General features: G+C 68.2%; 399 protein-coding genes, 7 tRNA genes, 1 other RNA gene and 3 pseudogenes. 193 read left to right on the top strand and 217 right to left on the bottom strand.

The features are described from left to right. Nucleotides 1-490: 490 nt before the first annotated feature. From QM841_RS16850 to QM841_RS16815, 8 genes are all read right to left on the bottom strand, one after another. A complete protein-coding gene (locus QM841_RS16850; RefSeq protein ID WP_005248440.1) occupies nucleotides 491-688 on the bottom strand; it encodes a hypothetical protein in 198 nt (65 codons plus the stop codon). A 48-nt stretch (nucleotides 689-736) separates the two neighbouring features. After that, a complete protein-coding gene (locus QM841_RS16845) occupies nucleotides 737-859 on the bottom strand; it encodes a hypothetical protein (protein WP_005248443.1) in 123 nt (40 codons plus the stop codon). A 42-nt stretch (nucleotides 860-901) separates the two neighbouring features. Then, on the bottom strand, nucleotides 902-1,339 hold the full coding sequence (locus QM841_RS16840; protein WP_280782882.1) for a DUF2752 domain-containing protein: 438 nt from the start codon (nucleotides 1,337-1,339) through the stop codon (nucleotides 902-904). A 114-nt stretch (nucleotides 1,340-1,453) separates the two neighbouring features. Continuing rightward, a tRNA-Thr gene (locus QM841_RS16835) sits at nucleotides 1,454-1,526 on the bottom strand. A 31-nt stretch (nucleotides 1,527-1,557) separates the two neighbouring features. Further along, on the bottom strand, nucleotides 1,558-2,772 hold the full coding sequence (locus QM841_RS16830; RefSeq protein WP_280782883.1) for a DNA polymerase III subunit delta': 1,215 nt from the start codon (nucleotides 2,770-2,772) through the stop codon (nucleotides 1,558-1,560). Nucleotides 2,773-2,824: 52 nt separating this feature from the next. Continuing rightward, nucleotides 2,825-5,746 (bottom strand): type I DNA topoisomerase, encoded by a 2,922-nt coding sequence (gene topA / locus QM841_RS16825; RefSeq protein WP_283332848.1) that lies wholly within the window; start codon nucleotides 5,744-5,746, stop codon nucleotides 2,825-2,827. A 137-nt stretch (nucleotides 5,747-5,883) separates the two neighbouring features. After that, nucleotides 5,884-6,468 (bottom strand): hypothetical protein, encoded by a 585-nt coding sequence (locus QM841_RS16820; protein WP_283332847.1) that lies wholly within the window; start codon nucleotides 6,466-6,468, stop codon nucleotides 5,884-5,886. 141 nt (nucleotides 6,469-6,609) lie between these two features. Further along, entirely contained in the window at nucleotides 6,610-6,813 is a 204-nt protein-coding gene (locus QM841_RS16815) for a cold-shock protein (RefSeq protein ID WP_005248460.1), read from the bottom strand. A 397-nt stretch (nucleotides 6,814-7,210) separates the two neighbouring features. On the opposite strand from QM841_RS16815, the gene QM841_RS16810 reads away from it, so the two are divergent. Next, nucleotides 7,211-9,574 carry a DEAD/DEAH box helicase gene (locus QM841_RS16810; protein ID WP_283332846.1) on the top strand — a complete coding sequence of 788 codons (2,364 nt, stop codon included), beginning with the start codon at nucleotides 7,211-7,213 and terminating at the stop codon, nucleotides 9,572-9,574. Between the two features lie 5 nt (nucleotides 9,575-9,579). Here the strand turns inward: QM841_RS16810 and QM841_RS16805 are convergent, their stop codons facing one another. Together QM841_RS16805 and QM841_RS16800 are read right to left on the bottom strand one after the other, a co-directional pair. Next, a complete protein-coding gene (locus tag QM841_RS16805) occupies nucleotides 9,580-10,362 on the bottom strand; it encodes a CoA-transferase subunit beta (protein WP_283332845.1) in 783 nt (260 codons plus the stop codon). Then, nucleotides 10,359-11,279 (bottom strand): CoA transferase subunit A, encoded by a 921-nt coding sequence (locus tag QM841_RS16800; protein WP_283332844.1) that lies wholly within the window; start codon nucleotides 11,277-11,279, stop codon nucleotides 10,359-10,361. The genes QM841_RS16805 and QM841_RS16800 overlap by 4 nt, the downstream gene beginning before the upstream one ends. A 110-nt stretch (nucleotides 11,280-11,389) precedes the next feature. On the opposite strand from QM841_RS16800, the gene QM841_RS16795 reads away from it, so the two are divergent. Then, complete coding sequence (locus QM841_RS16795; RefSeq protein ID WP_280782888.1) at nucleotides 11,390-12,286, top strand: LysR family transcriptional regulator; 897 nt, start codon at nucleotides 11,390-11,392, stop codon at nucleotides 12,284-12,286. 9 nt (nucleotides 12,287-12,295) lie between these two features. On the opposite strand, the gene QM841_RS16790 is transcribed toward QM841_RS16795, so the two are convergent. From QM841_RS16790 to ssd, 8 genes are all read right to left on the bottom strand, one after another. Continuing rightward, entirely contained in the window at nucleotides 12,296-13,705 is a 1,410-nt protein-coding gene (locus tag QM841_RS16790) for an MFS transporter (protein ID WP_283332843.1), read from the bottom strand. Between the two features lie 189 nt (nucleotides 13,706-13,894). Further along, nucleotides 13,895-14,251, bottom strand: a complete 357-nt coding sequence (locus QM841_RS16785) for an Rv3654c family TadE-like protein (RefSeq protein ID WP_283332842.1) — start codon at nucleotides 14,249-14,251, stop codon at nucleotides 13,895-13,897. Next, nucleotides 14,248-14,622 (bottom strand): TadE family type IV pilus minor pilin, encoded by a 375-nt coding sequence (locus tag QM841_RS16780; protein WP_283332841.1) that lies wholly within the window; start codon nucleotides 14,620-14,622, stop codon nucleotides 14,248-14,250. The genes QM841_RS16785 and QM841_RS16780 overlap by 4 nt, the downstream gene beginning before the upstream one ends. Then, nucleotides 14,622-14,840 carry a DUF4244 domain-containing protein gene (locus QM841_RS16775; RefSeq protein WP_280782891.1) on the bottom strand — a complete coding sequence of 73 codons (219 nt, stop codon included), beginning with the start codon at nucleotides 14,838-14,840 and terminating at the stop codon, nucleotides 14,622-14,624. Before QM841_RS16775 ends, QM841_RS16780 begins: the two co-directional genes overlap by 1 nt. 57 nt (nucleotides 14,841-14,897) lie before the next feature. Then, nucleotides 14,898-15,488 (bottom strand): type II secretion system F family protein, encoded by a 591-nt coding sequence (locus QM841_RS16770; RefSeq protein ID WP_283332840.1) that lies wholly within the window; start codon nucleotides 15,486-15,488, stop codon nucleotides 14,898-14,900. Then, the gene (locus QM841_RS16765; RefSeq protein ID WP_283332839.1) at nucleotides 15,485-16,276 is read right to left on the bottom strand and encodes a type II secretion system F family protein; all 792 of its coding nucleotides are present in this window, start codon (nucleotides 16,274-16,276) and stop codon (nucleotides 15,485-15,487) included. The genes QM841_RS16770 and QM841_RS16765 overlap by 4 nt, the downstream gene beginning before the upstream one ends. Continuing rightward, nucleotides 16,273-17,475 (bottom strand): TadA family conjugal transfer-associated ATPase, encoded by a 1,203-nt coding sequence (locus QM841_RS16760; protein WP_283332838.1) that lies wholly within the window; start codon nucleotides 17,473-17,475, stop codon nucleotides 16,273-16,275. Before QM841_RS16760 ends, QM841_RS16765 begins: the two co-directional genes overlap by 4 nt. Beyond that, nucleotides 17,472-18,557, bottom strand: a complete 1,086-nt coding sequence (ssd, locus tag QM841_RS16755; protein WP_280782894.1) for a septum site-determining protein Ssd — start codon at nucleotides 18,555-18,557, stop codon at nucleotides 17,472-17,474. The genes QM841_RS16760 and ssd overlap by 4 nt, the downstream gene beginning before the upstream one ends. Before the next feature lie 381 nt (nucleotides 18,558-18,938). Here ssd and QM841_RS16750 point away from each other — a divergent pair, with 381 nt between their 5' ends. Beyond that, nucleotides 18,939-19,775: an HAD-IB family hydrolase gene (locus QM841_RS16750; protein ID WP_009477389.1), complete on the top strand. Its 837-nt coding sequence runs from the start codon at nucleotides 18,939-18,941 to the stop codon at nucleotides 19,773-19,775. A 413-nt stretch (nucleotides 19,776-20,188) separates the two neighbouring features. Here QM841_RS16750 and QM841_RS16745 read toward each other — a convergent pair whose 3' ends face one another. From QM841_RS16745 to QM841_RS16725, 5 genes are all read right to left on the bottom strand, one after another. Next, nucleotides 20,189-20,938 carry an oxidoreductase gene (locus tag QM841_RS16745; protein ID WP_283332837.1) on the bottom strand — a complete coding sequence of 250 codons (750 nt, stop codon included), beginning with the start codon at nucleotides 20,936-20,938 and terminating at the stop codon, nucleotides 20,189-20,191. Nucleotides 20,939-20,969: 31 nt separating this feature from the next. Next, nucleotides 20,970-22,715: a dipeptide ABC transporter ATP-binding protein gene (locus QM841_RS16740; RefSeq protein ID WP_283332836.1), complete on the bottom strand. Its 1,746-nt coding sequence runs from the start codon at nucleotides 22,713-22,715 to the stop codon at nucleotides 20,970-20,972. Beyond that, nucleotides 22,712-23,686 (bottom strand): ABC transporter permease, encoded by a 975-nt coding sequence (locus QM841_RS16735; protein WP_280782897.1) that lies wholly within the window; start codon nucleotides 23,684-23,686, stop codon nucleotides 22,712-22,714. The genes QM841_RS16740 and QM841_RS16735 overlap by 4 nt, the downstream gene beginning before the upstream one ends. Continuing rightward, complete coding sequence (locus QM841_RS16730; RefSeq protein ID WP_280782898.1) at nucleotides 23,679-24,605, bottom strand: ABC transporter permease; 927 nt, start codon at nucleotides 24,603-24,605, stop codon at nucleotides 23,679-23,681. The genes QM841_RS16735 and QM841_RS16730 overlap by 8 nt, the downstream gene beginning before the upstream one ends. Nucleotides 24,606-24,729: 124 nt before the next feature. Further along, on the bottom strand, nucleotides 24,730-26,346 hold the full coding sequence (locus QM841_RS16725) for a peptide ABC transporter substrate-binding protein (RefSeq protein WP_280782899.1): 1,617 nt from the start codon (nucleotides 26,344-26,346) through the stop codon (nucleotides 24,730-24,732). A gap of 316 nt (nucleotides 26,347-26,662) precedes the next feature. Here QM841_RS16725 and acs point away from each other — a divergent pair, with 316 nt between their 5' ends. After that, complete coding sequence (gene acs, locus QM841_RS16720) at nucleotides 26,663-28,627, top strand: acetate--CoA ligase (protein ID WP_283332835.1); 1,965 nt, start codon at nucleotides 26,663-26,665, stop codon at nucleotides 28,625-28,627. Between the two features lie 51 nt (nucleotides 28,628-28,678). On the opposite strand, the gene QM841_RS16715 is transcribed toward acs, so the two are convergent. Further along, a complete protein-coding gene (locus QM841_RS16715; protein ID WP_283332834.1) occupies nucleotides 28,679-30,496 on the bottom strand; it encodes an adenylate/guanylate cyclase domain-containing protein in 1,818 nt (605 codons plus the stop codon). A 67-nt stretch (nucleotides 30,497-30,563) separates the two neighbouring features. After that, entirely contained in the window at nucleotides 30,564-31,949 is a 1,386-nt protein-coding gene (locus tag QM841_RS16710) for an MFS transporter (RefSeq protein ID WP_283332833.1), read from the bottom strand. A gap of 176 nt (nucleotides 31,950-32,125) precedes the next feature. Here QM841_RS16710 and nhaA point away from each other — a divergent pair, with 176 nt between their 5' ends. Genes nhaA through QM841_RS16695 form a run of 3 tightly spaced genes read left to right on the top strand, consistent with a single transcriptional unit; the run spans nucleotide 32,126 to nucleotide 34,830 of the window. Then, on the top strand, nucleotides 32,126-33,361 hold the full coding sequence (nhaA, locus tag QM841_RS16705) for a Na+/H+ antiporter NhaA (RefSeq protein ID WP_283332832.1): 1,236 nt from the start codon (nucleotides 32,126-32,128) through the stop codon (nucleotides 33,359-33,361). Continuing rightward, the gene (locus tag QM841_RS16700; RefSeq protein WP_283332831.1) at nucleotides 33,358-33,882 is read left to right on the top strand and encodes a phage holin family protein; all 525 of its coding nucleotides are present in this window, start codon (nucleotides 33,358-33,360) and stop codon (nucleotides 33,880-33,882) included. Before nhaA ends, QM841_RS16700 begins: the two co-directional genes overlap by 4 nt. 9 nt (nucleotides 33,883-33,891) lie before the next feature. Beyond that, nucleotides 33,892-34,830 carry an alpha/beta fold hydrolase gene (locus tag QM841_RS16695; protein ID WP_283332830.1) on the top strand — a complete coding sequence of 313 codons (939 nt, stop codon included), beginning with the start codon at nucleotides 33,892-33,894 and terminating at the stop codon, nucleotides 34,828-34,830. Between the two features lie 7 nt (nucleotides 34,831-34,837). Here the strand turns inward: QM841_RS16695 and marP are convergent, their stop codons facing one another. From marP to nth, 4 genes are read right to left on the bottom strand one after another with little or no spacing between them, the layout of a single operon-like run. Beyond that, nucleotides 34,838-36,028: an acid resistance serine protease MarP gene (gene marP / locus QM841_RS16690; RefSeq protein ID WP_283332829.1), complete on the bottom strand. Its 1,191-nt coding sequence runs from the start codon at nucleotides 36,026-36,028 to the stop codon at nucleotides 34,838-34,840. Then, nucleotides 36,025-36,786 (bottom strand): NUDIX hydrolase, encoded by a 762-nt coding sequence (locus QM841_RS16685; RefSeq protein WP_283332828.1) that lies wholly within the window; start codon nucleotides 36,784-36,786, stop codon nucleotides 36,025-36,027. The genes marP and QM841_RS16685 overlap by 4 nt, the downstream gene beginning before the upstream one ends. Continuing rightward, complete coding sequence (locus QM841_RS16680) at nucleotides 36,783-37,445, bottom strand: TlpA family protein disulfide reductase (protein WP_280782908.1); 663 nt, start codon at nucleotides 37,443-37,445, stop codon at nucleotides 36,783-36,785. The genes QM841_RS16685 and QM841_RS16680 overlap by 4 nt, the downstream gene beginning before the upstream one ends. A gap of 12 nt (nucleotides 37,446-37,457) precedes the next feature. Then, on the bottom strand, nucleotides 37,458-38,303 hold the full coding sequence (gene nth / locus QM841_RS16675) for an endonuclease III (protein ID WP_011596762.1): 846 nt from the start codon (nucleotides 38,301-38,303) through the stop codon (nucleotides 37,458-37,460). A 21-nt stretch (nucleotides 38,304-38,324) separates the two neighbouring features. On the opposite strand from nth, the gene QM841_RS16670 reads away from it, so the two are divergent. Beyond that, a complete protein-coding gene (locus QM841_RS16670; protein WP_005248489.1) occupies nucleotides 38,325-38,597 on the top strand; it encodes a hypothetical protein in 273 nt (90 codons plus the stop codon). Nucleotides 38,598-38,816: 219 nt separating this feature from the next. Then, nucleotides 38,817-39,491 carry a Crp/Fnr family transcriptional regulator gene (locus tag QM841_RS16665; protein ID WP_005256089.1) on the top strand — a complete coding sequence of 225 codons (675 nt, stop codon included), beginning with the start codon at nucleotides 38,817-38,819 and terminating at the stop codon, nucleotides 39,489-39,491. Nucleotides 39,492-39,554: 63 nt separating this feature from the next. Here the strand turns inward: QM841_RS16665 and QM841_RS16660 are convergent, their stop codons facing one another. The 3 genes from QM841_RS16660 to sp36 are packed head-to-tail and all read right to left on the bottom strand — an operon-like array spanning nucleotide 39,555 to nucleotide 40,997. Further along, a complete protein-coding gene (locus tag QM841_RS16660; protein ID WP_283332827.1) occupies nucleotides 39,555-40,346 on the bottom strand; it encodes an MBL fold metallo-hydrolase in 792 nt (263 codons plus the stop codon). A gap of 4 nt (nucleotides 40,347-40,350) precedes the next feature. Next, nucleotides 40,351-40,827, bottom strand: coding sequence for a RidA family protein (locus tag QM841_RS16655; protein ID WP_009477371.1), 477 nt, complete (start codon nucleotides 40,825-40,827; stop codon nucleotides 40,351-40,353). Nucleotides 40,828-40,832: 5 nt separating this feature from the next. After that, on the bottom strand, nucleotides 40,833-40,997 hold the full coding sequence (sp36, locus tag QM841_RS16650; RefSeq protein ID WP_005248493.1) for a Sp36 family protein: 165 nt from the start codon (nucleotides 40,995-40,997) through the stop codon (nucleotides 40,833-40,835). Nucleotides 40,998-41,051: 54 nt separating this feature from the next. Between sp36 and bagA the strand changes: the two genes are divergently transcribed. Then, the gene (gene bagA / locus QM841_RS16645; protein ID WP_283332826.1) at nucleotides 41,052-42,068 is read left to right on the top strand and encodes an ATPase BagA; all 1,017 of its coding nucleotides are present in this window, start codon (nucleotides 41,052-41,054) and stop codon (nucleotides 42,066-42,068) included. Next, on the top strand, nucleotides 42,065-43,204 hold the full coding sequence (gene bagB, locus QM841_RS16640) for an ATPase BagB (protein WP_105421794.1): 1,140 nt from the start codon (nucleotides 42,065-42,067) through the stop codon (nucleotides 43,202-43,204). Before bagA ends, bagB begins: the two co-directional genes overlap by 4 nt. A 63-nt stretch (nucleotides 43,205-43,267) precedes the next feature. Here bagB and QM841_RS16635 read toward each other — a convergent pair whose 3' ends face one another. Next, a complete protein-coding gene (locus QM841_RS16635) occupies nucleotides 43,268-43,591 on the bottom strand; it encodes a WhiB family transcriptional regulator (protein WP_005248496.1) in 324 nt (107 codons plus the stop codon). A 258-nt stretch (nucleotides 43,592-43,849) separates the two neighbouring features. Between QM841_RS16635 and QM841_RS16630 the strand changes: the two genes are divergently transcribed. After that, a complete protein-coding gene (locus tag QM841_RS16630) occupies nucleotides 43,850-46,195 on the top strand; it encodes a penicillin-binding protein (protein ID WP_280783001.1) in 2,346 nt (781 codons plus the stop codon). 53 nt (nucleotides 46,196-46,248) lie between these two features. On the opposite strand, the gene QM841_RS16625 is transcribed toward QM841_RS16630, so the two are convergent. After that, complete coding sequence (locus QM841_RS16625; protein WP_005248498.1) at nucleotides 46,249-46,716, bottom strand: GatB/YqeY domain-containing protein; 468 nt, start codon at nucleotides 46,714-46,716, stop codon at nucleotides 46,249-46,251. Between the two features lie 67 nt (nucleotides 46,717-46,783). On the opposite strand from QM841_RS16625, the gene QM841_RS16620 reads away from it, so the two are divergent. The 3 genes from QM841_RS16620 (at nucleotide 46,784) to QM841_RS16610 (ending at nucleotide 49,019) form a co-directional block, all read left to right on the top strand. Further along, nucleotides 46,784-47,755, top strand: a complete 972-nt coding sequence (locus tag QM841_RS16620; RefSeq protein ID WP_280782912.1) for a metallophosphoesterase — start codon at nucleotides 46,784-46,786, stop codon at nucleotides 47,753-47,755. 54 nt (nucleotides 47,756-47,809) lie between these two features. After that, nucleotides 47,810-47,883, top strand: a tRNA-Pro gene (locus QM841_RS16615). Between the two features lie 128 nt (nucleotides 47,884-48,011). Next, nucleotides 48,012-49,019 carry an ABC transporter substrate-binding protein gene (locus QM841_RS16610; protein ID WP_283332825.1) on the top strand — a complete coding sequence of 336 codons (1,008 nt, stop codon included), beginning with the start codon at nucleotides 48,012-48,014 and terminating at the stop codon, nucleotides 49,017-49,019. 1 nt (nucleotide 49,020) lies between these two features. On the opposite strand, the gene QM841_RS16605 is transcribed toward QM841_RS16610, so the two are convergent. From QM841_RS16605 to QM841_RS16595, 3 genes are all read right to left on the bottom strand, one after another. Further along, nucleotides 49,021-49,824, bottom strand: coding sequence for a metal-dependent hydrolase (locus tag QM841_RS16605; protein WP_280782914.1), 804 nt, complete (start codon nucleotides 49,822-49,824; stop codon nucleotides 49,021-49,023). A gap of 263 nt (nucleotides 49,825-50,087) precedes the next feature. Then, nucleotides 50,088-51,557, bottom strand: a complete 1,470-nt coding sequence (locus QM841_RS16600; RefSeq protein WP_283332824.1) for a catalase — start codon at nucleotides 51,555-51,557, stop codon at nucleotides 50,088-50,090. A gap of 55 nt (nucleotides 51,558-51,612) precedes the next feature. Then, a complete protein-coding gene (locus QM841_RS16595; RefSeq protein WP_005256074.1) occupies nucleotides 51,613-52,071 on the bottom strand; it encodes a Fur family transcriptional regulator in 459 nt (152 codons plus the stop codon). Nucleotides 52,072-52,164: 93 nt separating this feature from the next. Here QM841_RS16595 and QM841_RS16590 point away from each other — a divergent pair, with 93 nt between their 5' ends. Both QM841_RS16590 and QM841_RS16585 read left to right on the top strand, forming a co-directional pair. Continuing rightward, nucleotides 52,165-52,476: an ArsR/SmtB family transcription factor gene (locus QM841_RS16590; RefSeq protein ID WP_105421809.1), complete on the top strand. Its 312-nt coding sequence runs from the start codon at nucleotides 52,165-52,167 to the stop codon at nucleotides 52,474-52,476. After that, entirely contained in the window at nucleotides 52,473-52,895 is a 423-nt protein-coding gene (locus tag QM841_RS16585; RefSeq protein ID WP_280782918.1) for an SRPBCC family protein, read from the top strand. The genes QM841_RS16590 and QM841_RS16585 overlap by 4 nt, the downstream gene beginning before the upstream one ends. Before the next feature lie 5 nt (nucleotides 52,896-52,900). Here the strand turns inward: QM841_RS16585 and QM841_RS16580 are convergent, their stop codons facing one another. From QM841_RS16580 to QM841_RS16560, 5 genes are all read right to left on the bottom strand, one after another. Then, nucleotides 52,901-53,545, bottom strand: coding sequence for an acetoacetate decarboxylase family protein (locus QM841_RS16580; RefSeq protein WP_283332823.1), 645 nt, complete (start codon nucleotides 53,543-53,545; stop codon nucleotides 52,901-52,903). After that, nucleotides 53,529-55,241 carry an FAD-dependent oxidoreductase gene (locus tag QM841_RS16575; protein ID WP_283332822.1) on the bottom strand — a complete coding sequence of 571 codons (1,713 nt, stop codon included), beginning with the start codon at nucleotides 55,239-55,241 and terminating at the stop codon, nucleotides 53,529-53,531. Before QM841_RS16575 ends, QM841_RS16580 begins: the two co-directional genes overlap by 17 nt. Continuing rightward, the gene (locus QM841_RS16570) at nucleotides 55,238-56,728 is read right to left on the bottom strand and encodes a flavin-containing monooxygenase (RefSeq protein ID WP_283332821.1); all 1,491 of its coding nucleotides are present in this window, start codon (nucleotides 56,726-56,728) and stop codon (nucleotides 55,238-55,240) included. The genes QM841_RS16575 and QM841_RS16570 overlap by 4 nt, the downstream gene beginning before the upstream one ends. Then, a complete protein-coding gene (locus QM841_RS16565; protein WP_283332820.1) occupies nucleotides 56,725-57,318 on the bottom strand; it encodes a TetR/AcrR family transcriptional regulator in 594 nt (197 codons plus the stop codon). Before QM841_RS16565 ends, QM841_RS16570 begins: the two co-directional genes overlap by 4 nt. Nucleotides 57,319-57,410: 92 nt before the next feature. Then, the gene (locus tag QM841_RS16560) at nucleotides 57,411-59,237 is read right to left on the bottom strand and encodes a multicopper oxidase family protein (protein WP_502943272.1); all 1,827 of its coding nucleotides are present in this window, start codon (nucleotides 59,235-59,237) and stop codon (nucleotides 57,411-57,413) included. A gap of 100 nt (nucleotides 59,238-59,337) precedes the next feature. Between QM841_RS16560 and QM841_RS16555 the strand changes: the two genes are divergently transcribed. Together QM841_RS16555 and QM841_RS16550 are read left to right on the top strand one after the other, a co-directional pair. Beyond that, nucleotides 59,338-60,276, top strand: coding sequence for a formylglycine-generating enzyme family protein (locus QM841_RS16555; RefSeq protein ID WP_283332818.1), 939 nt, complete (start codon nucleotides 59,338-59,340; stop codon nucleotides 60,274-60,276). A gap of 60 nt (nucleotides 60,277-60,336) precedes the next feature. Further along, nucleotides 60,337-61,263: a hypothetical protein gene (locus QM841_RS16550; protein ID WP_283332817.1), complete on the top strand. Its 927-nt coding sequence runs from the start codon at nucleotides 60,337-60,339 to the stop codon at nucleotides 61,261-61,263. Here QM841_RS16550 and QM841_RS16545 read toward each other — a convergent pair. The 5 genes from QM841_RS16545 to QM841_RS16525 all read right to left on the bottom strand — a co-directional run bounded on the left by QM841_RS16545 (nucleotide 61,210) and on the right by QM841_RS16525 (nucleotide 66,535). Next, the gene (locus QM841_RS16545; RefSeq protein WP_283332816.1) at nucleotides 61,210-61,875 is read right to left on the bottom strand and encodes a GAP family protein; all 666 of its coding nucleotides are present in this window, start codon (nucleotides 61,873-61,875) and stop codon (nucleotides 61,210-61,212) included. The two genes, QM841_RS16550 and QM841_RS16545, sit on opposite strands and share 54 nt — an antisense overlap. Nucleotides 61,876-61,969: 94 nt before the next feature. Continuing rightward, nucleotides 61,970-63,088 (bottom strand): alpha/beta hydrolase family protein, encoded by a 1,119-nt coding sequence (locus tag QM841_RS16540; protein ID WP_283332815.1) that lies wholly within the window; start codon nucleotides 63,086-63,088, stop codon nucleotides 61,970-61,972. Between the two features lie 79 nt (nucleotides 63,089-63,167). Next, nucleotides 63,168-64,199 (bottom strand): aspartate-semialdehyde dehydrogenase, encoded by a 1,032-nt coding sequence (locus QM841_RS16535; protein ID WP_011596739.1) that lies wholly within the window; start codon nucleotides 64,197-64,199, stop codon nucleotides 63,168-63,170. 3 nt (nucleotides 64,200-64,202) lie between these two features. Further along, on the bottom strand, nucleotides 64,203-65,468 hold the full coding sequence (locus tag QM841_RS16530) for an aspartate kinase (RefSeq protein WP_012691385.1): 1,266 nt from the start codon (nucleotides 65,466-65,468) through the stop codon (nucleotides 64,203-64,205). Between the two features lie 95 nt (nucleotides 65,469-65,563). Then, nucleotides 65,564-66,535: a hypothetical protein gene (locus QM841_RS16525; RefSeq protein ID WP_283332814.1), complete on the bottom strand. Its 972-nt coding sequence runs from the start codon at nucleotides 66,533-66,535 to the stop codon at nucleotides 65,564-65,566. A gap of 299 nt (nucleotides 66,536-66,834) precedes the next feature. Between QM841_RS16525 and QM841_RS16520 the strand changes: the two genes are divergently transcribed. Beyond that, the gene (locus QM841_RS16520) at nucleotides 66,835-67,821 is read left to right on the top strand and encodes a DUF2254 family protein (RefSeq protein ID WP_283332813.1); all 987 of its coding nucleotides are present in this window, start codon (nucleotides 66,835-66,837) and stop codon (nucleotides 67,819-67,821) included. 57 nt (nucleotides 67,822-67,878) lie between these two features. On the opposite strand, the gene QM841_RS16515 is transcribed toward QM841_RS16520, so the two are convergent. The 3 genes from QM841_RS16515 to QM841_RS16505 all read right to left on the bottom strand — a co-directional run bounded on the left by QM841_RS16515 (nucleotide 67,879) and on the right by QM841_RS16505 (nucleotide 71,432). Further along, nucleotides 67,879-69,216 (bottom strand): DUF1254 domain-containing protein, encoded by a 1,338-nt coding sequence (locus QM841_RS16515; RefSeq protein WP_283332812.1) that lies wholly within the window; start codon nucleotides 69,214-69,216, stop codon nucleotides 67,879-67,881. An 86-nt stretch (nucleotides 69,217-69,302) separates the two neighbouring features. Then, nucleotides 69,303-70,997, bottom strand: a complete 1,695-nt coding sequence (locus tag QM841_RS16510; RefSeq protein WP_283332810.1) for a SulP family inorganic anion transporter — start codon at nucleotides 70,995-70,997, stop codon at nucleotides 69,303-69,305. Nucleotides 70,998-71,009: 12 nt separating this feature from the next. Further along, on the bottom strand, nucleotides 71,010-71,432 hold the full coding sequence (locus QM841_RS16505; protein ID WP_283332808.1) for a DUF7144 family membrane protein: 423 nt from the start codon (nucleotides 71,430-71,432) through the stop codon (nucleotides 71,010-71,012). Between the two features lie 171 nt (nucleotides 71,433-71,603). On the opposite strand from QM841_RS16505, the gene QM841_RS16500 reads away from it, so the two are divergent. Next, nucleotides 71,604-72,728 carry an AI-2E family transporter gene (locus QM841_RS16500; protein ID WP_283332806.1) on the top strand — a complete coding sequence of 375 codons (1,125 nt, stop codon included), beginning with the start codon at nucleotides 71,604-71,606 and terminating at the stop codon, nucleotides 72,726-72,728. Beyond that, nucleotides 72,725-74,533, top strand: coding sequence for an alkyl/aryl-sulfatase (locus QM841_RS16495; protein WP_283332805.1), 1,809 nt, complete (start codon nucleotides 72,725-72,727; stop codon nucleotides 74,531-74,533). Before QM841_RS16500 ends, QM841_RS16495 begins: the two co-directional genes overlap by 4 nt. A 182-nt stretch (nucleotides 74,534-74,715) precedes the next feature. Here the strand turns inward: QM841_RS16495 and QM841_RS16490 are convergent. Further along, nucleotides 74,716-75,745 (bottom strand): annotated as a pseudogene (locus QM841_RS16490) (acyl-CoA dehydrogenase family protein). 388 nt (nucleotides 75,746-76,133) lie between these two features. Between QM841_RS16490 and QM841_RS16485 the strand changes: the two are divergent. The 3 genes from QM841_RS16485 to QM841_RS16475 all read left to right on the top strand — a co-directional run bounded on the left by QM841_RS16485 (nucleotide 76,134) and on the right by QM841_RS16475 (nucleotide 80,886). Then, nucleotides 76,134-78,686 (top strand): winged helix-turn-helix domain-containing protein, encoded by a 2,553-nt coding sequence (locus QM841_RS16485; protein ID WP_283332856.1) that lies wholly within the window; start codon nucleotides 76,134-76,136, stop codon nucleotides 78,684-78,686. Between the two features lie 90 nt (nucleotides 78,687-78,776). Next, on the top strand, nucleotides 78,777-79,025 hold the full coding sequence (locus tag QM841_RS16480) for a DUF8691 family protein (RefSeq protein ID WP_005253439.1): 249 nt from the start codon (nucleotides 78,777-78,779) through the stop codon (nucleotides 79,023-79,025). Nucleotides 79,026-79,077: 52 nt separating this feature from the next. After that, nucleotides 79,078-80,886, top strand: a complete 1,809-nt coding sequence (locus QM841_RS16475; protein WP_283332804.1) for a serine/threonine-protein kinase PknD — start codon at nucleotides 79,078-79,080, stop codon at nucleotides 80,884-80,886. 10 nt (nucleotides 80,887-80,896) lie between these two features. Here the strand turns inward: QM841_RS16475 and QM841_RS16470 are convergent, their stop codons facing one another. Both QM841_RS16470 and QM841_RS16465 read right to left on the bottom strand, forming a co-directional pair. After that, the gene (locus QM841_RS16470; protein ID WP_005253437.1) at nucleotides 80,897-81,232 is read right to left on the bottom strand and encodes a WhiB family transcriptional regulator; all 336 of its coding nucleotides are present in this window, start codon (nucleotides 81,230-81,232) and stop codon (nucleotides 80,897-80,899) included. Continuing rightward, nucleotides 81,217-82,221, bottom strand: coding sequence for an ROK family glucokinase (locus QM841_RS16465; RefSeq protein WP_283332802.1), 1,005 nt, complete (start codon nucleotides 82,219-82,221; stop codon nucleotides 81,217-81,219). Before QM841_RS16465 ends, QM841_RS16470 begins: the two co-directional genes overlap by 16 nt. Before the next feature lie 229 nt (nucleotides 82,222-82,450). Here QM841_RS16465 and QM841_RS16460 point away from each other — a divergent pair, with 229 nt between their 5' ends. Beyond that, on the top strand, nucleotides 82,451-83,533 hold the full coding sequence (locus tag QM841_RS16460) for an ABC transporter ATP-binding protein (RefSeq protein ID WP_283332801.1): 1,083 nt from the start codon (nucleotides 82,451-82,453) through the stop codon (nucleotides 83,531-83,533). A 2-nt stretch (nucleotides 83,534-83,535) separates the two neighbouring features. Here the strand turns inward: QM841_RS16460 and QM841_RS16455 are convergent, their stop codons facing one another. Further along, nucleotides 83,536-84,552, bottom strand: coding sequence for a LacI family DNA-binding transcriptional regulator (locus QM841_RS16455; RefSeq protein WP_283332800.1), 1,017 nt, complete (start codon nucleotides 84,550-84,552; stop codon nucleotides 83,536-83,538). A gap of 183 nt (nucleotides 84,553-84,735) precedes the next feature. On the opposite strand from QM841_RS16455, the gene QM841_RS16450 reads away from it, so the two are divergent. Genes QM841_RS16450 through QM841_RS16435 form a run of 4 tightly spaced genes read left to right on the top strand, consistent with a single transcriptional unit; the run spans nucleotide 84,736 to nucleotide 89,624 of the window. Beyond that, the gene (locus QM841_RS16450) at nucleotides 84,736-86,421 is read left to right on the top strand and encodes a glycoside hydrolase family 13 protein (RefSeq protein ID WP_283332799.1); all 1,686 of its coding nucleotides are present in this window, start codon (nucleotides 84,736-84,738) and stop codon (nucleotides 86,419-86,421) included. Beyond that, nucleotides 86,418-87,683, top strand: coding sequence for an ABC transporter substrate-binding protein (locus tag QM841_RS16445; RefSeq protein ID WP_283332797.1), 1,266 nt, complete (start codon nucleotides 86,418-86,420; stop codon nucleotides 87,681-87,683). Before QM841_RS16450 ends, QM841_RS16445 begins: the two co-directional genes overlap by 4 nt. A gap of 12 nt (nucleotides 87,684-87,695) precedes the next feature. Further along, complete coding sequence (locus QM841_RS16440; RefSeq protein WP_280782943.1) at nucleotides 87,696-88,733, top strand: carbohydrate ABC transporter permease; 1,038 nt, start codon at nucleotides 87,696-87,698, stop codon at nucleotides 88,731-88,733. Nucleotides 88,734-88,736: 3 nt separating this feature from the next. Further along, nucleotides 88,737-89,624 carry a carbohydrate ABC transporter permease gene (locus QM841_RS16435; protein WP_005562109.1) on the top strand — a complete coding sequence of 296 codons (888 nt, stop codon included), beginning with the start codon at nucleotides 88,737-88,739 and terminating at the stop codon, nucleotides 89,622-89,624. A gap of 56 nt (nucleotides 89,625-89,680) precedes the next feature. Here QM841_RS16435 and QM841_RS16430 read toward each other — a convergent pair whose 3' ends face one another. Then, nucleotides 89,681-90,637: an AraC family transcriptional regulator gene (locus tag QM841_RS16430; protein ID WP_283332855.1), complete on the bottom strand. Its 957-nt coding sequence runs from the start codon at nucleotides 90,635-90,637 to the stop codon at nucleotides 89,681-89,683. Nucleotides 90,638-90,829: 192 nt separating this feature from the next. Between QM841_RS16430 and QM841_RS16425 the strand changes: the two genes are divergently transcribed. Genes QM841_RS16425 through QM841_RS16415 form a run of 3 tightly spaced genes read left to right on the top strand, consistent with a single transcriptional unit; the run spans nucleotide 90,830 to nucleotide 94,043 of the window. Continuing rightward, on the top strand, nucleotides 90,830-92,290 hold the full coding sequence (locus QM841_RS16425; RefSeq protein ID WP_283332795.1) for a flavin-containing monooxygenase: 1,461 nt from the start codon (nucleotides 90,830-90,832) through the stop codon (nucleotides 92,288-92,290). Next, nucleotides 92,287-93,216 carry an alpha/beta hydrolase gene (locus tag QM841_RS16420; RefSeq protein WP_283353933.1) on the top strand — a complete coding sequence of 310 codons (930 nt, stop codon included), beginning with the start codon at nucleotides 92,287-92,289 and terminating at the stop codon, nucleotides 93,214-93,216. The genes QM841_RS16425 and QM841_RS16420 overlap by 4 nt, the downstream gene beginning before the upstream one ends. Continuing rightward, the gene (locus tag QM841_RS16415) at nucleotides 93,213-94,043 is read left to right on the top strand and encodes an SDR family NAD(P)-dependent oxidoreductase (protein ID WP_283332791.1); all 831 of its coding nucleotides are present in this window, start codon (nucleotides 93,213-93,215) and stop codon (nucleotides 94,041-94,043) included. The genes QM841_RS16420 and QM841_RS16415 overlap by 4 nt, the downstream gene beginning before the upstream one ends. A gap of 18 nt (nucleotides 94,044-94,061) precedes the next feature. Here QM841_RS16415 and QM841_RS16410 read toward each other — a convergent pair whose 3' ends face one another. Together QM841_RS16410 and QM841_RS16405 are read right to left on the bottom strand one after the other, a co-directional pair. Beyond that, nucleotides 94,062-94,403 (bottom strand): SHOCT domain-containing protein, encoded by a 342-nt coding sequence (locus QM841_RS16410; protein WP_283332790.1) that lies wholly within the window; start codon nucleotides 94,401-94,403, stop codon nucleotides 94,062-94,064. Nucleotides 94,404-94,419: 16 nt separating this feature from the next. Beyond that, on the bottom strand, nucleotides 94,420-94,869 hold the full coding sequence (locus tag QM841_RS16405; RefSeq protein ID WP_283332789.1) for a DUF6325 family protein: 450 nt from the start codon (nucleotides 94,867-94,869) through the stop codon (nucleotides 94,420-94,422). 264 nt (nucleotides 94,870-95,133) lie between these two features. Between QM841_RS16405 and QM841_RS16400 the strand changes: the two genes are divergently transcribed. The 6 genes from QM841_RS16400 to QM841_RS16375 all read left to right on the top strand — a co-directional run bounded on the left by QM841_RS16400 (nucleotide 95,134) and on the right by QM841_RS16375 (nucleotide 101,320). Next, on the top strand, nucleotides 95,134-96,780 hold the full coding sequence (locus QM841_RS16400; RefSeq protein ID WP_283332788.1) for an MFS transporter: 1,647 nt from the start codon (nucleotides 95,134-95,136) through the stop codon (nucleotides 96,778-96,780). A 39-nt stretch (nucleotides 96,781-96,819) separates the two neighbouring features. Next, nucleotides 96,820-98,028, top strand: coding sequence for a low temperature requirement protein A (locus tag QM841_RS16395; RefSeq protein ID WP_283332787.1), 1,209 nt, complete (start codon nucleotides 96,820-96,822; stop codon nucleotides 98,026-98,028). A gap of 116 nt (nucleotides 98,029-98,144) precedes the next feature. After that, complete coding sequence (locus QM841_RS16390; RefSeq protein WP_283332786.1) at nucleotides 98,145-99,395, top strand: molybdopterin-dependent oxidoreductase; 1,251 nt, start codon at nucleotides 98,145-98,147, stop codon at nucleotides 99,393-99,395. Between the two features lies 1 nt (nucleotide 99,396). Beyond that, complete coding sequence (locus QM841_RS16385; protein WP_283332785.1) at nucleotides 99,397-99,909, top strand: hypothetical protein; 513 nt, start codon at nucleotides 99,397-99,399, stop codon at nucleotides 99,907-99,909. Continuing rightward, nucleotides 99,906-100,565, top strand: a complete 660-nt coding sequence (locus tag QM841_RS16380; protein ID WP_283332784.1) for a methyltransferase domain-containing protein — start codon at nucleotides 99,906-99,908, stop codon at nucleotides 100,563-100,565. Before QM841_RS16385 ends, QM841_RS16380 begins: the two co-directional genes overlap by 4 nt. Before the next feature lie 86 nt (nucleotides 100,566-100,651). Continuing rightward, nucleotides 100,652-101,320, top strand: coding sequence for a hypothetical protein (locus QM841_RS16375; protein ID WP_283332783.1), 669 nt, complete (start codon nucleotides 100,652-100,654; stop codon nucleotides 101,318-101,320). Between the two features lie 38 nt (nucleotides 101,321-101,358). Here the strand turns inward: QM841_RS16375 and QM841_RS16370 are convergent, their stop codons facing one another. Next, nucleotides 101,359-102,771 (bottom strand): hypothetical protein, encoded by a 1,413-nt coding sequence (locus tag QM841_RS16370; RefSeq protein WP_283332781.1) that lies wholly within the window; start codon nucleotides 102,769-102,771, stop codon nucleotides 101,359-101,361. Nucleotides 102,772-102,791: 20 nt separating this feature from the next. Between QM841_RS16370 and QM841_RS16365 the strand changes: the two genes are divergently transcribed. The 4 genes from QM841_RS16365 to QM841_RS16350 are packed head-to-tail and all read left to right on the top strand — an operon-like array spanning nucleotide 102,792 to nucleotide 106,000. Then, nucleotides 102,792-103,598, top strand: a complete 807-nt coding sequence (locus tag QM841_RS16365; RefSeq protein ID WP_283332780.1) for an S-methyl-5'-thioadenosine phosphorylase — start codon at nucleotides 102,792-102,794, stop codon at nucleotides 103,596-103,598. After that, on the top strand, nucleotides 103,595-104,662 hold the full coding sequence (locus QM841_RS16360; protein WP_283332779.1) for an NAD-dependent epimerase/dehydratase family protein: 1,068 nt from the start codon (nucleotides 103,595-103,597) through the stop codon (nucleotides 104,660-104,662). Before QM841_RS16365 ends, QM841_RS16360 begins: the two co-directional genes overlap by 4 nt. 10 nt (nucleotides 104,663-104,672) lie before the next feature. Beyond that, nucleotides 104,673-105,329, top strand: coding sequence for a glycosyltransferase family 2 protein (locus tag QM841_RS16355; RefSeq protein ID WP_283332854.1), 657 nt, complete (start codon nucleotides 104,673-104,675; stop codon nucleotides 105,327-105,329). After that, the gene (locus QM841_RS16350; protein ID WP_283332778.1) at nucleotides 105,326-106,000 is read left to right on the top strand and encodes a TIGR04282 family arsenosugar biosynthesis glycosyltransferase; all 675 of its coding nucleotides are present in this window, start codon (nucleotides 105,326-105,328) and stop codon (nucleotides 105,998-106,000) included. Before QM841_RS16355 ends, QM841_RS16350 begins: the two co-directional genes overlap by 4 nt. A 7-nt stretch (nucleotides 106,001-106,007) precedes the next feature. Here the strand turns inward: QM841_RS16350 and QM841_RS16345 are convergent, their stop codons facing one another. Continuing rightward, complete coding sequence (locus QM841_RS16345) at nucleotides 106,008-106,697, bottom strand: TetR/AcrR family transcriptional regulator (protein WP_280782959.1); 690 nt, start codon at nucleotides 106,695-106,697, stop codon at nucleotides 106,008-106,010. 220 nt (nucleotides 106,698-106,917) lie between these two features. Here QM841_RS16345 and QM841_RS16340 point away from each other — a divergent pair, with 220 nt between their 5' ends. The 4 genes from QM841_RS16340 to QM841_RS16325 are packed head-to-tail and all read left to right on the top strand — an operon-like array spanning nucleotide 106,918 to nucleotide 111,075. Then, nucleotides 106,918-107,820 (top strand): metal-dependent hydrolase, encoded by a 903-nt coding sequence (locus QM841_RS16340; RefSeq protein ID WP_283332777.1) that lies wholly within the window; start codon nucleotides 106,918-106,920, stop codon nucleotides 107,818-107,820. A 41-nt stretch (nucleotides 107,821-107,861) separates the two neighbouring features. Then, a complete protein-coding gene (locus tag QM841_RS16335; protein ID WP_283332776.1) occupies nucleotides 107,862-108,890 on the top strand; it encodes a PDR/VanB family oxidoreductase in 1,029 nt (342 codons plus the stop codon). A gap of 27 nt (nucleotides 108,891-108,917) precedes the next feature. Continuing rightward, nucleotides 108,918-109,868, top strand: coding sequence for an oxidoreductase (locus QM841_RS16330; RefSeq protein ID WP_283332774.1), 951 nt, complete (start codon nucleotides 108,918-108,920; stop codon nucleotides 109,866-109,868). A 49-nt stretch (nucleotides 109,869-109,917) separates the two neighbouring features. Continuing rightward, complete coding sequence (locus QM841_RS16325; RefSeq protein WP_283332773.1) at nucleotides 109,918-111,075, top strand: alpha/beta fold hydrolase; 1,158 nt, start codon at nucleotides 109,918-109,920, stop codon at nucleotides 111,073-111,075. Here the strand turns inward: QM841_RS16325 and QM841_RS16320 are convergent. Together QM841_RS16320 and QM841_RS16315 are read right to left on the bottom strand one after the other, a co-directional pair. Beyond that, the gene (locus QM841_RS16320; RefSeq protein WP_283332772.1) at nucleotides 111,044-111,943 is read right to left on the bottom strand and encodes a phosphatase PAP2 family protein; all 900 of its coding nucleotides are present in this window, start codon (nucleotides 111,941-111,943) and stop codon (nucleotides 111,044-111,046) included. The genes QM841_RS16325 and QM841_RS16320 overlap by 32 nt on opposite strands. A 52-nt stretch (nucleotides 111,944-111,995) precedes the next feature. Next, entirely contained in the window at nucleotides 111,996-112,787 is a 792-nt protein-coding gene (locus QM841_RS16315) for a crotonase/enoyl-CoA hydratase family protein (RefSeq protein WP_283332771.1), read from the bottom strand. A 79-nt stretch (nucleotides 112,788-112,866) separates the two neighbouring features. On the opposite strand from QM841_RS16315, the gene QM841_RS16310 reads away from it, so the two are divergent. The 3 genes from QM841_RS16310 to QM841_RS16300 are packed head-to-tail and all read left to right on the top strand — an operon-like array spanning nucleotide 112,867 to nucleotide 116,140. Beyond that, complete coding sequence (locus tag QM841_RS16310; RefSeq protein ID WP_009477303.1) at nucleotides 112,867-113,478, top strand: TetR/AcrR family transcriptional regulator; 612 nt, start codon at nucleotides 112,867-112,869, stop codon at nucleotides 113,476-113,478. Further along, entirely contained in the window at nucleotides 113,475-115,112 is a 1,638-nt protein-coding gene (locus QM841_RS16305) for an acyl-CoA dehydrogenase family protein (protein WP_283332770.1), read from the top strand. Before QM841_RS16310 ends, QM841_RS16305 begins: the two co-directional genes overlap by 4 nt. Further along, nucleotides 115,109-116,140: a crotonase/enoyl-CoA hydratase family protein gene (locus QM841_RS16300; protein WP_283332769.1), complete on the top strand. Its 1,032-nt coding sequence runs from the start codon at nucleotides 115,109-115,111 to the stop codon at nucleotides 116,138-116,140. The genes QM841_RS16305 and QM841_RS16300 overlap by 4 nt, the downstream gene beginning before the upstream one ends. On the opposite strand, the gene QM841_RS16295 is transcribed toward QM841_RS16300, so the two are convergent. The 4 genes from QM841_RS16295 to QM841_RS16280 are packed head-to-tail and all read right to left on the bottom strand — an operon-like array spanning nucleotide 116,107 to nucleotide 118,888. Further along, nucleotides 116,107-116,796, bottom strand: a complete 690-nt coding sequence (locus QM841_RS16295) for a cation diffusion facilitator family transporter (RefSeq protein ID WP_280782969.1) — start codon at nucleotides 116,794-116,796, stop codon at nucleotides 116,107-116,109. The two genes, QM841_RS16300 and QM841_RS16295, sit on opposite strands and share 34 nt — an antisense overlap. Next, nucleotides 116,796-117,125, bottom strand: coding sequence for an ArsR/SmtB family transcription factor (locus tag QM841_RS16290; protein ID WP_005248604.1), 330 nt, complete (start codon nucleotides 117,123-117,125; stop codon nucleotides 116,796-116,798). Before QM841_RS16290 ends, QM841_RS16295 begins: the two co-directional genes overlap by 1 nt. A gap of 57 nt (nucleotides 117,126-117,182) precedes the next feature. Continuing rightward, complete coding sequence (locus tag QM841_RS16285; RefSeq protein ID WP_283332767.1) at nucleotides 117,183-118,442, bottom strand: RNA polymerase sigma factor; 1,260 nt, start codon at nucleotides 118,440-118,442, stop codon at nucleotides 117,183-117,185. Between the two features lie 5 nt (nucleotides 118,443-118,447). Continuing rightward, entirely contained in the window at nucleotides 118,448-118,888 is a 441-nt protein-coding gene (locus QM841_RS16280) for a YciI family protein (RefSeq protein WP_280782971.1), read from the bottom strand. A gap of 223 nt (nucleotides 118,889-119,111) precedes the next feature. On the opposite strand from QM841_RS16280, the gene QM841_RS16275 reads away from it, so the two are divergent. Next, the gene (locus QM841_RS16275) at nucleotides 119,112-120,935 is read left to right on the top strand and encodes an NAD(P)/FAD-dependent oxidoreductase (protein WP_280782972.1); all 1,824 of its coding nucleotides are present in this window, start codon (nucleotides 119,112-119,114) and stop codon (nucleotides 120,933-120,935) included. Between the two features lie 65 nt (nucleotides 120,936-121,000). Here QM841_RS16275 and QM841_RS16270 read toward each other — a convergent pair whose 3' ends face one another. Together QM841_RS16270 and QM841_RS16265 are read right to left on the bottom strand one after the other, a co-directional pair. Then, on the bottom strand, nucleotides 121,001-121,435 hold the full coding sequence (locus tag QM841_RS16270; RefSeq protein ID WP_283332765.1) for an SRPBCC family protein: 435 nt from the start codon (nucleotides 121,433-121,435) through the stop codon (nucleotides 121,001-121,003). Between the two features lie 9 nt (nucleotides 121,436-121,444). Further along, a complete protein-coding gene (locus QM841_RS16265; protein ID WP_280782976.1) occupies nucleotides 121,445-121,744 on the bottom strand; it encodes a DUF4193 domain-containing protein in 300 nt (99 codons plus the stop codon). A 458-nt stretch (nucleotides 121,745-122,202) separates the two neighbouring features. Between QM841_RS16265 and QM841_RS16260 the strand changes: the two genes are divergently transcribed. After that, nucleotides 122,203-123,219 (top strand): iron-siderophore ABC transporter substrate-binding protein, encoded by a 1,017-nt coding sequence (locus QM841_RS16260; RefSeq protein ID WP_349307405.1) that lies wholly within the window; start codon nucleotides 122,203-122,205, stop codon nucleotides 123,217-123,219. Between the two features lie 8 nt (nucleotides 123,220-123,227). Here QM841_RS16260 and QM841_RS16255 read toward each other — a convergent pair whose 3' ends face one another. Then, on the bottom strand, nucleotides 123,228-125,612 hold the full coding sequence (locus tag QM841_RS16255; protein ID WP_280782978.1) for a glutamate--cysteine ligase: 2,385 nt from the start codon (nucleotides 125,610-125,612) through the stop codon (nucleotides 123,228-123,230). A gap of 15 nt (nucleotides 125,613-125,627) precedes the next feature. Next, a complete protein-coding gene (locus QM841_RS16250; protein ID WP_009477291.1) occupies nucleotides 125,628-125,819 on the bottom strand; it encodes a hypothetical protein in 192 nt (63 codons plus the stop codon). A gap of 111 nt (nucleotides 125,820-125,930) precedes the next feature. Between QM841_RS16250 and QM841_RS16245 the strand changes: the two genes are divergently transcribed. Then, on the top strand, nucleotides 125,931-126,941 hold the full coding sequence (locus tag QM841_RS16245) for an LLM class flavin-dependent oxidoreductase (RefSeq protein WP_283332760.1): 1,011 nt from the start codon (nucleotides 125,931-125,933) through the stop codon (nucleotides 126,939-126,941). A 19-nt stretch (nucleotides 126,942-126,960) separates the two neighbouring features. Here the strand turns inward: QM841_RS16245 and ggt are convergent, their stop codons facing one another. From ggt to QM841_RS16230, 3 genes are all read right to left on the bottom strand, one after another. Further along, a complete protein-coding gene (ggt, locus tag QM841_RS16240) occupies nucleotides 126,961-128,931 on the bottom strand; it encodes a gamma-glutamyltransferase (protein ID WP_283332759.1) in 1,971 nt (656 codons plus the stop codon). A 37-nt stretch (nucleotides 128,932-128,968) separates the two neighbouring features. Further along, nucleotides 128,969-130,489, bottom strand: coding sequence for an FUSC family protein (locus QM841_RS16235; protein WP_283332757.1), 1,521 nt, complete (start codon nucleotides 130,487-130,489; stop codon nucleotides 128,969-128,971). Between the two features lie 169 nt (nucleotides 130,490-130,658). Beyond that, nucleotides 130,659-131,096: a DoxX family membrane protein gene (locus QM841_RS16230; protein WP_283332755.1), complete on the bottom strand. Its 438-nt coding sequence runs from the start codon at nucleotides 131,094-131,096 to the stop codon at nucleotides 130,659-130,661. Between the two features lie 85 nt (nucleotides 131,097-131,181). On the opposite strand from QM841_RS16230, the gene QM841_RS16225 reads away from it, so the two are divergent. Continuing rightward, nucleotides 131,182-131,868: a helix-turn-helix transcriptional regulator gene (locus QM841_RS16225; protein ID WP_280782983.1), complete on the top strand. Its 687-nt coding sequence runs from the start codon at nucleotides 131,182-131,184 to the stop codon at nucleotides 131,866-131,868. A gap of 28 nt (nucleotides 131,869-131,896) precedes the next feature. On the opposite strand, the gene QM841_RS16220 is transcribed toward QM841_RS16225, so the two are convergent. Then, on the bottom strand, nucleotides 131,897-132,685 hold the full coding sequence (locus QM841_RS16220; RefSeq protein ID WP_283332754.1) for a putative protein N(5)-glutamine methyltransferase: 789 nt from the start codon (nucleotides 132,683-132,685) through the stop codon (nucleotides 131,897-131,899). 349 nt (nucleotides 132,686-133,034) lie between these two features. Between QM841_RS16220 and QM841_RS16215 the strand changes: the two genes are divergently transcribed. From QM841_RS16215 to QM841_RS16205, 3 genes are all read left to right on the top strand, one after another. Continuing rightward, nucleotides 133,035-143,615: a type I polyketide synthase gene (locus QM841_RS16215; RefSeq protein ID WP_283332752.1), complete on the top strand. Its 10,581-nt coding sequence runs from the start codon at nucleotides 133,035-133,037 to the stop codon at nucleotides 143,613-143,615. A 94-nt stretch (nucleotides 143,616-143,709) separates the two neighbouring features. After that, entirely contained in the window at nucleotides 143,710-144,120 is a 411-nt protein-coding gene (locus QM841_RS16210; protein ID WP_283332751.1) for a DUF732 domain-containing protein, read from the top strand. 163 nt (nucleotides 144,121-144,283) lie between these two features. Continuing rightward, on the top strand, nucleotides 144,284-145,249 hold the full coding sequence (locus QM841_RS16205; RefSeq protein ID WP_283332749.1) for a pirin family protein: 966 nt from the start codon (nucleotides 144,284-144,286) through the stop codon (nucleotides 145,247-145,249). An 87-nt stretch (nucleotides 145,250-145,336) separates the two neighbouring features. On the opposite strand, the gene QM841_RS16200 is transcribed toward QM841_RS16205, so the two are convergent. Together QM841_RS16200 and QM841_RS16195 are read right to left on the bottom strand one after the other, a co-directional pair. After that, nucleotides 145,337-145,687 carry a DUF8021 domain-containing protein gene (locus QM841_RS16200; RefSeq protein ID WP_009477281.1) on the bottom strand — a complete coding sequence of 117 codons (351 nt, stop codon included), beginning with the start codon at nucleotides 145,685-145,687 and terminating at the stop codon, nucleotides 145,337-145,339. Nucleotide 145,688: 1 nt separating this feature from the next. After that, entirely contained in the window at nucleotides 145,689-146,717 is a 1,029-nt protein-coding gene (locus QM841_RS16195; protein ID WP_283332748.1) for a hypothetical protein, read from the bottom strand. Nucleotides 146,718-146,920: 203 nt separating this feature from the next. Here QM841_RS16195 and leuA point away from each other — a divergent pair, with 203 nt between their 5' ends. The 4 genes from leuA (at nucleotide 146,921) to QM841_RS16175 (ending at nucleotide 157,081) form a co-directional block, all read left to right on the top strand. Further along, nucleotides 146,921-148,729: a 2-isopropylmalate synthase gene (leuA, locus tag QM841_RS16190; protein ID WP_005569596.1), complete on the top strand. Its 1,809-nt coding sequence runs from the start codon at nucleotides 146,921-146,923 to the stop codon at nucleotides 148,727-148,729. A gap of 159 nt (nucleotides 148,730-148,888) precedes the next feature. Next, nucleotides 148,889-150,628 carry an aa3-type cytochrome oxidase subunit I gene (gene ctaD / locus QM841_RS16185; RefSeq protein ID WP_283332747.1) on the top strand — a complete coding sequence of 580 codons (1,740 nt, stop codon included), beginning with the start codon at nucleotides 148,889-148,891 and terminating at the stop codon, nucleotides 150,626-150,628. A gap of 416 nt (nucleotides 150,629-151,044) precedes the next feature. Then, nucleotides 151,045-156,531 carry an ATP-binding protein gene (locus tag QM841_RS16180; RefSeq protein ID WP_283332746.1) on the top strand — a complete coding sequence of 1,829 codons (5,487 nt, stop codon included), beginning with the start codon at nucleotides 151,045-151,047 and terminating at the stop codon, nucleotides 156,529-156,531. A gap of 172 nt (nucleotides 156,532-156,703) precedes the next feature. Further along, nucleotides 156,704-157,081, top strand: coding sequence for an SHOCT domain-containing protein (locus QM841_RS16175; RefSeq protein WP_005253383.1), 378 nt, complete (start codon nucleotides 156,704-156,706; stop codon nucleotides 157,079-157,081). A 57-nt stretch (nucleotides 157,082-157,138) separates the two neighbouring features. On the opposite strand, the gene QM841_RS16170 is transcribed toward QM841_RS16175, so the two are convergent. Beyond that, the gene (locus QM841_RS16170) at nucleotides 157,139-158,032 is read right to left on the bottom strand and encodes a LysR family transcriptional regulator (protein ID WP_105419659.1); all 894 of its coding nucleotides are present in this window, start codon (nucleotides 158,030-158,032) and stop codon (nucleotides 157,139-157,141) included. A gap of 72 nt (nucleotides 158,033-158,104) precedes the next feature. Here QM841_RS16170 and QM841_RS16165 point away from each other — a divergent pair, with 72 nt between their 5' ends. From QM841_RS16165 to QM841_RS16155, 3 genes are read left to right on the top strand one after another with little or no spacing between them, the layout of a single operon-like run. Further along, nucleotides 158,105-159,022: an EamA family transporter gene (locus QM841_RS16165; protein WP_283332745.1), complete on the top strand. Its 918-nt coding sequence runs from the start codon at nucleotides 158,105-158,107 to the stop codon at nucleotides 159,020-159,022. A 25-nt stretch (nucleotides 159,023-159,047) separates the two neighbouring features. Continuing rightward, nucleotides 159,048-160,301, top strand: a complete 1,254-nt coding sequence (locus QM841_RS16160; protein WP_005253380.1) for a Mur ligase family protein — start codon at nucleotides 159,048-159,050, stop codon at nucleotides 160,299-160,301. Then, nucleotides 160,294-161,004 carry a type 1 glutamine amidotransferase gene (locus QM841_RS16155; protein WP_283332744.1) on the top strand — a complete coding sequence of 237 codons (711 nt, stop codon included), beginning with the start codon at nucleotides 160,294-160,296 and terminating at the stop codon, nucleotides 161,002-161,004. Before QM841_RS16160 ends, QM841_RS16155 begins: the two co-directional genes overlap by 8 nt. 84 nt (nucleotides 161,005-161,088) lie before the next feature. Here the strand turns inward: QM841_RS16155 and QM841_RS16150 are convergent, their stop codons facing one another. Continuing rightward, nucleotides 161,089-162,102, bottom strand: a complete 1,014-nt coding sequence (locus QM841_RS16150; protein ID WP_283332743.1) for a type IV toxin-antitoxin system AbiEi family antitoxin domain-containing protein — start codon at nucleotides 162,100-162,102, stop codon at nucleotides 161,089-161,091. Nucleotides 162,103-162,309: 207 nt separating this feature from the next. Between QM841_RS16150 and QM841_RS16145 the strand changes: the two genes are divergently transcribed. Continuing rightward, the gene (locus QM841_RS16145) at nucleotides 162,310-162,756 is read left to right on the top strand and encodes an SRPBCC family protein (protein WP_283332742.1); all 447 of its coding nucleotides are present in this window, start codon (nucleotides 162,310-162,312) and stop codon (nucleotides 162,754-162,756) included. Then, entirely contained in the window at nucleotides 162,753-163,085 is a 333-nt protein-coding gene (locus QM841_RS16140) for an ArsR/SmtB family transcription factor (protein WP_283332741.1), read from the top strand. The genes QM841_RS16145 and QM841_RS16140 overlap by 4 nt, the downstream gene beginning before the upstream one ends. 125 nt (nucleotides 163,086-163,210) lie before the next feature. Here QM841_RS16140 and QM841_RS16135 read toward each other — a convergent pair whose 3' ends face one another. From QM841_RS16135 to QM841_RS16115, 5 genes are all read right to left on the bottom strand, one after another. Then, nucleotides 163,211-164,668 (bottom strand): MFS transporter, encoded by a 1,458-nt coding sequence (locus QM841_RS16135; protein ID WP_283332740.1) that lies wholly within the window; start codon nucleotides 164,666-164,668, stop codon nucleotides 163,211-163,213. A gap of 84 nt (nucleotides 164,669-164,752) precedes the next feature. Continuing rightward, entirely contained in the window at nucleotides 164,753-165,325 is a 573-nt protein-coding gene (locus QM841_RS16130) for a TetR/AcrR family transcriptional regulator (RefSeq protein WP_011596679.1), read from the bottom strand. Next, on the bottom strand, nucleotides 165,322-165,930 hold the full coding sequence (recR, locus tag QM841_RS16125) for a recombination mediator RecR (protein WP_005248644.1): 609 nt from the start codon (nucleotides 165,928-165,930) through the stop codon (nucleotides 165,322-165,324). Before recR ends, QM841_RS16130 begins: the two co-directional genes overlap by 4 nt. 9 nt (nucleotides 165,931-165,939) lie before the next feature. Next, nucleotides 165,940-166,281 carry a YbaB/EbfC family nucleoid-associated protein gene (locus tag QM841_RS16120; protein ID WP_009477269.1) on the bottom strand — a complete coding sequence of 114 codons (342 nt, stop codon included), beginning with the start codon at nucleotides 166,279-166,281 and terminating at the stop codon, nucleotides 165,940-165,942. A 117-nt stretch (nucleotides 166,282-166,398) separates the two neighbouring features. Continuing rightward, nucleotides 166,399-166,833 (bottom strand): SRPBCC family protein, encoded by a 435-nt coding sequence (locus QM841_RS16115; protein ID WP_005248646.1) that lies wholly within the window; start codon nucleotides 166,831-166,833, stop codon nucleotides 166,399-166,401. Between the two features lie 248 nt (nucleotides 166,834-167,081). On the opposite strand from QM841_RS16115, the gene QM841_RS16110 reads away from it, so the two are divergent. Further along, nucleotides 167,082-168,533 (top strand): FAD-binding oxidoreductase, encoded by a 1,452-nt coding sequence (locus tag QM841_RS16110; RefSeq protein WP_283332853.1) that lies wholly within the window; start codon nucleotides 167,082-167,084, stop codon nucleotides 168,531-168,533. After that, complete coding sequence (locus QM841_RS16105; protein ID WP_280782999.1) at nucleotides 168,530-169,831, top strand: class I SAM-dependent methyltransferase; 1,302 nt, start codon at nucleotides 168,530-168,532, stop codon at nucleotides 169,829-169,831. Before QM841_RS16110 ends, QM841_RS16105 begins: the two co-directional genes overlap by 4 nt. Nucleotides 169,832-169,863: 32 nt before the next feature. Here QM841_RS16105 and QM841_RS16100 read toward each other — a convergent pair whose 3' ends face one another. The 3 genes from QM841_RS16100 to QM841_RS16090 form a co-directional block, all read right to left on the bottom strand. Then, complete coding sequence (locus QM841_RS16100) at nucleotides 169,864-170,901, bottom strand: type IV toxin-antitoxin system AbiEi family antitoxin domain-containing protein (RefSeq protein ID WP_283332738.1); 1,038 nt, start codon at nucleotides 170,899-170,901, stop codon at nucleotides 169,864-169,866. A 157-nt stretch (nucleotides 170,902-171,058) separates the two neighbouring features. Continuing rightward, nucleotides 171,059-173,197, bottom strand: a complete 2,139-nt coding sequence (locus tag QM841_RS16095; protein ID WP_025431691.1) for a 3-hydroxyacyl-CoA dehydrogenase NAD-binding domain-containing protein — start codon at nucleotides 173,195-173,197, stop codon at nucleotides 171,059-171,061. A 29-nt stretch (nucleotides 173,198-173,226) separates the two neighbouring features. After that, complete coding sequence (locus QM841_RS16090) at nucleotides 173,227-174,441, bottom strand: acetyl-CoA C-acetyltransferase (protein WP_005253367.1); 1,215 nt, start codon at nucleotides 174,439-174,441, stop codon at nucleotides 173,227-173,229. Between the two features lie 234 nt (nucleotides 174,442-174,675). Here QM841_RS16090 and QM841_RS16085 point away from each other — a divergent pair, with 234 nt between their 5' ends. Further along, nucleotides 174,676-176,325, top strand: coding sequence for an amidase (locus QM841_RS16085; protein ID WP_283332737.1), 1,650 nt, complete (start codon nucleotides 174,676-174,678; stop codon nucleotides 176,323-176,325). A 10-nt stretch (nucleotides 176,326-176,335) separates the two neighbouring features. Here the strand turns inward: QM841_RS16085 and QM841_RS16080 are convergent, their stop codons facing one another. From QM841_RS16080 to QM841_RS16065, 4 genes are all read right to left on the bottom strand, one after another. Beyond that, the gene (locus QM841_RS16080) at nucleotides 176,336-177,007 is read right to left on the bottom strand and encodes a response regulator (protein ID WP_283332736.1); all 672 of its coding nucleotides are present in this window, start codon (nucleotides 177,005-177,007) and stop codon (nucleotides 176,336-176,338) included. Continuing rightward, on the bottom strand, nucleotides 177,004-178,947 hold the full coding sequence (locus QM841_RS16075; RefSeq protein WP_283332735.1) for a sensor histidine kinase: 1,944 nt from the start codon (nucleotides 178,945-178,947) through the stop codon (nucleotides 177,004-177,006). The genes QM841_RS16080 and QM841_RS16075 overlap by 4 nt, the downstream gene beginning before the upstream one ends. 44 nt (nucleotides 178,948-178,991) lie before the next feature. Further along, nucleotides 178,992-179,693, bottom strand: coding sequence for a hypothetical protein (locus QM841_RS16070; RefSeq protein ID WP_283332734.1), 702 nt, complete (start codon nucleotides 179,691-179,693; stop codon nucleotides 178,992-178,994). An 81-nt stretch (nucleotides 179,694-179,774) separates the two neighbouring features. Continuing rightward, on the bottom strand, nucleotides 179,775-182,051 hold the full coding sequence (locus tag QM841_RS16065; protein ID WP_283332733.1) for a DNA polymerase III subunit gamma and tau: 2,277 nt from the start codon (nucleotides 182,049-182,051) through the stop codon (nucleotides 179,775-179,777). Between the two features lie 210 nt (nucleotides 182,052-182,261). Between QM841_RS16065 and QM841_RS16060 the strand changes: the two genes are divergently transcribed. Then, nucleotides 182,262-183,608, top strand: coding sequence for an ammonium transporter (locus QM841_RS16060; RefSeq protein ID WP_005566991.1), 1,347 nt, complete (start codon nucleotides 182,262-182,264; stop codon nucleotides 183,606-183,608). 6 nt (nucleotides 183,609-183,614) lie between these two features. Here the strand turns inward: QM841_RS16060 and QM841_RS16055 are convergent, their stop codons facing one another. Together QM841_RS16055 and fes are read right to left on the bottom strand one after the other, a co-directional pair. Next, entirely contained in the window at nucleotides 183,615-184,208 is a 594-nt protein-coding gene (locus QM841_RS16055) for an HhH-GPD-type base excision DNA repair protein (RefSeq protein ID WP_283332732.1), read from the bottom strand. 86 nt (nucleotides 184,209-184,294) lie between these two features. After that, complete coding sequence (gene fes / locus QM841_RS16050) at nucleotides 184,295-185,509, bottom strand: enterochelin esterase (RefSeq protein ID WP_283332731.1); 1,215 nt, start codon at nucleotides 185,507-185,509, stop codon at nucleotides 184,295-184,297. A 73-nt stretch (nucleotides 185,510-185,582) separates the two neighbouring features. Here fes and fepB point away from each other — a divergent pair, with 73 nt between their 5' ends. Both fepB and QM841_RS16040 read left to right on the top strand, forming a co-directional pair. Beyond that, on the top strand, nucleotides 185,583-186,593 hold the full coding sequence (gene fepB, locus QM841_RS16045; protein ID WP_283332730.1) for a Fe2+-enterobactin ABC transporter substrate-binding protein: 1,011 nt from the start codon (nucleotides 185,583-185,585) through the stop codon (nucleotides 186,591-186,593). Between the two features lie 86 nt (nucleotides 186,594-186,679). Continuing rightward, nucleotides 186,680-187,516, top strand: a complete 837-nt coding sequence (locus QM841_RS16040; protein ID WP_280781793.1) for a DUF1206 domain-containing protein — start codon at nucleotides 186,680-186,682, stop codon at nucleotides 187,514-187,516. 51 nt (nucleotides 187,517-187,567) lie between these two features. Here the strand turns inward: QM841_RS16040 and QM841_RS16035 are convergent, their stop codons facing one another. Both QM841_RS16035 and ffs read right to left on the bottom strand, forming a co-directional pair. After that, nucleotides 187,568-188,866: an aspartate aminotransferase type Ic gene (locus QM841_RS16035; protein WP_105413939.1), complete on the bottom strand. Its 1,299-nt coding sequence runs from the start codon at nucleotides 188,864-188,866 to the stop codon at nucleotides 187,568-187,570. 43 nt (nucleotides 188,867-188,909) lie between these two features. After that, nucleotides 188,910-189,004, bottom strand: an RNA gene (gene ffs / locus QM841_RS16030) — signal recognition particle sRNA small type. A gap of 125 nt (nucleotides 189,005-189,129) precedes the next feature. On the opposite strand from ffs, the gene QM841_RS16025 reads away from it, so the two are divergent. The 4 genes from QM841_RS16025 (at nucleotide 189,130) to QM841_RS16010 (ending at nucleotide 191,688) form a co-directional block, all read left to right on the top strand. Then, nucleotides 189,130-189,624, top strand: a complete 495-nt coding sequence (locus QM841_RS16025) for a DUF3558 family protein (protein WP_283332728.1) — start codon at nucleotides 189,130-189,132, stop codon at nucleotides 189,622-189,624. A gap of 59 nt (nucleotides 189,625-189,683) precedes the next feature. Further along, a tRNA-Ser gene (locus QM841_RS16020) sits at nucleotides 189,684-189,771 on the top strand. Between the two features lie 189 nt (nucleotides 189,772-189,960). Beyond that, complete coding sequence (locus QM841_RS16015) at nucleotides 189,961-190,920, top strand: alpha/beta hydrolase (protein ID WP_105413940.1); 960 nt, start codon at nucleotides 189,961-189,963, stop codon at nucleotides 190,918-190,920. Between the two features lie 84 nt (nucleotides 190,921-191,004). After that, on the top strand, nucleotides 191,005-191,688 hold the full coding sequence (locus tag QM841_RS16010; protein ID WP_283332727.1) for a YoaK family protein: 684 nt from the start codon (nucleotides 191,005-191,007) through the stop codon (nucleotides 191,686-191,688). On the opposite strand, the gene QM841_RS16005 is transcribed toward QM841_RS16010, so the two are convergent. Continuing rightward, nucleotides 191,663-192,178 carry a COG4315 family predicted lipoprotein gene (locus QM841_RS16005; RefSeq protein ID WP_005248698.1) on the bottom strand — a complete coding sequence of 172 codons (516 nt, stop codon included), beginning with the start codon at nucleotides 192,176-192,178 and terminating at the stop codon, nucleotides 191,663-191,665. The genes QM841_RS16010 and QM841_RS16005 overlap by 26 nt on opposite strands. A gap of 155 nt (nucleotides 192,179-192,333) precedes the next feature. On the opposite strand from QM841_RS16005, the gene QM841_RS16000 reads away from it, so the two are divergent. The 3 genes from QM841_RS16000 to QM841_RS15990 are packed head-to-tail and all read left to right on the top strand — an operon-like array spanning nucleotide 192,334 to nucleotide 195,277. Next, nucleotides 192,334-193,143, top strand: a complete 810-nt coding sequence (locus tag QM841_RS16000; RefSeq protein WP_283332725.1) for an AraC family transcriptional regulator — start codon at nucleotides 192,334-192,336, stop codon at nucleotides 193,141-193,143. After that, nucleotides 193,140-193,700: a TIGR03086 family metal-binding protein gene (locus tag QM841_RS15995; RefSeq protein ID WP_280781798.1), complete on the top strand. Its 561-nt coding sequence runs from the start codon at nucleotides 193,140-193,142 to the stop codon at nucleotides 193,698-193,700. Before QM841_RS16000 ends, QM841_RS15995 begins: the two co-directional genes overlap by 4 nt. A gap of 38 nt (nucleotides 193,701-193,738) precedes the next feature. Then, on the top strand, nucleotides 193,739-195,277 hold the full coding sequence (locus QM841_RS15990; protein WP_283332724.1) for a metallophosphoesterase: 1,539 nt from the start codon (nucleotides 193,739-193,741) through the stop codon (nucleotides 195,275-195,277). On the opposite strand, the gene QM841_RS15985 is transcribed toward QM841_RS15990, so the two are convergent. Beyond that, complete coding sequence (locus QM841_RS15985) at nucleotides 195,267-195,848, bottom strand: TetR/AcrR family transcriptional regulator (protein ID WP_283332723.1); 582 nt, start codon at nucleotides 195,846-195,848, stop codon at nucleotides 195,267-195,269. The genes QM841_RS15990 and QM841_RS15985 overlap by 11 nt on opposite strands. A gap of 54 nt (nucleotides 195,849-195,902) precedes the next feature. Here QM841_RS15985 and QM841_RS15980 point away from each other — a divergent pair, with 54 nt between their 5' ends. Beyond that, on the top strand, nucleotides 195,903-196,571 hold the full coding sequence (locus QM841_RS15980; RefSeq protein ID WP_283332721.1) for a lysophospholipid acyltransferase family protein: 669 nt from the start codon (nucleotides 195,903-195,905) through the stop codon (nucleotides 196,569-196,571). Here QM841_RS15980 and QM841_RS15975 read toward each other — a convergent pair. Beyond that, a complete protein-coding gene (locus QM841_RS15975) occupies nucleotides 196,555-197,136 on the bottom strand; it encodes a TetR/AcrR family transcriptional regulator (protein WP_283332720.1) in 582 nt (193 codons plus the stop codon). The genes QM841_RS15980 and QM841_RS15975 overlap by 17 nt on opposite strands. Nucleotides 197,137-197,220: 84 nt before the next feature. Here QM841_RS15975 and QM841_RS15970 point away from each other — a divergent pair, with 84 nt between their 5' ends. The 3 genes from QM841_RS15970 to gluQRS all read left to right on the top strand — a co-directional run bounded on the left by QM841_RS15970 (nucleotide 197,221) and on the right by gluQRS (nucleotide 199,458). Further along, a complete protein-coding gene (locus QM841_RS15970) occupies nucleotides 197,221-197,799 on the top strand; it encodes a dihydrofolate reductase family protein (protein WP_283332718.1) in 579 nt (192 codons plus the stop codon). Nucleotides 197,800-197,878: 79 nt separating this feature from the next. After that, nucleotides 197,879-198,490: a TetR/AcrR family transcriptional regulator gene (locus QM841_RS15965; RefSeq protein WP_011596657.1), complete on the top strand. Its 612-nt coding sequence runs from the start codon at nucleotides 197,879-197,881 to the stop codon at nucleotides 198,488-198,490. An 11-nt stretch (nucleotides 198,491-198,501) separates the two neighbouring features. Next, nucleotides 198,502-199,458 (top strand): tRNA glutamyl-Q(34) synthetase GluQRS, encoded by a 957-nt coding sequence (gene gluQRS, locus QM841_RS15960; protein ID WP_283332716.1) that lies wholly within the window; start codon nucleotides 198,502-198,504, stop codon nucleotides 199,456-199,458. Here the strand turns inward: gluQRS and QM841_RS15955 are convergent. Beyond that, nucleotides 199,427-199,996 (bottom strand): DUF4190 domain-containing protein, encoded by a 570-nt coding sequence (locus tag QM841_RS15955; protein WP_280781956.1) that lies wholly within the window; start codon nucleotides 199,994-199,996, stop codon nucleotides 199,427-199,429. The two genes, gluQRS and QM841_RS15955, sit on opposite strands and share 32 nt — an antisense overlap. A 531-nt stretch (nucleotides 199,997-200,527) precedes the next feature. Here QM841_RS15955 and QM841_RS15950 point away from each other — a divergent pair. The 3 genes from QM841_RS15950 to QM841_RS15940 all read left to right on the top strand — a co-directional run bounded on the left by QM841_RS15950 (nucleotide 200,528) and on the right by QM841_RS15940 (nucleotide 202,837). Beyond that, on the top strand, nucleotides 200,528-201,196 hold the full coding sequence (locus QM841_RS15950) for a DUF2189 domain-containing protein (protein ID WP_317569518.1): 669 nt from the start codon (nucleotides 200,528-200,530) through the stop codon (nucleotides 201,194-201,196). Nucleotides 201,197-201,355: 159 nt separating this feature from the next. Then, entirely contained in the window at nucleotides 201,356-201,991 is a 636-nt protein-coding gene (locus QM841_RS15945; RefSeq protein WP_283332714.1) for an RDD family protein, read from the top strand. A 117-nt stretch (nucleotides 201,992-202,108) separates the two neighbouring features. Further along, a complete protein-coding gene (locus QM841_RS15940; RefSeq protein WP_005248717.1) occupies nucleotides 202,109-202,837 on the top strand; it encodes a queuosine precursor transporter in 729 nt (242 codons plus the stop codon). 43 nt (nucleotides 202,838-202,880) lie between these two features. On the opposite strand, the gene tgt is transcribed toward QM841_RS15940, so the two are convergent. After that, the gene (gene tgt, locus QM841_RS15935; RefSeq protein WP_009477237.1) at nucleotides 202,881-204,125 is read right to left on the bottom strand and encodes a tRNA guanosine(34) transglycosylase Tgt; all 1,245 of its coding nucleotides are present in this window, start codon (nucleotides 204,123-204,125) and stop codon (nucleotides 202,881-202,883) included. Nucleotides 204,126-204,231: 106 nt separating this feature from the next. Between tgt and QM841_RS15930 the strand changes: the two genes are divergently transcribed. Both QM841_RS15930 and QM841_RS15925 read left to right on the top strand, forming a co-directional pair. Further along, on the top strand, nucleotides 204,232-206,115 hold the full coding sequence (locus QM841_RS15930) for a sulfatase-like hydrolase/transferase (protein WP_283332713.1): 1,884 nt from the start codon (nucleotides 204,232-204,234) through the stop codon (nucleotides 206,113-206,115). Between the two features lie 5 nt (nucleotides 206,116-206,120). Further along, nucleotides 206,121-207,362: a hypothetical protein gene (locus QM841_RS15925; protein ID WP_283332712.1), complete on the top strand. Its 1,242-nt coding sequence runs from the start codon at nucleotides 206,121-206,123 to the stop codon at nucleotides 207,360-207,362. Between the two features lie 42 nt (nucleotides 207,363-207,404). Here QM841_RS15925 and QM841_RS15920 read toward each other — a convergent pair whose 3' ends face one another. The 4 genes from QM841_RS15920 to QM841_RS15905 form a co-directional block, all read right to left on the bottom strand. Further along, nucleotides 207,405-209,360: an ABC transporter ATP-binding protein gene (locus QM841_RS15920; protein ID WP_283332710.1), complete on the bottom strand. Its 1,956-nt coding sequence runs from the start codon at nucleotides 209,358-209,360 to the stop codon at nucleotides 207,405-207,407. After that, the gene (locus QM841_RS15915; protein WP_283332708.1) at nucleotides 209,357-211,090 is read right to left on the bottom strand and encodes an ABC transporter ATP-binding protein; all 1,734 of its coding nucleotides are present in this window, start codon (nucleotides 211,088-211,090) and stop codon (nucleotides 209,357-209,359) included. The genes QM841_RS15920 and QM841_RS15915 overlap by 4 nt, the downstream gene beginning before the upstream one ends. 143 nt (nucleotides 211,091-211,233) lie before the next feature. Further along, nucleotides 211,234-213,582, bottom strand: a complete 2,349-nt coding sequence (locus tag QM841_RS15910) for an MMPL family transporter (RefSeq protein WP_283332707.1) — start codon at nucleotides 213,580-213,582, stop codon at nucleotides 211,234-211,236. Nucleotides 213,583-213,632: 50 nt separating this feature from the next. Continuing rightward, nucleotides 213,633-214,235 (bottom strand): TetR/AcrR family transcriptional regulator, encoded by a 603-nt coding sequence (locus QM841_RS15905; protein ID WP_283332706.1) that lies wholly within the window; start codon nucleotides 214,233-214,235, stop codon nucleotides 213,633-213,635. A 121-nt stretch (nucleotides 214,236-214,356) separates the two neighbouring features. Here QM841_RS15905 and QM841_RS15900 point away from each other — a divergent pair, with 121 nt between their 5' ends. The 5 genes from QM841_RS15900 (at nucleotide 214,357) to QM841_RS15880 (ending at nucleotide 218,358) form a co-directional block, all read left to right on the top strand. Further along, nucleotides 214,357-215,172, top strand: a complete 816-nt coding sequence (locus QM841_RS15900; protein WP_283332705.1) for a class I SAM-dependent methyltransferase — start codon at nucleotides 214,357-214,359, stop codon at nucleotides 215,170-215,172. Between the two features lie 135 nt (nucleotides 215,173-215,307). Then, nucleotides 215,308-216,381 carry an aromatic ring-hydroxylating oxygenase subunit alpha gene (locus QM841_RS15895; protein WP_283332704.1) on the top strand — a complete coding sequence of 358 codons (1,074 nt, stop codon included), beginning with the start codon at nucleotides 215,308-215,310 and terminating at the stop codon, nucleotides 216,379-216,381. A gap of 18 nt (nucleotides 216,382-216,399) precedes the next feature. Further along, entirely contained in the window at nucleotides 216,400-216,615 is a 216-nt protein-coding gene (locus QM841_RS15890) for a hypothetical protein (protein WP_105413956.1), read from the top strand. 15 nt (nucleotides 216,616-216,630) lie between these two features. Next, entirely contained in the window at nucleotides 216,631-217,590 is a 960-nt protein-coding gene (locus QM841_RS15885) for a PDR/VanB family oxidoreductase (protein WP_283332702.1), read from the top strand. 15 nt (nucleotides 217,591-217,605) lie between these two features. After that, nucleotides 217,606-218,358, top strand: a complete 753-nt coding sequence (locus tag QM841_RS15880; RefSeq protein WP_283332701.1) for an IclR family transcriptional regulator — start codon at nucleotides 217,606-217,608, stop codon at nucleotides 218,356-218,358. On the opposite strand, the gene QM841_RS15875 is transcribed toward QM841_RS15880, so the two are convergent. Beyond that, nucleotides 218,324-218,821 (bottom strand): RrF2 family transcriptional regulator, encoded by a 498-nt coding sequence (locus QM841_RS15875; RefSeq protein ID WP_009477226.1) that lies wholly within the window; start codon nucleotides 218,819-218,821, stop codon nucleotides 218,324-218,326. The two genes, QM841_RS15880 and QM841_RS15875, sit on opposite strands and share 35 nt — an antisense overlap. A 37-nt stretch (nucleotides 218,822-218,858) precedes the next feature. Then, nucleotides 218,859-219,275: a VOC family protein gene (locus tag QM841_RS15870; protein WP_280781814.1), complete on the bottom strand. Its 417-nt coding sequence runs from the start codon at nucleotides 219,273-219,275 to the stop codon at nucleotides 218,859-218,861. Nucleotides 219,276-219,442: 167 nt separating this feature from the next. On the opposite strand from QM841_RS15870, the gene QM841_RS15865 reads away from it, so the two are divergent. Next, complete coding sequence (locus QM841_RS15865) at nucleotides 219,443-220,411, top strand: sterol desaturase family protein (RefSeq protein WP_283332700.1); 969 nt, start codon at nucleotides 219,443-219,445, stop codon at nucleotides 220,409-220,411. On the opposite strand, the gene QM841_RS15860 is transcribed toward QM841_RS15865, so the two are convergent. The 6 genes from QM841_RS15860 to QM841_RS15835 all read right to left on the bottom strand — a co-directional run bounded on the left by QM841_RS15860 (nucleotide 220,343) and on the right by QM841_RS15835 (nucleotide 223,470). After that, entirely contained in the window at nucleotides 220,343-221,026 is a 684-nt protein-coding gene (locus QM841_RS15860; protein WP_283332699.1) for a YceI family protein, read from the bottom strand. The two genes, QM841_RS15865 and QM841_RS15860, sit on opposite strands and share 69 nt — an antisense overlap. 69 nt (nucleotides 221,027-221,095) lie before the next feature. Beyond that, nucleotides 221,096-221,890, bottom strand: a complete 795-nt coding sequence (locus QM841_RS15855; RefSeq protein WP_283332698.1) for an SDR family NAD(P)-dependent oxidoreductase — start codon at nucleotides 221,888-221,890, stop codon at nucleotides 221,096-221,098. Between the two features lie 94 nt (nucleotides 221,891-221,984). Continuing rightward, nucleotides 221,985-222,075 (bottom strand) — tRNA-Ser (locus tag QM841_RS15850). A gap of 55 nt (nucleotides 222,076-222,130) precedes the next feature. Next, nucleotides 222,131-222,322 (bottom strand): CsbD family protein, encoded by a 192-nt coding sequence (locus QM841_RS15845; RefSeq protein WP_280781818.1) that lies wholly within the window; start codon nucleotides 222,320-222,322, stop codon nucleotides 222,131-222,133. 138 nt (nucleotides 222,323-222,460) lie between these two features. Next, on the bottom strand, nucleotides 222,461-222,919 hold the full coding sequence (locus QM841_RS15840; protein ID WP_005561213.1) for a nucleoside deaminase: 459 nt from the start codon (nucleotides 222,917-222,919) through the stop codon (nucleotides 222,461-222,463). An 11-nt stretch (nucleotides 222,920-222,930) separates the two neighbouring features. Next, nucleotides 222,931-223,470 carry a tRNA adenosine deaminase-associated protein gene (locus QM841_RS15835; protein WP_037228037.1) on the bottom strand — a complete coding sequence of 180 codons (540 nt, stop codon included), beginning with the start codon at nucleotides 223,468-223,470 and terminating at the stop codon, nucleotides 222,931-222,933. Between the two features lie 49 nt (nucleotides 223,471-223,519). On the opposite strand from QM841_RS15835, the gene QM841_RS15830 reads away from it, so the two are divergent. Beyond that, on the top strand, nucleotides 223,520-224,488 hold the full coding sequence (locus tag QM841_RS15830; protein ID WP_280781820.1) for a prephenate dehydrogenase: 969 nt from the start codon (nucleotides 223,520-223,522) through the stop codon (nucleotides 224,486-224,488). Nucleotides 224,489-224,539: 51 nt separating this feature from the next. Here QM841_RS15830 and QM841_RS15825 read toward each other — a convergent pair whose 3' ends face one another. Both QM841_RS15825 and QM841_RS15820 read right to left on the bottom strand, forming a co-directional pair. Continuing rightward, nucleotides 224,540-225,127, bottom strand: coding sequence for a putative glycolipid-binding domain-containing protein (locus QM841_RS15825; protein ID WP_005248751.1), 588 nt, complete (start codon nucleotides 225,125-225,127; stop codon nucleotides 224,540-224,542). Continuing rightward, a complete protein-coding gene (locus tag QM841_RS15820; protein ID WP_283332852.1) occupies nucleotides 225,124-226,236 on the bottom strand; it encodes a hypothetical protein in 1,113 nt (370 codons plus the stop codon). Before QM841_RS15820 ends, QM841_RS15825 begins: the two co-directional genes overlap by 4 nt. A 180-nt stretch (nucleotides 226,237-226,416) precedes the next feature. Here QM841_RS15820 and QM841_RS15815 point away from each other — a divergent pair, with 180 nt between their 5' ends. The 5 genes from QM841_RS15815 (at nucleotide 226,417) to QM841_RS15795 (ending at nucleotide 229,579) form a co-directional block, all read left to right on the top strand. Then, complete coding sequence (locus tag QM841_RS15815) at nucleotides 226,417-227,562, top strand: DNA cytosine methyltransferase (protein WP_005561219.1); 1,146 nt, start codon at nucleotides 226,417-226,419, stop codon at nucleotides 227,560-227,562. Between the two features lie 14 nt (nucleotides 227,563-227,576). Continuing rightward, nucleotides 227,577-227,981 (top strand): very short patch repair endonuclease, encoded by a 405-nt coding sequence (locus tag QM841_RS15810; RefSeq protein WP_283332696.1) that lies wholly within the window; start codon nucleotides 227,577-227,579, stop codon nucleotides 227,979-227,981. A gap of 128 nt (nucleotides 227,982-228,109) precedes the next feature. Next, nucleotides 228,110-228,376 carry a hypothetical protein gene (locus QM841_RS15805; protein ID WP_280781821.1) on the top strand — a complete coding sequence of 89 codons (267 nt, stop codon included), beginning with the start codon at nucleotides 228,110-228,112 and terminating at the stop codon, nucleotides 228,374-228,376. Between the two features lie 61 nt (nucleotides 228,377-228,437). Further along, nucleotides 228,438-229,094, top strand: a complete 657-nt coding sequence (locus QM841_RS15800; protein ID WP_283332695.1) for a class I SAM-dependent methyltransferase — start codon at nucleotides 228,438-228,440, stop codon at nucleotides 229,092-229,094. 53 nt (nucleotides 229,095-229,147) lie between these two features. Then, complete coding sequence (locus tag QM841_RS15795) at nucleotides 229,148-229,579, top strand: nitroreductase family deazaflavin-dependent oxidoreductase (protein WP_164059604.1); 432 nt, start codon at nucleotides 229,148-229,150, stop codon at nucleotides 229,577-229,579. 4 nt (nucleotides 229,580-229,583) lie between these two features. Here QM841_RS15795 and QM841_RS15790 read toward each other — a convergent pair whose 3' ends face one another. The 5 genes from QM841_RS15790 to QM841_RS15770 form a co-directional block, all read right to left on the bottom strand. Beyond that, nucleotides 229,584-230,387: an NmrA family NAD(P)-binding protein gene (locus QM841_RS15790; RefSeq protein WP_283332694.1), complete on the bottom strand. Its 804-nt coding sequence runs from the start codon at nucleotides 230,385-230,387 to the stop codon at nucleotides 229,584-229,586. A gap of 76 nt (nucleotides 230,388-230,463) precedes the next feature. Beyond that, nucleotides 230,464-231,777 carry a serine hydrolase domain-containing protein gene (locus QM841_RS15785; RefSeq protein ID WP_283332693.1) on the bottom strand — a complete coding sequence of 438 codons (1,314 nt, stop codon included), beginning with the start codon at nucleotides 231,775-231,777 and terminating at the stop codon, nucleotides 230,464-230,466. A 102-nt stretch (nucleotides 231,778-231,879) separates the two neighbouring features. After that, a complete protein-coding gene (locus tag QM841_RS15780) occupies nucleotides 231,880-233,448 on the bottom strand; it encodes an MFS transporter (protein ID WP_283332692.1) in 1,569 nt (522 codons plus the stop codon). Continuing rightward, a complete protein-coding gene (locus QM841_RS15775; RefSeq protein WP_283332691.1) occupies nucleotides 233,445-234,683 on the bottom strand; it encodes a cation:proton antiporter in 1,239 nt (412 codons plus the stop codon). Before QM841_RS15775 ends, QM841_RS15780 begins: the two co-directional genes overlap by 4 nt. Before the next feature lie 122 nt (nucleotides 234,684-234,805). Continuing rightward, nucleotides 234,806-235,879 carry a D-2-hydroxyacid dehydrogenase gene (locus QM841_RS15770; protein WP_283332690.1) on the bottom strand — a complete coding sequence of 358 codons (1,074 nt, stop codon included), beginning with the start codon at nucleotides 235,877-235,879 and terminating at the stop codon, nucleotides 234,806-234,808. A gap of 208 nt (nucleotides 235,880-236,087) precedes the next feature. Between QM841_RS15770 and QM841_RS15765 the strand changes: the two genes are divergently transcribed. Genes QM841_RS15765 through QM841_RS15755 form a run of 3 tightly spaced genes read left to right on the top strand, consistent with a single transcriptional unit; the run spans nucleotide 236,088 to nucleotide 239,037 of the window. Further along, nucleotides 236,088-237,536 carry an MFS transporter gene (locus QM841_RS15765; protein ID WP_283332689.1) on the top strand — a complete coding sequence of 483 codons (1,449 nt, stop codon included), beginning with the start codon at nucleotides 236,088-236,090 and terminating at the stop codon, nucleotides 237,534-237,536. After that, nucleotides 237,533-238,273: a fumarylacetoacetate hydrolase family protein gene (locus QM841_RS15760; protein WP_283332688.1), complete on the top strand. Its 741-nt coding sequence runs from the start codon at nucleotides 237,533-237,535 to the stop codon at nucleotides 238,271-238,273. Before QM841_RS15765 ends, QM841_RS15760 begins: the two co-directional genes overlap by 4 nt. Beyond that, nucleotides 238,270-239,037 carry an SDR family oxidoreductase gene (locus tag QM841_RS15755; protein WP_283332686.1) on the top strand — a complete coding sequence of 256 codons (768 nt, stop codon included), beginning with the start codon at nucleotides 238,270-238,272 and terminating at the stop codon, nucleotides 239,035-239,037. Before QM841_RS15760 ends, QM841_RS15755 begins: the two co-directional genes overlap by 4 nt. Nucleotides 239,038-239,041: 4 nt before the next feature. On the opposite strand, the gene QM841_RS15750 is transcribed toward QM841_RS15755, so the two are convergent. After that, a complete protein-coding gene (locus QM841_RS15750; RefSeq protein ID WP_283332684.1) occupies nucleotides 239,042-239,941 on the bottom strand; it encodes a LysR family transcriptional regulator in 900 nt (299 codons plus the stop codon). 100 nt (nucleotides 239,942-240,041) lie between these two features. Between QM841_RS15750 and QM841_RS15745 the strand changes: the two genes are divergently transcribed. Both QM841_RS15745 and QM841_RS15740 read left to right on the top strand, forming a co-directional pair. Further along, nucleotides 240,042-240,407, top strand: coding sequence for a YybH family protein (locus QM841_RS15745; RefSeq protein ID WP_283332683.1), 366 nt, complete (start codon nucleotides 240,042-240,044; stop codon nucleotides 240,405-240,407). Between the two features lie 86 nt (nucleotides 240,408-240,493). Further along, nucleotides 240,494-240,967, top strand: coding sequence for a hypothetical protein (locus tag QM841_RS15740; RefSeq protein ID WP_280781832.1), 474 nt, complete (start codon nucleotides 240,494-240,496; stop codon nucleotides 240,965-240,967). A 16-nt stretch (nucleotides 240,968-240,983) separates the two neighbouring features. Here QM841_RS15740 and QM841_RS15735 read toward each other — a convergent pair whose 3' ends face one another. Next, on the bottom strand, nucleotides 240,984-241,343 hold the full coding sequence (locus QM841_RS15735; protein WP_283332681.1) for an Rv2640c family ArsR-like transcriptional regulator: 360 nt from the start codon (nucleotides 241,341-241,343) through the stop codon (nucleotides 240,984-240,986). Between the two features lie 93 nt (nucleotides 241,344-241,436). Here QM841_RS15735 and QM841_RS15730 point away from each other — a divergent pair, with 93 nt between their 5' ends. Continuing rightward, nucleotides 241,437-241,907 carry an ArsI/CadI family heavy metal resistance metalloenzyme gene (locus tag QM841_RS15730; protein ID WP_283332680.1) on the top strand — a complete coding sequence of 157 codons (471 nt, stop codon included), beginning with the start codon at nucleotides 241,437-241,439 and terminating at the stop codon, nucleotides 241,905-241,907. A gap of 73 nt (nucleotides 241,908-241,980) precedes the next feature. Here the strand turns inward: QM841_RS15730 and QM841_RS15725 are convergent. The 3 genes from QM841_RS15725 to QM841_RS15715 form a co-directional block, all read right to left on the bottom strand. Continuing rightward, nucleotides 241,981-242,053: transfer RNA gene (locus tag QM841_RS15725), tRNA-Arg, on the bottom strand. Between the two features lie 45 nt (nucleotides 242,054-242,098). Then, nucleotides 242,099-242,190: transfer RNA gene (locus QM841_RS15720), tRNA-Ser, on the bottom strand. 99 nt (nucleotides 242,191-242,289) lie between these two features. Then, on the bottom strand, nucleotides 242,290-243,015 hold the full coding sequence (locus tag QM841_RS15715; protein WP_283332679.1) for a dienelactone hydrolase family protein: 726 nt from the start codon (nucleotides 243,013-243,015) through the stop codon (nucleotides 242,290-242,292). 61 nt (nucleotides 243,016-243,076) lie between these two features. Between QM841_RS15715 and hisC the strand changes: the two genes are divergently transcribed. Beyond that, nucleotides 243,077-244,153 carry a histidinol-phosphate transaminase gene (gene hisC / locus QM841_RS15710; protein WP_283332677.1) on the top strand — a complete coding sequence of 359 codons (1,077 nt, stop codon included), beginning with the start codon at nucleotides 243,077-243,079 and terminating at the stop codon, nucleotides 244,151-244,153. Between the two features lie 89 nt (nucleotides 244,154-244,242). After that, nucleotides 244,243-245,943 carry a bifunctional metallophosphatase/5'-nucleotidase gene (locus QM841_RS15705; protein WP_283332676.1) on the top strand — a complete coding sequence of 567 codons (1,701 nt, stop codon included), beginning with the start codon at nucleotides 244,243-244,245 and terminating at the stop codon, nucleotides 245,941-245,943. A 9-nt stretch (nucleotides 245,944-245,952) separates the two neighbouring features. Here QM841_RS15705 and QM841_RS15700 read toward each other — a convergent pair whose 3' ends face one another. Both QM841_RS15700 and QM841_RS15695 read right to left on the bottom strand, forming a co-directional pair. Next, nucleotides 245,953-246,954, bottom strand: coding sequence for an alpha/beta hydrolase (locus QM841_RS15700; RefSeq protein ID WP_105413986.1), 1,002 nt, complete (start codon nucleotides 246,952-246,954; stop codon nucleotides 245,953-245,955). A 249-nt stretch (nucleotides 246,955-247,203) separates the two neighbouring features. Continuing rightward, nucleotides 247,204-247,836 carry a maleylpyruvate isomerase family mycothiol-dependent enzyme gene (locus QM841_RS15695; RefSeq protein WP_280781838.1) on the bottom strand — a complete coding sequence of 211 codons (633 nt, stop codon included), beginning with the start codon at nucleotides 247,834-247,836 and terminating at the stop codon, nucleotides 247,204-247,206. A 142-nt stretch (nucleotides 247,837-247,978) separates the two neighbouring features. Between QM841_RS15695 and QM841_RS15690 the strand changes: the two genes are divergently transcribed. Genes QM841_RS15690 through QM841_RS15675 form a run of 4 tightly spaced genes read left to right on the top strand, consistent with a single transcriptional unit; the run spans nucleotide 247,979 to nucleotide 250,411 of the window. Beyond that, complete coding sequence (locus tag QM841_RS15690) at nucleotides 247,979-248,245, top strand: ArsR/SmtB family transcription factor (protein WP_009477195.1); 267 nt, start codon at nucleotides 247,979-247,981, stop codon at nucleotides 248,243-248,245. Next, nucleotides 248,245-249,228, top strand: coding sequence for a TIGR03086 family metal-binding protein (locus QM841_RS15685; protein ID WP_283332673.1), 984 nt, complete (start codon nucleotides 248,245-248,247; stop codon nucleotides 249,226-249,228). Before QM841_RS15690 ends, QM841_RS15685 begins: the two co-directional genes overlap by 1 nt. 25 nt (nucleotides 249,229-249,253) lie before the next feature. After that, complete coding sequence (locus tag QM841_RS15680; protein WP_283332672.1) at nucleotides 249,254-250,045, top strand: VOC family protein; 792 nt, start codon at nucleotides 249,254-249,256, stop codon at nucleotides 250,043-250,045. Nucleotides 250,046-250,048: 3 nt separating this feature from the next. Further along, on the top strand, nucleotides 250,049-250,411 hold the full coding sequence (locus QM841_RS15675) for a TfoX/Sxy family protein (protein ID WP_317569560.1): 363 nt from the start codon (nucleotides 250,049-250,051) through the stop codon (nucleotides 250,409-250,411). Between the two features lie 53 nt (nucleotides 250,412-250,464). On the opposite strand, the gene QM841_RS15670 is transcribed toward QM841_RS15675, so the two are convergent. Beyond that, nucleotides 250,465-250,552 (bottom strand) — tRNA-Ser (locus QM841_RS15670). Nucleotides 250,553-250,594: 42 nt separating this feature from the next. After that, nucleotides 250,595-251,077 carry a MarR family winged helix-turn-helix transcriptional regulator gene (locus QM841_RS15665; RefSeq protein WP_005248780.1) on the bottom strand — a complete coding sequence of 161 codons (483 nt, stop codon included), beginning with the start codon at nucleotides 251,075-251,077 and terminating at the stop codon, nucleotides 250,595-250,597. A gap of 122 nt (nucleotides 251,078-251,199) precedes the next feature. Here QM841_RS15665 and QM841_RS15660 point away from each other — a divergent pair, with 122 nt between their 5' ends. Next, nucleotides 251,200-252,195, top strand: coding sequence for an NAD(P)H-quinone oxidoreductase (locus QM841_RS15660; RefSeq protein WP_283332670.1), 996 nt, complete (start codon nucleotides 251,200-251,202; stop codon nucleotides 252,193-252,195). Between the two features lie 109 nt (nucleotides 252,196-252,304). On the opposite strand, the gene QM841_RS15655 is transcribed toward QM841_RS15660, so the two are convergent. Beyond that, a complete protein-coding gene (locus QM841_RS15655; RefSeq protein WP_105413992.1) occupies nucleotides 252,305-253,507 on the bottom strand; it encodes a cysteine desulfurase-like protein in 1,203 nt (400 codons plus the stop codon). A 133-nt stretch (nucleotides 253,508-253,640) separates the two neighbouring features. On the opposite strand from QM841_RS15655, the gene QM841_RS15650 reads away from it, so the two are divergent. The 6 genes from QM841_RS15650 (at nucleotide 253,641) to QM841_RS15625 (ending at nucleotide 259,141) form a co-directional block, all read left to right on the top strand. Further along, on the top strand, nucleotides 253,641-254,222 hold the full coding sequence (locus QM841_RS15650) for a bacterial proteasome activator family protein (protein ID WP_280781844.1): 582 nt from the start codon (nucleotides 253,641-253,643) through the stop codon (nucleotides 254,220-254,222). 48 nt (nucleotides 254,223-254,270) lie between these two features. Further along, nucleotides 254,271-255,143, top strand: a complete 873-nt coding sequence (gene wzm / locus QM841_RS15645; RefSeq protein ID WP_280781845.1) for a galactan export ABC transporter permease subunit Wzm/RfbD — start codon at nucleotides 254,271-254,273, stop codon at nucleotides 255,141-255,143. A gap of 12 nt (nucleotides 255,144-255,155) precedes the next feature. After that, nucleotides 255,156-256,052 (top strand): galactan export ABC transporter ATP-binding subunit Wzt/RfbE, encoded by an 897-nt coding sequence (wzt, locus tag QM841_RS15640; protein WP_005571489.1) that lies wholly within the window; start codon nucleotides 255,156-255,158, stop codon nucleotides 256,050-256,052. After that, entirely contained in the window at nucleotides 256,049-256,960 is a 912-nt protein-coding gene (gene glfT1 / locus QM841_RS15635) for a galactofuranosyltransferase GlfT1 (protein WP_007298361.1), read from the top strand. Before wzt ends, glfT1 begins: the two co-directional genes overlap by 4 nt. Nucleotides 256,961-257,117: 157 nt before the next feature. After that, complete coding sequence (gene rsgA / locus QM841_RS15630; protein WP_283332667.1) at nucleotides 257,118-258,200, top strand: ribosome small subunit-dependent GTPase A; 1,083 nt, start codon at nucleotides 257,118-257,120, stop codon at nucleotides 258,198-258,200. Nucleotides 258,201-258,265: 65 nt separating this feature from the next. After that, the gene (locus QM841_RS15625; RefSeq protein ID WP_105413996.1) at nucleotides 258,266-259,141 is read left to right on the top strand and encodes a class I SAM-dependent methyltransferase; all 876 of its coding nucleotides are present in this window, start codon (nucleotides 258,266-258,268) and stop codon (nucleotides 259,139-259,141) included. Here the strand turns inward: QM841_RS15625 and QM841_RS15620 are convergent. From QM841_RS15620 to QM841_RS15610, 3 genes are all read right to left on the bottom strand, one after another. After that, the gene (locus QM841_RS15620; RefSeq protein ID WP_280781848.1) at nucleotides 259,113-260,636 is read right to left on the bottom strand and encodes a glycosyltransferase family 39 protein; all 1,524 of its coding nucleotides are present in this window, start codon (nucleotides 260,634-260,636) and stop codon (nucleotides 259,113-259,115) included. The two genes, QM841_RS15625 and QM841_RS15620, sit on opposite strands and share 29 nt — an antisense overlap. Continuing rightward, entirely contained in the window at nucleotides 260,633-262,522 is a 1,890-nt protein-coding gene (locus QM841_RS15615) for a glycosyltransferase (protein ID WP_280781849.1), read from the bottom strand. Before QM841_RS15615 ends, QM841_RS15620 begins: the two co-directional genes overlap by 4 nt. Before the next feature lie 81 nt (nucleotides 262,523-262,603). Continuing rightward, the gene (locus QM841_RS15610) at nucleotides 262,604-263,407 is read right to left on the bottom strand and encodes a glycosyltransferase (protein ID WP_283332666.1); all 804 of its coding nucleotides are present in this window, start codon (nucleotides 263,405-263,407) and stop codon (nucleotides 262,604-262,606) included. An 82-nt stretch (nucleotides 263,408-263,489) separates the two neighbouring features. Here QM841_RS15610 and QM841_RS15605 point away from each other — a divergent pair, with 82 nt between their 5' ends. After that, the gene (locus tag QM841_RS15605) at nucleotides 263,490-265,673 is read left to right on the top strand and encodes a glycosyltransferase family protein (protein WP_349307406.1); all 2,184 of its coding nucleotides are present in this window, start codon (nucleotides 263,490-263,492) and stop codon (nucleotides 265,671-265,673) included. Here QM841_RS15605 and QM841_RS15600 read toward each other — a convergent pair. Both QM841_RS15600 and QM841_RS15595 read right to left on the bottom strand, forming a co-directional pair. Then, the gene (locus QM841_RS15600) at nucleotides 265,645-266,496 is read right to left on the bottom strand and encodes an SGNH/GDSL hydrolase family protein (protein WP_283332664.1); all 852 of its coding nucleotides are present in this window, start codon (nucleotides 266,494-266,496) and stop codon (nucleotides 265,645-265,647) included. The genes QM841_RS15605 and QM841_RS15600 overlap by 29 nt on opposite strands. Nucleotides 266,497-266,557: 61 nt before the next feature. Continuing rightward, nucleotides 266,558-267,151 carry a helix-turn-helix domain-containing protein gene (locus QM841_RS15595; RefSeq protein ID WP_280781959.1) on the bottom strand — a complete coding sequence of 198 codons (594 nt, stop codon included), beginning with the start codon at nucleotides 267,149-267,151 and terminating at the stop codon, nucleotides 266,558-266,560. A 115-nt stretch (nucleotides 267,152-267,266) separates the two neighbouring features. Between QM841_RS15595 and QM841_RS15590 the strand changes: the two genes are divergently transcribed. After that, nucleotides 267,267-268,223 (top strand): NAD(P)/FAD-dependent oxidoreductase, encoded by a 957-nt coding sequence (locus tag QM841_RS15590; RefSeq protein WP_283332663.1) that lies wholly within the window; start codon nucleotides 267,267-267,269, stop codon nucleotides 268,221-268,223. Here the strand turns inward: QM841_RS15590 and QM841_RS15585 are convergent. Further along, nucleotides 268,213-269,178 (bottom strand): Gfo/Idh/MocA family protein, encoded by a 966-nt coding sequence (locus tag QM841_RS15585; protein WP_280781854.1) that lies wholly within the window; start codon nucleotides 269,176-269,178, stop codon nucleotides 268,213-268,215. The two genes, QM841_RS15590 and QM841_RS15585, sit on opposite strands and share 11 nt — an antisense overlap. Continuing rightward, nucleotides 269,178-270,278, bottom strand: coding sequence for a DegT/DnrJ/EryC1/StrS family aminotransferase (locus QM841_RS15580; RefSeq protein WP_283332661.1), 1,101 nt, complete (start codon nucleotides 270,276-270,278; stop codon nucleotides 269,178-269,180). Before QM841_RS15580 ends, QM841_RS15585 begins: the two co-directional genes overlap by 1 nt. A gap of 104 nt (nucleotides 270,279-270,382) precedes the next feature. Between QM841_RS15580 and QM841_RS15575 the strand changes: the two genes are divergently transcribed. The 3 genes from QM841_RS15575 (at nucleotide 270,383) to QM841_RS15565 (ending at nucleotide 272,966) form a co-directional block, all read left to right on the top strand. Further along, entirely contained in the window at nucleotides 270,383-271,102 is a 720-nt protein-coding gene (locus QM841_RS15575) for a DapH/DapD/GlmU-related protein (protein ID WP_283332660.1), read from the top strand. Between the two features lie 69 nt (nucleotides 271,103-271,171). Continuing rightward, nucleotides 271,172-272,164 carry a lysylphosphatidylglycerol synthase transmembrane domain-containing protein gene (locus tag QM841_RS15570; protein ID WP_349307404.1) on the top strand — a complete coding sequence of 331 codons (993 nt, stop codon included), beginning with the start codon at nucleotides 271,172-271,174 and terminating at the stop codon, nucleotides 272,162-272,164. 10 nt (nucleotides 272,165-272,174) lie between these two features. Further along, a complete protein-coding gene (locus tag QM841_RS15565; protein WP_283332657.1) occupies nucleotides 272,175-272,966 on the top strand; it encodes a class I SAM-dependent methyltransferase in 792 nt (263 codons plus the stop codon). Here the strand turns inward: QM841_RS15565 and rfbB are convergent. Then, nucleotides 272,956-273,960 carry a dTDP-glucose 4,6-dehydratase gene (gene rfbB / locus QM841_RS15560; protein WP_283332656.1) on the bottom strand — a complete coding sequence of 335 codons (1,005 nt, stop codon included), beginning with the start codon at nucleotides 273,958-273,960 and terminating at the stop codon, nucleotides 272,956-272,958. The genes QM841_RS15565 and rfbB overlap by 11 nt on opposite strands. A 63-nt stretch (nucleotides 273,961-274,023) precedes the next feature. Here rfbB and rfbA point away from each other — a divergent pair, with 63 nt between their 5' ends. The 6 genes from rfbA to QM841_RS15530 all read left to right on the top strand — a co-directional run bounded on the left by rfbA (nucleotide 274,024) and on the right by QM841_RS15530 (nucleotide 278,481). Continuing rightward, on the top strand, nucleotides 274,024-274,899 hold the full coding sequence (gene rfbA, locus QM841_RS15555) for a glucose-1-phosphate thymidylyltransferase RfbA (protein WP_283332655.1): 876 nt from the start codon (nucleotides 274,024-274,026) through the stop codon (nucleotides 274,897-274,899). 1 nt (nucleotide 274,900) lies between these two features. Continuing rightward, a complete protein-coding gene (locus QM841_RS15550) occupies nucleotides 274,901-275,488 on the top strand; it encodes a dTDP-4-dehydrorhamnose 3,5-epimerase family protein (RefSeq protein ID WP_280781860.1) in 588 nt (195 codons plus the stop codon). Between the two features lie 57 nt (nucleotides 275,489-275,545). Next, nucleotides 275,546-276,052 carry an SRPBCC family protein gene (locus QM841_RS15545; protein ID WP_283332654.1) on the top strand — a complete coding sequence of 169 codons (507 nt, stop codon included), beginning with the start codon at nucleotides 275,546-275,548 and terminating at the stop codon, nucleotides 276,050-276,052. A 22-nt stretch (nucleotides 276,053-276,074) separates the two neighbouring features. Then, the gene (locus QM841_RS15540; protein ID WP_105414011.1) at nucleotides 276,075-276,884 is read left to right on the top strand and encodes an enoyl-CoA hydratase; all 810 of its coding nucleotides are present in this window, start codon (nucleotides 276,075-276,077) and stop codon (nucleotides 276,882-276,884) included. Between the two features lie 84 nt (nucleotides 276,885-276,968). Next, the gene (locus QM841_RS15535; protein WP_283332652.1) at nucleotides 276,969-277,376 is read left to right on the top strand and encodes a TIGR03618 family F420-dependent PPOX class oxidoreductase; all 408 of its coding nucleotides are present in this window, start codon (nucleotides 276,969-276,971) and stop codon (nucleotides 277,374-277,376) included. Nucleotides 277,377-277,404: 28 nt separating this feature from the next. Continuing rightward, complete coding sequence (locus tag QM841_RS15530) at nucleotides 277,405-278,481, top strand: S1C family serine protease (RefSeq protein ID WP_283332651.1); 1,077 nt, start codon at nucleotides 277,405-277,407, stop codon at nucleotides 278,479-278,481. On the opposite strand, the gene QM841_RS15525 is transcribed toward QM841_RS15530, so the two are convergent. From QM841_RS15525 to QM841_RS15515, 3 genes are all read right to left on the bottom strand, one after another. After that, complete coding sequence (locus tag QM841_RS15525) at nucleotides 278,482-279,519, bottom strand: alpha/beta hydrolase (RefSeq protein ID WP_105414014.1); 1,038 nt, start codon at nucleotides 279,517-279,519, stop codon at nucleotides 278,482-278,484. Nucleotides 279,520-279,689: 170 nt separating this feature from the next. Then, entirely contained in the window at nucleotides 279,690-280,598 is a 909-nt protein-coding gene (locus QM841_RS15520) for a PIN domain-containing protein (protein ID WP_283332650.1), read from the bottom strand. Between the two features lie 122 nt (nucleotides 280,599-280,720). After that, the gene (locus QM841_RS15515; RefSeq protein ID WP_009477153.1) at nucleotides 280,721-281,197 is read right to left on the bottom strand and encodes a GtrA family protein; all 477 of its coding nucleotides are present in this window, start codon (nucleotides 281,195-281,197) and stop codon (nucleotides 280,721-280,723) included. Nucleotides 281,198-281,295: 98 nt separating this feature from the next. Here QM841_RS15515 and dprE1 point away from each other — a divergent pair, with 98 nt between their 5' ends. The 4 genes from dprE1 to QM841_RS15495 all read left to right on the top strand — a co-directional run bounded on the left by dprE1 (nucleotide 281,296) and on the right by QM841_RS15495 (nucleotide 285,781). After that, complete coding sequence (gene dprE1, locus QM841_RS15510; RefSeq protein WP_280781865.1) at nucleotides 281,296-282,729, top strand: decaprenylphosphoryl-beta-D-ribose oxidase; 1,434 nt, start codon at nucleotides 281,296-281,298, stop codon at nucleotides 282,727-282,729. After that, nucleotides 282,729-283,490 (top strand): decaprenylphospho-beta-D-erythro-pentofuranosid-2-ulose 2-reductase, encoded by a 762-nt coding sequence (gene dprE2, locus QM841_RS15505; RefSeq protein ID WP_005248822.1) that lies wholly within the window; start codon nucleotides 282,729-282,731, stop codon nucleotides 283,488-283,490. Before dprE1 ends, dprE2 begins: the two co-directional genes overlap by 1 nt. Nucleotides 283,491-283,501: 11 nt before the next feature. Then, nucleotides 283,502-285,394, top strand: a complete 1,893-nt coding sequence (locus tag QM841_RS15500; RefSeq protein ID WP_283332648.1) for a galactan 5-O-arabinofuranosyltransferase — start codon at nucleotides 283,502-283,504, stop codon at nucleotides 285,392-285,394. A 111-nt stretch (nucleotides 285,395-285,505) separates the two neighbouring features. Next, nucleotides 285,506-285,781, top strand: coding sequence for a hypothetical protein (locus QM841_RS15495; RefSeq protein WP_283332647.1), 276 nt, complete (start codon nucleotides 285,506-285,508; stop codon nucleotides 285,779-285,781). On the opposite strand, the gene QM841_RS15490 is transcribed toward QM841_RS15495, so the two are convergent. Continuing rightward, a complete protein-coding gene (locus QM841_RS15490; protein WP_280781868.1) occupies nucleotides 285,778-286,479 on the bottom strand; it encodes an MspA family porin in 702 nt (233 codons plus the stop codon). The two genes, QM841_RS15495 and QM841_RS15490, sit on opposite strands and share 4 nt — an antisense overlap. 214 nt (nucleotides 286,480-286,693) lie before the next feature. On the opposite strand from QM841_RS15490, the gene QM841_RS15485 reads away from it, so the two are divergent. Further along, nucleotides 286,694-288,484 (top strand): glycosyltransferase family protein, encoded by a 1,791-nt coding sequence (locus tag QM841_RS15485; protein ID WP_283332646.1) that lies wholly within the window; start codon nucleotides 286,694-286,696, stop codon nucleotides 288,482-288,484. A gap of 7 nt (nucleotides 288,485-288,491) precedes the next feature. On the opposite strand, the gene map is transcribed toward QM841_RS15485, so the two are convergent. Then, nucleotides 288,492-289,256: a type I methionyl aminopeptidase gene (gene map, locus QM841_RS15480; RefSeq protein ID WP_283332645.1), complete on the bottom strand. Its 765-nt coding sequence runs from the start codon at nucleotides 289,254-289,256 to the stop codon at nucleotides 288,492-288,494. A gap of 54 nt (nucleotides 289,257-289,310) precedes the next feature. Between map and QM841_RS15475 the strand changes: the two genes are divergently transcribed. The 4 genes and pseudogenes from QM841_RS15475 (at nucleotide 289,311) to QM841_RS15460 (ending at nucleotide 297,452) form a co-directional block, all read left to right on the top strand. Further along, nucleotides 289,311-289,571, top strand: coding sequence for a helix-turn-helix domain-containing protein (locus QM841_RS15475; RefSeq protein WP_005572349.1), 261 nt, complete (start codon nucleotides 289,311-289,313; stop codon nucleotides 289,569-289,571). A 59-nt stretch (nucleotides 289,572-289,630) separates the two neighbouring features. Then, complete coding sequence (locus QM841_RS15470; protein WP_283332644.1) at nucleotides 289,631-292,867, top strand: arabinosyltransferase domain-containing protein; 3,237 nt, start codon at nucleotides 289,631-289,633, stop codon at nucleotides 292,865-292,867. Nucleotides 292,868-292,933: 66 nt separating this feature from the next. After that, entirely contained in the window at nucleotides 292,934-296,257 is a 3,324-nt protein-coding gene (locus QM841_RS15465; protein ID WP_280781872.1) for an arabinosyltransferase domain-containing protein, read from the top strand. 219 nt (nucleotides 296,258-296,476) lie between these two features. After that, nucleotides 296,477-297,452 (top strand): annotated as a pseudogene (locus QM841_RS15460) (hypothetical protein). A gap of 5 nt (nucleotides 297,453-297,457) precedes the next feature. On the opposite strand, the gene QM841_RS15455 reads toward QM841_RS15460, so the two are convergent. The 14 genes from QM841_RS15455 to glf form a co-directional block, all read right to left on the bottom strand. Then, nucleotides 297,458-299,002 (bottom strand): acyl-CoA carboxylase subunit beta, encoded by a 1,545-nt coding sequence (locus QM841_RS15455; RefSeq protein WP_283332643.1) that lies wholly within the window; start codon nucleotides 299,000-299,002, stop codon nucleotides 297,458-297,460. Beyond that, nucleotides 298,999-303,966 carry a polyketide synthase Pks13 gene (pks13, locus tag QM841_RS15450; RefSeq protein ID WP_283332851.1) on the bottom strand — a complete coding sequence of 1,656 codons (4,968 nt, stop codon included), beginning with the start codon at nucleotides 303,964-303,966 and terminating at the stop codon, nucleotides 298,999-299,001. The genes QM841_RS15455 and pks13 overlap by 4 nt, the downstream gene beginning before the upstream one ends. Nucleotides 303,967-304,039: 73 nt before the next feature. Continuing rightward, complete coding sequence (fadD32, locus tag QM841_RS15445) at nucleotides 304,040-305,935, bottom strand: long-chain-fatty-acid--AMP ligase FadD32 (protein WP_025431657.1); 1,896 nt, start codon at nucleotides 305,933-305,935, stop codon at nucleotides 304,040-304,042. Between the two features lie 187 nt (nucleotides 305,936-306,122). Then, nucleotides 306,123-307,112, bottom strand: a complete 990-nt coding sequence (locus tag QM841_RS15440) for an LLM class F420-dependent oxidoreductase (RefSeq protein ID WP_005248835.1) — start codon at nucleotides 307,110-307,112, stop codon at nucleotides 306,123-306,125. A 194-nt stretch (nucleotides 307,113-307,306) separates the two neighbouring features. Then, nucleotides 307,307-308,287, bottom strand: coding sequence for a cutinase family protein (locus tag QM841_RS15435; RefSeq protein ID WP_005260436.1), 981 nt, complete (start codon nucleotides 308,285-308,287; stop codon nucleotides 307,307-307,309). Nucleotides 308,288-308,293: 6 nt separating this feature from the next. After that, nucleotides 308,294-308,869 carry a DUF732 domain-containing protein gene (locus tag QM841_RS15430; RefSeq protein WP_005260437.1) on the bottom strand — a complete coding sequence of 192 codons (576 nt, stop codon included), beginning with the start codon at nucleotides 308,867-308,869 and terminating at the stop codon, nucleotides 308,294-308,296. A gap of 126 nt (nucleotides 308,870-308,995) precedes the next feature. Next, complete coding sequence (locus QM841_RS15425) at nucleotides 308,996-310,882, bottom strand: alpha/beta hydrolase-fold protein (RefSeq protein ID WP_283332642.1); 1,887 nt, start codon at nucleotides 310,880-310,882, stop codon at nucleotides 308,996-308,998. A gap of 131 nt (nucleotides 310,883-311,013) precedes the next feature. Continuing rightward, nucleotides 311,014-312,009 carry an alpha/beta hydrolase gene (locus QM841_RS15420; RefSeq protein ID WP_280781876.1) on the bottom strand — a complete coding sequence of 332 codons (996 nt, stop codon included), beginning with the start codon at nucleotides 312,007-312,009 and terminating at the stop codon, nucleotides 311,014-311,016. A gap of 285 nt (nucleotides 312,010-312,294) precedes the next feature. Continuing rightward, nucleotides 312,295-313,305 (bottom strand): alpha/beta hydrolase, encoded by a 1,011-nt coding sequence (locus tag QM841_RS15415; protein WP_283332640.1) that lies wholly within the window; start codon nucleotides 313,303-313,305, stop codon nucleotides 312,295-312,297. Between the two features lie 337 nt (nucleotides 313,306-313,642). Beyond that, the gene (locus tag QM841_RS15410; protein WP_283332850.1) at nucleotides 313,643-315,562 is read right to left on the bottom strand and encodes an arabinofuranosyltransferase AftB family protein; all 1,920 of its coding nucleotides are present in this window, start codon (nucleotides 315,560-315,562) and stop codon (nucleotides 313,643-313,645) included. Nucleotide 315,563: 1 nt separating this feature from the next. Then, nucleotides 315,564-316,469, bottom strand: a complete 906-nt coding sequence (locus QM841_RS15405) for a decaprenyl-phosphate phosphoribosyltransferase (RefSeq protein ID WP_280781878.1) — start codon at nucleotides 316,467-316,469, stop codon at nucleotides 315,564-315,566. Next, on the bottom strand, nucleotides 316,466-316,984 hold the full coding sequence (locus tag QM841_RS15400; RefSeq protein WP_009477133.1) for a phosphatase PAP2 family protein: 519 nt from the start codon (nucleotides 316,982-316,984) through the stop codon (nucleotides 316,466-316,468). Before QM841_RS15400 ends, QM841_RS15405 begins: the two co-directional genes overlap by 4 nt. Continuing rightward, complete coding sequence (locus QM841_RS15395) at nucleotides 316,965-318,881, bottom strand: glycosyltransferase (protein WP_280781879.1); 1,917 nt, start codon at nucleotides 318,879-318,881, stop codon at nucleotides 316,965-316,967. The genes QM841_RS15400 and QM841_RS15395 overlap by 20 nt, the downstream gene beginning before the upstream one ends. Beyond that, nucleotides 318,878-320,095, bottom strand: a complete 1,218-nt coding sequence (gene glf, locus QM841_RS15390; protein ID WP_005248845.1) for a UDP-galactopyranose mutase — start codon at nucleotides 320,093-320,095, stop codon at nucleotides 318,878-318,880. Before glf ends, QM841_RS15395 begins: the two co-directional genes overlap by 4 nt. Nucleotides 320,096-320,241: 146 nt before the next feature. On the opposite strand from glf, the gene QM841_RS15385 reads away from it, so the two are divergent. Next, the gene (locus QM841_RS15385; RefSeq protein ID WP_283332637.1) at nucleotides 320,242-321,366 is read left to right on the top strand and encodes a glycosyltransferase; all 1,125 of its coding nucleotides are present in this window, start codon (nucleotides 320,242-320,244) and stop codon (nucleotides 321,364-321,366) included. On the opposite strand, the gene QM841_RS15380 is transcribed toward QM841_RS15385, so the two are convergent. Beyond that, on the bottom strand, nucleotides 321,363-322,937 hold the full coding sequence (locus QM841_RS15380; protein ID WP_283332636.1) for a SpoIID/LytB domain-containing protein: 1,575 nt from the start codon (nucleotides 322,935-322,937) through the stop codon (nucleotides 321,363-321,365). The two genes, QM841_RS15385 and QM841_RS15380, sit on opposite strands and share 4 nt — an antisense overlap. A 236-nt stretch (nucleotides 322,938-323,173) precedes the next feature. Between QM841_RS15380 and QM841_RS15375 the strand changes: the two genes are divergently transcribed. Beyond that, nucleotides 323,174-325,318 carry an N-acetylmuramoyl-L-alanine amidase gene (locus QM841_RS15375; protein WP_283332635.1) on the top strand — a complete coding sequence of 715 codons (2,145 nt, stop codon included), beginning with the start codon at nucleotides 323,174-323,176 and terminating at the stop codon, nucleotides 325,316-325,318. Between the two features lie 31 nt (nucleotides 325,319-325,349). Here QM841_RS15375 and QM841_RS15370 read toward each other — a convergent pair whose 3' ends face one another. Genes QM841_RS15370 through QM841_RS15360 form a run of 3 tightly spaced genes read right to left on the bottom strand, consistent with a single transcriptional unit; the run spans nucleotide 325,350 to nucleotide 327,712 of the window. Next, nucleotides 325,350-326,171 (bottom strand): Cof-type HAD-IIB family hydrolase, encoded by an 822-nt coding sequence (locus QM841_RS15370; RefSeq protein ID WP_005248850.1) that lies wholly within the window; start codon nucleotides 326,169-326,171, stop codon nucleotides 325,350-325,352. A gap of 44 nt (nucleotides 326,172-326,215) precedes the next feature. Next, a complete protein-coding gene (locus QM841_RS15365) occupies nucleotides 326,216-326,947 on the bottom strand; it encodes a lysophospholipid acyltransferase family protein (RefSeq protein WP_283332634.1) in 732 nt (243 codons plus the stop codon). Nucleotides 326,948-326,956: 9 nt separating this feature from the next. Next, nucleotides 326,957-327,712, bottom strand: coding sequence for a lysophospholipid acyltransferase family protein (locus tag QM841_RS15360; RefSeq protein ID WP_007298314.1), 756 nt, complete (start codon nucleotides 327,710-327,712; stop codon nucleotides 326,957-326,959). 89 nt (nucleotides 327,713-327,801) lie between these two features. Between QM841_RS15360 and QM841_RS15355 the strand changes: the two genes are divergently transcribed. After that, on the top strand, nucleotides 327,802-328,629 hold the full coding sequence (locus QM841_RS15355) for a hypothetical protein (protein ID WP_283332633.1): 828 nt from the start codon (nucleotides 327,802-327,804) through the stop codon (nucleotides 328,627-328,629). A gap of 99 nt (nucleotides 328,630-328,728) precedes the next feature. Continuing rightward, nucleotides 328,729-330,276: a Rieske 2Fe-2S domain-containing protein gene (locus QM841_RS15350; protein ID WP_005568843.1), complete on the top strand. Its 1,548-nt coding sequence runs from the start codon at nucleotides 328,729-328,731 to the stop codon at nucleotides 330,274-330,276. Nucleotides 330,277-330,328: 52 nt separating this feature from the next. Here QM841_RS15350 and QM841_RS15345 read toward each other — a convergent pair whose 3' ends face one another. From QM841_RS15345 to QM841_RS15325, 5 genes are all read right to left on the bottom strand, one after another. Then, complete coding sequence (locus QM841_RS15345; protein WP_283332632.1) at nucleotides 330,329-331,516, bottom strand: MFS transporter; 1,188 nt, start codon at nucleotides 331,514-331,516, stop codon at nucleotides 330,329-330,331. 104 nt (nucleotides 331,517-331,620) lie between these two features. Continuing rightward, entirely contained in the window at nucleotides 331,621-332,106 is a 486-nt protein-coding gene (gene bfr, locus QM841_RS15340) for a bacterioferritin (RefSeq protein WP_280781890.1), read from the bottom strand. Between the two features lie 92 nt (nucleotides 332,107-332,198). Further along, complete coding sequence (locus QM841_RS15335; RefSeq protein WP_009477119.1) at nucleotides 332,199-332,378, bottom strand: (2Fe-2S)-binding protein; 180 nt, start codon at nucleotides 332,376-332,378, stop codon at nucleotides 332,199-332,201. Nucleotides 332,379-332,467: 89 nt separating this feature from the next. After that, complete coding sequence (serS, locus tag QM841_RS15330; RefSeq protein WP_283332631.1) at nucleotides 332,468-333,724, bottom strand: serine--tRNA ligase; 1,257 nt, start codon at nucleotides 333,722-333,724, stop codon at nucleotides 332,468-332,470. Between the two features lie 33 nt (nucleotides 333,725-333,757). Next, nucleotides 333,758-334,177 (bottom strand): ankyrin repeat domain-containing protein, encoded by a 420-nt coding sequence (locus tag QM841_RS15325; protein ID WP_280781891.1) that lies wholly within the window; start codon nucleotides 334,175-334,177, stop codon nucleotides 333,758-333,760. An 81-nt stretch (nucleotides 334,178-334,258) separates the two neighbouring features. On the opposite strand from QM841_RS15325, the gene QM841_RS15320 reads away from it, so the two are divergent. The 5 genes from QM841_RS15320 (at nucleotide 334,259) to QM841_RS15300 (ending at nucleotide 338,195) form a co-directional block, all read left to right on the top strand. Then, nucleotides 334,259-335,365 carry a septum formation family protein gene (locus tag QM841_RS15320; protein ID WP_283332630.1) on the top strand — a complete coding sequence of 369 codons (1,107 nt, stop codon included), beginning with the start codon at nucleotides 334,259-334,261 and terminating at the stop codon, nucleotides 335,363-335,365. Between the two features lies 1 nt (nucleotide 335,366). Then, nucleotides 335,367-335,717, top strand: a complete 351-nt coding sequence (locus QM841_RS15315) for a metallopeptidase family protein (RefSeq protein WP_009477115.1) — start codon at nucleotides 335,367-335,369, stop codon at nucleotides 335,715-335,717. Nucleotides 335,718-335,867: 150 nt separating this feature from the next. Next, the gene (locus tag QM841_RS15310; RefSeq protein WP_144284647.1) at nucleotides 335,868-336,173 is read left to right on the top strand and encodes a PE family protein; all 306 of its coding nucleotides are present in this window, start codon (nucleotides 335,868-335,870) and stop codon (nucleotides 336,171-336,173) included. A 34-nt stretch (nucleotides 336,174-336,207) separates the two neighbouring features. Continuing rightward, entirely contained in the window at nucleotides 336,208-337,404 is a 1,197-nt protein-coding gene (locus tag QM841_RS15305; protein WP_283332629.1) for a PPE family protein, read from the top strand. Then, nucleotides 337,401-338,195, top strand: a complete 795-nt coding sequence (locus QM841_RS15300) for an ESX secretion-associated protein EspG (RefSeq protein ID WP_283332628.1) — start codon at nucleotides 337,401-337,403, stop codon at nucleotides 338,193-338,195. Before QM841_RS15305 ends, QM841_RS15300 begins: the two co-directional genes overlap by 4 nt. 1 nt (nucleotide 338,196) lies before the next feature. Here the strand turns inward: QM841_RS15300 and QM841_RS15295 are convergent, their stop codons facing one another. From QM841_RS15295 to QM841_RS15280, 4 genes are read right to left on the bottom strand one after another with little or no spacing between them, the layout of a single operon-like run. Then, on the bottom strand, nucleotides 338,197-339,600 hold the full coding sequence (locus tag QM841_RS15295) for a lipase maturation factor family protein (protein ID WP_283332626.1): 1,404 nt from the start codon (nucleotides 339,598-339,600) through the stop codon (nucleotides 338,197-338,199). 55 nt (nucleotides 339,601-339,655) lie between these two features. After that, nucleotides 339,656-340,327 (bottom strand): histidine phosphatase family protein, encoded by a 672-nt coding sequence (locus tag QM841_RS15290; RefSeq protein WP_283332625.1) that lies wholly within the window; start codon nucleotides 340,325-340,327, stop codon nucleotides 339,656-339,658. Then, the gene (pheA, locus tag QM841_RS15285; RefSeq protein ID WP_283332624.1) at nucleotides 340,324-341,241 is read right to left on the bottom strand and encodes a prephenate dehydratase; all 918 of its coding nucleotides are present in this window, start codon (nucleotides 341,239-341,241) and stop codon (nucleotides 340,324-340,326) included. Before pheA ends, QM841_RS15290 begins: the two co-directional genes overlap by 4 nt. 55 nt (nucleotides 341,242-341,296) lie before the next feature. Continuing rightward, nucleotides 341,297-341,989: a hypothetical protein gene (locus QM841_RS15280; RefSeq protein ID WP_283332623.1), complete on the bottom strand. Its 693-nt coding sequence runs from the start codon at nucleotides 341,987-341,989 to the stop codon at nucleotides 341,297-341,299. Between the two features lie 116 nt (nucleotides 341,990-342,105). On the opposite strand from QM841_RS15280, the gene QM841_RS15275 reads away from it, so the two are divergent. From QM841_RS15275 to QM841_RS15260, 4 genes are all read left to right on the top strand, one after another. Further along, nucleotides 342,106-342,870, top strand: coding sequence for a DUF2470 domain-containing protein (locus QM841_RS15275; RefSeq protein ID WP_007298301.1), 765 nt, complete (start codon nucleotides 342,106-342,108; stop codon nucleotides 342,868-342,870). A 37-nt stretch (nucleotides 342,871-342,907) separates the two neighbouring features. Beyond that, nucleotides 342,908-343,726 (top strand): CPBP family intramembrane glutamic endopeptidase, encoded by an 819-nt coding sequence (locus QM841_RS15270; RefSeq protein WP_283332622.1) that lies wholly within the window; start codon nucleotides 342,908-342,910, stop codon nucleotides 343,724-343,726. 264 nt (nucleotides 343,727-343,990) lie between these two features. Continuing rightward, nucleotides 343,991-345,202: an LCP family protein gene (locus tag QM841_RS15265; protein WP_283332849.1), complete on the top strand. Its 1,212-nt coding sequence runs from the start codon at nucleotides 343,991-343,993 to the stop codon at nucleotides 345,200-345,202. A gap of 23 nt (nucleotides 345,203-345,225) precedes the next feature. Next, the gene (locus tag QM841_RS15260) at nucleotides 345,226-345,777 is read left to right on the top strand and encodes a ferritin (RefSeq protein ID WP_283332621.1); all 552 of its coding nucleotides are present in this window, start codon (nucleotides 345,226-345,228) and stop codon (nucleotides 345,775-345,777) included. 10 nt (nucleotides 345,778-345,787) lie between these two features. Here QM841_RS15260 and QM841_RS15255 read toward each other — a convergent pair whose 3' ends face one another. Beyond that, on the bottom strand, nucleotides 345,788-346,978 hold the full coding sequence (locus QM841_RS15255) for a lipase family protein (RefSeq protein WP_283332620.1): 1,191 nt from the start codon (nucleotides 346,976-346,978) through the stop codon (nucleotides 345,788-345,790). A gap of 228 nt (nucleotides 346,979-347,206) precedes the next feature. On the opposite strand from QM841_RS15255, the gene QM841_RS15250 reads away from it, so the two are divergent. After that, nucleotides 347,207-347,752: a ferritin gene (locus QM841_RS15250; protein ID WP_280781901.1), complete on the top strand. Its 546-nt coding sequence runs from the start codon at nucleotides 347,207-347,209 to the stop codon at nucleotides 347,750-347,752. A gap of 68 nt (nucleotides 347,753-347,820) precedes the next feature. Here the strand turns inward: QM841_RS15250 and QM841_RS15245 are convergent, their stop codons facing one another. From QM841_RS15245 to QM841_RS15235, 3 genes are read right to left on the bottom strand one after another with little or no spacing between them, the layout of a single operon-like run. Beyond that, on the bottom strand, nucleotides 347,821-348,735 hold the full coding sequence (locus tag QM841_RS15245; RefSeq protein WP_120659927.1) for a DUF5926 family protein: 915 nt from the start codon (nucleotides 348,733-348,735) through the stop codon (nucleotides 347,821-347,823). A 33-nt stretch (nucleotides 348,736-348,768) separates the two neighbouring features. Then, nucleotides 348,769-349,533, bottom strand: a complete 765-nt coding sequence (locus tag QM841_RS15240) for a glycerophosphodiester phosphodiesterase (protein WP_283332619.1) — start codon at nucleotides 349,531-349,533, stop codon at nucleotides 348,769-348,771. Continuing rightward, on the bottom strand, nucleotides 349,530-350,525 hold the full coding sequence (locus tag QM841_RS15235) for a DUF4328 domain-containing protein (protein WP_283332618.1): 996 nt from the start codon (nucleotides 350,523-350,525) through the stop codon (nucleotides 349,530-349,532). Before QM841_RS15235 ends, QM841_RS15240 begins: the two co-directional genes overlap by 4 nt. A gap of 458 nt (nucleotides 350,526-350,983) precedes the next feature. Here QM841_RS15235 and QM841_RS15230 point away from each other — a divergent pair, with 458 nt between their 5' ends. Continuing rightward, a complete protein-coding gene (locus tag QM841_RS15230; RefSeq protein ID WP_283332617.1) occupies nucleotides 350,984-352,765 on the top strand; it encodes a hypothetical protein in 1,782 nt (593 codons plus the stop codon). On the opposite strand, the gene QM841_RS15225 is transcribed toward QM841_RS15230, so the two are convergent. After that, the gene (locus QM841_RS15225; protein ID WP_105414054.1) at nucleotides 352,766-353,632 is read right to left on the bottom strand and encodes a S49 family peptidase; all 867 of its coding nucleotides are present in this window, start codon (nucleotides 353,630-353,632) and stop codon (nucleotides 352,766-352,768) included. A 41-nt stretch (nucleotides 353,633-353,673) separates the two neighbouring features. On the opposite strand from QM841_RS15225, the gene QM841_RS15220 reads away from it, so the two are divergent. Beyond that, the gene (locus tag QM841_RS15220; protein ID WP_105414055.1) at nucleotides 353,674-354,603 is read left to right on the top strand and encodes an LLM class F420-dependent oxidoreductase; all 930 of its coding nucleotides are present in this window, start codon (nucleotides 353,674-353,676) and stop codon (nucleotides 354,601-354,603) included. Here the strand turns inward: QM841_RS15220 and QM841_RS15215 are convergent. After that, the gene (locus QM841_RS15215) at nucleotides 354,600-355,079 is read right to left on the bottom strand and encodes a RidA family protein (protein ID WP_280781906.1); all 480 of its coding nucleotides are present in this window, start codon (nucleotides 355,077-355,079) and stop codon (nucleotides 354,600-354,602) included. The genes QM841_RS15220 and QM841_RS15215 overlap by 4 nt on opposite strands. Before the next feature lie 127 nt (nucleotides 355,080-355,206). On the opposite strand from QM841_RS15215, the gene QM841_RS15210 reads away from it, so the two are divergent. Both QM841_RS15210 and QM841_RS15205 read left to right on the top strand, forming a co-directional pair. Further along, on the top strand, nucleotides 355,207-355,362 hold the full coding sequence (locus QM841_RS15210) for a nuclear transport factor 2 family protein (protein WP_283332616.1): 156 nt from the start codon (nucleotides 355,207-355,209) through the stop codon (nucleotides 355,360-355,362). A 26-nt stretch (nucleotides 355,363-355,388) separates the two neighbouring features. Continuing rightward, the gene (locus tag QM841_RS15205; protein WP_005562556.1) at nucleotides 355,389-355,700 is read left to right on the top strand and encodes a DUF3303 domain-containing protein; all 312 of its coding nucleotides are present in this window, start codon (nucleotides 355,389-355,391) and stop codon (nucleotides 355,698-355,700) included. Between the two features lie 6 nt (nucleotides 355,701-355,706). Here QM841_RS15205 and QM841_RS15200 read toward each other — a convergent pair whose 3' ends face one another. Together QM841_RS15200 and QM841_RS15195 are read right to left on the bottom strand one after the other, a co-directional pair. Next, nucleotides 355,707-356,300: an Rv1733c family protein gene (locus QM841_RS15200; RefSeq protein ID WP_280781908.1), complete on the bottom strand. Its 594-nt coding sequence runs from the start codon at nucleotides 356,298-356,300 to the stop codon at nucleotides 355,707-355,709. Between the two features lie 108 nt (nucleotides 356,301-356,408). Then, a complete protein-coding gene (locus tag QM841_RS15195; RefSeq protein WP_283332615.1) occupies nucleotides 356,409-357,350 on the bottom strand; it encodes an AraC family transcriptional regulator in 942 nt (313 codons plus the stop codon). An 81-nt stretch (nucleotides 357,351-357,431) separates the two neighbouring features. Between QM841_RS15195 and QM841_RS15190 the strand changes: the two genes are divergently transcribed. Both QM841_RS15190 and QM841_RS15185 read left to right on the top strand, forming a co-directional pair. After that, nucleotides 357,432-358,262, top strand: a complete 831-nt coding sequence (locus tag QM841_RS15190; protein WP_283332613.1) for a Rossmann-fold NAD(P)-binding domain-containing protein — start codon at nucleotides 357,432-357,434, stop codon at nucleotides 358,260-358,262. A gap of 3 nt (nucleotides 358,263-358,265) precedes the next feature. Further along, nucleotides 358,266-358,733: an anthrone oxygenase family protein gene (locus tag QM841_RS15185; protein WP_283332612.1), complete on the top strand. Its 468-nt coding sequence runs from the start codon at nucleotides 358,266-358,268 to the stop codon at nucleotides 358,731-358,733. Between the two features lie 12 nt (nucleotides 358,734-358,745). Here the strand turns inward: QM841_RS15185 and msrA are convergent, their stop codons facing one another. Beyond that, a complete protein-coding gene (msrA, locus tag QM841_RS15180; protein ID WP_105414062.1) occupies nucleotides 358,746-359,456 on the bottom strand; it encodes a peptide-methionine (S)-S-oxide reductase MsrA in 711 nt (236 codons plus the stop codon). Further along, the gene (locus QM841_RS15175; protein ID WP_280781912.1) at nucleotides 359,416-360,609 is read right to left on the bottom strand and encodes an acyltransferase family protein; all 1,194 of its coding nucleotides are present in this window, start codon (nucleotides 360,607-360,609) and stop codon (nucleotides 359,416-359,418) included. The genes msrA and QM841_RS15175 overlap by 41 nt, the downstream gene beginning before the upstream one ends. 258 nt (nucleotides 360,610-360,867) lie before the next feature. Between QM841_RS15175 and QM841_RS15170 the strand changes: the two genes are divergently transcribed. Both QM841_RS15170 and QM841_RS15165 read left to right on the top strand, forming a co-directional pair. After that, nucleotides 360,868-361,491, top strand: coding sequence for a superoxide dismutase (locus tag QM841_RS15170; protein ID WP_012691075.1), 624 nt, complete (start codon nucleotides 360,868-360,870; stop codon nucleotides 361,489-361,491). 115 nt (nucleotides 361,492-361,606) lie between these two features. Beyond that, nucleotides 361,607-363,046 carry an amidase gene (locus tag QM841_RS15165; protein WP_283332610.1) on the top strand — a complete coding sequence of 480 codons (1,440 nt, stop codon included), beginning with the start codon at nucleotides 361,607-361,609 and terminating at the stop codon, nucleotides 363,044-363,046. 3 nt (nucleotides 363,047-363,049) lie between these two features. On the opposite strand, the gene QM841_RS15160 is transcribed toward QM841_RS15165, so the two are convergent. Continuing rightward, nucleotides 363,050-364,399, bottom strand: coding sequence for a YhgE/Pip domain-containing protein (locus QM841_RS15160; RefSeq protein WP_283332609.1), 1,350 nt, complete (start codon nucleotides 364,397-364,399; stop codon nucleotides 363,050-363,052). A gap of 199 nt (nucleotides 364,400-364,598) precedes the next feature. On the opposite strand from QM841_RS15160, the gene QM841_RS15155 reads away from it, so the two are divergent. The 5 genes from QM841_RS15155 (at nucleotide 364,599) to QM841_RS15135 (ending at nucleotide 369,674) form a co-directional block, all read left to right on the top strand. Then, nucleotides 364,599-365,126 carry a hypothetical protein gene (locus tag QM841_RS15155; protein WP_005248897.1) on the top strand — a complete coding sequence of 176 codons (528 nt, stop codon included), beginning with the start codon at nucleotides 364,599-364,601 and terminating at the stop codon, nucleotides 365,124-365,126. Between the two features lie 276 nt (nucleotides 365,127-365,402). Further along, the gene (locus QM841_RS15150) at nucleotides 365,403-366,113 is read left to right on the top strand and encodes a TMEM165/GDT1 family protein (RefSeq protein WP_283332608.1); all 711 of its coding nucleotides are present in this window, start codon (nucleotides 365,403-365,405) and stop codon (nucleotides 366,111-366,113) included. An 82-nt stretch (nucleotides 366,114-366,195) separates the two neighbouring features. Further along, the gene (locus QM841_RS15145; protein ID WP_280781916.1) at nucleotides 366,196-367,872 is read left to right on the top strand and encodes an NAD(P)/FAD-dependent oxidoreductase; all 1,677 of its coding nucleotides are present in this window, start codon (nucleotides 366,196-366,198) and stop codon (nucleotides 367,870-367,872) included. Between the two features lie 13 nt (nucleotides 367,873-367,885). After that, nucleotides 367,886-369,334: an ATP-binding protein gene (locus QM841_RS15140; RefSeq protein ID WP_283332606.1), complete on the top strand. Its 1,449-nt coding sequence runs from the start codon at nucleotides 367,886-367,888 to the stop codon at nucleotides 369,332-369,334. Continuing rightward, nucleotides 369,327-369,674 carry a UBP-type zinc finger domain-containing protein gene (locus QM841_RS15135; RefSeq protein WP_283332605.1) on the top strand — a complete coding sequence of 116 codons (348 nt, stop codon included), beginning with the start codon at nucleotides 369,327-369,329 and terminating at the stop codon, nucleotides 369,672-369,674. Before QM841_RS15140 ends, QM841_RS15135 begins: the two co-directional genes overlap by 8 nt. A 9-nt stretch (nucleotides 369,675-369,683) precedes the next feature. Here QM841_RS15135 and QM841_RS15130 read toward each other — a convergent pair whose 3' ends face one another. Continuing rightward, complete coding sequence (locus QM841_RS15130; protein ID WP_283332604.1) at nucleotides 369,684-370,031, bottom strand: hypothetical protein; 348 nt, start codon at nucleotides 370,029-370,031, stop codon at nucleotides 369,684-369,686. Between the two features lie 168 nt (nucleotides 370,032-370,199). Here QM841_RS15130 and QM841_RS15125 point away from each other — a divergent pair, with 168 nt between their 5' ends. The 7 genes and pseudogenes from QM841_RS15125 (at nucleotide 370,200) to QM841_RS15095 (ending at nucleotide 377,668) form a co-directional block, all read left to right on the top strand. Then, nucleotides 370,200-370,967, top strand: a complete 768-nt coding sequence (locus QM841_RS15125; RefSeq protein ID WP_005562584.1) for an SDR family NAD(P)-dependent oxidoreductase — start codon at nucleotides 370,200-370,202, stop codon at nucleotides 370,965-370,967. 88 nt (nucleotides 370,968-371,055) lie between these two features. Continuing rightward, nucleotides 371,056-371,685 (top strand): annotated as a pseudogene (locus QM841_RS15120) (class I SAM-dependent methyltransferase). Between the two features lie 219 nt (nucleotides 371,686-371,904). Continuing rightward, a complete protein-coding gene (locus tag QM841_RS15115) occupies nucleotides 371,905-372,093 on the top strand; it encodes a hypothetical protein (protein ID WP_241962292.1) in 189 nt (62 codons plus the stop codon). Nucleotides 372,094-372,404: 311 nt separating this feature from the next. Then, nucleotides 372,405-374,222, top strand: a complete 1,818-nt coding sequence (locus tag QM841_RS15110; protein ID WP_283332603.1) for a zinc ribbon domain-containing protein — start codon at nucleotides 372,405-372,407, stop codon at nucleotides 374,220-374,222. A gap of 38 nt (nucleotides 374,223-374,260) precedes the next feature. Further along, on the top strand, nucleotides 374,261-374,596 hold the full coding sequence (locus tag QM841_RS15105) for a hypothetical protein (protein ID WP_280781921.1): 336 nt from the start codon (nucleotides 374,261-374,263) through the stop codon (nucleotides 374,594-374,596). Beyond that, nucleotides 374,593-376,878 (top strand): TPR repeat domain-containing protein, encoded by a 2,286-nt coding sequence (locus tag QM841_RS15100; protein ID WP_283332601.1) that lies wholly within the window; start codon nucleotides 374,593-374,595, stop codon nucleotides 376,876-376,878. The genes QM841_RS15105 and QM841_RS15100 overlap by 4 nt, the downstream gene beginning before the upstream one ends. A 112-nt stretch (nucleotides 376,879-376,990) precedes the next feature. After that, on the top strand, nucleotides 376,991-377,668 hold the full coding sequence (locus tag QM841_RS15095) for a hypothetical protein (RefSeq protein WP_283332599.1): 678 nt from the start codon (nucleotides 376,991-376,993) through the stop codon (nucleotides 377,666-377,668). A 51-nt stretch (nucleotides 377,669-377,719) separates the two neighbouring features. Here the strand turns inward: QM841_RS15095 and QM841_RS15090 are convergent, their stop codons facing one another. Both QM841_RS15090 and QM841_RS15085 read right to left on the bottom strand, forming a co-directional pair. Beyond that, nucleotides 377,720-378,394 carry a YoaK family protein gene (locus QM841_RS15090; protein ID WP_280781924.1) on the bottom strand — a complete coding sequence of 225 codons (675 nt, stop codon included), beginning with the start codon at nucleotides 378,392-378,394 and terminating at the stop codon, nucleotides 377,720-377,722. A gap of 36 nt (nucleotides 378,395-378,430) precedes the next feature. Next, nucleotides 378,431-379,987, bottom strand: a complete 1,557-nt coding sequence (locus QM841_RS15085; RefSeq protein WP_280781962.1) for a TM0106 family RecB-like putative nuclease — start codon at nucleotides 379,985-379,987, stop codon at nucleotides 378,431-378,433. Between the two features lie 162 nt (nucleotides 379,988-380,149). Here QM841_RS15085 and QM841_RS15080 point away from each other — a divergent pair, with 162 nt between their 5' ends. From QM841_RS15080 to QM841_RS15060, 5 genes are read left to right on the top strand one after another with little or no spacing between them, the layout of a single operon-like run. Further along, nucleotides 380,150-380,803, top strand: coding sequence for a DUF6474 family protein (locus QM841_RS15080; RefSeq protein WP_280781925.1), 654 nt, complete (start codon nucleotides 380,150-380,152; stop codon nucleotides 380,801-380,803). Nucleotides 380,804-380,821: 18 nt separating this feature from the next. Further along, entirely contained in the window at nucleotides 380,822-381,340 is a 519-nt protein-coding gene (locus QM841_RS15075) for a hypothetical protein (RefSeq protein WP_283332598.1), read from the top strand. A 40-nt stretch (nucleotides 381,341-381,380) separates the two neighbouring features. Next, nucleotides 381,381-382,049 (top strand): YcnI family copper-binding membrane protein, encoded by a 669-nt coding sequence (locus tag QM841_RS15070; RefSeq protein ID WP_283332596.1) that lies wholly within the window; start codon nucleotides 381,381-381,383, stop codon nucleotides 382,047-382,049. After that, on the top strand, nucleotides 382,046-382,579 hold the full coding sequence (locus QM841_RS15065) for a copper resistance CopC family protein (RefSeq protein ID WP_283332595.1): 534 nt from the start codon (nucleotides 382,046-382,048) through the stop codon (nucleotides 382,577-382,579). Before QM841_RS15070 ends, QM841_RS15065 begins: the two co-directional genes overlap by 4 nt. Before the next feature lie 5 nt (nucleotides 382,580-382,584). Next, nucleotides 382,585-383,523, top strand: a complete 939-nt coding sequence (locus tag QM841_RS15060) for a CopD family protein (RefSeq protein ID WP_283332593.1) — start codon at nucleotides 382,585-382,587, stop codon at nucleotides 383,521-383,523. Between the two features lie 50 nt (nucleotides 383,524-383,573). On the opposite strand, the gene QM841_RS15055 is transcribed toward QM841_RS15060, so the two are convergent. Then, nucleotides 383,574-384,503 (bottom strand): NADP-dependent oxidoreductase, encoded by a 930-nt coding sequence (locus QM841_RS15055; RefSeq protein WP_283332592.1) that lies wholly within the window; start codon nucleotides 384,501-384,503, stop codon nucleotides 383,574-383,576. Between the two features lie 52 nt (nucleotides 384,504-384,555). Beyond that, nucleotides 384,556-385,206, bottom strand: a complete 651-nt coding sequence (locus QM841_RS15050) for a UdgX family uracil-DNA binding protein (protein WP_280781931.1) — start codon at nucleotides 385,204-385,206, stop codon at nucleotides 384,556-384,558. 105 nt (nucleotides 385,207-385,311) lie between these two features. Here QM841_RS15050 and QM841_RS15045 point away from each other — a divergent pair, with 105 nt between their 5' ends. Next, the gene (locus QM841_RS15045; protein ID WP_009477076.1) at nucleotides 385,312-385,677 is read left to right on the top strand and encodes a RidA family protein; all 366 of its coding nucleotides are present in this window, start codon (nucleotides 385,312-385,314) and stop codon (nucleotides 385,675-385,677) included. 108 nt (nucleotides 385,678-385,785) lie between these two features. Further along, the gene (locus QM841_RS15040; RefSeq protein WP_192817853.1) at nucleotides 385,786-386,346 is read left to right on the top strand and encodes a MarR family winged helix-turn-helix transcriptional regulator; all 561 of its coding nucleotides are present in this window, start codon (nucleotides 385,786-385,788) and stop codon (nucleotides 386,344-386,346) included. 9 nt (nucleotides 386,347-386,355) lie between these two features. On the opposite strand, the gene QM841_RS15035 is transcribed toward QM841_RS15040, so the two are convergent. From QM841_RS15035 to QM841_RS14955, 17 genes are all read right to left on the bottom strand, one after another. After that, nucleotides 386,356-387,045 carry a TetR/AcrR family transcriptional regulator gene (locus QM841_RS15035; protein ID WP_348539636.1) on the bottom strand — a complete coding sequence of 230 codons (690 nt, stop codon included), beginning with the start codon at nucleotides 387,043-387,045 and terminating at the stop codon, nucleotides 386,356-386,358. Nucleotides 387,046-387,065: 20 nt separating this feature from the next. Further along, on the bottom strand, nucleotides 387,066-388,097 hold the full coding sequence (locus QM841_RS15030; RefSeq protein WP_283332591.1) for a Rieske 2Fe-2S domain-containing protein: 1,032 nt from the start codon (nucleotides 388,095-388,097) through the stop codon (nucleotides 387,066-387,068). A gap of 1 nt (nucleotide 388,098) precedes the next feature. Then, nucleotides 388,099-388,311: a recombinase-like helix-turn-helix domain-containing protein gene (locus QM841_RS15025; protein WP_005248918.1), complete on the bottom strand. Its 213-nt coding sequence runs from the start codon at nucleotides 388,309-388,311 to the stop codon at nucleotides 388,099-388,101. 12 nt (nucleotides 388,312-388,323) lie between these two features. Continuing rightward, nucleotides 388,324-389,283 (bottom strand): PDR/VanB family oxidoreductase, encoded by a 960-nt coding sequence (locus QM841_RS15020; protein WP_283332590.1) that lies wholly within the window; start codon nucleotides 389,281-389,283, stop codon nucleotides 388,324-388,326. A 110-nt stretch (nucleotides 389,284-389,393) separates the two neighbouring features. Further along, nucleotides 389,394-390,128 carry an oxygen-binding di-iron domain-containing protein gene (locus QM841_RS15015; RefSeq protein WP_283332589.1) on the bottom strand — a complete coding sequence of 245 codons (735 nt, stop codon included), beginning with the start codon at nucleotides 390,126-390,128 and terminating at the stop codon, nucleotides 389,394-389,396. Nucleotides 390,129-390,216: 88 nt separating this feature from the next. Further along, complete coding sequence (locus QM841_RS15010) at nucleotides 390,217-391,365, bottom strand: MBL fold metallo-hydrolase (RefSeq protein ID WP_283332588.1); 1,149 nt, start codon at nucleotides 391,363-391,365, stop codon at nucleotides 390,217-390,219. Beyond that, on the bottom strand, nucleotides 391,366-392,496 hold the full coding sequence (locus QM841_RS15005; RefSeq protein WP_283332587.1) for an FAD-dependent monooxygenase: 1,131 nt from the start codon (nucleotides 392,494-392,496) through the stop codon (nucleotides 391,366-391,368). It lies immediately after the preceding gene. Continuing rightward, complete coding sequence (locus QM841_RS15000) at nucleotides 392,493-394,160, bottom strand: thiamine pyrophosphate-binding protein (RefSeq protein WP_283332586.1); 1,668 nt, start codon at nucleotides 394,158-394,160, stop codon at nucleotides 392,493-392,495. Before QM841_RS15000 ends, QM841_RS15005 begins: the two co-directional genes overlap by 4 nt. Beyond that, on the bottom strand, nucleotides 394,153-394,935 hold the full coding sequence (locus QM841_RS14995) for an SDR family oxidoreductase (protein WP_009477067.1): 783 nt from the start codon (nucleotides 394,933-394,935) through the stop codon (nucleotides 394,153-394,155). The genes QM841_RS15000 and QM841_RS14995 overlap by 8 nt, the downstream gene beginning before the upstream one ends. Nucleotides 394,936-394,951: 16 nt before the next feature. Then, nucleotides 394,952-395,701 carry a 3-oxoacyl-ACP reductase family protein gene (locus QM841_RS14990; protein WP_283332584.1) on the bottom strand — a complete coding sequence of 250 codons (750 nt, stop codon included), beginning with the start codon at nucleotides 395,699-395,701 and terminating at the stop codon, nucleotides 394,952-394,954. A gap of 2 nt (nucleotides 395,702-395,703) precedes the next feature. After that, nucleotides 395,704-396,210 carry a cupin domain-containing protein gene (locus QM841_RS14985; RefSeq protein ID WP_005248926.1) on the bottom strand — a complete coding sequence of 169 codons (507 nt, stop codon included), beginning with the start codon at nucleotides 396,208-396,210 and terminating at the stop codon, nucleotides 395,704-395,706. Nucleotides 396,211-396,224: 14 nt separating this feature from the next. Then, entirely contained in the window at nucleotides 396,225-397,007 is a 783-nt protein-coding gene (locus QM841_RS14980; protein ID WP_280781939.1) for an alpha/beta fold hydrolase, read from the bottom strand. Next, nucleotides 397,004-397,933 carry a VOC family protein gene (locus QM841_RS14975; protein WP_005254764.1) on the bottom strand — a complete coding sequence of 310 codons (930 nt, stop codon included), beginning with the start codon at nucleotides 397,931-397,933 and terminating at the stop codon, nucleotides 397,004-397,006. The genes QM841_RS14980 and QM841_RS14975 overlap by 4 nt, the downstream gene beginning before the upstream one ends. 191 nt (nucleotides 397,934-398,124) lie before the next feature. Further along, entirely contained in the window at nucleotides 398,125-399,633 is a 1,509-nt protein-coding gene (locus QM841_RS14970; protein WP_283332583.1) for an aldehyde dehydrogenase, read from the bottom strand. Beyond that, nucleotides 399,630-401,012, bottom strand: coding sequence for an MFS transporter (locus tag QM841_RS14965; RefSeq protein WP_317569642.1), 1,383 nt, complete (start codon nucleotides 401,010-401,012; stop codon nucleotides 399,630-399,632). Before QM841_RS14965 ends, QM841_RS14970 begins: the two co-directional genes overlap by 4 nt. 129 nt (nucleotides 401,013-401,141) lie before the next feature. Further along, entirely contained in the window at nucleotides 401,142-401,852 is a 711-nt protein-coding gene (locus tag QM841_RS14960) for an ABC transporter ATP-binding protein (RefSeq protein WP_283332582.1), read from the bottom strand. Further along, entirely contained in the window at nucleotides 401,849-402,889 is a 1,041-nt protein-coding gene (locus tag QM841_RS14955; RefSeq protein ID WP_283332581.1) for an ABC transporter permease, read from the bottom strand. The genes QM841_RS14960 and QM841_RS14955 overlap by 4 nt, the downstream gene beginning before the upstream one ends. 198 nt (nucleotides 402,890-403,087) lie before the next feature. On the opposite strand from QM841_RS14955, the gene QM841_RS14950 reads away from it, so the two are divergent. The 3 genes from QM841_RS14950 to QM841_RS14940 are packed head-to-tail and all read left to right on the top strand — an operon-like array spanning nucleotide 403,088 to nucleotide 406,396. After that, nucleotides 403,088-404,239: a sensor histidine kinase gene (locus QM841_RS14950; protein ID WP_283332580.1), complete on the top strand. Its 1,152-nt coding sequence runs from the start codon at nucleotides 403,088-403,090 to the stop codon at nucleotides 404,237-404,239. After that, entirely contained in the window at nucleotides 404,236-404,859 is a 624-nt protein-coding gene (locus QM841_RS14945) for a response regulator (protein ID WP_061041732.1), read from the top strand. The genes QM841_RS14950 and QM841_RS14945 overlap by 4 nt, the downstream gene beginning before the upstream one ends. 55 nt (nucleotides 404,860-404,914) lie before the next feature. Beyond that, nucleotides 404,915-406,396 carry an adenylate/guanylate cyclase domain-containing protein gene (locus tag QM841_RS14940; protein ID WP_283332579.1) on the top strand — a complete coding sequence of 494 codons (1,482 nt, stop codon included), beginning with the start codon at nucleotides 404,915-404,917 and terminating at the stop codon, nucleotides 406,394-406,396. Nucleotides 406,397-406,448: 52 nt separating this feature from the next. Here the strand turns inward: QM841_RS14940 and QM841_RS14935 are convergent, their stop codons facing one another. The 4 genes from QM841_RS14935 to QM841_RS14920 are packed head-to-tail and all read right to left on the bottom strand — an operon-like array spanning nucleotide 406,449 to nucleotide 411,735. Beyond that, nucleotides 406,449-407,801, bottom strand: coding sequence for an MFS transporter (locus tag QM841_RS14935; RefSeq protein WP_283332578.1), 1,353 nt, complete (start codon nucleotides 407,799-407,801; stop codon nucleotides 406,449-406,451). 13 nt (nucleotides 407,802-407,814) lie between these two features. Further along, on the bottom strand, nucleotides 407,815-409,389 hold the full coding sequence (locus QM841_RS14930; RefSeq protein WP_283332577.1) for an acyl-CoA synthetase: 1,575 nt from the start codon (nucleotides 409,387-409,389) through the stop codon (nucleotides 407,815-407,817). Continuing rightward, nucleotides 409,386-410,615 carry an acyl-CoA dehydrogenase family protein gene (locus QM841_RS14925; RefSeq protein ID WP_283332576.1) on the bottom strand — a complete coding sequence of 410 codons (1,230 nt, stop codon included), beginning with the start codon at nucleotides 410,613-410,615 and terminating at the stop codon, nucleotides 409,386-409,388. The genes QM841_RS14930 and QM841_RS14925 overlap by 4 nt, the downstream gene beginning before the upstream one ends. A 34-nt stretch (nucleotides 410,616-410,649) precedes the next feature. After that, nucleotides 410,650-411,735, bottom strand: coding sequence for a phosphotransferase family protein (locus QM841_RS14920; protein ID WP_283332575.1), 1,086 nt, complete (start codon nucleotides 411,733-411,735; stop codon nucleotides 410,650-410,652). Between the two features lie 229 nt (nucleotides 411,736-411,964). Between QM841_RS14920 and QM841_RS14915 the strand changes: the two genes are divergently transcribed. Together QM841_RS14915 and QM841_RS14910 are read left to right on the top strand one after the other, a co-directional pair. Then, on the top strand, nucleotides 411,965-413,278 hold the full coding sequence (locus tag QM841_RS14915) for an MFS transporter (protein ID WP_283332574.1): 1,314 nt from the start codon (nucleotides 411,965-411,967) through the stop codon (nucleotides 413,276-413,278). A gap of 47 nt (nucleotides 413,279-413,325) precedes the next feature. Continuing rightward, a complete protein-coding gene (locus QM841_RS14910) occupies nucleotides 413,326-414,870 on the top strand; it encodes an acyl-CoA synthetase (RefSeq protein WP_283332573.1) in 1,545 nt (514 codons plus the stop codon). A 4-nt stretch (nucleotides 414,871-414,874) separates the two neighbouring features. Here the strand turns inward: QM841_RS14910 and QM841_RS14905 are convergent, their stop codons facing one another. From QM841_RS14905 to QM841_RS14890, 4 genes are all read right to left on the bottom strand, one after another. Next, a complete protein-coding gene (locus tag QM841_RS14905; RefSeq protein ID WP_283332572.1) occupies nucleotides 414,875-416,125 on the bottom strand; it encodes an MFS transporter in 1,251 nt (416 codons plus the stop codon). A 221-nt stretch (nucleotides 416,126-416,346) separates the two neighbouring features. Next, nucleotides 416,347-416,709, bottom strand: coding sequence for a PH domain-containing protein (locus QM841_RS14900; RefSeq protein WP_280781952.1), 363 nt, complete (start codon nucleotides 416,707-416,709; stop codon nucleotides 416,347-416,349). Further along, nucleotides 416,706-417,707, bottom strand: coding sequence for a YihY/virulence factor BrkB family protein (locus tag QM841_RS14895; protein ID WP_280781953.1), 1,002 nt, complete (start codon nucleotides 417,705-417,707; stop codon nucleotides 416,706-416,708). The genes QM841_RS14900 and QM841_RS14895 overlap by 4 nt, the downstream gene beginning before the upstream one ends. 61 nt (nucleotides 417,708-417,768) lie before the next feature. Further along, the gene (locus tag QM841_RS14890) at nucleotides 417,769-418,374 is read right to left on the bottom strand and encodes a TetR/AcrR family transcriptional regulator (RefSeq protein ID WP_011596490.1); all 606 of its coding nucleotides are present in this window, start codon (nucleotides 418,372-418,374) and stop codon (nucleotides 417,769-417,771) included. 109 nt (nucleotides 418,375-418,483) lie between these two features. Here QM841_RS14890 and QM841_RS14885 point away from each other — a divergent pair, with 109 nt between their 5' ends. From QM841_RS14885 to QM841_RS14875, 3 genes are read left to right on the top strand one after another with little or no spacing between them, the layout of a single operon-like run. After that, complete coding sequence (locus tag QM841_RS14885; RefSeq protein ID WP_280781954.1) at nucleotides 418,484-419,347, top strand: crotonase/enoyl-CoA hydratase family protein; 864 nt, start codon at nucleotides 418,484-418,486, stop codon at nucleotides 419,345-419,347. Beyond that, the gene (locus QM841_RS14880; protein ID WP_280781955.1) at nucleotides 419,344-419,748 is read left to right on the top strand and encodes a nuclear transport factor 2 family protein; all 405 of its coding nucleotides are present in this window, start codon (nucleotides 419,344-419,346) and stop codon (nucleotides 419,746-419,748) included. Before QM841_RS14885 ends, QM841_RS14880 begins: the two co-directional genes overlap by 4 nt. Before the next feature lie 23 nt (nucleotides 419,749-419,771). Next, on the top strand, nucleotides 419,772-420,749 hold the full coding sequence (locus QM841_RS14875; RefSeq protein ID WP_283332571.1) for an NAD(P)H-dependent flavin oxidoreductase: 978 nt from the start codon (nucleotides 419,772-419,774) through the stop codon (nucleotides 420,747-420,749). Nucleotides 420,750-420,817: 68 nt separating this feature from the next. Here the strand turns inward: QM841_RS14875 and QM841_RS14870 are convergent, their stop codons facing one another. The 5 genes from QM841_RS14870 to QM841_RS14850 all read right to left on the bottom strand — a co-directional run bounded on the left by QM841_RS14870 (nucleotide 420,818) and on the right by QM841_RS14850 (nucleotide 425,561). Then, complete coding sequence (locus QM841_RS14870; RefSeq protein ID WP_283332569.1) at nucleotides 420,818-421,969, bottom strand: acyl-CoA dehydrogenase family protein; 1,152 nt, start codon at nucleotides 421,967-421,969, stop codon at nucleotides 420,818-420,820. A gap of 55 nt (nucleotides 421,970-422,024) precedes the next feature. Next, a complete protein-coding gene (locus QM841_RS14865) occupies nucleotides 422,025-422,666 on the bottom strand; it encodes a TetR/AcrR family transcriptional regulator (protein WP_283332568.1) in 642 nt (213 codons plus the stop codon). A 10-nt stretch (nucleotides 422,667-422,676) separates the two neighbouring features. Continuing rightward, a complete protein-coding gene (locus QM841_RS14860) occupies nucleotides 422,677-423,438 on the bottom strand; it encodes a 3-hydroxyacyl-CoA dehydrogenase (RefSeq protein WP_005264856.1) in 762 nt (253 codons plus the stop codon). Nucleotides 423,439-423,477: 39 nt separating this feature from the next. Then, nucleotides 423,478-424,671: a thiolase family protein gene (locus tag QM841_RS14855; protein WP_061042174.1), complete on the bottom strand. Its 1,194-nt coding sequence runs from the start codon at nucleotides 424,669-424,671 to the stop codon at nucleotides 423,478-423,480. A gap of 89 nt (nucleotides 424,672-424,760) precedes the next feature. After that, entirely contained in the window at nucleotides 424,761-425,561 is an 801-nt protein-coding gene (locus tag QM841_RS14850; RefSeq protein ID WP_283332567.1) for a crotonase/enoyl-CoA hydratase family protein, read from the bottom strand. 148 nt (nucleotides 425,562-425,709) lie between these two features. Between QM841_RS14850 and QM841_RS14845 the strand changes: the two genes are divergently transcribed. The 3 genes from QM841_RS14845 to QM841_RS14835 are packed head-to-tail and all read left to right on the top strand — an operon-like array spanning nucleotide 425,710 to nucleotide 429,045. Beyond that, on the top strand, nucleotides 425,710-426,681 hold the full coding sequence (locus QM841_RS14845; RefSeq protein WP_283332566.1) for an NADPH:quinone oxidoreductase family protein: 972 nt from the start codon (nucleotides 425,710-425,712) through the stop codon (nucleotides 426,679-426,681). 11 nt (nucleotides 426,682-426,692) lie between these two features. Then, nucleotides 426,693-427,475, top strand: a complete 783-nt coding sequence (locus tag QM841_RS14840; protein ID WP_283332564.1) for an enoyl-CoA hydratase — start codon at nucleotides 426,693-426,695, stop codon at nucleotides 427,473-427,475. A 10-nt stretch (nucleotides 427,476-427,485) separates the two neighbouring features. Then, nucleotides 427,486-429,045 (top strand): long-chain-fatty-acid--CoA ligase, encoded by a 1,560-nt coding sequence (locus QM841_RS14835; protein WP_283332563.1) that lies wholly within the window; start codon nucleotides 427,486-427,488, stop codon nucleotides 429,043-429,045. Here the strand turns inward: QM841_RS14835 and QM841_RS14830 are convergent. From QM841_RS14830 to QM841_RS14815, 4 genes are all read right to left on the bottom strand, one after another. After that, on the bottom strand, nucleotides 429,035-429,985 hold the full coding sequence (locus tag QM841_RS14830) for an alpha/beta hydrolase (RefSeq protein WP_283332562.1): 951 nt from the start codon (nucleotides 429,983-429,985) through the stop codon (nucleotides 429,035-429,037). The genes QM841_RS14835 and QM841_RS14830 overlap by 11 nt on opposite strands. 102 nt (nucleotides 429,986-430,087) lie before the next feature. Beyond that, nucleotides 430,088-430,531, bottom strand: coding sequence for an SRPBCC family protein (locus QM841_RS14825; RefSeq protein WP_283332561.1), 444 nt, complete (start codon nucleotides 430,529-430,531; stop codon nucleotides 430,088-430,090). 2 nt (nucleotides 430,532-430,533) lie between these two features. After that, nucleotides 430,534-432,087 carry a succinic semialdehyde dehydrogenase gene (locus QM841_RS14820; protein WP_280785190.1) on the bottom strand — a complete coding sequence of 518 codons (1,554 nt, stop codon included), beginning with the start codon at nucleotides 432,085-432,087 and terminating at the stop codon, nucleotides 430,534-430,536. 81 nt (nucleotides 432,088-432,168) lie between these two features. Beyond that, nucleotides 432,169-432,564, bottom strand: a complete 396-nt coding sequence (locus QM841_RS14815) for a low affinity iron permease family protein (RefSeq protein WP_005248960.1) — start codon at nucleotides 432,562-432,564, stop codon at nucleotides 432,169-432,171. Nucleotides 432,565-432,660: 96 nt separating this feature from the next. On the opposite strand from QM841_RS14815, the gene QM841_RS14810 reads away from it, so the two are divergent. Next, on the top strand, nucleotides 432,661-433,179 hold the full coding sequence (locus QM841_RS14810) for an AAA family ATPase (protein ID WP_283332560.1): 519 nt from the start codon (nucleotides 432,661-432,663) through the stop codon (nucleotides 433,177-433,179). A 68-nt stretch (nucleotides 433,180-433,247) separates the two neighbouring features. Beyond that, nucleotides 433,248-433,586 carry a hypothetical protein gene (locus tag QM841_RS14805; RefSeq protein WP_283332558.1) on the top strand — a complete coding sequence of 113 codons (339 nt, stop codon included), beginning with the start codon at nucleotides 433,248-433,250 and terminating at the stop codon, nucleotides 433,584-433,586. Nucleotides 433,587-433,879: the final 293 nt, after the last annotated feature.

Here is a 433,879-nt window from a genome sequence, read left to right as displayed (position 1 = left end):
GAGTCAAATCACTAGCAATCAAAAACTCAAACTAGCATTTTCAAACACTGACCCCCTCCGACGGAAGAAGGAGAAGAGCCAGCAAATACCCACACCACAACTCACAACCAAACCCGAAGGGCCAGTTGATCATCCGTGATGCGGAGTACCAAAAACATTTGGCACTGACATTCATCGACACACTGTTGAGTTCTCAAAGAACACGCACACACCATCACCACTGACACACTCGCCAGCCGCTCCGGGGCAACTTTTCCAGCTTATCCTACCAGCCTCACCGGCGCAAGCCGAGACGCTGATCAGAATCTAACCGGGATGGAAGCACCACCGTACACGACGATGAACCTCCGATGTACCAGGCGCCTTCGTCCAACCTCGTGTCCCCCGCCTTCCGGCCGGGGTCGGTGTCCGTGTCGCTCTGACCTGGAATAAGTTACGCGAAGGGAAACAAGAACACCAAATCGCCAGGTCAACGCCGCGAAACGCTGGTTCAGGGCACCCAGTACTTGGCGGCCAGCTCCTCGATCACCACATCACCGTCCGACGCCTGCTCCAAAGCCGCGAGGTCGGAATCGATGGAAACCAATCGTGGATCGTCCCCCTCCGCCTCCTGGACCGGGTGGCCCCCGTCCTCGGCCAGCTGGCGCAACAGCTTCTCGCGCACCCGGTCCTTCAGCGAATCGCTCATATCGAAATCATGACCGCGCGACGGTGGGTTGTCGAGAGTGCACCGAACTCACTCCTCGGTCTCGTCCGGCGCCTTCACGTTGTCGCTCTTGCCGAAGACTCGCAGCGCGGTCGGAATGAGGACGATCAGCGCGCCCAGGATCGCGATCAACGAAAAGACCTGCATTGCCATCTGTGAACCGACTCTCTGTTTCGTGCCCGCGGCGACCAGGTGTCAGGCCGGCGCGAGCCAGCTTCCCCAAGATGTGTTCCTGGTGACGGTAAACGCCGCAACAAAAATGAGCACACCGACCATCACTCGCGGACCGAACACGATGGTGCGATCGCGTTGTCCTCGCCATCGGCGACGTACCCATCCGATCCAGGCGAAGACCATCACCGCCATGAACGGGACGATCAGAACATTGCCGGCCACAGCGGCGCCGATGTCGAGGTTGGTGAGGTCGTGCACCGCCCTCAACCCCCCACAGGCCGGGCACCACCACCCGGTCAGGGCATAGACCGGACAGAAACCGTACGAACCCGGCTGATGCGGATCGCGGAAGTGGAGGATCGCGGCGGCGACAACGGCGCCGGCAACCACAGCGGCGGGTGCACCGAGTGCGCGCAGACCGGCCGCCGGCGTCGTCGGATTTTCGCTGTGGGTGTCCACGTGACCAGTCTTCACGATTCTTCCGGACATCCACATCCGTCACGGCGGACGTGTCCTGTCCCGGAGACGACTCTGGCCCTTCCCGACTGATCGGGAAGGGCCAGAGGACCGCTGAGCTGCCTGAGAGAATCGAACTCTCGACCTTTTCATTACGAGTGAAATGCTCTACCGACTGAGCTAAGGCAGCGGTGCCTTTCGGCGGTGGCGAGTCTAGCGCCTCAACCCCGAGTATGCGAAAACGGCTCCCTGAACGCATCGCCGAGAGTGGCCACCATGGCGTCGACAGCCCACTGCGGTTTGACGTTGACGGTGATCGCCTCGCGGCACTCGAGGACGGCTTCGATGCACTTCAGAAGGCCTTCCGGCGTTGTTCGCGCGGCGAGGTCGGCCGCCCGATCCGCCATGTCCGGGTGGTTCGCGGCCGCGTTCGATTTCCATGCGACGGCGAGCGCGTCGCGGTAGAGACCGGCCAGATCGATCAATGCACGGTCGAGTGCGTCACGGCCCGTGCGAGTGGCCCTGGACTTCTGGCGCTTCTCGAGATCCTTCAGCACGCCGGCCGAGCCTCGCAGAGCTCCGGCAGCACCCTTGCCGGTGCCGCCCGCCCCCAGCGCGGTGCGCAACTCCTCGGTCTCCTGCTCGTCCCTGGACGCGCTCATCTCCTTCGCCTCCGCATCGGCCGAACGCACCAGTTCCTCCGCCGCGGCGAACGCGGTGGCGGGTCGCAGTGCCGCGACAGCGAGATCCAGAGCGTCCTTACGACGCACTTTGGCATTGAGATCTGTCGCAAGACGTCGGGCGCGCCCGACGTGACCGCCGCTGATCGAGGCTGCCAGTCGCGCATCGGCGGGATCCAGGCCGTCCCGCTCGCGCAGGACCTTGGCGATGGAATCAGCCGACGGGGTCACGAGATGGACGTGCCGGCAGCGCGACCGCAGCGTCACGGAGATGTCCTGCGGGTCGACGGAGGGCGCACACAACAGGAACACGGTGCGATCCGGCGGCTCCTCCACCACTTTCAGGAGGGCGTTGGCCGCCCCCTCGGTGAGCCGGTCCGCGTCCTCGACGACCACGATCTGCCAGCGCCCGGTGCTCGGCCGTCGGGCGGCGGTCTGCACGATGGCGCGCATCTCCTTGACGCTGATGCTCAGGCCCTCGGGGACGACCTGCCGGACGTCGCCGTGGGTACCGGCCATCGCTGTGGTGCAGGCGTGGCAGACGCCGCAGCCCGGAACGCCGTCGCTGGTGCATTGGAGTGCTGCGGCGAAACACTGCGCGGCCACCGACCTACCCGATCCGGGCGGGCCGGTGAACAGCCACGAATGCGTCATCGAGGAGCCCATCGCACCGACTCCGCGACGGGCGGCGGTCGCCGCGGCCGTCAGCTCGGCCTCGACGTCCTCTTGGCCCACCAACCGGTCGAATACCGTCACCGCGCCAGCCTAACCGGCACATGCGACAGCACGACCGGCCCGAGGTACCGGCTCACGCCTTCTTGTCCGCTGCCTTCTTCGAGGCCGCCTTCTTGGCCGGCGCCTTCTTGGCGGCGGTCTTCTTTGCCGCCTTCTTGGCGGGCGCCTTCTTCGCGGTCGCCTTCTTCTTGACGGGACCGCGGGCACGCCGATCCGCCAGCAGTTCCGAAGCGCGGGCGTCGGTGATGGACTCCACCTCGTCGCCCTTGCGGAGGCTGGCGTTGGTTTCACCGTCGGTCACGTACGGCCCGAACCGGCCGTCCTTGATCACCATCGGCTTCTCGCTGACCGCGTCGACGCCCAGCTCACGCAGCGGCGGGGTGGCCGCGGCCTGACGACCGCGGCGCTTGGGCTCCGCGTAGATCTTCAGAGCCTCGTCGAGGGTCACCGTGAACATCTGGTCCTCGGTGGCGAGGGACCGCGAATCCGTCCCCTTCTTCAGGTACGGGCCGTAGCGACCGTTCTGCGCGGTGATCTCGTCCTTGGACTCCGGATCGACACCCACGACGCGCGGCAGCGACAGCAGCTTGAGGGCGTCGTCGAGGGTCACCGTAGCCAGGTCCATCGACTTGAGCAGCGAACCCGTCCGTGGCTTCGGACCGGTGGCCTTCTTCGCCGCCGCCTTCTTCGCGGGCGCCTTCTTGGCAGCTGTCTTCGTCTTGGTCGTCCCGTCGCCGGCTTCCTCCGTCACCGGCACCACTGCCGGTTCTGGCTCCGGTTCCGGCTCGGGAAGGATCTCGGTGACGTAGGGGCCGAAGCGGCCCTCCTTCGCGACGATCTCGTGGCCGGTGAGCGGGTCGACGCCCAGCTTGCGACCCTCCTGCGGCGTCGAGAACAGCTTCTCCGCGTACTCCGGTGTCAGCTCGTCCGGCGGAAGGTCGTCGGGCAGGTTGGCCCGCTGGGAGATGAGGTCGCCCTCGGGATCGTCCGGGTTCTGGACCATCCGCTCGAGGTACGGACCGAACCGTCCGACGCGGACGTGCACTTCCCGTCCCTCGGCGTCGTCGAAGAGCCTGATCGAGTTGACCTCGCGGGCGTCGATCTCCTCGAGGTTGACGCCGACCATCTTCTTCAGGCCGCCCTCACGGGCAACCGAACCCTCGGCGCCGTGATCGCCGCCGAAGTAGAAACTGCTCAGCCAGTTGCCGCGCTGTTCCCGGCCACCGGCGATCGCGTCGAGGTCGTCTTCCATCCCGGCGGTGAAGTCGAAGTCGACCAACCGCCCGAAGTGCATCTCGAGGAGACCGATGACGGCGAACGCCACCCAGGACGGGACCAGCGCGCTGCCGCGTTTGTAGACGTATCCGCGATCGAGAATGGTCTTGATGATCGACGAATAGGTGGACGGGCGGCCGATGCCCAGCTCTTCGAGGGTCTTGATCAGGCTCGCCTCGGTGTAGCGGGCGGGCGGGTTGGTGGTGTGGCCGTCGGGGTCGAGCTTGGTGGCGGTGACCGCCTGGCCCTCTACGAGCACCGGCAGGCGCGACTCGGCGTCGTCGGACTGGCCGCCGGCCTCCTCGTCGACGCTCTCCACGTAGGCCTTCAGGAATCCGGCGAACGTGATGGTGCGGCCCGATGAGGAGAAGGTGCATTCCTCGCCGGTGCCCGCGGTTCCGGTGATCCGCAAGGTCAGCGTCGTGCCCCGCGCGTCCGCCATCTGCGACGCCACGGTCCGCTGCCAGATCAGCTCGTACAGGCGGAACTCGTCGGTGTCGAGGCGGGAGTGCAGCTGACCAGGGGTCTGGAACACGTCACCGGCCGGGCGGATGGCCTCGTGCGCCTCCTGCGCGTTCTTGACCTTGCGCGTGTACTGGCGCGGTGTGTCGTGCACGTACTCGGCGCCGTACAACTCGGTGGCCTGCGCGCGGGCGGCAGCGATCGCCGACGACGACAAGGTCGTCGAGTCGGTACGCATGTAAGTGATGTAGCCGTTCTCGTACAGCCGCTGCGCGATGCGCATGGTCCGCTCGGACGTGAAGCGGAGCTTGCGGCCCGCCTCCTGCTGCAACGTCGACGTCATGAACGGCGCGTACGGCTTGCGGGTGTACGGCTTGCTCTCGGCGGAGGAGACGGTGAGGTCGACACCGGCGAGGGACTCGGCCAGACGCTGCGCCCGCGCCTCGTCCAGAACCGTGACGGTGCTCGTCTTCAGCTGGCCGTCGGCGCCGAAGTCGCGGCCGGTGGCCACCCGGGAGCCGTCGACGCTCACCAGACGCGCCCCGAAACTGCGGGGGCTGGCCTCGGCGCCGGCGTCGAGGGTGGCGGAGATGTCCCAGTAGGACGCCGAACGGAAGGCCATCCGCTCGCGTTCGCGCTGCACGATGACGCGGGTGGCGACGGACTGCACGCGGCCCGCCGACAGCCTCGGCATGACCTTCTTCCACAGCACGGGGCTGACCTCGTAGCCGTACAGACGGTCGAGGATGCGGCGGGTCTCCTGAGCGTCGACCAAGTCGGTGTCGAGTTCGCGGGTGTCCTCGGCCGCGGCGCGGATGGCCGGCTCGGTGATCTCGTGGAAGACCATCCGACGAACCGGGATCTTCGGCTTGAGCGTCTCGAGGAGGTGCCAGGCGATCGCTTCGCCCTCGCGGTCGGGGTCGGTGGCCAGGAAGAGTTCGTCGGCGTCCTTGAGGAGACTCTTCAGCTCCGTGACCTTGGACTTCTTCTCCGGACTGACCACGTAGAGCGGTTCGAAATCATGGTCGACGTTGACGCCGAGCCGCGCCCACGACTCGCCCTTGTACTTGGTCGGGACGTCTGCGGCTCCGCGCGGAAGGTCACGAATGTGGCCGACCGACGCCTCGACGACATAGTTCTTTCCGAGGTACGGGGCGATCTTGCGGGCCTTGGTCGGCGACTCGACGATCACGAGGCGGCGAGGCTGGCCGGACGCTCCCGCCGCACCCTGTGCACTGCCGTTGTCCCCTTTAGCCACCTGTAGCCCGAGCCTTCCTGAAGTCGATCGCTGCCACTCGACAGTTGTGCAGACAAACCCTTTTATACCCGGTTCGCCTATTACTAGAGTGACATACCCGGAACCCATCCTCGCAGATCAGTACCGTCTACGCGGCTCTACACGTGGGGCCAACCGGTACGGTCGTCCAAATTTCCGGGCGCCTCGCCGATGCTCTCGACGAGTCTGCCGAGCCTACGCCGACCCGAGATTCGGAGCCCCGGACCGGAGCCACGGGTGCCGATCAGCGTCGGCGCGATGCCCGCTCTCATCAATGCCTGAGCCAACGGCGCGTGGGTATCCGGGGCGTGCGGATCGAGTCCGAGGACGAACCGCTCCCCTTCCGCTTCGGTCCTGCCCGACGCGAGAGCCCACACCCTCAGCTGACGCCCCGACGGCACCCAGCCGGAGGGCACCGCCTTGACCGCTCCCCTCGTCCACTGGTCCGCGAGAGGCAGCAAATCGACGACCGATGCGGTGCGGACCAGCGGGCTGCCCTCGTCGCTGCGCGTGATCTCGACCTCGAGTCCGGCCTGGTCGATCAACTCCGCAATCGCCTCCGCCCTCCACTGCGCGTCGACCACGATCGAGATCCGCGCACGCCCGGCCGATGTGACCACCTGACCCGTCGCGGCGAGAAGACCGCACAGATCGGTGACTGCCGGCGGCATCGCCTCCGCGGAGAAGAAGGAGAGCTGGCTCACTGAAGTACCCCCTTATGCCACGGCACCGTTGCCGTGAAAACGACTCGTCCCCCACCGCCTCAGGCGATGGGGGACGAATCAGACGCGGTCACGAGGACCCCGCCTATCTGATTTACGTGTTCACGAATGTGAACGGCAGAATCAGACTGCGCGAACGCCGGTAGCCTGGGGGCCCTTGGTGCCCTGGCCGACCTCGAACTCCACGCGCTGGTTCTCCTCGAGGGTGCGGAAGCCGCTGCCCTGGATCTCGGAGTAGTGAACGAAGACGTCAGCGGAGCCGTCTTCGGGTGCGATGAAGCCGAAGCCCTTTTCCGCGTTGAACCACTTCACAGTGCCCTGTGCCATGCTTTTCCTTCTCTTTCTAACCACCGGATTCGGCGGACAGCACATACAGTCCGCCGGGCCGGTTCCGACCGCTGTACTTCTAGATTTCCCCCTCAGGAAAAGCAGAGCACCGCGTTCGCAACATCGATCCTGCGAACGTTCACTCTTTCAAGCCTACGAACACAGAAGCTGCGACCAGTTGTAGTCAACCATGAACTCCGCGAACGCAACAGTCGAAATCCGAACAATTCACACAAAAAGTTGATCTTGTAGCGAACAGGCACGAAACAGTGGATTGACGCGGGGGTCACGACACCCCGGGCGACAGCCCCGGAGAGGCACTCGTTATCATCAAATGCGCAGGTCGTGGCGGTGTGGAAGCTACTCGCCCGTCCCCTACGACAGCCCGGAGACATCAGTGAGCACACCGTTTTCACCACGTGACGACAGTGGAAATACGGGCGAAACATACGGCCGGGCGCTGCTGAACCGAGTCCTCGAGGGCGTTCCCCGAGACGAAAACCCGCTCACTTTCGCCGCCGAAATGCCTGCCCGGACTTCTCAGCTGTCGGAATGGCCCGCGTGGGCGCACCCGAGCGTCGTCCGGGCCATGCAGGAGAACGGGATCCCCCGTCCCTGGACCCACCAGGCCGCCGCCGCCGACCTGGCACATCACGGGACGAACGTCGTGGTGTCGACCGGCACCGCCTCGGGCAAGTCCCTTGCCTACCAGCTTCCGGTACTCACCACTCTGGCAACGGATCCGCGGGCGACCGCCCTTTACCTCTCGCCGACCAAGGCGCTGGGAGCAGACCAGCTGCGGGCCGTGACCTCGCTCATCGACTCGGAGGTCCTGGACGCCGGGGACGACCTCCGGGGCGTGTGCCCGTGCGTGTTCGACGGCGACACCCCACTCGAAGTGCGGCACTGGGCACGGGAGAACTCGCGGTGGCTCTTCACGAACCCCGACATGCTGCACATCTCCCTCCTCCGGACCCATCAGCGATGGGCGCACTTCTTCCGGAACCTGGCCTACGTGGTGATCGACGAATGCCACTCCTACCGTGGTGTCTTCGGCTCGAATGTCGCGCTCGTGCTGCGGCGGCTCCGGCGCATCGCGGCACGGTACGGCGCCGAACCCGTCTTCGTCCTCGCGTCCGCGACGACGGCGGACCCCGGGGCGGCGGCGTCACGGCTGATCGGAGCGCCCTGCGCCGAGGTAGTGGAAGACGGTTCACCACACGGTCCCCGGACGGTCGCGCTGTGGGAACCCCCGCTCATGCGGGAGGTCACCGGGGAGAACGGAAGCCCCGTTCGACGGCCCGCCGGTTCGGAGGCCGCGCGCATCATGGCCGACCTGATGGTCGAGGGGGCCCGCACGCTCACCTTCGTGCGCTCCCGCAGGGGCGCGGAGCTGACCGCGATGGCGACCAAACGCCTACTCGGGGAGATCGATCCCGAACTCTCGTCGCGAGTCGCGTCGTATCGAGCCGGGTACCTCGCCGAGGATCGGCGTGAGCTCGAGACCGCACTCGCGGACGGCACACTGCTGGGGGCGGCGACGACGAATGCGCTGGAACTCGGCGTCGACATCGCCGGCCTCGACGCCGTCGTGGTCGCCGGGTTCCCCGGCACGGTGGCGTCGTTCTGGCAACAGGGAGGCCGGTCCGGGCGACGCGGCGAAGGATCGCTCGTAGTCCTGGTCGCGCGTGACGACCCTCTCGACACCTACCTCGTCCACCACCCGTCCGCGCTGCTCGACAAACCCGTCGAGGCGACCGTCACGGACCCGAGCAATCCGTACGTCCTCGGCCCGCAGTTGCTCTGCGCGGCAATGGAACTACCACTGTCCGACGCCGAGGCCGAGGCTTTCGGGGCGATCGACGTTCTCGGAAAGCTGGCCGAGCAGGGCCTGATCCGCCGGCGGGCGCACGGCTGGTTCGTCACCGCCGGCACAAATCCTCATGGCGCAGTGGATATCCGGGGTGGAATCGGAACCCAGGTGGCAATTGTCGTGTCGGAATCCGGACGCATGCTCGGAACTGTCGACACGGGCCGCGCTCCCGCCACGGCACATCCCGGCGCCGTCCACATCCATCAGGGTGAGTCGTACGTCGTCGACGAACTCGACCTCGACCAGGGACTCGCCCTGGTGCACGCGGAGGACCCCGACTGGACGACGTCGGCCCGCGAGACCACCGAGATCACCGTCACCTCGGTGCTCGAGCAGAAGCAGTTCGGCGACGTCGAGGTGGCGCTCGTCGAGGTGGAGGTGACCCATCAGGTGATCGGGTACCTGCGACGGCTGCCTTCGGGCGAGGTCCTCGACGCGGTCGAACTGGACATGCCGAAGCAGACCCTCCCCACCCGCGCGGTGATGTACACCGTCACCCCGGAACTTCTGGTGCGGGCCGGTGTTCCGGCCGAACGCGTGCCCGGTTCGCTCCACGCCGCCGAACATGCCGCTATCGGGCTCCTGCCTCTCGTCGCGGTGTGCGATCGAGGCGACATCGGCGGCGTCTCGACGGCGGTGCACGCCGACACCGGACTTCCGACTGTGTTCGTCTACGACGGTCATGCAGGCGGCGCCGGATTCGCCGACCGGGGTCACGCCGAACTCACTCGCTGGCTCGGCGCGACCCGGGAAGCGATCGAATCGTGCGAATGCACGTCAGGCTGCCCGTCGTGCGTGTACTCACCGAAGTGCGGAAACGGCAACGACCCCCTCGACAAGGACGGCGCGATCCGGGTCCTGACGGCGGTATTGGACTCGCTCGGCTGACCGGGTCAGCGCAGATACAGCCGAACCGTGTCGATCACATCGCGGAGCAGGTGAATCTCCTCGCGGGTCGGCGGGGCGGTGACGGTGAGATCGTCCGCGACCTTCAGCTCCCAGCCGGTCTGGGCTCGCACGTCGTCGACGGTGACCCCCTCGTGCACGCTGACCAGTTCGAGTTCGTCGAACGGGCCCTGCCGCGACAGCACCCCGAGGTTCGTGAACACCTTCGTCACCCCTCGGCCTCGGGGCATGATCCCATCACCTGCGGCCCGGGCCCGGACGGGACTCGGCGACGTGCAGAAGTCGAGTTCCGCGGGGAAGGCGCTGGGGTCGTGTCGGCGCATCACCACGAAGATCTCGCCGGCGTTGGGCATGATCTCCACGGCGCCACCGGCACCGGGCAACCGGACCGTCGGCTTGTCCCAGTCTCCGATGATGCTGGTGTTGAGGCTGCCGTACCGGTCGATCTGGGCCGCGCCGAGGAATCCGACGTCGACGTTGCCGCCCTGCAGCACGTAGCCGAACAACGCTGACATCGACACCACCGACTCCGCGCCCGACACGACGACCGAGTCGGCGATGCCCTCGGCCATCGCGGCGGGGTGGGCGCCGCACACTCCCGATTCGTAGATCAATTCGACGTCCGGGTTACTTGTCCTCTTGGCGAGATCGACGGCGAGAGTCGGCAAGCCGACGCCGGCGAAGACGCGCCCCTTCCCGGCGAGTTCGCGGGCGGCGACGGACACGATGATCTCCGTCGCCGAGACCGCTCCGAGTGGTGCTGTGCTCATTTCCGGCTCCCGTAGTCGACTGGTTCGGAGAATCGAGGCTCGACGGCGAGGTCGTTCCAGTAGTCGCCGCCGAGTTTGTCCAGGTACTCGTCGTGATTCGCGGTGCCATGGATCCACTCCTTCAGCCACGCCTGCAGGAGTGCGGAGTCCTTGCTGATCGCGGTCCAGCGTCGGTAGAACGCGCAGTCCCGGTCGTAGTAGCCCTGCACGTAGGACGGATGCGCCCCGCGCGGACAGGCGACGACGGCATCAACCGCGTGAGAAGGGATCAGCGTGCGGCTGGGGTCGGAGCGGACGACCTCGTCGTCGACGATCTCCTCGACGACCACGATCGCCTTCCCCGCGGCGTACACCGCTTCCTGCTGAACCCCGGAGATACCCCAGATCTGCACGTTGCCGTGACGGTCGGCGCGCTGCGCGTGAACGATGGTGACGTCCGGGTTCAGCGGAGGCACGACGTACACGGTGCCCTCCCCGTAGGGATCGTCGACGAGTCGAATTCGCGGGTTGAGCCGCGGAAGGTCGCTTCCGGCATAGGAGCGCAGCGGAAAGAACGGGAGGCGCGCGGCGCCCGCCTGATAGCGGCAGACCATTCCGTAATGGCTGTACTCCTCGACCTCGAGGGCAACCGGATCGTGGTGCTCGATACGGCGTCGCAACTCGTGCAGGGATCCGGCGGATCCGCTCGCGAAGAACGAGGCCACGAGCTTGGTGACACAACCGGCGGCCACGAGTTGATCCGACACGATGTCGGGCGTCATCCGGCACAGCGTGAGGTTCTGCCGCTGTTGCCGGATGATCTCGTGCGCGGCCGCGAACGAGATGAGATGCGAGAATCCCTCGAGGCACACGGTCATGCCGTCTTCGACGTACGTTCCTATGGCTTCCGCCATGCTGACCACTTTGCTCATCGCCATGCCCTTCTCCGGAACGACGGGACGTCGCCTCGGGGCCTTCCCCACCGGATTCCCGCCGTTTGACTCAATAGTGTTGACAAATCTGTTGCCGGAACTGCAATAGTTCTCCCGTGGAGATTTCTCAGATCACTGCCTTTCTCGCGGTCGCCGAGGAGTTGCACTTCGGCCGCGCCGCACAGCGCCTGCACTCGGCCCAGCCGCCGCTGAGCCGCACGATTCGGCAACTGGAAAAGCAGCTCGGGGCAACTCTTTTCGAAAGAAACACGCGGAACGTCCGGTTGACCTCCGCCGGTGAGGCACTGCTCGGCCCGGCACGCGAGATCCTGGACGCCTGCCGGCTCGCGGAAATCGCCGTCGCCGCCGCCGGGCGCGGACAGGTCGGCCGGGTCCGCATCGGCTTCGCCGGAGTCTCGTCCCACCTGCTCATCGGGCGGTGGGCGAAACTCGTCCGGCACACCCATCCGGGTATCGAATTCGTTCTGGACAGTTCCGCTTTCGCGAGCGAAGCACTGAACAAGCTCCTCGACGGAACCCTCGACATCGGTCTGGTCCGGTGGATCTTCACCCCGCCGGGCATCGCGTCTCGCGTCATCCTCAACGAGGAATTCGTGGTGGCCCTGCCCACCGACCACCCGCTCGCGGGCAGGGACGGCGTTCGCATCGAGGAACTGGCCACCGAGCCGTGGGTGACGCTGCCCGCCGATCCCGGATCGGCGCTGCGCGACTCCCTGCAGAGGGCGGCCCACGACGCCGGTTTCACGCCCCGGATCGTGCAGAGCGCCCCGGACTCGATGGCGTTGATGGCGTTGGTGTCCGCGGAGGTCGGCTGCGCGTTGACCGTCTCCTCCGTGGCCGAGAACGTGAACAACCCGGATGTCGTGTTCCTCCCGCTGGTCGGCGGTCCCAGCACCCTGCAACTGCGGATCGCGTGGCGAGCGGACGACGACAACGCCGCCTTGCGGGAAGTCCTCCGGCTGTCCGAGGAGGCATTGCCCACGCCGGAATGACCTGCGTGGTCAGGTGTGGGCTGTCGCACGGGCCTGCCCTGCACTGGGAGCGCTGTCCACCGCATCGTCCTCATCGATGTCGAGCTGCAGTTCGTCCGCGTCGGATTGCTCCGCGGTCGACAACCGGCGCGCGTCGAATCCGGTCCGGTTCAGCAACAACAGCGTGCAGACCAGGGAGACGGCGGCATAGCCGGCCGACACGAACGCAACACCGACGATGTTTCCGGACGAGTTGAGCATCCACTGCGCCAGCACCGGGGTGCCGCCGCCGACGATCAGAGAACACAGCTGGTACGCCGCGGAAAGGCCGGTGTAGCGAATGTTGGCGGGGAAGGCCCGCGCGAGCACTCCGGCGATGGCGCCGTAGAACATCGAGTGCGGAATGGTCGCGAGGCACATCGCGACGACGGCAATGGCGAAGTTCTCGGTCCGGATCGCGAAGAACATGGCCGGCATCAGGACGAACTCGGGAATCACCATGATGCACATGGCTTTCCGCATGTCGATCCGCGACACCAGGACGGCACCGACCGGCTGCACGATGAACTGGACCACCAGGGCGATGGCGATGGCGCCGAGGAACGTTCCCCGGTCGTAGCCGAGCTCGCTGGTGGCCCACGACAACGCGAAGGTGTTCTTGAAGTACGTCACCTGGGCCAGGGGCAGCGCGCCCGCACCGAGGAGGACGAGGACCCAATGCTTGCGCAGCACCTCACCGATCGGCAGCGCGACAGTCTTCTTGCGCTTCAGCACGGTCTTCATCGCGTCCGACTCTTCGAGCTTGAGGCGGATGATCATGCCGACGATCACCAGGGCCGCGGAGATCAGGAACGGAATGCGCCAGCCGTAGAGTACGAAAGCCGGGGTGGGCATGGCGGACAGCAGGAAGAACGCCATCGTCGCCAGCAGGTTTCCGGCGGGCGACCCCTGCTGGGCGAACGCCGAGTACAGAATCCCCTTCCCCTTGGGTGCGTTCTCACTGGCGATCAGGACCGCCCCGCCCCATTCACCGCCCACTGCCACACCCTGGACGACCCGGAGGAACACCAGCGCGGCGGGCGCCCAGATCCCGATCTGCGCATAGGAAGGCAGGAGTCCGATTCCGACGGTGGCGGTGCCCATCATCATGAGCGTGATGACCAGAGTGTTCTTTCGACCGATCTTGTCGCCGAGATGGCCGAAGACGATGCCGCCGATCGGACGGGCGAGGAACCCGGCCCACAACGTGACGAACGCGAGCAGGGTGCCCATGCCCGCCGGGAGGGTGTCGGAGAAGAACACCTGACCGAAGACCAGCGCCGACGCGGTGCCGTAGATGTAGAAGTCGTACCACTCGATCGTGGTGCCGATGAACGAGGCGATGCCCGCCCTCCGCGCCTTCGTCTCGGCCTCGGTCCGCTTCGGTGGTGCCGTGGTCATGTAATGCCCTCTCTCGCCAAAGGGAGTGGTGTGGATGAAAACCAGCTCGCATCAGTGAGACTCGCATCACAGGATCGATGCCGTCCAATACTTCCTGAGCGGGTGATTATTACGAATTTGGTCACAATCACCGAAACCTCCGACACGCTGGAGTGATGCGCCCCACCGGACCGCCTCCTCGTTTCGATGTCACTCCGCCGGGCCTGCCCTCGCGACCGCCCGGGCATCCCGGACACCCAGCGAGGACAGGAGCACCGGTGCGGTGACCGCGACCTCGACGTCCCAGTCGTCGACCTCACAGGACACGACTTCGGTGCGCATTCGCCCCGCGACCTCCCAGGCCGCGGCACACGCCGCGTCGGTGCCGCGGTCCAGCCCGACGGCCGCGGCGAGGGCGGCCAGATCTGCGGCGGACTGCGCCCGGTGCCGCACCGACACCGCCGAGCCGACGTGCACCAGCATCGCCGTGAGCACCACCAGCGCCGCGAGCGCACAGCACGCCGTCACGGTCACGGAACCGCGATCGTCGCTGATCCCCGAACTCACCGCCCTCCCCCGCTCCACCCCGGCACCGTGGGTTCGAGAACCGCCACCGCCTCCGCGGAGATGTTCACGAGCGGAAGGAGTGGACTGCGTGCCCGCACGGTCGCGACGACGAACTCCCCCTCGGTTCGGACCGACACGTCGGCGCCGTCGGGTGCCACCTTCGCCGCCGTGGAGATCGCCGACTCGCGATCTCCACGGGCAGCGAGCCGTGCTGCCTCGCGGGCCGAGTCGACGCACCGGACGTGCAGTGTCGCCGCGGTGATCGCGCCGACACACAGCACGACCACCGCCACGATCGACGCGATTGCGATGGCAGCCTCGACCGTCACGCCGCCGGCCTCCGACCGGCGCAGGTTCTCGGCAGCACTCATCACACCGCGGTGTTCAGCGCTTTGTCGATGATGTTCGTCAACGCCGTGACGATGCTGTCGCCGGTGACGACCGAATACAGCACGGCGCCGAAGGCCGCGGCCGCGATGGTGCCGATGGCGTACTCCGCCGTCGACATGCCGTCCTCGTCCGTCGCGAGCAGCGTCAAGCGAGCGGTCAATGCTCGAACTTCCGCCAAGCCCCGGATTCCGTGTCCCATGGTGTTCCCCCTTCAGAGTGTCCGGCGCAGCGGTTCTGCGCCGGAAGTGTCGATGTGTCACAACAGCCCGCCGTCCAGCACCCGCGAGGCAAGCCCGACGACGACCGGGATGATGCCGAGACAAATGAATGCCGGCAGGAAGCACAGCCCGAGGGGGCCACTGATGAGCACGCCTGCGCGTTCGGCCGACGCCGTCGCCAGATGCTCGACCTGGATCCGGCCGTCGGCGGCGAGTTCCGTCATGGAACCGGCGAGCGACGATCCCGATGCGGCCGACCGGCGCGCCATGCGGGCAAGGGATTCGGTGGCCGGGTCCGACGCGGCCGCCTCCCACGCGGTCGCCGCATCCGCCCCCAGCGACAGCAGGTCCGCGGCGCGGCGCAGCGATTCCGCCAGCGGCGCCGGCGCCGTCCGCGACACGGCCTGCGCCGCGGTCGCGACGGGCAGTCCGGCGCGCAGACACGCTGCCAGGAGGTCGAAGGTCGCGGCGGTCGCGAGCGGGTCCTCGCGGCGCGTGGTGTCGTCGACCGCGGACGCCGCATCACTCGGGCCGCGACCGCCGTTGCCGCGCAGTCGCTGTACCGGCGCTCTGGGTGCGGGCAGCACCAGTACGGTGCCGGCGAGGAGAAGTACCGCGCACCAGATCATCCCGTCACACGTCCGGTGATCCGGTCGGTCCACAACAGGCCCGCGCACACCAGCCCCGCACCGAGCAGCAACAGGATTCCGCCCACACCACCGCCGAACAGCACCGTCAGAGGGGCCGCCTCCATCATCTGGCCGAGACCGACACCCAGCAGCGGCAGCCCGGCGAGTACGGTCGCCGTCGCCCTCGCGCCGGCCAGCGAGGCCTCCGTTCGCTGACGGAAGCGGCTGCGTCCCAACAGGTCCGTCCGTGCAGCCTCGAGCAGTTCCGCCAGTGCGAGACCGTGCGCGTCGGCCACCGCCCAGATATCGGCGATCCGCCCCAACTCGGTACCGACACGGGAGTCCGCGATCCGGAACCCGTCCGCGGCCGATCCTCCGAGCCGCGAGCGCGCCGACGCGGCCCGGAATGCCGACGCCACACTGCCTGCCGACTCGTCGGCCGCCGTCTGGCATGCGGCAGCCGGATGGGCACCCACCCGAAGTTCCGCCGTCACCACCTCGAGACTCGACAGTACGACACGTAGATCGGCATCCTTCGCTTTCGCCGCCCTGCGTCGCGCCGACCTGAAACGCACAGTTGCACAGACGATCGTCGCGGCGAGGACCGCGCAGAGCCCGCCCACTTCGTACACGATCGGAATGCCGGCGAGCGCCGCCGGAACCACCCAGGGCAGACGCAACCGGCGACGGGGACCTTCCCTGCCCGTCACCGCGAGCAACCGGGGCCGCGATCTCGCGGACGGCACCGCCAGCACCGCGCAGGCGAGGACCACCAGACCGGCGATCACGACGGCACTACCGTCCCCGAGTCCACCGGTCCACGCCGAGAACACAAGTAGCGGAGCCGGTCCACCGCCGGACCCTCACCCGTGTCGTGGCTCCAGGCGGGCACGATCGTGACGCGCCCGTGTTCGTCGCGAGTGACGACACCGATCTGCGTCAGCCGCCGCGCCCCGCTCGACGACCGGTGGACGTGCAGGACCACCTGCACGGCGGCGGCCAGTTGACTGTGCAGCGCCGCGCGGTCCATTCCGCCCAGTGCTGCAAGCGCTTCGAGCCGCGCCGGAACCTCCTCGGGCGAGTTGGCGTGCACCGTTCCGGCACCGCCGTCGTGACCCGTGTTGAGCGCCGTCAGCAGGTCGACGACCTCGGCGCCGCGAACCTCGCCGACGACGATCCGGTCGGGTCGCATACGCAGTGATTGCCGGACGAGGTCCCGGACGGTGACCTCACCCACGCCCTCGACGTTGGGTGCCCTGGCCACGAGCCGGACCACGTGCGGGTGCGTCGGCGCCAACTCCGCGGCATCCTCCACGCACACGATCCGTTCCGCCGGGTCCACCGCCCCCAGCAATGCGGCCAGTAGCGTGGTCTTGCCTGCGCCGGTGCCGCCGGTGACCAGGAAGGCGAGCCGTGCCTGCACGATCATCATCAGCAGGTCGTGGGCTTCCGCGGCCACGGCACCGCCCGCGACGAGCGCGCCGAGCCCCTGGGTGGCCGGGCGCAGCACCCGCAGCGACAGGCAAGTACCGCCCTGGGCCACGGGAGCGAGGACGGCATGCAGCCGCACACCGAACGAACCGTTCCCGACGTCCCGCAGCCTTCCGTCGACCCACGGCTGAGCGTCGTCGAGGCGGCGTCCGGCGGACAGCGCGAGCCGTTGCGCGAGCCGGCGCACCGCCGCCTCGTCGGTGAACCGGACGGCTGCGCGTTCGAGCCCGCGGCCTCGATCGACCCACACACGGTCGGGCGCGGTGACGAGCACGTCCGCGACTCCCGGTTCCGTCAGCAACGACTCGAGTGGGCCGGCGCCGGTGAGTTCGGTCATGAGCACCCGCAGCGCCCCGAGCAGATCGGTGTCGCCGAGCACGCCACCGGACTCGGTGCGGATGGCAGCGGCGACGGTCGCCGGCGTCGGCTCGCCGGACGTGTGCGCGAGACGTTCGCGCACCCGGTCGAGGAGATCGGGTGTGACGAGGGAGCTCATGCCGCCCACTCCCGCGACCGCGGTCTGCTGCCGACCGTGTCGAGGACCGCCTCGGCCGCGGCGCCCAGCGGGGAGCGCCTGCCCGGCCTCAGTCCGCCGTGTTCGAGCATTCCGGTGAGCGCGCGCTCGGCGCGCATCGACGCGATCAGCGGCAGGTCGAGAACCTCCGCGACGTCGGCGCCGCGGAGCCCACCGGGTGCCGGGCCGCGGACCACGAGTCCCTGGTTGGGGTTCCTCTCGGTGATCCACTGCGACACCTTTCCCGCGGCGATGCAGGCCCGGACGGTCGCGGGCACGACGAGAACCACCAGATCGGCGAGTTCGAGGACGGTTTCCGTGACCGGGCCGGGGAACCGCGACACGTCGCACACGACCAGATCGCCGGCATGGCGGCCGGCATCGGTGACCGCACGGACCGCGGCGGCTGTCGGTCCGGCGCCGTGCCCCGTCCTGCTGCAGGCGAGCACCCGCAGCCGCTCGCCGCGGGCGGGGAGGGCGTCCCGGAGCGCGCCCGAGGAGATCCGGCCGCCCTCGATCGACAGACCCGACCATCGCAGTCCGGGCACGTCCTCGATGCCCAGCAGTACGTCGAGGCCGGACCCCCACGAGTCGGTGTCGAGCAGAAGGGCCGGCTGCGGCCGCGACGCAGCGGTGAGGGCTGTGGCCGCCGCCAGCGTGGAGGCGCCCGCACCGCCACATCCGCCGACGACGGCGACGACGGTGCCGTCCGCGTCGGGACGCTGGGGTTGCTCGCCGAGCACGGCGACCAGCGCGGACTCGTCCTCGGGTACCGCGAGCACGTGTTCCGCCCCGACCGCGGTGGCGATCCGCCACTCGTCGATGCCCGGCGGCCCGTCGCACAGCAGCACTACCCGGCGCCGGCGTGGGAGCCGGTTGCGGCACGCGGCGGCTGCGCGCGCGTCGAGCACGACGATCGGGGCGCTTCCCCAGACGTGCCGGGCGTCGGCGACGTCGACCTCGTTCAGCGCCCGGTCGGCCGCTGCCGCCACGCGCCTGATGCTGTGCAGCAATGCCGGGTCGTCGACCAGAACCAGCACTTCACCCCCGCCTTCTGCGTCCATGCAGCGAGCGTGCCCGCTGCCGGAGACTGCCGGAAGGGGCTCGGCTCGAACTGTGGACAACTTCGGCCCTGTGGATAAAAACTGGTACCAGCGCACCAATTTCGAGGGTTCGAGCCGAGGAGTGCGGCAGACCCGACGCAGACAGAGGACGACCCTCGCCAGGGGGGGAGGAGGCGAGGGTCGTCAGTGTTCAGCCCCGGGGGGTCGGGCTGAACATCGTCCGGATCAAATCCGGACATCAGCAATACTACACCTCCCCCGATCAGTATTTGCAAGTTCAACTGTTGAACGTTCCGTCGTGTCGATAGTGCCGAAAGACCCTTCCTCCGCCCCTTCGTACGAGCCCCCACCCCACTCGAAGTCCGCATATCCTTGGAAATTGTGACCGCGAAGCCACAGAGAAGTGCCAAGACAGGTCGACACACCGAGACAGGTCGGGTTGCCGCATTCTTCGACCTCGACAAGACGATCATCGCGAAATCCAGCACCCTCGCGTTCAGCAGACCGTTCTTCGACCAGGGCCTGATCAACCGCCGATCGGTTCTCAAGAGCAGTTACGCGCAGTTTCTGTTCCTGCTGTCGGGCGCGGACCACGATCAGATGGAGCGGATGCGCGCCTACCTCACGAGCATGTGCGCGGGCTGGAACGTGGACCAGGTCCGGTCCGTGGTCGCGGAAACCCTCCACGACATCGTGGACCCCCTGGTGTTCGCGGAGGCCGCCGACCTCATCGCGGACCACAAGTTGCGGGGCCACGACGTCATCGTGGTGTCGGCGTCGGGCGAGGAGGTGGTGGCGCCGATCGCCGAAGCTCTCGGGGCCACGCGCAGCACCGCCACCCGCATGGCGGTCGCGGACGGGCTCTACACCGGCGAGGTGGAGTTCTACTGCTACGGCGAAGGCAAAGTGGACGCGATGCGGCAACTGGCCGACGAATACCACTACGACCTGTCGGCATGCTACGCCTACTCCGACTCCGTGACCGATCTCCCGATGCTGACCGCAGTCGGCCACCCGACGGCGGTCAACCCGGACCGGGCTTTACGGAAGGCTGCGGCCGGAAACGGTTGGCCCATATTGACTTTCTCGAATCCGGTCTCCCTCCGGGCACGCCTCCAGGCGCCGTCCGCGACCACCGTCGTGACCACGGCGGCGGTGAGCGTCGGGGCCCTGGTCGCGGGCGCGTTCACGTATGGAGTGTTGCGCCGCAAGCGCTGACCGCCGCAACCCGCGACACGGTCACAAACCGAATTTGATACTTGCTGTGAGGGGGGTCACGGGGTACAAAGGAGTTACGGAAGAACGGAAGGCCAAGGTCGACCCAGAAGAGAAGGATCGATCTCCCGACCAGGATTCCCAGCACGGGCACTAGGTACCCACGCGAAGCATAAGCCACTATAAGGGCAGAAGCGTTGTGGGCCTGCGAGACTCGAGTCTTCACCGGCAAGGACCCTGCACAGGTTGCAAGGACGACCCGACGATATTCGGACTCTCGCCGAGGCCACCCACACAACCCACCTTGCACGCTTGGTAACCGGTTGTCCGTGCTAACGGGCGGCGAAGTCGACACCAGTCGGCAGCGCCGCCCGTTTCACATGTTCGGGAACTTGTTGCAGCGCAGGGTATTTCGACTAACTCGTCGCGGCCTCCGCGATCGACGTGGCCTCCCGGGCTCCGGCCTCCAGAGCGCCGCAGCAGAGGACGACCCAGCTGCCGACACCCTCCGGCTCGCCCGACGCGAACGCGGCAGCCCCGTTGCGGTAAGCCTGCTGCCGGCGCAACCAGCTGACCTCCGGGACCCCGAGGTTGTGCGGATCGAGCCCGCTCGCCACGGAAACCAGACGTGACGCGGCGCGCGCGACGATACCGTCGCCGACCCCGAACGGCTTCAGCGTCAACAATTCCCCGTGCACCACGGCCGCCAGAACCGGCGCGGGCGCAGCCGTTCCCCCCGTCACGAGCTGGGCGAGACCGTCGAGCCGCTCCGCGACGCCGGACCCGGCACGCGGCCTGCCGAGCAATTCCTGATCCTCCACGAGATCGGCCGCGGCCAGCAGATGCAGCCGCGCGAGGGCCTGCAGGGGTGCCCGCTGCCAGGTGGACTGCAGAAGCGTGAGGGCGTCACCGTCGAGGGCCTGCCCGACCCGCAGCGCCCCCGACAGAATCGGGTCGCCGGCCTCGCCGGGCGCGGGTAGCTCGGTGCTGCCGCCGTCCAGCGACGCCGAGGCGCGGGCCGCCCGGACCGCCGCCTCGGCCGCCGTGGTCGGCCAGCCGCGCCGGTTGGTCTTGTGGCGGTGAACCGCACCGAGCGCGTCGCGCGCACGGTCCGCGGCTTCGCGGACGCCGGGAAGGTCGACGAGGGGCTGCAACGGGTCGCTCACGTACCGGAACGCTACCCGGCGCCGTCCCGGGTCAGGCGCCGAGCCGGATCGATCCGCCGGGAATCGCGTCCAGCAGCTTCTGCGTGTACTCCTCCTTCGGTGATGCGAAGACCTCGTCCGTGGTCGCTTTCTCCACGATCGCGCCGGTGGACATGACGAGCACGTCGTCGGCGATCTGCCGCACCACCGCCAGGTCGTGGGTGATGAACAGGTACGTCAGCCCCAGCTCCGCCTGCAGGTCGTTCAGCAGGGTCAGGATCTGGTCCTGGACCAGTACGTCGAGCGCCGACACCGCCTCATCGCACACCACCATCTCCGGCTGCAGCGCCAGCGCCCGGGCGATCGCCACCCGCTGCCGCTGGCCACCGGACAGCTCGTTCGGGAACCTCCGCATCACCGAAGCCGGCAGGGCCACCTTGTCCAGCAGGTCGCGTACCCGCGCTTCCCGCTCCGCCTTCGTCCCCACCTTGTGGGTGCGGAGGGGCTCCTCGACGGTGCGGAAGATCGAGTACATCGGGTCGAGCGTGCCGTACGGATTCTGGAAGATCGGCTGCACCCGGCGGCGGAACGCAAGCGTCTCCCGGCGGTCCAGCGTCGCGACGTTCTTGCCGTCGAACACGACATTCCCCGACGTCGGCGCGAGAAGTCCGAGGACCATCTGCGCGACCGTCGACTTGCCCGACCCCGACTCGCCGACGATGGCCGTGGTCGTTCCACGTCGGACCGCGAACGAGACGTCGTCGACCGCGGTGAAGTCGGTGGACTTCCGTAGCCCGTGCCGGATCTTGAACACCTTGGTCAGCCCGGTGGCGACGACCACGTCGTCGGTGGCCTTGCCGAACTCGACGCCGATCTCGCCGTGCTGTTCGGCCTCGCCGACCACCTCGAGGGCGTGCTCCCGGATGTCCGCCCGGGCCAGCGAAGAACTCCGGCGTTGCGACGCCAGCGACGGCGCCGCGGCCACCAGCTTCCGGGTGTACGGGTGGCGCGGCCGCTGCAGGATCTCCAGCGCCGGCCCTGCCTCGACCACCCGCCCCTTGCTCATGACGATCAGGTGCTCGGCCCGCTCGGCGGCCAGGCCGAGGTCGTGGGTGATGAGGAGCACCGCGGTGCCCAGCTCGTTGGTGAGACCGTCCAGATGGTCGAGGATCTGGCGTTGGACCGTGACGTCGAGTGCCGACGTGGGCTCGTCCGCGATCAGCAGTTGCGGGCGGGCCGACAGTCCGATGGCGATGAGGGCGCGCTGGCGCATCCCGCCGGAGAACTCGTGCGGATACTGGCCCAGGCGGTCCTCCGCGTCGGCGAGTCCGGCCTCCTCGAGCAGCTCGGCGGCACGCGCCTTCGCGGCCTTGCCCTTCGCGATCCCGTTGGCTTCCAACGCCTCCTCGATCTGGAAGCCGACCTTCCACACCGGGTTGAGGTTGGACATCGGGTCCTGCGGGACGAGGCCGATCTTCTGACCGCGCAGCGCGACGAACTCGCGCTCGGACGCCTCCGCGAGGTCCTGCCCCTCGAACAGGATCCGGCCGCCGGTCACCTTTCCCGTCCCGGGCAGCAGGTTGATGATCGCGTGCGCGGTCGTGGACTTGCCCGAACCGGACTCGCCGACGATCGCCACCGTCTGCCCCGGATACACCGTGAGGCTGACACCGCGCACTGCGGGCACGAGCCCGGAATGCGACTGGAACGACACTTCCAGGTCCCGGATCTCGAGCAGCGGCACCTCGTCGGCCGAATTCTGTGGTCCGGCTGGTTCGTTCGTGGACACCCCGCTCACCTCTTCCTGGCCTTGGGATCGAGCGCGTCCCGCAGAGCGTCGCCCATCATGATGAACCCGAGCACCGTGATCGCCAGCGCGGTCGCCGGATAGAACAGGATCGGCGACCCCTGACGCAGCGTGACCTGGGCGGTGCTGATGTCTCCGCCCCACGAGATCTCGGTGGACGGCAGACCGATACCGAGGAACGACAGCGTCGCCTCGGCCACGATGTAGATGCCGAGCGAGATGGTCGCGATCACGATGATCGGGGCGAGGGAGTTGGGCAGCACGTGCCGGACGAGGGTGCGCATGTTCGACACCCCGAGCGCCCGCGACGCCATCACGTAGTCGTTGTTCTTCGCCGAGATCACCGAGCCGCGAGCGATTCTCGCCATCTGAGGCCAGCCGAACAGGGCGAGGACGACGATGAGCGTCCAGATGGTGCGGTTGGCGAACAGCTGCATCAGGACGATCGCGGCGAGGATGAGCGGGATGCCGAAGAAGATATCGGCGACCCGGGACAGCAGCGAGTCGGCCCAGCCGCCGTAGTACCCGGCGACCGCACCGAACACCACGCCCACGACGAGCACGATCGACGTGACCCCGACACCCACCAGCACCGACGCCCGCGCCCCGTAGATCGTGCGGGAATAGATGTCGCAGCCCTGCTTGTCGAATCCGAACCAGTGCCCCGACGACGGCCCCTGCATGCTGAACGCGAGATCGCAGAACCTGGGATCGGTGCCGGTGAACAGACCGGGGAAAGCCGCAACGGCGATCACCACCACGATGATCACCGTGGCGACCAGGAACAGCGGACGTTTGCGGAGGTCCCGCCACGCATCCGACCACATGCTCGTCGGCGGCTGGTCGATGTGGACGGCGTCGGTCTCTCCCGGCGCCGCCACTTCTTCGGGTGCCACGAAATGCGCCTGACGGGTCTTCCGGTCGCCCGTCCGGGGCGACTCGTTCTCCACTTTCTCAGACATAGCGAATCCTCGGGTCGAGCGCGGCGTACAGGAGGTCGACGAGCAGGTTGGCGAGCAGATAGATGACGATCAGCACCGTCACGAAGGACACCACCGTCGGCGCCTCACCGCGGGTGACCGCCTGATAGATCGTGCCGCCGACACCGTTGATGTTGAAGATGCCCTCCGTGACGATCGCACCGCCCATCAGGGTGGCGAGGTCGGCGCCGAGGAACGTGACCACCGGGATCAGCGAGTTCCGCAGCACGTGCACCTGCACCACACGGCGCCGCGAAAGGCCCTTGGCCGTCGCGGTTCTCACGTAGTCGGCGGTGAGGTTCTCGGCGACCGACGTACGGGTGAGCCGGAGTACGTACGCGAACGACACCGACCCGAGGACGAACGCGGGCAGCAGCAGATTCTTGAAACTGGTGTTGCCCCCGACCGTCGGCGGCACCAGCCCCCATTTCACGCCGACGAAGAACTGGGCCAGGAAACCGATGACGAAGATCGGGATCGCGATGATCACCAGGCTCACGAGGAGGACGGAACTGTCGAAGATGCCGCCCTTGCGGAGTCCGGCCCACAGGCCGAAGCCGACCCCGAAGATCCCCTCGATGGCGAGTGCCATCAGGGACAACTTGATGGTGATCGGGAATGCCTGCGCCAGAACCTCACTGACGGGGCGGCCGGAGAAGGACGTACCGAAGTCGAGGGTGAAAATGCCCTTCAGATACAGGAGGTACTGCGTCAGGAACGGCTCGTCGAGGTGGTATCGCTCACGGAGTTGGGCCGCCACCGCGGGGCTGAGTGCCTTGTCGCCGGCCAGCGCGGCGATCGGGTCTCCGGGCAGCAGGAACACCATCGCGTAGATCAGGAACGTGGCCCCGAGGAACACGGGGATCATCTGGAGCAAACGGCGACCGACGTACCAGAGCATCGGATCACCTCCTATTCGTCGGGAGCAGTGACGTCAGGAATCCGTAGCCTCGGCTCGTACTCCCGGGTGGGGCCGCGAACTGACAGCTCGCGGCCCCACCCGTCGTCGAAGAATCTCCGGTGCGTCAGTTCTTCTCGATGTCGGAGTACATCGGGATGCCCTTCCAGTCGATGACCACGTTCGACACGTTCTCCGACCAGCCGCTGGCGGCGTTGCGGTACCACGTCGGGACGGCAGGCAGGTCGCGTAGGAGCACTTCCTGCGCCTGGTTCAGCAGTTCCTGGGCCTTGTCGGGATCGACCTCACCCGCGGAGGCACGCAGCAGCCGGTCGAACTCGGGATTCGAGTAGTCGCCGTCGTTGGAGCTGCCGCCGGTCTGGTAGTTCTGTGCGAGGAAGCCGTACTGCTGCGGGTAGTCGCCCTGCCACCCCGAACGGAACGCGCTGGGGATGGTGCGGTTGGTGGCCTCGGTGCGGATCTGCGCGAACGTGGGGTACTCCTTGCCCTTCGCGTCGATACCGAGGGTGTTGCGGATGTTGTTGGCGGTGGCGTCGACCCATTCCTTGTGGCCGCCGTCGCCGTTGTACGCGATCTCGAAACTACCCGACCACGGGGCGATGGCGTCGGCCTGGGCCCACAGCCGCTTCGCCGCCTCCGGGTCGTACTTCAGGTTGCCGTTGCCGACGAGCGAATCCGACCAGCCCTCGATGGCGGGGCTGGTGAAGTCGAGCGCGGGGGTGCGGGTCTTGTTGTAGATCTGCTGGGTGATCTGGTCGCGGTTGATCGCCATCGAGATGGCCTGGCGGCGCAGCGTGCCCTCCTCACCGCTGAAGTGCGGCAGCCGGCCCGGGATCGTGAACGTCTCGATGGTCGCGGACGGCTGATTCACGGTGCGACCCGGCAGGTCGGTCTCGAACGTGGTGACCGCGCTCGGCGGCACCTGGTCGAGCACGTCGACGTTGCCCGCGAGCAGATCCGTGTACGCCGTGTCGAGGCTGTTGTACATGACGAAGTCGACGCCGGCGTTCTTCGGCTTACGGTTGCCGTTGTAGTCGGGGTTCACGACGGTGTCGATCCGGACGTTGTGCTGCCACGCTCCGGGGCCGGACATCATGTACGGACCGTTGCCGACGGGATTCTCACCGAACGCCGCCATGTCCTGGTACGCCACCGCAGGCAACGGGTAGTACGCGGCGAACCCGAGGCGGTCCGGGAAGGCCGACTCGGGCTGTTTCAGTTCGATCGTGAACGTGGAGTCGTCGACCACCTTCAGTCCCGACATGGTCTGCACCGTCGGGTTCTCGGCGGCCACCTCGTCGTAGCCCTGGATCGGGTCGAAGAAGGACGCTTGGATCTGCGCATTCGTGGACAGCGCGCCGTAATTCCAGGCGTCGACGAAGGAGGCCGCCGTGACCGGCGTGCCGTCCGTGAACGTCCAGCCGTCCTTCAGCTTCACGGTGAAGTTCTTGCCGTCCGTCGTCTCGATCGACTCGGCGACCTCGTTGTTCACCCCGCCGTCGGAGTCGTAGGAGACGAGCCCCGCGAACAGTGAGTCGACGACGCGGCCGCCCTGATTCTCGCTCGTATTGGTGGGAATCAACGGATTCTGCGGTTCACTTGCCCAGGCGTTGACGATTCCGCTACCACCCCCGCTCGTCGAATCACCGGACGAGCAGGCGGACAGCATCCCTGCTGCCAGGCCGACCGCCACAACGGCGGTTGCCACACGTGTGATGCGCAAAGCGTTCCTCCCAGATCTGCGTGGTTCCGGGCAGCGGCTCCGGGCGCAGCCCGAATGATGGGATGACGATAAGTCAAGGTTTCAATCTGTGTAGCCACGACGGGCGAAACTCGTGCAATCGGCACCTGATCGAAACATCGTGGGCGCAGGGGTCTCCACTCGTCGCACCCGATCGCCGTCCGTCGCGTCCAGTCGACCGATCGTCGCAGAATATGGGCATGCAACCCTCTGCAACGGTGCGCTCGGGAGACCATGTGACTACCCTCACACGTGCTAGAAGTGCCGAATTCGAGACTGGAAAGAAGGCCGGGCCACAATGACCAGTGCAGCACAGGCGAGCGGAGCGACGGAGAAGTCGGAACATTCTGATTCCGTCCCGCAGGTGTATCCGCCGAGCCCCGAGTTCACCGCCACGGCGAACGCCGGCCCCGAGCTTCAGGCTGCCGCCGACGAAGACCGTCTCGCATTCTGGGCGAAGCAGGCCGAGCGCCTGCACTGGCACGCCCCCTTCTCCGAGGTCCTCGACTGGTCCGACGCGCCCGTCGCGAAGTGGTTCGTGAACGGACGGCTCAACGTCGCCTACAACTGCGTCGACCGCCACGTCCTCGCCGGCAACGGCGACCGCGTCGCCATCCACTTCGAGGGCGAACCGGGCGACACCCGCGACCTGACCTACAACGACCTGCTCGCCGAAGTCAGCAAGGCCGCCAACACCTTCAGCGACCTCGGACTCGTCGCCGGCGACCGCGTCGCGATCTACATGCCGATGATCCCCGAGGCCATCGTCACCATGCTCGCCTGCGCCCGTCTCGGCCTGACCCATTCGGTGGTGTTCGCCGGCTTCTCCGCCAGCGCCCTGCGCTCGCGCATCGACGACGCCGAAGCCAAGCTCGTCGTCACCGTCGACGGACAGTGGCGCCGCGGCCAGGCCGCACCCCTCAAGCCCGCCGTCGACGAAGCGGTGGACGGCGCCGAGTCCGTCAAGCACGTGCTCGTCGTCAAGCGCACCGGCATCGACGTCGACACCACCGAGGGTCGTGACCTGTGGTGGCACGAGACCGTCGAGAAGGCGGAGGGCACCCATCAGGCGCAGCCGTTCGACTCCGAGCACCCGCTGTTCATCCTGTACACCTCCGGCACCACCGGAAAGCCCAAGGGCATCATCCACACCTCCGGCGGCTACCTCACCCAGGCGTCGTACACCCACCACAACGTGTTCGACCACAAGGCCGGGCAGGACGTGTACTGGTGCACCGCCGACATCGGCTGGGTCACCGGCCACAGCTACATCGTCTACGGGCCACTCTCGAACGGCGTCACCCAGGTGGTCTACGAGGGCACCCCGAACTCCCCCGACGAACACCGCCACTTCCAGATCATCGAGAAATACCGCGTCAGCATCTACTACACCGCACCCACCCTGGTGCGCACCTTCATGAAGTGGGGCCGCGACATTCCCGACGCCCACGACCTGTCCTCGATCCGGCTCCTCGGCTCGGTCGGCGAACCGATCAACCCCGAGGCCTGGAAGTGGTTCCGCGAGGTGATCGGCGGAAACACGGCCCCGATCGTCGACACCTGGTGGCAGACCGAGACCGGCGCGATCATGATCTCCCCGCTCCCCGGAATCACCGCCACCAAACCCGGATCCGCGATGGCACCCCTGCCCGGCATCTCCGCGAAGATCGTCGACGACGACGCCAACGAACTCGGCGCCGGCGGCTCCGGCTACCTCGTGCTCGACAAGCCGTGGCCGGCGATGCTCCGCGGCATCTGGGGCGACATGGACCGCTACCGCGAAACCTACTGGTCCCGCTACCCCGAACAGGGCTGGTACTTCGCCGGCGACGGCGCCAAGTACGACGAGGACGGCGCACTGTGGGTCCTCGGCCGCGTGGACGACGTCATGAACGTCTCCGGACACCGCATCTCCACCTCCGAGGTCGAATCCGCCCTCGTCGGGCACCACGGTGTCGCCGAAGCCGCCGTCGTCGGCGCCGCGGACGAGACCACCGGCCAGGGCATCGTCGCGTTCGTCATCCTCCGCGAGGGTGTCGAGAACACCGGCGACACCCTCATCGCCGAACTCAAGGCCGAAGTGTCCCGGGAGATCAGCCCGATCGCCAAGCCCCGCCAGATCACGATCGTCCCCGAACTCCCCAAGACGAGGTCGGGCAAGATCATGCGACGCCTGCTCAAGGACATCGCCGAAGGCCGCGACCTCGGCGACACCTCCACGCTCGTCGACCCCAAGGTCTTCGACGCGATCCGCGGCAAGTAGGGCGCTCCGCGCCCCGTGAGTGGTTGACGAGTCCCTGCACTCCTCAACCACTCACGGGCGGCGAAGCCGCCACAGCGTCTGCTCCTCGCCGATACCCTTCAGACCGGTCGTGAAGACGTCGCACCGGTAGTCCGATTCCGCCAGCAACGGCGCCACCTCCGGGTCGTCGTGAACGGCCCGGGACAGGACGATGTCGCCGCCCGCCGCACATCCCTGCACCCGCGCCGCCAAGTTGACGGTCGCGCCGAAGTAGTCGATCCGGCCGTCGTTGTCGATCATCACGGCGGGCCCCTGATGCAGCCCGACCTTCAACGCCACCGAGTCGTCGTCACCGAGGTGCCTGCGACGGAAATCGTCCCAGCCGGACTGCATCGACGCCGCCGCCGACCAGGCCTCCCTCGCATCGGCGAACGTCGCCATCACCGCGTCGCCCATCTGCTTCACCACCCCGCCGTTCTCGCGCACCACGGCGTCACGCAGGTAGCGGAAATGGCTCTGCACGAACGCGAACGCCCGGACGTCCCCGATGCGCTCGTACAGGGCGGTCGAACCGCTCAGATCCGTGAACAGCACCGCCAGGTTCGCTATCCCGATCTCGTCGCCGGGCGCCACCCCCTGATCCGGGAACAGGTCCTGGAAACCGTCGAGCGACGTGACGAGCGCGCCGGTCGCCGCGGCGTCCTTCCACCGCTCCCGCTCGACCACCACCAGCGCCTCGCCGGGGAGCCGGTTGTCGACCTCCAGCCGGATCGCCCCGCCGGTGTCGGGTGAACCATGCACCCGGAGTTCGCCGGGCCCGCACTCGACCCGCAGCGTTCCGCCGGCAGAGCCGACCTCGCAGGCCACCGGGGCACCCACCTGATAGCACCGGAGCCGCAACCATCCCGGGTCGACTTCGAGCCGCTCGGAACGCTGCTCGCCCGGCTCGAGCCGCAACTGCGCCACCGCCGACGGGGAATTCGCCGGACCACCGATGCAGTACCGGGCCCGCTCCGCCCGGCGCACGGCCGGGTTGACGTCGAAGCGGATCTCCACCGACCGTGCCAGGTCGGTGTCGAAGGCAATGTCGCAGGTGTCGCAGTGGACGCGGCTCGCCAGTTGTCGAATCCGGCCGGCGTCCTCGCGGACCGTCCGGCAGACCGGGCACAGCACGCTCCAGCTCAGGTCCAGCAGGCCGCAGTCCGCGGCGTGGAGGAAGACGTACAGCAGTTGCATCCGATCGACACCCCAGCGGTCCGCCAGCTCGAACGGTCGCATGCCCGTCACCTCCAGGTCGGACGCGGTCCGCAGGTGGGATTCCAAGCGCCCGATCAGGTTCGGGGCATCGTGCGATCGGGACAGCTGTGCCGTGCGGAGTTCCAGCCGGCCGGCGTCGAGTTGCTCCGGCGGCGGCAGCGCGGGCACGGCATGCGTCTGCGGGTCGCGGATGTGGAGTTCCAACGCCCGCGCGAGCGCCACCGTCTTCCGGATGCCCGTGCGCGCCAGCAGGGTTCGCGCCACGATCGCCCCGAACCAGGTACGCGGGACGATCCGGGCGAACACCTCGACGTCGGTCCCGTCGGCGGCCGGGCGAAGCCGGACACCCGTGGAGACCTCCGCGAGCGGGCCGCGGGAGAACCGTCGAAGTACCTGGTAGAAGTGGCCCTCGATCCACTCGAACGGGAACTCCTCGTACCGCACCCGCCGCCCGTACGAACGGGTCTCCGCCGAATAGTGTCCCTTGCGCCGCCGGTCCAGCATCGGAGCGAAGTGCACCGGTGACAGATCGATGTTGCGGTTGAGCCGATCGGTATCGGCGAGGAACGACCACAGATCCTGCTTCGGCAGCCGGATCCGGGCCGTCCTGGACAGCAGCACGGCTTTCGCCATGCAAGAACTATAGGCGTAGCCCGTGCGCCTTTCTGGTAGTTGGAACAACCAGAAAGGCGCACGGGGACTACGCCCCTACGTCGTCGAGCGACTGGTCGCGCGTCTCGCGCATGACGAGCAGCGCGACGAACGTGAGTGCGGCGGCGATCAGCAGGTAGATGCCAACCCAGCCGACGCCGTACGACGTGGCGAGCCAGGTGGCGATGAACGGCGCGACGGCGGCACCGAGGATGCTGGCGGTATTGTAGGCGATCCCCGAACCCGTGTAGCGCACGTTGGTCGGGAACAACTCCGGCAGAACGGCGCTCATCGGTCCGAAGGTCATGCCCATCAACAACATTCCGATGGCCAGGAATACGAGCATGCGGGCGTTGCCCATGCCCTCCTGGTTCAGCATGACACCGAACGTGAGCCCGAAGACCATGATGAGCCCGGTGATCGTGAGCAGCGTGATGCGGCGACCGAAGCGGTCGGCCAGCCACCCCGAGACGGGGACGGCGGCCGCGAAGAACAGGACCGCAATCAGCTGGAGGACGAGGAAGTCGGTGTAGTGGAAGCCGGCTCCGGTGCCGCCCTGGGCGGGGGTCTTGCCGGTGCCGTAGCTGAGCACCCAGGTGGTCATGATGTAGAAGAGCGTGTACGTGGCGAGCATGACGAACGTGCCGATGATCAGCTGACGCCAGCTGGTCTTGAACACCTCGGCCAGCGGGGTCTTCACCTTCTCGCCCCGCGCGACCGCGCGGGCGAACACGGGTGTCTCCTCGAGCTTCAGCCGCACGTACAGGCCGATCATCACCATGATCGCGCTGAGCAGGAATGGGATACGCCAGCCCCAGGTCAGGAATGCGCCGTCCAGGTCGGGGGTGCTGTTGTCGTGGTCCAGGAACAGCGTGATGATCAGGAACAGACCGTTGGCGAGGAAGAACCCGATGGGTGCGCCGAGCTGCGGCCACATGGCTGCCCAGGCCCGCTTGCCCTTCTGTGCGGTCTCGGTCGCGAGCAACGCCGCGCCACTCCACTCACCGCCCAGCCCCAGACCCTGGCAGAAGCGCATCAACGCCAGCAGGGCGGGCGCGACGAGGCCGATCTGGTGGTACGTCGGCAGCAGGCCGATCACGAACGTGGCGATGCCCATGGTGAGGAGTGAGCCGACGAGCGTCGTCTTGCGTCCGATGCGGTCGCCGAAGTGGCCGAACAGGATCGAGCCGAGTGGCCGGGCGACGAAGGCGAGACCGAAGGTGGCAAGCGATGCCAGCAGGGCGGTGGTGCCGTTTCCCTTGGGGAAGAACAGGTGCGGGAACACCGACACGGCCGCGGTGGCATAGATGTAGAAGTCGTAGAACTCGATGGATGTTCCCACCATGCTCGCGACGACGATCCGGCTTCTGGGTACGCCGGCGACGGTGGCCCCGCCGTCCGGTTCTGGCTTCGACGTATCGACGGCACTGCTCACTCGACTTACTCCTGCACGATGCTATTTCAACTATTGGGACGAGAGTCCATTTCTTAGGAATTGAACACCTCGTGTCTTTCGCTTGGCAAATTGGATAAGCTCTTCTCGGTGCGCCGGGAAGTCTGGTCGGCAGAGCATTTGCCGTACCCGGACCACATCGAAAGCGAGCGCCCCCGGTGACCCAGCCCCTCCGCTCCGAACTCTCCCGCTATCTCCGCACCGAGACGGTCGGCGGTTCGATCCTGCTGATCGCCGCGGCGGTCGCCCTCGTGTGGGCGAACTCCCCCGTCTCGGATTCGTACTTCGCACTGCGCGACTGGCAGATCGGCCCGCAGGCGCTCCACCTGAATCTGACGGTCGGGACGTGGGCGCAGGACGGGCTGCTGGCGGTCTTCTTCTTCGTCGCCGGCCTCGAACTGAAGCGGGAAATGGTGGTGGGCGAACTCGCCGACCGCAAACGTGCCCTGCTCCCGATCATCGCGGCCTGCGGCGGTGTGGTCGTGCCCGCGATCATCGCCGCGACGATCGGCGCCGGCACACCCGGCATGGAACGGGGCTGGGCGATCCCGGTCGCCACCGACATCGCGTTCGCATTGGGTGTGCTGGCGCTGACCGGGTCTCGCATCCCCGCGAGCGCCCGGGTGTTCCTGCTCAGCCTGGCCGTCGTCGACGACCTCCTCGCGATCGTGCTCATCGCGGTCCTGTTCACCAGCTCGATCGCCCTGCTGTGGCTGCTGGGCGCCGCCGTGTGCCTGGCCGTCTACGCGTTCGCCCAGCACCGGCGCATCACCACCCCACTGCTCTACGTTCCACTCGCACTGCTCACCTGGTACTGCGTGCACGACGCCGGAATCCACGCCACCCTCGCCGGTGTCGCGCTCGGCCTCCTCACCCGGGTCCGGCGCGACCCCGGCGAGAGAGAATCCCCGGGCGCCCGCCTCGAGCACCGCATCCAGCCGCTGTCGGCGGGCGTCTGCGTCCCGCTGTTCGCCCTGTTCGCGTCCGGCGTGGCCCTGAGCAGCGAGCTCCTCGGGCAGCTGTTCACCAACCCCATCTCGCAGTCCGTGATCGCGGGGCTCCTCGTCGGCAAGACCGTCGGCATCTTCGGCATCTCCTGGCTCGCGATCCGCCTGGGTATCGCGAAGAAGCCGCGAGCACTGGGGTTCCGGGACATGTTTGCCCTCTCAGTGCTCGGTGCGATCGGGTTCACCGTTAGCCTTCTCGTAGCGGATCTCGCGCTTGCGGGAATCGGTGACGGCAGCGAGGCCGAGATAGCTAAGGTCGCGGTGCTCGTGACATCGTTGACAGCGTCGCTGATCGGATCAGCGTTACTGTGGCGACGCGGTCGGGCCCATGCGGCCCGGAAGGATGACTCGGAAGTGCAAGAGCTACCTGGAGGGGTCGACAAGTGAGCATCACTCACGGCAAGGGAGACAGCCCGCGATACACGGGAGACGGGGTGCCGAACACGGTGTCGTCGATCCCGCTCACGGACGTGGACGCTCAGACACCCGGCGAGGCGAGCCTCGGCACGCTGGTCAAGCATGCGACCGCACAGGTGTCCACCCTGTTCCGGGCCGAGGTCGAGCTCGCCAAGGCCGAGGTCACCGGTGAGGTCAAGAAGGGCCTGCAGGGCAGCCTGTTCTTCATCCTCGCGTTCACCGTGCTGCTGTTCAGCTCGTTTTTCTTCTTCTTCTTCCTCGCCGAACTCCTCGACGTGTGGATCGCGCGCTGGCTGGCGTTCCTGATCGTCTTCCTGATCATGCTCGTGGTGACGGCGATCCTCGCGCTGCTCGGTTATCTGCGGGTCCGCAAACTCCGCGCGCCCGAGAAGACCATCGACTCCCTGAAGCAGGCCAAGACGGTCCTTCCGACGTCGTACTCGGACGCGGAAGCCCATCTCGCGTCGTCCAGCGGACGTCACGCGCGGTAACTCGCTCCTGTGGCACCACCCGATCCGTCTACCGTCCGTTTCGACGGCCCCTGGATTCATCGCGACATCCATGCCAACGGAATCCGCTTCCACATCGTCGAGGTCGGCGCATCCGCACCGGATGCGCCCCTCGTCGTCCTGCTGCACGGATACGCGGACTTCTGGTGGTCGTGGCGCCATCAGCTGACCGCGCTGGCCGCGGAGGGATACCGGGCCGTCGCCGTCGACCTCCGCGGCTACGGCGATTCCGACAAACCGCCGCGCGGCTACGACGGGTGGACGCTGGCCGGCGACATCGCCGGCCTCATCCGGGCGATGGGCTACGGCGAGGCAACCCTCGTCGGGCACGCCGACGGCGGCCTCGTCTGCTGGGCCACGGCCGTTCTCCACGCTCGCCTCGTCCGGTCGATCGCACTGGTCAGCTCGCCGCATCCCGTCGCGCTCAAGCAGGCCGTCCTCCACGACCGCTACCAGCGCAAGGCCCTGCTGCCCTCGTTCGTCTCCTGCCAGGTGCCGTGGCGTCCCGAACGTCACCTCACCCGGGACAACGGGTCGGAGGTCGAACGGTTGATCCGCGAACGCTCCGGCCCGGCCTGGACGGAGAACCCGGAGTTCGACGTCGTGATGTCACGGATGCGCTCGGCGATCCAGATTCCCGGGACCGCGCACTGCACCCTGGAGTATCAGCGGTGGGCGTTCCGCAGCCAGTTCCGGCCGGAGGGCAGCCGGTTCATGGCGTCGATGGATCAGAAACTGCGGATCCCGGTCCTGCACCTCCACGGCGACCTCGACCCGTACGTGCTCGCGGACACCGTGCGCCGCAGCCACCGCTTCGCGCCCACCCAGCAGATGCAGACGGTCCCCGGTGTCGGCCACTACGCGCACTGGGAAGCCCCCGAACGCGTCAACGCCGCCCTGCTGGATCTCGTCGCACCCCGCACGGTCTGACCGACCGTCAGAGGATGCACGCCCCGGTGTCCACGGCGACGGACGCCCCGGACGCCGCCTGCAGCTGACGCGACACCTCGACGGCGGTGAGCACGAACCCGGTGTCGCTGTTGTCGACGGCGGCGCCGAACACCACCCCGAGCACCCGGCCGTCGCTGTCGACGAGCGGCCCGCCCGAGTTGCCTTGCCGAATGGAACCGCGGACCGTGTACACCTCACGCTGGACCGTTCCCGCCCGGTAGATGTCGGGACCACTGAGGTCCAGGATCTCCCGGACACGCGCGGCGCTGGCCGTGTACGGCCCGCCGCCCGGGTAGCCGAGCACCAGGGCGTTGTCGCCGGTCTGCGCAGGCTCGGGCGCGAAGTTCAGAACGGGGGCGTCCAGTCCGGGCACCTCGAGCACCGCGACGTCGGCGGACGGGTCGAACAGCACGACCTCCGCGTCCATCGGCCCGTTCGCGGTGTCGACGACGATCCCCGCCGTGCCCGCGACCACGTGGGCGTTGGTCATCACCCGGTCGGGGGCAACGACGAAACCGGATCCCTCGAGCGCGCGCTGACAACTAGGGGCCACACCCCGGATCCGCAGGACGCTCGACTGCAGCGAGGACGCGACGGGGCTCTGCAGGACGCTGGCGTCCGGCGGGTCGACGGTCGTGATGGGGGTGCGCCCGAACGGCCCGATGACGTCGGGAAGCCCGGACGTGTCGAGCAGGGCGGTGAACTCGGTGGGCAGTTGCCGCATCCAGGCGGGCGCGATGTTGTCGACCGTTTCGAGGACACTCGACCCGCGCACCGCCGCCGCCAGCTGAGGCTGGGATGAGGACGTGAGCGGGATCGCCAGCAGCCACGCCGCGACGAACACCGCGACGGCCTGCACGCAGGCGCCGATCACGCTGTCGACGGACCGCGCGACCGGACTGTGCATACTTCCCCGCGCGGCGCGGCCGAGGACCATGCCCGCGACTTCTCCGACAATGACCAGCACCACGATCAGGGCGATACCGACCAGCACGCGACCGCGGCCCTCGTCCACGTGCACCAGCACGTGCGGGGCGATCAGGATGCCCGCCACCGCACCGAGCACGACCCCGATGAAGGCGAGCACCGACGCCACCGCACCCTGCCGCCAGCCGGACGTCGCGGCGACGAAGGCGATCAGCACGATCGCCAGGTCGATCCAGTGCGAGCCCGTCATCGCTCGGCCGCCGGCCGGCCGTGACCGTGGGTCAGATGATCGTCGTCCAGATCGTTGTCGAGTTCGGCGAGGACGGTGTCGAGGTCGCGGATGTCGTGGCGGTCCCACTCCTGTTCCCAGCCGGAGACCGCGAACAGAGCGGCCAGGATGCCGGCCGTGAAACCCCACACGAGCATGCCGTCGACGGCGAACGCGGGCCCCTGGTAGCCGGCCGGGTGACGCACCTGGAACCGGTTCCGCGGATCGATCAGGGTGTGCACGGGCACCCGGGCGACACGTTCGGCCTCCGCGGGATCGACCACGCCGACAGCGCTGGGCCTCTCCCAGTACGCCAGGACGGGAGTGACGTCGAAACCGGACGGCGGGATGAAGATCTCCTCGAGCACGGCAAGCGGGCGGACACCGGAGGGGTCGAGTCCCGTCTCCTCCTGCGCCTCCCGCAGCGCGGTGGCGATGGGGCCCTCGTCGCCGGGATCGCTGGCGCCGCCGGGGAATGCCACCTGGCCGCTGTGCTGCCGCATCGTGGACGCACGCTGGGTGAGCAGGATGTCGGCGTCGGCGGGCAGGCCTCCCGACATCAGCGGGTCCGCCTCGACGGGGCCGCCGAACAACACGAGCACCGCCGCCTCACGGGTGGTCGCGCCGCGGGGTGCGCGCCGATCGAGGACGGGGTTGATCTTGTGCGGGTCGGCCGGGGTCCGGTGCACGACGCGGCGCAGCCAGGGCGGAACGGCGACACCGTCCACGGAGTTCGTCATGCCGCCACCCCCAGGTTCTGTTCGACGGCGTCCGCGATCTCGTCGACGCTGCGGAACGGCTGCGGCAGGACCTTGGCCACCGTGCCGTCCGGCCGGATCAGCACCGAGACGGGCAGGACGGGCGGGGCTCCGACCGCGGCGCGGACACGCCCGTCGGCGTCCTGCACACCGGGCAGGGTGACGGAGTAATCGACGAGCCGGGACAGCGCGCTGGACTCGTTGGGATCGGTGTGCACCGTAAGCACGGTAACCGCGTCACCCGCACGATCCGAAAACTGCTGCATAAAGGGCAGCTCCTCGGCGCAGGGGCCGCACCAATAGGCCCACAGATTCAGCAGCGCCGGTTTACCACCGAGCGCGGCTGCCAGATCCACCTGGCTGCCGTCGCCCACGCATTCCAGTGTGATGCCGGACAGGACCGCACCCGGCGACGGCTCGGACGTGGCCGTCGCGGCGGGGCACGATGCCAACCCCGCCTGCGTCCTCAGTGCCGCGAGCGCGTCGGGATCGGCGCTCACCGCCGTCGGGGTGCTACCACCCGAACCGAACCGATCCTGGTACGACGGCATCTCCGCGTCGTCGCCCCGCGGCCAGATCGCGACGACGAGAGCCACCACGACCACGAGGGCGGCCAGACTCCACCGCGCTGCGCTAGACACTCGTATCTACCCTCACCTGCCGGCCAGACGCAGCAGATGCTCCGTCTCCGGTCCACGAACCAGTTCTGCGGCGACGTCCGGGTCGATCGGACCGAGCCCGTACGACGGACAGTCCTTGGCGAGTACACACACCCCGCAGGCGGGCTTGCGGGCATGGCAGACACGCCTGCCGTGGAAGATCACCCGGTGCGAGAGCAGCGTCCACTCCTTGCGCTCGATCAGGGCGCCGATCGCGTGCTCGACCTTGACCGGGTCTTCCTCCTCGGTCCACTTCCAGCGTCGGACGAGCCTCCCGAAGTGGGTGTCGACGGTGATTCCGGGCACATCGAACGCGTTGCCGAGGATCACGTTGGCCGTCTTCCGGCCGATCCCGGGGAGCGTCACGAGGTCCTTCAGGTTGCCGGGGACCTCGCCGTCGAACCGTTCGAGCAGAGCCTGCCCGAGCCCGATCAGAGAATTCGTCTTGTTTCGGTAGAAACCCGTGGACCGGATGTACTCCTCGAGTTCGGTGCGTTCGGCCTCCGCGTACGCCTTGGCGTCGGGATAGCGGGCGAACAGCGCCGGCGTCACCATGTTCACCCGCACGTCAGTGCACTGCGCGGAGAGGATGGTCGCGACGGCGAGGTCGAGTGGGGTGGTGAAGTCGAGCTCGCAGTAGACGTGCGGGAAGGCCTCGGCGAGCCGCCGGTTCATTCTCCGGGCGCGCCGGACGAGTCCGAGCCGGGTTTCGTCCTGCTTCGCGGCCCGCGAACGGGTGCGTCCACGCACTTCGGAGCCGTCGCTGGGGGTCGCATGCACGGGATCAACTCTACGGATACCCGACCGATCCGAATCGCCGCTGTGTCGCTTCTGAGACATTTGCAGTGTTTACTTCCCGGTATGCAAGGTCTCGCTGTGGTCCTCTTCCCAGTGCTGCTGATGCTGTTTGCGCTGGCAATGGAGCGGGTGGAGTTCAGACTCCGCCGGCTCACGGTTCGTCAGCAAGAGGTGGAAGAGTTCCTCGACCAGGCAAGTCACGACGAAGTGGCCACCCTGGCCCACGAAGGTTTTCCCCACGCATTGGCACGCTTCCATCGACGGCGCAAGGGTCGGTCGGGCTTCGAATCCGACGACGCCGCCGTCACCGAAGTGGGCTCGCGGCGCGCCAGCTGAGCGCTGGGAAGCCCCCGAAACAGCACACCGCAGGACGCATCCTCCGGTTAACTTTTGCGACTTCCGTGGTATCGGTCACTCAGACCGAGCCGTCTCAACGTAGACTTCAGAGCCGTACCTGTTGCACAGCGACACGCCGCGGATCACCGGGGCATCGTCGACATGCAGCAAATCGCGCACAATATGCATACAGACGAACAATATTCCCAAGGAGCGCACGTGGACGACGTCCTGGCAAGAGCCGGCATCTTCCAAGGAGTCGAGCCCTCAGCGGTAGCGGCGCTGACCAAGCAGCTGCAGCCTGTCGACTTCCCCCGCGGACATGTCATCTTCAACGAAGGTGAGCCCGGTGACCGCCTGTACATCATCGTTTCGGGCAAGGTGAAGATCGGTCGCCGCTCGCCGGACGGCCGTGAGAACCTGCTGACGATCATGGGCCCGTCCGACATGTTCGGTGAGCTGTCCATCTTCGACCCGGGCCCGCGTACGTCCACCGCCACGACGGTCACCGAGGTCCGCGCCGTCAGCATGGACCGCGAAGCGCTCAAGGCGTGGATCGACCACCGCCCCGAGATCGCCGAACAGCTCCTGCGGGTGCTCGCGCGCCGTCTGCGTCGTACCAACAACAACCTGGCCGACCTCATCTTCACGGACGTCCCCGGTCGTGTCGCCAAGGCGCTGCTGCAGCTCGCGCAGCGGTTCGGCACCCAGGAGGCGGGCTCGCTCCGCGTCACCCACGACCTCACGCAGGAAGAGATCGCCCAGCTCGTCGGCGCTTCCCGTGAGACCGTCAACAAGGCGCTCGCCGACTTCGCGCACCGCGGATGGCTGCGCCTCGAAGGCAAGAGCGTGCTGATCTCCGACTCCGAGCGCCTGGCACGTCGCGCACGGTAGTTCCCGCACCTACGACTGCGGCCACCCCCTCACATCGAGGGGGTGGCCGCAGTCGTTCAGTGGTCAGTCGTGGCTGCGCAGGTAAGCGAGCTGCACGTTGACGGACTTCTCCGCCACCGGCCACAACTTGGGGTCGACGTCGGAGTAGACGTGCTCGACCACCTCGCGAACGGTGGGTGTGCCCCCGAGTGCCTCGATCGCGGCCCGCACCTGGTCGAGCCGCTCCTCGCGATGATCGAGGTACTGCTGCGCGACGACGTTCAGTTCGGGCAGTTCGGGTCCGTGGCCGGGCATCACCCGGTGTCCGGTTCCGAGGTCCAGCAGGCGGCGCAGCGACGACAGATAGTCGCCGAGGTCGCCGTCCGTGTCGTCGAGCACCGTGGTGCCGCGGCCGAGGATCGTGTCGCCGGTGAGGACGGTGCCCTCACCTTCCACGGTGAAGGACACCGAATCCTTCGTGTGCCCGGGCGTGGCGAACACCGTGAGGGTGAGCCCCGCGACGTCGATGGTCTCGCCGTCCACGAGGGTTTCGCCGCCGCCGCGAAGAAATTCGGGGTCCACCGAACGCACGGGCGCGCCGGTGAGTTCGAAGAACCGCTGCACTCCCCCGGTGTGGTCGAAATGACGGTGAGTGATCAGCGTCAGTGCGACCGGTCCGAGTGCCGCGACGCGGGCGAGATGCTCCTCGTCGGCGTCACCCGGGTCGACCACCACACACTCGTCCCGGCCCGGCGCACGCAGAATCCACGTGTTGGTTCCGTCGAGCGTCATCATGCCGGGATTGTTCTCGAGCATCACCGAGACGATCGGGGTGACCTCCCGCACCTGGGCGTAGGCCGGATGGGCAAGAGTCATGGCACTACGACTCCGGCTGCACTTCGGCGATCAGTTCCACCTCGACGGGGGCGCCGAGCGGCAGTTCCGCGACGCCGACGGCCGAACGCGCGTGGGCACCCGCGTCCCCGAACACCTCGCCGAGGAATTCCGAAGCGCCGTTCACCACACCGGGCTGACCGGTGAATCCCTCGGCGGACGCGACGAATCCGACGACCTTCACGATCCGCACCACCGAGTCGATGCCGACGAGCGCGTCGACCGCCGCCAGCGCGTTGAGTGCGCAGGCCCGGGCCGCGGCCTTGGCGTCTTCGTCCGACACGCCGGCGCCGAGCTTGCCCGCGATCGTCAGCTTGCCCTCGACGATCGGCAGCTGCCCCGACGTGTAGACGTAGTTGCCGGTGCGCACGGCGGGCACGTAGGCGGCCACCGGCGGAACGACGGACGGCAGCGTGATGCCGAGTTCGGCGAGGCGCGCGGACCAGTTCTGTGTCTCTGCCACGGCCGTCAGCCCTTCGGACGCTTCAGGTACGCGACGTGCTGCTCACCGGTGGGCCCGGGCAGAACCGTCACCAGTTCCCAGCCGTCGGTGCCCCACTGGTCGAGGATCTGCTTGGTCGCATGTGTGAGCAGCGGAACGGTGGCGTACTCCCAGGAAGTCAATTCACTCATGCCGGTGAGCCTATCCCCCGCACATCCCGGCTCCCAGACTTATAGGCTCGACCCGTGGTTGCATCCCCAGACCAGCTCACCCCGACGTGGCCCGAGAAGGCCGCGCAGGCCCGGCTGCACTTCGTCTCCGGAAAGGGCGGCACCGGAAAGTCCACGGTGGCCGCCGCGTTGGCTCTCGCGCTGGCCGAGGGTGGGCGTCGCGTGCTGCTGGTGGAAGTCGAGGGCCGGCAGGGGATAGCCCAGCTCTTCGACGTGCCACCGCTGCCGCCGCAGGAGACGAAAGTCGCGGCCGCCGAGGGTGGCGGGGAGGTCATGGCGCTGGCCATCGACATCGAGACCGCGTTCCTCGAATACCTCGAGATGTTCTACAACCTCGGTTTCGCCGGCCGTGCGATGCGCAAGTTCGGCGCCATCGAGTTCGCCACCACCATCGCACCCGGGCTTCGGGACGTGCTGCTGACCGGCAAGATCAAGGAATGTGTCGTCCGCACCGACAAGTCCGGCAAGCGGGTGTACGACGCCGTCGTCGTCGACGCCCCACCGACCGGGCGGATCGGCAACTTCCTCGACGTGACGAAGGCGATGGCGGACCTCGCGAAGGGCGGGCCGGTGCGTTCGCAGAGTGAGGGCGTGGTGCGCCTGCTGCATTCCGACGAGACCGTCGTCCACCTCGTGACGCTGCTCGAGGCGCTTCCGGTGCAGGAGACCACCGACGCCGCAGAGGAACTGGCCCGCGCCGATCTGCGACTGGGCACCATCGTGGTCAACCGCACCAGCCCGCAGTTCCTGCCCGCCGAGACGCTGGCCGACGCCGCGAAGGGCCGCATCGACGCCGAGGCCATCCGGGCCGGACTGCAGAAGAGCGGGATCACCCTCGACGAAGACGATTTCGCCGGGTTGCTCACCGAGACGATCGAGCACGCGTCCGTCCTCGAAGCGCAGGAGGAGAGTGCCGGAGCACTCAGCGAAGTGGACGGGGCGCGGTTGCATCTGCCGTCCCTCGCCGACGGTGTCGACCTGGGCGGACTGTACGAACTCGCCGAATATCTGACGGAACAGGGTGTCCGATGACCCAGACAACTGAACACGAGCGTCGCCGCACCGCCTCCGCTCTCGATGTCGCGGGGATTCTGGCGAACAGGACCACACGGATCGTCGTGTGCTGCGGCGCCGGTGGCGTCGGCAAGACCACCACGGCCGCGTCGCTGGCACTGCGTGCGGCGGAGCAGGGGCGAAAGGTGGTCGTGCTGACCATCGACCCGGCGCGCCGGCTCGCGCAGGCGCTCGGCGTCGCGGAACTCGACAACACGCCGCAACCCGTGCAGCTCGGACCGGACGCGACAGGCGAACTGCACGCGATGATGCTCAACATGCGTCGCACGTTCGACGAGATGGTGATCGAGCACTCCACACCGGAGAAGGCGGAGCAGATTCTCGCGAACCCCTTCTATCAGACCGTCGCCACCTCGTTCTCGGGAACGCAGGAGTACATGGCGATGGAGAAGCTGGGGCAGCTGGCCTCCAGCGACAAGTGGGACCTGGTGATCGTCGACACCCCGCCGTCCCGCAACGCTCTGGACTTCCTCGACGCACCCCAGCGCCTGGGCGCGTTCCTCGACGGTCGCATGATCCGGCTGCTCACCGCGCCGGGCCGAGGTCTCACCCGGCTCGTCACCGGTGCGATGGGCCTGGCGCTGCGCGGCGTCTCCACCATCGTGGGCAGTCAGATGCTGTCGGACGCCTCGAGTTTCGTGCAGTCACTGGACTCGATGTTCGGCGGTTTCCGGGAAAGAGCCACGCGCACTTACGAATTGCTCCGGCAGCCGGGAACGAAGTTTCTGGTGATCGCGGCGGCGGAGCCGGATGCACTGCGGGAGGCGGCGTTCTTCGTCGACCGGCTCGCAGGCGACGAAATGCCGCTCGCGGGCCTCGTCCTGAATCGGACGCACCCCACTCTCAGCTCCCTGTCGGCCGATCATGCGGTCACTGCCGCCGACCAACTCGGGGACCAAGACCCCCTCACCGCCGCTGTGCTGCGAATCCACGCCCATCGGGCGGTGATCGCCAAGCGTGAGGTCCAACTGCTGAGCCGGTTCACGGCCGCCCACCCTCGGGTGCCGATCGTCGGCGTGCCCTCGCTGCCGTTCGAGGTGTCGGACCTCGAGGCGTTGAGAGCGGTAGGTGACCAGCTCACCCGCACGAGCTGATCAGCTCGCTGCCGGAGAACCGGTCACCCGCCTGTGCCTGTCTGCGATTCCGATCCTCGAATTTCAGACAGCGGATTGGTGCTGCCGCTGAGCTTCGAAGAAGTCGGACCATGATTCCACCTCGGGGTGCTGCTTGAGCAACGCCCGGCGCTGACGTTCCGTCATGCCACCCCACACGCCGAACTCGACACGATTGTCGAGAGCATCGGCTCCGCACTGCATCAATACCGGGCAATGCCGGCAAATGGTTGCGGCCTTGCGCTGTGCTGCGCCGCGTACAAAAAGTTGGTCGGGATCGACTTCCCGGCAACGAGCCTGGGTGACCCAGGCGATTCGCGCTTCTGCTTGCTCGACGTCCAGACGGCTGGTTGGGGTGGTCATGTGCATTCGTTTCCCCTCTTCGAGTCTGCACCCCCCGGCACCTAGCACGCCGAGGCTGCACCACATAAGCGATGGGGTGTTATCTCCATCACACTGTTCCAACAATTTAGGTAAAGAAACCGCAACGCGCAAGACGAAGAACACGCTTTTTTGGTACGCCCGTCCATACCCCGTGCTCAGGGCATTTTCCGGGCCGAATTCTGCGCCCAACCAGCGCACCCACAGACCCCACGTAGTCTGTAGATCGTGTCGATTGCAAAAACAGTGGGGAAGCTCGCAGGATCCTCCGCCTTGGCAGGAGTGCTCCTCGCCGGCGTGATGTTTCCGCTCGCCGGAGGGTTCGGTTACGCCTCCAACAGGGCGGCTGACACCGTCGACAACGTCTCGGCCGAACTGGTCGAGGGAACGGTTCCCGCGGTCTCGACGATGGTCGACTCGGCGGGCAATCCCATCGCGTGGCTGTACGACCAGCGGCGCTTCGAAGTGCCCAGCGACAAGATCTCCAACGAGATGAAGCTCGCCATCGTCTCCGTCGAGGACCGCCGGTTCCCCGAACACAAGGGCGTCGACTGGCAGGGCACGATGCGCGCCTTCCTGACCAACACCACGAGCGGTGAGGTGCAGCAGGGCGCGTCCACCCTCGACCAGCAGTATGTGAAGAACTACCAGCTGCTCGTCGTGGCCAAGACCGACGCCGAACGCCGGGCCGCGATCGAGACGACGCCCGCCCGCAAGATCCGCGAGATCCGGATGGCGCTGACGCTCGACAAGGAACTCACCAAGGACGAGATCCTCACCCGTTACCTGAACCTGGTTCCGTTCGGCAACGCTTCGTTCGGCATCCAGGACGCCGCACAGACCTACTTCGGCATCGACGCGTCCGAACTGAACACTCAGCAGTCCGCGATGCTCGCGGGCATGGTGCAGTCGAGTTCGGCACTGAACCCGTACACGAACCCCGAGGGCGTCCTCGAACGACGCAACGTGGTTCTCGACACGATGATCTCGAACATTCCCGAGCGGGCCGCCGAACTGCGGGAGCTCAAAGGGACCCCTCTCGGTGTGTTGCCCGAGCCCAACCGGCTGCCCCGCGGGTGCATCGCCGCCGGCGACCGCGGCTTCTTCTGCGACTACGCCCTGCAGTATCTGGCCAACGCCGGCATCAGCCGCGAGCAGATCGACAAGGGCGGCTACCTGATCAAGACGACGCTCGACCCCGCGGTCCAGGCGTCGACCAAGGCGGCGCTCAACGCGAACGCCAACCCGGAACTCGACGGCATCGCGAACGTCATGAACGTCGTCCAGCCCGGCCAGGATTCGCACCGGATCCTCGCGATGGGCAGTAGCCGCACGTATGGTCTCGACGCGAACGCCAACGAGACCGTGCAGGCGCAGCCGTACTCACTGGCCGGTCACGGCGCCGGGTCCATCTTCAAGATCTTCACAACCGCCGCCGCCATGGAGAAGGGCCTCGGCACGAACGCCATCCTGGACGTTCCCGGCCGGTTCGAGGCCCGGGGCATGGGTAGCGGTGGTGCACGAGGCTGCCCTGCGTCCACGTATTGCGTCGAGAACGCAGGCAAGTACCCCGCGGCACTGTCGGTGACGGACGCGCTGGCACAGTCGCCCAACACCGCGTTCGTCAAGCTGATCCAGGCCACCGGCGTCGCCCCCACCGTCGACATGGCGGTGCGGCTGGGTCTGCGCTCGTACGCCCAGCCCGGCACGTCGGGATTCGACGACCGCAGCATGGCCGACTTCCAGAAGGATCAGAACCTGGGGTCGTTCACCCTCGGGCCCACCTGGATCAATCCCCTGGAACTGTCGAATGTCGCGGCGACGCTCGCCTCGCACGGCAAGTGGTGCCCGCCCACCCCCATCGATTCGGTGTTCGACCGTGAAGGCAAGCCCGTCTCGGTCACCCAGCAGGCCTGCGAGCAGGTGGTCGAACCCGGCCTCGCGGACACGCTCACCAACGCCATGAGCAAGGACGACAAGCCCGGCGGTACGTCCGCCGGGGCGGCGGGCAGCGTCGGCTGGACGCTCCCGATGGCAGGCAAGACGGGTACCACGGAATCCCACATGTCCTCGGGCTTCCTCGGATTCACCAACAACTTCGCCGCCGCCGTCTACGTGTTCGGTGACTCGCCGACGCCGGGTGAGATCTGCTCGGCCCCGCTGCGGCCGTGTGGCGACGGCAACCTGTTCGGTGGAAACGAACCGGCGCGGACCTGGTATGCGGCGATGAACCCCATCGCGAACAACTTCGGGCCGACGACGCTGCCGCCGGTCGACCAGAAGTACGCGCGGGGTTCGCAGAACGGTCAGGTTCCGGACGTCACCGGACTGAGCCAGTCGGCCGCGACGTCCCGTCTGCAGGGAGCGGGGTTCACCGTGAACGCGGTCACCACCGCGTCGCAGGCGGCCAAGGGGACGGTCACGAGCGCATCGCCGTCCGGTTCGGCCATTCCGGGATCGACAATCACGATCTACGTCAGCGACGGATCGGTGAAGGCCGCTCCCCCGCAGGCGCCGGCTCAGGGGATCCCCGTTCCGCCCATCCAGCTGCCCGGCCTGCCGCCGATCCAGCTGCCGCCCATACCCCGGTAACCGCCGGTGAGTGGGGAAGTGTGGCGACCCACGCTTTCCCACTCACATGCGGGTCAGAGGCGGGACTTCACCGCGTGCGAGAGCCGCGAACCGTCCGCCTTGCCGCCCGCGAGTGCGCCGGCAGCCTTCATGACCTGACCCATCTGACGCATGCCGGGACGTTCACCGATTTCCTCGGCCACCTGAGCGATCGCGGTGTCCACGACGTCGACCAGTTCCGCGTCGGTCAGCGGCGTCGGGAGGTACTCGTCGATGATCTGCGCCTCGGCCCGCTCCTGCGCCGCCAGCTCACCTCGACCGTTCTCGGTGTAGATCTCGGCGGACTCGCCGCGCTTCTTCGACTCCTTCGCGAGGACCTTCAGCACCTCGTCGTCGGTGAGTTCGCGGGCTTCCTTGCCGGAGACCTCTTCGGTCTGCACGGCGGCCATCAGCATGCGGATGGTGGCGGTGCGCAGCGAATCCTTGGCCTTCATGGCGGCCGTCATGTCGGAGCGCAGTCTTGCTTTCAGTGAATCTGGCATGGGCGAAACGCTACGCTCCCCGATTCGTCCACTGCATCTCGATTGCGCTCATCAGTATCCTGGAAGAGTGTCTGACGAGTTCCGTGCCAACCTGACCCGCGCCGCCCTGGGTACAGCGGGTGCCGCCGCCCTCGGCATCGGCTACGCCTCGCTCATCGAGCGCAATGCGTTCGCGCTGCGTGAGGTCACGATGCCGGTACTCGAACCCGGGTCGTCGACGCTCCGCGTGCTGCACATCAGCGACCTGCACATGATGCCCGGACAGCGGCTGAAACAGAACTGGCTGCGGGAACTGGACAACCTCGACCCCGACCTCGTCGTGAACACCGGCGACAACCTGTCGCACCAGCGGGCGGTGCCCGCAGTGGTCCAGGCGCTGGGGAATCTGCTCGCCCGCCCCGGACTGTTCGTCTTCGGCAGCAACGACTACTTCGCGCCCAAGCCGAAGAACCCGCTCAAGTACTTCCGCAAGGAACACAAACGTGTCCTCGGCGAGCCGCTGCCGTGGGGCGACCTGCGGGCCGCGTTCACCGAGCGCGGCTGGTTCGACGTCACGCACGTCCGCCGAGACCTCGAGGTGTCGGGTGTCCGGATCGCGTCGGCGGGTGTCGACGATCCGCACCTCAAGCGCGATCGGTACGACACGATCGCCGGTCCGCCCAATCCGCTGGCCGATCTCCGGCTGGGCATCACCCACTCGCCCGAGCCGCGGGTGCTCGACCGGTTCGCGGACGACGGCTACGACCTCGTCCTGGCGGGCCACACGCACGGCGGTCAGCTGTGCCTGCCGTTCTACGGCGCGCTGGTCACCAACTGCGACATCGACCGTTCGCGGGTGAAGGGTCCGTCCAAGTGGGGTGCGCACACCCAACTGCACGTGTCCGCGGGGATCGGGACGTCGCCGTGGGCGCCCGCCCGCTTCTGCTGCCGCCCCGAGGCGACGCTCCTGACGTTGGTTCCGGCTCAGCGCGGCGGCGCGGACGCCGACGCCGCGCGCGGTCGCACCGAGTCGTCGGAGAGCACCGTTATACGCAACTGACCAGGGGATTTAATGGTGACTGGTTGGGTAATGTAAGCTAGCCGAGGTTCAACACGGGGTGTGGCGCAGCTTGGTAGCGCGCTTCGTTCGGGACGAAGAGGTCGTGGGTTCAAATCCCGCCACCCCGACAGTGTGAGACACCGAGAAGAGGCCTTGACCGGTTCGCCGGTCAGGGCCTCTTCTGCGTGGTGGGGGCGTTTTCCGGTCGCAGCGACCCCGCGACCACCCGTCCGAAACCTCAGGCTAGCCTCACCTCATGTCTTCGAGGCTCTACGTACGCGCCGGGCTGGTCGCCCTGGCCACCGTCATTCTCGCCGCCTGCGGCACCACCGACACCGGGTCGCCCGCCGGCAACGCCGACGTCGCCACCGGCGGCCGCCTATTCGCCACGGCGGATGCCGAGACCGCCAAGCTCGGCACCGACGCCGAACCGGGCGTCTTCCCCCGGACCATCACCCACGCGCTCGGCGAGACCGTCATCGAGAAGAAGCCCGAACGGGTGATCGTCCTCGACGGCGGTGAGCTGGACGACGTGCTGTCCCTGGGAATCACGCCCGTCGGGCTGGCCAGCCCGGAGAGCGCGGCCGGTCAGCCGTCCTACCTCGCCGACAAGCTGGCCGGGGTGCCGGACGTCGGGACCACCAACAACCTGAACCTCGAGGCGATCTCCGCGCTGCAGCCCGATCTGATCCTGGGCAGCAAGCTGCGCGCCGACAAGCTGTACCCGCAGCTGTCGTCCATCGCACCGACCGTGTTCGGCATCCGCCCCGGTTTCCCGTGGAAGGAGAACTTCCTGCTGGTCGCCGACGCTCTCGGTGAGGAGACCAAGGCGGAGGAGGTACTCAACGCCTATCAGACCCGCGCCGACGAGGTCCGGGAGTCCATCACGGGCAAGCCGACGATCTCGCTGGTCCGGTTCATGTCCGGCAAGATCCGCCTGTACGGCAACCTGTCGTTCATCGGTGTCATCCTGAAAGACGTCGGACTTCCGCGTCCGACGGTGCAGAACGTCGACGAACTCGCCGTCGAGGTGAGTCAGGAGACGATCGGTGAGGCGAACGCCGACCGGATCTTCTACTCCAGCTACGGCGCGCCCACGACCACCGACGAGTCGACCGTGGTCGGCGGCCCGCTGTGGAATCAGATGCAGGCGGTGAAGGACGGCAAGGCCGTGCACGTGAGCGACGAGACCTGGTTCCTCGCGCTGGGGCCCACCGGGGCGATGATTGTCCTCGACGACCTCGAGAACATGCTCGCGGCCTGAGTCACTGCGGGGCGGGCATGAACGCGTCGTAGATTGCCTGTGGCGCACCGTCGATGGCCCAGATGACCATGAGTCCGACGGCCACCGTGAGGGCGGGCCCGAGCACGACCTTCTCGAAGGGCCCGCCTGCCCGGATGGACAGGAACGACGGGAGCCGGAACTCCCACCACCGTTCCTTGCCGAGCGTGAGGAACGGCGCGAGGAAGGGGACGCCCTCCTTGGTGATGGCGTCCCCGAGGCAGTGGGTAACGCAGCCGAGCGCCACCGCGACTCCGAGTCCGGTGGAACCGGCCTCGGTGGGATACGACTGCCAGGTGAGCGCGGACAGCACCGCCGCGACCGCCGAAACCGCCAGCCAGCCTTTTTCTTTGGCCAGCTCCCCGGCCAGCCCTCGGAGCGCGAGCCCGAGGCAGACGAACAGTGTCGCGATGATGGCCGGCTTGCCGAACTGGACGACCAGCGCGGACACCCCGGCCCCGATACCGGCGGCGAACAGGGCCGTGTGGGTGAGCGTGCGGTGCCCGCCGCGCCGCTTGCCGTCACGTTTGCCCTTGGTGACGGTGTAGAAACCCAGCGACACCGCATCGACGCCCTTCGCGACGACGCTGCTGACCGGACCGAACGAGCGCGAGACCGTGGACTGGCTCGTGTCCAGATCCGGGAGAAGCGCCGCTCCGGCGCACACCGCCGCGAACGTGAAGGTCTCGGCGGTCGACGTGGGCCCACCCCAGTCGAGCGGCAGCAGATCCGCCACCGCCAGACCGACAGCCGCACCGGACATTGCATGGGTGGGACCCATCACCATGGAACACAGCACCTTTCGACCCCGACTCGGGACACGGTCATCCGAGCCGGTGTCCTGACACCGCCCAACCTAGCAACAACATCCGACACACCCGTCACACGGCCGTGAAGCGCAGTGGCGTCCGTCCCCGCCGAAGGTGGATGATGGAAGTGCGGTGCGTGCAGTCGGGCGGAGGAGGGTCGTCGTGGAAACTGTGATCGTGTTCGTTCTCGCCGTGCTGATCTATTGGTGGGGCCTGCTCTGAGCCTGCCCCACCAACGACATCAGTTCTGGCTCTGCCCTTCCCGGACACCGATTTCCACTCGCTTGCCCAGGTCGGGGTCGACGCTCTTCCAGTAGTCGAAGACCCGCAGCAGAACCGGTTCGCTGACGCCGCCGAGTGCGTGGCCGACGATGTTGTCGACCAGGCGGTCGCGTTCGTCGTCGCTCAGGACCTCACGGACGAGCGTGCCCGCCTGCGTGAAATCGCCGTCCTCGGCGTGCTCGATGTAGCCGGCTCGCACGGACTCGCCGTCGAACGCCCACTGTCCCTCGTCGCCCGCGAGCGATGCGTCGGCGTGCGGGCCGCCGTAGGAGTTCGGCGCGTACACGGGGGTCTCGGGCGAATTGGTGGCGTACCGCATCGCACCGTCCTGCGAGTACGAGTTCACCCGGTTCTTGGGCGCGTTGACCGGCAGCTGCGCGTAGTTGGCGCCGATGCGGTACCGGTGCGCGTCCGCGTAGGAGAAGACCCGTCCCAGCAGCATCTTGTCGGGCGAGAAGCCGATTCCCGGAACGACATTCGACGGCTCGAACGAGGCCTGCTCGATCTGCGCGAAGAAGTTGTCGGGGTTCCGGTTGAGGGTCCACTTGCCGACCTCGATCAGCGGGTAGTCCTTCTGCGACCACACCTTGGTGAGGTCGAACGGGTTGAACCGGTAGCCCTCGGCCTCGTCGACGGGCATGACCTGGACCTTCAGCGTCCAGCTGGGGAACTCGCCGCGGGCGATCGTGTCGTACAGGTCGGCGCGGTGATGGTCGGGGTCGTTGCCTGCGAGGGTGTCGGCCTCGTCCTGGGTGAGGAACTCGATGCCCTGATCGGTCTTGAAGTGGTACTTGACCCAGAACCGTTCGCCTTCGGCGTTGACCCACTGGTACGTGTGCGAGCCGAAACCGTCCATGTGACGCCACGTCTTCGGGATTCCGCGGTCACCCATCAGCCAGGTCACCTGGTGAGCGGACTCGGGCCGCAGCGTCCAGAAGTCCCACTGCATGTTGTGGTCGCGCAGACCGGATCCCGGCAGTCGCTTCTGCGAGTGGATGAAGTCGGGGAACTTGATCGGGTCCTTGATGAAGAAGACGGGCGTGTTGTTGCCGACGAGGTCGTAGTTGCCGTCCTCGGTGTAGAACTTCACGGCGAATCCGCGCGGGTCACGCCAGGTGTCGGGGCTGCCCTGCTCGCCGGCGACGGTGGAGAAGCGCACCAGCGACTCGGTCCTCGCGCCGGGCTGGAACAGCTTTGCCTTCGTGTAGCGGCTCACGTCGTGGGTGACGACCAGTTCGCCGAACGCGCCGCCGCCCTTGGCATGGACGACGCGCTCCGGGACACGTTCCCGGTTGAACTGGGCGAGCTTCTCGATCAGGTAGTGGTCGTGCAGCAGGATGGGGCCCTGTGTGCCCGCTGTGAGGGATTCGTTGTCGCTGGCGACGGGAATTCCGAAGTTGTTGGTGGTGGCGCGCTGTGTTTCAGGCATGGCAAAGCCTCCAGGTTGCATCGGGTGAGGGTGAAGCAGTGGGGACGGAGTGGGTTCAGGACAGGGCTGCTGCCGACCCGGTTCCGCTCTGCGCGCCGGTCTGGCACTGCGAGCAGAGCCCCCAGAAGACGACCTCGGCCTCGTCGATCTCGAAACCGTGGGCCTGCGACGGGTCGAGGCACGGAGCCTCACCGACGGCGCAGTCCACGTCCACGACGGTCCCGCAACTGCGGCACACGAGGTGGTGGTGGTTGTCTCCGGTACGGGTTTCGAACCGTGCGGGGGATCCCGCGGGCTCGATACGTCTGAGCAGGCCGGCGGCGGTGCACGCCTTGAGGACGTCGTATACCGCCTGGGTGGAGACCGATCCCAGCTCTTCACGAACTACGGCCGCAATGTCGTCGACGTCGGAATGCGGCCGTACGGCAACCGCATTCAACACTGCAACACGTGGTGCAGTGACACGCAGGCCCACCTCGCGCAGCTGCGCTTTGGGATCCGTGTCGTGTCGCATGTGTTCAAGTATCGCGCCTTTTTGGAATTAGTCAAGAAAAGGATGTGTCGGAAATTCTTGACATGTCGGAAATCTCCGACATAAAGTCGCGGCGTGCCCGACGACGACGTCTTCATCGCCCTCGCCAACCCCGTGCGACGGCGCCTGCTGGAAATCCTGATGGACGGCCCCCTCACCGCCGGGGACCTCGCCGGCCGGTTCGACCTCAGCCGGCCCGCGGTGGCAGAGCACCTGCAGGTCCTGCGCCGGGCCGGGCTCGTCCGCGACGAACCGTCCGGACGGCAACGGCACTACCACCTGACCGCCGAGCCGCTCGCCGACGTCGGCGACTGGCTGCACCCGTTCGAGCGGTTCTGGCGTGGCCGCTTGCGCACACTCGCCGAATTCCTCGAGGAGGACTCATGACCGACCGCACCACCACCACGATTTCCGTCGACCAGTTCATCGCCGCGCCACCCGCCAAGGTGTGGCGCGCCCTCACCGAGCCGGAACTGCTCGCCCGCTGGTGGGCCGCGGGCGACATCGCCGCCACTGTCGGGCATCGGTTCCACCTCGACATGCCCGGCTGGGGCGCCGTTCCCTGCGAGGTGGTCGAGGTCGAACCCGAGCGACGCTTCGTCTACACCTTCACCGAGAACTGGACGCTGGTCTGGCGCCTCGTTCCCGAGGGTGCGGGCACCCGCCTGTTCCTCGACCATTCCGGCTTCGACCTCGACGACAAGCGCAGCCGCGACGCTTTCGAGCGGATGGGTCCGGGTTGGCGCGACACCGTGCTGCCCCGTCTCGCCGGCGTGGTCGCGGACATCGGACCGCGACCCGCCTGATCCGGTCAGCGGAGTTGCGCGGGTCCGGTGGTCATCCGGCCGTCCGTGATCACGATGCCGTGGTGTGTGCCGGGCGTCAGCCAGTCACCGAGGGTGGGACCTTCGGCCGTCACGTCCACGCGGGCATACCGGAAATGGCCCCGAAGTCGCGCGGACGCCGTGACGAGGCCGTTGTCGCCGGGTTGAGCGAACCCCAGCGCGCCGGCAATCGGTAGCCGCGGGCCGCGTGGCCGAGTGCTCGTGGTGACGCGCCACGCGTCGGACGACGCCTCGAAGTCGCCGTGCACGTCGCCGTCGAACTCGGCAGGCACCTTCGGCAGGCTCCAGTGCACCCGTCCGCCGTGCACGGAGGGTTCCGAATCCACGGCGATGAACGGGACCGCCATGCGGGGCAGGACGCCGATGCGACGACCGGGCGCGCGGAGCACCGGACTGGCGAGGATTTCCCGGTAGGGGCCGACCGGCGAGTCCAGGTAGTCGACCATCATCGCCAGGGTCAACGGCACGGTGGCGCCGTCGGGTCCGAGCGCGCGAGCGGCCGTGGTGCTGCGGTGCCACCACAGTGTCGCGCGCACCCCCGCCGGCCACGGGGGTGGCGAGCTCTCGGGCCAGTCGGTGCGCTGGGTGGTCGATTCAGGCACGCTCCACATCGACTGTCTCCCTTCGGGTGGCGACCGTCAGCGGGAGCCGCAGCGCACCCGGCGCGTCGGCGGGTACCACCGGATTCCGGGGCGGCGACGGTTCGATACGTACGTATGGCTTGCCCGGCTCGGGCCGGGTGTCGACCTCACCCTTGTTGGGCCACAACGCGAATGCACGCTCGGCCTGGGCGGTGATGGTGAGCGACGGGTTGACGCCGAGGTTCGCGCTCACCACGGAGCCGTCGGCCACGTGCAGACCGTCGTGTCCGTACGCCCGCAGGTAGGGGTCGACGACACCGGTGTCCGGCGAGTCCCCGATGGTGCAACCCCCGAGGAAATGCGCGGTCATCGGAATGTTCACGACGTCGGCGAACGAACCACCGGGGTCTCCCCCGATCCGTTCGGCCACCTTGCGGATGGCCGTGTGACCCTGCGGGATCCACTCGGGCGGCGGATCTCCGGGTCCGGGACGGCTGGTGACCGCGCGACCGAGGCGGCCCTTGCCCTTGGCCAGTTCGAGCGAATTGTCGTCGGTCTGCATCACGAGCGCGATCACGGTGCGTTCCGACCAGTGCCGCACCGACAGGCTCCGCACGAAAGCCCCGGGGCGGCGCAACGCGACGCCGACCGTCTTCAGCAGCCGCGGCGTCCTGCCGCCGCCGTCGCTGAGCACGGTCTGCAACAGTCCGATCGCGTTACTGCCCTTGCCGTACCGCACGGGCTCGATGTGGGTGTGATCGTCCGGGTGGAACGAGGACGTGATGGCCACGCCCTTCGTGAAGTCGGTGGCACGGTCCTTCGCCGTGGCCGCGAGCACCGCCTCCGAGTTGGTGCGCACCACCGATCCCAGCCTCGGCGACAACCGCGGCAGCGCACCGGATTCCTTCATCGCCAGCAGCAGCCGGGCGGTGCCGTACGTGCCTGCGGCGACGACCACTTGGTCGGCGGTGAACGTGTGCTCGCGCTTGCGGATGCCGTCGGTGCGGCGGGTCCGCAGCTCGTAGCCGCCACCCGATCGGGGGCGCAACTCCTTCACCGTCGTCAGCGGATGTATCCGGGCGCCCGACTTCTCGGCGAGGTGGAGGTAATTCTTGACGAGCGTGTTCTTCGCGCCCACCCGGCAACCCGTCATGCAGCTGCCGCACTCGGTGCACCCCGTGCGCTCGGGCCCCTCGCCGCCGAAGAACGGATCGGCCACCCGCGATCCCGGTTCGCCGAAGAAGACGCCCACCGGTGTGGACGTGAACGTCTCACCGGCGCCCATCTCCTCGGCCACCTCACGCATGACGGCGTCGGCGGGGGTGAACGACGGATTGGTCGTCACGCCCAGCATCCGTTTCGCCTGCTCGTAATACGGGGCCAGCTCCGACTGCCAGTCGGTGATGTGCGCCCACTGCTTGTCCTCGAAGAAGCGGCGCGGCGGCTGGTAGAGGGTGTTCGCGTAGTTCAGCGACCCACCCCCGACCCCCGCCCCGGCCATGACCAGGACGTCGGGGAGAAGGTGGATCCGTTGCACGCCGTAGCAGCCCAGCCAGGGTGCCCACAGGTAGCGCCGCAGCCGCCAGCTCGTCTCGGGCAGCTCGTCGTCGGCGAAGCGTCTGCCCGCTTCGAGAACGCCGACCCGGTAGCCCTTCTCGGTCAGCCTGAGCGCGGCGACGCTACCACCGAAACCGGAGCCGACCACGATCACGTCGTAGTGCGTCACGCGACGGTCTCCTTCGCGGCTTTGCGTCGTGAGACGTAGTTCTCCTGATCGAAACGTTGCAGCTGGGAGCGGAACTTCCAGGTGAAGGTCGGCCACTGCACCGAGTTCCGACCCTCGGAGTCGTAGTACCAGCTCGAGCAGCCGCCCTTGTTCCACACGGTGGTCTGCAGTTCGGATTGGATGCGGGTGTTGTACCGGCGCTGCGCCTCCTCGGTGACCTCGAAGGCGGTGATCCCGCTGTCGTGCATCACGTTCAAGGCGTCGGCGATGTACGCGGACTGCGATTCGAGCATGTAGACGATCGAGCTGTGCCCGAGGTTGGTGTTGGGACCGTACATCAGGAACAGGTTGGGAAACCCGGCGACGGTGGTCCCCTTGTATGCACTCGGGCTGCCGTCCCAGTGCTCGGCGAGGGTGCGGCCGTTCGCCCCGCGTAACGCATGCGCCACAGGCGGTTCCGTCGGCGTGAAGCCGGTCGCGAAGATGATGGTGTCGACCTTGTGCTCGTTACCCACCGCGTCGACGACGCCGTCCGGCGTGACCCCGGCGAGTCCCGCGTCGACGAGCGTGACGTCGGGACGGTCGAGGGTCCGCAACCAGTCGTTCGACAGCAGCATCCGCTTGCAGCCGATGGTGAAGTTCGGTGTGAGCTTCCGGCGCAGTTCGGGATCCCGCACCTGCCGGCGAAGATGCGCCTTGGCCACCATCTCGAAAACCGGCAGCAGCCCGGTGGCGTGGGCGAGCACTCCGCCCAGCGCTTCACGGAAGCTGTACACGGACCCGCGGACGGCTTTCTGCACCAACGGCAGTCGACGATAGAGGCTCTTCTCGGAGCCGGACAGTTCGCGGTCGAGGCGTGGGATCACCCAGGCGGGCGTGCGCTGGAACACGGTGAGATGCTCGGCTGCGGGCGCGATCTCCGGGACGAACTGCACGGCGGACGCACCAGTGCCGATCACCGCCACGCGCTCACCGGTGAGGTCGTGGTCGTGGTTCCACGTGGCCGAGTGGAACGTGGTGCCGCCGAACGTCTCCAACCCGGGCATGTCCGGGACGCTGGGAGTCGACAGCGCACCGGTCGCGGCCACCACGACGTCGGCCGTCAGCGTTCCGCGGCTCGTCCGAACGGTCCAGATGGCCTCGTCGTCGTCCCAGTACGCTTCCTGCAGTTCACAATCGGTCACCACCCGAGACCGGACACCGGTGTCGGCCGCGACCTTCTTCAGATAACGGTGGATCTCGGGTTGGCGGGCGAACGTGTGACTCCAGTCGGCGCTCGGCGCGAACGAGTACGAGTACAGCGACGTCGGGACGTCGCACGCACACCCCGGGTAGGTGTTGTCTCGCCACGTGCCGCCGACGTCGTCGCCGCGCTCGATGATCAGGACGTCGGCCTGCGGCTGCGTCTGCAGGATGCGCGCCGCCAGTCCCATGCCGGCGAAACCGGCCCCCACGATGAGGGTGTGTACGTGTTGCGGAAGATTCACGACTTCTCCACCTTCGATTCCCACACGGGCAACAGCCGCGCGCGTAGTGATTGTTCGGCCTCGGGGGTGCGGAACAATGCCGACACCGCCAGACCGCGAACCAATTCGATACTGAGCTCGATGGCGTCGGCGTCGAACCGATCGCCGAACACCGCCGCCGACCCGCGGCGCAGAGCGTCGTTGACCTTCCGCTCGAGCGGAACCGTCGCCTCGTACAGCGCCTGGTCGGTGCGGGCGGCCACCCACAGCTCGAGGGCCGCATAGAACAGCGGGCCGGAGAAGGCGTCGGCGAGCACTTCGACGCCGCGGCCGGCATCCACTTCGGTTGCGAGGATCTCCTCCAGCCGCTTGTCCACGAGATGTTCCACGGCGGCCACCACCAGCGACTCCTTGGTCGGGAAATGGTGCAGCTGCGCGCCCCGCGACACCCCCGCCCGCCGGGCGATGCCCTGCGTCGTGGTGCGGGCGTACCCGAGCTCGACCAGCGAGTCGACGGCCGCGTCGAGCAGCTTCGTGCGCATCGCCGCGGTCCGCTCGGCCTGCGTGCGGGTCGGCTTGACCAGTTCTGTGTCAGGTGTCACACCCAGCACTGTAGGCGGAAAAAAGAAAACAGTCCAGACTGCTTTTAAGTTTCACCTGTGAGTACTTATCAACCGCCCGACGTTAATAAGTACTCACGGGCCTACGGCACCAGTCGGTACCGCAGCATCATGTCGTGGTCCTCGTGGTCGAGCATGTGGCAGTGCCACACGTAGCCCTGCAGGGGATGCGAGGTCTGCTCCATGTGGCCGTGTCCGCCTTCGGAGTGATTCATCGTGTGCGCCGACATCCCGAACGTGGCGTCCGGGTCGAAGCCGAGTTCGTCCGCGGTCGGGAACCGGACGATGATCCGGGTGATCGAGTTCGCGTCCGCGATCACCGTGTCCTTGAACCCCGACTCCCACACCTGCGGCGCCAGGTTCGGCCCGAGCACGAACGGGTCCGCCGACGGCGTCCACCGCATCCCGACCGCGGGCACCGGAACGGCCTGCATCAGGGCGTTCGTGTCGATCGCCTGCCGTCCGATCACCCGGAACGTCACCAGATGCAGGTGGATCGGATGCGGCTCGGGCGTGACGTTGACGATGTTCCACTGCTCGACGGCCCCCTGCCGGGGCACCTCGATGTCGTCGGTGGTGTAGCGCAGGTTGTTCAGCGACATCAGCGGGGACGGCTGACCGGGGCCCTGCGCGAGCTGCATCACCGATACGTTGCGCACGACCGACGGCGGCGCGACCGGCGGGAGGACGGCGAGACCACGGCTTCCGCCCCGGAGCGTCTCCGGGACGCCACCGGTGAACCCGGCGGCGGTTCCGACCCGGAACCGGCAGAACCGCGGCATGATCTGCACCCCGCGCTGCGCGACCTGCGCGGGGATTGGCTCGTCGTTGCGCAGTTCCACGGTCGTGCCGGGCGCGAGGGTTCCGAAGTCGACGAGGAGGTCCACCCGCTCGCCGGGTCCGAGCCGGACGTGGTCGGTGGCGACCGGCGCGTCGAGCAGACCGCCCTCGGCGCCGATCACCCAGAACCTCATCCGGTTTTCGAAAAACAGATTCCACACGCTGAACGATGCGGCGTTCACCATCCGCAGGCGGTACAGGCCCCGCGCCACCGACATTTCCGGCCACACCTTGCCGTTGACCACGCCCACGTCACCGGGTGTGGCGGCCTCCCAGCTGCCCTGCGGGTTCAGCGGGTTCGAGCGGACACTCTGCCGTCCGTCGTCGGTGAAGTTCTTGTCCTGCAATATCAGCGGGAGTTCGAATTCGCCCGAGGGCAGACCGAGCGGGTTGCCGCTCCGACCGGTGTCGTACTCGTCGCGCAGCAGGTACATGCCTGCCAGCCCGGCGTAGATGTTGAGCCGGGTGACGCCCATCGCGTGGTCGTGATACCAGAGCGCGCAGGCTTCCTGCCGGTTCGGGAACTCGTGCACCATCCCCTGCCCGGGCCGGATCGTGTCCTCGGGGTGCCCGTCGAACTCGGGGGGCGTCCGGCCGCCGTGCAGGTGCAGCGACGTCGGCACCTGGGTGCGGTCCTGCTCGCTCACTCCGTGGATCCGCGTGTCGACGTCGGCGGCGAGGGGGTTGCTCGCGATGTCGTTGCGGTAGGTCAGTGAGGTCAGCTCGCCGACGTGGGCTTCGATCGTCGGGCCGAGGTAGTCCATGCCGCCGTAGCCCAGGGCCGGCGACGCGGGCAGATCGGGGTGGAACACGTGCGTCGTGCTGCTGGCGTGCACCTCGACTGCGCTCCCACCCACCATCGGCAACGGCGGCAACTGTTCCCGGAACGGCTGGAGCGGCGGCGAGGAAAAGACGAACGGCCGCAGCGGATCGATCCCGAACGGGTAGGCACTCGCCGATCCCACCCCGACGGCCCCGAGCCCGGCCGTCAGCGCCAGTCCACGAACGAACGACCTACGCGGAATCCGTCGATCCATTCGGAGGAGCCCCCTGCACGGTGAGAACAGCATTGCGAATCGAGTAGCCGACGGTACCGCAACCGTTGCCCCTCTCACCGGGTTTACGGGGCGTCCCTTCGCGCAGCGACCACCCTCGTGCCAGTCTGACTCCATGACCGGTGCAGCTCCGAAGAACATGGAATGGATCCCCGGGGGCACCTTCTGGATGGGTTCGGAGGACTTCTACCCCGAGGAACGCCCCGTCCACCAGGTGACCGTCGACGCATTCTGGATGGACTCGCACCAGGTCACCGTGGCCGAGTTCCGGCGATTCGTGAAGGACACCGGCCACGTCACGACCGCCGAGATCGCCCCCGACCCCGCGCAGTACCCGGGCGCGGATCCGGCTCTGCTCGTACCCGGTTCGCTCGTGTTCACCCCCACACCGGGGCCCGTCCCGCTCGACGACTACACCCGCTGGTGGTCGTTCACACCGGGCGCGGATTGGCGCCACCCGGAGGGTCCGGGCAGCAACGTCGGCGGACGCGAACGCCATCCCGTCACGCACGTGTCGTGGTTCGACGCCCGCGCCTACGCGGCATGGGCGGGCAAGGATCTGCCGACCGAGGCCGAATGGGAGTTCGCCGCCCGCGGCGGGCTGGACCGGAAGCCGTTCGTGTGGGGAGAGGAACACGAACCGGGCGGCAGGCCCGCCGGCAACGTCTGGCAGGGACGGTTCCCGTGGGAGAACCTCCTCGAGGACGGCTTCGCCGGAACGTCGCCGGTCGGCCATTTCCGGCCCAACGGTTACGAACTCAGCGACATGGCCGGCAACGTGTGGGAATGGACCACCGACTACTTCACCACCGATCACTCCGCGAGCGGGAAGAACGTCGCGCCTGCCAGTTCCTGCTGCATTCCCACCAACCCGCGAGTCGAGACGGCGCGCGCGGAGAACCCGGACGAGCCCTACGCGCGCCGCGTGATCAAGGGCGGCTCGCATCTCTGCGCGCCCAACTACTGCCTGCGCTACCGACCCTCGGCCCGGCAGGGTGACACCGAGGAGACGTCGACGTGCCACATCGGGTTCCGGTGCATCATCCGCCCGTGACGGGCGTTCTCACCTGACGCGGATGATGACAAGCGGGCCCGAACGGTGTTCGCTCGAGGTGTGCGGTCGACGAAACTGTCTGTGGCGCTGGCCAGGGAAGCTCTGGCCGCGCGCACCGAAACGGCCAACGGCTGGTTGCAGGGCACACCTCCCGGCCGCACGGTTCGGCGCGTCATCGACGGGCTGATCGAGATCGAGCTCGTCGACCGGTCGATGACGCTCGCCGCCAGGATCTTCACGTCGGTGCTGCCCGTGATGATTGCGGCATCGACGCTGAGCGGTTGGAACGTGACCGCACGCACCATCAAGACCCAGTTCGGCTTCGACCCCACGGAACTGACGACCACGCCCGGCACTGTGGACACCACCAACCCCTCCTTCGCCGCGTTCGGGGTCGTCGGTCTGCTGATGATCGCGATCAGCGGCACGTCCTTCGCGAGGGCCCTCGCCCGGATCTACGCCAAGATCTGGAACGTCCCGTCGATCACCCTCCGAGACGCCTGGCGGTGGCTCGTCGTCCTGTTCGCCGTTGCGCTGTCGGGGACGGCGATCGGCCTGGCCGGCGAGCTCACGAGCATCCGGTTGATCGGTCCACCTCTCGCAGTCGCCGGGGAGTTCGCGGTGTGGATGGCCGTGTGGACCCTCAGCCCGTACCTCCTGACGATGGGCACGCTCAAGGGCCGTGTGCTCTGGGCGACCGGCGCGCTGACCGCCGGCGCGCTCACCGCTCTCCACGTCGGCGGGCGTCTGCTCCTGCCCCGGATCACCGCCGCAGCGCAACACCAGTTCGGGCCGCTCGGCCTGGTGTTCACCGCGATCAGCTGGCTGTTCGTCCTGTCGGTCGTGATCGTGGGGTCCGCGGTGATCGTCAAGGCCATCGCGCTCGACGAGGGTTACGTCGGGCATTACCTGCGGGGACCGGACGCTGTCGCGTCAGAACAATCCGCCGAATCCCTTACCGAGGACGACGGCGCCCATCACGAGTAGCAGCACGCTCATCACCGCGGCGTTGTTGGACTGGAGCCAGACCTTGAGGTTGTCGAGGGTTCCGCGCATCTTGTCGGCTGCGACGGCGTAGGCGATGACCGGGACGAGGACGGTCGATCCGGCCAGCACCGTGTACACGATCAGCGCCACGACCTGCTCGCCGCCGCTCACCGCGGCCGTGCCGATCCCGACGCCCGCGGACACGCAGAGCAGCAGGTTCTTGGGATTGATTGCCGCCAGCGCGAATCCGAGACCGGTGGATTTCACGAAGTTCAGGTCGTCGATGGCCTGCATCCACTTCGGTGGCTCCGCGTGGGCATTGCGGCTTCTCCATTGCCGTCCCGCGAGCAGGAGCAGCAGCACACCCAGAACCACCTTCACCCATGACGCCGTCGCCGACGGACCGTCGGAGTCGGACGTGTCGATGCTGCCGGCGAGGAACATGAAAATGCCCGTCGCAACAAGAATTCCCAGGATCCAGCCGACGCCGAAGCCTGCGCTCGCACCGCCCGCACGCTTCGACAGCAGCATCAGGATGACGGCGATGATCGGTATCGGCGAGATCGCGACACCCACGGCGAGCGGTAACAGTTCTCCGATGACTGAGCCCATGTCCGAACCGTAGGGTCGGGGCGCCGTCTCCGCCTCGCACGTGTCGGGTGAACCGCACGTGAGTGGCAAAGTGTGCTCGGGTACGCGTTGCCACTCACCTGGGGGACAGCACGCGCGCCGCGAACGCGAGGGACTCCGGCATGGAGGCCATCAGTGATTCGCGGTGGTTCTCGGCGGCGAGTTGCTGGTATTCGACGTTCACGCCGTGCTGCTGCATCTCGGCGAGCTGCGCCCATGTCAACGGAATCGGCACCGACGTGTCGGACAGACTGTGCACCACCCGCAGGGGGCGGTCGAACCCGTCGACGGGCACCTGCTGCATCTCCCGGAACAGCGCCCGGAACTGCTCGTTCCACAGGGGCGCCGCGAACAGGTCGCCGACCGAAGTGGGATGGGCGAGCAGGTACCGGCCGAGTTCCCGGCTGCAGGTCACCTTCGCCAGCTCCATCAATTCGATCCCCTTCGGCGACAGATACCGCCGGATGTCGATCTCGGGGCGCTGGTCGTCGATGCCGGCGAGGGTCAGCAACGCATAGTTCACGATTCCGGTTGTCGGCAGAGCCGGAATCGCGGGACCCGCGGCCGGGAAGAGCTGTTCGAGGTGCGTCGGCGCCGCCACGGCGACGGCACCCCGATAGTCGAGTGCGGGTGCCCGGGCGGCGGCCTCGCGGGCGGCGAAGTAGGTCGCGTGCCCGCCCTGCGACAGTCCCGTGACGATCCACCGGTCGCTGAGCACGTCGCCGTAGACGTCGTGGGCGGCCAGGACGATGTCGACGGCGTTCGCGGCGGCGGCAGGGCCGTCGAGGTAGGCATTGACACCGGGCGTGCCGATTCCCGCGTAATCCGTTGCTGCGACGGCGTATCCGGCGGCCAGCCATTGCTCGATCGCGGGCAGTTCGACGTAGTTGAACCCGGCGACGGACGGCGCGCACTGGTCGGCGACCCCGACCGTGCCGTGCGCGTAGGACACCACCGGCCAGCCGCCGACGGGGGGATCACCCCGGGGAAGGAAGATCGATCCGGTCGACTCACCGGTCGCGGTCGCGGTGCGCAGCGTCGAGTAGCGGACCCGGATGCTGTCGCCTGCCTGACCGGGGACTGCGGCGGGTGGAAGTTCGTCCTGCGACAGCAGGATTCCCGGCTGCGCGGACGCCTCGCTCGCACCGGTGAGCAGCAACAGAACCGCCGCCACCGCAGCACCGACGACTCTCATCGGCTCAGTATCCACCCGCAACCGACACGTGAGTGGCAAAGCGTGCGGAAGCACACTTTGCCACTCACGTGGGGGGAGATCAGACCAGCAGTTCGGCGATCTGAATGGTGTTGAGGGCGGCACCCTTACGCAGGTTGTCGCCGGACACGAACAGTGCCAGACCGCGACCCTCGGGGACACCCGGATCCTGACGGATACGCCCGACCAGCGACGGGTCGCTGCCCGCGGCCTGGAGCGGGGTGGGGACGTCCACCAGCTGCACACCGGGAGCCTTCGACAGGAGCTCCTGCGCACGCTCCACCGACAGCGGACGCTCGAATTCGGCGTTGATCGACAGCGAGTGGCCCGTGATCACGGGGACGCGGACGCACGTGCCCGACACCAGCAGGTCGGGCAGGCCGAGGATCTTGCGGCTCTCGTTGCGGAGTTTCTGGTCCTCGTCCGTCTCACCGCTGCCGTCGTCGACGATCGAACCGGCCAGCGGCAGAACGTTGAACGCGATCGGTGCGACGTACTTGTTCGGGGCCGGGAAGTCGACGGCGCTGCCGTCGTGCACCAGCTTCTCCGCGTCGTCGATGACGGCGCGGGCCTGGCCCACCAGCTCCTCGACACCGGCGATTCCACTGCCCGACACGGCCTGGTAGCTCGACACGATGAGACGCTGCAGACCGGCCTCGTCGTGCAGAACCTTCAGCACCGGCATCGCGGCCATCGTGGTGCAGTTGGGGTTGGCGATGATGCCCTTCGGCGGGTTCTTCGCCTGCTCCGGGTTGACCTCGCTGACGACCAGCGGGACGTCGGGGTCCTTGCGGAACGCCGACGAGTTGTCGACGACCGTGGCACCTGCCGCGGCGAACCGCGGGGCCTGCTCACGAGAGAGGGTCGCACCGGCCGAGAACAGGGCGATGTCGATGCCCTTCAGGTCCTCGTCGGACGTCGCGGACGCGTCCTCGACGACGATCTCCTCGCCGCGAAACGGCAGCTTCTTGCCCGCCGACCGCGCGGAAGCGAAGAACCGGACCTTGTCCGCGGGGAAGTTCCGTTCCTCGAGGAGGGTGCGCATGACGATGCCGACCTGTCCGGTGGCACCGACGACAGCGATGGTGGTCATGATCTACCGTCCCGTTCCTGCGTGCACGACGGCTTCTTCGTCGCCGCCGAGCTCGAATGCATCGTGGATCGCCTTCACGGCCTTGTCCAGCTCCACATCCTTGACGAGCACCGAGATGCGGATCTCGGACGTCGAGATGAGGTCGATGTTGACACCGGCCTTTGCGAGAGCCTCACAGAACGTCGCGGTGACGCCCGGGTGGCTCTTCATGCCGGCGCCGACGAGCGACACCTTGCCGATGTGGTCGTCGAACAGCACCTGCGTGAAGCCGATGTCGCCCTGCAGCTTGGTCAGCTTCTCGACGGCGCGCGGGCCGTCGGCGGTGGGCAGGGTGAACGTGATGTCGGTCTTGCCGGTCTCGACCTTCGAGATGTTCTGCAGCACCATGTCGATGTTGATCTCCGCCTCGGCCACCGCGCGGAAGACCTGCGCGGCGTAACCCGGGGTGTCGGGCAGGCCGACGACGGTGATCTTGGACTCGCCGCGATCGTGCGCGACTCCGGTGATGATTGCCTCTTCCACGGGGATGTCCTCCATCGATCCGGACACGATGGTGCCCGGCTTGGTCGTGTATGACGAACGGACGTGCACAGGCACGTTGTATCGGCGGGCGTACTCGACGCAGCGGAGCATGAGCACCTTCGCGCCGCACGCCGCGAGCTCGAGCATCTCCTCGAACGACACCGTCTCGAGACGCTGCGCGTCGGGAACGATGCGCGGGTCGGCGGTGAAGATGCCGTCGACGTCGGTGTAGATCTCGCAGACGTCGGCCTCGAGGGCCGCTGCGAGGGCCACCGCGGTGGTGTCCGAACCGCCGCGCCCGAGGGTCGTCACGTCCTTGCTGTCCTGGCTGACGCCCTGGAACCCGGCGACGAGGACGATCGAGCCCTCGTCGAGCGCATCCCGGACGCGGCCCGGTGTGACGTCGATGATCTTGGCGTTGCCGTGAGCACCGGTGGTGATGACGCCCGCCTGGGAGCCCGTGAACGAACGGGCCTCCGCACCGAGCGAATGAATTGCCATCGCGACGAGAGAATTGGAAATGCGCTCACCGGAGGTCAGCAGCATGTCCATTTCGCGGGCGGGTGGGGCTGGGCACACCTGCTGAGCCAGATCGAGCAGCTCATCAGTGGTGTCCCCCATCGCTGAAACCACGACGACGACATCGTTGCCGGCCTTCTTGGTCTCGACGATCCGTTCAGCCACTCGTCGGATTCTCTCGGCGGTTGCCACCGAGGATCCGCCGTACTTCTGGACGACGAGAGCCACGCGTTTCTACCTCCAGGTCGATGAATCTGTACTGGTCCAGCTGTCGAGCTTACCGGCGGAGTCCAATCTGATCCCGGGTGAGTCCGTTCGGACGCCTATCCGAACGCCGTGTTCACGGCGTCCGCGACCCTCGCCACGGCCGCGCAGTTCGGCCCGTGAACAGTGACGACTGCACCCGCGTGACCGAGCCTGCGGGTGAACTCGTCGACGCCCGCTCCGGGCCGTGTGATGTCGATCGGCTCGCCCATCGGGCTCGTCCACCGGCATCGGTCGCCGACCGTCTCCGGCTCGGCGGGAACGGGTGGTCGGTTTTCCTTGACCGGCGACATCGTGAACGACACGGTCACCTCACTCCCGGGCACCCGATTCGGGTTCGGAAACAGCACGCAGTCGAACGGGGTGGGCGGCGATTCCGGGTCGACGACGCGTCCGCCCGCCGTGGTTCCCAGCACGTCGAGTACTTCACACGGGTCGTGGACCGCGAGCGCCACTTGATGCGCGGACGAGGCGTCACGAGTGGGCAGTCCCGACCGCATCCTGTCGATCGCCGCGTCCAGCACCGCGTCGGCGAGCGGGCAGGCGTCCTGGCCGGCGACGGTTCCGGCGCGGACGGTGGCCAGCTGCCGTTCCACCTGTTCCTGGTCGATTCCGAGGTTCAGCCGGAAGACGCGCTCACACGTCCCGCGGGTCGGGTCGGCGCCCGCACCGCGGTAGACGGTCACCCCGTCGACCGTCTCCGGCCGGGTCAGCGCCGCGTCGGACAGCATCGACGGAAGCAGGGACAACTCCACGTAGGTGGTCGCGCCGCCGGGCCCGGCCATCAACGCCGAACACACCGGCAGTTGCACGGCGGACCCGTACTGCTGGACCGTCCCGGCACCCCGCACCACGGCCACGTCGAGCAGTCCGCACGGATCGGCGTCGCGGAGCGCGTCCTCGACGTGGATGTGCCGTTGCTGCCCGGGGCTCAGTTCCTGCAGCGGAGAAGCCCCCGCAGTCCCCGACACGCTGTGCGCGCACCCGGACGTGATCACGGCGCACAGGAGCGCTGCGGCAACTTTCTTCACTCGATCCCCCCTCGAATCGGCACGAACACTACCGCCGACTCGGGATCATCGGAGGGAGGAAGGGGCGCCGTGAACAGAGCAGCCGAGTTCCCCCGGTCCGGATCGGATTCGCGACCGATTCTGCGCGCACTGCGCCGCCGCCCACCGTTGCGATTGGGGCTCGTCCAGCTCGGCTATCTGTTCGGCGGTTTTCTCCTCGGCCTCGCGCTCCCCACCCTCGACATCGGTCCCCGGACAAGTGGCACCAGCAGGGCACCCTGCTGTTCACTCTCGCCGGCGCCGTCATCACGCTGGCGAGCGTGGTGTTCTCGCTGCTGTTCCTCGTGGGTCAGTTCGGCGCCACGACGCTGACCCCGCGATTGACGCTGTTCCGCGACGACCCGCTGGTGTGGAACTCCTTCGGGATCTTCCTGGGTTTCTTCGTCTTCGCGACCACGGCGGGCCTGGTCGTCAACCAGAAGGACGCGGTGCCGGTGGCGATCCCGGTGGCGGCCGTGATCCTCACGGTCGTCGCACTCGCCGTCATGCGGATCCTGCAACTGCATGCGTTCCGCTCGATCCAGCTCGCACCGACACTCGCCGACGTCACCGCCCGCGGCGAAGCGGTGCTCGCCACCCTCTACGGCACGGAACCGGCGGGATCGGAAAGGTCGGGCGGTCCGGGCGGTGCCGTCGTCCGGTGGACCGGCACCGGCGGGATGCTGTGTCAGATCGACCTGCCGAAGCTGGCGCACCTCGCGCGCGAAGCGGATGTCCTGGTGCGGATGCGGGTCCGTGTGGGTGACGCCCTGATCCCCGGATCAGTCGTCATGAGCGTCGACGGCGCTGCCGGATTCGACAGCCGCGCGATGCTGGGATGCCTGGACGTGCGGATCGACCGGTCCTTCGACCAGGATCCGATGCTGGCGTTCCGCATCGTCGACGACATCGCCCTGCGCGCGTTGTCACCGGCTGTCAACGATCCCGCGACCGCCGCCCAGGCCGTCGACTGCGTGGGAACTCTGTTGTCGAGGATCAGTCACCGACCGGTCGACGTCGGCGACGTCGCGGACACGGAGGGAGAACTGCGCGTCGTCGTGCTCCTTCCCGACTGGGACGACTACGTGTCGGCGGCGTTCGACGAGATCGCCGACGCCGCCCGGCACCAGCCGTTCGTCGCCCGCCACCTCCTGCAGACCATCGACTCACTGATCGGTTCCGCCCCCGCGCACCGGCAGTCCGCGCTGGAACGACGCAGCGCCTGGGTCCGCGCACACTGCGACCTGCCGCCGACGTTCAGGTCGTGACCGGTGGTGTCTCGTGCCGGGCAGCGTCGTACGACGTTCGATCAGCTGCGCCCCTGATCAACTGGTCTTCACGAAGGGCGGGATCTCGAACGTTCCGTCGAACACCTCCGGCTTGGGGCTGTACATCCGGAGCAGCGGCCGGAACCCGACTGCCGGTGTCGGCAGCCAGTTGGCGCGGGCCACCGGATCGGCCGGGGCGTCCGCGCTGAGCGTGATGGTCAGCGAACCGTCGTCCGCGAACACCAGTCCCGGCGTGCGGTCACCGATCGAGTAGCGGTCGATCGGATTGTCGACGAGGTAGAAGTCCGGGAGGTCGTACATGGTGATCGACCAGAACGCGTCGACCGGTGGGGTCGGCGCGAACGTGAGTGTGTAGGTGTGATCGCCGGACAGTTCGTTGCCTTCGCTGTCGTGGTAGATCGGCGCATATGCGGCCTCGTAACCGTGGTTTCCCCACAGCCCCGCCATCGCGGCGCCGGCCCGCAGTCCCAGCGCCTTCGAGCGGTCCTCGATCCGCCAGTCGGGTGAGTCGAGGGTGCCGATCTCGAAGAAGTCGTCGTTGTAGTCGAAGGCGTGGTACATCAACTGCCAGCCGTTGACCACCTCGCTTCCTGCACCCGATTTCAGTGCGGCGACCAGTGACTGGTGCCCGGCCTCGGCACCGGCCGTGAGCACGGCCGCGAGGTCCGGCGGCGCTTCGAGGTACGGCGACGGCCCGGTCTCGAGCAACCCGAGCGGGGTGAACGCCTGTTGTGCGACGAGGTCCTGCGCGGCGGGTGGGTACTCCTGCGAGTACACCCGCAGCTTCTCCCAGAACTGAAGTTCCACGGGGACGTTCGGGTCGGGGACCGGCAGGCCCTCCGCCGGTTCCTGCTCGCCGACGGGTTCCAACGTGAGGGCCGACTGCAGTCGCTTCACCCGCTCCAGGTCGGCCTCGCCGTCGCAGGCCCACCGGCCGATGACGGTGCCCACCGCGGTGGGAAACGCGATCTGCGTCGCGCCGTCGGGGACCTCACCGGACCACCCGGGACCGGTCAACAGGTAACGGCCGGCCGCCGTTCCCGTCGCACGTTTGCCGACGTACGCGAAGTTGTCGGTCCACGCATCGACGAATTGCAGCACGTAGTACGCCCCACCGGCGTCGGGGACTCGCAGCAACTGCGGTCCGTGGCCGAGATCGATCTGCGCGATCGAATAGATGGTGTCGTTGTTGACCGAGACGAACGTGTCCTGCGGCCCGGCGAGTGTGCGGGCGTGGCTGAATTTGTTGAAGGGTCCCGCGTCGAGGCTCCCCATCCCCTCCGACACGAAGCGGTTCACCTGGTCGAGGTCGAACACCAGCGGAAAACCGTACATCCACGCCTTCGCGGCGAGTTCCTGCAATCCTGTGCTCACGACTGTCTCCTGTCATGGGCGGCTCCGCCGCCCGTGCGCCTTTGTGGTAGCGGCAGCTACCACAAAGGCGCACGGGTGCGGAGCGCCTACTGTCGGTGCGGTTCTGCGAGAGCCTCTCGCACGGTCGGATAGAGGCCGACGGGGGTCGCGCCCGAACCCGAGGTTCGTATCGTGTCCCGGAACTGCCCGATGTCCCGCGCCACACGTAGCTCGATTCCCCGGCGCGCGAGCACATCCCGCAACTGCACGAGCATTTGCGCGGCACTGACGTCGACGAACGGCGACGTCTCGGCGTCGAGGACCACCACTCGCGTGTCGTCGGTGCACATGTCCTCGATGCGGTCCTTGACGTGATCGGCGTTCGCGAAGAACAGTCCCGCCTCGACGCGCACCACGACCACGTGCGGTGTGGTCGGGAGGTCGGGGTGACGCTCGGCGTCCACCCACAGCGACCCTTCCTTCGCGAGCGCCGCGACGTGGGGACGCGACGCCCGGTAGAGCAGCAGCAGCATCGACACGCCGATGCCGATGACGAGTCCGGGCAGGGTGTCGAACAGGAGCACGCCCACCATCGCGGCGAGGGCGGCCGCGAAATCGGCTCGCGCGGCGTATCCGTAGATGCTGCCGAGCCTTTCGGTCCACACCCCGTAGAGCCGGCGCAGCGCGGAGATGTCGACGAGTTCGATGACGGCGGCGATGACCACCGCGGCGAGCGTCGCCTCGGGGAGTTTCTCGAACAGTCCGGTGAGGAACAGCAGGGTCACCACGGTCAGGACCGCGACGACGAGACCGCTGACCTGCGATTTGGCGCCGGCCCCGCCGTTGACCGCCGTCTTGGAGAGGCTGCCGTTCACCACCATCCCCGAGCACAGCCCGGAGCCGAGATTGGCTGTCCCGAGACCGAGGAGTTCCCGGTTGGCGTCCACCTCGTAGCCCTCTTTCGCGGCGTACGTCTTCGCGGCACCGAGCCCTTCGGCGAACCCGATGAGCAGCACGCCCACTGCGGGGCCGAGAAGGTCGATGTAGTCGTCGAAGCCGACACCGTCCGGCAGTCCCACCGACGGCAGACCGGAGTCGATGTGACCGACGATGTCGACACCTCGACCGTCCAAACCGAACACGGCGACCGCGGCGATACCGAGGAGGACGGCCAGCAGCGAACCGGGGACGAGCGGCAGCCACCGTGTGAATCCGAGAACCACGACGAGACTGAGCACACCGACGACGAGTGTGCCCCAGTCGATGTCGCCCAGGTGGCTGACGACTCCCCAGGCCTGTTCGAAGAAGTTGCCGTGCTCCTTCTCCACGCCGAGGAGGGCAGGAACCTGCCCGATGATGATGGTCAGAGCCAGCCCGACGATGAAGCCCTTCAGCACCGGCTCCGAAATGAACGACGCGATGAAGCCCAGACGGAGGAGCCCCGCGAGCAGCCCGGCGATGCCGGTGGCAATCGCCAGCACTGCTGTCAGGGCCGCGTACTTGCCGCCGTCCGCCCCGGCGAGCGGCGCGACGATGGCAGCCGACAGGGCGGCCGTCGCCGACATCGGCCCCACCACCAGATGCCGGGAACTGCCGGCCGCCGCGTAAAGGATCAGGGCGGGTATCGCCGCGTACAGACCGACGACAGGAGGAACTCCCGCGATGGTCGCGTAGGCCAGGGCCTCCGGTACCAGCACGGCCCACACGGTCAGGCCCGCGATCACGTCGGGCCTGACCCATCCTTTTTGATACTCCTGCAGCGAGCCGAACACCGGCCAGGTGCCGGTCGCGGAACTCACCACGTCGTCATCGTCCTAGTCCCTGGCGGTGTCCCAGGTGGTGACCGCCCAGATCACGACGACGTCGAGCGCGATGATCAGAATCGACCACAGCGGGTAGTACGGCAGCCAGAGGAAGTTCGCGAGGATCGACAGCGCGGCGATGCAGACGGCCACGACACGGGCCCAGGTGGCGCCCGTCATGAGGCCGATCGCGCTGATCACGAGGACGACACCGAGAACGATGTGGATCCATCCCCACGCGGTGGTGTCGAACTGATAGGTGTATTGGACGCCGATGACCAGCAGGTCATCGGACGCAACCGCGGCGATGCCCTGGAAGAACGAGATCACGCCGACGGTCAGCAGCAATATCGCCACTGCCAGCGACGTTCCCGCGGCAAAGCCCTGTTTGACAGGGCTGGTGGTCCTGGACTCCGGATGTGTCGTCATGTCCATGCCCTTCTCGAAAGGATGTGCTCGAACAGTGGAATCCTGCGGCTTCGCGATGGCATCGGCATCATCCGCGCCGGGTGATCCTCATCTGCAACGGATGATGTGTCGTCGTCGGCCGGGTGCAACAGTCGATTCGGGGCACCCCGTTGGCCGATTGTTGCGAAGGGACACGCGATGACCGATCCGCAGGACGTATCCGGCGCGGCGCCGGATTCTCAGTGGTCGATGCCGCGGGGCCTGATCGTGATCCTCGGCCTGGCCGCGCTCGTCGTCACCGTGGCGGGGATCCAGGTGGCCGCGTCGATAGTCGGCCCGATCTTCCTCGCGCTCATGCTGACCGTCGCGGTTCACCCGCTGCCCGAATGGCTTCACCGAAAAGGTCTCCCGACCTGGCTCGCCACGATCGCAGCGATCCTGGTCGTCAACAGCATCATTCTCGTCCTCGTGCTGTCGCTGGCCCTGTCGGTCGCCCAGCTCGCCACGCTCCTACCGGAGTACGCGGACGACTTCACCGCCCTCATCGATGACGCCCAGAGCTTCCTGAACAGCAACGGCGTGAACTCGACCGATTCCCAGACCCTGCTCTCCCAGGTGGATTACGGCAAGGTCTTCGGCTTCGTGGAGGCGATCCTGCAGTCAATGCTGGGTGTCTTCTCGAATCTGCTGTTCGTCCTCGCCCTTCTGCTGTTCATGGCCGTCGACGGAAGTTCCTACGGTGCGCGGATGCGGATCGTCACGCAGATGCGTCCCGACATCGCCACCGCTCTCACGTCGTTCTCGGCCGGGACCCGCACGTACCTGATCGTGTCCACGGTCTTCGGGCTGATCGTCGCCGTCATCGACACCGGGGCACTGTGGGCGCTGGGAATTCCGCTGCCGATCCTGTGGGGACTGCTGTCGTTCATCACCAACTACATCCCGAACGTCGGGTTCATCCTGGGGCTGGTTCCGCCGGCCCTGCTCGCACTGCTCCAGGGCGGTCCAGGACTGATGCTGACAGTCATCGTCGTGTACAGCGTCATCAACGTCATCATCCAGTCGGTGATCCAGCCGAAGTTCGTCGGTGACGCGGTGGGCCTGTCCGTGACGTTCACGTTCCTGTCGTTGGTGTTCTGGGCGTGGATCCTCGGGCCGCTCGGCGCGATCCTTGCAATCCCGTTGTCGTTGATGGCGAAGGCGCTGCTGATCGACATCGACCCGTCCACGCGGTGGGTGAACACGATTCTCAGCAGCGCTCCCACTCCCCCTGCACCGGTTCCTGCCCCCTCCCCACCGCGACACGAGAAGGAAGAATCATGACACCCGATTTCTCGGACACGACCGATTTCGAGGACTCCGACCGCGGTTTCGTCGACCGTCTCGACCCCTGCACCGTCACGAGTGGGGACGGTCGCGTGGTGTGGGACATGCAGGAGTATTCGTTCCTGAACGGTGACTGCCCGGACACCGCCCACCCGAGCCTGTGGCGTCAGTCGCAACTGTGCGCGAAGAACGGTCTGTACGAAGTCACCGAGGGCATCTACCAGCTACGCGGAATCGACCTGTCCAACATGACGATCGTCGAGGGCGAGACGGGTGTCCTGGTGATCGACCCGCTGATCTCGCAGGAAACGGCGGCAGCAGCGCTCGCGCTGTACCGGAAGAACCGTGGCGACCGGCCCGTCACCGGAGTCATCTATACGCACTCCCACATCGATCACTTCGGTGGTGTCGTCGGCGTTCTCCCGGACGGTCGCGGCGACGTCCCGATCCTCGCCCCCGAAGGTTTCCTCGAACACGCGGTCTCCGAGAACGTCTATGCCGGAACGGCAATGGGCCGGCGCGCCACCTACATGTACGGACCGCTGCTCCCCAAGGGCCCGCGCGGGCACCTCGGGGCGGGGCTCGGAACGAACACCTCGACGGGTCGACCCGGACTGATCCCACCGACCGTCGACATCACCCACACCGGCCAGGAGGAAACCGTCGACGGCATCCGGATCGTCTTCCAGGTGACGCCGGGGACGGAGGCGCCCGCCGAGATGAACTTCCTGTTCCCCGACCACCGGGCACTGTGCATGGCGGAGAACGCCACCCACAATCTGCACAATCTCCTCACGCTGCGGGGCGCGCTGGTCCGGGACCCCCGCGCCTGGTCGCGGTACCTCGACCAGGCGATCGAGATGTTCGACGGCGGCTACGACGTCGCTTTCGCCTCCCACCACTGGCCGACGTGGGGTGGCGACCGGGTGGTGACATTCCTGTCGCAGCAGCGCGACCTGTACCAGTACCTGCACGACCAGACCCTGCGGATGCTCAACACCGGGATGACGGGAATCGAGATCGCCGAGGACTTCCCGCTACCGCCTGCTCTCGAATCCGCTTGGCACGCACGTGGTTACTACGGCTCGGTGAGCCACAACGTGAAGGCGATCTACCAGCGGTACATGGGCTGGTTCGACGGCAACCCGACGTCGCTGTGGCAGCACCCACCGGAGAACGCGGCCACGCGGTACGTCGAATGCATGGGCGGTCAGGACGAGGTCCGGGCCAAGGCTCAACGGTATTTCGACGACGGCGACTTCCGGTTCGCCGCCGAACTCTCGAAGCATGCGGTGTTCGCAGACCCGTCGGACAGCGACGCGAAAGAACTGCTCGCCCGCACCTACGAGCAACTCGGGTTCGGTGCGGAGAACGCGACGTGGCGCAACTTCTACCTCACGGGTGCACTCGAACTGCGCGGCGGCATCGTCGCCCCGCCGCTCAGCGACCTCGGCGCAGACATGCTGAGCGCACTCACGATCGAGCAGATCTTCGACTCCGTCGCTCTCCGCATCAACGGCCCACGTGCCTGGGACAAGTCCCTCGTCGCGGAGTGGCACTTCACCGAACCCGAAGCGCACTACCGGACGACGCTGTCCAACGGTGCGCTCATCCAGACGGTTGCGCCGAGGACCACGACGCAACCGGACGTCTCACTGACCCTGACGAAGATGCAGTTGCTCGGACTGTTCGCCGGCAAGGGACTGGAGGGCATCGAGGTGACGGGTGACCCGTCGAAGCTCCTTGTCCTCACGGAACTCCTCGACGCACCCGACAGCGCGTTCCCGATCGTCACGCCGTAGGCGCTTCGCGCCCGTGCGCCTTTTTGGTAGCTGGGACAACCAGAAAGGCGCACGGGCGGCGAAGCCGCCTACCCGTCTGTGATGAGCGCCCACAGGCCCCGGGGCCCGCCGATCTGTGGCGAAGACCTGGTCGAGCACGCGTGCGAACTCCCGCATCTCGGTGTCGGTTGCCGGTCCGGTCATCAGCGCATCCCCAATCCCCGCGCGATGACACCGCGCAGAATCTCACTCGTACCCCCTCGCAGTGTGAACCCGGGGCGCTGCATCACGCCGGCACGGACCAGTTCGGCGAACCGTTCGCTGCCTGCCTCCGGTTCGCCGGGCAGTTCCTCGACGAGGTCCGCGATATCACCTTCGGCCTTCGTGCCGAGGACCTTCACCACGGAAGCACCGAGTTCGGCGTCGTCACCACGCCCCAGTGCCTCCGACACCGCACGGGACATGTGATGGAGTCCGAAGGTCCGGGCGACGAGCGCTCCGATGCGGGCATCGGCCGGTTGCCGTCCCTCCCCGATTTCCTCGGCCATCGCGGCGAGGATCGGGAACGTGGACATGAACCGTTCCGGGCCACTGCGTTCGAACCCGAGTTCGGACGTGACCTGCTTCCAGCCTTCGCCGATGCGGCCGAGCACCAACTCGTCCGGCACGAACACGTCGTCGAGGATCACCTCGTTGAAATGGTGGTCGCCCGACATCGACAGGAGGTGGGCGCCGGACGTCCACAATTTGGTCCCGGTGATCCGCCAGCCGCCGTCGACCCGGACCGCTTTCGTGCGGACGCTCGCGAGGTCGGAGCCCGATTCCGGTTCGCTCATTCCGATCGCCCAGCTGATCTCGCCGCCCGCGATTCCGGGGAGGAACCGCTGCTTTTGTTCCTCGGTGCCGTAGGTGAGCAGCGACGGTGCGGCCTGCCGGTCCGCGACCCACTGTGCGGCGACGGGCGCGCCGACGGCCAGCAGTTCTTCGGTGACGACGAACCGCTCCATGAACGTGCGGCCCTGCCCTCCGTACTCCGCCGGGATCGTCATGCCCAGCCAGCAGCGGGCTGCGAGGGCCTCCGTGAAGTCCGGATTCCACCGGGTGAGCCAGTGTCCACACCGGGTGTGAACACGCCGGCGTCGATCTGCTCGCCAGGAACGCTCGCACCTCGGCCCGCAACGCGTCGAGTTCATGATCGGGTGGGCCCGCGGCCGGCACCACTTGTGTGTGCATGCTGTCTACTTCCGTCGACGAGTGTGTCGAATGCTTCCGCAGGCTCACGCCTGCAACGCGGCTTTAGCCAATTTTCTCAGGTCCCCGCGGAGTGACGGACTCCGAATCGGGTGCACGATCGCGATGACGAAGTAGTCCGAACACCATCACGACAGCGTGGCGTTCCCGTTCGGTAAAACACGTTCACCCACACAAAACAACGCATTCTCGCTAAAATCGTCCCACCGGCCCACTGCGTCGGGGATTGGCGTTTGTCGAAGATCGTTTCTCGGTGCAGCGAGAATTGGGGGTCGGCGTGACGGCAGCACCTCTCGGCGAATTTCATCTGAGCACTCGAATACCTACGAGTGCAGGGGGTCGGACGGTTACCCGGACCCGCTTGCACACCATGCTCACCGAAGCGCTCACCGACGACGCCCATCCCTGCCCGGTGGCGCTCGTCTGCGCACCTGCCGGGTCGGGAAAGACGCGGGCCGTGGCCGACTGGGCGCGGGAACTGCTCGCCGCGGGCGACGCTCCGACCATTGCGTGGCTCACGATCGAGGAGCGGCACAACGACCTCGACGTCGTCCACCGGGCGATCCTCCGCTCACTCACCGACACCGGGAATCCTCGCGTGCAGAAAGCATGCGCCGGGCTCGATTCCGAGGCATCGGACCTCGGCGCGCAGTTGTCGGCCGCGTTGCACGAACTCGGCGAGAACATCTGGATGGTCATCGACGACGCCCACCTCCTCCGCGACACCGACGTACTCACCGACCTCGAGTCGTTCATGCGCTGGCAACCTCCGATGCTGCGAACGGTCATCATCGGACGGTTCGAGCCGCCGCTGGCATTGCAGCGACTTCGCCTGGACGGCAAGCTGTTCACGCTCTCGGCCAAGAATCTCGCCTTCACGTCCGACGAGGCGGCCGAGATGCTCGACGAACACGACGTCGTGCTGAGCGCGGACGATCTCGACGCGCTGATGGATCGCACGGAAGGCTGGGCTGCCGGAATTCGTTTGGCGGGAATGTCTTTGGAAGGACATCCGGATCCGAGCCGGTTGATCGCCGAGTTCACGGGCGACCGCCGGGCGGTCGCCGATTATCTCATCGAAGAGGTCCTCGCCGGCCAGACCGACGAGATGCGCGAGTTCCTCCTGCGCACGTCCGTACCGGCCTCGTTCACAGTCGAACTCGCGGAGAAGCTCACAGGCTGCACGGATGCGCACGGCAACATCGACTGGCTCGAACACCACAATTTTCTGATCAGCCGAATCACGGACAGCCCCACGCACTATCGTTACCATCCGCTGCTGCGGAGCTATCTGCGGGCGGAGATCAGCCGGATCGGGCACGTCGAAGTCGAGCATCTCGAATTGACGGCCGCCCACTGGCACGACGAATTCGGGGACGCGCTGCTCGCACTCGAACACGCGGTGAACTCCGGTGATCACGACGAGATCGTGGCGCTGCTCGCCCGGACTTCGCTGGCCCTGATCGTCGGAGGTCATGGAGAGGCCGTCGACCGGCTCCTCACCCGGGCACCCCGATCTTCGCAGGACCACCCGTCGGCGCGGCTCATCCGCGCCGCCGCGGCGCTCGCATCGGGCAACATCCCGGTGGCCACGTCCACCCTCGAGCTTCTCGACCGCAGGCGGTCGGGGTTGCTGGTGGACGGTGCCGCCGAGTCCCGGTTACACCTGCTGCTCCGCGAATCGCTCCGAGTGCAGACAGCGATCGGCACCGGCGACATCGAGACCGCCCTGAACCGGCTGCGCAGCGTGGGTGTCGGATCGAGCGGCGATCCCGACCTCGACGCGTTCGTCCTGCTCCAGGAAGGGCGCGCGCTGCTGTTCCTCGGGCGGAACGACGAGTCGGAGGTCGTGCTCGGGAAGTCACTGGCCCACGCTCGACTCGGCGATGCGCCGCTGGGCGTCATGTACTGCCTGGGAACTCTCGGCGGCGTCGCGATGTCGCGGGGAGACGTGGTGCGGGCGTCCGCACTGGCCGACGAGGCACTGGCGATCGGCCGGACCCATTCCGCAACGGGCGATCCGACATTCCAGCTGGCGAAGCTCATCGACTCCTGGTGCCGCTACATTCGGATGGACCCCGATGCCGCACGTCTCGCCGCCGAGTCCGCCGAGGCGCTGCGTCGCGCAAATACCGAGACGGCGGGTTTCGCCGACGGCGCCGCCACCCTGTTCGGTCTCGACGAGACCGGAAACCGGCACAGTTCGGTGACGACGCTGCACGCGGAGAGCCCCGTGTCGTCCTCGTTGCCGGTTCCGCCCGGCATCCGGGCGGTGTTGCTGCCAGCCATCCAGTACGCCTATCTGTTCGCCGGCGAGACGGGGTGGGCGCACGAGCTGGCGTCCGAGACGCATGCCCTTCTCGGACCCACCGGCGACACAGCCGTCGTCGAGGCGATCGTCCATCTGCACCTTCATCGCCTCGACCTGGCACGTAAGACACTCCAACCCGTCCTGGACGGTGAACTGGAGTGCGCGGCGGGAACCAACCTGATCGCGGCATGGCTCGTCGACGCGTCGATCGCGCTTGCCCGCAAACATGATTCACGAGCCCACAGCGCGCTCACCGAAACGTTGCGTCTCGCCGAACCGCAGTCGGCGTTGCGCCCGTTCCACGACTGCGGACCGCAGATCCGGGAACTACTCGTGCGGAGCACTGGCCGGTTCGGTGTCCTCGAACCCTTCGCGGAGAGGCTCCGAGCGTCGTTCCCGCGGTCGGAGAGTGCTGCGTCCGACATGTTGACTCCCCGCGAACTGGAACTCCTCGTGGAACTTCCGTCGTGGCGGACCGCCGAGCAGATCGCCGCAGATCTGTGCGTGTCGGTGAACACCGTGAAGACCCACCTGCGCGGGATCTACCGCAAACTCGGCGTCACCTCCCGCCGCGACGCCATCGCCGCCGCGCAACACAACGGTTTGCTCTGAGCCGGTTCACCACTTGCGGGTGAGGCGCGTTGCCGTTTCGTCGGTCACCCTGAAATCTACGGCTGACCGAGTTCTGGAACGACGATGCGAATGAAGGAGCCCGCCGTGGTGCGTCCTGAATCGAACTGGCCCGGCAAGGTCAGGTACGCCTTCCTGATCAGCGGCGCCCTGTCCGATCGGGTGCTGGCCGCGTTCCCCGAGTTGGACGTCTCGGACGTCACGACCGGTGACACCACGCTCTACGGCCCGGTCGACAGCCCGACAGATCTCCGGGGCATGCTGGCACGCTTCGACGCGCTGGGACTGACCGTCATCGAGATGCGGCGGCTACCGGACTGACCCGGCGTCGGGGTTCAATGGATGGAGGGCCCAGGGAGGCGGTGAAGCCGATGTGAGCGGCGAGTTCGAACCGGGCACGGTGTTTGCCGGCTACGTGATCGAACGGGTTCTGGGACGAGGCGGCATGGGTACCGTCTACCTCGCCCAGCATCCCAACCTGCCGCGCAAGATCGCCCTCAAACTGCTCGACACGTCGTGGACGAACGACGACTACGTCCGGTCACGTTTCGAATCGGAAGCAGACCACGCCGCGCATCTCGATCATCCCAACATCGTCACCGTCCACGACCGCGGCCGCGAAGGCGGCAGGTTGTGGATCGCGATGCAGTACGTTCCCGGCAGCGACGCCAGGAAAGCGCTCGGCTCCGGCGCCCTGGACGTCGAACGCGCCGTGCACATCGTCAGCGAGACAGGGAAGGCACTCGACCACGCCCACGAGGCCGGGATTCTGCACCGCGACGTGAAGCCGGCGAACATCCTGCTCGCGCCGGGCGACCCCGAACGGGTCCTGCTCACCGATTTCGGCACCGCCAAGGCCCTGGACGAAACACATCAGCTGACCCGCACCGGGATGTTGGTGGCGACCCTGCACTACGCCGCGCCCGAGCAGATCGAGGGCGAGAAACTCGACCATCGCGTCGACATCTACGCGTTGGGCTGCACCTTCTTCCACCTGCTCACCAACGAACCGCCGTACCCCGGTAACACCGCGTCCTCGGTGATGCACGGCCATCTGAACGGACCGATTCCCCAGCCGAGCGTGGTGCGCCCCGGGCTGCCCGCCGGTGTCGATGCGGTCGTCGCGCGCGCCATGGCCAAGAACCGCGAAGATCGCTACTCGACCTGTCGTGAGTTCAGCGACGCCGTCCGCGCGATCGAGTGGACCGGGCCCGGCCACGTGACCCGGCCTGCTGCCCTGGTCGACCCTGCCTCGACCACCCGCGCGAGCGGTCCGGACGTGACCCGTCCCGACACGGTGCCGGGTGCGGCGCCCACGAAACCGGCAACGGTCGGGGGGCGGCGGACGCGCCGGGTGCTCGCCGCGCTGCTGGCCGGCGTCCTCGTCCTCGTCGTCGCGGCCGTCGCCTATGTCGCCTGGCCGGGAGAGGAGTCGACGAGCGCGCAGGTCGAGCTCCCGCTGACCGGTCTACAGGGTCCGGCCGGGCTCACGGTCTCGGGCACCGGAGACCTGTACATCGCCGACAGCGCGGCCAAACAGGTCCTGAAAGTGAGCGCCGGGACGTACGAGCAGACAGTTCTTCCCTTCACGGGACTCGAGGTTCCGCAGGGAGTCGCGGTCAGTGCGTCCGGCGACGTGTACGTCTCCGATCTGGTGACCAACACCGTGACGATGCTGCACGGCAGCACCCAGGTGCCGCTGCCGTTCGCCGGTCTCGACCAGCCGTTCGGAATTGCACTCGGGCCGGACGCCACGCTGTATGTCGCCGATACCCTGAACAATCGGGTGATGTCGCTGCACGACGTCACCGCGGCTCCCGTCGCGGTGCCGCTGACGGTAATCGGCCCGTTCGCCGTCGCCGTCAGTGAACACGGGGATCTCTACGTCGGCACGCCCAACAAGGTTCTCGCGTGGAACGCCGCCACCCATGCCCAGAGCTATCTGCCGTTCACCGACCTCCAGAGCGTCGGTGGTGTCGCGGTCGACGACGAGGGAACCGTGTACGCCATCGATCAGAACCACAATCGCGTTCTGCGGCTGGCCGCTGGTTCGGACGAGCAGGAGGTTCTCCCGTTCTCCGGGCTGGACCAGCCGGAGGGGATCGCCGTGTCGAGCCGAGGCGACGTGTACGTCGCGGACACCGACAACAGCAGAGTGGTCATGCTGCCCGCCGGAAGCTGACCGCTCGCGCTCAGGCCTGGCGCGCCAGATCGAAGCCGAAGGATTCCGCGACGGCCTCGTCCACCCGGCCGTGGTGATTGGCGAGCAGTTCTTCACGCTCGTTCGCGGAGAGTCCACCCCAGATGCCGTACGGTTCACCGACACTGAGCGCATGCTCCCGGCACTGCACCAGCACGGGGCATCCGCGGCAGATCATCTTGGCGCGGAAGTCCCGCATCTCGCGTGCCCGGCCACGTTCGCGGTCGGGGTGGAAGAACGTGGACGACTCGTAGCCGCGGCATGCGGCGTCCCTCTGCCAGTCCCACACCTCGGCGACCGGAATGGGAAGACTCAACCGATTGGACATTGCACTCCTCCAGATACTCGTGAGCCGTTGTGTGCGAGCCCGAGAACTCGTTCCCGGGCCAGATCGGCGGCGCCGACGATGCCGACGTTCGCGCCGAGTTCAGCCAGTCGCACCTCGGCGACCGGTCGGTGTGCGCGTCCGGTGAGACGGTTCTCGAACGCGGCGGCGGCGGGACCGCGCAGCAGTTCGCCCGCCTCGCACACTCCCCCGCCGATGATGAACAGGTCGGGGTCGAAGAACGCCGCGATGTCCGCCATGCCATGACCCAGCCAGGAACCGATCACCCGGAAACACTCGAGCGCGGCGGGGTCGCCCTCCTGCGCGGCCGCGGTGATGTGCAGGCCCGTGATGGCGTCCGCCCGTCCGCCGGCGCGGGTCAGGAGGTCGGCGGCGGAACCGGGCGAGACGTTCGCCAGATCCTGCGCCTCGCGGACGAGCGCCCGCCCACTGGCGTAACGCTCCCAGCAGCCGTGGTTGCCGCAACCGCATCGGCGACCGTGCGGTTCGACGTTGAGATGCCCGAATTCCGCGGCCACACCGAACTTGCCGCGATGGAGCACGCCGTCGACGACGATGCCGCCGCCGATCCCGGTTCCGACCGTGAGCACGACGACGGTCTGCCCCGTCCGCCCGGCCCCGAAACGCGCCTCGCCCCATGCCGCGGCGTTGGCGTCGTTCTCGACCACCGTCGGCAGTCCGCACGCCGCTTCGACCACCTCACCGAGAGGCTCGTTGCGCCAGGCCAGATTCGGGGCGAAGAGCACGGTGCTCAGGTCCGCGGCGACGAAGCCGGCCGCGCCGATGCCGACCGCCTGCACCGGGTGGGTGTCCGCCAGTTCGCGGACGAGTTCGGCGATGACGTTCTCGACACGGCGCGCATCGTGGGACGGGGTGTCACGACGCACCATCCGGTGGATGACTCCTTCGGTGTCGACCACGCCGGCTGCGATCTTCGTGCCACCCACGTCGATGCCAATTGTCAGAGCCATGTCTCGTGTCCTCTTCAAATCTGCGAGTGAGGGGTGTCACGCTGACAGTAGAGGACCTTTGGATTTTCATCAATACACACTTCCGTCTTTTCGAGAACAAAGCCTGCTCGCCTCCAAGTGGACAAGCACTGTGATCTAGGCCATAGTTCTTCCTCGTCGGTACCTGCCGACACACCCCTAACACTCGGATCGTCCGGCACGTTCCTGCCGGTGGAGGGATTCATTTCTCATGGCAACAATCACGTACGACCGCGCGACCAGGCTCTTTCCCGGCTCGGACGTCCCCGCGGTCGATCAACTCGACCTGCACATCGAGGACGGCGAGTTCCTCGTCCTCGTCGGCCCGTCCGGCTGCGGCAAATCCACCTCGCTGCGAATGCTCGCCGGACTCGAGGACGTCGACGGCGGGCAGATCCTGATCGGCGGCCGCGACGTCACGCATTCCGAACCCAAGGACCGCGACATCGCGATGGTCTTCCAGAACTACGCGCTGTATCCCCACATGACCGTCGCGGAGAACATGGGCTTCGCCCTCAAACTCGCGGGTACCGACAAGTCCGAAATCCGCAGGCGCGTGGGGGAAGCCGCCGACATGCTCGACCTCGGCGCCTACCTGGACCGCAAACCCAAGGCCCTCTCCGGCGGCCAGCGACAGCGGGTGGCGATGGGCCGCGCCATCGTCCGGCAACCCCAGGTATTCCTGATGGACGAGCCGCTGTCGAACCTCGACGCGAAACTCCGGGTGCAGACCCGCACCCAGATCGCCCAACTCCAGCGCCGACTCGGCACCACCACCGTCTACGTCACCCACGACCAGGTCGAGGCCATGACGATGGGCGACCGGGTCGCCGTCCTCAAGGGCGGCGTGCTGCAGCAGTGCGCGTCCCCTCGCGAGCTCTACCGCCGGCCCGCGAACGTCTTCGTCGCGGGATTCATGGGTTCACCGTCGATGAACCTGTTCACCGTGCCCGTCACCGACGGCGGGGTGCAGATCGGTGACCAGCTGGTTCCCGTTCCCCGCGACGCCCTCACCGCGGCGGGCGGGCGTGAGGTGATCTTCGGGATCCGGCCCGAGCATGTCGAGATCGCCGACTCCGGCGGACTGAAACTCGAGATCGACGTCGTCGAGGAACTCGGCTCCGAGGCATTCGTGTTCGGCCGCACCACGGTCAACGGCCGGGTCGAGAGCCTGGTCGCACGGGTCGACTGGCGGAACCCACCCGAAAAGGGCCAGGTCGTGCACGTCCGCGTCGACGAGGCACACGCGCACCTCTTCGCCACCGACGCGGCGGGCGAGCGTCTCGTGCGCTGACGTCAGAGTTCCGGAGGGCGGGCGGTCGAGCCCCGAACCACCAGGTGGGTCGGGAGCACGACCGCCCGTTCCGCAGGTTCCCGTCCGCTGAGCAGTTCCACGACCACCCGGCCGGCCGCCGCGCCCTGTTCCCCGACCGGCTGCCGCACCGTGGTCAGGTCTGCCAGCTCGGCCGTCGGGTGATCGTCGATCCCGATCACCGACATCCCGGCCGGAACGGGAACCCCCGCACGTCGCAGCGTGCGCAACGCTCCGACGGCGACCTCGTCGGAATGGCAGAACACTGCGGTGGGCACCTCGGCACGGCTGAGCAGCAGTTCCATGCCGCGCTCACCGCCCTCGATTCCCCAGGGAACTGTCGCCGTGCAGTCGTCGTCGAGTCCGGCGTCGGCGAGAGCGGCATGGAACCCCGCCACCCGGGCGATGTCGCCCTCCCAGTACTGACCCTCCGGGTCCACGGTGCGGATCATTCCGATCCGGGTGTGGCCGATCCTGATCAGGTGCCCGACGGCCTGACGCGCGGCCAGCTCGTCGTCGATCCGGACGGACGGGAACTCGCCGGCGTGCGCGCCGATGACGACCACGGTCACATCCATCTCCTCGAGCCGCGCCCGCTCCGGTCCGGTGAGAGGAAACGCCACGGCGATGACGGCATCGACCTTGCGGCGCAAGGGAAGCCGTTCGAAGAACGATTCGCGCTGGGACGACTCCTCGAGGCAGTACAGCAACACGTCCAGGTCCGCGGCGCGGAGTTCGTGTTCGATGCCGGCGAGAATCCGCGAGTAGAACCAGGCGTCGATCCACGGCACCACGACGGCCACCCGGCCCGTCGCGCCACCCGACAGCTTCGACGCCTCGGGTGAGATGACGTACGCCAACTCGTCGGCGGCCCTCTGAATTCGCAATCGGGTCGCCTCGGAGACGCCGCGTTCGCCGCGCAACGCGCGCGAGACGGTGGCGATCGAGACTCCGGTGCGGCGCGCGACGTCGGCCATGTTGACGGACTGCTTGGGGATCACGTTCCCACAGTAAGCGAGCAACGCAAATATTTGCGTTGAATCCTCACAGAATCCGTGGCGCTGAAGTGCGCAAAAGAAATCTCACTGCTCGAGTTGACAGGCACCTGTGACGTGCCTCACGCTCTTTACGCAAACGTTTACGCATCACATTCCCCCATCCCATCCCCCCACCGAGGAGATTCGATGACCCAGTCCGTGGAGTCGACCGCAACCACCGTCGCGAGCCGGCACCCAGAAGCCTGGTGGAAGACGGCCGTCGTCTACCAGGTCTACATCCGCAGCTTCGCCGACGGGAACGGCGACGGCATCGGCGATCTCACCGGCTTGCGTTCCAAGCTGCCCTACCTCGCCGACCTCGGCGTCGACGCCGTGTGGATCAATCCCTGGTACCCGTCGCCGATGGCGGACGCCGGCTACGACGTGGCCGACTTCCGTGACATCGAGCCGTCGTACGGCACGCTCGCGGAGGGGGAGGCGTTCATCGCCGAGGCCCACGAGCTGGGGATCCGCGTGATCCTCGACATCGTGCCCAACCACACCTCCAGCGAGCACCGCTGGTTCGAGGCCGCCCTCCGCGACGAGCCCGGGGCACGCGACCGGTACATATTTCGCCCGGGCCGCGGTCCGGCAGGCGACGAGCCGCCCAACGACTGGCAGAGCGCGTTCGGCGGTCCCGCATGGAGCCGCCTGGACACCGGCGAGTGGTACCTGCACCTCTTCGCTCCCGCCCAGCCCGACCTCAACTGGGAGCACCCCGAGGTCCGGGCGGAGTTCGAGGACATCCTGCGCTTCTGGTTCGACAAGGGCGTCGACGGTTTCCGGATCGACGTCGCCCACGGCCTGGCCAAGGATCCCGCACTCCCCGATGCCGGTGAGCGCCTTCCCGGTTCGCAGCACACCGACCCCCACCCCGCGTGGGATCAGGATGCCGTCCACGAGGTGTACCGGGGCTGGCGGGCCGTCGCCAACACCTACGCCGACCGCGTCTTCGTCGCCGAGGCCTGGGTGCCCGGCAACGACCGCCTGGCCCGGTACCTGCGCCCCGACGAGCTGCACACCGCGTTCCAGTTCGACTTCCTGCGCGCCCCTTGGCGTTCTGTGAGCATCCGCGCCGTGATCGACGACGCGCTCGAGCAGGCGGCCACCGTCGGCGCACCCGCCACGTGGGTGCTCTCCAACCACGACGTTCCCCGCACCGTCACCCGCTACTCGCGCTCACAGCCCGACCACCTGGTCGAAACCGACTGGGAGCGGGCCCGCTGGGCGCTCGAGGAACCGAACCACGAACTGGGTCGGCGTCGTGCCCGCGCGGCCGCGCTGCTGCAGCTGGCGTTGCCGGGCACCGCATACATCTACCAGGGCGAGGAACTCGGACTGGAAGAGGTCGAGGACCTTCCCGACGAGGTCCGGCAGGATCCGACGTGGTTCCAGACCGGTTTCACCGACCGCGGCCGGGACGGCTGCCGGGTTCCGATCCCGTGGTCGAACGACGCAGTGCCGTACGGCTTCTCCCCGTTCGACGCGGAGGAGGACACGTGGCTTCCGCAGCCGGGGCACTGGGCCCCGCACACCGCGGAAGCGCAGGCCGGCCACCCCGAGTCGTTCCTCACGCTGTACCGCGAGGCGCTCGAACTGCGACGAGAATTCTTCGACACCCCGCATGCCGTCGAGTGGCTCGACACTCCCCGCGACGTGCTCGCGTTCACCCGCGGCACAGTGCAGTGCTGGGTGAACACCGGCGCCGAACCGATCACACTGCCCGAAGGACTGACCGTCGTACTCGGTTCGGTCGCCGACATCACCGGCGGAGTTCTCCCGTCCGACGCCGCGGTGTGGCTGTCGGAACCGGGCGCGGGTGAATCACGATGAAGCGCGTCGCCGCCTGCGCGGTGGCCGTCGGCGTCCTGTTCGCGGCGACGTCCTGCGCCGATCAGGGCCTCGACGCCGCCGCGCAGGCGGAGAAGGAGAACCTCGACGGCCGCGGACCCATCACCTACGTGCAGGGCAAGGACAACTCGAACGTCATCCGGCCGCTGATCGACGAGTGGAACGCCACCCATCCCGGGGAGAAGGTGACGTTCAAGGAACAGTCCGACCAGGCAGACCAGCAGCACGAGGACCTGGTGCAGCACTTCCAGTCCCGCGACTCCGGGTACGACGTCGCCGTCGTCGACGTCGTGTGGACCGCCGAATTCGCGGCCCGCGGATGGCTGCAACCGCTCGAGGGCCCGATGGCGATCGACACGTCCGGGCTGCTCCCCGCGACGGTCGCGGGGGCCACGTACGGGGACGTCCTGTACGCGGCCCCGCAGACCAGTGACGGCGCCCTGCTCTACTACCGCACCGACCTGGTGGATCATCCGCCCGCCACCTGGGACGAACTCCTCGGCGCATGCGGGACGGCACAGCACGCCGGAATCGGCTGCTACGCCGGGCAGTACGCCAAGTACGAGGGGCTGACCGTCAACGCGTCCGAGGCCATCAACACCGCGGGCGGGTCGATCCTCGGACCGGACGGCGTGACCCCGACGATGAACACCCCGGAAGCCAAGGCGGGCCTCCAATCGCTCGTCGACGCCTACCGTTCGGGTGCCATCCCCCGCGAGTCCGTCACGTTCCAGGAGGAGCAGGCACGGCAGGCGTTCCAGAGCGGCGACCTGCTGTTCATGCGCAACTGGCCGTACGCGTACAGCCTGATGGACGGTCAGGGCAGTTCCGCAGTGTCGGGCAAGTTCGCGGTGGCGCCGCTGCCGGGGAAGAGCGGGCCCGGTCACTCGACACTCGGCGGGCACAGCGCCGCGATCAACGTGTACTCCGAGCACAAGGCGACCGCCTCGGACTTCCTGAAGTTCTTCCTGGAGAAGAAGTCACAGGCATTCTTCCTGTCGCAGGGATCGCTCGCCCCCGTCCGCGCCGACGTCTACGACGACCCGGAACTGATCGAGCAGTACCCGTACCTCCCCACGTTGAAGACGTCGATCGAGAACGCCGTGACCCGGCCGGTCACCCCGTTCTATCCCGCGGTCACCCGGGCCGTGCAGAACAACGCCTACGCCGCGATCAAAGGCGAGAAGACGGTGGACCAGGCCGCCGCCGACATCCAGTCCGCGATCGCCGCGGCCGGGTCCTAGAGGAGACAGCCGATGACCGTTCACGAACTCTCACTCGAGAAGACGCCCGCTCCCCCACGTCGGGACGGCGCGAGATCCGGCGAACCGCAGGGCGCGCGACCGCGGAAGGGCCGCAGCAAGGCGGCGATGTTCCTGATCCTGCCGACCATGATCCTGCTGGGCATCGTCGTTCTGTACCCGGTGGTCAGTGCCATGGTGATGTCGCTGTTCAAGGACCCGACGATCGATCCCGCCACCGGCAAGTTCGTCGACCAGGGTTTCGCGGGTCTGTCGAATTACACGCACTGGCTGTTCCAGCGGTGCACCGACACGACCGGAGCGTCGGTGTCCTGCCCCGGCGGCACGCTGGGGTCGCTGTTCTGGCAGTCGATGTGGGTCACCGTGTTCTTCACCGTCGTCACCGTCGCCATCGAGGTCGCGCTGGGACTGTGGTTCGCCACCATCATGAACCGGGCGTTCCGCGGTCGGGCACTGCTGCGCACCAGCATTCTCGTGGCGTGGGCCATCCCGACCGCCGTCACCGCGAAGCTGTGGTACTTCGTCTTCGCCTACGACGGCATCGCCAACAAACTGCTCGGCACGGAAATCCTGTGGACCGGTGACACGTGGCCCGCCCGGTTCGCCGTCGTGATCGCCGACGCCTGGAAGACCACACCGTTCGTGGCGTTGCTGATCCTCGCCGGACTGCAGATGGTGCCCGCCGAGGTGTACGAGGCGGCGCGGATGGACGGCGCCAATGCGTGGCAACGATTCCGGTCGATCACATTGCCCCTCATCAAGCCGGCCATCCTGGTGGCGGTCCTCTTCCGGGTGCTCGACGTCCTGCGGATCTACGACCTCCCGGCGATCCTCACCGGCGGCGGTGGCGGCGACGGCACCGCCACCACCACGCTGTCGATCCTGGTGATCGACCAGATGCGCCAGGGATTCAACAGCGCGTCCGCCCTCTCCACGATCACGTTCCTGTTCATCTTCGCCGTCGCCTACGTACTGGTGAAGGTGATGGGCGTCAACGTGATCGACACCCAAGAGCAGCAGCGAAAGGCCTGATCCATGTCCACAGCAGTCGTCACACCGGGGATCCCCCGTGCCGCGGTGGCACGCCGGCGCCGGGCACCGTCGCTCGCCTCCATCCGCACCTACCTGGGCCTGGCGGTGATCGTCGTCTGGGGTCTGGCCCCGGTCTACTGGATGGTGGTCACCGCCTTCCGCCACTCCGACTACACGTTCGACACCACCCCGTGGCCCACCCACGTCACGCTGGAGAATTTCGCGAGCGTGTTCTCGACGGAGGCGGGCAACCACTTCGCCAGGGCACTCGTCAACAGCACGATCATCGGCGCCGTCACCACCGCGATCGGTCTGGTCGTCGGAGTCGGCACCGCGTACGCGCTGGCGCGACTGCAGTTCCGGGGAAAGCACGTCGTCCTCGGAATCATCCTGGCGGCGTCGATGTTCCCGGGTGTCGCCGTCCTGACACCGCTGTTCCAACTGTTCACGTCGATGGGCTGGTTCGGCACCTACCAGGCGCTGATCATCCCGAACATCTCGTTCGTGCTGCCCCTCACCATCTACACCCTCACCGCGTTCTTCAAGGAACTGCCGTGGGAACTCGAGGAGGCCGCCCGAATCGACGGGGCCAGCAGGCGGCAGGCCTTCCGAATGGTGTTGCTGCCCTTGGCCGCGCCGGGACTGTTCACCACCGCGATCCTCGCGTTCATCGCGTCGTGGAACGAATACCTGATCTCCAGTCAGCTGTCCAACGACGTGACCCAGCCGGCCACCGTCGCCATCGCACAATTCGCGGGCAGCAAGCCGCACGAGGAGCCGTTCACGTCCGTGATGGCAGCGGGAACGGTCGTGACCATCCCGCTCGTCATCATCGTGCTGCTGTTGCAGCGGCGCATCGTGTCCGGCCTCACCGCCGGCGGCGTCAAGTAGCCCGTGCGGCTCCGCCGCCCGTGAGTACTTATTAACCGCCCGCGGTTAATAAGTACTCACGGGTGCAGGTCGGCCCGGTACTGCCTCGGCGTCTTCCCGAACCACCGCCTGCAGGAACGGTTGAGGGTGCTCTGTTCGGTATAGCCGAGCAGTCCCGCGATCTGGCCGAGATGAAATCCCGGTTCGGCGAGGTATCTCGCCGCCTGGGCGCGACGTTCCCGTTCGATGAGGTCCTGGCATCGCACACCCTCCTCGGCCAGCCGCCGTTGCAGCGTGCGCGGATGCATCGACAGTTGGTCGGAGATGGCCTCAGCGCTGCAGTGGCCGGTGGGCAGCAGACGCCGGGCCAACTCGGCCACGCGTTCGGACAGCGCCGCGGTGCTCGGCAGGTAATGCGTTTCCAGGTATTTCGTGGCGATGCGCCGGGTCTCCGGATCTGCGCTGTCGATCCGCCGGTCCGCCAGGACTCGGGGCAGTTCGAACCCGCACCACGTCTGACCGAACAGGACGGGGCAGTCCAGCGCGCCGCGGTAGGCGGCGTCCGACCCGAGTTGGTCGTGCACGAACGAGATCAGCGAGGGACGCGCGTCCGGGCCGCCGAGTAGCCGAAGGATGCGGACGCCGTTGGCCATCGCCAGCTCGTATCCCTGAGGCAGATAGGGCAGCGACGGTTCCGTCATCTCGTAGACGAACCGGACGTCGCCTGCGGTGCGCGGCTCGACGGTCAGCTTCAGGGCGGGCGAGTGCACGTAGAAGTAGCGGGCGATCGCCTCGAATGCGCCGTGCACGGTCTGGGCGTTCCGCGCGATCACGGCGACGGGCCCGAGGATGTCCAGGCCCTGCCAGTGCGAGAGCCGGAGCCCGAAGTCCGGGCAGCCCAGGTCGGCGGCGCCGGCCTCCAGCACGTGCACGACCGCCTCGAACGACACGAACGCGTCCTCCTCGTGCTCGACTCCCGGTGGAATGTGGAAGCGCGCGAGGGACGACTCCGGGTCGGCGCCCAGCTCCCGCATCAGGTCGCCGTACCCCCAGAGGTTCGTGGCCCGGATCAGACTTCCCACGGGGTCAACTCTCTCCTCTCGCCGGAAACGATGTCGGGAAATGCTAAAAGCATGTCCGAAAGTGTCAAGACCTGTGACGTGGCACACAGTCATTCTGTTTGTACCCCATCCTGCGAATCCAGCAGGCAGAAGCGCGAGGAAGCCATGAGCACGACACATTTCGACGTTCTGATCATCGGTGCCGGACTGTCCGGCATCGGAACGGCCTGCCAGGTGACGGCCGAGTTCCCCCACAAGAGCATCGCGGTGCTGGAGCGCCGCGAGCGGCTGGGCGGTACGTGGGACCTGTTCCGCTACCCCGGTATTCGTTCCGACTCCGACATGTTCACGTTCGGCTACAAGTTCCGGCCGTGGCGTGACTCGAAGGTGCTCGCGGACGGTGCGTCGATCCGCCGGTACATCGCGGACACCGCGCGGGAGTTCGGCATCGAGGACAAGATCCGCTACGGCCTGAAGATCGTCGGGGCGGACTGGTCGACAGCCGAGGAACGCTGGACGGTGACCGCCCTGCACGAGGCGACCGGCGACATCCGCACCTACACCTGCGGGTACCTGGTCAGCTGCACCGGCTACTACGACTACGACGCCGGCCACCTGCCGGACTTCCCGGGCACGGACCGATTCCGGGGCCGGTGCGTCCACCCACAGCAGTGGCCGGAGGACCTCGACTACACCGGTAAGAAGGTCGTCGTGATCGGCAGCGGCGCCACCGCCGTCACGCTGGTCCCGTCGATGGCCGGCGATGCAGAGCACGTGACCATGCTGCAACGCTCGCCGTCGTACGTCTTCTCGATCCCCGCCCTCGACAAGATCTCCGAGGTGCTGGGCCGATTCCTGCCCGCCGAGTGGGTGTATTCGTTCGGCCGCAAGCGCAACATCGCCCTCCAGCGCGGGCTGTACCTGGCGTGCCGACGGTGGCCGCGGCAAATGCGCCGATTCCTGCTCTGGCAGGTGCGACGACGCCTCGGCCCCGGATTCGACATGAGCCACTTCACGCCGAACTACATGCCGTGGGACGAGCGCCTCTGCGCGGTGCCGGACGCGGACCTCTTCACCGCGCTGTCGTCGGGAGACGCGTCGATCGTCACCGATCACATCGACACGTTCACCGAGAAGGGCATCCTGCTGAAGTCGGGCCTGGAATTGGAGGCGGACGTCGTCGTCACCGCCACCGGCCTGAAGATCCAGATGCTCGGCGGAATGGAACTCTCCGTGGACGGGCAGCCCCGTCCGCTGCACGGTCAGATGACCTACAAGGGCGTGCTCGTCGAGGGAATCCCCAACCTGGCATGGGTTTTCGGCTACACCAACGCGCCGTGGACCCTGAAGTCCGATATCGCGGGCGCCTACCTGTGCCGGCTCCTCCGGTACATGGACGAGGTCGGTCACACCGTCGCGACGCCCCGCGACGTCGAGAACTCCGCGATGGACATCGGCATGCTCGATCAGTTGCAGTCCGGGTACGTGCAGCGCGGTAAGGACGTCATGCCCCGCCAGGGGTCCGCGGAGCCGTGGAAGGTTCTCATGCACTACGAGAAGGACTCCACGATGCTCCTCGACGACCCTGTTCACGACGGAATTCTGCAGTTCGGCGCGCCGGCATGAGGAACGTCAGCCGAGGTGCCATCCGGGCCTGCCTGCGCAGCGCACGCCCCCTATTCGCATCCCACCGCGTGCCCGTCGGGGCGAAGCGCCTCATGGTCGAAATGGTGACGGCCGCCGCCCGCCCGCCTCGTGGCACCCGGTTCGAGCGCGACACGGTCGCCGGCGTCCCCGTCGTGCGGGTGCGGCCGGCGCACACCACCGGGGGGACGCTGATCTACCTCCACGGTGGCGGATACGCCCTCGGAAGCGCGAAGGGGTACCGCGGCCTGGTCGCGCACCTCGCCGCAGCCGCCGGGACGACGGCGGTGATCCCCGACTACTCACGCTCGCCGGAATCCCGCTACCCGATTGCCCTCGAGGAAATGGTCGCGGTCTACTCCCGGCTACTCGACGACGGCCTCGACGCGGACACCACCGTCGTCGCGGGGGATTCCGCCGGCGGCGGACTGACGCTGGCGCTCGCGACGGCACTGCGTGACCGCGGCCTCCCCGCCCCGGCCGCACTCGGCCTGATCTGCCCGTGGGCCGACCTCGCGATCGACGTCGACCGGTCGCGACCGGTGCTGCGCGATCCCCTGATCCTGCCGTCCATGACGGCCGAATGGGCCCCGCGCTATGCCGGACAGCACGATCCGAGATCGCCCGGCATCTCCCCGGTGTACGGCGACATGACAGGTCTGCCGCCGATCGTCATGCACACGGCCGGCGACGATCCGATCTCCGTCGACGCGGAGAAGATCGAAGCAGCCGTCGCCGCTGCGGCGGGCGTCCTCCACCATCGCCGGTTCGACGACCTGTGGCACGACTTCCACCTCCAGGTCAGCCTCCTCGCCGAGGCACGCGAGGCGGTCACCGACCTCGGCGCGGCACTGCGCCGTCACATCCAGGAAATTCACCCCGACACAGCAAAGGTTGCATCCACATGAGCACGTTCGAAGGAAAAGTCGCCGTCGTCACCGGAGCAGGATCCGGCATCGGCCGGGCCCTCGCCCTCGATCTCGCGAAGAGGGGCGCAAGGCTCGCCCTCTCCGACGTCGATACCGTCGGACTCGCCGACACCGTCCGCCAGGCCAAGGCGCTGGGCGCGGAGGTCAGGTCCGACCGAATCGACGTCGCCGAACGGGAAGAGATGCTGGAATACGCAGACTCCGTCGTCGCAACGTTCGGCACGGTCCACCAGGTCTACAACAACGCCGGCATCGGCTACAACGGCAACGTCGAGAAGTCCAAGTTCAAGGACATCGAGCGGATCATCGACGTCGACTTCTGGGGCGTCGTCAACGGGACCAAAGCCTTTCTGCCACATCTGATCGCGTCCGGCGACGGGCACGTCGTCAACATCTCGAGCCTGTTCGGGCTGATCGCCGTGCCGGGCCAGAGCGCCTACAACGCCGCGAAATTCGCCGTGCGCGGCTTCACCGAGTCGCTGCGGCAGGAGATGCTGATCGCCAAGCACCCCGTCGAGGTGACCTGCGTGCATCCCGGAGGCATCAAGACCGCCGTGGCCCGCAACGCCACTGTCGCCGAGGACGAGGACGCACAGACCTTCGCGGACTTTTTCGACAAGCGGCTGGCCCTGCACTCGCCGGAGATGGCCGCGAAGTCGATCCTCGACGGAGTCCGCAAGGGGAAAGCCCGGGTGATCATCGGCTGGGAGGCGAAGGCCCTCGACGTGCTGGCCCGCGTCATCGGGTCGTCGTATCAGCGGGTGGTCGCCACCGGCTTCGCGACCTTCATGCCGTGGATGAAGTAGGCGACTGCCGGGGTCGTCCTAGGACGCCAGGATCTTCGCCTTCTCGGCGCTGAATTCGGCTTCGGTGAGCACACCTTGGGCTCTGAGTTCTCCGAGATCCTTCAGCGCGGCGATCCGGTCGACGCTGCCTCCGCCCGAGGAGGGGGTGGGGGCGGCCTGCGGCGGGGGTGCCTGGGAGTAGGCCGGGGCCTCGTTCTGCGGGGCTTGCGGTTGCTGCTGCGGTTGCTGCTGCGGTTGCTGCTGTGGTTGCTCTTTCGCCGCCCACCGCTGGCCCTGACGTCGAGACACTCGATTCGACACGGACGTCGCGGTTCCGGCGATGACGGCGGTGCGGGCGATCCCGCGGAGAAGTCCAGGCATGGTGTTGTCCTCGGTTTCAGCTTCTGGCTTCGAGAGCGTCGAGTGACGCCAGGATGCCCTGTACAGGGATGCGGCCCGACGCCACGAGTTGCGCTCCGCTGCGACGCAGGGCGGTTGCGAGCGGTGCGGCCCAAGTGTTCTCGTAGACCAGTACCGCAGCCGAAGCACCTGGCTCGAGCACGGATCCGGCGTCGGCGATGTCCGTCAGGTCGAGCAGGCCGGTCGAGGCCTCGGCGAAGAGCGACACATCTATATCGCCCACGAGTCCGACGTCGACGACGTCGATCGCCACGACGGAGCCGTCCGTTTCCTTGCGAAGGAAGACCAGGTCGAGCACTCGCACGGTGCCCTGCTCGACGAGTTCGCGGAGGATCGCCAGCGCTGATCCGTCCGGTCTTCGGTCGGCAGGGAACTCCACCACGAGATAATCGATGGGCCCGCTATCCTCCGGGTCGATATCGTTCACCGGAAAACCTCTCTTCGTACATGCCGAGGGGATCCGCGGATGTCACCCCGGATCAGGGCTCGGTCACAATAATCCGGGATCCCCCACGAGAATTCCGGCCATTCTCCGAGCATAATCCGGTTCGAGACCGTCTCACGAGCTTTCACCCTGTTCGGATGATTTTCGGGGCGTGCCTCCATGCGACGCTGAGACCGACCTTCCCCAGCGGCAGCTCACGGAAGTGTTCACCGAAGCGAGCCTCGAGATGTCCCAGGAAAGGCCGTCGTGAGTTCAGGCAAAGAGTCGGTCGCGGTCGCCGGGTCCGGTCTGGTGCTCACGGTGCTGGCGTCCAGCCAGTTTCTGATGACATTGGACAGCTCCGTGATGAACGTGTCCATGGCGACGGTCGCGTCGGATCTCGGGACCACGATCACCGGCATCCAGACGGCCATCACGTTGTACACGCTCGTCATGGCGACGCTGATGATCACCGGCGGCAAGATCGGCACCATCATCGGTCGGCGCAAGGCGTTCGCACTCGGCCTGATCGTCTACGGCGCGGGCTCGCTCACCACGGCGCTGTCCCCCAACCTGGCGGTGCTGCTGATCGGATGGTCCCTGCTGGAAGGGATCGGCGCCGCGCTGATCATGCCCGCGATCGTCGCCCTCGTCGCGGCGAACTTCGCGGCCGAAAGGCGTCCCGCCGCCTACGGTCTGGTGGCCGCGGCGGGTGCGATGGCAGTTGCCGCCGGACCCCTCATCGGCGGTGCGGTGACCACGTTCGCGTCGTGGCGGTATGTCTTCGCCGGCGAGGTGGTGATCGTCCTCCTCATCCTGCTGGTGCTCCGACGCATCAACGACGTTCCACCGGCGAAGGTGCGCCTCGACCTGGTCGGATCGGCGCTGTCGGTGGTGAGCCTCGGGATGATCGTGTTCGGCGTCCTCCGCTCGAGCGAGTGGGGCTGGGTGCAGGCCAAGCCCGGCGGAACCGCGATCGCGGGACTGTCGCCGGTCGTGTGGCTGGTGCTGGGTGGTCTCCTGGTGCTCTACGGGTTCCTGCGGTGGGAAGCCCATCTCGCCGACACCGGCGGCGAGCCGCTGATCGACCCCCGACTGCTGCGGAACCGTCAACTCGCCGGCGGGCTCAGCATGTTCTTCGCCCAGTTCACCGTCCAAGCGGGCGTGTTCTTCACCGTCCCCCTTTTCCTGTCCGTCGTGCTCGAACTCGACGCGCTCCAGACCGGGATCCGGCTCATCCCGCTGTCCGTGGCACTGCTGCTGGCCGCTGCCGGGATCCCCAAACTCCGGCCCGAGGCCAACCCGCGCAGGGTGGTCCGGTTCGGTCTGGCGTCCATGATCGTAGGCATCCTGTTCCTCGTGGCCGGGATGGACCCCGGGGCCAACGCCGGCGTCGTGGCCGTTCCGATGCTGCTGATGGGGCTCGGACTCGGTGCACTGGCCTCCCAACTCGGCGCCGTCACGGTCTCGGCCGTCCCCGACTCGCAGAGCGCCGAGGTCGGCGGGCTGCAGAACACCGCCACCAACCTCGGCGCGTCCCTGGGGACGGCGCTCATCGGATCGGTGCTCATCGCGACCCTGAGCACCTCGATCGTCGCGGGAATCCAAGCCGATCCCGACGTTCCGCAGTCGGTCCAAGAGCGGGCGACCACCGAACTGGCGAGCGGTGTACCGTTCCTCTCCGACACTCAACTGGCGGCGGCCCTGGAGGAGGCGTCGGTCCCCGACGCCACCGCCCAGGACATCCTCGACATCAATTCCGACGCGCGACTCGAGGCACTCCAGGTGGCGTACGCCGTCACCGCACTGCTCGCCATCGCGGCGTTGTTCTTCACCGGGCGGATCCCCCGCACCCCCGTCGGCTCCCCCGAACGAAAGGCTGCGCCCGACCCCACTGACCGCCGCAGTTCGTAGGACTTTGCCGCGCCGCCGTCCGGTGGCAGCATTCTCTCCGTGACTTTCGCCCATCGTTTGCGTCCCCGCCTCGTCGAAGAACGAGCGTCGGTGTCGCCGCTCGAGCTGTTCTTCGACCTCGTCTTCGTGTTCGCCCTCACCCGCGTCACCGATCTGATGGCCGAGGACCCCACCGGGGTGAACCTGCTGCGCGGCGCACTGGTGATGGCCGTCCTGTGGTGGAGCTGGGTGGGGTACGCCTGGCTCTGCAACCTCGTACGCGCCGACGAGGGCATCGTGCGGGTGGTGATGTTCGGCGCGATGGGCGCCATGTTCATCACTGCTCTGACGATCCCCGAGGCGTTCGACGACCTGACCGGCGGACTCGACGGCCCCGTCATCTTCGCCCTCGGTTACTTCGTCGTCCGCCTACTGCACCTGGTGATGTTCTGGGTGATCAGCCGCACCGACCCCCAACTGCGCGGTCAGGTGCTGCGGTTCGCGCCGAGCATGGTCACCGGCACCGTGTTCCTGCTCATCGCGTCGCAGCTCACCGGCACGGCGCAGACCGTGATGTGGATCCTCGCCCTCGCCGGCGACTACATCGGCACACTGATCGGCGGCACCGACTGGCGGTTGCGGTCGATCAGCCACTTCGCCGAACGACACGGCCTCATCATCATCGTCGCGCTCGGTGAGTCGATCGTGTCGATCGGCATCGGCGTCGCGAGCCTGCCGATCTCCTGGGCGATCATCGTCGCCTCGCTGCTGGGACTCGCGGTGTCGGGGCTGCTGTGGTGGTCGTACTTCGACGTCACGTCACTGGCCGTCGAGCACGCCTTCGAGAAGGCAACCGGTGCGCGTCAGATCAAGATCGCCCGCAACTGCTACAGCTTCCTGCACCTGCCGATGGTGATCGGGATCGTGATGCTGTCGCTCGGCCTGAAGAAGATCCTGTCGTACGTCGGCGACGGCAACCATCACCGGCTCACCGACCCGCTGTACGGCTGGCCGCTGATCGCACTGTTCGGTGGGGCGGCGCTGTACCTCCTCGCGCTGGTCGCGTTCAAGGCCTACGCGACGAGGTCGGTCACCGTGCCGCGCGTCGTGACGGCGGTCGTCCTGATCGCGCTCCTCCCCGTCGTCTGGCACATCCCGGCCCTCGCCACCCTCGGCGTGCTCACCGCGGTCCTGCTCGCGATGATCGGATACGAAATGGTCCGGTACGACCAGCCCCGCGACGAGATCCGGCACGGCGCGCACCCGTGAGTACTTATTAACCTCCCGCGGTTAATAAGTACTCACGGGGGAAGCAGTCCTGCACGGCGGCGGCACCGAATTACCTCTGAGGCTCGAGATGATCGAGCCGGAGGGATTGATACACCATGACCGACCACTCTCGCGGCCCACGATTACGCAGTCCACTGCGCGGACCGTGGCTGACCTCGGTATTCGGCCTCGTTCTGCTGATCGGACTTCCGGTCGTCATCGTCACGGGGTTGCTCTCGTACATCGCGTACGGTCCGCAGTTCGGGCAGGCCCGTCCCGGCGACGTCGGGTGGCTGCACCTTCCGTACTTCGCGTGGCCCACCCGGCCGTCGTGGTTGTACCGGCTCACGCAGGGGCTGCATGTCGGGCTCGGACTGGTCCTGGTGCCGATCGTGCTCGCCAAGCTGTGGTCGGTGATCCCGAAACTGTTCGTGTTTCCGCCGGTGCGGTCGCCGGCGCAGGCGCTCGAACGTCTGTCGCTGATCGCCCTGGTCGGCGGTGCGCTGTTCGAGATCATCACCGGGGTCCTGAACATCCAGTACGACTACATCTTCGGCTTCGACTTCTACACGGCGCACTACTGGGGCGCGTGGGTCTTCATCGCCGGGTTCGTGACGCACACGATCCTGAAGGTGCCGCTGATGGTGAGGTCGCTGCGTTCCCGGTCGTTCCGTGAAGTGCTGCGCACCTCCCCTGCGGACACGCGCCCCGAACCGCCGGACGAGAACGGCCTCGTGGCCGAAGACCCCACCACGCCCACGATCAGCCGCCGCGGCGCCCTCGCCCTGGTCGGTGGTGGCGCCGCACTGGTCGCCGTCCTGTCGGTCGGGCAGACCACCGGCGGGTTCCTGCGCAATGCCGCGCTGCTTCTCCCCCGCGGCCGCTCGTACGGCGACAGTCCCAACGACTTTCAGATCAACCGCACCGCCGCAGCCGCGCAGATCACCCCGGAGCAGACCGGCGACACCTGGCGGCTCTCGGTGACAGGTGGCGCGGAACCCGTGCAGCTGAGCCGAAGTCAGCTGCGCGCCATGCCGTCGCACACCGCGTCCCTTCCGATCGCGTGCGTCGAGGGATGGTCCACCACCGAGACGTGGACGGGTGTGCGACTGCGTGACCTCGCGGACGCCGCCGGGGTGACCGCGTTCGCGTCGGCGAAGGTGACGTCGCTGGAACGATCCGGGGCGTTCAACCAGGCGGTGCTCACATCCGATCAGGTGCTCGACGCGGACGCCCTGCTCGCCCTCGAGGTCAACGGCGCGGACCTGTCCCTCGACCACGGCTACCCCGCCCGGATCATCGTTCCCGCCCTGCCCGGCGTCCACAACACCAAATGGGTGCAGGCCATCGAATTCCGGGAGGCGTGAGATGCGCCGATTCGCCCGCTTCTACGGCGCCAACCCGCTGCATCTGCTGGCCGTACTGTTCACGTTCGCCCTCGCCGGATATGCGGTGGCGGTGGTCGGTCCGCAGAATCTGTGGAATCAGGACGTGTGGTGGAAGTCGATCGCCGTGTGGTTCCTCGGCGCGGTGATCGCGCACGACCTCGTGCTGTTTCCGCTGTACGCGCTCGCGGACCGGTCCCTGACGTCCGGGCTGAACGCGATGCGGGGCAGGAGAACTCCACGACCGCGGTCGGTTTCGGCACTCAACTACATTCGCGTGCCGGCGCTCGCGTCCGGTCTGACGCTGCTGCTGTTCCTGCCGGGGATCATCGAGCAGGGCGCCGACGCGTATCTCGCTGCGACGGGGCTGACGCAGGAACCCTTCCTCGAACGCTGGCTGCTGCTCACCGCCGCGTTCTTCGCGGTGTCCGCCGTCGCCTACGCCATGCGACTCGCGTTGTCCCGCAGGACTGGTGACACGGTGAGCGCCCCATGAGGAGAACCGACGTCTCCACGGACCTCCTGATGCGGCGCGCGTCCGCGGGTCTCCCGTGCTGGGTGCGCGACGCACGGGGGACGCGTCGCCCCCTGCCGGTGGGCCGGTGGATGGGCGGGGACGCATCCACCCTTTCCGATCGGATCGCGGACCGCGTGATGCTCACCGGGTGTCACGGCGCCACCGTGGACCTCGGATGCGGACCGGGCCGCCTCACCGCGGCGCTCGTCTCGGCCGGTGTCTCGGCGCTGGGGGTCGACTCGTCCTTCACGGCAGTCCAACTCACGATCCGCCGCGGCGGCCTCGCGCTGCACCGCGACCTCTTCGCGCCGCTTCCGCGGTCCGGACACTGGGACCGAGTGCTGCTCGCCGACGGCAACATCGGCATCGGCGGAGAGCCGGTGCGGATACTGAGCCGCGCGCGAGACCTGTTGCAACCACACGGAATTGTCATCGCCGAGGTGGATCCGCCGACCACGACAGGAGTTCGTCACGAACTACTGCGCTGGGAGACGGAGCATCTCGCCGGCGAGTGGTTCGCCTGGGCGAGTGTGGGTGTCGCGGCGATGTCCGGGGTCGCCCGCGCCGCCGGACTGAGCGTGATCGATGTTCTGCAGCACGCGAATCGGTACTTCGTGCGGATGGAATGGGCGTAAAGAGCTCCCATCCGCCGGCGAGGTCGCACCGAATACCTAGTGAACATTCACCCACCCCCTTCCTCCGGAAAGGCTGTTTGATCATCATGTCGAACTATCGAAAAGCACTCGTAGCGGCGGCCATCGGCACCCTGGCCCTGACCCCGCTCGCGGCGTGTTCGAGCAACGACTCGAATGCGTCGTCGAATGTGAGCACAGCAGCATCCACGCAACCCGCACCCGTCGCCCAGGTCGACAACCTGACCGGGGTGAGTACCGCCGTCGCACTGGATTCCGGCTTCACCGGTGCCCTGACGACGCTCGGCCTCACACCCGGAGTGGTGGGTACGGCGGCCCTCGCCGACGGATCGGTCAGCTTCCCGATCACCGGCGGCAACGTGAAGTACTGGGAGCCGGGCACGGTTGACCCCTACGTACAGGGCGAGATCATGCACGACGGGAGCGGATTGTCGCTGGCGGCGCCCGGCACCGTCGTCGAACTCACCGATTTCGCGATCGACCCGGGCACGTCGCTTCTCACCGGCGACGTGAGCGTCAACGGTGCGTCCGCGGCCACCGATGCGGTGTTGTTCGATCTCAACGGCCGCACGTTGAAGCCGCTGCAGACAGGCCCGAACGACACCGCGATCCTGCAGGGTACCGAGGTCAAGATCTCGGAGGACGCGGCCGGACTGCTGAACGAGACGTTCAAGACCGACGCCGTGAAGCCGGGGTTGCTGGTCGGAATCGCCACCATCACGATCGCGACCAAGTGACCGTCTGCCCCCGAACGGCACCTCGGATGCGCCGGCCGTCACCAGTTCGTGAACAGCACATGGTTGACGGCCAGCGCACCGGCGGCCTGCACCGCGAGCCAGAACCGATGGCTTCCGCGCGGCAGGAGTGCGGGGGCGGCGAGCAGCCACACTTCGAACGGCAACCAGATCCGCTCGGTCTCCGCCTTGCTCAACGCGCTCAGATCGGCGATCACCACCGCCGCCAGCGCGGAGAGCACGAGGACGGGAACCGGCGACAGCGCCCGCACCCGCGACCAGGCGAACGCCCGGGGCAGCGCGGCGGGCACCGCCAACCCCACCGCGCAGACGAGCGACGCGAAGTTGGCCCAGCCCCAATAGGCGAAGGGACGATCCGACGCGATGCCCTGGTAGTACCGTTCCTGCACCAGCTGGTAGCCGTCGAACCACCAGAATCCGTACAGCGTGAACACGGCCGCCACCGCGAGCGCACCGGCCAGGGCGCCGACCAGCGGACGGGCCGTGCGCGCGATCATCAGAACGGCGACCGCCGGGATCGCCATCAGCGTGAGCCCGTAGCTGAGGTAGACACCGAAGCCGAGCAACACACCCGCCGCCACCGCGACGAGCGCGGGGGTCGGGACGGTACGAGTCGCCGAGAGGGCCAGCAGGGCGATGCCCCACGCGACCACGCCGGCGAACAGTGCGTCCGCCGACACCGCCACCCAGATCGCGGTGGGTGCGAGGACGAGGAACGGGGCCGCGCGACGAGCCATGGCCTCGTCACCGAGCGCACGGACGGCGACGATCACCGCGGCGCCGGCGCTGGATCCGACCGCGACGCACAGCGCGGACGCCCAGGCGCCGCCGTCGAGTCCGATCCGGTCGAGCCAGACGAACGTCAGGAGCGCACCGGGCGGATGCCCGGACACGTGGGTGGTCCACGAATCGGGCTGCAGGTCCAGGATTCTGTCTGCGAAACCACGCAGCGTCGCCGGGATGTCCGTGACACCAGGAACCTCGTGGAGATACTCGTCGGTCGAGGTCAGGCGCCCAGCGAACCCACGCTGCCAGCCGTCGACCAGCGCGAGCGCCATCGCCCACAGGGCGGACACGAGCCACACTCCCACCGTGAGACGACGCCACGCCAACGTCTGCGCCAGACCCGGCCCCCACAACACGACCGCCGCCGCGACGGCGACGGCGACCGGCGTCCCCCACCCGACGTGCACGTCGCGGAACCCGAACAACGGCGAGGCGTCCGCGAAGTCCCGCGCACTCTCCGCGGTGCGGTGGACGATGGGGGTGATCGTCTCGTTTCCCAGGCGCGGGACGACGAACGCGACCACCACCAGGATCAGGGCGAGTGCGGCGCCCACGACGTCGCGGTACCGGAAATTCCGCTCCTCGGCGCGCTGCGGGGATCCGATGACGTCATCTCCTTCGGCGAAAGTCGCACTCGCGCCCAGCATAACGACGGAGGATTGACTGCATGACCGCAATGAGTGCACGCGAACCGGCCCGCGCGGACGTCGCCGTGATCGGCGGGAGCGGCTTCTACTCGTTCTTCGACGAGGACGCCGCGGAAGTCACGATCGACACTCCGTACGGCAACCCCAGCGCCCCGATCACGGTCGGCGACGTGGAGGGCAGGCGGGTGGCGTTCCTCCCCCGCCACGGCGCCCGGCACGAATTCGCGCCGCACACCATCCCGTACCGCGCGAACCTGTGGGCGCTGCGCACACTGGGCGCGCGGCAGGTGTTCGCACCCTGCGCCGCCGGGAGCCTCACCCCGGACCTCGGACCGGGCTCGATGGTCGTGCCGGACCAGTTGGTCGATCGCACCAGCGGCCGCACGCAGACCTTCTTCGACGGAGGCGGCGTGCACATCCAGTTCGCCGACCCGTACTGCTCGGACCTGCGCAAGGCCGCCACCCGGCCGGGCACCGTGGAGGGCGGTGTGCTGGTGGTGGTCGAGGGCCCGCGCTTCTCGACCAGGGCGGAAAGCGTGTGGTTCGCCCGGCAGGGCTGGACCCTCGTCAACATGACGGGCCACCCCGAGGCGGCCCTCGCCCGGGAACTCGAGATGTGCTACGCCACCATCGCTTTGGTCACCGACCTCGATGCGGGAATCGAGGCCGGCGCCGGGGTACGCGCAGTGGACGTGTTCGCCGAGTTCCAGCGCAATCTCGGGTCCTTGAAGACGCTGGTGCGGTCCGCGATCGCCGCCGCCCCCGAGGGCCCCTGCGAAGCCTGTCGCGTCCACGAGGGTGTGACACTGCCGATCGAGTTACCATGACGGGAACACGCGTACTGCTCACGGGTGCAGCAGGATTCATCGGCGGTCACGTCCACGTCGCGCTGATCGTAGCCGGTCACGACGTCGTGGCCGTGGACGCTCTGCTCCCGTCCGCGCACGGTGCCGACGTCGAACCACCGGACGGTGTGCGACGGGCCGACGTCCGCGACCGCCCCGCTCTGATCGAACTGCTGAGGGGTGTGGACGTCGTGTGTCATCAGGCCGCCGTCGTCGGCGCCGGTGTGGATGTGCGTGATGCCCCGGCCTACGCCAGCCACAACGATCTCGGTACGGCGACGCTGCTCGCCGCGATGCACGAATCGGGTTGCGAGACGCTGATACTCGCGTCGTCGATGGTCGTCTACGGAGAAGGCCGGTACCGCAACGGGCGGGGCGAGTTCGTGGAACCGGCCGCCCGCCGGACCGAGGACCTGGCAGCGGGAATCTTCGACAAGACGGATCCAGACACGGGGAAGCCCCTGGAGTGGGCCCTCGTGGAGGAGAACTCGCCACTGCGGCCGCGGAGTCTCTACGCCGCAGGCAAGGTCGCGCAGGAGAACTATGCGCTCGCCTGGGCACTGGCCACCGGTGGTTCCGTGACGGCTCTGCGCTATCACAACGTGTACGGCGATCGCATGCCGCGAAACACCCAGTACTCCGGGGTGGCCGCGATGTTCCGTTCCGCCCTCGAGAACGGCGACCCTCCGCACGTGTTCGAGGACGGCAGGCAGACGCGGGATTTCGTGCACGTCCACGACGTCGCGGCGGCGAACGTGGCCGCGGTCGAGTCTGCGCTGCCGGGATTCTCGGCGTTCAATGTGTGCTCGGGGCAACCGATCACGATCGGGGAGGTGGCCGCGACGCTCGCGCGTTCGTACGGCGGGCCCGAACCCGTCGTCACCGGCGAGTACCGTCCCGGCGACGTGCGGCACATCGTCGCCGACCCCCGGCTGGCCCGGGAGCGGCTGGGGTTCCGGGCGCAGATCATGCCCGCCGAGGGAATCGCGGCGTTCGTGCACGCACCCCTGAGGGACGCGGCGCCGGCGGGACCTCCCCGTGTCTGAGCGCGAGCCGATCTCTGCGCGGGACGTCACCGTCGTGATCCCGTGCATGAACGAGGCCGGATCCCTGCCCGGAGTGCTGGCGGCGGTGCCCCGCGACTACCGGACGGTGGTGGTGGACAACAACTCCACCGACGACACCGCCGCAGTCGCCGGCGCGCACGGTGCGTCGGTGGTGCGGGAGCACGTCCCGGGCTACGGCTCGGCCGTGCACGCCGGGGTGCTGGCGGCGCAGACACCGGTGGTCTGCGTGCTGGACGGCGACGGCTCGATGGACGCGGGTGAACTCCCGCGACTGGTCGCCGCGCTGGACTCGGGCGCCGATCTCGCCGTGGGACGGCGTCGGGCCGATCGACGCGGCACGTGGCCGCTGCACAGCAGGATCGGCAACGCCGTCCTCGCCGCACGACTCCGGCGCCGGTACGGGCTGCCGATCCACGACCTCGGGGCGATGAGAGCCGTGCGCAGACAGGACCTCCTCGACTTGGGTGTCGACGACCGCAGGTCGGGCTATCCGCTGCAGCTTCTCGTGCTCGCCGGCCGCGCCCACTGGCGGGTCGTGGAACACGACATCACGTACCGGCCGCGCACCGCCGGCGCGTCGAAGGTGTCGGGTTCGCTGAAGGGCACCGTCGTCGCCGTCCACGACTTCTGGAAGGTGATCGGGTGAACCTCGACGTCGCAGTACTCGTAGTCGCGAAGGCGCCGGTGCCCGGGTTCGCGAAGACCCGGCTCGCGCGGGACGTCGGCGACGCCCGGGCCGCCGACCTCGCCGCCGCCTCGCTGCTGGACACCCTGGACGCCGTCACCGGTGCGGGTGTCGCGCAGCGGGTGGTGGCGATGACCGGCGACCTCGGCCGGGCGGTCCGGGGCACCGACATCGCCTCGGCCCTGGACTGTTTCACGGTGCTGCCGCAACGGGGTGAGAATTTCGCGGCGCGATTGGTGAACGCCCACGCCGACACGTTCGACGCGTTCGGCCTGCCGATACTCCAGATCGGCATGGACACACCGCAGGTGACGGCGGTACTGCTCGCCGAATCGGCGGACCTGCTCACCGAACGGAGAGGCCGGTGCGTCCTCGGACTCGCGGAGGACGGCGGGTGGTGGATCCTCGGAGTGCCCGACGCCGTGGCGACGGAGGCGATCGGATCGGTTCCCACGTCGAGTTCGGACACCGGACGCCTCACCCGGGAGGCCCTCCTCGCGGCGGGCGCCGAGGTGCTGTCGCTGCCGACGCTCCGCGACGTCGACTACGCGACCGACGTCGCACCGGTCGCCGCCCTCTGCCCGGAGTCCAGCCACTTCCGCCGTGAGTACTTATCAACCACAGGAGGTTGACAAGTACTCACGGGGCGTTGATGCGGGCGAGCGCGAGATAGAGCGGCTCGGTGGGGTCGAGTTCGATCCCGTTGCGACGGAGGAACGCGTCGAGCACGCCCCACACGAGGGGCGCCACCTGGCCGACGAAGTACTCGGTGTCCGGTTTCGCGGAACCCTTCGACGACTCGAGCCACAGGTCGGTGGTCGAGACCATGATCCCGACCGCGGCGCGGGCGGTGAACCGGACGTCGGAGACTTCGGCGGACACGGACTCGAAGATCGTCGACGCGACGCCGGCCAGCCGCTCGGTGAGGTCGCGCTCGACGTCGAGGGACAGGGCGGATCCCGCGCCGTCCTGTTTCAGCTCGCCGTCCGCTAGGAAGCGGAAGACGTTCGGGTGCTCGGCGACCACCTCGGCGTAGCCGGTGATGGCATGGTTCAGCGCCTCGTGCGGTGTGGTGAGCAGGAAGTTGAACTTGGGCGCCACCAGCTTGTAGACGTCGTGGGTGGTGCGGTCGGCGATGGCCTTGTAGAGGTCGGCCTTGTCGGCGAAGTGCCGGTACAGCCGGGGCTTCGTGGCCCCCGCCTCCTTGGCAATGTCGTTCATGCTCGGGCGTGGGCCGTGCGTGTCGATCACCCGGTAGGCGGCGTCGATGAACTCTTCACGGGCGCGTGCCCGCCGGTCCCACGACCGCGGGGTGTCTGTTTCTGCCACTTCGCCTGGACTCCGAATACTCGTTGGACCGCGTGCCGATACCCAGGGTACGGGGCCGTGTTCCGACAACGGCAGTAGTGGTTGACACCGAAGTTCGCCGGTGTGACACTCGACTCGCACAAAACGTAACCGCGGGTAACGCTCATCGTGTCTCGCGGTACCAGCGGCCACGCGGCCGAACGGCGCCCCTCGCCCGAAGCCGACTTCGAGGAGATCACTGATGGCACTGCGGAACGGAAAGAAGGTCGACGCGATCGACGTCGACCCCGGTGACGTGACCCTGCAGGCACGCAACGTGAAGTTCGACTGGTCCCGGACCCCGCTACACTGGATTCCCGGCGAACCGATCGCCTCCCACACGCTCAGCGCGATCAACCTGATCCTCCCCGAGGGGGAGCGGTGGTTCTGCGCGACATTCACCGAGGCGCTCCCCCTGATCAACGACGACCGGCTCCGCGCCGACGTCCGCGGGTTCATCGGGCAGGAAGCGATGCACGCCGAGACCCACAACGTGGTGCTGTACGAGTTCCTGGACGCACACGACGTGGATCCGCGGCCGTTCGTGCTGCAGTCGGAATTCCTCATGCGGAAGGTGCTGGGCCGCAGGGAGATGGGCAGCGCCCGCGCGCAGCGTCAGCAACTCGTCGAACGGCTCGCGTTCATCGGTGCGATCGAGCACATGACGGCGTTCCTGGGCGACTGGATCCTCAACGCGCGCCTCGAGGACTTCGACGCCGACCCGAGCATGACCGACCTCTACCGCTGGCACGGCGCGGAGGAGGTCGAGCATCGCAACGTCGCTCACGACGTCGCCATGTACTTCGGGGTGGGGTACTTCCGCCGCAACCTCGCGATGCTGGTGTCGTATCTCGCGTTTCTGGTGGTGATGACGCGCGGGCTGAAGTTCATCGTGCACGCCGACCCGACCATGCGCGACCGCGGCTACTTCTCGCTGTGGATGGGGCTGTTCGCGGCGATGCGCCGCGGTTCCCTGCCCGGACTGTCGAGCCTGTTCCGGGGCGCGCTCCGATACCTCAACCCCCGGTACTCGCCGCAGGCCGAGGGTGACACGGCGCAGGCGATCGCCTACCTGGCCAAGTCGCCGGCCGCGAGGGCGGCGTAGTGACTCCGACGTATCCGGCACCGACCTCCGTACCGGGTGATATGTGGGGGAAGCGGCAGCGCGACCCGCTGCTACGTGCCGTCGCCGGTGTCACCACCGCGTACATGCGGTCGCTGCGCTTCCTCTACCGCACCGACCTCACCCCACCGGTCAGCGACGGCGGCCGGAGAATGCTGGTGCGTGAGCGCAGAGTGGTGGCGCACGACGAGAACGTCGTGAGCCTCACGCTGGCCGCCCCCGACGGCGGCGAACTCGACCGGTGGCGGCCGGGCGCGCATCTCGACCTCGAGCTGCCGTCCGGGCGGCGGCGTCAGTATTCCCTGTGCGGCGACCCGGCAGACAGTCGCGCGTACACCATTGCGGTGCGGCGCATTCCCGACGGCGGCGGAGGCTCACTCGAGGTCCACGAACTCCTGCACCCCGGAGCCTCGGTGAAGGTCCGCGGCCCGTACAACGCGTTCCCCTTCGCACTGCCCGGACACGGATCGACCGCCGACGGCCTCCACTTCGTCGCCGGCGGAATCGGGATCACCCCCATCCTCCCGATGGTGCGCCTTGCCCATCGCCTCGGCCTCGACTGGTCGATGGTCTACACCGGCCGTAACCGGGAGTCGCTGCCCTTTCTGGACCAGCTCGCGGAGTTCGGCGACCGGGTGACGGTGCGCACCGACGACGACGGCGGCGGAATACCCAGCGCAGCAGAGTTACTCGGCGCGGTGACCGATACGTCCGCGGTGTACTGCTGCGGACCGATCCCGATGATCGCGGCGATCGACGACGCCCTGCCGCCTGGTGCCGAATTCCACTACGAGCGGTTCTCGCCCCCACCGATCGTCGACGGACGGCCGTTCGAGGCCGAACTCGCCCGCACCGGCGAGGTGGTCGTCGTTCCCGCCGACCGGACGGCGCTCGACGCGATCTCCGACGTGCGTCCCGGGCTCGCCTTCTCTTGTCGGCAGGGGTTCTGCGGCACCTGTGCCGTCCGCGTGGAGCACGAGGGCCGGACCTCCGGCCAGATGCTGCTCTGCGTCGAACGCACGCAGGGCGAGCGCGTCGTCCTGGATATCTGACAACCCTCCCGAGGAGACGGTTCCTTCATGACACCACTCGACAACAGGCACTTCGGGTTCGGCGACATCCCCGACCAGTGGGGCAGGACGATCCTCGTCACCGGCGCGAACAACGGACTCGGGCTCCACGCCGCGACGGCGCTCGCCGGTGCGGGCGCGACGGTCCTGCTCGCGTGCCGCAATCCGCAGACCGGCGCCGCCGCGCTCACCCGGATCCGCAAGGCGGGCAGCGACGCCGAGCACCACCTGATTCCCCTGGACCTCACCGACCTGACCTCGGTCCGCGACGCGGCGCAGCACGCCTGTGGCGTCGCACCGCGGATCGACGTGCTGATCAACAACGCGGGACTGATGGCCGTTCCCTTCGGCCGCACGGTGGACGGTTTCGAACTGCAGCTCGGCACAAATCATTTCGGGCACTTCGCGCTCACCGGACAGCTCCTCCCGGCGCTCCTCGCCGCCCCGGCCCCGCGCGTGGTCACCCTCGCGAGCATCGCACACCGCCGCGGCCGGATCGTGCTCGACGACCTGAACTTCGACCGCCGCAAGTACACCCGGATGGGCGCGTACAACCAGTCGAAGCTCGCCAACCTTCTGTTCAGTGGCGAATTGGCCAGGCGCAGTGCAGCCGCGGGTCTTCCACTTCTCTCGGTGGCGACACACCCCGGCATCGCCGCCACCAATCTCTTCGACTCGATGGTTCCGCCGATCCCGGGGGCTCTCGCCGTGACCCACCTCGGATTGCGGGTGGTCGGCAACGACGAGAAGGACGGTGCGCTCGGACAGCTGTACGCGGCGACGATGCCCGACGTCCGCACGGACGACTACCTGGGTCCGAACCAACTGTTCGGGGTTCGGGGATCGGTGGCGCGCTCGCCGCGCACCGGTGGGGCACGGAACACGAAACTCGCGGCGGCCCTGTGGGAGAAGTCCGTCGAGCTGACCGGGGTGGAGTACTCCCAGCTCGTTCGCGCGTAGCAGGGCCCCTCTGCCTCCGCGCGTACCATCGGAGTGGATGTCGGAGAGAATGACACGCCATCCGTCCACCGTGGCCGACTGGAGCAACGATCGCCGCAAGGCGCGTCTGCACGCGACACGGCTCGGTCACCGATGGCAGAAATTCGGTCGCACCCGGCGCTTCCTCGCCGCGGTCGCGCTCGGGACCGTCCCCCTGCTCCTGGCCGGCGGACAGTACTGGGTGCACGACGTGCAACCCGAACGCGAGCGACTCGCGCTGACCCAGCCACAGATCCACGAGGTATACGACGCGCAGTCGGCCGCCGACCACGACACCGCCGTCGTCGACCTGGTCGGACTGGGCAACAAGGATGCCACCGACACCGCCCGCACCCTGTCCTCGTACGACCGGATCGGGCGGGTATGGGCGGTCCAGTACGACAACGGCGGTATCGACACCAAGGTGATCAGCGAACTGATCGCCACCCGCGCGGCCGACGAGGGCATCGACAACATCGTCCTGTCCGGGCACAGCATGGGCGGCGTCGTCGCACTGGAGGTCGCGCAGCACATCTACGAGGACACGGACGCCAACCTCATCGGAGTGGTGCTCGACTGCACCCCGGTGGACCTGCACGCCGTCCGGGCCGGGAGCCGCGACAGCGGCGAGGACATGCTGCGGTGGATCGGCTGGCTCCCCGGCGCGCGTGAGAGCCGGACGATGCGCCTGCTCGTGGAGACCGCGGCCCGGCAGAGCAGGTTCCTCGACACGAAGTCGGACTGGTATCCGCACGTCGACGTCGACGAGTTCCGCGACGTCGTCGACGAGGTCCTCACCGAGAAGGTCCTGTCGGAGGACGTGGCGAGCAACGGGCTGATCGAATCGCAGTTCAAGACCATCGTCGCGTCCGGTGCGATCGACAACCTGAAGTCGCTGGCGGTGGAGACGGACGACAAGCCGCGGCCCGGGATCGTCTTCGTGCGTCCCCGCGCGGGGTGGAAGGACGCGGTGGTCGACGTCGACTACACGCAGAAGATCCTCGTCGAACAGTCCGGCGGGACCGACGGCAGGCTGCTGGTGGCGAAGCTCGACGGGACCGGTCACGCGAATCCGAACCAGCAACCGGTCGCGTACAACGAGGCGATCGTCGGCCGCATCCTGCCCTTCCTCCAGCCCATTCTCGACGAGGTGTCGGTCACCAGCGACGTCGCGGGCGGCCGGCGGTGACGGCCCGGCCCGGCCACGCCGTCGTGCGCGACTCCCACCCCCGTGCCAGCAGGACCGCCAGTCCCACATACGCCCATCCCGCCAGCACGTCCACGACGTAATGCTCACCGCCGTAGACCAACACGAACGCCATGGCGAGCGGGTACGCGACCAGCAGCGCCCGCGACCACAGGTTCTTCGCGAACGGCCAGAGAGCGACGGCCACGAGCAGGGCGAACGCCGCATGCAGGGACGGCAGCGCGGCGACGGGGTTGCTCTGCGCCTCCAGCCACCGCGTACCGACATCCGTGGGGACCACACCGAAACCGAAACCGGCGACGCGGCCCACGCTGCCGGAGATCACGTCCCCCTCGGCGGCCAGCCACGGCGGGACGGACGGAAGGAGAATGTAGGTGACCAGACCGAGATACGACAACAACAGCACCCGCCGCATGTACCCCGACCACAGGTCACGCGAGTACACGTAGAAGACGGCCGCGACCACCCACGGAACGATGAAGTGGCTGGTGTAGACGATTCCCGTGAGCAGAGTCCACCACGGCAGCTCGCCCGTCGGGGGTAGGAGGGTGTCCTGCAACCAGACCGTGGGGATCGCGCCGCCGAAGAGCCAGCTCTCCACGGTCACCAATTCCTCCGCCCGCACCGGCATCCCGAGTTCGTGGGCGACGCCCCGGCTGAGGTCGTACACGACGAGAGCGGCGATGAGCGGCAACCAGTCCCGCACCACGCGCAGATGGTCCTGCCACGGCCGATCGATCGTGAAGGCGACGAGGCCGGCGACGATCCACGTCGCCTGGTAGATGCGGTCGGTGGGGAGCCCCAGCGTGTAGATCGTGGCTGCCAGCGCGAGCAGGTACGCACACCACACCGCCCACCGGAGGTGCTGCCGCCGCCCGTGAGTACTTATTAACCGCCCGCCGTTAATAAGTACTCACGGGCGCAGCATCCCCATGCCTGCCTGCCCCGGCGGCGAAGCGTGCGGCACCCTCCACCGTCCCGTTGGCCAGAGAGATTGCGCCGTGCCGGAATTCGTTCAGCAGGGCCTGATCCTCGGTGAGTCCCGACTGCTCGAGCAGCGACAACCGGTCCTGCCGCAGGCACACCTGGGGCAGGCCGGCGATCTCGGCGGCCAGCCGGCGGGCCGCGGTGAGGGCCTCCCCCGCCGCGACCTTCCGGTTGATCAGCCCGATACTCAGGGCTTCGTCGGCGTCGACGGGCCGCCCGGTGAGGACGAGATCCATCGCGCGACTTTCCCCGATGAGCCGCGGCAGGCGGACAGTGCCGCCGTCGATGAGCGGCACGCCCCAGCGTCGGCAGAACACTCCGAGGACGGCGTCCGCACCGGCTACCCGCAGATCGGCCCACAGCGCCAGTTCGAGTCCGCCTGCCACCGCGTGCCCGTCGATCGCGGCGATCACCGGTTTGGACAACCGCATCCGGGAGATGCCCATCGGTGCGTCGCCGTCGGGCGCCACCCGGTTCCCGGTCCCGGTCCCGGAACTGATCGCCTTGAGATCTGCTCCGGCGCAGAATGTTCCGCCTTCGCCGTAGAGTACCGCGACCGACGCGTCCTCGTCGGCGTCGAATGCACGGAAGGCGTCGGCGAGCACCTCGGCGGTGGGCCGGTCGACGGCATTGCGGACTTCGGGCCGGTTCAGGCTGATCGTCGTGACCGGGCCGTCCTTGCGAACGAGTACCACGTCGGAAGTCATCGAGTGCGCCTTTCCTCGCTGGTGTAGCCGACGCTAGCACCCTTGACGGAAGAACGGAACGGGTGTTCACTCCTTGAATATGGCCTACCGGCGCACACCCGCCGTCCAGGAACGCCTGGACGCACTCCGCACCACCCTCATCGATTCCGCGATCGGGCTGATCGCCCGCCACGGATACGCCGGGTGCTCGATCTCCGCGGTCGCGGCCGAGGCGGGCGTCGGCACCGGCACCGTCTACCGGCACTTCGCGAACAAGGGCGAACTGTTCGCGGAAGTCTTCCGCATCGTCTGCAGCCGCGAGGTGAGCGCCGCCGTCGAATCCGGCAATGCCGCCCGCGGCGCCGAAGGTCGGTGCGTCGCCGCGGTATCCGCCTCTGTCGGCACGTTCGCCGAACGCGCGCTGCGCGCACCCACCCTGGCGTACGCGCTGCTCGTCGAGCCCGTCGACCCGCAGGTCGACACCGAACGCCTCCTGTTCCGCGAGTCGTTCCGCGACGCCCTCGCGGTCGCGATCGCTGCCGCTGTCGAGGCCGGGGAGATCCCGGAACAGGACGCGTCGGTGACAGCAGCCTGCATCGTCGGCGCCATCGGCGAAGCGCTGATTCTGCCCCTCGCCCGCGGTGCCGCCGACGGCGCGATCATCCCCGCCCTGCTCACCTTCACCCTTCGATCCCTCGGGAGCCCGACATGAGTGCCACACACGAGGTCGTCAACCAGGCGCCGCCACTGGTCGATTTCGACGCGGCCGATTACCCACCGATCCTCGAAGCGCTGCAACGCGAAGGCGCCCACGACGCGCTCGAGGAACTGCACGACGTCGGACGCCTCGCCGGAAGCGAGGATGCCCAGCGCTGGGGTGATCTCGCCGAGGCGCACCCTCCCGTCCTGCGCACCCACGACCGCTACGGCAACCGCATCGACGAGGTGGAGTACGACCCCGCGTACCACCAGCTGATGACCACCGCAGTCGAGATGGGCCTGCACGGCGCACCGTGGGCCGACCCGCACCCGCGCGCCCACCTGGTCCGGGCCGCGAAGATGGCGGTGTGGGGCCAGGTCGACGCCGGACACGGCTGCCCGATCTCCATGACGTACGCCGTCGTCCCCGCCCTGCGCCACAACCGTGATCTGGCGGAACAGTACGAACCGCTGCTCACCGCCCGGGTCTACGATCCGGCGCTGCACCCACCGCTGACCAAGGCCGGACTGATCGCCGGGATGTCGATGACGGAGAAGCAGGGCGGCTCCGACGTCCGCGCGGGCACCACCCGCGCGGTGCCGCAGTCCGACGGCAGTTACCTCCTGACCGGCCACAAGTGGTTCACGTCAGCGCCGATGTCCGACGTGTTCCTCGTGCTGGCGCAGGCCCCCGGCGGACTGTCGTGTTTCTTCCTCCCCCGGGTGCTGCCGGACGGCACCCGCAACCGGATGCACCTGCAGCGCCTCAAGGACAAGCTCGGCAACCATTCCAACGCCAGCAGCGAGGTCGAGTACGACGAGGCGGTGGCCTGGCTGGTCGGCGAGGAAGGCCGCGGCGTTCCGACGATCATCGAGATGGTCAACATGACCCGGCTCGACTGCACCATCGGCACCGCCACCGGCATGCGTGTCGGCACCGCGCAGGCCGCGCACCACGCCGTGCACCGCAGCGCATTCGGCGCCCACCTGGTGGATCAGCCGCTGATGCGGAACGTGCTCGCCGACCTCGCCGTCGAGTCGGAGGCGGCCACGACCGTCGCCCTGTGGCTGGCCGCGCTCACCGACCGGGCGACCGCCGGCGACGAGCACGCGAACACCCTGCGTCGCATCTCGCTGGCGGTCAGCAAGTACTTCGTCTGCAAGCGCGGCCCGATCCACGCCGCCGAGGCCCTGGAATGCCTGGGCGGCAACGGGTACGTGGAGGAATCGCGGATGCCGCGGTTGTACCGGGAGGCTCCCCTGCTGTCGGTGTGGGAAGGATCCGGCAACGTCGCCGCCCTCGACACTCTGCGTGCGATGGCGAAACAGCCGGAGACGCTTCAGGTCTTCTTCGACGAACTCGATTCCACCGCGGGAGCCGACACGCGACTCGACACCGCCGTCGCGGATCTGAAGGCGAGTTTCGGCGATCTCGACACGCTCGAGCACCGGGCCAGGCGCATCGTCGGCGACATGGCGCTCGCCCTCCAGGGGTCGCTGCTGATCCGCCACGGACACCCGGCGGTGGCCGACGCGTTCTGCGTCAGCCGGCTGTCCGGCGACTGGGGCACCGTGTTCGGGACGCTGCCGGCCGGCGTCGACACCGCCGCCATCATCGACCGCGCCACTCCCAAGGTGGGGTCGTGACCGGCCGCGACGACCACGCCGGCACCCGTCCGGCGGCCTGGCGCGACGGCTGGGACGAGGGCGGCGACTCCCTGTTCGCGGGTCGTGAACCGGACCGGGCGGACGACGCGGCGGAGTATCGAACCCTCACCTACGAGGTGACCGGGCGGATCGCCCGGATCACGTTCAACCGTCCCGACCACGGCAACGCGATCACCGCCGACACTCCTGTCGAACTCGCCGCCACCGTGGAACGCGCCGACCTCGATCCCCGCGTCCACGTGATCCTGCTGTCGGGGCGCGGGAAGGGATTCTGCGGCGGATACGACCTGGGCATCTTCGCCGAGAACGGCGGCCACACCGACGAGGAACCGGACCGCACGACGGGCACCGTGCTCGATCCGATCGTTCAGGCGCGCAACCACAATCCGTTCGGCAACTGGGATCCGATGGCCGACTACGCGATGATGAGCCGGTTCAACCGCGGTTTCGCGAGCCTGCTCCACGCGAACAAGCCGACGGTCGCGAAGATCCACGGATTCTGCGTGGCCGGCGGCACCGACATCGCGCTGTATTGCGACCAGATCGTCGCCGCGGACGACACGAAGATCGGCTATCCGCCGACCCGGGTATGGGGTGTGCCTGCTGCGGGAATGTGGGCGCACCGCCTCGGCGACCAGCGGGCGAAGCGACTCCTCCTCACCGGCGACTGCATTACGGGGCGGCAGGCGGCCGAGTGGGGTCTCGCGGTGGAGTCGGCGCCCGCGGAGGAACTCGACCGTCGCACCGAGGACCTCGTCGAGCGGATCGCGGGGATGCCCGTCAATCAGCTGATGATGGTGAAACTCGCACTGAACAGCGCGCTACTGGCGCAGGGCGTCGCCAACTCGACGATGGTGAGCACCGTCTTCGACGGCATGTCCCGGCACACCCGCGAGGGGTACGCGTTCCAATTACGCTCGGCCACCGCCGGATTCCGTGAGGCCGTCCGCGAACGCGACGAGCCGTTCGGCGATCACAAGTCGCAGCAGTCGCAACCTGGATCCTGATCGACCGCGCGACCACCGACCGGCGCAGGGCAGCAGGTGTCGCCCTTCCACGCGTCGACGCCTTCCTTGACGGCGATGACCGCAATCACCAGGGCGGCGATCGGATCGGCCCACGACCAGCCGAGGGTGCTGTTGAGCAGCAACCCGACGAGCAGCACCGCGGACAGGTACGTGCACAGCAGCGTCTGTTTGGAATCGGCGACCGCCGACAGGGAACCGAGTTCACGACCGGCCCGCCGCTGCGCCCAGGACAGGACCGGCATCACGGCCAGACTTGCTGCGGCCAGTGCGATTCCGACCGTCGAGTGCTGCGCTTCGCCGACCCCCAGCAGTGACCGCACCGCGTCGACGCTCACGTACGCGGCGAGCCCGAAGAACGAGAACGCGATGACTCGGAGCGCGACCTTCTCCCGCGACTCGGGATCGCGTCCCGCGAACTGCCAGGCGACCGCGGCCGCCGACGACACCTCGATCACCGAATCCAGGCCGAACCCGATCAACGCCGTCGACGACACCCGTGCGCCCTCGGTGAGTGCCACGATCGCTTCGATCACGTTGTAGGAGATCGTCGCGGCCACGAAGAACCGGATCCGGCGGGACAGGACCTGCCTGCGTTCGCCGGACGGTCTGGTGGGCATTCCGAGTTCGGACGCCATCAGCAGCAGCCTTCGGTCTCCGCGTCCGGGCAGCAGGACGGATCGACCGCGAGCACCAGGCCGAGCAGGTCGTCGAGGGCACGTGCGATCCGCGGGTCGGCGAGTTCGTACCGGCTCCGCCGACCCTCCGGCACCGCGACGACCAGACCGCACCCACGCAGGCACGACAGATGATTCGACAGGATCTGCCGGGATACCCCGATCTTCTCGGCCAACTCCGATGGATACCCGGGCCCGGACCGCAGGCTCAGCAGAATCTGCGTGCGGGTGGTGTCCGACAGCGCGTATCCGAAACGCGCGAGGGCGTCCCGGTGGACCAGCGTCTCCATAATTCTTACTGTACAGCTATTTCTGTATTCAGGAAATCGTGAATCAATGGTGGAGACTCACGGTTCGGCCTGCTCCGACGCGGCGGCGGCGCGGGCCATGAGGAGGTTCCGTTCACGGCGCGTCGGTGCGGTCGCCGCGGCGTCCTCGAGGGTCCGGGCCGCCTCGCCGTAGCGGCCGAGGCGTTCGAGGACTTCGCCCCGCACGGCGCCGTAGAGGTGCAGGCGCGCCAGCCGAGGGTCGTCCCGCACGGCATCGAGCGCAGCGAGCGCGGCCTCGGGCCCGTCCGAATGCAGCAACGCCACCGCACGATTGAGTTCCACCACCGGCGACGGCGCCACCTGCGCCAGCGCGTCGTACAGGGCGACGATCGCCTCCCAATCGGTGTCCTCGAAACGTGGCGCCCTGGCATGACACCCGGCGATCGCGGCCTGCAACGAATAGGGGCCCAGCGGGCGGCCGAGCCCGACAGCCCGCTCCAGCGCGGCATTGCCGTGCGTCAGAAGGGTTCGGTCCCACCGCGACCGGTCCTGATCCTGCAGCAGGACTGGCTCACCGTCGACGCCCACCCGGGCGGCGAACCGTGAAGCCTGCAACTCGGTGAGCGCCACCAGTCCGTGCACCTCCGGTTCCCGCGGTAGCAGGCCGGCGAGGACACGGGCGAGCCGCATAGCCTCCGACGCGAGGTCACGCCGAATCCAGTCCTCGCCCGACGTGGCGGAGTACCCCTCGTTGAACACCAGATAGACCACCTCGAGCACCGCCGCCAACCGCGCCGGAAGTTCCTCGCGTGCAGGCACTTCGAACGGCACCTTCGCCTCCGACAGCGTCCGCTTGGCCCTGCTGATCCGCTGCCCCATCGTCGCCGAGGGGACGAGGAACGCCCGCGCGATCTCGTCGGTGCGCAGACCCCCGACCAGGCGAAGGGTCAACGCCACCCGCGATTCCCGGGGAAGCACCGGATGACACGCCACGAAAACCAGAGCGAGCAGGTCGTCCTCCACGCCGTCGACGGCGTCCGGCGCCGGCATGGCGCTCGGCGGTTGCGCGGCCGGGTCGACGGCGATCTCCGTGTACTTCGACTGCCGCGACCGGTCACGGCGAATGCGGTCGATCGCCTTGTGCTTGGCCGTGGCCGTCAGCCACGCACCCGGTTTGTCGGGAACGCCCTGCTCCGGCCACTGTTCGAGCGCGAGCACGAACGCATCCTGAGCGATCTCCTCGGCGATCCCGACGTCACGGACGAGGCGGGTGAGCGACGCGATGAGGCGTGGCGACTCCATGCGCCACACCGCCTCGACCGTGCGCTGGACGTCCACCGAACTCAGCCGTTCGGGTGCTGCTCACGGATCCGCTCCGCCAGTGCGGCTTCCTTCTCCCGCAGTTCCGGCGTGAACTCGTCCCCGAAATCCTCCGACTCGAAGATCGGCCGCACCTCGATCAGCTGGCGCAGTCCGGTGCCGGGGTCGGCGGGGCACTTCTTGACCCACTCGATCGCCTCCTCGAGGGATCGCACCTCCCAGATCCAGTAGCCCGCGATGATCTCCTTCGACTCGGTGAACGGGCCGTCGACCACCGACGTCGTGCCGCCCTCGAACACCACCCGCGCGCCGGCGCTGGTCGGCTTCAGACCCTGACCGTCGAGCATGATGCCCGCGTTCACCAATTCCTCGTTGTACGCACCCATCGCCGCCAGCATTTCCTCGGTCGGGGCGATCTTGTCTTCGTCGGCACCTGCACCCTCGATCATCACCATGACTCGCATGATTTCCTCCTCGATTGTGGTCGGTCCCGGCCTTCGTGCCGTGGACTCACACAGTACGTCGAACGGGCTACCCCCCATTTCGACATTCGCACCCCGTGAGTACTTATCAACCGCCCGCGGTTAACAAGTACTCACGGGCGGGGACTGCAACACGATGCAACGCTTGCCGCCCGCCCCACTCCGGAGTGTGCTGTATGTCACATACCAAGCGAAGGAGAGGTACATGACACAGACGGTCCAGCCGACTGCGGTGCAGACGTCCCTGACACCTCAGGAACGAGTCGACCTGTGGTTGGCGAGCTTCGAATCCGCTCTCGCCGCGCGTGACGTCGACCGCGCCGCGGGCATGTTCGCAGTCGACAGCTTCTGGCGCGACCTGGTGGCGTTCACCTGGAACCTCAAGACGGTCGAGGGACGCGACGCCGTCGCCGCGATGCTCCACGCACGCCTGGACGACACCGACCCCGTCAACTTCCGCACCACCGAGACACCGGACGAGGCCGACGGCGTCACCTCGGCATGGATCGAGTTCGAGACCGCGACGGGCCGGGGCAAGGGACACCTGCGCCTGAAGGGCGACGAGGCGTGGACCTTCCTCACCACCATGCAGGAGTTGAAGGGCCACGAGGAACGCCGCGGACGGAACCGCGTCAAGGGTGCCGTCCACGGCTCCGGCGGCGACACCCTGAGCTGGGCGGAGAAGCGGGAAATCGAGGAGCGGGAACTCGGCTACACCCGCCAGCCGTACGTTCTGGTGATCGGCGGCGGCCAGGGCGGCATCGCGCTCGGCGCGCGGCTGCGCCAACTCGGTGTCCCGGCCATCGTCGTGGACAAGAACGAACGCCCCGGCGACCAGTGGCGCAACCGGTACAAGTCGCTGTGCCTGCACGACCCGGTCTGGTACGACCACCTGCCCTACATGCCGTTCCCGGACAACTGGCCGGTCTTCGCGCCGAAGGACAAGATCGGCGACTGGCTCGAGATGTACACCAAGGTGATGGAGATTCCGTACTGGTCGTCCACCACCTGCACGTCCGCGACGTTCGACGACGAGACCAAGGAGTGGACCGTCGTCCTCGACCGCGACGGCGAGGACGTGGTGCTCCACCCGAAGCAGCTGGTGCTCGCGACCGGCATGTCGGGCAAGCCGAATGTTCCGTCGTTCCCGGGCCAGGACGTCTTCCGGGGCGAGCAGCACCATTCGAGCCGGCACCCCGGTCCGGATGCCTACGTGGGCAAGCGCGTCGTCGTCGTGGGTGCCAACAACTCGGCTCACGACATCTGCAAGGCGCTGTTCGAGAACGGCGCCGACGTGACGATGCTGCAGCGGTCGTCCACCCACATCGTGAAGTCGGACTCGCTGATGGACCTCGGCCTCGGCGACCTCTACTCGGAGCGCGCGGTTGCGGCGGGCATGACGACGGAGAAGGCCGACCTCACGTTCGCGTCGCTGCCGTACAAGATCATGCACGAGTTCCAGATCCCGATCTATCAGAAGATCGCCGAACGGGACAGGGACTTCTACGACCGACTGGAAAAGGCCGGATTCAAGCTCGATTTCGGTGACGACGGCTCCGGTCTGTTCATGAAATACCTGCGCCGCGGATCCGGCTACTACATCGACGTCGGCGCGTCCGAACTCGTCGCAGACGGCAGCATCCACCTCGTGTCCGGGCAGGTCGACCACCTCACCGAGGACGCCGTGGTTCTCACCGACGGGACGGAATTGCCTGCCGACCTCGTCGTCTACGCCACCGGCTACGGGTCCATGAACGGGTGGGCCGCCGACCTCATGGGTCAGGAAGTGGCCGACAAGGTCGGAAAGTGCTGGGGCCTCGGCTCGGACACCACCAAGGACCCCGGACCATGGGAGGGCGAGCAGCGCAACATGTGGAAGCCGACGCAGCAGGAAGCGCTGTGGTTCCACGGCGGCAACCTGCACCAGTCGCGGCATTACTCGCTGTACCTCGCTCTGCAGCTCAAGGCCCGGCACGAGGAGATCCCGACACCGGTGTACGGGCTGCAGGAGGTGCATCACCTCAGCTGATCGGCCCTGATATGCAGCGGCGCCCTCACTCGTCGAGTGAGGGCGCTGTTGAATCGTGAATACGCTTACCTCGCTTCGAGGACCCCGGTCATCTGCTTGACGGTTTTGGCCGCGAGCACCTCGAATGCGAGGCGGGCGACGGGGTCGGCGAATCGCGCCAGGCCGGTGAATTCGAGGTGGGCGCGGTAGGTGATCGACGTGGAGGCGTCGTCCACCTTCTCGAACGCCAGATCGTCCGACGTGGCTGCGGTGCCGTTGCGACCCTCGAAGACGACGTGATCGGGGTCGTCGCGGGTCATGCGGTAGGTGAGTTCGGTGGTGCGGCCGAAGAACGACGACACGTTGTGCCATTCCGTGCCCACCGCCACCGGACCGGGGGTGGTCTGCTCGCACGTGTCGGTCCCGGGATCCCAGGCCTCGGTGTTCGCGAAGTCGCGCAGGTACGCGACGACTTTCTCGAGCGGTGCGGCGACGGTGAACGTTCTACTGACCTCGGCCACTCGGGCCTCCTATACGCAGTCGCGGCAGATCAGCTGTCCACCCTCTTCGGACGCGAGACGCGACCGATGATGGACCAGGAAGCAACTACTGCAAGTGAATTCGTCGGCCCTCTTCGGAACGACGCGGACAGTGAGTTCCTCACCGGACAGGTCGGCGCCGGGCAGTTCGAAGGACTCCGCCGTGTCGGTCTCCTCGACGTCGACGACGGACGACTGCGAGTCGTTCCTCCGTGTCTTCAGTTCTTCGAGCGAGTCCGCGGCGAGTTCGTCGTCGACGGTAACCCGTGGTGCGTCGTAGTCGGTTGCCATGACTTCCTCCCTTTGGCTCATGTTCCCCGTGTCGTGAAATTCCACACTTGCGGGGCACGGTTGCTAGACAACGCACCGATCCCGCGTTTTGTTCCCGGGCGGCCACAGCTCACCGCGTGATTGCGGGATGCCCGTTCCGGGTACCACTCAATCAGCCGATCGGAAGGTGGTCAGTTGATGACGAGTGCCCACGACGAGCTCGGCAATCCCGTGCCGGACCCGGAGCCGGTGCCGCCGGATCCGAGCCCTCCGCCCGTCCCACCGACGCCGTCGCCGCCTCACCCGTTTCCGCCCGAGCCGGGGCCGGAACCTGCACCTCCCGAGCCCGGGCCGCAACCGGGGCCGCCGGAACCTCCGGGACCTCCGCAGCCCCCGATTCCCGAGCCGACTCCGCCGTTTCCGCCGCAGATGCACGGCCGGGACCACTCACTGTAGGTTAGCCTCACCTACAGGGAGGTATGTGGATGCGAACGCTCAACCGTCGCAAGTTCCTGAGCGTGAGCGCCGGGGTCGGCCTTGCCGTCGTCGCCGCAGCGTGTTCCTCGGGAACCGCAGCAGACACCGAAGGCGGCACCCGGACGGTGACGCACAAGAAGGGAACGACCGAAGTCCCGGGCAACCCTCAGCGCATCGTCACGGTCGGCTACTCCGACCAGGACACGCTCCTCGCGTTCGGACGTCAGCCGGTCGGCGTCACCGACTGGTACGGCGACTACCCGGACGCCACCTGGCCCTGGGCCCAGGACGCGCTGAGCGGGACGCACCCCGAGGTCTTCAACCGCGGACAGTTCACCGGTGAGGCCAATTTCGCGTACGAGGCCATCGCGAAACTCGATCCCGACCTGATCCTCGCGCTGTACCTCGACGTCGACGACGACGCGTATCAACGACTCTCGGCCATCGCGCCCACCGTGACGACGTCGCCAGACTACCCCGATTTCGGCATGCCGTGGCAGGACGCCGTCCGGATCGTCGGCACCGCCCTCGGCGAGGACGAGAAGGCGAACCACCTCGTCGCCGGCGTGGACGACCTGGTGGCGCAGCAACGCGCCGCCCACCCCGAGTTCGAGGGCAAGACGGTCGCGGTCGCCGAGCTGGGCGACTCCGGCACGTTCTACGTCCGCTCCCCGAACGACCCGCGTTCACGCCTGATGACGTCGCTCGGGTTCGTCGTCCCGGAGCGGATCGCGCAACTCGCAGGCGATCAGGATGCGTTCACCATCAGCAAGGAGCAGTTCGACATCGTCGACGTCGACGTCCTCGTCTGGAACGTGGGCAGCAGTCCCGGCGCCGAAGCGAAGATCACCGCCGACCCCGTCTATCAGTCGCTACCGGTGGCAAAGGCGGGGCGGGCCGTGTTCGTCGACGACCCCACCGTCTCCGGCGCGCTCACCTGGGGCACCGTCCTCAGCCTCCCGTACGCCGTCGAGGCACTCGTGCCGACACTGGCGGAGGCCGCCGCCAAACCGGCCTGACGCCGCGCTCACCCGGACTGGTCTTCGAGCCGGGTGAGCGCCACCAGCGTTCGGACCCCGTGAATCATGGCGCGCTCGTCGAGGTTGAAACCCGGCTGGTGCAGTTCCTGCCGGGTGCCGGTCCCGTCCCACACGCCGAGTCTGGCCATCGCGCCCGGAACCTTCTCCAGGTACCACGCGAAATCCTCGCCGCCGCTGGACTGATGGGCCTCGGCCAGGTGGTCGAAGCCGACGACGGATTCGATCGCCTCCCGTAGGTCGGCGGTGCAGTCGGGATCGTTGACGACGGGCGGGACGCCCTGCAGGTAGGAGAGTTCGTACCGCACGTTGTACGGCGCGAGCAGGTGACCGATCGTATCCGTGACCAGCGGTTCGAGCGAGGCCCACGTCTCGCGGGACGCGCTGCGCAGGGTGCCGACCAGTTCACCCGACTCGGGAACGGAGTTCGCGACCTGCCCGGCGGCCACCTTCCCCCAGGTGAGGACGGTTGCGGTCCGGGCGTCGATCCGGCGGTCGAGCACGGACGACAGACCGGTCACCAGGACGGCCGCGGCGTGGATCAGATCGCCGGTCAGATGGGGTCGCGCGGTATGTCCTCCCGCCGACCACAACCGCACGGTGACGGAGTCGTTGGACGACGTGATCGGCCCGGTCCGAGTGGCCAGTTTGCCGACCTCGAGATTCGGATCGCAGTGCAGTGCAAAGATTTTCGACACCCCGTCGAGTGCGCCCGCGGCGATCGTGTCGACCGAGCCGCCGGGGGTCGTCTCCTCCCCTGGCTGGAAGACGAGCCGGACCCGGGACGGCGGCGGGTATTTCGCCAGGACGGATGCCGCCCCCATCAACATGGTGGTGTGGGCGTCGTGACCGCACGCGTGTGACACCCCGGGCACCCGCGACTCGAACGGGAGACCGGTCGTCTCGGCGATCGGCAGCGCGTCGAGGTCGGCGCGCAGCGCAATGCACTCGCCCGTGTCCGGACCGACGTCGCACCACAGGCCGGTTCCGCCGGGCAACAGGACGGGTGCGAGCCCCAGACCGACGAGGTGGGCGCGCACGACGCCGGTGGTCCTGCGTTCCTCGAACGACAGTTCCGGGTGCGCGTGCAGATCCCGGCGCCACTCGATCAGCTTCTTCTCGTCGAGCTCCGTCGACTCCGTCCAGTTCATGTCGGCGGTGTCGCCGCGGTCCCAGAACCGCGCGCTCCAATATCGCCGGGTTCGGCCGGCACCGGTCGACCTCGGGCCGAGCTCGCGCGGCGCGGGTGGCGCCTCCACTTCGGGAAGGTGCTCGGAGCGGCCCGCCGTCTCCGCGAGCAGCAGATCGACCACGTCGGTGAGCCGGCCACGGCGACCGAGCGCCTGACGTTGCCGGGCGGCGGAGCTGCCGTGGGCGGTGGCCTCGGCGGACAGCTCCACCACGGTGTCCCAGTCGCCGGTCTCCTCGAGCTGCGGCCGCAGCGAATTCACGAAGTCGCCGACGAGTTCCGCCGCAGGACGGGCCTGCGGAACCGTCACGTCGACGAGGTCCTCCTCCAACCCCGACCGCGCCGCCCGCCACAGTGCCGCCCTGGTCAGGGTGGGGACGACCTCGACTCCCTTCGTCCCGGCGCGCAAACCCTCCACCTCGCGTTCCACGAGCGCACGGAACAGTGCGGCGACGAGCACGACCGTGTCCAGTCGCGGGCAGCTGTCGCACACCCGCAACTCCAGGGTCGGAAGTTTCACCGACGGCCGGACGTCGAAATACGCCATACCGGGGTCACTGATCACCCCGCTGGCGACCAGGTCGTCGATCAGGGTGCCGTATTCGGCAGCCGAGGAGACGGGCGCGGCCGGACCGGTGCTCGGCCAGCGCAACCACAGCAGGGTCCGCGCGCTGGCATAGCCGGTGTCCGCACCGTCGGACCGGAACGGGGAACTCGCGCTGAGCGCCAGGAGGACGGGCATGTGCGGAGCGACGCGGTGCGCGACCTGCACGGCCTCGTCGCGGTCGGGCAGGTCGACGTGAACCTGCGTGCCGCAGATCAGCTGCTCGCGGGCGAGCACCTGGTAGTCCGCGAGCATGCGCCGGTAACGCTGCGTCCCCGTCACGTGCATCTCGGCGGGCAGCGCCAGCGGCATCGAGCCCGCGGCCGCCACGCCGATGCCGAGCCCCTCGGCCGCGTCGATCAGCACTCTCCGGTGCCGCTCCAGGTCGTTCCGCAGGCCAGCGAGGTCGGCGTACACGCCACTGTTGACCTCGACGACGCACTGCTGGAGTTCGTCGACGAACACGCCGTCGGGAAGTCGTGCCAGCAACTCCGGCGCGCGGGTGGTCAGGCGCCGGGTCTTGCGATCGATGAGGTGGAATTCCTCCTCGACGCCCACCTTCCGTGGGTCGCTGGCGAGCACGATGTGCCTCGATTTCTATTTCTCTGTGGCACCCTCGGTGTCGTCGAAGAACGCCCAGGTGCCGTCCTCGTCGACTTCCATCCGCCATCCGAGTTCGGAATTGTCTGCGCGAACGTCGACGAACCATGCGTGCGCGTCACCGGCGCTCGGGATCTCCTTCGTCTCGACGACACTGCCCTGGGGATCGATCACTCGGTATTTCGCCATGGTCGACGGGTTCCCCGCCCGCCCCGGTCTGAACCATCGGACGGAATATCCCGTCCGCCCGCGCAGTTACATCATCTAATTGATGGTTCAACTATCACGAGGAGTGGTGGCATGGAACTCGGGTTGACGACGTTCGCCGAGGTCGGTTCCGGCGGAACCGGGGCGGTGTCCCCGCGGCAGCGCCTGAAGGATCTGCTGGAAGAGGTCGTCCTCGCCGAGCAGGTGGGCCTCGACGTGTACGGCGTCGGTGAGCACCACCGCGCGGACTTCGCCGCGTCGGCACCCGCGGTCGTGCTGTCGGCCGCCGCCGCCCGGACGTCCCGCATCGCATTGACCAGCGCGGTCACCGTCCTGAGCTCCGACGACCCGGTGCGGGTGTTCGAGGAATTCGCCACCCTCGACCTGATCTCCGACGGGCGTGCCGAGGTGATGGCCGGTCGCGGCTCCTTCACCGAATCGTTCCCGCTCTTCGGTTACGACCTGGCCGACTACGACGAGCTGTTCGTCGAGAAACTCGGCCTGCTACTCGCCCTTCGCGACTCGGAGACCGTGAACTGGTCGGGACGGCACCGGGCGGCGCTGACGGACCAGTCCGTCTACCCACGGCCCGAACGTCCCCTTCCCATCTGGGTCGGGGTGGGTGGCAATCCCGAGTCGGTGGCCCGCGCCGGACTGCTCGGCCTGCCGATGGCGCTCGCGATCATCGGCGGACAACCCGCCCGATTCGCACCGCTGGCCGACCTGCACCGTCGTGCGGTGTCGGAGGGTGGGCACGAACCGCAGCCCATCGCCGTCCACGCGCACGGTTACGTCGCGGACACCGAGGACCGGGCGGTGTCGGAGTTCTACCCGTCGTACGCCGCGGCCATGACCGGCCTCGGACGCGAACGCGGGTGGGCACCGATGAACCCGCAGGCATTCGACGGTCTGCGCGGACCCGGCGGTTCGCTCGTGCTCGGCAACCCCGAGCAGGTGGCCGAGAAGATCGTCGGCATGCGCGACACCCTGGGCATCGAACGGTTCATGCTGCACCCCAGCGTCGGGCCGCTGCCCCACGACAAGGTGATGCGCGCGATCGAACTGCTCGGCACCAAGGTGGCCCCGCTCGTCGAGCAGGCGTGATTCCTGCGGTGGCGGTGCGTTAACCCGTACCGTCACCCATCACCGCGCCCTCCCGTCGTGGGTCCGCGCCGCCGACCCACCCCGAGTCCTGGCGCTGCAGCGCACTGAGCCCACTGGACTGCGGCGCGACCGACACCTGGTGACCCATCGCCCGCAACTGCACGATCAACGGGTCGTCGGCGCCGTCGTTGGCCGCATTGATGTTCGGATGCTCCCCACCGACGCCGGTGACCGGGGTGTTGGCGGCCCCGAAGTCGACCGCCGACACCGCCTGCTGCGGGTTCAGACCCCAATCCAGCATTCCCACCAGCGTTTTCACGACGAACTGGATGATCACCGAACCGCCCGGCGACCCCGTCACGTACTGGACGTCCCCCAGCGAACCGTCGCTGCCGCGGTCGAAGACGAGCGTCGGCGCCATCGAACTGCGGGGCCGTTTACCCGGTTCGACGCGGTTGGCGAGCGGCGTCCCGTCCGGCCCGACGGGCTGGGCCGAGAAGTCGGTGAGCTGATTGTTGAGCACGAAGCCGTCCGTCATGTGGAACGAGCCGAACGCCGATTCCACCGTCGTCGTCATCGACGCGACGTTGCCGTACCGGTCGGCGATCGAGATGTGGCTGGTGCCGTGTTCCTTGTCCTGCGGCTGCACACCGAGCGGGACCGGACCGAAGTTGCCCGGTTGCGCGGTGCCCATGCTCTTGCCGGGGTCGATGAGGCCGGCCCGCTGCTTCAGGTAGTCCTCGTTCAGCAGTGTGTCGAGGGAATTGCCCGGCAGCGGAACGAAATCGGAGTCCGCGACGTACTTGTCCCGGTCGGCGTACGCCAGTCGCTCCGCCTCGGAGATGAGATGCACGGCCTCCGCCGTCGGCTTGCCGCCGTTGTCGTCGAGGTTCGTGGGCCCGTACTCCGACAGGTCGAAGTTCTCCAGGATGCCGAGCGTCGCCGCGACCGCGGTGCCGCCGGACGACGGGTTGGGCATGCCGCAGATCTCGTGGTCCCGATACGGCGTGCACAGCGCCGTCCGTTTCTTCGCCTGGTAGTTCGCGAGGTCGTCGAGAGTCATCTGTCCGGGGGTGCGCCCGCCCGACGCCGTCGCCGTCGCATCGACGATGCCCTGGGCGATGGCCCCGGTGTAGAAGGCGTCGGCACCGCCCGCCGCGATCGCACCGAGCGTCTTGGCCATGGCCGGGTTGGTCAGCTTCGTGCCCGCCGGTTTGGGGCTGCCGTCCGGGTTGAGGAAGTACGCCTTCGACGGCTCGTCGAGCGCCAGATCGGGTGCGGACTCGGCGATCTGCCCGGCCATCCGGGGGCTGATCTCGAGTCCCTGGTCCGCGAGCGAGATGGCCGGGTCGAACAGTTCCCGCCACTCGTCCCGGCCGTGTTCGCGGTGCGCCAGCTCGAGCATCCGCACCACCCCGGGAACACCGATGGACCGCCCGCTCGCCCGGGCGTCGGGCTTGGGTTCGGTGCGGTCGGTGTCGCTGATCCAGCGGAGGTAATTCTCCGTCGCCGCCATCGGCGCGACCTCACGCCCGTCGTACGCCTCGACGCTCTTCTGCCCGGCGTCGTAATAGAGCAGGAACGCCCCGCCCCCGATTCCGGAGGACTGCGGTTCGACGAGCCCGAGAACGGTCTGGGCCACGATCAGCGCGTCGGCGGCCGTGCCCCCGTCCCGCAACACCTCGCACGCGGCCTGCGTCGACACGGGATTGGCGGTGGAGACCGCGTACGACGCGGTGTTCACCGGCACCATCCCGGAGCGGTACACCGTGGCGATCTCGGGGTTGGTCGCGAGGTTCTGGGTGGTCGGCGCCGGGCCCGGGGGCGGCGGCGCCTTGGCGATCGGGGTGCCGTTGGGAACGTCCGCACACGTGGCCGCCGGATCGCTCTGCGGTTCCTCGTCCGACGCGCACGCGGCCAGCATGCCGACGCAGAGAGCTGCGGCCAACGAGGCCCGAATTGCCGTTCCGATTCCCGTCACAGGACCCATCACCGAACCCTAACAGCGGGGATCCGGTGCCGACCGGCTAAAGACGAGGTCCGAAGTGCCGGGTGAGAATTCGGTAGCCGAGCTCATGGAGGTGGTGGTGCTCGGGCCACCGGTCGCGGGTCCACGCCGGGTCGGTGTGGGCGGCGGTGATCGCGGCGGTGGTGGACGCATGCAGATCGAACTCGAGATCCCGGCAGAGTTCCGCGACGGCATCCGGTTCCCGCGCATCGCCGAGCCGCCCGATCGTCCCGGCCACCTGGTCGTCCGCCTCGCGCAGGATCCGCCGGTACGAGCCCGGAAGCACGGTCCACAGCACAAGGAGCGCCACCGCCACGCCGAGAACGGTCTCGAGAAGCCGGTCCCGGGTGACCGCGACGAGGTCCACGTGCGTTCCGAGACCGCCGAGAACCAACGCGAGCGGGGTGATGAACACCATCGCCAGGCCGTAGTTGCGGACGAGGAAGGCTTCCGTCCCCGCCATCAGGAGCGCGACGACGAGGACCAGCGCGGCCGCCGACAGGTCGAGGGTCGCGAGCGCGGCGAGCAGAGCAAGTCCGAGCACCGTTCCGAAGAACCGGTGCAGCCCGCGGTACGTCCCCAGCACCCGGTCCGGGCCCTGGTGCAGGATCATCGCCGCGGTGATCACGGCCCAGTCGGGCCGGGCGACACCGAGACCCAGCGCCAGGAGACCGGCCGCGGGGCACGCGACCAGCAGTCGCGCGACGATCGTCCAGGACCGGCCCCGGAGATGGGCCGCCCGCGCGAGCCGGTAGCGGATCGACGGCCTGGGCAGCGGTACCTGCGGCCGCAGGTCGTCTTCGTCGGAGGCGTGGTCCGCGTCGAGGCCATGCACCGTGGCCGCGCACCGCAGGTGAGCCGCACGCAACGTGCGGGTCAGTGGATGATCACGGCCGACGAGGGCGGCGTCGTGCAGGCACTGCCACGCGGCGTGAAGCGACCGCACCGCGTCCCGGCGGGCATTCGGTGCGGGCGTGCCGGAGAGTGCGGCGTCGACCGCGGCGACCGCGGTCGCGACCGCGGCCCGCTCGGGGGTGCGTGGACGCGCGAGCAGCCCCGACATCGACACGAGCAACGCCGACACCGCACCGGCCGCCGCCCAGGACGTCACCTCCGCCACGGAGACACCGAGGGCGGGCAGCGCGGACGAGATCTCCACCGTGAGCAGCGGAAGAAAGGCACCGGGCGCTCCGAGCCGCAGCCCGTCGACGACGAAGGCGCAGACGGCCACCACGACGGTCATCGCGAGGACGAGCGCCATCCCCCACAGCGCGGAACCGCCCGCCGCGGTCGCGTCGTGAACCAACGCGCCGACCGCGGCGCCGACACCGGCCAGGAGCACCATCACGGCGGCGGCGATCGAGACCACCCGCCACCGCACCCGGTACGCCCTGCCCTCGCCGTAGACGACGGCGAAAGCTCCCAAAGTCGCCGTCGCGGCGACCGCAGAGTGTCCGAGCGCGACCCCCGCCAGCGCGGGCAGACACGCCGCCACCCCGGCGCGGACCACTCCCGGCCAGCGCCGACCTTGCTTGGGCACCCCCAGAAGCAACGACCGTGCCGGGGCCGGCGCAGGGATCGGCACACCGTGATCCCGCGACCCGGTTCCCTGATCCTGCGCTCCTACCGACACGACCACACAGACTACGAGCGGTCGAGTCACTCGAAACAGTCGATGAGGTGCATCTCACGTGGTTGCGCGGTGCCGATCAGGCGTGGGGGCGGTGGAGCGGGCGCCCGTACTCCGCGGCGAGCAGGCCGAGAGCGACGGCACCGGCGAGCAACCCGAAGTCGCGCAGTGCGACGTCGTAGTACCCGGACAGCGTGACCAGGTTGACGATGATTCCGGCCAGCCAGGCCGCGACGACCCAAGCGCCGATCCGCGGCGCCACGGCGACGAGGATTCCTGCGATCACTTCGATCACGCCGACGGCGTACATGCCCTGCTGCGCGGTCCCCGGCAGGATGCCGTCGATCCATGGCGCGAGGTAGGCCGGCCAGTCGGTGAGCCAGTTCGTGAACTTGTCCAGCCCGAACAGGATGGGCGCCACGGTGAAGACCGTGCGCAGCACGAGAAAGGCCTGATAGCCGGGGTCGGCCAGGGTGTGCGAACCGTGGCTGACCTCGTGGGGTGTGTTGGTAGCCATGACGACTCCTTCTAAAAACTATGTATCTTGACTATAGAATTCGCGGCGCAATTAAGTCAACGATTCTCGGTTTTACAATGGGTCCATGGACGACACTCCACGCTCGGACGTCTCGGCCGTCTCCTCGCTCGACGAGCCGGTGCGCAGGCGGGTGTACGACCACGTGCGCACGCAGACGACCCCGGTCAGCCGCGACGACGTCGCCGAGGCGCTGGGACTCGCCCGCTCGACGTCCGCGTTCCATCTCGAGAAGCTGGCCGACGAGGGGCTGCTGGCCGTCGAGTTCGCGCGGCGCGGGGGGCGGGCGGGTCCGGGCGCGGGGCGGCCCGCCAAGCTCTACCGACGATCCGACCGTGAGTTCTCGGTACACCTGCCCGAGCGGGCGTACGCGCTCGCCGGCGAGTTGCTCGCCCGGGCGATCGAGGACGCGGATTCCACCGGCGCATCACCGCGGGCGGCCCTCTCCGCGCGTGCCCACGACTTCGGGCGCGGCCTCGGCGCCGACACGGGCTGCACGGACGACGATCTGCTCGCGGCGCTCGCGACGTGCGGTTACGAACCGCGCCGCAGCGACGGCACCCTCGTCCTGGTCAACTGCCCGTTCCACACGCTCGCCCGGCAGCACACCGACATGGTGTGCGGAATGAACCTCGCACTGCTCTCCGGACTGCTCGACGGCGCGGGATGCGAGGATCGGCGCGCCATACTGGCACCCGCCGAGGGGTACTGCTGCGTCCGGATCGAAAGTGAGCAGCCCCCCGCACGTGAGTGACAAAGCGTGCCCCGGGACGCTTCGGCACTCACCTGGGGTTGGCGCCGACGACGACGGTGGCGTCCATCTCCTCCGAGGTCTCGATCCGGGTGATCAACCCGGCGTCCGCGAACGCCTCCGCGGTGAGCGGGGCCTGACCCGCACTGGTCTCGATCAATAGATGACCGCCCGGCGCGAGCCAGTCGCGTGCCCCGAGGGTCACCCGCCGCTGGATGTCGAGTCCGTCCGCGCCGCCGTCGAGCGAGACCCGCGGCTCGTGGAACCGGGCCTCCGGCGGCATCAACCGGATCGCGTCGGTGGGCACGTACGGGGCGTTGGCCACCAGGACGTCGATGCCTCCCCGCAGCGTGGTGGGCAACGGCTCGTACAGGTCGCCCTCGAACACCCGGCCTGGGTCCGGGACGTTGCGTCGCGCGCACCGGACGGCGGCGGCGTCGATGTCCACCGCATACAACTCGATGCCGTCGCCCGTCGCGGCGAGCGCCGCACCCACCGCACCCGAACCGCAGCACAGGTCGACCACGACAGCGCGCGGGCCCGCGAGGGCGGCGGCCTGCTCGACGAGGAACGCGGTACGACGACGCGGCACGAACACCCGCGGATCGACCGCGATCCGGAGCCCGCAGAACTCGGCCCAGCCGAGGACGTGTTCGAGAGGGACGCCTGCGACGCGGCGGTCCAGCATCGACGCGAGTTCGTCGGACGTCCGGGCCGCGGAGACGATCAAACGGGCCTCGTCCTCGGCGAACACACAGCCGGCGGCGCGAAGCCTCGTGACGAGAACGAATTCGAGGGACGGTGAGAGAGACACTGACATGGGAGAGCCTTCCGGAATGCCGATGGGCGCTCTCCCGGTCACCTTATGTCGGTACGACCGCGCGGTCGCGGAGTGAGAGCACCCGACCTGAACGAACGGACACAGGTCTCACCTCCTCGATACGGATCCTGCTCGGAGTCGCCACACTACCTTCATCCGCGGTCGCCGGGCATCCGAATAACCGGAAGTGGTGTGGACCGGAGCAGCGGCGGGTATCCCATGTGACCTGCCCGAATTGACCAGGTAGATCGATCGATGGTGATGCTCGGACCGCTGCCTCCGCATGGTGGTGGCGGATACAATCGAGGTTTCCGCGCTATGTATGGCGGATCTCGGATAGGACCCCGATATGGCCGATCAGGCGAAGCTCCTCGACTATCTGAAGCGAGTGACCGCGGAGCTCTACCAAGCGCGGGAAAAGCTGCGCGAGGTCGAGGGTGTGAGCCGCGAACCGATCGCCGTCATCGGGATGGGCTGCCGGTTCCCCGGCGGGGTGCGATCGCCGCAGGACCTGTGGCAGTTGGTGGAGTCCGGCACCGACACCGTCGCCGGGTTCCCCGAGGACCGGGGCTGGGGCCTGGCGGACCTCTACGATCCGACGGCCGAGCAGGCCGGCAAGACATACACGGTGCAGGGCAGCTTCCTCGACGATCCGGCGGGGTTCGACCCCGAGGTCTTCGGCATCTCGCCGCGCGAGGCGCTGGCGATGGACCCGCAGCAGCGGCTTCTGCTGGAGACGAGCTGGGAGACGTTCGAGCATGCCGGCATCGATCCGCGGTCGATGCACGGCCACCAGGTCGGCGTCTTCACGGGGCTGTCCGGCATCGACTACGCGGCACGGGCGGGCGGCATGCCGCCCGAAGACCTCGAGGGGTACTTCATCACCGGCAACGCCATGAGCGTCGCGTCCGGCCGCGTGGCCTACAGCTTCGGCCTGAACGGGCCCGCGATCACGGTGGACACCGCGTGTTCGTCGTCGCTGGTGTCCATTCACCTCGCCATACAGGCGCTGCGCAGCGGCGAGTGCGAGTTGGCGCTGGCGGGTGGGGCGACCGTGATGGCGACCCCCGCGGTGTTCGTGGAGTTCAGCCGCCAGCGTGGGCTGGCCCGGGACGGCCGGTGCAAGGCATTCTCTGCCGCCGCGGACGGCACGGCGTGGGGCGAGGGCGCGGGGATGGTCGCGTTGGAACGCCTGTCCGACGCAGAGCGCAAGGGTCGCCGGATACTGGCCGTCATCCGCGGCAGCGCCGTGAACCAGGACGGCGCCAGCAACGGCCTGACCGCCCCCAACCGGCAGGCTCAGGAGCGGGTGATCGCGCAGGCGCTGGCCAATGCGGGACTCGGCCCGGGCGACGTCGACGTGGTCGAGGCGCACGGCACCGGCACGAAGCTGGGCGATCCGATCGAGGCGTCCGCCCTGCTGGCCGGTTACGGACGCGACCGCCCCGCCGACCGGCCGCTGTGGCTCGGCTCGGTGAAGTCGAACCTCGGGCACACCCAGGCGGCCGCCGGCGTCGCCGGGGTGATCAAGATGATCATGGCGATGCGGCACGGCGTCCTGCCGCAGACTCTGCACGTCGACCGGCCGACCCCGCACGTCGACTGGTCCGCCGGTTCGGTGTCGTTGCTCACCGAGAACCGGGAGTGGCCGGCGTCCGATCGGCCCCGGCGGGCGGCGGTCTCGTCGTTCGGCATCAGCGGCACCAACGCGCATGTCGTCCTGGAGGAATCCCCACCGGTCGAGCCCACGGCGTCTGAATCAGTCTCTCCCCCGGACGAAATCGTGGCCTGGTTCGTCTCGGGCCACACCGAGCTCGCGCTGCGCGCCCAGGCCGAGCGGTTGCGCGACTACGTCACCGAGCACCCGGGCCTGACGCCCGCCGCCGTGGCAGGCGCACTGCTGGGTTCGCGTGCCACGTTCGACCACCGCGCCGCCGTGATCGGCGCGCGGCCGCAGGGCCTGCTGAACGGCCTCGACGCGCTCAGCCGAGGCGCGCCCAGCGCCGACGTCGTCACCGGCGTGGCGTTGGAAGCCGGCGACCGGCCGGTGTTCGTCTTCCCCGGCCAGGGTTCGCAGTGGGTGGGCATGGCCACCGAACTCCTGGACACGTCGCCGGTGTTCGCCGACGCCGTGCGGGAGTGCGCCGACGCGCTGGCCCCGTACACCAACTTCTCGTTGCTGGACGTGCTGCGCGACCGTGATCCCGCGGCTCTGGACCGGGTCGACGTGGTGCAACCGGCGCTGTTCGCGATGATGGTCGGTCTCGCGGCATTGTGGCGTTCCCACGGTGTCGAACCGGCGGCCGTCGTCGGACATTCGCAGGGCGAGATCGCGGCCGCGTATGTCGCGGGCGCGCTGAGTCTTTCGGATGCGGCGCTCGTCGTGGCCGCGCGCAGCAGGGTGATCGGCGCGTCGGCCCGGCGTGGCGGCGGGATGGCCTCGGTGGCACTGCCGGCGGACATCGTGCGGGAGAAGATTCAGCCCTGGGCCGGCGCCGTCGAGGTCGCGGCGATGAACGGGCCGTCCGCGACGGTGATCTCCGGACCCGTCGACGCCCTCGACCTCCTGGTCGGCCAGTTGCAGGGCGACGGCGTCCAGGCCAGGCGGATCGCCGTGGAATACGCGTCGCATTGCGCGGACGTCTCCGTCCTGCGGGAACCCATTCTCGATGTCCTCGCGTCCATCACTCCCCGCCGGTCGCGAATTCCGTTCTACTCGTCGGTGACCGGTGGTGTGCTGGACGGCACCGCACTGGACGCGGACTACTGGTACCGGAACCTGCGACGGACGGTCCGCTTCGAGCAGGCGACGAGATCGCTGGCCGCGGACGGGTATCGACTGTTCGTCGAGTCGTGCAGCCACCCCGTCCTCACCGTGCCCTTGCAGGAAACCCTCGACGCGGCGGGCGTCGCCGGCCGCGCCATCGGGACCATCCGGCGCGACCGCGCGGGCCTGCGCCAGTTCACCGCCGCACTCGCCGAGGCACAGGTGTACGGACTGCACGTCGAGTGGGATCGGGTGAGCTGGGCGCGGCACGACGATCGGCAGCAGTGGGTGGACCTACCCACGTACGCTTTCCAGCACCGCCGCTACTGGCTGGAAAGTCCGGTTCCGCAGGGCGATTTCGCGTCGACCGGTATGGAAACCGGGGGGCATCCGATGCTCGCCGCGTCGGTCGAGCTCGGTGACGGCCGGGGCGCGGTGTTCACGGGTCTGCTGTCGCCACAACGCCTTCCGTGGCTGAGCGACCACGGTGTCAGCGGCACCGTCATTCTGCCGGGCACGGCTTTCGTGGAGCTCGCCCTGCACGCGGGGAACCGCGTGGGGTGCGGCAGGCTCGAAGAACTCGCCATCGAAGCACCCCTGGTGATTCCCGCCGAGGGTGAGGCGGCATTGCAGGTGAGCGTGCTCGCCGACGGTGAATCGGGCCGATCCACGGTGTCGGTGCACTCCCGGCCTGCCGATGCCGCGCAGGACACCCCGTGGACCCGGCACGCCACCGGAACGCTCACGGCCGCCGTCGACACCGCCGATTCCCCCGAACAGCAATGGCCGCCCGCCGATGCCACGCCGATCGACGTCCGGGGTCTGTACGACGTGCTCGACGAGGCCGGCTACGAATACGGCCCGGCCTTCCGCGGCCTCCGCGCGGCGTGGCGGCGAGGCGACGACCTGTTCGGCGAGGTGCGGCTGAGCGGAGAGGACCCTGCTGCTGCGGTCGCGGGATACGGAATCCACCCGGCGGTGCTCGACGCGGCGCTGCACGTGATTGCGCTCGGGGCCGCGGACACCGGTGTCCGGCTGCCGTTCGCCTGGGACAAGGTGCAGCTGCACGCCGTGGGCGCCACCGCCCTGCGCGTGCACGTCACCACGACCGGACCCGAGCGCTACCGGGTCTCCGCGTACGACGCGGCAGGCGGACCGGTGCTGACCGCCGAATCGCTGGCACTGCGGCCGCTCGGGGAGTCGGGTGTGCCCGCCGCCGGGGTCCGAGACAGCCTCTACCGCGTGGAATGGATGCCGGTGGGTGCGTCCAGCACGGCTCCGGCAGACCTGATGCCGCTCGAGGAGGCGCTTGCCGGCGGCGATCCGGAAGGTCGCGTGCTGTGGCTCGACCGCGAACCGGGCGACGAACCGGACACGCCGACTCGAGCGCACACCGCCGCGGAGGCGACGTTGCGGGCGGTCCAGTCCTGGCTCCGCGAGGATCGCCTGGCCGAGACCCGGTTGCTGGTCACGACGAGGCTCGCGGTGGCGGTCCGCGACGACGATCCGGTCGACGACGTGTCAGCCGCCCCCGCGTGGGGACTGATCGGCGCGGTGCAGAACGAGCACCCGGACCGCATCACGCTGGTGGACCTGGACGTACACGCCGGTGACCCTTCGCTGATCGCCATGGCCCTGGCCTGCAACGAGCCTCAGCTGGCCATCCGGGACGGTGTACTGCTGGCGCCCATGCTCGCCGCGGTGACGCCCGCCGCGTCGGCACCCGAACCGGGACCCGCACGCTTCGGCCCGGACGGCACGGTCCTGATCACCGGCGGCACGGGAACCATCGGCAGACTGATCGCCCGCCACCTCGTCGCGCGGCACGGGGTGCGCCGTCTGGTGCTGACCGGCCGGCACGCACTCGATGCCGAGAGTGCGGCCGAACTGCGTGCCGAGTTCGCCGAGTCGGAGGCGGAGGTCAGCGCTGTCGCCTGCGACGTGGCCGACCGCGCCGCGGTGGCCGCTCTCCTTGCCGGCATTCCCGACCTGTCCGGCGTGATCCACGCCGCCGGGGTGCTCGAGGATGCCACCGCCGCCACCCTGACCGAGGACCAGTTGCACGCCGTCCTCCGTCCCAAGGTGGACGGTGCCTGGCATCTGCACGAACTCACCCGGGACCGCGACGTGTCGGCGTTCGTGCTGTTCTCCTCCGCGGCGGGTGTGCTCGGCGGCGCAGGCCAGGCGAACTATGCGGCGGCGAATGTCTTCCTCGACGCACTCGCGCAGCACCGCCGTGCCCGCGGGCTGCCCGCGACGTCCATGGCTTGGGGACTGTGGGACCGGCCCAGCGGCATGACGTCCCATCTGAATGCGGCCGACCTCGACCGGTTGCAGCGCAGCGGCATCGACACCATCAGCCCGGAATCGGGTCTGGCCCTGTTCGACGCTGCTCTCGCCGTGAACCGTCCGTTGATCGTGCCGATACGGCTCTCGACGAGGGCCTCTCGATCCGAGGGCGAGTCGCTGCCGCCGATCCTGCGCCGGGTGCTCGGCGTCCGTCGTCGCCGTGCCGCGGCGGCCGATTCCCCGACCGGCCTGGCCGAGGAGTTGCGGGCGCTGGACCCCGGGGAGCGGCACAACCGGGTGCTCGACATCGTCACCACCCACGTGGCGGCTGTGCTGGGTCACGAAGGCAAGGAGGCGATCGACCCGGAACGTGCCTTCAAACAACTCGGTTTCGACTCGCTGACTGCCGTGCAACTGCGCAATCAACTGGCGACCGCCACCGGTGTGCGACTGGCCGCCACCGTGGTGTTCGACCACCCCACCGCGGACGCGCTGACCCAGGAACTGGTGGCGCGCCTGCTCGGGGACGATGCGGCTCCGCAGCCGGCCGGGCCGACACGTGCCCGCAGGGACGACGACCCGATCGTGATCGTGGGAATGGCGTGCAGATACCCGGGCAAGGTGTACTGCCCGGAGGACCTGTGGCGGCTCGTCCACGACGGCCGCAACGCCGTGGGCGCGTACCCCCACAACCGGGGCTGGAATCTCGACGAGGTGTACGACCCCGACCCGAACCGGGCCGGCACCACGTACATGAAGGAGGGCGGGTTCCTCTACGACGCAGACGAATTCGACGCCGCGTTCTTCGGGATCAGCCCGCGCGAGGCGATCGCGATGGACCCCCAGCACCGGCTGCTCCTCGAGAGCGCCTGGGAAGCCTTGGAGCAGGCCGGGATCCGGCCGACCGCGCCCGGCCTCACCGACACCGGCGTGTACGTCGGGCTGATGGGCGGCGACTACGGCTTCCACCTGATGACTCAGCGCAACGTCGACGCCGAGGGCTATCTGATGACCGGGACGAGCAACAGCGTCGCGTCCGGCCGCATCTCCTACTCCCTCGGCTTCACCGGTCCCGCGGTCACCGTGGACACGGCCTGCTCGTCGTCGCTGGTGGCCATGCATCTGGCGGCGCGGGCACTCCGCGACGGGGAATGCGCGCTGGCGCTGGCCGGCGGGGCGACGGTGATGGCCACACCCGGTGTGCTGATCGAGTTCAGCCGCCAGCGCGGGCTCGCCTCGGACGGACGCTGCAAGCCGTTCTCCGACCGCGCCGACGGCACCGGGCTCAGCGAGGGCGCGGGAATGGTGGTGCTGGAGCGGCTCAGCGACGCCCGGTGCAACGGCCACCGGGTGCTGGCGATCATCCGCGGATCGGCGGTCAACCAGGACGGGGCCTCCAACGGATTGACCGCCCCGAACGGGCCGTCCCAGGAACGGGTCATCCGCCAGGCGCTGGCCGACGCCTCGCTCGGCCCCACAGACATCGACGCCGTGGAGGCGCACGGCACCGGCACCACGCTCGGCGACCCGATCGAGGCGCAGGCGCTGCTCGCCGCGTACGGGCAGGGCCGGGAGGGCCGGCCGCTGTGGCTCGGTTCCGTCAAGTCGAACATCGGCCACTCCCAGGCGGCGGCGGGCGTCGCAGGCGTGATCAAGATGGTGATGGCGATGCGGCACGGGATCCTGCCCCCGAGCCTGCACGGCGACGTCCCCACCCGGCACGTCGACTGGACCGCGGGCGAGGTCTCGCTGCTCGCCGAATCGGTTGCCTGGCCGGAGACCGGACGACCCCGGCGGGCGGCCGTCTCGTCGTTCGGTATCAGCGGCACCAACTCGCACATGATCCTCGAACAGCCGCCCGAGGACACGGCGCCGGAGGCCTCTCCGTCGACGTCGCCGCTGGTCTGGGTGATCTCCGGAAAGACCGGGGACGCGCTGCGGGCGCAGGCCACCCGGCTGGCGGAGTTCCTCGACACGGACGAGTCCGAACTCCCGGATCCGGCCGACCTCGCCTACTCACTGGCCACCACCCGATCCGGTTTCACCCACCGCGCCGCGGTGATCGGAGAAACATTCGCCGACCTGCGCGACGGCCTCGCCCGCATCGTCACGGGGCGCCCCGGCGGCAACGTCGTCACCGGGACGAGCGCCCGCGGCAAGACAGCCTTCATGTTCACCGGCCAGGGTGCGCAACGCATCGGGATGGGCCGCGGCCTCTACGAGGCCTACCCGGTGTTCGCGCGGGCACTGGACGAGGTCTGCTCCGCACTCGACGAACACGTGGAAACCCCGGTACGGCAAGTCATCTGGGACGATTCCGACGGTGGCGGTGCGAAGCTCGACAGCACCGAGTACACCCAGCCGGCACTGTTCGCCGTCGAGGTCGCGCTCTATCGGTTGCTGCGGGACTGGGGAATCACCCCCGATTACCTGATCGGTCATTCGATCGGCGAGATCACCGCGGCACACGTCGCGGGGGTGTTCAGCCTGCCCGATGCCGCCGCCCTGGTGGGTGACCGTGGACGGTTGATGCAGTCGACCAAACCGGGGCTGATGATCGCCGTACGGGCACGCGAGGAAGACATCCTGCCGCGGATCGACGGCCGCGTCGATCTCGCGGCCGTCAACGGCGCCGACTCCGTCGTCCTCGCCGGCAGCGAACGCGACGTGCACGCCGTCGCCTCCGAACTGTCCGCCGCCGGACTGAAGACCACGAGTCTGCGGGTCGAGCGGGCCTTCCATTCGACCCTGATGGACCCCATCCTCGACCAGTTCGCCGCCGTGGTGTCGAGGCTGACGGCGCAGCCGCCGAAGATTCCGGTCGTCTCCAACGTCACCGGCCGCGTCGCCACCGCCGACGAACTCATGTCCCCGGAGTACTGGACCCGGCACATCCGGCACGCGGTGCGTTTCCACGACGGCGTCGGCGCCCTCGACGAACTCGGCGTCACCCGCCTCGTCGAAGTCGGCCCGGGCGCGGCACTGGCGGCACTGGCCGCCGAGGTCGTCCCGAACACGATCGCCACGCTGCCCGGGCGCGGGGAGGAAACACACGGGATCATCGAGGCGGTCGCTGCCGCCTACGTGCAGGGCGCAACGATCGACTGGGATCGGGTACTGCCCGGTCGCCGCCGAGTAGCCTTGCCCACCTATGCATTCCAGCGCCGTTCCTACTGGCCGACGGCGTCCACCCGACATACCGGCGACCCTACCGAGCTGGGTCTGACCCCGGCCGATCATCCGCTGCTCGGTGCCGCGGTGACCCTCGACGACGACGCGACCCTGTTCACCGGACAGCTGTCCCTGCACCGGGATCCATGGCTCGTGCCACCGACGATCGACGACGGTGACCAGCCGGCGACCGGCGCAGCGAAGACACTGCTGCCGGCGGTGCCGATCGAACTCGCCCTGCACGCGGCCCACCACGTCGGTCTCGACCATATCGACGAACTCACGCTGGACCACCCGCTCGTCCTCCCGCCGTCGGGACTGGTCTCGATTCGCGTGCTGGTGTCGCCGCCCGGCACCGACGGCGCTCGCACCGTCACGATCTCGTCGAAGTCGGGTGACACCGACGGCCCGGACAGCTGGGTTCGGAACGCTTCGGCGACGATCGACGACGTCGTCGGCCCCGCCGCCGGTGTGCCGCAGCAGGACCCGGGCGACACCGAGACCGCGGTGCGCCTCGACGACGGCACCGACACGACTGGATTCGGCATCCATCCGGAGCTGCTGCAGGCGGCGATCGAACCCCTCCTCGGGTGGGACGGCTGGCCGCTGACCTGGTCGGGGATCCGTCTGCACACCGTCGGCGCGGAGGCGATGACCGCCCGATTCACCCCCGGCGAGGACGGGCGGTATCGCGTTGCCGCCGTCGACCCCGCCGGTGAGCCGGTGCTGACCGTCGATGCCCTGCAGGTGGCGCAGAGGGCGGTCGACGGAGATGGCGCAGGCCGGTCGCCGTCCCTTCGACTGCACCGGGCGGCCTGGATCCCGGTGGAGGTGGCCTCGTCCGAACGGCCCCTCGGACCGGCGGTCGTGCTCGACGCCGAGGGGTTCGGCGACCCGGGTGTCGGTTCGACGTTCCCGGGTTACCCCGACCTCGAAACGTTGCGGACCGCGATGCAGTCCCGGCCGGACGACGACGATCTGCGTCCGTGGACGGTGCTGGTCGGGTGTGCGACCGAGGGCGACCACGGTCCGGACGCGGCTCACGACCTGTGCGCTCGGGTACTGCGGCTGCTTCAGGAGTGGCTCGACGACGAGGCCGTCGCCGACAGCCCACTCGTGATCGTGACCCGCAACGCCATGGTCACCGACGACGGGCAGGACCACGACGCCCGTCCCGACCTCGCGGCCGCGGCCGTGTGGGGTCTCGTCGGCTCCGCACAGAACGAGAACCCGGACCGGTTCGTGCTGATCGACCTCGACGACGAATCCGACGCGGAGGCCGCGGTCACGTCGGCGCTGGCGAGCGGAGAACCGCAGTTGGCGGCCCGGAACGGCACCTTGCGCGCACCGCGGTTGCGGCGCATGCCTGCCGTCGACGAACCGACACCGTTCGATCCGGGCGGCACCGTCCTCGTCACCGGCGGCACCGGCACGGTGGGATCTCTCGTAGCCCGGCACCTGGTGACCGAACACGGGGCACGGCACGTGCTGCTGACCAGCCGGCGCGGACCCGACGCCGAGGGCAGCGACCGGCTGCGCAGCGAACTGAGCGGTCTGGGTGCCGAGGTCAGCATCGTTGCGTGCGATACCGCGGACGCGTCGGCGGTCGCCGCTCTGCTGGCCGGGATACCGCCCGAACACCCACTCACGGCGGTGATCCACGCCGCCGGCGTGATCGACGACGGCACCCTCGCGTCGCTCACCCCCGAGCGGCTCGACGCGGTCCTGCGACCGAAGGTCGACGCGGCCTGGAACCTGCACCGGCTGACCGCGGACAGCGACGTGCGGGCGTTCGTCATGTTCTCGTCGCTCGCCGGCATCCTCGGGGCCCCCGGACAGGCGAACTACGCGGCCGCGAACATGTTCCTCGACGCCCTCGCCCATCACCGCCACGCCCTCGGGCTGCCCGGGCTCTCGATCGCGTGGGGCATGTGGGCGACACCGAGCGCCATGACCGACAACCTCGGCGCGATCGACCTCGCCCGAGCCCGCCTCAGCGGAATGATTCCCATGCCCGCGGCCGACGGCTTGGCCCTCCTCGACAGCGCGCTGGCCGCCGGTGCGCCCACGGTCGCGGCCGCACGGTTCGACCACTCGGGTTCGGCCGCACCGTACGTTCCCGCCCCGCTGCGCGGCCTGATCCGGGAATCGCGCCCGCACGCCGCGGGGTCGGACGCGGTCGTGACCGCGAGCGGGGCCGGGCCGTCGGATTGGGCGCAGCGCCTCGCCGACCGGTCGATCCCCGAACAGCGGCACCTGATGCTCGATCTGGTGCGGGGCGGGGCGGCCACGGTGCTCGGTTACGACGCGTCGGATTCGGTGGACCCCGACCAGGCGTTCAAGGAACTCGGCTTCGATTCGCTGGCGGCCGTGGCGCTCCGTAATCATCTCGGTGCCGCCACGGGGCTGCGGTTGCCGCCGACCATGGTGTTCGACCACCCGAGTCCGCGTGCCGTCGCCGAGTTCCTGCGCTCCGAACTCGTCCCGGACCCGATGTCCGTCGCCCTGGCCGACGTCGACCGGCTGCGCGCGACCATCGCCGAACTCGGCGAGGACAGCGAGGCGCGGTCCGCCATCGCACAGCGCCTGGGAAGCCTGTTGGCCGAGGTCGGCACGTCCGACGATGCGCATGCGGCCGCCGTCGACAAGATTCACGCCGCGACGAGTGAGGAGATCCTCGACCTCATCGATCGCGGTCTCTGACCCGAAACAGTGCGGGTGATCGCCGCAGGGAACACCGGCCCCGCAGGCGATACGATCGTCGCCGTCACAGGCCTCGAAAGGAATCACACGCCCCATGCGCCGCACCCTTGCTCTGACCGCCCTCACCGTCTGCTCCGCGGCAATCCTCACCGCCTGCGGTGGCGACAGCGACACCGCCGCATCCGAGACCACTTCCGCCTCGGCGTCCGTTGCGGCGAGGACGACCGCCGCCACCGCCCCCGGCAGCCGAGTCTTCTCGGTCGCCGACGACCCGCAGACGGCCGCCGACTACCTGGCCTACCTGCGTGCGAACAACCAGACCGTCACCGACGACGACCTGGCGGTCCATCAGGCCGGCGAGATCTGCACCGCCCTCGACGCGGGCAAGCCCCTCGATCGGGTGCGTGAGGAGTGGACGCCGATGCTCACCAACGACGGCGTCTACCCGTACATCATCGGCGCGATCACGCGGTACTGCCCCGATCACGAGAACGTCCTCAACTAGTAGGCAGTAGGCGCTTCGCGCCCGTGCGCCTTTCTGGTTGTTGCAGCTACCAAAAAGGCGCACGGGCGGCGGAGCCGCCCCTGTGGGAATACCTGGACGCAGCGGGTGTTACACACCATGAAGTAGTTGAACAATTAACTACCTGAGTACGAGGAGACACCCCATGCCAGCCGTGACGGTCGACAACATCCTTGCCCTGCCGCGTATCGACGCACCCGCCCCCGGCGCCGTCGACCGCCCGGTCCGTTCGCTCACCACCGCACCCGTCGGATACGAGGGCGAAGGCTTCCCGGTGCGCCGCGCGTTCGCGGGGATCGACCTGCCCGCCCTCGACCCGTTCATCCACATGGACCAGATGGGTGAGGTCGACTACGCACCCGGTGAACCCAAGGGCACACCGTGGCATCCACACCGCGGCTTCGAGACCGTCACCTACATGATCGACGGCATCATGGAGCACCAGGATTCCAACGGCGGCGGCGGGACCATCGGCGGCGGCGACACCCAGTGGATGACCGCGGGTGGCGGCATCCTGCACATCGAGACCCCGCCCGAGCACCTGGTGATGAGCGGTGGCCTGTTCCACGGCGTCCAGTTGTGGGTGAACCTGCCGCGCGACAACAAGATGGCCGCGCCCCGCTACCAGGACATCACCGGCCAGAAGGTGGCCCTGCTGTCCTCGTCGGACGGCGGCGCGCTCGTTCGCGTGATCGCCGGTGACGTGGACGGACACCACGGTCCCGGGTCCACGTACACGCCGATCAGCCTCGTGCATGCGACGATCGCACCGGGCGCGAGCCTGACGCTGCCGTGGAACCCCGAGTTCAACGCGCTCGCCTACGTCCTCGCGGGTGAGGGGCTCGTCGGTTCGGAGCGACGTCCGATCCGAATGGGGCAGACGGCTGTCTACGGACGCGGTGACACGCTGACGATCGCCGCGGCCGACACGCAGGATTCGCGGACGAAGTCGTTCGAGGTGTTCCTCCTCGGCGGCAAGCCGATCCGCGAGCCGGTCGCGATGGCCGGACCGTTCGTCATGAACACCAAGGCCGAGGTGCTGCAGGCGTTCGAGGACTTCCAGGCCGGCCGCCTGGGTTCCGTTCCCGCGGCGCACGAAACGCTCGACTGACCCCCCGTGAGTGGCAAAGCGTGCCGGGGCACACAATGCCACTCACGTGCGGAAGATACTGCGCGACAGACGGTCCGGCGCCCCTGATCAGGGGCGCCGGATCTTCGCGTCGATGCGGTGGATACGCAGGTCGTCCTGCGGGATCCGGAACGTCTCGACCACCCGGACCGTCACGAGGGTGCGGCCGAACAGTCCGGCGTCGAGGAGGTAGTCGACGGTGACGTCGTCGCCGTCGACCGTCCACACACAGTCGCGGATCGCCCGGATCACCCGGTACTGGGGGCCGCCGGACAGGCTTCGGCGCAGGTGATTTCCGGAGAACGCCGTCTTCAGCCCCACCTCGTAGCGCACGGCGCGCGGCTCGATGGGCACCGAGTTGCCGTCGTGGCTGAGCAACGCGTCCAGGTAGGCCCGGGCGACATCGACCTGTGTGTTCATGTCAGTAGTCGAACATTTCGGCCGCGGCGAGCACCAGCGTTTCCGCGTCGTCGCAGCTAGGCGCGGACGCCGCCACGGACGCCGTCAGCCGATTGGTGCGTTTGTCCCGTTCGCTCACCGGACTCGACGGCAGGTTCGTGTCGAACACCGCGCCCGGGTAGAAGTAGTAGTGGCATTCGCGTGCGTCCCGGAAGTACGTGAACGTCTTGCCGTCGAGTTCGACCGCTTCGGGGCCGCCGGTCTGCGACGGTTCGGGCGACAGGGCCAGTTGCACGGACGCCGCGTCGCCGCCGCGGAGAGTGAGGAGACACTCGTAGGGACGGCTGCCCGGGGTGAACGTCTCGACGCCCCGTCCGGACATCTTCTCGACCACCCTGCACGGATCCTGCTGCGCGAGAGGGATATCCGAACGCACCGGCACCGGGGTGCGCAGCCTGCCGGTGATCGATCCGAGCACCGTGCGGGCCTCCGCGCAGTCGTCGCCGCCGGCGGAGTCACCCGTTCCGCCCGCCCCGTCGAGATACGACACGTGCCCCCAGCGCCCCGGGGCGGTGGCGTCGTCCGGCACTCCCGGAACCGGGGGCAGCGCGAAGTAGAGGGTGCACGTGCCCGGGAGTGCGCCGACCGCGGGACGCACCTCGATTCCCGACGTCGCCTCGCCCGCACCGGTTTCTTCCGTGGGTTCGCGTTCGCCCACCGCCACCTCGACCCAGACGGGGTTGGCGGGCGTGCCGCGGGGTGGCACCACCTCGGCGTGGCACGTCGACAGATCGCCGACGGGACCGAACGCGGTGACCTGCCCGAGCGAGGCGACCAGATTTTCGTCGAGCAGGGAGCACGGGGCGATGTCGCGGGCCGCGGCGGCGACGGCCAACTCGACGCGGCTGTGATCGCTGACGGGCAGTCCGTAGATCGGCTCGCCGACCCCCGCCACGCTCGGCGCCCCCTCGACCACCCCGGCACAGGAGGTGAGCAGTACCACAAAAAGTGCGGCCACCAGCGGTGATGTCACCGTCGCGCTGCGGCCCACCGCTGTCTCCTCACTCGGACTTCGAACCCCGGCACGCGAACGATGGTGCCCGGAGTACAGTGCTGAGTATGCAGCGCGCACTCCTCCTTGGTTGCCGCGACGGGGTCTGATCCAGACTGGCTTCCCGTCGCGGGGTTTCTCGTGCGCCGGTCGACACAGCCGTTGGACTCAGAAAGTCCACATCGAACCTGGAGATCAATCCCATGTCCCCCGCTGACGCCTTTACATCCGGAACGCGCACCATCACGCCGCCTTCCAAGCCTGCTCCCTCCGATCAGCCTGAGTGGAACACGCAGAAGAATTCGTCGATGCCGACGTTCCGTTACCGCTCCTTCTCCGAGGAAGTGGAGCCGGTGTCGCTGCCGGACCGCTCGTGGCCCGACAAGATCATCGACCGCGCGCCGCAGTGGTGTGCGGTCGACCTCCGTGACGGCAACCAGGCGCTGATCGACCCGATGAGCCCCGCCCGCAAGCGCCGCATGTTCGAACTGCTGGTGCGGATGGGCTACAAGGAGATCGAGGTCGGCTTCCCGTCGGCCAGCCAGACGGACTTCGACTTCGTCCGCGAGATCATCGAAGACGGCGCGATTCCGGACGACGTCACCATCCAGGTACTCACGCAGTCCCGGCCGGAACTGATCAAGCGCACGTTCGAGGCCTGTGAGGGCGCGAACAAGGTGATCGTCCACTTCTACAACTCGACGTCCATCCTGCAGCGCCGGGTGGTGTTCAAGGCCGAGCGCGACGTGATCAAGAAGATCGCGACCGACGCTGCGACCCTGGCCCTCGAAGAGGCGAAGAAATACCCCGACACGCAGTGGCGCTGGGAGTACTCCCCCGAGTCGTACACCGGCACGGAACTCGAGTACGCCAAGGAGGTGTGCGACGCCGTCACCGAGGTGCTGCAGCCGACGCCGGAGAACCCGGTGATCCTGAACCTGCCCGCCACCGTCGAGATGGCGACGCCCAACGTGTACGCCGACTCCATCGAGTGGATGCACCGCAACCTGGCCCGCCGCGACTCGGTCATCCTGTCGCTGCACCCCCACAACGACCGCGGCACCGGCGTGGCCGCCGCCGAGCTGGGCTACCAGGCCGGCGCCGACCGCATCGAGGGCTGCCTGTTCGGCAACGGTGAACGCACCGGCAACGTCTGCCTGGTCACGCTCGGACTCAACATGTTCACCCGGGGCGTCGACCCGCAGATCGACTTCTCGAACATCGACGAGATCCGCCGCACCGTCGAGTACTGCAACCAGCTGCCCGTCCACGAACGCCACCCGTACGGCGGCGACCTCGTGTACACCGCGTTCTCCGGCAGCCACCAGGACGCGATCAACAAGGGTCTGGACGCCATGAAGTTCGACGCCGACTCGCAGGACGCGGACGTCGACGACATCCTGTGGGCGGTGCCCTACCTGCCGATCGACCCCAAGGACGTGGGCCGCACCTACGAGGCCGTGATCCGCGTCAACTCGCAGTCCGGCAAGGGCGGCGTCGCGTACATCATGAAGGCCGATCACGGGCTGGTGCTGCCGCGTCGCCTGCAGATCGAGTTCTCGCAGGCCGTCCAGCGGATCACCGACGGCGAGGGTGGCGAGGTGTCGCCCAAGGAGATGTGGGACGTCTTCCACGAGGAGTACCTGGCTCCGATCACGCCGCTCGAGCGGATGAAGCAAAAGGTCACGGCGTCCGAGGAGGACGGCGGCACCGACTCCATCACCGCGACCGTGAAGGTCGACGGCAAGGAGCACGAGATCTCGGGTTCGGGCAACGGCCCGCTCGCCGCGTTCGTCGACGCGCTCGCCACGATCGACTTCGACGTGCGGGTTCTCGACTACTCCGAGCACGCCATGTCGGCCGGTGACGACGCCCAGGCGGCCGCGTATGTCGAGTGCGCGGTGACCGCTCCCGACGGACGGAACACCGTGGTCTGGGGTGTCGGCATCGCGACGTCGATCACCACCGCGTCGCTGCGGGCCGTGGTGTCGGCGGTCAACCGCGCGCACTGACCGCTTCCCGACCCTCGCTGCCGCAGGCGCGCATCACGCGCACCTGCGGCAGCGTCGTTTCCGGCCCCGGAAAGCGGCTACCCTCCGGGCGTCGGGTGACTACCCTGGTAACGGAGTCCACACCGGACCCGAACCGCCTCGGACCCTTCGGGGGGCGTCGTGAATCTGGCATTTCAACAGCATCTTCCGGTCCGCCCGTATCCGGCCCGGCGCCGCCCCAAGGGCAGCTTCTTCTACAAGATGATCACGACGACGGATCCCAAGGACCTGGGGATTCTGTACCTGATCACGTCGTTCGCGTTCTTCATGGCCGGCGGTCTGATGGCCCTGCTGATCCGCGGCGAACTCGCCGTCCCGGGTCTGCAGTTCCTGTCGAACGAGCAGTACAACCAGCTGTTCACGATGCACGGCACGATCATGCTGCTGCTGTACGCGACGCCGATCGTGTTCGGGTTCGCCAACTACATCCTGCCGCTGCAGATCGGCGCCCCCGACGTCGCGTTTCCCCGTCTCAACGCGTTCAGTTACTGGGCGTTCCTGTTCGGCGGCACCATCGCGATTGCGGGTTTCATCACCCCCGGCGGTGCCGCGGACTTCGGCTGGACGGCATACTCGCCGCTGACGAGCGCGCTGCATGCGCCGGGTGTCGGCGCCGATCTGTGGATCATGGGGCTGGCGCTGTCCGGTCTCGGCACCATCCTCGGCGGGGTCAACATGATCACCACCGTCATCTGCCTGCGAGCCCCGGGCATGATCATGTTCCGGATGCCGATCTTCACGTGGAACATCTTCATCACCAGCATCCTGATCCTGGTGGCGTTCCCGATCCTCACCGCAGCGCTGATGGGGCTGTTCGTCGACCGCCACCTGGGCGGCAATCTGTACGACCCGGCCACCGGCGGCGTGCTGCTGTGGCAGCACCTGTTCTGGTTCTTCGGCCATCCGGAGGTGTACATCGTCGCGCTGCCGTTCTTCGGCATCGTGTCGGAGATCTTCCCGGTCTTCAGCCGCAAGCCGCTCTTCGGGTACAGCGGTCTCGTCTACGCGACGATCGCCATCGCGGCCCTGTCGATCGCCGTGTGGGCGCACCACATGTACGCGACGGGCGCGGTGCTGTTGCCGTTCTTCTCGTTCATGACGTTCCTCATCGCGGTGCCCACCGGGGTGAAGATCTTCAACTGGATCGGCACCATGTGGAAAGGGCAGCTGACGTTCGAGACCCCCATGCTGTTCTCGCTCGGCTTCCTCATCACGTTCATCTTCGGCGGCCTCACCGGCGTCATCCTCGCGAGCCCGCCACTGGACTTCCACGTCACCGACAGCTACTTCGTGATCGCCCACTTCCACTACGTGCTGTTCGGGACGATCGTCTTCGCCACATACGCGGGCATCTACTTCTGGTTCCCGAAGATGACAGGCCGCATGCTCGACGAGCGTCTCGGCAAATGGCATTTCTGGACCACGTTCACCGGTTTCCACGGCACGTTCCTCGTCCAGCACTGGCTCGGCGCCGAGGGGATGCCGCGCCGCTACGCCGACTACCTGCCCTCGGACGGCTTCACCGTCCTCAACTCGGTCTCCACGGTGTTCGCGTTCGTCTTGGGCGCGTCGACCGTGCCGTTCGTCTGGAACGTCTTCAAGAGCTACCGCTACGGCGAGGTGGTCACGGTGGACGACCCGTGGGGTTTCGGCAACTCGCTCGAATGGGCGACGACCTGCCCGCCGCCGCGGCACAACTTCACCGAGCTGCCGCGCATCCGCTCCGAGCGGCCGGCGTTCGAACTGCACTATCCGCACATGGTCGACCGAATGCACCGCGAGGCACACGTGGGTGTGCGGGGCGCAGTGGCGCACGCGACCGAACCGGCGTCCGCCGACCCGAAGGTGAACCGTCAGTAACATCCGCGTGAAAGTTCCCTTCCCCGAGAGCTTCTCGAGGAACCGGACGAAAACGACTCTGTGACAAAGCGTTGCAGATACCTCGACGGAGGACGCCCAGTTCGACGGAATTCCGGCGTTATTACTCTCTCGTAGGGTCGACACGCAAGTCCTTGAACGCTTGACAAGCCGATCGGGGCCTCGCAGAAGTTACGCGCGGGTACATATTTTCGACGTTATGCTCGCATTCCCCGAGCAGCGGACCCGCAATGGCGCAGGTCCGACGATCGCGTTCGGGGCGCCCCTGGAGTTAGTCAAGTGGGTTGTGCAGGGGTGCACGTGTCCGCGAAGGCGGCACCCAGTCCTCGGCGGACATGGCCTTGGCCATCGAAACACTCTGCGGATCAATGAGTTTTACGGAAACGGAGCGATAACAGATGTTCAAGCGAATAGCGATAGTCAACCGCGGCGAAGCGGCGGTCCGCCTGATTCGTGCGGTGCGCGAACTGAACGCCGAGCACAACTACGGCATCCGCACGATCGCACTGCACACCGAGGCGGAACGCCGCGCGATGTTCGTTCGGCAGGCCGACGAGGGTGTGTGCTTGCGCACAGTCAAGACCGGCACCGCCTACCTCGATCACGCCGAGCTGGCCCGCGCGCTGCGCGAGAGCAAGGCCGACGCCGTGTGGGTCGGCTGGGGCTTCGTCGCCGAGGATCCCGCGTTCGTCGAGGTCTGCGAGCAGCTCGGCATCACGTTCATCGGCCCGCCCGCCGAAGCGATGCGCCTGCTGGGCGACAAGGTGGAGGCCAAGCTCCTCGCCGAGAAGGTGGAGGTCCCGGTCGCGCCGTGGAGCGGCGGCCCCGTCGCCACCCGCGCCGACGCCCGCCGTCACGCCCAGGCCATCGGCTACCCGCTCATCATCAAGGCCCGCTCCGGTGGTGGTGGCCGCGGTATCCGCAAGGTGTGGTCCGAGGACGAACTCGAACTCGCGCTCGAACGCACCCAGGGTGAGGCCCAGCGGTCCTTCGGTGACCCCGTCGTGTTCATCGAACGACTGGTTACCGACGCACGCCACGTCGAGGTACAGGTAATTGCCGACAACTTCGGCAACGTCTGGGCTCCCGGTGTGCGCGACTGCTCCATCCAGCGCAAGAACCAGAAGGTCATCGAGGAGTCCAGCTCCCCGCTCCTCACCGCCGAGCAGTCGAACCACCTGCGCACCGTCTCCGCAGAGCTCGTGCGCGCCGCCGGCTACCGCGGCGCCGGCACGGTCGAGTACCTGTACCAGCCCGAGCAGAAGACGTTCACGTTCCTCGAGGTCAACACCCGCCTGCAGGTCGAGCACCCCATCACCGAGGCCACCACCGGCATCGACCTGGTGAAGCTGCAGATCCTCGTCGCGAGCGGTGAGCCGCTGGTCGGCGACTGCCCGCCCGAGTTCGGTCACGCCGTCGAGGCCCGCCTCAACGCGGAGGACGCCGCCAACGGCTTCGCTCCCGCGCCCGGCGCCGTGCAGCTGCTCAAGTTCCCGCTCGGCAGCGGTCTCCGCGTCGACACCGGCATCGCCCAGGGCGACGTCATCCCGCCCGACTACGACTCGATGGTCGCCAAGGTCATCGCCTGGGGTCGCGACCGCTCCGAGGCGCTCGCGCGTCTGCGCACCGCGCTCCGCGAGACCACGGTCGTGCTGCAGGGCGGCACCACCACCAAGTCGTTCCTGCTGGACCTGCTGGACCGCGAAGAGGTCATCTCGGCGTCCGCGGACACCGGCTGGCTGGACCGCACCGACGCAGGCAACTCCAACGTCCCGTCCCGGACCGCGGACGTCGCCCTGATCGCCGCCGCCATCGACGTCTACGACGCCGAGGAGAAGCTCGAGCGTGAGGCGTTCCTGTCGTCCGCTCGCGGTGGACGCCCCCGCGCCGGCCACGCCATCGGCCGCAAGGTGGAGCTCAGCTACCAGGGCCAGGCCTACGGACTCACTGTCACGCAGGTCGGCGCCCACACCTACCGCGTCGACGGGGACGCCCCCGAGACCGAGGTCGAGGTCGACCGCCTCAGCGAGTTCGAGAGCCGTCTGGTGATCGGCGACCGCCGCCACCACGTCGTCTCGGTCGCAGGCCGCGCCCAGTACCTCGTCGAGGTCGACGGCATCAGCCACCAGATCAGCCAGGACGAGGCCGGCGTCGTCCGCGCACCGGCTCCCGCAGTCGTGGTCGCGGTGCCCGTGTCCGTCGGCGACGAGGTCGAGGTCGGCGCCACGCTGGTCGTCCTCGAGAGCATGAAGATGGAGACCGCGGTCCGCGCCCCCGTCGCAGGCCGGGTGCGGGAAGTTCTCGCCATGGTCAACTCCCAGGTCGACGCCGGAACGGCACTGCTGCGCGTCGAGGAGAGCTCCGAGGAGTCCACCGCTCCGAAGTCGCCTCGCGTCGAATTCGATCTCGGTTCTCCCGCTTCGCACGGGAACACCCGGGCCGATGCCCTCGAGCAGATCGACGCACTCGCCGCACTGCTCACCGGTTACGACGTCAGCGCGAAGCGGGCCGGTGTTCTCCTCGCCGATTACGAGAAGCTGCGCGCCGAGATCGCCGGCGACCCGGATCTCGTGCAGGCGGAACTCGCCCTGCTGAACACGTTCGCGGACATCTGCGAGATCGGACGTAACCGTCCGACCGCAGCCGAGGAGGACGGTGACGAGCGCGTCCACAGCCCGCGCGAGCACTTCCACACCTACCTCCACACCCTCGACGTCGAGCTCGAAGGCCTGCCCGAGTCGTTCACGACCCGGCTGTCGCGGGCGCTGCGTCACTACGACGTCACCGACCTCGAGCGCACCGCCGAGCTGGAGGAGGCGGTCTACCGCCTGTTCCTCGCGCAGCAGCGCATGGACAACCAGGTTCCCGTCATCGCCGCCCTGCTCGATCGGTGGCTGAACGAAAAGAACGCTCCCGGCCGCGCACCCAGCGGACTCGGTGAGGTCCTGGACCGGCTGATCATCGCCACCCAGGTCCGCTACCCGGTGATCGGCAACGTCGCCCGCAACGTGCGGTTCCGGTTCTTCGACGAGCCGCAGATCCGCAAGGCCCGCGAGCAGGTCTACGACGGTGTCCGCGGCAGCCTCGAGTACCTCGCCGAGCGTCCCGACGCCGTCGACTACCAGGAACGCCTCGAGGCACTGGTCGCCACCCCGCAGTCGCTGACCGAGCTCCTCGGGCAGCGGATCGCACGCAAGAGCACCACCGTCGGGCCGCTGCTCGAGGTCGTCACCCGTCGCTACTACGACATCCGCACGCTCGAGAACGTCACGTCCTTCGACCGCAACGGACGGCGTTTCGTCACCGGCAACTTCGATCTGCTCGGCGAGCGCCTCAACCTGGTGTCGGCCGTCGCCGAGTACGCCGAACTGCCCGGTGCGCTCGACGAGATCGGTGCCGTCGCCTCGGAGAACCCCGAGAACCTCGTCCTCGACCTCTACCTGTCGTGGACCGCACCGCCCGCCGACCCGAACACGATGTCCGAGGACCTGCGGAAGGCGCTGACGGCGCTGCCGCTGGCCGCGACGTGCCGCCGGGTCACGGTGTCCGTCTTCGGCGGAACCGACGTGGACGTCCGCAAGTTCACGTACCGCCCGGACGCAGGTGTCCTCGCGGAAGAGAAGCTGATCCGGGACATGCACCCGCTCACCGGCCAGCGACTCGACCTGTGGCGCCTGAAGAACTTCGACGGCACCCGCCTCCCCGCGGTCGCCGACACGTTCCTGTTCAACCTGGTCTCGCGCGACAACCCCACCGACGAACGCCTCATCGCGCTCGCCGAGATCCGCGACATCACGCCGGTCCGCAACGAGGACGGCCAGGTCATCGGCGTTCCCGCCGCGGAACGCGTCCTGCAGTCGTGCCTCGACGGCATCCGCCGGGCGCAGGCCACGCGCGGCAGCAAGCGCAAGCTCGACGCCAACCGCGTCGTGCTGTACGTGTGGCCGAAGATCGACGTCCCGGTCGAGGACCTCGAGGCGTTCGCCCGGGTCGCGGCACCGCTCACCGCGGGCGCCGGACTCGAGGAGATCACCGTGATCGCCCGGCTCCAGGGCGAGCCCGGCACGGAGTCGCGGGAGAAGGCTCTGCGCTTCTCCTACCGCACCGGTGCCGGCGTGGTCGTCAAGGTCACCGAACCGCCGACCGAGCCGCTGCAGCCGCTCGACGCGTACACGCAGAAGGTCCGCAGCTCACGTGCCCGCGGCACCGTCTACCCGTACGAGCTGATCCCGCTGCTCACCGGCCGCGACGGCAGCTTCGTCGAGCACGACCTGGACGAGACGGGCCAGCTGGTTCCCGTCGAGCGTCCGTACGGTCAGAACAAGGCCGGCCTCGTCGTCGGTCTGGTCACCGCCCGCACCGACCGGCATCCCGAGGGAATGACCCGCGTCGCGCTCTTCGGTGACCCGACGAAGGCCCTCGGCACCGTCGCGGAAGCCGAGTGCGCCCGCCTCGTCGCCGGTGTGGACCTGGCCGAGAAGCTGGGTGTCCCGGTCGAGTGGTTCGCGCTGTCGTCCGGCGCGACGATCTCCATGGACAGCGGCACCGAGAACATGGACTGGGTGTCCCGCGGCCTGCGTCGCCTCATCACGTTCACGCAGAACGGTGGCGAGGTCAACGTGATCGTGGCCGGCATCAACGTCGGTGCGCAGCCGTACTGGAACGCCGAAGCCACGATGCTGATGCACACCAAGGGCATCCTCGTCATGACGCCGGACAGTGCCATGGTGCTCACCGGTAAGAACTCGCTCGACTACTCGGGTGGCGTCTCGGCCGAGGACAACTTCGGCATCGGTGGTTACGACCGCGTGATGGGCCCGAACGGTGAGGCGCAGTACTGGGCGCCGAACCTGCCCGCCGCGTGCGAGATCCTGTTCGCGCACTACGACCACGCGTACGTCGTTGCCGGAGAACGCTTCCCGCGTCGGGCGCAGACCAGCGACCCGATCGGGCGCGACGTGCGGTCCTTCCCGCACATCCACCCGTCCAGCGACTTCACCACGGTCGGCGACATCTTCTCCGCGGAGACGAACCCGGAACGCAAGAAGCCGTTCGACATTCGCACGGTGATGCGTTCGCTCGTCGACCAGGACCACGCGGTGCTGGAGCGGTGGGCCGACATGGCGGACGCCGACACGTCCGTCGTGTTCGACGCGCACCTCGGCGGTTACCCGGTGAGCGTCATCGGCATCGAGTCGCGGGCCATCGCCCGTAAGGGATGGTCGCCGGCCAACGGTCCCGACCAGTGGACCGCGGGAACGCTGTTCCCGCAGTCGTCGAAGAAGACGGCCCGGGCGATCAACGCCGCCAGCGGCAGCCGTCCGCTCGTGGTGCTGGCCAACCTGTCCGGCTTCGACGGTTCCCCGGACTCGCTGCGGCACATCCAGCTCGAGTACGGCGCCGAGATCGGCCGCGCCATCGTCAACTTCGACGGCCCGATCGTGTTCTGCGTCGTCTCCCGCTACCACGGTGGCGCGTTCGTGGTGTTCTCCGGAGCACTGAACGACAACATGGAGGTGCTGGCGGTCGAAGGTTCGTTCGCCTCGGTCCTCGGTGGTGCCCCCGCCGCGGCCGTGGTGTTCACCCGCGAGGTCAACTCGCGGGTGGCCGCCGACCCGTCGATCCGGGAGCTCGAGGCCAACCTGGCGGGCGCCCAGAACGACGCCCAGCAGGCTCACCTGCGGGTGGAGCTGGCGGCCCAGCAGGCTGCGGTGCGCAACGAGAAGCTCGGTGAGGTCGCGGCCGAGTTCGAGGCCGTGCACAACATCCAGCGGGCACAGCGGGTCGGCTCCGTCGACGCCGTCATCCCGGCCGTCGAACTGCGTCCGTACATCATCGGTGCGGTCGAGCGCGGCATGCGCCGGGCGGTCGAAGCAGGCAAGTAGTCCCCACCCGAACGGCCGCGGCACCTACCGGTGTCGCGGCCGTTCGGCGTTTCCGCCACCGCGGGCGGGGAGTCCGCACCGGCCGCATTTCACCTGTTTCGGATGACGCGGGTGCCCCGACCCGGTGCGATAGTCAGCGCAGAGTGAATTCGACTGTGAATGGAGCGCTGCAATGGACTCTTTCTGGGACTTTCTCTGGGTGATCATCGTCACCTTCGGCTTCGTGGCCTACCTGATCCTGTTGTTCTCCATCATCACCGACCTGTTCCGCGACCATAAGACGTCGGGCTGGGCGAAGGCCATCTGGATCATCTTCCTGTTCTTCATCCCGCTGCTGACCGCGCTGGTGTATCTCATCGTCAAGAGCGACGGCATGGCCCAGCGGTCGATGGCGGCCGCGCAGGAGGTGAAGCAGGCCCAGGACAGCTACATCCGTTCCGTGGCGGGCAAGTCCTCGGCCGAGCAGATCGCGGACGCGAAGGCCCTGCTCGATGCAGGCACCATCACACAGCAGGAGTACGAGACGCTGAAGGCCAAGGCGCTGGCCTGACCCCGCACCGTCACCGTCGAAGGCCCGCCCCGGTGCGGGCCTTCGTGCTGTCGGGGGTCAGTCCCGCATCCGCGCCGCGACGTCCCGGAACGCCTGCAGCACCGTCGCCACCGCGGGGACGTCGTCGGCGGCCGGCCGCCGAGCCAGTTCGTAGATACGGGCCGCCCGCACCCCGGCCAGCGGCAGCTGGACCACCGAGCGGTTCGTCACCGCGTGGCGGGCCAGCAGGGCAACGCCGTGACCACCGGCGACGAGTTCCTCGATGACCCGGAAGTCGTTGATGCGCATCACCACATGCGGCTGCACACCGGTCGCGGCGGCCACCGACATCAGCACGTCGTCGACGGGGAACCCGCCGCGCACACTGATCCACCGCTCGTCCGCCAACTGGTCCGGGCGGACCGCATCCTGGCCGGCCAGCGGATGGCCCGGCGGCAGGATGAGGTCGATGGGTTCGCGCATCAGCGGTTCGGCCGTCACCCGCGGCGAGGACGTGTCCGGGGCCCGCTCGTCGCGATGCGTGAGGACCACGTCGTAATCGGCGAGCAGGGTGGGCACCGCGGCGGCGGGCAGGTCCTCGTCGCGCGCCTGCAGGTCCACCCCACTGCCTTCGAGCGCGTCCAGCAGTCCGGGCAGCAGCAGCGCGGCGCCGGACGGGAACAGCGCCACCCGCACCCGCCCGCGCGGCGAACCGCGGTAGGCGCTCATCTCCGCCGCCGCACGGTCCAGGGCGGCCACGACGTCGTCGGCGCGGACGACGAGCGCCTGACCGGCGTCCGTGAGCCGCAACCGGCGGCCGGCGGGTTCGAGCAGGGTCACCCCGGCCTCCCGCGACAGGATCTTGAGCTGCTGCGACACCGCCGACGGCGTCATCGACAACGCCTGCGCGGTCGCTGCCACCGTGCCGCGGTCCGCGAGCTCGCGCAGCACGCGCAACCGGGTCGCATCCATGTAGCAAAACTACATTGATAGTGCACTTTAATGCGCTTGTCCTGATCATTTCAGGCCCTCACGATGGAATGCATGACCTCCCGCGACCGGCTGCTCGGACTCACCGTCGTCGTCCTGTGGGGGCTCAACTTCCTCGCCATTCGCGCGGGCCTCGATCACTTCCCACCGTTCTTCTTCGCCGCGCTGCGATTCTTCGTCATCGCGATCCCGGTGATCCTGTTCGTTCCCCGGCCACAGGTCCCGCTGAAGTGGCTGCTGGTGTACGGCCTCGGGTTCGGCGTCGGCCAGTTCGCCTTCCTCTTCTGGGCCATGCACGTCGGCATGCCCACCGGGCTGGCATCGCTGGTCCTGCAGTCGTCCGCACCGTTCACCGTGGTCCTCGGCGCGGTCCTGCTGCGGGAGCGACTGCGGCCCGCACAGGTGAGCGGACTCCTGGTGGCGATGGCCGGAATGACCCTCATCGGCTGGGACCGCGCCCAGCACGCCGCGCTGCTGCCGGTGGCCCTGACGCTGCTCGCGGGACTGTCGTGGGCGGTGGGCAACATCGGCAACCGCAAGGCCGCGTCCGATCAGCCGATGCGCCTGATGCTGTGGATGTGCGTCATTCCGCCGCTGCCGATGCTGGCGCTGTCGCTCGGCGTGGAGGGACCGTCCGCGGGCTGGAACTCCCTGACGTCGTCGCTGGAGGGCACCGGCCCGCTCGCGCTCGCAGGCCTCGCCTACATCGTGATTCTCGGCACGGTCGCGGGCTCAGGTCTGTGGACGGCACTGCTCAGCCGCTACCCCGCCGGGATGGTCGCACCGTTCTCCCTGCTGGTTCCGATCGTCGGGATCGGGGCGTCCTGGCTGGTGCTGCACGAGGAGCCGAGCATGCTGTCGCTGATCGGCGGGGTCGTCGTCATCGCCGGTGCCGCCGCCACCCAGGTGAGTGGCAGGGTGCGTCCGAGCACACTTTCGCACTCACCTGCCCCCGCGCGAGTCGGCGTCTGACCGGACCCTGTGCAAAACTCGCGGAGTGAGTACTGGAACTGGGATCACGACGCGCGGCAAGCTCGCCCTGCGCGCAGCGGCGGCGGCCTCGTGGGCGTCGCAGAAGGCGGGCCGGGGCAAGGGCTCGATGATCGGCGGACTGATCGCCCTGAAGATCGACCCGACACTGATGGAGCAGCTCGGCGCAGGCCGGCGCACCGCGGTGATCACCGGCACCAACGGCAAGTCCACCACCACCCGGATGACCGCGGCGGCGCTCTCCACCCTCGGTGAGGTCGCGACGCAGGCGGATGGCGCCAACATGGACGCCGGCATCGTCGCGGCGCTCAGCACCCGCGTCCACGCGCCCCTCGCCGCCCTCGAGGTCGACGAACTCCACGTCCCGCACGTCTCCGACGCGGTCAACCCCGAGGCCCTGGTGCTGCTCAACCTCAGCCGCGACCAACTCGACCGGGTCGGCGAGATCAACATGATCGAACGCAAACTCCGCGCCTGCGTCGCCGCGCACCCGGAGGCCGTTGTGATCGCCAACTGCGACGACGTCCTCGTCACCTCGGTGGCCTACGACGCGAAGAACGTCGTCTGGGTCGCCGCGGGCGGCGGATGGGCCAGCGACGCCGCCAGCTGTCCGCGCACCGGTGAACCCATCGTCTGGGAGGGCTCGCACTGGCGCAGCACGGGTTCGGACTTCGCGCGCCCGACCCCCGACTGGTGGCTGGACGACGAAAACCTGTACGGGCCCGACGGTCTGAAGATCCCGATGACACTCGCCCTGCCCGGGCGCGCCAACCGCGGCAACGCCGCGCAGGCCGTCGCCGCGGCGGTCGCGATGGGCGCGAAGGCGGAGGACGCCGTCGCCGCGGCAGCCACCGTCCAGGAGGTCGCGGGCCGCTACAGCACCGTCGAGGTCGGGTCGCACTCCGTGCACATGCTGCTCGCCAAGAATCCCGCCGGCTGGCAGGAAGCGCTGTCGATGATCGACCCCACCGTCGACGGACTCGTGATCGCCGTCAACGGGCAGGTTCCCGACGGCGAGGACCTGTCCTGGTTGTGGGACGTGCGGTTCGAGCACTTCGAGGGCGTCAAGGTGGTGGCGGCCGGCGAACGCGGCACCGACCTGGCCGTCCGTCTCACGTACGCCGGCGTCGAGCACACGCTCGACCCGAACCCGTTGCGGGCCATCGCGTCCTGCCCGCCCGGACGCGTCGAGGTGCTCGCCAACTACACCGCCTTCCGCGACCTGAACACCGCCATCGCGAAGGAGGCGCGCAATGCCTGACTCGACCGTACGCATCGGCCTGGTGCTGCCCGACGTGATGGGCACCTACGGCGACGGCGGCAACGCCCTGATCCTCCGGCAGCGACTGCGCATGCGCGGATACGACGCGGAGATCGTCGAGATCACGCTGAACGACCCGGTCCCGGAGTCCCTCGACGTGTACACGCTCGGCGGGGCCGAGGACTCGGCGCAGCGCCTCGCCACCCGGCACCTCGCCAAGTACCCCGGACTGCAGAAGGCCGCCGAACGCGGCGCCCCCGTCCTGGCGATCTGCGCCGCGATCCAGGTGCTCGGCAACTGGTACGAGACGTCGAGCGGCGAACGCGTCGAGGGTGTCTCGATGCTCGACGTCACCACGTCCCCGCAGGCGACCCGTTCCATCGGTGAAGTGATCACGACACCACAGATGGACGGGTTGACGCAGCCGCTCACGGGGTTCGAAAACCACCGCGGCGGAACCACACTCGGCTCCGATGCCCGCGGCCTGGCCCGGGTCACGCACGGCGTCGGCAACGGCGTCGGGGACGGACTCGAAGGCGTCGTCCAGGGTTCCGTGATCGGCACGTACATGCACGGACCCGCGCTCGCCCGCAACCCCGAACTCGCCGACCTGCTCCTGAAACGGGCGCTGGGCGTCGACGAACTCGCGCCCCTCGACCTGCCCGAGGTCGCGCAGTTGCGCCGTGAGCGCCTGCGCGTCTGAGCACGTGAGTGGCAAAGCGTCGTCCCGTACTCTTTCTCACTCACCTCCGCAGGTGAGTGAGAAAGAGTGGCCGGGCACCCTTTCTCACTCACGTGGGCAGGCTGGACAGCGGCGCGACCTATCGGCCCATCCTTCGCGGACCAACACCCGGCGCACTTCCTCGAATACCCCGCAGGGGTCGCGGGTCGTCTCCTCCCACCCGTAGACCAGCCGTGGACGGTCGGCCAGCTCCGCCGCGTTGTCGCGCCGACGGTCACGGAAGCGGGACTGTTGCGCGCTGTGATACTGCTGCCCGTCGAGCCGGACGATCAGCGGCACACCCATGGGGCTGTAATCGACGTCCTCGTACAGAATCCGGCCGTCCACGACGTGCGGCATCTGACGTTTCCCGCTCGGCAGCCCGTGCGCCCGTTCGACGTCGAGTGCGTAACGATGTTCGAGGGCCGATTGAACGCCGTCGCCGAGCAGCGTCACGGCGTCGGCGATGTCGGTCGCATACCGGTGTGGACGCCGGACCTCGAGTTTCCGCCGGAGCACCTCGACGTGGACCTTGCCACTCGTGGCGGCCTCGATGAACCGGAGGGCCGCCTCCCGCGGGGTGGCCTCGGACACCGCGAGGTCGATCACCGTGTCGGCCAACGACGTCCGTGGCAGGCGGAACGGGACCGAGATGTGCTCGAATGCGCGGGACCGATGGACCACGACGCCACCATGAACGAGTGCGTTGCCGACCGAGGTGGGGCGCGGACCGCCGGGTGAGCGGACCGTCGGCCCCTGATTCACCGCCGAGCAGTTGTAGGGGACGGTGATGTGGACCGGTGCCGACGGGTCGTCGACGCGGAGCAGTCCCCATTCCTCGGCCGCGGTCCGGTGACTCAGGATCGCCCGGCCGCCGTACAGGAGTGCGGCGGAGAGGGCCATCGGGCGGGTGAGCGGACCGTTGGTGACCGCGATGACGCGCGGCAGCACCCGCAGCCACTGGCCGGACACCACACGATGTCGGAGTGCGGTGGCACTGACGCCGTGCGCCCGGAGCTGTGCCGTGGTGACGACGCCGTCCTGGGCGTCGAGAATGGTCTGCCATGAGTCGTGTTCCATGCTCGGAACGGTGTCGGCCCGCCCCGACAGGAACCGCCCCTTCCCACCATTTTTTCCACAGCCTGTGGATAACCCATGTGAGTGAGAATGCGCCCCCGGGCGCACATCGGCACTCACGTGCGGAGCGCAACCGAAGGGTTGCAGAACGACGAAAAGAGTGCAACCATAAAGTTGCACATCAACCGTCGTCGAAAAAGGTGACCCACCATGGACGCATCGAGCAGCATCACCCGGACCGTCGTCGTGAACGCCCCGAGATCGGCGGTGTGGGCGGCGATCACGGATCCCGACAAGATCAGCCAGTGGTTCGGACAGCGCACGTCGCTCGACCTCAGCGTCGGCGGCAAGGCCGCCTTCACCTGGGACGAGCACGGCACCGCCCACGCCGTCGTCACGGAGGTCGACGAACCGAACGCCTTCGGCTTCCGCTGGGCCGCCGACATGGACGCCGACCCGGTGATCGGCAACTCCACCCTGGTGCGGTTCACGCTTTCCGAGCACGCATCCGGCACCGAACTGACAGTCGTCGAGACCGGATTCGACACCCTCGACCGCGACGTGGCCGACCAGAAGCGGGCCCGCGAGGGCAACGTCCAGGGCTGGCACGCCGAACTCGACGAACTGGTCGCGTACCTGCACGGCGTGAAGGCATGACAGTGGGCACGTACGCCGAACTGGCCTCGGTGTTCGCGGCACTGTCCGACGAAACCCGCTGGGAGATCCTCACCGAACTCGGGCGGGCCGACCAGTCGGCGTCGTCGCTCGCCACCCGGCTTCCGGTGTCGCGGCAGGCCATCGCGAAGCATCTGAATGCGCTACAGGCCTGCGGACTGGTGGAGTCGGTGAAGGTGGGCCGCGAGATCCGCTACCGCGCGCTGGGCGCGGAGCTCAACAAGACGGCGCGGAGGCTGGAACGGATCGGCGCCGAGTGGGATCGCCGGCTGGCCGCCATCAAGCAGATCGCGGAATCGATGGAGGAGTAAAGACCCCAGACAGGGGTTCGGCCGGGAATGCTTCTGCATTCTCGGCCGGATCTCTGCTTCTCGAGTTTTCTCTGCTCACAGGTACATTTCCTCGATCCGCATCACTGACGATACACGCGAGTGATCTACGTCACAAGAGGCTCTACCGGACTTTTCTTCACCCGATCGTGCCCGGGCAGGGCCAGGGAGACCGCGAACACCAGGACCGCCAGCACGGCGCACACCCCGTAGGCGATCGAGAAACCGGCGGCCGAGGCGACACCGCCCACCATGCTCGCCGCCAGGACCGTCGCGACCACCGCGCTGCACATGGTGGTACCCATCGTCCGCAGCAGGACGTTGACGCCGTTGGCCGCGGCCATCTGCGTGGACGGCACGGCCCGGACGATCAGCATCGGCAGCGTGCTGTACACCAGCGAGGTGCCGACGGCCGCGACCCCGAGCGCGGCGATCACCATCCACAACTCCTTGTGCGGCACCGTGTGCAGCGCGTAGCCGAGGACGAGACAGATCGCGCCCGACAGGATCGTCACCTTCGACCCGTAGCGTTCGGACACCCGGGCCCCGACCTGCGCGAAGACGATCATCGACAGACTCGTCGGCAGCTGGCACACCGCGGCCTGGAGAATCGTCAGGCCGTAGCCGGCGTCTCCGCGGGGCGCCTGCAGCAACTGGGTGGTGATGAGGGCGTTTCCGTAGAACGCGAACCCGACGAGCAGCGCCGTGACATGCGGCAGCAGCACCGACCGTCGCGCCGACACCCGCAGGTCAACCAGCGGGTTCCGATTTCGCAGCTGCTGATGTCCCCACAGCGCGAACAGGAACACCGCGGACGCGAACATGCCCAGCACCGCGGGGCTACCCCAGCCCCACGAGCTGCCCTGGGTGATCGGGACGAGCAGGCAGACGAGGGCCGCGGTGAGACCGACGGCGCCGACGCCGTCGAACCGCCCACCGGACCGCACCTCGGACTCGCGGATGAACAGCACCGCGGCCGTGGTGACCGCGAGCCCGATTCCCGCGATGACCCAGAAGAGGACGTGCCAGTTGGAGTACTCGGCGACGGACGCCGCGAACGGCAGTCCGAGCGCGGTGCCGATCCCGAGGGTCGAGCTCATCATGGCGATGGCGCCGTTGACCTTCTCCCGCGGCAATTCGTCGCGGAGGATCGAGATTCCGACCGGGATGACGGCGGCGCCTGCCCCCTGCAGTCCCCGCGCGAAGATCAGGAACGCGATGTCGGACGTCACGGCGCAGATCAACGCTCCGAGCGTCATGAAGACGAAGGCGACGAGAAGCATCCGCTTCTTGCCGAACATGTCGGCGAGCCTGCCGAAGATGGGGGTGACGACCGCGCCGACCAGGAGGGTGGTGGTGATCAGCCAGGACACCGACGTCTGACTCGCGCCGGTGAACGCCGGCATGCTGGGCAGGAGGGGCACCATGACGGTCTGCAGGACGGCCTGGAACACGCCCGCGAACGCGAGAATCGGGAAGAGGTAACGCGATCCGCCGACAGAGTCCGGCGGTGCGACCGGCTGATCCGCAAGCGCCGACAGTGGGCGCGGCAACGAGATCGTCAAGCGTCACCCCTTGCACAGCTGGTAAATGGTTGTTCACCAGATTAGGTGAACAACCATTTACCCCGCAAGCCGGACAATCCGCCCTCAGCCGTCGAGCAACTCCTGCACCAGCGGGGCGTAGTGCGCCACCACCTCTTCCGGGGTGCCCGTCGCATGCTCCTGCATCATCTTGCGACGCATGACGGCGAGACCCGTCAGCATCGACATCACCAGTTCGGCGCGCAACCGGGCATCCCGCCCGGGCAGTCGTTCGGCCAGCGCGTCGATCATCTGCGCCGAATAGTTGGCGCGAAGCTTGCGGCTGCTCTCCTCGCTCGGCCCGCTCATGAACAGGATGTTCAGCGACAGCGGCTTGTACGGTTCGAGCGGCCGCGCGAACATCGACACCATCCGCTCACCGAGACCGTCCAGCGGACCGCTGAACACGATCTCCGCGGCGGCACGGAAATCGACGAGCGCGTCGAACAGCTGCTCCTTCGACCCGAAGTACTTGATGATCAGCGGTGCGCTGACCCCGGCGTCCTCGGCGATGTCCTTGAGCGTGATCTCCCGGTACGGACGCGTCGCGAACGCCCGCCCCGCCGCGTCGACGATCAGCGACCGTGACTGCTCGGCCGTCCGCTTCACCGGCGCGGCAGTGCCCGGATCCGACGTCACAGCGTGCGTCTCCCCGACAACGCCCTGCCCAGCGTGAGCTCGTCGGCGAACTCGAGGTCGCCGCCCATCGGCAGACCCGACGCGAGCCGGCTGACCGTCAGCCCGGGGAAGTCCCGCAGCATCCGCACCAGATACGTCGCGGTGGCCTCCCCCTCGGTGTTGGGGTCGGTCGCGATGATCACCTCGGAGACGTCGACGCCGTCCTCCTGATTGCCGATGCGCGCGAGCAACTCCCGGATACGGAGCTGATCGGGGCCCACCCCGGACAGCGGATCCAGCGCACCGCCCAGAACGTGATAGCGGCCCTTGAACTCGCGGGTGCGCTCGACGGCCTGGACGTCCTTCGGCTCCTCGACCACACAGATCACCGTGCGGTCACGGCGCGGATCGGCGCAGATGCGGCAGTGCTCCTTGTCGGAGACCGTGCCGCACACCACGCAGAACTGGACGCCGTCGCGCACCCGCTGCAGCGCATTCTTGAGCCGGTCGATCTCCGGCGGCTCGACGCTGAGCAGGTGGAACGCGATGCGCTGAGCGCTCTTCGGCCCGACGCCGGGCAGCTTGCCGAGCTCGTCGATCAGATCCTGAACCGGACCTTCGTACACGCCGCGCCTCTAGAAACCGGGGAGACCGGGCAGGCCTCCCCCACCGAATCCGCCCGCGAGCGGACCGAGCTTCTGCGCCGCGATCTCCTGCGCCTTGTTCGACGCGTCCTCGATCGCACCGATCACGAGGTCCTGCAGAGTTTCCACGTCGTCGGGATCGACGACCTTCGGATCGATCTTCAGACCGACCACTTCACCTGTTCCCTTGACCGTCGCGGTCACGAGTCCGCCACCGGCCTGCCCGGTGACCTCGGCCTCGGCCATCTCCTGCTGGGCGGCCATCAGCTGCTGCTGCATCTGCTGTGCCTGCGCGAGGAGCGCCGACATGTCGGGTTGTCCACCTGGTTGCACTGACGTGGTCCTTTCTGCTGTTTCCCCTGCCAGAGTAGACCGTGACCGTCGGTGCGGTCCGGCACCGACGCCGCCGTGGGACTCACGCCGACGGCGCCGGAGCGAACCGGCGTCGCGTCAGGCGAGTTCGCGCTCGAGGTTCGCCAGCACCTGCCCCTGAATCTTCTTCAGACCCAGCGGGGCGAACGTCTTCTCGAAGAAGCCCCCGATGCCGCCCGCGCCCTTCCACTCGGTGGTCGTGGTGACCGTGGAACCGCTGCCGCTCGGGGCGACGACCCAGGTGGTGACGAGCGACGAGTTCGCGTCCGTCTCGGTGATCGTGTTGCCCGCCACGGTGACCGTGGCCTTGATGTCGCGGGACCGCTTCTCGGTGGCCTTCAACGTCCACTGCGCGACGGTGCCGCCGCCCTGCCCACCCTCGAGGACGCGGTAGTCCAGGTACTGCTCCGAGAGGATGCGCGGACGCACCGTCTCGTAGTCCGTCAAAGCCGCGAGCGCCTTCTCCGGTGTGGCTGCGACGGTGATCGAACTGCTCGCGCTGACCTGGCCCACTGTTCTGACTCCTCTTGTACGATTTGTACGAAACTGCTTCCTCCTCTCATCCTGCCTTCCGTCGGCGAGTCCGGGCGATGACGTGGCAATCTATTGTGAGGTAGCTCACTTCGACGTGGTCACGACCCGCACATTGATGAGACATTTGTGTGAATCTTCGCTCGACCGCGCCGATATGCGTGGCCTGAACCCGCGGAGAGGGATAGCGTCAAGGTGTGGCTGCCTCTTCGGTTGAACTACTGAAAAGCATGCGGGAGGGTGGACGCCCCTTCCGTGCGCATCGCACTCTGCCCGTCACCGGGATCGACGCTCACCGCGCCGGCGTCGAACGGCTTCTCGCGTCCTACCGCGCGATCCCCACGGACGCCACCGTGCGTCTCGCGAAGAAGACGTCCAACCTGTTCCGGGCCCGGGCCCAGACCAGCGCACCCGGCCTCGACGTCTCCGGTCTCGGCGGAGTCATCTCGGTGGACGAGCAGGCCCGCACCGCGGATGTCGCCGGAATGTGCACGTACGAAGACCTGGTGGACGCCACCCTGCCGTACGGGCTGGCGCCGCTGGTGGTTCCACAACTGAAGACCATCACACTCGGCGGCGCGGTCACCGGCCTCGGCATCGAGTCCACATCGTTCCGCAACGGGCTCCCCCACGAATCGGTCCTCGAGATCGACGTCCTGACCGGCAGCGGCGACATCGTCACCGCGACACCGGAAGGCGAGAACTCCGACCTGTTCTGGGGGTTCCCCAACTCCTACGGCACCCTCGGCTACTCCACACGGCTGCGCATCCAGCTCGAGCCCGTCAAACGGTATGTGGCACTGCGACATCTGCGTTTCGACTCCCTGGACGAACTGCAGTCGGCGATGGATCGCATCGTCACCGAGCGCATCCACGACGGCATCCCCGTCGACTACCTGGACGGCGTCGTGTTCACCGCGTCCGAGAGTTACCTGACGCTGGGCCATCAGACCGACGAGGGCGGCCCCGTCAGCGACTACACCGGGCAGAACATCTTCTACCGGTCCATCCAGCACAGTTCCGTGAACCACCCCAAAACGGACAAACTCACCATTCGAGACTACCTGTGGCGCTGGGACACCGACTGGTTCTGGTGCTCGCGCGCCTTCGGCGCCCAGAACCCCACCATCCGCCGGCTGTGGCCGAAGAACCTCCTGCGCAGCAGCTTCTACTGGAAGCTCATCGCCCTCGACCACAAGTACGACATCGGCGACCGCCTCGAGAAGCGCAAGGGCAACCCGCCGCGCGAACGCGTCGTGCAGGACGTCGAAGTACCCATCGACCGCACCGCGGACTTCGTCCGCTGGTTCCTCGACGAGATCCCGATCGAACCGCTGTGGCTGTGCCCGTTGCGGTTGCGGGAACCCGCCCCCGCCGGCGCGTCCTCGCAACGCCCCTGGCCCCTGTACCCCCTCGAACCGAAACGCACATACGTGAACATCGGATTCTGGTCGTCGGTGCCCATCGTTCCGGGCCGACCCGAGGGGGCGGCGAATCGGCTGATCGAAGACAAGGTCAGCGACTTCGACGGACACAAGTCCCTCTACTCCGATTCGTACTACTCACGAGAAGACTTCGAACGCCTCTACTACGGCGGCGATCGATACACGGAACTGAAAAAACGCTACGACCCGAAATCACGATTACTGGACCTTTTCTCCAAGGCGGTGCAACGTCGATGACAACCCTGAAAGCTTCACGCTCCCAAGATCACAAGCTGACCATCGCAGAGATTCTCGAAACTCTGTCCGACGGCATGCTCCCGCTGCGGTTCTCCGCCTACGACGGCAGCGCCGCCGGCCCGGAGGACGCCCCCTACGGTCTCCACCTCAAGACGACCCGGGGCACCACCTATCTGGCGACCGCCCCCGGCGACCTCGGCATGGCGCGGGCCTACGTGTCCGGCGACCTCGAGGCCCGCGGCGTCCACCCCGGTGACCCCTACGAGATCCTCCGCGTCATGGGCGACGAACTGCACTTCCGTCGTCCGTCCGCGCTCACGCTCGCCGCGATCACGCGCTCGCTCGGCTGGGATCTGCTGCGCCCCATCGCCCCTCCCCCGCAGGAGCATCTCCCGCGGTGGCGTCGAGTCGCGGAAGGGTTGCGGCACTCCAAGTCCCGCGACGCCGAGGTCATCCACCACCACTACGACGTCTCGAACACCTTCTACGAGTACGTCCTCGGCCCGTCCATGACCTACACCTGCGCCTGCTACGAGAACACCGAGCAGACCCTCGAAGAAGCACAGGACAACAAGTACCGCCTCGTCTTCGAGAAGCTCGGCCTTCAGCCCGGCGACCGACTGCTCGACATCGGCTGCGGCTGGGGATCGATGGTCCGGTACGCCGCCCGCCGCGGCGTCAAGGTCATCGGCGCCACCCTGTCCCGCGAACAGGCCGAATGGGCGCAGAAGGCCATCGCCGAAGAAGGACTGTCCGACCTCGCCGAGGTTCGGTTCTCCGACTACCGCGACGTCCCCGAGACCGGATTTGACGCCATCTCCTCGATCGGCCTGACCGAGCACATCGGTGTCGGCAACTACCCCGCCTACTTCGGGCTGCTGCAGAGCAAACTCCGCGAGGGCGGCCGGCTGCTGAACCACTGCATCACCCGGCCCGACAACCAGAGTCAGGCGCGCGCAGGCGGATTCATCGACCGGTACGTCTTCCCCGACGGCGAACTCACCGGCTCCGGACGCATCATCACCGAGATCCAGAACGTCGGACTCGAGGTGCGGCACGAGGAGAACCTGCGCGAACACTACGCACTCACCCTCGCCGGATGGTGCCAGAACCTCGTCGACAACTGGGACGCCTGCGTCGCCGAAGTCGGCGAAGGCACCGCACGCGTATGGGGCCTCTACATGGCAGGGTCGCGGCTGGGCTTCGAACGCAACGTCGTTCAGCTGCACCAGGTTCTCGCCGTCAAGCTCGGCCCCAAGGGCGAGGCGCACGTCCCGCTGCGTCCGTGGTGGAAGTAGGCGGCTCCGCCGCCCGTGCGCCTTTTTGGTAGCTAGAGCAACCAGAAAGGCGCACAGGCCCGGCAGGGCCTCTCGCCGGGCCTGATCCACCCCTCCCGCACCAGGACGGTCTCGACTTCGCGGGCCACCGCACACGGATTCTTTGTCACCTCGTCGAACCCGTAGACGAGTCGCGGCCGTCCCTGCAGTTCCGCGGCATTGTCGCGTCGGCGGTCCCGGAACGCGACCTCCGCCATGGCATGCGCGCGGCGACCGTCGAGTCGCACGATGAGCGGCACACCGTGGTCGGAGTAGTCGCAGTCCTCGAAGAGGGTCCGCCCGTCCACGACACCGGGTGACTGGCGCCGCGCCCGTGGTAGCCCGTGCGCATCCTCGACGTCGGTGGCGTAGCGGTACTCGAGCACCGACTGGACGCCGTCGGCGAGCAGTCGTACCGCATCCACGAGCGCCTTGCCATACCGACGTGGTCGTCGCTCCTCCATGCGTCGCCGGATGTCGCGCAGGGGGATCCGGGCATTGGTCACGAGGGCGATGAGCCTGGTGTATGCGTCACGGGCCGTGGGCTCGGCAATCGCGAGGTCGAGTGCAGTGTCGGCTCGCGCCGTACGAGGCGGATCCGTGTCGACGGCGAGGTAATCGTGGGCCCTCGACCTGTGCACGACAACTCCCGGATGCAACGGCGAGGACGGAGCGATCGGATTGCCCGGCTTACGCGACGGACGCATGCCCGTCGAGCTCTGGCACCGCGACGATTTCCCGTACGGCACGGTGATGTGGATCGGTTCGCCGTCGCGGCGAGGGACCATCCCCCATTCCTCCGCCGCGGTGATGTGGCTGAGCATCGAATGGCCGCCGCCGTAGAGGAGAGCGGCGGACAGGATCATGTTTCGGGTCAACGGGCCGTTGGTGACGGCATAGACGCCTTGGAGGACACGGCGCCACTGCCCCGAGTCGAGGAGATGGCGAACCCTCCCTCTGGAGAAGCCGAACGGCTCGAGTTGGGATTGCGTGACGATCCCGAACTGGGTGTCGACGAGGCGCTGAAAGTCGTGGAGGTCGATGTCGGTCATACGGCGCATCGTGCGATGCGCGTCCGACTCCGATGCCGACAAAAACGCAGTTATCCACGCTGCCTGTGGATAACCGCGAAGTTGTGGATAACCCGCCCCGTGCGCCTTTTTGGTTGTTGCAGCTACCAAAAAGGCGCACGGGCGGCGGAGCCGCCTGCTACTTCAGCGAGGCCGGCGGGGTGAAGCGCTCACCGTACTTGGCGGCGAGTTCTTCGGCACGCTTGACAAAGCCGGCCTGGCCGCCTTCGTAGCCCTGGATGTACTGCGACACACCGCCGGTCCAGGCGGGGAAGCCGATACCCATGATGGAGCCGATGTTGGCGTCGGCGGTGGTGAGGAGCACACCTTCGTCGAAGCACTTCTGCGTCTCGATGGCCTCGATGAACAGCATGCGCTCGATGAGGTCCTGGAACGGCACCTCGAGTTCCTTGGAACCGAAGTTCTCCCGCAGCCCGGACCACAGGCCGGTGCGCTTGCCGTCGGCGTAGTCGTAGAAGCCGGCGCCGCCGAGTTTGCCCTTGCGGTCGAACTTGTCGACCATCGTGTTGATGACGTCGCCTGCCGGATCGGCGGGCAGTTCCTTGCCTTCGGCCTTCGCAGCTTCCGCGGTTTCCTTGCGGATCTTCTGCATCAGCGTGAGGTTCAGCTCGTCGGACAGCTGCAGCGGTGCCGCCGGGTAGCCGGCCTGCATGCCTGCCTGCTCGATGGTGGCGGGCTCGATGCCCTCCGCCAGCATGGCGATGGCCTCGTTGATGAACGTGCCGATGACGCGCGAGGTGAAGAAGCCACGCGAGTCGTTGACGACGATCGGCGTCTTGCGGATGGCCTGGACGTAGTCGAAGACGCGCGCGAGGGCCTCGTCGGACGTCTTCTCGCCGCGGATGATCTCGACGAGCGGCATCTTGTCGACGGGGGAGAAGAAGTGGATTCCGATGAAGTCCTCTTGACGCTTCACACCCGTCGCCAGGCCGGTGATCGGCAGGGTCGACGTGTTCGAGCCGAGCAGCGCCGTCGGCTCGACGATGTCCTCGATCTCCTGGAACACCTTGTGCTTCAGGTCCTGCGACTCGAACACGGCCTCGATGACGAAGTCGACACCGGCGAAGTCGGCGGGGTCGGCGGTCGGAGTGATGCGGTCGAGCAGCGTCTTCGACTTCTCCTCGGTGGTCTTGCCACGCGAGAGGGCCTTGGCCTCGATGCCCTCGGAGTACGCCTTGCCCTTGTTGGCGGCCTCGATGGTGACGTCCTTGAGGACGACGTCGAAGCCGGCCTTCGCGGACACGTAGGCGATGCCCGCGCCCATCATTCCGGCACCGAGCACACCGACCTTGGTGATCGGGGTCTTCTCGATGCCCTCGGGGCGGGAGGCGCCGGAGTTGATGGCCTGCAGGTCGAAGAAGAACGCCTGGATCATGTTCTTCGCGACCTGGCCGGTGACCAGCGACGTGAAGTAGCGAGCCTCGATGAGGAGCGCGTTGTCGATGTCGACCTGCGAACCCTCGACGGCGGCGGCCATGATGGCGCGCGGTGCCGGCATGGGAGCACCCTTGAGCTGCTTGCGCAGGTTCGCGGGGAACGCGGGCAGGTTGGCTGCGAACGCCGGGGTGGACGGGGTGCCGCCTGGGATCCGGTAGCCCTTCTTGTCCCACGGCTGGACGCCGCCCTCGGGGTTGGCCTTGATCCACGCCTTCGCGGCGGGGACCAGCTCCTCGACCGAGGACACGACCTCGTCGACGAGTCCGACCTCCTTGGCCTGCACCGGTCCACGCTGCTGACCCTGGAGCAGCACCTGCATGAGCGCGTTCTGCAGGCCGAGCATGCGGACGGTGCGCACGACGCCGCCACCACCGGGCAGCAGGCCGAGGGTGACCTCGGGCAGGCCGATCTTGACGCCCTTCACGTCCGCGGCGACGCGGTGATGCGTGGCCAGGGCGATCTCGAGTCCGCCACCGAGCGCGGCACCGTTGATGGCGGCGACGACAGGCTTGCCGAGCGTCTCGAGGCGGCGCAGGTCCGACTTGATCGCGACGCTGTGGCTGTAGATCTCGTCGGCGTTCTCCGGGCCGACCTTGATCATGTTCTTCAGGTCGCCGCCGGCGAAGAACGTCTTCTTGCCGGACGTGATGACGACACCGGTGATGGAGTCCTTCTCGTCGACGAGGCGGTCGACGGTCGCCTTCATCGAGGAGATGTAGGCGTCGTTCATGGTGTTCGCGCCCTGGTTGGGATCGTCGATGGTGAGCACGACGATGCCGTCGGCGTCCTGCTCCCAGTTGATGATGTTCTGCTCGCTCACTGCTTCAAGTCTCCTGATGGTCCGGGCGGTCAGACGCGCTCGATGATGGTGGCGACGCCCATACCGCCGCCGATGCATAGGGTGATGAGGGCGTACCGGGCGTTACGGCGCTCGAGCTCGTCGATCATGGTGCCGGTGATCATGGCGCCGGTGGCTCCGAGCGGGTGTCCCATCGCGATGGCACCGCCGTTGACGTTGAGCTTCTCGTCGGGGATGTTCAGGTCCTTCTGGAACTTGAGCACCACGGACGCGAACGCCTCGTTGATCTCGAACAGGTCGATGTCGTCGACGGTCAGACCGGCGGCGGCGAGGACCTTCTTCGAGGCCGGGGTCGGGCCAGTGAGCATGATCGTGGAGTCGGCACCGCTGGTGGCCGTCGCGACGACGCGGGCGCGCGGGGTCAGGCTCATGTCCTTGCCCGCCTGCTCGGATCCGACGAGGACCAGTGCGGCGCCGTCGACGATGCCGGAGCTGTTGCCGCCGTGGTGGACGTGGTTGATCTTCTCGACCCAGTGGTACTTCTGCAGCGACACGGCGTCGAAGCCGCCCATCTCACCGACGCCGGCGAACGACGGGTTGAGGCCCGCGAGGTTCTCGAGCGTGGTGCCGGGACGCATGTGCTCGTCCTGATCGAGGACGGTGAGGCCGTTGATGTCCTTGACCGGGACGACGGACTTGGCGAAGTAGCCGCCGGTCCACGCCTTCGCGGCGAGGTCCTGCGAGCGGACGGCGTACGCGTCGACGTCCTCGCGGGAGAAGCCCTCGATCGTGGCGATCAGGTCGGCGCCCACACCCTGGGGAACGAAGTAGTTGTCGTAGTTGGTGGCCGGGTCGAGCGCCCACGGTCCACCGTCGGAGCCCATCGGCACGCGGGACATCGACTCGACGCCGCCGGCGATGACCAGTTCGTCCCAGCCGGAGCGGACCTTCTGCGCGGCGGTGTTGACGGCCTCGAGGCCGGACGCGCAGAACCGGTTCAGCTGGACGCCACCGACGGTGTCGGGCAGCCCGGCGTCGTTGACCGCGACGCGCGCGATGTCCATGCCCTGGTCGCCGACCGGGGTGACGACGCCGAGGATCAGGTCCGAGATGCGATCCTCGTCGAGGTCCGGGAAGCGGGCGCGGAGCTCGTCGATCAGGCCGGTGACCAGCGAGATCGGCTTGACCGAGTGCAGCGAACCGGTCTTCTTTCCGCGGCCACGCGGGGTGCGGATGGCTTCATAAATGAATGCCTCTGTGGTCACTGTGGAGTGTTCCTTCCTTATCTGCGTCGACGCCGACCGTGCACACGGCGCTCTGCACGGGGCATACCCCGGCACGTCCACCTTAGAACGTGTTGCAAAACGGAAGGAAGGACCGAAGCGATCCTGGATCGTGACCCAGGCGATCACGATCGGCCGGTCTGCGCCCTGCCCGGCCCGCCTTTCGTGCTGTAATGACGCGGCGCTCGACCCGACCCGAGCGGAGGAGAACACGCTGTGACCACCCGACTGTCCCGCCGGCAACTGTTCGGCGCCGCGACCGCGGGTGCGGTGACCGTCGTCGGGCTGGGGCGTGCCGCGGCGTCCGCGAATCCGGCTCGTCGGCTGCCGTCGCCTGCCGCGATCACGGCGTCCGATCCGGCTCTCCTCAGCGCGGTCGAGGCCGCGTCGCTGTTGCAGTCCCGGGCGCTGCATCCGCGCGAACTTCTGGACGCATGCCTGTCGCGCAGCGCCGCGCACGACGGCGGCATCGGGGCGTGGATCCGTATCTACCCCGAGCAGGCGTACGAGGCCGCGGAGTCCGCCGCCCGGCGACTCGAGGAAGGGTCCGCGCCGCTGGTGTGCGGATTGCCGATCGCGTTGAAGGACCTGTACGCGGTGGCCGGGCTGCCCGTCACGGCGTCGAGCGGCGTCCTCGAGGGCAACATCGCCGCCGGCGATTCCGGGGTGTGGCGGCAGCTGCGCGACGCGGGCATGGTGCTGATGGGCCACGCGCACACTCACGAGTTCGCCATCGGAACGGCGACACCGCAGGTGGGGAACCCGTGGAACGTCGAGTACTCGCCGGGCGGCTCGTCCGGTGGCAGCGCAGCCGCCCTCGCCGCACGGTTCGCGCCCTGTGCGGCGGGTACCGACACCGGCGGGTCGCTGCGCATTCCCGCGAGCGCGTGCGGAATCACGTCGATCAAACCGACGTTCGGCCGGTGCAGCACCAGCGGGGTGATTCCGCTGACCTGGACGCGCGATCACACCGGTCCGATGGGACGCAGTGTCGCCGACGCGTCGCTGCTCCTGAGCCACATGGCGGGCGTCGACGTCGACGACCCCAGCACGTCGGTGGGTCCGGGCGTTCCCGCGGAGGGTTACCCGCTGACCGCCGCGGGCGGGTCACGCCCACTGTCCGGCACGCGTTTCGGGTTGCCTCGGGGTGTCGCCGACGACCTGCCCGGCCCGATCGGGACCCTGTTCGCCGGCTTCCTCGACCTCGTCCGCGCACTGGGCGGCCAGATCGTCGACGTGACCGAGCCCGACGTCCCGAAGGGGTTGCTGAGCGGCGACTATGCCGAGTTCGGCTCGTATCACCAGCAGTTCGCGGACCGGCTCCCGGCATACGGCCCGGAGTCGGCGCTCGCCGCGACCGCGGCGATGGCGAGCCTCGCCCTGCCCGTAGCCGACTACTTCGCACTCGAACGCGCACGGCTGCGCTTCCAGCACGACTACAACCGGATGTTCGCCGAGCACCGGCTGGATGCGATTCTGCGTCCCGGCGCACTCACCGACGGCGTGCGGCGCGACGCACTCGCCGATTCGAGCGTGTTCGCCGGTGCGCGGGAGAACTACTTCTGGGCCAACTACACGGGGGCACCGGTCGTCTGCACCCCGGTGGGCCGGTCCGCGGCCACCGGCATTCCGTTCGGCGTGCAACTGGGCGGTCTTCCGTGGTCCGAGGCGTCGCTGATCTCCATCGTCCTGGAACTGCAGGAGGCGCAGCCGGTGTGGCGGGACACGCCGCCGCTCGGCCCGGCGCCGCGGCGGATCCCCGAGGTGCGGGTAGCGGCCCCCGGCGCCGGACCGACTGCGACCAACACGGACGACACGGGCCCGGGCATCCGGTTCGTGCCGACGACGTCGACCGCGGCAGTGTGACCTCGCGAGGTCAGGCGTCGAGGCCGAGACCCGCGTCCCGTGCCCGAACGATCGCGGCGGGACGGTCGGGCACACCGAGTTTGGTCAGCACGTTCGACACGTGGTTGCGCACGGTCTTCGGGCTCAGCACGAGCCGCCGCGAGATGCTCGCGTTGTCGTAGCCGCGGGCAACGAGGTCGAGGACTTCACGCTCCCGGTCGGTCAGCTCGGGAAACACCGTGGGGCCCACCCTGCGTGAGGCGGCCATGAAGCTCATCGCGCGGGCCGCGACCGCGGCGCCGAGGATCACCTCACCGTTGGCGACCGCCCGGACCGCCCGTTCGACCTCCCCCGGGTCGGCCCCCTTCACCAGGTAGCCGCGAGCCCCGGCACGCACCGACGCGACCAGCGACTCGTCGTCCTCGTGCATGGTCACCACGAGCACCCGCAGTGCGGGATGCCGCTCGACGAGCCGCCGGGTGGCGTCCACCCCCGAACCGTCCCCGAGTTCGAGGTCCATCAGCACCACGTCGATGTCGCCGTCGACGACGTCGAGCGCCTCCGCGACGGAGCTGGCCTGCGCGGCCACCTCCATGCCGTCCAGCGTCGACAGCAACGCGACCATCCCCAGCCGGAACACGGGGTGGTCGTCGACGACGGCGACCCGGATGGACGAGGTGGTGGAATCCGTGGCGGCGCTCATGATGCGGTCAACGGTAACCGGGCCGTGACCACCGTGCCTGTCGGACGGGCGGATTCGATGTGGAGCGTGCCACCAAGTTCGTGGGCCCGCTCGCGCATCGACCGGGTTCCGACGCCGCCGCCCCCGGCCGGATCGAACCCGCACCCGTCGTCGTGGATGACGACGGTGAGCATCTCCCGAGCGAACGTGGCGTCGACCCGGCAGCCGTCGGCGCCGCTGTGCCTGCGCGCGTTGGTGACGGCCTCGACGACGATCCCGTACGCCGCGGCGCTGATCTCCGCGCCCAGCCTCGGCGGCGGTTCGGCCTGCACTCGCAGCTGGAATCCGCTGCGCGACTGGTTGGCCGCCAGTTCGTGCAGCGCCGGGACCAATCCGAGCTCGTCGAGCACCGGCGGGAACATGCTGCGGGACAGCTGCCGGACGCCCTCCACCTGATGGTCGAGTTGCTCCTGCAGCGCGTCGATGAGTTCCGCGGCGGCGGCGGGATCCGAGCCGAGCAGGTTCCGGGCGCCCTGCAGACCGAGTCGGATACCCGCCAGCGACGGACCCAGCCCGTCGTGCAGTTCGCGGCGAATCATCTGCCGCTCCTCCAGTCGCACGGACGCGAGCCGCCGCCGCGCCTCCTGCAGATTCTCCGCCGACTGCAGCACGACGAGACCGGCAGTCACCACCGCCGACAGTTCGGTGAGCGACCGGCGGGTGCGCGCCCCCAGCGACTCCCCCGGTGGCGCCGTCACGACCATCGTCCCCAGCACCGCACCGCGGTGGGCCAACTCCACCGACTCGGCGTGCCCCGTCGCCGAACCCCACACCGCGGCAACCCCGTTGGCGCGACGCACGGACACGGATTCGAGCCGCAACGCGACGCCCACCCCGGCAGCGAGACCCTCCAGGAGTTGTTCCGGGGTCTCGGCACTGCCGAACTGCCGGCCCAGGGTCCGGACGGCCCGCGCCGGATCCGCGCCCTCGCCGTAGACGAGGCGGTGCACCCGCCGCTGCAGCCACAACCGGACCGGCTGCACCGCGACGGCGACGACACCCGCCGCGACCACCTGCGCCCCCACCGAATCGCCTTCGGGCAGCAGCGCCGTCACGGCCGTGGCCACCACCACGTAGAGCACCAGCAGCAGCACGGTGAGGGTGCCGGCCACCGTCGCGCGGCTGACGGCGAGGTTCAGCCCCCACATGCGCTGGCGCAGGATGCACACCAGGATCGCGACCGGATAGAACGCCTGAACGGCCAAGTGCGCCAACGGGTTGAGCACCCACAGACCCGGCAGTGACGCGGGCAGCGCCAACGGAACGTACGCGGCGGTCATCAGCGCCGTGCCGAGGCACATCCATCCGAGCCCGACACGCTCGTCGGGTGGGCCGTGACGCCACCGCCACCCGCAGTCCGCGGCCGCCGCAGAGCCGACGACGAGAACGGGCGCGATCACCCAGACCGCGGGGATGTCCGTGAACGTGCGGGACCAGAAGTACCAGGCCGTCGCGGCGATACCCGCGAGGACGCCGAGTTTCGCGCCGACGCCCAGCGGGTGGTCGCGGATCAGCCACGGCACGATCAGGAACAGGCTGAGCGTCCCCGGAATCCACGCGGTGTTCTGCAGCGGCGACAGCACGTCGACCCACGGCAACCCGGGACGCACGAGCGCGAGTTGCGAATAGCTGTAGCTCAGCGCGGCGACACCCACGCCGATCGCGGTGAGCCCCATGATGATCGGCACCGGGTGCACCCGCCGCGCGAGGACGACGCCCGCCACGGTCCCGTAGACCGCCGCCCCGACGACGTCCACCAGGAAGAACAGTTGGTTCGAATCGATGCCCGGATCGGCCCGGACGAACGCCACCACCGAGAGGACGACCAGAATCCACGCGGACACCGCCATGACAGCAGCAGGTACGGGCGCACCGCCCGTACCCGCCGACCCCTCGGTCATTCGAGTGTCCTTCTGCTTCACCATGATGCGAACGAGTATCGCCCCTACTCGCGCACGGTGTCGGCGAAAGCGAATCCGATCGCGCTCACCAGCACCCACAGCGGTCCGGTGAACCCGGCGAGGTACTGCAGCGGCGAGACGCCGATGACGGCCGTCACCAGGCCCAGGACCAGGCTGACCCAGCCGATCCACTGCGGGCCCGCCTGTCCGCGCAGCAGTGCGACGGCCACCGCCAGCGCGCTGACGCCCGCCCCCGCCCACAGCCACGGGATGGTGCCCATCCAGTGACCGCCGACCACCGCGAACGCCGGCACCAACTGGTCCGTGTCACCGAGACCGAACACCAACTCGGTGGTCAGGCCGGTTCCCAGCAGGCACGCCGCCGACGTCAGGACCAGACCGAACGCCGCGACCGACGGCAGGATGCTCTCGGCGGGCAACGCTGCCCGCAGCCGCTGGGACAGCCCGGCGGCGAAGACGAGGATCAGCAGCGCCGTGGTCATGATCGATACGTGCATGACGAGGATCCCGGTGCGCTGTCCGGCGAGGCCGTTCATGATGGCGACCGCGTCGCCGGCCGACGCCTCCGCGTAGACGGCGTCGATCGACATGCTCGCCTGGATGCCGACGATTCCGGCCACGCCGGCGAGGACCCCGACGTAGGCCCACCACCGGCTGCCACTTCGCGGTCGTGCCGTCGCCGGGACCTCGTTCTGCACGCCGTCTGGAACGTTCACTGTGCTCATGGGACGAGAATCGGCCACCCGGCGTCCCGGGCACCAGGGGCGGATGTCCCGATGTGGCGGGACCGCCGACGGCCCTTCGGGTCAGCCCTCGAGCTTCTTTGCCCCGAGCATGTCCTTGAGCAGTTCGAACGCCACGTCTTCCGGGTCGCGGCGCGTCGTGGGGTCGACGGGTTCCGCCGCCTCCGCGAACATCTCTTCCTCGTCCTCGGGTGTGGAGACGGGCGGCGTGGTCGCCGAAGCCTCGTAGTCGATCGGCCCGGGATCGTCCGGGTAGTCGGGTGCCTCCGGCGGCGGGATGTCGTCGTCCGGTTCGGACGACGGACGTGCCTGTCCCGCACCCGGGCCCGAGTCGGAGCGCTGCGTGTCGGACTGCTGCTGCGGCGGGCGCTGTGCGGTCCGCTCCTGGCTGGGCCGGGAGAACCGCGGTGCGCCTGCCGGTTTCGTCGGCGCTGCGGCGGCCTTCGCGACCGGTGGCGGCGGCGCCGTCGGAGCGCCGGCCTGGTACTCCACTTCCCAGGTGCCGCCGAACATCTCGGCGAGCACCTCGGTGATCACCTGGGCGTTGTGCGGTGACGCGATGCGAGCGCCCAGGTTGGGGACGGGGTGCGCCAGGATCAGGCGGTTGCCCTGAACGTCGTGCACCGTCGCGGCCGACAACATGGCAGGCAGGATCTTGTTCCGCTGACTCACCTTTTCGCGCAGCGAATTCCAGGCTTCCCGCAGCGCGGCAGCATCCGGGCCGGCGGATGCGGCGGGCGCCGCCTCCACCTCGGGGGCGATCGGCGGCTCCGGCTCGGGTTCGGGAGTCGGCTCCGGCACAGGAGTCGGTTCCGGCGCAGGATTCGGTTCCGGCGCAGGGGTCGGCTCGGGTTCCGGGACCGGAGCGGGCGCCGGTGCGGGAGTCGGCTCGGGCTCGGGTGCGGGAACAGGGGCCGGCTCGGGCTGCGGCTCCGGTTCGGGGACAGGGGTCGGTTCGGGCTGCGGCTCCGGTTCGGGAACGGGCGTCGGCGCGGGCTCCGGAACCGGCCGCGGCATCGGTTCGGGTTCCGGCTCGGGCGGCGGGGGCACGGTGGCCGCCGCGGCCTGGCGCATCGACGGTCGCTGGAACTTCGGTTCCGGTTCCGGCTCGGCGGGTTGTTGCGGCGCACGCGCAGGAGCCGCCGCGGGCCGCTCGGCCGCGTCGACGGCCGGCGCCGACCCGGCGGGCGGAAGTCCGCGTTCGACCCGTTCGAGTCGCTGCAGCACGGCGGACTCCGCATCGGACGCCGAGGGCAGCAGCATCCGGGCGCACATCACCTCGAGCAGCAGGCGGGGGGCGGTGGCGCCGCGCATCTCACCGAGGCCCGCGTGCATCACCTCGGCGTAGCGGGTGAGCGTGGCGGGACCGATCCGCTGGACCTGGGCGCGCATGTGCTCGAGCACGTCGCCGGGCGCGTCGACCAGGCCACGTTCGGCGGCGTCGGGCACCGCCTGCATCAGGATGAGGTCGCGCAGACGCTCGAGCAGGTCGACGGCGAACCGGCGTGGATCGTGCCCGGCGTCCATCACGCGGTCGACCGTCCCGAACAGCGCTGCACCGTCGCCGGTGGCGAGCGCGTCCACGGCGTCGTCGATGAGCGCGACGTCGGTGACGCCGAGCAGCGCGAGAGCGCGCGGGTAGGTGACACCCTCGTCGCCCGCGCCGGCGAGCAGCTGATCGAGGATGCTCAGCGAGTCACGCGGCGAACCGCCACCCGCGCGGATGACCAGCGGATACACCGGGTCCGCGACCGGCACACTCTCCTGGTGGCAGATCTTCTCCAGCAACCCGCGCATCGTCGCCGGTGCGAGCAACCGGAACGGGTAGTGATGGGTGCGCGAGCGGATGGTCGGCAGCACCTTTTCGGGTTCGGTGGTGGCGAAGATGAAGATGAGGTGCTCCGGCGGCTCCTCGACGATCTTGAGGAGCGCGTTGAAACCGGCCGTGGTGACCATGTGGGCCTCGTCCACGATGAACACCCGGTACCGGGATTCGGCGGGCGCGTAGAACGCGCGGTCGCGCAGCTCACGGGTGTCGTCGACACCACCGTGGCTGGCCGCGTCGAGTTCGGTGACGTCGAGGTTGCCCGATCCGCCGGGGCCGAGGGCCACGCACGAGGGGCACTGGCCGCACGGCGTCGAGGTGGGACCCTCGACGCAGTTCAGCGATCGGGCCAGGATGCGGGCAGACGACGTCTTGCCACAGCCGCGGGGACCGGAGAACAGATACGCGTGGTTGATCCGTCCGGCGTCGAGAGCGGTGCTCAGTGGTTCGGTGACGTGCTCCTGCCCCACCACCTCGGCGAAGGATGCGGGTCGGTACTTCCGGTACAGGGCCACGCGGAAAGACTACCGGCGGTCCCCGACAGTCCGGGCCGGGTGGTCGAAGCACCCGCTCAGCAACCGCTCGGGGCGCTACTCACAGGCGGAAGTCCGAACCTGACCGCATTGCGTAACACGTTCGCAACGCAGCGGCAGCACAGTCGAAACCGCTCACGGTCATCGTGACTTTCCGCGCCGGGTTTCGTCCCGGGGTGTGAGGAGAATGTCGTGCCTGCAATCGACGCCGGAGCAACCGCCTGGCTTCTGATCAGTACCGCGCTGGTCCTTCTGATGACGCCGGGGCTCGCCCTGTTCTACGGCGGAATGGTCCGTTCCACCGGCGTACTGAACATGATCATGATGAGCTTCGTGTCGATCGCGCTGGTCACGGTCGCGTGGCTGGTGGCCGGATACTCCCTCATCTTCGGCGACGACATCGGCGGCGGACTGATCGGCGGGCTGGAGCACCTGGGGATGGTGGGCATCGACCCGACCACCGTCCACGGGCAGGTGCCCGAGATCCTGTTCGCCACGTTCCAGCTGACGTTCGCGATCATCACCGCCGCGCTGATCAGCGGTGCGATCGCCGATCGGGCCAAGTTCTCGGCCTGGATGATCTTCGTGCCCGTCTGGGCCCTCGTCGTCTACGCACCCGTCGCGCACTGGGTGTGGAACCCGCAGGGCTGGATCGCGCAGTTCGGCGCCCTCGACTATGCGGGCGGACTGGTCGTCGAGATCGTGTCCGGAGCGTCGGGCCTGGCGTTGGCGCTGGTGCTGGGCCCGCGTCTCGGTTTCCGGTCCGAGTCGATGCGCCCCCACAACCTTCCGCTGGTGTTGCTGGGCGTCGGCCTGCTGTGGTTCGGCTGGTTCGGTTTCAACGCCGGCTCCGCGCTCGCCGCCGACGGCACCGCCGCCGCGATCTTCCTGAATACCCTCGTCGCCGGGTGCACGGGCCTGCTCGGCTGGCTCCTCGTCGAGCAGAAGCGGGACGGTCACCCCACCACGTTCGGTGCGGCGTCCGGCGTCGTCGCGGGTCTGGTCGCGATCACCCCGTCCTGCGGCACCGTCAGCATGGTCGGGGCGCTCGTCGTCGGCGCCGTCGCCGGTGTGGTCTGCTCGTTCGCCGTCGGCTGGAAGTTCCGCCTCGGGTACGACGACTCGCTCGACGTCGTGGGAGTCCACCTGATGGGCGGCATCGTCGGCACCCTCCTGATCGGACTGCTGGCCACCGAGGTCATGACCGACGGACCGGAAGGCCTCTTCTACGGGGGCGGTTTCGCGCAACTCGGCAAGCAGTTGCTGGCCGTGGTGGTCGTCGCCCTGTACGCGTTCGGAGTGACGTACGCGCTGGGCAAACTGATCGACCGGATCTTCGGGTTCCGGGTGAGCGCGGAGGACGAGTCGTCCGGCATCGACCTCGCGTTGCACGCCGAATCGGCGTACGAACACGGTGTGCTCGGGCACGGTCCGGGCGGCGGCGGTCAGGGCAACAGTGTCTTCCCGTGGATGCACGAGGCCGAACGCCGGCGGCACCTGGACGCCGAGCGGAAGCAGAAGCCGTCGGATCCCGAGTAGCGGCGGCTACTTCTTCTTCGCTGCCGCAGCCTTCTTCGCCTCGGCCTTCGCGGCTTTCTTGAACTCGCGGACCTCGTGGAGGCTCTTGTCGTCCACGACGTCCGCGATCGACCGCCGGGATCCCTCGGTGCCGTAGTCGCCTGCGGCCTCCCGCCAGCCCTTCGGCTCCACACCGATCTGCTTGCCGAGCAGTGCCAGGAAGATGCGCGCCTTCTGATCGCCGTAACCCGGCAGCGCCTTCAGCCGTTTCAGGACCTCTTTGCCGTCGGGGTCGCCGCTGGTCCACAACGCCTCGACGCTGCCGTCGTAGTTCTCGACGAGGAACGCGCACAGCGACTGGATGCGGGTGGCCATCGATCCGGGAAACCGGTGGACCGCCGGTGTCTGTGAGCAGACGGCCGCGAACTCTTCCGGATCCATCTCCGCGATGCGATGCACCTCGAGGCCGCCGATCCGGTCGTCCAGCTTCTTCGGACCCGCGAACGCCGTCTCCATCGGAACCTGCTGATCGAGCAACATCCCGATGAGCAACGCCAGCGGATCACTCGCCAGAAGCGCGTCGGCGTCCGGATCCCCTACCAGATTCAGCGTGCGTGCCATGCTCTGATCCTGCCATCCCACCATCGGGCGGGTGCGCCCTTCACCTCGACGCGCGGTTTATTCACAGAGTTATCCACATCACTGCATTACCGGTCGGTACGCTCCAGCATCGAGGCCACGCCGGCGATCAGACCGTCGCGCCAGTGCAGGACGTCGTGGCCCCCGCAGAACTCGCGGTACCGCACGGTGAAGGCCAACAGTTCGCGTACCTCGCGGTTGGGTTCGACGAGCATCCATTCGAGGGTCCCGACCTCCACGCTGAACCGGCTGTTCGACGGGGCAGCGGCGCGGACGCGGTCCTGGAACGGGACTCCCGGCCCCGAGCCGGGCCACCAGAACGATCCGGACAGGCTGACGGCGCAGCCGAACACGTGCGGGGCCGTCAGCGCGAGGTGGCACGCCGTCAGTCCGCCCAGGCTGCAGCCGGCCACGATCGTCGACGCGGGATCGTCGGTGGCACCCCATTCCCGCCGCAGCCACGGAAGCAGTTCGCCGACGAGACCGGACGCGAACGCGGCACTGCAGCCCAGCTCCTCGGATCGCAGTTCGGGTCCGACGCTGTCGACCATCACGACGAGCGGAACCCGGTGCCCGGCACGTCCGAGTGCGTCGACGGCGCCCGCGATCGGCAGGTCGACCGCCCACGTCCGGCCGTCCAGCAACACCACAACCGGACGATTCCGAACAGTGAGTCCGGGCGGTTCGTAGACCCACACCGACCGACGCGTGCCCGACAGCGTGAACGCCGTCTCGTGAAGCGCGCCGCGGCCGGGCCGGTCGGTCCACCAGTGCTGTGCGGGCGCCGCCGGCATCACCGCCTCGGAGCTGTCACCGGTCTGCACCACCCGCGTCGGCAGTGGGTTGAACGGGTCGGGTTGCGCGTCGGCGAGCACCCTCCGCCACCACTGCCAGCCCGGGGTGCCGCCGGGAACTGTCAATGGTTCCGCCCGGGGAATGAAACGGTAAGCACCCCGCCACTTCTCGGGGACCTCGATCGAGAGGGACCACAGGTCGGTGCCGGGTAGCCGGGACAGCGCGGCCTGTCCCAGGCGGGAGCGATCGGTGATTCCGTTGGCGTCGAGGTAGACGTGCCGCGTGCGTGACGTGCGCTCGTCACCGTCCGGATCGCGCCAGCAGAACGTCGCGATCACGCAGCCGGGGCCTGCCCCGTCCGGCTCGATGAGGGGACTGCCCGCGGCGGTGAGACGGTCCCAGAACGCGGGGACGCCGTCACGCGTCAGGTCGTCGATCGACCGTGCGCGCACGACGCGACGCTCGGGTCCCGGCACTCGTTGCAGCATCCACTTCCCCATTCGAATGTAGGTAACGCTAGCCTAAATCAGCTTCCTTACCCGTGCGAAAGAGAGTCTTACCGTGAAACTTCGTCGCTCACTGGCAGCCGTCGCTGTCCTCGCCGTCGGGATCGGCGCTGCCGCGTGCTCATCCGATCCCGATTCCGACGCCGCGACCACCGGCACCACCGCCGCGTCCGACCAGAACTGGCCGCGCACCGTCACCGACGAGACCGGCAGCATCACGATCGAACAGAAGCCCGAGCGGATCGTGTCCACCAGCGTCACCCTCACGGGCTCACTGCTCGCCCTCGACGCCCCACTGATCGGTACCGGCGCGCAGCGAGCCAGCGACGTGACCGACGAGAACGGTCTGTTCACGCAGTGGGCGGACATCGCCGCCGAGCGCGGCGTCGACACGCTGTACCAGGGCGAACCCAACGTCGAGAAGATCACCGCCGCCGATCCGGACCTCATCTTCATGTCCGCCACCGGCGGCGACTCGGCGCTCGATCAGGTGGACACGTTGAAGCAGATCGCGCCCGTCGTGGTGCTGCGATACGACGACAAGTCGTGGCAGGACCTCAGCGGACAGATCGCCGCGGCCATCGGGGCCGAGGCACAGGCCGACGCCCTCGTCGCGAAATTCGACCAGCAACTCGACGACGCCAAAGCGGCGCTGGGCGACACGGTCGCTGCGGCGAACCCGGTGAATGTGCTCGCATACAACTCGCCGGAGGAGTCGCGGATCTTCACTGCCGAATCGGCGCAGGGCATCCTGCTGGAACGCCTCGGATTCTCGCTCGCCGAGCTGCCGTCCGACCTCACCGCCGCCGACAAGGGCATCATGGCCGGCCGCAAGGACGTCGTGCCGGCCGGGCAGGAGAACCTGCCGCGAGCCGTGCCCGGCAACACCACGTTCATCGTGATCGGTGAAGCAGCGGACGCCGACAGGTTCCTTACCGATCCGACGCTGCGGGAGACGCCGTCCGTGGAGAAGGAGCAGGTGATCGGGCTCGGGAAGGACAGCTTCCGCCTCGACTACTACAGCGCGTCCAACCTGATCGACCGGGTCACGAACGCAGTGCGATAGCGCTCACCCCGTGTCGGCGCGGCCCATATCGGGTACCTCTACGTCACAGGGACTCCGGTCCGTTCACACAACCCGAAGGACACCCGATGGCCCAGAACGAAACGAATCGAGCCAACGGGATGAGCCGCGCCGTCGACAGGGCAACCGACAGCAACACTTTCGAGCGGGTCGCGCGCGCCGGCCACGTGATGAGCGGTTTCGTCCACCTGCTGATCGCGTACATCATCGTTCAGCTGGCGTTCGGCACCGGCGGCAACGCCGATCAGTCCGGGGCCCTCGGCGCCCTGGCCGCCAAACCCGGTGGCCGGTTCGTGCTGTGGGTGGCGATGGTCGCGTTCATCGCGATGGCGCTGTGGCGGCTCGCCGAGACCGTTCTCGGCCCCCACGTCACCGAGAATTCCGGGGGCGACGGCGACGACACGTCCCTGCTGGACCGCGCGAAGGCGTTCGGCCTGGCCGTCGTCTACTTCGCGTTCGCCTTCTCGGCGTACCAGTTCGCGAGCGGCGGTGGTAAATCGAGCGGTCAGCAGAACGCCGGAATGAGTGCACGCCTCATGGAATCCGGGGGAGGCAAGATCCTTCTCGTGGTGGTGGGTCTCGTCGCCATCGCGATCGGCGGCTACCACATCTACAAGGGGGCGTCGAAGAACTTCCTGGACGACCTGAAGGGCACCCCGTCGAAGCTCGTCGAGCCCCTCGGAGTGGTCGGCTACGTCGCCAAGGGGCTCGTCATCGCGGGCGCGGGCGTGCTGGTGATCGTGGCGGTCGTCAACGCCGACCCGTCCAAGGCCACCGGCCTCGACGGCGCGGTCAAGACACTGGGCTCGGCGCCGTTCGGGCAGTTCCTCCTGGTCCTCGCCGGACTGGGCATCGCCGCGTACGGGCTGTACAGCTTCGTGATGGCGCGCTACGCCAGGATGTAGAGACACGTCCGGCCGCTCACCCATGAAGGGTGAGCGGCCGGACGTCTTCTACTAGGACTTCGGCAGGTCCAGGCGTGACTCGGTGGCCGCGAGCAGCACGCACGTCGCGACACCGTTCATCGACTTGTCCAGATCCTCCATCGAGGGGAAGCTCGGCGCGAGCCGGATGTTCTTGTCCTCGGGGTCGACGCCGTACGGGAACGCCGATCCGGCGGCGGTGAGCGCGATCCCCGCGTCCTTCGCCAGAGCGATGACGCGCTTCGCGGTGCCCTCGACGACGTCCAGGCTGATGAAATATCCGCCCTTCGGCTCCGTCCACGACGCCACCTTCGACGCCCCGAGACGATCCTCGAGGATCTTCAGGACGAGCGCGAACTTCGGCGCCAGGATCTCGCGGTGCTTCTCCATGTGGGCGCGCACGCCCTCGGCGTCACCGAAGAACCGCAGGTGCCGCAGCTGGTTCAGCTTGTCGGGACCGATGCTCTTCTTGCCGAGGTACTTCTGGTACCAGGCCAGGTTCGCGGTCGAGGAACCGAAGAAGCTGACGCCGGCACCGGCGAACGTGATCTTCGACGTCGACGCGAACACGAGCGGCCGGTTCGGGTTGCCCGCCTCCGCGGCCATCCCGAGGATGTCCAGCGACGGCGCCGTCTCGCCGACGAGCGGGTGGACGGCGTAGGCGTTGTCCCAGAACAGCCGGAAGTCGGGGGCTGCGGCCGGCATCGACGCCAGCGTCCGCGTCACCTCTTCCGAGTACACCGCGCCCGTCGGGTTGGAGTAGTTGGGGACGGCCCACAGACCCTTGATCTGCGGATCGTTCGCCACCAGCTCGGAGATGACGCCCACGTCGGGGCCGTCCGGGCGCATCGGCACCGGGATCATCTCGATGCCGTACGTCTCGGTGATCCCGAAGTGCCGGTCGTAACCGGGTGCCGGGCACAGGAACTTGACCTTCTCCTCCTGCGACCACGGGCGCGGGGAGTCGGGGGTGCCGTGCAGCAGGGCGAACACGACGTTGTCGTGCATGATCTCGAGGCTGGCGTTGTTGCCGGCGAGCAGGTTCTCGACGGGGATGCCGAGCAGTTCACCGAAGATGGCGCGCAGCTCCGGCAGCCCGGTCAGCCCGCCGTAGTTGCGGGTGTCGGTGCCGTTGCCGTCGCGGAAGTCGCCGTCACCGGGCAGTGTCAGCAGCGCCGCCGACAGATCCAGCTGTTCGGGCGAGGGCTTGCCGCGAGTGAGGTCGAGCGTGAGCTTCTCCGTCTTCAGCTGCGCGTAACTCGCAGTCTGGCGCTCGTGCTCCGAAAGTAGTTCCTCATGGCTCATCAACCCGATCTGGGTCTGGTTGGTCATCAGGAGCGGCCTCTCACCGACGTCGTGGGTCGGGTATGCGAAAGATAGGGGACCCCGCGCACCCGGCAGAGCCCGTTGACCCTTGCTGCCTTCCGGCCCTGGGGGAGTTCACAGGATGCGCGCCGCGCGGGATCCACCACAGAGTGTAGACGGCCCCGAGACGTGGTCGGGATCCACCCCGGCCCGGGCCCGACGCCGCACCTCTGACCACGGCCAGTGCTACCGTCGCCCCCGCATTCGGCCACCTTCGGCAAAGGATCGGGATGAAACTCAGAAGGACAGCACACACGGTGACACTCGCCGCCGTCGTGGCAGCACTGTCGGCGTGCGGCGGAGGCAGCGACGACGCAGCCACGTCGGACGCGGTGAGCTGGGACGCGGCCGAGCCGTGCACGCTCGCGGACGATGCGACGCTCGCACCGCTCCTCACGGCAGGCGCCGGCGAGGGCACCGCCACCGACAGTCCCGAACGTCGCGCCTGCACGTGGGGCAAGCCCGAGGCGCTGAACACCGTGACGATCACGACTACGAGCGCGCCGGAACCGGTCGACCCGCTGCGCACGATCGACGTCGGCGGGCTCGAGGGGCGCGCGCTCGCCGAGAGCAAGTACCAGTGCATCCTCGAGGTCACCACCGATGCGGGCACCCTGTCGATCGAGACGAAATTCGGTCTCGACGCCACCGCGAACGCGGACACGTCCTGCGACCGGTCCGTCCCTCTCGCCGAGCATGCCCTCACCCAGCTGAAGTGGGCCTAGAACGGGCGGCTACCTGGTCGTTTAACGGTGAGCCGCCGTCGTTGGGTATGCTCCTCCACGGAGGATTCGCCTAGTGGCCTATGGCGCTCGCCTGGAACGCGGGTTGGGTTAACGCCCTCAGGGGTTCAAATCCCCTATCCTCCGCCACAGGAACCCCTGTGAACTGCTGAGAAGCGGTTCGCAGGGGTTTCTTTTTTCTGTCTTCGAGCGACGACCGATCGCCTGTCGGAGCCGAAAGTCCTGGCCACAGCGGGCACAACCCGTTATCTTCCTGTTATCGTCTGCGGTGCAGCGTTCGCTGTGCTGTGTGTCGATTCGAGATAAAAGGACATTCGTATGGCGATTCGTCGCACCCGCGCACTGATCGTGGGCCTGGTCGCAGTGTTGGCATCGGGCCTCGTGTCCGTATTGGCCGGAACCGGCGTCGCCCACGCCGACTCGGCCCTGATCTCGGTGTATTCACCGTCGATGGACAAGGACATTCCCGTCAAGGTGCTCAAGGCCGCGGGCGGTGGTCCCGCGCCGACCCTGTACCTGCTCGACGGTCTGCGGGCACCGGACGACAACAACGGCTGGCTGATCGAGACCGACGTGGAGAGTTTCTTCGCCGGCAAGCACGTCAACGTGGTCATCCCGTTCGGCGGCGGCGGCACCTTCTACTCCGACTGGCAGCGCGACGACCCGAAGCTCGGCCGCGTCAAGTGGGAGACGTTCCTGACCAATGAGCTGCCCCCGGTGATGGCTTCCCAGTTCGGCAGCGACGGGGTGAACAACGCGGTCGCGGGTCTGTCGATGAGCGGCACCTCCGCGTTGAACCTCGCCACTCACCGTCCCGACTTCTACAAGGCGGTCGCGTCGTACAGCGGTTACCCGACGGCCAGCTCGCCCGGCTTCGCGCAGGGCATCCAGGTTTCCGTCGCTCAGATGGGCGGCAACGCGCTGAACATGTGGGGCTTCTGGCCGTCGGGTGCGTGGCTTCGCAACGACCCGCTGCTCAACGTCGGCGCGCTGCGCGGCAAGTCCGTCTACATCTCGTCCGGCGCAGGCTCGGCGGCGGGCGATCCGACGGTCGACCCGGACAGCGCCTCGTTCGACCCGGTGAAGTTCTCGCAGACGGTCCCCCTCGAGACCGCCTCCGGTCTGAGCAGCAAGGTGTTCGTGCCCGCGGCGCAGCGCGCAGGCGCCAAGCTGCAGACCCACATCACCGACGACGGCCTCCACACGTGGAACTACTGGCAGGACCGCTTGCACGAGTCCTGGGCCAACACGCTGGCACCCGCCCTCGGGACCTCCTGAGCCAGGCGTCGTGATCGCCTGACCTACGCCTCAGTGGCCCCCGATCTCCGGATCGGGGGCCACTGTCGTCGGCTGCGGTGTTTGATGTGGGGTGTGCCGATCGACGACAGCAGGCGGATACTCGCGCTGGCGGTGGTGTTGTCCACGCTGGCCGGTTACGTCGACGCGCTGGGATTCATCACGCTCGGCGGGTTCTTCGTCGCGTTCATGAGCGGCAACCTCACCCGGTTCAGTGTCGGGTTCGCAGACGCCGCGTGGGCGCACGCGGCGACGGCTGCCGCGGTGATCGGCATGTTCGTTCTCGGCTGCGCCCTCGGCGCCGTGGTCGTGCACCTGTCCGATCGTCGGCGCCTGCCCGTCCGGACGACGGTGCTCGCTGTCGTGTCGGGACTGCTGATCGTCGGCGCGGTGGCCGCGACTGTCGGGGCGAGCACGGTGGCCGTCGGCGCGATGCTGCTCGCGATGGGCGCCGAGAACTCCTTCTTCCAGCGCGACGGCGAGGTGACCATCGGTCTCACCTACATGACGGGCGCGCTCGTGAAGATGGGACATCGGCTGGCCGGAGCACTGTTCGGCGGGCCGCGGTGGGCGTGGCTTCGACACTTCGCGCTGTGGGCCGGTCTGGTGGTGGGAGCGGTGACGGGCGCCCTCGCGCACCACTGGATCGGGCTCGACGCCCTCTGGTTCGCTGCCGTCCTGTCGGCAGCGCTGACCGTCACCGTCCACCTGAGGATCGACCGCGCTACTCGCCGCCCGCAGTTGTCGTGACCGGGTTGCCTGCGGAGTCGAGGGTCCACCACACGCTGCCGACCGCCTGCCCGAATGCGTCGCCGGGTTCGTTGTCGTCCTTGTAGCGGTACACGGGGCGTCCGTTGACGGTGAGCTGATGGGTGCCGTCCGGCGCCGGGATGGTGTCGATGACGACTTCCTGCAACCCCTGGACCGTCGGGTTCTCGGTGACGGAGGTGACCGGCGGCCACGACTGCAGGCACGTGTCCCGGCACGAACTGGCGCCGGAGCCGACCTCGTCGTTGTCGTACACGTAGACCGTCATGCCACCGTCGTCGACCATCACCTCGCCGAGCGTCGTCGGTCCCATCTTCAGTACGGGTGTGCCGGGCGCGGCTGGCGGGGACGTCGGCGTCGGCGACACCGGGGCGTTGCCGCCCGTGTCGCCGGAATCGGTGCTGTCGTAGGCGCAACTCGAGAAGGTCAGGCTGACGGCGGCGATCGCTGCCAGCGCCCATGTTCGTCTCATGGAGTCCTCGTTCTCTGTGACGGCGAAGTGGCGGGCCTCCGGGGAACCTCTGCGGACCCGTGCATACAGTTCACCTCGAGTTGCGTGCCGGTGCGGGCACTTCGGGCGATGTGACGGGCCCGCACGTGTCGGTATCCGTGATTAGGCTCCTGTGCATGGGCTGGTACACGCCGACCGCACCGTCGCCCGATCTCACCGGCACCCTGGTGTGCGGGTGGTCCGCGCGCACGCAGGGCGAGCATCTGCTGGTGCCGGATGCGTGCATGGACATCCTGTGGATCCGGGGTGTGGGAATCCGCGTGTGCGGTCCCGAAACCACGGCGTGGTCGTTCACGCTGCCGCCGGGCACCGAATCCGTCGGCGTCCGTTTCCGTCCCGGCGCCGCCTCGCATCTGCTGCGGACGTCGGCGGCCGAGGTCCGCAACATCCGGGTCGGTCTCGGGGACGTGCTCGGATCCACGTGGGAACGGACGCTGACCGACCGGCTCGACAATGCGCCCGGTTACGCGGAACGAATCGCCCTGTTCGAGAACGCCGTGCGCGCGTGGCGAAATCGCGGACCGGACGCGGACCCGCTGATCGGCACCGTCCGGCAGGCCCTGGCCCGGCACTCGTGGAACGTGGGCGCGCTCGCCGACGCCGCCTCCGTCACGGAGCGGCAACTGCAGCGGCGATGCAACGACGCGTTTGGATACGGGCCCGCGACCCTCCGCGGCATCCTGCGGCTGCAGCGGTTCATGGCGCTGGCGCAGTCGGGGACGCGGGCCGGGCTCGCCGACCTCGCCGCCACCGCCGGCTACAGCGACCAGGCGCACCTGTCGCGGGAATGCCGGCGGATCTCCTCGCTCACCCCGTCCGACCTCCTCGCCAGTGAGGCCCCCGACTGGCACGGGACGGAATCCGTCGTCGATGTCGGAAATGTTCAAGCCCTCGGGCCCCGGGCGGGAGAAGAATCGGCAGCATGACCTCGACAACCGAAACCCCCGCAGCCCACTACCGAGACCTCGCCGCGAAGTTCACGAAGCGCGTCGAATCCGTGCCCGCCGAACGCTGGGACGACGCGTCCCCGTGTGACGGCTGGACGGCCCGCGACGTCGTGCGGCACGTGATCGACACGCAGCGCTACATCGTCACCGTCGTCGATCTGGAACTGCCGGAACCGCCGTCCGTCGACGACGACCCGGTTGCCGCATGGGCGGCCACGCGCGACGGCATGCAGGAGATCCTGAACGACCCGGCTCTGGTGAGCCGCGAGTACGACGGGCACTTCGGCCGCACCGACCTCGGAAAGACCATCGACAGCTTCTACTGCTTCGACCTGGTGATCCACGGCTGGGACCTCGCCCGGGCCACCGGCCTCGACGAGACCATCCCGGCCGACGACCTGACCTGGGTGGGTGGCGTCGCGGAGCAGATGGGCGAGAGCATCCGCACGGCCGGGGTGTGCGGTCCAGCCGTGGACGTTTCCGCGGACGCCGACGAGCAGACCCGGGTCCTGGCCTTCCTCGGCCGCAAGGCCTGACCCGAGCGCCTGCCCGGTCGCGCTTGTAACCTCGGGTCATGAGCGTGCCGGGCAGGATTGCCGCGCTGACGGCGGTGTCACTGGCCGCGGCGCTGCTCGGCGGTGACGTGGTCGCGGTGGCCGATCCCGAACCCCGGGGCGCATCCGGTCTGCCGGCGCGTGGCCTCGTCACCTCGGCGCCGCTCGCGTCCGCGGTCATGTTCGCCGGGACCACCGGCGACGCCGCTCCCTCACAGCGGGTTCCGGGTGACGAGTCGAACGGTATGTCGGCCACCAGCCACCGCTTCGACGAGTACCCGTACATGCGGTACGAGGTCCGGTTCGGTCCGGAGCCCGCAGGCACCGACGTGACCTGGCACGGACGTTCGGTGAATCTCGACGACCTCGCGATGCACGTGTGGGACGAGGAGGCGCAGAGCTGGGGTGAGCCGGTCGCGACGGCGCAGGCGTCCGAACCGGGCGGTCCGGTCACCCTGACCACCCGGATCGAGGGCGAGGACTCCGCGCAGATCCTCGTCATCGACGGTCCGCGACGCGACCGGAGTTTCCGCGAGGCCAACGCGACAGCCGATCAGCAGTTCGCCGACCCGAACGCGTACGACTTCGCGCTGCAGCACATCTCCGACACCCAGTACGTCTCGCGGGACCGGCCGGAGGTGTACTTCGACATGACCCGCTGGACCGCCGAGAACGCCGCCGAACGCAAGATCGCCTATTCCATGCACACCGGCGACCTCGTCCAGAGCTGGATTCGCCCGGGCGCACCCGAGTCCCGCGCCCGGCCCGAGTTCGAAGTCGCGGACAAGGCGATGGCGACGCTCGAAGAGGCAGGCATTCCCTACGGCGTCCTGCCCGGCAACCACGACAACCTGTGGAACGTCGGCGGACGGCTCATTCCCGGCGAGCACGAGAAGAATCACGCCCTCTACAACGAGTTCTTCGGGCCGTGGCGGTACCGCGACCGGCCGTACTGGGGCGAATCCGTCACGGACACGGACAATTCGGCGCACTACGACCTGCTCGACATCGCCGGCGCGAAGTTCCTGATGCTCTACATCGGCTACAACCCGCCCGAGCACGTACTGCAGTGGGCCGAGGACGTGCTCGCCGACCACCCGGACCGCAACGTGATGATCGGCAGCCACTACTACCTGGACGAGGACGGCTCGCTGCGGATGAGCGGGTTCGGCGACATCGGTAGCAGTGCGGGACAGCAGATCTGGAACCGGCTCGTCGTTCCCTTCGACACGGTGTTCCTGGTCCTCGCAGGACATGTCGACGGGCAGACGACGGTCACCGACCGGGAGGTGGGCGACACGGACCGGAAGGTCGTGGAGTTGCTCGCCGACTACCAGTACTTCACCGTCGACACCCGCCGCGAGACCGGGTTCCAGCGACTCCTGCAGTTCGATCTCGACGGCGGAACCCTCGCCGTCACGACGCACTCCCCCACGCTGGACAGCTTCCGGGTGGAGGACTTCGATCCGCAGCGGCGCTACCAGCCGGATGACGGGGACTTCGTCACCGATGTGGAGTTGCGGGCCGACCTGCCGCGCGCCGTCATGCCTACGCCCTGAGATGTAGGTCGATCAGCTGCGCGACGAAGCTGTCCACGTCGAAGTCGCCGGCGATCACTTCGATGCTGCGGGTGGCGCAGAGGGTCGCCACCCCGTGCAGCTGGGTCCACAGGTTCAACGCGACCACGCGCGGCTCGTCGGAGCCGGTGTCCGCGACGAGTGCGACGACCGTCTCGAACAGAGGTTTCGAGTGTTGCCGCAGGTCCTCGCCCGACCCTTCGAGCAGGTCGTGCCGAAACATCAACTCGAACAGGGTGCGGTGGGTGTCGGCGAAGGAGAGGTACTGCCGTGCCGTCCGCCGCACGCGTGCGAGGGGGTCCGACTCGGACGCGATCGCCGACCGGAGCTCGTCGGCCAGTTCGGCGAATCCCGAGGCGGCGATCGCGGCGAGCAATGCTTTGTGGGTGGGAAAGTACCGTCGCGGCGCGCCGTGCGAGACACCCGCGTGCCGGGCGACGGCGCGCAGCCCGACGGCGTCGATGCCGCCCTGGTCCAGCAATTCGCGGCCACTGTCGATCAGCCGCACGCGCAGGGGTTGCACTTCTCCACTCATGTAGACAGTGTCTATCATTGCGTGAGTAGACAATGTCTACTCACGCAATGGCGCCCGAGTGAGGAGTTCACCGTGTGGTACTGGATCTTCAAGTACGTGCTGATCGGACCGGTGCTGCGCATGTTCGGGCGGCCCGCGATCGACGGTGCACACCACATCCCGGCGTCGGGTCCGGTGATCCTTGCGAGCAATCACCTCACAGTCGTCGACTCGTTCTTCCTCGTCCTGATGGTGCGCAGGCGCATCACGTTCGTGGCAAAGAGCGAATACTTCACCGAAAGCGGCGCGAAAGGCAGGGCGAAACGCTGGTTCTTCACCGCGGCCGGCCAGGTGCCGATCGACCGATCCGGGGCCTCCGCGGCGGAATCCGCACTGAACACCGCGCGGAAGATCCTGGACGACGGCAAGGTCTGGGGAATCTACCCCGAGGGCACCCGGTCTCCCGACGGCCGACTCCACAAGGGCAAGACCGGAATCGCCCGGGTCGCGCTCGCGACGGGCGCCCCGTTCGTGCCCGTCGCCATGCACGGCACCCGGCAGGTCAACCCCGCCGGATCGCGGATGTGGCGGTTCGGCAAGGTGACGGTGACCGTCGGCGAACCGCTCGACTTCACCCGATTCGCCGAGCTACGCGACAACCGGCACGTCGTCCGGGCCGCGACGGACGAGCTGATGCACGCCCTCATGACACTGTCGGGGCAGGAGTACGTGGACGACTACGCGCTCAGGCGTCCGGCGTAGCGACGGCACGCGTCACGAGATCGGCGACGAGCCGCTCCGTGTCGACCCCCTCGAGCACGCCGGGCAGCGTCAGGTGCTCGACGATGAGCGCATTCATCGCGAGGTAGAGCATCAGCACGGTGCTGCGATCACCGGGCAGTCCCGAGTCGAGGTGAAAACCGATGTCGCGTTCCAGATTCTCGGAGATCGTGCGCGTCAGCGTGGTCCGCAACTCGGGACGCCGGACCGCTTCGAGTCGCAATTCCTGCAACGCGAGATAGCCCGTGCGGTCGCGGGTGATCCTGCCGAACAGCCCCTGCATGTACTCGATCGCGAGCTCGAGATTCTGCGGGTTGCGCCCGCTTTCTTCGACGACCGAGGGGTCGGGACCCATCCGCTCGTGAATCCGCTTGCCGACCTGGTCGAACAGGTCGTCGCGGCTGGCGAAGTAGTTGGACGCCGTCCCCTTGGGGACGTTCGCCTCGACGTCGACGGCGCGGAAGGTGAGGCCGCGCGCACCCTCGCGCGCAAGCACTTCGATCGCGGCGTTCACGAGAGCCGCACGTCGTTCCGGATTCTGCGCCATCGACACTCCTCGACGAAAAGGACTTGCAACCACTTCAGTCATAGTACTACAAATGGAGTTGTTACCGACCACGGGAGGACTCACATGCGAAAGCTCGTCTACTACGCCGCCGCCACCATCGACGGATTCATCGCCGGCGCCGACGGCTCGGACCCCACCGGCACCATCTTCGAGATCGACGGCGATCACATGCCCGTGATGATCGCCGAGTACCCCGAGACGGTCCCCACCCACATGCGGGCACCGCTGGGAATTGACGCCACCAACAAACATTTCGACACACTGCTCATGGGCCGCGCCAGTTACCAGCCCGGCCTCGACCTCGGCATGACCAGCCCGTACGCGCATCTGCGGCAGTACGTCTTCTCGACCACGATCACCGAGTCGCCCGACCCGGACGTCGAGATCGTCTCGGGCGATCCGATCGAGAAGGTCCGCGAACTCAAGCGGGAGGACGGCAAGGACATCTGGCTGTGCGGCGGCGGCAAGCTCGCCGCCGCGGTCCAACCCGAGATCGACGAGCTCCGGATCAAGCTCAACCCCGTGGCGATCGGCACCGGCATTCCGTTGTTCGACGGCGAATTCGGCCCTCAGCGGTTCCGGCTGGCCGCGAGCCGCGCCTTCGAGAGCGGGATGATTGTCCTGACGTACGTCCGCCGATAAACGAAGTCACACCCGCCACTCGCGGCAACACGGGCACCTGACGCATGTATTGATTCAATACGTCAGTAATGTTCGAGGCATGCGCGAACGCCGATACTCGTCCACCAGCCCCGAACGCCTGGCCGCAGCCCTGTTCGACGTCGCGGCCGAGTCGGGGCTCGAGGGCGCCAGCGTGCGCGAGGTCGCCAAGAGGGCGGGTGTGTCCATCGGAGCCGTGCAGCACCACTTCTCCACGAAGGACGAGATGTTCGCGTTCGCCCTGCGGACCCTCGTCGACAAACTCCTCGCCCGACTGTCGGAGGTCGAGCGCGGCGGGGATCCCGCCCGGGCCCTGTTCGCCGCGATGTCCCAGTTGCTGCCGCTCGACGAGGCGCGGTCGCGGGAGGCGCACGTCATGGCGGCATTCGCCGTCCGGGCCGCGACCTCCCCGTCGCTCGCCGAGATCCGGCGCAAGACCCTGTTCACCATCCGCACCGGACTGTCCGCCGTGCTCATCGGGATCGGCACCCCGGAGGCGGAAACCCGTGCGGCGCTTCTCCTCGCCACCGTCGACGGCCTCGCCCTCGATGCGATCGGCAGTCCGGCGCTGTACCCGCCGGAGTACCTCGAGCACGCCCTCGACATTCAGATCGGCATGATTCTGCAGGGCGCCGACGTCGTGCCGTCGTCGTCGATCGAACTGGCCAGCTGACCCCTCGGCCGATGTCACATCCGTCTCGTCAGAGTGAACCGCTGTCACATCGGGCGGGGGGCGCGGGGCGGTTCGCGCCCAGCCCGTCCGGCGACCTGCACCTCGGCAACCTGCGGACCGCCGTGCTGGCGTGGCTGTTCGCCCGGTCCACCGGCCGGAAGTTCCTCCTGCGCGTCGAAGACCTCGACCGCGTCCACGAGGGCGCCCGCGACCGGCAACTGGCCGACCTCGCGGAACTCGGCCTCGACTGGGACGGCGACGTCGTGTCGCAGTCGCACCGACTGTCGCGGTACGACGCTGCCATCGCCGAACTCCACGCCGCCGGCCTCACGTACGAGTGCTTCTGCACGAGAAGAGAAATCCTCAAAGCCGCGTCGGCGCCGCACGCACCGCAGGGCGCGTACCCGGGGACCTGCCGCAACCTGACACCGGACGAACGCGCCGACCGGCTCGCCGGCGGCCGACCCCCCGCGCTGCGGCTGCGCGCCGGCGTCACGTCGTTCACCATCGACGACGTCCTGCACGGCAGCTATTCCGGCATGGTGGACGATCTCGTGCTGCGGCGCGGCGACGGGACACCCGCCTACAACCTCGCGGTGGTCGTCGACGACGCCGCCCAGGGAATCGATCAGGTGGTGCGCGGCGACGACCTGCTCTCGTCCGCGCCCCGCCAGGCCTACCTCGCCGGGCTGCTCGGGTTGACCGCCCCCACCTACGCGCACGTGGCCCTCGCACTCAACGAGGACGGCAAACGGCTCGCGAAACGCGACGGCGCCGTCACGCTCGCCGACCAGAAAGCGTTGGGACGCACCCCGAGCGACGTCCTCGGAGTGCTGGCGACGTCACTCGCGCTCGCGGAACCGGGCGAGGTCGTGGATCTCGGGATACTCCTCGACCGGTTCGACCCGGCCCGCCTGCACCGCGAACCGTGGGTGGTCAGGCTCCCGACGCCGCAGCAATCACCATGATCAGGAAGAACAGGATCCAGCCGACGACGTAGGCGCCGCCGATGGCGATTCCGGCGATCGCAAGTCCGCGGCCCTCCTGCCCGGACTGCTTGATCTGGCCCAGCGCAATGATGCCGAGGATGATGCCGACGATGGAGCCGAGGCCGTAGAAGCATCCGCCGACGATCGACGTGATCAGCGACGCGATCGCGAGACCGTTCGTCCCCAGCGGCCGCGGGTAGGGCGCGCCGTACGGGTTCGGTGCGCCGTACTGCGGGGCGGGACCGCCGTATTGGCCCGAAGCCCCGTACTGGTTGGGCGCGCCGCCGTACTGGTTGGGGGCGCTGTACTGATTCGGGGCGGCATACGGGTTGGGCGTCCCGTACTGCTGGTTCGGCGCCCCGTACTGGTCGCCGCCGTACTGATTCTGATTCGGCGCGGCATACGGATTCGGAGAAGTCCCATACGCGCCCGGCTGCTGATAGTCGGGGTACTTCTCGGTGGGCGCCGAATAGGTGGGATAACCGGATTCGTCGACCCCGTATCCGTCGCGCGGCAAGCCGGGAACCTCGCCATAAGTGGGTGGTGTTTGCCCGTTGTACGGATTCGAATCGTCCGATCCCCCAGAATTAGTCACGATAACCAGCGTAAAGCATCAAAACCGCAGGAGAAGAAGCAGACCAAAGGGAGGCGAGTAAAGGATTGTCCACGTAGTGTTTATTCGCACTGTCACGCGCGAGCATTCAACTCTTGCTGAGGGGATCACATGACGACTGGTGGATACGACCCTAACGACAAACCTGAAGGTGGTGACCAGGGCGGATACCCCCCGCGGGGCAATCCTCCACCGCCGCCCGGTGGTTATCCGCCGCCCCCGGGGAATTACCCTCCGCCGCCGCAGGGACCGCCGCCCGGCGGATATCCGCCACCGCCGCCCGGCGGAAACTACCCGCCCCCGCCCGGCGGAAACTATCCGCCGCCCCCCGGCGGAAACTATCCGCCGCCTCCCGGTAATTACCCGCCGCCGCAGGGCAATTACCCGCCGCCGCCCCAGGGACCGCCGCCCGGTGGATATCCGCCGCCTCCGCCGATGTCGGATTACGGCACGCCCGGGCAGACGCCGGGGCAGTTCTCCGTGGGCGACGCGATCGGCTACGGCTGGAACAAATTCAAGGACAACGCGCTCATCTGGATCGGCATCCTGCTGATCGCCGCCATCATCCAGGTGGTGCTGAACCTCGTCTTCGGCGGCTTCAGCACGTCGTCCGACATGAGCGCGGCGTTCTCGGTGTGGCGCATCATCGGCACGATCGTCACGACCATCGTCGGCTATCTGATCAATGCGGCTCTCGTGCGGGGCGCACTGCACGAGGTGGACGGGAACAAGCCGGCGTTCGGTTCGTTCTTCCAGTTCACCAATGTCGGGGCGATCATCATCGCCAGCGTGATCATCGGTGTGGCCGCCACCATCGGTTTCGTCCTGCTCATCATCCCGGGTCTCATCGTCATCTTCCTGACCTGGTGGACGCTGCAGTTCGTCATCGATCAGAACGAGGACGCGATCACCGGCATCAAGTCGAGTTTCCGCGTGATCTCGCAGAACGTCGGCCCGGTGCTGCTGCTGGCCCTCGCTCTCGTCGGCATCAACATCGTCGGTGCACTCCTCTGCGGCGTCGGACTTCTCGTCTCGATCCCGATCACGATCATCGCGTCGACCTACGCGTACCGCGTGCTCACCGGCCGTTACGTCGCGGCCTGACCGCTCGCTCCCACGGGTGAGTGTGCTTCCTGTCCTTCGCGGACGGAAAGTACGCTCACCCGTTTTGCCACTCCCGTCACTCGAGTCACTTCCACCCCTTGCGTAAGGTGCTCAGGCGTCATCCGAGACATTCAGGACTCGAGATTCGAGGGGGAACACATGACTACCGGTGGATTCGATCCAGGCCAGGGACAACAGCCGTTCGGCGGGCAGCAGTACGGGCAACCGCACTACAACGGGGCGGGGCAGCAGCAGTACGGACAGCAGTTCGGCGCACCGCCGCAGTTCGATTCGGCACAGCAGTTCGGCACCCAGCCGTTCACGCAGCCGGACTTCGGGTTCGACCCGTCCCGTCCCGGTGAACTTCTTCCCCGCCTCGGCGCACGGGTGATCGACGGCCTGATCGTCGGCATCCCGATGGCCGTGGTCAGCACCGTCCTCGCGCTGGTGCTGGGCAACTTCCTGGGCAGCGTCCTCGGCGCGATCCTCACCGCGGCCGCCGCCGTCGGCTACTTCGTCTTCCTCGAGACGACGAGGGGGCAGACCCTGGGCAAGCAGCTCCTGGGTCTGCGCGTCGAGGGCCCGACCGGCGGACTCCCCACCCAGCAGCAGTCGCTGACCAGGAACGGTTTCTACGTCCTGTCCGCGCTCGGCGGGTTCCCGCTCCTCGGGTTCCTGTTCGGTCTGCTCGGCGTCGTCGCCGCGATCGTCATCGGGGTGACGATCAACGGCAGCCCCACCAAGCAGGGCAAGCACGACGAACTGGCCGGCGGCACGCGCGTCGTTCAGGGCTAGTCCGAACCCGTCCTACCGTGCGGGTGAACGTATCTTTCGTCGCGTCAGATCGGACAAAAGGTACGTTCACCCGTTCCTGATTCGCGCCCTTCCACCTGCAGGTGCTTGGATTGCGGCGTGACAGCCTCAGATCAGCAGACCAAACCAGACGACCACGCGACGTTCGCGCACGTCAGCCGGGGGTACTACCCCACGTTCGTCGCCCTCTTCACCGCGACGCTGCTGATCTCGAATATCTGCGCGACGAAGGGCGTCGCGTTCTTCGCCGATTCGTCGCTGACCATCGGGCCGCTGCAGATCCTGCCCGTCATCACCGACGGCGGCTTCTTCCTGTTCCCGCTCGCCTACATTCTCGGCGACGTCCTCAGCGAGGTGTACGGGTTCAAGTCGACGCGTCGCGCGATCTACCTGGGCTTCGGCGCCCTGATCCTGGCCGCGTTCTGCTTCTGGCTCCTCATCGAGCTGCCGTCCGCCGACTTCTACGAGAACCAGGAGGCGCTGCGGTCCGTCGTCGGCGTCTACCCGCGACTGCTGCTCGCCGGGCTGGCCGGTTACCTCGTCGGGCAGATGCTGAACTCGGTGACGCTGGTCCTGATCAAGGAGCGCACCAAGGAGAAGCACCTGTGGGCGCGGCTCATCGGGTCCACCATCGTCGGTGAGTTCGCCGACACCCTGATCTTCTGCTCCATCGCCGCAGGCGCGATCGGCATCAGCACGTGGAGCGATTTCGTCAACTACGTGATCGTCGGATTCCTGTGGAAGACCCTCGTCGAGGTACTGGTCATGCCGATCACGTACCGCGTCATCGCGTACGTGAAGAAGCGCGAACCCACCTACCAGCTCTGACCCCCACGTGAGTGGGAAAGTGTGCCCGAGGACGCTTTCCCACTCACGTGCGGTAGAAGCGGCCCAGGGTTTCGGCTTTGAACTCGTCGAAGTAGCCGCCCTCGATGCTGGCGCGTATCTGATCGACCAACCGCACGGTGAAGCGTTCGTTGTGGATGGTGCACAACGTGGACGCCAGCATTTCCTTCGCCTTGAACAAATGGTGAATGTAGGCGCTGGTGTAATTCGCGCAGGTGTAGCAATCGCAGTTCTCGTCGATGGGCGTGAAGTCACGACGGAAGCGGCTGGTGTTGATGTTGAACCGGCCGTCCGGGTGGTAGATCGCGGCGTTGCGCGCGACCCGTGACGGATTCACGCAGTCGAACGTGTCCGCGCCGTTCTCGATGGCCACGAAGAAGTCGTCCGGCTCGCTGATGCCGAGCATGTGCCGCGGCTTGTGCTCGGGAAGCTCCTCGTTGCACCAGCGGACGATGGTGCCGAGGTTCTGCTTCTCGAGCGCACCGCCGATGCCGTATCCGTCGAACCCGCGGCCGCTCTCCCCCGTGATCGACTCCAGCCCCCGGCACGCCTGCCTCCGCAGGTCCTCGTACTGCGCGCCCTGCACAACCCCGAACAGCGCCTGGTACGGGCGATGGGCGCGCTCGGCGGTGAGCTTCTCGTGCTCGGCGATGCAGCGCACCGCCCACGCCTGCGTCCGCTCCACCGACTGCTCCTGGTACCCGCGGGTGTTCAGCAGCGTGGTGAGCTCGTCGAACGCGAACATGATGTCGGCGCCGAGCTGGTGCTGGATCTGCATCGACACCTCGGGGGTGAACCGGTGCCGCGACCCGTCCAGGTGCGATTTGAACGTCACACCGTCGTCGTCGACGGTCGCGAGGCGTTCCTTGCCCTTCGCGATGACGTCGTCGGAGCGCACCCCGACCGCTTCCATCGCGAGGACCTTCTTGAACCCGACGCCCAGCGACATGACCTGGAATCCGCCGCTGTCGGTGAACGTCGGGCCGTCCCAGTTCATGAACTTGCCCAGACCGCCGGCCTCGTCGACGATGTCCGGCCCGGGCTGCAGGTACAGGTGGTACGCGTTGGCGAGCAGCGACTGCGCGCCCAGTTCCTTCATGCTCTCCGGCAGCACCGCCTTGACGGTGGCCTTGGTGCCGACGGCCACGAACGACGGCGTCGCGATGTCACCGTGCGGGGTGTGAATGGTTCCGGTACGACCCAGCTGCCCGTCGAGTCGGGTACCGACGGTGAAGAACGGATCGGGCGGGGTCGGGACTACGGCATTCACGGGTGTATCCAATCACGGGCGACATTTCCGGCGACACATCACTACTTCGTTCGATAGTGGGTACAGAGAGTGAGACGATCCCATCCCTTCGACCGGAGGAACCGCCATGAGCGACGAGCAGGCCGGCCACCGGATCGACAGGCGAACCTTTCTCTCGGGTGCGGCGGTCGCCGGCGGGGTGACCGTGATGTCGGGCCTCTTCGACCGTCGGGCGGACGCATCGGAGAAGCCGCTGCACCGGCAGCCCAGCAACTACGTGCAGCCCAACATCGTGTTCATCGTCGTCGACGAGATGCGGTTTCCCCAGGTCTTTCCCGCGGGGATCACCACTGCCGACCAGTTTCTGCAGCGGTTCATGCCCAACCTCTACACGCTGTGGGCGCCCGGGGTGAAGTTCACGCAGCACTACACGGCCGGGGTGGCGTGCAGCCCCGGCCGTGCGTGTTTCGTCACCGGGCTGTATCCGCTGCAGAACTGGATGCTGCAGACACGGACCGGTAATCGGGCCTCCCCCGTCCCGTCGCCCGCGATGGGACGGGACTTTCCGACGTACGGCAAGCTGCTGCGGCAGGCGGGGTACGTCACGCCGTACGTCGGCAAGTGGCATCTGTCGCCGTCCCCCGACGAGGACTCCGGGCTCGCCCCCGGCTACCTCGAGGAGTACGGGTTCGACGGACTGACCATGCCCGACATCATCGGAATGAACGGTGAGGGATTCGAATTCGACGGGCACATCGCCGACCAGGCCGCGGCGTGGTTGTCGACACGGAAGCCCGGGGACGGCCCGTTCTGTCTCACTGCGAGCTTCGTCAATCCCCACGACCAGCAGTTCTTCTGGGCCGGAACGGAAGCGGAACGGTATCAGTCGCTGTACGCGAACAACGTTCCCCCGCTCAGTCCCGCGCGGGCCTGGTCGGTGACCACCGCCGAGAGCGACCCTCCGCGCCTAGGTTATCCGTCGGTGCCGCCCAACTGGGAACCCGAGAAGGCATTGCAGTCGAAACCGAGCACCCAGGTGTTCGCCCGGGAGTTCCAGGCCCTGGTGTGGGGCGGCGTCACCGACGACATCCAGAATCTGTCGAACTACTACCTCCAGCCCTACGGCCAGGGCACCGATCCCGACCGTCACATCGCGTTCGCGCCGTACACGTATTGGGAGCGGGCCCTGGACAGTTACACCAACGTGCTGTCGATGGTCGATCACCACATCGGCACGGTGATCAACTCGCTGCCGGAGGATGTCGCGGCGAACACCGTCTTCGTCATGACATCCGATCACGGCGAATATGCCGGGGCGCACGGCTTCGTCGCGGGCAAGTTGTCCACCGCCTACGACGAGGCATTCCACATCCCGCTGATCGTCGCCGACCCGACCGGGCGATTCACCGGCGACACCGACACCCCGCGCGGCCAGCTCACGTCGAGCGTCGACGTCGTGCCGCTGCTCGCGACGCTCGGGCACGGCGACCGGAACTGGATGTCCGGGGACCTGTTCGCCACCTATGCCGAACGCGCCGACCTCATGCCGCTGCTGCGGAGCAACACCGCGGCCGGTCGCGACCACGTCGTCCTCGCCACCAACGAGCACGCACCGCAGGGGGTCAACTGGAACAATTCCCCCACCCACATCTACGTGCTGCGCACCCCCGAGGCGAAGGTCGCGGTGTATTCGAAGTGGTTGGGGCCCACCGCCTACGTCGACCCGGCGTCGTTCCAGTACGAGTTCTACGACTACGCCACCGAACGCGGCCGGGCGGAACTCGACAACACCTTCGATCACGACCCGCGCGGTCCGGCCATGGCTGCGCAGCTTATGACCCAGTACCTGCCGACTCAGCTCGCCGCGCCGCTCCCCCCGGCGTTCGCTCAGCAGGGTGCCGACGCGATGGCCCGCTACCTCGCCTACATCCAGCTGATCAACCGGTACACGCCCGGCGAGATCGACCGCGAGGGCATCGACAAGCTGACCGCGTTCGGGGAGGTGTTCTGACGGTTATGGCCGGGAAAGTCGTTGCCGCCGTGCTGGTTCTGCTGCTGTGGTCCGGCGGCACCTCCCCCGCGTCCGCGGCGCCCCCACCGACCGCGCAGTGCGGGTGGCAATTCATGTCCGACTCGACCGTGCTCGACGTCGCCTTCCCCGACGCCAACGCGACGTACTGGGTGCTGCCCTACGCGTTGGGGCCGGATGACACCATCGAACTGAGCGGCACCTACCCGGCCGCCCGGTACTTCTCGCTCAATACGTATGGGACGAACTTCGACACCGTCGACACGTTGCGCGACAACCAGATCGGACCCGACCCCGGCAGCGAAAACCCGTTCGCCGACGCCGCCGCCGGCGCCCTGCCCGCCACGCAGAAGCGCTGGCACGCGACGGTCGTGACCGGTCCGGCCGACCACTCCCGCAACCAGATTCAGGCCCTGCCCGCCGGCGCCGACACGCAGTCGGTACCCATCGGCTTCCTCATCATCCGGGTGTACGTCCCCGACGACCCCGCATCGCCGACCGGCGGTGTTCCACTACCCGACGTGACGCTGACGTTCGGGGGCCGAACGTCGCCGGTGCCGACATGCGGATCCGAATTCGACCCCACCGCCTACGACAACGGACCACTCGGACAGATCGCGGAGGCCGCATTCGACCAGATCATCGCCGGCGCAGCGTCCGGCGCGTTCCCCGGCAACGTGCCCGAGGCGACGTTCGTGAACCCCGCGAGCACGTCGGGCCTGTTCCCCAACGGCGACAACAAATATGTCGGGGCCGGCCTGACGTACCAGCCCGGACGCATCGTCGTCGTGCAGGGCCGGGCACCGACGTTCCCCGACACCCGTGCCGGCCAACCCGTCACCGCACCCGGCCGCCAGGTGCGGTACTGGTCGATGTGCCAGAACGATCAGGCGACGCCGTACCCGGTCGTCGCGTGCGCCGCCGACTTCCAGACACGCACCGACGGCGACGGCAACTACACGTACGTCGTCGCCGCACCGCAGGACGTCCCCGCCCGCGCCGCGTCCGACCCGGCCGTCACCGTCATCCCCTGGGGCTCCACCGACGTCGCGAAAAAGGTCCTGTTCCTGCGGTACATGCTGCCGTCCGACGCCTTCTACCCCCAGTCGGTGCAGGCTTCGCAGAACGATCACACCGACCCGGCCGCCACGATGGGTCCGTACTATCCGCGCGCCGCCTATTGCGACACCGCCACCTTCGAAGCGGGGGGAAGCACTGCGTGCCTGTGAGTACTTATCAACCGCCCGTGGTTAACAAGTACTCACAAGTCGTCAGACCTCGGCGCCGACGAACTGGCTGTTGTAGAGGCGGTAGTACGCGCCGCGGGTGAGGAGCAGGTCGTCGTGGCTGCCCTGCTCGACGATGCGACCGTCCTCCATGACGACGATGAGGTCGGCGTCGCGGATGGTCGACAACCGGTGTGCGATCACGAAACTCGTGCGATCGCTGCGCAGGACCGCCGTCGCGTGCTGCACGAGCAACTCGGTGCGGGTGTCGACGGAACTGGTTGCCTCGTCGAGGATCAGGATCGACGGCTGCGAGATGAACGCGCGGGCGATGGTGATCAGCTGCTTCTCACCGGCACTGATGTTGCTGCCCTCTTCGTCGATGACGGTGTCGTAGCCGTCGGGCAGCGAGTGCACGAACCGGTCGACGTAGCTGATCCGTGCGGCCGCCTGGATCTCGTCCTCGGTGGCGTCGGGACGTCCGTACGCGATGTTGTCGCGGATGGTGCCGCCGAACAACCAGGCGTCCTGCAGCACCATGCCGATGCGGGACCGCAGGTCGTCGCGCGACATCTCGGCGATGTCGACACCGTCGAGGAGGATCTTGCCGCCGTCGAGTTCGTAGAACCGCAGGATCAGGTTGACGAGTGTGGTCTTGCCGGCGCCGGTGGGTCCGACGATGGCGACCATCTGACCGGGTTCCGCGACCAGCGACAGGTTCTCGATCAGCGGCTTCTCCGGCGAGTAGCTGAACGACACGTCCGAGAACTCCACCCGGCCGCGCGGCTCGGCCGGCGTCGGCGCTTCGGCGAGGTCGGGCTCCTCCTCGTCCTCGTCGAGGATGGCGAACACCCGCTCGGCGGACGCCACACCCGACTGCATGAGGTTGACCATCGCCCCGATCTGAGTGAGGGGCTGGGTGAACTGGCGCGAGTACTGGATGAACGCCTGCACGTCGCCGAGGCTCATCGTGCCGGACGCCACCCGCATGCCACCCAGCACGGCGATGGCCACGAAGTTGAGGTTTCCGAGGAACATGATGGCGGGCATGATCAGGCCCGAGATGAACTGGGCCCGGTAACTGGCCTGGTAGAGCGCCTCGTTCTGCTCCTCGAAGCGGGCCTCCACCTCACGGCTGCGACCGAACACGGTGACCAGTTCGTGGCCCGTGTACGCCTCCTCCACGTGAGAGTTGAGCACTCCCGTCGACTTCCACTGCGACACGAAGTGGGTCTTGGACCGTTTCGCGATCTGCGCCGTCACCAGGATCGACAGCGGCACCGTCAGCACCGCGATCAACGCGAGCAGCGGCGAGATGACGATCATCATCACGAGGATGCCGATCACCGTCATCGCCGACACGATCAGCTGACTCATCGTCTGCTGCAACGACTGCGAGACGTTGTCGATGTCGTTGGTGACCCGGCTCAGCAGGTCGCCGCGGGAGTGGGAGTCGAAGTAGCGCAGCGGAAGTCGATGGATCTTCCGTTCGACCTCGGCGCGCAGATTCTTCACGACACCCTGCACGATGATGTTCAGCAGGAAACCCGACAGCCACATGAACACCGACGACCCCAGGTACAGGGCCAGCACGATCGCCAGCACCCGGCCGAGCGCGCTGAAGTCGATACCGACACCGGGCACGACGGCCATGCCGGACACCATGTCGGCGAACGTGTTCTGCCCGTCGGCCCGCAGTGCGGCGACGGCCTGATCCTTCGACATCCCGGCGGGCAACTGCGCGCCGATGATGCCGTCGAAGATCAGGTTCGTGCCCTGACCGAGCATCCGCGGCGCGATCGAGGTGAGCACCACCGACACGGCAGCGACCAGGAAAACGATGCCGACGGCGATCCGGTGGGGACCCAGCCGCCTCAGCAACCGCTTGGTGGACGGCCACAGGTCGTTCGGCTTGGACCCCGGGGCACCCGGAGCGACCGGTCCCGGAATACGGGGGCCGGCGGGCCTTTCGGCAGTGGTGGTGGTTGCGCGATCGCTCATAGTGCTTCCTGGACCGATCGTTGGGATTCGACGATCTCGACGTAACACGGACACGTCTCGAGCAGTTGGTCGTGCGTGCCGATTCCGACCACCGCGCCGTCCTCGAGGACCACGATCTGCTCGGCCTCCACGATCGTCGAGACACGTTGGGCGACGACGATGACGCACGCGTCCGAGGTCTCGGGTTTGAGCGCCGCACGCAGCCGCGCGTCGGTGGTGAGGTCGAGGGCGGAGAAAGAGTCGTCGAACAGGTAGATCGACGGGCGACGGACCAGCGCCCGCGCGATGGCGAGTCGCTGTCGCTGACCGCCGGACACGGTCGTGCCGCCCTGCGCGATCGGAGTGTCGAGACCCTCGGGCATGGCGCGGACGAAATCCGCGGCCTGCGCGATCTCCAGTGCCCGCCACAGTTCGTCGTCGGTGGCATCGGGTTTGCCGTACCGGAGGTTGGTGGCGACGGTGCCCGAGAACAGGTACGGCCGCTGCGGAACGAGTCCGATGCCGGACCGCAGGACGTCCAGGTCGATGCGGCGCACATCCGTGTCGGACACGGTGATCGAACCCGACGTGGCGTCGATGAGGCGAGGGATCAGCGACAGCAGCGTCGTCTTACCGGAACCGGTGCCGCCGATGATCGCGGTTGTCTTGCCCGGCTCGGCGCGGAAGCTGATGTCGCGCAACACCGGTTCGTCGGCACCAGGGAACTTGAACTGGGCGTCGCGCAGTTCCACCACACCGGGGTTCTCCAGCACGGTGACTGCGTCGACCGGCGGCACGACGGTGGAATCGGTGGCGAGCACCTCGCCGATGCGTTCGGCGCAGACGGTGGCGCGGGGGGCCATCATCGCGATGAACGACGCCATCATCACCGACATCAGGATCTGCATGATGTAGCTGAGCATCGCGGTCAGCGAGCCGACCTGCATGGTGCCGCTGTTGATCTCGTGACCGCCGAACCAGATGACGGCGACGCTGGTGATGTTCGCGATGACCATCACGAGGGGGAACATCACCGCCGTCAGCCTGCCCACCCGCAGGGCGGTCTGGGTGAGCTGCTCGTTCGCGTCGCCGAACCGCGCCACCTCGGAGCGCTCACGGACGAACGCCCGCACCACGCGGATACCGGTGATCTGCTCACGAAGCACCCGGTTGACCCCGTCGATCCGGGTCTGCATCTCCCGGAACGCGGGCACCATCCGCGAAATCACGAAACCCATGGACAGCGCGAGTACCGGCACGGTGACCGCCAGTATCCAGGCGAGCCCGGCGTCCTCGCGGATCGACATCACGACGCCGCCGACGCACATGATCGGCGCCATCACCAGGATCGTGCAGCTCATCACGACGAGCATCTGCACCTGCTGCACGTCGTTGGTGTTGCGGGTGATCAGGGACGGCGCGCCGAAGCGGCCGAATTCGCGGGACGAGAAGCTCCCGACCTGATGCATCACGGCGCGGCGCACGTCGCGCCCGAAACCCATTGCGGCGCGGGCGCCGAAGAACACCGAACCGATCGAGCAGATGATCTGCACGACGGTGACGAGCAGCATCATGACGCCCGTGGACAGGATGTACCCGGTGTCGCCCTTGGTGACGCCGTTGTCGATGAGATCGGCGTTCAGACTGGGCAGGTACAGGGCTGCCGCGGTCGCGACGAGTTGGAACAGGACGACCGCCGTGAGGTCCCGCTTGTACGGGCGGAGGTACGTGGTGAGCAGGGCATTCAACATGGGCAGCGATCCTGGCGGGTCATCATTATGTCCGAAGGTTACCAACAGAAACGACCGCAGGCCCGCGGATTTTCGGGGGCCTCCGGCCCCGTGCGCCTTTCTGGTAGCAGGCACTACCAGAAAGGCGCACGGGCGCGAAGCGCCTACCGGACGGGCTGCAGCGGCTCGTCCGCGTCGTGCAGGACCTTCTTCAGTTTCTCGCCCTCGATGTCGACGTTGGGCAGGATCTTGTCCAGCCACTTCGGCAGCCACCACGCCTTGTCGCCGAGCAATGCCATCACGGACGGGATGATCACCATGCGCACGACGAAGGCGTCGAAGAACACGGCCGCCGCCAGGGCGAAACCGATCGACTTGATGAACGAGTTCGGCTCGGCGATGAACGCCGCGAACACCGAGATCATGATGACCGCGGCGGCGCTGACCACCCGGGCACCGTGGTTGAAACCGACGGTGACGGCCTGCTTCGCGGTCGCGCCGTGGACGTATTCCTCCCGCATCCGGGTCACCAGGAACACCTGGTAGTCCATCGCGAGACCGAACACGACGCCGATCAGGAAGATCGGCATGAAGCTGACGATCGGCTGCGGGTTGGAGATGATGCCGCCCCAGCCCTCCTGGAACACCGCGACGGTGGCACCGAACGTGGCCGCGACGCTGAGCAGGAAGCCGAGTGTGGCCGTCAGCGGCACGAGGACCGAGCGGAACACCAGCAGCAGCAGGAGGAAGGCGAGGCCCACGACCACCGCGAGATACGGGATCAGCGCGTCCTGCAGCGTCTCGGACACATCGCCTTCGAGCGCGGTCTGCCCGGTGACGCCGTAGTTGACGCCGATCGAGTCGTGCAGCTCTGCCTCCGCACCGCGGATGTTGTTCACCAGGTCCATCGTCGCCGGATCGCTGGGGGCGCTGCTCGGCGTCACCAGGATCTGCGCGGTGTCGCCGGCCTTGTTCACGCCGACGACCTGAGCGTTGGACACGTCGTCCTGCGCGGTGATGGTCTTCACGACCTCCCCGAACGCCGCCGACGGCGTGCCGGTGGTGACGTCCTTGGCGTCGACGACGACGAGCAGCGGACCGTTCTTGCCGGGTCCGAAGCCTTCGCTCACGAGGTCGTAGGCCTGCCGGGAGCTGGTGGCGGGGTCGCCGGTGCCCTCACTGGGGAGGGCCAGGCTCAGGCCGGTCGCCGGGATGGCGAGCGCCCCGAGCACCACGACTCCGGCGATCAGCGGAATCGCGGGCCTGCGGACCACGGCACTGATGTACCGCAGGGCGAGGCTCGGCTTGCCCTCGTCGTCCTCGAGGTCACGACTGCTGAGGAACGGGATCTTGCCTGCGAACGCCTTCTTCCCGAACAGCCCGAGGATCGCGGGCAGGAGCGTCAAGGCGATCGAGACGGCGATGAACACCGTGAACGCGGCGGCCGCACCCATGTCGGAGAGGAACGGGATCCCGACGACGCGGAGCGCGATCAGGGCGATGATCACCGTGAGACCGGCGAACACCACGGCGGAACCGGCGGTGCCGACGGCACGTCCGGCCGCTTCCGAGCGGTCGTCGGTGAGCGAAAGCTCGTGTCGGAACCGGGACACGATGAACAGCGAGTAGTCGATGGCGACGGCCAGGCCGATCATGATGGCCAGCGTGGGGGTCATCGAGCTGAGGTCGGTGAAGCCGGTGGCGACGGTGATTCCGAGGCTGCCGATCATGATGCCGATGATCGCGGTGATCAACGGCAGACCCGCGGCGACCAGCGAACCGAACGTCAGCGCGAGCACGACAGCGGCCACGCCGATACCGACGAGTTCGGTGGCGCCGCCGGGCGGCTCGGCTTCGTTGGCGGCGGAGCCACTGATCTCGACGGTCAGTCCGGCGTTGCGGCCGGCGTCGGCCGCGGCCGAGATCTGGTCGCGCAGAGCCTGGTCGACGTCGCCCATGCCGCCCTTGAACGGCACCTCGACGTAGCCGACGGTCTTGTCGGCGTTGAGCGGAGACAGCGCCTGCGCGTTCGCGACGGCGGCGTCTTCACTGATTCCCTTGTCGGCCGCGGTCGACTTCGCCATCTCGACGAGCTGCTCGTTCGCGGTGACGGGGTTGACCATTGCCTTCGCGGCGTCGGCGCCCGAGGCGGTGGCGGGATCGACCTTGGCGGCGTCCTGGACCTGGTCGATGCCGCGCACCTTGGCGAGCACCGCGTCCATCGCCTGCTGACTCTGCTCGCTCTCGAGGGTCTGCCCCTCGGGAGCGGCGAACACGTAACGCGCGCTGACGGCGTTCATCGGGTCGCTGCCCGCGGCCTCGGGGAACCGTTCGGCCATCAGGTCCTGCGCCTGCTGCGCGGGGGTGCCCGGGATGGAGAACGAGTCCTTCGTGGGCCCGGACAGCGTTGCCGCCCCGACGCCCATGAGGACCAGGATCACCAACCAGACGCTGAGGACCGCACCTTTTCGCCGGTAGGCGAATCTGCCGATCCGATAGAGATAGGTGGCCACGAGAGGCTCCTTCTGAGTCGGTGGAACGAAGAGTGATTCGGGGCAGCCGGCTACGGCTGCGGGATTCCCTGACGGAGTTGGCGCATGGCGTCGCGGACGAGTTCTTCGGGTCCGCTCGCACCGGACTTGCCGCTCATCCACAGGTCGAGCGACGCCTTGCACGCCGATCCGACCGCCAGGTGCAGCAGGTTGGGGTAGAGGTCGGTGTCGATGTTCGTGCCCGTGCGTTCGGCGATCACCTCACCGACCAGACGGGTGACGCGCAGGTGCACTTCGAGTTTCTTCGCGAGCAGTGCGGGGCTGGTCTCGACGAGTTCCATCATCACCGCGGTCTCTTCGAGCGGTTTCGCCGGATCGGTGACGATCTGGATCACCACGTGCTCGAGGGAATCCCAGATCGGCTCGTCCTCGGGGCGGGCGCGGAGCAGGTCCACCCAGTCGTGGACGGACTGCTCGAAGTGCGCGAGTACCGCCTCCTCCTTGCTGGAGAAGTAGTTGTGGAACGTCCGAGTCGAGACTCCCGCCTCGGACGCGATGGCGTCGGCCGTGACGCATTCGATGCCCAGTGCGCGGGCCAGGCGTGCGGCGGCGCCGCTGAGGGCTGCGCGCGTGGCGGCCTTCTTGCGGTCCCGCAGTCCGATTTCCGAAATCACTACACCGACGGTACAGAACTTGCAGAGCTCTGCAAATTTGCGCGACAGTGCAACTTTTATGTTCTTGCCCACAGCCCGCGCAGCACTGTGTCGGGAGTCACCTCGGCGTTACGGTGGATTCATGTCCGATCCGACGGCGCCGCTGTCGTTCCGGGCGGACGAGATCGACCGCGCCGCCCTGGACCAACTCGCCGCAGTCCTCGACCTGCAGGCCGCGCGCCCGGGAATCCGGCGACTGCGCGAGTGGTCGCTCGCCGCCCTGCACGTGCGGCCGGGCGAGAGCGCCCTCGACCTCGGATCGGGCACGGGGTCGGAGACGCGGGCCCTCGCCGCCGCGGTCACCCCGTCGGGTCGCGCGATCGGACTCGATCCCAATCCCGGCATGGCCCTCCTCGCCCGGGAGCGGGCCGAGGAGGAGGGCTCGACGGCGCAGTTCGTGATCGGCGACGCCTATTCGCTGCCGTTCCCCGACAACCGCCTCGACGTCGTGCGGAGCGAGCGGGTCTTCCAGCACCTGAGCGATCCGGACCGCGCGGCGGCGGAAGTGGCCCGAGTTCTGCGACCGGGCGGGCGAGGTGTCATCGTCGACAGCGACTGGGGCACGGCGATCATGCACCCCGGCGATCCCCTGGTCCTGCAGAAGATCATGGACGTGATGCTCTCGCACACCGCGAACCCGCACTCCGGACGGCGGCTCCCGGGGCAGCTCACCTCTGCCGGGCTCGTCGTCGAGGACATCGGCACGGAGGCGTTGATCCAGGATCCGGGCGATGTGACCGGCCCACTCGTCCAGATGATGACGGCCGCCGCGATCGCCGAGGGGGCGATCACCGAGGCGCAGAGCGCCGAGCTGCTGGAGCAGCTGAACGCCGCCGCCCGCAGCGGCGACTTCCACATGTCGGTGACGATGTTCGCCTACCTCGTCCGCAAGCCCTGACGAAACCCTTCCGACATTCGGAAACCGAGTGTGGTGGATCACCTCCGGTGCCGCACAGTGGTGGAGACGACGCTGACGCCTCACCGAGTCTGGCGTCACGAATAACGCAGCAGCCCAGCATATTCCGGAGGCCCCATGTCCACGATCGCCCGCAACCAGTGGTACGTCGCAGCCTACGGCTGTGAGGTCGGACGCGAATTGTTCTCCCGCACCATCTGCGAGGAGCCGATCCTGTTCTGGCGGACCGAGGCCGGCGAGGCCGTTGCGATGAGCGACCGGTGCGTGCACCGCCGGTACCCGCTGTCCGAGGCGCCGAGCCGGCTCGACGGCGACAAGGTGGTCTGCGGCTATCACGGTTTCACCTACGGCAGCGACGGCGGCTGCGTGTTCGTGCCCGGCCAGGCGCGCGTTCCCCGCACCGCCCGGCTGCGCTCGTACCAGGTGGTCGAGCAGGACTCGTTCGTGTGGGTCTGGATCGCCGACCCGCAGAACCCCCAGCAGGGCGATCCCACCCGCATCCCCCGCGCACCGTGGATGGATTCCCCCGACTACACCGTGGTCAGCGGCATGGAACCGATCGACTGCAACTACGGCCTGCTCGTCGACAACCTGATGGACCTGTCGCACGAGACGTACCTGCACGGCGGCTACATCGGCACCCCCGAGGTAGCGGAAACCCCGATCACCACGGAGATCGACGAGGACCGAAACGTCATCTACGTGTCCCGGCACATGGACGACGCCGAGTGCCCGCCGTTCTACTCCAAGTCCACCGGCATCGAGGGACGCATCACCCGCTGGCAGGACATCGAGTACACGCCCCCGTGCCTGTACCTGCTGCACAGCCGCATCGCCCCGATCGGCGCACCGCTGCCCGGCGACGACGGCTCCGACCCGCACGCGTTCCACAGCGAGATCGTGTACGCGATCACCCCGTCGACGGAGAATTCCACCCTCGACTTCTGGGCCGTGGCCCGCGACTTCGCGGTCGGCGACGACGCCGTCACGACGTTCCTGGCCGAGAACAACCGGACCGTCGTGATGCAGGACGTCGTGGCGCTGAACATCCTGCAGAAGGCGCTCGACACGGAAAAGGACGGCTACCAGGAGCTGTCGATCAACATCGACGCCGGCGGCCTCGGCGCACGCCGGATCCTGAAGAAGCTGGTCGACGCGCCGCAGGCCGTGACCGCCGCGGCGGTGGGCTGAGCCGTGGAACCGACCAGGATGCTCCGCGGCGCCAACGTGATGCGCATCGTCTGGCTTCCGGGCTCGGACCTGCTCGAGGGCGAGTGCCACTGCGGCGCGCGCCACGTCGCGGAAGAACCCGCCGCCCTCTGGGAGTGGTTGCTCGCCCACCCCGAGGGACACCATCCCGCCGATCCGCCGGTGCCCGCCACGACGCTGCCCGCGGCGCCGGAATCCGCTCCCGTTCCCGTCTGACCCGGAGAAACCGCCATGCCTATCCCACCCGAACCCGTGCTCGAGCTGGAGCTGACCACCAAGACCACCGGCGCCGACGGCGTCGTCGTCCTGGAGTTCCGCGACCCTTCCGGCGCCGACCTGCCCGCGTGGACGCCGGGTGCACACATCGATCTGGTGCTGACGCCGGAGCTCACCCGCCAGTACTCGCTGTGCGGCGACCCGGCCGAGACCGGGACGTGGCGCGTCGCCGTGCTGCGGGAGGCGATGGGGCGCGGCGGTTCGCAGTTCGTGCACGACAAGCTGAGCGAGGGCGACCGCGTCACGGTCCGGGGACCGCGCAACCATTTCGAGCTCGAGCCGTCACCGCGGTACGTGTTCGTCGCGGGCGGCATCGGGATCACGCCGATCCTCACCATGGCGCACGCCGCGGAGAACGCCGGCGCCGACTGGACCCTCGTCTACGGCGGACGCAGCCGCAGTTCGATGGCGTTCGCCGACGCACTCGCCGAGCGGTTCGGAGACCGGGTGGTGGTGCACCCCGAGGACGAGCACGGCCTCATCGACCTACCGGGGCTGCTCGGCGACGTTCGGGAGAACACCCTCGTCTACTGCTGCGGGCCGGCGCCGCTGCTCGACGCCGTCACCGGTCACTGCGACAGCTGGCCGTCCGGCGCGCTGCACATCGAGCGCTTCGCGGCCAAGGATCTCGAGGAACCGGTTCGGGCCGAGGGGTTCGAGGTGGAGCTGACACTGAGCGGCAAGACCGTGACGGTTGCACCCGAGCAGTCGATCCTGCAGGCCGTCACCGCCGCCGGCGTCCAGGTCCTGTCGTCCTGCGAGGAAGGGACCTGCGGAACCTGCGAGACGGCCGTGCTCGGCGGTACTGTCGATCACCGGGATTCCCTGCTCACAGCGGACGAGCAGGCTGCCAACGACACCATGATGATCTGCGTCTCGCGTGCGAGCTGTCCACGCCTGACGCTGGAACTGTGAGACGGAGAACGAGCAATGGCGATCACCGGATCGGTGACCATTCGCTCGTTGCGGCTCCTCGAGCTCTTCACCCCGTCCACACCGCGGCTGACCCTCAGCGATCTGTCGCGGAAGTCCGGATATCCGCTGAGCACCGTGCACCGGCTGACCAGCGACCTCATCGAATGGGGCGCCCTCGAACGTGACAGCAGCGGCCGCTTCACGGTCGGGCTCAAGCTGTGGGAGATCGCGTCGCTCGCCCCGCGCGGCACGATGCTGCGCGAGCTGGCGATGCCGGTGATGGAGGACCTGTCCCAGATCACGCGGGAGAACGTCCAGCTCGGCATCGCCGAGGGCACCGAGGTCGTGTTCGTCGAACGCATCGCCGGACAGAAGGCCGTGCCCGTCCAGACCCGCGTCGGTGGCAGGTTCCCGCTGACGGCGTCCGGCATCGGCCTTGCCCTGCTCGCGTACATGCCCGCCGACGTGCAGGAGCAGGTGCTGAGCGGGCCGATCGAGAAGTTCACCGAGCGGACCGTCACCGACCCCGTCGTCCTGCGGCGGACGCTCGCCGAGATCCGCCGATCCGAGGTCGCGATCAGTGATCGTCAGGTGACCATGGACGCGGTCTCCGTTGCGGCACCGATCTTCGAGCGTCCCGGAGCGGCGGTCGCGGCCGTGTCGCTGGTGGTGTCGGCGGAAAATGCGTCGCTGAACGCACTGGTCCCGCTGGTGCGTGCGGCCGGCCGGACGATCAGCCGCGCGCTGCGCCCTCGTCAGCCGTCGTAGCCGGCCGGGTGCGACGCTCCCAGGCCCCCGGATCGGACGTCAGCGTGGTGAGGAAACCCGGCAGCTGCCCGTTCGCCACGTCCGCGAGGCTCACGTTTTCGAGGACGGCCCGCAGGTTCACCCGCACGGCGATCCACACGTCCTGCAGTTTGGCGGCCGGCCCGCAGTAGTCGACGTCCTCGGGGCGCTCCCCCCGCACCGACGCGAGCGGACCCTCGACGGTCCGGATGACGTCGGCGATCGTGATGTCCTCGGCGGGTCGGGCCAGCCAGTAGCCGCCGTCGGGTCCGCGTCTGCTGTTGACCAGTCCCCCGCGCCGAAGGTCGGCGAGGACGGCCTCGAGGAACTTGTGCGGAATGGTCTGCGACTGTGCCAGGAACTCGGCCTTGGACGGGGACGGCCCGGCAGCGGCCAGTTCGATCAGCGTCCGCACGGCGTAGTCCACCTTTGCGGTGATGTGCACACCGAATTCCTACCATCCAAGTATGAAAACGGGCAACTCACGCTTCGCCGCGCGAACCCAGAATCTCCAGGTAGTGCGGGTTGTACATGACGCCGAGGATGTTGCCGAACGGGTCCACGACCGAGGCGGTGACGAATCCCGACTCACGTTCGGTGCGCGGCTCATGCTCTTTCGCCCCCATCGACAGCAGCTTCTCGACGGCGGCGGTCACGTCGTCGACGTGCCAGAACACCACCACGCCGGACGGGCTGTCCGCTGCTGCGTGCGGTGCGTATCGACGGTCGATGATGCCGAGCTCGTGCTGGTAGTCCCCGATCCGGTATTCGATGTACGCCGGGTTCTCGGAGTCGGGGCGTTCGAAGTAGGGGGCGATACCGAGCAGAGCGCTGTACCAATCGCGGGCCGCCGCGATGTCGTCGGCGAAGAGGCTGACGGTGGTGAGTCCTCGCAACATGATGAATCCCTTCGACTGATCCGGTTCTTGCTGACGGAATTCATTCTCCGCGGCAAAGTGCGCATCCAATGAGCACTTTGTTTGCCTCTTCAGACCGGGGCGAATAGTGATGCGTGTCACTCCGAGGTACATTGAACTGGACGATCGTCTTGTGTGGAGGAAGCAGCATGTGGGAGACCGTGACGTCGGCGTGGAATTCGGCGCTGCTGACGCCCCTGCACGAGCCGGTGACGCTGGCCATCCCGGCGTTCGTGCTGTTCCTCGCCATCGAATGGTTCGCAGCCCGGCACCTCGAGGACGCGACATTCGACCCCGACGGACGGTCCCGCCCGGTGCGCGGCGGTTACGAGCGCCGCGACGCGCGGGCGAGCGTGTCGATGGGCGCCGTGTCCATCCTGACGACCACGTTCTGGAAGCTACTGGCCCTGATCGGGTACTCCGCCATCTGGGTGTACCTCGCGCCGTGGCACCTACCCGCGGACGCCTGGTACACCTGGGTGATCCTCATCCTCGGCGTCGACGCGCTGTTCTACGCGTATCACCGGATGGCGCACCGCATCCGCCTGATCTGGGCCACCCACCAGGCGCACCATTCGAGTGAGTACTTCAACTTCTCCACCGCGCTCCGCCAGAAGTGGAACAACAGCGCCGAAATCCTGATGTGGATTCCGTTGCCGCTGATCGGCATTCCGCCGTGGATGGTGCTCATCGGATTTTCCGTGAACCTCGTCTACCAATTCTTCGTCCACACCGAGCGCATCGACACGCTGCCCCGGCCCGTCGAGTTCGTGTTCAACACCCCCTCGCACCACCGCGTTCACCACGGCTGCGACCCCAAATACCTCGACCGCAACTACGCAGGCATCCTCATCGTGTGGGACCGGATGTTCGGCACGTTCCAACCCGAAACCCACCGCCCCACCTACGGACTCACCACACCGGTGGGCACCTACAACATCTGGAAGCTGCAGACCCGCGAATACGGTGCCATCGTCCGGGACTGGCGCCGGGCGTCCTCGTGGCGCGACAAGCTGGGCTACGTGTTCGGGCCGCCCGGGTGGGCGCCGTCAGGAACGCGCGAAGCTGACCAGGAAGTCGACCGTGCCGTTGCCGTCCACGGTCACGAAGCCCAGTGACGGCGGCGTCACACCGAAGTCCGTCCAGGTGACCGGGATGCTGCCCGAGGCGATGAGGTCGTCGCCGGAACGCAGCACGTCGATGTCGACGGTCACCGGACGCGACTGCCCCTTGAGGGTCAGCGTTCCCTGGGCCGTGACCGTTCCCACGGAACCGTCCGCAGGCAGCCCCGACAGATCGACCGGGGAATCGACGGTGAACGTGGCGGTCGGGAACGTGCCCGTGTCCATGACGTTGCCGCGGAACTGGTTGTCGCGGCGGGACTGATCGGTCGCGATGGTCGCCACCTGCACGGTCACCTCGCCCGCGGTGAGTTTCTCACCCTCGACGGTCGCGTTGCCCGTCACGTCGCCCGTCGACCCGACCACCGTGACGCTCGCGCCGTTGAGGATCTCGTGGACGGTGTACCCCGCGGCCGTCTGATTGGAACCCTGCCCCGGCGTGACGGTCCACTCCCCGTCGACCACTCCGGTGGCCGCCTCCGCGCCCTCGGTCGACACCGAGGCCGCCGGTGCGTCGTCCTCTGCGATGAATTGGCCGTAGAACCACGGGCCCACCAGCACCGCGATCACGACGATGACGACTGCGCCGACCAACCACCACAGCTTTTTCATGAGATCAGGCTAGTTGCAGCTTCAATGGATGTCACTCGGTACGACCTGGGAGAGGGCTGTGAACGTCGGTCACGGGACGATGGAATCGATGTAGCCGCCATCGACCCGCACCGCGGCGCCGGTGGTCGCCGACGCCTGCGCCGAACTGAGGTACACGACCATGTTCGCGATCTCCTCCGGCTCGATGAGGCGCTGCAGCAACGACTGCGGCCGGTACTTCCTCATGAACTCGCGCTGCGCCTCGTCCCACGGCAGGTCCGTGTCGACCAGGCTGTAGACGAAATCCTCCACACCGCCGGTGTGGGTGGGGCCGGCCAGCACCGAATTGACCGTGACCCCCGTCCCCGCCGCCTCTTTCGCGAAGCCCCGCGAGACCGCCAGCAGCGCCGTCTTCGACATCCCGTAGTGGATCATCTCGGCGGGAATGACGATCGCGGAGTCACTGGCGATGTCGAGGACCCGGCCCCAGGACCGTTCGACCATGCCGGGCAGGACCAGGCGGGTCAGCCGGATCGCCGACAGCACGTTCACCTCGAAGTAACGCCGCCACTCGGCGTCGTCGATCTCCAGGGCCGGCTGGGAGCCGAAGATCCCGAGATTGTTGACGAGGATGTCGACACCCGGAACGATCTCCAGGACCCGCCGCGCGCCCTCGTCCGTCGTGACGTCGGCGGCCGCCGGAACGAATTCGCCGTCCGGGACCTCGGCCCGCAGTCGTTCGATCGCCTCGCCCACGGATTTCTCGGTGCGGCCGTTGATCGCCACCCGCGCGCCGGAGCGGGCGAGGCCCGCTGCGATCGCGGCGCCGATGCCCTGCGTCGATCCGGTGACCAGCGCCGTTCTGCCCGTCGAGTCGATGCGCATGTCGCCTGCCCCTTCCCTCCAGGACACGCTAACGAATATCCCCGGCCCGGATACACAAAAAAGCTCCCCACCTGCGTGTGCAGGTGGGGAGCCTTGGCGGTGGCGGAGGGATTTGAACCCTCGGACGGGGGTTACCCGTCACACGCTTTCGAGGCGTGCTCCTTAGGCCGCTCGGACACGCCACCGCCGGTGACTTTACCGGATGTGACGCCCGAGCCCGAAATCGCCAGGTGAAGCCGTTTAACTCAGCTTGTCCTTGAGGTTCTTGGCGGCGTCCTTGACCTTCTCGCCGGCATCCTTCACCGCCGAGGACGCCTGGTCGGCCTTGCCCTCGTCGCGCAGGTCCGGATCGCCAGTGGCTTTGCCGGTGGCTTCCTTCGCCTGGCCCTTGAGGTCTTCCGCCTTGTTCGAAGCTTTGTCTGCGATTCCCACGAGATACCTCCGTGAATCCGATTTCGAACCCGGGGACGGGTCCGGCGGCGCCTCGTCGGCGCCTGTCTCCAGAGAAGCACGGGTCATGCGGACCCGGCCACATAGTGTCGAGTACCCCACGAAAGAGTTTGAAACCGGTCAGCGCCGTTCACGAAAGAAGTCTTCGAGGATGCCGGCGCATTCGTCCTCGAGAACACCGCCCCTGACCTGCGGTCGGTGGGTGAGACGGCGGTCGCGGACCACATCCCACAGTGAGCCGACCGCACCGGTTTTCGGCTCCCATGCCCCGAACACCACCCGGGAGATCCGGGCCAGCACGAGCGCACCCGCGCACATGGTGCACGGCTCCAGCGTCACCGCGAGCGTCGCCCCCTCGAGGCGCCACCCGTCGCCGTACACCCGCGCTGCGGCCCGCAACGCGATGATCTCCGCGTGCGCCGTCGGATCCGACATCGCCTCCCGCGAGTTCACGGCCCGCGACACCTCCACACCGTCGGCGTCGAACACCACCGCACCCACGGGCACGTCGGCGTCGGTGGCGGCCCGGGCCGCCTCGATCGCCGCGCGGATCATCCGCTCGTCGTCCTGAAGAGTCACGGCGCGTGGAACTACCGGGGAAGCTTGTCGAGAACCCCGGCCAGCTCCGTGGTGAACCCGAGCCGCTGCGCGATCATCCCGAGCTGCTCGTCGGGATACAGGTCCGTCTCGGACGTGATGACAGCCAGAACGGGTTCGGGCAGACCGAGGTCGGCGAGCAGCGACAGGTCGCCTTCCTCCCACGGCTCGATGTCGTCGAGTTCGTCCGGGTCGATGTCCGGGACCTCGACGTTGAGCGCCTCGAGGACGTCGGCGGCGATGTCGTAGTCGATGGCCGCGGTGGCGTCGGACAGCAGCAGACGCGTTCCCGACGGCGCAGGCCGGAGCACGACGAAGAATTCGTCGTCCACGTCCAGCAGACCGAAGAACGCGCCCGCGCTACGGAGGGCCCGAAGCTCCTCCTCCGCGACGCTGAGACTGGTCAGAGCAGCCGAAGTGAGGGCCTTGACCTTCCACCGGCCGTCCTCGTGTACTACCGCGACACCGAAGCCCTCCAGATCCTCTGCCCGATCCGAGGAGGCGCTGTTGTTTTCCGCGCGCTGTGCACCCATGAGCGCAACGGTAGCCCGCGGGGTGCCGGTAAATGAAGTCCGCACTCGAATGTGCCAACCTGTTCGGGTGTCTGATACCCCTTCCGCACCTCCGGTGTGCGTGCTCGGCCTGGGCTTGATCGGCGGTTCACTGCTGCGTGCGGCGGTCCGGGCCGGCCGCGAAGCGTGGGGTCACAACCGATCCGCGCCGTCCGTCGACGCCGCCCGGGCGGACGGTTTCGACGCCGACACCGATCTGGTCGCGGTGCTCCAGCGCGCGTCGGCCGAGTCGGCGCTGATCGTGATCGCGGTCCCCGTGCCCGCCGTCGCCGCCACCCTCACCGCGATCGCCCTGTACGCCCCGAACTGCTCGATCACCGACGTCGTCAGCGTCAAGGCGGAGGTCGCGGCGGCGGCAGCCCGTCAGGGACTCGCCGACCGCTACGTGGGCGGTCACCCGATGGCGGGAACGTCGGCGTCCGGGTGGAGCGTCGGCAGCGCCGACCTGTTCCGGGAAGCCGTATGGGTGGTCGGCACCGACGACGGCGTCGACCCCGCCATCTGGACACAGGTCGCGCAACTCGCGTTGGACTGCGGTTCCGTCGTCGTACCCGCCGAGTCCGCCGAACACGACCGGGCGGTCGCACGCATCTCGCACCTGCCGCACCTACTGGCCGAAACCCTCGCGATCACCGGTGCCCGCGGCGGACCGCTCGCCCTGGGTCTGGCGGCCGGCTCGTTCCGCGACGGCACCCGCGTGGCCGGCAGCGCTCCCGGACTCGTCCGGGCCATGTGCGAAGGCAACCGGGACGCCCTGCTGATCGCCCTGGACGAGGCGCTGGTACTGCTGCAGGACGCGCGGACCGAACTGGCGGAACAGTCGTCGACGGCGACGCTCGTCGAGGCCGGCCACACCGCTCGCCTGACGTACGACAACCAGGAGACGTGGGAGATCACCGGCATCGTTCCCGGCCGCGAAGGCTGGATCGACGACATGCGTGATGCGGGTCGGCGGGGAGGGCGGCTCCGCCGCCTGTGAGCCTTTCTGGTTGCCGGAGCTACCAAAAAGGCGCACGGGCGGCTGCGCCGCCTAGATCCGTTCGGCCAGGCCCGGGTAGTCGATGATGAACCCGTCGCGGTCGACGGTCACCGAGGAACTCGACACCGGCGACAGCACGTGGATGCCGTCCGGACCGCTGCTGTAGGTGAGGATCGCGCCCTCGACCCGCAGGTCCAGGAGGTTCACGTAGACGACGGGGACCTCGACGTCCTCGGATCCGAGGTGCAGTCCGTACCGCCGGATGGGCAGGGCGTTGAAGAACGGGCTGAGCACCATGTCGACGTCGAGGGCGCCGTCGAACGTGGACCGCTGGTGGTTGGCGCCGTGCTCCACCATCCACGTGCCCTCTTCGTCGCGGCTGATCGACATCTGCCGTTCACCGGCCGCGACGGACGTCCGCAGCGACAGCCGGCGGGTGACGCCGCTTTCGTCGGTGACGAGGTCGTAGGACGCGCTGAACGCCGGATGCTCGGGGCACTCGCCGCCGATGATCCGGCCTGCTGCCTTGATGCGGTCGCCGTTGAGCTGGACGCGCACCGATTCCATTCGGGGTGCGTTGTCCGCCCGCCACGTCAGTACTGCGGGCCAGGTCGAGGCACCGGAGGCTTGGATGCTCACCTGTCTACGGTAAGCGACGACGGCTCCCGGGGTGGCAACGGGCCGAGTTTCGTTGCAGCAGAGTTGTCGAGAGCCAATGCCCGGGCTCGTTCCGTGACCGCGATGCGCGACGAGAAGACGACGAGGGCGCCGAGTCCGACCGCCACGTTCAGCAATGCCCCGAACTCCTGGGCGACGAAGTCGAACACCTCGGTGAGCAACACCGTGACCAGGGCCGCGGCCCGCAGGAACTGCAACGGCCACAGCTTCCCGTTCCGCAGTCGCACGATCGCCGACCAGCACAGGACGAACGCGATCGCGGACCCGGTGAGCTGGCCGACCGTCGTGATGTCCGTTCCTTCGTCGCCGCGGAGGTCCTCGTCGAGCGTGACCACGGCGCTGAGCAGTCCCAGGGTGGAGAACAGGGTGAGGAGTACGGCCGCGGTCCACAGCATGCCGGGCCCCTTGGCGAAGGCGGGGGTAGCGCGCCGGGCCAGCTCCCGGGCCGTGGGCACGGTCCGGCCGTTCCGGTCCGGGCAGTGGGCGAGCAGATCCCGAACCGATGTCAGCGTCGCCTCGTCCGCGCCGGCGGCGGCCGCCCGGCGCAGTTGCGCCAGCGCCTGCTCCCGGCGCACGTGGTCCAGACCACGGTCCAGGCCGCCGAGCGCGATGGCGGCGGCGTTGGCGACGTCCTCCGTCGGGGTCGGCGGCCGGACGTCGTGCAGCGACCGGTTGACCAGCAGCAACACGACGACCACCACGTACATGATCGCGACGGACGGCCGGTAGAAGTAGTCGTTGGTCTTGGTGACGAACTTGCCGATCTCGTCGAGGAACAACCCGAACCCGATGCCGCCGATCACCACGCCCAGGACGCGCGGTTTCATCCCGAGGAACGAGAACACGGTCACCAGAGCCACGACCATGCCGAGCCCGCCCCACAGGACGTGCGCGATGTGCAGCGACGAACCCCCGACCTGCGGGTAGCCGGTGAGGTGCAGGTAGGCGCGGGTGAGCAGGATCGTGACGATCCCGATGATGACGAACGCTTCGACGAGGCCGCTGCCCTGGGCGTCGCGCAGGAGGTGCGACCGGTTCCGGAAACCCGAGATCCGGAAACCCGAGATCATGGCGCCTCCCTGTGCTCCCACCTACACGAAGTCTATGTGGCTTCGCCACCCGTGAGTACTTATTAACCCCCCGCGGTTAACAAGTACTCACGGGTCGTTGGTCAAAGCAGGCACAGTTCTCGAGTAACGTTCTCGGGTGACTGGTTCGTGAGGAAGGGTGCCGTGACGTCAACCGGGAGCATGGTGGGCCTGTTCGCCGGTATCGGCGGGCTCGAGTTGGGTCTGAGAGAGCACGGCTGGAACACCGAACTGCTCTGTGAGATCGACCCGGGCGCCCAGGCGGTTCTGCGTACCCGATTCACGGACGTCCCTGTGCATTCCGACGTCACCAAGCTGCGTTCCCTCCCCCAGGACATCGAACTCGTCGCCGCCGGGTTCCCGTGCCAGGACCTCTCGCAGGCGGGCCGGACCGCCGGTATCACGGGTTCGCGTTCCGGCCTCGTCGACGAGGTGTTCCGGTTGGTGAAGCGGAAGAAGGGTCCGCGCTGGCTCCTGATCGAGAACGTGCCGTTCATGCTGCAGCTGGGGCGCGGGGCGGCTATGAGGCATATCACGGACGCCCTCGAGGACCTCGGTTACACGTGGGCGTACCGGGTGGTCGATGCGCGCGCGTTCGGGCTCCCTCAGCGCCGCCAGCGGGTCCTGATGCTCGCCTCGCGCACCGAGGACCCCCGCGCGGTGCTGTTCGGTGAGGACGCCGGGGAACGCCCCGTCGACGACCATGCCGACTTCCCGTGCGGTTTCTATTGGACCGAGGGCACCCGCGGTCTCGGGTGGGCGGTCAACGCGGTCCCCACGCTGAAGGGCGGTTCGTCCGTCGGTATCGCGAGCCCGCCCGCCGTGCGACTGCCGTCGGGCGAGATCGTGACGCCCGGGCTCGTGGACGCCGAACGCCTGCAGGGCTTCGACCCCGACTGGACGGCGCCCGCCGCGCTGGTCCCCGGGTTGCGGAACAGTCATCGGTGGAAGCTCGTCGGCAACGCGGTGAGTGTGCGGATGGCGTCGTGGGTCGGTCGGCGTCTGCTTGAGCCGGCGGACTACGAGCGGGGTATCGAGACGCCGATGAAGCCCGGCGACGCGTGGCCGGTGGCAGCGTGGGGTAGCAATCGTCAGGCGTTCCGGGTGCACACCTCGACGTGGCCGGTGCAGGAGCCGTACGAGGATCTCAGCGGATTCCTGGAGGACACCCGGCTGCTGTCGGCCCGCGCGACCGCCGGCTTCCTGAAGCGGGCGCGGATGGGCAATCTGCGTTTCGTTCCCGGGTTCATCGACGACGTCGAGAGCCACCTCGACCGTATGGGCGGCTTCCCCGAGGCCGCCGCGTAGCGGACGGACCCGCGATGCCCGCCACCGATCCCGCGACCAGCGCCCGGATGCGGGCGCAGCGGCGTCGCGACACCGCACCCGAACTCGCACTCCGCAGGGAACTGCACCGGCGCGGGGTCCGGTACTACGTGGACCGCGCGCCGATGAAGGGCGTCCGGCGGCGCGCCGACCTGGTGTTTCCGCGACGGAAGGTGGCCGTGTACGTGGACGGGTGCTTCTGGCACAGCTGCCCGCAGCACGCCACGTTCCCGAAGAACAACGCGCAGTGGTGGGCCGAGAAACTCGCCGGGAACGTCACCCGCGATCGTGACACCGACACGAGGCTGACCGACGCCGGGTGGACGGTGGTGCGGATCTGGGAACACGAGAATCCGGTGGTCGCGGCGAACAGGGTCCAAGAAGCCCTGGACGACGCGTGACCCCCACTTCGCCGGCGGTGGCAGGTCGAGGTGTTGGATTTTCCACCCCTAGGGGTCTGGTCGCCGACGACGGATCGGTGCAGGATGGTCTCAACAGCAACCATTCGGACCCCCTTCGGAGGAGCATGATGATCCGCCGAATCGTCGCGGCGGCCTCCATTGCCTTTGCAGCAGCGGCCGTCCCACTCGTCGGTCCGGCACCCTTTGCGGTGGCTGCACCAGGCGACACCTACATCAGCAATCCCCCAGCCAACCCGACGGACCAGAGTTTCTGCGACGATCAGGCCGCCCTCGCGAACAACCTTGCCTCCAAGGGCGACTACGCGCGAGCCGACGGGGTCGTGTCGGCGGCGAACATGAGCGGTTGCCGCATCTACACGTTCTCCAGCCCGTAATCGGTTGCCGCTCCGGCAACGGGATTCCCTGTTCGGCGGGCCCGGCGGCCACAGTGGGAGCATGACCCACGAGCAGGCACCGGACATGACCGATTTCTTCAGCCAGGAGTTCTGGGACGAGCGCTATCGCTCGACGACCGCGGTGTGGAGCGGCAACCCCAACCCGCACCTCGTCGAGCAGGTCGCGGATGTAGCCCCGGGCAGCGCCCTGGACGTGGGCAGCGGCGAGGGCGCGGACGCGATCTGGCTGGCGGCCCGCGGATGGAACGTCACCGGAGTGGACGTGTCCACGGTGGCGTTGGAACGTGCCGCCGACCGGGCCGCCGCAGCCGGCGCCGACATCGCGGACCGGACGACGTGGGAGCAGGCCGACATCCTGGAGTGGGAGCCGCCGACCCACCGATTCGACCTGGTGTCGGCACATTTCATGCACCTGCCTGGGCCTGCCCGCGAGACCCTGCACCGTCGCCTCGCCGGAGCGGTCCGACGAGGCGGGCGACTTCTCGTCGTCGGACATCACCCTTCCGATCTGGAGACGTCCGTCGGGCGGCCCAATGTTCCCGACATGCTGTTCGCACCGGAACAGGTCGCTTCGGTACTGGACCCCGCGGAGTGGGACATCCTGGTGTCGGCGGCACCCTCGCGTGAGGCGCACGACCCCGAGGGCCAACCCGTCACCGTTCACGACACCGTTCTGCACGCAGTTCGCCGGGCCTGACGACGGTCTACTGTGTGGGCACGATCTGTTCCGAGTGCCGAGACGAGGACGCCGTGGCCGACTTGTTCGTGAAAGCCCTTCAGCTGCATCAGTTCGTCTACGAACGCAGCGGCGGATGGGTGGGGCATCGGTTGCTGTTCGGGATGCCGACCCTGCTGCTGCACAGTGTCGGCCGGAAGTCCGGGCAACCGCGCACGTCCGCGTTGACGTACGGCCGCGACGGCGCGCGCTTTCTGGTCGTCGCGTCGAAGGGCGGTGCGCCCACGTCGCCCGCGTGGATGCACAACGTGCTGGCCGCGCCGACCTGCGAGATCCAGGTAGGCCGCGACCACATCACCGTGGCGGCGCGGAAGGTTCTGCCGGGCGACCCGGATTACGACCGGATGTGGGCGACGATGAACGCGATCAACCACGGCCGGTACAGCGACTATCAGAAGAAGACGGATCGGCCGATCCCCGTCATCGCGCTCACCCCGACCCGCTGAGGCCTCAGCGGAACTCGTCGACGTGCGCCGACGCCCACTGCGCGAACGCGGTGGCGGGGCGTCCGGTGAGTTGTTCGACGAGCCGGTTCGCCTGCTGGGGAGCGTCGACCAGGCTCGCCATCCCTTCCAGGTACCAGCGTGCGTACTCCCCCATCGCCGGCGTCAGGACGTCGACGGCCTCGTCCAGCGACACCTGCCGGTACTCGATGTTTCGGCCGAGGGCGGCGCCGAGTTGTCGGACGATCTCGGCGCGGGTGATCGTCTCGGGGCCGGTGAGTTCGTACGACGCGCCGACGTGCCCGGACTCGAGGAGAGCGACGGCCGCGACCTCGGCGATGTCGTTCATGGCGATCGGCGCGTTCGCCGCCGTCGGGTACGGCTCACGCACGGTGTCTCCTGCGGCGATCTGCGGTGCCAGGATTCCCGCGTTTTCCATGAACTCGCCGGGCCACAGGTGCGTCCACTCGATGCCGGACGCCTCGACGGCCCGTGCGACGTCACCCCAATGGCCGTCGTGAGGACCGGACAGGTCGACGACGTGCCGGACCCCGGCCTGCTTCGCCAGGGCGAGCGCGTCCGGGGCGGTGTCGGGAGTCGGTGCGAGGTAGAGGGAATCGACGCCCTCGAACGCCGCGGGCAGGCTGTCGAGTCTGCGGAGGTATCCCTCGACGACGGTGACCGAGCCCGGAAGTTGCGCCTTGTCAGGATGATTCGTGAGGGCCCGGACGTCCGTCGCACCCCGCGCGAGCAGGTGGTCGACGAGCATTCTGCCGATGTTCCCGGTTGCCCCCGTCACGAGAATCGTCATGCCCAGCACGCTACCGCCGCGGGAGGGCATGTGAGTGGCAAAGTGTGCTCGCGCACGCTTTGCCACTCACATGGGGTCAGCTGGTCGGCGGGGCGGAGGTCGAGGACGTCGCCGGGGCCTCCGAGGGCGTCGGCGTGACCGGGGTCGACGCGTCCGGATTCTGCACTCCGGCGCTGAGCTTGTAGATGTGTTCCGGCGAGATGATCTCCGTGACGGCCCCCGCCAGCGCGGTGCTCGGTTCGCTGCCCTGGTAGGGGACGTCGGTGTTGATCATGATCGCGAGGGTGGTCTCCTGCTCCGGAAGGTAGACGCAGACCGTCTGATACCCGGGGAGGCTGCCGTTGTGCCCGATCCAGCCGGCGACGTCGAAGATGCCCAGCCCGTAGCCGACGTCTGGTGCCAGACCCGGCGCGTTGACCGTCTCGAGCCGTTGCGCCTGTGTGGCCGGTTGCAGCAGTGTGCCGGTGGCCAGCGCGGGCGCCCAGATGTGCAGGTCGTCGAGGGTCGAGATCATCGCGCCCGCCGCCCATCCCCAGGACGGATTCCAGTCGGTGGCCACGGCTTCCTTGTCGTCCAAGGTCTGCTCGGTGTAGCCCTGCGCGTGCGGTTCGGGGAACGCGTTGGTGGTCGGGAAGCTCGTGTCCGCCATCTTCAGCGGCTGAACGATCTTCTGCGTCACGTACTCCGGGAGCGGCAGCCCGCTGACCTTCTCGATGACAAGTCCCAGCAGGGTCGTGTTCGTGTTGGAGTATTCGAATCCCTGCCCGGGTGGGAACGTCGCGGGTTGCGCAAACGCGTACCCCAGCAGTTGCTGCGGGGTGAACGCGGCCTGCGGGTCGCTGAGCAACGCCTTCTGGAAGTCCTCGTTCGCCGAGTAGTTCGCCAGCCCGCTCTGCATCCGGGCAAGCTGGCGCAGCGTGATCTGATCACCCAGCGGCACGCCCTCCACGTACTTCGAGATGGGGTCGTCGAGCGCAACCTTGTCTTCGTCGACCAGCTGCAACAGACCCGTGACCGTGAACGTCTTTGTCACACTGCCGATTCGGTGGAAGAAATCGGTCTCCATCGGCGCGCCCGTCGTCTTGTCGGCGACGCCGAACGCCTTCACGTAGTCGCCATCGGGCCCCCACACGCCCACAATCGCGCCGGGAATCGACGCCATCGACATCGTCTTCTCGATCGCCTCGTCGAGTCGGTCCGCGACACCGGGGTCGATCTGCGCGTCGGCCCCGGCGTTCGGTGATCCCGTCTGCGTCGTCGTGGAGGTAGCGGAGGTGCCCGTGGAGGAGGAGTCGTCGGAGCACGCCGCGGGCACTATCAGCAGCAGGGCCGCTGCAGCCGCCGCGAGGCCTCGTCGCCGATTCGTCCTGGTCACGACCTGAGCTGTCATCGTGCGTCCCGTCGTCGAGGTGCCCCTCCCGGGAACTTACTCCGCGACCGCCGGGTGAATGTACCTTTCGGCGCTTCTGAGGCGACCGGCGATACATTCGCCCTACTGTGCTCTGTCGGTCGCGTATTCGGCCAGCAGCCGCTTCTCCTTCTCCCGGTGCGGGTAGAAGAAGAACACCACCACGGCCCCGGCGCACACCACCAGGATCGCGGCGAGGTACGCCCGATCGTCGCCGTCGAGGAAGGCGTTGCGGGCGGCCGCGATGATCTGCTCGGCGTACTGCGGATAACGTTCCGCGAGCACTTCGGCGCTGGAATACGACTTCGTGAGCGCCGCTTGGGTTTCCGGGGTGATCTGGCTCGAGTCCGGCGACGAGGCGATCGTGGCCGACAGCGACTTCGCGTAGCCGGCGGTGAGCACCGCTCCGAGGATCGACTGCATGATCGCGCCGCCGAGGTCGCGTTGCAGGTCGGAGGTGCCGGACGCCATGCCCGCCCGCGACACCGGCACCGAACCGGTGAGCGACCGCGACGCCGGGGTGCCGGCGAACCCGACCCCGATGCCCACGAACGCGTACGCGAGAGCCACCCACCAGAAGGTTGCGTCCTCGTCCCACCACACCAGCGCGACAACCAGTCCGAGGACGACGAACAGGTAGCCGAGCAGCAGTGTGAACCGGGCGCCGTGCGATTCGACGAGTTTCGCGGAGCGGGGTGCGACGACGACCATCGCGACGGCCGCCGGAATGATCGCCGATCCGGCGGCGAGCGTGGAGTACCCGAGCACGTTCTGGAGGAACTGCTGCCCGATGAACATCGCACCCATCAACGCGCCGAACACGATCACCCCGCCGACGGCGGCCACCCAGAACGTCGGTCGGGCGGCGACGTGCAGATCGAACAGTGGGTGCGCCGCCCGTCGTTGCTGCAGGAAGAACGCGGCTCCCGCGGCGAGTGCGATCAACCCGAGACCGACGGCGAGCGCCCCGGCACCGTCGACCGGCGCGAAGTTGATCGCGAGGATGAGGGCGGCGATGAAGACGACGGAGATGATGCCGCCGAGATTGTCGACGGGATCGGTCGTCTCGTTGACGTGGGCGGGCACCCACAGGATGGCGGCGACGAGGGCGAGAGCGGCGAGCGGAAGGGTCACGAGGAACACCGAGCCCCAATGGAAGTGCTCGAGCAGCGCGCCCGACACGATCGGCCCGAGCGAGGAGATCGCACCACCGAGCGCCGACCACAGTGCGATCGCCTTGGTCCGGGGCGGTCCCGACCACAGCGCGGTGATGATCGCGAGCGTGGTGGGGAACGCGAGCCCGGCGGAGACACCGCCGAGAACACGTGCGAGGAACAGTATTTCGAAGTTCCCGGCGAAGCCCGCGATCGCCGACGCCGGCAGCGACAGCGCCATGCCGAGCACCAGCATCTGTTTACGCCCGTAGCGGTCGCCGAGCGCCCCCAGATAGAGAACCGACGCGGCGAGCCCGAGGGAGTACGCCACGGCGACGAGGTTCAGCTGCGTCTGACTCGCGTCGAAAGCGCGGCCGATGTCTGGGAGCGCGACGTTCGCGACCGACAAATTCAGGTTGGCGACGGCGGCGACGAGGATCAGGGTCGCGAGGATCAGCGTCGCGCGGGCCGGCGCCTGCGTCGTCTCGGTTCGAGTCACTGTCTGCTCCCGGGGTTCTGGTCTCCTCGTGGACCCGCCGAATCGGCCGCCGGTTCGGGGCTCGACGCGAGCAGCGACGCGGCGAGCGGGAAGAGGAGGACGGTGATCGCGCCGGCCGCGACGAGCACGGAGGCGTTGGCGGACGTCATGTCACCGGAGTCGACGGCCACTCCGGTGACGGCCACGATCAGCGGCAGGCCGGTTCCCGCGTACAGCGCCAACTGGGTGCGTTCGCGGGCGGTGAAGGGTGGATCCGTGCCGTCGGCACCCCGGTCGAATCTCCCGGCGAAATAGACCGGGCCTGCCCGCACCAGCAGGATCAGCAGGACGAACGCGATGAGGACGCCGGGTTCGGACGCCACCGCGGCGACGTCGATGGCCATGCCGGACGTCACGAAGAAGATCGGGATCAGGAACCCGAACGCCAGGCCGTCGAGCTTCGTTTCGAGCGTTTCGTCGCCTTCGGGCGTGGCCCGCCGCAGGATGAACCCCGCCGCGAAGGCACCGAGGATCGTGTCGAGCCCGAACGACGCCGCGAGCACGGTGAGTGCGACGAGGAGCAGCATGGTCAGCCGCACCGTGGTCTGCGACGTCGTCTCCGATCCCGACCGGATGATCGCGGTGATCCGGGAACCCTCCCGCCGCACGCGGGCGGGGATGAACGCGACCAGCACCGCCGCGGCCGTGAACAGTCCGAGGACCACGATGGACGCCACGGACCCTCGGGAGCCGAGCAGAACCGCCATGGCGACGACGGGTCCGAGTTCGCCGAACGCGCCGTGATTGAGGATCGTCCGGCCCAGCCGGGTATCGAGGGCGCCCGCGTCACGAAGGATCGGGAGCAGCGTGCCGAGCGCCGTCGACGTCATGGCAATGGCTACCGCGGTTCCGGCGTCGACCACGTGGACGAGGCTCAGCAGCGACACCACCGCGAACGCCAGGGCCAGCGAGACCAGCCACGTCAGCAGGGCCCTCCTGCCGCCGCGACCGGTGATCTCGGCCGTGTCGATCTCGTACCCGGCCAGCAGGAAGAGCAGACCCAGCCCCAGGTCGCGCAGCAGCTCGATCTCGCTGCCCTCGACCGCAATGTCGAAGACGTGGGGACCGATGACGATCCCGGCGACCAGCAGAAGTACCACCTCGGGCACCAGCTTCCGGGGAAACAACCCGGCGAGCAGCGGGGCGATCACGGCGCATGCCACGATCCAGAACAGCGACGCTCCCACGGAAGGCATGCATCACCCCGTCTCTCGAACCGCCGGACACAGCACTGCGTTCGAGCCTCACAGAGCCCGGACGACGAGACATCATCCGTGAGGGATGAACGCCGCCGCGCCGCCGACATGCACCGGAATCGTCAGTAGAACTCGACGGTGTCGACGCGGTTGATCAGCTCCTCGCCGTCGAGGAACCGGGTGGCGTTGCGCGCGAACAGTTCCGCGATGAGGCGGTCCTCCGCGGGGTTCAACGCCGCGGTGTGCGGGCTGACCAGCACGTTCGGATGAGCCCACAGCGGACTGTCCGATGCCAGGGGCTCGGACGCGAACACGTCCAGCGCGGCGAACCCGACCCGCCCGTCCTCGATCGCGGCGGTCATGGCGACCTCGTCGACGACGGTGCCCCGGCCCACGCTCACCACCGTGACTCCGGGCTTGACCGCGCCGAATACCTTTGCGCTGACGAGGCCTTCGGTGGCGCTGGTTCCGGGAAGCGTCACGACGATGCCGTCGGCGTCCCCGACCACATCGGCCAGCCGGTCGGGGTGGACGATCTCGTCGACGCCCTCGACCGCGCTGTCGCGCCTGCTCGTTCCCACGACGGTGGCGCCGAGGGCCTTCAGCTTCAGTGCCGTCGCACGGCCGATGCTGCCCAGCCCGACGACGACGATGCGCTGCCCGGACACGGTTCCCATGGCCCAGCGGCCGCTCCACACCTTGTCGCGTTGCTGGGCGAGGAGACGCGGGAGGGTCTTGGCGCCGGCCAGCAGGCCGAAGACGGCGAACTCGGCCAACGGTTCCGCGTGCACACCGGCGGAGGTGCTGAATGCGATGCGGTCGAGTTGCTCGTCGGTGAGGCCGGCCGCCTTCACCTGGGCCCCGCCGCCGGCGGGCATCGTGTGCACCCAGCGGAGGTCGGGGTTGGCGCCTGCCGTCCTCGTCAGTGCCGCGGGATTCTCGTCGGGCACGCCGTACAGGGCGTGCGCCGAATCGACCAGGTCGTCGAAGGCCTTCTGCTGCTCCGCGGTCCGGGAGAACGACGGATCGCCGGAGTGATCACCCGGGAATCGGGAGGGCGGCAGCAGATCCTGCTCGCGGATGAAGTCGATGCGCGGTTCCGCCCGGGTGACGAGACTGATGAGCTCTTCGCTCACGGGGGTCGCGGCGACGACGCGGAGTCGCCCGTCGAGTGGCTTCGGGTCGTGTGCGCTCACAGCAGATTCCTCCGGTACGGGCCATCGCTGACCATATGTTCAGATCAAAAACTTTGCACTAATCATGTGATTCAGTCAACACTTTCAGTTATGTATGACAAATAGCCGTCCGCGCGGTATCGTCCTCGACACGCCAGTGACCTGGGTCACTACACCGACCTGTTTGTGACCGCGCTCGGCGTGGTCCCGTCCCACAACGGAGCAGAAGATGTCCCCAGAATCGAAGATTCAAGTAGGCGCAGACTCGAAGACGCCGGAAGGCAGCAGCAACTCCACCCGACCGGTGCGCGCCTCCGACGACCCGGAGTACGCCGCAAACCTCAAACGCGCGACGCTCGCCAGTTCCATCGGCAGCGCGCTCGAGTACTACGACTTCGCCCTGTACGGCCTGGCGTCGGCACTGATCTTCGGCCAGCTGTTCTTCCCCGCCATGGGTGCGTCGGCCGCGTTGATGGCCAGTTTCGGCACGTACGCCGTCGGCTTCCTCGCCCGGCCCGTCGGCGGCCTGTTCTTCGGCGCCCTCGGGGACCGCCTCGGACGCAAGGCCGTCCTGATGATCACGATCGCGATCATGGGCGGCGCGAGCACGCTGATCGGGGTCCTGCCGACCGGCGCGCAGGTGGGCATCTGGGCCCCGATCCTGCTGGTCGCGCTGCGACTGCTGCAGGGCTTCGGCGCGGGCGCCGAACAGGCCGGTGCCACCACGCTGATGGCGGAGTACTCGCCCACCGAGCGCCGCGGATTCTTCTCGGCACTCCCGTTCGTCGGAATCATGGTGGGCACCCTGATGGCGTCCGGGGTCTTCGCGATCCTCGGCCAGATCGATCGCGAACTCCTCCTCGCCTGGGTGTGGCGGGTGCCGTTCCTGGCGTCGGTCTTCCTCATCGCGGTCGCCGTGTTCATCCGGCTCCGCATGCAGGAGAGCCCCACGTTCGTCAAGCTGGAGAAGCAGGATCAGATCAGTGAGAGCCCGTTCCGGGAACTGATCGGCAGCTCGATGCCCAGCGTGCTCCGCGGCATCGGCCTGCGGATGGCCGAGAACGGCGGCTCGTACATCTTCCAGACCCTCGGCATCAGCTACGTCACGACCGTGGTGGGTGTCAGCAAGTCGATCGGACCGCTCGCCATCGCCTGCGGCGCCGCCATCGGCATGCTCGTCATACCGTTCTCGGGTGCGCTGTCGGACCGCTTCGGCCGGATGCGGGTGTACCGGTTCGGTGCGGCGCTGCAGCTCGTCCTCGCGGTCCCGTCGTGGTGGCTGCTCTCGCTCGGCAACCCGTACCTCGTGGTGGCGACGCTCGCGGTCAGCTACGGGATCGGTGTCAACGTGATGCTCGGCGCGCAGTGCGCGGCCCTGCCCGAACTGTTCGGAAATCGCCACCGCTACATCGGCGTCGCCGTCGCCCGGGAGACGAGCGCCATCCTCGCCGGCGGCATCGCCCCCTTCGTCGGCGCACTGCTGCTGTCGCTGCTGAACAACTCGTGGGTGCCGCTCGCGATCTACGTTCTGGTCCTCAGCGTCATCACGTTCGCCACCACGTTCGTGACACCCGAAACCCGTGGTCGCGACCTCGGGCTGGCCTGGGATGCGATGGCCGACCCGGTCCACGGACCGGATGTCGCGACCGCCGAGTCGAAGGCGCGGGTCGACGCATGAGGCTGGCCCGCATCGCCACCGACACGGGACCGCGGCCGGTGTGCCTGCGCGACGGTCGCTGGCACGAGGTGGCGGATCCGTACGCGGACACTCCGGCATTCACCGGACCCGCACACGACCTCGCCGGCGCACGGCTGCTCGCGCCCGCCGAACCGCGGGTCCTGCTCGGGATGGCCCACAACGGCGCACCCGGAGATCGCGACCTGTCGTTGCAGGCGTTCATGAAGTCGACCCGCACGGTGATCGGCCCCGACGATCCGATCGTCGTCGACGAAGGGCTGGGGCAGGTCAACGTGGAGGGCGAACTGGCCGTCGTCATCCGCCGCACGTGCCGCAGGCTTCGCCCGGAGGACGTCCCGTCCGCGATCCTCGGGTACACGATCGGCAACGACGTCACCGCCGTCGAGCAGATAGCGCTGGACGACAAGCTCACCCAGGCGAAGCACGGCGACGGTTTCACCCCGCTGGGACCGTGGATCGAGACGGATCTCGGCTCCGGGGACGTTCCGATCACCGTGCGTGTCAACGGCGTGACCGTGGCGGAGGCGTCCACGCGGCAGCTCGCGTGGAACGTGTCCGAGCAACTGGTCCATCTCACCCGGTATCTGACCCTCGGGCCGGGAGACGTCGTGCTCACGGGTTGCCCGTTCACGCTCGGCCCGGTCAAACCGGGTGACCGTGCCGAGATCACGCTCGACGGTATCGGCACGCTGGCCAACCCGGTGCGTGCGCTGTGAACCTCTTCGATCTGTCCGGGCGCATCGCCCTGGTCACCGGTTCGAGCCGGGGAATCGGCTACGCACTCGCGCGGGGCCTGGCCGAGGCGGGCGCCACGATCGTCCTCAACGGGGTGTCGGGTGAGCGTCTCGCACAGGCACGTGAGCGCCTCCGCGAGCAGTTCGGCGAGACACGCGTCCACGCGTACGCGTTCGACGTCACGGATCCCGAGCGGGTGACCGACGCTGTCGAACGGATCGAATCGGAGGTCGGGCCGATCGAGATTCTGGTGAACAACGCTGCGCTGCAACACCGTCAGCCGCTGCTCGACATCACCCTCGAGGACTGGAACAGGGTGCTCACCACCGACCTCACCAGCGCCTTCCTTGTCGGGCGGGCCGTCGCACGGTGCCAGATCGCCCGAGGGAGCGGCAAGATCATCAACGTCTGCTCGGTGCAGAGCGACCTGGCCCGGCCCACCATCGCGCCGTACACCGCCGCGAAGGGCGGACTGCGGAATCTGACCCGCGCGATGACGGCCGAATGGGCGGCGTCCGGGTTGCAGATCAACGGCCTCGCGCCCGGCTACATTCACACCGAGATGACGCAGGCCCTCGTCGACGACCCCGAGTTCGACGCGTGGCTCCGCGGCCGCGCGCCGGCAGGCCGGTGGGGCACCCCGGACGATCTCGTCGGTCCGGCGGTGTGGCTGGCGTCGGACGGTTCCCGGTACGTCAACGGTCAGGTGATCTTCATCGACGGCGGGATGACGTCGGTGGTGTGAGGATTTACCGGCCGACCGCGGTCGGCACTTCCCCGAAGGAGCGGCGGGTGTGCAGGACGAGTTCACGGAGCGCCGGACCAGCGAGACTCTTCCACACCAGCGCGAGCACGGCCGGGATGTCGACGTCGTCCAGTGCGACCGCCGTCAACCGCCCCCGGTAGTCCGTCGCCATCGACTCACTGAGGATCGCAACCCCCAGCCCGCGGATCGCGAGGTCGGCGACGGCGTCGGGCGCACTCGCCTGCAAGGCGATGTCGGGGCGGAGGCGGGCGGCCGCACACGCCTGGTCGAAGACCGTTCGGATCCCCGTTCCGGTCGGCATACATACGATCGCGTGGTCGCCGAGTTCGGCCAGGGTGACGCGCGAACGCCCGGCCAGCGGGTGCCCGGGCGGCACGGCCGCGACCAGCCCCTCGCTGATGATCGGGAAGGCGTCCAACCCGTCCGGCGGGGCGGTCGCGGTGCCCACGAGAGCGAGATCGATCGCACCGGCGCGGACCCGTTCGACGAGGCGGTCGGAACTGTCCTCGGTCAGCGTGATCTCGATCCCGGGGTGCGCGACGTGGAACGCGGACAGCGCGTCGAACAGCGGCTTCACCGTGCAGGCGGTGACCATCCCCACGACGAGCCGGCCCCGGATCAGCTGGTTCACGTCGTCCACGGCCTGCCGCATCGCGTCGGCCGAGGCGAGGGCCGCGCGGGCATGCACGAGCGCCGCTTCTCCCGCGGACGTGAGCGTCGCCGTCCGGCTCGACCGGTCGATCAGCGTGGCGCCGAGGTCGTGCTCGAGCTGCCGGATCTGCGCGCTGATCCCCGACTGGCTGATGTGGACGCGTTCCGCGGCACGGGTGAAGTTCGCTTCCTCGGCGACCGCGACGAAGTACTCCAGCTGCCTCAGTTCCATAAGCAGTAATTCTAGTATTCAGCAGAACTATCTGTTGGACTTCCGGTTGAGGCGACACCACTCTGGGATGTGACAGCAGTTCACCCACGAAAGGATCCCCGTGTCCGACCACGAGAAGGCCCTGAACCCCGAAGATCTCACCCGACTGTTCGTCGAGCGCAGCAACGCCGGCGACGCGGCCGGAGTGGCCGCCCTCTACGAGGAGAACGCCGTCATGGCGTATCCGCCCGGGAGCCGGACGGTCGGCCGGGCAGCCATCCAGAAACTGTGGGAGTCGGTGCTCGCGAACGCGCCGCACTTCGAACCGGAGACGCCACTCCCCACGCTGATCAGCGACGACATCGCACTCACGTCCACCCCACCCAAGGACGGATCCGGCGCGCGGGCGCAGGTCGTCCGCAGGCAACCGGACGGAAGCTGGCTCCGACTGCTCGACCAGCCGGAGTTCGTCCCGCCCACCCGCTGAGGTCGCGGCTGCGCCGACCCCTACACGGCATGAACTTCGTTGTCCACCATTGCATCTGCATTCGGATCGGTGGGACTATAGGGGTCATGCGCAGACCGCGTTGGCCGGCAGTAGCACCACCCACCACCGGAGGACACCAGGTGCACGGCCCCCTGCTGCTCACGGCCGAAGACCACCTCACGCTCGAGCTGTTCGAGGTGGTGGCGTTCCCGGACGGCCTCCACCTCCGGATGGCCCTGACCGCGACGGGCAGGCCCGCGGAGCTGGCGCAATACGAGACCCGCCCGCTGTCCGACCCCGACGATCCCTCGACGCGCTGGTCCTATCTGTCGGTGCGGGCGCGCGTCGACGACATCGAAGGCGAGGCCGATCCCTACCATCCGGCGGCGGCGTCGAAGCCGTGCCGGAGCGGGCCGCCCGAGTACCGCACCGAACCGCACTACTGGCTGGACGCGATACCCGCGTCGGGATTCATCGCGGTCACCGCAGGCTGGCCACGGATCGGTCTCGGTTCGACCACCACCACGATCGGTCTCGAATCGAGCACGCGAACGTCGTGACCGATCCCGGCCGGCGTCAGGTGCAGCAGTTGGGGTCGAGGACCACCCGCAGTGCGTCGAGGGCGTCCGCCCGCGCACTGTAGAAGACGTTCATTCCGCGGCGGACGGGCTGGACCATTCCCGCCTTCTTCAGCTGGCCGAGATGGTGACTGACGGTCGATTCGGACAGGCCCACGCCGGTCGCGAGATCGCACGTGCACACCTCGCCGTCGCTCGCGGTCAGCAGAATCGACATCAGCTTGATGCGGACCGGGTCGGCCAGCGCCTTCAGGCGCAGCGCGAGGTGCAGGGCGGCCTCGTCGGTCATCGGGGCGGCCGAGACGGGCGCGCAGCAGATCGGCGCGGAGACATCTACGACCGGCAACGTCTTGGGCATGGCTCCATCGTCCCAGCTTCTTGACATATGTCAAAAAGGTGGGACTCTATGGATGCAAGCAATTCGACATATGTCACACAGGTGGAGGTTGTCATGTCCCGCGCCCAGCTCGCCCTCAATGTCGACAATCTGGAGGAAGCAGTCACGTTCTACTCGAAACTGTTCGATACACAACCGGCGAAACTGAAGCCGGGCTACGCGAACTTCGCCATCGCGCAGCCACCCCTCAAGCTGGTGCTGATCGAGAACCCCGGCGAGGGCGGCACCATCAACCACCTCGGCGTCGAGGTCGAATCGAGCTCCCGGGTGCACGAGGAGATCGCACGGCTGTCCGGGGAAGGCCTGTTCACCGACGAGGAGATCGGCACCACCTGTTGCTTCGCGACCCAGGACAAGGTGTGGGTCACCGGCCCCGCCGGCGAGAAGTGGGAGGTCTACACCGTGCTCGCCGACTCCGACACGTTCGGGTCGAGCCCCCGGCACCTCGACCCCGACGCCGAGGGGGCCACCTGCTGCGGCACCGCGGACGGGGCGAAAGCCTCCGCGGGCACGTCCTGCTGCTAGGCGGCGACGGCCCGGATCGGCGACAAAGAGAAACCCCGCCACCTGCATCACTGCAGCTGACGGGGTTTCTTTGTGCGCCCGAAGGGATTCGAACCCCTAACCTCTTGATCCGTAGTCAAGTGCTCTATCCGTTGAGCTACGGGCGCATGTTCTTCAGTTGTCTAGCTTGCACCGGCCGACTAGGCCCGGTGTGGCGGAGGCGAGAGGATTTGAACCTCCGGTCCCTCGTAAAAGGGACAACTCATTAGCAGTGAGTCCCATTCGGCCGCTCTGGCACGCCTCCCTGGGGTGGTTCCGATCCCTTCGGACCGCCGGTGCGAAAGATTACACACCTTTCCACCACAAAGGCAAAACGGCTGGTCAGAGCGTAAGGATGGCCGCTTTATCGCAGGTGGCTGTCGAACCAGTCGAAGATCCGCCGCTGTGCGTCGACGATGGCCTGGGCACCCGGGTCGTCGTCCCTGCCGTCGGGCACCTGGGGCGGTTCGTCGGCCCGGTGCGCGAGGCCGGCGTAACTCACGACGAGCCCCGCGACGTCCGACTTGGCGGTGGCGTCGCGCAGCCGCTCGACCTGATCGGGCGGCGTGGACGGATCGTCTTCCCCGTACAGACCGAGCCAGGGGGCCTTCAGGTCGGGGGCGGCGTGCACCAGCGCAGGCGCGTCCTCCGACAGCGGCTCGACGATCCCACGGGCGGCAACACTCACGGCTGCGCCGACCGGACGCGTCGTCGCGACGAGCAGGGCGGCGGTCCCGGCGTCGTCGAAACCCAGCACGCCCACGCAGTCGGCGTAGATGCCCCGCGCGATCAGCCAGTCGAAGGTGGCGTCGAAGTCGGCGAACAGGGCGTCGCCGAACACCTCGACATCGCTCGGCGCCGGTTCCCGGTGGAAGAGGTGCGGCGCCACCGCCACCCACCCCTCCATCGCGAGCGAGCGCATCAGATCGAGGAGAGGTTCGCTGAAGGTACGCGACTCGTGCAGGACCACGATCCCGCCCCGCGCCGGACCGTCCGGTTCGACCGCGGTGAGCGGAACACGCATCTGAGGGCTTTCCGGCGCGTCTCCGGACGTCCGCAGGGCTGCACTGTCCCTGAAGAATCCCGACATGCCCCTACCTTGGCACGAAGGGGGCGTCGGCGCAGTGGATCGGGAGGCGCATAATCGCCTGGTGACTCCGCGAACCAGGGCAGACCTCGAGACGATTCCGGCCTACATCCCCGGCAAGAACTTTCCGGGCGCCATCAAGCTGGCGAGCAACGAGACCACGCTGGGCCCGTTGCCGAGTGTGCGGGACGCCATCGCGGACGCCGCCGCCAATGCCAACCGGTACCCGGACAACGGTCACGTCGCCCTGATCGCGGCGCTCGCCGACCACCTCGGGGTGGCCACCGAGAACATCGCCGCGGGTTGCGGTTCGGTGAGCCTGTGCCAGGAGTTGGTGCAGGCCACCTGCAACGACGGTGACGAGGTCATCTTCGCGTGGCGGTCGTTCGAGGCCTACCCCGTGGTCACGCAGGTGGCCGGGGCGACGCCCGTCAAGGTTCCGCTCACCGCCGACCACGGTCACGACCTCGACGCGATGCTGGCCGCGATCACCGACCGCACCCGGCTGATCTTCGTCTGCAACCCGAACAACCCCACCGGCACCGCGCTGACGAAGGCCGAACTCGAGCGGTTCCTCGACGCCGTCCCCGCCGACGTCCTGGTGGCCCTCGACGAGGCCTACTTCGAGTACAACCGGTCCGACGCCGACGGCATCGAACTGTTCCGCGGACGCCCCAACGTGGTGGTGCTGCGCACGTTCTCCAAGGCCTACGGTCTCGCCGGCATCCGCGTGGGGTACGCGGTCGCCGATCCCGCGGTCGTCACCGCGCTGACCAAGGTGCACATCGCGTTCGCGGTCAATGCCGTCGCGCAGGCCGCCGCCATCGCGTCGCTGGCCGCGTCCGGAGAACTGCTGGCACGCACGGACGGGGTCGTCGCCGAGCGGAACCGGGTGCGCGACGCCCTGCTCGCCGCCGGGTACGAGGTGCCCGAATCGGCCGCCAACTTCGTCTACCTCCCGTTGGGCACCCACTCCGGGGCGTTCGCCGCCGCCAGCGCCGAGGCCGGTGTGCTGCTGCGCCCGTACGGCGACGACGGGGTGCGGATCACGATCGGCGATCCCGCGGAGAACGACGCGTTCCTCGCCTTCGCGACGAGCACCGAGGCCCGCTCGATCGCGAACGTCGCGGTCCGGGCGTAACGCTCGAGACGTAAACGTTACCCACGGGTATAACGCCCGTGACTCCTTGTTGGCAGACTCAGTGAGGTTTTGCCGAAGGGAGCCCCCACATGCGTCGCCGCGCCGCGCTCCGCACTGCCGTGCCGGCTGCCGGACTGGCGATGGCGCTGGCGATCTCGGTGACGGCGGGGCTGTCCGTGGCGCAGGCGCAGGACACCGCGGTCTCCGTCCGGCTCCTCGCCTTCAACGACCTCCACGGCAGCCTCGAACCGCCGCCCGGCATCCGCAGTCAGGTGAAGCACGCCGACGGCTCGCTGGTCCCGGCCGGCGGTGCCGCCTACCTGGCCGCGTACGTCGATCAGCTGCGCGGCCAGGCGACGCATTCACTGCTGTATTCGGTGGGCGACAGCTGGGGATCGTCGGCGCTCGAATCCGCGATGTTCCACGACGAACCGACCGTGCAGCTGCTCAACAGGATGGGCGTCGACGCGTCCGCGATCGGCAATCACGAACTCGACGAGGGATACACGGAGTTCCGGCGGATGCAGACCGGAGGCTGCCACCCCACCGACGGCTGCCGCTTCGGAAACACGTTCGAGGGCGCGAACTTTCCGCTCCTCGCAGCGAACATGGAGTTCGACGACGGCGCGCCCGCGACCCTGCCGTTCACCGTCGACTACGTCGAGGGAATCCCGGTCGGGGTCATCGCGACCATGCCCGCCGACACCGCGACGATGGTGACCCCGGAGGGGGTGGGAGGGCTGCGTTTCACGGACGAACTCGCGGCCGTCGACCGGACCGCGGATCTCCTCGACTTCTTCGGTGTGCGCGCCATCGTGCTGCTGATGCACAAGGGAGCCGAACCCATCGCCGACAACGGTCCCAATTCGTGCGAGGTGACATCCGGCCCCGCTCGCGACCTCGCGCTGCGGGCGTCCCCGAAGGTCGACGTCATTTTCACCGCCGACAGCCACCAGCAGTACAACTGCTCGTTTCCCGACCCGATGGGGAACCCGCGCGTCATGATGCAGGGCGCGTCGCACGGGCGCATCGTGTCGGTGGTCGACGTGTCGGTCGACCGCACCACCCGCGACGTCCTGCGCGACCGCGCGTCGGCGTTCAATCAGGTGGTCACCCACGACATCCCGTCGGACCCCGACATCCAGGCGCTCGCCGACGGTGCCGCCGCCCTGGCCTCCGAGATCGGTGCGGCGCGCGTGGCGTCGTTGTCGGGCGACCTCACCCGCGACGAGACCGGCAGCGGCGAGTCCACCCTCGGTAACGTCGTCGCCGACGCCCAGCTTGCGGCGGGGTCCGGGCACGGCGCCCAGGTGGCACTCACCAACCCGGGTGGACTCCGCGAGGATCTGCTGCGCGGCCCGGACGGCGCCGTCACCTACGGGCAGGCCTACGCCGCCCAGCCCTTCGGCAATACCCTCGAGGTCCTGGCAGTCACCGGCACGACCCTGAAAACTGCCCTGGAGCAGCAGTTCCAGCCGCGCGGAGACGGCACGATCACGGAGCGGATCCTCGCCCCGTCGAGTTCGCTGGCGTACACCATGAATCGTTCGGCGACTGTCGGCGAACGCATCTCGGACATCCGGGTGAACGGCGACGCCGTCGTCCCCGAGGGCACCTACCGGGTGGCCGTCAACAAGTTCCTCGCCGACGGCGGTGACGGTTTCGACGCTTTCCGCACCCGCGCCGAGGCCGTGCACGCGGGCTGCGACCTCGACGCGTTCACGGCGTATCTGGGGACGAATTCACCGGTGACGACACCGAACACCGACCGGATCACCGTGGTCGGCTAGAGACGCCGGTCAGACGCCGAGCGCGCTCTTCAGGACGGGCCACGACGTGCGCAGTTCGTCCTGCCAGTACGGCCACGAATGCGTGCCGAAGTGGCGGTAGATGAACGTCGCGGGGATCGCGAGGTGGGTCAGGCGCTGCTGGAACGTCTGCGTGCAGAGGTTCGCCGCCGCCTCGAGGGGGCCGCCCACCGCGATCGTGGACGCGATGTCTCCGCTGATCTCATACGGTCCGGGGAGCCCGTTGCCCGTCGAGATGTAGATCTGCTTGCCGCGCAGGGCTTCGGCGTTCACCGAGGGGTCGTGCGCGGTCCAGGCCGGATCGGTGTCGGGACCCCACATGTTGGCCGGGTTGCCGCCCTTGAACGCCACCGTGCCCCGCACCGAGTCCCGCGAGCTGGGCTGGGTGTTGTCGAGGCATCCGCTGTAGGCGGCGAGCCCCCGGTAGAGCTGCGGGTGCCGGGTGACGAGGTTGGCGGCTCCCATCGCGCCCATCGACACACCCGCGACGGCATTGACGCCGTTGCCGCTGAAGTTCTTGTCGATGATCGGCGGGAGTTCGTTGGCCAGGAACGTCTCCCACTTGTTGACCCCCAGCGTGGGGTCGGGCTGCTGCCAGTCGGTGTAGTAGCTGGCGGTGCCGCCGACCGGGAGCACCACGTTGACCTTCTTGTCGGCGAAGAACTGGACCACGTCCGTCTTCTGCGTCCAGGTGCTTTCCCGGAAGTCCGACTCGGCGCCTGCGCTGACCCCGTCGAGCAGGTACAGCGACGGCCTGGATCCGCCACCGGCGGGGTGCAGCACCTGCACCTGCACGACGCGGCCCATGGCGGGGGAATTGATGAAGACGGCACTACGGGTGTCGGTGAGCGGCACGATCTTGTCGACGCTCGCGACGCCATTCAACGGAGGCGCGACCGGAGCAGGCGCCGGATCGGCCACTGCAGTGAACGCCGGCCCCATGAGGGTCAGTGACACTGCCAGACCGACGGCAGCCAATGCTTCGCGACGCATAAAGAAATCCCTCTTCCCCGGACTGTGTGGACCCCGATTGCACAGTACAAAATGCGTCCGGTCAACAAGAGCTTAGAGGTTTTGTGACAGCTGTGTGCTCCAGCGTGATCGGGTTGTAGTCATCACGGTCCGCGGCCGGTCGTCGCGGCTCATCCGCCTCGGCAGACGCACCCGTTTCACGCAGCCGCACCCCTTCCGGGCCCTGACGGGTGCGGCCACTCAGAAGGGGTGCGTGTGGATGACTTGCCGTTACTTGGGCAGGGCGGACTTCAGCTGGTCGAGACCGTCGCCGCCGAGTTCGTCGAGCGCGGCGCGGCGACCCGTCATCGCCAGCACGAGCGCCAGCATCGGCCCGGAGACCTCGGGCCCCGATCCGGTGGACCAGTCGGTGTCGGTTGCCCGCAGCGTCAGTCCCGCGACCCGGGACTTCGACCCGATCAGCAGGTTCGAGTTCTTGTAGAAGTCGGCGACGCGGACGACCGCGTCCATCGGGTACTCGTGTGCGATGCCGAGCGGTCTGCGGATGTCCTCGGCGTGGACGATGATCTCGCCCAGCATGGCGTCGATCGGGCCGGGCGGGCGCGTGGAGTCACTCATGTGCGCCCGGAACTCGTCGAGCGACTCCGCCGGTGTTCCTTCCTCTTCGTGTGCGATGTCCTTCTCGAACATGGTGTTGATCCGGAATCCCGATCCGACGAGTTTTCCGACGAACTTCGGCGGCGTCATCTTCTCGGTCGCCGTGATGTGCGCGAACACGTCCCGCACGGTCCACCGTTCGCAGAGCGACGGCGTCGACCATTGGGTATCGGTCAGCGGTTCGAGGTCGTCCACCAGGGCGCGGCGTTCGTCGTGAATCGTGGGCCAGGGGCTTGACGTTGTCATTTCTCACTCCCTCGTCGCCATGAATTCTCCCACCTCACGACCGCTGCGGCGAGACCCATTGCACAACGTGTTAGTCACGACTAACGTATTGGTCGTGCTCGATCAGTTGGAAGTCGCAGCTGAGCCCACCCGGAGACGCCTCATGCAACTGCTGACCTCAGGTGAACAGACCGTCAACAACCTCGCCGCACACTTCCCCGCGAGCCGGTCGGCGATATCGCAACATCTCCGGGTGCTCACCGAGGCCGGGCTGGTCACTGCGCGCAAGGACGGACGCTTCAGGTACTACCGGCTCGACCCACAGGGACTCGCGCAACTGCGCGCGTTGTTCGACTCCTTCTGGATCGACGAACTCGACCGCCTCGTCGCGGACGCCACCGAGGAAGCAGCTTCCAAAGGAGACAGCTGATGCCATTCGACAAGACCGTCGTCGTCCCGCTGGACCCGGACGCCACGTTCGACCTCGTCACCCGACCGGAACGCTTGCGGCGATGGCAGACCGTCGCGGCCCGCGTCGACCTGCAGGCAGGTGGCGAGTACCGGTGGACCGTCGTTCCCGGACATTCGGCCGCGGGCACGTTCCGCGAGGTCGTGCCCGGCAAGCGGGTGGTGTACACGTGGGGCTGGGAAGGTGACGACGAACTCCCACCGGGAGCGTCCACCGTGACGGTGACACTCACCCCCACCGCCGACGGGACCGAGGTGCGACTCGTGCACGACGGACTCACCGACGAACAGGCCGTCCGCCACGCGGAGGGCTGGAACCATTACCTCGACCGTCTCGTCGCCGCCGCGCAGAAGAGCGACGCCGGACCCGACGACTGGGCGGCCGCTCCCGATCCACTCGACGAACTGTCCAGTGCCGAGGCGATACTGGCCGTCGTCCAACGCGTTCTGCGCGACGTCACGGCCGACGACATGTCCAAGCAGACGGCGTGCACCGAGTTCACCGTCTCTCAGCTCGCCGACCATCTCGTCGGTTCGATCACGGCCCTCGGAGGCGCGGCGGGCGCAACGTTCGACGACGACCCCGGCAAACCCGTCGAGGCCAGAATCGCCGACCTCGCGCAACCCGCACTGGAGGCGTGGCGCACTCGCGGCCTGGACGGCACGGTGACGATCGGGACGAACCACCCTCCCGCCACCGTCGCCGCGGGAATCCTCTCGATCGAATTCCTCGTCCACGCCTGGGATTTCGCCGCAGCAATCGGCGGCGACGTGGCCGTATCCGAGCCTCTCGCCGAATACGTGCTGTCGCTGACACACAAGATCATCACGCCCGAAGGCAGGAAAGCCGTCGGGTTCGACGACCCCGTACCCGCCCCGCACACCAGTGACGCGGTCACCCGGCTCATCGCCTACACCGGTCGCCGCCCCGTCCCGGCGGCCTGACACCTCACACGGAAAGGGTCCAGTCATGCCCATCAAGTCGGAATACGCCCAGGGGACACCTGACTGGGTCGACCTGCAAACCAGCGATCAGGACGCCGCCAAGAAGTTCTATGCGGAACTACTCGGCTGGGAATACGACGACCGGCCGATGCCCGAAGGTCCCGTCTACTCGATGGCCACCGTGCGCGGCGAGAACGTCGCCGCCATCGCGCCACTACAACCCGATGCGGCCGCAGCCGGGGCACCGGCGAATTGGAACACCTACATCGCCGTCGACGACGTCGACGCGACGATCGCGAAGGTCCCCGGCGCAGGCGGCCAGGTCCTGATGCCCGCGTTCGACGTGGGGGAAGCGGGCCGCATGTCCTTCGTCACCGACCCCACCGGGGCGGCCGTCGGATTGTGGCAGGCGAACAAGCACATCGGCGCCACCCTCGTCGGCGATCCGGGCGCCTGCCTGTGGAACGAACTGAACACCGACGACGTCGACACGGCGCTCGCGTTCTACAACAGCGTCTTCGGGATCACGTCGTCGAAGATGCCGATGGGACCGGAGTACACCTACACGCTGTTGGAAGTGGGCGACGACCAGGTCGGTGGATGCGGTGAGCCGATGAAGCCCGGCACCCCGAACCACTGGCGGGTGTACTTCGCCGTCGAGGACGTCGACGCCAGCGCCGCGAAGGCCGTCGAACTCGGCGGCACGATCGTCGAAGAAGCGATGGACATCCCCACCGTCGGTCGCATGGCCGCGGTCACCGACCCGCAGGGCGCGATCTTCAGCATCATGACGCCCGAGGAACGTCAGGATCAGTAGACCGTGAAGATGCCCAGACCCTCCGAGGAGGACAAACAGTTCTTCCGGTCGCTGATCCCCGACACCCCCGGCATCGAGGTGAAGCCGATGTTCGGCAACCTGGGCGCGTTCGTCAACGGCAACATGTTCGCCGGACTCCTCGGACCGAAAGTCGGGGTGCGATTCCTGACCGAGCAGGCGAGGGACGAGCTGGCGTCGTCCGACGGCGTCGGCCCGTTCGGTCCGGGGGAAAAGCCGCTACGCGAGTACCTGGCCCTGCCGGACCGGTGGCGCGACACCCCGGACCGCGCCGCACCGTGGGTGGAACGCGCGATCGCCGAGATCGGCGCACTGCCGCCGAAGCAGCCGAAACCCCGGAAGAGGTAGAGCTACGACAACAGCCCTGACCTGGAAGAAACCAGATCAGAGCTGCCGGTCGTTGGCGGAAGCGGAGGGATTTGAACCCCCGGTCGCTTTCACGACGCTCGCTTTCAAGGCGAGTGCATTCGGCCGCTCTGCCACGCTTCCGTGGGCGATCTTATCGGTAGGGAGGCGTCGGCGGGCAACCGGTCAGCGGTCGCCGATGGCCTTGTCGACGCGTTCGAACACCTCGGCGAGAACCTTCAGCTGAGACTTGGTGAGCAGATCGACGAGGTTGCTGCGCACCCCGGCCACATGGGTGGGGGCCGCCTCGGCCAGCCGGGCGCGACCTTCGTCGGTGATGACGGCGAGCACTCCGCGGCCATCTTCGAGGCACGTGTCGCGGGTGACCATGCCCTGCGCTTCCATCCGCCGGATCTGGTGGGTGAGTCGGCTGCGGGAGGACAGGACGCCGTCCGCGAGATCGCTCATGCGCAGCGAACCGTCCGGCGACTCGGACAGCAGCACCAGAATGCGGTAATCCGCCAGCGACAGATCGTGTTTCTCCTGCAGATCCCGGTTGAGGACGTCCATCAGCCGCTGATTGCCGTCCATGTACCCGCGCCAGGCGCGCATCTCGGCCGGGGTCAACCAATTGGTCGCGGCTTCGGCGTCGGAGGTTTCTGCTGTCACAAGTTCACAGTCTAGTAGTGCGACATTACTTTCCAGTAGCGTGCGGTCCCCGGGAACGCCGAGGGACCACTGTGATCGGTCACATCCACCGGGCGCCGACGCATTTCGCTAGCGTCGTCCCCATGTATGCGATCACGATCGACCAACCGGGCGGCCCCGAAGTCATGAAGTGGGCGGAGCAGCCCGACCCGGAACTTCCACCCGGCCACGTCCTCCTCGACGTGGCCGCGACGGCCGTCAACCGCGCCGACCTGTTGCAGCGTCAGGGGTTCTATCCCCCGCCGCCCGGAGCCAGCGACATCCTCGGGCTCGAATGTTCCGGCACGATCGCCGAACTCGGCGAGGGAGTGTCGGGGTGGTCCGTCGGCGACCAGGTGTGTGCGCTGCTCGCCGGCGGCGGATATGCGGAGAAGGTGGCCGTCCCCGCGTCGCAGCTGCTCCCGCTGCCCGAAGGGGTGGACCTGCTCGTCGCCGCGTCGCTGCCGGAGGTCGCGTGCACGGTGTGGTCGAACGTCGTGATGGGCGCCGGACTGTCCCGCGGCGACGTGCTGCTGGTACACGGCGGTGGCGGCGGCATCGGCACCCACGCCATCCAGGTGGGCGTCGCACTGGGGGCGCGCGTGGCCGTCACCGCCGGCTCCGAGGAGAAGCTGGCGCGCTGCCGCGAACTCGGCGCCGACATCCTCGTCAACTACCGCGAAGCCGATTTCGTCGACGAGGTCCGCAAGGCGACCGACGGTCACGGCGCCGATGTGATCCTCGACAACATGGGTGGCTCGTACCTCGACCGCAACGTCGACGTGCTTGCCGCCGACGGCCGGCTGGTCGTCATCGGCATGCAGGGCGGCCGCAAGGGCGAACTGGACCTCGGCAAGTTGCTGTCCAAGCGCGGCCACGTGACGGCGGCCGGACTGCGGGGGCGGGCCGAGTCGGGACACGAGGGCAAGGCCGAGATCGTCGCCGACGTCCGCAAGCGGCTGTGGCCGCTGATCGCGGAGGGCGCGGTCCAGCCCATCGTCTCGGCGGAACTGCCCATCACCGAGGCTCCGCGCGGGCACGAACTGCTGGACTCGGCGGACACCGTCGGCAAGGTGATCCTGACGATCCCGCGGAACTGACGGTCTGCCTGCTGCCGTCGCCCGATGTGACATTCGTCCACTCGAGCGGAACGAATGTCACACTGGGCGCACCGGGCGGCGGACGCAGCGGGCAAAGCGGGCGGCGGGCTCAGCCCAGGGTGGCGAGCTCGTTCACGAGCTGGTCGATCTCGTAGCGGGTGGTGTACGGCGCGAGACCGATGGTGACGGCGCCGCCCTCGTCGTTGACGCCGAGTGCGTCGAGCAGCCGGGAGCCGCCGTGGACGCCGCTGACGGTGGCGATGCGCTTGTCGGCGAGGTGCGACGCGACCTTGTCGGCCGAGACTCCGGCGACGGTGAAGCTGAGCGTCGGGACCCGGCTGGGCGAGCGCCCGATGACCATGACCTGCGGCAGCCGCTTCAGCGACGACATGAGGTGGTCGAACAGGGTGTCCTGGTAATTCTGCAGCGAGCTGATGGACGTCTCGAGTTTCTGACGCCGGGAACCGGTGGCCGATTCGTCGAGGTTCGCGAGGAAGTCGATCGACGTGGTGAGGCCGGCGAGGAGCGCGAACTGGTGCACCCCGACCTCGAGACGTTCGACACCCCGCGCATACGGGTTGAGCGACACGGCGGGGATGCGGTCGAGGAGGGTGGGGTCGCGGAAGACGAGCGCCCCGACCTGCGGCCCGCCCCAGGAGGTGGCGCCGACGGCGACGACGTCCGCTCCGAGTTCGTTGATGTCGACGTGCGCGTACGGTGCGGCGCCGATCGCGTCGACGACCATCAGTCCCCCGACTTCGTGGACGCGGTCCGAGGCGACGCGGACGTCGGGCGCCGATCCGACGATCGGGGATGCGGCGGTGAGTGCGACGAGACGCGTCGTGGTGGTGATGAGGTCCTGGAACTGCCAACTGGGGAGTTCGCACGTCTCGATCTCGACCTCCGCCCACCGCACCTGGGCGCCGTAGCGGCTGGCGACTCGGAGCCAGGGCGCGACGTTCGCTTCCTCGTCGAGGCGGGAGAGCACCAGCCCGGTTCCGAGGCCGAGTCGCGTGCTCAGCGACTCCGCCAGCCAGGCGAGGAGAACGGATCGGTCGGGTCCGAGTACGACCCCGGCGGGATCACCTCCGACCAGGTCGGCGACGGCTGCTCGGGCCGCATCGAGTACCGCCGCACTGCGCCGACTGGACACATGTCGCCCGGTCGACGAAGAGGCAGACGCCCGGAAGGCCGTGGAGACAGTGCGCGACACCGCGTCCGGAATCTGCATGCCGGCCTGCGGATCGAGATGGATCCAACCGTCGCCGAGTGAGGGGATGAGTCCCCGAACGCGGGCAACGTCGTAAGCCATGCCCGACACTCTAAGACCCCAAGTCAATACGGTCGAAGCCAGCCATCGATTGTTGTGGAGTGCAACAAAGGTGGAATGGGCCCAAATCGGACGCACCTTCGCACTGCCGAGCGGGAACAGCCAAGATGGAGGCATGACGAACTCGGAGAATGAACACGTCGTCGTGATCGGCCCCGACGGTCAGCCCATGGCCATCCCCGTCGCCGAGGCCGCGACCAAGCCCGAGGGCTCCGAATCCGCCGCGGACGCGAACGGCAACGGCACGGAGTCGGTGGCCGACATGGTGGAGCAGCCGGCCAAGGTCATGCGCATCGGCACGATGATCAAACAGCTCCTCGAGGAAGTGCGCGCCGCACCGCTCGACGACGCCAGCCGCAACCGGTTGAAGGAGATCCACAAGTCGTCGATCCACGAGCTCGAGCAGGGCCTCGCCCCCGAGCTGCGCGACGAGCTCGAACGTCTCACCCTGCCCTTCACCGACGACACCACCCCCACCGACGCCGAACTCCGCATCGCGCAGGCGCAGCTGGTGGGGTGGCTCGAAGGACTGTTCCACGGCATCCAGACGGCCCTGTTCGCCCAGCAGATGGCGGCCCGCTCCCAGCTCGAACAGATGCGTCAGGGAGCACTGCCTCCGGGTATCAGCATGGGCAACCCGCACGGGGCGCATCACGATCCGGGGTCGCAGTCGAGCGGTACCGGCCAGTACCTGTAGCAACGGGCGAAACAGCATGGAACTCGACTCCCGGTAGGCTCGGTGCCCGTGTCAGCATCCGCTATCGAAACCGAGGCCGCAGGCGGCCCGCTCCCGGCGTCCGACTCGCAGACCTTCCGTCGCGCGTTCAAGGACCTCAGGGACGGCTTCGCTCAGCGCGAGCTGTGGCTGAGCCTCGGCTGGCAGGACATCAAGCAGCGCTACCGCCGGTCGGTGATCGGCCCGTTCTGGATCACGATCGCGACCGGCGTGCAGGCCGCGGCGATGGGCATCCTGTACTCCGCCCTGCTGGACATCCCGCTGGACGAGTTCCTGCCGTACGTCACCGTGGGTCTGATCGTCTGGAACCTGATCAGCGCGAGCATCCTCGAAGGATCCGAGGTGTTCATCGCCAACGAGGGGCTGATCAAACAGTTGCCGTCGGCGCTGAGCGTCCACGTCTACCGGCTGGTGTGGCGGCAGCTGCTGCTGTTCGCCCACAACCTGGTGATCTACGTGGTCATGTTGTTCGCGTTCGGCGTGTGGCGGCACCTGACCTGGATGTCGCTGGCCGCGATCCCGGCGATCGCGCTGATCGTCGTCAACGCGGCGTGGGTGTCGATCATGTTCGGCATCTTCTCCACCCGGTACCGGGACATCGCGCCGATCCTCGGCAGCATGACGCTGCTGCTGTTCGTGCTGACACCGATCATGTGGACGACGCAGAGCCTCGAAGCCCAGGGCGGGCAGGCTGCCGAGCGCGTCAAGCTCGCCGAGCTGAACCCGCTGTTCCACTACCTCGACATCGTGCGCGCGCCCATGATCGGTCAGGACCAGCAGGCGTACCACTGGTACATCGTGCTGGCCATCACCGTCGTCGGGTGGGCCGCAGCCATCCTCGCGCTTCGCAAGTACCGGGCCCGTGTGCCCTACTGGGTTTAGGGGTCTGAAGCAATGACAGAGCATGTGAGTATCGAGACGCGGGACGCCTGCGTCGACTTCCCGATCTTCGACGCCAAGTCCCGGTCGCTGAAGAAGGCGTTCCTCGGCAAGGCCGGCGGGTCGATCGGGCGCAACAACTCGGACGTCGTGGTGGTCGAGGCCCTGCGCGACATCAACCTGTCGCTGAAGGAAGGCGACCGGATCGGCCTGGTCGGCCACAACGGCGCCGGCAAGTCGACGCTGCTGAGGCTGCTGTCCGGCATCTACGAACCCACCCGCGGCAGCGCGAGCATCCGCGGCCGGGTGGCCCCGGTCTTCGACCTCGGTGTGGGCATGGACCCCGAGATCTCCGGCTATGAGAACATCATCATCCGCGGACTGTTCCTCGGGCAGACCCGCAAGCAGATGCTGGCGAAGATGGACGAGATCGCCGAGTTCACCGAGCTGGGCGAGTACCTGTCGATGCCGCTGCGCACGTACTCCACCGGTATGCGCGTGCGCGTCGCGATGGGTGTGGTCACCAGCATCGACCCGGAGATCCTGCTGCTCGACGAGGGCATCGGCGCCGTCGACGCGGAGTTCATGAAGAAGGCACGCGTGCGTCTGCAGGCGCTGGTGGAGCGCTCCGGCATCCTGGTGTTCGCCAGCCACTCCAACGAATTCCTCGCCCAGCTCTGCGACAGGGCGATGTGGATCGACCACGGTCAGATCCGGCAGCAGGGCGGCATCGAGGACGTCGTCCGCGCGTACGAGGGTGACGACGCCGCCGACCACGTCCGCCACGTCATCTACGAGATGGACCGGGAGAAGTCCGGGCTCACCGCTTCGGCCGAACGGGACGCCCGTAGCGACAGATCGAACGAGCGACCCGTTCGTACGGCCGCGGAAGCCGAGGCGGAGTCCGCGTGAGCGCTGCTGCCGAGCGGATCGTCGGTGTCGTCGTCACCCACAAGCGCCGCGAACTGCTGGCGGAGTCGCTGAAGGTCCTCGGCTCGCAGACGCGTCCGCTGGACCATCTGGTGGTCGTGGACAACGCCGCCGAGGACGACGTGCGTGAGCTCGTCGAATCGTCCGGGATCCCCGTCAGCTACCTCGGTTCGCAGCACAACCTGGGCGGGGCGGGCGGCTTCGCGCTCGGCATCCTGTACGCCCTCTCGCTCGGCGCCGACTGGGTGTGGCTCGCCGACGACGACGGACGGCCCGAGGGGCCGAAGGTCCTGGAGACGCTGCTCGACTGCGCGCAACGGCACGGGCTGGCCGAGGTCTCCCCCGTGGTCTGCGACATCGACGACCCCGACCGTCTCGCGTTCCCGCTGCGCCGCGGGGTGGAGTGGCGACGGCTGCGTTCCGAACTGTTCGCCGACGGCGACGACTCCGCCGACCTGCTGCCGGGCATCGCGTCGCTGTTCAACGGCGCCCTGTTCCGCGCGTCGGCGATCGACACGGTCGGCGTTCCCGACCTGCGTCTGTTCGTCCGCGGCGACGAGGTGGAGGTGCATCGCCGGCTGGTGCGGTCGGGGCTGCCGTTCGGCACCTGCCTGCAGACGGCGTACGTGCACCCGAACGGCGCGGAGGAGTTCAAGCCGATCCTCGGCGGCCGGATGCACACGCAGTACCCGGACAACGAGACGAAGCGGTTCTTCACCTACCGCAACCGCGGCTATCTGCTGTCCCAGCCGGGCATGCGGAAGCTGCTGCCGCAGGAATGGGTGCGGTTCGGGTGGTACTTCCTCGTCACGCGGCGTGATCCGCAGGGTCTGCGGGAGTGGATGCGGTTGCGGAAGCTGGGCCGTCAGGAGCGGTTCGAGCGCCCGTAATTCGGTTGCGCCCGGGTTCCGCCGGGTGGGAGCATCGTGGGGTTCCGGTCTGAGAATCTCGATGTGTTGCGAAGGAGTGAGTGTCCGATGACTGTCTCGTCGGTCGACGCCGTGTGCGTCCACTCCCCCTTCCCCCTCGCCTGACCGAACCCGCGCAGTGGTCCGGTCGGCGCTCATCGACCCGAGGATCACACCCACCATGTTCGACCCTGGACAACTCCTGCCCTACGGCTGGAACGACACACTTTCCGACACCTTCGACAACTACCCGGCCGACGGTCGCGAGCCCGGTCGGGTGATCCGCGTGGACCGCGGTCGCTGCGACGTCGCGACGCCCGCGGGCGTCGTCCGCGCGCTCGCGGGCGAGCACCCGCTCTGCACCGGCGACTGGGTGACGCTCCACCCTCACGGTGACGAGATTGCCGTCGCCGACCTGCTCCCCCGGCGCAGCGCGATCGTCCGGTCGTCCGCGTCCGGCCGGTCGGAGGGCCAGCTCCTCGCGGCCAACGTCGACACGGTGGTGATCGCCGCCGCACTCGACACCGCCCTCGATCTCGGACGCATCGAACGCCTGCTCGCCCTGGCGTGGGAGAGCGGCGCCCAACCGGTGGTCGCGCTCACCAAATCCGATACCGTGCAGGATGTTTCCCTCGCGACCGCGGAGGTGGCGGCGGTAGCGCCGGGTGCGACGGTGCTCGCGGTGAGCGCCGACACCGGCGACGGCATCGACGTCCTCACCGCCGTCATCGACGGAACGGTCGCGCTCATCGGACCGTCCGGCGCGGGCAAGTCGACGCTCGCGAACGCGTTGCTCGGCGAGGACGTGCTCGCCACCGGTCGTGTCCGCGAGGGCGACCACAAGGGACGTCACACGACGGCGCACCGTGAACTCCTGCCGCTGCCTTCCGGGGGTGCCCTGATCGACACGCCGGGACTGCGGGGTGTCGGCATGTGGGACACCGCCGACGGCATCGACAAGACGTTTCCCGAGATCGAGGAGTTCGCGGCGCAGTGCCGGTTCGCGGACTGCTCGCACACGGCCGAACCCGGCTGCGCGGTGCAGGGCGCGGTGGAGCGCGGCGCACTGCCCGAGCGCAGGCTTGCCAGCTACCGCAAGCTGATTCGGGAGAACGGGTGGATCGCGTCACGCACCGACGCGAGGCTCCGAGCCGAGCGTGAACGCGAGTGGAAGAGCATCGCCCGCTGGCAGCGCCAGATGTACCGCAGTCGCGGTCACTGACACGGGCGCCGACCCGCATCCCGGTTCGAGCGGTGAGCCGGGATGCGGACTGGCAACATGGGTATATGTTCGATCTTCGGAGAAAGGCCCGTCTCAAGCTTCAACGTGCCATGTCCGAGGTGGTGGCCGAATCGGATCGGCGGTCCCGCGAGCTCACCGAGAACCAGCACGACCAGACCCTGGCCGAGCTGAGCGCGACCAACCAGGAACTCGCGCGGGTGCTGTCCGAGCTGTCCGATGCCCGCATGGAGATCTCCGACGTCCAGCAGCGGCTCGGCGAACTCGAGCAGCAGGCCCGCCGCGACATCACGCAGGCGCTGGACGTGCGGGCCACGAACGAGGCCGCGGCGTTCGTGCTCGAGCACATGCCGAAGGCGCCCGTGTTCTGGAATCCGCAGGACACACTGCGCTACGGACTGTCGCAGGTGGAGGTCGAGGGACTGGCCCTCGAGTTCGGGGTGGCGTCGGGCACCACGCTCCGGATCATCGTCGAACAGTTGAAGGACGCCGAGCACGAGGTGTTCGGGTTCGACGTGTTCTCCGGTCTGCCGCAGACCTGGCGCACCGGATTTCCCGCCGGGGAGTTCGCGCAGCAGAAACTGCCGCACGTGCGGGGCGCGCAGCTGGTGCCCGGACTGTTCGAGGACACGCTGGCGGGCTTCCTCGAGAAGCACCCTGGACCGGTGTCGTTCGTGCATCTCGACGCCGACCTGTACTCGTCCACGAAGTCGGTGCTCGACCGGCTCGAACGGCGGCTGGTCGCGGGCACGGTGATCGTGTTCGACGAGTTCTTCAACTTCCCGGGCTGGCAGGAGCACGAGTACCGGGCGTGGACGGAGTTCGTCGACCGCACCGGCGTCCGCTTCGAGTACCTGAGTTACACCGCGAACCACGAGCAGGTGGTCGTGCGGATCACCGCACCAGCTTCACCGCCTGCGTGACGTTGAACGTCGCGCGTTCGTCGATCCGCAGCCCGGACCGCGCGAGCACGGCGAACGCCTCGGTCTCCTCGAAGTGGTACGGCGGCAGCGTCCACACCTCGTTGGACGTGTGCCGGATGACGCGCTCGGTGTCGCGGTCGTAGTCGGTGAAGAACCAGACCACGGAGCAGGAGTCGATCGGGCCCGCGAGGTCCGGGACGGCGAGTTCGTCGTCCCACAGCGACCCCCGGCTCGCGGCCGTGGTCCCGAGCCCGATGTCGCGGGTGCCGTCGAATGCCTCCGGCCGCACGTTCTTCACGAGCCGCAGCGACGTGGGATTCCAGGCCGGCTTGTCGAACAGCACGCAGTCGCCGGGGCGGAGGTGTTCCCCGGCGAAACCGTTGACGGTGCTGAAGTCCATGCCGCTGGGTTTCGCCCACTGCTCGCGCTGGTCGAGGTAACTCGGCGATGCGGCCACCGCGAACACCGCGATCACCGCGGCGGACTGCCACCACTTCCGGGTCAGGGCGGCCAGGCAGAGTCCGCCGACAAGGGCCACCGCGGGCGTCGTGAATGTGAAGTACCGCGGGAGATACACCGGGCTGCGCAGAAGCGAATACGCGAGCAGCGCCGCCGTCGGCACCGCGATCCACGGCAGCGCGACGGACAGCACCGGGGGCAGCCGGCGACCGCGCACCAGCGCCACCGACCCGGCCACCACCAGGACGGCGAACAGCACCGCGAACCACGGTGCGCCGACGAACCACTGGTACTCGGCGACGGCCCGCGGCAGATGCCCGTCGAGCGGCGGGATCCACGCCACCTGGACGGATTCGCGGCGCACCAGTGCCACGAACGGCGCCGCGACCACCGCCCCCGCCGCCGTGGCCGACGTCCAACCGAGCCAGGACCGCCGGGCCTCGCGCAGCAGCAGGATCGTCAGCAGGTGCGCGGGAACGAGGGTGATCAGGTAGACGAACAACACGATCGACACCGCCAGGCCGGCGGCGTACAGCGCCCACAGCCACCACCGCCGGAGACTCAGTGCCGCAAGGAGAATCACGGTCAGCCAGACCGCGGCCGCCGCCGTGGCCGCGTAGCCGCGAGCCTCCGCGGCCGCCCACGTGACGCTGGGCAGGATCACGAACAGGATCCCGGACAGCACCGCCACCCGCCTGGTCGAGATCAGCGCACCGAGCACCACCACCCCTGCGCCCGCCGCGCCCGCGGCCAGGGCGCTCGGGAACCGGGCCGAGAACTCGGAGGCACCGAACGTCGCGAACCAGTAGCGCATCCCGACGTAGTACAGCCCGTGCACGGCATCGATGTGGCCGAGCAGATTCGACAGGTCGGGCCGGGACCGCTGACTCGAGTACAGCGTCGCGACCTCGTCGTACCAGAACGACGGACGCCAACTCCACGCCGCGCCGAGCACCACACCGACAGCGAAGACGAGGAACGAATCCCGGAGCAGCCCCCGCACATCGCGGGCCTGCAACGGTCCGGCCGACGTCACTGACCGTAGAGGCGAGCCCAGTTCTCCCGGCTGGTGAGCTGCGGCAACGCATCCCGGTACTGGCGCTGCGTCGACGCCGCATCCTCGCGGAACCGCTTCATCAGCTTCGCCGTCCGGGCCGTGAGCTCCCGGGCCGTCTCCTTGTCGCGGCGGCGCACCCGCACCCCGGACTGGGAGGCGTCGGTGATGACCGCGGTGTCGAACAACGACACGTGCCACCAGTGTGCCTCGGCCACAGGGATACTCGCGACACCGTGCTGGGTGCGGCCGAGCCACTGGTACGCGGCCCGCTTGGCGAGGACGAGGTCGATCTTGCTCTTGTCCGGCTCGAAACCGGCGTACCGGGTGACGAGGTCGGAGTTGCGGACACCGGGAATGTTCGACGCGGGGTGCTTGACGGTTTCGGGGAACCGCTTGCGCTCCTCACGGATCGACGCCAGCACGGCCTGACCGCCGTCCTCGAGCACCTTCGGGCCCTCGAGGAAGTCCTCGATACCGCGAATCATGGTGTACGCCAACCCGTACTGCATCGACACGAGGTACTGGGTGATCTCCCGCGTCATCCTCTTGCTCAGCGACTTGGCGTCGAAGTCACTGTGCAGCGCGGCCGCGATCAGCGAGTTACGGATGCTGAAGTACTTGGCCCAGTCGTCGCGGTCCTTCCAGTGGAAGTCCGCGTGCCACACACCGGCGTTGGGCAGGGTGACCGTGACGAATCCGGCGGCGCGGGCGCGGATGCCGTACTCGATGTCGTCCCACTGGAAGAACATCGGCAGCGGGAGCCCGATCTGCGCGACCACCTCGGCGGGGATCAGACACGACCACCACGCGTTGTAGCCGGCGTCGACGCGCTTGTGCTGCTTCTTCTTGATCAGGTTGATGTCGTGCCGCGACCCGGCCGCCCAGCGGCCCGCCTTCAGCTTCGACAGGTCCGCTTCCTCGGCGCTGACGTGCAGGTGCTCCGGGTTCATCAGGTACAGCATCTGCGCGCCGACGAGAGTCGGCTCCGTGGTGACGTTGGCGAATGCGTTCATCCGCAGGATCGACTCCGGCTCGCACAGGATGTCGTCGTCCATCAGGATCAGGTTGGCGTGCTCGTTGATGCCCGACACCTCGTACATGCCGCGGGTGAATCCGCCGGCCCCGCCGAGATTCGGCTGCCGCAGATAGACGAGCTTGTCGCCCAGGATCTCGGCGACCTCGGTGAACTTCTCCCGGTCCGACACGTGGTCGCTGCCCTGGTCGACCACGTACACGGCGTCGATGCCGGACGCCATCGTCGAGTCGTTCGCGATGGCGGCGACGGTCTCGGCGCAGTCGTCGGCGCGGTTGAACGTGCAGATCGCGATCGCGGCGGGCCGGATCACCGACGGCGCGGCGACGGTCCACTCCAGTTCGCTCACCGCGAGGGGGCCGTCGACGGCGGTGAACTCCACCCACAGGGAGCCGCCGTCGAGGTACGCGTCCAGCTTCGCCGACAGCGTCGCCGTGCCCGAGCCGTCGATCTGCGTCGTCGCGAGGATGCGCGAGTTCCCGCCCGAATCGGAGCCGCGCAGCGCTACCACGGCGCGTCCGTCGGCCTCGTGGTGGAACCCGACGGTCACGTCGGTGACCGTGGTCCAGCGCTGGTAGTAGCTGGCCGCGAACCGGCCGAAGTACGTGTCGGTGTCGACCGTCGCACCCTTTTCGAGGTTCACGACGTGGCGCTCGCGGTGGGCGCGGCCCTTGACGATCCTGGCGTACAGGTCGTCCTTGACCCGGGTGGTCGGTCCCGTGAAGAGACCTCGCGCCACCACGAGGCGGTCGGGTGCGCGATGCTCGGTGAGAGCACTCCGTACCGCGGCCGTGCTCCCGTCCACAGGTGCTACCGACGCAGACTCGTTCATAGTGCTCCTACTGTTCCCCGCGAGAGGTGGGCTGGACCGCGCCACGGCGACGGCACGATCCTCTTCTCGGTTCGCAGGGTATCAACCCCGCGACGCGCTCCCCGACCATGCGAGGCGCCCTCCGTCCCGGTGACGGGCCCGCAGCCGGAACAGCCCCACCCCCATCGCGAGCACATCGGCCCTGGATATGCGGGTTTCGTGGCTGTCGTGATCGGCGCTCAGACGCACCGGGACCTCGACCGGCACGATGCCCGCCCGCTCCGCGAGGTAGACGAGTTCGGTGGTGAACAGGAACCCGGGCTCGACGAGGTCGGGAACCAGTCTGCGCATGAGGTCGCCGTCCATCAGGACGGTGCCCTGGGGGTCGCCCGTGCGCATCCCGAGAACCACGCGGCGCAGCGCCGCGAAACCCCACGTCAGGGTTCCCCGGAGCGCGCCGCGTCGCACTTGCGAGTCGGGGTGGGCCTTGGAACCGATCACGACTTCGGGCAGTCGGCCGTCGTGGCCGGCGGCGAGCGTCTCGGCGCCGTCGAGGTCGTCGAACCCGAACGGCAGGTCGTCGGCGGTCAGCAGCACGTGCGCGCCGCGACTCGCCTCCGCTCCGGTACGCAACGCGTTGCCCATGCCCTTCTCGCTCCGCAGGACGGTCAGCGACACGGGTCCGGGTGCCCAGTCGGCGGCCAGGCGGCCGCAGATGTCCACGGTGTCGTCGGTGGAGCCGTTCTCCACCACGATGATCTCGACGTCGTGACCGGCCAGTCGTTCGGCCAGCCGGTGGACGGTCTGCTCGATGACGGCGGCGGAATTGTAGGCGGGGATGACGACCGACAGCGCCTTCGGCGCACGTGCGCCTTTCTGGTCGTGGGAACAACCGAAAAGGCGCACGGGCGCAGCCTAACTCGTAGGCTCGGAGTCCGTGGCACCCTCCGCGTCCGTGTCCTCGACGTTCACCCGATCGATACACCGCATGCCCGAGTGGATGGTGGCACTGGCGGTCGCGGTGGCTGCCGCGGCAATCGCGACGATTCCCCGGATCGTGTACGACCGCTTCTACTACGGCGGCGACATGCTGGAATCGTTCGTGCCGTCCTGGCACCGGATCGGCACGGAACTCCTGGCCGGGCGGTGGCTCACCGTCAATCCCGACGCCTGGATCGGCGGGAACTATGCGGGCGAGGCCGCGTACGGCCTCTACAACCCGGTCAACCTGGCCAACTACATCCTGGCCGCGAACTTCGAGAACCTGTCCGTCGCGGCGTTCGTGATCATGGCCGAGTTCCTCGCGCTGTTCGCCCTCGCGACGTATCTGCTGTGCCGCGAATACGGTGCTCACCGCGGTCCGGCGGTCCTCGCCGGACTGACCATTCCGTTCAGCGGTTTCACCCTGTTCTACGAGGCGGCGGGCTGGCCGTCCGGGATGATGGCCGTCGCGTGGGTGACGCTGTTCTGGCGGTCGGCGCTCCGCCTCTCCCGCGGTCGCACGAACCCGCTGGTCACCTTCGTGATCGGCGCACTGACGGTGAGCATGGGCAACCCGTACGCCGCGCTCGGCGCCGTCGTCGTACTCCTCGGCATCGGGATCGGTCTCCTCACGCAGCGGCAGTTCTTCCGGTTGCTCGTGCTCGTCGTCACCGGCGCGTGCGCGGGCACCGCCGCGCTGGTGACGTACCTGCCGCTGTTCCTCAGCGTCGACGTCACCACCCGCGCAGGCAGCACCGGCATCTTCAACGACACGTTCCTGCAACCGCAGATCGGCGGCCTCGCGGGACTGAGCAGCCCGTCGTATCTCCCCGTCATCATGACGTTCGGCGGGCCGGTCGAGGTGATCCCGTCGCTGTACCTCGCGTGGTTCGTGCTGCCACTGCTGCCGTGGCTGCCGTGGGGCCGGATCCGCACTCTGTTCGCGTCCGCGGAGTTCCGTCGCGCGCACGGGCGACCACTGATCAGCCTGCTCGTGATCGCGGTCGTCTACTTCCTCTTCACGTTCGGACCGTCGAACGTCGGGATGTTCCGGTGGCCGATCCGGCTCGTCGAATACCTGTACCTGTGCGTGGTGATCGGCCTGGCGCTCGCGCTGTCGCTGGGCATCGTTCGCGACCGGGTGCGTCACCGGGCGACGGCGTCGGCGGTGCTGATCGCGCTGGGCTTCTACCTGGCGTTCTCGTCCTCACCCGCCCTGACGCTGCGGCACACGCTGTTCGCGCTGCTCGTCGCGGCGCTGTGCGTGCTCGCGTACACCGCCTGGCGCACGCGGGGCCCGAATGCTCTCGTCGCTGCCCTGGTCCTGGGCACCGTGGTGGTGGCGGCCGCGCAGGTCTGGTCCCTCACCCGCGACGTCGAGCGCGGCAGCCGCGTCGACCCGGCGAGTACATCGGTGCTGTCCGAGCAGACGGACCGCTACCAGGGCACCGTGCTGCAACTCGCCGACCTGGACGACACCTCCCACGAGGACGTCACCGCCGGCCGGATTCTGTTCGGCAACGAGATCATGGCGTCGTCCGTCGAGGGCAGCATCAACGCCTACACCGGCATCGGGTTCACCGAGTTCCAGGAAGCCCTGTGCATGGACTACCGCGGCGCCGTCTGCCCCGGGGTGTACGGGGCGCTGTGGCAGCCGGTGAACGCGGACATCCCGATCCCGCTGATCGACTATCTGAGGGTGTCGACGCTCGTCGTGGAGCACGGGCTCGTGCCCGAGGTCACGACGGCACCGCCCCCACCCGGCTGGCACGTCACCGAACGCAGCGACTCCCGGACGGTGTTGCAGCGGGACCGGCCACTGCCCCTGCCCGGCCGCGTGTCGTTCGCGTCCGACGGCGTCCGGGTGCTCTCGTCCGACACGAGCGCGGCGACGGAGACAGTGCGGGTGGCAGGGAGCGGCGGCACCGTCTGGTTCGCGCGCCTCGCGTGGCCCGGCTACTCGGCCACCGTCGACGGCGAGCCGGTGGACGCGACCGCGGGGTGGCACGGTCTGCTCGAGGTGCCGGTGCCGCCGGGTGACCACGAACTGGTCGTGACGTTCCGGCCGCCGCGGCAGAACCTGTCCGTGGCGGCGTTCGGCGCCGCGACGGTCGTGGTGCTGATCCTGTCCGTCGTCGATGCGGTGCTGCGCAGGCGCAGGCTCAGCGCGGAGACCACTCGGACGACGTGAACGCCGACGCCTCGGTGGAACCGGATCCCGCGACCGCGGCGGACGACAACGCGTCGGCGATCAGCTGGTGGCCGATCTGGTTCGGGTGGTCGCCGTCGTCGGCGAGCAGTCCGGTGGGGTCGCCGTCGCCCCACGTCCCCTTGAACGTGCTGAACAGGTCGACGTAGGTGGCGCCCTCGGCACCCGCGACCTCCGAGATGACGTCGTTGGCGCGCAACGTCAGCACGGCGCTGTCCCGGAGGAATTGCGGGCCGTACAACTCGCGGGCCACGTCGCCGTCGGGGAAGACGTCCCAGTACCCGGTGACAAGCACCGCGGTCGGCTGACCGGCCCGCAGTTCGGCGATGCGGTCGAGCACGGACGTCAGCGTGGTCTGCAGCTGCGGGAGAACGGGTTCGAAGCAGCCGAGGCCGTCATCGCCACCGCAGTCGCCGTCCAGGTAGTCGTCGAGTTCGGCGTAGAAGTCGTTGGCGCCGATCGTGACGGTGACGAGGTCGGCGTCGCGGACGGCGTCGGCGTCGTATTCGCCGGGTTCGAGGGAGTCGAGCAGGTCGGTGCTCGTCCAGCCCCCGACGCCCAGGTTGGCGACCTGCACCGGCAGCGCGTCGTCGCCGGACAGCTGATCGCCGAACAGTTCCACGAACGGCGTGCAGCCGGGGCATCCGTCACCGGCCGGGATCGAATCCCCCAGGCCCACGAGGGTCGCGGTCGGCGGCGGCGATTGTGGCTGCGGCTGCGCCACGGGCGGTGCCACAGCCGCGGAACAGCCGGCGAGGAGCGGAATCAGGACCGCTACGGGAACACCGAGAATCCAGCGTCGCACGGGGCCTCCCCATCACGTCCTGCGCCTCGGAGGGAGCGCTCGTCACCGGTCCGGACGAATCCTACCGACGGTCGCGCTCGGCTGCCGTTCCCCGCGGGACCGTGCGGACGTGCGCCCGCTCGCCCTGGGGACCGAACAGGCTGAGGATCTCCGCCGGTTGCGGCCCGGGGTTGCCGAACCAGTGCGGGACGTGGGTGTCGAACTCCGCGACCTCCCCCGGGGTCAGGATCACGTCGTGTTCGCCGAGCAGCAGTCGCAACCGGCCGGACAGGACGTACAGCCATTCGTAGCCCTCGTGGACCTGCAGGTTCGGGATGCCGTTCGGGTCACCCGGCGGGATCACGTGCTTGAACGCCTGGATCCCGCCGGGCCTGCGGGTCAGCGGGATGATCGTCGAGCCGTTCCGCTCCAGGGGCCGCAGATGGACGCGGGGGTCGCCGGTGGCGGGTGCGTCGACGAGTTCGTCGAGGGGCAGCTGATGGGCGCGGGCCAGCAGGAGCATCAGCTCGAGGGTGGGTTTCCGCTGGCCGGACTCGAGCCGCGACAGGGTGCTCACCGAGATCCCGGTGGATTCGGACAGCTGGGCGAGGGTCGCGCCGCGCTGCTGGCGGAGGGCTTTCAGCCGCGGTCCCACGGCGTCGAGGACGCCGTCCAGATCGGGTACGTCGTCGTTCACACCATCATGTTGCCACAGCGGCAAACTTGCTTGCCAGTTTCGCTGGCTCCCCGGACAGTAGACGTCACGAGGTCGACGAACGAAGGAGAACGCGATGGAAGATAGTTACGATGTAGTGGTCGTCGGTGGCGGAGCGGCCGGACTCGGCGGGGCACTGACCCTGTCGCGGGCACGCCGCTCGGTGCTCGTGATCGACGCCGGCGCCCCCCGCAACGCACCGGCCGGGCACATTCACAACTACCTCGGCCGAGAGGGCACACCGCCCGGCGAACTACTGGCCATCGGACGCGAGGAGGTCGCCGGGTACGGCGGCGAGATCGTGACCGGCACCGTCACGTCCGCCGACAAGGTCGGGGACGGCCAGTTCCGGGTGACGCTCGAGGACGGCGCGACCGTGCGGGCGCGCAGACTGCTCGTGACCACCGGCCTCGTCGACGTGCTCCCCGACGTCCCCGGGGTGGCCGAGCGCTGGGGACGCGACGTCCTGCACTGCCCGTACTGCCACGGCTGGGAGGTCCGGGACCAGCCGGTCGGCGTCCTGGCCGGCAGTCCGCTGGCGGTGCACCAGGCTCTGATGTGGCGACAGTGGACAGAGAACGTGACGCTGTTCCTGAACGACGCGGACGAACCCACCGGCGAGGAGTACGAGCAGCTCGCCGCACGCGGTATCGCCATGATCGACGGCGGTGTGGCCGGGCTCGACGTGCAGGACGACCGGCTGACCGGGGTCCGGCTGCGCACGGGTCAGGTCTTCCCCGTGACCGCCGTAGTGGTCGCACCCCTGTTCCGGGCCCGCGCCGACTTCCTCACCAGCCTGGGCCTGGACACGACCGAGATGGAGATGGCCGGACACGTGATCGGCACCGCCGTCGCCGCCGACGCGACCGGCGCCACCGAGGTCCCGGGGGTGTGGGTGGCCGGCAACGTCGCAGACCCGAAGGCGCAGGTGATCGTCGCCGCCGGAGCCGGCCTGAGTGCCGCGGCTGCACTCAACGCCGACCTGATCGCGGAAGACACCCGCCTGGCGGTCGCCGGAGCGCTCAGCCGGTAGCCGACACCGTCGCCTCGTGGACCACGCGATGCGCGGGCAGGATCGAGTCGCGCTCCGCGTCGGCGTCCCCCTCGCCGCCGATCAGCCCGACGTAATGCGCGAGCTGGGCGGCGAGGGGTTCGTCGCTGTAGCGGAGGGTGGGGATCTCGATCACCGTCTGCTGCTTGTAGCCGTCGCGGTCGGCCGGCAGGTCGTCGTCGATGTGCCGGTAGATGGTGATGTCGCGGCGCAGAAGGTCGATCTCGATCAGGCGGTCCGGCTCCAACAGCGACAACTGCCGGACCTTCCGCTGACTCACCCGGCTGGCCGAGATGGTGGCCACCGCACCGGATTCGAAACGTAGCACCGCCTCCGCGCAGTCCTCGGCCTCGTTGCGCCGCGAACTGTCGTGGAAGTACCCGAACTCGGCCTTCACGCCGACGGGCGGTGACCCGACGAAACCGATCGCGAGGTCGACGTCGTGGATCAGCAGGTCGGTCGCGACGCCGGTGGGGATGCGGGAGACGAACGGCGAGTGCCGGATTCCGTTGACCTGCCACACGTCACCGGCGAATTCGCGGGCCGTCCGGACCGCCGGGTTGTATCGCTCGAGCAGGCCGCACATCAGCGGAACACCGGTCGCGGCCGCGCGCTTCACCAGATCGGTGCTCTCCTCGTACGTTGCGGCGAGCGGCTTTTCGACGAGCACCGGCTTGCCGAGGTCGAGGACGCGGCCCGCCAACTCGTAGTGGGCGGGTGTCGCCGCCGCGACGACGGCGGCATCGATGCCGTCCAGTTCGTCGAAATCCGCGGCCCATGCGGTGTCGAACCGCGCGGCGACCTCCCGCCCGTGTTCCTCCCGCGGTTCCACGAGCAGGGCGAGGTCACACAGCGGGGACTGCGCGAGAACGCGGGCGTGCAGCGAACCCATCTTGCCGGATCCGACGAGCGCGATCCGCGGTCGCGTGGACGTCATCACACCTCCATCGCCTCGCGCACCGCGGCGACGATCCGGTCGACGTCGTCGGTGGAAAGTGCGGCGTGGACGGGGATGCTGAGGCACCGACGGGCCACGGATGTCGCGACCGGCGTCGGTGAGGCGATCACGCGGGGATGCTCGCGGTAGCAGTCGTAGTCGTAGACGGTTTTCGGGTAATAGACGCCGCTGCCGACGTCCCGATCGCTCAGGCGCTGCGCGAGGGTGTCGCGGTCGATCGGCGCATCGGGCGCGAGGATCACGGTGAACTGGTGCCACACGTGCCCGCGGCCCGCGAGTTCCGAAGGCAGAACGAGACCTTCGACGTCCTTCAGCCCGGTCCGCAGCGCCTCGGCGTTGCGGCGGCGCGACTCCACCTGTTGCAGATAGGAACCCAGCTGCGGCAACCCGAGACTGGCCTGCAGATCCGTCATCCGGAAGTTCTGGCCCGCCATCTCGTATTCGTAGCGCCGGCGCATGCCCTGATTCCGCAGCACCCGCAACCGGTCGGCCACCGCGTCGTCGTCCGTCGTGACCATGCCGCCCTCGGCGGTGGTGAGATTCTTGGTCGCGTAGAACGAGAAGCAGCCGAGCCCGAAACTGCCCGCACCCTTGCCGTCGAACGTGGCACCGTGTGCCTGCGCGGCGTCCTCGACGACGGCGAGCCCCTCGGTCTCGGCCAGCGGCATCAACGCACCCATGTCCGCGGTCTGCCCGTAGAGATGCACCGGCATCAGCACCCGGGTGCGCTCGTTCACGCACTGCGCCGCGGCGTCGGGGTCGAGCGCGAAATCGGCCTCCCCGATGTCCGCGAACCGGGCCGTCGCGCCGGAATCGAGAATCGCGTTGAGCGTGGCCACGAACGTGAACGGGGTGGTGAGCACCTCGTCGCCCGGTTGGAGATCCAGCACCCGCAGCGCCGCGATCAGCGCGGTGGTGCCGCTGTTGACGGCCACGGCGTGCCGGGTGCCGACGAGCTCGGCGAACCCCACCTCGAACCTCGCGACCTTCGGTCCCTGCGCGACCATCCCTGATCGCAGGGTGTCGAGAACCTCGCGCTCGACGTCCTCTCCGAAAGAGATACTCGAGATCGCGATCACGGTTCCTCCGATAGATTGACGTGCGTTCACACCGTCTTCACAGATTGCACCCTCTTGAAGGTTCCCACGGTCTGCACGGCTCCTGGAAGGAATCGCCAACTTTCATGACCATCGGTGAAAACTGCGAGATCCACCCGACCGTCGTGATAGGCGACGGCGTCACGATCGGGGACCGCGTGAGCATCGGACCGTATGCCGTCCTCACCGGCCCGCTCGACATCGGCGACGACTGCTGGATCGGCGCCCACGCGACGCTCGGGGCGCCGCCGGAGTGGATCGGGAAGACGCATCCCCGCACGTGGACGGAGATCAGCCCGCACCAGGGGGTCGTGATCGGCGCGGGCACCGTGATCCGGGAGATGAGCGCCGTCCAGCAGGGAGCCGAGCGTCCGACGACCATCGGGCGCGGCGGATTCGTCATGAACCACACGTCCGTCGAGCACGACGTCCGGATCGGCGAAGACTGCGTCCTCTCGCCGTCCAGCACCCTCGGCGGTCACGTGACCCTCGGCGACGGCGTCAACCTCGGTATGAGCGCGGTGGTGCATCAGCGGCGGGTGATCGGTGCGCGGGCGATGGTCGGAATGGGATCGGTCGTCGCCAAGGACATTCCGCCGTTCGCCACGGTGTTCGGCAACCCCGCCGCCCTGCGCGGCACCAACCGGGTGGGCATGAGCCGCGCCGGGATCGCCGACCGGGACATCGCGGCGGTGGCGAAGGTGTACGCCTCGGGGAGGCTCGACGCCGACGCGGAACTCCCGAACTCGCTCGCCGACGCGTTCGCCTGGTGGCGGGAGCTGTCGGTGAAACCGCTCGTTTCCTGATCCGGCGCCCTCCGATTGCTATCGTCGGAAACGAACGCTGCACTGCCGCAGCGCACTGCCGGTGAGGGGGTGGTTCTCGTGGACACCGATCCCGAGATCGTCCCGGACCGCGGCGGTCGTGCCGTCCTGATGAACGCGCTGCGGATCCTCGTCACCCTCGCGATCGTCGTCGCCGTCGTGTTCGCCGTGAAATCGCAGTGGGCCGAGGTCAGGGACACGATCACCCAGCTGGACTGGTGGGCGCTCGCCGTCTCCGCGGTGTTCGTCTTCCTCGGCATGGGCGCGGCGGTGCGCGCATGGCAGCACGCGCTCGGCGCCCTCGAACACCCGATCCCCGCCTTCGACGCCGCCCGCTGCTACCTGGTCGGCCAGCTCGGCAAGTATCTGCCGGGCAGCGTGTGGGCGTTCGTCCTCCAGACCGAGCTCGTGCGCCGGGCCGGGGTGTCGCGGGCCAACGGATTCGTCGCCGTCCTCGTCACCGTCGGGCTGAGCATCACGTCGGCGCTGGTCGTCGGGCTGCTGGCGCTGCCCGCCCTGTTCCACATCAGCACCGTCGCGGCGGTCGCGGTGATCGTTCTCGTCCCGATCGCGCTCGTCTGCTGCTACCCACCGGTCCTCACCCGGCTCGTGAACCTGGCCCTGCGGATCCTGCGGCGTGCCCCGCTGCAGCGGCAGCTGACCATGCACAAGATCGGGCTGGCCCTCGGCTGGTGCGCCGTCAGCTGGGTCCTCTACGGCGTGCACCTCTGGTTCCTCGCGTCGAGTTCGGCGGGATTCGAGGCGGGCACCCTGGTGCAGTGCATCGGCGCGATCGCCCTCGGCATGTGCGCCGGCGTGCTGGTGGTCGTCGCGCCGTCCGGCATCGGGGTCCGCGAGGCCGTCGTCGTCGCGGCTCTGTCCCCGTTCATGGACAGCGGGGTCGCGCTCGGGCTGGCCCTCGCGTCACGCCTGGTGTTCACGCTGTGCGAGGTGCTCGCCGGCTTCGTCGCCGCGATCGCCGGTTCGAGTTCGCTGCGCAACGCCCTCGTCCACGAGGATTCCCGGGTTCCGCAGCCGTCCTGAGGAGATCGCGATGACGGACGCCTGGGAGATCGATCCCGCGTACGAGCGCTACATCGGCCGCTGGAGCCGGCCGGTCGCGACGCAGTTCCTACGGTGGATGGCCGCCGGCCCGGGCGGCGCATGGTGCGACGTGGGTTGCGGGACGGGCGCCCTCGCCCACACCGTTCTCCGCACGGCGGATCCGGCCCGGGTGGTCGGCGTCGAACCGTCGCAGCCCTTCGCGGCGGCGGCTCGGGCCGGCACGGACGATCCCCGCTTCGACGTCCGGTCTGGCACCGCCGAATCCATCCCCGCCGAGGACGGCGAGTTCGACCGCGTGGTGTCCGGGCTCGTCCTCAATTTCGTTCCCCATCCGATCGACGGGCTCGCCGAGATGCGCCGAGTCACGCGCACCGGCGGGACGGTCGCCGGGTACGTGTGGGACTACGCCGAGGGAATGCAGATGATTCGCGCGTTCTGGGACGCCGCCCGCGAACTCGACGAGAAGGCCGCGGACCTCGACGAGGGCGTCCGCTTCCCGCTCTGCCGGCCGCAGCCTCTCCGCGACGCACTGTCCACCGCGGGGCTGGCCGCGGTGGAGGTGCACCCGCTCGACGTGCCCACCGTGTTCGCCGACTTCGACGATTTCTGGCGGCCGTTTCTGGGCGGGCAGGGACCGGCGCCCGGATACTGCGCGTCCCTGCCCGCCTTACGTCGAGACGAGCTTCGCGACCTGCTCGATGCCCGCTCGAGGCGCGACGAGGCCGGCCGCATCGCACTGAAGGCGAGAGCGTGGGCGTTTCGCGGAACCGTCAGCCGATGACGGATTCCGTGGCCGCGTACGCCTTCTCCGCGGATTCCTTCTGCGCCCGCCACCACGACTCGTTGTCGCGGTACCACCGCACGGTGGCCTCGAGCCCGCTGCGGAAATCCTTGTATTGCGGCGTCCAGCCGAGTTCGGTGCGCAGCCGCGTCGAATCGATCGCGTAGCGCAGGTCGTGGCCCGGGCGGTCGGTGACGAAGTCGAGGTCGTCGGCGTCGCGGCCGAACAGTTCGAGCAGCGTTCCGACGACGGTCCGGTTGTCGACCTCGCCGTCCGCGCCGATCAGATACGTCTGACCGAGACTCCCCTTCTCCAGGATCGTCCAGACGGCCGAATTGTGGTCGTCGACGTGGATCCAGTCGCGCACGTTCTTCCCGCTGCCGTACAGGCGGGGGCGCACCCCGTCGATCAGGTTGGTGATCTGGCGCGGAATGAACTTCTCGACGTGCTGGTACGGGCCGTAGTTGTTGGAACAGTTCGACAGGGTGGCCCGCACCCCGAACGACCGCGCCCAGGCCCGCACCAGCAGATCGCTGGATGCCTTGGTGGCCGAGTACGGGCTCGACGGGTTGTACGGGGTCGACTCGGTGAAACGCTCGGGGTCGTCCAGTTCGAGGTCGCCGTACACCTCGTCGGTGGAGATGTGGTGATACCGGACGTCGTGTGCGCGGACGGCCTGCAACAGCGAGAACGTGCCCATCACGTTCGTCTGCACGAACGGCGTCGGGTCGGCCAGCGAATTGTCGTTGTGCGATTCCGCGGCGAAGTGGACCACCGCGTCCGAGTCCGCGACCAGACGGTCCACCAGCGCGAAATCCGCCACATCGCCGTGCACGAACTCGATGCGGTCGGCCACCGGGTCGAGCGACCGCCGGTTGCCGGCGTACGTCAGCGCGTCGAGCACCGTCACCTGCACGTCCGGGCGCTCGGCGACCGTCTGGTGCACGAAATTCGCACCGATGAACCCGGCGCCGCCTGTCACGAGAAGCCTCATGTGCACCCACCCTAGTGGCGCGCCCGAGTTTCTATCCGACGCGAACACTGGAACACTGCGCACATGCGCGGAATCATCCTGGCAGGCGGTACCGGGTCCCGGTTGCACCCGATCACTCTCGGAGTGAGCAAGCAACTGGTCCCGGTCTACGACAAGCCGATGATCTACTACCCGCTCTCCACCCTGATGCTGGCCAACATCCGGGACATCCTCGTCATCACCACCCCGCACGACGCGGAGCAGTTCCGCCGGCTCCTCGGCGACGGCTCCCAGTTCGGGGTGAACCTCACGTACAAGGTGCAGGAGGAACCGAACGGCCTGGCGCAGGCGTTCGTGCTCGGCGCCGACCACATCGGCAACGAGTCCGTGTCCCTCGTCCTCGGCGACAACATCTTCTACGGCCCCGGACTCGGTTCCCGGCTGAACCGCTTCGAGAACATCGACGGCGGCGCCGTGTTCGCCTACTGGGTATCCGATCCCAGTTCCTATGGTGTGGTCGAATTCGACGACTCGGGCCGGGCGATGTCGATCGAGGAGAAGCCTGCCACCCCGAAGTCGAACTTCTCGATCCCCGGACTGTATTTCTACGACAACGACGTCGTGTCGATCGCGCGCGACCTGCGGCCGTCGGACCGCGGCGAGTACGAGATCACCGACGTCAACCAGGCGTACCTGCAGGCCGGACGGCTACAGGTCGAGGTGCTTCCCCGCGGAACCGCCTGGCTCGACACCGGCACCGTCGATTCGCTGCTCGAGGCGGCGAACTTCGTGCGCACGCTCGAACACAGGCAGGGGCTGAAGATCGGCGTCCCGGAAGAGGTCGCTTGGCGCCGCGGGTTCATCACCGACGCCGAATTGTGCGCCCGCGCCGACACTCTCGGCAAGTCCGGATACGGGGACTATCTCCTCGAACTTCTCGAACGCGGCAAGGACTGGTGACGTGGAGTATCGGGAACTGAAGGTTCCGGGCGCCTGGGAGATCACCCCGCGGCAGTTCGGCGACGACCGCGGCGTGTTCCTCGAATGGTTCAAGGGCTCGGAGTTCGAGGCCGCCGTCGGGCACAGCCTCGAACTCGCGCAGGCCAACTGCTCGGTGTCCGCCGCCGGTGTCCTGCGCGGCATCCACTTCACCGACAACCCGCCCGGGCAGGCGAAATACGTCACCTGCGTCAAGGGTGCGTTCCTCGACGTCATCGTCGACCTGCGCGTCGGGTCGCCGATGTTCGGGCAGTGGGATTCGGTGCTCATCGACGACGTCGACCGCCGCGCGGTCTACCTTCCGGCCGGCGTCGGCCACGCGATCCTGTCCCTCGAGGACGCGTCGACCGTGATGTACCTGTGCTCGATCGAGTACACCCCCGCCCTCGACCACGACCTCCACCCACTCGATCCCGAACTGGGAATCGATTGGCCCACGGTGGGCCGGGACGGCAGCCCGCTGACGTTCCAGCTGTCCGAGAAGGATTCGGCCGCACCGTCTCTGAAGCAGGCCCTGGACGCCGGAGTGCTGCCCACCTACCCCATGTGAGTGTTTTTGCGTGCCCGAGCACTCGATGGCACTCACATGGGGTGGCAGGATGCGGACATGACAACTGACACCGGCGAGCGGTTGGAGGTCCGGCGGGCTGTCGCCGCGGACCCGGCGACGATCTTCGGCCTCCTCTGCGATCCCGCGGGACACGTGGCGATCGACAGTTCCGGGATGCTGATGTCCGCGGAAGGGGACCACGTCACGGCGGCGGGCGACACGTTCGTCGTGCACATGGACCGCGACGCGTTGAACGACTTCGACCTCGGCCTCTACGACGTGACGGTCACGATCGAGACGTTCGTGCCCGACCGGGAGATCTCCTGGAAGGTTCTCGGCCAGATCCGGCCGCAGATCGGGCACGTGTACGGGTACCGGCTCGAGCCGATCGACGAGGGAACGATGGTGACGTCGTTCTACGACTGGTCGTCCATCGACCCGGTGTGGCGCGAGTCCGGGATCTTCCCGGTGATTTCCGAGAACGCCCTGCGCGCGACGCTGGGCATCCTCGCGCGCACGGTCGCCCCCGGGCGTCCGCGACCACAAATCGATCCACAGAATTGAAACGTGTTCTAGTATCGAGTGCGTGAACTTCGTCGTCGTCGACCACCCCCGGCCGGGCATCGCCCTGGTAACGCTCAACCGCCCGGAACGCATGAATGCGATGGCGTTCGACGTGATGATCCCGTTCCGCGACGCGCTGGAGAAGATCAGCAACGACAACGCGGTGCGCGCGGTGGTGATCACCGGCGCCGGCCGCGGCTTCTGCTCCGGCGCCGACCAGAGATCCGCGGGCACGCTCCCCCACGTCGACGGACTCACCCCGCCGACCGTCGCCCTGCGGGCCATGGAGATGCTCGACAACGTGGTGCTCTCGCTCCGCCGGATGCACCAGCCGGTGATCAGCGCCGTCAACGGCGCGGCCATCGGCGGCGGCCTGTGCCTGGCGCTCGCCTCCGACATCCGGATCGCGGCAGACGACGCCTACTTCCGGGCGGCGGGCATCAACAACGGCCTGACCGCGAGCGAACTGGGCCTGAGCTACCTGCTGCCCCGGGCGATCGGCTCGTCCCGGGCGTTCGAGATCATGCTGTCCGGTCGCGACGTGCACGCCGACGAGGCCGAGCGGATCGGACTCGTGTCGCGGTGCGTGCCCGGCGAGGACCTCCTGGACGAATGCTTCGACCTCGCCGAGCGCATGTCGCGGTTCTCCCGGCCGGGCCTGGAACTGACGAAGCGCACGCTGTGGTCCGGGCTCGACGCCGCCTCACTCGAAGCCCACATCCACCAGGAGGGACTCGGGCAGCTGCTGGTGCGGCTGCTGACCGACAACTTCGAGGAGGCCACCGCCGCGCGGAAGGACAAGCGCGAACCCCGGTTCCGGGACCGGCGCTAGGCCGCCTGCCCCGTGCAGGGTTGACGGGGGCCGAGACTCGTCAACCACGCACAGGGCCGGAGGCCTTCGGAGTATCTTTCGGACATGTCGAAGCCACCTCTGACACCGAAAGCCGCCGAGATGTTCGCTCGGCCCAATTACGCCACCATCGCCTGCGTCCGACCCGACGGCCAGCCCGTGTCCGTGGCCACCTGGTACCTGTTCGAGGACGGCAGGGTGCTGGTCAACATGGACGCCGAGCGTCGACGCCTGGACTACCTGCGCGGCGACCCCCGCGTCAGCCTCACCGCGATGGACCCCGACGACTGGATCACCCACGTCAGCGTCCAGGGCCGGGTGGCCGAGTTCGTGGACGACGAAGAATTCGCCGACATCGACCGCCTCGCGACGCAGTACACCGGCAAGCCGTACCCCGTCCGCGACCGCAAACGGGTCAGCGCCTGGATCGAGATCGACACCTGGCACGGCTGGGGATCGCTGAAACAGTCCTGAACCGACTCCGCGACGACGACAACCGGGCATGACGACCCCCCGCGTCGCAACGGTCCTCGCCGTGGCCACGGCGGTGATCGGCAGCCTGCTGCTGAGCGCACCACCGGTCCGCGAACCGGGAACGCCCGCGGCGACGGTCGCTCAGCCCGCAGCGCCTCCGCCGCCGCCGCCCGTGGTCCTGACCCCGGAGGAGGTCGAGGCCAGGGCGATCCCGGCGATCGTCACGCTCGTCGCGGATTCGGGTCTCGTCGAAACCGCGGGAACGGGGATCGTGCTCACCCCCGACGGCGTTGTCCTCACCAACCATCACGTGATCGACGGCGCCCTCGACATCAGCGCGGTGAGCCTGGGCAACGGTGCGGAGTACGTCGCGGACGTCCTCGGGTACGACAGTTCCCGCGACGTCGCGGTACTCCGGCTCCAGGGCGCGGGCGACCTCCCGGTGGCGACCCTCGCGAAGGACACCACCATCGGAATCGGCGACCCGGTGACCGCGGTGGGTAACGCGGAGGGAGGCGGGGTTCCGGTGGCGGCCCGCGGGTTCGTGACCGACGTCGAGCAGACGATCACCGCCCGCAGTTCCACCGACGGTTCCCGGAACCGGCTGAACGGGCTGATCCAGATCGACGCGGCCGTACGTCCCGGCGACTCCGGCGGCCCCCTCGTCGACGCCACCGCCGCCGTCATCGGCGTCAACACCGCGGGCAACGCCGACTCCGACCCCACGAAACCCGCTCCCATTCAGCCGAGATCGTATGCGGTGCCCATCGACACCGCGATGACGATCGTCGATCAGGTCCGCGCCGGAACCACGTCCGCCACCGTGCACATCGGCGACACCCCTCTCCTCGGGATCAGCGTCACCGACGACGACCGGGGCGCCGAAGTGCTCTGGGTCAGCATCGGCACCCCCGCCGACGACGCCGGCATCGAGATCGGAGACGTCATCACCGAATTCGACGGAACACCCGTCCGGTCCTCGGACGATCTCAGCGAACGCATGATCGCGCGGCACCCCGGCGACGAGGTCGCGGTGCGCTGGTTCGACGAGAGCGGACAACAGCGATCGACGACGATCGTGCTCGAGAAAGGCCCGCCGCGGTAGTCAGGCGGTCTTGTCCCGGGCGACACCGTCGTCCGGTCGCACGCGTGTCGTGACGAAACGCGCGATACGCCGAAGCACCGCACGGCTTTCCGGCAGACCGGGCCACAACGCCGGGAACGCGTGCACCTGGCCGTCCCAGATCTGCAGCGTCGTCGGAACACCCGCAGCGCTCAGCCGATACGCCATCAGCTCCGAATCCGACCTCAGCACCTCACCTTCCGCAGCGACCAGCAGCGCAGGCGGCAGACCCTCGAGAGTCCCGTTCACGGGCGACAGCGCGGGGTCGAGCACGCCGTCCACCTCGCCGCCGAGCTTGCCGATGGTGACGAGCGCCTCCACGGGCGCGAACACGTCGCGGGCGGCATTGGCGTGCACCAGCTTGTCTGCGCAGTCCAGGTCCAGCAGCGGCGACAGTCCGACCAGGCCGGCGGGCAGATCGACGCCCTCCTCGCGGGCCTTCAGCGCCGTCGCGAAGACGAGGAACCCGCCGGCCGAGTCGCCGGCGAACACCGTCCCGCCCGCGCGGGCTCCGTTCTCCAGCAACCACTTGTACGCCGTCAGGCAGTCGTCGACCGAACCGCTGATGTTCGTGTCGGGCAGTTGCCGGTAGCCGACGTGCATCACCGGCAGCCCGGTCAGCTTCGCGATCGTCGCGACCACCGGCCGATGCGTGTTCAGCCCGCAACACAGGAACCCGCCGCCGTGCAGGTAGAGGACGACACCGTCACCCAGGTCCGGAGACACCCCCGGCGCGCGCACGATCTCCGCGTCGAATCCGGGCAGTCGCACCTTCTGTCGGCGAATTCCGGACGCGGGACGGATCCCCGCCGCCAAGTCCAGCAACGCGGCCCTGCGAATCGCCGATTCGTTGATCGGGGCCATCCGCACCACAGGCCGGAGAAACCACCTGCACGCCTGGTAGAGAACCTGGGATTCGATACTCGGCCCCGCGAGCCTCGCCCCCGAACGGTACTGGACGATCGGTGTCCCGCTCCGCTGCTGCGCGGACGGCTTGCGGTCGTTCGGCACAGATTTCATGCCTTCTCCCCTGGTCGCCGGTACCCGTCGCCGTTGACGGATACGTAACTTCAACCTTGGAGTACCCGCCGCGGTCGTGTGTCACTCATGGTGGCTTCGGCCCCAAGTCGTTATCCCCTTTGCCCGAATCGTTATCGCAGGCGTGGCAAGTGGGCCATCGAGGGGTCGACTCAGCCGAAATCGAGCTCGTCGAGCTCGTCCACCACGGTGACCTTGCGCTTTCGTCCGCCCATCATCCTGCCGATGCCGCGACGCCCGCCGGCGTCCGCGTTGCCCGAGGGCAGGATCCGCTGCGGCGCCACCCGGGGTCGTGCCACGTGCACGGGGGGAAGCGTCGCGGCCGGGGGTTCCACGGTGTCGGGAGTCGCCACGGGTGCCCGGGGCGGGAGGGGAGGCCGGGACGGGAGCGGAGCCGGCACCGCGATCGCGGGCAGCGGCGGCACGACCGGTTCGAAGACCCGCTCGCGGCAAGGCACGTCCGTGTCCCGGAGATCGACGTCGTCGAGATCGACCACCCACCGCACCCGGTTCTCGAGGCCGCGGTCCTGCAGCTCGGCCCAGATCTCGTCGTGCCACGTCGAGGGTTCGCCGCTGCCGAACGCCCGGGAGTTCGCACTGACCCACACCACGTCCTCGGACGGGCGGCGATCGGCGATGTCCAGGACCGTCAGCCAGTTCACCGTGGCGGTGTAGCCGTGCCGCTTCTTGTCCACGTACGGGCGACGACGCTGCAACTCGCGACCGGCGATGTCGAGGTGCGACACGTGGGCCGGCTCGATCACGTCGCAGCCCATCGCCTCCAGCTGCCGGGCGAGCGAGTCGACGTACCCGTCGGCCTTGGCCCGGGCGGCGTCCACGAAGACCGACAGGTCCTCCCGGAGCCCGAGCCGGTCGTACATCCGCGCCTGGACGGTCAGGGCGTCGATCATGGCGACGGATTCCCGCTGGTACCGGTGCGCTACCTCGACGAGGACGAGGCGGGGAACGAGCACCCGGCCGCCGTGGTCGAGGGCGTCGCGGACGAACGTCTCGAAGCGCGCGTCTCGTGTGACGGCCGAGGTGTCGAGAACAATCAGCATTGATCGATTCTCACCGAACGCGCCTGCCGCGCCAGAGAAGTTGCTGAGTCGTTACCCAAACACCCGGATCGGGGTCATCGCAGCACCCATCGGGGCATTGCCGTGTGGTTGCCCGGCAGGCGCTAGTGGATCTTGAAGATCACCGCGCGCTGCACGACGAAATTGATGACCGTCGCCGTGCCCTGGGCGATGACGAACGCAAGCGGCAGACGCCACCATTCGTCGGGGAAAGCGTGATACATCACCCAGTTGAGGCCCACCTGCACGGCGAACGTGACCGCGTAGAGGATGACGACGGCCACGAAGCGGGCACGGCTCGGTTCGGCCTTGAACGTCCACCGGCGGTTGATCAGGTACGCGGTGGTGGTGCCCGCGATGAAGCTGATCGACTTCGCCACGTTCACGGGGAGCCCGACCACTTCGAACAGCAGGACGTACAGGCCGAAGTCGACGATCGCCGACAATCCGCCGGTCAGGACGAAACGGATGATCTGCGTCTTCAGGTCCAGTGCGTCGTCCGCGATGTTCTCGGTGACGGGGATCTCGACGGGGAGCGGAACGTGCGGTTCGTGCTCGTGACTCGGCTGGGTTTCTGACACGACGACGAGGCTAGCGCCCCGTGAGTACTTGTCGACCGCGTGCGGTGGATAAGCACGCACGGGCCCGCGGGGCCGGCCTCCGGGTACCCTCTACCTCGATGTCCACGACAGCAGAAGAGACGCCCACCCAGGCGCTCCCCACACAGACCCGCACCCTCACCGGCTGGGGACGCACCGCGCCCACCACCGCGCAGGTGCTGTCCACTCCCGACGTGGAAGTGATCGCGCGAGCGGTCGCCCAGGTCGCGGAGCAGAACGAGTCGAAGCCCGCTCACCTGCAGCGTGGGGTGATCGCCCGCGGCCTCGGCCGCTCCTACGGCGACCCGGCGCAGAACGCCGGTGGCCTGGTCATCGACATGAATGCGCTGAACCGGATCCACCGCATCGACCGCGACACCCACCTGGTGGAGGTTGACGCCGGCGTCAACCTGGACCAGCTGATGAAGGCGGCCCTGCCGTTCGGTCTGTGGGTTCCGGTGCTGCCGGGCACCCGGCAGGTCACCATCGGCGGCGCGATCGGCTCCGACATCCACGGCAAGAACCATCACAGCGCCGGCAGCTTCGGCAACCATGTGGTGTCGCTGGACCTGCTCACCGCCGACGGCAAGGTGCGCACGCTGACGCCGAAGGGCGGCCGCAACGACCCCAGGGGCGCGCTGTTCTGGGCGACGATCGGCGGCATGGGCCTGACGGGCATCATCCTCAAGGCGACCATCAAGATGACGCCCACCGAGACGGCGTACTTCATCGCCGACGGCGACGTCACCCAAACGCTCGACGAGACCATCGCGCTGCACAGCGACGGCAGCGAATCCAATTACGAATACTCGAGCGCCTGGTTCGACGCCATCGCAGCGCCGCCGAAGCTGGGTCGCGCGGCGATCTCCCGCGGTTCGCTCGCGAAGCTCGACCAGTTGCCGGCCAAGCTGCAGAAGAACCCCCTCGCGTTCGACGCCCCGCAGCTGCTGACGTTCCCGGACGTCTTCCCGAACGGCCTTGCCAACAAGTTCAACTTCTCGATGATCGGCGAGCTGTGGTTCCGGAAGTCCGGCACCTACCGCGACAAGGTTCAGAACTTGACGCAGTTCTACCACCCGCTCGACATGTTCGGTGAGTGGAACCGCGCCTACGGATCCAACGGGTTCCTGCAGTACCAGTTCGTGGTGCCGACCACCGCGGTCGAGGAATTCAAGGCCATCATCCGCGACATCCAGAAGTCGGGGCACTACTCGTTCCTCAACGTGTTCAAGCTGTTCGGCGAGGGCAACCAGGCCCCGCTGAGCTTCCCGATCCCGGGCTGGAACATCTGCGTCGACTTCCGCATCAAGCCCGGCCTGAACGAGTTCGTCACCGAACTCGACAAGCGGGTCCTGAAGTTCGGCGGCCGCCTCTACACGGCCAAGGACTCGCGGACCACCGCCGAGACCTTCCACGCCATGTACCCGCGGATCGACGAGTGGATCGCCACCCGCCGCAAGTACGACCCCACCAATGTCTTCGCCTCCGATATGTCCAGAAGGTTGGAACTCTAGTGATCAACGCTGTCGGGAATCCCCAGACACTGCTGCTGCTCGGTGGCACCTCCGAGATCGGTCTCGCGATCTGCGAGGAGTACCTGAAGAAGGCGCCGATGCGGGTGATCCTCGCCGCGCTGCCGGGTGATCCCGGTCGCGATGCCGCCGTCGCCCAGTTGAAAGCGGCCGGCGCCAACGCCGTCGACGTCATCGACTTCGACGCCGTCGACACCGAGAGCCACCCGAAGGTCATCGACGAGGCGTGGGCGAAGAGCGACGTCGACGTCGCCATCGTCGCGTTCGGCCTGCTCGGCGACGCCGAGGAACTGTGGCAGAACCAGCGCAAGGCCGTCCAGATCGCCGAGGTCAACTACACGGCCGCAGTGTCGGTGGGCGTGCTCGTGGGCGAGAAGATGAAGGCACAGGGCTTCGGCCAGATCATCGCCATGTCGTCCGCCGCGGGCGAGCGCGTGCGCCGCTCCAACTTCGTGTACGGATCCACCAAGGCCGGACTCGACGGCTTCTACCTCGGACTCGGTGAGGCGCTGCGCGAGTTCGGTCCGCGCGTCCTCGTCATCCGTCCCGGCCAGGTCCGCACCCGCATGTCCGCGGACGTGAAGGAAGCCCCGCTCACCGTGAACAAGGAAGACGTGGCCAAGCTCGCCGTCACGTCGGCGGAGAAGGGCAAGGATCTCGTGTGGGCGCCGGGCGCCTTCCGCTACGTGATGATGATCCTGCGGCACATCCCGCGACCGATCTTCAAGAAGCTGCCCATCTAAGCTTCGCCCTCGTGACGGAAGCAGACGTAGCACCGGCCCGACGGTCCCTGTCGACAGCTGTCGAAATGCTGCTGGGGGCCGTCGCGGCCGCAGTGGTGGCGGCGGTCGGACTGTTCGCGTTCGCGCGGGTGCAGTGGCCGGCGTTCAACTCGTCCAACGTGACCCAGGCCGTCACCACGGTCGGCCAGGTCGTTGCCATCGCCGGTATCGCGGTGTCCGTCCTGCTCGTACGACTGCACCGGGCCCCGCGGTTCGCCCGGCTGCTGTCGTGGGCGAGCCTGTCCGGGTTCGTGACCGTCACCCTCGGTCTGCCTCTCGCAGCCACCAAGCTCTACCTGCACGGCGTCTCCGTCGACCAGGAGTTCCGCACCGAGTACCTCACCCGGCTGACCGACTCGGCGGCGTTGCGCGACATGACGTATGCCGACCTGCCGCCGTACTACCCGGCCGGCTGGTTCTGGGTGGGCGGGCGCGTCGCCAACCTCCTCGGCGTGGACGGCTGGGAAGCCTTCAAGCCATACGCCATCGGATCGCTCGCCGTCGCAGCCGTCGTGGCACTGGTGTTGTGGAGCAACCTGATCCGCCACGACCTGGCCATCGTCGTGTCCCTCGCGACCACGGCACTCGTCCTGGCCTACGGATCACCCGAACCGTACGGCGCCGTCATCACCCTGCTGATCGGTCCCGCACTCGTCCTCGCCTGGGGCGGGCTGAACCGCGTCGACGGGCGCGGCGGCTGGGGCGCCGTGATCGGCACCGGACTGTTCCTCGGCCTCGCCGCTACGTTCTACACGCTGTATCTCGGGCTCGCCGCCTTCGCGATCACCCTGCTCGCACTGCTCGCCGCGACCCTGCGGATACGCGCCCGGAAGTCGTGGCGGGCGGCGATCGATCCGCTGGTCCGGCTGATCGTGATCGCCGCCGTGTCCGGCGTTCTCGCACTGACGGTCTGGTTGCCGTATCTGCTGAAGGTCGTGGGCGGTTCGCCCGCGGCGTCGGGAACAGCGCTGCACTATCTGCCCGAGGCAGGCGCACATCTGCCACTGCCGATGATCCACTTCTCCCTCACCGGGGCACTGTGCCTGCTCGGCACCATCTGGCTCGTCGCCCGCGCGTCGACGTCGCGGCGCGCGCAGGCACTCGGCGTCGGGGTGGTGGCCATCTACCTGTGGTCGCTGCTGTCGATGGCGGTCACCGTGCTCGGCAGCACCCTCCTCTCGTTCCGACTCGAGCCTGTGCTGATCGTCCTGCTCGGCGCAGCAGGTGTCTTCGGATTCGTCGAATTCGCAGGCTGGCTCGTGCTCGCGACCAGCGACAACCCGCGGGTCAAGGGGGCGGTCCTGGTGATCGGCGTGCTGGGCGCGCTGTCGTTCGTCCAGAACATCCCCAAGTTCCTCGACTCCGACATCGCCGTCGCCTACACCGACACCGACGGCAACGGTGAACGCGCCGACCAGCGCCCACCCGGCGCCGCCGCTCACTACGCGGCAGTCGACGAGCTGATCCAGGCGCAGGTCCCCCGCGACCGCGACGACACGGTCGTCCTCACCGCCGACACCAGTTTCCTCAGCTTCTATCCCTACCTCGGGTTCCAGGCGCTGACGTCGCACTACTCGAATCCCCTGGCGGACTTCGCCGGACGCGCCGGGACCATCGCGGACTGGAGCGAACTCGAGACGCCCGACCAGCTGGTGACCGCACTCGACGCGGCGCCGTGGCGCGCCCCCGACGCGTTCGTGTTCCGCCAGGGCCCCGACGGGTACACCTTGCGGCTCGCCGAGGACGTGTATCCCAACGATCCCAACGTGCGCCGCTACACCGTCACGTTCCCGAAAGAACTGTTCGACGACCCCCGATTCACGGTGTCGGAGACCGGGCCGTTCGTGGTCGTCACAAGAAACTGATCGGTCTGTTCACGTTTATCTCGCCACCTCGCGGGAACCCCGCAGCCAATCAGGGAGGCGGGTATTTCCCGCGCCCCGAGGGGAATTGTCGGGTCGTCGCGAGGAGCGGTCATGCCGGATGCAGTGGAGCCTCGACGTGCCGATAGCGGTGCCGAAGACTATCTCCTCGGCACCGCCGGCGGTGAGGTGGTCGTGCATGCCGGACTCGCCGTGACGATCGGAGCGATCGTCGGTGTCTACGCCGGGCACTGGGTGCTTTTCGTAATCGCCTTGCTCGGCGCCGCCGTATGGATCACAGGCGACGCCGTCGTCCATGTCAGTCGACAAAGGTCGCCGGACATCAGTCCGGCGACCCCTGTCAGGCACCCTGTCGGGCGGGCTGCCTAGTTGAGCTTCTGCGGCACACCGTAAGTCATCACGGTGTCACCGTTCTCCGTCACGGCCATTGCGTACGGACGGATGGTGACCGGCCCGATAGCACCGGAGATGGAGCCATGAACTCCCTGCATCCTGACCACAGCGGCCGATCCGTCGAACTCCTGACCCTCGAGGATCGGAACGGTGGTGATTCCACCGGGCTCCAGGTCGATGTCGAGTTCCTGCGACGGAATGATGTCACCGGCGAGTTCGACGTTCGTCCCGGCATTCAGACCCAGCGAGAGCTCCGGGAGGAGTCCCAGGTCGATTCCGTTGCTCGACCCGATCGCGAACCCGAGTCCGGGCGTGTTCAGGACGATCGTCGCGCCGGCCAGTGCGACCGGGTAACCGATCTGATAGCCGACGGTGAGCTGAGTTCCCTCGAACTCTTCCGCGTTCGGCCCGGTGATGGCGACCCCGGCGTAACCGTTGTGGAAGAACTCCACGCTGGTGGGTACGCCGTCCAGCGGCGGAACTGTCTGATACTGCGTGTCGCCCTGCACGACTTCGATGCGATTTCCCTGTGCATCGATCACGGAACTGGAATTGTCCACGCCGGCCGACGCGGTGCCATTGCCCATGACCATGGCGAGCGCGGCGATGCCAGCGACTGCCACCGAGCGTGTAAACCGTTTGTACCCAAATCGAGATGTGCTGATGTCCGTCATGCCGACCCCATTCAGAGTGCACTGCAACCGATACGAAAAAGCATGCTGAGCGTAACCAGTGGGGCAGGAGAATATCCCTGTATTGATCAGAAGTTCACAAATCAACTTGATGTGATACACGCAACAATCACGAGATCGCAACCAAGGAAGCTCTCAGCGACCTCCGGTACCCTCGGTCGATTGACATCGACCCGAGAACCGGAGGCGCAGCTGCGTGACTGAGATACTCACCCAGGTCGAGACCACTCGGCAGGCAGAGAGCACCAGCACCACTGCTCGCCCTCTCCGCTCCCGTCTCCGGCCGCACCCGGCCGATGTCGCGGCGGTCGTCTTCTACGTCGGCCTCGCGGCATTCGTGTTGGCCCGCCAGTGGAAACACCTCGGGACCGGCTATCTGGTGCGCAGCGGCCAGGACCAGACGATGTGGGAGTGGTTCTTCGCGGTCGCCGCACGCTCACTGGTCCATCTGGACAATCCGCTCTCCAGCGACCTGCAGAACTACCCGCTGGGCGTCAATCTCATGGGCAACACGGCGATGTTCGGCATCAGCATTCCGCTGGCGCCGGTCACGCTGTTGTTCGGACCGAACGTCACCTTCACTCTCGCGCTCACACTTGGCCTGTCGGGCACGGCAATTGCCTGGTATTGGGTGTTTTCGCGGCATGTCGTGTCGTCGCGACTCGCGGCCGCCGTCGGCGGTGGTCTGTGCGGTTTCGCCCCCGCCCTGATCTCGCACACCAACGGGCACCCCAACTTCGTCGCCCTGTTCCTGTTGCCCTTCATCGCGCTGGCCGTGATCAGGCTGGGCAGCGGTGCGCGCCCGGTGCGCGACGGCATCGTCCTCGGCTTGCTGATCGCCTATCAGATCTTCCTCGGCGAAGAACCCCTGCTTATCTACGCGCTGGCGTTCGCGGTTTTCGGTGCCGCCTTCGCGGCGTCGCGTCCGCGCGCGGCATTCACGGCGGTCACGCGCAGCATCAAGGGTTTCGCGATTGCCGGCGGCGTCGCGCTGGCCATCGCCGCCGTGCCCCTGTGGTGGCAGTTCTTCGGGCCCGACAGCTACCGGGCGATCGAACACGGCCCCGTCGGCAACGACACCGAAGCGTTCACCAGCTTTCCGACGTCCTCGCTGGCAGGCGAGCCCGGGTCCGCCGAGTTCAGCATGAACGCCACCGAGGAGAACGCGTATTTCGGCTGGCCCCTGCTGATCCTCCTCGGCCTGTCGGCCCTGTGGCTGTGGCGCATGCCGCTGGCTCGCGCCGCGGCCGCGACCGTCGCAGTGATGGGCGTCCTGTCGCTCGGAACTTCGCTGACGATCGGTGGCTGGGACACCGGAATTCCCCTGCCGTGGAAGCTGATCTCACACCTGCCGCTCCTCGAATCCGTACTCGAATCGCGCTTCGCGATGGGCTGCCTGCCCGCCGCCGCCCTGCTGCTCGCGCTGGGCACCGACCGCGCCCTGGCGTCCGCCCGAGAGGGCCAGCGGACCACCACCCTGTTGTGGGTCGGCTGGCTCGCGGTGGCGCTGCTTCCGCTGGCGCCCACGCCGCTCGCCGTCGTCCAACGCGATACCGCACCGAGTTTCTTCGCCGACGGCACGTGGCGGGAGTACGTCACCGACGGCTCCGTCGTCACGGTGCCGCTTCCCTCCCCGGAGAACGCGCGGATGCTGCGCTGGCAGACCGAGCAGGATCTCGCATTCCCCATCGCCGGTGGGTATTTCGTCGGACCGGCCGGCAGCGAGGACAGGGGTAAGTACGGTCCCGACGACCGCCCCACCGCCCTACTGCTCGCGTCCGCGCAGTCGTCCGGCCAGGTGCCTGCCATCGACGAGGCCACGAAAGCCCAGGCACTGGCGGACCTGAAGTTCTGGAACGCCGACGTCCTGGTCCTGCCGCACACCCAGAACGATCGCGTTCTGCGCGAGACGGTCCAGCAGCTCGTCGGGGCACCCGCGAAGCCGGTCGACGGCGTGTGGGTGTGGGACGTGCGAGCACTGACGTAGGAAAGTCCTACCGCGTCAACACTTCCGGTCCGTCCTCACCGATGGCGACGGTGTGCTCGCTGTGCGCGGCACGGGCGCCCGTCGCCGTGCGGAGCGTCCAGCCGTCGGCCTCGTGCCGGTAGTCGTCGGTGCCGTCGGCGATGAGCATGGGTTCGATCGCGATCACCATCCCGGGACGCAACAGCATTCCCTTCCCGACGCGACCCTCGTTGGGCACGTGCGGATCTTCGTGCATCTGCCTGCCGATGCCGTGCCCGCCGTGGTCGGCGAGCATGCCGTACCCCGCGCCGCGCGCGAACAGTCCGATGGCGGCACCGATGTCTCCCAACCGTTTTCCCGGCCGGGCGGCCGCAATACCGTGCGCGAGAGCGGCTTCGGTGGCCTCGACGAGGGCGATGTCGGCCGGGTCGGCCGTTCCCACGACGAAACTCACGGCGGCGTCCCCGCACCAGCCGGCGAGCCTGGCGCCGCAGTCGATGCTGACGAGGTCACCGTCGCGGAGTCGGTACTCGCCGGGAATGCCGTGCACCACCGCATCGTTCACGCTCGCGCAGATGACCCCGGGAAACGGGCTGGGCGCCCAGTTCGGGTGATAGTTCAGGAACACGGGCTCCGCCCCCGCGTCGCGGATCACCGTCGCGGCCACCGCATCGAGGCCCTGAAGTGTCACCCCGATCGCGGCCGCCTCGCGCACTGCGGCCAGGGCGTCGGCCACCACCCGGCCCGCCGCGCGCATCGCCTGCACCTCGGCCGCCGACTTCAACTCGACCACGGCTCACCCTCCACGTCGGGATCCAATTTCTATACCGGTATTACTATATGGCACATGGTGCGTGTGCCGTTGACAGCAGAGGAACTCGAACGCGGGCAGAGGCTGGGTGAGCTGCTGCGATCCGCGCGGGGAGACATGAGCATGGTCACGGTCGCACTCGACGCGGGCATCTCCGTCGAAACCCTGCGCAAGATCGAGACCGGACGCATCGCCACACCCGCGTTCTTCACGATCGCCGCGGTCGCCCGGGTTCTGGACCTCTCCCTCGACGACGTCGCCGCGGTCGTGACCTTCGGTCCCGTGAGTACTTCTTAACCGCCGCGCGTTAACAAGTACTCACGGGTGGCGGAGCCACCATCGCCTAACATCGTCCTGTGCCGTCCCAACCCCCGCCGCCTGACCTTCGGACCATCCGCACTTCCCGGCTCGTCGCGATCGTCACCGGCCTGATCGGGTTCGTGCTCGCGCTGGCCACCCCGTTCCTCCCGGTGAAGCAGGACGCCGCGTCGATCGACTGGCCGCAGGACGGCACCGTGAACAGCGTCGAGGCGCCACTCGTCTCGTACACACCGCTGGACATGCAGGTGACCGTGCCGTGCTCGGTGTTCACGCAACTCGGACCCGACGGCGGCACCGTCGTCTCCACCCTCCCGAATCGCGCGCCCGACTTCGAGAAGAACGGCCTCGTGGTGAAGGGCGGCGCCGGCGGCACGGTCGACGTCACGATTCGCGGCATCTCCCTGATCTCGGCGGACGCCGCGGATGTCCAGGGCTGCACCGCCCTCACCGTCACGTCCGACCACCAGCGGACGTCGGCGGAGATCACGGGCACCGCCGAACCCCTCGCCGGTTCCGTCGAGGGCGACCAGCGCCCGCAGATGGTCGGCCTGTTCACCGACCTGCAGGGGGCGGCGCCGTCAGGGTTGAACGTGCACGTCCACCCGGACTCCCGATTCTCGTCCAGCCCCACCCTGCTCAAACTGCTGGCGATGATCGTGTGCGTCCTCGCAACACTGACGTCGCTGTACGCGTTGCACCGTGTGGACGGCATCGACGGTCGCCGCGCGCGCCGCTTCCTGCCCGCGCACTGGTGGAAGTTCACCGGTGTCGACGCCGTGGTGATCGGGACGCTGCTGCTGTGGCATGTGGTCGGCGCCAACACCTCCGACGACGGTTATCTCCTCGGCATGGCGCGGGTGTCGGAGCATTCCGGCTACATGGCCAACTACTTCCGCTGGTTCGGTGTCCCCGAGGCGCCGTTCGGGTGGTCGTACGAACTCCTCGCGGCGCTGGCGAAGGTGAGCACGGCGAGCATGTGGATGCGACTGCCGACGCTCCTCGCCGCCCTGCTCTGCTGGATGGTGATCAGCCGGGAGGTCATTCCCCGCCTCGGTGTGGCCGTGCGGCGCAACAGAACTGCCCTCTGGACCGGCGGGCTGGTCTTCCTGGCGTTCTGGTTGCCGTACGACAACGGGCTGCGTCCCGAACCGGTCATCGCGCTCGGCGCCCTCCTCACGTGGTGTTCCATCGAGCGCGCCATCGCCACCGGACGACTCCTCCCCGGTGCCGTCGCCGTGCTCATCGCCGCGTTCTCTCTCGCGGCCGGACCGTCGGGCCTGATCTGCATCGCCGCCCTGATCGCCGGTGCGCGGCCGATCCTGCAGATCGTCATCGCGCGCGGCCACCGGGTGGGATTCGCGTCCCAGATCCTGCCGATCCTCGCCGCGGGAACCGTCGTCATGGTGGCCGTCTTCGCGGATCAGACATTGGCGACGGTGCTCGAGTCGACGCGGGTCCGCACCGCCCTCGGCCCCAACGTGGCCTGGTTCGACGAGCGGCTGCGCTGGGATTCGCTCATGGGGATCTCGCCGGACGGCTCGCTGGCCCGCCGCTTCGGCGTGTTCGTGATGCTGCTGTGCGTCGTGGTCTGCGTGATGCTGATCCTGCGCAAGGGGAAGGTGCCCGGGACCGCGATCGGACCGTCCCGCCGAATCCTCGGCATCGTGTTCGCGTCGCTGCTGCTGATGATGTTCACGCCCACCAAATGGACCCACCACTTCGGTGTGTACGCGGGTCTCGCCGGCTCCGTCGCGGTGCTCGCCGCGGTCGGGGTGGGAGCCGCGAGCATCCGCTCCAAACGGAACCGCACCCTGTTCGCCGCGGGTGTCCTGTTCATCCTCGCGGTCGCGTTCACCAGCTCCAACGGCTGGTGGTACGTGTCCAGCTACGGCGTCCCGTGGTGGGACAAGCCGCCGATGATCGCGGGCAAGGGCTTCTCCACGCTGTTCCTGGGCCTCACGGTCCTGACGCTGCTCCTCGCCGCCTGGTACCACGTCCGCGAACCGTACGAGAGCGGCAAGAAGCCCAACGGCAAACGTGCCCGGATGCTGGCGCCGTCGCCGCTGACCGTCGCGGCCGGTGCCGTCGTCCTGTTCGAGGTGCTGTCGCTGCTGAAGGGTGCTGTCGCGCAGTACCCCGGGTACTCCATCGCGAAGGCCAACATCGAGTCGGTGACCGGCAACTCGTGCGCGCTCGCCGACGAGGTCCTCGTCGAGACCGACCCCACCGCCGCACTGCTGCAGCCGCTCACCCCGGTCACCGACCCGAACGGCGCAGGCGCGTTCGGCACGACGTCCGCGGAGGGCTTCACCCCCAACGGCATCGCCGACGACCTCACCGCCGACTCCGAGAAGATCGCCACCGGCGGCGCGAACACCGTCGACACCGAGACCGACGAGACGACGACGGGCACCAGCTCCGGCACCGGTGGCGGTACCGAGGCCACCGCCGGCGTCAACGGCAGCACCGTGACGCTGCCGTTCGGCCTCGACCCCGCCCGGACCCCGGTTCTCGGCAGCTACCAGCCGGGCGGGGATCAGACACCCGCCTCCCTCACCACCGGCTGGTACGGGCTGCCCGACCGCAGCGACGACGCACCGATCCTCACCCTCTCGGCCGCCGGGCGCATCCGGTCGGTCGACGCGGACGGCGTCGTCACCCCCGGTCAGAGTCTGAAGGTCGAGTACGGGGTCACCGGCCCCGACGGGTCCGTCACCGCGCTCGGCACCGTCGACCCGATCGACATCGGGCCGTCCCCGTCGTGGCGCAACCTGCGCGTGCCACTCGACCAGCTGCCCGCCGAGGCGAACACGGTCCGGCTCGTCGCGGACGACCCGGATACCGACCCCGGCCAGTGGCTGGCGGTCACACCGCCCCGGGTGCCGACGATGCAGACCCTGCAGACCGTCGTCGGCTCCAGCGACCCCGTGCTCCTCGACTGGGCCGTCGGGCTCGCTTTCCCCTGCCAGCGGCCCTTCGACCACCGCTACGGCGTCGCCGAGGTCCCGCAGTGGCGTGTTCTCCCCGACCGCATCGGCGCCGAGTCCACCAATGCCTGGCAGGACAAGTTCGGCGGCGGCCCGCTGGGCTGGACCGACCAGCTGTTGTCGGCGAGCACCCTGGCCACCTACCTGTCGAACGACTGGGACCGCGACTGGGGCTCGCTCGAGCGGTACACACCGCTCGACGAGTCGGCGACGCCCGCGCGGGTCGAATCCGAACAGGTGACCAGGTCTGGTACCTGGTCGGCCGGACCGGTGCGTTACTACTAGAAGTGTCCCTACCCTCTGGTAGGCGGCAATATGCCTACTCAGGTTCCTGACATACCATCGACAACCGTGCCCGACGCTCTGACAACTTCCGTCTCCGACGCCGAATCCACTTCGCCACCTGCTCGCCAGGACCGGCGGAGTGAATACCGGACCGCTCGTCTGATCGCCATCGTCACCGGACTCATCGGGTTCGTGCTGGCAGTGGCCACCCCGTTCATGCCGGTGCAACAGACCACCGCAGCGGTGAACTGGCCGGAGAACGGCGTCGTCGGCGACCTCGAGGCACCGCTGATGTCGCAGGTCCCGGTCGACCTGTCGGCGGCGATCCCGTGTTCCGCCGTGGCCGGGCTCCCCCCGCAGGGCGGAATCCTGCTGGCCACCGCCCCCGCACAGGGCGAGGGTGCGGCACTGAATGCGATGTTCGTGCGGGTATCGGACAGGTCCGTCGACGTGCTCGACCGCAATGTCACCATCGCGACGGCGCCGCGCGAACAGGTGCAGTCGGGCGCCTGCACCGAGATCCGCATCACGTCGAACATCGACGCGACGTCCGCCGAATTCGTGGGTCTGACCACTCCGACCGGTGACCCGATCGCCGGTTCCCTCACCGGCGACCTCCGCCCGCAGGTGGTGGGCGTGTTCAGCGACCTCCGTGACGGGGCGGCGCCGGCAGGCCTGTCGTTCACGATGAACGTCGACTCCCGGTTCTCGTCGAGCCCCACGCTGATCAAGCTCGTCGCCATGATCGTGGCCCTCCTCGCCACGGCCGTCGCCCTGGTCGCCCTCGGCCGCCTCGACGGCACGGACGGGCGCGGGCACCGCAACTTCCTGCCGTCGCACTGGTGGAAGTTCACCGGACTCGACACGATCGTCGTGGGCACGCTGGTTCTGTGGCACTTCATCGGCGCCAACACGTCCGACGACGGCTACCTGCTCACCATGGCCCGGGTCTCCGACCACGCCGGCTACATGGCCAACTACTTCCGCTGGTTCGGTGTCCCCGAGGCGCCGTTCGGCTGGTACTACGACGTCCTGGCCGCGATGGCGAAGATCTCGACGGCCAGCCCGTTCATGCGACTGCCCGCCCTCATCGCCGGCATCCTGTGCTGGATGGTGATCAGCCGGGAGGTCGCTCCGCGCCTCGGCCGGTCCGTCCGGCGCAACAAGGTCGCGCTCTGGACCGGCGGACTCGTCTTCCTCGCGTTCTGGCTGCCCTACAACAACGGGCTGCGGCCCGAGCCCATCGTGGCGCTCGGCGCCCTGCTCACGTGGTGCTCCATCGAGCGTTCCATCGCGACCGGACGTCTCCTCCCCGCGGCTGTCGCCGTCCTGATCGGCGCGTTCACGCTCGCGGCCGCCCCAACGGGACTGATGTGTGTGGCCGCCCTGCTCGCCGGCGCACGTCCGCTCGTCCGGATCGTCGTCAAGCGCCACCGCCAGGTGGGGACACTGCCACTGCTGGCTCCGATCGCGGCCGCGGGCACGATCGTCCTGGTGGTCGTGTTCGCCGACCAGACCGTCGCCGCGGTGATGGAGGCCACCCGGGTCCGCACCCTGATCGGCCCGAACCTCGAGTGGTACAAGGACTTCCTGCGCTACTACTACCTCTTCGTCCCGACCGTCGACGGTTCCGTGGCTCGTCGTTTCGCGTTCCTGACGATGATCCTGTGCCTGCTGACGACGCTGTTCATCCTGTTGCGCCGCAAGCGGATTCCCGGCGCCGCCACCGGCCCGTCGTGGCGTCTGCTCGGTGTCGTGTTCGGCACGATCTTCTTCATGATGTTCAACCCCACCAAGTGGACCCACCACTTCGGGGCGTACGCGGGCATCGCCGGTTCCCTGGCCGCACTCACCGCCGTCGCGGTGTCGGCGTCCGCGCTGCGGTCGCGCCGCAACCGCACGATCTTCCTCGCCGGCCTGCTCCTCATGCTGGCCCTGACGTTCGCGGGCATCAACGGCTACTGGTACGTCTCGAGTTACGGGGTGCCGTGGTTCGACAAGACCGTCTCCATCGGCGGCCGCCAGTCCAACACGTTCTTCCTCGTCCTGTTCGCGCTGGCCGTCGCGCTGGCCGCCTGGCAGTACCTGCGTGAGGGATTCGCGGCGCCACCCGCCCGCGCCAACACCGAGAAGGGCAGGCGGATCAGGAAATTCGCGGCCGCCCCGCTCACCGTCATCGCCGGCATCATGGTGCTGTTCGAGGTCCTCTCGCTCCTCAAGGGCGCCGTCTCCCAGTACCCGGCGTACTCGCTGGCACGCTCGAACTTCGACTCCCTCACCGGGCAGACGTGCGGACTCGCCGAGGACGTCCTCGTCGAAGGCGACACCAACGGCGGAAACCTCACACCCATCAACGATCCCGCGCAGCCGCTGGCGAACCCCGCCGACCCGCTCGGCGGAGCCGATCCCGTCGGCTTCTCCCCCAACGGGGTGCCGTCCGACCTGACCGCCGACTACGTCGAGGTCAAGCAGGGCATGGGCAACACCGACAACCAGAGCGTCGGGCCCAGCTTCGAGACCGGATCGAGCGCCGGAACCAGCGGCGGCACCGGCAACGTCGGCGTCAACGGCAGTACCGCCAAGCTGCCGTTCGGACTCGACCCCGGCACCACACCCGTCATGGGCAGCTACCAGGAAGGCGTGCAGGAACCGGCGACGCTGTCGTCCAGCTGGTACGCACTCCCCGAGCGCAGCGACGACGCCCCGCTGATCGTCATGTCCGCCGCGGGCCGCATCTGGTCGGTCGACTCGACCGGCGCCCTCACCTACGGTCAGTCACTGCTCCTCGAATACGGCAAGCGTCAGCCCGACGGCACCGTGCAGGCCCAGGGCACCTACCTGCCCAAGGACATCGGTCCCGCACCGTCGTGGCGCAACCTGCGCGTCCCGATCAGCGAACTGTCCCCCGACGCCGACTCTGTTCGGATCGTCGCCAACGATCCCAACCTCACCGGCGACCAGTGGCTGGCCTTCACCCCGCCGCGGGTTCCGAAGCTCGAGACCCTCAACTCGACGATCGGCAGCTCACAGCCGGTGCTGCTGGACTGGGCCGTCGGGCTGCAGTTCCCGTGCCAGCGTCCGTTCGACCACCAGTACGGTGTCGCGGAGATGCCGAACTACCGCATCCTCCCCGACCGCCCGCTGGCCGTCAGCTCGACCGACACCTGGCAGTCCCCGGAGAACGGTGGCCCCCTCGGCTTCACCGAACTGCTCGCCAGCGCCACGGCCATCCCCACCTACATGCGGGACGACTGGGGCCGCGACTGGGGCTCCCTCGAGCGCTTCGACCGGTATTACCCGGACGCCACCGCGGCCACGGTCGACACCGAGACCGCCACCCGATCCGGACTGTGGAAGCCGGGCACCCTGCGGGTGTACAGCAGCCCCTAGACCTGCCTGCCTGCGCCTGCCCTGCTTGCGACGCCCGATGTCACACGCGTTCACTCTGACTGAACGAATGTCACATCGGGCGCCGCGCCGGGCGGTCCGAAACGGCGAGACAGCTCCGCCGCCCGCGGAGTTGTCCACAACCTTCCGTCCATCCACAGGGCAATTTCCGACGTGCGCTTTCCGGCGACGGTCCGATTCGCCCGCGGCATGCTCGGACCCATGCGACGAGGAACCTGGGCCGAAGATCTCTCTGGGATAGCCGCCGTCAGCCGCGGCGGTGTGATCCGCGCGGCCACCCTGGAACGGCTGGGGGTCGCGAAGGGCACCATCTCCGCACGCTGCACCGACGGCGGTCCCTGGCAGCGGATCCTCCCCGGCGTAGTCCTGCTGCACAACGGGCCGCCGACGACGCTGCAGCGCAATCTGGCGGCGCTCGAATACGGCGGTCCGGACGCGCTGCTGTCGGGTCACGCCGCGCTCGCCGCGTTCGGCTACACGTCGTCGGCGGCCCGGAACGACGTGCTGCTGCTCATCCCGTCCACCCGGCACCGTCGGGACTGGGCGTACGTGAAGGTCGAGCGGACGTGGCGCATGCCCTCACCGGTCCACCGGGGGCTCCTGCGCCTCGCTCCCCCGGCGCGCAGCCTCCTGGACGCCGGACGTCGCACGCTTCAGGCCGACAGCTGCCGGGCGCTCCTCGCCGGCGGCATCCAGCGCGGCGACGTGACCGTCGACGAACTCGTTCGTGAACTCGCGCACGGCAGCGACCGCGGAAGCCGCCTGCCCCGCGCGGTCCTGCGTGAACTGAGCGACGACGCGCATTCCGTCGCCGAGGTCCACGCGCAGAAGGTGTATGCGACGAGTGGTCTTCCGCCGATGCGGCACAACGTGGACGTCCTGTCCGCTGCCGGGCTGTGGATCGCACGTCCCGACGGCTGGCTGGACGATGTCGCCGTCGCCTGGGAGATCGACTCGCTGAAGTACCACTTCTCGCCCGAACTCCACGAGGCGACGATGAGGCGGCGGGCGCGCATGCAGCGCGAGGGCATCATCGTCGTGACGCACCTGCCGAAGCAGATTCAGGCCGACCCGGCGACGGTGCTCGCGGACCTCCGCGCGGCGCACACGCTCGCGGCGTCGCGCCCGCGGCCGCCGGTGTTCGGTCCACACCGAACCGAAGCTGCGGTCGGCATGAGTCACCTACAGAGGCATCAGATCGTGCTTGCGCGGGTTGCGCTGCACCTTCTTGTCGCGCAGCATCGTCAGCGCCTTGCGAATCTCGAGCCGGGTGGTGGCGGGCTCGATGACGGCGTCGATGTAGCCACGCTCCGCCGCGATGTACGGCGTCGCGATGTTCTCGTTGTAGAAGTTGATCAGCTGCCTGCGGACGGCGGGAGCGTTCTCACCCGCGGCCTCGATCTGCCTGCGCCCGATGAGGTCGACAGCACCCTCCGCGCCCATCACCGCGATGCGGGCGGTCGGCCACGCGAAGTTGATGTCGGCGCCCAGCTGCTTCGAGCCCATGACGGCGTACGCGCCGCCGTACGCCTTGCGGATCACGACGGTCACCTTCGGGACCGTCGCCGTCACGAACGCGAAGATGAACCGGCCGCCACGCTTGATGACGCCGATCCGCTCCTGTTCGAGGCCGGGAAGGAACCCGGGCGTGTCGACCGCGAACACCAGCGGGATGTCGAAGGCGTCGCAGATGCGGATGAAATGCGCGGCCTTGTCCGAGGCCTGGGCGTCCAGCGCGCCCGCCGCGACCAGCGGCTGGTTGGCGATCACGCCGACCGTGCGCCCGTCCACGCGGGCGAAGCCGGTGATGATGTTCAGCGCCACCTGCCCGCCGATCTCGTGGAACTCACCGTCGTCGAATATCCGCAGCAGGATGTCGTGCATGTCGTAGCCGGCGTTGTCGGCGTCCGGGATGAACGTGTCGAGGTCGCGGTCGGAGTCCGTGATCTCCGGTTCCAGACCCGGGTTGACCACCGGCGGCTTCTCCATGCAACTCGACGGCAGGAAGCTGAGGTACTTGCGCACCCACTCGAACGCGGCCTTCTCGTCGGCCGCCACATGGTGCAGGTTGCCGTACTGGGCCTGGTTCCGGGCGCCGCCGAGTTCTTCGAGACTGACGTCCTCGCCGGTGATCTTCCGGACCACGTCGGGTCCGGTGACGAACATGTACGACTCCTCGGTGGCCACCAGGACGTCGGTGTTGATCGGCGCGTACACCGCACCGCCCGCGCACTTGCCGAGGATCATCGAGATCTGTGGGCACATACCCGACAGCGGTTCCTGCCGACGGCCGAGCTCCGCGTACCAGGCCAGCGACGTCACCGCATCCTGCACCCGCGCTCCACCGGAGTCGTTGATGCCGACGCAGGGGCAGCCGATCTTGGCGGCGAACTCCATGATCGCGGCGACCTTGCGGCCGAACATCTCGCCGACGGAACCGCCGAACACGGTCTGATCGTGCGAGAACACCGCGACCGGGCGTCCCTCGACGGTTCCGTGGCCGGTGACCACGCCGTCGCTGTACAGGGCACCCGGATCACCGGGCTGGCGCATCAGGCCGCCGACCTCGATGAAACTTCCCGGGTCGAGCAGCATGTCGATGCGTTCGCGCGCGCTCGGGATGCCCTTCTTCGCGCGCTTGGCGATAGCCCGTTCGCCCGCGGGTTCCTTTGCCGTTTCAAGCTTTTCGCGCAGTTCGGCAAGCTTCTCTGCGGTGGTGGTGGTCACTGATGCGCTCCGGTTCCGGCGGCCTGGATCGCCGCCAGCTTCTTGGTGAGGTCGGCACCGACCTTCGCGATGTACGGCTCGTCGACGATCTGGATGTGATCGCCGCCCACGTGGATGATCTCCAGGTTCTTCACCGCGTCGCCCCAGCCGCCGTCCGGCTTCCGGGTCTTGAACGCGGGCTCCAGGTTCATCACGTCGTCGTGGTAGCGGTCGGCCATGTACAGGACGACGTCGCCGTCGTACTGCTCGAGCTCGGCGGTCTGGATGGCCCGGTTGTCGAGCCACGACGTGCGCTGGTGCTCGATGATTCCGCCCGGAATCTTCGTGCCACTCAGCTTGAGCAGTTCCGTCAGGATCTTGATCTGCTCTTCGTCGCTCTCTGCCGCGGCGAGTTTGTCGTACGGCAGCGGGTAGTCCACGTTGTACGTCTTCTTCGCGAACGCGGCGTACCGCTGCCAGCGCTTACGGATCTCGTCCGGGGTGTCCTCGACCTTCTCACCGGCCATGACCGTGTCGATCAGGCCGACGATCCGGACGTCGGCGCCCGACTCACGCAGCAGCTTCGCCACCGCGTAGGCCAGCACACCGCCCAGCGACCAGCCGTACAGCACGTACGGTCCGTCACCCTGGATCTCGCGGATCAGCGGCAGGTACTCCGCCGCCCGGACCTCGATCGGACCCTCGGTGCGCTCGAACCCGTACATCGGCGTGCCCTCGGGCAGACGCTTCAGCAGCGGCTCGTACGCGACGGTCGAACCACCGGCCGGGTGGAACACGAACACGGGGACGGCGTCGGATCCTTCCGGGCGAGGCCGCAGCGCGCGGACCAGCCCGTCGATCTTGCCGGAATCCTCGAGGAATCCACGCACCACGTTAGCCAGTTCCTCGATGGTGGTGGAGTCGAGGACGTCGTCGAACGTGATTTCACCGTTCGCGCGTTCCGACAACCGCGCCGCCAGCTTCTCGGCCGTCTCGTCGTTCAGGATCGGCAGCGTGTTGAAGATGCCCTTGGCGGACTCGCCGGTGACGACGGCCCACGTGGCGAACGTCAGACGCTCGGCGGCATCGCGCGGCGGAACGTCGGAACCGGTCGCGTCGGCGAACGCCTCCTTGCTGTCCACGGGGGCCGTCTCGGGAGCCGCGGCCGTCGCCGGCACCGGGGTAGTGGCGAGGATCGCCTCGGCCTCGGCCTCCACGGACGTGTCCTCGGCGTCGAGCGGGGAGCCGGAAGCCTCCGATTCACGGTCGGCCTCCAAGTCACGGTCGGCCTCCGCGGCCTCCTCCGCCTCCTTCTCGGCCTTCTGCTTGTCCGCCAGCGCCTGCACCTCTTCGCGGTTCTCGACCGCGTAGCGCAGGTACTTGCCGACCTCCATCAGATTCGCGTCGCGGACCGCCTGAAGCTGCAGCTGCGGGATGTCGAACTCGTACTCGACGCGGTTCTTGATGCGGACGGCCATCAGCGAGTCGAGGCCCAACTCGATGAGCGGGATCTCGGCGGGCAGGTCTTCCGGGGCGTAGCCCATGGACTCGGCGACGATCAGCGCCAGACGGTCTTCGAGGGTCTGCGAACCGTTGGGGTCCCACTTCTCGCCGACATCCTCGACGACCTCGGGCAGCTCCTCCACCGGGGAGGTCGACTGCACCGGCGGCGCGACGACGGGTTCGGGAAGCGCCTCACCGGACGTGACGGCGGCATCGAACAGCAGCGTGAAACTCGGGCCGCTCTTCGCGTGCACCTGCAGCGACGCGCCACCCGGATGCGGGTTGAGCGTGGTGGTGAGCGTTCCCTCCGCCGGAGCGTGGGCGTGCAGAACGGACGCGGCGAGCGTCACGTCCGACAGCACCTGCGACGCGGCGGCGGTGACCAATGCGGGCAGGTCGGTGACCGCGCCGGCCTGGACCTCCCACACGTGGCGGCCGTCGGGCAGCGACACGTGCGCACCGGGGACGCGGGTGTTGCCGCTGGAATCGATGCGGGTCTCCACCCAGTACGGCTTCCGGATCCACGCGGTGCGCGGAACGGACGCGAAGTCGCCCTCGGGGAGCAGCGACGACAGGTCGACGGCGTGCCCGTGCACGTACAGCTGCGCGAGCGCGGCGAGGACACCGAGCGGCTCGTCCTCCTTGCGCTTGAGCGTCTGGATGAGCTGCATGTCGTGCAGACCGGCGTCGAACGCGGTGGCGGCGACGGACATCAGGGCCACCGGGTTGGGCGCCAGCTCCACGAACGTGGTGTGCCCGCTGCCCACGGCGAGGCGGACGGCGTTGGTGAAGTACACGCTGTGGCGCAGACCCTTGGTCCAGTACTCCTCGCGGTGGATCGGCTCGTGGCCGGCGCGGTAGTACGTGTCCTGGTCGACCGACGAGTACACGCCCAGCTTCAGCTTGGTCGGCTCGATGCCCGCCAGTTCCGCGGCCAACTCACCCAGCAGTGGATCGACCTGGGAGGTGTGGCTGGCGCCCTTCGTCTTGAGGACGCGGGCCATCTTCTCCTCGCCCTCGGCGCGCGCGACGATGGCGTTGACCTCAGGCTCGGGGCCACCGATCACGGTGTGCGTCGGGGCCGCGTACACGCAGACCTCGAGGTGCGGGAAGTCGGTGAGGACGGTCTCGATCTCGGACGCGCTGTACTCGACGAGCGCCATCAGGCGGATGTCGTCGCCCTCGAGCGTGGCCTCGGCCTCACCCATGAGGCGGGACCGGGCGCAGATGACCCGCACCGCGTCCTCGAGCGGCAGACCACCCGAGATGTACGCGGCAGCAGCCTCACCCATCGAGTGTCCGACCACGGCCTCGGGCTCGGCGCCGTGGTGACGCAGCAGGGCCGCCAGACCGATCTGGATGGTGAAGATGCCGACCTGGGAGGTCTCGACGTCGTAGTCGATCGCGTCGTCGAGGAACTTCTCCTTCATGGAGTAGCCGGCCTCGTCCTCGATCAGCGCGTCGACCTCGTCGATGGCGGCCGCGAAGACCGGGTTCTCCAGGTAGAGCTGCTTGGCCATCTTGCGGTGCTGCGAACCGAAGCCCGACAGGACCCAGACGGCGCCCTTCGACGACGGCGAATCCGCCGAGAACACACCCTGCCCCGGCTTTCCGGCGGCGATGGCGCGGAGCCCGGTGACGGCCTCGGAGCGAGTCTTCGCCAGGACGACGGCACGCGAGCGTCCGTGGTTGCGGCGGGCGAGAGAGCGCGCGACGTCGGCGAGCGGAGTGGTGCTGCCCTCTTCGGTCTCCAGCCAGTCGGCCAGATCCGCGGCGGCACGGCGACGACGCGACGGCAGCGCACCCGACACCGCGAGAACGACCGTCGGCTCGACGGCCTCGGCCACCGATTCCTCGGCGGGAACAGCGGGCTCGGTGACCTCGGCCGCGTCGTCGGCGGCAGGCCCGGTGTACTCACGCACGACGACGTGCGCGTTGGTGCCACCGAACCCGAAGCCGGACACACCGGCGACGGCCGTGCCCGTGTAGCGCGGCCACGCCGCACCCTCGGGAATGACCTGCAGGTGCGCCTTGTCGAACGCGATGTACGGGTTGGGTCCGGCGAAGTTCAGCGTCGGCGGCAGGGTGTCTTCCTGCATCGACAGCACGACCTTGATCAGGCCTGCGGCGCCTGCGGCTGCCTCGAGGTGACCGAAGTTGGTCTTGGCAGAGCCGAGCAGCGCGGGCTGGTCGTCGGCGCGTCCACGCCCCACGACGCGTCCGAGCGCATCCGCCTCGATGGGGTCGCCGAGGATGGTGCCGGTGCCGTGCGCCTCGATGTAGTCGACGCCGGCCGGGTTGATGCCCGCGTCCCGGTAGGCGTGACGCAGGACGTCGGCCTGCGCATCCGGATTCGGCGCCGCGAGACCGTTGGAGCGGCCGTCCTGGTTGACCGCGCTGCCGGCGATGACGGCGAGGATCTCGTCGCCGTCCCGCTCCGCGTCCTCGAGACGCTTCAGGACCACGAGACCGCCGCCCTCGGCGCGAATCATGCCGTCGGCGTCGGAGGAGAACGCCTTGATGCGGCCGTTGGGGGCCATCACACCCAGCTGGTCGAAGCCCAGCGTGGCGGGCGGCGCCACGAGCATGTTCACGCCGCCGGCGAGCGCGAGATCCGACTCACCGGACCGCAGCGAGCGCACCGCCTGGTGCACCGCGACGAGCGACGACGAGCACGCCGTGTCGAGGGCGATGGACGGCCCGCGGAAGTCGTAGAAGTAGGAAACCCGGTTGGCGACGATCGACGTCGACGTACCGGTCAGCGCATACGGGTGCGCGTGGACGGGGTCGCTGACCGCGAGCAGCTGGTAGTCGTTGGCCGAGCTGCCGATGAACACACCGACCTGCTCACCCTTGAGGTCGCTGGCCGGGATGCGAGCGTGCTCGAGTGCCTCCCACGTCAGTTCCATCGCGAGGCGCTGCTGCGGGTCGACGTTCGCGACCTCCAGCGGGGACATCGCGAAGAACTCCGCATCGAAGGTCTTCACGTCGTCGAGGTAGCCACCCTGCGTGTTGGCCTTCTCGACGGCCGCCTTGATCTGCGGGTCGGAGGTGAACTCCTCCCAGCGACCCTCGGGCAGGTCGGAGATGCCATCGCGGCCCTCCGCGAGCATCTGCCACATCTCGGCAGGAGTCTTACCCGCGCCGGGGAAACGGGAGGCCAAGCCCACGATCGCGATGTCGTGCGCATCCGACGTCGGCGCCGACGCGTAGTACGCGGCGTCCGCGGAGTCGTCGAGCTGCTCGGGTTCGCCCTCGATGATGCGGGTGGCCAGCGACGCGATGGTGGGGTGCTGGTAGGCGACGGTCGCGGTGAGCGTGACGCCGACCAGTTCCTCGATCTCGCCGCTGAGCGCGACGGCGTCGCGAGACGACAGACCGAACTCTTCCATCGGACGGTCGTCGGTGATCTGACCGACCGGTTGCCCGGTTGCGTCGGCAATCCAGTTACGCAGCCACTCGCGCAGCTGCGCGACCGTCATGTCACCTGTGCTGCTGGTCCGGTCATCATCTTTTTCAGCCATCAACTCACCAAGCTACCCGTCAGGAAGTGGACTATTCGGAAACGCTATCGGGGAAGGCCGTCTGCGTGTATCCGCCGCGCAGGGTGCCTTCGATGTAGCTCGCCTTGCACGCGCGGCGGGCGATCTTGCCGCTCGACGTACGAGGAATCGAGCCCGCGGGCACCAGCAGGATGTCGCGCGCGGTGACCCCGTGCCTGCTCGACAACGCCGCCCGCACCGTGTCGGCGATCGGCTGGGGGTCGGCCTTGCCCGCACCCGGTGCGCGCTCGGCGACGATCACGAGCTGCTCTGAGGAGTCGCCCGCGTCATAGTTCAGACCCGAATGTGTGTTCTCGAACACGACGGCGGGCAGCTGGTTGGCCGGGACCGCGAATGCGGCGACGAAGCCGGGGCGGAGCGCGGTGCTCGCCTCCTGCGCCGAGTACTCGAGGTCCTGCGGGTAGTGGTTGCGGCCGTCGACGATCACGAGGTCCTTGACGCGGCCCGTGATGAACAGCTCGCCGTCGATGTAGACGCCGTAGTCGCCGGTCCGCATCCAGTTGGCGTCCTCGGGCGTGCCCTCCGCGTGGCTGCCCTCGGCGAGCCGGTTGGTGAGCTTGTTGTGGAACGTCTCGGCGGTCTCGTCGGTGCGACCCCAGTAGCCGATCCCGATGTTCTCGCCGTGCAGCCAGATCTCTCCGACCCGGTCGTCGGGCTGCTCGATCCGCGACTCCGGGTCGACGATGGCGGCCCACTGGCTGCGGGCGACGTAGCCGCACGACACCTGCGGGATGGCGTTCTCGGCGTCCTGGTCCACCTTCACGACGCGACCGGCGTTGAGCTCGTCGCGGTCGACGTAGATGACGCGGGCCTCGTCCGAGTGCCGGGTGGAGGACACGAACAGGGTGGCCTCGGCCATCCCGTACGAGGGCTTGATCGCCGTCTTCGGCAGGCCGTACGGCGCGAACGCCTCGTTGAACTTGCGCATCGACGACGTGGTGACCGGCTCGCTGCCGTTGATGAGACCGATCACGTTGCTCAGGTCGAGGCTCTCACCGTTCTTCGGCAGACCGCGGGCGGCCGCGTGCTCGAACGCGAAGTTGGGTGCGGCCGCGAACGTGCCCGCACCGTCGGAGACCGCTGCCAGTTCCTTGATCCACCGGTACGGCCGCTGCACGAACGCGCGCGGGCTCATGATGGTGATGTACTTGCCGCCCAGGGCGGGCAGGATGACGGTCAGCAGACCCATGTCGTGGAACAGCGGCAGCCACGTGACGCCGCGCGAGTTCTCGGTGAGCTCGATGGAGTCGACCATCTGCAGCGCGTTGGTGCCGACGGCGCGGTGCGTGATCTCCACACCGGCGGGCACACGGGTGGAACCGGACGTGTACTGCAGGTACGCGATGTCGTCGAGATCGATCTCGGGGCGCACCCAGGACTCGCCGACGCTGTCGGGGATGGCGTCGACGGCGATGATGCGGGGGCGCTGGGCGGCGGGGAGGGACCGGAAGAACTGTCGAACACCCGCGGCGGAGGAGGTGGCCGTGAGGATGGCGGCGGGCGTGCAGTCACCGAGGACGGCGTGCAGACGGTCGGTGTGGCCGGGTTCGTCGGGGTCGAACAGCGGCACCGAAATCGTTCCGGCGTGGATGGCGGCGAAGAAGGAGATGACGTAGTCGAGACCCTGCGGCGCCAGGACTGCGACACGGTCGCCGGGCTTGGTGACCTGCTGGAGGCGAGCCGCGACGGCGCGCAGGCGGTGGCCGAACTGTTCCCAGGTCAGCTCCTGTGCTTCGCCGTCTCTGTCCCGCGAATAGTCGATGTAGCGGTATGCCAGCTCGTCCGAGTTCTCCCGGGTGTGCCGCTGGACGTAGTCGACCAGCGTGCTTCCCGAGTCGAGCCTGATATGGCCCTTCTCGTCGATAAAATCATCGAACTTCGCGTTCATTCCATCTCCTCCGAAGCGATCACACAGGCATGCCACCGGCATGACTGCGCCCCAGACTTCCTTCGCCGAATCGGATCTTGTACAACTCGTGGGGAATGACGTAACACGCCACTCACCCGAATAAGTTCATCGATTCCAAACCATCGATATGTTACAGATTGGCATCGCCGCCCTCGGTACGCTGCGTCTACTCGCCCTTCAGTTGCGAGATGATCGGCGCGAACGCATCCATCTGTGTGGGGAACACACCGACGTAAGACATTGTCGTCTTTTCTCGCACCATACGTATCTGATCGGCGATCTCCTCGAAGCTTCCGATCGCGAGATACGGCGAGCTCAGGATGTCTTCGACGGACAGTTTGGTGTCGACCTCGATGTTCGGCGGGAAGCCCTGATCGAGTGCGGCGAGCGCCATCTCGGCGGTCTGCTCACGGTCGTCGGTGATGACGATGGTGGTGATCGTCCAGTTCAGTTCGATGTCGTCGAACCGGTCGCCGGCAGCCTCCCGGATCCGGTCGACGCGCTCCATCGTCTTCTCGAGCGTGACACCCGAGAGCAGGAGCTTGCCTTCCTTGCTGGTCGGCGTCGCCACGGAGATGATGTCGGCGTACTTGGCCGCGAGCGCCAGCATCTTGGGGCCGCCGCCGCCGACGGCGATCGGGGGACGCGGGCCCTGCCGCGGTCGCGGGCTGCCCGTCAGGCCCTTGATCTGGTAGTACTTGCCGTCGAAGTTGCACTCCTGGCCGCGCAGCAGCACGTCGAGGATCTGCAGGGTCTCCTCGAGCTTGGCGATCCGGATGCCCGGGCGCTCGTAGTCGATGCCGCCCTTGTCGAACTCTTCCTTCATCCAGCCTGCGCCGATGCCGAGTTCGAGGCGACCACCCGACAGGACGTCGATGGTGGCGGCGTCCTTGGCGAGGATCGCCGGGTGCCGGAACCCGTTCGCGAGGACGGCGGTGCCGAGCCGGATCTTGTCCGTGGCGATCGCGAGTGCACCCAGAGCGGCGATCGGTCCCACCTGGTTACCCAGGTGGTCGGGGATCATGAAGCTGTCGAACCCGAGTTCCTCGGCCTTCTGCGCGAGCTTGACGAACCGACGCGCGCCGCCCTCGTCCGCGTTGCCCTCTCCGCCTGCTGCGAATCGGAACTTACGCAACGAGCTGGCGTCGGAACTCATGAATAGCTTCTCCTGTGGTGAAACGCCCGCGTTTCAGGACGTGAACATCGGTGGGGTCGGGCACCGGTGATGCCGCAACAGTGCAGCACTCTACCGGTGCCGAGAAACGCACACTACCGGCCAGTACGCGTCTCGCCTATCTGTTTGGGACGTTTCACGGCTCACCGACCACGGTGAACCCATCCGCCACAAAATCAACTGTGTGCCGGGGTCGGAGCGGCTTCGATCTTCTCGGCAGCCCAACCGGCGATCCACTGCGTGGCCGTGGTGCCGGAGTCGTCGACGACGTACGAGTTGTACAGCGCGTGGACGGGGTTGTTGTTGTACTCGAGCAGACGCAGACCGCTTCCGATCCAGTTGCTCGGTTTCAACGCCTGCGCTGGGGCGTCACAGATTCCGTCCGACGGGGCGCAGATCTCGACGGCCCGGTCGGTGAGATCACCGAAACCGCCGGGGCGGGGACCGGTCATCGTGATTCCGGGGATCTGCAGACCGGCCAGCGACAGTTCGGCTCCGACACCGGCGACCGGCTGCCCAATATTCGTGGCGGCGGCCGGGTCGCGGCGACCGTCGGCGATGAGCCCGACACCCAGTACGAGATCCGCCGGAACAGGACCGTCACCTGCGCCGATACTCGACGCGACGTCGCCGGCGATGACCGCGCCCTGGGAGAATCCGGTGAGCAGGAAGCTGGTCAGCGGGCACTCGGCATGACGACGGATCAGGATGTCGTTGGTGGCGGCCGTGCCCGCGCCGCGGCTGTTGTTGTACGACTGCTGCCCGTCCGGCGGGAAGGCGACCGGGTTGGAGAACTGTGCGACGTACGGAACCGTGTACACATCGGCGCGCGACGGCTCGAACTGCTCCTGCAGCGGCCGCGACACGTTGAGCATCAGCGACGCCGGGTTGGCCGTCGGGTTGTACGGGTCGTCGACGGCGCTGGACTCCCACGTGCCCGGGACGACCACCACCTGGACGTCGGGGCAGCTGGCCGGCTGGGCGTTGGGACGCTCGGGACCGGGCGGGGTCGGGATCGGCTTGGGCAGCCGCCCTGCGAGGAGATACCAGAGCGCGATCACTGCGACGAGAATCACCAACAGGATCACGATCAGCACCATCAGCTTGCGCAGGAGGCTGCTCTTCTTCTTCCGCGTTCCGCGCCCGGTCAACGACATCGGCGTCTACTTGCAGTACGTCGCGTGGGCGACATCCATGTAGGTCTGTGCGTTGGCCGTCGCCTGCTCCTGGGTCAGTTCCTGACCCGCAGCCGACGCCTCGGTGCCGACCATCGCTGTGACGAACACCATCGCTTCGGCGTCGCTCTTGCCTTCGGCCTTGGCCTGGCAGATGAAGTCGGCGGTGCTCACGGCCATGGTGCCGTCAGCGGCCGGCTCGATGCCCTTGCTCTTCAGCGCGTCGAGGAACTTCTGGCCTTCGGCGCTGACCGGGACCTCGGCGGGGCCGGGGAAATCGCCCGGAACTTCCTCGGGCTGCTGCGGCGGCGCGGTCGCCGCCTCACCCGGGCTCGTCACCGGCGCGGAGGCCGAAGCCGAGGCGCTCGCGCTGGGCGCGGCGGACGCCGAACTCTCGGCGGAACTGGACGCCGCAGCCGACGTCGCGGCGCTGGTGGACGGGTTCGACGTCGCCGTGGAATCGTCGCTGCCGCACCCGACCAACAATCCGCTCGCTGCGACGGCGAGCGCGCCTACGGCGATCGCCCGTCGGAAGGTGGTGCTGATACGTGAGTGCTGCGGCATCTATTTCCGTCCTTGCTTTCCAAGTCGTTGTCTCTCGACAGGGTACAGACGCAGATCGGGCGGAAGCCGGGTCCGCTGGACCCCGCCCCGCCCGCTGCGCGTGAGATTTCTAGTGCGGTCCGGCCATCAGTGAATCTCGGCCTTGTTGTCGATCACTGTGACGTAACCGGTCTGGAAGTTCTGCTGAACTCCGCCGGGGATGGCGAATTTGTCGCTGATCGGGAAGCCGAGTCGGCCGCCCTCGTAGCCGGCGCTCTTCCAGGCGTCGAAGATCGGTCCGTTCTCGACGGCCCACGCACCCGACAGCGGACTCCAGTAGATGTTGCCGCCCTCGAACTGGTTGAACCGGCCGCCGTCCTTGACCGCGATCTCGCTGGTCTTCGGGAATCCGAGCCACCCGCCCTCGTAACCGAGTTCGGCGTACTTGCCCATGATCATTCCCTGCACGCGGTGGGTGCCGTTCGCGGGACTGAAGTACATGGCGCCGATCTCGAAGCCCTGCACCGCGCCGTCCTTGCCTGGCGTCGGAACTTCCTCGGCCACCGGGTATCCGAGCGGTCCGCCCTCCCAGCCCTGACGTGCCCACTCGTCGCGGATCGCGCCGCGGACGGCGTGCGCCCCGGTCTGCGGCGACCAGTAGACGGACCCGTGCTCGAAGTGGTTGAAGCGACCGCGACCGTCGGGGGTGGCCAGTTCGGGCGTCGTCGGGTAGCCGAGCGGCCCACCCGGACCACCGGTCGCCTGGTAGACGCCGCCGATGGCGCCGGCCACCGGCTGCGCGCCGGTGTCGGACTTGGCGAAGATCCGGCCGTTGCGGAAGTCCTGGACCGTGCCGCCTGCGAGGCTGTACTCGGGGGTGAGGCAGTCGCCGATCCACGGGTTCGCGCCGGCGACCCCGGCGATGGAACCGCCTGTGGTGCATACCGGCTTGTCGGGTTCGACGTCGACGGCGCTGGCGAGCTGCGGCCACAGCTGGTGGAGCTCGAACTGCCAGTACGGCCATGAGTGCGTGCCGGACGGCCGGTAGTTGACCTGGGCGGGGATGCCCAGCTTGTTGAGCTTGGTCGCGAAGGTCTGGGACGTGAGCCGCGACAAGATCTCGAGGCCCATGCCCGCGTAATTGGTGCTGACGCCGGGGATTCCGGAGGGCTGGTCGTACGGGCCCGTGGTTCCGCTACCGCTGGAGATGTACAGGCTGACGCCCTTGAGCTTGTCGGCCAGCAGGTAGGGGTCGTGTTCCTCCCACGCCGAACTGGTCGGGGGACCCCACATCGCGTCCGCGTCGAATCCGCCCGCGTCGCTCATCGCGTACGCGACGGCCTGCGGCATGCCGAGCGCGGTGGTGGTGAGCATGCCCGACAGCGACGCGGCGAACGTGAAGAATCCCTGGTTGCGGGCCGCGAGGAACATCGCGGAGGTGCCGCCCATCGAGAGTCCGATGACGCCGCGGGTCTGCGTGGTGCGCCAGTCGCTTTCGAGGATCGGGGGCAGTTCCTTCGTGAGGAACGTCTCCCACTGGTAGTTCTGACCGTTGTCCTGGGCCACCCAGTCGGAGTAGAAGCTGGACTGGCCGCCGACCGGGAGGACGACGTTGATGTTCTTGTCGGCGAAGAACGATTCGGCGTCGGTCTCGAGCGTCCAGCCGTTCTCGTTGTCCTGCGCGCGGAGTCCGTCGAGCATGTAGACGGACGGGAACTTCTCGGTGGGCTTCGAGTTCCAGTCGCGCGCAAGCAGCATCTGCACCTGGATCGGCACGCCCATCGACGGGGAGTTGATCCAGATCGCCACGCGACGGTCGGTGAGCCAGTCGACGTGATGGATCGTCGCGCCGCCCGGGGCCTGTGTGGCCACCGGAGCGTGCGCGGCGGCGGGCGCAGCCGAGACGGTGGCGGTCTGGGTGAACCCGACCGCCACCGGCACCACGAGCACAGCGGCAAGCGAGGCCAGCGTCCGCCTTCGAACATTTCCGGCCGACGAACGCTGACGTTCTGCCTTGAACAGGCCTACTCGCATGACGTTCACTCTCTCTCTGCGCGTCGAGGCCAACACGGAGCACGGCCTCGCGTTCCGGTTCTTTCTACACGCAAACGACAGACGAGTGGGAGTGCCGCGCTGTTACAGCTGGTGCAATTGTTACTTCCGAGCTACCCGATCGTGTTGCCGAGGTCGCCGGCCAGATCGTGGATCTGCTGCTGCCAGTAACGCCACGTGTGGATGCCGCGGGGCGGGAAGCTGTAGGTGACGTTCTTCGCGCCGAGGGTCGCCATCTTGACCTGGAAGGCACGGGTGTTCGCCAGCGACAGCGCCTCGAGGCTCGCGCCGGTGCTCGCGTTGAAGACGTCCATGAATCCGGTCGGTGCGGCTCCGCCGGGGGCGGGGATGCCGTTGGCGGCCGACACCCACAGGCGGGTGTTGTTGTCGCGAAGCTTGTTCGCGAACACGAACGGGTCGTTGCGCAGCCACGCCGGGTTCCACGGCGGGCCCCACATCGAGTCGACGTTGTAGCGGCCGGCGTCGAGCATCGCGATGCGGATCGCCTCACGCATGCCGGGAGCCGAGATGTTCAGGTAGCCGGACAGCGAGCCCGCGTAGTTGAACTGCTCGGGGTGGTAGGCGGCGAGGGTCAGGGCGGCGCTGCCACCCATCGACAGGCCGATGACGCCGTTACGGGTGGACTGGAACCCGAGGCGGTTCGCCAGTGCGTCGCGAAGTTCCTGAGTGAGGAACGTCTCCCACTTGTACGGGGTCTTCTGGCCGTTGAGGTTCGAGTTCGAAATCCAGTCGGAGTAGAAGCTGGACTGTCCGCCGACCGGCTGGACGACGTTGATGTTCTGCGACGCGAGGAACGGGCCCGCGTCGGTGTTGACCTCCCAGCCGCTCAGGTCGTCCTGCGCGCGCAGACCGTCGAGCAGGTAGACGACCCGGTTGGTGTTGCCGTCGGCGGCACGCCAGATGCGGCTCTTGATCGGTCCCATGGCGGAATCGACCCAGAAGTCCTGCGCGGCGGGGTCGAAGGCTGCGGATGCCGTTGCGCCGCCGCCCACCATGGTCACGCCCAGCGGCAGTGCGACCGCCAGAGCAATCGCGGCGGCGGTACGCCTGGCCCATCCGCTTGTTCTCGTCGAACCCCCAACTCGCATGAACTCGTCTTCCCTCCGCTTGATCCGTCTCGCGCCGCGGCCGCGGCAACCTCTCGATAACTCTCGTGAAAATCTCACGTACAGACGCCACCCGCGCAGCGCTCGCTGCGCGGGTGGCGTCTCGACGGGATCACCTTACTGACAAAACGTTCCGTTGTGCACTCCCGGGGAAGGGAATCCTGGGTTTTCCCTCACGTTCCCGGTCCGGGCACATGCACTCCAGAGCGCACGAGTGCCGCCCCGCCGGTGAGGCGGGGCGGCATTCGTCACGAGGGTGGTGTCAGATCACCAGGCGCCCAGTGTGTCCAGGATCTGGCCGCGCGCCTTGAACAGCTCCGAACCCCAGTACGGCCACGAGTGCGTGCCGTTGGCGGGGAAGTCGAAGGTGGCCGGGACACCGAGGGTGGCCAGACGCACCTGGAATGCGCGGGTGTTGGCCAGGGCGAGAGCCTCGAGGCCCATGCCGTTGGCGGTGTTGTAGTAGTCGATCGGAGCGCGCGGGTGGTCGAACTCACCGGGCAGACCGCTGGCAGCCGAGATGAACATCGACAGGCCGTTCAGACGCGGCGCGAACACGAACGGGTCGTTACGCAGCCACGCCGGGTTCCACGGCGGGCCCCACATCGCGTCGACGTTGAAGCGGCCGGCGTCGAGCATCGCGACGCGGATCGCCTCACGCATGCCGGGAGCCGAGATGTTCAGGTAGCCGGACAGCGAACCGGCGAACTTGAACTGGTCGCGGTGGTACGCGGCGAGGGTCAGGGCGGCACTGCCACCCATCGACAGGCCGAGGACGGCGTTGTTCGTGCGCGAGACGCCGTAGTTGGCCAGGAAGTCGGGCAGTTCCTGCGTCAGGAACGTCTCCCACTTGTACGTGACGGGCTGGCCGTTGAAGTTGCTCGCCGAGTACCAGTCGGAGTAGAAGCTGGACTCGCCACCGACGGGCATGACCAGGGTCACGTTGTCGTTGCGGTACTGGTCGAACGCGTTGGTCTCGAAGCTCCACGCGTTGCGGTCGTTGCGGGCGCGCAGTCCGTCGAGCAGGTACAGGGCGGCGCTACCGCCGCGGGCTGCCCACTGGACCTGGACCTTGATCGGTCCCATGGAAGAGGGAACCCACAGTTCCTCGTAGCCACCGGCCGGCGCGGTCTTGGCGGGACCCGCGTGCGTCGGTGCTGCTGCGGCGACGGCTCCACCAGCGATTCCTGCGCCCATAGGCAGTACCAGTGCGACGGCTCCGATGGCCATCGCACGCTGCTTGAGGCGCTGAGACAACCTCGGTCTGGCAAAACGCATGAATACTGCTCACTCTCTTCGTCTGCGGACTCCGCCACTGGGCGGCTCCGGCGGATTCCGTCGGGGAACAGGCGACCTGCCGGCCCGGGCGTTGAAGCCGGGTCGGCAGCGGACCTCTTCCAAGTCACACTGCGCTCGGTGGACTGTATGTCACACGAACTTCCCTGACAAACGCTCACGGAGCGCTTTTCGAGGAACTTCCAGACCACCGTCACGATGACTCATCATTGACGTACATCGTCGCCGACAGTTCCCGCGTTACACAAACGAGATCTGATGTTCCGACATCGAGATCTACCCGGGACGCCCCGGTGACACCCGCCCCGCCCGGTTCGCCCTATTTGGCCGGTTCCGGGAACGGCGGCTCGAGATTGCACCGCTGAATTTCATATGCGGGCACTCGCTCGAATCGATAACTCGCGAAATGCAGCGCATCCTTGAAATTCTGCTTGAATCGCGGCCACGTCAGTTCCGACCGGTACGACGTCAGCAGGTCCTGCGTCTCGGGGCACGTGAGCGCGACCCGCGCCTCGGTCACCCATTCCTCGTCGAGGAATCCGGGCATCCACGGGTGCTTGTCGATCATTCCCGTGTCCACCACGACCCAGTCGGGGTAAAGGGCCTTGTCGTGCCCGATACGGCCGTCGTCCAACCGCTCGGTGTGCGCCGCGAGCGGGTAGGCGAGACCCATCTGGTCCAGCACCCGCACGTCGAGTCCGACGTTCATGCTCGTCATGCCCAGGTTCAGGAAGTACACGGTGTGGCCTGCGCCGCCGTCCGGGATCGGAAGGGGCGGAGGAACGACGAACCAGTACGTGTAATCGGCGGACGGGATGAGCAGGCCGCCGTCGGGGGTGTCCGAGATGGTCTGGACCATGGCGCGCATCCGCGGGTAGTCCAGATAATCGTCCGCGCGAATCGGGTGCGCATGACCGGTGTTGAGAACGTAGAAGGCGCGTTCGTCGACAATTCCGGACCGTCCGATAACGACGCCCTCCGGCATTCCCGTCGTGTTCGACGCGAAGAATGCCCACACGACGGTGCCGACCCACAGAGAAGCCATTGCTAGGAAAATCGACGATTCCCTATTACGCCCCCACGCGGCCCGGTCCGGAATTCGCACCGGAATTACGGCGACGGGAACGATGAAACAGAACAGAACGGGGAGAAGAACGCGGCCGTGCATGAAGTCGCCGCCGACGCGCAACGAGTACAGACCGAGGATCAGCCCGCTCGCGAGAATGAAGACGACGACGGCATTCTGCGTCCGCAGCCATCCGCGCAGACGCGTCAGCCGATTCCCCTCGGTGTGACGAACACCATCTTCGATGGACTTGTCCCGGCCCCGCCAGGCGATCACGGCGCCGGCGAAAAGGAAGACCAGCGGCAGCCACAGCAGGTACGGGCCGAGCAGATTCCAGAGGTAGGCGAAACCCTGCGCCCACTTGGCGCCGCCGGCGTCCTTCGACACCGCGGTGTTCGGGTACGGGAGGGCGTAGTAACCCATGCGCCAGATCTGATAGCCCACCGGAACGATGCCGGCGACGAACACCATCGCCACGCGCACCACCCAGGTGAGACCGGGCGCGAGGAAGATCATCGCCAGCGACAGCACACCCAGGATCGCCAGCTCGGGGCGCACGAGGGGCCCCATGCCCGCGACGAATGAGAGCACGAGCACCGAGGTGGTGGACGGGGTGGTCGCCTGACTCCATCGGACCAGCAGCAGCCAGATCAGCGCGATCCAGAAGATGACGAGGCAGCTTTCGAGACCCGACGTCGCGAAGTCGCGGGCCGGGGGCACCGCGATGTAGACGAGCACACCGGCGGGCATCAGGAACAGCGTGCCGCCGCCGGCGAAGGACCCACCGCGGTACAGGCGCGCGGTGCCGAACATGGCGAGCACGATCGCCGCCGTGGACAGGATCAGCGCGATCGTCAGGACGACGTATTCGAGCCGGGCCTGGGAGAGCCAGCCGAACGCGTAGACGATGTACGTCCACGCGGTGCTGGTGTTGGCCTCGACACGCTCGCCCGAGTTGAAGACCGGACCGTTGCCTGCGAGGAGGTTGCGGACCGTGCGCAGCACGATCAGGCCGTCGTCGGCAATCCATCGCCGTTCCCAGGCACCCCAGAACATCAGGAGAGCCGAGACGGCCACACCCCCGAGGAAGACCACCCTCGAGAGGATGGCCTTCCGGTGGCGTTCGGTGGTCCGCTCCGCGGCGGCGTCCGAGTCCTCGGCGCCTCCTACCAAGTCAGACGAGGTAGACAGCGACACCCACCACTCCGATCCAGGCAATCGCGAGGAGTTGGAGCACGCGGTCGCCCAGCGCAATCTCCTCGGGCTCCCCCGCCTCACCGCCGTCGACGTCCACGGCGTAACGCAGGATCGCGATGGTGAACGGCACCATGGAGATGGCGTACCAGTTGGTGGCCTTCAGGTCGTCCTGCTGGAACGCCCACAGCCCGTAGCAGAGCACGACCGCGGTGGCGCTGAGCGTCCAGACGAAACGCAGGTACGTCGTGGTGTAGTTCTCGAGGGATTTGCGGATCTTCGCGCCGGTGCGTTCGGCGAGCTGCAGTTCGGCGTACCGCTTACCGGCCGCCATGAACAGCGAACCGAAAGCCATGACCAGCAGGAACCACTGCGACAGTGCGATCTCGGCGGCCACACCACCGGCGATGGCGCGCAGCAGGAACCCGGACGAGACGATGCAGATGTCGAGGACGGCCTGGTGTTTGAGACCGAAGCAGTAGGCCAGCTGGATGCCGATGTAGACGGCCATCACCACCGCCAGCTGCCAGTTGGCGAGGAACGACAGGGCGATCGACGCACCGAGCAGCACGACCGCCATGCCGAACGCCAGGTTGACGGGCAGCACACCGGCCGCGATGGGACGGAATCGCTTGGTGGGGTGCGCGCGGTCGGCCTCGACGTCCATCGCGTCGTTGACGAGGTAGATGCCGGACGCTGCCATGCAGAACACCACGAAGGCGAGTGCGACGGGAAGCAGGACGTCGGATTCCGTCGCCGTGCCCGCGGCGACGGGAGCTGCGAGGACGAGGACGTTCTTGACCCACTGACGCGGGCGAACGGCCTTGACGATGCCTGCCGCCAGGGATGTCGGGGGTCCGGTGACGACGGCCGGTTCCTCGCTCATTTCTCTCCAAACTTCTGCTCGGCCTTCAGCACCGCGACCGCAGAGGCGGCCCCCAGGGCAGATCCGGCGAGCACATCGGTCGGGTAGTGCACTCCCAGAACGAGCCGGGAGAGCAGCATCGGCGGTACCAACAACGCAGGCAAGGGTAGCCCGGTGAGGCGGCCGAGCAGCACGGCAGCCGCTGTCGTGGACGTCGCGTGCGACGACGGGAAGCTCAATTTGCTGGGCGTCGACACGTTGACCTGGATCGACGGGTCGTTCGGCCGGGGGCGGCGGACAATGCGTTTGATCACGATCGACGCGGCGTGGGCGCCGACGGCACCCACCGCGACTCCCGCCCACTGCCGGCGACGAGGCTTGTCGAGTGCCGCGCCGATGCCGGCGACGGCCACCCACCCGAGGGCGTGCTCACCGAAATGGGACATACCCCGTGCCGTCGAGACGACGCCGGGACGGCTCGCGATCGTCGATTGGACGGCCTGCAGGATCTGGACCTCACTTGATGCCGAAGACACGTTCCCACCTCTCCTTGCTGGTCAGGGCAGGAACGGCGTCCTGGTACTCGCGCTTGAGTTCGGGGAAGCGCTGGGCCAGTTCGCGGCGCAGCCGGATCGCTTCCTTCAGCAGCGCGAGCGCCAGCTTGGGGTTGCGCTTGCGGTAGACGACTCCCCGCCCGTCCGCGGTGGTGACGGTGACGCCGTCCACCTGGGACAGCAGGAACCACCGCGCGTCGATGGTGGGCACGTTGAGCTGGGGGCGCTCGTGGTGCTGCTCGTGCGCGGGCTTGACGTTGTGGATCAGGCCCTTGCCGAGGCGCACGATCTTCGCGAGCGGGTTCGTGGGCAGGCCGACCGCGCCGACTTCCTCACCGGAAGGCAGCGGCAGGCTCGTCGACGACGGCAGGACCACCGCGTCCGGGTACTCCTTGCGCATCGCGTGGACGTTGCCGAGCGCGGTGGGGAGCAGTTCGAAGATGTGCTCGGGGCCCTGCAGGAAGTCGGCGATGGCCTGGTTCTGGATCGCGACTGTCGAGTATTCGAGGCACAGCAGGTGCTTGATCGTGGCCTTGACGGTGTTGATCACCAGGCCGCGGCCGTTGCCCGGCATGTGCAGGGACGCGACGACGAGCCGGTTCCGCAGGTGGAAGTACGCCTGCCAGTCGATGGCGTCGTCCTTGTCACTCCACGCCATGTGCCAGATCGCGGCGCCGGGCATGGTGACGGTCGGGTAGCCGGCATCGCGAGCACGCAGGCCGTATTCGGCGTCGTCCCATTTGATGAACAGCGGCAGCGGCTGACCGAGTTCCTCGGCGGCCTGCCGCGGGATCATGCACATCCACCAGCCGTTGTAGTCGACGTCGATCCGGCGGTGCAGCAGACGCGAGTTCTCGCGGTCGCTGAGCGGGTAGCGGGAGAAGTCGTGGTCGTACTCGACGTTCGGGGCGGCAGTCCACATGAAGATGGACCGGTCGACGACCTCGCCCATCGAATGCAGGTGACTGCGCTCCTGGAGGTTCAGCATCTGCCCGCCGACGAGCATCGGCGTCTTCGCGAACCGCGACATCGCCAGCGCGCGCAGGATCGAGTCGGGCTCGATCTCGATGTCGTCGTCCATGAACAGGATGTGCTGGCAGTCGGTGGTCTTCAGCGCCTCGTACATGATCCGGCTGTAGCCGCCGGACCCGCCGAGGTTCGCCTGGTCGTGGATGGCCAGCCGGTCGCCGAGCGCTTCGGCGGCCTCCGTGAAGCCGGGCTCGTCCTTGACCTTGCGGGTGCCCTGGTCCGGGATGATGACCGCCTTGACCACGTCCATGACGAGTTCGTCGGACGCCAGCGCCGTCAGTGCCTTGACGCAGTCGGTGGGCCGGTTGAACGTGGGGATGCCGACGGCGACGGTGGCCTCACCGGGGGCATCGACCGGTGCGTACCAGCCGGCGCTCTCCAGCACGACCTCGGTGTCGGTGGTGATGTCGAACCAGATCCAGCCGCCGTCCTCGAACGGGGCGAGTTCGATCTCGAACTCCAGCGCGGCGTCACCGTCCTGGAACTCGCGGCCCTCGACGTGGATGCGCGACGAGTCGGCCTTCGAGCGGTACACGTCGATGCGGCAGTGCCCCGACAGCTCGAGACGCAGCACCACCGAGTTCAGGGTGCTCCACCGGCGCCAGTAGCTGGCCGGGAACGCGTTGAAGTAGGTGCAGAACGACGCCTCCGCCTCGGCGCCGACCGACAGCGAGGTGCGCGACAGCGAATGCGCGCGGCGGCTGTTGGTCTTCGCCTCCTCCAGGTAGAGGGTGCGGACGTCGAGCGGCTCACCGGCGCGCGGCAGGATCACCCGTTGCAGCAGCGACTTGCCGAGTAACGGGGCGTCGTCGGTGACCTTCTCGGACTCGAGCAGATGTCGGGCGCTCATTCGGCATCTCCCACGAGGGCCGCACCGGATTCGAAGTGCGGTCGCAGGGAGTTGTCGAACATCGACAGCGCGCTGGCGATCGCCATGTGCATGTCCAGGTACTGGTAGGTGCCGAGACGGCCACCGAACAGAACCTTGTTCGACGCCATCTCCTCCTTCGCGCGGTCGCGGTAGGCGGCGAGCATCGCGCGGTCGTCGGGAGTGTTGATCGGGTAGTACGGCTCGTCCTTGCTCTCCGCGAACCGCGAGAACTCCCGCATGATGACCGTCTTGTCCTTCGGGTAGTCCCGCTCCGGGTGGAAGTGGCGGAACTCGTGGATCCGGGTGAAGGGCACGTCGGCGTCGTTGTAGTTCATGACCGGGGTTCCCTGGAAGTCACCGGTCTCCAGCACCTCGGTCTCGAAGTCGAGGGTGCGCCAGCCCAGCTCGCCCTCGGAGTAGTCGAAGTAGCGGTCGAGGGGGCCGGTGTAGACGACGGGGGCGTCGGGGCTCTCGGCGCGCAGGTCGTCGCGGACGTCGAACCAGTCGGTCTCGAGCCGGACCTCGATCTTCGGGTCCTTCGCCATGTTCTCGAGCCACGCGGTGTAGCCGTCGACGGGCAGGCCCTCGTACGTGTCGTTGAAGTAGCGGTTGTCGAACGTGTACCGCACCGGCAGGCGGGTGATGTTGCCCGCGGGCAGGTTCTTGGGGTCCGTCTGCCACTGCTTGGCGGTGTAGTCGCGCACGAACGCCTCGTACAGCGGCCGCCCGATCAGGGAGATCGCCTTCTCCTCCAAGTTGGACGCAGATGCGGAGTCGATCTCGCTGGACTGCTCGGCGATCAGCTTCCGCGCCTCGTCCGGGGTGAAGTAGCGCCCGAAGAACTGCGACACCAGGCCCAGCCCCATCGGGAACTGGTACGCCTGCCCCTTGTGGAGCGCGAACACGCGGTGCTGGTAGTTCGTGAATTCGGTGAACTGGGTGACGTAGTCCCACACCCTCTTGTTCGAGGTGTGGAACAGGTGCGCACCGTACTTGTGGATCTCGATGCCGGTCTCGGGCTCGGCCTCCGAATAGGCGTTTCCGCCCAGGTGATGACGTCGGTCGAGCACCAGCACACGCTTACCCAGCTGTGTTGCTGCACGCTCGGCGACGGTCAGTCCGAAAAATCCGGAGCCGACGACGATGAGGTCGTACCGGCCAGGGGCGGTTGTCTCTGGGGTTGCAGCGGTCACGATGAACCAGGGTAAGCGACTCCGCCGCCCGTGCGCGGCCAAGGGGGGCAAGCACCCCTCGGCACGCACGAGGAGTTCTCCCTGTATTCACCGGTTCTGCAGACCTCGTTGTTCCCGCCGACGCGGCGATCGCGCTTGATGAGCGGGTGCGCATCGTCCAGCTGGCGAACTTCTACGGACCGCGGTCCGGTGGGCTCCGCACCGCCCTCCACAACTGGGGTCAGGGCTACGTCGAACGCGGACACGAGGTGATCCTCGTCGTCCCAGGTCAGCGCGACTGCGAGGAGCTGCTGCCGAGCGGGGTCCTGCGGATCACCCGGTCGGCTCCCACCATCCCCGCGACCGGGGGTTATCGCGTGGTCAATCCGCGGCGGGTGGCCGACGTGGTCAGCGGTCTGCGGCCCGACGTCCTGGAGGTGTCCGACCGGCTCACACTGCGCGGTTTCGGGGGCTGGGCCCGCGCCCGCGGGGTGCGCAGTGTGGTCGTGTCACACGAACGCCTCGACCGGCTGCTCGGCCAAGTCGCTCCGCGCCGCGTGGCCCGCGGCTGGGCCGATGTCGCGAACCGCCGGATGGCACGCAACTATGACGCCGTGGTCTGCACGACGGACTTCGCGAGCGAGGAGTTCACCCGCATCGGGGCCCCCAACCTGCACCGGGTCCCGCTCGGTGTGGACCTGACGATGTTCCACCCCGGCAAACACGACCAGGTGATGCGCGACTCGTTCGCCGACCCGGCGCAACGCTTCCTTCTGCACTGCGGCCGGCTGTCGGTGGAAAAGCAGGTGGAACGGAGCATCGACGCCGTCCGGCTGTTGCGCCGGCAGGGTCACGACGCCCGGCTGGTCATCGCCGGGGACGGCCCGCGGCGCGAGGCGCTGCAGTACCGGGCCCGGGGGCTCCCCGTGCACTTCACCGGGTTCATCAGCGACAAGGGCCGCCTGGCGTCGCTGTTCGCGTCGGCGGACGTGTCGCTGGCACCCGGACCGCACGAGACGTTCTGCCTGTCGGCGCTCGAGTCGCTGGCGGCGGGCACCCCGGTGGTCGCGTCACAGTCGTCGGCGCTCGCCGAGATCATCACACCCGGCTGCGGCGCCCTGGCCCGGGACCGCGGTCCTGCGTTCGCCGAAGCGGTCAGCGGCATTCTCGCGATCCCCTCGCACACGCGCCGGGCGTCGGCCCGCCGGCGGGCCGAGGACTTCGGCTGGGGCGAGTCCGTCGACGGGATGCTCGCGGTGCTCGAGGGAACCGGTCCTCGCTGCCCGGCCTAACTGCCGCCCGTCGGTAACCACTCGCGCAGCACGCTGGCGTCGATCACCTGTGCGCCCAGCTTCTTGGTCCAGATGATGGTTCCGTTGGTGTACATCCGGAACTTGCCCGCCTCCGACGGCAGCATCAACTCGGGACCGATCGGCGCTCCCAGCGTGCTGTTGACGCCGCCGAGTTCCTTGTACTTCTCGGCGATCGGCGAACCCTCGGTGGTGCCGACGGTGTCCTCGTCCTCGCCCGCGGACGCGAGGGTGGACTCGGGTTCGGGGGCGACCGGCGGCGCGGGGACGCCGAGCCCGTCACCGACCGTGAACCAGTCGGACTTGAGCTTCAGCTTCGACCGCGCCTCGGCGCCCGTCGCCTCGGCGGTGCCCGACGATCCGACCACCTTCACACCGGTGACGCGTCCGCCGTCGACCCCGAAGTTGTTGCGGGTGACCACCTCGAACGATTCGAGGTCTCCGACGTTGAACGCGGATGCGATGTCGCCCGCGGTGAGGGTCACCGTCCAGTCGTGGTTCGGCGACACGGTGTCGCCCTGGTCCTCGACGGCCGGGAACTCGCCGCCCGCGGTGTATCCGCCTGTGGACGAGGAGAATTCGGCGGCGACGGGCTTGTTGTCCTTCGTCAGGATCATGCCCTTGGTGGAACGGACGGCGTCGGTGGTCCGCGGGTCTTCCTTCGCCGAACCCCCGTACACCTGGCAGCTCTGGGTGTCGCAGGTCTTCGCCCACTCTTCCCGGTTCTCGGCAGCGGCGTAGGAGCGGGCCGCGACGGCCTGCGCCCGAAGTGCCTCGGCCCCACCGGTGTCGGCCCAGCCGGCCTTCGCCTCGGCGGGCACGACACCGAGGAGGTAGTCGTCCATGTCGAGGACGTTGACGGTGCGCACGGCGGCGCCGTCGAGTGCGACCCCGAGGGCGCCGCGATAGGGGGTGTCACCGGCGCACAGCTTCAAGTGCTCGTTCGCGGGACGGTCCGGGGCCAGGTCGACCGGGTCCACCCACGGGTGGTCGGTGGCGTCCTGCCACAGGACCTCGCCGGCACATCCGCGGGTGACCACGACGTTGGCGCCGCCGTCGGCGGTCGGCGTGAGGTGGACGGCCTCCCCCGGACCGACGGGTTTGCCGGCGACGACGGCGCCGGCGTCCGAGTAGACGTCGAGCGGCTGATCGTCACGCGCCTGCAGCCGGACGCTGATCTGTGCGTCGGCGAGGGTGCCGAGCGTGGTGCCGCCGTAGTAGTGGCCGAGGATGCGCTCGGCCGCCCACCCCTGATCCTTCGCGTATCCGTAGGCACCCCACTGGCCCATTCCGCGGCCGTGGCCGTTGCCGTGGCCGGAGAGCGTGAACGGCGTGTCGGAGGCGACGGTTTCCCGGACGTCCTGGCCGGGGGAGCGCAGGTGCACGACGACGCCGGTGACGGCGCCGATGACGAGGACGGGTGCGATGCCGAGCGCCGACGCGCGCAGAAGCTTGGCCCGGAATCCGCGCGGGGCGGGAGGGCCCGCGATGTACCGCCTCCTGCGGGTCCAGGCAGGCCTACCTGCACGAACCCCGAATTCGGTCTTCGCCATCACTGCACTCCTCATCGCTGAACAACGAGCGCTGAGACGGGGCGTGCACCTCGTCTCAGCGGGTCCGAGAAATTCGGGATAAAGTCTCAATGTAAGGTTGAGCGTTATGGACCTGTGTGACTAGTGTGGCAAGAGTGGTTGGAGTTAGCAACAACAGTCTCTTCAGTCACACGAGCATCACGAGTTGCAGACACGCGAGGTCGCTCGCAGGAAACTACAACTGAGGAGAGTCCCCCTTGCCGCACCGTCGACCGAAGCCCTCGATTGTCCTCGGGGCTGTCGCCGCTCTGGCTGTCGCAAGTCCCGTTGCGGTCTACGGCATCAGTAGCGCACCCTCCGACGTCAAATCCACGAACGAAACCTCCAACTCCGCAGTGTCCACCGAGATCGCGCAGGTCGTGCTGTCGCAGATCCCCGACATCGTGATCCCGCTGAAGGAACTGACCGGGCTGAACCTGCCCGACGTCAACATCGGCGACCTGCGGAACCTGAAGATCCCGCCGTACCTCCACATCCCCAGCAATGTGCAGCTCCCCGGCGGAATCCAGATCCCGAACCTGCAGATCCCGTTGAAGCTCCCCGCGCCGGCCGACGTCTCCGACCCCGCGATCCTGCCCCCGGCCGATCAGCAGCCCGGCGCGATCGTCAAGGAACTGTCCCGCGACACCCCGTTCAGCATGGTGGCGCTCACCTCCGAGACCCTCGCGTCCGCGGAGTCGAAGGTCCGCGCGCTGCAGGCCGACGGAACGTGGGGACAGTGGGTCTCCCCCGACATGATCGACACGCGACGCACGGACAAGACGGCGTCGGACGGCAAGGTCGCCACCGAACCCGTCTATGTCGGGCTGACGAAGGCGATCCAGATCCTGACCCCCACCTCGACGCCCGCACCGGCCGGTGCACCCGCTGCAGTTCCCGCTCCCGCACCGGCACCCGAAGCCCCTGCTCCCGCAACGGCTCCCGCCGCCGGAGGTGCCGCACCGCTCGGTTACACCCCAGCCGCCGTCAACACGCCGTTGCGGCAGCAGCCGGCACGCGCTGGCGCCGACGACGTCACGGCCGTCCTCATCGAACCGGGCAGCGGCCCCGGCGACGCGACGCTCGGCGACATCGCGAGCCCGCTCGACAGCGGCGGTCCCAAGGTCATCAGCCGCCAGCAGTGGGGTGCCGACGAGTCCATCCGGTGCCAGGACCCCGACTACGACGACTTCATCGGCGGTGCCACCGTGCACCACACCGCAGGAGCCAACGACTACTCGAAGGCCGAATCGGCCGAGATCGTCCGCGCGATCTACGCCTACCACGCGCAGACGCTGGGCTGGTGCGACATCGGATACAACGCACTGGTCGACAAGTACGGCCAGATCTTCGAGGGCCGCGCAGGCGGTCTCGACCGTCCGGTCCAGGGCGCGCACGCCGGCGGGTTCAACGAGAACACCACCGGAGTCGCGATGATGGGCGACTTCTCGTCCGAGGATCCGCCGCAGGCCACCCTCGACGCTGTCGGCAAGTTCCTCGGCTGGAAGCTCGGCAAGGCCGGACTCGACCCACTCGGTGAGACGACGATGTACTCCGAGGGCACCGAATTCACTCCCTACGCGGAGGGTGAGGCTGTCGATCTTCCGGTGATCTTCGCGCACCGCGACGTCGGCAACACGTCCTGCCCGGGAGACGCGGCGTACTCACACATGGACGAGATCCGGCAGATCGCGGCGGCCAGCCTCGGCGGCGGCAACGCCTCGCTGGCCGCGGACGCACCCTCGGGTGAGGCTCCGGCGCCGTCCGGCGGTCCCGGCACGGACGCCAGCTCCAGCCTCGGTTCCGGGATCCCCGCCCTGGTCAACGAACTGCTGCGGCTCACCGACCCGTCGCCGGTCGCCCAGAAGTGGGTGGCGGAAGGCGGCGACACCGGCCGGCTCGGCCAGGCCATCACCGGACTGCTGCAGGCCAAGGCTGGGAACTCGGGCGCACAGTTCGCCAACGGCGCCATCTTCACCTCGCCCAACGGCGGTGTGTGGGCGGTCCTCGGCCAGATCTTCAAGACGTGGCAGAATCTCGGAGCCGACAACGGCGAACTGGGTCTGCCGACCAGTGACGAGTACCCGATCCCGGGCGGTCTGCGCACCGACTTCGAGAACGGTTCGCTGATCTTCAACGAGATCACCGGCATCGTCACCAAGGTGCTGAAGACGTACAACGACACGTATGCGGAGGCCTACAAGAACGGTGCCCGGGTCGATGCCGCGGCCCCCGTCGCACCGCCCGCGGACCCGGCGCAGGTTCCGCCGGCTCCGGCAGAGCCCGCTCCGGCTCCGGCTCCGGCTCCCGAACCGGCTCCCGCACCCGCTCCCGTCGAGCCGGCACCGGTTCCGGCCGGCTGATCGGGTTTCACCCTCTCGGGCGCTGGTGGTCTCAGGACCACCAGCGCTCGAGTACTTTCGCGACCCCGTCGTCCCAGTTGGTGGCCGTCACCTCGTCGGCGGCGGCCTTGGCGTCGGGGTGCGCGTTCTCGACGGCGACACCCCGGCCCGCGAGGTTCAGCATCGGAATGTCGTTGGGCATGTCACCGAAGGCCACGATGTGCGACGCCGTCACGCCGAGCCGTTCCGCCACCAGCGCGAGACCCGACGCCTTCGTGATCCCCGACGCCGACAGTTCGATCAGCCCGTTGTCGGTGGAGAACGTGACATCCGCCCGGCGACCGATGTGCGGCGCCAGCGCGTCGACCATCGCCTGACTGGACATTTCCGGCACCCGGATCAGCAACTTCACCGCGGGGGCCGCGACGACCTCGTTCTCGGACATCTCGGTGTTGTCGGGGTTGAGCCAGGCGTGCTGGTAGCCGGGTGAGCTCACGAACTGCGGTGTCGCGGCGTCGTGGGCGCTGACCCCGACACGCTCGGCCGCGAGCCCGGCGCCCGGCAGCACGCGGAGCGCGATCTCCGACAGCCAGGTGAGGGTGTCGACGTCGAGGGTCGCGGCGCTGAGCACGCGGTCGCTGTCGCTGTCGTAGATGACGGCACCGTTCGCGCAGACGGCGAGCGGCGCGTAGCCGAGGCCCTCGACCACGGGATGGATCCAGCGCGGGGGCCGGCCGGTGGCCAGCACGAACGGCGTTCCCGACGCGACCACCGACGCGACGGCGTCGCGGGTGCGGGCGCTGATGCGCTCGTCCTCCCCGATCAGGGTGCCGTCGACATCGGACGCTACAAGGCTCGGTCGGTCTGGGCTCACCCAGCCATTCTGCCTGCCGAGTCCGCGGCGCCGCCGGGCGGCCATTACCGGGTCCGCCGTTCCTCGGCTTCGCGGCGGTCCATCTCGGTGGCCTCCTCGATGGTCGGCGCGCTACCGCCGAGTCGCCGGGGCACCCAGTACGCGCCCGCCGGATGGTCGAATCCGCCCTGAACCCGGCGCAGGATCGCGTCCATCTCCGTGTGCAGGGTCGCGGTGAGGGCCTCCGCCGGTTCTCGCGGCTCGATCGGCCTGCCGACCTCGACGGTCACCGGGAACCGATGCCGCCCAAGTTGTCTCGGCTGCCCTTTGGTGGCGATCCGATGAGCGCCCCACACGATGACGGGCACGAGCGGCACCCGGGCGTCGATCGCCATGCGCGCCGCACCCGACTTCAGTTCCTTGATCTCGAAGCTCCGGCTGATGGTCGCCTCCGGGTACACACCCACCAATTCGCCCTCGCGCAGCCGGTCCACCGCAGCGAGGTACGCGCCCGCGCCTGCGGTCCGGTCGACCGGGATGACCCCGCACCCGCGCATCAGGAACGCCATCACCGTGTTGTTCGCGAGTTCGGCCTTGGCCATCAGCCGCAGTCTGCGGTCCACCGCACCGACCGCCAGTGCCAGCTGGACGAAGTCCAGGTAGCCGGTGTGATTGACCGCGAGCACCGCACCACCCTCGGTGGGAATGTTGTCCAGGCCGACTCGCGTCATCCTCAATCCCTGGAACAGGGACAACGCCTTGGCCGTCGACTCGACAGCCGCGTAGACCGGCTCCACCGCCACCCTCTAGCTACCGGTCTCCCGGGCCCGACGGGACTGCGCCTTCGCCTCGGCGTCGGCGGCGTCCATCTTGTTCGCTTCGTCGAGCGTCGGCGCGCTGCCACCGAGGCGCGCGGGCACCCAGTACTCGCCCGCCGGGTGGTCGTAGCCCTGCTGGAGGTCGGCGAGCATCGTCGTCATCGTGGCATGCAGCTTCGCGGTCAGCTCGGCCGCGGGTTCGAACGGCTGGATCGGCTCACCGACGGCGATCGAGATGGGAGTGTTCGTGCGGCCCAGCCGCTTCGGGAACCCCTTGGTCCACACCCGCTGCGCCCCCCAGATGACCACCGGGATGATCGGGACATTCGCCTCGATCGCCATGCGCGCGGCACCCGACTTGAATTCCTTGATCTCGAAGCTCCGGCTGATGGTGGCCTCCGGGTACACACCCACCAGTTCGCCGCGGCGCAGGAAGTCGACGGCCGCCTTGTACGAATCCGCGCCGGCGGCCCGGTCGACCGGAATGTGCTTGAGCGCGCGCATAATCGGGCCCGAGATCTTGTTGTCGAACACTTCCTTCTTCGCCATGAAGCGGACGTACCGCTTCACCCTGCGGGCCGGAAGTCCGGCGTAGGTGAAGTCCATGTAGCCGGTGTGATTGATCGCGATCACCGCCCCACCCGTCGACGGAATGTGCTGATCGCCCTCGACCGTGAACTTCAGCCCCTCGAGGGCGAATACGGTGCGGGCGATGCCGATGACGGTTCGGTAGACGGGTTCCACAATCGGCTAGCGTAGCCGGGTATCCGCGATCTGGCCCGCCGTCGGGGACGGACGTTCGGTGGGGAGTCGAGAGAAAGGGCGCGCTGGAGATGGCTGGCAGGGGCAGGAGGGCGCTCATCGCGCCGGTCGTCGCGGTGATCCTCGGCGCGGGGGTGGCGTGCGATTCGCAGTCCGGCATCCCGACGGACGAGCCCCCGGCCGACACCGTGTCCGCGCCCACATCCGCCGCCGAGCCCACGACCACCACGCCGCCTGCCCCGGTGCCGCAGGTGATCGTCGGCGAGGTGCCCGGCAACCCCGCAGCGGTCGACGCGGTCCGCGCCTGGGCCACCGACCTTGTCACCCGGCCCGGCACCGTCCCCGCGAAATGCTGGACGCTGCCGCCCGCCCAGGCCGCCGACCAGTACGCCGACACGTCCGCGATCCTCGGGGCGCTCGCGCAACCCGGCGTCGACGGACAGTTCGCGGTGTCGTGGACCGGCGGCGGCACCACGGTGTCCGTCAAACGCAGCGAGATCGCCTCCGGCTACGCCTGCCCACACGTCCACCCCGCCGGGACCGTCGACTTCTACACCCCCGCCGACGCCGAGTACGCCGTCGCCCGATTCCTGTCGCGGGAGTCGGGCGCGCCGGTGAACAGGGCAGACACCGAGACCGCCTACCCGCTGATCTGCCCCGGCTTCAGCCCCTGGGACCCGTCCAGCACCGGCAACGGAGGCCGGCCGCCACTCCAGCTCGACCCCGACGTCCTCGCCGGGACCACGGCGTTCGCCGCCGACGCGATGACCGCCACGCCGGTCCGCGGCGACTACCTGGAAGTGTCCGTTCCGGTCACCGACGTGTCGGGGGTGACGAACACCCGGCAGGTCACGCTGTCCATCGGCCCCGACGGCTACTGCCTGGGCGAAGTGACCTGACCGCACGTGAGTGGCACGGTGTGCTGGAGCGCGCATTGCCACTCACCTGGGGGGAACGCCTACTCTGGAACAGTCGCTCAGCTCCCAGGAGGCATACCAGTGCAGGTCACCAGCGTCGGACACGCCGGATTCCACATCCAGACCGAGGCAGGCTCGATCCTGTGCGACCCCTGGGTGAACCCCGCGTACTTCGGGTCCTGGTTCCCGTTCCCGGACAACACCCAGCTCGACTGGGACGCCCTGGGCAACTGCGACTACCTATACGTGTCGCACCTGCACAAGGACCACTTCGATCCGGAGAACCTGAGCAAGCACGTCAACAAGGACGCGACGGTGCTGCTCCCCGACTACCCGGTGCCGGACCTCAAGCGTGAACTCGAGGCGCTGGGCTTCCACAAGTTCTTCGAGACAGAGGACTCGGTCAAACACAAGGTCACCGGCCCCAAGGGTGACCTCGACGTCATGATCATCGCGCTGCGCGCCCCCGCGGACGGTCCGATCGGCGACTCGGGTCTCGTGGTGTCCGACGGCGAGACCACGTGTTTCAACATGAACGACGCACGCCCCGTCGACATGGACGTCCTGCACGACGAGTTCGGCAAGATCGACATCCACCTGCTGCAGTACTCGGGCGCCATCTGGTATCCGATGGTCTACGACATCCCCACCAAGACGAAGGCCAACTTCGGCAAGCAGAAGCGTCAGCGCGGCATGGACCGCTGCCGGAGCTACATCGAGCAGGTCGCGGCCACGTGGGTGGTGCCGTCCGCCGGGCCGCCGGTGTTCCTCGACGACGCGCTGCGCTACCTGAACGACGACCGGGGCGACGAGGGCAACATCTTCCCCGACCAGATCACGTTCCTCGAGCAGATGCGGATCCACGGCAACGACGGCGGCATCCTGATGATCCCGGGGTCCACCGCGGACCTGAAGGGCGGCGAGCTGACGCTCACGCACCCGATCCCGGACGCCGAGGTCGACAAGATCTTCTCCGACAAGGCCGCGTACATCGAGGACATGGCGAAGCGCATGGCGCCGGTCCTCGCCGCCGAGAAGGCCACGTGGGCCCCCGCCGAGGGTGAGCCGCTGCTGGAGGCGCTCAAGGCGAAGTTCGAGCCGATCATGAAGCAGTCCGACCTGATCTGCGACGGCATCGGCTACCCCGTCGGCCTCGTGATGGGCGACGAGACCGTCGTCCTCGACTTCCCGCAGCGCACCGTCCGCCCCCGCGGCGAGAAGGACGGCAAGTACCGCTACGGCTTCCGGATCGCCCCCGAGCTGGTGCGCACGGTGCTGCGCGACGACGAGCCCGACTGGGTGAACACGATCTTCCTGTCCACCCGCTTCGAGGCGTGGCGCGTCGGCGGATACAACGAGTTCCTCTACACGTTCTTCAAGTGCCTCACCGACGAACGCATCGCGTACGCCGACGGCTGGTTCGCCGAGGCCCACGACGACTCCGCGTCGATCGAACTCGGCGGGTACGAGATCCAGCGCCGCTGCCCGCACCTGAAGGCCGACCTGTCGAAGTTCGGCGTCGTCGACGGCACCAACCTCACCTGCAACCTCCACGGCTGGCAGTGGGACCTCGAATCGGGGCGCTGCAAGACGTCCAAGGGCCACGAACTGCGGTCCACGAAGCTCTGACCCCGGCGGGCGAACGTACCCTTCGGCGCACCTGAGGCGCCGAAGGGTACATTCACCCGGCTGAGGGGGCGTCGGTTCGGACGGGCGGCAGCCACCGACGCACCAGGACCGCCGACAGCAGCACCGGAACGGCGAGTGCCGCGACGAGCGTCGTGACCGACAGCCACAGAGATCCGACGGCGACGCCCGCGTAGATCAGCACCGCGGCCACCTCACCGAACAGTCCGGCCACCGATGTGACGGTGGCGCGTGCGGGACCGGTGATCGCGTCCTGCACGCGCGCTTCCGACACGATCATCGCGTTGCCGAGGATGCCGTAGCCGACGCCGAGCGCGAGGAATCCGGGGACACCGCCGAGCAGCGCTCCCCCGCCGAGCAGGATCGCGGCGAGGGCGACGGCCCGCCCCATCGTCACGGCACGCATCGAGGCCGTGCGTCCGGCGAGTGCTGTGCCGACGACCTGACCGCTCACCGTGATCGCGACGAGCAGCGGTACGGACGCCGTCGCCGTTCCACCGTCGCGCGCGAGTAGCCCGAAGTACTCGTCGAACGCCAGGAACGCGATCAGCACTGCCGACAGCAGCACTCCGCACCGGACCACCGCCTCGCGCGTCACCTCGCCGAGGCCGGCCCGCAGCATCGAGGCGTACCGGGCACCGAGTCCCCGTCGTTCGTCCGTGGCTTCGAGAGTCTCGTCCGCCTCCTCGACCTTCGGCGCCGCGGGCAGCAGCAGGGCGAAACAGCCGTGGACCACGGTCGCGCCGACGCTGACCCACCCGACCAGTGGATATCCGCCGAGGATGTAGAGTGGTGCCGCCGTCAGGGTCGCGAGAAGGTTGCACACCATGGCGCCGGAGTTGGCGTAGCCGAGCAACCTCGCGAAGTCACCGGCAGCGCCGCGCGCCACGAGTTCGTCGTACAGCAGCGCCTCGAACGTGCCCGACTGGATGGCGCCGCTGATGCCCCACAACACGAATCCGGCGGCGAATCCCGCGTACGACGGCACGACGATCCACACGGTGAATCCGGCCGTGTACAGCACGGATGCGAACACCAGAAGGCCACGTCGAGACACGGTGTCGGCCCACGCGCCGGACGGCACCTCCGCGACGAAGGACACGACCGACCAGATGACGAACAGCGACGAGATCTGGCCGACGCTCAGTCCGTGGTCGGCGAACAGCAGGTCGTACAGACCGTAGAGCGGGATGAGGTCGCGCGTGGACACGTAGCCGACCACGCGGAAGGCGAGAGAACGCTGCGAACTGGGTCAAGGCTGGGCGGCGGGATATCTCACGCGCCCAGTTTCGCACTCCGCACCGGGGGTGTCACCCCGTTTTCGGCCTATCCGACGGTCGGCGGCTGATCGACGAGCTGGGCCATGTAGAGCTGGTCGCCCATCTTGTCCATCAGTTCGATCTGCGTCTCCAGGTAATCGATGTGATCCTCTTCTTCCCCGAGGATCGTCTCGAGCAGTTTCGCCGACGTGGCATCGCCCTTGTCGCGGCACATCTGGATGCCCGGACGCAGGCGCTCGACGACCTCGACTTCGATGGAGAGGTCGGAATGGAACTGCTCGCGCAGGTCCTGCCCGATACGCAGCGGCAGCAGCTTCTGATAGTTCGGAAGCGCCTCGAGAAACAGGATCCGGTCGGTGAGGATCTCGGCGTGATTCATCTCCTCGATGGACTCCGCCCGAGTCTTGTCCGCCAGTTTGGTAAAGCCCCAATTGGCCTGCATCTTGGAGTGCAGGAAATACTGGTTGATCGCAGTCAGCTCACTGGTCAACTGTTCGTTGAGAAGAGCAATTACTTCGTCGTCGCCGCGCATGACTTCTCCGTTCGCCCCGGTTGAGGCGAACGTACCACCGGCAATATCCCGCGATGTAGAGAATCGCGGGATTCAGTTGTGCTGCGGTTTCGTCACGCGGCCACGCTGTTCGCGGCCGACCGCTCCAGAATCTCCTTCAACCGATCGACGCAGGTCCCACATCCCCATCCGGCGCCGCAACGCTCACCGATGGCATCCGCGCTGTCAGCTCCGGCGGCGCAGTGCTCGTGCACTTCGTCTTCCGTCACTGCCTTGCAGATGCACACGAACATGTGGAGCTCCTTACCAACTCGATTAGGTAAGGGTTACATCATTTCGCCGTTCGCGCAAGGGTAGCCTTCCCAAAAATCCTGAGCCTGCGTTATGGCTTCAGGACATCCGTCCCGACGAACGGCACGAGGGCCTCGGGCACCCGGACGGTGCCGTCGGACTGCTGGTGGTTCTCCAGGATGGCGACGATCCACCGGGTGGTGGCGAGGGTGCCGTTGAGGGTCGCGGCCGTCTGCGGCTTCCCGTTCTCGTCGCGGTACCGCACACCGAGACGACGCGCCTGGAACGTCGTGCAGTTGGACGTCGAGGTGAGCTCGCGGTACGCCTGCTGCGTGGGCACCCAGGCCTCGCAGTCGAACTTGCGGGCGGCCGACGACCCCAGGTCGCCGCCGGCCACGTCGATCACCCGGTACGGCACGTCGATCGCGGCGAGCATGTCGCGCTCCCACGCGAGCAGGCGCTGGTGCTCCGCGTCGGCGTCCTCGGGCTTGCAGTAGGTGAACATCTCCACCTTGTCGAACTGGTGGACCCGGATGATGCCGCGGGTGTCCTTGCCGTAGCTGCCGGCCTCGCGGCGGAAACACGTCGACCAGCCCGCGTACCGCTTGGGGCCGTCGGCGAGGTCGAGGATCTCGCCCGAGTGGTACCCGGCGAGCGGGACCTCGGACGTGCCGACGAGGTACAGGTCGTCGTCGGCGAGGTGGTAGATCTCGTCCGCGTGGGCGCCGAGGAACCCGGTTCCCGCCATGATCTCCGGCCGCACCAGCACCGGCGGGATCATCATCTGGAAGCCGTTGGCCATCGCCTTCTGCGCGGCCAGCTGCAGCATTCCCAGCTGCAGCATCGCGCCGAAGCCGGTGAGGAAGTAGAAGCGGGCGCCGGAAACCTTCGCGCCGCGCTCCATGTCGATCAGCCCCAGCGACTCACCCAGCTCGAGGTGGTCCTTGGGTTCGAAGTCGAACGCGGGAATGTCACCGACCGTCTCGAGGGTGTCGAAGTCGTCCTCGCCGCCCGCGGGGGCGCCCTCCTGGACGACGTTGGAGATCGCCCGGTGCGCGGCGTCGAGCGCGGCCTGCGCCTCGTGCTGCTCGGCCTCGGCCTGCTTGACCTTGGCCGCGAGTTCCTTGGACCCCTCGAGCAGCGCCGGACGCTCCTCCGGGGACGCCTGCCCGACCTTCTTGCCGAACGCCTTCTGCTCGGCACGCAGATTGTCGCCGGCGAGAACGGCGGCGCGCCGGGACGCGTCGGCCTCGAGCAATGCGTCGACCAGGGCGGGATCTTCGCCACGGGTGCGCTGCGACTCGCGGACGGCGTCGGGGTTCTCGCGGAGGAACTTCAGGTCAATCACGGCTTCAAACCCTACCGGGCGCCGCTGAGCGGCTCACTCCGGTTTCGGTTCCAGCAGGCTCAGTAGGTCCTCACGGCCGAACATGCGGGCGGCGTCGACGGCGGTCGGGTGGCCTGCCGTGGCGTCGGCACCGCCGGCGACGAGGGTCCGCACAACGGCGTCCTCACCCTTGAACAGCGCCCCTGCCAGCGGAGACTGTCCCTTGTCGTTAAGGCGGTCGACGTCGGCGCCGCGGTCGATCAGGACCTGAACGGCGACGGCGTGACCGTGGTAGGCGGCCAGCATCACCAGGGTGTCGCCGTTCTGATTGGCCAGGTTCACCGGGACACCCGCGTCGAGGTACGTGGCCAAGGACACGGCGTCACCGGATCGTGCCGTGTCGAACACGCGCCCGGCGAGCTCTTGCAGTTCAGGATCCACCGGCTCGGCGGACTGCTGAGGATCGTCACTCATGGTCGTCGAAGTTACGCCAGGTTCGAGCCGATTGCGGGAGTTGTTCTGCTTCCACGATCGGAACAGGCATTATGGAAATCGATGTCCTCAGATCAGTCGAACGGCGCCGAACCCCAGCCGAAGAATGCCGGGCAACCGGACAAGGCGCCCCGCAGCATGTCCGCGACCACGACGCGTCGCGCGCTCGCGGCCGTCGCGGCAGGTGCCGTGGTGGCGGCGATCGCCACGTTCGCGATCGCCGGCGGTTTCAACCGCAGCGAGAATCTCCCCGCGCACTCCACCGGTTCCGGACCGCAGGCGACGGGTTCGGTGGAGGGTGACGCGTTCGCTTCGGCGGCGGCAGGCGACTGCCTCGACTGGACGCCGTCGAACGATCCGCAGGAGGACCGGAAGGACGTCGCGAAGGTCGACTGCTCGGAGGAACACCGGTTCGAGGTGGCGGCGCCGCTGGATCTCAGCGTGTACCCGGGCGCCGAGTTCGGTCCGGGTTCGCGTTATCCGGGTGCGCTGCGGTTCGCCGCGTTGCGCGACGAACACTGTGTGCCCGCCGTCGACACCTACCTCGGCGCGAAGTTCGATCCGTACGGCAAGTTCAGCGTGGGTCTCATGTTCCCCAGCGAGTCCGGTTGGGCGGCGGGCGAGCGGACACTGCGGTGCGGTCTCCAATTCTCCAGCACCGCAGGGACGTTGCTGCCGTTCACCGGCAAGGTGGCCGAGCAGGACCAATCCAACATCTGGGATCCGGGCACCTGCATCGGCATCAACCAGAACGTGCCCACCGATCCCGTCGACTGCGCGCAACCCCACGCCTTCGAAGTGATCTCCGTCGTCGACCTGGCCACCCAGTTCCCCGCGTCGATGCCGACCGTCGAAGACCAGGACAAGTACCTCGAGGGTGTGTGCACGCAGGCCGCCAACGAGTACCTCGGTTCCGCCGACGCGTTGCGGAACAAGACGCTCACGCTGTTCTGGGACAACCTGGAACTCGACAGCTGGCTCGCGGGCAGCAGGCGGGTGAACTGCTCGGTGGGCAAGGAGACCGACGCCGGCGGCTTCTCGACCATCACCGGTTCGGCGAAGGGCGAGATCCTCATCAACGGCGCGGCACCCGTGCCGCCGCCGCCGGTCCCGGAGGGCAGGTCGATACCGACGCCGCTTCCCGGCGCCGCTCCGGTCCCCGGGAACTGATGTGGCGGTGAGCATGACGCCCGACCGATTCGAGGAATTGGTGGGCGACGCACTCGATCTGATCCCACCCCAGCTCGCGGCCGCGATCGACAACGTCGTCGTCCTCGTCGACGACCGCAACGACGAGGACCCGTATCTTCTGGGCCTCTACCACGGGATCGCGCTCACGGAACGGGACAGCCATTACGGCGGATCGCTGCCCGATACGATTACCGTCTATCGCGACGCCCTCCTCGAAATCTGCAGTTCGGAGGAGGAAGTCGTCCACGAGGTAGCCGTCACCGTGATACACGAGGTTGCGCACTACTTCGGGATAGAAGAAGATCGCTTGCACGAGCTCGGCTGGGGATGAACGGTTTTCCCGAGAAGAAATTCTCGGGATCGGGGGGGAACCGAAGAGCGCGTTGCAGCGTCCAAGTGTGTAGGGACAGCTGCACATGCAGTTCGTTTGCCGGGGGGCAACTGCCTTCCGCCTGCCTAGGTCAAGAAGGAGTTCGACGCCATGCCAGCTCTGCACGTCGCACCTGAAGCTCTTGTCGCCGCCGCCGTGGAACTCGACGCGCTCGCCGCGCGTCTCGAGACCGCGGTCGCTCTCAACTCCGCGGCCATCCGCGTGCTCCCCTCCGGGAGCGAAGAGGTGTCTCTGCACGCGGCCGGTTACTTCAACACCGTTGCCAACACGTTCACTCCCGCTGTCGCCCAGGGCATTCTCGAGATGCGCGAGACCGCGAACACGCTCCGCACCCAGGCCGCGCTGTACGTCGCCGAGGACCTCGCGCTCGGCGCGTCCCTCGCTGCGGGCATGTGACGGCCGGCGCCTCGAGACCACTAGGAGATCAAGCATGACCATGGGACTGACAGGTGTCATCTGGTTGCCCCGAGGGGCGACCGTCAACTCGACCACCCTCGCCGCCGGCGCGGGCCCGGTGCCGCTGAGCGTGGCGAGCGCGGCGTGGACGGCGCTGTCCACGAGCTTCGTCGACGCCAACCTCACGCTGGTCCGCGTGATGGCCGAACTCGCGGCCGGCTGGCAGGGTGTCTCGGCGGTCGCGGCGCTCGCGAAGATCACGCCGTTCACGGTGTGGACGGCCGAATGCGCCGAACTCGCCGCGGACACCGCAGCGAAAGCGGGGCTCGAAGCCGGCGCCTACACCACTGCCGCGCTCATCATGCCCAGCATCCCCGAGATCGTCGCCGTGAAGACCGCGAAGGCCACCGCGTATTCGACGGGTGGCGCGCTCAACGGCACCGCCGCGGCCGCGGAAGCCGCGGACCGCGCGATGGACATTCGCGCCGGTCTCGTGATGGAGGGTTACGAGGCCGCGTCGAACATCCTGGCGCTCAAACGCACGTACAGGCAGCCCCCTCGGATCGTCACGAAGGCCGATTCGAAGGAGGTCGGGACGTTCGACGAAATCCCGTCCGACGGTGAATTCGATCCGACCCGTGCCGCAGCTGCCGCACTGATGGCCGCCGGCCAGAACCCGGCCGTCACCACGGCCGCGTCGCAGGTCGGCAGCATCGCGGGCACCACGGTCTCCACCGCCACGTCGGCGGCGAGCAACATCGGTGGCGCGGCGTTGTCCGCGGTCACCGGTGGCGGCGTCACCCCGATGGTGGGCGGCGCGCCGATGATGTCCGGTGGCGCGTACGGCGGCGGCTCTGCCTCGACCAGTGCTGCGGCAGCCCGCACCTCGGTCGGTGCGATCGGCGCCGGCGCCGTAGGCGGGGCGACCCTGCCGGAAGGCTGGGGTAAGACGGACGGCGGCCAGGGCGCGCGGCCCGGCGCACCGGCAACCGCACCCGGCGGGGTGATCGGAGACGTTCGCGCCGAAGTGAACCCGGCTGCGGCGGCGCGCGGCGCCACCGGTAGCGGACCGATGACGGTCGGGCGCGGCGCGGCCGGGGCGGGTTCACAGGACGAGGACGAGCGGGAGACCCCCGACTACCTGAAGAACTTCGAGCACTTCTCCGACGGGCGCACCGTCATACCGTCGGTCATCGGTGCGAACACCGACCACCGGGAGTCCGGACGGTGATCGATCTGGGCACCCAGCCGGGCGTACCGACCCTCCCGGCGGTGACCCTGAGCCTCGACGAAATGGATTATCTCGTCGACACGCTCGCACTCGACGTGCTGCCGGTGGTGCTCGACGCCACCCCGCGGTACGACACGTACGACGCCAGGGACGCAGTGTTCCGCGGCGCCGTCGACACCCTCGCCGCCCGGGATCTGCTCCCGGGCGGCGGGGTTCACCCCGAACTCGCCGACCGCCTCCGGGTTCTCGCCCGACCGCTGTGGGAGATCGCCCTGCGCTGGTACGTCGACGGCAGCATCTCGAGGCTGTGCATCTCCCAGGGCGAAACCCTCTCGGTCCTGGCCCTGCGCGCCGGCGACACGTACGTCGTGCAGGATGCGGGCGCCGACATCTTCGCCCCCGTCATCGGAGCGCTGGGGGCCGCCGACCCGATGATCGTCGGCGTCGTCAACGCACCCACGGTGCAGCTCGGCGAAGCCTTCGATCAGGGCGGGGACGGCAAGTCGCTCGCCGCCGCCCTCACCGCACTCGGGGTGAGCGCGGTCGACGCGACCGTCCTCGGCAACGCGATGGCAGCCTGCACCACCTACGCCGAGATCGTCGGAATCGTCTACGGCGACGGACGGTACGACCCCGTGGGTGGGCCCGTCACAGTCTTCGACACGTCGGCGGGACGCATCGTCGGCACGTCCAGTGTCTCCGCGCACGGGGTGGCGTGGTCGTCGCTCAGCCCCGGCACCCCGCAGCGCCTGCGGCAGGCGCTGGAGTCGCTGGCCGACCGGCTCCACTGACCTACACCGGTTGCCGCTTCCACCACGCGCCGGTCTCGCGGCGCTCCTTCCAGGTGGTGAATTCGTACCGGTACATGCGCGCACGCACGTGTTTCGGCGGTTCCTCCGGGAACGGGTTGTACTGCAACAGCTTCAGGGTGTCGCGATCGTTCCGCAGCAGCCTCTCGACGAAACCCCGGAACCACGGTTCGGCGTAGCCGGGCGAGATCGCCGTGAACCAGAACAACCAGTCGAGCCGCAGGTGATACGGCGCGAACTGCCGCGGTCGCCGGCGAACGTCTCCCGGTTTCCCCTTGAACCCGTACTCCTTCCACTCGGAACGCACACTGGCGTGTGTGTCCGACGTGCCCTCCACGATCACCTCGTAACGCACCCGGGTGATGCTGCCGAACGCGCCGTACGTGTTGACGAAATGCCACTTGTTGAATGACGCATTCATGCGCTGCCCGTGGGAGATCAAGTTGCGGATCGGCCAGTAGCTCAACACGACGACGAGAGCCGTCACCGCGATCACCAGCACGACGAAGGGCATGGGCGCCGAGTCGCCGGCGGCCGGGACGTCGAACGGCAGCACCTTCTCGTACACGCTGTCCGGGATGACGGACAGTCCCAGCACGATGGTCGTCCAGTTCAGCCACGAGAAGTTACCGCTCGCCACCAGCCACAGCTGGCTGACGATCATGATCGTCGCGGCGACGGCGGCGACCGGTTGCGGCGCGAACAGCCCGAACGGCACCACCAACTGGGCGAAGTGGTTGCCGAGCACCTCCACCTTGTGCAGCGGCTTCGGCAGCTGGTGGAAGTACCAGCTGAACGGTCCGGGCATCGGCTGGGTTTCGTGGTGGTAGTACAGGCAGGTGAGGTCCTTCCAGCATCGGTCGCCGCGCATCTTGATCAGCCCGGCACCGAACTCGAGGCGGAACAGCAACCACCTCAGCACGAGCAGCACGAGAATCGGCGGACCGACCGACGCATTGCCCAGGAAGATCGCGAGGAAACCCGCTTCGAGCAGCAACGACTCCCAGCCGAAGCTGTACCAGATCTGGGAGACGTTGACGATCGAGAGGTACAGCACCCACAGGGCGAACCACACGAACATGCACGCCGCGAGCGGGATGACCTGCGTCAGACCGAGCAGCGCGGCGAGGGACAGTCCGGCGCCGGTCCAGCAGACCGCCTCGAAGAATCGGTCCGAGTAGTGGAAATGGAAGATGCTCGGTGAACGTCCGAATGTGACGGCGTGGAGGAAGTTCGGGATGGGCAGCATCCCGTTGCTGCCGACGAGCGGCCTGAACTGGTTTCTCGCAGCCACGAACGCGACGAGATAGATCGCGGCGAGCCCCTCGGTGACGAGCAGCCGACCGAGCGAATAGTCATCGCCAACGAACCAATCCACCGCCGTCACTCCTCGAGGACGGTTTCCTCCATGGTCGCGCAACCCCAGGGTGCGCGCAACGACGTCACCCCATCGGGTCGTCGGCGCCGGGGATCACCCGGTGCTCGAACGGTGGTTCGACGGTTCCCCAGCGCACGCACTCCCAGCCACCGTCCGCGAGTGGTGTCAGCTCTACCGACTGCGTGTTGGCCAGATGATTGTTGGCGGCGAACAACCCGGGCACCCCGGCGAGTTGCGCTGCCACGAGCCGGATGGCGGCGCCGTGGCTGACCAGCACGACGTCTCCCGATTCCGCCGGGTCGTCGAGGTATTGCTCACGCAGGGAGTCCACGACCGGCACATACCGTTCGAGGATGTCGTGGGCGGATTCCCCGCCGGGGACCCGGGCGTCCAGTTCGCCGGTGTGCCACAGGTGGAACGTCTTCATGAACAGCTTGTGCGACTCCTCGTCGCTGCGGTCCTCGAGTTCACCGGCCTGTGCCTCGTGCAGGCCCTCCCGCACCTGGACGGCGATGCCCGACGCGAGTTCGACGAAGCGCGCCGTCTGCCGGGCGCGCAGAGCCTGCGAGGACACGAGGGCGGCCGTCGTCGCCTTCGCGGCGAGGTCGGTGCCCAGCCGTTCGGCCTGGGAGAGCCCTTCGGGTGTCAGCCGGGCACCGGGCAGCCGGGTGTCGAGCCTGCGCTCGACGTTGGCCTCGGTCTGCCCGTGCCGGACCAGGATCAGCTTGCCGCTCACGATTCCCTCTCTCCCTGACGGATTCGTTCGATCCAGTCCGCTGCGTCTCCGTCGGACGGCGGCGGCGGGCCGCTGGGGTTCGCCGCGGGCCAGGACCCGAGGAACCGCACGTGCGACTTGCGGTGCAGCGCACGGAACGCCTCGGCGACGAGCGGGTCGTCGATGTGCCCGATGCAGTCGACGAAGAAGCGGTACAAGCCGGGGGTGGTGCGCACCGGGCGCGATTCGATCCGGATGAGATCGATTCCGCGGGTCGCGAACTCGGAGAGCACACCGACGAGGGAGCCGGGGGTGTTGTGGGGTTCGAGCACGGCCGAGGTGCGGTCGCCGCCGGTGCGTGCGGGCACCTGGGTCGGCGCGGTGATGAGAACGAACCGGGTGCGGGCGCTCTTCTCGTCCGCCACCCCGTCGGCGAGGCTGCGCAGCCCGAGCCGTTCGCCGGCGAGGGCGGTGGACACGGCGGCGTCGGCGAGGCCGTTCGCCACGTCCTCGGCGGCGCCCGCGTTGGAGGACGCCGTCTGGAGTTCGGCGCCGGGGCAGTTCTCCTCCAGCCAGATTCGCACCTGGCCGGCCGCCACCGGGTACGCCCGCACGGTGCGCACCTGATCGAGCCGCTCGATGCCGGCCCCGCCGAGGATCGTGAACGCCACGTCGAGCTCGGTCTCGGCCACGATCTGCAGGCGGTCGCCCAGCGCGAGCGAGTCGAGGGTGGGCACCACGGCCCCCTCCACGGAGCTCTCGATGGGAACGACGGCGCCGTCGACGACGCCGTCGCGCACCTTGGCCAGGCTGGCGGGCGGACTCGTCGCGGCTACCCGCTCGACCGGGCCGTCGAAGGCACCCGCGGCCTCGAGCTGGGCGAGCGCCATCTCCGTGAAGGTTCCCGAGGGTCCGAAATACGCGATCTTTGGCACGCCTACGAGATTACGCACCGAGCGTTGACGGACCGGCGCATTGGCGGTGAATGTTTTACCGCAGACCCGCGTCCGCCAGCTCACGGGCGACGAGCGCCGGGTCGTGTACCTCGACCCCCAGCAGGACCTCGCGGACGGCCTCCGCGGCCTCGGGGATCAGAGAGGTGAGCCTCGTCGGATCCGGTGCCGCGAGCGCCGCCCGCACATCGTCGCCGCGAAGGGACGCGACCGTCCCGGACAGGAGCGCGAGCACCTCGGCCGTGCCGCGTGCCCTCGCCACATACCCGACGTCCGCATGCGCGAGGACGGCCAGGAAGTCGGCGACCTCGCCGATGCCGCGCCCGCTCGCGAGGCCCGGGATGCGGCCGGCGTCCGCGAGTTGCTGCGCAGTCTCGGCGAGACCGGGGTCGTCGCTGCCGTCGGCGGTGACGAACAACGCGAGCGGAGACGGCAGCCGGAGCGCGACCGCGTCGCCGAGCTGGCTCGCGGGGCAGTCGAGGTGGAACCGGACCGCCTCGTAGGAGGCCTGCTCGTTGGTGCGGAGAACGGCGGGGTCGACGTCGAGACCCACGATGATGCGGCCGGCGTCGGTCCCGGCGGCGTCGAGCAGTGCGGACGCCGGGACCACCCGCGGTCCGAGCGCGCCGCCTGCGGCCGGGCCGGTGTCCTGGGATCCGCTGAGAAGTTCGGCGAGCAACGACTGCGGTCCACGGGAGCGCGGGACACCGAGGGAGAGAGGTATAGCCACCTCCCCACCGTAATGCCCACCTCGTGGACCGGATTCGTCTCGGGGTCTTGCCATCGCCGACCGGCTGACATTAGGTTAGGGTTACCTCAGTATCGCGGAACCCTGAAGGAGGCTCCATGCCCGTCACGACCACCGGTCCGTCCACCGCCGAGCGTGTGCGTAGCTCGTGCGCACGGACCCAGGACGCGGTACTCGCCGTCGAAGGCAGCGCACCGACCGTCACGTCGGTACACCACCTGCGGTCCAGCGGCGACGTCGTGGTCGCCGTGCCCACCGAATCGGCGGCCGCCACGCTGTCCTGGCTCGCCGGTGGCGGCGGGATCCCCGCTGTGCTCGAGCTGACCGACAACTCACCACTCGCGCTGCGTGAGCCCGTGCGGTCACTCGTCTGGCTGCGCGGCAACCTCCACGCGCTCTGCGAGGCACACACCCGGACGCTGGCCGACGAGGTGGCCTCCGAGTACCCGCACCCCGGACTTCTCGACGTCGGGCACGATGCGACGCTGCTGCAACTCCGCCTCGAATCGGCGGTGGTCGCCGATTCCAGTGGCGCCGAACCCGTCGCCCTCGACGACCTGCTCGCCGCCCGGCCCGACCCGTTCTGGGAAATGGAGACCGCCTGGCTCCAGCACCTCGACGAGGACCACCGAGACCTCATCGACATGCTGTCCCGCAAACTGCCGCCCCACATGCGACGCGGACGCGTCCGCCCGCTGGGCATCGACCGGTACGGACTGCGACTGCGCGTCGAGAACGATCACGGCGACCGCGACATCTGGATGCCGTTCTCCGCGCCGGTCGACGACGCCGTCGCGCTGAGCAGGGCGATCCGGCTGCTGGTGGGATGCCCGTTCGTGAACGGACTCCGCGCGCGCGGCTGATCGGCATTCCGGTTCGGCGCGCGCTAGCGTGTGCCGCGTGATCTCGCGTGCAACGCTCGCCTCCTGGATACGGCCCGCCTCACCCGAACCGGCCGCTCCGCCGGCCACCGGGAGTGAGCGGCGGGCCCTGTGGATCGAGATCACGATCGTCCTGCTCGTCACGTTCGGGACGAGCGGACTGTCGGGACTGCTGTCGCTGTCCGAATCGCTGCTGACCCCGGGCAACCTCGCCGATCAGGCCGTCGCCCTCAATGTCTCCCGCGCGGAGAACCAGATCATCGACGTCGCCCGGCAATTGCTCGGCGTCGTGAAACTTCTCGCCTGGGGTGCGCTGGGTCTGTACCTCCTGTGGCGCAGCGGCCTCGGCCCGCGCGCCGTCGGGCTCGGCCGGCCCCGGTGGCGTCCCGACGCGACGCAGGGTGTCGGGCTCGCCGCACTGATCGGTCTGCCCGGGCTCGGCTTCTACCTGCTGGCCCGCGCAATCGGCGCCAACCTCACCGTCGTGCCCAGCACGATCGGGGATCACTGGTGGCGGCTGCCGGCCCTGATCCTGTGGGCGATCGCGAACTCCGGCGCGGAGGAAGTGCTCGTCGTCGCATATCTGATCACCCGACTGCGGCAACTCGGGTGGAGCGAGAACTCGTCGCTGCTCGCGTCGGCGGTGCTCCGCGGGACGTACCACCTCTACCAGGGTTTCGGTGGCGGGCTGGGAAACGTCGCCATGGGTCTGGTGTTCGGCCGGTACTGGCAGAAGACTGGACGGTTGTGGCCTCTCGTGATCGCCCACGCCACCATCGATTCGGTCGCGTTCGTCGGCTACGCCGCCCTGCGCGGGCACGTCGGCTGGATTCCGTAATCCGGCGGGACCAGTAAAGTCGCGTGGGTGACCGGCGACGCCCCCTATCCTCCGCTGCCGCCCCGTCCGCCCCGGCGGACGCAGGGCGGGCAGCAGGTGCCGCCGCCCCCGAAGCGCCGAATGCCGCCGCCTGACCAGCGGATTCCTCCGCAGACGCGGCGGGTGCCACCGCAAGGTCCCCCGCAACAGGGACCTCCTGCGCCCCGCCCGCGCCACCCCGCTCCCCGGCAGGGTCCCCCGGCGCCGCCGCCGGAGGGCACCCAGGTGATCCGCCGCGACGGTCGGGGCGCCCCGCCGCCGCCCCAGCAGGCGTGGTCGCAGGCCCCCGAACCGCAGTTGTCCCGGTCGGCGCCGCCGCAGGGACCGCGCGGCTACGCGCCCACCCAGACGCCGCAGCCGTACCGGGACGCGCCGCCACCGCCGCCTCGGGTGCCCGACCGGCGTCCCCCTCGCACGCCACCACCGCCGCCGCCGCTCGCACCGCCACGGACCCCGGAGCCCCCGGGGCAGCGACGTCCCAAGCGCAAGCGGAACTGGGGCCGGCGCATCGGCATCCTGTTCCTGGTGCTGGTCCTGGCGCTCGCGGGCATGACGTACTACCTCGACAGTTCGCTGAACCGGATCGACGCCGTGGCCGACTATCCCGGCCGGATCGACGACACCCCCGGCACGAACTGGCTGCTCGTCGGTTCGGACAGCCGCACCGGGCTGACCCCCGAGCAGGAACAGGAGTTGTCGACCGGCGGCAACAGCGGCCCCGACCGCACCGACACCATCATCGTGGTGCACGTCCCCAGCGGCGGCGGCCCGGCGACGATGGTGAGCATCCCGCGCGACTCGTACGTGTCGATCCCCGGCTACGGCGAGGACAAGATCAACGCGTCGTTCGCGTTCGGCGGTCCGCAACTGCTGACCCAGACGGTCGAGGAGGCGTCCGGTCTGCACATCGACCACTACGCCGAGATCGGATTCGGTGGTTTCGCCGGCATCGTCGACGCGATCGGCGGTGTCGACATGTGCCTGGACACCGCCATCGACGATCCGCTCGCGGGGATCAACCTCGCACCCGGCTGCCAGGAACTGACGGGGGCGCAGGCCCTCGGCTTCGTCCGCAGCCGCGCGACCGCGCTCGCCGACATCGACCGGATGAACCATCAGCGGATGTTCATGGCGGCGTTGATGTCGAAGGCCACCAGCCCCGCGACGTGGCTCAACCCGTTCCGCGTCTGGCCGCTCGTCACCGACACCGCCGCATCGCTGCGTGTCGACGAGAGCGACCACATCTGGCACCTCGCCGCACTCGCCTGGGCGGTACGCGGCGACATGGTCACCACCACCGTCCCCGTGGGCGGTTTCGAGGACGTCGACGGTGCCGGGAACGTGCTGCTCTGGGATCACGACCGGGCGTCGCAGTTCTTCGACGCGCTGGCGAACGACCGTCAGGTCCCGGCCGAACTGGTCACCACCGGACCGTGACCGACGCCCGTAAACTGACACTCATGTCTCAATCGGCGACGAAGACCCCCACCGAGTTCCACGCCCTCCTGCTGCAGCAGATCCGCAACGAGTTCACCGCGTCCCAGCAGTACATCGCGGTAGCCGTCTATTTCGACTCGCACGATCTGCCGCAACTGGCTCGCCGGTTCTATTCGCAGGCCGCCGAGGAGCGCGGCCACGCGCTGATGATGATCCAGTACCTGATCGACAACAACCTCGAAGTGACCGTCCCCGGCATCGACGACGTGGTCACCGATTTCGATTCGGTGCGCGCCCCCGTCGCTCTGGCGGTGGAACGGGAACGCGTCGTCACGGAACAGATCACGAAGCTCGCCCGAACGGCCCGCGACACCGGCGACTACCTCGGCGAGCGGTTCATCCAGTGGTTCCTGGAGGAACAGGTCGAGGAGGTCGCGAGCATGCACACCCTGCTCACCATCGTCGAGCGTGCCGGCGACAACCTGTTCGACATCGAGGATTTCATCGCCCGCGAGATGAGCGGGATCTCACCGATCCGGCCGGGTGCGCCGAAGAGGGCGGGCGGCGGCGTCTGACCCTGTCGGGTCAGCAGCGGGTGGGCGCCGGTTCGCCGCGGAACCGCGCGGCCACGTATTCGTACGCGTCCGGAAAGCCCACCACTGCCGTCGTCATATGCTCGGATATCTCGTACGGGACGAACGTCAATCTGGCGCCGGCGGCGCAATAGCGATGCGCGGTCTCGGCAATCGAATCGAACGGTGTCAGCCCGTCGAGGGTGCCGTGCCACAGGTAGAGGGGTGCGGTCGGTACCCCTTCGAAGTACCGCAGGCTGTTGTCGCGCAACACCTGATGCGCGCCCGAACTCGCCATGAGGCTGGTCGACGCGGCCAGCTGTCCGGCGCTGCGGAAGGCGCCGTGAAACAGGAGGAACCGGCGGCATTCGTTCGACATCCACTCGCGCAGCCACAGTCCGGTCGCGTTCAGCTGCGACGAAATCGGTAGCTGTTCCGGGTATTCGCGTTCCAAGCCGATCGCGGCAGCGAACGCGAGCCCGAACCCCGGGTGCGGATTGAATCCCAGGCCCTGGGCCATCTGCTCGAGGTCCGCGGGAATCCCACCCGCCACCACCGCGTCGAGTTTCAGCTCCGGCGCATAACTCGGGGCCAGCGCCGCGGCCCACGCGCTGGCCATTCCCCCACCCGAATACCCGGCCAGCGCCACCGGGCTGTGCGACAACCCCAGTTCGGCCACCCGCTGCACCGCCCGGACACTGTCGAGGGTGATCATGCCGCCGAGTTTCGCGGCACCGTAGGCGCCGGTCGGGCCGAGATGGTCGGGCACCGAGACCGCCCAGCCGCGTTGCAGGCCCAGATACAGGCCCGGCGACTCCTGCAGTTCCAGATTGAACAACGACCGCGACGGGGCGCACTTGGTTCCGAGCGAATTCACGATCGCCTGATACGACACGAGCGGAGGATTCGCAACACCGCGAGGAAGCAGAACCGTGGTGACGGCCAGGATCGGATGTCCCGTCGAGTTCGTCGACCGGAACGCGATCTGCCACCCGTCCGAGTTCGCGTACATCCAGGTGTCGATTCGCCGCGTCCGCACGACGTCGCCGGGACGAAGGACCCCGAGGTCGGCCGGAGCGAGATAGAACGGGTCGGGATCCGGCCACGGATACAACGGTTCGGCCTGCGCCGGGGCCGGAATCGCCGCCCCCAGGAAAAGGGCACCGAGAATCAACGCTAGCCACGCACCGGATCGACTCACCATGTGTCTGCCCCTCCGGGCCGCGCCGTCAGAACGCTGTGAATTTTATACACGGGCGAGGCCCCGCCGACGTGGTTTGCCTCGTTCCCGTCGGGGATCCGCCGCCAGCTGAGGTTAGGAAAATGACATCAGAATGGTCCCGAAATTAGGTTGACTTTAGTTTGGGCAAGCTTCCCAAAATTAGGTTCAACTTGGATGACACCCGGTCTGACCAGCGATATTATCCATTTCATGACTTCGACTGACGCGCACAAGACGAAATTCCACGCTCTGCTCCACGACCAGATTCGCAACGAATTCAACGCGTCACACCAGTACATCGCGACTGCCGTCTATTTCGACAATGCGGACCTGCCGCAGTTGGCCAAGCACTTCTACAAGCAGGCCGTCGAAGAGCGCAACCACGCCATGATGATCGTCCAGTACTTCCTCGACCGCGACATCTCCGTGGAACTGTCGGGTGTCGACGCGGCGAAGGGCCAGTTCGAGAACGCACGCGAGCCGATCGCCCTCGCCCTGACGCAGGAGCAGACGGTCACCGAGCAGATCGTGCAGCTGGCCAGCACCGCCCGCGAGGAGGGCGACTACCTCGGCGAGCAGTTCATGCAGTGGTTCCTCAAGGAGCAGGTCGAGGAGGTCGCGAGCATGACGACGCTGCTGACCATCGCCGACCGCGCGGGCAGCAACCTGTTCGACCTGGAGGAGTTCGTCGCACGTGAGATGAGCGGCCCCGCAGACACGTCCGGGGCACCGCACGCAGCCGGCGGTTCCATCTAGGCGGCTCCGCCACCCGTGCGCCTTTCTGGTTGTGGTTGCTACCAGAAAGGCGCACGGGCCCGAAGGGCCTATCGCAACGTGACCTGACGGCCGCGCAGTCCGTCGCGGGCGCGACGCTCCTCGGTGGTGAGCGGCGCGTCGACGGCGAGCGCTTCGGCCAGTCGCTGGCCGAGTTCGACGGTCGCGGCGGCCCACTCGTTCGCGTGCTTTTCGCGGTCCAGGTCGAACACCGGGACCAGCAGTCCGTGTGTCCGGAACGACCCGGCGTAGCGCGAACCCTCACCGAGGTGGAGGCCGCCGGTCGCGTGCACGCGCGCCAGGGCCAGCATCAGATCGTCCTCGTTCTCCGGGCGCACCCAGCGGATGTGCGCCTTCTCGCCCGCATCGACCCACCACGCCGCGACGACACCCTCGGCCTCGACGCGCGCGGACGGCATGATCGCCGCATTCGCGTGCTGCACGGTGGTCGCGACCTCGGGGGCCGGCTCCACGCCTTCGGGAATCCACCAGTTGAAATCCTGGTGCACGGTGATGTCGAGCGGTGCGTCCGCGTCGATCACGTCGGCCAGTGCCGGGGTGTCGGATCCGGGGTTGGCGGAGGCCAGCGATTCACCGGCCGCGGCGTCACGGACCCAGGCGACGGACGCGGCCAGATCGGCGCCGAGATCCGCGGAATGCGCCTGGACCTGCACACCGACGAACCCGGTTGCACTGTCGCCCTCGTCGCGGACCAGCGCCGCGACAGCACCGGGCAGCACGGTCGCGAGGGTCACCGGGCGGGACGAATCCTTGACGGGCAGCGGGGCGGTCGCCGACGGGACGAACTCGCGCAGCGCCACCAGATCGCATTCGGCGGCGAGGCCTTCGAACGGCCGGGTCACGGCCGCTGCGGCGCTCTCCCGTTCCGCCTGCCGCTGCGCGAGCTTCTCGGCGCGGGCACTACCGGGCTTCGGACCACTGTTTCTCTTGCTCTTCTTTGCCACGACGCCAAAACCTACACGCCGACGCCGGTCCGGTCAGGACGCCAGCCACTTCTTGGTGCGGCCGGGGTGGTTGGTGGCCACCCAGCTGACCCCGAGTTCGCGGCACAGTTCGACGTCGCTGCGGTTGTCGACGGTCCAGCAGTAGGTGGCTCGTCCTGCGGCGGCGGCCTTGTCGACGATGTCCGGGTGTTCGTGCAGCGTCTTCACCGACGGACCGACCGCGGTGGCGCCGACGGTGGTCGCGGCTCCCCCGCCGAGGTACCGGGCGGATTCGCCGAGCAGGACGGTCGGGAGCATCGGCGCCGACCGGCGGATCCGCCACACCGCTCCGGCGGAGAACGACATCACGACGGCTCGGGAGTGGTCGGCGGACGGCGGCGCTGCGATGCCGAAGCGTTGCAGTTCGGCGAGCACCTTGCTCTCGACGAGGCCGCCGAAACGCACGGGGTGCTTGGTTTCGATGAAGAGTTTCACCGGGCGCGCCGACCAGTCCAGGGTGAGCGCGATCAGCGCACTCAGCTCGAGGAGTTCGGCCGGCTCGTCTTCCGTGCCGTAATTGAATTCCGCGAGCTCTTCGAGGGTCATCTCGCTGACGACGCCGGTTCCGGTGGACGTCCGGTCGACGGTGCGGTCGTGGACGCACACGAGGTGGCCGTCGCGGGTGAGCCGCACGTCGCATTCCAGTCCGTCCGCGCCCTCTTCCAGCGCCAGCTTGTACGCGGCGAGCGTGTGTTCCGGCATGGCCGCGGATGCGCCGCGGTGCGCCACGACCAGGGGTCCGCGCCGGTCGGGGCTCACGACGCGACGGCTTCCCGGTCGCCGGCCGCGGGAGTCTTCTCGGCGGCCTTCTCGGCAGCCTTCTCCGCGTCCTTCTGCGGCGGCGGGTCGGTGGCGATCACCCAGCGGGTGACGGGTTCCTTCGCCCCCTTCAGCGTCCGGCCCTCGAGTCGTCGGAGCACCATCAGTGCGAGTACGGCCGTCGCGGAGGCGACCAGCGCCGTGAAGGCGGCCAGCAGGACACCGTCCGCCATGGCCTGCAGTCCGGGCCTGGACCGCCAGAACCAGTTGAAGACGACGAGCACGGCCCCGAAAATCCACAGACTCCACCAGGCCCGGACCAGCAGGACGGCGCGGGGATCGCGGCGAATCACCTCGAGCAGGTACACACCAGGCATCACCAGGTTCAGGCCCGGCACCGCGCAACCGACGATCACCTCGGTGGGGGTGCGCGGGTCGGACGTCTTGGCACGGGCGAACGTGCGGCGACGCATCCGCAGCAACCAGCACACACCGCCGATGCCCGACAGCAGCGCGAGGAGCATCCCGCCGGCCTGGCCGAGGAACACCGCGATGTCGGACACGACGAGCAGGGTGGGATCGATCAGCCGGGTCCGGTTGCGAAGGAGCACGGCGTATCGGCCCAGTTCGGCGAACACGGCGAACGCGTACAGACCGGCGGTGAGGGTGAGGAAGAAGGCCGCCTTGCCGGCGAGCAGTTCCGGCCAGTCGCGGCGCGCGGAGGGTGATTCGACGTGATCGTGGAGTCCCCAGCGGGGGATCTCGGTGTAGTGCGGGGTGGGGCTCGGCGCCGACGGCTCGGCCGCGAGGCCGCTCCGCCGCAGCGGGGATCGCGCGATCCAGTGGAATCCCCGGCTCGCGGGTGGCTGGTGCTGGTCGGTGCGAACGGGGGCGAGCAGCACACCGTGGCAGCGGGGGCACCACTGCGCCGGGGAGCCGAGGACCGGCCACCGAGCCGCGCATCGCGCGCACACCTGAACGACGACGCTCATCCCCTCCGCACCCACTTCACATTGCCGATTCTGTCACGACCCGCGAATGCGGGCAGCCCACGACCGAATCGTCCTTTTTGGGGAGAATGTGTGAGCTGCACCACGGAAAATGCCGAGTTATCCACAGTTTCCACAGGTTCATACACAGTTATGGACAGTGTGAGGAGTGCTCATACACAGGTCAGAGCGCATGCGAATCCGTGATTGTTGACAGCTTCGGATGAACGGTCCACAACGGTGGATGAATTTGACATCGCAGCTCGGTGAACAATCACCACTCGGTGGCCGACGGCTCGGCCCGGAATTACCCCTCCAGTTCGGATCGCCCGCGAAGCGACCCGAGAACTCCGGACCGGCCGTCGTCTCCCCCACCTGTGCCGGGGCGAAAATGCCCCGACACTTGATCTGACGCAGCCCGGCGCGGTTTGGTTCCACCTGATCTGTAATCTCGGAAAACGATGACGGACGACGTCGGATCGCGGTGGCACCTCGGGCCCGCCCGTGTCCTCCAGGTGGCCGCCGCCCTCGTCGTGGTGCAACTTCTCGTGCGGACGTGGGTGGCCGCGAACAGCGACTTCTACTGGGACGATCTGATCCTCGCCGGGCGCGGCGGAAGCCTCCCGCTGCTCTCCGCCGACCTGCTGCTCTACGACCACGACGGTCACCTCATGCCCGGGGCCTTCCTGGTGGCGGGTATCGCGACGCGGTTGGCGCCGTACGAGTGGATCCTGCCGATGCTGACGATGATCGCGCTGCAGGCGGTGGCGTCGTATGCGGTCTTCCGGCTGCTTCGCACGATCCTCGGGCCACGTCCGGTCCTGCTGGTTCCGCTGGCGATCTATCTGTTCTCTCCGCTGACCGTGCCGGCGTTCGCGTGGTGGGCGGCGGCGCTCAACGCACTGCCGCTGCAGATCGCGCTGGCGTGGGTGGCGCGCGACGCCCTCGAGTTGTGCCGCACCGGGCGGCGGCGGTACGCGGTGTCGGGCACGCTCGTGCTGATCGCGTCGCTGCTGTTCTTCGAGAAGTCGGTCGTGGTCCCGTTCGTCGCGTTCGCGACCGTGGCGCTGCTCGCGTACGTCGGGGAGCGGGAGCGGCCGGTGCGGTCGACGCTGCGGCGAGGTGCGGCCCTCTGGGTCTCGTCGGCGGCGGTGCTGGCGGTGTGGGCGGCGTTCTATTTCTCCACCGTCGCGTCGCAGTGGGAATGGGCGGGCGCGTCGCGTGCGTTCGAACTGTTCCACCACGGCACGTCGCTCGGGTTGCTGCCCACGTTCGTGGGTGGGCCGTGGACGTGGGACCGGTGGATTCCGAGTCCCCCATGGGCGTCCCCGTCGACGGCGCTGGAGGTGGTCGGCTGGGTGGTCCTCGTCGCGGCGGTGGTCGCGACGGTCCGGCTGAAGCGCCGCATCGGCTGGGTGTGGATCCTCACGGCCGCGTACTTTCTGCTGTCGGTGACGGCGATGGTCGTCACCCGGTGGGGCGCGGACACCACCTACGAACTCGCGCAGACGCTGCGCTACTTCACGGACACCGCCGTGATCCTCGCGATCGCCGTCGCGGTGATCGCCCGCGCACCCCGCCGACGCGCCGACCCCGTCCGGGTGCGGCCGCTGGTGGCCGTCACCGCCGTGGTCGCGTTCGTCGCGAGCAGCCTGTGGTCGACGTACACGTTCACCCGCAGCTGGGAGGAGAACCCGACCACGGCCTACCTCGCGACCGCGCGTGCGTCGCTCGCCGAACGGGACGACGCGCCGATCCTCCAGCAGCCCGCGTCCATCTGGGTGCTGTTGCCGGTGGCGTACCCGAACAATCTGGTGAGCCGGGTGTTCGCTCCGCTGCGGGACCGCCCCGAGTTCTCCGACAGCACCCCCGACCTCCGGATGATCGACGACGACGGTTCGGTGGTCGACGCCCAGGTCACGTGGGTGCGCGCGATCGAGCCCGGACCCGTCCCGGACTGCGGGAACCTGGTGGATCAGCGCAGTTTCGTGTCCCTCCCCCTCGACGGACCGCTGACCGGCTGGGAGTGGACTGCGCAGCTCAACTACATGGCCACCGCGGACGGTGAGATCGCCGTCGCGATGGAGGTCGGCAACCCGGTGCGGGTGCCGGTGCAGCGCGGCCCGAATTCGGTGTTCGTGCGGCTCACCGGTGGCGGTCAGAGCGTGCGGGTGAGCACCCTGACCCCGGACCTGTCGCTGTGCATCGGCGCGGGCCCGGTCGGGGTCGTCGTGCCGAAGTAGTTACCGCCCGTACCGCGACCACGCGACACGGGCACTGGCCGCACCGACGATCGCGGCGGCCACCTCGTCCCAGCTCGCGGCGGGCAGCCCGAGCTTCGCGAACAACGAGCGGCGCGGCCCGGTCATCTCGAGGGTGGCGTCGGGGAACCGCTTCTCCACCACCTCGCGCAGCGTGCCGATCCCGTCGACGATGCCGAGCTCGACGGCGCGGCGCCCCAGCCAGACGTCGCCGTTGAATAGCTCGGCCCCGTCCGCCTTCAGCTTGTCCCCACGGCGGCCGACCACCCAGTCGCGGAATTCGTCGTGGATACCTTCCTGGATCTGTTCGAGCCACTGCACGTCCTCGGACTTCTCCGCGAAGAACGGGTCGAGGCGGGCCTTCGCCTCGCCGGCCGAGTGCAGCCGCCGTTCGATGCCCAGGCGGTCGATCAGTTCGGAGAACCCGAAGCCCGCCGAGATGACACCGACGGAGCCGACCACCGACGTGGCGGTCGCGTAGATCTCGTCGGCCGCGCAGGCCAGCCAGTAGCCGCCGGACGCGACGACGTCTTCGCAGAACGCGAGCACGGGCAGTTCGTGTTCGGTGGCGAGCTGACGGATGCGGGCGGCGATGTATTCGCTCTGCGTCGGCGACCCGCCGGGACTGTTGATCAGCAGCGCCACCGCTTTCGCACCGTGCGTGGTGAACGCGCGGCGCAGCGGTTCCTCGACGGATTCCGCGCTCAGCACACGCCCGAAACCTGCTCCGCCGGACGCGATCATGCCCTGCAGCCGGACCACCGGCACCACGCCGGCGCTGCTGCCCCCGAACGCGTCGGGCAGCTTGTCGGCCAGCGGTTTCGGCAGGTTCAGTGGGATCTTGGCCATGAAATCAGCGTACCGATCACGGATCGGGCAGAGTGGTTCACATGGAGTTGCGAATCTTTACCGAACCCCAGCAGGGTGCCACCTACGACGATCTTCTGGCGGTGGCGCAGGCCGCCGAACGTTTCGGATACGGCGCGTTCTTCCGGTCGGATCACTACCTGGCCATGAACACCGAGGGCCTTCCCGGACCGACCGATGCGTGGATCACGCTGGCGGGTCTCGCCCGCGAGACGTCCACGATCCGTCTCGGCACCCTCGTCACGTCCGCGACGTTCCGGCATCCCGGCCCGCTGGCGATCTCGGTGGCGCAGGTCGATCAGATGAGCGGCGGCCGCGTCGACCTCGGCATCGGCGCCGGCTGGTACGAGGAGGAGCACCAGGCGTACGGCATCCCGTTCCCGCCGCTGAAGGAGCGGTTCGAGCGGCTCGAGGAATCCCTCGCCGTGATCACGGGGCTGTGGCGCACTCCGCTCGGTGAGACCTTCTCCTACGACGGGACGCACCTGACGGTCAAGGATTCGCCCGCGCTCCCGAAGCCGCGACAGCCGCAGGGTCCGCCCGTCCTGATCGGCGGCACCGGCAAGAAGAAGACGCCCGCCCTGGCCGCGAAGTACGCGGACGAATTCAACGTCCCGTTCCAGTCCGTCGACGAGACGCGGGACGTGTTCGAACGGGTCCGGCTCGCGTGCAAGTCCATCGATCGCGACCCCACCGAGTTGGTGTATTCCAACGCGCTCGTCCTGTGCTGCGGGCGCACCGAGGAGGAGATCGCGACACGCGCCATGAACATCGGACGCGAAGTGAGCGAGCTGCGGGAGAACGGACTCGCCGGGTCGCCCGCCGAGCTCGTCGACAAGATCGGCCGCTACGCCGAGGCCGGGTCACAGCGGATCTACCTGCAGACCCTCGATCTCAGCGACCTCGACCACCTGGAACTGGTCGCCAGTGAGGTTGTTCCGCAACTGAGCTAGGCGAGCTCGAGTTCGGCGGCCACGACGACGGGAAGATTCAGGGGCAGCGCGGCCACCCCGATCGCCGTCCGGGCGTGGTCGCCGACGTCCGGGCCGAATACGTCGAGCACTACCTCGGAGAACCCGTTGAGCACCGCGGTCGTCTGGTCGTAGCCCGGTTCGGCGTTGACGAACCCCGTGACGGTGAGCCACGCACCGATGCGGTCGAGATCGCCCACCGCGCGGCGAACCCCTGCCAGCACCGCGAGGGCGGTGAGCCGGGCGGAGTGCGTGGCGTCGGCGGCCGACACGTCGGCGGGAACGGAGCCGAACGGTCCGGCGGGTGTGCCGTCTTCGGCGAGCGGCCCGTGTCCGGACACGAGCACTCTGCGGCCGTGCACGCGTACCCAGCTGAACGGCAACTCCACCCCCGGCGGCAGCTGGACGGCGCGGGGCAGCACCAGCCCCAGATCACGTAGTCGGGACTCCGCGCCCATCACCCCTCCGCTCGACGACTGCCCGGGTCATTCGGCGTGCTCAGCAACATTCCGTTCCCTTTCCACCGGTGGAAAGCTCGAAGTACGGCCGGAACGGCCGTGTCACTCGAGTGCTCCGGAGGTTGTCATGGGTTCTGCGGAAGAAGCGGTAGTGCGTCGATTCTACGAGGAGATGAACGCGATCTCGATCCATCGTCTGGCCGACGGCAAGATCGCCGAGACCTGGCAGGTGTGGGACACACTCGGATTCCTTCAGCAGCTCGGCGCGGTCCCTGCGAGCTGATCCCGGCACGCCCTCGGGAGGGTGCAATGAAGTACGTGATTACCTGGACGCTGCGTGACGGTGGGTCCGCTGCCGAGAACGAGGCAGCTGCGCGGCGGAGCCTGGAAGTGTTCGCGAGATGGACGCCGGCGGAAGGGGCGACCTTCCATCATTTCCTCGGTCGCCTGGACGGAACCGGGGGATTCGCCTTCGTCGAGGCGGATGACCCGAACGACATCCTGGACGGTCCGACGAAATTCGGACCTTTCTTCGAGTTCCACGTCTACCCGGTCGCCGACATCGCCGTCACCACGCAGGCTGCGCAGCAGGCGGTCGAGTTCAGGGGCTCGATCAGCTGAGCGGGCTCAGTGCCGGGTGGTCGAATCCAGGAACTGTCGGAGGTCGCGGTCCCACTGCGCGTCGCGGGCGCGGTTCAGGGAGGCGCGGCAGATGAGGAAGCCGGACAGCGCGATCATCATCACCGCGAACCAGGTGAACATCCCGGCGATCACGCCGGCGACTCGTGCCGCGGACGGCGACATCGGTTCGGTGGTGAGGTTGCCGTCGGCGTTGACCCAGATGTCTTCCTTCGTTCCCGAAGGCGTCGCGGGGTCGACGGTGATGTCGGCGTGGCGGGTTTCGTTGCCCCACGTCCACTTGGCGGGGGCGGTGTCGACGCCCGACGGTGCGACGTCGGAGGTGACGGACACGCCGGTGGAGTCGGCGAGCGTGGTGGCGGAGACGGTGCGGTAGTCCGCGACTTGCTTCTCCGCCAGCGTCAGCTGACTGTCGATGGTCCGGGCACCCACGAGGATGGCCAGGGGAAGCATGGCGAACGCGAGCACCACGACCGCGAGGGTGAGCATGTTCTCGATCCGGTCCGAGCGCCGGAGTAGCGGGTTGTGCCGCTGACGGGCCGACCGCTTACGCAGTGCCCGTGCTTGAGAGTTGTTCCACATTCCGGATCCGGTCCTCTCGCCGACAATTCCCTACCATCCAGGGTCGTACGCAAGACAAACAAGATCAAGTCAATCCGGTGTGTCTTTCGGCACTGTGCCGTAATACACTCATCTGCTCCCCGCCAACTCACGATGCTCCTTGGGGCTCACTCCGCGCACGCGTTTGAACGCCGCACTCAGCGCAAATCCGCTCCCGTACCCCACCCGCTGGGCCACCGACGCGACCGTGGCGTCGGGTTCGCGGAGCAGATCCGCGGCCAGGGACAGCCGCCAGCCGGCGAGGAATGTCATGGGCGGTTCGCCGACAAGGTCCGTGAATCGTCGCGCGAGGGCTGCCCGCGACATGCCGGTTTCCGCGGCGAGCGACTCCACCGTCCACTGGCGGGAGGGGTTGTTCTGAAGGATGCGCATCGCCTTGCCCACCACCGGGTCGCTCTGCGCCCGCACCCACGACGGCGCCTCGGCCGCCGGCCGCGCGAACCAGGCGCGCAGCACCGCGATCAGCAGCAGGTCGAGCAGACGGTCGAGCACCGCTTCCTGTCCGGGTTCGTCCCGCACCACTTCGTCGTGCATGAGGGTGACCAGCCGCGAGTCCCAGTCGGCGCGGCGCTGCACGACGAGTTCCGGGAGCGCGGTCAGCAGTCGCATGCTGATCTCGCCCGGGGTCTGGTACGTCCCGGTCAGCATGACCGTGCGGCCGTCCGCACTGTTTCCCCAGGTGCGCACGCCGAGGTCCATGGCCTCGGCGAGCGGTTCCCCGCGGAGCGTCGTGCAGCTCTGGTCGGGGTTGATGATCACGTGCGGCGGGGTGTCCGGATGGTCGGCGACGACGTAGCGCTCGGGTCCGCGAACGATCGCGACGTCACCCTCGGTGAGCTGCACCGGGTTGCCGGTGTGCGGCAGGATCCACGCCTCGCCCCGGCCCATCGCGACGAGGCTGAGCGGCGCGTGGTCGTCGATCTGCAGCGACCACGGCGGTTCCATGATCGAGCGGAGCACGAACGCGCCTGCGGCGCGGGGACCACTGATGAGACCGGCGAGGGGATCCACACATCCACCGTAGACGCTCGCGTATGGATCAGCGGGTTTCAACCATGGAAAGTCTCGGCGTCGCCGTCTTGACTGAAAGACATGACAACGACACCGCACACACTCGTCCTCACCGGCACCGGCAAGATCGGCAGCCGCGTCCTCGCCCGGCTCGCCGCCGCGGAAGTACCTTCCCGGGGCGGTTCCCGCTCCGGCCGTCCCCCGTTCGACTGGGAGAACAGGGACACGTGGCGGCCCGCGCTGGAAGGAACCACCTCGGTGTACATCGCCTACTACCCGGATCTCGCGGTGCCGGGAGCGGCGGAGGTCGTCGAGGAGTTCGCGGGCCTGGCCGTCGCGAACGGCGCCCGGCGACTCGTCCTGCTCTCCGGTCGCGGCGAAGCCGAGGCGGAGCGCAGCGAACTCGCGATCCGCAAGGCGGGAGCCGAGTGGACGATCCTCCGGTCCAGTTGGTTCAGCCAGAATTTCAGCGAGAGCTTCATGCTCGACTCACTGCTTGCGGGCGACCTCGCACTGCCCGTCGACGGGCGCGTGCTCGAACCCTTCGTCGACGCGGACGATCTCGCCGAGATCGCCGTCGCCGCTCTGACCGGGGACGGCCACGCCGGCGAACTGTACGAACTGACCGGGCCGCGGTTGTTGTCGTTCGGTGACGCCGTCGCCGAGATCTCGGAGGCAACGGGTCGTGAAATCCGGTACACCCCGGTCACTTCGGAAGAGTATTCGACGGCGCTGGCCGGGCAGGGGGTACCGTCCGACGCGATCGGCCTGCTCACCTACCTGTTCGACGAAGTGCTGGACGGGCGCAACGCATCACTCACCGACGGGGTGGAACGCGCACTGGGGCGCGCGCCCCGCGACTTCACCGACTACGTCCGCGCCGCTGCAGCGGCCGGTGTCTGGAGGGTCTGACCAATGGAGCGTTATCTGACGATCGTCACGGCGGTGGGCGCCGGCGTGGTGGGCGGCGTGATGTTCGCGTTCTCCACGTTCATCATGACCGGGCTCGGTCGCCTGGAGCCGGCTCAGGGCATCGCGGCGATGCAGGCGATCAACCGCGAGGCGCCGAACTTCTGGTTCATGACGGCGCTGTTCGGCACCGCACTGACGTCGATCGTGCTCGCGGTCGTCAGTGTGGTGCGGCACGACGGTTCGGCCGTCTACGCGGTGATCGCGTGCGCGCTGTATCTCGTGGGGATCATCCTGACCATCGTCTACCACGTGCCGCACAACAACGCGCTGGACGCGATCGATCCCACGGCGGCCGACTCGGCGGCGTACTGGCGCGGCTACGTGTCGGGATGGACCGGGTGGAACCACGTGCGCACCGTCAGCGCCATCGCGGCGTCCGCGGTGCTCACGTGGTCCGCGACCCGCGGTTGAGACCGGGAGGGACTACGAGGGCGGCAGGATGTCGGTCTGCGCCGGGACCTCGTCCTGCTTCAGCAGACCGACCGGGCAGCTGACGCCGGTGGCGTGCACGGGGCAGTAACCGCCGGGGTTCTTCGCGAGGTACTGCTGGTGGTAGTCCTCGGCGTAGTAGAACTGCGTGAGCGGGGCGATTTCCGTGGTGATCGCCCCGTATCCAGCGTCGGCGAGCCTCTTCTCGAAGGCCTCACCGGTGGCTTCCGCGATCTCCACCTGCTGTTCGTCGATCGTGTAGATGGCCGAACGGTATTGCGTTCCCTGGTCGTTGCCCTGCCGCATGCCCTGTGTGGGGTCGTGGTTCTCCCAGAACTCCTTGAGGATCTCGGCGTACGAGATCACCTTCGGATCGAAGACCACGAGCACGACCTCGGTGTGACCGGTGCGACCGGAGCAGGTCTCCTCGTAGGTGGGGTTGGGCGTGTAGCCGCCGGCGTATCCCACCGCGGTGGTGTAGACGCCGTCGAGTTGCCAGAACTCCTTCTCGGCGCCCCAGAAACATCCCATGCCCAGCACGGCGGTCTGCATGCCCTCGGGGAACGGGGGTTGCAGGGGGTGACCGTTGACGAAGTGCGTCGCCGGAACGGGAATCGGTTGACTGCGGCCGGGGAGGGCATCCTCGGCGGTGACCATCACGGACTTAGCGGCTGCTCGACCCAGAAGCTCGTCGTACCAAGACATGATTCGATGCTACGCGCGGTGCCGGAGTGGTCTCCCGCGCGAGCGCCGACTGTCTGCGCATCCGCTCGACGCGAGCGGTCACCCACCCCGTGGCGGGGACCTCCACCCACCGGTACATCGCCTCCGACACCAGTGCCGTCACCACGAGGAATGCGATCACCGCCCCGGTCTCGCCGAACGAGCCGACCGTGTGCTCGTACACGCGGTACAGGATCAGGGTGTGGACGAGGTAGATCGCGTAGCTGCGCGTCGCGGTCCACCGCACGACGGCCCAGTGCGCCGCGGGACCGTCGTACCGGCCCACCAGCACGACGCACGCGGTGACGACAGCGAACGTCCAGAGGTAGTGATCGCCCGCCCAGTACACGCGGAAGTCGGTGGCGAGGCGGATGACCTCCACCTGGGCCAGCCCGGCGACGACGATCCACCGGCAGTCCGCGAGCCGGGCCCAGCCGAGGTAGATGATCTGCCCGAGGAACACGGCAGGCAGCGTCGCGGCGATCTTGGACAGCATCGGGACCGTGTACGGCTGCGGCGCGTACAGGTTGTAGAGCAGGATCAGCGCGCAGACCGCGGCGCCGGCCATCGGCATCGCGATGGGCAGGGTGCGCAGCACGGGGCGCGCGGCCACGCAGGCGAGGTAGAAGAAGATCTGCACGGCGAGGGTCCAGGTGACCCCGAGAACCGCCACCTCGGGTTTGAGGAAGAAGCCGCCGAGCACGAAACTCAGGGCCGCGTCGACATTCGACACCCCGTCCTGGCCGCTGAACATGCCGTTGATGCCGAGGCGGACGAGCACGATCGCGGCGAGAACGGCCACCCAGAATGCGGGCAGGATTCGTCCGAGCCGGTTGAACAGAAATTGCCCGGGCTCGTGACGAATGGCCGAACGGGTGATCAACACCCCGGTCAGCATCATGAAGACGGCGACCCCGAGAAAGGACAGATGCTGGTTGAGACCGCCCCTCTCGATGAAGATTTGATAGACGACGTCGATGAACCACCATCCGGTTCCGAGGTCGTCGATCAGATAGAACGAGATGTGCGAGTAGATCACGGCCAGAACTGCGAAGAAGCGGAGCAGATTCGCGCCCGTGAGCTCCACACGCGGCGCGGCCGCATGCGAATCTGCAACAGGTATCAGCGAAGGCATCGCGTCAGCTTAAGGTTCCGTTCACCGGTCGGACGAATTCTCACGACATCCAGTGTCACCTCGTCAGCATTTTTTCGGGTGCCCGAACTTTCCTGTGAGGGAATCGCTCGGTGACCCCAACTGTTGCGCAGGGTGTACCAATGAGATTGGGTATATACCCGAGAACGATTCGCCAAAGGCGGGTGTCAGACGCGTGCCCACGTGTCGTCGGCACCCGGAAACACAAGGGCTCACACGCCCATAGATGAAGGGACCCTCGTGTCTGTTTACACGCTGCCGGAACTCCCGTACGACTACGCAGCTCTCGAGCCGCACATCTCCGGCAAGATCATGGAACTGCATCACGACAAGCATCACGCCGCGTACGTGACCGGTGCCAACACGGCCCTCGACAAGCTGGCCGAGCTCCGCGAGTCGGACACCCTGCCCGCCGTGGTCAACCTGCACGAGAAGAACCTCGCCTTCCACTTGGGCGGCCACACCAACCACACGGTCTTCTGGAACAACCTCTCGCCCGACGGTGGCGACAAGCCGACCGGTGAGCTCGCTGCCGCGATCGACGACCAGTTCGGCGGCTTCGACGCGTTCCGCAACCACTTCTCGGCCAACGCCAACGCCATCCAGGGCTCCGGCTGGTCCATCCTGGCCTGGGACTCCATCGGCCAGCGCCTGCTCATCGTCCAGCTGTACGACCAGCAGGGCAACATCCCGATCGGCCTCACGCCGCTGCTGCTCCTCGACATGTGGGAGCACGCCTTCTACCTCGACTACCAGAACGTCAAGGGCGACTACGTCAAGGCCTTCTGGAACATCGTGAACTGGGCGGACGTTGCCGCTCGTTTCGAGAAGGCACGCACGCAGACCGCGGGCCTGATCGTCTAGTTTCCTCTCCGCAGCCACGGGCGCACGGACCACTCTCGGGTGTGTCCGTGCGCCCGTGCTCGTTTCGGGTCCGGAATTCCTTCCGAGCAGGCCGAGCGTCCAATAGGCTTCGGAAGTGACCGAGTTCAGCAACCCCGCCCGGGACGACACCGTCGTCCACGCCTTCCGCGACGACGCGCTCGGCGACCTCGACGCCACCGGCCTCGCGGCACGGATCGCCGCGGGAGAGGTGTCGGTCCGCGAGGTGACGGAGGCGGCGATCGCGCGCGCCGAGTCGGTCGGACCCGCCCTGAACGCCCTGGCATTCGCCGACTTCGACCGTGCACTGACGGAAGCGGACCGCCCACACGAGGGCGCCTTCGCGGGGGTGCCGACCGTCGTCAAGGACAACGTCGACGTCGCGGGCCTGCCCACGCAGCACGGCAGCGTCGCCTTCGCCGCACAGCCCGCCCGGGTCGACAGCGACTTCGTCACGCAATATCTGTCCACAGGTGTGCTCTCACTGGGGAAGAGCCGGCTCCCCGAGTTCGGGTTCAGCGCGTCCACCGAGTTCATGGACGCCGAGGCCGTGCACAATCCGTGGAATCCCGCCTTCTCGCCGGGAGCGTCCTCGGGTGGTTCGGCCGCACTCGTCGCTGCGGGTGTCGTGCCGATCGCGCACGCCAACGACGGCGGCGGCTCCATCCGCATACCCGCGGCCGCGTGTGGGCTCGTCGGCCTGAAACCGTCCCGCGGGCGGACGGTCCCCGACGCCATGGACAAGACGTTGCCGATCCGGATCATCGCGCAGGGCGCCGTCACCCGCTCGGTGCGGGACACCGCACGGTGGATGGCGTCCGCCGAACGCTACTACCGCAATCCGGCGCTGCCACCCATCCGGTTGGTCGAGGGGCCGAGCAGCACCCGGCTGAAGGTCGGGTTGGTGGTCGATTCGGTCACCGCCTCCCGCACGGACGACGAGACGCGCAAGTCGGTCCACGCGACCGCCGATCTGCTGGCGGACCTCGGGCACCACGTCGAGGAGTGCCCGATGCCGGTGAACTCCTCGTTCGTCGAAGACTTTTGCATCTACTGGGGATTCCTGTCGTTCGTCATCTCCAGCAACGGCAAGCGGATGCTCGGACCGGACTTCGACCGCGACGCCACCGACAACCTGACGCGCGGACTCGCCGCGATGTACCGCAGGAACATCGCGAAGACTCCGCGGGTGCTCTACCGGTTGCGGCGCACGTACCGCGAGTACGCGCAGATCTTCCAGAAGTACGACGTCATCCTGTCGCCCACCCTGGCTCACACGACGCCGGAGCTCGGATACCTCTCGCCGACACAGAGTTTCGAGGAGTTGTTCGACAAGCTGATCGCCTACACGGCGTTCACGCCGCTCAACAATGCTTCGGGCGGACCGGCCATCTCGCTGCCGCTGCACGAGACGTCCCGCGGCCTGCCGCTGGCGTCGCACTTCTCCGCCGACCACGGCGACGAGCGGACGCTGCTCGAGTTGGCGTTCGAGCTCGAGCAGGCCACGCCGTGGCGTCGTATCCAGGACGCCCGCTGACGGTCAAGCCCTGCGCCGCAGGCCCATCCACACGACGGCACCCGCCAGCAGCACGGTGGTGATCCCGAAGCCGACGGCGAGGTGCTCGGCGGTGAGGATCGGTGACGGCGCGGACAGTGTGCGGGTCACCGCGACCGGTTCGGCGAGCACCGTCGCCAACTGGTTCTGCTGAGCCGCCGTGCGCACCGGCATCGCCGCGACACCGTTGTTGAGGTCGGTGGACAGCTGCCCCGACAACGTCTTCAGCTTCGCGAACCCGTCGACGATCTGCGAGGTGGCACCTTCGAGCATCTCCGGTGCCTGATCGGCGATCGGGACGATACCGTCGTTCAGTTGCCGTGCCCCGCTGCTCAGCTGATTACTGGCGTCGGTGAGCTGACCCATCGCAACGCGCACGAGTTCGCCCAGGTCCGTGTCGGGGCCGACTCCTCCGCCCAGCAGACCGGGCACCGAACCCAGCTGTGCGGAGAACAGATCGAGGTCGGCACTGACCTGCCGGAGCGACGGGACCACGTCCGATGCAACGGGAGTGGCGTCGAGAACGCGGATCGCCTCGTCGATTCCGGTGCGCATCCGGGTGGCGCTGTCGTTCGCTTCGCCCAGCGTCAGCCCCAGCGCGCTCAACCGGTCCGCGAGGTCGTCGGCCGTTCCCGACGTCTGGTCGACCACGCCCGCCACCTGGTCAGCGACGCCCAGCAGTTGCACCGAGCCGGAGCGTGCCTTCTCGAGATATGGGAGCAGAGTGTCGGCGCCCTCTGTGAGCTGTTGTGCCGCATCGTCCGCCGCCGCCGTGCCGGCTGCGAGGAACCCGGCTGTCATTCCCGCCTGCTGGAACCGCGTCCGCGACGAGGACATGTCCGCCAGCAGATCCGTGATGCCGTCCGCGCCGATCTGGGACGACACCACTCCGGAGAGTTCCTCGGACGCACCGGTGTCGGAACCCGCGACGTCGAGGTCGAGGGTCGCCTGCCGTGGCTTCGCGCCCCACACCGAGGACACCGCCTCGCTGAAGTCTTCGGGCACGGTCACCGTGGCGAACCAGTCGCCGCCGGCCGCCGCGTCCGCGTCGACCACCTTCCAGTCGAAGGCCTCGTTCGCCTCGAGTTTCTCAATGAGGGTGTCGCTCGCACGCACCGGTTTTCCGTCCACGGTGGCGCCGGCGTCGGTGTTGACGATGGCCACGGTCCGGCTGTCTGCCGCGCTGTCACCGAGGAACACGTACCCGAGTCCCCCCGCGGACGCCAGGACCAGACCGGCCATGGTGGCCGCGGCGACGCGCCGCGAAGTGAGGACCTTTCGCGTCGACTCGGTTCGGGCGTGATTCGCGGAATTCCGTGCGCGCTCAGAGGTCATTCCGGTGAGGGTAGGTGGCGTTCGTAGCGGCACATTGTGACCATTCTGAGGATTCTCTGAGATGTTCGCCCGCGTGAAGACCCGTTAGCACTCCCCTGCTCTTGTGTGCCAGGCACTGTCGGGCGCATTCTTCAAGTACCCAACGAGGTGTGCAGAACGAATCATGTTCGAAGCGTGTCATCACACCGAGGAGGCAGAGATGAACAGGGACGGCTACATCGGCATCTCGCCCTTCCAGGCCGCGGGTACTTTGCGGGGATTCGTCATTTCCGGGCGCTGGCCCGACACCACCAAGGAATGGGCCCAGTTGCTCGCGCTCGCCGTGCGGGTGGCGTGCGTTCCGGGGCTGCTCCACACCACGACCGTCTTCGGCGCGCACGAGGACCTGCCCGAGGAGCCCGAACCCGAGACCGTCGGCCTCGTGGTGGCCGAGGGCACAGTTCTCGGGGAGTTCGCGCTCGCTCCCGGCCGCTTCGCGGATCATCAGCCGCCTGCGCTGATGATGCTGCACCCGCCGTCCGAGACGACCCCGTCGCTCCCGGAGTGCGCGGGCGCCGCGTCGGGTTGTGTCCTGCTCCCCGGACTCCCCCACCTGGGGCTGGAACACCGGGCGGCGTGGGTGGAGGCAGAAGCGGACGGGACGGTGACGTCCATGGTCAGCCGGGTCGGTATCGACCCGATCAGCGATCCCGACACTGCCGTTTTGGCCATGCTGCTGGCCTCGTGAGGGTACCCGAAGTTTCTGCGGTCGGTGCCCCAAACTTATTGCCGCCTTTGCCTTTTCAAATAAGTCACGCTAACGTTACGGGCATCGAAGGGGAGTAGCCCCCAATCGCCTGTGTCGACATACCGGCTCGTTGCTTCACCGCACCGGACCCGGCCTGGCGAACCGCCGCCGGATCACCCGGCGCCGGTGGGCGAGACCTTCGGCCGGACAGACGTACCCGCGTCTGCCAGGCCGGAGGAATCCACCCGTCATCCTCCGACCGACCACAGGAGGAGGATGCCCGTGCTGACCGCCGCACTACTGAGCTTCGGCGTGATCTTCGTCGCCGAACTGGGAGACAAATCCCAGCTGATGGCGATGACGTTCGCCCTGCGCTACCGCTGGTGGGTCGTGATCGCCGGCATCACCGTCGCGACCACCGTGGTCCACCTGGTGTCCGTCGCCGTCGGCCACTACCTCGGTGTCGCGCTCCCGACCGCGGCGATCAGCATCGTCGGCGGTGCGGCCTTCCTGATCTTCGGTGCGTGGACGCTGCGCGGCGACGATCTCAGCGACGACGAGCAACTCAAGGCGGGCCGGGCCACCCGCTCGGCGTTCCTGGCCGTCACGTCCGCCTTCTTCCTCGCCGAACTCGGCGACAAGACGATGCTCGCCACCATCACCCTCGCCACCGACCACGACACCATCGGCGTATGGATCGGCTCGACCGTCGGCATGGTCGCGGCCGACGCCCTCGCCATCGTCGTCGGCGCCGTGCTGGGTAAGCATCTGCCCGAGAGTGTCATCCGCATCGGCGCGGCCGTTCTGTTCTTCGCGTTCGGCATCTGGTTGCTGCTCGAGGGCCTGTTCCCCGGCAACGTGGCCGGCCCGATCGCCGGCACCGCCGTCGTCGTTCTGGCGCTGGCCGGTGCGGCCGGTCGCGCCGTGTGGTCACGGCGCCGCCGCGGTGCCGCGGCTGAGCCCGAACAGATGCAGCACCAGGACTGAACCCGGTCGACAAAGCCGCGCCCTCGGGCAATACTCGGAAGCCTTGGAGTACCTCGCAGTTCTCACGGACGAGAGGGCGTGTGTGAACCATCCCGTAGCGAGCGGCAAGCCTGCGATTCTCACCGTCGACGACGATCCCGGGGTCTCGCGCGCCGTCGCCCGCGATCTGCGGCGCCGATACGGTGAGAAGTACCGGATCATCCGCGCCGAATCCGGCGAGTCCGCACTCGACGCGATGAAGCAGATGAAGCTGCGCGGGGATCCCGTCGCGGCGATCCTCGCGGACTACCGGATGCCGTCGATGAGCGGGATCGAGTTCCTCGAGAAGGCCATGGACCTGTATCCGGTCGCGCGGCGCGTGCTGCTCACGGCCTACGCCGACACCGACGCGGCCATCGAGGCGATCAACGTCATCGACCTCGACCACTACCTGCTCAAACCGTGGGACCCGCCCGAGGAGAAGCTGTACCCGGTGGTCGACGCCCTGCTCGAGGCGTGGGCGTCGTCGGATCACCACCCCGCCGAGGAGACGAAGGTCGTGGGTCACCGCTGGGCGCCGCGGTCCTCGGAAGTGCGCGAGTTCCTGGCCCGCAACCAGCTGTCGTACCGCTGGTACATGTCGGACGAGCCGGAGGGCGGGCGGCTGCTCACCGCCGCAGGCGAGGACGGCCGGCGACTGCCCGTGGTGATCTGTTCCGACGGCGAATGCCTGGTGGAGCCGTCGGACACCGAACTGGGACGGCATCTCGGACTCCGGACCGACCCGTCGGAGAACTTCTACGACCTCGTCGTCGTCGGCGGCGGACCGGCCGGCCTGGGCGCCGCCGTCTACGGCGCCTCGGAGGGTTTGCGCACCGCCCTGATCGAACGGACCGCAACCGGCGGGCAGGCGGGTCAGAGTTCCCGCATCGAGAACTACCTCGGTTTCCCCGACGGCGTGTCCGGCGCGCAGCTCGCCGAACGGGCCCGCAGGCAGGCCACCCGATTCGGGGCCGAACTGATCACCACCCGCGACGTGGTGGCGCTCGAGGTCAACGGATCGGCGCGGACCGTCCGGTTCGCGGACGGCGACACCATCGACGCGCACACGGTGATCCTGGCGACCGGCGTCTCCTACCGGCGTCACCCCGCTCCCGGAGTCGACGACCTCACCGGTCGCGGCGTCTACTACGGATCCGCCGTCACCGAGGCCGCCCGCTGCACCGACCAGGACGTCTACATCGTCGGCGGGGCCAACTCCGCCGGACAGGCGGCGGTCTACCTGTCGCGGGGCGCCCGGTCGGTCACCATCGTCGTCCGGGCGCAGTCGCTCGAGGATTCGATGTCGTACTACCTCGTCCAGCAGATCGAACGGAACCCGCGCATCCGCGTCCGGCCGTGCACGGAGGTGATCGGCGTCGAGGGCGAGGGTCACCTCGAGAAGGTCCGGCTGCGCAACAACGCGACCGGCGACGAGGAGACCGTCGACGCCGGGTTCCTGTTCCTGTTCATCGGCGCCGCCCCGCGGACCGAATGGCTCGAGGGTGTCGTCGCGCGGGACGAGAACGGGTTCGTCGTGTCCGGACCCGACCTCGTCGTCGACGGGAAACCACCGAGCGGCTGGCCCCTCGACCGTCTCCCCCATCACCTCGAGACGAGCGTCCCGGGGATCTTCGCGGCGGGCGACGTGCGCTCCGAATCGGCGAAGCGGGTGGCGTCGGCGGTCGGGGAAGGCGCCATGGCCGTGATGCTCGTCCACCGCTACATCGGCCAACCGTGACCAGGGGCAGACCATGACCCAACTCCCGTGCAATCCCCCCGAGCTGAGGACGTTGTTCCTCTTCGAGAAGCTCACCGACCACCAGCTCGAGCAGCTCTGCGAGAAAGGGCACGTCGAATTGATCGAACCCGGCCCCGTGTTCGCGGAGGGTGAGGTCGCGACGTGCTTCTACGTGCTGATCGAAGGCGAGCTCGTGCTGAGCAAACTGTCGGGCGGCGAGGAGATCGAGTTCAGCCGGACGTCCCAGCGCGGCGTGTACTCCGGGGCGTGGCAGTCGTATCTCGGTGACCGTGCACCCCAGACGTACACCGCGTCGATGCGCGTCACCGCCCCGTCGAAGTTCTTCGTCCTCGACGCCGACCGCTTCGGGCAGCTGATGCGCGAATGGTTCCCGATGGCCGTGCACCTGCTGGAGGGGCTGTTCTTCGGCAACCAGAACGCGAAGCAGGTCGTCGATCAGCGGGAACGCCTCCTCGCGCTGGGGTCGCTGTCGGCGGGGCTCACGCACGAGCTCAACAACCCGGCGGCCGCCGCGGTCCGGGCGACGGCGTCGCTGCGCGACCGGGTGTCGCACATGCGGCAGAAACTGAGCGTGATCGCCTCGGGCGTGTACGACCGGCAGGCGCTGGCCACGTTGATCCGGTTGCAGGAGGAAACAGCCGAACTGGTCGCGAAGGCGCCGACGCTGACCCCGCTCGAAGCGTCCGACCGTGAGGACGAACTCGGCGACTGGTTCGACGACCACGGCGTCTCCGGGGGCTGGGACCTGGCGCCCACGTTCGTGCAGGCAGGTCTCGACGTGCCGTGGCTCGAGCGGATCGTCGCCAGCGTCGACGACGAATCGATGGTCGAGAGCGCGATCCGCTGGCTCAACTACACCATCGAGACCGAACTGCTGATGAACGAGATCGCCGACTCGACCGCCCGGGTCTCCACCCTGGTGAACGCAGCGAAACAGTACTCGCAGATGGACCGTGCCCCCTACCAGCGCGTCGATCTGCGGGAACTGCTCGACAGCTCGCTGGTGATGCTCGGCCGCAAGATCGGCGACTCCGTCACGGTGGTGAAGGAGTACGACCCGACGCTGCCGCAGATCCCGGCGTACGCCGCGGAACTCAACCAGGTGTGGACGAACCTCATCGACAACGCCGTCGCCGCCATGGACGGCCACGGCACCCTCACCGTCCGCACCCGCCGCGACGGCGACATGGCCCTCATCGAGATCGGCGACACCGGACCGGGTGTGCCCGAGGAGATCCGGTCGCGCATCTTCGAACCGTTCTTCACGACGAAACCCGTGGGTGAGGGAACCGGACTCGGCCTCGACATCTCGTGGCGGATCGTCGTGAAGAAACATCGCGGCGACCTGCGCGTGGAGTCCGAACCGGGCGACACCCGGTTTCAGGTCCGCATTCCGATCGAACCCGAAGTCGCAGCAGCGGAAGGAGCCTCAGATGGGTGAGCTGGAGGGAATCGACCCGAGCGTGCCGCCGAGCGGAGAGGGGTGCGCGGAGTGCGACAGCGACGGCGGGTGGTGGGTGCACCTGCGCCGGTGCGCGCAGTGCGGCCATGTCGGTTGCTGCGACTCCTCCCCGGAACAGCACGCCACCAAGCACGCCGCCGGCACCGGGCACCCCGTCGTGCGGAGTTTCGAACCGGGCGAGAACTGGTTCTGGAACTACGCCACCGAGATTGCCTTCGAAGGCCCCGATCTTGCTCCGCCGCAACATCATCCGATCGACCAGACCGTCCCCGGTCCCGCCCCTCGGGTTCCGACGGACTGGCAGGAGCACATTCACTGACGCGAGTGGTCAGAGTTGCTCGAGGCGGTGTGCCGTCGCCGCATCCTGCTCGTCGTACCGGGCCAGCGCCGCTTCGAACGTCGCCTTCAGATCCAGCGCGTAACGCTCGTGCGCCGCGAACGTCCCGACCGCCGAGTTCTCGACGGCGACGCCCGGGGCGCCGATCGCCGTCGCCCGGAACCGGGCTGCCAGGTCTGCCGCCGACCGCAGATGGGTTTCACCGAGACCGAAGCTCTCGGGGGCAAGTTCGCGATGCGCTCGCTCTCGCAGGTCCTGCATGTCGGCCGCCAACACCTCGCACGCGGCGATGCACCGCACCAACGCGTCGCGATCCACTTCGAGCCGGTCCTCGCTCATCCGTCCCCCTACGGTCCTGCGCGTCCCCTGATCCGCGCGAGAAGACAAACTACCCGGTCCCCCGCCCACCACGTTTCCCTCGCTGCTGCCGTCACAGCGAGCGGGCGTTATGGTGCAGGTCACCAGGGTCGGCCAACGGAGGTCGCCGGGAAAGTAAGGATGCGAACTGTGGAAATTCAGGGAACCGCCGCACTGGTCACCGGAGCGGCCTCGGGCCTCGGCGCCGCCACCGCCAAGCGTCTCGCCGACGCCGGAGCCACCGTGTTCGGACTCGACCTGCAGCAGTCCATCGAGCGCGCCGGTGACAACGTCCCCGACGGCGTGACCCTCCTCGCCACCGACGTCACCAGCGGTGACGAGGTCCAGGCCGCGATCGAGAAGATCGTCGAATCGGGTCTGCCGCTGCGCATCGTCGTCAACTGTGCCGGCGTCGGCTGGGCCGGGCGCATCCTGTCGAAGAAGGGCCCCCACGACCTCGAACTGTTCCGCACCGTCATCACGGTCAACCTGCTCGGCACGTTCAACGTCATGCGCCTCGCCGCCGACGCCATCGCCAAGACCGACACCGTCGACGAGTCCGGGCAGCGCGGCGTCATCATCAACACCGCCTCCGTCGCCGCGTTCGAGGGCCAGATCGGGCAGATCGCGTACTCCGCGTCCAAGGGTGGCGTGCACGGCATGACCGTCCCCGCCGCCCGCGACCTCGCGCAGTTCGGCATCCGCGTCAACACCATCGCCCCCGGCATCATCGACACCCCGATGCTCGCCGGCGTCACCGACGAATACCGCAAGGGCCTCGAAGCGGGCGTGCCGTTCCCCTCGCGCCTCGGTCAGCCCGCAGAGTATGCACAGCTCGCCCAGATGATCGTCGAACACGACTACCTCAACGGTGAGACCATTCGTATGGACGGCGCTCTGCGCATGGCGCCGCGGTAGGCGGCTCCGCCACCCGTGCGCCTTTTTGGTTGCTCCAGCTACCACAAAGGCGCACGGGGCGCGAAGCGCCCTTCGCTGGGAGGTGGGCATGGGTTTCTACTCGGACCGGATCGTTCCGCGGCTCGTCGACATCAGTTGCGGGATGAAGTTCACGGAGCCGACGCGATGACGCGTCTGCGCCGGTCTGCACGGGCGCGTGGTGGAGATCGGATTCGGGTCGGGTCTCAACGTCCCGTTCTACCCGGCCGCCGTCGATTCGGTGAGCGCCGTCGAACCCGCCGACCTCGGCTGGAAGCTGGCGGGCAAGCGGCTGGCGGCGTCGACGACACCGGTCGAGCGGTCCGGTCTGGACGGCCAGTCACTCCCCTTCCCGGACAACAGTTTCGACACCGCACTGTCGACGTGGACGATGTGCACCATCCCGGACGTCGACGCCGCACTCCGGGAGGTCCGACGCGTCCTGAAACCTGGCGGCACACTGCATTTCGTCGAGCACGGTCTCGCGCCGGACGCCAACGTCCAGCGGTGGCAGCGCCGGCTCGAACCGATCCAGAAGGCCGTCGCCGGTGGGTGCCACCTCACCCGCGACATTCCCACCCTGGTGACGAACGCCGGATTCGACGTCCAGGACCTCGACCGGTTCTACGAGACATCCGCGCCGAAGATCGTCGGCGCCTATTCCCTCGGAGTTGCGGCTTCGCCACCCGTGCGCGGTTGAGGAGTCCAGGGACTCGTCGGGCACGCACGGGACGCTAGGCTTCCCGCTGTTGATCGAAATTCCATGACTATCTCGTAGTATCTACTACTTTCTGCGGCAGGCGGATTGGGGAGGCCGCGGAGTACCTGGGCACGTCGGTGGCTAGTGTGCGTTCGGCGGCGTCGGAGGGTCGGTTGCGGGTTTCGGCGTACCGGTGCGGGACATCAGGTGTTTGATCGCGTGGATCTGGACGTCTACCCGGGCAGGCGCGCGTCGGGTTCGGTGGCGGTGGCGCCGGCCCGGGTGGAGGCGCAGTGTTACCGGGTTCCTGTCTCCACCGGGCAAGAGGCATCGCTGGAGAACCGGGAGAAGACGCTGCGGGATAGTGCCGGTGGTGTGGTGCACCCGGCCTCCGAGGACCGCGGCTAGGGGCAGCGGATGGGACGCGGCGGGATGCTCGAGGACGCAGCCGAGGGCCGATGCACGGCGGTGCGGGTGGTGCGGCGAGATCGGTTGGCTGGGTTCGTCGGTGGCGCGGATCGAGCGTTACTTGTCATAGGTGGGGGTTACTGTCCGGGTTGGGCGCGATCGGGGCGATGAGTCGCTGGTAGAGGAGCTGGTTGATGACTGCATGGGTGTTGGTGGTGTCGCTTCCCGGCCGGTGCCGCCGGCTGCGCTCGCAGCGGAATCGGCGCAGGCGCCGGGGCGATGCCGCAGCCCGGTTGGGGTCGGGGTAACCGATGAGTACCAGCGGGGATCGTCGGACTGCGGTTGCGGCGCGGCAGTTTTCGGTGACCACCCGCGCCCATGTGGCGGTCGACGACGCGACCGGCGAGCCGATCGGCCTCGACGACGTCGACACCCGGGTGGGGTGGCTGCTCGACCTGATCACCGCGGCCGGCGCCGGGTTGGTGTCGCGGCTGTGGCAGCCGGCGACGTTCGATGTGCTCGCCGCCGGCCGTGACCGGCAGGACCGCAGGCTGCCCGCGCAAGGTCATGTCGCCGCGGCCCGTCTCGGCTGGACTCCGATCTACCCGGACGGGGTCTATGTGCCGTCGCGGGTGAGCCGGGTGGTGACGGCGCAGGTGGTCGCGACCTTGCGGACCCTGGCCTATCGGGACACCGCGATCACGGCACTGTCGGCCCGATTCGATCCGGCCACCGGGGTTGTGTCCCCGCCGACCGGGCCGGGCGACGATGTACCCTCGGGTTTCGCTCGAGGAGTGCGACGCCAGCTCGCCGCACGCTTACGCAGGGACGGCGGGGCACCGGCCGGCCCGTTGCGGATCACCGAAATACAGGAACCACCCCGGATGGCGGCGATGGCCCAACTGTCGGCCGCCGATCAGCAACTCGCGCAGATCACCGTGGCAGACCGTGAGCTGGTGTTGACGGTGAAGTTGCCGACCTGCCCCGCCCCGGCGGGGCGGGCGCAGTGGCGCAGTGTCCGACTGACCGCGACCATCCCTGCGCATCTGTACGGCAGGGCGATCACTGATTGGCATCTGCCGACCCTGGTCCTCGACCGCCGGGGCCTGCTGTGGCGGTGCGCCGCGACCGCACTCGTCCCGGCAGCCGCCCTGAACTCGGCCACGATCGCTGTGGGGGTGGATTGGTCACCGACCACTCTGGGTGCCGCCGCCATCGTGGCAGAGGGTTCCGGCGGGTTGTCCTCAGATTACCGGGGTTGGACCTACGACGACCGCGGCCTCGGGATCAAACTGGCCCGCCTGCAGGCCGAAGGCCAGCTGCTGCACCGCAAGGCGGCCCGGTTGACACGGCTGGCCGCCACCGCTCTACCGGAGGTCCGCGCCGAGTTGCAGGCGAAGATCGCCGTCCTCGACGAGCATCGCACGGCGGTGGGTATCAAGAGGGGGAGGATCAACCGGGAACTGGCCTTCGACTTCGCCCGCCAGGTCACCGACTACGCCGCCGCAGCCGGCGCGCAGGTGATCGCGGTGGAGAATCTCACCACCCTCGAGACCCGCGGACACGGACAGGTCAACAACAATCGGGCCGCGCAGTCCGCCCGCCGCCAAGCCGTCGCCGCCCTCGCCCACACCGCCGCCGGTGCCGGCATCACGGTGGTCTCGGTGCCCGCCCGAGGCTCCTCCGCACAGTGTCCGGGCTGCAACGAACCGCTTGCACGTCCCGGCGGCTATCACGACGCGTGGTGCCCACGTTGCCGGGTCGGCGGCAACCGGGACCACGTGGCGGGGGTGAACCTGGCCAAACGCGCGCTGCTCGCCAGAAACAAGGTCACCCGGCGGCGTGGTCAGATGCCTACGATCCGGGTCGCCGAGCATGCGCCGGTGCGCAAGTGCCGGGACAAGAACAATCCCACCCCGAGCAGAGCACGGCATCGCCGGGTCCGCCACAGCCTCCCTGCCGCAACACCGTGGTTGGGGGTGACTCCGAAACAGCATGTTCCTGCACCACAAGCGTCGGTGTGGGACACGGTCAAACCCACACCACCGCACGGTGATGCGGGTAGCCGTGACACACATACACCTCTACAGTCTGCTACACGAGTGGCAGATAGTATGAGATCTATGTAGACGCTGCTCTCGATTCGTGAACAGACGAGGGGGGCTTCGTGGGAACGTTGAAAGCTGATCTGGATGAGCTCGAAAAGCTGGGGGGAACCTTGCACGGGCTTGCCGACGAGGCGAGCGGTTTGAGAACCGGCCCGGCGGCGGGACCGTTCATGTCGAGCGTGGGGGGCGTGATGTCCTCGGTCATCGAGGCGGCCGGGATCTCGGCGGATCTCGTTGATGGAGCGCTTGTCCCAGCGATCAAGGAAAGACTCGGCGAGACCGGGGACGTGATGATCCACGTTGCGCAGGAGTACCGCAGCCAGGACGAATCGTCGGCCGACCGATTCGTTACTGCCTACACGAACGCAACGGGCGACTGGAGCGGTGACGCATGAGCATCACCCGGAGCCAGATCGAATCCTGGAATCCCTCGACGCTGACCGAGATCGGTGACGCCTGGATCGCCCTCGGCACCAAGGTCGAAGATCTCTTCACTCGATACGTCGACGGCGTGACCAAGGTCAACGACGCCTACTGGGAGGGTAAGACCGCCGAGGCCGCCCAGAACAGAGCGAACGCCGACAAGAAGACAGCCCTTGTGGTGGTGGATCAACTCGAAGCTCTCGCCAACCGCGCGAAACAGGGTTTCCACGATGTGGACGCGCCCCTGCAGCGCGCACGGATGGCGATCACGGCCGCGGAGTCTGCGGGTTTCCGTGTAGCCGACGACTTGACCGTCACCGATCCCGCGAACCCCGATCCCGACAACGATCGCGTGACCGAGATGACCGGATGGCAACGCGAGATCGTCGACGCGGCGTCGGCGACGGAGACCGCCGACGCGAGCGTCAAGGCTGCGCTCAATTCGGCTCGCGACGGATTACGGGCCACCTTCACTTCAGCCGCGGCACTGGGCTCCGATCAAGGCGCGTCCGACGGGACGCAACTCGTGTCCGATCCCGCCGGAATGGATCCAGAGCAGGTCCGGCGGCTGATTGAGGCCGGGGAACTGACATCCGGACAACTCGACGCCGTGAACTCCGGCAACACCGCGACAGTCCCTGTGTCTCAGATGGAGTATCTGAACCAGATCAGCCGGTCGCTGGATGGAAAAAGCCCGCAGGAGATCCAGCAGATCATCGACCAACTGCCCTCGGATTCGGGGCGCGCCCTGGCGAACTCACTCCAGATCGTGTCGAACGACAAGGTCACCGCCACCGTCACAGGCGACTCGCAGGTGCCGACCAACGGCGGCCTGAACCTGCTACCCGACAAGATGCGCGAATCGCTGACCCGCGACGACCTCGTGAACCTCGATTTCAAGATGGTCGGATCCACCGGCGCAGCCAGCGTCGAACTGAACGGTGTCGCCGACAACCAGGCCATCGCGCACATCGTCCAGGCCGGCGATGCGCAATACAAGAACGGCAGCAGCCTCGATCAGCACCTGCTGGAGGTGGGTCGCCAGTACCTCGACGCCCAGGTTGCGCACGAGCAGAACCCCAACCACACGTTCGAGTACTTCACAGTCGACGGTCGAGGTACCGAGAACACGGCGATCACCGAAAGCATCTTCACCGCCGTCGGCGACGACAAGATCGCCGTCGAGAACGCTGTCACCCATCCCGACACCGGCCAGAACCTGGTTCGCGACGTCCTCACGCACAACTGGTCCGACAACGGGCAATCGGCAGCATCGATGTTCCAGTTCGGCGTCGCCGAGGCCACAGTCGAGGACCCCGACAATCGAGCCGACGTCGTATCCGCCACACGCAGCGGGCAGATCATGTCGGCCGTCGCCGAGAACATGAGTACCGACTGGGACACGCTGAGGGGAATACCCGGAACCAACGGGCAATCCGTCGGGGAGATCAATGCGGACCTCCTTCGGACCGTGTCTCACAGCATGAGTCCGTACATCGGCGATCTCGCGGGTGCCGGCAGACCGGAGAACCCCGGATTCGACATCGGCACTTGGGCAGACCCGGCCGACAACAACCACTTCGGCGGCTCGTCGAACGTCGTCGCCGTCATGAACACCGACCCGGAGGCGGGTACACATTTCACCCAGTCCTCGATGCAGGAAATCCTCGCCGCCGAGGGCCGGTACGCGCACGACCCGTCGGCACCCCTGGCCGGTGGCGACCTCTCCGCCGCCGGCCGAATCCACGGCCTCATGGACCGGGGGCTACTCCTCTCGACCGAGGACAGCTACAGCGACAAGGCCGAGCAGGCGCAGGCCATCTACGACCGCAAGGCCGCGGCCTACGGTGCGCTCACCAGCGTCGGCTCCGTAGGCCTGGACCGACTGCCCGGCGGGGAGTTCATCAACACCATGATCGACGCCGGCGGCGACCCGTTGAAGGACGCCATCATCGGCAAAGCGCCGGGGCCGGCACCATCCGTTCCCCTGGAGGCTCCTGACTTCTACCGCGACTACTACAACATCATCCGAGCCGCACCCGTTCTTCCCGAGTCATTCCGTCAGGAGTACCCATGGGCGTTCGACGGGTCCGGAAATCTCCTGTCGTGGGATGACGTGAGGTCGAATCCCGACCTGGATCTGCGGATGAAAGATGGTTACCAAGACATGTTCAACCATCTCGGAGATCCCGCTGACGGCAATGGCGAGCGCATCCGAAACGGGTACGACGATGTGGTCCGCAATGACGGGTAACCGCGGAGCGCGGATCGGGTGGTCAGCGGCGGCGACGCTGATGCTCGCATCAGGATGCGGGACGAACCCGAGCAATGAACCGGCACCGGCACCAGCCGCACAAGGACGAGAAGTGCTGTATTCCAACGTCTGGTCAGCCGATCAGGGGATCGACCTGTTCGGCCGGGGCGCCGAATTGGTACGAGCAAGCTACGAGGCCGGCGACTACACGGCATTCGTGGGTCTCGAGAACTCGTATCCAGGTTTCGGCAGAGCGGTGGGTGGCGAGGCTCATCATGGTGATCCCGACATCGAGTCCTTCATGACCGCACTCGAACCCGAGAACGATTCGCAGGCTCCGGGAACGAGCTTCGCGCATATCAGTGCCTATGAGTCCACCGAGACCACACTTGCGGCAACGGTGTGCAACTACTACCTTTTCCCGCAGAACGGTACGAATATCTCGCTCAATCCACTCAACATGGCGTTCCGGGTCGAACTCGAGCGCACTGCCGACGACCCCGGACAGCCGGGTGTTCCTGACACCGACCCCGCCCAGCAGGATCCCCGCGCGCATCGGGTACCGACGTGGAATGTGTTCGAGGGCTGGAAGATCACCAAGCTCCATTACCTGCGTCGGCTGAATGGTGATGTCATTCCACAGGGCTGCACGGACTGGTGGCAGCAGCAGTTCCCGGCGTTCGCCCCGAATGCGTCCGGCAACCTCGTGCCGCCTGCCGGGTTCGAACCGCCGACCATGCCTGTTGCCGTGCAGTATCCGGAGTGGATCGGGCCCGCGAATTCCGAGTAGCCGGCTTCGCCGCCCGTGCGCGGTTGAGGAGTCCAGGCACTCGTCGACCGCTCACAGGCGGCGGCGCCGCCTGTCGTCGATGTAGAACAGCACGAGGGCTCCACACAGGAGGGCGGCGGGGATCCAGGCGGCGGATCCGCCGAAGTAGCGGGTGGCGAATGCTCCGACGACGGCCCCACCGGCGAAGCTGCTGACGATGGCGGCGTACACCCGGGTGTGCTGACGCGATTCGGGGACCTTCTCGATGAATCCGGCATACGCCGACTCGGTGAACCGCATGAGGTTGCCGGTGGTGGCGACGGCGATGTACGACAGCGACCCGATGGTGCGGAACAGGCCGAACTGCATGGCCGCGACGAACGCAATGGGAACGGTGACCAGCGCATTGGGGACGTTTGCGGGAACGAACGCGACCGCGACGAGTACGACGATCTGCGCGACCATGGCGATCCGTATCGGGTGGTCGAAGACGCTGTGGGCGAGTTCGCTCTTGAGCAGGTGTGCGAACGCGACACCGACGATGAACGCGAGGATCGGCCACAGGTGGGCCCGGGCGGCGTGGAAGTGACGCTCCGACAGGTCGATGGCCATGAGGATGACGTTGCCGGTCTGGGCGTTCGCGAAGACGCCGCCGCGGCTGATGTAGGTGTAGGCGTCGAGGAAGCCGCCCGCGGCGGTGAGGAGCAGAGCGAACCGCAGCGTCGTGGATGTCTTCGGCACCTCCACCTGACCACCCCTACCGAATCGGGCCTGCTTTGCAGCCTAGAGGTCGGACGCGAGCGGGATCTCCTTCTCGGCCCGATCCGACATCCATTCGCGCAGTACTTTCGTGGCGATGACGTCGTCCTCGTTGTATTGCAGCAGTCGTTCGCGCTGGGTGAGGTCGGGTTCGCCGTCGTAGCCGACGGCTTCGCGGTACCAGCTCATCGACGCTTCACCGCTGGCGTCGGCGTCGCGCCACCGGAATCCGGCGACCGGGGCGATCTTCTTGAGGCCCTTGCCGCCCGGGCAGATGAACTGGTCGCTGATGGCCTGGTAGATGTCGACCCATTGTGGGCTGTCGATGAATTCCCGGATCTCGGCCTCGGTGGGGATGCCGGGTGTCCCGGCGAACCGGCGGGCGGAGTCCAGCAACCATTTGTCCTCCGCGGACCGCGAATAGCAGTACGCGGCGAAGGTTCTGCCGCTCAGCGCCGCCGCTTCCCGCTCGGCCATCAGCCACGTCCAGAATTCGGCGAACGACCGCGCCTCGTCCTGCGTCGGCACCGGGTCCCAGCTGACGAACGGCCGGTACGCCGACACCCCGTCCACGTTGAGCAGCGTGCCCCACAGGTAGGCGCCGTGTTCCTGGTAGCTCTCCATGTCGACGTCGACCTCGACGTCCGCGCGGGTCACCCGGATCTCCGGGAACCGTCGCACCAGCGGTGCTCCCGCGAGCCACGCCTTCGCGGTGACGACGGCGTCCTCGAACGCGCCGTGCGGCCAGTCCTCGAGCGGTTCGCGGTCCCACGCCGCGAGGTCGTCGATGGTGTGGCAGCCCGCGTCGCGCAGCATGTCGGCGCGGGAACCGGTGGCCACCAGGCTCACGTCGTGTGTCTGGGTCAACTGCTCCTCGCACCCGGGCCACCACGGGCAGGAACGGCATTCGCCGATCCTCGACGGCACGGTCGCCGATTCCCCGCGGGCGACGGCGAGCCGGTCGGCGAAGCGTTCGTCGTAGTCGTCGAGGATGGTGGTGAGGTCGTGCACGAAGATGACGTCGGAGCCGTAGCCGATCGCGCCGGCCACCAGGGCCGGACTCGCGAACCCGTGCCGCTCGAGCATCCGATACACCTGCGCGACGCGCATCTGGTCGCGGACCTGGCTGCGCGGCTTCCGCGTCGCGTCCTCCCGCGGTCGCCACTCGAACATGTCCGACGTCAGCGCGCCGCGGCCGGGATCGGTGACCTTGTGATTGACGACGATCACGGGGATGTACCCGCCGTGGTCCTCGTCACGGATGAGGATCTCGCAGCGCGCCCGCCGGCCGGCGTCCCGGTCGAGTGGGAGCACGGCTCCCCAGATGCGGTCGGCGCCCGCCTCGCACGCGGCCAGGGTGTCCTCGGCCCGCAGGCGCAGGCTCTGCTCGGTGTCGATCTGCACCCACCGTTCCGGTGCGTGGCCGGTGAGGATCCGGCGGACGTCTTCACGCTTGGCGGCGGCGGCATCCTGACGCTGGCGGACGCCCGGATCCTCGGGCGCGGCCGCGAGTTGGTCGGGGAACGCCGCATCGAGGTGCACCCGGTGGCGGCACCGCGTCAGTGCGCTGGCATCGATCACCGTCCCCGACGCCTTTCCGGGAGAGGCGTCGGGTTCTGATTGCTGACCGATATGGGAACACACGATGACGAAGATTATGTGCTCCCCTAGGCTGATCCCGAAGCACCGGATGCAGTTGGTAGCGTGGGCTGCGCTGAAACACCAGGAAAAGGGGTCTTTTCGATGGGGTTGTTCAAGAAACGTAAGTCCCGAGCCACCCGCAAGGCGGAAGCCAAGGCACTCAGGCACAAGGCCGGAGTGGAGGCGAAGCTGAGCGCGAAGAACGAACGGAAGCGCGACAAGCAGTCCGCCAAGGCCGGCCGCAAGCTCGAGGCTGCCGAGCTGAAGTCACTGAAGAAGGTCGAGAAGGCTCAGATCGCTGCGCTGAAGGCCGAGGAGAAGGCCGCGGCCCAGAAGGGTTTCACGGTCGCCGCCGTCCGCAAGTACCTCGGTGTCGCACGCCTGCTGACGCCGGTGCTGCTGCCGATCGCCTACCGGGCCGCCACGGTCGTGCGCGGGCAGATCGATGCCCGCCGTGCCGACCGGATGGGCGTCGACATCGACCAGCTCGCCAACTTCACCGGGCACGGCGCCAAGCTCAGCGCCCGCATCGCCGGTGCCGAAAGCTCCACCACGGAGATCCTCGGGCAGAAGCCGGACGACGCGGAGACGCAGAAGTTCGCCGCCGCGATCCGTGAGCGCCTCGGTGATCTGAGCACCGCCGTCCGCGCGGCCGAGCAGATGCCGCAGGCCCGCCGCAAGGCCGCTCATCACGCCATCTCGTCCGAACTCGACGGAGTCGAAGCCGATCTCCTCGCCCGCCTCGGCGTGCGCTGAACGACCCGACCCACCGCAATGTCCCCTGCCCGCCCCGCCGCGACCGCCACCCTTCGGGGCTCGGCGGTCGGCGCGCTCGTGGCCGCTCTCGCGGTCGCCGCGCACGGCATCGGCGGGGGCGGCCTCCCCGAATCCGCCGCGCTGACCCTGCTGCTCGTCACGTGCAGCGGTGTCGGTGCGGTCACCGCGCAACTGCCCGCCCGCTTCCACGGACCGCTCGCGCTGATGGGTGCCCTCGGTGTCGGCCAGGTGGCCGGACACTTCGCACTGACGCTCACCTCGCACGTGCACTCGGTGGTCCCGGCCGTGCCGATGCTCGCCGCGCACGCGGCCGCCACCGCGATCTGCGCCCTGCTGGTCGCGAACGCCGAGCGTCTGTACGGCCCCCTCGTTCACGTCTGGCGGGTGGTGCTCCGCGGCGCACCGCAGCCCGTCTCGGCGGTGACCACGGCACACGTCCCCGCGCGTCCCGCGAATCCCGTGGTCGCCCTGCTGCGCGCGAGCATTTCGCGTCGCGGTCCCCCGGTCCCGGTCTGACTCTCACCTCTTCTCCGTTCAGACCCTCAAAGGACCTTCGATGAATTCCCTCGTTTCCCGTGCCCTTTTCACGGCCGGTGCCGCCGGTGGCGCCATGCTGCTCGCGGCCGGTGTCGCGGCCGCCCACGTGACCGTCGTCGCCCCCGGAGCCGAGCAGGGTGGCTACTCCGTCCTGACGTTCCGCGTTCCCACCGAATCCGAGACGGCGTCCACCACCAAGCTGACCGTCACGCTCCCCGACCTGAAGTCGGCCCGCACCACACCGCTGCCGGGGTGGACGTCCGTCGTCGAGAAGGACCCGACGTCCAAGCTCGCAAAGTCCGTGACGTGGACCGCCGACCCCGGTGTCGGTGTGGCGCCCGGCCAGTTCCAGCAGTTCGAACTGTCCGCCGGACCGCTGCCGGAGCAGGACGAGGTGTCGTTCCCGGCCGCCCAGACGTACAGCGACGGCGAGGTCGTCAACTGGGATCAGGCGGTCGGTGCCGACGGCGCGGAGCCCGGCAAGCCGGCACCCACGCTCACACTGGCCGCGGCGAGCGGTGAAGACCACAGCCACGACGCGGGCGGCGCCACGACGTCCGAGGAGACCGAGACGACGGCGTCCGGCACCGACGACACCGCCCGCTGGCTGGGCGGCATCGGCCTGGTCCTCGGCGCGCTCGGTGCGGCCCTCGGCCTCGGTGCCATGGTCCGGAGCCGTCGCTCATGAGAAGACGCACCACTTTCACGTCGGTGAAGGTGATCGCGGTCGGGCTCCTGACCATGCTCGCGAGCATGCTCGGGGCCGGCACCGCGGTCGCCCATTCCGTCGTGATCAGCTCCACCCCCGAGAACGGCGCGGAGATCGCGGCCGGCCCGGAACGGGTGAGCGTCACGTTCAACGAGGCGCTGCAGGAATCGTTCGCGTCCCTCACCGTGGTGGGGCCCGACGGCAACCTGTGGACCAAGGGTGACCCGGCCGTCGAGGGGCCCACGGTCAGTGCCGAACTCGGCGAACTGGGACCGGCCGGTGTGTATACCGTCGCGTTCCGCGTCACGTCGGCCGACGGGCATCCGGTGAGCGGAACCCGCACGTTCACCCTCACCGAGGAGGGGTCGGGCACGCCCGGCGCCGCAGCGGACAGCTCGGGTGACTCCGGCAGCGGCGGAGTTCCGCTGTGGCCGTTCATCGTTGCCGGTGTGCTCGTGTTCGGCGGCGGACTGTGGTTCGCGCTCCGCAAGCCTCGCGGCGAGAACTGAGCACGGTGGGTACGGCGCGACAGTCCTGGCTGCTGTTCGCCGTACCCACATCGCTCGTCGGGGTCGCGGGCGGTTGGGCGTTGGCGCAACCGGAAGACCCCTCACCGTCGAGCGCCGTCCGGGCGCTGTGCCTGGTGCTCGGTTCGGCGGTGCTCGGCCTCGCCGCACTGGGCTGGTGGAGTCGCGCGGACAACCGTCCCCTCGTGCGGGACCAACGGCTGTGGCGGTTGTCGACCGCGGTCGCCGGTGCGTGGATGCTCGCCGAGGCGGTGCTGCTGTCGATGACGGCGGCGGAGGCCGACGCCCTGGGGTTGTCCGAGCTGTCGGTCGGACGGTTCGGCGCGTACGTGACCGAGATCAGCGCGGGACGCGTCGACCTCGCCGTTCTCGTGTGCACGGCCGCAGCCACCGCGTGGTCGGCGGTCGCGTTCCGCCGCACCGACGCCCGGCTCCCCGTGCCCGTTCTGGTACTCGCGGCGCTCGCCCTGGTGGCCCGCCCGATCACCGGCCACATGTCTCAGCAAGTTCTCGGCTCGGTCCTCGACGTCGTCCATGCCCTCGCCGCCGCCGTGTGGTTCGGGCTCCTCGCCGCCCTCGGTCTGACGCTCCGGTCGCGCGGGGACTGGTCGTCGTGGCTGCCGCGGTATTCCGTCGTCGCGTGGCGGTGCGTGTGGTTGCTGACCGCGACCGGGATCGTCGACGCCGCGGTCCGGCTGGGCGGGGTGACGCCGCTGTTCGACACCGGTTACGGCCGCATCGTGCTCGCCAAGGCGGTGGCGTTGGCGGCGCTCCTCGGGCTCGGCTGGTGGTGGCGGCGAACGTGGGTCGGGCAGGCGGCCGCGCACCGGATCAGCGCCGAGGGGTCCCTGCGACGGGCGATCGTGGAGGTGGTGGTGATGGCCGTTCCGTTCGGTCTCGCCGCCGCCCTTGCCACCACCGCCTGACCCGTGAGTACTTATTAACGTGCGGCGGTTAATAAGTACTCACGGGCGCGTCAGCGCAAGAGGATCTTTCCGCGGCTGCCGCCCTTCTCGCCGGCGCGCTGCGCGTCGGCGGCGTCGGTCAGCGGGAACGTGCGGGCGGGTGGGAGGGACAGTTTCCCGTCCGCGGCGAGGGCGCCCAGCCGGCGCAGTGTCTCCGCGTTCCGGTCGCCGGCGTTGCCGGACGAGAACGTGATTCCCAGCCCGAACGCGGCACCGTCCGACAGCGTCACGATCCGGTCGGTGCCCCCGCGCAGGTCCATCGCCGCCTCGAGCCCGCCGAAGCCGACGTCGAGGACGGCGTCGACACCGTTCGGGGCCAGTTCGCGGACCCGGCCCGCCAGCCCCTCGCCGTACGTCGTGGGGTTCACGCCCAGCTCCCGCAGCGCGTCGTGGTGCTTCTCGCTCGCGGTGCCGATCACGGTGACACCCGAATCCAGCGCCAGTTGCGCCGCAAGGGTTCCCACCGCCCCCGATGCGCCGTTCACCAGCAACGTCTCACCGGATTTCAGCTTCAGGAGCCGCAGTCCACGGGTGGCTGCCTCGCCGGCGACGGGGATGGTGGCGGCGTCCGTCCAGCTCAACCCTTGCGGCTTCGGCACGACGATCGAGGCGAGCGCGTATTCGGCGTAGCCGCCGGTGTCGGACCAGCCGAACACCTCGTCACCCACCACCACGCCGGTCGCGTCCGGACCGACCGCGTCGACCACGCCGGCGACTTCACTGCCCGGGATCTTCGGGAACTGCACCGACATCACCTCGGCCATCGACCCCGACCGCAGCTTCCAGTCGATGGGGTTCACGCCGGCGGCCCGGATGACGAGGCGTACCTGGTTGCCGGTGGGCTCGGGGACGGGCACGTCGTGGGTCTCGAGCACCTCGGGACCACCGTAGGACGAGTAGGAGACTGCCTTCATGGTCTGCTTCGGGTTGGAATTCGTCATGCCAACAATCTCGTCCTCGGCGGTCCGTCGCGCCAGAGATTCGGCTGGTTGATCACAGGGCTGCGGCGGCCTTCTTCAGATCGGCGACGAGGGCGCCGAACGCGTCGTCCCGATCCTCCGAAGGTCCGCGGAGCACGGCGGACGGGTGGATCGTCACGAAGACGTCCGGATCCACGTCGACGTCGACCTCGCCGTCGAGGTGCAGCAGCTCCCCGCGGTGTTCGGTGAGGCGGAACGACGGGCCGAGCAACGCCTGCGCGGCGGTGGCCCCGAGGCACACGAGGACGTCGGGCTGGACCGCCGCCAGTTCGGCGATCAGCCACGGCCGGCACGCGACGATCTCGGTGCGGTTCGGCTTCTTGTGGATTCGACGCTTGCCGCGTTCGGCGGGGACGAACTTGAAGTGCTTGACCGCGTTGGTGACGTAGGTGAGGTCCCGGTCGATGCCCGCCGCGTCGAGCGCCTTGTTCAGGAGTTTTCCTGCCGGACCGACGAACGGTTCACCGACGCGGTCTTCCTGATCGCCGGGTTGTTCGCCGACGAGCATCATCCGTGCGGATCGCCTGCCCGCGCCGAAGACGGTCTGCTCGGCGTCGCGGTACAGATCGCAGCCGTGGCACCCGTCCGCCGCGCGGGACAGTGCGTCGAGGTCGACGGTGTCCGGCACGAACGGTGCGGCCGAGGGCTTCGTGGCTCGGGGCATGGGCGTCGAGTACCCGTCGGGCGGAGCTTCATTCGCGCCACCCTGTCAATTAGTTTAGCGCTAAGATATAATCACCGGAGTAGCCCACCCAGAAAGCGAGCCTCCATGTCCCTCACCGAAGTCACCGCCCACCACCCCTACAGCCCGGCCGTGGTCGCCGGCGGACTCGCGTTCGTCTCCGGAGCACTGTCCGTCGATGCCGAGGGCACCGCCGTCCCGGGCCGCACCGAGGCGCTCGACGCCGCCGTGGACCGCATGGTCGATCGCCTCGCCACCGTCGGCGGACAGCTGAAGGACGTCGTCAAGCTCACCTACTACGTCACCGACCTGTCGTTGCGCGAGGAGGCGAACCGCCAGTTCGAGCGCATCTTCGACGAGCCGCGTCCCGCGCGCACCTTCCTGGAGGTCAGCAGCCTCCCCTACGGCGCCATCGCCGAGATCGACGCCGTCGCGGCGGTCGAGGGACGCTGACAGCGCACCCCGCCCGGCAGCGCCGCGGGTCCCCGTTCCGAGGAATCGACGGGGACCCGCGGCGCGTCGCCGTCACCTATGCTCGTTCGATATCTTGGTACTAAACAGATGAGACCCTCGAGGATCCAGGAGGTGCGCCCGGTGACGCAACGCCCCGTTCCAGATCGCGATGCCGTCGACGACATCGTCGACCAGTGGGCCCACCAGTGGCCCGACCTGGATGTGAGTCCGCTGAAAGTGCTGGGCCGCCTGCACCGTTCGTATCTGCGGTACCAGACGTCCCTTGCCGCCGTGTTCGAGGAGCACGGCATCAACATGGCGTCGTTCGACGTTCTGGCCGCCCTCCGACGTTCGGGTCCGCCGTACCGGATGACGTCCGGACAGCTGGCGGAATCCGCCCTCGTCACCACCGGCGGAGTCACACTGCGCGTCGACCGCCTGGAGAAGGCGGGACTGGTGCAGCGGGAGCGTGACGCCGAGGACCGCCGCATCGTGCACGCGCAACTCACCGACGAGGGCTTGCGGGTGATCGAGAAGGTCGCGGAGGCCCACTTCGCCAACGAGTCGCAGATCCTCAGCGGGATGTCGCAGGACGATCAGGCGGCGTTGGCCGAATTGCTCCGCAAGCTCGAGCACTCGATCGTCGAGAACCAGGCCCCCACCGCCTGAGCGGAGGACTCAGCTGGCCGCGCGGGCGGTCAGGTCGGCGACCTCACCGAATCCGATGAACCGTTCGGACGCCGCCGTCATCTCCACGATGAAACGTCGCTGCTCGTCCTGCGATGCACCGATCAGGCGCGCCGCACCCGTCCACTGCGCCTCGGACAGCTTGCGGGCGAGCTGGGCGGGTTCGGCGCACGGCGTCGCGATCCCCGCCTGGTTGAGCCGTTCGATGAACCGGATGTACCGGCCGAGGATCCGGTTGTGGGCCGCCTCGAGCTGTTCCCCGATCACTGGGTCGACGGCGGCGCGGTCCTCGATCATCGTGAACAGGCGGCCGCTGCTGTAGACGGTCTCGATGAACGCCGCGGTGGCCGCGCGCAGGACGGTGCGCGGGTCCGCGTCCGGCGGGACCGGGATGCGCTGAGCCTCGACGAACGTGTCGAACACCGCGGCGGCGACGGCACGGAACGCGTCGTCCCGGGACGCGAACCGGGCGGAGAATTCGGCCTGCGACACCCCGGCGGCAGCGGCGATGACCGCCTCGGTGGTGCGCTCGTATCCGAGCTCGGCGAAGCACCGCCCCGCCGCCTCGACCAACGCGAGCCGACCTCGATCGTCACCGTTCGTAAGCACCGCTCGCGCCTCCTCGTACCCCGGCCGGCGCCCGACGTGTCGGCCGTCACACATTCTTAGTTGACATTTCATTCACGTCAACCCGGGCGACCCTACGCCTCCTGAAGTGCCTTCGCCTGGGCTTCCGCCTGAGCCCGGTAGAGCCGGCGGAGCCGGATGACGCCGAGGTCGTGCTGGTACAGGTTCTCCGCCTGGTCCGCGTCGAATGCCATCGCCTCGAGCATGGTGCGGTCCTGCTCGAGCACCACCCAGTGCCGCTCCTCGAGCTTGGTGCGGTACAGGAACCGCCAGACGTCGCGTTCCCAGCCCTCGACGCGGCGGTACCGCCAGAAGAACACCGCGGTGGTCTCGGCGTCGATCGGCGTTCCCATACCGACGATGCCGAACGAGCCACCCGGGCCCGCGGTCGGCGGGTACGGGATCTCGAGGTCCACCCAGTCGATGCCGGTCCGGCAGAATTCGACCCAGTCGAAGTTCACGCCCCGCTGGTCGGTCTTCTCGAAGAAGAACCCGCGATCGGTTTCGCGGATCCGGAACTTCGCGGACGTCTCGCCGCCGAACATCGAATGCGATTCGCGGTGCAGGAACGCTCCGTGCATCGGGTCGAGCAGGTTCTCCAGCGTGAACCGCCACGGCGCCTTCCACTCCGCGTAGCAGAGGAAGTGCGAGATGCCGTCGTCGGTGAGTCGCTCCGGGAGTTCGAGGGGCGCGGGCTCGGCGTCGGGGTCGGTGCCGAACCAGGCGAGCACGGCGCCGGCCACCTCCCGCACGGGGAGGCTGGTCACCAGCCGCTTGCCCTCGAGGTTGCAGCCGGGCATTCCGGGGACGGAGACGACGGTGCCGCCGCCGTCGACCTGCACGCCGTGGTACTGGCAGGCGACGCGATCGCCGAGGTGCTGACCCTGCGACAGCGGGGCGCCGCGGTGCGGGCAGCGGTCGGCGAGCATGCGGAGGGTGCCGTCGGACTGACGGAACAGCAGCCAGTCCTCGCCGAGGCGCCGCACCTTCTTCATGTCGCCGCGCGCGACGAAGTCGGACGGGCACACCGCGTGCCACTGGTCGCGCATCCCGGTCGCGAAGATCTCGTCGCCGGTCAGTGCCGCCTTGTGCAGTCGGTTCACCATGTCAGGCCCCCATCCGTCGGATCTCGTCCGTGAAAGTGTCGGTGGTCCAGGCGTCGCCGCCGGGACTGTGGATGCCGAGGGCGTTCAAACCCTTCACCAGGCCTTCGAGGTGGTGCACACCGGTGCCGAAGACCTCTTCGATCGCACCGGCCAGCTTCCGTTCGTACGGGGTGGGTGCCGTGCCGGACTGGCGTGGTTGCAGATACAGGCTCATGGTTCTTCCCTTCTAGAGATCCAGCACGAGCTCGTCGGAGCGGGCGCGGGAAACGCAGATCATGATGGTGGTGCCGGACTCCTGCTCGGAGCTGGAGAGCAGGGAGTCGCGGTGGTCGGGGGTGCCGGCGAGGACGCGGGTTTCGCATGTCCCGCAGATGCCTTCGCGGCAGGAGTTGGGGACGTCGACGCCGGATTCCTCGAGGGTGTCGAGGATGGTCCGGTCGGGGGCGACGGTGGCCGAGATGCCGGATCGTTCGCAGATCACGCGGACGGGACGGTCGCCGGCGAGGGTGTCGGCGGGGATCTCCTTCGCCTTGAACCGCTCGAGCCGGATCGCGCCGTCCGGCCAGGAATCGGTGTACCCCTCGACCGCCCCGAGCAGACCCTCGGGGCCGCAGGCGTAGACGAGCGTTTCCTCACGGGCGGCGCCGAGGATGCCGGCGAGGTCGAGGATGCCGTCAGCCTCCTCGGTGACGACGTGCACGCGGTCGCCGTATCCGGACAGTTCGTCGAGGAACGCCATCGACGCGCGGGCACGGCCGCCGTAGTGCAGTTCCCATTCGGCGCCCATGCGTTCGGCTTCACCGATCATCGCGAGGATCGGCGTGATGCCGATGCCGCCGGCGATGAACACGTAGCGCGGCGAGGGCAGGAGTTCGAAATTGTTGCGGGGTGCGCTCACCGACAGGCTGTCGCCGGGTCGCAGCGTCTCGTGGACGTGCCGGGAGCCGCCTCGGCCGGTCACCTCGTGGAGGATCGCGACGCGGTACCCGGTCTTGTCGTCGGGGTCTCCGCAGAGGGAGTACTGCCGGATGGTCCCGCGGTTCAGGTGCAGGTCCAGGTGGGCGCCCGGCGTCCACCGGTCGACCGCGCCGCCGTCTTGTCGTTCGAGGCGAAGCGACACCACGCCCGAGGACTCGACCCGCATCTGACGCACCATCATGGGGACGGTGTCTGCGTCTGTTGTCATCGCTCACTCCCAGGCTCAACCGAAGGCATAGTTCCTTAGTGCTCAATAATTTAGCACTAAGATGTATTGTGCGCCACAGTTGAGGGGAAATTCGTCGAGCACAGGCCGGGCTACTCCGCTTCGCGGTACCGCACGGTCTCGGCCGCGAGCCGCTCCTCGTACGCCTGTGCGAGGTCGTGCAGAGCCTGCACGCAGTCACCGGTGAACACCGGCGCATGCATCGGCGCCAGCAGCAGGGGTTCCAGATCGGCGAGTCCCCGGATCGTGGGCCCGAGCGCCGGTGACAGGCACGTCGCGTTCCCCATGTCCTCTGCCGCGATCGCCGGGCCGACGATCTCCTCCTCCGTGGCAGGCGGATGATGCCCGAACGCGGTGAACAGGTCGCCGCAGAACAGCGTCTGCGTCGTCTCCTCGAAAATCAGCCCGGCGTCCCACCCGTGCGGAACGTGCGGGGTGTCGAGATGACGGACCCGCCTGGTGCCCGTCTCCATCACGTCGCCGTACTGCAGGGGACGCGGCATGCGATCGGCGAGGTCGTTGACCTGCACGAAGCAACCCATCGCCCCGTGCGCGACCTCGGCGTTCGGCGCGGCCGCCAGCCACGAGTTCATCGCACCGCACTCGTCGGCCTCCACGTGCCCGAACGTGATCCACCGCAGTCTGTCGAGAGGAATCAGCCGGCCGACCGCCGCGGACACGGACGGGAACAGCGCACGCTGACCGGTGTGGAACAGCAGCGGTTCCTCACCGTCGACGAGGAACTGGTTCATGATCAGGTTGGGCTCGTCCAGATACGTGGACAGCCGGTAGATGTCGGGAGCGATCTCGGTAATCGTGGTGTCCATCCCTGGCTCCGATCACGTCACGGTATCGTGAGATCCAGCCTTCTCAGGACAGCGGCGGCGCGCAAGATCCTGCGGGTCCGCGATGAGGCTACCGTCGTTGCCCGACGCCGATCCGGACGAGATCGTGCCCGACTGTCACGGTGCCGGCGAACGTGGACTTCACGCCTCGTTCCCACTGGTCGTCGGTGACCTGCCGGGGGTCGCCCGGCCCGATGTGGGAGAGCACCACCTGACGGACATCCGCGTCCGTGGCGACGCGCCCGACGTCCTGCGCGGTGGTGTGCGCGTGAATCATGTGCTCGACCAGTGCGGGACCCGAAGTCTGCGCGTAGAAGTCGACGTCGATCACCTCGTGGACGAGGATGTCGGATCCTCGGGCGAGCCGGACGACATTCGCCGATTTCGCGGTGTCGCCGGAGAACGTGACCGCACCGTCCTCCGTGTCGAACCGGTACGCCAGCGAGGGATAGACGGGGCCGTGCGGAACCAGCGTCGCGGTGACCCGGACCCGGTCGTCTTCGAACACCGGGAACGGTTCCATCTCCGGCGCCGTGTTGTCGGCGGACGCACCCGCCGACACCGGTGGCAGTACGTCGTGCAGCGACAACCGCTGTCCGTAGTCGGACTGGGCGCCCTTTTCGACGTTGCGAATGTTGATGTCGTAGGCGAATGCGTCGAGTACGCCCGCGAACAGATCGGTGAGTCCGGGTGTCGGCGACGCCGGACTCTGGATCGGAATACTCTGGCCGCCGCGCGGTGCCGACAGTCTGCCCGCCGAGCCGGGGCCGTACACCGGCACCACGTTGCGGAACGTGTAGGACGGTGTCCCGCCGGGCAGCCAGAAGACGTTGAACAGGTCGGCGATGTGATCGCTGTGCATGTGCGTGACGAAGACGCCACCGAGCGAATCCGCGGCGATACCAGCCTGGATCAGCTTTCGGCTCGACCAGGGACCCGCGTCGATCAGATACGGTCTGTCGCCGACGACGAGCACACTGGACGTGCCGCTCCGCCCCGGCACGGCGATGGGACCGGCCGCCGTGCCGAGCAGAATCAGCGTCGTCGCGTAACCGTCGACGTCACCGGACAACTCGTAGGCGTCCGGTGGCGTCGCGCCACTCGGCTGCGCGTCCGCGGTGTGGGACGCGCAGCTCGTCGCGGCGATAGCAGTGGCGGCGGACCCCAGCAGGGCCAGCGCCCGCCGCCTCGACAGAGCTTGTCCGCCGGCGGGTTCCATTCAGGCGTCCGTTCGGGCGGCGGCCAACTCCAGCGGCACCTGCCAGGCGTCGTATTCGTAGACCCAGTCGCCGTTGCCCGCGACCTTCAGCCATTCGTTGGACCGGGAGCCCCGCTGGATGCGTGACGTCCGCTGCAGTCGCGTCTCCTGGTAGGTCTGCAGCGCGACTGCGGGGTCGTCGAACAGGCTGAGGCAGCGGGACAGGACGACGGCGTCTTCGACGGCCATGCCGGCGCCCTGCGCCATGAACGGCATCATCGGATGTGCCGCGTCGCCGAGGAGCACGGACCGCCCGTCGGTCCACGACGCCAGCGGGTCGCGCACGTAGAGAGCCGATTTCAGGACGTCGTCGCAGGCGTCGAGGAGGGCTCGTGCCTCGGGGTGGAAGTCGCGGTACAGCTCACGAAGTTCGGTGACGGATCCCGGTGTGGTCCACGATTCCTCGGTCCACTCCTCCTGACCGCAGGTGGCGAAGACGAAGATGTCCTTGCCCTGGTTGAGCGGGAACGTCACGATCTGCGTCGACGAATCCGGCCCCCACCACTTGGTGAAGCAGTCGAGGTTCGGCAGGTCGCCAACGCGTTCGGTGGGGACGACGGCGCGGAACGCCACGACCCCGGTGAACGTCGGCTGTTCCCGCCCCAGCAGCGACGTCCGGACCGCGGAGTGGATCCCGTCGGCACCGACGATCACCTCTGCGGAAACCCCACTGCCGTCGGTGAACTCGATGCGGCCGTCGGCCACGCCGCTGAGCCGGCGACCCATTTCGACGACACCCGACGGCAGCCGGTTCTCGAGCGCGGTCATGAGGTCGCCCCGGTGCATGGTCAACTGCGGTGCGCCGTACTGCTGTTCCGCGCTGTCGCCCATCGGCAGCCGGGACGTTTCGGCCCCCGTGTCCCACGTGCGGCTGATCCGGAACTGGGGCCGGGCGGCCGATTCGCGGATCGCCGGCCCGATGCCGAGTCCGTCGAGAGCCCGGACCGCGTTGGGGGTGAGGTTGATGTCGGCGCCGACGCGCGCGAACTGCCTCGTCTGCTCGTAGACCGTGACGTCGAGACCGAACATGCGGAGGGCGATCGCCGTGGCGAGTCCGCCGATGCCGCCGCCGCAGACGGCGACCGTGGTCACTGTGCAGCCTTTCCGGGCACCGTGACGGGCGGCGTGAACGGTGCAGGCATGTCGCCGTAGGCGGCGAGATCGACCTCGACGATCACCGGCGCCTGCCGCGACACGGCGTCGGCGAGCACCTCGTGGGCCTCGGCGGCGCCACCGATCCGCAGGTACGGCACACCGATGGACTGTGCCAGCAACGGGAAGTCGGGGGTGACGAGGTCGACGGCGTAGGTGTCTTCGCCGCCGCCCTTCTGCATGTTGCGCAGCACGCCGTAGCCGCCGTCGTTGAACACGAGCAGCACCAGCCACGGCTTCTCCTGCGCCATGGTCAGGATCTCGCCGAAGTGGACGGCCAGGCCGCCGTCGCCGACGAGGGCCAGGGTGGGTCGGGTCTCGTCGGCCAGCGCGGAACCGATGGCCATGCCCAGGCCCTGCCCGATGCCGCCGCCGCGGGGGAAGACGTTGGACTTGGGGTCGAACATCGGCAGCAGCCGGTTGCCCCAGGAACTCGACGCAATGGTGACGTCGCGGGCGATCACCGAATCCTGCGGGAACGCGGCACGCACGGCGTCGCACAGCACGGCGTGATCGCCGAGTCCGGCGCGCTGCTTGCTGCGGACGAGTTCGCGGGTGGCGCGAGCACGTTCGGTCCAGGCGGCGTCGACGGGCGTCAGGCCCGACAGCTGCCGGAGGAACGTCGCGATGTCAGCGGTGACCCCGGCCTCGGCCGGGTAGACGCGTCCGATCGCGGCCGCGTCGATATCGACCTGCACGTGCACGGCAGGAACGGGCATGGAGTAGTCGCCGGTCTCGTTGGACCGGAAGTGGGTACCCAGCGACAGCAGCAGGTCGGCATCCTGGAGGAGTTCGCGCCCCACGGGGGTGTTGCCGTAGTTGCCGATGCACAGCGGATGGTCCTCCGGCACGGCGCCGCGCCCGGAGTTGCTGGTGAGCAACGCGACTCCCCACTGCTCCACCAGTTCGGTCAGCTCGGCACCGGCCGTGGCGACACCGCCGCCAGCCCAGATCACCGGGCGTTCCGCCGACTGCAGCAGGGCGAAGGCGACGGCCAACTCGTCGACGTCCGGTGTGCGCGGCGACTCCGACACCGGTCCGACCACGTCGATGACGTGTTCCGCGTACTGGAGGTCGATGGGCCATTCGATGCTCGACGGGCCGCCGGGCGCGGCGAGCGCAGCAGCGACGCCTTCCCGCAACACCTTTCCGGCGCCGTCGGTGTCGAGGATGGTGGCGGCATGCTTCGACGTCGCCGTCAGCATCCCCAGCTGATCCTTGGTCTCGTGGATGAAACCGCGACCCGAGCCGAGGTAGCGGCTCTCGACGTTGCCCGTCACGTGCAGCACCGACGTTCCGGCACTGAGCGATTCGATCAGCGAACCGGCCGCGTTGCCGGCACCGGTGCCGGTACTCGTGAGAGCGCAGCCGAGGCCGCCGGTGGCGCGGGCGTACCCGTCGGCGGCGCTGACCGCGGTGGCCTCGTGCCGGACCGGCACGAACCGCAGGTGCTTGCTCACCGCCTGCACCAGGGGCTGGTTGTGGACGCTCACGATACCGAAGACGGTGTCGACACCGGCCTCGCGCAGCACCTGGACGAGCAGGTCGCCCCCATTACCCACCTGCTTGTCATTTCGTGCAGACATGGTGTTCCTCTCAGACATAGCGCGCGACGCCTCCGCAGACGTCGAGGCTGGTGCCCGTCACGTAGGACGAGCGTGGAGACAGCAGGGTCACGATCATGGCGGCCACCTCGTCGGCGCGGCCGAACCGGCCGAGGCCGATACCGCGGTCCTGGGCGATCTCCGCCTCCCATTCGGCGAATGTGGCGTCGGTGCCGGACTCTTCGTAGCGGCGCCGCCACTGGCCGGTGTCGACCAGTCCGAGCGACACCGAGTTGACGCGGATGCCGTCGGCGGCGAGTTCGAGCGACAGCGACTTGCTGAGGTTCAGCAGCCCGGCCCGGGCGGCGCTGGTGGTGACCAGCCGCGGCTCGGGCTGACGTGCGAGCACCGCCGAGATGTTGACGATGGACGCGGCGTCGGACTTGCGCAGTACCGGCAGGGCGGCCTCGACGGTGTTGAGGACGCTGGAGAACTTGAGGTCGAGTTCGTCGCGCCAGTCGTCGAGGGTCGCCTCGCCGCGCGGGACCATGCGGGACTTGCCTGCGTTGTTGACCAGACCGTCGAGGCCGCCGAATCGGGCGACACCGGCGTCGACCAGCGCGGCGACCGCGGCCGGGTCCCGGACGTCGCAGGACGCGGTGAGGACGCGGTCACTGCCGGGCAGCGGCGCGATCACGGAGTCGAGCCGGTCGCGGTCGCGCGCGCAGGTGACGACGTTGGCACCCTCCTCGAGCAGCATCGCGACGGTGGCGAGCCCGACTCCCGAGCTTCCGCCGGTCACCAGGTGGGTGCGGTCTTTCAGTTGCAGGTCCACGACGTGGTCCCCTTCTCTAGTGCAGGACGAATCCGCCGTTGACGACGAGTTGCTGGCCGGTGATATACGAGGCCTCGGGTCCCATCAGGAACGCGACGGCGCCGACGAGGTCCGACGGCTGCTGCGGCCGCTCGAGTGCACGGTTGAGGCGGTACAGCTCGTGCCGGTGCTCCGGAACCTTCTGCGCCGATTCGCTTTCGGTCAGACCGGGCGAGACGGTGTTGACGGTGATGCCGTGCGGCCCGAGGTCGCGGGACATGGCGCGGGTCAGCGCGGCCACCCCGCCCTTGGAGGCGATGTAGTGCGCGAGGCGCGGCGAACCGTACAGGGCGGCGTCGGAGCCGATGGTGACGACTCGTCCGCCTCCGTTCCCGATGATGGAGGGAATGATCGCCCTGCTCACGAGGAACGTGCCGCGCAGGTTGACGCCCAGCACCCGGTCCCACTCGTCGATGTCGAGTTCGTGAATCGGTTTGCCGCCCACGCCGTCCGCGAGGGCCGCGTTGTTGACGAGGCCGTACAGCGGACCACCGGAGGTGACGGTGGCCGCCATCGCGTCGACGGACTCCGCGTCGCGGAGATCGACCCGGACGAACTGTGCCTTGACGCCGTCGGCGCGCAGGCTCGCCGCCGCGTCCTCGCCCCAGTCCTCGCGGATGTCGGCGAGCCACAGGGTGGCGCCCTCCTCGCCGAGCCGGCGGGCCAGGGCGAGTCCGAGACCCCGCCCCGCCCCGGTGACGAGAATGCTGCGGCCGTCGAGATTCACGGTCAGTCCCGCGTCACGCCGTGCATGGCCGACGTCTCGGGGTACGTCGGGATCTGCGGCTTCTGCGCGCCGATGATGACGCAGAACAGAGCGTCCTTGTCGCCGTTGTTCTTCAGGCTGCGCGGAACTCCGGCCGGGACGACGATCATGTCGCGGTAACCGAGGGTGCGCTTCTCGACCTGGCCGTCGCGGTGAACACCGACCTCCACCTCGCCCTCGAGCACGAAGAAGGCTTCCTCGGCGTCGTGGTGGGTGTGCTCCGGGCCCTCGGCGCCGGGGGGAAGCAGCATGTTGGAGAACGTGAATCCGCGCGAGACGATGGTGCGGTTGTCGTTCTCGTGGTTACCCGTCGCGCCGGAGCCGACGTAGCGGATCTGCGCGCGCTTGAACTGGTCGCCGGCCTTGGCCTGGAAACCCAGGGTGTCCCAGTCCTCGTGGCGGGAGCCACGGGTGAGGATCAGCGAGTCGGTGAATTCCTTCAGATCGGCGGTGCCGTATTCGAGTGTCATGTCGTGCTCCTTCTCTAGAGGTGGTTGCGTAGGCGTTCGGTGATGTGGATGAAGGATTCGACCCAGGCGTTGAAAGCCTCCGGCCGCTCCTGGTTCGCGAGGTGTCCGGCACCCCGGATGGTGACGAACACGGCACCCGGAATTCCGCCTGCGAGAACCTGACTCGCCGGAACCCCGGTCACTCTGTCCTCGTCTCCGCCGAGGACGAGCGTGGGGATGTCGATCTTCGGCAGATCGGCCGTGTGATCGGTGGCCGCCATCGACTCCGCGGCGTACCCGTAGCCGGGCAGCCGGATCGACGACGCCATGATCGCCGTGGCCTTCGCGGTCACTTGGTCGTCGGCGGTCCCGGACAGCAGCCGCGGGGCCCGTTCGGCGGCAAAGGCTTCCGCGCCTTCCTGCTCGAGCGTCGCGGCCCGGGCGCGCATCCGGCCGGCGGCGTCGCCGTCCGCTCCCGAGCCGACGGTGGAACTGCCGAGCAGCAGACTCCGCACGAGCCCGGGGTGGCGCAGCGCCAGCCGGGTGGCGATCACGCCGCCCCACGACATCCCCAGGAGGTGCGCTCCCGCGTCACCGCAACGGTCGCGGATCACGTCGGCGGCGGCGTCGGCGTAGTCGTCGAGGTCGAACGGACGGCCCGGGTCCTCGCTGCGGCCGTAACCGGGAGCGTCCCAGGCCAGCAGTCGCAGCGACGACGACAGTTCGTCGAACTGCGGCGCGAAACTGTCTGCGCCGCCCCCGATCCCGTGCAGCATGAGCAGCGCGGGGCCGGAACCGGATTCGACGACGTGCGTCACGACGCCCGCCCGAGGTCGAACCGCTCGAACGCACCGGGGTCGGGGATGCCGGCCATGTGGTCGCGGACCTGCTTGGACGGCGGGCCCGCGGTGCCCCACAGGTCGGAGAGTTCGGGAACCCGGCGCCAGACCTTGCACAGCCACCGGTCCTCGTCGACCTGCGCGATGCCGGACGTGTACTCGCACACCAGCCCTGCCGGGTCGGCGAAATAGGAGAAGGTGTTGTCGCCGGGGCCGTGCTTGCCCGGACCCCACAGCGGCACGGTGCCGTGGTGACGCAACCGGCCGATGCCGCGCATGAAGTGGTCGACGGTGGGCATCTCGTAGGCGACGTGATTCACCGACGTCCACTCGGCCTGGTTGAACGCGATGCTGTGATGGTCGGTGTTGCAGCGCAGGAACGCCATCTGGTGCTCGGACCAGTCGGAGACCCGCATGCCCAGGACGTCGCAGTAGAACGTCACCGCGGCGTCGATGTCGACGGTGTTGAGGACGACGTGCGTGACACCGACCGGGACGGCGTCCTCGCGGCCGAGCTTCGGGACCGCGAGCGCGTCGGCGAGCAGTTCGACGACGCGGCCCTCGGGGTCGACCAGGCTGACGCCGTAGCCGCCGCCGAGATCGTCGACCGGCCCCGGGCCGCTGACGATCGGGACGCCGCGGAGTTCGAGTCGGCGGGCGGCCTCGTCGACCTCGGCCGGCGTGGCGACGGCGAACGTGATGCGGCCGAGGCCGTTCCGCTCGGCCTGGGTGAGTTGCAGCGCGTGGTGGTGCTCACCGGTTCCCCGCAGCCAGGCACCGTCCGTGCCCTGCTCGACCACGCGCAGTCCCCACACCTCCGAGTAGAAGTCGGTGGATTCGATGCTGGCCTGTGTGCGCAGTTCGACGGAGCGCAGGCACCGCAGCCGGGCTATGGGTTGGTTCATCGCATGCCTCCAGTTGCTTAGGTCTCAATATCTTAGCGCTAAAGTAATAGGTCGTACAGAGCTGACGGGAATTTCTTTCCGGACGACCTACTACTTCAGCTTCCCCGTGGGCCGATGTGACCGTGGTTCAGTCAGACGGAACCCGTGTGACATTCGGCGAGCAAGCTTCAGTCAGCCCACGAGCGGGTCGCTCAATCAGCCCACGGATTGGGTTCCTCGTCGAGGCCCCAGTAGATGCTCTTCTGCCGCGAGTAGGCGGCGATACCGCTGCGCCCCTTCTCCACCCCGAGCCCGCTCTCCTTGACGCCGCCGAACGGCGTCGAGATGCTGAACTGCTTGTAGGTGTTGATCCACACGGTGCCGGCCTGGAGGCGGCGGGCGAGTTTCCACGCGCGACGGTAGTCGCGCGTCCAGATTCCCGACGCCAGACCGAATACCGAATCATTGGCCTGTGCAACCAGATCCGCGTCGCCGTCGAACGGCAGGACCACCAGGACGGGTCCGAAGATCTCCTCCTGGCAGGTGCGCGAATTGTTGGGGAGCCCGTCGATGATCGTCGGCAGGTAGTACGCGCCGTCGCGGAGCCGTTCGTCGTCGGGGATCGCCCCGCCGCACAACACTCGTCCGCCCTCTTCGCGAGCGAGGTCGACGTATGCGGCGACGCTGTCGCGGTGCTTGCGGTGGACCATCGGCCCGACCTGGGTGTCGGGGTCGCGGCCGGGTCCGAGTCGCAGTCGCTGCGTCTTGGCCACCAGCTTCTCGAGGAATTCGTCGTAGATGAGGCGGTCGACGAACAGCCGGGATCCGGCGATGCAGCTCTGCCCGGTGGACGAGAAGATCCCGTACATGACGCCGTTCACGGCGGCGTCGAGGTCCGCGTCGTCCAGCACGATCGTCGGCGACTTGCCGCCGAGTTCCAACGACACGGGCATCAGCTTGTCGGCTGCCGCGTGCGCGATGGACCGTCCGGTGTTGGTGCCGCCGGTGAACGTCACCTTCCCGACACCGGGGTGGGTGACGATGGCGTCGCCGACCACCGAGCCCTTGCCCGGCAGCACCGACAGCAGTCCGGCAGGCAGTTGTGTTTGGTCGATGAGCCGCGCCAGTTCCAGCGACACCAGCGGCGTCCACTCGGCGGGCTTGAGAACGACGGCGTTGCCTGCCGCCAGCGCGGGCGCGATCTTCTGCGCGTCGCTGGCCACCGGCGAGTTCCACGGTGCGATGGCGCCGACCACGCCGATGGGCTCGAGAACGCTCATCGTGAGGAAGTTGCCGCGTGGGGTGGTGAGGTCGTCGTCCGCGGTTTCGAGGACGGCGGCGAAGTAGCGGAACGTGCCCGCCGCGCTGCCGACGAGTGCGGTGGTCTCGGCGACCGTCTTGCCAGTGTTGTAGCTCTGCAGCAGCGCCAGCCGGGACGTGTTCGCCTCGATCGCGTCGGCGATGCGGTGCAGGTACTTGGCCCGCTGGTGCGGGAGCAGCGCGCGCCACGCCGGGTCGGCGGCGGCGGCGCGGCCCTTCCGGACCGCCTCGTCGGCGTCGTCGGCGGTGGCCTGGTGGATCACCTGCAGGGTTTCGCCGGTCGACGGGTCCGTGACCGCGAAGGCGGGGCCGTTCGCCTGCCGCCACTGCCCGGCGACGAGGATCCGGTCGGCGACCGGGACGAACGGCAGTGTCTGTGGTGCGGTGTCGAGAACGGTCACTGGGAGATCTCCTCGAGGGTCTTTTCGCGGGTTTCGACGGCGAAGAAGCCGACCACGAGGGCACCGATCATTGCGACCGCGGCGAACATTCCGAAGACGACGGTGAGTGTGCCGCCCCCGTCGAGGATGGCGCCGACGGCGAGGGGGCCGACGATGATGCCGAGGCGTCCGCTCGCTCCGCCGATCGCGCAGCCGATGGCTCGCATCCGGGTCGGGTACAGCTCCGCGGTGTAGACGTAGAGCGCCATGTTGACGGCGAAGACGAACAGCGCGGATCCGGCCGACCAGAACAGGACCTTCGTCGCGGTGTCGGCGCCGGAGGCGGCGAGCAGGAAGAGCAGCGAGGAGCACAGGACCATCGACGCGGTGATGCAGATGCGGCGTCCGAGGTTGTCGATGAGGAATGCGACGAGGATGCAGCCGATCAGGCCGGCGACGCTGGTGACGATGCTGTAGTGCAGGGCGGTGTCGACGCTGACGTCGAATGCGGATCGGTACAGCGTCGGCAGCCAGGACGCGATGCCGTAGTTGACGAAGTAGGCGCAGCCCCAGATCGCGGCGAGCATCAGCGTGCGACGCAGGTAGATGCCCCGGAAGGCCTCCGCGAACGTTCCGCGGCGGGTGTCGACGGCGACGGCGGGCAGCGGCTGCGGGGCCGGGAGCGTCTTGCCGTACTTGCCGGTGATCTCGTTCTCGATGCGGGTCATGGCGTTGTGCGCATCCTCGTGGCGGCCACGGGACGCGAGCCAGCGCGGCGACTCTGGCAGTTTCCACAGCAGCGGCAGGAGCACGACGGGCAGCGCGCCGAGCGCGAACAGGATCTTGTAGCCGTAGTTCGGGACCACCCACGCCGACACGATCGCCGACATCACGAGCCCGATCGGGAAGATCACCTCGTAGAGCAGCACGAACCGTCCGCGCTTGTGGGCTTTGGTGATCTCGCCGATGTAGCTCGCTGCGACCGGGACCTCGGCGCCGAGGCCGATGCCCTGCACGAATCGGAAGACGAGGAAGAGCATCAGGCTGTCGGTGAACGCCATGCCGAGGCTCATCACGGCGTAGAGCGCGAGCGAGAAGATGATGACGTTGAGCCGGCCGACGCGGTCGGCGAACCAGCCGCCGGCGAGGGCGCCGACGAGCATGCCGATGCCGCCGATGGCGATCACCCAGGCGATGTCGCCGGGGGTCAGACCCCACTTGGGGATGAGAACGGGGAGAGAGTACGCGATCATCAGCTGGTCGAAGCCGTCGAAGAACGTGACGGCGCCGACGATGACGCGGGCCTTGATGTGCCACCTGCTCATCGGCAGGCGTTCGAGTCGGGCGCTGATCATCTCAGCTGTGGCAGCCATGGCGGGCGATACCGTCGTCATGAGCATCCTCAGGGTCGGGTCGAGGCATTTACTTAAGCCCTCAAAGGCTTACCACTAAGATGTAATCTCACGCACATGAGAAACGTCAACCCTTGACTTTGGAAGAAACATGTTATTCACACCTGTGCGTACTTCTTAACCTTCCGCGGTTAACAAGTGCTCACGGGTGAGAGAGCCGTCGACTACGCGGTGGACTGCATCCATTCTGCACAGATGCGTGTGGTCATGTGTCACCAGCAGCGTCGCGACCTCGCGCTCTCGCACCACACCGAGGATCAGATCCATGATCGCGGCGCCCCGTTCCTGGTCGAGCGCGCTGGTCGGCTCGTCGACGACCAGCAGCGACGGATCGTTCATCAGCGCCCGGGCCAGGTTGACCCGCTGCCGCTGCCCACCCGACAACTGCGCGGGCCGCTTCCCTGCATGGTCTGCGAGGCCGACGGCGTCGAGCAGGTCGCGAGCCTTCGCGCGCCCGGCCCGCCGCGGCACGAACATCCGCTGCCCGAGATGCGCCATCACCTCCAGTTGTTCGAGGGCCGTCAACGACGACACCAGATTGGACTGCTGGAACACGATGCCGATCCGGTCGCGGCGCAGCGTGGACGCCTCCCGCCGGCTCAGCGCGGTGAGTTCGGTGGTGCCCAACCGGACGGAGCCCGAGTCGGGCCGGATCAGCGTCGACGCCACCGCGAGGAGCGTCGACTTTCCGGAACCGGACGGACCGGTGATCGCGGCGATCTCACCCCGGCCGAGGGCCAGCGACACCGAGTCGAGGGCGGTGACGCGTCCCGCGCCGTCGGGGTAGGTGAGGGTGACGTCGTCGAGGGTGAGGGCGGGGGTGGTCATCGTGTGCTCCCGAGGGCGGTGAGGGGGTCGGTGGTGAACAGGAAGCGGAGCGCGAACGCGGCGCCGAGGAGGCCCAGCCCGACGAGAGCGGTGGCGGGCAGGACAGTGGTGGAGATGTCGAGCACGAACGGCACGGCGTCGCCGATCATCGACCCGGCCACCGCTGCCGTCCCGACACCGACACCCACGCCGGCGAGCAGGACGACGAGCGCCTGCCCGAGCGCGTCCTGCACGAGCGACCCGGTGGACGCGCCGAGCGCCTTCAACGTCGCGACATCGGGGGTCCGCTGGAGGGTCCAGACCGTGAAGAACGCGCCGATCACCAGCGCGGAGATCGCGAACAGCATCACCGTCATCAACGTCAGTGACCCGTTCTCGGAGGTATAGGAGCCGATGGCGGAGAAGGAGTCGGCCACACTTCGGGAGGTCGTCCCCGCGACGGCGTTCGTGGCGTCGTCCCCGCCGGCCACCGCGAGCACCGTCGCCGCACCCCCACGCGGGTTCGCGTGCTGCCAGTCGGCGAGCGTCATCCACACGGCCGGGCTGTGGCCGTACCAGTCGTCGCCGCGGACTGCGGTCACGGCGAAGGTGACGTCGCCGACGGTGAGACGGTCGCCGGCGCCGACGCCGAGGGATCGCGCCGCGCCTGCCCCGAGGATCACGGTTCCCGGCGCGGACGGTGAACGGTCGCCCACACCGCCGTCCGCGCCGACCAGTGCCACCCCCTTCGCCGGACCTCCTACTGCCGACGCCGAGCCTCGTCCGACGCCGATCGGCTGCACCGAGTCGGCGCTCCGCCGCCAGACGGCCACCTGCTCGGACGTCAGCACGGACTCGTCGAACCACGGACCGTCGTCGGAGGCGGCGAAGACCACCGACTCCGCGTCGATGCGTTCCACGACGGACACGTTCTGATGACGCAGTCCGGCCGTGAGGCCGCTGAGAAACGTGACGAGCAGCGCAATCAGCACCACGACGACGGATATCAGCGCGAAGCGACCACGCGCGGCACGCAGGTCTCTCGATGCGACGAACACAGGTGGTCCTCTCCAGATCACGACCGACGCCGCAGTCGATGCGGGCCGGGGCGGCCCTCACGGCCTCCGAACTCACCGTGCCCCGGACACGACACGGTTCCATCGCACGTGCGGTGGAATTCTCGGTGGTCGAAGGTCGGGTGCGCGTTCCGACTTTCGATGGATGCCGGGTGCGGTCGCGTCGATAAGCTGGGCGGGGTGCACCGCTCCCCTCTCACGCCCGTGTTCGCGGGACTCCAACTGGGACTGCATGCGCTGATCGCGGCGCTCACTGCAGTCGTGATCTTGCGCGCCGTCCTTCCGGACGTACCACAGGCACCGGCGATCGTGGTGCTGTCGGTGGCGTTTCTCGCGGTGTACGCGGCGGGAGCGACGCGTCGTCTGCGCGGGACGTGGTGGCTCGCAGCGCTGACGGCTTTGTGGGTGGCGCTGATGGTCCTCGCCCCCGACGCCGCCTATCTCGCGTTCGGGCTGTTCTTCCTGTACCTGCATCTGCTGCCGCGACGCTGGGGAGTCCTGGCGGTCGCAGCCGCGACCGTCGTGGCGGTCGTGGGCACCGGAATGCACCGCGGCTGGAGCGTCGCGGGTGTCGTCGGTCCGGTGATCGGTGCGTGCGTCGCGGTGGCGATCGGCCTCGGCTACCGGGCGTTGTACCGGGAGGCTGTCGAACGCGATCGCCTCATCGACGAATTGACCCGAACCCGAGCCGAACTCGCCGAGCAGGAACGTGCCGCCGGCTCCCTGACCGAACGTGAGCGGCTCGCACGCGAGATCCACGACACCGTCGCGCAGGATCTGTCGAGCATTCAGATGCTGCTCCACGCCGTCGAACGCGCCGCCCCCGACCACCCCGCCCGGGACCGCATCCGGTTGGCGCGGGAGACGGCCGCCGACAGCCTCGCCGAAACCCGTCAGCTCATCGGCGATCTCACACCCGCCGTCCTCGACGGGCAGTCACTCGTGGACGCGCTCGCACGGATCTGCACGCAGGCGAGGAACGACACGTTCGACACCATTGCCGTGGTCGAGGGGGAGCCGGTGCGATTGCCGATGCCCGTCGAGGCGGCGTTGGTGCGGATTGCGCAGGGCGCGGTGTCGAACGTGGTCCGGCACGCGCACGCATCCCGGATGGCGGTCACGCTCACCTACTACGAGGACGCGGTCCGGTTGGACGTCGTCGACGACGGCGGCGGCTTCGATGTCGCACTCCTCGACCGTGAACCGTCGAAAGCGTTCGGGCTGAATTCGATTCGCCGACGCGTCGAGCTGCTCGACGGGTCGATGTCGGTGGAGTCGGAACCAGGACTGACCGCGGTCGCGGTGTCGTTCCCACTCGAGGTCGGCACATGATCCGACTGCTGCTCGCCGACGACCACGCGATCGTTCGCGCGGGCCTGCGCGCCCTCCTCGAGCACGAGCACGACATCGAGGTGGTCGGCGAGGCTGCCACCGCCGACGCCGCCGTGGCGTTGTGCGCGACGACTCCGGTCGACCTGGTGCTCATGGACCTCCGGTTCGGCGCCGGCACCTCGGGTGTGGACGCCACCCGGAACCTGCGGTCCCTGCCGAACCCACCGCACGTGCTGGTCGTCACCAACTACGACACGGACGCCGACATCCTCGACGCGGTCGCGGCCGGCGCCGCCGGGTATCTCCTGAAGGACACTCCCCCGCCCGAACTCCTCGCCGCCGTCCGCGCGGCGTCGGCCGGCGACAGCGTCCTCTCCCCGGCCGTGGCGTCGAAACTGATGACGCGCGTACGCCGACCTGCCACCAGCCTCAGCCCACGGGAGATCCAGGTGCTGACGTTGGTGGCTGCCGGGCGATCCAATCGGGAGATCGGTAAGGAACTCTTCCTCTCCGAGACCACCGTGAAGTCCCATCTCGTCCACATCTTCGGCAAACTCGGCGTCAAGTCCCGGACCTCCGCAATCGCGCGGGCCCGCGAGCTGGGCACCATCCCCAGGTGAGTGGCAATGTGTGTGGACGCACACTTTGCCACTCACATCCGTTTACGCTGGGGAAATGGACCCACCGGTCGTCCAGTACATCCAGCGGGACGGGCACGCGCTGGCGTATCAGGTGGTGGGCGGCGGTTCGCTGGACGTGGTGTGGCTCTTCGAGATCAACATGCACCTCGACCTGATGTGGACCGACCCGCAGATCCACTACCTGATGGAAAGGGGCAGCACGTTCGCCCGCACCGCTTACTTCCAGCAGCGGGGGCTGGGCCTGTCCGACCCGGTCGACCACCTGCCGACGCTCGAGGAGCAGGCCGACGACATCGTCGCGGTCATGGACGAGATCGGGATGCGCGAGGCACTGCTGGTGGGCGTGGCCAGCGCGAGCGGCGCCGTCGCGCTCGTGGCGGCGCGGTCACCGGAACGAGTCACCGGAGTGCTGCTGATCCAGCCGTTCGCCGAACGCCTGATCGGCGGTGACCACGATCCGGAGGGATGGTCGACCGCCGAACGGGACCACTTCGTCGAGGGATGGCGGGCGGCCACGGAGGTGTGGGGGTCGGGCGCGACCGTCCCGTTGTGGGATCCCGGCGAGGATTCCCCGTTCAACCGACGGCTGATGTCGATGCTCGAGCGAAGTTCGGCGACACCGGCCGTCGCGCGCGCCCACCTGGAGTGGATCTTCCGCCTCGACTACTCCGACATACTGCCGGCGATCCCGTGCCCGGCCCGGATCGTGATCGTCTCGGGCAGTCCCGTTCCCGCGGCCGCCGCGCGGTACGTCGCCGATCACATCCCGCAGAGCACTTTCCATCTGCTGCCGCCCGCGCCGACCGGCGCGTCGCTCGGGGAGGCGTGGAAGCCGATCATCGACGACGTCGAGCAACTCGCCACCGGTGGTCACCCGACACCGGACGCCGGGCAGTTCGTTGCGTCCGTGTTGTTCACCGACGTCGTCGGGTCGACGGAGATGCTCGCCAGGATCGGCGATGGCGCCTACCGGGAACTCCGCGCCGCCCACGAACGGCAGGTGCGCGACGGGGTGGAGAGGGCGGGCGGACGCCTCCTCAACGTCGCGGGCGACGGCACGTTCAGCATCTTCGACGGCCCCACCTCGGCGATCCGGTGTGCGCGGAGCGTCGTCGACGACGCGTGCGCCCTCGGCCTCGACGTGCGGGCCGGCGTACACACCGGGCAGGTGGAGCGGAACGGGCCCGACGTCAGCGGGATGACCGTCCACATCGGAGCGCGCATCGGAGCGACGGCCCGCGCCGGGGAAGTGCTGGTGTCACGTACCGTGCGCGACCTCGTGGTGGGGTCGGGTCTCCGGTTCACCGAAGTCGGTGAACACGAACTCAAGGGTGTCCCGGGTCGATGGATCCTCTACGCGCTCTCCGACGCGGACACACCCCGGATGGTGCCGCGGCGCGCACCACGGCTCAGCGTCATCGACCAGGCCATCCTGCGCACCGCGAAGCGGGCACCGCAGGCACTGCGCGCGCTCGTCGGCGCCGCCAACGCGAGGCAACGCCGACTGTCCCGCTGACCCCAGGTGAGTGGCAAAGCGTGCGCCAGCACACTTTGCCACTCACGTCACCTCACACCGCCACGGTGGACCGGCGGGCAGGCGCGTGCTGGATGTCGGGCGTCGAGTATTTCCGAACGATCGCGACGAGGCAGAGCAGCCCGATCGCTCCGGCGCCGGCGAGGAAGGCGCCGACCCGCCAGGCGTTGGACGCGTCGCCGTTGATGAGCAGCACCATGACCATCGGTGAGAAGCCACCGATGATGGCGGAGATCTGGTAGCCGAGGGAGGCACCGGAGAATCGGATCTCGGGCGGGAACAGTTCCGCGAACAGCGTTCCCTGCGTTCCGGTCTGGAACGACATGACGATCACGGCGCCGAAGACGGCGAGCGCGAACGGCCACAGCGTGCCCTGGCTCGAGTGTCCGATCATGAGCCACATGGGGATTCCCCACAGCAGCATTCCGGCGGTGCCGATTCCGAAGATCAGCTTCCGGCCGTAGATGTCGGAGAGGTATCCGGCCAGCGGTACCAGCGGAATCATCAGAACGCAGGCGGCGAGGATGAAGCCGAGCACGGTCGAGCGTTCGATCCCGAGGTATGTGGTGGCGAACTGCACGGACCCCGTGATCATCGTGTAGAAGAAGATGACGCCGATGGCGTTCGCGCCGGCCGCGGTGAGTACGGTGCCGGGATTGTTGCGCAGCACCTGCAGGATCGGCGACTTCCGCGCGACCGGAGCCTCGGCGAGCTTCTTCGACAGTTCCCGGAACTCGGGTGTCTCCTCCAGGTAGCGGTGGATGACGAAGGCGACCGGCAGCATCACGAGGCTGATCCAGAACGGGATGCGCCACGCCCACGCGAGGAACGACTCGGAGTCGAATACCGCTGTGATGACGAGGAAGACGACGTTTCCGAGCACGACGCCGATGGGCACGCCGAGTTGCGCGAAGCTGCCGTAGAACCCGCGACGTCCGGCGGGGGCGTTCTCGGTGGCGAGGAGGACGGCACCGCCCCATTGCGCTCCGACGGCGAGGCCCTGGCAGATCCGCAGCGTCACGAGAATCGTGGGTGCGAGCCACACGAGTTGGGTGTTGGGCACGAGGCCGATCAGCGACGTCGCGACGGCCATCATCACGATGGCCGCGACGAGTACCGGTTTGCGACCCACCTTGTCGCCGAAGTGGCCGGCGAGGACGCCGCCGATCGGCCGGGCGACGAAACCGACCGCCACCGTGGCGAACGAGTTGAGGGCGGCGACGACCTGGCTGTCGGTCGCGAAGAACGTGGCGTTGAAGACGAGTGCGGCGGCGGTCGCGTAGATGAAGAAGTCGTACCACTCGAGTGAGGTCGAGATGGCGGCCGCGAACGAGGCGCGCGCGGCCCGGGGCTTGCCCGCGCGTTGTGTGTTCGAATCGGTGGGCATGGTGGTCTCCTGCTCAGTCTTGGGCAATGGAACCGAATGTGTCTCGGAGAACGCGTTTGAGGATCTTGCCGCTCGGGTTCTTCGGGAGGGAGTCGGCGACGATCACGTATTTGGGCACCTTGTATCCGGCGAGTCGTCCGCGGCAGTGCTCCACGACGTCTTTCTCGTCGAGTTCGAGGCCGGCGGCGGGGACCACGACTGCGGCGACCGCTTCGATCCACCGTGGGTGCGGCACCGCGAACACGGCGGCCTCACCGACGCCGTCGAGTTCGTAGAGCGTTTCCTCGACCTCCCGGGTCGCGACGTTCTCCCCGCCGGACTTGATCATGTCCTTCTTGCGGTCGACCACCCACAGGTATCCGTCCTCGTCGAGGTAGCCGAGGTCGCCGGAGTGGAACCACCCGCCCGCGAATGCTTCCGCGGTCTTCTCGGGTTGTCCGAGATAGCCGACGGTGGCGTGCGGGCTGCGGTGCACGATCTCGCCGACCTCGCCCGCGGGAAGCGGAAGGTCCCGGTCGTCGACGATGCGTGTCTCCACGTTGAGAGCGGGTTTGCCCGCCGAACCACCGCGCGTCTCTTGATCTTCCGGCCCGAGCGCCGTCGCGAGTGACGCCATTTCCGTCTGCCCGTAGAAGTTCCACAGCCGGATACCCGGCAACCGGTGGTTCATTTCGCGCAGGATCTCCACCGGCAGCGGTGATGCGCCGTAGTAGCCCTTGCGCAGCGAACGCAGGTCGGCGCTCTCGAACTCGGGTGACTGCAGCAGCGAGATCCACACCGTCGGAGGGCAGAACAGGTTGGTCACCTGCTCGGCCTCGATGGTGCGGAGCAGCACCTGCGGGTCGGGCCCGTCGACGATGATGCTCGTCGCGCCGAGATAGATGTCGGTGCTGAGGAAGTTGTCGAGCTGAGCGCAGTGGTACAGCGGCAGCGCGTGCACCTCCACGTCGTCGCTGCTCATGCCGCCGGTGACGATGCAGCTGATGTACTGCCACATCAGCGACCGGCTGGTGAGCATCGCACCCTTGGGCCGTGATTCGGTACCGGACGTGTACATGATGCGGACCACGTCGTCGTCCGCCACGAACACCTCGGGCGGCGAACCGAATTCGCCCTCGGCCCAGTCCGTCACCGAACGCCACCCATCTGGTGTGGCCGTATCGCCGAGCGGAATCGTGGCCCGCACCCGGACGCTTCCCGTCGATTCCGCGAGCGCCTTCTCGGCAACGGGCACCAGGGCGTCCTCGACGACGAACGCGTGGGCTGCGCAGTCGTCGAGGATGTATGCGATCTCCCCGCCGGTCAGCATGAAATTGACCGGCACGAGAACCACACCGAGCCGGGCGGTCGCGAAGTTCAGCACCGGGTACTGCCAGCAGTTATGCGACAACAACACGAGCCGGTCGCCCCGCGTCAGCCCCTCGGAGTGCAGGGCCGCCGCGACCCTGTCGATCAGGGTGTCGAATTCGGCGAACGTGAGCCGGACGTCGCGGTGCACGACGGCGAGCTTGTCCGGGGAACGCGCCGCGGACCGCCGCGGAATGTCGCCGATGCTCTGCTGCCGGGCGTGCGTGGTGGCCTCGTTCACCCGCGGACTTCTGTCAGTACCGGGGTGGCGGCGAACTCGGCGCGGGCGAGGGAGCGGCGGTGCACCTGGTCGGGACCGTCGGCGATCTGCAGGAACCGGGCCTGCGCGTAGAGCACCGGCAGGATCGTGTCCTGCGACAGGCCGGCGCCGCCGAAGATCTGCATCGCGTCGTCGACGATCCGCTTGACCGTCAGCGGGACCATCACCTTGGCGGCGGCGATGTCGTGACGGGCCGCCTTCGTGCCCTCGGCGTCCATCCGCCAGGCGGCCCGCAGCACCAGCAGCCGGGCGGCGTCGAGGTGGATCCGCGCGTCCGCGACGGTCGCCTGCACGACCCCCTCGTCGGCGAGGGGCCTGCCGAACGCCACCCGGGTGCGGGCGCGTTCGGTCATCAGCGCAATCGCCCGCTCGGCCATGCCGATCAACCGCATGCAGTGGTGGATGCGCCCCGGACCGAGGCGGGCCTGCGCGACCGCGAAGCCCTTGCCGCGCGGTCCGAGCAGGTTCGCCCTGGGGACGCGGACCTTGTCGAAGACGATCTCGCCGTGCCCGCCCTCGTGGCGGTCGGTGAAGCCGAGCACCGTGGTGGACCGGACGATGGCCAGACCGGGGGTGTCCATGGGAACGAGGACGATGCTGTGCCGGCTGCCGACCGGGGCACCTGGGTCGGTGACGCCCATGACCATCGCCACCCGGCAGTCGTCGCGCAGGGCCGCGGTGGACCACCACTTGCGGCCGGTCAGCACCCAGTCGTCGCCGTCCTCGGCGATCTCGAGCCGGACGTTGTTGGCGTCCGAGCTCGCGACGTCGGGTTCGGTCATCGAGAAGCACGACCGGAACTCGCCCGCGAGCAGGGGTTCGAGCCATTCCCGCTTCTGCTCGTCGGTGCCGTACAGGTGCAGCAGCTCCATGTTGCCGGTGTCGGGCGGGTTGCAGTTGAACGCCTCGGGCGCGATCAGCGGGCTCCAGCCGGTGAGTTCCGCCAGGGGCGCGTACTCGAGGTTCGTCAGGCCCGCACCCTCGCGCGCGGGCAGGAAGAGATTCCACAGGCCCTCGCGCTTCGCGGCCGCCTTCAGGTCGGCCACGATCGGCGGCGCACCCCAGTGGTCCGGCTTCGACGCCAGTTGCTCCTCGGCGATCGTCTCGGCAGGCAGTACCCGCTCCTGCATGAACTTCGTCAGCTTCGCTTGCAGTTCCAGCACTTTCGGGCTGTAGTCGAAATCCACTTCGGTGGCTCCAATCTCTTCGGTGGTGCCGCGGTCAGCGGCGGAGTTCGGACACGGGCGACACGGCGGCGAGGTCGAGTGCACGCTGCAACAGCGGGCCGACCATGTCGCCGACGTCGTCGAAACCCCCACCAACGGTGTCGCCCTGTGCGTGCCTGGCATTGATGCCCTCGAGGATGACGGCGATCTTGAAATCGGCGAACACCGTGTACCAGTCGATGTCGGGGATCTCGATGCCGCGCCGCGTGGCGTATCGGTCGAGAAGTTCGGCACGGGTGGGGAATCCGTCGAGTCGGGCGAGACCCCTGGTCACCGGGTTGTCGACGGCGCCGGGGTGGTCCCAGAAGCTCAGCATGATCCCGACGTCGGCGAGCGTGTCGCCGAGCGTGGCCATTTCCCAGTCCAGAACGGCGACGATCTTCCCGGCGTCGTCGCGGGACGCGAGCACGTTGTCGAGTTTGACGTCGCCGTGGACGATGCCCGGGAAGTGCGAGGTGGGCAGCGCCCGGCGCAGCTTGTCGAGCAGCACGGACACCTCGGGCCGATCGGTGGTGCGCGAGGCCTCCCACTGCCGGGACCAACGGTCGAGCTGACGTTCGAGGTATCCGCCGGGGCGGCCGAACGAGCCGAGCCCGACCGCGGCGGGGTCGACGCCGTGCAGTGCGGCCAGGGTGTCGGCGAGGTCGAGTCCGAGCCGGCGACGGTCGTCCGGGGTGAGTGCCGACGCCTGCTCGACCGTTCCGACCGGCGTTCCGTCCACCAGTTCCATGAGGTAGAACGCGGCTCCGAGCACGTCCTTGTCCTCGCACAGCAGCACCGCGTCGGGCACCGGGACGGCGGTTCCCGCCAGTCCCCTGATCACGGTGAACTCGCGCTTCATGTCGTGAGCGCTGGGCAGGACGTGCCCGTACGGTGGCCGCCGCAGAACCCACGTCCGGTCGGCGTCGGCGACGCGGTAGGTGGGGTTCGATCGGCCACCGCTGATGAGCGAGACGGCGAGGTCGCCGCGCACCCCGCCCTCGAGTGCGTCGTCGAGGTAGTGGGCGAGAGCGGTGAGGTCGACGCCGGCCGAATCCTCCCGGTCCTCGTGGGTGTCCGCTTCGGCGTGGGACGTCGTCATCCGCTGCGTCCTTTCGAATACTTCGATCTTCAGCCAAACGCTCGTTCGGCCAGTTCTCATCATCAACCGAGTGAACGTCGGAAGTCAATATCTCCTTATACAGCGACTAAAGATCCAGAACTGCCGAAAAAGGCCCGACGCCCGAACACCTTGCCAATCGATCGTTCGCTTGGCATGATCCACGAGAAGTGATGCACGTCTCATCCGCCTCCGAAAGGTCAGGACACCAATGACGGACCAGTTGACCGGGTCTGCTGCCACCACCGCATGGCGGACCGAAGACCGCATCCGAGCGCGCCGCGCCGCGATCGCGGGTGGCGTGGGCACCCTGATCGAGTACTACGACTTCAGCCTGTACGGCTACCTCGCGATCGTGATGGCCCCGCTCTTCTTCCCCAGCAGCGACCCGGCCATCGCGCTGCTGTCCGCACTCGCCGTGTTCGGCACCGCCTACCTCATGCGCCCACTCGGTGGCATCGTGTTCGGGCACATCGGCGACCGGCTCGGACGGAAGAAGGCCCTCCTCGCGACGCTCGTCTGCATGGGCCTCGGCAGCATGGCCATGGGATTCCTGCCCACCCACGCGCAAGCGGGGATCTGGGCCACCGTGCTGCTCGTCGTCGTGCGGATGATCCAGGGATTCTCGGCCGGCGGCGAAGTCGGCGGCTCGGCCACGTTCATCTCCGAATCCGCGCCGCGGCATCTCGAGGCCACCTACGGGGCGTTCACCCCGCTCGGATCCACGATGGGGTTCGCGATGGCCGCAGCGGTCGCAGGCACGGTGTCGGCGTTGACGACCGACGCGCAACTCGAGAGCTGGGGATGGCGGGTCCCGTTCCTGCTCGCGTTGCCGCTGACGCTGCTCTGCCTGTGGGCCCGCACCCGGGTCGAGGAGACCCACGGCGAGGACGCCGATTCCGGACCGGTCCAGGCGCCCGTCGTCGCCGTCTTCCGGCGGCAGCCGCTCGCCCTCCTGCAGTCGGTCGGAATCAGCCTGGCGTGCAACGGAACCGCGTACATCGGCCTCACCTACATGAGCATCCATCTCATGAAGAGCCTCGGCTACGAACGCACCCCGGTCTACTGGATCGCAACCGCCGTCATCGGTGTCGTCGCGCTCGCGATGCCGCTCGGGGGCATGCTCGCCGACCGCATCGGGCGGTTGCGGTTCACCGTGATCAGCCTCGCCGGATTCGCGATCATCACCTACCCCGCCATGGCCGTCATGCACCACAGCCTGTGGATCGCCGCGATCGCCTACCTGCTGATCATGGTCAACACCGTCGGAACCCAGGTCGGCTCGTACACGCTGATGCCACTGCTGTTCGACAAGGACGTCCGCTTCACCGGGGTCGCCATGGGCTGGAACCTCGGCGTCGTCATCGCCGGTGGCACCGCCCCCTTCGTCGCCGTCTGGCTGGTGGAGAAGACCGGAAACGTCCTCTCCCCTGCCGTTTTCGTGATCGTCGCTGCGGTCATCGGACTGATCTCGGTGGCCGGTGTGGCCCGCCGGTCCAAGGTCGCGCAGGAGCAACTCGGCTGACGTCCGGACAGTGTCCCCCTCGAGATCCCTCACGAATTGGAGCAACCATGTATCCCGGCGCTCATGCTGCCACCACCCCCGACAAGCCGGCCGTGATCATGGCGGGCACCGGGCAGACGGTCACCTTCGCCGAACTCGAGTCCCGCTCGATCCGGATCGCCCGCCACCTGCACACCCTCGGACTGCGCCGCGGAGATCACGTCGCGGTGCTGGCCACGAACACTCCCTCGATCTTCGACATCTATTGGGCGGCCATGCGTTCCGGCCTCTACCTCACGATGGCGAACTGGCACCTCACGCCACCCGAGATCGCCTACATCGTCGAAGATTGCGGCGCCAGAGCATTGATCGTCGACGCCGCACTCGACGCGGTGGCGCGTGACCTCCCCGCCCTCACCCCGGCCACCGAGCACCGGCTCGCGTTCGGGGGATCGATCCCCGGCTACGACTCCCTCGACCGGGCCGCCGCCGCGGAGTCGGACGTCCCGCTCCCCGACCAGCCCCGCGGGGCGGACATGCTGTATTCCTCCGGCACCACCGGTCGCCCGAAGGGCATCAAACCGGAACTGCCCGCGCGTCAGATCCAGGAACCCGGCGACACCATGACCGGCATGAACGCGACGGTATGGGGAGTCACGCCGGACACCGTCTACCTCTCACCCGCACCGCTGTACCACGCCGCACCGCTCCGCACCTGCGCGTCGGTGCAGGCCCTCGGCGGCACCGTCGTCGTGATGGACCGCTTCGACGCCGAGCAGGCGCTCGCGTACATCGAGCAGTACCACGTCACCTACAGCCAGTGGGTGCCCACGATGTTCGTCCGCATGCTGAAGTTGTCCGCCGAGACCCGGGAGAAGTACGACGTCTCCAGCCTGCGCGTCGCCGTGCACGCCGCGGCCCCGTGCCCGGTGGAGGTGAAGCGGCAGATGATCGAGTGGTGGGGGCCGATCCTGTCGGAGTACTACTCGTCCACCGAACTCAACGGCATGACTCTCGTGAATTCGGACGAATGGCTCCGCAAGCCCGGAACCGTCGGCCGCGCCGCGCTCGGCGTCGCCCACATCTGCGGCGACGACGGTGCCGACCTCGCACCGGGCGAGATCGGCACCCTCTACTTCGAGCGGGACACGCTGCCGTTCGAGTATCACAACGCCCCAGCCAAGACCCGCGACGCCCAGCACCCACAGCACCCGACGTGGACCACCACCGGCGACGTCGGCTACCTCGACGAGGACGGGTATCTGTTCCTCACCGACCGGAAGTCGTTCATGATCATCTCCGGCGGCGTCAACATCTATCCGCAGGAGATCGAGAACACCCTCACCGAACACCCCGCCGTCCTGGACGTGGCGGTGATCGGGATCCCCGACGAGGAGATGGGTGAATCGGTGCTGGCCGTGGTCCAGACCGTTCCGGGTGTGATCGGGGACGACGCGCTGGCCGGTGAACTCCTCGACCACGTGCGGGGACGGCTCGCCCGGTTCAAGGTCCCGCGGAACGTCGTCTTCAGCGACGACCTCCCCCGCACCCCCACCGGGAAACTCGTCAAGGGCACGCTACGAGATCGGTACGCCGCCGGGGTTCACGCCTGAACCGTCAGCCGTCGGCGGCCGGTTCGTCCCGGCGCCGGCGGTCGAGGAGGACCGCGATGGTGAGGACGATCAGTCCGGCGACGCCGAGGAGGGCGCCGACGGCGGCCGGGGCGGTGTAGCCGTATCCGGCCGCGATCACGACGCCACCGATCCACGCGCCACCCGCGTTGGCGAGGTTGAACGCGCCGTGGATCAGCGTCGACGCCAGGGTCTTCGCGTCACCCGCCGCGTCCATCAGCCGCGACTGGACGGCAGGGAAGATCGCCGTCACCGCCATCCCGATGAAGAACAGCACGATCAGCGCCGTCACCGGGTTGTGTGCGGCGACGATGAACAGCGCGAGGACGCAGATCAGGGCGATCATGCACCCGAACAGCCCGGGCACCACGGCGTTGTCGGCGATGCGGCCACCCACGACGTTGCCGAGGATCATTCCCGAACCGAACAGCATCAACGCCACCGGAACCATCGCGTGCGGCAACCCGGACACGTCGGTGAGCGTCGAACTGATGTACGTGTACACCGCGAACGAGCCGCCGAACCCGACTGTCGCGAAGATCAGCGTCATCCACACCTGCACCCGGCTCAGCGCCCCGAGTTCGGCCACCGGGTTGCTCACGTGCACCCCGGCCAGCGGCGGGACGAGGCGTGCCAACGCCACCAGCGTCACGATTCCGATGATCACCACGAGCACGAACGCGGACCGCCAGCCCAGGATCTGGCCGAAGAACGCCGTCGCAGGCACCCCGACCACGTTCGCGACCGACAGGCCCATCATCACGGTCGCGACCGCCTTGGCGCGCTTGCCCGGTTCCGCAAGGTGCGCGGCGACCAACGCTGCGACCCCGAAGTACGCGCCGTGGGGCAGCCCGGCGAGGAACCGGGCCGCCAGCAGCGACTCGTAACCGGGGGCGAGTGCGGTCGCGAGATTGCCGACGACGAACGTGGCCATCAACGCGATGAGCAGCGTGCGCCGCTCGACGCGCGCGGCCAGCGCCGCGATCGTGGGCGCCCCGACGACGACGCCGAGCGCGTACGCGGAGACGAAGTGCCCGGCCACCGGCTCCGACACCCCGGTCCCCGCAGCCATCGCGGGCAACAGGCCCATGGACGCGAATTCCGTTGTGCCGATACCGAACCCGCCGAGGGCAAGCGCCAGCATCGCGCCCCGCCTGCTCGGTGACGGAATCCGCGGACGCAGAGACGGACGAGCGGTGACCGCAGGTTCTGTGAGGTGAACTGCAGGCGGCGTCATGGCAGCAAGACTCCCGTCGGGCTGATCGTAGGATCGGCGAGCACGTCCAATGGACTCGCCTGAGGATGAACCGGGCCGAGATAATGGCACACCGGCTCGTACCAGTATGGGCGAGGCCGCAAGCGAATTGATAATCCGCGCGGGCGTGATTCCACTCACCGGCGCGGCGTGTGGGGCGTCGCCGTGACCTGGGGCGACGCACCGGAGCAGAGCGACCTACGTCACGTGATGTGTTCGAGGATCACCGTGTGCACGTGGTGGGCCTTGTCCATGCCACGGAAGTCGGCCTCGTACGTGGTGTCGGCGACGTTGACGGCGATGCTGCTGGAGGAGAAGAACTGGCCTGCCCACGACTTGTTGCTGAGGAACGAGACCGACCGGATGTTCTTGTACGGGACGGACGTGATCGCGGTGCGCTTGCCGACGAAGCTCTTGTCCTGGATGACGACGCGAAGGTTCGTGATCCCGAGGAAGCCGGTGCCCGCGCCGATGCAGTCGTACACGGCGATGATCGTCTCGCCGGGGAGGATGCCCTGCTGGACCTGCTTCAGTTGCTCCGACTTGTCGAAGATCGGGTCGGTCATGGTTCCTCCTTCGACGGCGGTCCAGGCCTGTCCATCTTCGCAGAAACTTCGTCGAACGTGACGTGGATGCCCTCGTGCGGTACCGCGCGTTGCGCCTTCGCCTGGTCGGTGAACGTCCGCCTGTCGCCCTCCACGAGGTCGGCCTTGTCCGTGAAGGGCCCGAGCAGCGCCCGCGGGTGCAGCCGGTCGACGCGGACGACGTTGATCTCCACACACACCACGATCGCCGCGGCGGCGAGGAAGAGGAACGCCAGCAAGCCCAGCACGACGGCGAACACCCCGTTCGTCACGGACGCCGTGCTCACCACCTTGCTCACGTAATACGCGCCGAACGATTGGAGCACCTGCCACACCACGGCTGCTGCGACGGCGCCGGGCGCGACGTCGGCGACGGACAGCGGCCGGGCAGTGGCGAGCCGGAACGCGAGGATGAAGATCGCGGAGTTGATCGTGATCGCGGCGAGCATGAGAAGCACGGTGGACGATCCGGACAGGTGCGTCGCGGCGCCGACCGCCGCCACCGCGGCGGTGCCGAGGACGGCGAGACCGATCGTGCCGAGCAACAGCAGACCCCGCAACCGGCCTCGGATCGGGTCGGGCCGCATGTTGCGGGGCACCGACCACGCCGTGTTCATCGCGTTCTGGCTGGCCAGTGCCACCCCGAGGCCGCCGTAGAGGGCGCCGACGAGTCCGATCACCAGGCCCGTCACCCCGCCGCCGATCCGGTGCGGGTCCGCCAGGTCGGCGCCGATGACCGGGAACTGGCTCAGCGCCGAGTCGATGATGTCCTGCTGCAGTTCGGGGTGCCCCGCCAGCACGAACCCGAGCACCGTCGAGAGCAGAAGCAGGAGGGGAAACAGTGAGATGAACCCGTAGTAGGCGATCAACGCCGCAAGGTACACGCCCTGATCGTCGAGGAATTTGTACGTGACGGCGATCGGGAAGCCCATTGCCGGGTACTTCTGCTGGAGAGCGTCGAGCCGTCTGGCGAACTTCATCTCACGCTCCGTTTCCGCGACACCCGCTACCCCGATTCTGCCCGGGCCGCGGCCACGGCGATCAGACGGTCGGTTTCACCATCGCCAGGGCGAGGTCGGCGTAGCGCTCGGCGAGTTCCTCGGGCTTCAGCGGACCGTCGGCGTGCCACCACGTGCACACCGATTGACCCATGTTGATGATGCCGCGGACGGCGTCCCGCGGGAATTCGGTCGCGAAGTCGCCCTCCTCGACACCGCGCTCGACGACGTCGCGGAAGAGGTGCTCCTGTTCGTCGCGGAGGGCGACGACGAGCCGGCGGCCGGCGTCGTCGAGACTGCGTATCTCGGTGGCGCCGACCATCGCGTCCAGCTGCCGGGTGGTGTGGAACATGACCCACGCCCGCATCAGCGCCTGCAACTGGTCGGCGGGGGCGCCACCCGAGCGCAGCAGGGCCCCGCGGGTCATCGCGATGGCGTCGTGGAGTGCGCGCACCATGATGTCCTGCAGGATCTCCTGCTTCGACGCGAAGTGGTGGTAGATCGAGGCGACGGTGATGTCGGCGCCGCGGGCGATGTCGCGCATGGACGTGCCGTGATAGCCGCGTTCGTTCATGTTGGCCACCGCGGAGTCGAGGATCACCTGCCGCCCGGTACCCGTTGCCACGGCGGCGACTTTTGCAGCGCACATCCCTCGGTCTCCGTCCCCGATCCGATCGTCACACGACCACTCCAGGGTAGTGGGTCCCGTCACAGAACCCGCTCTAGCGATCGTTCGGTAACAATGTCATGCTGGGGCGGTGGATCACATCGGACTCGCCGTCGCGGACGGTATCGCGACGATCACCCTGAACCGGCCCGACCAGCTCAACGCGTTCACCACCACCATGGAGAACGAGCTGATCGCCGCCTACGACCAGCTCGATGCGGACGATTCCGTCCGGGCGATCGTGCTCACCGGAGCCGGACGAGCGTTCTGTGCGGGCGCAGACCTGTCCGCCGGTGCCGCCACGTTCGATCACTGGCAGGACGAGGACGGGGACGAGGGCGCCGACGCCCGCCGCGACGGTGGCGGTCGCGTGGTGCTCCGGATGTTCGAATCCCGCAAGCCGATCATCGCCGCGATCAACGGACCGGCAGTGGGAGTGGGCATCACGATGACCCTCGCCGCCGACTTCCGCCTCGCCGCCGACGATGCCCGCATCGGATTCGTCTTCAACCGCCGAGGCATCGTGCCCGAATCCTGCTCGACCTGGTTCCTGCCCCGCCTCGTCCCCCTGCAGACGGCCCTCGACTGGGTCTACTCCGGCCGGGTGTTCCCCGCCACGGAAGCGTTCGACGCCGGCCTCGTGTACAAGCTGTACCCGCGGGAATCCCTGCTCGACGAGGCGTATGCGCTGGCCCGGAGTCTGACCGAGCACTCCGCCCCGGTGTCGGTGGCGCTGTCGCGCCAGATGATGTGGCGGGCACTGGGCGCCGAGCACCCGATGATCGCGCACCGCGTCGAGACACGCGGGATCAATATCCGCGGCATCGGACCGGACGCGCGCGAAGGCATCTCCGCGTTCCTCGAGAAGCGGCCGGCCGTGTTCCCCGACAGCGTGCGCGACGACCTGCCGGACGTGTTCGGCGAAGACCTCCCGACCCCGGCGTTCCGCGGATGACCGCCGAACTGCCTGCCCGCCCCGGCGTCGTCGACCGCTGGCACCACGTCGTCGACCGTCGCGACCTCACCGCCCTCGACGCCCTGATCGCGGACGACGCCGTGTTCTCCTCCCCCGCCGTGTTCACTCCGCAGGAAGGAAAGGCGAAGGTCCTGGCGTACCTCCGCGCCGCCCTGACCGTCTTCGACGGCACCGGTTTCCACTACGTCGAGGAGTGGTACGGCGACCGTTCGGCGGTCCTGGAATTCGCCACCGAACTCGACGGCATCCACGTCAACGGCATCGACCTCATTCACTGGAACGACCGCGATCAGATCACGTCGTTCAAGGTGATGGTCCGTCCCGTGAAAGGCCTGCAGGCGCTCATCCCGCTGATGGCCGCCCAGCTCTCCCAGTCGTAAACCACTGTATCAAGGAGAAATTCATGAGCCTGCCCCCCATCCTGCAAGACCGGCTTCGCCTGCCCGTCGTCGCGTCGCCGATGTTCATCGTCTCGGGTCCCGACCTGGTGATCGCCCAGTCGACGTCGGGCATCGTCGGATCGTTCCCCTCGCTCAACGCCCGCCCGCAGCCCGTCCTGCGTGAATGGCTCACCCGCATCACCGAAGAACTCGCCAAACACGACGCCAACAACCCGGAGACACCGTCCGCGCCGTACGCGGTCAACCTGATCGTCCACAAGAGCAACGACCGCCTCGACGAGGACCTCGCGACCATCGTCGAGTTCGAGGTCCCGATCGTCATCACGTCCCTCGGCGCCCGCGCCGACGTCAACGAGGCCATCCACAGCTACGGCGGCATCGTCCTCCATGACGTCATCAACAACAAATTCGCGAAGAAGGCCGTGGAGAAGGGCGCCGACGGCCTCATCGCCGTCGCGGCCGGCGCGGGCGGACACGCGGGCACCCTGTCGCCGTTCGCGTTGATCCAGGAGATCCGCGAATGGTTCGACGGGCCGGTCCTGCTGTCGGGCTCCATCGCCCACGGCCGCTCGGTCCTCGCCGCGCAGGCCGCCGGCGCCGACCTCGCCTACGTCGGCTCCGCGTTCATCGCCACCGAAGAGGCCAACGCAGACCAGGGCTACAAGCAGATGATCGTCGACTCCACCGCATCCGACATCGTCTACTCCAACCTGTTCACCGGGGTGCACGGCAACTACCTGCGCGGCAGCATCGAGGCCGCCGGACTCGACCCGAACAACCTCGCCGTGTCGGACCCGTCCGCCATGAACTTCGGTGTCGGCGAGGACGCGGACAAGAGCACGAAGTCGGAAGCCAAGCCCTGGCGCGACATCTGGGGCGCCGGACAGGGCATCGGCGCCGTCGACGCCGTCGTCCCGGCCGCGGAGATCGTCGAACGCCTCACCCGCGAGTACGCCGACGCGCGGGCCCGCCTGCTCTAGGCGCTTCGCGCCCGTGCGCCTTTCTGGTTGTTCCGACTACCAAAAAGGCGCACGGGCGGCGGAGCCGCCTACCCTGCCGCGATGTCGCGACCGATGATTTCCTTCATGATCTCGGTGGTGCCGCCGTAGATCGTCTGGATCCGGCTGTCGACGTATGCGCGGCCGATGGGGTACTCCATCATGTAGCCGTAGCCGCCGTGCAACTGGACGCAGCGGTCGACGACACGCTTCTGCAGTTCACTGGCCCACCACTTGCCCTTCGACGCGTCGACGGCGGTGAGTTCGTCTGCGTTCAAGGCGAGTACGCACCGGTCGATGTGCGATTCGGTCACCTCGATCTCGGTGAGCATCTCCGCCAGCGCGAACCGGGTGTTCTGCAGATCGCCGATCGGCTTCCCGAACGCCTTGCGCTCGAACACGTAGTCCCTCGTCCACTGGTACGCGGCCTTCGCGGCGGCGATCGCGTTGACCGCGATCGAAATACGTTCGAGGGGCAGGTTTTCCATGAGGTGGACGAAGCCGCGACCCTCGGTGCCGAGCAGATTGGTGGCGGGCACCCGCACGTCCTCGAACACGAGCTCGGCCGTGTCCTGACCGGCCAGTCCGACCTTGTGCAGCTTGCGGCCACGGCTGAAACCGGGCATGCCCCGCTCCACGACGAGCAGGGAGAAGCCCTTGGAACCGGCGCTCGGGTCGGTGCGCGCGACGACGATGACGAGGTCGGAGTGAATACCGTTGGTGATGAACGTCTTCTGACCGTTGATCACCCACTCGTCGCCGTCCCGCACCGCGGTGGTCTTCACGCCCTGCAGGTCGCTGCCCGCACCGGGCTCGGTCATCGCGATGGCGCCGATCAGCTCGCCCGCGGCCATGCCGGGCAGCCACCGCTGCTTCTGCTCCTCGGTGCCGAGGTTCACGATGTACGGGATGGCGATGTCGTCCTGGAGGGACAGTCCCGAACCGAACGACGTCGTCGCGGTGCGGGCGATCTCCTCGGCGACGACGTACCGGAAGCGGTAGTCGGTGACGCCCGAGCCACCGAATTCCTCGGGCACACCGAGTCCGACGATCCCGGACTTGCCGGCCGCCAGCCACGCCGAGCGGTCGATGAGCCGCTCGGATTCCCACCGTTCGTAGTTCGGCTCGATCTCGCGGGCGAGGAATTCGCGCACGGTCTCCCGGTACGCTTCGTGATCCCTGTCGAAAAGGTTGCGCTGCATGGTCTCTCCTTGTCGCCGGGACGAGCTCGTCCGGCTCGGTGGACCCGGCGCGATGTCAGTGGTCGGGTAGATACCCGACGGTGTGTAGAGCGATGTCGACGTAGCGGCCGGCGACCTGCTCGGGGGTCAGTGCTCCACCGAGCTGGAACCAGCGTGGAATGGACTGGCACATCCCGAGGAGGGCGCGCACGGTCTCGGGGACGTCCCCGCTGTGGAACACGTCGCGGGCGACGCCGTCGGCGACGAGGTCGATCATCATCAGCTCGAGCCGCTTGCGGTTCGCGGCGTAGCGGCTGCGGCTGTCGGCCGAGACGTGCCGCAACTCGGTGTCGAGGGACACGTGCCGCACCCGGTACGTCATGTACAGGACGATCGCCTCGACGACGTTGGAGAATTGCGCCACCACGTCGTCGCCGGCCTCGCGGGCGGCTGCCTCGGCGCGGTCGTTCAGTTCGCGCATCTGCATTTCGAACAGGGCCACGAGAACGGCTTCCTTGCTCTCGTGGTGGTAGTACAGGGCCGGAACGGTCACCCCGACACGACGGGCGATCTGCCGCACCGTCGTGCCGTGGTAACCGTTCTCGTTGAACAGATCCAATGCCTGCTCGAGGATGGGCGTCAGCGGCAGGGCCTCGAACGTCCGCCAGTCGGCGTACACTGGCTCCGTCACCGTCGGCCCGTCCTCGCGCAGAGTCACAGGTCGCCGATCAGCGCGGTGCCATGCGGATGGCGCCGTCGAGACGGATGGTCTCGCCGTTGAGCATCGGGTTGCTGACGATGTGCGCGGCGAGCGCGCCGTACTCGGACGGGTCGCCGAGACGCGAGGGGTGCGGGACCTGACCGCCGAGCGACTGCTGCGCAGCCTCCGGCAGGGAGCCGAGCAGCGGCGTCTTGAACAGGCCGGGAGCGATCGTGTTGACGCGAATCAGCAGCGACGCGAGGTCGCGAGCGATCGGCAGGGTCATGCCGACGACGCCGCCCTTGGACGCGGAGTACGCGGCCTGACCGATCTGGCCCTCGTATGCGGCTACGGAGGCGGTGTTGATGATGACCCCGCGCTCGCCGTCGATCGGCTCGTTCTTCGAGATGCGCTCGGCGGCAAGACGGATCACGTTGAACGTGCCGATCAGGTTGACGGTGACGATTTTGGTGAAGTCGGCCAGCGGGAACGCGCCGTTCTTGCTCACGGTCTTGATGGCGTTGCCGATGCCGGCGCAGTTCACGGCGACACGCAGCGGTCCGAGCGACTCCGCGACATCGAGTGCGGCGGACACGTCGGCCTCGCTGGTGACGTCGCCGGCGGCGAAGCGCACACGGTCGCCGAGTTCCTTGGCGACGGTCTCACCGTTGGACGAGGGCAGGTCGATGATGACGACGCTGGCGCCGTCGGCGAGCAGGGCCTTGGTGGTGGCCAGGCCGAGGCCCGAGGCACCGCCGGTGACGAGTGCGACGCTGTCGTTGACGATCATGTCTATACCTTTCGGAAGCAGGACTTTCGGGGAAGTGGGTCAGATGCGTTCGATGATGGTGGCGTTGGCCATGCCCGCGCCCTCGCACATGGTCTGCAGGCCGTAGCGTCCGCCGGTGGCCTCGAGGTTGTTGACCAGGGTGCTCAGCAGGCGGGTGCCCGAGGAGCCGAGTGCGTGCCCGAGCGCGATGGCGCCGCCCCACGGGTTGAGCTTGGCCGGGTCGGCCCCGAACTCGTGCGCCCACGCCAGCGGCACCGGCGCGAACGCCTCGTTGACCTCGTAGGCGTCGATGTCGTCGATGCTCAGCCCCGACTTCGCGAGGATCTTCTTCGTCGCCGGGATCGGCGCGGTGAGCATGAAGACCGGATCGTCACCGGCAACGGCGAACGAATGGAACCGTGCCCGCGGGGTCAGCCCCAGCTTCGACGCCATCTCCTCGCTCATGATCAGCGCCGCGGACGCGCCGTCGGTCAGCGGCGACGAGTTGCCCGGGGTGATGTGCCACTGCGCCTCGGGGAACCGGGCCGCGTACTTCTCGGAGTAGAACGACGACTTCAGCCCGGACAGTCCCTCGGCGGTGGTGGAGGCGCGCACGGTCTCGTCGGCGGTGTGGGTCACCGTCTCACCGGCGGCGTTGGTGACCGAGATCGGGACGATCTCCTTGTCGAACAAGCCCTTCGACAGGGCGTCGGCGGCACGCTGATGCGACTGCGCGGAGAACGCGTCGAGGGTGTCGCGGTCGAACTTCCACTTGGCGGCGATCAGTTCGGCGGAGATGCCCTGGTTGACGAGTCCCTCGGGGTAGCGGGCGGCGATGCCCGGGCCGGACGCGTCCTGACCGATGGTCGTCGTGCCCATCGGAACACGGGACATCGACTCCACACCGCAGGCGATCACGATGTCGTAGGCGCCGGCGATCACGCCCTGCGCGGCGAAGTGCGCCGCCTGCTGGCTCGAGCCGCACTGGCGGTCGACGGTGGTGGCCGGAACCGAATCCGGGAATCCCGCCGACAGCACCGCGGTCCGGGAGATGTTGAGGGCCTGCTCGCCTGCCTGCCCGACGCAGCCGCCGATGACGTCGTCGACCTGTGCGGGGTCGATGCCGTTGCGTTCGACAATGCTGCGGAGCACGTGCGCGAGCAGTTCCACCGGGTGCGTGCCCGACAGCGCACCGCCGGGCTTGCCCTTACCGGAGGCGAGGCGGACGACGTCCACGATGACAGCGTTGGTCATGATGTTCCCTTTCGAGGAGGAGAAAGTGTGTGCGGCTGCGCCGCCCGTGAGTACTTATTAACCGCGGGGCGTTAACAAGTACTCACGGGTCAGCGGCCCTGCCAGACCGGCTGGCGCTTCTCGGCGAACGCCGTCGGGCCTTCCTTGGCGTCGGCGCTGGTGAAGATGGTCGCGATGGCGGCGTTGTTCGCCTCCCACGCCCCGTCGCCCCAGTCGGGTTCGGTTGCGGTGCGGTGGATCATGGCCTTCGATTCGCGCACCGACAGCGGTGCGTTGGCGGCGATCTGCTCGGCGAGTTCGAGCGCGACGTCGAGGGCGGTGCCTGCCGGGGCGACACGGTTGACCAGGCCCAGTTCCTTGCCCTGCGCCGCGGTGATCGGCTCGCCGGTGAGTGCGATTTCCAGCGCGACCTTCTTCGGGATCTGCTGCTGCAGGCGGATCACGCCGCCGGCGGCGGCGAACAGTCCGCGCTTGACCTCGGGAAGCCCGAGGGCCGCTTCTTCATCGACGACCGCGAGGTCACTGGCGAGGACCAGTTCGGTGCCGCCGCCGAGGGCGAAGCCGTTGACCGCGGCGATGGTCGGCTTGCTGATCCAGTGTTGCGCGTATCCGGCGAAGCCCCATTCGGGGTGCCCCTCCGCAGCGATGTTCCCGCCCGTGGAAAGGGCCTTGAGATCGGCGCCGGCGCAGAACGCGCGGCCGGCCCCAGTCACGACGACCACCCGCACCTCGGGGTCGTTCTCGGCCTGCTCGAGCAGATTGCCCACTGCGGTCGACAACGCGCCGTTCACCGCATTGAGCGCCTTGGGGCGGTTCAGCGTGATGATGCCGATGCCTCCGCGCCGCTCCCACAGTGCGGCTGCCTCCGTCGTCTCCGTCTGTTCTGGCACGTCTCGTCCTCCGCCTCGGCATGATTACTGATCGCTCGTTAAAGTTAGTACCACGGCGTCACCTGCAGGGTCAATGGTCGAATTTATCTAGCGCCCGTTCAGTTGCGTCTGGTATGGATAGTCAGGGACCGACGGAGGAGATCACCACGTGTATGCCCAGCAATTGACCACCGCTTCCGGCCCCGCCGGAGTCCAGCTCGTCGAGATCGACGAACCCGACGGCACCGGCCGCGTCGTCGTGGATCTGCACGCCGCCGGAGTGTCGTTTCCCGACCTTCTGCAGACCACGGGCAGCTACCAGCTCGTCCGGGAACTGCCGTTCGTGCTCGGTGTCGAGGGCGCGGGCGTGGTCCGCAGCGCACCCACGGACAGCGGCATCCGTGCCGGGCAGCGGGTGGCCGTCCTCGCGTCGGACGGATCGTGGCAGCAGACCATTGCGGTGGAGCCGGACTCGGTGTTCCCGCTGCCCGATTCGGTGTCGCTCGAGGCCGGGGCGGGCTTCCTGATGAACTACCTCACCGTGCACTTCGCCCTCGACGAGCGCGCCCGCCACCGCGCCGGTGAGACCGTGCTGGTGCACGGCGCCGCAGGCGGTGTCGGGGTCGCCGCACTGCAGGTCGCGGCCGCGCTGGGACTCGAGACGATCGCCGTGGTCAGCACCGAGGAGAAGGCCGGCATCGCAAAGGCCAACCGCGCCGATCACGTCGTCCTCGTGGACGGCTGGAAGGACCGGGTCCGCGACCTCACCGCAGGCCGCGGAGTCGACATCATCCTCGACCCGGTCGGCGGCGACCGTTTCACCGACAGCCTGCGCAGCCTCGCGCCCAACGGGCGACTGGTGGTCCTCGGCTTCACCGGCGGCGAGATCCCCACCGTCAAGGTCAATCGCCTTCTCCTGCGTAACATCTCCGTTCTCGGGGCCGGCTGGGGCGAGTACGTGCGCACCAACCCCGGCTACACGAGCAGGCAGTGGGCGGCCCTGGGCCCGCTCCTCGAATCCGGTGCGCTGCAGATCGCCGAGCCCACCACCTACTCGTTCGAACACGCCGTCGACGCACTGCGGACGCTCGAAACCCGTTCCGCCACCGGCAAGATCGCCCTCTCCGTCCACCCTTCCTGACAAGGATCCCCATGAGCTCCGACATTCCCGGCGTGGACACGACCGTCGACGACGGCGTCCTGCGCGTCACCCTCGACCGTCCCGCCCGCATGAACGCCGTCACCACCGAAACCCTCGACGCCGTCGCCGACGCATTCGACAAGTACGCCGGCGACGCGGAGGTGCGGGCCGCCGTCCTCGCCGGCGCCGGTCGTGCGTTCTGCACGGGTGCGGACCTGGGTGGCGAGAACGTCTCCGGTCCTCCGTCGTCCGCGACGATCGACGCCGCGAACCGCACGGCGGCCACGATTCGCGCGTTCCCCCGGCCCGTGATCGGCGCGGTCAACGGTCCCGCCGCCGGCGTCGGGGTGTCCCTCGCCCTGGCCTGCGACCTCACGGTCGCCACCGCGTCGAGCTATTTCCTGCTCGCGTTCACGAAGGTCGGCCTCATGCCGGACGGTGGTGCCACCGCACTGGTCGCCGCGTCGGTCGGTCGCGCCCGCGCGCTGAAGATGGCGCTGCTGGCCGAACGACTGCCCGCACGTGAGGCTCTCGCGGCCGGGTTGATCGCCGACGTGTACCCCGACGACGAGTTCGCCGCGACCGTCGACGCCCTCGCGCGACGTCTCGCCGACGGACCGTCGGAGGCGTTCCACTTCACCAAGGACGCGGTCAACGACGCCACCCTCACCGAACTCGACAACGCGTTCGCCCGCGAGCGCACGGGTCAGCTCGACCTCCTCGCCGCCCCCGACTTCCGGGAAGGCGTCGCGGCGTTCCTGGAGAAGCGTCCGGCAGTGTTCGGCCGCGGCTGACGGCATCACGATGACCGCGACGTCGAACGCGCAGCCCTTCGCCTCCCGGCGCACCCACTGGGCGAATCATGTTGCCCGGCATGCCTTCGCGAAACCCGAGGCGGTGGCGCTCCGGTTCCGGGGCACGTCGACCACCTGGCGTGAGCTCGAGGACCGCAGCGCGCGGACGGCCGCCGTCCTCGCCGCCCACGGTGTCGGCCGCGGCGACCGCGTCGTGCTGCTGCTGACCAACCGCCCCGAGTTCCTCGAGGTGATGCTGGCGGCGACTCGCCTGGGTGCGATCGCGGTGCCGGTGAACTTCCGGCTCAGCCCCGGCGAGGTGCGGTTCATCGTCGCCGACAGCGACGCCACCGTCGTGGTCGTGGAGGATTCACTCACCGGGCTCGCCGCGGAGGTCGACGACAGCGTGCCGGTTCTCGTGGTCGGCGACGCCCCCGTCGACGTCTCGCTCGAGACGCAGTTGCGCGCAGCCGATCCCGACGTCCCGATCGCGGACGTGGCGGAAGACTCCCCCGCCGCCATCATGTACACGTCCGGCACCACCGGCCGTCCGAAGGGCGCGGTGCTGTCGCACCTCAATCTGCAGGCACAGGCACTGACCTTGATCCGCGGATGGCGACTGTTCGACACCGAGTCCGAGGTCAACCTGGTCTCGTCCCCGCTGTTCCACATCGCCGCCCTCGGCAGCGTCGGGCCGTTCCTGCTGATCGGCGCCACCATCGTGATCCACCCGACCGGTGCGTTCGATGCGACCGAGCTACTCGACGCGCTCGAGCGTGAGCGGGTGACCAGCGTGTTCATGGTGCCCACCCAGTGGCAGGCCATCCTCGACGACGCCGGCCTCGAGGGTCGGGATCTCGCCCTGCGGGTGCTGGGCTGGGGAGCCGCGCCGGCCACCCCGACCCTCCTCGACCGCCTGTACGCCGCCTTCCCGGACGCCGCGATCGTCGCGTTCTTCGGGCAGACCGAGATGTCGCCGGTGACGTGCATGCTCGACGGCAAGGACGCCGTGCGCAAGATCGGGTCGGTCGGGAAACCGATCGACACCGTGGCGATGCGCGTGGTCGACGAAGCGATGAACGACGTGCCGCAGGGCGAGATCGGTGAGATCGTCTACCGCGGCCCGGGACTCATGGAGGGGTACTGGCGGAACCCCGCGGCCACCGCGGACGCGTTCGACGGCGGCTGGTTCCACTCCGGCGACCTCGTGCGGGTGGACTCGGACGGGTTCGTGTACGTGGTAGACCGCAAGAAGGACATGATCATCTCGGGTGGGGAGAACATCTACTGCGCCGAGGTCGAGAATGCCCTGGCCGCCCACCCGGACATCATGGATGTCGCGGTGATCGGGCGGGCCGACGAGCGGTGGGGTGAGGTTCCCGTCGCGGTCGTCGTCCCGCGGGCCGGGGCGGCGCTCGAGGTCGACGCCCTCGCGGACTGGCTCGACGGCCGGGTCGCCCGCTACAAGCGGCCCAAATTCGTCGAGGTCCTCCCCCAACTGCCCCGCAACGCCAGCGGGAAGGTCGTCAAAGGTGTTCTGCGGGAACAGTTCGGCACGGTCAGCGGCTAGCCGGGGGACGGAGGTGGCGGACGAGGAAGTCGGTCTCGTCCGCGACCACCCGCTCGAAGAGCTCGCCGAAGTAGGGGTCGAAATGACCGCCCGGGTACACGTGCACCTCGGCGCCCGGGGTCTTGGCCGCGGCCTTCTGCGCGCTGCGGGTGAACGTGACGACGTCGTGGTCCGCGATGGCGAAGAAGACGGGGCAGGCGATCTTCGCGACCGTTTTCGTCGGCCGGTACAGCGCTGCCTGCAACGCCACCCGCCCCGGTGTCTCGTTGCGCCATGTCGAACCGGGCGGATCCATCCCGTGATATCCCGCCTCCGCGTCGGGTGTGGTCATGGCCGCGAACGAGCCCGGCGGCCCGACGACGGGAAACATGTACGGCGGCCGGTGCCGCAGCTGGGCGTACCGGTCCCGCAGGTAGGCGACCGCCATGCGGCCGAGGCCGACCACACCCAGTCGCGGAAGGTTCGTCAGACCGTCGACGTACGGAACCTGCGACACGACCGCGGCCACCCGCCGGTCCCGCGCTGCCGCCGTCAGGACGAGTCCGCCGGACAGTGACGTTCCCCAGAGCGCGACCCGGCTGGGGTCGATGTCCGGGCGGCTGCGCACGAACGCGACGGCGCTGTCCCAGTCGTCGAGTTGGCTGTCGATGTCGAGCAGTTGGCGGGGTTCGCCCTCGCTGGCGCCGAAGTAGCGGTAGTCGAACACCAGCGCCGTGACTCCCGCGGCCGCGAACCGTTCCGCGAACGCGTCGAGTCTCTGTTCGCGTACCCCGCTCCAGCCGTGCGCGAGCACCACACAGGGTGCTGCCGTGTGGGTTTCGGAATGGCGCCGGTACAGCCAGGCCGCGCAGCGCTGTCCCCGCGAGGAGAACCACACGTCCTCACGGCGGACGTCAGGGCACGACCGACCAGCTTCGACGGGTGACGGCCGAGGATTCATGGGAGGCGCCTCCGAGAGGTGTGGACATGGTCCAGTCTCGGGCCCTGCGCGCGGCGGCGACAGCCACCCTAGGGTGAAGAATCGGCACCCCAGGGTGGAAAATCAGCTCTCGAGTGCGACTTTCATGCACTCGAGCGTCTGCCGCATCCCGTCCTGCATCAGCTGGTCGCGGTTGCTGCCCAGCACCTTCGACTTCTGCACCAGCCGTACCCACCATACGGGCGTCGCGTAGATCTCCCGGGTCTCGGTGACGAGTGTGCCCGCGCCGGAGGGTTCGAGATGATACGTCCAGCGCGCCTTCGGCTCGTCCGCCTCGAAGGAGAACTTCTGGCCCGGAACGATATCCACGACGGTGCAGTGCGTCTTCCACCGAACCGGGCCGTGCCGGTTGGCGCCGATGAACCGCGCGCCCACCGTCACCGGGGTGCCGGACTTCCAACGGGCCCCGGTGTTCTCGGGGCTGAACCGGCCCATGCCCTCCACGTCGGTGACCACGTCCCACACGATCGCGGGCGGAACCTCGATCACGATGCTCGCAGTGTCCACGGCTACCGGCCCGGGATCCACTGCAGCGCCTTCACGAAAGGCGGCATGATCTTGGCCCACACCTTCGGCGACAGTCCGCGCGGACCGCCGAGGTTGAGGATGCGGGTGGTGGCGATGGTCTGCGGTTCGGTGTACTTGAGGAGCCCGTCGTCGCCGTGGCGGCGGCCGACACCGGACACCCCCATGCCACCCATCGGCGCACCGGTGCTGCCCCATGCCGGGGCGTAACCCTCGTCGACGTTGACGGTTCCGGCGTGGATCCGTGCGGCGATGGCCTCGCCCTCCGCCTTGGTTCCCGCCCACACGCTGGCGTTCAGGCCGTATTCGGTGTCGTTGGCGCGTTCGATCGCCTCGTCCACGTCGGCGACGGGGTAGATCGAGACGAGCGGTCCGAACGTCTCGTCGCGGTAGCACTCGGCGTCCTCGGGAACGCCGGTCAGGACGGTCGGCTCGTAGAACAGGGGGCCGAGGTCGGGGCGCGCCTTACCGCCGGCGACCACGGTGGCGCCCTTGACGACGGCGTCGTCGACGTGGCTGGACACGGCCTTGACCTGCGCCTCGGACACGAGGCTGCCCATTTCGATGCCGAAGTCGTAGCCGGCGCCGAGCTTCATGTTGCGGACGCGTTCCCCGAACAACCGGGTGAACTCGGGTGCGATGGACTCCTCGACGTAGATCCGCTCGATCGAGATGCACAGCTGCCCGGAGTTGGAGTAGCAGGCGCGGACGGCGGCGTCGGTGACCTCACGGAGGTTCGCGCCTGCGGTGACGATCATCGGGTTCTTGCCGCCGAGTTCGGCGGAGAAGCCGATGAGACGGCGACCGGCCTGCTCGGCGAGGAGCTGACCCGTGGCCGAGGACCCGGTGAACATCAGGTACTCGGTGTTCTCGACGAGGGCGGTGCCGACCACCGAGCCCGGTCCGGGGACGACGGCGAACAGGTCGCGCGGCAGCCCAGCCTGGTACAGCAGGTCGACGCAGGCCAGCGCGCAGTACGGGGTCTGGCTGTCGGGCTTGAGGACGACGGCGTTGCCGGCGAGGAGCGCGGCGACCGCGTCGGACACCGCGAGGGTCATGGGGTAGTTCCACGGCGAGATGACGCCGACGACGCCCTTCGGCTGGTACCGCACGACGGTCTTGGTGAGGCCGGGCAGCATGCCCGAGATGCGCCGGGGACGCAGCAGCTTGGGGGCGACGCGTGCGTAGTGGCGGGCGGTCATCGAGATGTCGAGGACCTCCTCCTGCGCGGCGGCGCGGGACTTGCCCGTCTCGGCCTGAGCCATGTCCATCAGGGCGTCGCGGTTCTCGAGCACCAGGTCGCGGTACCGGTGGAAGATCGCGGCGCGTTCCGTGACGGGACGCTTGGCCCATTCCTTCTGTGCCACCCGGGCGCGTGCGATCGCGTCCTTGGCGTCCTGAGCGGTACCGACCGGGACGGTGGCCAGTTCCTTACCCGTGAACGCCTCGACGACGGACCGCGTCGGGCGATCCGCCGCATCCGGGATGGCGATGAGGTCGGCGAGCCGCGCGAACGTGGCGGCGGACGGAACAGGCATTTCGTACCCCTACTGGTTAGTAGTTTTTGCGGTTACACATAACTTACCTGCTTGGTGCGCCAAGTCACAGGGGCGGATGGACTAGTGCCGGTCTTCGAGCCCGACAGCCTCCCGCAACTTCTCCTCCGCCTTCTTCAGCTCGGGGTTGTCCTGGGCGGAGGAATCGAGCAGGGCGGCGAGCGCCTCGGCGATGACGTTCAGTTTCTCCTGCAGAGCCTCGGTGGCACGGCGGCTGGCATTCTCGAGCAGGACCACGAGAAGCAACGTGAAGACGGCACCGGCGGTGTGGATGGCGATCTGCCACTCGTGAAGGTCCTTCCAGAGCGGAATGCTGACGACCCACAGCGCGACCACTCCTGCGCAGATCCCGAAGAACGGCGCCTGGCTGACCCGGAGTTCGATCTGCTCCACGAACCTGTCGAACGCCGAACGCTGATCGGTGGGCTGCTGACGTGCGGCCTTCGCGTTGCGCACCATCTTCGGAGTCTAGGCTCAGCTGCCACTCCCGATATGCCCGTTTCACCCGAGTCGCCGCGATGACGGCATGGGGTGCGAGGGTCCGGAGGCTGCGGCGTGGGCGTCGCAACACTGGCCGGGGCGCGGGTGGCGCTGGTCAGTGATTTGACTCAGGATGCCGTCGATGCCCACGACCGGATGCTGACGTACGTCGCGCGGGGCGATTGGGACTTCTCCGTCAAGTCCGCGCAGGCGGGCATGGCGAAGTCGTACAAGTACGCCGGGCCGACGCAGCGTCAGCCGGCCATCGACGCAGCACATGTCGAGGCACTGCCCGCGGCGCGTTGTCTTGGCTGGGTGCTGTGCAACGAGCGTCAATCCGACCGGACAGCCCTCCTGCAGTTTCACCCGTCGATGTCCTACGAAGACTTCGTCCGTGGGTTCCGACCCGGCTCCGACGGCAAACTCACCTTGATCGACGGTTCTCTGCTCACCGCCGCCAAGAACGCCCGCCAAGACTGCGAATGCGACTACGTCCTGGTCATCGAGGAGATCAACCGCGGCAATCCCGCACAGATCTTCGGCGAGATGCTCACCTGCTCGAACACGACAAGCGCGACCCCGAGAACGCGCTGAACCTCGCCTACTCGCGGGACGGGGAAAAACCGTTTCATCTGCCCTCGAACCTGCACCTCATCGGCACGATGAACGTCGCGGACCGGTCCCTGGCCCCGGTCGACATAGCGATACGGCGGAGATTCGCCTTCTTCGACCTGGGGCCGGAGTACAACGATGCCCGACGCGAGTTCGTGATCGAACGCGGCTACGACGAATCGGTCGTTGACCGCATCGCGGTACGGATGACCAGGCTGAACGAGGTGATCGCGGCCGACCCGCACCTCGGCAAGGACTACTGCATCGGTCATTCGTACTTCACTTGCGCGACCCGGCTCGCTCGCGTACTCGTCGCGAGCGCCGCCGACGACGAAGCACGACATCGGGAGTCACTCGAGCGCAGCCTGCCGGCGCGACTTCGCCTCTAATCGAGTCGAACCTCACAGATCCCTCGCTGTCGCCAGCCGGCGCCTCGACTGTGGTCTCCGAACGCATTTCACGCGTCGATTCCGCGACGCGTCGACATGACTTCACGCGATTGGCGGTGTCTGCCGGAATCGACCGGCCGATTGACCGTCTGCCGTCGGTGCGCCGGGGTGAAAAGACATGTGCGGCATCGGTGTTCGTGCCTTGGAATGCCGAAAGCCCCCCAACAAGGTTGGGGGGCTTTCGGTAACGGATGTTCGGCGGTGTCCTACTCTCCCACACCCTGTCGGGTGCA

The sequence above is a fragment of the Rhodococcus sp. IEGM 1307 genome (assembly GCF_030056915.1).
Classification (GTDB): Bacteria; Actinomycetota; Actinomycetes; order Mycobacteriales; family Mycobacteriaceae; genus Rhodococcus_F; species Rhodococcus_F opacus_D.
Note: the sequence above shows the minus strand (reverse complement) of the source record. Positions and strands in the feature narration are given on the sequence as shown.

Excerpts from the sequence above, each read along its gene's own strand:
- QM841_RS14895 (WP_280781953.1), bottom strand. The coding sequence starts at position 417,707 with ATGAAGTTCGCCAGACGGCTCGACGCTCTCCAGCAGAAGTACCCGGCA.
- QM841_RS15660 (WP_283332670.1), top strand. The coding sequence starts at position 251,200 with ATGTATGCGATCACGATCGACCAACCGGGCGGCCCCGAAGTCATGAAG.
- QM841_RS15425 (WP_283332642.1), bottom strand. The coding sequence starts at position 310,882 with ATGCGAGTAGGCCTGTTCAAGGCAGAACGTCAGCGTTCGTCGGCCGGA.
- QM841_RS16670 (WP_005248489.1), top strand. The coding sequence starts at position 38,325 with ATGCAAGGTCTCGCTGTGGTCCTCTTCCCAGTGCTGCTGATGCTGTTT.
- QM841_RS14835 (WP_283332563.1), top strand. The coding sequence starts at position 427,486 with ATGACCGCGACGTCGAACGCGCAGCCCTTCGCCTCCCGGCGCACCCAC.
- QM841_RS15895 (WP_283332704.1), top strand. The coding sequence starts at position 215,308 with ATGTCCACGATCGCCCGCAACCAGTGGTACGTCGCAGCCTACGGCTGT.
- QM841_RS14840 (WP_283332564.1), top strand. The coding sequence starts at position 426,693 with ATGAGCTCCGACATTCCCGGCGTGGACACGACCGTCGACGACGGCGTC.
- QM841_RS16425 (WP_283332795.1), top strand. The coding sequence starts at position 90,830 with ATGAGCACGACACATTTCGACGTTCTGATCATCGGTGCCGGACTGTCC.
- QM841_RS15735 (WP_283332681.1), bottom strand. The coding sequence starts at position 241,343 with ATGCCCAAGACGTTGCCGGTCGTAGATGTCTCCGCGCCGATCTGCTGC.
- QM841_RS16215 (WP_283332752.1), top strand. The coding sequence starts at position 133,035 with ATGGCCGATCAGGCGAAGCTCCTCGACTATCTGAAGCGAGTGACCGCG.
- QM841_RS14860 (WP_005264856.1), bottom strand. The coding sequence starts at position 423,438 with ATGATCGTCAACGACAGCGTCGCACTCGTCACCGGCGGTGCCTCGGGC.
- QM841_RS15075 (WP_283332598.1), top strand. The coding sequence starts at position 380,822 with ATGTCCCCTGCCCGCCCCGCCGCGACCGCCACCCTTCGGGGCTCGGCG.
- QM841_RS15055 (WP_283332592.1), bottom strand. The coding sequence starts at position 384,503 with ATGACGAATTCCAACCCGAAGCAGACCATGAAGGCAGTCTCCTACTCG.
- rfbB (WP_283332656.1), bottom strand. The coding sequence starts at position 273,960 with ATGAGGCTTCTCGTGACAGGCGGCGCCGGGTTCATCGGTGCGAATTTC.
- QM841_RS16780 (WP_283332841.1), bottom strand. The coding sequence starts at position 14,622 with ATGAGTGCTGCCGAGAACCTGCGCCGGTCGGAGGCCGGCGGCGTGACG.
- QM841_RS15705 (WP_283332676.1), top strand. The coding sequence starts at position 244,243 with ATGCGTCGCCGCGCCGCGCTCCGCACTGCCGTGCCGGCTGCCGGACTG.
- QM841_RS14960 (WP_283332582.1), bottom strand. The coding sequence starts at position 401,852 with ATGACCACCCCCGCCCTCACCCTCGACGACGTCACCCTCACCTACCCC.
- QM841_RS14815 (WP_005248960.1), bottom strand. The coding sequence starts at position 432,564 with ATGGTGCGCAACGCGAAGGCCGCACGTCAGCAGCCCACCGATCAGCGT.
- QM841_RS15970 (WP_283332718.1), top strand. The coding sequence starts at position 197,221 with ATGCGAAAGCTCGTCTACTACGCCGCCGCCACCATCGACGGATTCATC.
- QM841_RS15325 (WP_280781891.1), bottom strand. The coding sequence starts at position 334,177 with ATGAGTGACGATCCTCAGCAGTCCGCCGAGCCGGTGGATCCTGAACTG.
- ssd (WP_280782894.1), bottom strand. The coding sequence starts at position 18,557 with ATGGACGCAGAAGGCGGGGGTGAAGTGCTGGTTCTGGTCGACGACCCG.
- QM841_RS14985 (WP_005248926.1), bottom strand. The coding sequence starts at position 396,210 with ATGACACTCGAATACGGCACCGCCGATCTGAAGGAATTCACCGACTCG.
- QM841_RS16495 (WP_283332805.1), top strand. The coding sequence starts at position 72,725 with ATGACACCCGATTTCTCGGACACGACCGATTTCGAGGACTCCGACCGC.
- QM841_RS16440 (WP_280782943.1), top strand. The coding sequence starts at position 87,696 with ATGACCGTTCACGAACTCTCACTCGAGAAGACGCCCGCTCCCCCACGT.
- QM841_RS15020 (WP_283332590.1), bottom strand. The coding sequence starts at position 389,283 with ATGACAACAGACGCAGACACCGTCCCCATGATGGTGCGTCAGATGCGG.
- QM841_RS14890 (WP_011596490.1), bottom strand. The coding sequence starts at position 418,374 with ATGTGCGCTGCAAAAGTCGCCGCCGTGGCAACGGGTACCGGGCGGCAG.
- QM841_RS16070 (WP_283332734.1), bottom strand. The coding sequence starts at position 179,693 with ATGAGCACAGTGAACGTTCCAGACGGCGTGCAGAACGAGGTCCCGGCG.
- QM841_RS15275 (WP_007298301.1), top strand. The coding sequence starts at position 342,106 with ATGCCCGTCACGACCACCGGTCCGTCCACCGCCGAGCGTGTGCGTAGC.
- QM841_RS15625 (WP_105413996.1), top strand. The coding sequence starts at position 258,266 with ATGTTCGATCTTCGGAGAAAGGCCCGTCTCAAGCTTCAACGTGCCATG.
- QM841_RS14855 (WP_061042174.1), bottom strand. The coding sequence starts at position 424,671 with ATGACCAACGCTGTCATCGTGGACGTCGTCCGCCTCGCCTCCGGTAAG.
- QM841_RS14905 (WP_283332572.1), bottom strand. The coding sequence starts at position 416,125 with ATGACGCCGCCTGCAGTTCACCTCACAGAACCTGCGGTCACCGCTCGT.
- QM841_RS16715 (WP_283332834.1), bottom strand. The coding sequence starts at position 30,496 with ATGGCGAAAGCCGTGCTGCTGTCCAGGACGGCCCGGATCCGGCTGCCG.
- QM841_RS15035 (WP_348539636.1), bottom strand. The coding sequence starts at position 387,045 with ATGAAATGTCAACTAAGAATGTGTGACGGCCGACACGTCGGGCGCCGG.
- QM841_RS15655 (WP_105413992.1), bottom strand. The coding sequence starts at position 253,507 with ATGGCTTACGACGTTGCCCGCGTTCGGGGACTCATCCCCTCACTCGGC.
- QM841_RS15805 (WP_280781821.1), top strand. The coding sequence starts at position 228,110 with ATGATCCGCCGAATCGTCGCGGCGGCCTCCATTGCCTTTGCAGCAGCG.
- QM841_RS16200 (WP_009477281.1), bottom strand. The coding sequence starts at position 145,687 with ATGAACACACAGGTCGATGTCGCCCGGGCCTACCTGGACGCGTTGCTC.
- QM841_RS16245 (WP_283332760.1), top strand. The coding sequence starts at position 125,931 with ATGGAACTCGGGTTGACGACGTTCGCCGAGGTCGGTTCCGGCGGAACC.
- QM841_RS16375 (WP_283332783.1), top strand. The coding sequence starts at position 100,652 with ATGTCGAACTATCGAAAAGCACTCGTAGCGGCGGCCATCGGCACCCTG.
- QM841_RS16385 (WP_283332785.1), top strand. The coding sequence starts at position 99,397 with ATGCGCCGATTCGCCCGCTTCTACGGCGCCAACCCGCTGCATCTGCTG.
- QM841_RS15870 (WP_280781814.1), bottom strand. The coding sequence starts at position 219,275 with ATGTTGCGAGGACTCACCACCGTCAGCCTCTTCGCCGACGACATCGCG.
- QM841_RS15945 (WP_283332714.1), top strand. The coding sequence starts at position 201,356 with ATGACTACCGGTGGATTCGATCCAGGCCAGGGACAACAGCCGTTCGGC.
- QM841_RS15040 (WP_192817853.1), top strand. The coding sequence starts at position 385,786 with ATGAGACCCTCGAGGATCCAGGAGGTGCGCCCGGTGACGCAACGCCCC.
- QM841_RS16775 (WP_280782891.1), bottom strand. The coding sequence starts at position 14,840 with ATGGGACACGGAATCCGGGGCTTGGCGGAAGTTCGAGCATTGACCGCT.
- QM841_RS14875 (WP_283332571.1), top strand. The coding sequence starts at position 419,772 with ATGAGCCTGCCCCCCATCCTGCAAGACCGGCTTCGCCTGCCCGTCGTC.
- pks13 (WP_283332851.1), bottom strand. The coding sequence starts at position 303,966 with ATGACGGTCGCGCAGCTGCGCGAGTGGCTGCGTAACTGGATTGCCGAC.
- QM841_RS15860 (WP_283332699.1), bottom strand. The coding sequence starts at position 221,026 with ATGAAAAAGCTGTGGTGGTTGGTCGGCGCAGTCGTCATCGTCGTGATC.
- QM841_RS16335 (WP_283332776.1), top strand. The coding sequence starts at position 107,862 with ATGTGGGGGAAGCGGCAGCGCGACCCGCTGCTACGTGCCGTCGCCGGT.
- QM841_RS16340 (WP_283332777.1), top strand. The coding sequence starts at position 106,918 with ATGGCACTGCGGAACGGAAAGAAGGTCGACGCGATCGACGTCGACCCC.
- QM841_RS16485 (WP_283332856.1), top strand. The coding sequence starts at position 76,134 with ATGCTCACCGAAGCGCTCACCGACGACGCCCATCCCTGCCCGGTGGCG.
- QM841_RS15685 (WP_283332673.1), top strand. The coding sequence starts at position 248,245 with ATGCCATTCGACAAGACCGTCGTCGTCCCGCTGGACCCGGACGCCACG.
- QM841_RS16370 (WP_283332781.1), bottom strand. The coding sequence starts at position 102,771 with ATGCTGGGCGCGAGTGCGACTTTCGCCGAAGGAGATGACGTCATCGGA.
- QM841_RS15220 (WP_105414055.1), top strand. The coding sequence starts at position 353,674 with ATGGAGTTGCGAATCTTTACCGAACCCCAGCAGGGTGCCACCTACGAC.
- ggt (WP_283332759.1), bottom strand. The coding sequence starts at position 128,931 with ATGGGTCCTGTGACGGGAATCGGAACGGCAATTCGGGCCTCGTTGGCC.
- rfbA (WP_283332655.1), top strand. The coding sequence starts at position 274,024 with ATGCGCGGAATCATCCTGGCAGGCGGTACCGGGTCCCGGTTGCACCCG.
- QM841_RS16805 (WP_283332845.1), bottom strand. The coding sequence starts at position 10,362 with ATGAGCACAGCACCACTCGGAGCGGTCTCGGCGACGGAGATCATCGTG.
- QM841_RS14975 (WP_005254764.1), bottom strand. The coding sequence starts at position 397,933 with ATGAACCAACCCATAGCCCGGCTGCGGTGCCTGCGCTCCGTCGAACTG.
- QM841_RS15820 (WP_283332852.1), bottom strand. The coding sequence starts at position 226,236 with ATGATCTCGGGTTTCCGGATCTCGGGTTTCCGGAACCGGTCGCACCTC.
- QM841_RS16735 (WP_280782897.1), bottom strand. The coding sequence starts at position 23,686 with ATGTCTGAGAAAGTGGAGAACGAGTCGCCCCGGACGGGCGACCGGAAG.
- QM841_RS15100 (WP_283332601.1), top strand. The coding sequence starts at position 374,593 with ATGAGCATCACCCGGAGCCAGATCGAATCCTGGAATCCCTCGACGCTG.
- QM841_RS16105 (WP_280782999.1), top strand. The coding sequence starts at position 168,530 with ATGACAACCCTGAAAGCTTCACGCTCCCAAGATCACAAGCTGACCATC.
- QM841_RS16295 (WP_280782969.1), bottom strand. The coding sequence starts at position 116,796 with ATGGCGTCCGAACTCGGAATGCCCACCAGACCGTCCGGCGAACGCAGG.
- QM841_RS14805 (WP_283332558.1), top strand. The coding sequence starts at position 433,248 with ATGAACGTCGCGGACCGGTCCCTGGCCCCGGTCGACATAGCGATACGG.
- QM841_RS16685 (WP_283332828.1), bottom strand. The coding sequence starts at position 36,786 with ATGACGAACTCCGTGGACGGTGTCGCCGTTCCGCCCTGGCTGCGCCGC.
- QM841_RS16545 (WP_283332816.1), bottom strand. The coding sequence starts at position 61,875 with ATGGGCTCAGTCATCGGAGAACTGTTACCGCTCGCCGTGGGTGTCGCG.
- QM841_RS15130 (WP_283332604.1), bottom strand. The coding sequence starts at position 370,031 with ATGAGCGAGGACCGGCTCGAAGTGGATCGCGACGCGTTGGTGCGGTGC.
- QM841_RS15925 (WP_283332712.1), top strand. The coding sequence starts at position 206,121 with ATGGCCGGGAAAGTCGTTGCCGCCGTGCTGGTTCTGCTGCTGTGGTCC.
- QM841_RS15490 (WP_280781868.1), bottom strand. The coding sequence starts at position 286,479 with ATGACGGACATCAGCACATCTCGATTTGGGTACAAACGGTTTACACGC.
- QM841_RS16605 (WP_280782914.1), bottom strand. The coding sequence starts at position 49,824 with ATGGTGATGGGTCCCACCCATGCAATGTCCGGTGCGGCTGTCGGTCTG.
- QM841_RS15605 (WP_349307406.1), top strand. The coding sequence starts at position 263,490 with ATGCCCGAGTGGATGGTGGCACTGGCGGTCGCGGTGGCTGCCGCGGCA.
- QM841_RS15930 (WP_283332713.1), top strand. The coding sequence starts at position 204,232 with ATGAGCGACGAGCAGGCCGGCCACCGGATCGACAGGCGAACCTTTCTC.
- QM841_RS16560 (WP_502943272.1), bottom strand. The coding sequence starts at position 59,237 with ATGCTGTTCTCACCGTGCAGGGGGCTCCTCCGAATGGATCGACGGATT.
- fadD32 (WP_025431657.1), bottom strand. The coding sequence starts at position 305,935 with ATGAACGCGAAGTTCGATGATTTTATCGACGAGAAGGGCCATATCAGG.
- QM841_RS16845 (WP_005248443.1), bottom strand. The coding sequence starts at position 859 with ATGGCAATGCAGGTCTTTTCGTTGATCGCGATCCTGGGCGCGCTGATC.
- QM841_RS15435 (WP_005260436.1), bottom strand. The coding sequence starts at position 308,287 with ATGTCGTTGACCGGGCGCGGAACGCGGAAGAAGAAGAGCAGCCTCCTG.
- QM841_RS16155 (WP_283332744.1), top strand. The coding sequence starts at position 160,294 with ATGCCTGACTCGACCGTACGCATCGGCCTGGTGCTGCCCGACGTGATG.
- QM841_RS16465 (WP_283332802.1), bottom strand. The coding sequence starts at position 82,221 with ATGGCTCTGACAATTGGCATCGACGTGGGTGGCACGAAGATCGCAGCC.
- QM841_RS14965 (WP_317569642.1), bottom strand. The coding sequence starts at position 401,012 with ATGCTCATGACGACGGTATCGCCCGCCATGGCTGCCACAGCTGAGATG.
- QM841_RS16500 (WP_283332806.1), top strand. The coding sequence starts at position 71,604 with ATGACCGATCCGCAGGACGTATCCGGCGCGGCGCCGGATTCTCAGTGG.
- QM841_RS15590 (WP_283332663.1), top strand. The coding sequence starts at position 267,267 with ATGGAAGATAGTTACGATGTAGTGGTCGTCGGTGGCGGAGCGGCCGGA.
- QM841_RS16430 (WP_283332855.1), bottom strand. The coding sequence starts at position 90,637 with ATGCGGGAGCTGGGCGCCGACCCGGAGTCGTCCCTCGCGCGCTTCCAC.
- QM841_RS15810 (WP_283332696.1), top strand. The coding sequence starts at position 227,577 with ATGCCCGCCACCGATCCCGCGACCAGCGCCCGGATGCGGGCGCAGCGG.
- QM841_RS16505 (WP_283332808.1), bottom strand. The coding sequence starts at position 71,432 with ATGGACATGACGACACATCCGGAGTCCAGGACCACCAGCCCTGTCAAA.
- QM841_RS16015 (WP_105413940.1), top strand. The coding sequence starts at position 189,961 with ATGGCGATTCGTCGCACCCGCGCACTGATCGTGGGCCTGGTCGCAGTG.
- QM841_RS16850 (WP_005248440.1), bottom strand. The coding sequence starts at position 688 with ATGAGCGATTCGCTGAAGGACCGGGTGCGCGAGAAGCTGTTGCGCCAG.
- QM841_RS15815 (WP_005561219.1), top strand. The coding sequence starts at position 226,417 with ATGGTGGGCCTGTTCGCCGGTATCGGCGGGCTCGAGTTGGGTCTGAGA.
- QM841_RS16435 (WP_005562109.1), top strand. The coding sequence starts at position 88,737 with ATGTCCACAGCAGTCGTCACACCGGGGATCCCCCGTGCCGCGGTGGCA.
- QM841_RS15080 (WP_280781925.1), top strand. The coding sequence starts at position 380,150 with ATGGGGTTGTTCAAGAAACGTAAGTCCCGAGCCACCCGCAAGGCGGAA.
- QM841_RS15915 (WP_283332708.1), bottom strand. The coding sequence starts at position 211,090 with ATGTTGAATGCCCTGCTCACCACGTACCTCCGCCCGTACAAGCGGGAC.
- QM841_RS15715 (WP_283332679.1), bottom strand. The coding sequence starts at position 243,015 with ATGTCGGGATTCTTCAGGGACAGTGCAGCCCTGCGGACGTCCGGAGAC.
- QM841_RS14820 (WP_280785190.1), bottom strand. The coding sequence starts at position 432,087 with ATGCCTGTTCCGTCCGCCGCCACGTTCGCGCGGCTCGCCGACCTCATC.
- QM841_RS15835 (WP_037228037.1), bottom strand. The coding sequence starts at position 223,470 with ATGGGTGCACAGCGCGCGGAAAACAACAGCGCCTCCTCGGATCGGGCA.
- QM841_RS15015 (WP_283332589.1), bottom strand. The coding sequence starts at position 390,128 with ATGGACACCACGATTACCGAGATCGCTCCCGACATCTACCGGCTGTCC.
- QM841_RS16040 (WP_280781793.1), top strand. The coding sequence starts at position 186,680 with ATGGCCCAGAACGAAACGAATCGAGCCAACGGGATGAGCCGCGCCGTC.
- QM841_RS15025 (WP_005248918.1), bottom strand. The coding sequence starts at position 388,311 with ATGAGCCTGTATCTGCAACCACGCCAGTCCGGCACGGCACCCACCCCG.
- QM841_RS16035 (WP_105413939.1), bottom strand. The coding sequence starts at position 188,866 with ATGACCAACCAGACCCAGATCGGGTTGATGAGCCATGAGGAACTACTT.
- QM841_RS15695 (WP_280781838.1), bottom strand. The coding sequence starts at position 247,836 with ATGACAACGTCAAGCCCCTGGCCCACGATTCACGACGAACGCCGCGCC.
- QM841_RS16280 (WP_280782971.1), bottom strand. The coding sequence starts at position 118,888 with ATGCGAGTCATGGTGATGATCGAGGGTGCAGGTGCCGACGAAGACAAG.
- QM841_RS15250 (WP_280781901.1), top strand. The coding sequence starts at position 347,207 with ATGACTTCGACTGACGCGCACAAGACGAAATTCCACGCTCTGCTCCAC.
- fes (WP_283332731.1), bottom strand. The coding sequence starts at position 185,509 with ATGCTGCAACGAGTGCCGGGACCCGAGCGTCGCGTCGTGCGCGCACGG.
- QM841_RS15525 (WP_105414014.1), bottom strand. The coding sequence starts at position 279,519 with ATGAAATCTGTGCCGAACGACCGCAAGCCGTCCGCGCAGCAGCGGAGC.
- QM841_RS15885 (WP_283332702.1), top strand. The coding sequence starts at position 216,631 with ATGCCTATCCCACCCGAACCCGTGCTCGAGCTGGAGCTGACCACCAAG.
- QM841_RS16380 (WP_283332784.1), top strand. The coding sequence starts at position 99,906 with ATGAGGAGAACCGACGTCTCCACGGACCTCCTGATGCGGCGCGCGTCC.
- QM841_RS15440 (WP_005248835.1), bottom strand. The coding sequence starts at position 307,112 with ATGAGTTCCGACGCCAGCTCGTTGCGTAAGTTCCGATTCGCAGCAGGC.
- QM841_RS15880 (WP_283332701.1), top strand. The coding sequence starts at position 217,606 with ATGGCGATCACCGGATCGGTGACCATTCGCTCGTTGCGGCTCCTCGAG.
- QM841_RS15380 (WP_283332636.1), bottom strand. The coding sequence starts at position 322,937 with ATGGCGAAGACCGAATTCGGGGTTCGTGCAGGTAGGCCTGCCTGGACC.
- QM841_RS15760 (WP_283332688.1), top strand. The coding sequence starts at position 237,533 with ATGAGGCTGGCCCGCATCGCCACCGACACGGGACCGCGGCCGGTGTGC.
- QM841_RS15900 (WP_283332705.1), top strand. The coding sequence starts at position 214,357 with ATGTCCGATCCGACGGCGCCGCTGTCGTTCCGGGCGGACGAGATCGAC.
- QM841_RS15650 (WP_280781844.1), top strand. The coding sequence starts at position 253,641 with ATGACGAACTCGGAGAATGAACACGTCGTCGTGATCGGCCCCGACGGT.
- QM841_RS16325 (WP_283332773.1), top strand. The coding sequence starts at position 109,918 with ATGACACGCCATCCGTCCACCGTGGCCGACTGGAGCAACGATCGCCGC.
- QM841_RS15965 (WP_011596657.1), top strand. The coding sequence starts at position 197,879 with ATGCGCGAACGCCGATACTCGTCCACCAGCCCCGAACGCCTGGCCGCA.
- QM841_RS14910 (WP_283332573.1), top strand. The coding sequence starts at position 413,326 with ATGTATCCCGGCGCTCATGCTGCCACCACCCCCGACAAGCCGGCCGTG.
- QM841_RS16250 (WP_009477291.1), bottom strand. The coding sequence starts at position 125,819 with ATGGCGAAATACCGAGTGATCGATCCCCAGGGCAGTGTCGTCGAGACG.
- QM841_RS16175 (WP_005253383.1), top strand. The coding sequence starts at position 156,704 with ATGGACTCTTTCTGGGACTTTCTCTGGGTGATCATCGTCACCTTCGGC.
- QM841_RS15975 (WP_283332720.1), bottom strand. The coding sequence starts at position 197,136 with ATGGCGCAGAATCCGGAACGACGTGCGGCTCTCGTGAACGCCGCGATC.
- QM841_RS15475 (WP_005572349.1), top strand. The coding sequence starts at position 289,311 with ATGGTGCGTGTGCCGTTGACAGCAGAGGAACTCGAACGCGGGCAGAGG.
- QM841_RS15920 (WP_283332710.1), bottom strand. The coding sequence starts at position 209,360 with ATGAGCGATCGCGCAACCACCACCACTGCCGAAAGGCCCGCCGGCCCC.
- QM841_RS15535 (WP_283332652.1), top strand. The coding sequence starts at position 276,969 with ATGTCGAAGCCACCTCTGACACCGAAAGCCGCCGAGATGTTCGCTCGG.
- QM841_RS15355 (WP_283332633.1), top strand. The coding sequence starts at position 327,802 with ATGGCTGGCAGGGGCAGGAGGGCGCTCATCGCGCCGGTCGTCGCGGTG.
- QM841_RS15615 (WP_280781849.1), bottom strand. The coding sequence starts at position 262,522 with ATGAACGAGTCTGCGTCGGTAGCACCTGTGGACGGGAGCACGGCCGCG.
- QM841_RS16100 (WP_283332738.1), bottom strand. The coding sequence starts at position 170,901 with ATGACCGACATCGACCTCCACGACTTTCAGCGCCTCGTCGACACCCAG.
- QM841_RS15765 (WP_283332689.1), top strand. The coding sequence starts at position 236,088 with ATGTCCCCAGAATCGAAGATTCAAGTAGGCGCAGACTCGAAGACGCCG.
- QM841_RS15065 (WP_283332595.1), top strand. The coding sequence starts at position 382,046 with ATGAGAAGACGCACCACTTTCACGTCGGTGAAGGTGATCGCGGTCGGG.
- QM841_RS16365 (WP_283332780.1), top strand. The coding sequence starts at position 102,792 with ATGACCGCAATGAGTGCACGCGAACCGGCCCGCGCGGACGTCGCCGTG.
- QM841_RS16180 (WP_283332746.1), top strand. The coding sequence starts at position 151,045 with ATGTTCAAGCGAATAGCGATAGTCAACCGCGGCGAAGCGGCGGTCCGC.
- QM841_RS14935 (WP_283332578.1), bottom strand. The coding sequence starts at position 407,801 with ATGCCCACCGATTCGAACACACAACGCGCGGGCAAGCCCCGGGCCGCG.
- QM841_RS15740 (WP_280781832.1), top strand. The coding sequence starts at position 240,494 with ATGCGCAGACCGCGTTGGCCGGCAGTAGCACCACCCACCACCGGAGGA.
- QM841_RS15215 (WP_280781906.1), bottom strand. The coding sequence starts at position 355,079 with ATGGGCGCGGAGTCCCGACTACGTGATCTGGGGCTGGTGCTGCCCCGC.
- QM841_RS15865 (WP_283332700.1), top strand. The coding sequence starts at position 219,443 with ATGTGGGAGACCGTGACGTCGGCGTGGAATTCGGCGCTGCTGACGCCC.
- QM841_RS16140 (WP_283332741.1), top strand. The coding sequence starts at position 162,753 with ATGACAGTGGGCACGTACGCCGAACTGGCCTCGGTGTTCGCGGCACTG.
- QM841_RS16360 (WP_283332779.1), top strand. The coding sequence starts at position 103,595 with ATGACGGGAACACGCGTACTGCTCACGGGTGCAGCAGGATTCATCGGC.
- QM841_RS15890 (WP_105413956.1), top strand. The coding sequence starts at position 216,400 with ATGCTCCGCGGCGCCAACGTGATGCGCATCGTCTGGCTTCCGGGCTCG.
- QM841_RS15430 (WP_005260437.1), bottom strand. The coding sequence starts at position 308,869 with ATGCCGCAGCACTCACGTATCAGCACCACCTTCCGACGGGCGATCGCC.
- QM841_RS15950 (WP_317569518.1), top strand. The coding sequence starts at position 200,528 with ATGTCGGATTACGGCACGCCCGGGCAGACGCCGGGGCAGTTCTCCGTG.
- QM841_RS16390 (WP_283332786.1), top strand. The coding sequence starts at position 98,145 with ATGACCGACCACTCTCGCGGCCCACGATTACGCAGTCCACTGCGCGGA.
- QM841_RS16585 (WP_280782918.1), top strand. The coding sequence starts at position 52,473 with ATGACCGACCGCACCACCACCACGATTTCCGTCGACCAGTTCATCGCC.
- QM841_RS16005 (WP_005248698.1), bottom strand. The coding sequence starts at position 192,178 with ATGAGACGAACATGGGCGCTGGCAGCGATCGCCGCCGTCAGCCTGACC.
- wzt (WP_005571489.1), top strand. The coding sequence starts at position 255,156 with ATGACAGAGCATGTGAGTATCGAGACGCGGGACGCCTGCGTCGACTTC.
- QM841_RS16635 (WP_005248496.1), bottom strand. The coding sequence starts at position 43,591 with ATGCACATGACCACCCCAACCAGCCGTCTGGACGTCGAGCAAGCAGAA.
- QM841_RS16055 (WP_283332732.1), bottom strand. The coding sequence starts at position 184,208 with ATGGCACGCACGCTGAATCTGGTAGGGGATCCGGACGCCGACGCGCTT.
- QM841_RS16225 (WP_280782983.1), top strand. The coding sequence starts at position 131,182 with ATGGACGACACTCCACGCTCGGACGTCTCGGCCGTCTCCTCGCTCGAC.
- QM841_RS16025 (WP_283332728.1), top strand. The coding sequence starts at position 189,130 with ATGAAACTCAGAAGGACAGCACACACGGTGACACTCGCCGCCGTCGTG.
- QM841_RS16445 (WP_283332797.1), top strand. The coding sequence starts at position 86,418 with ATGAAGCGCGTCGCCGCCTGCGCGGTGGCCGTCGGCGTCCTGTTCGCG.
- QM841_RS16625 (WP_005248498.1), bottom strand. The coding sequence starts at position 46,716 with ATGCCAGATTCACTGAAAGCAAGACTGCGCTCCGACATGACGGCCGCC.
- QM841_RS16205 (WP_283332749.1), top strand. The coding sequence starts at position 144,284 with ATGCCAGCCGTGACGGTCGACAACATCCTTGCCCTGCCGCGTATCGAC.
- QM841_RS15415 (WP_283332640.1), bottom strand. The coding sequence starts at position 313,305 with ATGCGTTTTGCCAGACCGAGGTTGTCTCAGCGCCTCAAGCAGCGTGCG.
- QM841_RS15225 (WP_105414054.1), bottom strand. The coding sequence starts at position 353,632 with ATGGCCAAGATCCCACTGAACCTGCCGAAACCGCTGGCCGACAAGCTG.
- QM841_RS15260 (WP_283332621.1), top strand. The coding sequence starts at position 345,226 with ATGTCTCAATCGGCGACGAAGACCCCCACCGAGTTCCACGCCCTCCTG.
- QM841_RS16165 (WP_283332745.1), top strand. The coding sequence starts at position 158,105 with ATGACCTCCCGCGACCGGCTGCTCGGACTCACCGTCGTCGTCCTGTGG.
- QM841_RS15585 (WP_280781854.1), bottom strand. The coding sequence starts at position 269,178 with ATGACGTCCACGCGACCGCGGATCGCGCTCGTCGGATCCGGCAAGATG.
- QM841_RS15545 (WP_283332654.1), top strand. The coding sequence starts at position 275,546 with ATGACAACTGACACCGGCGAGCGGTTGGAGGTCCGGCGGGCTGTCGCC.
- QM841_RS15830 (WP_280781820.1), top strand. The coding sequence starts at position 223,520 with ATGTGCCAACCTGTTCGGGTGTCTGATACCCCTTCCGCACCTCCGGTG.
- QM841_RS15750 (WP_283332684.1), bottom strand. The coding sequence starts at position 239,941 with ATGGAACTGAGGCAGCTGGAGTACTTCGTCGCGGTCGCCGAGGAAGCG.
- QM841_RS15160 (WP_283332609.1), bottom strand. The coding sequence starts at position 364,399 with ATGACCTCTGAGCGCGCACGGAATTCCGCGAATCACGCCCGAACCGAG.
- QM841_RS16610 (WP_283332825.1), top strand. The coding sequence starts at position 48,012 with ATGTCTTCGAGGCTCTACGTACGCGCCGGGCTGGTCGCCCTGGCCACC.
- QM841_RS15985 (WP_283332723.1), bottom strand. The coding sequence starts at position 195,848 with ATGATAGACACTGTCTACATGAGTGGAGAAGTGCAACCCCTGCGCGTG.
- QM841_RS15520 (WP_283332650.1), bottom strand. The coding sequence starts at position 280,598 with ATGCTGATTGTTCTCGACACCTCGGCCGTCACACGAGACGCGCGCTTC.
- QM841_RS16730 (WP_280782898.1), bottom strand. The coding sequence starts at position 24,605 with ATGCTCTGGTACGTCGGTCGCCGTTTGCTCCAGATGATCCCCGTGTTC.
- leuA (WP_005569596.1), top strand. The coding sequence starts at position 146,921 with ATGTCCCCCGCTGACGCCTTTACATCCGGAACGCGCACCATCACGCCG.
- QM841_RS16110 (WP_283332853.1), top strand. The coding sequence starts at position 167,082 with ATGCGGGAGGGTGGACGCCCCTTCCGTGCGCATCGCACTCTGCCCGTC.
- QM841_RS15855 (WP_283332698.1), bottom strand. The coding sequence starts at position 221,890 with ATGCGCATCGACTCGACGGGCAGAACGGCGCTGGTCACCGGATCGACG.
- QM841_RS16420 (WP_283353933.1), top strand. The coding sequence starts at position 92,287 with ATGAGGAACGTCAGCCGAGGTGCCATCCGGGCCTGCCTGCGCAGCGCA.
- sp36 (WP_005248493.1), bottom strand. The coding sequence starts at position 40,997 with ATGAGTGAATTGACTTCCTGGGAGTACGCCACCGTTCCGCTGCTCACA.
- QM841_RS15575 (WP_283332660.1), top strand. The coding sequence starts at position 270,383 with ATGACCATCGGTGAAAACTGCGAGATCCACCCGACCGTCGTGATAGGC.
- msrA (WP_105414062.1), bottom strand. The coding sequence starts at position 359,456 with ATGTCTTGGTACGACGAGCTTCTGGGTCGAGCAGCCGCTAAGTCCGTG.
- marP (WP_283332829.1), bottom strand. The coding sequence starts at position 36,028 with ATGACGGGCTCGCACTGGATCGACCTGGCGATCGTGCTGATCGCCTTC.
- QM841_RS16480 (WP_005253439.1), top strand. The coding sequence starts at position 78,777 with ATGAAGGAGCCCGCCGTGGTGCGTCCTGAATCGAACTGGCCCGGCAAG.
- QM841_RS16290 (WP_005248604.1), bottom strand. The coding sequence starts at position 117,125 with ATGGAGACGCTGGTCCACCGGGACGCCCTCGCGCGTTTCGGATACGCG.
- QM841_RS15050 (WP_280781931.1), bottom strand. The coding sequence starts at position 385,206 with ATGCCCCGAGCCACGAAGCCCTCGGCCGCACCGTTCGTGCCGGACACC.
- QM841_RS15235 (WP_283332618.1), bottom strand. The coding sequence starts at position 350,525 with ATGAGCGTCGTCGTTCAGGTGTGCGCGCGATGCGCGGCTCGGTGGCCG.
- QM841_RS15730 (WP_283332680.1), top strand. The coding sequence starts at position 241,437 with ATGTCCCGCGCCCAGCTCGCCCTCAATGTCGACAATCTGGAGGAAGCA.
- QM841_RS15530 (WP_283332651.1), top strand. The coding sequence starts at position 277,405 with ATGACGACCCCCCGCGTCGCAACGGTCCTCGCCGTGGCCACGGCGGTG.
- QM841_RS14900 (WP_280781952.1), bottom strand. The coding sequence starts at position 416,709 with ATGACCGACCCGATCTTCGACAAGTCGGAGCAACTGAAGCAGGTCCAG.
- QM841_RS16330 (WP_283332774.1), top strand. The coding sequence starts at position 108,918 with ATGACACCACTCGACAACAGGCACTTCGGGTTCGGCGACATCCCCGAC.
- QM841_RS15320 (WP_283332630.1), top strand. The coding sequence starts at position 334,259 with ATGTCCTCAGATCAGTCGAACGGCGCCGAACCCCAGCCGAAGAATGCC.
- QM841_RS14880 (WP_280781955.1), top strand. The coding sequence starts at position 419,344 with ATGACCGCCGAACTGCCTGCCCGCCCCGGCGTCGTCGACCGCTGGCAC.
- QM841_RS16580 (WP_283332823.1), bottom strand. The coding sequence starts at position 53,545 with ATGTGGAGCGTGCCTGAATCGACCACCCAGCGCACCGACTGGCCCGAG.
- QM841_RS16210 (WP_283332751.1), top strand. The coding sequence starts at position 143,710 with ATGCGCCGCACCCTTGCTCTGACCGCCCTCACCGTCTGCTCCGCGGCA.
- QM841_RS15255 (WP_283332620.1), bottom strand. The coding sequence starts at position 346,978 with ATGGTGAGTCGATCCGGTGCGTGGCTAGCGTTGATTCTCGGTGCCCTT.
- QM841_RS15150 (WP_283332608.1), top strand. The coding sequence starts at position 365,403 with ATGCCCGTGCTGACCGCCGCACTACTGAGCTTCGGCGTGATCTTCGTC.
- QM841_RS16595 (WP_005256074.1), bottom strand. The coding sequence starts at position 52,071 with ATGCGACACGACACGGATCCCAAAGCGCAGCTGCGCGAGGTGGGCCTG.
- QM841_RS15175 (WP_280781912.1), bottom strand. The coding sequence starts at position 360,609 with ATGCCTTCGCTGATACCTGTTGCAGATTCGCATGCGGCCGCGCCGCGT.
- QM841_RS16260 (WP_349307405.1), top strand. The coding sequence starts at position 122,203 with ATGTGGATGCGAACGCTCAACCGTCGCAAGTTCCTGAGCGTGAGCGCC.
- QM841_RS15495 (WP_283332647.1), top strand. The coding sequence starts at position 285,506 with ATGCCGGATGCAGTGGAGCCTCGACGTGCCGATAGCGGTGCCGAAGAC.
- QM841_RS16000 (WP_283332725.1), top strand. The coding sequence starts at position 192,334 with ATGGGCTGGTACACGCCGACCGCACCGTCGCCCGATCTCACCGGCACC.
- QM841_RS15110 (WP_283332603.1), top strand. The coding sequence starts at position 372,405 with ATGAGTACCAGCGGGGATCGTCGGACTGCGGTTGCGGCGCGGCAGTTT.
- QM841_RS15690 (WP_009477195.1), top strand. The coding sequence starts at position 247,979 with ATGCAACTGCTGACCTCAGGTGAACAGACCGTCAACAACCTCGCCGCA.
- QM841_RS16230 (WP_283332755.1), bottom strand. The coding sequence starts at position 131,096 with ATGGCTACCAACACACCCCACGAGGTCAGCCACGGTTCGCACACCCTG.
- QM841_RS16075 (WP_283332735.1), bottom strand. The coding sequence starts at position 178,947 with ATGACCGAGGGGTCGGCGGGTACGGGCGGTGCGCCCGTACCTGCTGCT.
- QM841_RS15405 (WP_280781878.1), bottom strand. The coding sequence starts at position 316,469 with ATGAGCGAGGAACCGGCCGTCGTCACCGGACCCCCGACATCCCTGGCG.
- QM841_RS15190 (WP_283332613.1), top strand. The coding sequence starts at position 357,432 with ATGACAACGACACCGCACACACTCGTCCTCACCGGCACCGGCAAGATC.
- QM841_RS15230 (WP_283332617.1), top strand. The coding sequence starts at position 350,984 with ATGACGGACGACGTCGGATCGCGGTGGCACCTCGGGCCCGCCCGTGTC.
- QM841_RS15045 (WP_009477076.1), top strand. The coding sequence starts at position 385,312 with ATGTCCCTCACCGAAGTCACCGCCCACCACCCCTACAGCCCGGCCGTG.
- QM841_RS16145 (WP_283332742.1), top strand. The coding sequence starts at position 162,310 with ATGGACGCATCGAGCAGCATCACCCGGACCGTCGTCGTGAACGCCCCG.
- QM841_RS16790 (WP_283332843.1), bottom strand. The coding sequence starts at position 13,705 with ATGACCACGGCACCACCGAAGCGGACCGAGGCCGAGACGAAGGCGCGG.
- QM841_RS16150 (WP_283332743.1), bottom strand. The coding sequence starts at position 162,102 with ATGGAACACGACTCATGGCAGACCATTCTCGACGCCCAGGACGGCGTC.
- bfr (WP_280781890.1), bottom strand. The coding sequence starts at position 332,106 with ATGCGCGGCGACGACGAAGTAATTGCTCTTCTCAACGAACAGTTGACC.
- QM841_RS14830 (WP_283332562.1), bottom strand. The coding sequence starts at position 429,985 with ATGAATCCTCGGCCGTCACCCGTCGAAGCTGGTCGGTCGTGCCCTGAC.
- bagB (WP_105421794.1), top strand. The coding sequence starts at position 42,065 with ATGACCCAGACAACTGAACACGAGCGTCGCCGCACCGCCTCCGCTCTC.
- QM841_RS15800 (WP_283332695.1), top strand. The coding sequence starts at position 228,438 with ATGACCCACGAGCAGGCACCGGACATGACCGATTTCTTCAGCCAGGAG.
- QM841_RS16310 (WP_009477303.1), top strand. The coding sequence starts at position 112,867 with ATGGCCTACCGGCGCACACCCGCCGTCCAGGAACGCCTGGACGCACTC.
- QM841_RS15310 (WP_144284647.1), top strand. The coding sequence starts at position 335,868 with ATGCCAGCTCTGCACGTCGCACCTGAAGCTCTTGTCGCCGCCGCCGTG.
- QM841_RS15565 (WP_283332657.1), top strand. The coding sequence starts at position 272,175 with ATGACGGACGCCTGGGAGATCGATCCCGCGTACGAGCGCTACATCGGC.
- QM841_RS15155 (WP_005248897.1), top strand. The coding sequence starts at position 364,599 with ATGAACAGGGACGGCTACATCGGCATCTCGCCCTTCCAGGCCGCGGGT.
- acs (WP_283332835.1), top strand. The coding sequence starts at position 26,663 with ATGACCAGTGCAGCACAGGCGAGCGGAGCGACGGAGAAGTCGGAACAT.
- QM841_RS16540 (WP_283332815.1), bottom strand. The coding sequence starts at position 63,088 with ATGAGAGTCGTCGGTGCTGCGGTGGCGGCGGTTCTGTTGCTGCTCACC.
- QM841_RS14945 (WP_061041732.1), top strand. The coding sequence starts at position 404,236 with ATGATCCGACTGCTGCTCGCCGACGACCACGCGATCGTTCGCGCGGGC.
- QM841_RS15790 (WP_283332694.1), bottom strand. The coding sequence starts at position 230,387 with ATGACGATTCTCGTGACGGGGGCAACCGGGAACATCGGCAGAATGCTC.
- QM841_RS15140 (WP_283332606.1), top strand. The coding sequence starts at position 367,886 with ATGACCCAACTCCCGTGCAATCCCCCCGAGCTGAGGACGTTGTTCCTC.
- QM841_RS15995 (WP_280781798.1), top strand. The coding sequence starts at position 193,140 with ATGACCTCGACAACCGAAACCCCCGCAGCCCACTACCGAGACCTCGCC.
- QM841_RS16170 (WP_105419659.1), bottom strand. The coding sequence starts at position 158,032 with ATGGATGCGACCCGGTTGCGCGTGCTGCGCGAGCTCGCGGACCGCGGC.
- QM841_RS15305 (WP_283332629.1), top strand. The coding sequence starts at position 336,208 with ATGACCATGGGACTGACAGGTGTCATCTGGTTGCCCCGAGGGGCGACC.
- QM841_RS15335 (WP_009477119.1), bottom strand. The coding sequence starts at position 332,378 with ATGTTCGTGTGCATCTGCAAGGCAGTGACGGAAGACGAAGTGCACGAG.
- QM841_RS15000 (WP_283332586.1), bottom strand. The coding sequence starts at position 394,160 with ATGTCTGAGAGGAACACCATGTCTGCACGAAATGACAAGCAGGTGGGT.
- QM841_RS16080 (WP_283332736.1), bottom strand. The coding sequence starts at position 177,007 with ATGAGCGCCGCCACGGATTCCACCACCTCGTCCATCCGGGTCGCCGTC.
- QM841_RS16450 (WP_283332799.1), top strand. The coding sequence starts at position 84,736 with ATGACCCAGTCCGTGGAGTCGACCGCAACCACCGTCGCGAGCCGGCAC.
- QM841_RS15700 (WP_105413986.1), bottom strand. The coding sequence starts at position 246,954 with ATGCGTCGCGAAGCATTGGCTGCCGTCGGTCTGGCAGTGTCACTGACC.
- QM841_RS15205 (WP_005562556.1), top strand. The coding sequence starts at position 355,389 with ATGAAGTACGTGATTACCTGGACGCTGCGTGACGGTGGGTCCGCTGCC.
- QM841_RS16770 (WP_283332840.1), bottom strand. The coding sequence starts at position 15,488 with ATGATCTGGTGCGCGGTACTTCTCCTCGCCGGCACCGTACTGGTGCTG.
- QM841_RS16265 (WP_280782976.1), bottom strand. The coding sequence starts at position 121,744 with ATGGCAACCGACTACGACGCACCACGGGTTACCGTCGACGACGAACTC.
- QM841_RS15200 (WP_280781908.1), bottom strand. The coding sequence starts at position 356,300 with ATGTGGAACAACTCTCAAGCACGGGCACTGCGTAAGCGGTCGGCCCGT.
- QM841_RS15680 (WP_283332672.1), top strand. The coding sequence starts at position 249,254 with ATGCCCATCAAGTCGGAATACGCCCAGGGGACACCTGACTGGGTCGAC.
- QM841_RS16760 (WP_283332838.1), bottom strand. The coding sequence starts at position 17,475 with ATGAGCTCCCTCGTCACACCCGATCTCCTCGACCGGGTGCGCGAACGT.
- QM841_RS15420 (WP_280781876.1), bottom strand. The coding sequence starts at position 312,009 with ATGCGAGTTGGGGGTTCGACGAGAACAAGCGGATGGGCCAGGCGTACC.
- QM841_RS15785 (WP_283332693.1), bottom strand. The coding sequence starts at position 231,777 with ATGACAGCTCAGGTCGTGACCAGGACGAATCGGCGACGAGGCCTCGCG.
- QM841_RS15135 (WP_283332605.1), top strand. The coding sequence starts at position 369,327 with ATGGGTGAGCTGGAGGGAATCGACCCGAGCGTGCCGCCGAGCGGAGAG.
- QM841_RS14940 (WP_283332579.1), top strand. The coding sequence starts at position 404,915 with ATGGACCCACCGGTCGTCCAGTACATCCAGCGGGACGGGCACGCGCTG.
- QM841_RS16555 (WP_283332818.1), top strand. The coding sequence starts at position 59,338 with ATGACCGGTGCAGCTCCGAAGAACATGGAATGGATCCCCGGGGGCACC.
- QM841_RS14915 (WP_283332574.1), top strand. The coding sequence starts at position 411,965 with ATGACGGACCAGTTGACCGGGTCTGCTGCCACCACCGCATGGCGGACC.
- QM841_RS16470 (WP_005253437.1), bottom strand. The coding sequence starts at position 81,232 with ATGTCCAATCGGTTGAGTCTTCCCATTCCGGTCGCCGAGGTGTGGGAC.
- QM841_RS15010 (WP_283332588.1), bottom strand. The coding sequence starts at position 391,365 with ATGGAACCCGCCGGCGGACAAGCTCTGTCGAGGCGGCGGGCGCTGGCC.
- gluQRS (WP_283332716.1), top strand. The coding sequence starts at position 198,502 with ATGTCACATCCGTCTCGTCAGAGTGAACCGCTGTCACATCGGGCGGGG.
- QM841_RS15210 (WP_283332616.1), top strand. The coding sequence starts at position 355,207 with ATGGGTTCTGCGGAAGAAGCGGTAGTGCGTCGATTCTACGAGGAGATG.
- QM841_RS15775 (WP_283332691.1), bottom strand. The coding sequence starts at position 234,683 with ATGCCTTCCGTGGGAGCGTCGCTGTTCTGGATCGTGGCATGCGCCGTG.
- QM841_RS15070 (WP_283332596.1), top strand. The coding sequence starts at position 381,381 with ATGAATTCCCTCGTTTCCCGTGCCCTTTTCACGGCCGGTGCCGCCGGT.
- QM841_RS16220 (WP_283332754.1), bottom strand. The coding sequence starts at position 132,685 with ATGTCAGTGTCTCTCTCACCGTCCCTCGAATTCGTTCTCGTCACGAGG.
- QM841_RS16660 (WP_283332827.1), bottom strand. The coding sequence starts at position 40,346 with ATGACTCTTGCCCATCCGGCCTACGCCCAGGTGCGGGAGGTCACCCCG.
- QM841_RS16800 (WP_283332844.1), bottom strand. The coding sequence starts at position 11,279 with ATGGCGATGAGCAAAGTGGTCAGCATGGCGGAAGCCATAGGAACGTAC.
- nth (WP_011596762.1), bottom strand. The coding sequence starts at position 38,303 with ATGTCTCAGAAGCGACACAGCGGCGATTCGGATCGGTCGGGTATCCGT.
- QM841_RS16010 (WP_283332727.1), top strand. The coding sequence starts at position 191,005 with ATGTGGGGTGTGCCGATCGACGACAGCAGGCGGATACTCGCGCTGGCG.
- QM841_RS14920 (WP_283332575.1), bottom strand. The coding sequence starts at position 411,735 with ATGACGACGTCCCACGCCGAAGCGGACACCCACGAGGACCGGGAGGAT.
- QM841_RS14870 (WP_283332569.1), bottom strand. The coding sequence starts at position 421,969 with ATGCAGCGCAACCTTTTCGACAGGGATCACGAAGCGTACCGGGAGACC.
- QM841_RS16600 (WP_283332824.1), bottom strand. The coding sequence starts at position 51,557 with ATGCCTGAAACACAGCGCGCCACCACCAACAACTTCGGAATTCCCGTC.
- QM841_RS16275 (WP_280782972.1), top strand. The coding sequence starts at position 119,112 with ATGACACAGACGGTCCAGCCGACTGCGGTGCAGACGTCCCTGACACCT.
- QM841_RS16460 (WP_283332801.1), top strand. The coding sequence starts at position 82,451 with ATGGCAACAATCACGTACGACCGCGCGACCAGGCTCTTTCCCGGCTCG.
- QM841_RS15030 (WP_283332591.1), bottom strand. The coding sequence starts at position 388,097 with ATGGTGAACCGACTGCACAAGGCGGCACTGACCGGCGACGAGATCTTC.
- QM841_RS16305 (WP_283332770.1), top strand. The coding sequence starts at position 113,475 with ATGAGTGCCACACACGAGGTCGTCAACCAGGCGCCGCCACTGGTCGAT.
- QM841_RS15395 (WP_280781879.1), bottom strand. The coding sequence starts at position 318,881 with ATGAGCGCCCGACATCTGCTCGAGTCCGAGAAGGTCACCGACGACGCC.
- dprE1 (WP_280781865.1), top strand. The coding sequence starts at position 281,296 with ATGTCCACGACAGCAGAAGAGACGCCCACCCAGGCGCTCCCCACACAG.
- QM841_RS16815 (WP_005248460.1), bottom strand. The coding sequence starts at position 6,813 with ATGGCACAGGGCACTGTGAAGTGGTTCAACGCGGAAAAGGGCTTCGGC.
- QM841_RS16410 (WP_283332790.1), bottom strand. The coding sequence starts at position 94,403 with ATGCCTGGACTTCTCCGCGGGATCGCCCGCACCGCCGTCATCGCCGGA.
- QM841_RS16315 (WP_283332771.1), bottom strand. The coding sequence starts at position 112,787 with ATGACTTCCGACGTGGTACTCGTTCGCAAGGACGGCCCGGTCACGACG.
- QM841_RS15185 (WP_283332612.1), top strand. The coding sequence starts at position 358,266 with ATGGAGCGTTATCTGACGATCGTCACGGCGGTGGGCGCCGGCGTGGTG.
- QM841_RS16535 (WP_011596739.1), bottom strand. The coding sequence starts at position 64,199 with ATGACCACCATCGCTGTCGTCGGTGCCACCGGACAGGTCGGCATCGTC.
- QM841_RS16415 (WP_283332791.1), top strand. The coding sequence starts at position 93,213 with ATGAGCACGTTCGAAGGAAAAGTCGCCGTCGTCACCGGAGCAGGATCC.
- QM841_RS15990 (WP_283332724.1), top strand. The coding sequence starts at position 193,739 with ATGAGCGTGCCGGGCAGGATTGCCGCGCTGACGGCGGTGTCACTGGCC.